The organism is Bradyrhizobium sp. BLXBL-03 (assembly GCF_051853015.1).
GTDB lineage: Bacteria > Pseudomonadota > Alphaproteobacteria > Rhizobiales > Xanthobacteraceae > Bradyrhizobium > Bradyrhizobium manausense.
This window is the reverse complement of the sequence record NZ_CP182470.1, coordinates 8,039,591-8,425,892: the sequence shown is the minus strand read 5'-3', so window position 1 is coordinate 8,425,892 and position 386,302 is coordinate 8,039,591. Positions and strand designations below refer to the sequence as shown.

The 386,302-nt window shown below is 63.2% G+C and carries 349 protein-coding genes, 2 tRNA genes, 5 pseudogenes and 1 riboswitch (1 of these 357 only partly in view); of the genes and pseudogenes, 177 read left to right on the top strand and 179 right to left on the bottom strand.

What is annotated here, in order from left to right; all coding sequences use genetic code 11:
* Nucleotides 1-1,230 precede the first annotated feature (1,230 nt).
* Nucleotides 1,231-1,497, bottom strand: a complete 267-nt coding sequence (gene rpsT, locus ACNJX9_RS39685) for a 30S ribosomal protein S20 (protein ID WP_057754033.1) — start codon at nucleotides 1,495-1,497, stop codon at nucleotides 1,231-1,233.
* A gap of 389 nt (nucleotides 1,498-1,886) precedes the next feature.
* Here rpsT and ACNJX9_RS39680 point away from each other — a divergent pair, with 389 nt between their 5' ends.
* The 3 genes from ACNJX9_RS39680 to ACNJX9_RS39670 all read left to right on the top strand — a co-directional run bounded on the left by ACNJX9_RS39680 (nucleotide 1,887) and on the right by ACNJX9_RS39670 (nucleotide 4,001).
* Nucleotides 1,887-2,204 (top strand): hypothetical protein, encoded by a 318-nt coding sequence (locus tag ACNJX9_RS39680; protein WP_057754029.1) that lies wholly within the window; start codon nucleotides 1,887-1,889, stop codon nucleotides 2,202-2,204.
* Nucleotides 2,205-2,403: 199 nt separating this feature from the next.
* The gene (gene msrA, locus ACNJX9_RS39675; protein WP_439407454.1) at nucleotides 2,404-3,060 is read left to right on the top strand and encodes a peptide-methionine (S)-S-oxide reductase MsrA; all 657 of its coding nucleotides are present in this window, start codon (nucleotides 2,404-2,406) and stop codon (nucleotides 3,058-3,060) included.
* 221 nt (nucleotides 3,061-3,281) lie between these two features.
* Nucleotides 3,282-4,001: a polysaccharide biosynthesis/export family protein gene (locus ACNJX9_RS39670; RefSeq protein ID WP_439407453.1), complete on the top strand. Its 720-nt coding sequence runs from the start codon at nucleotides 3,282-3,284 to the stop codon at nucleotides 3,999-4,001.
* 116 nt (nucleotides 4,002-4,117) lie between these two features.
* Here the strand turns inward: ACNJX9_RS39670 and ACNJX9_RS39665 are convergent, their stop codons facing one another.
* The 3 genes from ACNJX9_RS39665 to ACNJX9_RS39655 form a co-directional block, all read right to left on the bottom strand.
* Nucleotides 4,118-4,792 (bottom strand): dienelactone hydrolase family protein, encoded by a 675-nt coding sequence (locus ACNJX9_RS39665; protein WP_439407452.1) that lies wholly within the window; start codon nucleotides 4,790-4,792, stop codon nucleotides 4,118-4,120.
* Between the two features lie 227 nt (nucleotides 4,793-5,019).
* Complete coding sequence (locus ACNJX9_RS39660) at nucleotides 5,020-5,361, bottom strand: hypothetical protein (protein WP_057754017.1); 342 nt, start codon at nucleotides 5,359-5,361, stop codon at nucleotides 5,020-5,022.
* A 23-nt stretch (nucleotides 5,362-5,384) separates the two neighbouring features.
* Nucleotides 5,385-6,149, bottom strand: a complete 765-nt coding sequence (locus ACNJX9_RS39655; protein WP_439407451.1) for an alpha/beta fold hydrolase — start codon at nucleotides 6,147-6,149, stop codon at nucleotides 5,385-5,387.
* A 422-nt stretch (nucleotides 6,150-6,571) separates the two neighbouring features.
* On the opposite strand from ACNJX9_RS39655, the gene ACNJX9_RS39650 reads away from it, so the two are divergent.
* From ACNJX9_RS39650 to ACNJX9_RS39640, 3 genes are all read left to right on the top strand, one after another.
* Nucleotides 6,572-7,063 (top strand): (2Fe-2S)-binding protein, encoded by a 492-nt coding sequence (locus tag ACNJX9_RS39650; RefSeq protein ID WP_057754010.1) that lies wholly within the window; start codon nucleotides 6,572-6,574, stop codon nucleotides 7,061-7,063.
* The gene (locus tag ACNJX9_RS39645; RefSeq protein ID WP_439407450.1) at nucleotides 7,060-9,345 is read left to right on the top strand and encodes a molybdopterin cofactor-binding domain-containing protein; all 2,286 of its coding nucleotides are present in this window, start codon (nucleotides 7,060-7,062) and stop codon (nucleotides 9,343-9,345) included. Before ACNJX9_RS39650 ends, ACNJX9_RS39645 begins: the two co-directional genes overlap by 4 nt.
* 253 nt (nucleotides 9,346-9,598) lie before the next feature.
* On the top strand, nucleotides 9,599-10,693 hold the full coding sequence (locus ACNJX9_RS39640; protein WP_439407449.1) for an HD-GYP domain-containing protein: 1,095 nt from the start codon (nucleotides 9,599-9,601) through the stop codon (nucleotides 10,691-10,693).
* A gap of 96 nt (nucleotides 10,694-10,789) precedes the next feature.
* Here ACNJX9_RS39640 and ACNJX9_RS39635 read toward each other — a convergent pair whose 3' ends face one another.
* Complete coding sequence (locus ACNJX9_RS39635; protein ID WP_439407448.1) at nucleotides 10,790-12,370, bottom strand: AMP-binding protein; 1,581 nt, start codon at nucleotides 12,368-12,370, stop codon at nucleotides 10,790-10,792.
* A 225-nt stretch (nucleotides 12,371-12,595) separates the two neighbouring features.
* Here ACNJX9_RS39635 and ACNJX9_RS39630 point away from each other — a divergent pair, with 225 nt between their 5' ends.
* The 4 genes from ACNJX9_RS39630 to ACNJX9_RS39615 all read left to right on the top strand — a co-directional run bounded on the left by ACNJX9_RS39630 (nucleotide 12,596) and on the right by ACNJX9_RS39615 (nucleotide 15,229).
* On the top strand, nucleotides 12,596-13,570 hold the full coding sequence (locus ACNJX9_RS39630) for a Bug family tripartite tricarboxylate transporter substrate binding protein (RefSeq protein WP_439407447.1): 975 nt from the start codon (nucleotides 12,596-12,598) through the stop codon (nucleotides 13,568-13,570).
* A gap of 103 nt (nucleotides 13,571-13,673) precedes the next feature.
* Nucleotides 13,674-14,126 (top strand): ArsR/SmtB family transcription factor, encoded by a 453-nt coding sequence (locus tag ACNJX9_RS39625; protein WP_057753998.1) that lies wholly within the window; start codon nucleotides 13,674-13,676, stop codon nucleotides 14,124-14,126.
* Nucleotides 14,126-14,470, top strand: a complete 345-nt coding sequence (locus ACNJX9_RS39620) for an SRPBCC family protein (RefSeq protein ID WP_245317233.1) — start codon at nucleotides 14,126-14,128, stop codon at nucleotides 14,468-14,470. The genes ACNJX9_RS39625 and ACNJX9_RS39620 overlap by 1 nt, the downstream gene beginning before the upstream one ends.
* A 21-nt stretch (nucleotides 14,471-14,491) precedes the next feature.
* A complete protein-coding gene (locus tag ACNJX9_RS39615; RefSeq protein WP_439407446.1) occupies nucleotides 14,492-15,229 on the top strand; it encodes a DUF899 domain-containing protein in 738 nt (245 codons plus the stop codon).
* A 184-nt stretch (nucleotides 15,230-15,413) separates the two neighbouring features.
* Here the strand turns inward: ACNJX9_RS39615 and ACNJX9_RS39610 are convergent, their stop codons facing one another.
* Nucleotides 15,414-16,664, bottom strand: coding sequence for a S1C family serine protease (locus tag ACNJX9_RS39610; protein WP_439407445.1), 1,251 nt, complete (start codon nucleotides 16,662-16,664; stop codon nucleotides 15,414-15,416).
* 201 nt (nucleotides 16,665-16,865) lie between these two features.
* On the opposite strand from ACNJX9_RS39610, the gene ACNJX9_RS39605 reads away from it, so the two are divergent.
* The 4 genes from ACNJX9_RS39605 to ACNJX9_RS39590 all read left to right on the top strand — a co-directional run bounded on the left by ACNJX9_RS39605 (nucleotide 16,866) and on the right by ACNJX9_RS39590 (nucleotide 19,207).
* Complete coding sequence (locus ACNJX9_RS39605) at nucleotides 16,866-17,483, top strand: hypothetical protein (protein WP_057753989.1); 618 nt, start codon at nucleotides 16,866-16,868, stop codon at nucleotides 17,481-17,483.
* On the top strand, nucleotides 17,470-17,844 hold the full coding sequence (locus tag ACNJX9_RS39600; RefSeq protein WP_439407444.1) for a transcriptional regulator: 375 nt from the start codon (nucleotides 17,470-17,472) through the stop codon (nucleotides 17,842-17,844). The genes ACNJX9_RS39605 and ACNJX9_RS39600 overlap by 14 nt, the downstream gene beginning before the upstream one ends.
* A 30-nt stretch (nucleotides 17,845-17,874) precedes the next feature.
* A complete protein-coding gene (locus tag ACNJX9_RS39595; protein WP_439407443.1) occupies nucleotides 17,875-18,615 on the top strand; it encodes a di-trans,poly-cis-decaprenylcistransferase in 741 nt (246 codons plus the stop codon).
* Nucleotides 18,616-18,721: 106 nt separating this feature from the next.
* Complete coding sequence (locus ACNJX9_RS39590) at nucleotides 18,722-19,207, top strand: Crp/Fnr family transcriptional regulator (RefSeq protein ID WP_057753983.1); 486 nt, start codon at nucleotides 18,722-18,724, stop codon at nucleotides 19,205-19,207.
* Here ACNJX9_RS39590 and ACNJX9_RS39585 read toward each other — a convergent pair.
* Nucleotides 19,146-19,973, bottom strand: a complete 828-nt coding sequence (locus ACNJX9_RS39585; protein ID WP_439407442.1) for a metallophosphoesterase family protein — start codon at nucleotides 19,971-19,973, stop codon at nucleotides 19,146-19,148. The genes ACNJX9_RS39590 and ACNJX9_RS39585 overlap by 62 nt on opposite strands.
* Nucleotides 19,974-20,177: 204 nt before the next feature.
* Here ACNJX9_RS39585 and ACNJX9_RS39580 point away from each other — a divergent pair, with 204 nt between their 5' ends.
* The 4 genes from ACNJX9_RS39580 to ACNJX9_RS39565 all read left to right on the top strand — a co-directional run bounded on the left by ACNJX9_RS39580 (nucleotide 20,178) and on the right by ACNJX9_RS39565 (nucleotide 24,031).
* On the top strand, nucleotides 20,178-20,867 hold the full coding sequence (locus ACNJX9_RS39580) for a DNA-3-methyladenine glycosylase I (RefSeq protein ID WP_057753977.1): 690 nt from the start codon (nucleotides 20,178-20,180) through the stop codon (nucleotides 20,865-20,867).
* Nucleotides 20,868-21,101: 234 nt separating this feature from the next.
* Nucleotides 21,102-21,395, top strand: coding sequence for a hypothetical protein (locus ACNJX9_RS39575; protein ID WP_057753974.1), 294 nt, complete (start codon nucleotides 21,102-21,104; stop codon nucleotides 21,393-21,395).
* Between the two features lie 536 nt (nucleotides 21,396-21,931).
* A complete protein-coding gene (locus ACNJX9_RS39570) occupies nucleotides 21,932-23,002 on the top strand; it encodes a helix-turn-helix domain-containing protein (RefSeq protein WP_439407441.1) in 1,071 nt (356 codons plus the stop codon).
* A gap of 129 nt (nucleotides 23,003-23,131) precedes the next feature.
* Complete coding sequence (locus tag ACNJX9_RS39565; protein ID WP_439407440.1) at nucleotides 23,132-24,031, top strand: sterol desaturase family protein; 900 nt, start codon at nucleotides 23,132-23,134, stop codon at nucleotides 24,029-24,031.
* A 15-nt stretch (nucleotides 24,032-24,046) separates the two neighbouring features.
* Here the strand turns inward: ACNJX9_RS39565 and ACNJX9_RS39560 are convergent, their stop codons facing one another.
* From ACNJX9_RS39560 to ACNJX9_RS39545, 4 genes are all read right to left on the bottom strand, one after another.
* Entirely contained in the window at nucleotides 24,047-24,640 is a 594-nt protein-coding gene (locus tag ACNJX9_RS39560) for a TadE/TadG family type IV pilus assembly protein (protein WP_057753964.1), read from the bottom strand.
* The gene (locus ACNJX9_RS39555) at nucleotides 24,637-25,197 is read right to left on the bottom strand and encodes a TadE/TadG family type IV pilus assembly protein (RefSeq protein WP_439407439.1); all 561 of its coding nucleotides are present in this window, start codon (nucleotides 25,195-25,197) and stop codon (nucleotides 24,637-24,639) included. Before ACNJX9_RS39555 ends, ACNJX9_RS39560 begins: the two co-directional genes overlap by 4 nt.
* A gap of 9 nt (nucleotides 25,198-25,206) precedes the next feature.
* Nucleotides 25,207-26,589: a TadE/TadG family type IV pilus assembly protein gene (locus ACNJX9_RS39550; protein ID WP_439410226.1), complete on the bottom strand. Its 1,383-nt coding sequence runs from the start codon at nucleotides 26,587-26,589 to the stop codon at nucleotides 25,207-25,209.
* Between the two features lie 335 nt (nucleotides 26,590-26,924).
* A complete protein-coding gene (locus ACNJX9_RS39545) occupies nucleotides 26,925-27,464 on the bottom strand; it encodes a DinB family protein (protein ID WP_439407438.1) in 540 nt (179 codons plus the stop codon).
* 92 nt (nucleotides 27,465-27,556) lie between these two features.
* Between ACNJX9_RS39545 and ACNJX9_RS39540 the strand changes: the two genes are divergently transcribed.
* Complete coding sequence (locus ACNJX9_RS39540) at nucleotides 27,557-28,432, top strand: LysR substrate-binding domain-containing protein (RefSeq protein WP_057753954.1); 876 nt, start codon at nucleotides 27,557-27,559, stop codon at nucleotides 28,430-28,432.
* A 13-nt stretch (nucleotides 28,433-28,445) separates the two neighbouring features.
* On the opposite strand, the gene ACNJX9_RS39535 is transcribed toward ACNJX9_RS39540, so the two are convergent.
* The 4 genes and pseudogenes from ACNJX9_RS39535 to ACNJX9_RS39520 all read right to left on the bottom strand — a co-directional run.
* Entirely contained in the window at nucleotides 28,446-29,252 is an 807-nt protein-coding gene (locus tag ACNJX9_RS39535) for an ABC transporter permease (protein ID WP_439407437.1), read from the bottom strand.
* Nucleotides 29,249-29,845: an ABC transporter ATP-binding protein gene (locus tag ACNJX9_RS39530; RefSeq protein ID WP_439407436.1), complete on the bottom strand. Its 597-nt coding sequence runs from the start codon at nucleotides 29,843-29,845 to the stop codon at nucleotides 29,249-29,251. Before ACNJX9_RS39530 ends, ACNJX9_RS39535 begins: the two co-directional genes overlap by 4 nt.
* 3 nt (nucleotides 29,846-29,848) lie before the next feature.
* Entirely contained in the window at nucleotides 29,849-30,880 is a 1,032-nt protein-coding gene (locus ACNJX9_RS39525; protein ID WP_439410225.1) for a Cj0069 family protein, read from the bottom strand.
* An 817-nt stretch (nucleotides 30,881-31,697) separates the two neighbouring features.
* A pseudogene (locus ACNJX9_RS39520) lies at nucleotides 31,698-31,859 on the bottom strand (DNA ligase); the annotation flags it as partial.
* A 477-nt stretch (nucleotides 31,860-32,336) separates the two neighbouring features.
* Here ACNJX9_RS39520 and ACNJX9_RS39515 point away from each other — a divergent pair.
* The 9 genes from ACNJX9_RS39515 (at nucleotide 32,337) to ACNJX9_RS39475 (ending at nucleotide 40,140) form a co-directional block, all read left to right on the top strand.
* Entirely contained in the window at nucleotides 32,337-33,602 is a 1,266-nt protein-coding gene (locus ACNJX9_RS39515; RefSeq protein WP_439407435.1) for a tyrosine-type recombinase/integrase, read from the top strand.
* Nucleotides 33,603-34,029: 427 nt separating this feature from the next.
* Nucleotides 34,030-34,242 (top strand): helix-turn-helix domain-containing protein, encoded by a 213-nt coding sequence (locus ACNJX9_RS39510; protein WP_246570931.1) that lies wholly within the window; start codon nucleotides 34,030-34,032, stop codon nucleotides 34,240-34,242.
* Nucleotides 34,243-34,275: 33 nt separating this feature from the next.
* Complete coding sequence (locus ACNJX9_RS39505; protein WP_246570852.1) at nucleotides 34,276-34,560, top strand: hypothetical protein; 285 nt, start codon at nucleotides 34,276-34,278, stop codon at nucleotides 34,558-34,560.
* Nucleotides 34,560-34,934, top strand: a complete 375-nt coding sequence (locus ACNJX9_RS39500; protein ID WP_439407434.1) for a hypothetical protein — start codon at nucleotides 34,560-34,562, stop codon at nucleotides 34,932-34,934. The genes ACNJX9_RS39505 and ACNJX9_RS39500 overlap by 1 nt, the downstream gene beginning before the upstream one ends.
* Nucleotides 34,931-38,098, top strand: coding sequence for a hypothetical protein (locus ACNJX9_RS39495; RefSeq protein WP_439407433.1), 3,168 nt, complete (start codon nucleotides 34,931-34,933; stop codon nucleotides 38,096-38,098). Before ACNJX9_RS39500 ends, ACNJX9_RS39495 begins: the two co-directional genes overlap by 4 nt.
* Complete coding sequence (locus ACNJX9_RS39490) at nucleotides 38,095-38,505, top strand: hypothetical protein (protein ID WP_439407432.1); 411 nt, start codon at nucleotides 38,095-38,097, stop codon at nucleotides 38,503-38,505. The genes ACNJX9_RS39495 and ACNJX9_RS39490 overlap by 4 nt, the downstream gene beginning before the upstream one ends.
* 646 nt (nucleotides 38,506-39,151) lie before the next feature.
* Entirely contained in the window at nucleotides 39,152-39,589 is a 438-nt protein-coding gene (locus tag ACNJX9_RS39485) for a P27 family phage terminase small subunit (RefSeq protein ID WP_439407431.1), read from the top strand.
* Nucleotides 39,567-39,926 (top strand): hypothetical protein, encoded by a 360-nt coding sequence (locus tag ACNJX9_RS39480; RefSeq protein ID WP_439407430.1) that lies wholly within the window; start codon nucleotides 39,567-39,569, stop codon nucleotides 39,924-39,926. Before ACNJX9_RS39485 ends, ACNJX9_RS39480 begins: the two co-directional genes overlap by 23 nt.
* Nucleotides 39,913-40,140: a hypothetical protein gene (locus ACNJX9_RS39475; protein WP_439407429.1), complete on the top strand. Its 228-nt coding sequence runs from the start codon at nucleotides 39,913-39,915 to the stop codon at nucleotides 40,138-40,140. The genes ACNJX9_RS39480 and ACNJX9_RS39475 overlap by 14 nt, the downstream gene beginning before the upstream one ends.
* A 111-nt stretch (nucleotides 40,141-40,251) precedes the next feature.
* Here ACNJX9_RS39475 and ACNJX9_RS39470 read toward each other — a convergent pair whose 3' ends face one another.
* Nucleotides 40,252-40,902 carry a uridine kinase gene (locus ACNJX9_RS39470; protein ID WP_439407428.1) on the bottom strand — a complete coding sequence of 217 codons (651 nt, stop codon included), beginning with the start codon at nucleotides 40,900-40,902 and terminating at the stop codon, nucleotides 40,252-40,254.
* A gap of 122 nt (nucleotides 40,903-41,024) precedes the next feature.
* Nucleotides 41,025-41,660 carry a tyrosine-type recombinase/integrase gene (locus tag ACNJX9_RS39465; protein WP_439407427.1) on the bottom strand — a complete coding sequence of 212 codons (636 nt, stop codon included), beginning with the start codon at nucleotides 41,658-41,660 and terminating at the stop codon, nucleotides 41,025-41,027.
* 633 nt (nucleotides 41,661-42,293) lie between these two features.
* On the opposite strand from ACNJX9_RS39465, the gene ACNJX9_RS39460 reads away from it, so the two are divergent.
* The 4 genes from ACNJX9_RS39460 to ACNJX9_RS39445 all read left to right on the top strand — a co-directional run bounded on the left by ACNJX9_RS39460 (nucleotide 42,294) and on the right by ACNJX9_RS39445 (nucleotide 45,420).
* Complete coding sequence (locus tag ACNJX9_RS39460; protein ID WP_439410263.1) at nucleotides 42,294-42,479, top strand: hypothetical protein; 186 nt, start codon at nucleotides 42,294-42,296, stop codon at nucleotides 42,477-42,479.
* Nucleotides 42,413-42,655: an ester cyclase gene (locus ACNJX9_RS39455; protein WP_439410224.1), complete on the top strand. Its 243-nt coding sequence runs from the start codon at nucleotides 42,413-42,415 to the stop codon at nucleotides 42,653-42,655. Before ACNJX9_RS39460 ends, ACNJX9_RS39455 begins: the two co-directional genes overlap by 67 nt.
* 280 nt (nucleotides 42,656-42,935) lie before the next feature.
* Nucleotides 42,936-43,127, top strand: a complete 192-nt coding sequence (locus ACNJX9_RS39450) for a helix-turn-helix domain-containing protein (protein WP_439407426.1) — start codon at nucleotides 42,936-42,938, stop codon at nucleotides 43,125-43,127.
* Between the two features lie 400 nt (nucleotides 43,128-43,527).
* Nucleotides 43,528-45,420, top strand: coding sequence for a recombinase family protein (locus tag ACNJX9_RS39445; RefSeq protein ID WP_439407425.1), 1,893 nt, complete (start codon nucleotides 43,528-43,530; stop codon nucleotides 45,418-45,420).
* A gap of 256 nt (nucleotides 45,421-45,676) precedes the next feature.
* On the opposite strand, the gene ACNJX9_RS39440 is transcribed toward ACNJX9_RS39445, so the two are convergent.
* The 4 genes from ACNJX9_RS39440 to ACNJX9_RS39425 all read right to left on the bottom strand — a co-directional run bounded on the left by ACNJX9_RS39440 (nucleotide 45,677) and on the right by ACNJX9_RS39425 (nucleotide 49,405).
* Nucleotides 45,677-46,171 (bottom strand): hypothetical protein, encoded by a 495-nt coding sequence (locus ACNJX9_RS39440; RefSeq protein ID WP_439407424.1) that lies wholly within the window; start codon nucleotides 46,169-46,171, stop codon nucleotides 45,677-45,679.
* Nucleotides 46,168-46,470, bottom strand: coding sequence for a hypothetical protein (locus ACNJX9_RS39435; protein WP_439407423.1), 303 nt, complete (start codon nucleotides 46,468-46,470; stop codon nucleotides 46,168-46,170). Before ACNJX9_RS39435 ends, ACNJX9_RS39440 begins: the two co-directional genes overlap by 4 nt.
* Nucleotides 46,471-46,631: 161 nt before the next feature.
* On the bottom strand, nucleotides 46,632-47,135 hold the full coding sequence (locus ACNJX9_RS39430) for a hypothetical protein (protein ID WP_439407422.1): 504 nt from the start codon (nucleotides 47,133-47,135) through the stop codon (nucleotides 46,632-46,634).
* 2,084 nt (nucleotides 47,136-49,219) lie between these two features.
* Nucleotides 49,220-49,405, bottom strand: coding sequence for a PRC-barrel domain containing protein (locus tag ACNJX9_RS39425; RefSeq protein ID WP_439407421.1), 186 nt, complete (start codon nucleotides 49,403-49,405; stop codon nucleotides 49,220-49,222).
* Nucleotides 49,406-49,719: 314 nt separating this feature from the next.
* Here ACNJX9_RS39425 and ACNJX9_RS39420 point away from each other — a divergent pair, with 314 nt between their 5' ends.
* The gene (locus tag ACNJX9_RS39420) at nucleotides 49,720-49,983 is read left to right on the top strand and encodes a hypothetical protein (protein ID WP_439407420.1); all 264 of its coding nucleotides are present in this window, start codon (nucleotides 49,720-49,722) and stop codon (nucleotides 49,981-49,983) included.
* A 189-nt stretch (nucleotides 49,984-50,172) separates the two neighbouring features.
* Here the strand turns inward: ACNJX9_RS39420 and ACNJX9_RS39415 are convergent, their stop codons facing one another.
* On the bottom strand, nucleotides 50,173-50,535 hold the full coding sequence (locus ACNJX9_RS39415) for a hypothetical protein (protein ID WP_439410223.1): 363 nt from the start codon (nucleotides 50,533-50,535) through the stop codon (nucleotides 50,173-50,175).
* 57 nt (nucleotides 50,536-50,592) lie between these two features.
* Between ACNJX9_RS39415 and ACNJX9_RS39410 the strand changes: the two genes are divergently transcribed.
* The gene (locus ACNJX9_RS39410) at nucleotides 50,593-50,781 is read left to right on the top strand and encodes a hypothetical protein (protein WP_439410222.1); all 189 of its coding nucleotides are present in this window, start codon (nucleotides 50,593-50,595) and stop codon (nucleotides 50,779-50,781) included.
* 136 nt (nucleotides 50,782-50,917) lie between these two features.
* Here ACNJX9_RS39410 and ACNJX9_RS39405 read toward each other — a convergent pair whose 3' ends face one another.
* Complete coding sequence (locus ACNJX9_RS39405; protein WP_439407419.1) at nucleotides 50,918-52,168, bottom strand: nSTAND1 domain-containing NTPase; 1,251 nt, start codon at nucleotides 52,166-52,168, stop codon at nucleotides 50,918-50,920.
* A gap of 235 nt (nucleotides 52,169-52,403) precedes the next feature.
* Between ACNJX9_RS39405 and ACNJX9_RS39400 the strand changes: the two genes are divergently transcribed.
* From ACNJX9_RS39400 to ACNJX9_RS39390, 3 genes are all read left to right on the top strand, one after another.
* On the top strand, nucleotides 52,404-52,616 hold the full coding sequence (locus tag ACNJX9_RS39400; RefSeq protein WP_439407418.1) for a hypothetical protein: 213 nt from the start codon (nucleotides 52,404-52,406) through the stop codon (nucleotides 52,614-52,616).
* Nucleotides 52,597-53,133, top strand: coding sequence for a GNAT family N-acetyltransferase (locus tag ACNJX9_RS39395; RefSeq protein ID WP_439407417.1), 537 nt, complete (start codon nucleotides 52,597-52,599; stop codon nucleotides 53,131-53,133). Before ACNJX9_RS39400 ends, ACNJX9_RS39395 begins: the two co-directional genes overlap by 20 nt.
* A gap of 217 nt (nucleotides 53,134-53,350) precedes the next feature.
* Nucleotides 53,351-53,686, top strand: a complete 336-nt coding sequence (locus ACNJX9_RS39390) for a hypothetical protein (RefSeq protein WP_439407416.1) — start codon at nucleotides 53,351-53,353, stop codon at nucleotides 53,684-53,686.
* Nucleotides 53,687-53,900: 214 nt separating this feature from the next.
* Here the strand turns inward: ACNJX9_RS39390 and ACNJX9_RS39385 are convergent, their stop codons facing one another.
* The 17 genes and pseudogenes from ACNJX9_RS39385 to ACNJX9_RS39305 all read right to left on the bottom strand — a co-directional run bounded on the left by ACNJX9_RS39385 (nucleotide 53,901) and on the right by ACNJX9_RS39305 (nucleotide 66,284).
* Complete coding sequence (locus ACNJX9_RS39385; RefSeq protein WP_439407415.1) at nucleotides 53,901-54,146, bottom strand: hypothetical protein; 246 nt, start codon at nucleotides 54,144-54,146, stop codon at nucleotides 53,901-53,903.
* Between the two features lie 21 nt (nucleotides 54,147-54,167).
* A pseudogene (locus tag ACNJX9_RS39380) lies at nucleotides 54,168-54,581 on the bottom strand (Ku protein); the annotation flags it as partial.
* A complete protein-coding gene (locus ACNJX9_RS39375; protein WP_439407414.1) occupies nucleotides 54,527-55,036 on the bottom strand; it encodes a DUF3788 domain-containing protein in 510 nt (169 codons plus the stop codon). The pseudogene ACNJX9_RS39380 and the gene ACNJX9_RS39375, both read right to left, overlap by 55 nt.
* 111 nt (nucleotides 55,037-55,147) lie before the next feature.
* Nucleotides 55,148-55,795, bottom strand: a complete 648-nt coding sequence (locus ACNJX9_RS39370) for an FMN-dependent NADH-azoreductase (RefSeq protein ID WP_439407413.1) — start codon at nucleotides 55,793-55,795, stop codon at nucleotides 55,148-55,150.
* A 44-nt stretch (nucleotides 55,796-55,839) separates the two neighbouring features.
* Nucleotides 55,840-56,385, bottom strand: coding sequence for a carboxymuconolactone decarboxylase family protein (locus ACNJX9_RS39365; protein WP_439407412.1), 546 nt, complete (start codon nucleotides 56,383-56,385; stop codon nucleotides 55,840-55,842).
* Nucleotides 56,386-56,419: 34 nt separating this feature from the next.
* Nucleotides 56,420-57,040, bottom strand: coding sequence for a nitroreductase family protein (locus ACNJX9_RS39360; protein WP_439410221.1), 621 nt, complete (start codon nucleotides 57,038-57,040; stop codon nucleotides 56,420-56,422).
* Between the two features lie 243 nt (nucleotides 57,041-57,283).
* Nucleotides 57,284-58,240 (bottom strand): cupin domain-containing protein, encoded by a 957-nt coding sequence (locus ACNJX9_RS39355; protein WP_439407411.1) that lies wholly within the window; start codon nucleotides 58,238-58,240, stop codon nucleotides 57,284-57,286.
* Between the two features lie 281 nt (nucleotides 58,241-58,521).
* Nucleotides 58,522-59,346 (bottom strand): hypothetical protein, encoded by an 825-nt coding sequence (locus ACNJX9_RS39350; RefSeq protein ID WP_439407410.1) that lies wholly within the window; start codon nucleotides 59,344-59,346, stop codon nucleotides 58,522-58,524.
* Between the two features lie 20 nt (nucleotides 59,347-59,366).
* Nucleotides 59,367-59,639: a hypothetical protein gene (locus ACNJX9_RS39345; RefSeq protein WP_439407409.1), complete on the bottom strand. Its 273-nt coding sequence runs from the start codon at nucleotides 59,637-59,639 to the stop codon at nucleotides 59,367-59,369.
* A 377-nt stretch (nucleotides 59,640-60,016) separates the two neighbouring features.
* Complete coding sequence (locus ACNJX9_RS39340; protein ID WP_439407408.1) at nucleotides 60,017-60,532, bottom strand: Dps family protein; 516 nt, start codon at nucleotides 60,530-60,532, stop codon at nucleotides 60,017-60,019.
* Nucleotides 60,533-61,032: 500 nt separating this feature from the next.
* Nucleotides 61,033-61,452, bottom strand: coding sequence for a cupin domain-containing protein (locus ACNJX9_RS39335; protein WP_439410220.1), 420 nt, complete (start codon nucleotides 61,450-61,452; stop codon nucleotides 61,033-61,035).
* 179 nt (nucleotides 61,453-61,631) lie between these two features.
* A complete protein-coding gene (locus ACNJX9_RS39330; protein WP_439407407.1) occupies nucleotides 61,632-62,162 on the bottom strand; it encodes an MFS transporter in 531 nt (176 codons plus the stop codon).
* A gap of 26 nt (nucleotides 62,163-62,188) precedes the next feature.
* Nucleotides 62,189-62,962: an MFS transporter gene (locus ACNJX9_RS39325; protein WP_439410219.1), complete on the bottom strand. Its 774-nt coding sequence runs from the start codon at nucleotides 62,960-62,962 to the stop codon at nucleotides 62,189-62,191.
* Nucleotides 62,963-63,047: 85 nt separating this feature from the next.
* Entirely contained in the window at nucleotides 63,048-63,449 is a 402-nt protein-coding gene (locus ACNJX9_RS39320) for an SPW repeat domain-containing protein (RefSeq protein WP_439407406.1), read from the bottom strand.
* A 223-nt stretch (nucleotides 63,450-63,672) separates the two neighbouring features.
* Nucleotides 63,673-64,203 (bottom strand): DUF1993 domain-containing protein, encoded by a 531-nt coding sequence (locus ACNJX9_RS39315; RefSeq protein WP_439407405.1) that lies wholly within the window; start codon nucleotides 64,201-64,203, stop codon nucleotides 63,673-63,675.
* A 98-nt stretch (nucleotides 64,204-64,301) separates the two neighbouring features.
* Nucleotides 64,302-64,877: a cytochrome P460 family protein gene (locus ACNJX9_RS39310; RefSeq protein ID WP_439407404.1), complete on the bottom strand. Its 576-nt coding sequence runs from the start codon at nucleotides 64,875-64,877 to the stop codon at nucleotides 64,302-64,304.
* Nucleotides 64,878-65,246: 369 nt separating this feature from the next.
* Nucleotides 65,247-66,284, bottom strand: a complete 1,038-nt coding sequence (locus tag ACNJX9_RS39305; RefSeq protein WP_439407403.1) for a hypothetical protein — start codon at nucleotides 66,282-66,284, stop codon at nucleotides 65,247-65,249.
* A gap of 565 nt (nucleotides 66,285-66,849) precedes the next feature.
* Here ACNJX9_RS39305 and ACNJX9_RS39300 point away from each other — a divergent pair.
* From ACNJX9_RS39300 to ACNJX9_RS39270, 7 genes are all read left to right on the top strand, one after another.
* Entirely contained in the window at nucleotides 66,850-68,526 is a 1,677-nt protein-coding gene (locus ACNJX9_RS39300) for a GMC family oxidoreductase (RefSeq protein ID WP_439407402.1), read from the top strand.
* A gap of 111 nt (nucleotides 68,527-68,637) precedes the next feature.
* Nucleotides 68,638-69,768, top strand: coding sequence for an efflux RND transporter periplasmic adaptor subunit (locus ACNJX9_RS39295; RefSeq protein WP_439410218.1), 1,131 nt, complete (start codon nucleotides 68,638-68,640; stop codon nucleotides 69,766-69,768).
* Nucleotides 69,765-72,944: an efflux RND transporter permease subunit gene (locus ACNJX9_RS39290; protein ID WP_439407401.1), complete on the top strand. Its 3,180-nt coding sequence runs from the start codon at nucleotides 69,765-69,767 to the stop codon at nucleotides 72,942-72,944. Before ACNJX9_RS39295 ends, ACNJX9_RS39290 begins: the two co-directional genes overlap by 4 nt.
* Before the next feature lie 113 nt (nucleotides 72,945-73,057).
* Nucleotides 73,058-73,456, top strand: coding sequence for a DUF983 domain-containing protein (locus tag ACNJX9_RS39285; protein WP_439410217.1), 399 nt, complete (start codon nucleotides 73,058-73,060; stop codon nucleotides 73,454-73,456).
* 8 nt (nucleotides 73,457-73,464) lie between these two features.
* Complete coding sequence (locus ACNJX9_RS39280; protein WP_439407400.1) at nucleotides 73,465-73,761, top strand: glutamate--tRNA ligase family protein; 297 nt, start codon at nucleotides 73,465-73,467, stop codon at nucleotides 73,759-73,761.
* Nucleotides 73,665-73,904 (top strand): hypothetical protein, encoded by a 240-nt coding sequence (locus tag ACNJX9_RS39275; protein ID WP_439407399.1) that lies wholly within the window; start codon nucleotides 73,665-73,667, stop codon nucleotides 73,902-73,904. Before ACNJX9_RS39280 ends, ACNJX9_RS39275 begins: the two co-directional genes overlap by 97 nt.
* Complete coding sequence (locus tag ACNJX9_RS39270) at nucleotides 73,852-74,058, top strand: hypothetical protein (protein WP_439410216.1); 207 nt, start codon at nucleotides 73,852-73,854, stop codon at nucleotides 74,056-74,058. The genes ACNJX9_RS39275 and ACNJX9_RS39270 overlap by 53 nt, the downstream gene beginning before the upstream one ends.
* Nucleotides 74,059-74,332: 274 nt before the next feature.
* Here ACNJX9_RS39270 and ACNJX9_RS39265 read toward each other — a convergent pair whose 3' ends face one another.
* The 10 genes from ACNJX9_RS39265 to ACNJX9_RS39220 all read right to left on the bottom strand — a co-directional run bounded on the left by ACNJX9_RS39265 (nucleotide 74,333) and on the right by ACNJX9_RS39220 (nucleotide 83,376).
* Nucleotides 74,333-74,857, bottom strand: a complete 525-nt coding sequence (locus ACNJX9_RS39265; protein WP_439407398.1) for a hypothetical protein — start codon at nucleotides 74,855-74,857, stop codon at nucleotides 74,333-74,335.
* Nucleotides 74,858-74,927: 70 nt separating this feature from the next.
* The gene (locus tag ACNJX9_RS39260) at nucleotides 74,928-75,167 is read right to left on the bottom strand and encodes a DUF1993 family protein (RefSeq protein ID WP_439407397.1); all 240 of its coding nucleotides are present in this window, start codon (nucleotides 75,165-75,167) and stop codon (nucleotides 74,928-74,930) included.
* Nucleotides 75,168-75,173: 6 nt separating this feature from the next.
* A complete protein-coding gene (locus tag ACNJX9_RS39255) occupies nucleotides 75,174-76,091 on the bottom strand; it encodes an NADP-dependent oxidoreductase (protein ID WP_439407396.1) in 918 nt (305 codons plus the stop codon).
* A 64-nt stretch (nucleotides 76,092-76,155) separates the two neighbouring features.
* A complete protein-coding gene (locus ACNJX9_RS39250) occupies nucleotides 76,156-77,073 on the bottom strand; it encodes an NADP-dependent oxidoreductase (protein WP_439410215.1) in 918 nt (305 codons plus the stop codon).
* A gap of 475 nt (nucleotides 77,074-77,548) precedes the next feature.
* The gene (locus ACNJX9_RS39245) at nucleotides 77,549-78,094 is read right to left on the bottom strand and encodes a carboxymuconolactone decarboxylase family protein (protein WP_439407395.1); all 546 of its coding nucleotides are present in this window, start codon (nucleotides 78,092-78,094) and stop codon (nucleotides 77,549-77,551) included.
* 35 nt (nucleotides 78,095-78,129) lie between these two features.
* The gene (locus tag ACNJX9_RS39240) at nucleotides 78,130-78,765 is read right to left on the bottom strand and encodes a nitroreductase family protein (RefSeq protein ID WP_439407394.1); all 636 of its coding nucleotides are present in this window, start codon (nucleotides 78,763-78,765) and stop codon (nucleotides 78,130-78,132) included.
* A 702-nt stretch (nucleotides 78,766-79,467) separates the two neighbouring features.
* Nucleotides 79,468-79,845 carry a c-type cytochrome gene (locus tag ACNJX9_RS39235; protein ID WP_439407393.1) on the bottom strand — a complete coding sequence of 126 codons (378 nt, stop codon included), beginning with the start codon at nucleotides 79,843-79,845 and terminating at the stop codon, nucleotides 79,468-79,470.
* A 23-nt stretch (nucleotides 79,846-79,868) separates the two neighbouring features.
* On the bottom strand, nucleotides 79,869-81,629 hold the full coding sequence (locus tag ACNJX9_RS39230) for a GMC family oxidoreductase (protein WP_439407392.1): 1,761 nt from the start codon (nucleotides 81,627-81,629) through the stop codon (nucleotides 79,869-79,871).
* Between the two features lie 10 nt (nucleotides 81,630-81,639).
* Nucleotides 81,640-82,440: a gluconate 2-dehydrogenase subunit 3 family protein gene (locus ACNJX9_RS39225; protein WP_439407391.1), complete on the bottom strand. Its 801-nt coding sequence runs from the start codon at nucleotides 82,438-82,440 to the stop codon at nucleotides 81,640-81,642.
* Nucleotides 82,441-82,923: 483 nt separating this feature from the next.
* Nucleotides 82,924-83,376, bottom strand: a complete 453-nt coding sequence (locus ACNJX9_RS39220; RefSeq protein ID WP_439407390.1) for a hypothetical protein — start codon at nucleotides 83,374-83,376, stop codon at nucleotides 82,924-82,926.
* Between the two features lie 386 nt (nucleotides 83,377-83,762).
* On the opposite strand from ACNJX9_RS39220, the gene ACNJX9_RS39215 reads away from it, so the two are divergent.
* Nucleotides 83,763-85,136, top strand: coding sequence for a helix-turn-helix domain-containing protein (locus ACNJX9_RS39215; RefSeq protein ID WP_439407389.1), 1,374 nt, complete (start codon nucleotides 83,763-83,765; stop codon nucleotides 85,134-85,136).
* A 55-nt stretch (nucleotides 85,137-85,191) separates the two neighbouring features.
* Here ACNJX9_RS39215 and ACNJX9_RS39210 read toward each other — a convergent pair whose 3' ends face one another.
* The 4 genes from ACNJX9_RS39210 to msrB all read right to left on the bottom strand — a co-directional run bounded on the left by ACNJX9_RS39210 (nucleotide 85,192) and on the right by msrB (nucleotide 87,838).
* Complete coding sequence (locus ACNJX9_RS39210; RefSeq protein ID WP_439407388.1) at nucleotides 85,192-86,220, bottom strand: transaldolase; 1,029 nt, start codon at nucleotides 86,218-86,220, stop codon at nucleotides 85,192-85,194.
* Between the two features lie 110 nt (nucleotides 86,221-86,330).
* Nucleotides 86,331-86,585, bottom strand: coding sequence for a DUF2171 domain-containing protein (locus ACNJX9_RS39205; protein WP_439407387.1), 255 nt, complete (start codon nucleotides 86,583-86,585; stop codon nucleotides 86,331-86,333).
* Between the two features lie 285 nt (nucleotides 86,586-86,870).
* On the bottom strand, nucleotides 86,871-87,383 hold the full coding sequence (gene msrA, locus ACNJX9_RS39200) for a peptide-methionine (S)-S-oxide reductase MsrA (RefSeq protein ID WP_439407386.1): 513 nt from the start codon (nucleotides 87,381-87,383) through the stop codon (nucleotides 86,871-86,873).
* A gap of 2 nt (nucleotides 87,384-87,385) precedes the next feature.
* The gene (gene msrB / locus ACNJX9_RS39195) at nucleotides 87,386-87,838 is read right to left on the bottom strand and encodes a peptide-methionine (R)-S-oxide reductase MsrB (protein ID WP_439407385.1); all 453 of its coding nucleotides are present in this window, start codon (nucleotides 87,836-87,838) and stop codon (nucleotides 87,386-87,388) included.
* Between the two features lie 302 nt (nucleotides 87,839-88,140).
* Between msrB and ACNJX9_RS39190 the strand changes: the two genes are divergently transcribed.
* The gene (locus ACNJX9_RS39190) at nucleotides 88,141-88,824 is read left to right on the top strand and encodes a peroxiredoxin-like family protein (protein WP_439407384.1); all 684 of its coding nucleotides are present in this window, start codon (nucleotides 88,141-88,143) and stop codon (nucleotides 88,822-88,824) included.
* Between the two features lie 103 nt (nucleotides 88,825-88,927).
* On the opposite strand, the gene ACNJX9_RS39185 is transcribed toward ACNJX9_RS39190, so the two are convergent.
* Nucleotides 88,928-89,962 carry a LysR family transcriptional regulator gene (locus tag ACNJX9_RS39185; protein WP_439407383.1) on the bottom strand — a complete coding sequence of 345 codons (1,035 nt, stop codon included), beginning with the start codon at nucleotides 89,960-89,962 and terminating at the stop codon, nucleotides 88,928-88,930.
* A 478-nt stretch (nucleotides 89,963-90,440) separates the two neighbouring features.
* On the opposite strand from ACNJX9_RS39185, the gene ACNJX9_RS39180 reads away from it, so the two are divergent.
* Nucleotides 90,441-91,385, top strand: a complete 945-nt coding sequence (locus ACNJX9_RS39180; RefSeq protein ID WP_439407382.1) for a helix-turn-helix domain-containing protein — start codon at nucleotides 90,441-90,443, stop codon at nucleotides 91,383-91,385.
* A 367-nt stretch (nucleotides 91,386-91,752) separates the two neighbouring features.
* On the opposite strand, the gene ACNJX9_RS39175 is transcribed toward ACNJX9_RS39180, so the two are convergent.
* The 8 genes from ACNJX9_RS39175 to ACNJX9_RS39140 form a co-directional block, all read right to left on the bottom strand.
* Nucleotides 91,753-92,250, bottom strand: a complete 498-nt coding sequence (locus tag ACNJX9_RS39175) for an OsmC family protein (RefSeq protein WP_439407381.1) — start codon at nucleotides 92,248-92,250, stop codon at nucleotides 91,753-91,755.
* 19 nt (nucleotides 92,251-92,269) lie between these two features.
* Nucleotides 92,270-92,956: an antibiotic biosynthesis monooxygenase family protein gene (locus tag ACNJX9_RS39170; RefSeq protein ID WP_439407380.1), complete on the bottom strand. Its 687-nt coding sequence runs from the start codon at nucleotides 92,954-92,956 to the stop codon at nucleotides 92,270-92,272.
* 236 nt (nucleotides 92,957-93,192) lie between these two features.
* The gene (locus ACNJX9_RS39165; protein ID WP_439407379.1) at nucleotides 93,193-93,939 is read right to left on the bottom strand and encodes a ferredoxin reductase; all 747 of its coding nucleotides are present in this window, start codon (nucleotides 93,937-93,939) and stop codon (nucleotides 93,193-93,195) included.
* A complete protein-coding gene (locus ACNJX9_RS39160) occupies nucleotides 93,932-94,537 on the bottom strand; it encodes a sulfite oxidase-like oxidoreductase (protein ID WP_439407378.1) in 606 nt (201 codons plus the stop codon). Before ACNJX9_RS39160 ends, ACNJX9_RS39165 begins: the two co-directional genes overlap by 8 nt.
* Before the next feature lie 114 nt (nucleotides 94,538-94,651).
* Nucleotides 94,652-95,065, bottom strand: coding sequence for a cupin domain-containing protein (locus ACNJX9_RS39155; RefSeq protein ID WP_439407377.1), 414 nt, complete (start codon nucleotides 95,063-95,065; stop codon nucleotides 94,652-94,654).
* Between the two features lie 139 nt (nucleotides 95,066-95,204).
* Nucleotides 95,205-95,729 (bottom strand): DUF1003 domain-containing protein, encoded by a 525-nt coding sequence (locus ACNJX9_RS39150; RefSeq protein ID WP_439407376.1) that lies wholly within the window; start codon nucleotides 95,727-95,729, stop codon nucleotides 95,205-95,207.
* Nucleotides 95,730-95,858: 129 nt separating this feature from the next.
* The gene (locus ACNJX9_RS39145; RefSeq protein WP_439407375.1) at nucleotides 95,859-96,140 is read right to left on the bottom strand and encodes a DUF427 domain-containing protein; all 282 of its coding nucleotides are present in this window, start codon (nucleotides 96,138-96,140) and stop codon (nucleotides 95,859-95,861) included.
* A 123-nt stretch (nucleotides 96,141-96,263) separates the two neighbouring features.
* A complete protein-coding gene (locus ACNJX9_RS39140) occupies nucleotides 96,264-97,148 on the bottom strand; it encodes a LysR family transcriptional regulator (RefSeq protein WP_439407374.1) in 885 nt (294 codons plus the stop codon).
* A 291-nt stretch (nucleotides 97,149-97,439) separates the two neighbouring features.
* Between ACNJX9_RS39140 and ACNJX9_RS39135 the strand changes: the two genes are divergently transcribed.
* On the top strand, nucleotides 97,440-103,751 hold the full coding sequence (locus ACNJX9_RS39135) for a PAS domain-containing protein (protein WP_439407373.1): 6,312 nt from the start codon (nucleotides 97,440-97,442) through the stop codon (nucleotides 103,749-103,751).
* Here the strand turns inward: ACNJX9_RS39135 and ACNJX9_RS39130 are convergent.
* On the bottom strand, nucleotides 103,717-104,106 hold the full coding sequence (locus tag ACNJX9_RS39130) for a response regulator transcription factor (RefSeq protein WP_259235090.1): 390 nt from the start codon (nucleotides 104,104-104,106) through the stop codon (nucleotides 103,717-103,719). The two genes, ACNJX9_RS39135 and ACNJX9_RS39130, sit on opposite strands and share 35 nt — an antisense overlap.
* Before the next feature lie 599 nt (nucleotides 104,107-104,705).
* On the opposite strand from ACNJX9_RS39130, the gene ACNJX9_RS39125 reads away from it, so the two are divergent.
* From ACNJX9_RS39125 to ACNJX9_RS39105, 5 genes are all read left to right on the top strand, one after another.
* Nucleotides 104,706-104,900, top strand: a complete 195-nt coding sequence (locus ACNJX9_RS39125) for a hypothetical protein (RefSeq protein ID WP_439407372.1) — start codon at nucleotides 104,706-104,708, stop codon at nucleotides 104,898-104,900.
* Between the two features lie 240 nt (nucleotides 104,901-105,140).
* A complete protein-coding gene (locus ACNJX9_RS39120) occupies nucleotides 105,141-105,776 on the top strand; it encodes a response regulator transcription factor (protein WP_439410214.1) in 636 nt (211 codons plus the stop codon).
* Nucleotides 105,777-106,413: 637 nt separating this feature from the next.
* Nucleotides 106,414-106,872: a winged helix-turn-helix domain-containing protein gene (locus tag ACNJX9_RS39115; RefSeq protein ID WP_439407371.1), complete on the top strand. Its 459-nt coding sequence runs from the start codon at nucleotides 106,414-106,416 to the stop codon at nucleotides 106,870-106,872.
* Nucleotides 106,873-107,196: 324 nt separating this feature from the next.
* Complete coding sequence (locus tag ACNJX9_RS39110; RefSeq protein WP_439407370.1) at nucleotides 107,197-107,502, top strand: hypothetical protein; 306 nt, start codon at nucleotides 107,197-107,199, stop codon at nucleotides 107,500-107,502.
* A 645-nt stretch (nucleotides 107,503-108,147) separates the two neighbouring features.
* Nucleotides 108,148-109,206 (top strand): two-component system sensor histidine kinase NtrB, encoded by a 1,059-nt coding sequence (locus tag ACNJX9_RS39105; protein ID WP_439407369.1) that lies wholly within the window; start codon nucleotides 108,148-108,150, stop codon nucleotides 109,204-109,206.
* A gap of 276 nt (nucleotides 109,207-109,482) precedes the next feature.
* Here the strand turns inward: ACNJX9_RS39105 and ACNJX9_RS39100 are convergent, their stop codons facing one another.
* A complete protein-coding gene (locus ACNJX9_RS39100; protein ID WP_439407368.1) occupies nucleotides 109,483-111,999 on the bottom strand; it encodes a M14 family zinc carboxypeptidase in 2,517 nt (838 codons plus the stop codon).
* A gap of 163 nt (nucleotides 112,000-112,162) precedes the next feature.
* On the bottom strand, nucleotides 112,163-112,612 hold the full coding sequence (locus tag ACNJX9_RS39095; protein WP_439407367.1) for a hypothetical protein: 450 nt from the start codon (nucleotides 112,610-112,612) through the stop codon (nucleotides 112,163-112,165).
* Between the two features lie 334 nt (nucleotides 112,613-112,946).
* On the opposite strand from ACNJX9_RS39095, the pseudogene ACNJX9_RS39090 reads away from it, so the two are divergent.
* Together ACNJX9_RS39090 and ACNJX9_RS39085 are read left to right on the top strand one after the other, a co-directional pair.
* A pseudogene (locus tag ACNJX9_RS39090) lies at nucleotides 112,947-113,072 on the top strand (zinc-ribbon domain-containing protein); the annotation flags it as partial.
* A 96-nt stretch (nucleotides 113,073-113,168) separates the two neighbouring features.
* Entirely contained in the window at nucleotides 113,169-116,321 is a 3,153-nt protein-coding gene (locus tag ACNJX9_RS39085; RefSeq protein WP_439410213.1) for an ATP-binding protein, read from the top strand.
* On the opposite strand, the gene ACNJX9_RS39080 is transcribed toward ACNJX9_RS39085, so the two are convergent.
* From ACNJX9_RS39080 to ACNJX9_RS39060, 5 genes are all read right to left on the bottom strand, one after another.
* Complete coding sequence (locus ACNJX9_RS39080; RefSeq protein WP_439407366.1) at nucleotides 116,287-117,579, bottom strand: cytochrome P450; 1,293 nt, start codon at nucleotides 117,577-117,579, stop codon at nucleotides 116,287-116,289. The genes ACNJX9_RS39085 and ACNJX9_RS39080 overlap by 35 nt on opposite strands.
* 55 nt (nucleotides 117,580-117,634) lie before the next feature.
* Entirely contained in the window at nucleotides 117,635-117,802 is a 168-nt protein-coding gene (locus ACNJX9_RS39075; RefSeq protein WP_439407365.1) for a ketopantoate reductase C-terminal domain-containing protein, read from the bottom strand.
* A gap of 167 nt (nucleotides 117,803-117,969) precedes the next feature.
* Nucleotides 117,970-118,179 (bottom strand): hypothetical protein, encoded by a 210-nt coding sequence (locus ACNJX9_RS39070; RefSeq protein WP_439410212.1) that lies wholly within the window; start codon nucleotides 118,177-118,179, stop codon nucleotides 117,970-117,972.
* The gene (locus tag ACNJX9_RS39065) at nucleotides 118,103-118,300 is read right to left on the bottom strand and encodes a hypothetical protein (RefSeq protein WP_439407364.1); all 198 of its coding nucleotides are present in this window, start codon (nucleotides 118,298-118,300) and stop codon (nucleotides 118,103-118,105) included. Before ACNJX9_RS39065 ends, ACNJX9_RS39070 begins: the two co-directional genes overlap by 77 nt.
* Nucleotides 118,301-118,849: 549 nt before the next feature.
* Nucleotides 118,850-120,433: a hypothetical protein gene (locus ACNJX9_RS39060; protein ID WP_439407363.1), complete on the bottom strand. Its 1,584-nt coding sequence runs from the start codon at nucleotides 120,431-120,433 to the stop codon at nucleotides 118,850-118,852.
* A gap of 187 nt (nucleotides 120,434-120,620) precedes the next feature.
* Between ACNJX9_RS39060 and ACNJX9_RS39055 the strand changes: the two genes are divergently transcribed.
* The gene (locus ACNJX9_RS39055) at nucleotides 120,621-121,883 is read left to right on the top strand and encodes a hypothetical protein (RefSeq protein WP_439407362.1); all 1,263 of its coding nucleotides are present in this window, start codon (nucleotides 120,621-120,623) and stop codon (nucleotides 121,881-121,883) included.
* 477 nt (nucleotides 121,884-122,360) lie between these two features.
* Here the strand turns inward: ACNJX9_RS39055 and ACNJX9_RS39050 are convergent, their stop codons facing one another.
* The 14 genes from ACNJX9_RS39050 to ACNJX9_RS38985 form a co-directional block, all read right to left on the bottom strand.
* The gene (locus ACNJX9_RS39050) at nucleotides 122,361-122,627 is read right to left on the bottom strand and encodes a hypothetical protein (protein WP_439407361.1); all 267 of its coding nucleotides are present in this window, start codon (nucleotides 122,625-122,627) and stop codon (nucleotides 122,361-122,363) included.
* A gap of 383 nt (nucleotides 122,628-123,010) precedes the next feature.
* Nucleotides 123,011-123,087 (bottom strand) — tRNA-Arg (locus ACNJX9_RS39045).
* Between the two features lie 66 nt (nucleotides 123,088-123,153).
* Nucleotides 123,154-124,221, bottom strand: coding sequence for a diguanylate cyclase (locus ACNJX9_RS39040; protein ID WP_439407360.1), 1,068 nt, complete (start codon nucleotides 124,219-124,221; stop codon nucleotides 123,154-123,156).
* Between the two features lies 1 nt (nucleotide 124,222).
* Nucleotides 124,223-127,333 (bottom strand): bifunctional diguanylate cyclase/phosphodiesterase, encoded by a 3,111-nt coding sequence (locus ACNJX9_RS39035; RefSeq protein ID WP_439407359.1) that lies wholly within the window; start codon nucleotides 127,331-127,333, stop codon nucleotides 124,223-124,225.
* A gap of 139 nt (nucleotides 127,334-127,472) precedes the next feature.
* Nucleotides 127,473-128,558, bottom strand: coding sequence for a branched-chain amino acid ABC transporter permease (locus ACNJX9_RS39030; protein ID WP_205668270.1), 1,086 nt, complete (start codon nucleotides 128,556-128,558; stop codon nucleotides 127,473-127,475).
* Entirely contained in the window at nucleotides 128,555-129,565 is a 1,011-nt protein-coding gene (locus ACNJX9_RS39025; protein WP_439407358.1) for a branched-chain amino acid ABC transporter permease, read from the bottom strand. Before ACNJX9_RS39025 ends, ACNJX9_RS39030 begins: the two co-directional genes overlap by 4 nt.
* Nucleotides 129,562-130,284, bottom strand: a complete 723-nt coding sequence (locus tag ACNJX9_RS39020) for an ABC transporter ATP-binding protein (protein ID WP_057753927.1) — start codon at nucleotides 130,282-130,284, stop codon at nucleotides 129,562-129,564. Before ACNJX9_RS39020 ends, ACNJX9_RS39025 begins: the two co-directional genes overlap by 4 nt.
* Complete coding sequence (locus tag ACNJX9_RS39015; RefSeq protein WP_439407357.1) at nucleotides 130,281-131,057, bottom strand: ABC transporter ATP-binding protein; 777 nt, start codon at nucleotides 131,055-131,057, stop codon at nucleotides 130,281-130,283. Before ACNJX9_RS39015 ends, ACNJX9_RS39020 begins: the two co-directional genes overlap by 4 nt.
* Nucleotides 131,058-131,263: 206 nt before the next feature.
* Nucleotides 131,264-132,448, bottom strand: coding sequence for a substrate-binding domain-containing protein (locus ACNJX9_RS39010; protein ID WP_439407356.1), 1,185 nt, complete (start codon nucleotides 132,446-132,448; stop codon nucleotides 131,264-131,266).
* Between the two features lie 111 nt (nucleotides 132,449-132,559).
* Nucleotides 132,560-134,587 (bottom strand): acyl CoA:acetate/3-ketoacid CoA transferase, encoded by a 2,028-nt coding sequence (locus ACNJX9_RS39005; RefSeq protein ID WP_439407355.1) that lies wholly within the window; start codon nucleotides 134,585-134,587, stop codon nucleotides 132,560-132,562.
* A gap of 118 nt (nucleotides 134,588-134,705) precedes the next feature.
* Nucleotides 134,706-136,007, bottom strand: coding sequence for an MFS transporter (locus ACNJX9_RS39000; RefSeq protein WP_439407354.1), 1,302 nt, complete (start codon nucleotides 136,005-136,007; stop codon nucleotides 134,706-134,708).
* A 195-nt stretch (nucleotides 136,008-136,202) separates the two neighbouring features.
* Nucleotides 136,203-137,645 (bottom strand): sigma-54 interaction domain-containing protein, encoded by a 1,443-nt coding sequence (locus ACNJX9_RS38995; RefSeq protein ID WP_439407353.1) that lies wholly within the window; start codon nucleotides 137,643-137,645, stop codon nucleotides 136,203-136,205.
* Between the two features lie 303 nt (nucleotides 137,646-137,948).
* Nucleotides 137,949-139,685, bottom strand: a complete 1,737-nt coding sequence (locus tag ACNJX9_RS38990) for a putative bifunctional diguanylate cyclase/phosphodiesterase (RefSeq protein ID WP_439407352.1) — start codon at nucleotides 139,683-139,685, stop codon at nucleotides 137,949-137,951.
* Between the two features lie 363 nt (nucleotides 139,686-140,048).
* Nucleotides 140,049-141,014 carry a sensor histidine kinase gene (locus ACNJX9_RS38985; protein ID WP_057753908.1) on the bottom strand — a complete coding sequence of 322 codons (966 nt, stop codon included), beginning with the start codon at nucleotides 141,012-141,014 and terminating at the stop codon, nucleotides 140,049-140,051.
* 223 nt (nucleotides 141,015-141,237) lie between these two features.
* Between ACNJX9_RS38985 and ACNJX9_RS38980 the strand changes: the two are divergent.
* Nucleotides 141,238-141,340 (top strand): annotated as a pseudogene (locus ACNJX9_RS38980) (2,5-dichloro-2,5-cyclohexadiene-1,4-diol dehydrogenase); the annotation flags it as partial.
* Between the two features lie 143 nt (nucleotides 141,341-141,483).
* On the opposite strand, the gene ACNJX9_RS38975 reads toward ACNJX9_RS38980, so the two are convergent.
* The 3 genes from ACNJX9_RS38975 to sthA all read right to left on the bottom strand — a co-directional run bounded on the left by ACNJX9_RS38975 (nucleotide 141,484) and on the right by sthA (nucleotide 146,134).
* Nucleotides 141,484-142,860 (bottom strand): cytochrome P450, encoded by a 1,377-nt coding sequence (locus tag ACNJX9_RS38975; protein ID WP_439407351.1) that lies wholly within the window; start codon nucleotides 142,858-142,860, stop codon nucleotides 141,484-141,486.
* 242 nt (nucleotides 142,861-143,102) lie between these two features.
* The gene (locus ACNJX9_RS38970) at nucleotides 143,103-144,338 is read right to left on the bottom strand and encodes an LLM class flavin-dependent oxidoreductase (RefSeq protein WP_439407350.1); all 1,236 of its coding nucleotides are present in this window, start codon (nucleotides 144,336-144,338) and stop codon (nucleotides 143,103-143,105) included.
* Between the two features lie 404 nt (nucleotides 144,339-144,742).
* The gene (gene sthA / locus ACNJX9_RS38965; protein ID WP_439407349.1) at nucleotides 144,743-146,134 is read right to left on the bottom strand and encodes a Si-specific NAD(P)(+) transhydrogenase; all 1,392 of its coding nucleotides are present in this window, start codon (nucleotides 146,132-146,134) and stop codon (nucleotides 144,743-144,745) included.
* Between the two features lie 187 nt (nucleotides 146,135-146,321).
* On the opposite strand from sthA, the gene ACNJX9_RS38960 reads away from it, so the two are divergent.
* Both ACNJX9_RS38960 and ACNJX9_RS38955 read left to right on the top strand, forming a co-directional pair.
* Nucleotides 146,322-147,734, top strand: coding sequence for an MFS transporter (locus ACNJX9_RS38960; protein ID WP_439407348.1), 1,413 nt, complete (start codon nucleotides 146,322-146,324; stop codon nucleotides 147,732-147,734).
* Nucleotides 147,735-147,874: 140 nt separating this feature from the next.
* Entirely contained in the window at nucleotides 147,875-149,059 is a 1,185-nt protein-coding gene (locus ACNJX9_RS38955) for an extracellular catalytic domain type 1 short-chain-length polyhydroxyalkanoate depolymerase (RefSeq protein WP_439407347.1), read from the top strand.
* A gap of 12 nt (nucleotides 149,060-149,071) precedes the next feature.
* Here ACNJX9_RS38955 and ACNJX9_RS38950 read toward each other — a convergent pair whose 3' ends face one another.
* Nucleotides 149,072-149,755 carry an MBL fold metallo-hydrolase gene (locus tag ACNJX9_RS38950; RefSeq protein ID WP_057750105.1) on the bottom strand — a complete coding sequence of 228 codons (684 nt, stop codon included), beginning with the start codon at nucleotides 149,753-149,755 and terminating at the stop codon, nucleotides 149,072-149,074.
* 162 nt (nucleotides 149,756-149,917) lie between these two features.
* Here ACNJX9_RS38950 and ACNJX9_RS38945 point away from each other — a divergent pair, with 162 nt between their 5' ends.
* The gene (locus ACNJX9_RS38945; protein ID WP_057750056.1) at nucleotides 149,918-151,519 is read left to right on the top strand and encodes an alpha-amylase family glycosyl hydrolase; all 1,602 of its coding nucleotides are present in this window, start codon (nucleotides 149,918-149,920) and stop codon (nucleotides 151,517-151,519) included.
* A gap of 199 nt (nucleotides 151,520-151,718) precedes the next feature.
* Here the strand turns inward: ACNJX9_RS38945 and ACNJX9_RS38940 are convergent, their stop codons facing one another.
* Complete coding sequence (locus ACNJX9_RS38940; RefSeq protein WP_439407346.1) at nucleotides 151,719-153,419, bottom strand: alpha-amylase family protein; 1,701 nt, start codon at nucleotides 153,417-153,419, stop codon at nucleotides 151,719-151,721.
* A 158-nt stretch (nucleotides 153,420-153,577) separates the two neighbouring features.
* On the opposite strand from ACNJX9_RS38940, the gene ACNJX9_RS38935 reads away from it, so the two are divergent.
* A complete protein-coding gene (locus ACNJX9_RS38935) occupies nucleotides 153,578-154,069 on the top strand; it encodes an MmcB family DNA repair protein (RefSeq protein WP_439407345.1) in 492 nt (163 codons plus the stop codon).
* Nucleotides 154,070-154,368: 299 nt separating this feature from the next.
* On the opposite strand, the gene ACNJX9_RS38930 is transcribed toward ACNJX9_RS38935, so the two are convergent.
* Nucleotides 154,369-154,923 (bottom strand): ActR/PrrA/RegA family redox response regulator transcription factor, encoded by a 555-nt coding sequence (locus ACNJX9_RS38930; RefSeq protein ID WP_057750103.1) that lies wholly within the window; start codon nucleotides 154,921-154,923, stop codon nucleotides 154,369-154,371.
* A gap of 103 nt (nucleotides 154,924-155,026) precedes the next feature.
* Entirely contained in the window at nucleotides 155,027-156,337 is a 1,311-nt protein-coding gene (locus ACNJX9_RS38925; protein ID WP_271598317.1) for an ActS/PrrB/RegB family redox-sensitive histidine kinase, read from the bottom strand.
* Nucleotides 156,338-156,464: 127 nt separating this feature from the next.
* Between ACNJX9_RS38925 and ACNJX9_RS38920 the strand changes: the two genes are divergently transcribed.
* The 4 genes from ACNJX9_RS38920 (at nucleotide 156,465) to ACNJX9_RS38905 (ending at nucleotide 160,914) form a co-directional block, all read left to right on the top strand.
* Complete coding sequence (locus ACNJX9_RS38920) at nucleotides 156,465-157,268, top strand: ABC transporter ATP-binding protein (protein ID WP_439407344.1); 804 nt, start codon at nucleotides 156,465-156,467, stop codon at nucleotides 157,266-157,268.
* Between the two features lie 208 nt (nucleotides 157,269-157,476).
* Nucleotides 157,477-158,295 carry an ABC transporter permease gene (locus ACNJX9_RS38915; RefSeq protein ID WP_057750045.1) on the top strand — a complete coding sequence of 273 codons (819 nt, stop codon included), beginning with the start codon at nucleotides 157,477-157,479 and terminating at the stop codon, nucleotides 158,293-158,295.
* Nucleotides 158,296-158,415: 120 nt separating this feature from the next.
* Nucleotides 158,416-159,744: a polyhydroxyalkanoate depolymerase gene (locus tag ACNJX9_RS38910; RefSeq protein ID WP_057750095.1), complete on the top strand. Its 1,329-nt coding sequence runs from the start codon at nucleotides 158,416-158,418 to the stop codon at nucleotides 159,742-159,744.
* A 330-nt stretch (nucleotides 159,745-160,074) separates the two neighbouring features.
* On the top strand, nucleotides 160,075-160,914 hold the full coding sequence (locus ACNJX9_RS38905) for a M48 family metallopeptidase (protein WP_439407343.1): 840 nt from the start codon (nucleotides 160,075-160,077) through the stop codon (nucleotides 160,912-160,914).
* A 172-nt stretch (nucleotides 160,915-161,086) separates the two neighbouring features.
* Here ACNJX9_RS38905 and ACNJX9_RS38900 read toward each other — a convergent pair whose 3' ends face one another.
* The gene (locus ACNJX9_RS38900) at nucleotides 161,087-163,294 is read right to left on the bottom strand and encodes a transglycosylase domain-containing protein (protein WP_439407342.1); all 2,208 of its coding nucleotides are present in this window, start codon (nucleotides 163,292-163,294) and stop codon (nucleotides 161,087-161,089) included.
* Between the two features lie 166 nt (nucleotides 163,295-163,460).
* On the opposite strand from ACNJX9_RS38900, the gene ACNJX9_RS38895 reads away from it, so the two are divergent.
* Nucleotides 163,461-163,886, top strand: a complete 426-nt coding sequence (locus tag ACNJX9_RS38895) for a DUF1330 domain-containing protein (protein ID WP_057750037.1) — start codon at nucleotides 163,461-163,463, stop codon at nucleotides 163,884-163,886.
* 56 nt (nucleotides 163,887-163,942) lie between these two features.
* On the opposite strand, the gene ACNJX9_RS38890 is transcribed toward ACNJX9_RS38895, so the two are convergent.
* Nucleotides 163,943-165,169 (bottom strand): ABC transporter substrate-binding protein, encoded by a 1,227-nt coding sequence (locus ACNJX9_RS38890; RefSeq protein WP_057750035.1) that lies wholly within the window; start codon nucleotides 165,167-165,169, stop codon nucleotides 163,943-163,945.
* Nucleotides 165,170-165,338: 169 nt separating this feature from the next.
* Nucleotides 165,339-165,695, bottom strand: a complete 357-nt coding sequence (locus tag ACNJX9_RS38885) for a DUF1304 domain-containing protein (protein ID WP_439410211.1) — start codon at nucleotides 165,693-165,695, stop codon at nucleotides 165,339-165,341.
* Between the two features lie 96 nt (nucleotides 165,696-165,791).
* On the opposite strand from ACNJX9_RS38885, the gene ACNJX9_RS38880 reads away from it, so the two are divergent.
* Nucleotides 165,792-166,322 carry a methylated-DNA--[protein]-cysteine S-methyltransferase gene (locus tag ACNJX9_RS38880; RefSeq protein ID WP_439407341.1) on the top strand — a complete coding sequence of 177 codons (531 nt, stop codon included), beginning with the start codon at nucleotides 165,792-165,794 and terminating at the stop codon, nucleotides 166,320-166,322.
* Nucleotides 166,323-166,414: 92 nt separating this feature from the next.
* Here the strand turns inward: ACNJX9_RS38880 and ACNJX9_RS38875 are convergent, their stop codons facing one another.
* Nucleotides 166,415-169,204, bottom strand: a complete 2,790-nt coding sequence (locus tag ACNJX9_RS38875) for a [protein-PII] uridylyltransferase (RefSeq protein WP_439407340.1) — start codon at nucleotides 169,202-169,204, stop codon at nucleotides 166,415-166,417.
* A gap of 189 nt (nucleotides 169,205-169,393) precedes the next feature.
* Here ACNJX9_RS38875 and ACNJX9_RS38870 point away from each other — a divergent pair, with 189 nt between their 5' ends.
* The 6 genes from ACNJX9_RS38870 (at nucleotide 169,394) to ACNJX9_RS38845 (ending at nucleotide 175,643) form a co-directional block, all read left to right on the top strand.
* Nucleotides 169,394-170,365, top strand: a complete 972-nt coding sequence (locus ACNJX9_RS38870) for an aliphatic sulfonate ABC transporter substrate-binding protein (protein ID WP_057750092.1) — start codon at nucleotides 169,394-169,396, stop codon at nucleotides 170,363-170,365.
* Nucleotides 170,366-170,541: 176 nt separating this feature from the next.
* Nucleotides 170,542-171,387 (top strand): ABC transporter permease, encoded by an 846-nt coding sequence (locus ACNJX9_RS38865; RefSeq protein WP_439407339.1) that lies wholly within the window; start codon nucleotides 170,542-170,544, stop codon nucleotides 171,385-171,387.
* Nucleotides 171,388-171,391: 4 nt separating this feature from the next.
* Entirely contained in the window at nucleotides 171,392-172,177 is a 786-nt protein-coding gene (locus ACNJX9_RS38860) for an ABC transporter ATP-binding protein (protein WP_439407338.1), read from the top strand.
* Between the two features lie 54 nt (nucleotides 172,178-172,231).
* A complete protein-coding gene (locus ACNJX9_RS38855; protein WP_057750017.1) occupies nucleotides 172,232-172,741 on the top strand; it encodes an OsmC family protein in 510 nt (169 codons plus the stop codon).
* Between the two features lie 171 nt (nucleotides 172,742-172,912).
* Nucleotides 172,913-173,713 carry a hypothetical protein gene (locus ACNJX9_RS38850; RefSeq protein ID WP_439407337.1) on the top strand — a complete coding sequence of 267 codons (801 nt, stop codon included), beginning with the start codon at nucleotides 172,913-172,915 and terminating at the stop codon, nucleotides 173,711-173,713.
* 253 nt (nucleotides 173,714-173,966) lie between these two features.
* Nucleotides 173,967-175,643, top strand: coding sequence for a methyl-accepting chemotaxis protein (locus ACNJX9_RS38845; RefSeq protein WP_057750010.1), 1,677 nt, complete (start codon nucleotides 173,967-173,969; stop codon nucleotides 175,641-175,643).
* Between the two features lie 119 nt (nucleotides 175,644-175,762).
* Here the strand turns inward: ACNJX9_RS38845 and mutS are convergent, their stop codons facing one another.
* A complete protein-coding gene (gene mutS, locus ACNJX9_RS38840) occupies nucleotides 175,763-178,501 on the bottom strand; it encodes a DNA mismatch repair protein MutS (protein WP_439407336.1) in 2,739 nt (912 codons plus the stop codon).
* A 268-nt stretch (nucleotides 178,502-178,769) separates the two neighbouring features.
* On the opposite strand from mutS, the gene pcaF reads away from it, so the two are divergent.
* The 6 genes from pcaF (at nucleotide 178,770) to ACNJX9_RS38810 (ending at nucleotide 185,496) form a co-directional block, all read left to right on the top strand.
* Complete coding sequence (gene pcaF / locus ACNJX9_RS38835) at nucleotides 178,770-179,978, top strand: 3-oxoadipyl-CoA thiolase (protein ID WP_057750089.1); 1,209 nt, start codon at nucleotides 178,770-178,772, stop codon at nucleotides 179,976-179,978.
* Nucleotides 179,979-180,107: 129 nt separating this feature from the next.
* Nucleotides 180,108-181,001: a dioxygenase gene (locus ACNJX9_RS38830; protein ID WP_439407335.1), complete on the top strand. Its 894-nt coding sequence runs from the start codon at nucleotides 180,108-180,110 to the stop codon at nucleotides 180,999-181,001.
* Between the two features lie 127 nt (nucleotides 181,002-181,128).
* Nucleotides 181,129-181,830 (top strand): protocatechuate 3,4-dioxygenase subunit beta, encoded by a 702-nt coding sequence (gene pcaH, locus ACNJX9_RS38825; protein ID WP_057750000.1) that lies wholly within the window; start codon nucleotides 181,129-181,131, stop codon nucleotides 181,828-181,830.
* 1 nt (nucleotide 181,831) lies between these two features.
* Nucleotides 181,832-182,434 (top strand): protocatechuate 3,4-dioxygenase subunit alpha, encoded by a 603-nt coding sequence (gene pcaG / locus ACNJX9_RS38820; RefSeq protein WP_439407334.1) that lies wholly within the window; start codon nucleotides 181,832-181,834, stop codon nucleotides 182,432-182,434.
* A 232-nt stretch (nucleotides 182,435-182,666) separates the two neighbouring features.
* Complete coding sequence (locus ACNJX9_RS38815; RefSeq protein ID WP_439407333.1) at nucleotides 182,667-184,358, top strand: methyl-accepting chemotaxis protein; 1,692 nt, start codon at nucleotides 182,667-182,669, stop codon at nucleotides 184,356-184,358.
* 49 nt (nucleotides 184,359-184,407) lie between these two features.
* The gene (locus ACNJX9_RS38810; protein ID WP_439407332.1) at nucleotides 184,408-185,496 is read left to right on the top strand and encodes a phosphotransferase; all 1,089 of its coding nucleotides are present in this window, start codon (nucleotides 184,408-184,410) and stop codon (nucleotides 185,494-185,496) included.
* 59 nt (nucleotides 185,497-185,555) lie between these two features.
* On the opposite strand, the gene ACNJX9_RS38805 is transcribed toward ACNJX9_RS38810, so the two are convergent.
* From ACNJX9_RS38805 to ACNJX9_RS38795, 3 genes are read right to left on the bottom strand one after another with little or no spacing between them, the layout of a single operon-like run.
* Entirely contained in the window at nucleotides 185,556-187,112 is a 1,557-nt protein-coding gene (locus tag ACNJX9_RS38805) for an MDR family MFS transporter (protein WP_439407331.1), read from the bottom strand.
* 16 nt (nucleotides 187,113-187,128) lie between these two features.
* Nucleotides 187,129-188,292 (bottom strand): HlyD family secretion protein, encoded by a 1,164-nt coding sequence (locus ACNJX9_RS38800; RefSeq protein WP_439407330.1) that lies wholly within the window; start codon nucleotides 188,290-188,292, stop codon nucleotides 187,129-187,131.
* Entirely contained in the window at nucleotides 188,285-188,770 is a 486-nt protein-coding gene (locus tag ACNJX9_RS38795) for a MarR family winged helix-turn-helix transcriptional regulator (RefSeq protein WP_057749986.1), read from the bottom strand. The genes ACNJX9_RS38800 and ACNJX9_RS38795 overlap by 8 nt, the downstream gene beginning before the upstream one ends.
* Before the next feature lie 157 nt (nucleotides 188,771-188,927).
* Between ACNJX9_RS38795 and ACNJX9_RS38790 the strand changes: the two genes are divergently transcribed.
* From ACNJX9_RS38790 to ACNJX9_RS38770, 5 genes are all read left to right on the top strand, one after another.
* Entirely contained in the window at nucleotides 188,928-189,422 is a 495-nt protein-coding gene (locus ACNJX9_RS38790) for a Fur family transcriptional regulator (protein WP_057749983.1), read from the top strand.
* A 35-nt stretch (nucleotides 189,423-189,457) separates the two neighbouring features.
* Nucleotides 189,458-190,411 carry a DMT family transporter gene (locus ACNJX9_RS38785; protein WP_057749980.1) on the top strand — a complete coding sequence of 318 codons (954 nt, stop codon included), beginning with the start codon at nucleotides 189,458-189,460 and terminating at the stop codon, nucleotides 190,409-190,411.
* Nucleotides 190,412-190,423: 12 nt separating this feature from the next.
* On the top strand, nucleotides 190,424-191,707 hold the full coding sequence (ispG, locus tag ACNJX9_RS38780) for a flavodoxin-dependent (E)-4-hydroxy-3-methylbut-2-enyl-diphosphate synthase (RefSeq protein WP_439407329.1): 1,284 nt from the start codon (nucleotides 190,424-190,426) through the stop codon (nucleotides 191,705-191,707).
* A gap of 149 nt (nucleotides 191,708-191,856) precedes the next feature.
* The gene (locus tag ACNJX9_RS38775; protein ID WP_057749974.1) at nucleotides 191,857-192,753 is read left to right on the top strand and encodes a TauD/TfdA dioxygenase family protein; all 897 of its coding nucleotides are present in this window, start codon (nucleotides 191,857-191,859) and stop codon (nucleotides 192,751-192,753) included.
* On the top strand, nucleotides 192,750-193,565 hold the full coding sequence (locus ACNJX9_RS38770; protein ID WP_057749973.1) for an N-acetylmuramoyl-L-alanine amidase family protein: 816 nt from the start codon (nucleotides 192,750-192,752) through the stop codon (nucleotides 193,563-193,565). The genes ACNJX9_RS38775 and ACNJX9_RS38770 overlap by 4 nt, the downstream gene beginning before the upstream one ends.
* A gap of 109 nt (nucleotides 193,566-193,674) precedes the next feature.
* Here the strand turns inward: ACNJX9_RS38770 and ACNJX9_RS38765 are convergent, their stop codons facing one another.
* Together ACNJX9_RS38765 and ACNJX9_RS38760 are read right to left on the bottom strand one after the other, a co-directional pair.
* Nucleotides 193,675-195,285 carry a Na+/H+ antiporter gene (locus ACNJX9_RS38765; RefSeq protein WP_439407328.1) on the bottom strand — a complete coding sequence of 537 codons (1,611 nt, stop codon included), beginning with the start codon at nucleotides 195,283-195,285 and terminating at the stop codon, nucleotides 193,675-193,677.
* Between the two features lie 254 nt (nucleotides 195,286-195,539).
* Nucleotides 195,540-195,914: a nuclear transport factor 2 family protein gene (locus ACNJX9_RS38760; RefSeq protein WP_439407327.1), complete on the bottom strand. Its 375-nt coding sequence runs from the start codon at nucleotides 195,912-195,914 to the stop codon at nucleotides 195,540-195,542.
* Nucleotides 195,915-196,010: 96 nt separating this feature from the next.
* Here ACNJX9_RS38760 and ACNJX9_RS38755 point away from each other — a divergent pair, with 96 nt between their 5' ends.
* Together ACNJX9_RS38755 and ACNJX9_RS38750 are read left to right on the top strand one after the other, a co-directional pair.
* Nucleotides 196,011-196,439, top strand: coding sequence for a GFA family protein (locus ACNJX9_RS38755; RefSeq protein WP_271598356.1), 429 nt, complete (start codon nucleotides 196,011-196,013; stop codon nucleotides 196,437-196,439).
* Between the two features lie 275 nt (nucleotides 196,440-196,714).
* Entirely contained in the window at nucleotides 196,715-198,562 is a 1,848-nt protein-coding gene (locus ACNJX9_RS38750) for a caspase family protein (protein ID WP_439407326.1), read from the top strand.
* Between the two features lie 51 nt (nucleotides 198,563-198,613).
* Here the strand turns inward: ACNJX9_RS38750 and ACNJX9_RS38745 are convergent, their stop codons facing one another.
* Both ACNJX9_RS38745 and ACNJX9_RS38740 read right to left on the bottom strand, forming a co-directional pair.
* Nucleotides 198,614-199,300: a DUF1345 domain-containing protein gene (locus tag ACNJX9_RS38745; RefSeq protein WP_439407325.1), complete on the bottom strand. Its 687-nt coding sequence runs from the start codon at nucleotides 199,298-199,300 to the stop codon at nucleotides 198,614-198,616.
* Nucleotides 199,301-199,374: 74 nt separating this feature from the next.
* Entirely contained in the window at nucleotides 199,375-200,298 is a 924-nt protein-coding gene (locus ACNJX9_RS38740; RefSeq protein WP_057749965.1) for a polyprenyl synthetase family protein, read from the bottom strand.
* A gap of 161 nt (nucleotides 200,299-200,459) precedes the next feature.
* On the opposite strand from ACNJX9_RS38740, the gene mtgA reads away from it, so the two are divergent.
* From mtgA to ACNJX9_RS38725, 3 genes are all read left to right on the top strand, one after another.
* Nucleotides 200,460-201,134 carry a monofunctional biosynthetic peptidoglycan transglycosylase gene (mtgA, locus tag ACNJX9_RS38735; RefSeq protein ID WP_439407324.1) on the top strand — a complete coding sequence of 225 codons (675 nt, stop codon included), beginning with the start codon at nucleotides 200,460-200,462 and terminating at the stop codon, nucleotides 201,132-201,134.
* Between the two features lie 169 nt (nucleotides 201,135-201,303).
* Complete coding sequence (gene rpmF, locus ACNJX9_RS38730; RefSeq protein ID WP_007598106.1) at nucleotides 201,304-201,486, top strand: 50S ribosomal protein L32; 183 nt, start codon at nucleotides 201,304-201,306, stop codon at nucleotides 201,484-201,486.
* Nucleotides 201,487-201,625: 139 nt separating this feature from the next.
* Nucleotides 201,626-202,264, top strand: a complete 639-nt coding sequence (locus tag ACNJX9_RS38725) for a hypothetical protein (protein ID WP_057750078.1) — start codon at nucleotides 201,626-201,628, stop codon at nucleotides 202,262-202,264.
* A gap of 101 nt (nucleotides 202,265-202,365) precedes the next feature.
* Here ACNJX9_RS38725 and ACNJX9_RS38720 read toward each other — a convergent pair whose 3' ends face one another.
* Nucleotides 202,366-202,626, bottom strand: coding sequence for a hypothetical protein (locus tag ACNJX9_RS38720; protein WP_057750075.1), 261 nt, complete (start codon nucleotides 202,624-202,626; stop codon nucleotides 202,366-202,368).
* A gap of 219 nt (nucleotides 202,627-202,845) precedes the next feature.
* Here ACNJX9_RS38720 and ACNJX9_RS38715 point away from each other — a divergent pair, with 219 nt between their 5' ends.
* Nucleotides 202,846-204,540 (top strand): EAL domain-containing protein, encoded by a 1,695-nt coding sequence (locus ACNJX9_RS38715; protein WP_439407323.1) that lies wholly within the window; start codon nucleotides 202,846-202,848, stop codon nucleotides 204,538-204,540.
* Nucleotides 204,541-204,766: 226 nt separating this feature from the next.
* On the opposite strand, the gene ACNJX9_RS38710 is transcribed toward ACNJX9_RS38715, so the two are convergent.
* The 4 genes from ACNJX9_RS38710 to ACNJX9_RS38695 all read right to left on the bottom strand — a co-directional run bounded on the left by ACNJX9_RS38710 (nucleotide 204,767) and on the right by ACNJX9_RS38695 (nucleotide 210,961).
* Complete coding sequence (locus ACNJX9_RS38710) at nucleotides 204,767-207,634, bottom strand: PAS-domain containing protein (protein WP_439407322.1); 2,868 nt, start codon at nucleotides 207,632-207,634, stop codon at nucleotides 204,767-204,769.
* Nucleotides 207,635-207,811: 177 nt separating this feature from the next.
* A complete protein-coding gene (locus ACNJX9_RS38705) occupies nucleotides 207,812-208,687 on the bottom strand; it encodes a hypothetical protein (protein ID WP_057749954.1) in 876 nt (291 codons plus the stop codon).
* A 36-nt stretch (nucleotides 208,688-208,723) separates the two neighbouring features.
* Nucleotides 208,724-209,704: an amino acid--[acyl-carrier-protein] ligase gene (locus ACNJX9_RS38700; protein ID WP_439407321.1), complete on the bottom strand. Its 981-nt coding sequence runs from the start codon at nucleotides 209,702-209,704 to the stop codon at nucleotides 208,724-208,726.
* A gap of 39 nt (nucleotides 209,705-209,743) precedes the next feature.
* Entirely contained in the window at nucleotides 209,744-210,961 is a 1,218-nt protein-coding gene (locus ACNJX9_RS38695; RefSeq protein WP_439407320.1) for an acyl-CoA dehydrogenase family protein, read from the bottom strand.
* Between the two features lie 360 nt (nucleotides 210,962-211,321).
* On the opposite strand from ACNJX9_RS38695, the gene ACNJX9_RS38690 reads away from it, so the two are divergent.
* From ACNJX9_RS38690 to mtnA, 3 genes are all read left to right on the top strand, one after another.
* A complete protein-coding gene (locus ACNJX9_RS38690) occupies nucleotides 211,322-211,594 on the top strand; it encodes a phosphopantetheine-binding protein (RefSeq protein WP_057749945.1) in 273 nt (90 codons plus the stop codon).
* A 135-nt stretch (nucleotides 211,595-211,729) separates the two neighbouring features.
* Nucleotides 211,730-212,605, top strand: a complete 876-nt coding sequence (locus ACNJX9_RS38685) for an S-methyl-5'-thioadenosine phosphorylase (RefSeq protein ID WP_057749943.1) — start codon at nucleotides 211,730-211,732, stop codon at nucleotides 212,603-212,605.
* Between the two features lie 30 nt (nucleotides 212,606-212,635).
* Entirely contained in the window at nucleotides 212,636-213,745 is a 1,110-nt protein-coding gene (gene mtnA, locus ACNJX9_RS38680; protein WP_439407319.1) for an S-methyl-5-thioribose-1-phosphate isomerase, read from the top strand.
* 120 nt (nucleotides 213,746-213,865) lie between these two features.
* On the opposite strand, the gene ACNJX9_RS38675 is transcribed toward mtnA, so the two are convergent.
* The gene (locus ACNJX9_RS38675) at nucleotides 213,866-214,501 is read right to left on the bottom strand and encodes an HAD-IA family hydrolase (protein WP_439407318.1); all 636 of its coding nucleotides are present in this window, start codon (nucleotides 214,499-214,501) and stop codon (nucleotides 213,866-213,868) included.
* An 85-nt stretch (nucleotides 214,502-214,586) separates the two neighbouring features.
* Here ACNJX9_RS38675 and ACNJX9_RS38670 point away from each other — a divergent pair, with 85 nt between their 5' ends.
* Nucleotides 214,587-215,345 (top strand): S1 family peptidase, encoded by a 759-nt coding sequence (locus ACNJX9_RS38670; RefSeq protein ID WP_439407317.1) that lies wholly within the window; start codon nucleotides 214,587-214,589, stop codon nucleotides 215,343-215,345.
* Nucleotides 215,346-215,467: 122 nt separating this feature from the next.
* Nucleotides 215,468-216,970 (top strand): flavin-containing monooxygenase, encoded by a 1,503-nt coding sequence (locus tag ACNJX9_RS38665; RefSeq protein ID WP_439407316.1) that lies wholly within the window; start codon nucleotides 215,468-215,470, stop codon nucleotides 216,968-216,970.
* A 217-nt stretch (nucleotides 216,971-217,187) separates the two neighbouring features.
* Here the strand turns inward: ACNJX9_RS38665 and ACNJX9_RS38660 are convergent, their stop codons facing one another.
* Both ACNJX9_RS38660 and ACNJX9_RS38655 read right to left on the bottom strand, forming a co-directional pair.
* Nucleotides 217,188-218,114, bottom strand: a complete 927-nt coding sequence (locus tag ACNJX9_RS38660) for a response regulator (protein ID WP_439407315.1) — start codon at nucleotides 218,112-218,114, stop codon at nucleotides 217,188-217,190.
* Nucleotides 218,098-221,469: a hybrid sensor histidine kinase/response regulator gene (locus tag ACNJX9_RS38655; RefSeq protein WP_439407314.1), complete on the bottom strand. Its 3,372-nt coding sequence runs from the start codon at nucleotides 221,467-221,469 to the stop codon at nucleotides 218,098-218,100. Before ACNJX9_RS38655 ends, ACNJX9_RS38660 begins: the two co-directional genes overlap by 17 nt.
* Nucleotides 221,470-221,640: 171 nt before the next feature.
* On the opposite strand from ACNJX9_RS38655, the gene urtA reads away from it, so the two are divergent.
* From urtA to ACNJX9_RS38615, 8 genes are all read left to right on the top strand, one after another.
* Entirely contained in the window at nucleotides 221,641-222,900 is a 1,260-nt protein-coding gene (gene urtA / locus ACNJX9_RS38650) for an urea ABC transporter substrate-binding protein (protein WP_057749917.1), read from the top strand.
* A 129-nt stretch (nucleotides 222,901-223,029) separates the two neighbouring features.
* Nucleotides 223,030-223,956 (top strand): urea ABC transporter permease subunit UrtB, encoded by a 927-nt coding sequence (gene urtB / locus ACNJX9_RS38645; RefSeq protein WP_057749914.1) that lies wholly within the window; start codon nucleotides 223,030-223,032, stop codon nucleotides 223,954-223,956.
* Nucleotides 223,957-223,974: 18 nt separating this feature from the next.
* A complete protein-coding gene (gene urtC, locus ACNJX9_RS38640; protein WP_439407313.1) occupies nucleotides 223,975-225,117 on the top strand; it encodes an urea ABC transporter permease subunit UrtC in 1,143 nt (380 codons plus the stop codon).
* Between the two features lie 10 nt (nucleotides 225,118-225,127).
* Nucleotides 225,128-225,883, top strand: a complete 756-nt coding sequence (gene urtD, locus ACNJX9_RS38635; RefSeq protein ID WP_439407312.1) for an urea ABC transporter ATP-binding protein UrtD — start codon at nucleotides 225,128-225,130, stop codon at nucleotides 225,881-225,883.
* Nucleotides 225,884-226,075: 192 nt separating this feature from the next.
* Nucleotides 226,076-226,765, top strand: a complete 690-nt coding sequence (gene urtE / locus ACNJX9_RS38630) for an urea ABC transporter ATP-binding subunit UrtE (protein WP_057749903.1) — start codon at nucleotides 226,076-226,078, stop codon at nucleotides 226,763-226,765.
* A 27-nt stretch (nucleotides 226,766-226,792) separates the two neighbouring features.
* Complete coding sequence (gene fmdA, locus ACNJX9_RS38625; protein WP_439407311.1) at nucleotides 226,793-228,022, top strand: formamidase; 1,230 nt, start codon at nucleotides 226,793-226,795, stop codon at nucleotides 228,020-228,022.
* Between the two features lie 177 nt (nucleotides 228,023-228,199).
* A complete protein-coding gene (locus ACNJX9_RS38620) occupies nucleotides 228,200-228,574 on the top strand; it encodes an FmdB family zinc ribbon protein (protein WP_439407310.1) in 375 nt (124 codons plus the stop codon).
* 43 nt (nucleotides 228,575-228,617) lie between these two features.
* Entirely contained in the window at nucleotides 228,618-229,658 is a 1,041-nt protein-coding gene (locus ACNJX9_RS38615; protein WP_439407309.1) for an aliphatic amidase, read from the top strand.
* A gap of 8 nt (nucleotides 229,659-229,666) precedes the next feature.
* On the opposite strand, the gene ACNJX9_RS38610 is transcribed toward ACNJX9_RS38615, so the two are convergent.
* The 5 genes from ACNJX9_RS38610 to ACNJX9_RS38590 form a co-directional block, all read right to left on the bottom strand.
* Nucleotides 229,667-230,497 carry an MlaD family protein gene (locus ACNJX9_RS38610; protein WP_439407308.1) on the bottom strand — a complete coding sequence of 277 codons (831 nt, stop codon included), beginning with the start codon at nucleotides 230,495-230,497 and terminating at the stop codon, nucleotides 229,667-229,669.
* Nucleotides 230,498-230,645: 148 nt separating this feature from the next.
* A complete protein-coding gene (locus ACNJX9_RS38605; protein ID WP_057749888.1) occupies nucleotides 230,646-232,865 on the bottom strand; it encodes an acetate--CoA ligase family protein in 2,220 nt (739 codons plus the stop codon).
* A 133-nt stretch (nucleotides 232,866-232,998) separates the two neighbouring features.
* Nucleotides 232,999-233,991, bottom strand: coding sequence for a glycosyltransferase family 2 protein (locus tag ACNJX9_RS38600; RefSeq protein ID WP_057745941.1), 993 nt, complete (start codon nucleotides 233,989-233,991; stop codon nucleotides 232,999-233,001).
* A gap of 156 nt (nucleotides 233,992-234,147) precedes the next feature.
* Complete coding sequence (locus ACNJX9_RS38595) at nucleotides 234,148-234,741, bottom strand: class GN sortase (RefSeq protein WP_439407307.1); 594 nt, start codon at nucleotides 234,739-234,741, stop codon at nucleotides 234,148-234,150.
* 105 nt (nucleotides 234,742-234,846) lie between these two features.
* Nucleotides 234,847-237,120, bottom strand: coding sequence for a marine proteobacterial sortase target protein (locus ACNJX9_RS38590; RefSeq protein ID WP_439407306.1), 2,274 nt, complete (start codon nucleotides 237,118-237,120; stop codon nucleotides 234,847-234,849).
* A gap of 186 nt (nucleotides 237,121-237,306) precedes the next feature.
* Here ACNJX9_RS38590 and ACNJX9_RS38585 point away from each other — a divergent pair, with 186 nt between their 5' ends.
* Nucleotides 237,307-238,077 carry a helix-turn-helix domain-containing protein gene (locus ACNJX9_RS38585; RefSeq protein ID WP_057745945.1) on the top strand — a complete coding sequence of 257 codons (771 nt, stop codon included), beginning with the start codon at nucleotides 237,307-237,309 and terminating at the stop codon, nucleotides 238,075-238,077.
* Nucleotides 238,078-238,080: 3 nt separating this feature from the next.
* Nucleotides 238,081-239,535, top strand: coding sequence for a glycosyltransferase family 2 protein (locus ACNJX9_RS38580; protein ID WP_439407305.1), 1,455 nt, complete (start codon nucleotides 238,081-238,083; stop codon nucleotides 239,533-239,535).
* 52 nt (nucleotides 239,536-239,587) lie between these two features.
* Here ACNJX9_RS38580 and ACNJX9_RS38575 read toward each other — a convergent pair whose 3' ends face one another.
* Nucleotides 239,588-241,138, bottom strand: coding sequence for an acyl-CoA synthetase (locus tag ACNJX9_RS38575; RefSeq protein ID WP_439407304.1), 1,551 nt, complete (start codon nucleotides 241,136-241,138; stop codon nucleotides 239,588-239,590).
* 266 nt (nucleotides 241,139-241,404) lie between these two features.
* Here ACNJX9_RS38575 and ACNJX9_RS38570 point away from each other — a divergent pair, with 266 nt between their 5' ends.
* From ACNJX9_RS38570 to ACNJX9_RS38545, 6 genes are all read left to right on the top strand, one after another.
* Entirely contained in the window at nucleotides 241,405-242,541 is a 1,137-nt protein-coding gene (locus ACNJX9_RS38570; protein WP_439407303.1) for an acyl-CoA dehydrogenase family protein, read from the top strand.
* A gap of 137 nt (nucleotides 242,542-242,678) precedes the next feature.
* Nucleotides 242,679-243,335 carry a glutathione S-transferase family protein gene (locus ACNJX9_RS38565; protein WP_057745953.1) on the top strand — a complete coding sequence of 219 codons (657 nt, stop codon included), beginning with the start codon at nucleotides 242,679-242,681 and terminating at the stop codon, nucleotides 243,333-243,335.
* A gap of 197 nt (nucleotides 243,336-243,532) precedes the next feature.
* The gene (locus ACNJX9_RS38560; protein ID WP_057745956.1) at nucleotides 243,533-244,336 is read left to right on the top strand and encodes a helix-turn-helix domain-containing protein; all 804 of its coding nucleotides are present in this window, start codon (nucleotides 243,533-243,535) and stop codon (nucleotides 244,334-244,336) included.
* Nucleotides 244,337-244,530: 194 nt separating this feature from the next.
* Nucleotides 244,531-245,397: a 3-keto-5-aminohexanoate cleavage protein gene (locus ACNJX9_RS38555; RefSeq protein WP_439407302.1), complete on the top strand. Its 867-nt coding sequence runs from the start codon at nucleotides 244,531-244,533 to the stop codon at nucleotides 245,395-245,397.
* A gap of 112 nt (nucleotides 245,398-245,509) precedes the next feature.
* Entirely contained in the window at nucleotides 245,510-247,126 is a 1,617-nt protein-coding gene (locus ACNJX9_RS38550; protein WP_439407301.1) for an acyl-CoA carboxylase subunit beta, read from the top strand.
* The gene (locus tag ACNJX9_RS38545) at nucleotides 247,123-249,114 is read left to right on the top strand and encodes an acetyl-CoA carboxylase biotin carboxylase subunit (RefSeq protein WP_439407300.1); all 1,992 of its coding nucleotides are present in this window, start codon (nucleotides 247,123-247,125) and stop codon (nucleotides 249,112-249,114) included. The genes ACNJX9_RS38550 and ACNJX9_RS38545 overlap by 4 nt, the downstream gene beginning before the upstream one ends.
* A 78-nt stretch (nucleotides 249,115-249,192) precedes the next feature.
* Here the strand turns inward: ACNJX9_RS38545 and ACNJX9_RS38540 are convergent, their stop codons facing one another.
* The 7 genes from ACNJX9_RS38540 to ACNJX9_RS38510 all read right to left on the bottom strand — a co-directional run bounded on the left by ACNJX9_RS38540 (nucleotide 249,193) and on the right by ACNJX9_RS38510 (nucleotide 257,722).
* Nucleotides 249,193-250,188, bottom strand: coding sequence for an ABC transporter ATP-binding protein (locus tag ACNJX9_RS38540; RefSeq protein ID WP_439407299.1), 996 nt, complete (start codon nucleotides 250,186-250,188; stop codon nucleotides 249,193-249,195).
* Nucleotides 250,185-251,192 (bottom strand): ABC transporter ATP-binding protein, encoded by a 1,008-nt coding sequence (locus ACNJX9_RS38535; RefSeq protein WP_057747182.1) that lies wholly within the window; start codon nucleotides 251,190-251,192, stop codon nucleotides 250,185-250,187. Before ACNJX9_RS38535 ends, ACNJX9_RS38540 begins: the two co-directional genes overlap by 4 nt.
* Nucleotides 251,192-252,085, bottom strand: a complete 894-nt coding sequence (locus ACNJX9_RS38530; protein ID WP_439407298.1) for an ABC transporter permease — start codon at nucleotides 252,083-252,085, stop codon at nucleotides 251,192-251,194. The genes ACNJX9_RS38535 and ACNJX9_RS38530 overlap by 1 nt, the downstream gene beginning before the upstream one ends.
* A gap of 9 nt (nucleotides 252,086-252,094) precedes the next feature.
* The gene (locus ACNJX9_RS38525; RefSeq protein ID WP_057747179.1) at nucleotides 252,095-253,042 is read right to left on the bottom strand and encodes an ABC transporter permease; all 948 of its coding nucleotides are present in this window, start codon (nucleotides 253,040-253,042) and stop codon (nucleotides 252,095-252,097) included.
* 41 nt (nucleotides 253,043-253,083) lie between these two features.
* A complete protein-coding gene (locus tag ACNJX9_RS38520; RefSeq protein WP_439407297.1) occupies nucleotides 253,084-254,682 on the bottom strand; it encodes an ABC transporter substrate-binding protein in 1,599 nt (532 codons plus the stop codon).
* Nucleotides 254,683-254,997: 315 nt separating this feature from the next.
* A complete protein-coding gene (locus tag ACNJX9_RS38515) occupies nucleotides 254,998-256,548 on the bottom strand; it encodes an AMP-binding protein (RefSeq protein ID WP_439407296.1) in 1,551 nt (516 codons plus the stop codon).
* Between the two features lie 19 nt (nucleotides 256,549-256,567).
* A complete protein-coding gene (locus ACNJX9_RS38510; protein ID WP_439407295.1) occupies nucleotides 256,568-257,722 on the bottom strand; it encodes an iron-containing alcohol dehydrogenase in 1,155 nt (384 codons plus the stop codon).
* Between the two features lie 275 nt (nucleotides 257,723-257,997).
* On the opposite strand from ACNJX9_RS38510, the gene ACNJX9_RS38505 reads away from it, so the two are divergent.
* The 3 genes from ACNJX9_RS38505 to ACNJX9_RS38495 all read left to right on the top strand — a co-directional run bounded on the left by ACNJX9_RS38505 (nucleotide 257,998) and on the right by ACNJX9_RS38495 (nucleotide 263,792).
* Complete coding sequence (locus ACNJX9_RS38505) at nucleotides 257,998-259,251, top strand: efflux RND transporter periplasmic adaptor subunit (protein ID WP_439407294.1); 1,254 nt, start codon at nucleotides 257,998-258,000, stop codon at nucleotides 259,249-259,251.
* A complete protein-coding gene (locus ACNJX9_RS38500) occupies nucleotides 259,248-262,412 on the top strand; it encodes an efflux RND transporter permease subunit (protein WP_439407293.1) in 3,165 nt (1,054 codons plus the stop codon). Before ACNJX9_RS38505 ends, ACNJX9_RS38500 begins: the two co-directional genes overlap by 4 nt.
* 189 nt (nucleotides 262,413-262,601) lie before the next feature.
* Nucleotides 262,602-263,792, top strand: a complete 1,191-nt coding sequence (locus tag ACNJX9_RS38495) for an ABC transporter substrate-binding protein (protein ID WP_439407292.1) — start codon at nucleotides 262,602-262,604, stop codon at nucleotides 263,790-263,792.
* A 104-nt stretch (nucleotides 263,793-263,896) separates the two neighbouring features.
* On the opposite strand, the gene ACNJX9_RS38490 is transcribed toward ACNJX9_RS38495, so the two are convergent.
* The 4 genes from ACNJX9_RS38490 to ACNJX9_RS38475 are packed head-to-tail and all read right to left on the bottom strand — an operon-like array spanning nucleotide 263,897 to nucleotide 268,496.
* The gene (locus ACNJX9_RS38490; protein WP_439407291.1) at nucleotides 263,897-264,283 is read right to left on the bottom strand and encodes an MAPEG family protein; all 387 of its coding nucleotides are present in this window, start codon (nucleotides 264,281-264,283) and stop codon (nucleotides 263,897-263,899) included.
* Nucleotides 264,284-264,311: 28 nt separating this feature from the next.
* Nucleotides 264,312-265,394 carry a lipocalin-like domain-containing protein gene (locus ACNJX9_RS38485; protein ID WP_439407290.1) on the bottom strand — a complete coding sequence of 361 codons (1,083 nt, stop codon included), beginning with the start codon at nucleotides 265,392-265,394 and terminating at the stop codon, nucleotides 264,312-264,314.
* Nucleotides 265,384-267,846 (bottom strand): FtsX-like permease family protein, encoded by a 2,463-nt coding sequence (locus tag ACNJX9_RS38480; RefSeq protein ID WP_439407289.1) that lies wholly within the window; start codon nucleotides 267,844-267,846, stop codon nucleotides 265,384-265,386. Before ACNJX9_RS38480 ends, ACNJX9_RS38485 begins: the two co-directional genes overlap by 11 nt.
* Nucleotides 267,843-268,496 (bottom strand): ABC transporter ATP-binding protein, encoded by a 654-nt coding sequence (locus ACNJX9_RS38475; protein WP_057747160.1) that lies wholly within the window; start codon nucleotides 268,494-268,496, stop codon nucleotides 267,843-267,845. The genes ACNJX9_RS38480 and ACNJX9_RS38475 overlap by 4 nt, the downstream gene beginning before the upstream one ends.
* A 181-nt stretch (nucleotides 268,497-268,677) precedes the next feature.
* On the opposite strand from ACNJX9_RS38475, the gene ACNJX9_RS38470 reads away from it, so the two are divergent.
* Nucleotides 268,678-270,051 carry an MFS transporter gene (locus ACNJX9_RS38470; RefSeq protein ID WP_439407288.1) on the top strand — a complete coding sequence of 458 codons (1,374 nt, stop codon included), beginning with the start codon at nucleotides 268,678-268,680 and terminating at the stop codon, nucleotides 270,049-270,051.
* A 213-nt stretch (nucleotides 270,052-270,264) separates the two neighbouring features.
* On the opposite strand, the gene ACNJX9_RS38465 is transcribed toward ACNJX9_RS38470, so the two are convergent.
* From ACNJX9_RS38465 to soxX, 9 genes are all read right to left on the bottom strand, one after another.
* Entirely contained in the window at nucleotides 270,265-271,473 is a 1,209-nt protein-coding gene (locus ACNJX9_RS38465) for an MFS transporter (protein WP_439407287.1), read from the bottom strand.
* Nucleotides 271,474-271,733: 260 nt separating this feature from the next.
* Nucleotides 271,734-271,910, bottom strand: coding sequence for a hypothetical protein (locus ACNJX9_RS38460; protein ID WP_439407286.1), 177 nt, complete (start codon nucleotides 271,908-271,910; stop codon nucleotides 271,734-271,736).
* An 88-nt stretch (nucleotides 271,911-271,998) separates the two neighbouring features.
* Nucleotides 271,999-273,039, bottom strand: a complete 1,041-nt coding sequence (locus ACNJX9_RS38455; protein ID WP_057747154.1) for an MBL fold metallo-hydrolase — start codon at nucleotides 273,037-273,039, stop codon at nucleotides 271,999-272,001.
* A gap of 266 nt (nucleotides 273,040-273,305) precedes the next feature.
* Nucleotides 273,306-275,051, bottom strand: a complete 1,746-nt coding sequence (gene soxB, locus ACNJX9_RS38450; protein ID WP_439407285.1) for a thiosulfohydrolase SoxB — start codon at nucleotides 275,049-275,051, stop codon at nucleotides 273,306-273,308.
* 119 nt (nucleotides 275,052-275,170) lie between these two features.
* Nucleotides 275,171-275,488 carry a hypothetical protein gene (locus ACNJX9_RS38445; protein WP_439407284.1) on the bottom strand — a complete coding sequence of 106 codons (318 nt, stop codon included), beginning with the start codon at nucleotides 275,486-275,488 and terminating at the stop codon, nucleotides 275,171-275,173.
* Nucleotides 275,485-276,348: a sulfur oxidation c-type cytochrome SoxA gene (gene soxA, locus ACNJX9_RS38440; RefSeq protein WP_439407283.1), complete on the bottom strand. Its 864-nt coding sequence runs from the start codon at nucleotides 276,346-276,348 to the stop codon at nucleotides 275,485-275,487. The genes ACNJX9_RS38445 and soxA overlap by 4 nt, the downstream gene beginning before the upstream one ends.
* Nucleotides 276,348-276,659 carry a thiosulfate oxidation carrier complex protein SoxZ gene (gene soxZ / locus ACNJX9_RS38435; protein WP_057747148.1) on the bottom strand — a complete coding sequence of 104 codons (312 nt, stop codon included), beginning with the start codon at nucleotides 276,657-276,659 and terminating at the stop codon, nucleotides 276,348-276,350. The genes soxA and soxZ overlap by 1 nt, the downstream gene beginning before the upstream one ends.
* Before the next feature lie 12 nt (nucleotides 276,660-276,671).
* Entirely contained in the window at nucleotides 276,672-277,157 is a 486-nt protein-coding gene (gene soxY / locus ACNJX9_RS38430) for a thiosulfate oxidation carrier protein SoxY (protein WP_439407282.1), read from the bottom strand.
* Between the two features lie 22 nt (nucleotides 277,158-277,179).
* Entirely contained in the window at nucleotides 277,180-277,536 is a 357-nt protein-coding gene (gene soxX / locus ACNJX9_RS38425) for a sulfur oxidation c-type cytochrome SoxX (protein WP_439407281.1), read from the bottom strand.
* A gap of 226 nt (nucleotides 277,537-277,762) precedes the next feature.
* Here soxX and ACNJX9_RS38420 point away from each other — a divergent pair, with 226 nt between their 5' ends.
* Nucleotides 277,763-278,437 carry a DUF938 domain-containing protein gene (locus ACNJX9_RS38420; protein WP_439407280.1) on the top strand — a complete coding sequence of 225 codons (675 nt, stop codon included), beginning with the start codon at nucleotides 277,763-277,765 and terminating at the stop codon, nucleotides 278,435-278,437.
* A 10-nt stretch (nucleotides 278,438-278,447) separates the two neighbouring features.
* On the opposite strand, the gene ACNJX9_RS38415 is transcribed toward ACNJX9_RS38420, so the two are convergent.
* The gene (locus tag ACNJX9_RS38415) at nucleotides 278,448-280,517 is read right to left on the bottom strand and encodes a prolyl oligopeptidase family serine peptidase (RefSeq protein WP_439407279.1); all 2,070 of its coding nucleotides are present in this window, start codon (nucleotides 280,515-280,517) and stop codon (nucleotides 278,448-278,450) included.
* 186 nt (nucleotides 280,518-280,703) lie between these two features.
* Here ACNJX9_RS38415 and ACNJX9_RS38410 point away from each other — a divergent pair, with 186 nt between their 5' ends.
* Entirely contained in the window at nucleotides 280,704-281,951 is a 1,248-nt protein-coding gene (locus ACNJX9_RS38410; protein ID WP_439407278.1) for an MFS transporter, read from the top strand.
* Between the two features lie 273 nt (nucleotides 281,952-282,224).
* On the top strand, nucleotides 282,225-283,457 hold the full coding sequence (locus ACNJX9_RS38405) for an MFS transporter (RefSeq protein WP_439407277.1): 1,233 nt from the start codon (nucleotides 282,225-282,227) through the stop codon (nucleotides 283,455-283,457).
* A 129-nt stretch (nucleotides 283,458-283,586) separates the two neighbouring features.
* Here the strand turns inward: ACNJX9_RS38405 and ACNJX9_RS38400 are convergent, their stop codons facing one another.
* A complete protein-coding gene (locus tag ACNJX9_RS38400; RefSeq protein WP_057747135.1) occupies nucleotides 283,587-284,081 on the bottom strand; it encodes a VOC family protein in 495 nt (164 codons plus the stop codon).
* Nucleotides 284,082-284,172: 91 nt separating this feature from the next.
* Entirely contained in the window at nucleotides 284,173-284,718 is a 546-nt protein-coding gene (locus ACNJX9_RS38395; RefSeq protein WP_439407276.1) for a carboxymuconolactone decarboxylase family protein, read from the bottom strand.
* 135 nt (nucleotides 284,719-284,853) lie between these two features.
* On the opposite strand from ACNJX9_RS38395, the gene ACNJX9_RS38390 reads away from it, so the two are divergent.
* The gene (locus ACNJX9_RS38390) at nucleotides 284,854-286,068 is read left to right on the top strand and encodes an acyl-CoA dehydrogenase family protein (protein WP_439407275.1); all 1,215 of its coding nucleotides are present in this window, start codon (nucleotides 284,854-284,856) and stop codon (nucleotides 286,066-286,068) included.
* Between the two features lie 122 nt (nucleotides 286,069-286,190).
* The gene (locus ACNJX9_RS38385; RefSeq protein WP_439407274.1) at nucleotides 286,191-287,330 is read left to right on the top strand and encodes an acyl-CoA dehydrogenase family protein; all 1,140 of its coding nucleotides are present in this window, start codon (nucleotides 286,191-286,193) and stop codon (nucleotides 287,328-287,330) included.
* A gap of 254 nt (nucleotides 287,331-287,584) precedes the next feature.
* Here the strand turns inward: ACNJX9_RS38385 and ACNJX9_RS38380 are convergent, their stop codons facing one another.
* The 10 genes from ACNJX9_RS38380 to ACNJX9_RS38335 form a co-directional block, all read right to left on the bottom strand.
* A complete protein-coding gene (locus tag ACNJX9_RS38380; protein WP_439410210.1) occupies nucleotides 287,585-288,622 on the bottom strand; it encodes an amino acid ABC transporter substrate-binding protein in 1,038 nt (345 codons plus the stop codon).
* A 109-nt stretch (nucleotides 288,623-288,731) separates the two neighbouring features.
* Nucleotides 288,732-289,325 (bottom strand): L,D-transpeptidase, encoded by a 594-nt coding sequence (locus ACNJX9_RS38375; protein WP_057747129.1) that lies wholly within the window; start codon nucleotides 289,323-289,325, stop codon nucleotides 288,732-288,734.
* Between the two features lie 176 nt (nucleotides 289,326-289,501).
* Entirely contained in the window at nucleotides 289,502-290,476 is a 975-nt protein-coding gene (locus ACNJX9_RS38370) for a hypothetical protein (RefSeq protein WP_439407273.1), read from the bottom strand.
* A 199-nt stretch (nucleotides 290,477-290,675) separates the two neighbouring features.
* Complete coding sequence (locus tag ACNJX9_RS38365; RefSeq protein ID WP_439410209.1) at nucleotides 290,676-291,242, bottom strand: thioredoxin family protein; 567 nt, start codon at nucleotides 291,240-291,242, stop codon at nucleotides 290,676-290,678.
* 30 nt (nucleotides 291,243-291,272) lie between these two features.
* Nucleotides 291,273-291,971 carry a cytochrome c biogenesis CcdA family protein gene (locus ACNJX9_RS38360; RefSeq protein ID WP_439407272.1) on the bottom strand — a complete coding sequence of 233 codons (699 nt, stop codon included), beginning with the start codon at nucleotides 291,969-291,971 and terminating at the stop codon, nucleotides 291,273-291,275.
* A 313-nt stretch (nucleotides 291,972-292,284) separates the two neighbouring features.
* Nucleotides 292,285-292,896 carry a sigma-70 family RNA polymerase sigma factor gene (locus tag ACNJX9_RS38355; protein ID WP_057747123.1) on the bottom strand — a complete coding sequence of 204 codons (612 nt, stop codon included), beginning with the start codon at nucleotides 292,894-292,896 and terminating at the stop codon, nucleotides 292,285-292,287.
* A 398-nt stretch (nucleotides 292,897-293,294) separates the two neighbouring features.
* Complete coding sequence (locus tag ACNJX9_RS38350; RefSeq protein ID WP_057747121.1) at nucleotides 293,295-294,032, bottom strand: response regulator; 738 nt, start codon at nucleotides 294,030-294,032, stop codon at nucleotides 293,295-293,297.
* A gap of 12 nt (nucleotides 294,033-294,044) precedes the next feature.
* On the bottom strand, nucleotides 294,045-295,790 hold the full coding sequence (locus ACNJX9_RS38345; protein ID WP_439407271.1) for an ATP-binding response regulator: 1,746 nt from the start codon (nucleotides 295,788-295,790) through the stop codon (nucleotides 294,045-294,047).
* Complete coding sequence (locus ACNJX9_RS38340; RefSeq protein ID WP_439410208.1) at nucleotides 295,760-297,790, bottom strand: ATP-binding protein; 2,031 nt, start codon at nucleotides 297,788-297,790, stop codon at nucleotides 295,760-295,762. Before ACNJX9_RS38340 ends, ACNJX9_RS38345 begins: the two co-directional genes overlap by 31 nt.
* Nucleotides 297,791-297,844: 54 nt before the next feature.
* The gene (locus tag ACNJX9_RS38335; protein ID WP_057747186.1) at nucleotides 297,845-298,840 is read right to left on the bottom strand and encodes a TRAP transporter substrate-binding protein; all 996 of its coding nucleotides are present in this window, start codon (nucleotides 298,838-298,840) and stop codon (nucleotides 297,845-297,847) included.
* A 198-nt stretch (nucleotides 298,841-299,038) separates the two neighbouring features.
* Between ACNJX9_RS38335 and ugpB the strand changes: the two genes are divergently transcribed.
* The 10 genes from ugpB to ACNJX9_RS38285 all read left to right on the top strand — a co-directional run bounded on the left by ugpB (nucleotide 299,039) and on the right by ACNJX9_RS38285 (nucleotide 310,100).
* Entirely contained in the window at nucleotides 299,039-300,364 is a 1,326-nt protein-coding gene (ugpB, locus tag ACNJX9_RS38330; RefSeq protein WP_439407270.1) for a sn-glycerol-3-phosphate ABC transporter substrate-binding protein UgpB, read from the top strand.
* Nucleotides 300,364-301,329 (top strand): aminoglycoside phosphotransferase family protein, encoded by a 966-nt coding sequence (locus ACNJX9_RS38325; protein ID WP_439407269.1) that lies wholly within the window; start codon nucleotides 300,364-300,366, stop codon nucleotides 301,327-301,329. The genes ugpB and ACNJX9_RS38325 overlap by 1 nt, the downstream gene beginning before the upstream one ends.
* Before the next feature lie 356 nt (nucleotides 301,330-301,685).
* Nucleotides 301,686-303,308 carry an ABC transporter substrate-binding protein gene (locus ACNJX9_RS38320; RefSeq protein WP_057747112.1) on the top strand — a complete coding sequence of 541 codons (1,623 nt, stop codon included), beginning with the start codon at nucleotides 301,686-301,688 and terminating at the stop codon, nucleotides 303,306-303,308.
* A 114-nt stretch (nucleotides 303,309-303,422) separates the two neighbouring features.
* Nucleotides 303,423-304,436, top strand: coding sequence for an ABC transporter permease (locus ACNJX9_RS38315; protein WP_057747110.1), 1,014 nt, complete (start codon nucleotides 303,423-303,425; stop codon nucleotides 304,434-304,436).
* A 167-nt stretch (nucleotides 304,437-304,603) separates the two neighbouring features.
* Nucleotides 304,604-305,503, top strand: coding sequence for an ABC transporter permease (locus ACNJX9_RS38310; RefSeq protein WP_439407267.1), 900 nt, complete (start codon nucleotides 304,604-304,606; stop codon nucleotides 305,501-305,503).
* A gap of 88 nt (nucleotides 305,504-305,591) precedes the next feature.
* Nucleotides 305,592-307,373, top strand: a complete 1,782-nt coding sequence (locus tag ACNJX9_RS38305) for a dipeptide ABC transporter ATP-binding protein (protein ID WP_439407265.1) — start codon at nucleotides 305,592-305,594, stop codon at nucleotides 307,371-307,373.
* Nucleotides 307,374-307,386: 13 nt separating this feature from the next.
* Nucleotides 307,387-307,566 carry a DUF4089 domain-containing protein gene (locus ACNJX9_RS38300; RefSeq protein ID WP_057747103.1) on the top strand — a complete coding sequence of 60 codons (180 nt, stop codon included), beginning with the start codon at nucleotides 307,387-307,389 and terminating at the stop codon, nucleotides 307,564-307,566.
* 7 nt (nucleotides 307,567-307,573) lie between these two features.
* Entirely contained in the window at nucleotides 307,574-308,968 is a 1,395-nt protein-coding gene (locus ACNJX9_RS38295; RefSeq protein WP_439407263.1) for an AtzE family amidohydrolase, read from the top strand.
* A gap of 12 nt (nucleotides 308,969-308,980) precedes the next feature.
* Complete coding sequence (hpxZ, locus tag ACNJX9_RS38290) at nucleotides 308,981-309,373, top strand: oxalurate catabolism protein HpxZ (RefSeq protein ID WP_057747099.1); 393 nt, start codon at nucleotides 308,981-308,983, stop codon at nucleotides 309,371-309,373.
* Nucleotides 309,374-309,377: 4 nt separating this feature from the next.
* Nucleotides 309,378-310,100 carry a GntR family transcriptional regulator gene (locus ACNJX9_RS38285; protein WP_439407261.1) on the top strand — a complete coding sequence of 241 codons (723 nt, stop codon included), beginning with the start codon at nucleotides 309,378-309,380 and terminating at the stop codon, nucleotides 310,098-310,100.
* A 110-nt stretch (nucleotides 310,101-310,210) separates the two neighbouring features.
* Here the strand turns inward: ACNJX9_RS38285 and atzF are convergent, their stop codons facing one another.
* Nucleotides 310,211-312,031: an allophanate hydrolase gene (atzF, locus tag ACNJX9_RS38280; RefSeq protein ID WP_439407259.1), complete on the bottom strand. Its 1,821-nt coding sequence runs from the start codon at nucleotides 312,029-312,031 to the stop codon at nucleotides 310,211-310,213.
* 284 nt (nucleotides 312,032-312,315) lie between these two features.
* Between atzF and ACNJX9_RS38275 the strand changes: the two genes are divergently transcribed.
* Nucleotides 312,316-314,175: a feruloyl-CoA synthase gene (locus ACNJX9_RS38275; RefSeq protein WP_439407257.1), complete on the top strand. Its 1,860-nt coding sequence runs from the start codon at nucleotides 312,316-312,318 to the stop codon at nucleotides 314,173-314,175.
* 239 nt (nucleotides 314,176-314,414) lie between these two features.
* Here ACNJX9_RS38275 and ACNJX9_RS38270 read toward each other — a convergent pair whose 3' ends face one another.
* A complete protein-coding gene (locus tag ACNJX9_RS38270) occupies nucleotides 314,415-314,921 on the bottom strand; it encodes a MarR family winged helix-turn-helix transcriptional regulator (protein ID WP_057745052.1) in 507 nt (168 codons plus the stop codon).
* 83 nt (nucleotides 314,922-315,004) lie between these two features.
* On the opposite strand from ACNJX9_RS38270, the gene ACNJX9_RS38265 reads away from it, so the two are divergent.
* From ACNJX9_RS38265 to ACNJX9_RS38250, 4 genes are all read left to right on the top strand, one after another.
* Nucleotides 315,005-316,213 (top strand): cytochrome P450, encoded by a 1,209-nt coding sequence (locus ACNJX9_RS38265; protein ID WP_439407255.1) that lies wholly within the window; start codon nucleotides 315,005-315,007, stop codon nucleotides 316,211-316,213.
* Between the two features lie 12 nt (nucleotides 316,214-316,225).
* Nucleotides 316,226-316,549, top strand: coding sequence for a 2Fe-2S iron-sulfur cluster-binding protein (locus ACNJX9_RS38260; protein ID WP_057745058.1), 324 nt, complete (start codon nucleotides 316,226-316,228; stop codon nucleotides 316,547-316,549).
* A 51-nt stretch (nucleotides 316,550-316,600) separates the two neighbouring features.
* Nucleotides 316,601-317,812, top strand: a complete 1,212-nt coding sequence (locus ACNJX9_RS38255) for an ABC transporter substrate-binding protein (RefSeq protein ID WP_439407252.1) — start codon at nucleotides 316,601-316,603, stop codon at nucleotides 317,810-317,812.
* A gap of 94 nt (nucleotides 317,813-317,906) precedes the next feature.
* Nucleotides 317,907-319,589, top strand: a complete 1,683-nt coding sequence (locus ACNJX9_RS38250; protein WP_439407250.1) for a tannase/feruloyl esterase family alpha/beta hydrolase — start codon at nucleotides 317,907-317,909, stop codon at nucleotides 319,587-319,589.
* Between the two features lie 141 nt (nucleotides 319,590-319,730).
* Here the strand turns inward: ACNJX9_RS38250 and ACNJX9_RS38245 are convergent, their stop codons facing one another.
* The gene (locus ACNJX9_RS38245; protein WP_439407248.1) at nucleotides 319,731-320,993 is read right to left on the bottom strand and encodes an NAD(P)/FAD-dependent oxidoreductase; all 1,263 of its coding nucleotides are present in this window, start codon (nucleotides 320,991-320,993) and stop codon (nucleotides 319,731-319,733) included.
* 304 nt (nucleotides 320,994-321,297) lie between these two features.
* Between ACNJX9_RS38245 and ACNJX9_RS38240 the strand changes: the two genes are divergently transcribed.
* Nucleotides 321,298-322,470, top strand: coding sequence for an ABC transporter substrate-binding protein (locus ACNJX9_RS38240; protein ID WP_439407246.1), 1,173 nt, complete (start codon nucleotides 321,298-321,300; stop codon nucleotides 322,468-322,470).
* Between the two features lie 168 nt (nucleotides 322,471-322,638).
* Here ACNJX9_RS38240 and ACNJX9_RS38235 read toward each other — a convergent pair whose 3' ends face one another.
* The 9 genes from ACNJX9_RS38235 to ACNJX9_RS38195 form a co-directional block, all read right to left on the bottom strand.
* Entirely contained in the window at nucleotides 322,639-324,510 is a 1,872-nt protein-coding gene (locus ACNJX9_RS38235; protein WP_439407245.1) for a bifunctional sugar phosphate isomerase/epimerase/4-hydroxyphenylpyruvate dioxygenase family protein, read from the bottom strand.
* On the bottom strand, nucleotides 324,507-325,244 hold the full coding sequence (locus ACNJX9_RS38230; protein ID WP_057745075.1) for an ABC transporter ATP-binding protein: 738 nt from the start codon (nucleotides 325,242-325,244) through the stop codon (nucleotides 324,507-324,509). Before ACNJX9_RS38230 ends, ACNJX9_RS38235 begins: the two co-directional genes overlap by 4 nt.
* Before the next feature lie 2 nt (nucleotides 325,245-325,246).
* Nucleotides 325,247-325,990 carry an ABC transporter ATP-binding protein gene (locus tag ACNJX9_RS38225; protein WP_057745078.1) on the bottom strand — a complete coding sequence of 248 codons (744 nt, stop codon included), beginning with the start codon at nucleotides 325,988-325,990 and terminating at the stop codon, nucleotides 325,247-325,249.
* Nucleotides 325,987-326,985, bottom strand: coding sequence for a branched-chain amino acid ABC transporter permease (locus ACNJX9_RS38220; RefSeq protein WP_439407242.1), 999 nt, complete (start codon nucleotides 326,983-326,985; stop codon nucleotides 325,987-325,989). Before ACNJX9_RS38220 ends, ACNJX9_RS38225 begins: the two co-directional genes overlap by 4 nt.
* On the bottom strand, nucleotides 326,982-327,857 hold the full coding sequence (locus ACNJX9_RS38215) for a branched-chain amino acid ABC transporter permease (RefSeq protein WP_271598646.1): 876 nt from the start codon (nucleotides 327,855-327,857) through the stop codon (nucleotides 326,982-326,984). The genes ACNJX9_RS38220 and ACNJX9_RS38215 overlap by 4 nt, the downstream gene beginning before the upstream one ends.
* A gap of 85 nt (nucleotides 327,858-327,942) precedes the next feature.
* Nucleotides 327,943-329,073, bottom strand: coding sequence for an ABC transporter substrate-binding protein (locus ACNJX9_RS38210; protein WP_439407240.1), 1,131 nt, complete (start codon nucleotides 329,071-329,073; stop codon nucleotides 327,943-327,945).
* A gap of 56 nt (nucleotides 329,074-329,129) precedes the next feature.
* Nucleotides 329,130-330,008, bottom strand: a complete 879-nt coding sequence (locus tag ACNJX9_RS38205; protein ID WP_439407238.1) for a shikimate dehydrogenase — start codon at nucleotides 330,006-330,008, stop codon at nucleotides 329,130-329,132.
* A 188-nt stretch (nucleotides 330,009-330,196) separates the two neighbouring features.
* The gene (locus tag ACNJX9_RS38200) at nucleotides 330,197-331,135 is read right to left on the bottom strand and encodes a LysR family transcriptional regulator (RefSeq protein WP_057745094.1); all 939 of its coding nucleotides are present in this window, start codon (nucleotides 331,133-331,135) and stop codon (nucleotides 330,197-330,199) included.
* A gap of 391 nt (nucleotides 331,136-331,526) precedes the next feature.
* Nucleotides 331,527-331,703: a hypothetical protein gene (locus ACNJX9_RS38195; RefSeq protein ID WP_083514093.1), complete on the bottom strand. Its 177-nt coding sequence runs from the start codon at nucleotides 331,701-331,703 to the stop codon at nucleotides 331,527-331,529.
* A gap of 167 nt (nucleotides 331,704-331,870) precedes the next feature.
* Here ACNJX9_RS38195 and ACNJX9_RS38190 point away from each other — a divergent pair, with 167 nt between their 5' ends.
* The 7 genes from ACNJX9_RS38190 to ACNJX9_RS38160 all read left to right on the top strand — a co-directional run bounded on the left by ACNJX9_RS38190 (nucleotide 331,871) and on the right by ACNJX9_RS38160 (nucleotide 337,347).
* Entirely contained in the window at nucleotides 331,871-332,599 is a 729-nt protein-coding gene (locus tag ACNJX9_RS38190; protein ID WP_057745097.1) for a helix-turn-helix transcriptional regulator, read from the top strand.
* 82 nt (nucleotides 332,600-332,681) lie between these two features.
* Nucleotides 332,682-333,341 carry an acyl-homoserine-lactone synthase gene (locus tag ACNJX9_RS38185; RefSeq protein ID WP_439407235.1) on the top strand — a complete coding sequence of 220 codons (660 nt, stop codon included), beginning with the start codon at nucleotides 332,682-332,684 and terminating at the stop codon, nucleotides 333,339-333,341.
* 1 nt (nucleotide 333,342) lies between these two features.
* Nucleotides 333,343-333,561, top strand: coding sequence for a hypothetical protein (locus ACNJX9_RS38180; protein WP_057745103.1), 219 nt, complete (start codon nucleotides 333,343-333,345; stop codon nucleotides 333,559-333,561).
* A gap of 446 nt (nucleotides 333,562-334,007) precedes the next feature.
* Complete coding sequence (locus ACNJX9_RS38175; RefSeq protein ID WP_057745106.1) at nucleotides 334,008-334,925, top strand: branched-chain amino acid ABC transporter permease; 918 nt, start codon at nucleotides 334,008-334,010, stop codon at nucleotides 334,923-334,925.
* Nucleotides 334,922-335,866: a branched-chain amino acid ABC transporter permease gene (locus tag ACNJX9_RS38170; protein WP_439407232.1), complete on the top strand. Its 945-nt coding sequence runs from the start codon at nucleotides 334,922-334,924 to the stop codon at nucleotides 335,864-335,866. Before ACNJX9_RS38175 ends, ACNJX9_RS38170 begins: the two co-directional genes overlap by 4 nt.
* Nucleotides 335,859-336,626: an ABC transporter ATP-binding protein gene (locus tag ACNJX9_RS38165; protein WP_057745112.1), complete on the top strand. Its 768-nt coding sequence runs from the start codon at nucleotides 335,859-335,861 to the stop codon at nucleotides 336,624-336,626. Before ACNJX9_RS38170 ends, ACNJX9_RS38165 begins: the two co-directional genes overlap by 8 nt.
* Before the next feature lie 7 nt (nucleotides 336,627-336,633).
* On the top strand, nucleotides 336,634-337,347 hold the full coding sequence (locus tag ACNJX9_RS38160) for an ABC transporter ATP-binding protein (protein WP_083514104.1): 714 nt from the start codon (nucleotides 336,634-336,636) through the stop codon (nucleotides 337,345-337,347).
* A 170-nt stretch (nucleotides 337,348-337,517) separates the two neighbouring features.
* Here the strand turns inward: ACNJX9_RS38160 and ACNJX9_RS38155 are convergent, their stop codons facing one another.
* The 3 genes from ACNJX9_RS38155 to ACNJX9_RS38145 form a co-directional block, all read right to left on the bottom strand.
* Nucleotides 337,518-337,874 carry a hypothetical protein gene (locus ACNJX9_RS38155; protein ID WP_347336692.1) on the bottom strand — a complete coding sequence of 119 codons (357 nt, stop codon included), beginning with the start codon at nucleotides 337,872-337,874 and terminating at the stop codon, nucleotides 337,518-337,520.
* 278 nt (nucleotides 337,875-338,152) lie between these two features.
* Complete coding sequence (locus tag ACNJX9_RS38150) at nucleotides 338,153-339,589, bottom strand: glutamine synthetase family protein (protein ID WP_439407229.1); 1,437 nt, start codon at nucleotides 339,587-339,589, stop codon at nucleotides 338,153-338,155.
* Nucleotides 339,590-339,734: 145 nt separating this feature from the next.
* Entirely contained in the window at nucleotides 339,735-341,093 is a 1,359-nt protein-coding gene (locus ACNJX9_RS38145) for an aromatic ring-hydroxylating dioxygenase subunit alpha (protein WP_439407227.1), read from the bottom strand.
* Nucleotides 341,094-341,207: 114 nt separating this feature from the next.
* Here ACNJX9_RS38145 and ACNJX9_RS38140 point away from each other — a divergent pair, with 114 nt between their 5' ends.
* Together ACNJX9_RS38140 and ACNJX9_RS38135 are read left to right on the top strand one after the other, a co-directional pair.
* Nucleotides 341,208-341,993 carry an IclR family transcriptional regulator domain-containing protein gene (locus tag ACNJX9_RS38140; protein WP_439407225.1) on the top strand — a complete coding sequence of 262 codons (786 nt, stop codon included), beginning with the start codon at nucleotides 341,208-341,210 and terminating at the stop codon, nucleotides 341,991-341,993.
* A 69-nt stretch (nucleotides 341,994-342,062) separates the two neighbouring features.
* Nucleotides 342,063-342,395: a PRC-barrel domain-containing protein gene (locus tag ACNJX9_RS38135; protein ID WP_439407223.1), complete on the top strand. Its 333-nt coding sequence runs from the start codon at nucleotides 342,063-342,065 to the stop codon at nucleotides 342,393-342,395.
* 104 nt (nucleotides 342,396-342,499) lie between these two features.
* Here the strand turns inward: ACNJX9_RS38135 and ACNJX9_RS38130 are convergent, their stop codons facing one another.
* Complete coding sequence (locus tag ACNJX9_RS38130; protein WP_439407221.1) at nucleotides 342,500-342,892, bottom strand: group II truncated hemoglobin; 393 nt, start codon at nucleotides 342,890-342,892, stop codon at nucleotides 342,500-342,502.
* A 2-nt stretch (nucleotides 342,893-342,894) separates the two neighbouring features.
* A complete protein-coding gene (locus ACNJX9_RS38125) occupies nucleotides 342,895-343,803 on the bottom strand; it encodes a helix-turn-helix transcriptional regulator (RefSeq protein ID WP_439407220.1) in 909 nt (302 codons plus the stop codon).
* Nucleotides 343,804-343,924: 121 nt separating this feature from the next.
* Between ACNJX9_RS38125 and ACNJX9_RS38120 the strand changes: the two genes are divergently transcribed.
* The 4 genes from ACNJX9_RS38120 (at nucleotide 343,925) to boxB (ending at nucleotide 349,697) form a co-directional block, all read left to right on the top strand.
* A complete protein-coding gene (locus ACNJX9_RS38120; protein ID WP_439407218.1) occupies nucleotides 343,925-345,466 on the top strand; it encodes a benzoate-CoA ligase family protein in 1,542 nt (513 codons plus the stop codon).
* Nucleotides 345,467-345,595: 129 nt separating this feature from the next.
* Nucleotides 345,596-346,408, top strand: coding sequence for an alpha/beta fold hydrolase (locus ACNJX9_RS38115; RefSeq protein WP_439407216.1), 813 nt, complete (start codon nucleotides 345,596-345,598; stop codon nucleotides 346,406-346,408).
* A 135-nt stretch (nucleotides 346,409-346,543) separates the two neighbouring features.
* Nucleotides 346,544-348,232, top strand: coding sequence for a 2,3-epoxybenzoyl-CoA dihydrolase (gene boxC / locus ACNJX9_RS38110; protein WP_439407214.1), 1,689 nt, complete (start codon nucleotides 346,544-346,546; stop codon nucleotides 348,230-348,232).
* A 13-nt stretch (nucleotides 348,233-348,245) separates the two neighbouring features.
* Entirely contained in the window at nucleotides 348,246-349,697 is a 1,452-nt protein-coding gene (gene boxB / locus ACNJX9_RS38105) for a benzoyl-CoA 2,3-epoxidase subunit BoxB (protein ID WP_439407212.1), read from the top strand.
* 190 nt (nucleotides 349,698-349,887) lie between these two features.
* On the opposite strand, the gene ACNJX9_RS38100 is transcribed toward boxB, so the two are convergent.
* Both ACNJX9_RS38100 and ACNJX9_RS38095 read right to left on the bottom strand, forming a co-directional pair.
* Nucleotides 349,888-350,688 carry an SDR family oxidoreductase gene (locus ACNJX9_RS38100; RefSeq protein ID WP_439407210.1) on the bottom strand — a complete coding sequence of 267 codons (801 nt, stop codon included), beginning with the start codon at nucleotides 350,686-350,688 and terminating at the stop codon, nucleotides 349,888-349,890.
* Between the two features lie 243 nt (nucleotides 350,689-350,931).
* On the bottom strand, nucleotides 350,932-351,990 hold the full coding sequence (locus ACNJX9_RS38095; RefSeq protein ID WP_439407208.1) for a polysaccharide deacetylase family protein: 1,059 nt from the start codon (nucleotides 351,988-351,990) through the stop codon (nucleotides 350,932-350,934).
* Nucleotides 351,991-352,157: 167 nt separating this feature from the next.
* Here ACNJX9_RS38095 and ACNJX9_RS38090 point away from each other — a divergent pair, with 167 nt between their 5' ends.
* The 12 genes from ACNJX9_RS38090 (at nucleotide 352,158) to phoB (ending at nucleotide 363,817) form a co-directional block, all read left to right on the top strand.
* Complete coding sequence (locus ACNJX9_RS38090) at nucleotides 352,158-353,552, top strand: OmpA family protein (protein WP_439407206.1); 1,395 nt, start codon at nucleotides 352,158-352,160, stop codon at nucleotides 353,550-353,552.
* A gap of 2 nt (nucleotides 353,553-353,554) precedes the next feature.
* Nucleotides 353,555-353,851: a hypothetical protein gene (locus ACNJX9_RS38085; RefSeq protein WP_057745164.1), complete on the top strand. Its 297-nt coding sequence runs from the start codon at nucleotides 353,555-353,557 to the stop codon at nucleotides 353,849-353,851.
* Between the two features lie 101 nt (nucleotides 353,852-353,952).
* The gene (locus tag ACNJX9_RS38080) at nucleotides 353,953-354,543 is read left to right on the top strand and encodes a TetR/AcrR family transcriptional regulator (RefSeq protein ID WP_220004104.1); all 591 of its coding nucleotides are present in this window, start codon (nucleotides 353,953-353,955) and stop codon (nucleotides 354,541-354,543) included.
* Nucleotides 354,540-355,472: a haloalkane dehalogenase gene (locus ACNJX9_RS38075; protein WP_439407205.1), complete on the top strand. Its 933-nt coding sequence runs from the start codon at nucleotides 354,540-354,542 to the stop codon at nucleotides 355,470-355,472. The genes ACNJX9_RS38080 and ACNJX9_RS38075 overlap by 4 nt, the downstream gene beginning before the upstream one ends.
* A gap of 528 nt (nucleotides 355,473-356,000) precedes the next feature.
* Nucleotides 356,001-357,059, top strand: coding sequence for a lysylphosphatidylglycerol synthase domain-containing protein (locus tag ACNJX9_RS38070; protein WP_057745175.1), 1,059 nt, complete (start codon nucleotides 356,001-356,003; stop codon nucleotides 357,057-357,059).
* Between the two features lie 36 nt (nucleotides 357,060-357,095).
* Nucleotides 357,096-358,388: an ATP-binding protein gene (locus ACNJX9_RS38065; protein ID WP_057745178.1), complete on the top strand. Its 1,293-nt coding sequence runs from the start codon at nucleotides 357,096-357,098 to the stop codon at nucleotides 358,386-358,388.
* A gap of 149 nt (nucleotides 358,389-358,537) precedes the next feature.
* Nucleotides 358,538-359,551, top strand: coding sequence for a phosphate ABC transporter substrate-binding protein PstS (gene pstS / locus ACNJX9_RS38060; protein ID WP_057745432.1), 1,014 nt, complete (start codon nucleotides 358,538-358,540; stop codon nucleotides 359,549-359,551).
* Between the two features lie 147 nt (nucleotides 359,552-359,698).
* On the top strand, nucleotides 359,699-360,688 hold the full coding sequence (pstC, locus tag ACNJX9_RS38055; protein ID WP_057745182.1) for a phosphate ABC transporter permease subunit PstC: 990 nt from the start codon (nucleotides 359,699-359,701) through the stop codon (nucleotides 360,686-360,688).
* A 1-nt stretch (nucleotide 360,689) separates the two neighbouring features.
* Nucleotides 360,690-361,535: a phosphate ABC transporter permease PstA gene (gene pstA / locus ACNJX9_RS38050; protein WP_439407203.1), complete on the top strand. Its 846-nt coding sequence runs from the start codon at nucleotides 360,690-360,692 to the stop codon at nucleotides 361,533-361,535.
* Nucleotides 361,532-362,353, top strand: a complete 822-nt coding sequence (pstB, locus tag ACNJX9_RS38045) for a phosphate ABC transporter ATP-binding protein PstB (RefSeq protein ID WP_057745188.1) — start codon at nucleotides 361,532-361,534, stop codon at nucleotides 362,351-362,353. The genes pstA and pstB overlap by 4 nt, the downstream gene beginning before the upstream one ends.
* A gap of 11 nt (nucleotides 362,354-362,364) precedes the next feature.
* Nucleotides 362,365-363,081 carry a phosphate signaling complex protein PhoU gene (gene phoU / locus ACNJX9_RS38040; protein WP_057745192.1) on the top strand — a complete coding sequence of 239 codons (717 nt, stop codon included), beginning with the start codon at nucleotides 362,365-362,367 and terminating at the stop codon, nucleotides 363,079-363,081.
* Nucleotides 363,082-363,103: 22 nt separating this feature from the next.
* On the top strand, nucleotides 363,104-363,817 hold the full coding sequence (phoB, locus tag ACNJX9_RS38035; protein WP_057745196.1) for a phosphate regulon transcriptional regulator PhoB: 714 nt from the start codon (nucleotides 363,104-363,106) through the stop codon (nucleotides 363,815-363,817).
* A gap of 91 nt (nucleotides 363,818-363,908) precedes the next feature.
* Here phoB and ACNJX9_RS38030 read toward each other — a convergent pair whose 3' ends face one another.
* Nucleotides 363,909-364,421, bottom strand: a complete 513-nt coding sequence (locus ACNJX9_RS38030) for a GcrA family cell cycle regulator (RefSeq protein ID WP_018644522.1) — start codon at nucleotides 364,419-364,421, stop codon at nucleotides 363,909-363,911.
* Nucleotides 364,422-364,888: 467 nt separating this feature from the next.
* Between ACNJX9_RS38030 and ACNJX9_RS38025 the strand changes: the two genes are divergently transcribed.
* The 3 genes from ACNJX9_RS38025 (at nucleotide 364,889) to ACNJX9_RS38015 (ending at nucleotide 368,197) form a co-directional block, all read left to right on the top strand.
* Nucleotides 364,889-366,091: an aspartate aminotransferase family protein gene (locus ACNJX9_RS38025; RefSeq protein WP_439407200.1), complete on the top strand. Its 1,203-nt coding sequence runs from the start codon at nucleotides 364,889-364,891 to the stop codon at nucleotides 366,089-366,091.
* Nucleotides 366,091-367,014 (top strand): ornithine carbamoyltransferase, encoded by a 924-nt coding sequence (argF, locus tag ACNJX9_RS38020; RefSeq protein ID WP_439407198.1) that lies wholly within the window; start codon nucleotides 366,091-366,093, stop codon nucleotides 367,012-367,014. The genes ACNJX9_RS38025 and argF overlap by 1 nt, the downstream gene beginning before the upstream one ends.
* A gap of 163 nt (nucleotides 367,015-367,177) precedes the next feature.
* Nucleotides 367,178-368,197, top strand: a complete 1,020-nt coding sequence (locus tag ACNJX9_RS38015) for an Hsp33 family molecular chaperone (RefSeq protein WP_057745202.1) — start codon at nucleotides 367,178-367,180, stop codon at nucleotides 368,195-368,197.
* A gap of 122 nt (nucleotides 368,198-368,319) precedes the next feature.
* Here the strand turns inward: ACNJX9_RS38015 and apaG are convergent, their stop codons facing one another.
* Complete coding sequence (gene apaG, locus ACNJX9_RS38010) at nucleotides 368,320-368,712, bottom strand: Co2+/Mg2+ efflux protein ApaG (RefSeq protein WP_057745205.1); 393 nt, start codon at nucleotides 368,710-368,712, stop codon at nucleotides 368,320-368,322.
* Between the two features lie 181 nt (nucleotides 368,713-368,893).
* Between apaG and ACNJX9_RS38005 the strand changes: the two genes are divergently transcribed.
* From ACNJX9_RS38005 to ACNJX9_RS37995, 3 genes are read left to right on the top strand one after another with little or no spacing between them, the layout of a single operon-like run.
* Complete coding sequence (locus ACNJX9_RS38005) at nucleotides 368,894-370,165, top strand: OpgC domain-containing protein (protein ID WP_057745207.1); 1,272 nt, start codon at nucleotides 368,894-368,896, stop codon at nucleotides 370,163-370,165.
* Nucleotides 370,165-370,944 carry an SGNH/GDSL hydrolase family protein gene (locus ACNJX9_RS38000; protein ID WP_271598682.1) on the top strand — a complete coding sequence of 260 codons (780 nt, stop codon included), beginning with the start codon at nucleotides 370,165-370,167 and terminating at the stop codon, nucleotides 370,942-370,944. The genes ACNJX9_RS38005 and ACNJX9_RS38000 overlap by 1 nt, the downstream gene beginning before the upstream one ends.
* A gap of 12 nt (nucleotides 370,945-370,956) precedes the next feature.
* Nucleotides 370,957-371,961 (top strand): SGNH/GDSL hydrolase family protein, encoded by a 1,005-nt coding sequence (locus ACNJX9_RS37995; RefSeq protein WP_439407195.1) that lies wholly within the window; start codon nucleotides 370,957-370,959, stop codon nucleotides 371,959-371,961.
* A gap of 140 nt (nucleotides 371,962-372,101) precedes the next feature.
* Here the strand turns inward: ACNJX9_RS37995 and ACNJX9_RS37990 are convergent, their stop codons facing one another.
* Nucleotides 372,102-373,289 carry an O-succinylhomoserine sulfhydrylase gene (locus ACNJX9_RS37990; protein ID WP_057745218.1) on the bottom strand — a complete coding sequence of 396 codons (1,188 nt, stop codon included), beginning with the start codon at nucleotides 373,287-373,289 and terminating at the stop codon, nucleotides 372,102-372,104.
* Between the two features lie 73 nt (nucleotides 373,290-373,362).
* Nucleotides 373,363-373,442: riboswitch (SAM riboswitch) on the bottom strand.
* A gap of 110 nt (nucleotides 373,443-373,552) precedes the next feature.
* On the opposite strand from ACNJX9_RS37990, the gene ACNJX9_RS37985 reads away from it, so the two are divergent.
* The 3 genes from ACNJX9_RS37985 to ACNJX9_RS37975 all read left to right on the top strand — a co-directional run bounded on the left by ACNJX9_RS37985 (nucleotide 373,553) and on the right by ACNJX9_RS37975 (nucleotide 377,483).
* Nucleotides 373,553-374,659 carry a 2'-deoxycytidine 5'-triphosphate deaminase gene (locus tag ACNJX9_RS37985; protein ID WP_057745221.1) on the top strand — a complete coding sequence of 369 codons (1,107 nt, stop codon included), beginning with the start codon at nucleotides 373,553-373,555 and terminating at the stop codon, nucleotides 374,657-374,659.
* Nucleotides 374,660-374,826: 167 nt separating this feature from the next.
* Nucleotides 374,827-375,873, top strand: coding sequence for a hypothetical protein (locus ACNJX9_RS37980; RefSeq protein ID WP_439407193.1), 1,047 nt, complete (start codon nucleotides 374,827-374,829; stop codon nucleotides 375,871-375,873).
* Nucleotides 375,874-376,040: 167 nt separating this feature from the next.
* Nucleotides 376,041-377,483 (top strand): MATE family efflux transporter, encoded by a 1,443-nt coding sequence (locus ACNJX9_RS37975; RefSeq protein ID WP_439407191.1) that lies wholly within the window; start codon nucleotides 376,041-376,043, stop codon nucleotides 377,481-377,483.
* Between the two features lie 90 nt (nucleotides 377,484-377,573).
* Here the strand turns inward: ACNJX9_RS37975 and ACNJX9_RS37970 are convergent, their stop codons facing one another.
* From ACNJX9_RS37970 to ACNJX9_RS37950, 5 genes and pseudogenes are all read right to left on the bottom strand, one after another.
* A complete protein-coding gene (locus ACNJX9_RS37970; RefSeq protein ID WP_439407189.1) occupies nucleotides 377,574-378,047 on the bottom strand; it encodes a hypothetical protein in 474 nt (157 codons plus the stop codon).
* Nucleotides 378,048-378,243: 196 nt separating this feature from the next.
* Nucleotides 378,244-378,632, bottom strand: a pseudogene (locus tag ACNJX9_RS37965) (SRPBCC family protein).
* Nucleotides 378,633-378,772: 140 nt separating this feature from the next.
* Nucleotides 378,773-379,132, bottom strand: a complete 360-nt coding sequence (locus tag ACNJX9_RS37960) for a VOC family protein (protein ID WP_439407187.1) — start codon at nucleotides 379,130-379,132, stop codon at nucleotides 378,773-378,775.
* A gap of 55 nt (nucleotides 379,133-379,187) precedes the next feature.
* Entirely contained in the window at nucleotides 379,188-380,027 is an 840-nt protein-coding gene (locus ACNJX9_RS37955; RefSeq protein WP_439407185.1) for a helix-turn-helix transcriptional regulator, read from the bottom strand.
* Nucleotides 380,028-380,036: 9 nt separating this feature from the next.
* Nucleotides 380,037-380,615: a methylated-DNA--[protein]-cysteine S-methyltransferase gene (locus tag ACNJX9_RS37950; protein ID WP_439407183.1), complete on the bottom strand. Its 579-nt coding sequence runs from the start codon at nucleotides 380,613-380,615 to the stop codon at nucleotides 380,037-380,039.
* A gap of 176 nt (nucleotides 380,616-380,791) precedes the next feature.
* Here ACNJX9_RS37950 and ACNJX9_RS37945 point away from each other — a divergent pair.
* Together ACNJX9_RS37945 and rpiB are read left to right on the top strand one after the other, a co-directional pair.
* Nucleotides 380,792-380,865: transfer RNA gene (locus ACNJX9_RS37945), tRNA-Gly, on the top strand.
* Nucleotides 380,866-380,882: 17 nt separating this feature from the next.
* Nucleotides 380,883-381,332, top strand: a complete 450-nt coding sequence (gene rpiB / locus ACNJX9_RS37940) for a ribose 5-phosphate isomerase B (protein WP_439407181.1) — start codon at nucleotides 380,883-380,885, stop codon at nucleotides 381,330-381,332.
* A gap of 7 nt (nucleotides 381,333-381,339) precedes the next feature.
* Here rpiB and ACNJX9_RS37935 read toward each other — a convergent pair whose 3' ends face one another.
* Nucleotides 381,340-382,335 carry an alpha/beta fold hydrolase gene (locus tag ACNJX9_RS37935; protein WP_057742653.1) on the bottom strand — a complete coding sequence of 332 codons (996 nt, stop codon included), beginning with the start codon at nucleotides 382,333-382,335 and terminating at the stop codon, nucleotides 381,340-381,342.
* A gap of 175 nt (nucleotides 382,336-382,510) precedes the next feature.
* On the opposite strand from ACNJX9_RS37935, the gene ACNJX9_RS37930 reads away from it, so the two are divergent.
* From ACNJX9_RS37930 to xylB, 5 genes are all read left to right on the top strand, one after another.
* A complete protein-coding gene (locus ACNJX9_RS37930) occupies nucleotides 382,511-383,092 on the top strand; it encodes a helix-turn-helix domain-containing protein (RefSeq protein WP_439407179.1) in 582 nt (193 codons plus the stop codon).
* Complete coding sequence (locus ACNJX9_RS37925) at nucleotides 383,092-383,604, top strand: GNAT family N-acetyltransferase (protein ID WP_162268319.1); 513 nt, start codon at nucleotides 383,092-383,094, stop codon at nucleotides 383,602-383,604. The genes ACNJX9_RS37930 and ACNJX9_RS37925 overlap by 1 nt, the downstream gene beginning before the upstream one ends.
* 2 nt (nucleotides 383,605-383,606) lie before the next feature.
* Nucleotides 383,607-384,068 carry a GNAT family N-acetyltransferase gene (locus ACNJX9_RS37920; protein WP_057742659.1) on the top strand — a complete coding sequence of 154 codons (462 nt, stop codon included), beginning with the start codon at nucleotides 383,607-383,609 and terminating at the stop codon, nucleotides 384,066-384,068.
* A 152-nt stretch (nucleotides 384,069-384,220) separates the two neighbouring features.
* The gene (locus ACNJX9_RS37915; RefSeq protein ID WP_271598695.1) at nucleotides 384,221-385,267 is read left to right on the top strand and encodes a LacI family DNA-binding transcriptional regulator; all 1,047 of its coding nucleotides are present in this window, start codon (nucleotides 384,221-384,223) and stop codon (nucleotides 385,265-385,267) included.
* A gap of 138 nt (nucleotides 385,268-385,405) precedes the next feature.
* Nucleotides 385,406-386,302, top strand: partial view of a xylulokinase gene (xylB, locus tag ACNJX9_RS37910; RefSeq protein ID WP_439407176.1) — the 5' portion only. 561 nt of this gene lie beyond the right edge of the window; only the first 897 of its 1,458 coding nucleotides appear in the window; the start codon lies at nucleotides 385,406-385,408; its stop codon lies off the right edge, out of view.

The following is a 386,302-nucleotide window of genomic DNA, read 5'->3' as shown; positions in this document are numbered from 1 at the left end:
CTCGACCCTTCGGCGGAAGCGCCGCGGGTCAGACCAGCGATGTCGGAGATGGAGGGTTCGCGAGGTCAGCGCGTACTCGACGCGTCGTCGCAAATGGGAGGGTGGTCGGAGGACGGATTGGAAACGGCATCGTTGGACGATGAAGCGAAAGTCAATACCGCGTTGAATCCGTAGGCCATGATACCTCCCCGTCCTGCCGTGATCGCTCACGGCAAGGTCCTGCGTAAAAGAACCTCCGCGCTGTACTCAACTCGCGGATGTCCAGCCCGTCTGCTCGTGTCGTCCGTTCGGCCACGCCATCATGCGTGTCGGGGTAGTCTCAAGATGCCTCTCGTGTGATCTTGCACATGTGCGGGATCGAAAAGATCTCGCTTGGAGAGGTCAAGACAAAGAGCTACCGTTCCCATATTGCTACGGGTTTATCCGACTATCGCTTGTTGGAGCGTCGCCTACGTGCACACCGCCGCCGATTTGCACGCTCGCCTCGTTCTTAAACCGCGCTGGTCTGAAGATCGTGGGCGCCGCGAACGACTTAAGGAATACACTAAGCGGAAAGACTCGCAACGAAATTGATTCACACTCGAGGCATCAAAAAACTTGACCAGCGTTAACGCCGCGCACGAGTTGTTCACAGCCTTGAGACCAAGTTTTTGGATTCGTGCACAGATTCGAAAATCGCGCGTGTCATGTGACAGCGACGCCGCCGCCGCCAAAAAATTTTTACAAAATCGTCACGCGCGCGACGTGCAAGCGAATTTTCCAAATGCTTGTCGCCGCTATGTCGATAAGTGATTAGCGAGACACCGTTTTTTGAGTCTCGTTTCACAGGGTAACCCGAGCAGAAAACAGGTTCCGGTGAAACTACGGTGTGCAGAACCTTGCTTCGCGCGAATTCAATTTAGGCCCGCGCCGCAGTGGTTTTTCGCACCGCAGCGCAGCGCAATCAAAGGTTTCAGCTGTTGCAAAACAACGGCAGGTAAAACCACTGGCAGGTAAAACTACGGGCGCGGCATAGCGAAGCCGATGATACTCTTCCAACGCAAGATCGGTCGCGCAAAGACTGCAAGGGTGAATTGTAACAGGCAGCAAAAAGCCCGGCGCGAAAGCCGGGCTGATCGAGACTTGCGATATCTGCTTCAACCAATCGAATGACGCGATTGGCCTGGCGCGAACAAATCTATTTCGTGAGGATCATTTCGCGACCTTGCTTCGCGAGCTTACTTCGCGAGCTTACTTGGCGAGCTTGGCGATCTGCGCGGTGAGGCGCGAGACTTTGCGGCTGGCGTTGTTCTTGTGAATGATGTTGCGCTGGGCGGCGCGCATCAGCGCGGGCTCGGCAGCGGCCAGTGCCTTCGCAGCGGCGGCGCGGTCGCCGCTCTTGATGGCTTCTTCGACGGTACGCACGGCGCCGCGCATCTGGGTGCGGCGCGACTTGTTGACGGCAGTGCGACGGGCGATCTTGCGCGTCGCTTTCTTGGCGGAGGTAGTGTTGGCCATGGTCTCAATGTCCTTTGCGGGTACCGGTCGCGTCTTGGTCGGGTAGCGCCGGCAGCTTGACCGCGGAATCGACGCTCGGATTTAGGGTGTTCGGTTGCTGGGCCGTTCCCGGAACATGAGCGATGAGCCTTGCGGTCATCTCTGCGGCCCCAAAAGAGCCTGCAACTGCTCAAAGAACAGCGGCGGCAGGATTGCGCCCACCGCCAGTTGGCGCCCTTATAGAGGGGGTCTTTGGCACCGTCAACGCTTTAGGGGCTGGAAAAGCAGGCTTCCAGGCGTGCCAAAAGGGTCCGTAACGCTCTGATGAGGTTGAATTTCTGCCGTCTCTTGGCTATTGGCTGACGGCGTTTATCGCCGTCGTCCGATCGGGCGACCATATTGGGTGGGGTATGATCCGCGGCTTTTTCCGACTGATTGGCTTGCTGCTGCTGGCCGGCGGGTTCTTCTTCATGGTCTATGACGGCGCCCGCTGGGTGGCCGACCAGACCCTCCGCTTCACCCGGTTCGGCCAGTTCTGGAACGACATCAACCAGGCCAGCCAGTCCGCCTTCCGGACCTGGGTCGAGGCCAAAGCGCCCTGGCTCTGGACCTCGGTGATCCGCCTGGTGCTGGACCAGCCGGTTTTCGCCGTGCTCGGCCTGCTCGGCATCCTCCTGATGATCCTGTTCCGCCCGCGCAAGCCGCTGATCGGCTATTCCCGGGATTGAGCATCAATTCCCGCCGGGATTGAGCATCAATTCCCGCCGGGATTGATCTTTCAATTCCCGCCGGACGAGCTCGCAACGAGGGGCGGCGTAACAAGCCTGCCGCTGCTTGCGTAAAGACCTATATTCCCACGCAATCGCGAGCCCGCCGCCTGAGCACCTGGCTGATGCGCGCGCCAGCTCGTTTCTCGGAGATTCCATCATGCTGTTCATGCGCAAGTCCACCGCATTGCCTGATGCCGCTGAGGCGCTGCCCGGCCGTGCGCAGGCCATTCCCACCGCGAGCATCCATTTCGTCAATGGCAGCAAACTGAAGCCGCCCTACCCTGATGGCCTCGAGCAGGCCGTGTTCGGGCTCGGCTGCTTCTGGGGCGCCGAACGCAAATTCTGGGAGCTTGGCGAGGGCATCTATACGACCGCTGTCGGCTATGCCGGCGGTCACACGCCGAACCCGACCTATGAAGAGACCTGCTCGGGCCGCACCGGCCACACCGAAGTGGTGCTGGTCGTGTTCGATCCCAAGAAGATATCTTACGAGAAGCTCTTGAAGACGTTCTGGGAGAATCACAACCCGACGCAGGGCATGCGCCAGGGCAACGATGTCGGCACACAATATCGGAGTGCGATCTATACGTATTCCGATGCGCAGAAGAAGGCCGCCGACGTATCCAGGGCGCTCTATCAGAAGGCGCTCAAGGCAAAGGGCTTGGGAGCCATCACCACCGAGATCGCGCCTGCCGGTCCGTTCTACTTTGCCGAGGATTATCATCAGCAATATCTGGCAAAGAACCCCGCCGGCTATTGCGGCCTCGGCGGCACCGGCGTGTCGTGTCCCATCGGTGTTGGCGTGAGTGCGTAGGCTTCCGCCCTGTCATTCCGGGGCGCGCGCAATTGCGAACCCGGAATCCAGAAATTGTAGCGCGAGATTCTTCGACGCTGACGCGTCGCCCCGGAATGACACCAAGCCGCTGGCGCCACGGGCCCTCAACCCTTTGTTAACCATACCGGGTGCATCACTGGCCCTGTCTCGTTTTCAGGGATGGTCCGGTGCGGGTTCTGCGCGCGTTTCGGTGGTCGATCATGACAGTGTCCTTGGCAGCGTCCGCCGCGCTGACCCTGGGCGGCTGCATGCAGACCACAGGTCCCGTCGCTTACGTGCAGCCTCGCCCCGATCTCGACACCATGGCCTATGGCTCGCCCTACAGCGCGCCACATCCGGTCGTCGTTGCCAACAGCGGCGGCGGCGCCATCGATGCGCTCACGAATTCCTTTGCCTCGATACCCGCACCCCAGCCGGTCGCTTATGGCGGACCGGTGATGGCTGCCCCCATCCGCTATGACACCTCCTATCACCTCGATGCCGGCGACAAGCTGCGCGTCGTGGTCTACGGCCAGGAAGGTCTCACCAACAGCTACGCCATCGATGCCGGCGGCTCCATCACCATGCCGCTGATCGGTGCGGTGCCGGCGCGTGGCCGCACCACGGCAGGCCTTGCCGGCGAGATCGGCGCGCGGCTGCGCAACGGCTATATTCGCGAGCCCTCGGTTGCTGTGGAGATCGAGTCCTACCGCCCGTTCTTCATCCTCGGCGAAGTCGCAGCGCCCGGCCAATATCCCTACGTGCCCAACATGACGGTCGAGAGCGCCGTCGCGATCGCCGGCGGTTTCTCGCCGCGCGCCAAACGCGACATGGTCACCGTGACCCACGCCGAAGCCGGCGGCGCCATGCGCGCCGTCGTGCCGCTCGGCACCCCCGTCAGCCCCGGCGACACCGTGTTCGTCGGCGAGCGCTGGTTTTGACGACGTACAGCGTACGTCGTCATCCCGGGGCGATGCGAAGCATCGAACCCGGGATCTCGAGATTCCGGGTCTGGTGCTAACGCACCATCCCGGAATGACCGCCAGGGTGTTGTTCGCTACTTCACAAGGTGCTTCGCCAGGAACGCCATGCTGCGCGGCCAGGCGATCTCGGAGCTGGCCTTGTCGTAGCTCGGCCGCTCGTCGCAATGGAAGCCGTGCTGGGCGCCGGGATAGATGAAGACCTCGACGTCGGGCCGCTTGGCCTTGACGGTCTCGACATCGGTGAGCGGAATGCCGGCATCCTTCTCGCCGAAATGCAGCTGGGTCGGCACCTTCGGCGTCTCATCGGCAAAGCGCACGACGGCGCCGCCGTAATAGCCGATCGCGGCCATCAGGCCGTTGAGCCGCGTCGCAGCCACAAAGGCGATGCTGCCGCCAAGACAAAAGCCGATGATGCCGACCGGGCCGACATCCTTCACGGCGTCGATCGCGGCTTGCGTATCGCGCAGCATCGCCGCCCAATCCGGATTGGCGACGAATTTTCGCGCTTCCGCGATCTCGTCGGGCGTATAGCCGGACTGGAAGCCCGGCGACGTCCGGTCGAAGATCGACGGCGCGATCGCGACATAGCCCTCGCCGGCGAGACGGTCGCAGACCGAGCGGATGTGATGATTGACGCCGAAGATCTCCTGGATCACCACCACCGCGCCCTTCGGGCTGCCAGCGGGATCGGCGCGATAGGCGCCAAGCTGAAAATTGTCCGACGCCGTCAGTTTGATGTCTTGTCCCACGCGGGTTGTCCTTCTTGGTTGTCGTGAATCCTGGCAGCTCCAGAAATCGTCATGCCCGGGCTTCCACGGTCTTCGTGCAGTGCCGTAGGGTGGGCAAAGGCGCGAAGCGCCGTGCCCACGATCTTGTGCTTGCAGGCACTGCGGTGGGCACGCTTCGCTTTGCCCACCCTACAGCACCGTTTGCTTGGCCGACTTCGCTACCGCCTCCGAGACGGGAGGGATACGCCTCACTCCCACATCCAGTTGTCGCCATAATCCTCTTTCCATCCTGCCAGCCGTCCATGACGGAATTGGAGGAACAGGCGATGACGGGACGGCACCAGTCCGCTGCCACCGAGATCGCGAAGCGCCAGATAGATCTCGTTGCCGGGCCGTCCCTTGACGTATTGCAGGGGCTGTCCGAGCGCATGCGCGGTCTGATCTGCGTCCATCCCGAACGCCAGGGGCGTGTTGTTCGACAATGTGTCGACGAAGGGACGGCGCAGCGGTACGGTGCCGAGCGGCTCGGCCTGCACGGATGCTGCCATGATGAGAAGCGCTGCGCCCGCCGCCAAGATGACCCGCTTCATCGCCCGTATTCTCCTCTCGCCGTCTATGCCGGCAAGTTCTTCAGGAAAGGCAGCACGGCGTCAACAAAAGCCTTGGGCTGATCGATGTTGACGGCGTGTCCGGCCGCGGGGATCACGACCTTTTGTGCGCCCGGGATTTTTGCCGCCATGTAATCCGAGGCCGCCAGGAATGGCGTGTCATCGGCGCCGACCACGATCAGTGAGGGCACCTTGATGTCGGGCAGCAGCTCCATCACCGCGGCATCGCGCTGGGTCAGCATGCCGCGCGCGGCGAGCGCCAGCCCTCTGGCGTTGCGGTGGCTGGCGGTGGCGCGTTCGCGGGTTGCCGCTTTCAGCACAGCGAGACCTTCCAGGTCGAGCTTGTCGGCGGTGGCGAGCGCCCGTGCATTCCAGGCCTCGCGCGCGTCGTCTTTCTTGAAGCCCGGACCGGTGTCGATGATCAGCAGCGCGTGCGTGCGCGTGGGATGGGCGCGATAGAACGCAAGCGACATGTAGCCGCCGAGCGACAACCCGCCGATGATGGCGCACTCGGCGCCGACGACATCGAGGATCGCAGCGATGTCGCCGACAGTCAGCGCCTCGCTATAGGCCTTGGGATCGTCAGGATAATCTGACTGGCCGTGACCGCGCATGTCCCACAGCACGAGCTTGTGGTCTTTCGCCAGCGCCTCGACCTGGCCATGCCACATCGCCGAGGTCGAGGAATAGCCATGGGTGAGCAGCAGCGGCGGCCCGTCGCCATGTACTTCGTAATAGATGCCGACACCGTCCCGATCGATCCTTGGCATTGTTTCCGCCCTTTGTTGTCCTTGTCCGCGAGCCCGGAATCGTAGGGTGGGCAAAGGCGCACTTGCGCCGTGCCCGCCACCTGTCTCCGATTGCAACGGATGGTGGGCACGCTTGGCTTTGCCCACCCTACGACACTGTCTCGTTCTCTGCATGCTAGCCCGCAAGGTTACTTCGCGGAAACCGTCGCGATCGCGATGCATGTACACCTCGCGCGCCGCTTGTTGCGTCCAGCCGCTAACTTCAGCGCCGTTGTCGCAACGCACAACACGTGACTGGTTGGTTTCGATCGATTCCAAATTGCATTTGCCTCCGTCCACGAACGCGATCATTCTTGCGCGCAAGGCGGGGGCCAGCCCGGTGGGCGTCCGTCGATCAAGTTGCCGCCGTAAGCGGCTTCATGCACCGGCAGGGGAAGACGCCTATGCCAACGCTCACGATCAACGGGCGGAGTATGTCCGTGGATGCGGCAAACGACACGCCGCTCCTTTGGGCCATCCGCGAACAATTGCAGATGACCGGCACGAAATTCGGCTGCGGTGCCGGCCTGTGCGGTGCCTGCACCGTGCACGTCAACGGCGAAGCCGTGCGGTCGTGCCAGACCATGGTTGGCGATGTCGCCGGCAAGAAGATCACCACCATCGAAGGTCTGTCCGCCAAGGGCGATCATCCCTTGCAGAAGGCATGGATCGCCGAGCAGGTGCCGCAATGCGGTTACTGCCAGTCGGGGCAGATCATGCAGGCGGCTTCGCTGCTGGCGAAGAATTCCAATCCGACCAAGGAAGAGGTCGTGGCGCATATGGACGGCAATCTCTGCCGTTGCATGACCTATTCGCGGATCCAGAAGGCCATCATGCGCGCCGCCACCGAGATGCGCACTGCATCCGCCGCCGGCAACGAGCGGAGGCCCACATGAATAAGCACGTGAAGACCATCACACCAGAGACATCGGATCTCAGCCGCCGCTCCTTCCTGGTCGGCACCGCCGCAACCGGCCTCGTGCTCGGCTATGCCGGCGTGCCCGGTATCGGCGACGCGCTGGCTGCCGCGCCCGCCAATTTCGAGCCGAGCGTCTGGTATTCGATCTCGCCGGATGGCTTGGTCACCGTGACCTGCGGCAAGGCCGACATGGGCCAGCACATCGCCTCCACCATGGCGCAGATCGTCTGCGAAGAGCTAGGTGCGAAGTGGAGCGACATGCGGGTCAATCTCGCCTCCAACGATCCGAAGTTCAACGATCCGGTGCTCGGTGCGCAAATCACCGGCGGCAGCTGGTCGACCATGATGAACTTCGACGCGATGAGCCGGGCGGGCGCCGCCGGGCGCATGGCGCTGACGGAAGGCGCGGCCGCGTCCATGGGCGTGCCGGCTTCTGAGCTCACGGTGCGCGATTCCATGATCTCGCACGCGAAGTCGAAGAAGCAGATGTCCTTCGCCGACATCGTCAAGAGCGGCAAGGCAACGAAGACCTTCACGCCCGACGAGCTGAAGGCGATCAAGCTGAAGACACCTGATCAATACACCATGATCGGCGTGTCGGTGCCGCAGATCGACATTCCCTCCAAGACCAACGGCACCGCCAAATACGGCATCGACGTGATGATTCCGGGCATGGCCTATGGCGCGATCGTCACGCCGCCGGTGCGCTACGGCGCCACGGTGAAATCGGTCGACGACTCCGCCGCGAAGTCCGTGCCGGGCTTCATCAAGGCCGTCATCCTCGACGACAAGACCCAGACGACGACGGGCTGGGTGGTCGCGGTCGCCGGCACCTATGCCAACGCCAAGAAGGCCGCGGCGGCGCTGAAGATCAGCTATGACGGCGGTCCGAACGCAAAGCTGTCGAGCCAGTCGTTGCTTGACGAAGCCAAGCGGCTTCAGGGGCTCGACGATTCCGGCCAGTTCTTCGTCAAGGACGGCGACGTCGCAGCCGCGCTCGGCTCGGCGGCCAAGGTGCTGGAGGCGGAGTACACCACCAGCATCAACATCCATGCGCCGATGGAGCCGATGAACGCCACCGCGGAGTTCAAGGGCGACATCCTGCACATCTATTCCGGCAATCAGTTCGCGACGCGCTCCGGCGCGATCGCGGCGGGCGCTGCCGGGATCGATCCGAAGTTCGTGGTGATGCACCAGATGTGGCTCGGCGGCGGCTTCGGCCGCAGGCTGGACGCCGACATGATGGTGCCGGCGGTGCAGGCGGCGAAAGCCGTGGGCAAGCCGGTGAAGGTGATCTACACGCGCGAGAACGACATGACGATGGATTTCTCGCGTCCGCTCACCTATCAAAAAGTAAAGGCCGGCGTGGACGGCGACGGCAAGCTCGTTGCGCTCAGCCACGACGTGGTCTCGGCCTGGCCGACCCAGCGCTGGGGCATTCCCGACTTCCTGTCGCCCTCGGTCGACAAGAAGGGCCCGCTCGACGCGTTCACGGTGAACGGTTCGGACTTCTTCTACACGGTGCCGAACCACTATGTGCGCGCGATCAAGAACGAGATGGCGCACAACGCCACCCCGTCGGGCCAGCTCCGCTCGGTGGCGCCGGGCTGGACCTTCTGGGCGGTCGAAAGCATGATCGACGAGATCGCGGCTGCGACCGGCAAGGATCCGGCGCAATTCCGCATCTCGCTGCTCGACGGCGCCGGCAAGAACGACGGCGGCGCGCAGCGGCTGCGCAACACGCTGCTCGCCGCGATGGGCCTTGCCGGCTACGGCACCAAGAAGCTGCCGAAGGGTGAAGGCATGGGCGTCGCCTGCGTGTCGTCGCAGGAGCGCGCGACCGCAAGCTGGACCGCCTGCGTCGCGCATGTTGCGGTGGCGCCCTCGGGCGAAGTGACCGTGAAGAAGCTCACGGTCGCAACCGACGTCGGCACCCAGGTGCATCCCGACAACATCCGCGCCCAGGTCGAGGGTGCGGCGCTGTGGGGCCTGTCGCTGGCGATGTACGAGAAGGCGACGCTGAAGGATGGTGGCATCGAGCAGACCAATTTCGATGGCTACACGCCCTTGCGCATGAGCCAGATGCCCGAAGTCGCGGTCGCCGTGATCGCCAATGGCGAGAACGCCACCGGCGTCGGCGAGCCCGCGGTGACGGTGGTGGCGCCGGCCATCGGCAACGCCATCTTCAACGCCTCCGGCGCCCGCGTCCGCGCGCTGCCGATCACGGCGGAAGCCGTGAAGGGGGCGATGAAGGCGTAAGCTGCTGCTTGCAGTTGTGATGCGAGATGATCCGCCGGAGGGCCACCTCCGGCGGATTTTTCGTTGCCAAAAAGTCAATGTTTTCAATGGCCGTTCTACGGTGCAGGGGGTTGTTTTCGCGTTGGGGGGAACCTCGATCGATAAAACTGCGCGCAATTCCGGCAGGTTCCGTTGAGCACGCCTCTTAAGGCCCGGAGAACCTGAACCGGCCTAGGCTGACGCCGAAGACACTCACGTGCTTTTTGGGGAAGCCATGAACGCGCCAGCCAAATCCGCCAACAAACGCCGGCTTCTGCTTGCCTCCGACCGCAGCGATGCGAGCACCGAGCTCGCCAGCATCCTGAAGGCGGTCGGCGAGGTCTCGACGGTGACCACGCAGGAGATTCCCGAGAAGCCCTCCCGCGATCTCTCCGGCCTCGTCGTCGATATCAACCTCCGCTCGCCCGATAGCGTGCAGCGCGTGCGCAACAAGCTGCGCGGCGAGGCCTATCGTTCGATGCCGCGGCTGTTCGTGCTGGCCGATGCGCTGCATCACGGCACCATGCAGGCCTGGGCGCTCGGCGCCACCGACACCATCTCGCGGCCGCTGCAGGCCGAGGCGATCCTGCAGCGCATCCGCGCCGCCTTCCCGGACACCGCCGTCTATGACGCGACCGATCGCGGCAAGACGCTCAACCGCGGCGTCGAGGCGGCGCATGCGGTGCTGAAGAAGATGTTCGAGAAGCTGCCGCTCGGCGTGCCCCTGACCTTCGACGACGTCATCGCCGCCGAGAACAAGATTCTGAAAGCGATCAAGCACTCCTCGCTGCGCGAATGGCTCACCACCGTCGGTTGCCACCATGTCGGCAGCTACAGGCACTGCCTGTTCGTCACCGGCTTTGCGGTGTCCTTCGCCCAGCATCTGGGCATGCGCGAGGACGACCAGCGTCGCCTGACCCGCGCGGCGCTGCTGCACGATGTCGGCAAGGCCTTCGTTCCCTCCCACCTGCTCGACAAGCCCGGCAAGCTCACCGATGAGGAGATGGCCGAAGTTCGCCAGCATCCCCGCCGCGGCTATGACGCGCTCGCGGCCCAAGGTGGCTTCCCGCCGGAGATGCTTGACGTCGTGCTGCATCACCACGAATTCCTCGACGGCAGCGGCTATCCCAACGCCCTGTCGTCGAACCAGATCAGCGACATCGTGCGCGTGACGACGATCGTCGACATCTACGCGGCGCTCGTCGAGAAGCGCGCCTACCGCATGCCGTTCACGCACGCCCGCGCCTTCACGATGATGGAAGGCATGGGCGGCAAGCTGGATCAGCAGCTCTTGCAGGCGTTCCGCCCGGTGGCGCTGGGATCGTTCTGATAATCTAGCCCGTCATTCCGGGGCGATGCGAAGCATCGAACCCGGAACCTCGAGGTTCCGGGTTCGGTGCTTTGCACCGCCCCGGAACGACTATGGCTATTCCACCAGCTTCCGCAACTCCGCCTTCGCCACCTTCTCCAGGGTCGAGCGCGGCATGTCGTCGACGAGCCTGATCTCGCGCGGCACCTTGAAGTCGGCAAGGCTGTTGCGGCAGGCGGCCATCACGCGGTCCTGCAGATCCGGCGGCGCAGCCGCGACGCCGCCATGCGGGATGATGAAGACGACTGGCACCTCGTCCAGCATCGGATGCTTCTTCGCCACCACCGCGGCCTCGCGCACGCCTGATATAATTGCGATGACCTGCTCGATCTCGGAGGCCGCGACGTTCTCGCCGCCGACCTTCAGCATGTCCTTGGCGCGGTCGCCGAACCTGATGAAGCCGTTCTCCAGCCGCGTGACGCGATCGCCGGTGAGGAAGAAGCCGTGCTCGTCAAAGCTCTCGCGCGTCGCCTTCTCGTTGTGCAGATATTCGGCGAACAGCGACAGGCCGGGGATGCCCTTGATTGCCAGGTTACCGGTGTCACCGACTTCGGTCGGCCGTCCGTCGTCGTCGGTGATGCGGATCTGATATTCGGGCGCGGCGCGGCCGATCGACATCGGAATGTTGGGCTGGTCGACCTCGCCGATGATGCCGTGGGTGATGGTCTCGGTCATGCCCCACCAGCCGATGATCCTGACGCCGAACGCGGCAAAGGCCGGTGGCTCGTTCACCGCCGTGCCCCATAGGCGGAATTTATGGTCGCGCGGGATCTCCTGCTCGAGCAGCGCCTTCATGCAGAACGGAATGGTCGAGGTCCATGTCGCGCCGTGCTCACGCGCAACGGTCCAGAACCGGCTCGCGGAGAAGCGCGGCTGGATCACGCAAGTCGCCCCGACCCACAGCGTTGCCAGCATGGAATAGGCCAGCGCGTTGGTGTGGAACAGCGGCAGATAGGTCTGGTGCACGTCGCTGGCGTGAAGGTCCTCATGCGCAGCGTTAATCTTGGCGCCCCACAACGCATTGGCGTGGGTCCACAGCACAGCCTTCGGCCGCGATGTCGTGCCCGAGGTGTACTGCACACTGCACGGCGCCAGCGGATCGGTCGCGCGCTTCGGCCGATCGGCGCTGTCGGAAAACAGCGCCTCAAAGCTGTCGCTGCGTGAAACGGCCTGTGCAGGCGCCGCGCCCGCATCGTGCGATGTCACCGCCACCCAGCTGACGTTGCGGCAATTCTGCGCGACCATCTCCGCATAGGCCGGTTGCGTGATCGCAGCGACCGCGCCGCAATGATCGGCGAAATATTCCATCTCCGCCGGCGCCGAGCGGGTGTTGGTGGTGACCGCAATGGCCCCGAGTTCGACGCAGGCAAACCAGGCCAGCAGCGCCTCGATGCAATTGTCCAGGTGAATGAGCACATACTCGCCCGGCTTCACGCCGCGCTTGCCAAGCCCGGCCGCGAGCGCGCCGACCCGCTCGTGAAACTCGCCATAGCTCCAGTGCCGCGCCGGCGCATCGAACGGCGCCCAGATCAGGAACGGATGATCCCGGCGCACCTCGGCGCGCATCCTCAGCAGCCAGGGCACATCCAGCCCGTCGAACGGGGTCACGACAGCGCCTGTGGTTTGCATGATAGCCATGACTCCTCCCGTGCAGCGCGCATCTTGCTGGCGGCTGTCCTTGGATTATTGCGTCTTCCTGCCATCACATGGTGCGAAGCGCAAATCGACGCGTCAATCCTCGCACCGCGAAATCTCGATCAGGCTCTTGGGTACTTTCCGCAGCAGATGGGCTTTGTTACAACGCCGCCGACGCCGTCTTCAAGACGTCAGGCCTTCAAGAACAACACTGGGAGAACCCTTGAAATGATCACTCGCCGTACCGCGCTGCGCCTGCTCGCCGCGACACCGCTCGCAGCCAGTCCGTTGTCGAAGGCTTTTGCAGCGGATTATCCGTCCCGGCCGGTGAAGTTCGTGGTGGGCTATCCGCCCGGAGGCGCCACCGACATTCTGGCGCGGCTGATCGGCCAGCGGCTGTCGGAACGGCTCGGCCAGCAATTCGTGGTCGAGAACAAGCCGGGCGCCGGCAACAATATCGGGACCGAATCCGTCGTGAACGCCGAGCCCGACGGCTACACCGTGCTGCTGGTCAATCCGGCGAACTACATCAACACCACGCTCTACGCCAATCTCAAGTTCAACTTCCTTCGCGACATCGCGCCGATCGCTGCGTTCCAGCGCGTGCCGAACGTGATGACCGTCAACAAGGACGTGCCGGCCAAGACGGTCGCCGAGTTCATCGACTATGTGAAGGCCAATCCCGGCAAGGTGAACATGGCTTCCTCCGGCAACGGCACCTCCGTGCATCTGTCCGGCGAGATGTTCATGGCCATGACCGGCTGCAAGATGCAGCACGTGCCCTATCGCGGCGCCGCGCCCGCGATCACCGACATGCTCGGCGGCCAGGTGCAGGTGATCTTCGACAACATGCCCTCGATCATCCAGCACATCCGTTCCGGCTCGTTGCGTGCGCTCGGCGTCACCACGGCGCAGCGCTCGCCGCAACTGGCTGATGTGCCCGCGATCGGCGAGACCGTGAAGGATTACGAGGCGAGCGCGCTGTTCGGCATGGGCGCACCGAAGAACATGCCCAAGGACCTGATCGCCAAGCTCAACAGCGAGATCAACACGCTCATGAAGGAGCCCGAGATGACCAAGCGCCTGGTCGAACTCGGCGGCGATCCGCTGGTGGAGACGCCGGAGGCGTTCGGCAAGGAGATCGAGGCCGAGACCGCCAAGTGGAAGAAGGTCGTCGAGTTCGCCGGCCTCAAGGTCGAATAGCGATCGCGTGATTGCGTGCGCATGAAGCCCCGCCGGAACGCGGGGCTTTTTTCTTGCGTGGTTCCAGCTTGACGAGCCGGCGTTTGCGCCTATACTAAACCTTATGGTTAAGTATCTAGACGAGACGCTTGATCGCACCTTTGCGGCACTGTCCGATCCGACACGGCGCGCGCTGCTGGCGCGTCTCGGTGAAAAGGATGGCCTATCGGTGAGCGAACTCGCCGCGCCGTTCCCGATCTCGCTGCCCGCAATCATGAAACATCTCGACGTGCTTGACGATGCGGGCCTGATCGTGCGCGAGAAGACCGGGCGTACCGTGTCCTGCCGGCTCACCGCGCAGCCGATGGAGCAGGCGATGAACTGGCTCAATCGCTACGCACAATTCTGGTCCGAGAGCTTCGATCGCCTTGCCGCCTTTGTGGAGGACAAACCATGGTCAACGCAGCCCCCGGCGCCGCCGAACGCGCAAACGAAGGTCCAAGCCTCACGCTCACGCGCCGGCTCCGCGCGCGGCCGGAAAAGGTCTTCGCCGCCTGGACGCAAGCACCGCAGCTAGTGCAATGGTTCGGCCCACCGAACATGAAGCCGGCGACGTTGAATGCGGAACTGGACGTGCGCACCGGTGGGCGCTACCGCATCTCATTCACACGCGACGACGGCGAATATTTCGAGGCCGGCGGCATCTACCGCGAGGTGGTGCCGAACGAGCGGCTGGTGTTCACCTGGGCCTGGCACTCGACGCCGGAGCGCGAATCGCTGGTGACGATCACGTTGAAGCCCGACAGCGCCGGCACGCTGATGATCTTCCATCATGCCCAGTTCTTCGACGAGACCGCGCGCGATAACCATCAGCGTGGCTGGAATTCGTTCTTCGACAAGCTCGACAGCTTCGTCGCCTGATCTCTGTCAAAGGAGGATACCATGCAGCAGCATCAGATCGTCTCCCGCGAGCAATGGGTCGCAGCCCGCAAATCTCATCTTGCGCATGAGAAAGAATTGTCGCGGGCGCGCGAGCGTCTGGCCGAGGAGCGTCGGGCCTTGCCCTGGGTGAAGGTCGACAAGGTCTACCTATTCGACGGACCGAACGGCATGGTGACGCTTGGCGATCTGTTCAAGGGGCGCCCGCAGCTCGTGGTCCAGCACGTGATGTTCGCGCCGGATTGGGAGGCTGCCTGCAAGAGCTGTTCGTTCTGGGCCGACGGCTTCGAGCGCATGGTGCCGCATCTGGCGGCGCGCGACACCACGATAGTCGCGATCTCACTGGCACCCAGCGCAAAGCTCGAAGCGTTCAAGAAGCGCATGGGCTGGACATTCGACTGGGTATCGTCTGGCAATAACGACTTCAACCACGATTACGAAGTCTCGTTCACGCGTGAAGAGATCGACAGAGGCGTGCAAAAGTACAATTTCGGCACCACGCCATTCTATGGCCCGGAGCTACCCGGCATCAGCGTGTTCTTCCGCAACGAGGCCGGCGAGATCTTTCATACCTATTCCTGTTTCGCCCGCGGCCTCGACATGATGAACGCGGCCTATCAATATCTCGACCTCACCCCGCTTGGCCGTCACGAGGAGGGCCTGCCCTATCCGATGGACTGGGTCCGTTTGCGCGACCAGTACGAGCCGGAGGCGGCCAAGGGGGCGTGCTGCCACGGATGACGGGGGCGGCGCTTCGCGCTCGTTTGCCATGAACTATCCCCGTCGCCCTGAGATGCTCGCCTCTTCGGCGAGCCTCGAAGGGCGACGGCCCGGCTGCATCTCGGCCGTTCATCCTTCGAGGCATGGGACGCGTTGCGTCCCATGCCTCGCACCTCAGGATGACGGATCGAGCTGCGTCGATTTGCTACTTCTTCGCGTCGGCCTCCTCCGTGCCCCTGCACGAGATCAACATCGTGTAGGCCCGCGCGTTGCCGGCGATCTCGGGGGTCTTGAGCTCGCCCTTCGGTTCGGCGGTCTGATACGGCACCACCGAATTGTCGAGGAAGTCGCGCAGCGCGCCGGTCTTGATCGCGAAGTTGATGTTTTCGGGAATGCTGCCGGTGGCTGCGGCGACCCGCAACCCATCGAGCTTCCCGGTGACGACGCCGACAAGCTGACCGGTCGTGTCGAACAGTGGACCTCCGCTGTTGCCGGGCTGCACTGGCGCACTGATTTGCAGGAAACGCGAATCGTTGCGCATGCCGCTGAGCGAACTCACAATGCCGGTCGTCACGGTGAAGTCCGAGGTCAGCAATCCGTGAAATGGAAAGCCGATCGCGACGACGGAATCGCCTGACCGGATCGGGCGGTCACGGATCCGGGCAAACTCCTTGAAGGACGCCGTCGACGGTGCCTGCAAAAGGGCCAGATCGTTGTTCGCATCAGCAGACACGACACGCAGCACCATCGCGGCTTCGCCAGTGAGATTGCCCTTGAGCTCGCTGCAGCCCTCGATCACGTGGTTGTTGGTGACGATGTGTCCGGCAGCGCTGACCACAAAGCCGGTGCCGAAGCCACTCTTGGCGCCTTTGCCGGCCTTGCTTGCCGGCGGCGCGCCTTGCTTGTCTGCCGTAGCGGCCGGCTTCGCCGCGCCCTTGGTGAAATCGCCGGCCTTGTCGAGCCCGTCGGCCTTCACTTTGGTCACGCAATTGGCCAACGCGGCGATCACTGGTCCGGTCGATCTCAGGTCGAAGTTCAGGACAGCGGGGCCGGCCGTCGCGACCATCAGGCTTGCCTTCTGAAACGTGCGCACGACATTGAGCGGCATGACGGCCGTGAGCATGTCGGGCCGGTACGCCGTGGCGTACAGCCTGGCTTGCTCCTGCCCGTCAAAGGTCACGTCGATCGCGGCGTTCTCGCTCTTGTTGAAGTGATAGTTGGGACTCGCAAAGGCGAGCGACCAGATGCCGGCGGCATTCAGGCTCACGACAAGGATGACGCCGTTCGCATAAGGCGCCGTCGCCGCGCAATGGGAGAAGGCGCCCGTCTCGTCGTTGCTGAAGGCGCCGCCGACCCAGCCGCCGACATTGACGGTGCCAAATGGTCCTTTCGCATGCGCTGTCCCAACAAGACACACCTGCAGCAGAGCTGCACCGACGAACGACCTTGACCGCATGACTTCCCCCAAGGGCAACCTTGGCCGCATCTTAGTCGGGCTGGTGGCCGGTGCGCAACCGGTAGTTGTCGGCGCGGCGCTCGTCCCTGGCAGGCGATTTCCCGGCTTGCGTTTACTTTGTAGCGCGGTATACTTTGCGGTACAAAGTGACCGGACAAGCCGGTCCGTGGGCGTGGGTGGAGCGGAGCTTTGGCATTGCCGATGCGCGATCTCGACAGGGCGCTGGCCGACATCGTGGCGATCCGCAGCCAGATTGCGGTCGGCACGGCGTTCCGCGGTTACGGCCCGGCAACGATGGCCGCGACCGGCGCGGTCGCGCTTGTCACCGCCATCCTGCAATTCTGGCTGCTCGGCGACCCCACCGGCGAGCCGCTCGGCTTCTTTCTCGGTTGGTTCGTCGCGGCGACCCTGTCGGGCCTGATCATCTGGATCGAGATGCGTGCGCGTTCGCGTCGCCATCATTCCGGCCTCGCCGACGCGATGATTCATCAGGCGATCGAGCAGTTCCTGCCCGCGGGCGTCGCCGGCGTCCTGCTTGCAGTGGTGATGTGGAGGTTCGCTTCCGAGGCGCTGTGGCTGCTGCCGGGACTGTGGCAGATTCTGGTGTCGCTCGGCATTTTCGCATCCGTCCGCTCGCTGCCGCGCAGCGTGGCGTTCGCCGGGGCTTGGTACTTCATCTCCGGCTTCGCCGTGGTGGTGCTGGCGAGCCGGACCCACATGCTGTCGCCATGGACGATGGGGCTGCCTTTTGTAATCGGCCAGTCGGTGATGGCGGCCATTCTGTATTTCGCGTCCGGAGACAATGATGTCGAAGACTGACAGGGCACCTTTTTCCTATGAAGGGCTCGACCGTGTAATCCACGAGAAGGCAAGGCTCGGACTGCTGACGTCGCTGATGGCTCATCCGAAGGGACTTGCTTTCGCTGACCTCAAACAGCTCTGCGGCCTCACCGACGGCAATCTCAGCCGGCACCTTGCCGTCCTCCAGGAGGCCGGCCTTGTCGAGGTGACCAAGGGTTATGAAGGCAATCGCCCGCACACAACCTGCCGCCTGACCAGGAGCGGCCGCCGGCGCTTCCTCGACTATCTCGCCGTGCTCGAACGTCTCGTGCGCGACGCCGCCAAGGCCGCCGGCCGCGAGGCGCCGCCGCTTGGCCGTCTCGGGATCCTTCCGATCTGATCGCCTCCCTTTTTGACCGGAGACTTTGCGATGCAAAGTGACGTCACGTCCCACAACGAAAAGCTCCATGTCGGCCTCATCATGGACGGCAACGGGCGATGGGCGACCCGGCGCGGCCTGTCGCGCGTCCGCGGTCACGAGGCCGGCGTCGAGACCATCCGCCGCATCGTCGAGGCCGCGCCCAAGCAGGGCATCGGCACGCTGACGCTCTATGCGTTCTCGACCGACAATTGGCGCAGGCCCAAGGCCGAGGTTGCCGCGTTGATGACCTTGCTGCGCTTCTATCTCGCCAATGAAGTGCAGAGCCTGGTCAAAAACGGCGTGCGGCTCAACGTCATTGGCCGTCGCGATCGCCTGCCGGACGGGATCGCAGCCGCCATCGCGCGCGCGGAGGAGGCCACCGCAAACGGCAGCACGCTTCACTTGCGCATTGCCGTCGACTATTCCGCGCGCGACGCCATCCTCAATGCTGCGGCCAAGGCGGCCGCGCTGACCAGCCTGACCCGCGAAGCCTTTTCGCAACTCGTCACCGGCGAGGCCGGCTTGCGCGACGTCGATCTCATCATCCGCACCTCAGGCGAAAAGCGGTTGTCCGACTTCCTGCTCTGGGAGGGCGCCTATGCCGAGCTGCATTTCACCGAGCGGATGTGGCCCGAATTCGACGCAGGCGATCTCGCCGCGGCGCTGGCTTCCTTCCACGGCCGCGAACGCCGATTCGGTGGTCTCCAGGCCATCATGCCGGAGGAGGTGCCCTCACTCTCTCGGGCGTGACAGGGCTACGGAGCTGCCTGTTTTTTTCAGCCGCACGAAGGGGTGGTTGATTTGCCGGGTGCCACGGATCGTGCTCTACTATTTCTCCTGACGGGAGCTTTCGGCGATGCGCGCGGTTCTGGACTATTGCACCGGCGGAACGGAGCGGCAGGTTGCGGCCGGCACGCACCTTTTGACGGAAGGCGGCGCCTCCGGACATCTCTACGTGCTGATGCAGGGCAAGCTCGAGGTGCTCAAGGGCGAGATGGTGGTCGCCACCATTGCCGAGCCCGGTGCGGTGCTCGGCGAGATGTCGGTGTTGCTGGGAGTGCCGCATACGGCGACCGTGCGGGCCTGCGCCGACACGGTGGTTTACGAGTTCGAGGATGCCGCCTCGCTGCTCAAGCAGGAGCCGGAAATCGCGCTGCTGCTCGCGCGCATGCTGGCGCAGCGGCTCAATGTCGCCAACACCTATCTCGCCGATCTCAAGCGGCAATATGCCGGCCACGGCACGCATCTGGCGATGGTCGGTGAGGTGCTCCAGAGCATGATCAACCTGCCGCCGCTCGAGGTCTCGCCAGGCTCGGATCGGCAATCCGATCCAAGGACGTGAGCCAGTCCGGCGGGTCGCCGATATAAGACGCGGGCCGCTTCAGCGGTGCGCCGAGATCGATCCACTGCGCTTCGCCCGCTGCCAGCCAGAACGCCTTGTTCGCATCGAGATCCAGCACGATGTGCGTCGGCGGGCGTCCCGGCTGCAGGCCGGCGTTGAACACCCAGGTCTGGCCTATCAGGTCGTACCACGAGCCGTCCTTGATGAAGGGCGATTGATGCACATGGCCGGAGATGACCATCGACGGCTGATACTGCATGATCCACTGCACCAGCTCGACATCGCCGAAGAAGCGCTTGCCGCCCCAGCTCGTCGGCGAGTTAGCCGGCGGCGCATGATGCGCCCAGATCCATCGCTGCGGATGGTCGAGCGAGGCATCACGCAGCTGATTGGCGATGCGCTGCTTGACCAGCGGTCCGTCCCACCATGGGCACACCGTGAACAGGGTGTTGCCGATGATCAGATTGTCCCCGTCGCAGGCGATGCCTGTTGCCCGCACCTCCGAGATCCAGCGCGAGATCTTCTCGCCCTCCGCATTGCGCTCGTCGAGGTCGTGATTGCCGGAGCAGAGAATGACCTTGGTCTGCGCCGCGATCAGCGCGAGGTACTTTTTCACCACCACGATCTGTGCGCGGAAATCCACCATCGAGCCGATGTCCAGCGCATCGCCGGCAAAGATCACCAGGTCGAATTGCGGCGCGGCGCTGACCAGCCAGTCGAGCTGCGGCAGCGAGTAGTGCAGATCGGCCACGACCAGGCAGCGCATAGAGAATCCGTCCGCGAGAGAATGAAAATATCTGGGAATTCCAAAATCTTATAAAGCAAGAAGCAGACCAGCATCGCTGCCGCCAATCCGGCAAAGTGCAGCATGCTGCGGCGGCCGGCGGCGCACAAGTGCCGATCGTGTCGCAGGGCTGGACCGTATCACCGAATTCTGCTGACGTGGCGCGGTTTCAATGCCGGTGATCGCATGACGTCCTTCAAGACCATTCGTGCCCGCGCCGAGAAGCGCAAGGGGGGACCCAAGGCGCTCGATAAACTGATGCCCGACAAGCCGGACTTGAAGCGTCTGGCAAAGCTCGGCGACGACCGCATCCTCGCGGAGATGACGAAGCGCGTGTTTTGCGCCGGGTTTGCCTGGAGCGTGATCGAGGCGAAGTGGGACGATTTCGAAGACGCCTTTCTGCGCTTCAAGCCGGCCAAGCTCAGCTTCCAGCCGGAAGATTATTGGGACGGCCTGCTGCGCGACGCGCGGATCGTGCGCAATGGCGCCAAGATCATGTCGGTACGCGACAACGCCGTGTTCGTGCAGGAGATCGCGAGGGAGCACGGCAGCTTCGGCAAGTTTCTGGCGAAATGGCCGCCGTCCAACGAGATCGGCCTGCTCGATCTCCTGGCCAAGCGCGGCTCCAGGCTCGGCGGCAATACCGGCCAGATGCTGCTGCGCTTCGTCGGCTGGGACGGCTTTGTCACCTCAAAGGACGTCGTCGCCTGCCTGCGCGATGCCGGTCTCGACATCGCCGAAGAGGTCAAGTCCAAGGGCGATCTTGCCAAGGTGCAGGCGCAGTTCAACGCCTGGGCCGAGGAGACGGGGCTGCCCTACACCTATCTGTCCCGCATCTGCGCGCTGTCGGTCGGTGAAAACAGGAGCGAGCATTAGCCCGCGACAAACAGCAGGCCGCAGCCTCGGTGACCGGATCGTGGACATGGTGTGGCAATCTCGCGCCGTCGGCGCGGCAGACGCCGCGCTCGATCACGAAATGCATTTCGCAGGAACATTTGTGCGCAGCACCCGTTCGGGACTTTGAACCAGGCAACACGGCGCAGGGAACACGCTCGCTCCGGCCAAACCTGGCTCAAGCCACGAAACTCGAACGACAGAACGGAGCAGCTCATGAAGCTCACATCCGAACAGGTGAAGCAGACCATCAACCAGCTCGGCGCCCAGGTGCTGCCCGACGAGCATCCCGCCATGCCCCAGCTCAACAGCATGTTCGGCGAGCACACCTTCTTCGTCGACGAGACGGGCTTGAAAGTCCTCGAGCCGACGCCGTCGCTCAGTGCGGAACGACAGACGGGTGAAGTCGTCAGCCTCGCCGACTGGAGCGATGCGGATCTGACGCGCCTGATGGCACACGAGCCCGAGCCGACCGGCGTGATCGTGGTGTTCGAGCACGTGAGGCACTGACGGAATACGACAACCACCCTTCGCAATGCCGAAGGGTGGTTGGATCAAGACGCCGTCAAGTCGACAATCGATGATCTGATTCAGCGAGCTCGCTGCCGCGGGCTTGATCGCTCGTCCCGCCCGACAGCAGTGCGGAGTTGACGTCATCGAGCGCGGGGAGGGGGAAACCCGATTACTCGGCCAACCTGATCGTGCCGCTGTTGACTTCCGATCGCAGTTCGTCCTGCAGCCGCTTCGAGGCTCATGCATGGTGGTGACCGGTGGAGAGCGCCCCAATCGAAATCCTGGCGGCTTTCCGTCCTGTTGAAGACTTGGGGCAGGCTCGGCCCAAATCACATCCAGTCCTGGGTTCGCAGTCCAGAGCCGTCCAGGCCGTTGGATTTGCCCGGTCCGGCGGTGGTAGGAGCTGGTGCGGAGCCGGTTGTCAAATGTTGCCATTGGACGTCAGGAAATATTTGGAACATACGAGACTGATCTGATGCGATAATCTTTCCGTCCCTTTTCCCGGAACGATCTCAACCGGACTGTTGAATTGCATGTCGACCCTGGAAGCCGCGTTGCGAGGAGGAGCCGTCGTCATTCTGCTCTTCCGTGTGACGGTTGCCGCGCGCGATGCGCGGCGTGATCCGATCAGCCGCTATCTGGCACTGCTGTCGGCAAGCATCGCGGCCTATATCGTCGATTCGGCAGCTGACTTCGGTACGCTGGCTCTGCCGCTGCGCATTCCCATCCATCTCCTCAACGCCGGCACTCCAGCGGCGTTCTGGATTGCGATGAGCGCTGTCTTCGTCGACGAATTTCGCCTGCGCTGGTACCATTTGCTCGGTTGGCTGGCGCTGATGGGCTTCGCGCTGATCGACATGTTCAGGCACCCGATGTCCTTCGATGTGGCGCATACTTGCCTGGCTGTACTTCTTCTCCTGCTCGGCGTCTGGCATGCGCTGGCCGGACGCGCCGCGGACCTTGTGGAGAAGAGGCGACGGCTCCGCGTCTGGTATGCAATCGTTACCCTGCTTTATAGCCTGCTCGTCATCGTCTCCGAATGGCTCTGGCCTGGTGGGCTCTCGGTGTCATCGCTCAGTCTTGCCAACGCGGCCGGCCTGGCGGCACTGATCTTCCTGTTCGCCGTGCTGGGGACGCCGGTTGCGAATGATGCGTCGCTGATGCCGGCGACGGCCGTGGCAAGACAGCCGGTTGTCATTCCGCGCGATCCGTCGCCCGCGGTGCTCGCGACCGAGCCCGATGCAGCCGAACTCGCGGCGCTGCGGCGCCTGCTCGATCACGACAAGGTCTTCCGTGAGCCGGACCTGAGCGTCGCAACACTGTCACAAAAGCTCGACATTCCGGAATACCGGCTGCGCCATCTGATCAACCGGCAGCTTGGCTATCGCAATTTCAGCGCCTTCGTGAACGGCTATCGCCTCGCCGAGGCCGAGGCTGCCCTGAGCGATCCCGAACAAGCCGCCGTGCCGATCCTGACCATTGCGCTCGATGCCGGCTTCGGCTCGATCGGGCCGTTCAATCGCGCCTTCAAGGCGCAGACCGGCCTGACGCCGTCCGAATACCGGCGGGCGCGTATCGGCGGGGTCGCAGGGGCAGAAACTTAGCCTTTTCTCTGACCTGACTGGCCGTTTGCGGGAATCGGCCAGCCGGCTTTCAGGAATCGGCGCGCCGCCGCGTCCTTTGCGTGCAACCCCTTGTCCGGCAGGCGAGCAGCCTGCTGATGCGAGGTTGCCATGAATCTATTGATCCAAGTGCTGCAATTCAGCCTTCCCGCGGTGATCGTGATCGCGACGCTGGAGGGGCTCGTCCTGGCCCTGGTGATGCGGCGTGACTACAATTGGCGCGCCTATTGGGCCTCGCTGGTCGATGCGCTCGGCCGGCAATATCTCGTTTACACGTTGTTGCCGCTCAGCATCGCGCAGCCGCTGGTCGATCTGGCCTGGAAGCACCGGCTGTTCAGCGTACCGCTTAACAGCAGCCTTGCGGTGGTCGTGCTCGTGATCGCCCAGGACTTGAGCTATTACTGGTTCCATCGCGCCAGCCACCGCGTTCGCTGGTTCTGGGCGACGCATGCGATCCATCATTCCTCGAACGAGTTCAATCTCGCCGCGGCCTACCGCTTCGGCTGGACCGGGAAGCTGACCGGCGCCGCTGTCTTCTACGTGCCGATGATCTGGCTCGGCTTCGCGCCGGGACCGGTGTTCATCGCCGCCGGCATCAACCTGCTCTACCAGTTCTGGCTGCATGCGGAATGGATTCCGAAACTCGGTTGGCTCGAATACGTGCTGAACACGCCCTCGCACCATCGTGTGCACCACGCCTGCAATGCGGAATATCTCGACCGCAATTACGGCGGCATCTTCATCGTGTTCGACCGGATGTTCGGCACCTTCGTCGCCGAACGCGACGACCTGCCGTGCCGCTATGGACTGGTGAAGCCGCTATGCTCCAACAATCCGGTCGTCATCGCATTTCACGAATGGGGCGCGCTCGGGCGCGATCTCTGGCGATCGCCGACCTGGCGTGCCCGGCTCTCTTGCCTGATCGGCCCGCCCGGCGACAATCCATCGGTGCCGTCCGTCGTGCCGTCACATGCGAATGACGGCGGGAGCAGCGCTCGGGCTCTCCGATGAAGAGCCCTTTCGTCATCACGACGTCGGACAGGACGTCGTCGGAACAGGCGGTGTCGATCCGCTCGTGATGGTCGGGACGAAGTTCGTCTGGCGCGGGTACAGATAATAGCTGTCGCGGAGCGTGACGGTGCCGCTGATGGTGTAGCCGAGATTCGGGGTATAGGCATAGGTCGCCTCACCGAGGATGAGCCCGCTGGTGGTCGGCACCCCCGTCAGGGAGGTCGGCAGGGTGACGGTGGAGCCGGCTGTCCTTGCGGCGCCGTTGAGGGACTGGCTCCAGATCACCTTGGCCGTAACGTTATCGCCGGTCGGCTGCACCTCCGAGACGGTCACGACCGCTTTGGTGACGTCATACGGGGAGAGAACCTTCGACGAGGCGTTGAGAATGCCGGTGACGTCGCTCGTGGTCACACACTTGTTCTGCGACAGAATGTCGGCAATGGTATGGACCGTGGCCGTGACCTTGACGTTGATCGAAAGGGCGTTGCCGAGTTCGACGCCGCCCATGCACAGCAGCAGCATGAACGGCAGCACGATGGCAAACTCGATGGCCGCCACGGCATCTTCGTTGGCTCGGAACCGTCTCAGGCGCACGGGCAAGCGGGTCATTGATAGGGCTCGTTCTGGAAAGCAGCGGACGCCGTGATCTGGCGATTGCCGTTCGGCAGGTTTGCCAGGGTAAAGCCGAGCGGTCCCCCGAAAACCGGCCATTGGTAGATCACCTCCAGGATGACCTTGTCGGACGGGCCGCCCGGATTGTAGGGCCAGTTGTTGGAGACGGTGCCATCGGCATTGAACGTCAATGTCGGTGCAGCCGCGCTCAACGCCGACCAGCTGCTCGCCGACTGGACGCTGATCATCAGATTGTTGCAGCTGAAGATGATGCGGACCTGCGAGCAGACCAGGGTCGAAAACTGGGTTTGCGTCATCCCGGCCCCCTGCACCTGACCCGTCATGATCTGCCGGGCGGACTGCTGCACGACCTGCTGGAGCAATTGCTGGCCGAAGAAAACCAGGAAGATCTGGATGATTCCGACCAGCAACGCGATGAATATCGGCGCGACGAGGGCGAATTCGACCGCGTTTGCGCCGTTCTCGTCGTTGCGGAACGCCGCGAACATCTGGCGAAGGCGTCGCTGTCCGGCTACCGCTCGCGACTTGGGCATGACACTCGCTCAGTTGGTCAGGTGAGGGGCCGTTTCCACGACCAACAGGAACAGTTGCCGGAGTGCCGCGGTGATGTCGCCGCCCGATTGCACGTCGTAGAACAGACCGGGCGAGGCACAGGATTTTGCGTTTTGAGCAATCTGCCCGGTCGACGACGACGGATTGTTGAATGGCGCGATATACGAATTGTACCAGCCGTTGCTTGTGAGCGGCAGGTACTCGGTATAGAGCACCGCGATCCGAATTCCCCGGTTCTTGATCGTCGTGCAGATCGAGGTGTTGATCGGTTGCTGACAGCGAAATTTGGAGCCGGTGGCAATCGGCGTTCCGCTGCAGGACGAGCTCATCGATACGATCTTGTCGTCGACCCCGTCGGTGACGAGGAACACCACTTCCTGAGGCGTATCCCCGGTTTGATTGCTGCCTCCGCCGGGAGCGGGCATGAGAGCGTTGACGCTCGTCAGCGCATTCTCGATGTCCGTGCCATAGTCGGTGCCGATGGGACATCCCGAGGCCACGCAGTTCTGATGATCGACGGTGACAAGCGAAATATTATTGGCAGCCTGGCTCGCGGCCGTCGATAGGTCGGCGGACGGCAGCCCCGACGGCGCATAGATCGTGTTGAAGCCGTAGTCGAACGTGTAGATCGCGGCCTTGTAGGTGTTGTTCTGCTGCGCTTCGGTCTGTTGCGCCGTGCTCATCAGGCTCGCGGTTGCCTGGGCCACCAGGTCGATACGCAGCGTGATGTTGTTGTTGCGTGCAATGGTGAGGTTGTCCTTGGTCGACGCGCTCGCGCCCGAGTCCTTCTCGGGATGCGATTCGTGACAGGCGAAGGCGCAGTTTCTCGAGCCGGAGGGCTGGCTCGCGGTCGCATTGATCATGTTGGTGATATCTGTCGACGTAGCAGCGATGCCCATCGACGGCGAATCGTCCAGCAGCAGATAGAAGTTGATGTTGGGCGCGCCCGAAGCGCTGGCCGTCGCGGAGCCCTTGATCGGCCACACGGAGGTGCCGAGCAGGCTCGGGAAGGCGTTGCTGGAGTTTGCGGTGTAGGTGACGGTCGCGGTGCGCACCAGGCCGACATTGCCGACATTGACCGTCAGTACGGGATTCCCCGATAGGCCGCCGGCGATCGCGTTTGCCGTCGCGTTGAAGATATTCGTGGCGGTGGTCCGGGCGACGGTCGTGCTCTGGGCCATCATCGACGGGGTCACGGCCGCGATCGCGGCGGCATCGGCTGCGGCGTCCAGCTGCGATTGCCGGCGCTGAGCCTGCGTGTAGTCGAGCGTCATGCCCAGCAGATAGACGGTCGGGAACAGCAGGATCGCGAATATGACGGCAACGTTGGCCTTGCGATCTCGGACAAACCGATAAAGCGAGCCGCGCAGCATGACCTTCATCCTAATCGCCGTTAACCACGTCACAGGCAATTCCCGTCAGTTCAGGTATCGCGTGTCGGGACAGGGCGGATCGAAAAGCCTCCGCCTGTCTCTCGGCAGGGGAACTTTGAAAGCTGGCTATTTAAGCAACACTTACTGGCACCGCGCGAATATGGGGTGCCTGATGTCGCATGCGTCGGATTGAAGCGACGCAATTAACCGGCCGTAAAAACGTCACCGCAAAGCGGCGGTATTGGGAGCCGCGGCTTGTCGGCCATTGGCGCACCCGACGCTATCAGGGCAATTTGAGCAGGCCAGGCGAAATCGCAACGGCCCGATTTGCACGATCACGCCGGCGTGGACGAGCCCAAACGCTCCGCGAGATCAGGCGGCGGAAGCCCCCGCTGCATCACAAGCAGATCGAGCGAGGGTGGCTCCTGCCTGGTCAAGATCGACAAGCATGCATGAGCCTGGCCGCGGTGGTGCGTCTGATGATTGAAAAGATGCAGCAGGATGTCCGATAGCGGCTGTTCCTGCGGCTTGCCCGACGTCGTCTGATAAGCGTGCGGCCGCGCCAGAGCCTCCTCGTCGTAACCGCTGACCAATGCGATGAGGCGCGCGTCCTCGGCAAGGCGCGCCAGCGTCAACTCCCGGCGATCCCTGTAGAGGATCTCGTCGAGCCGCTTTGGCTGCTGGCCCACACCGGTGAGCCGGGTCAGCCAAAGCCTGTCCGTCAAGAGAAGGTGGTTCAGCGTCCCATGCAGGCTGCGGAAGAACACGCCCGTGTCGGCGAAATAAGGCTCCTCCGGCAGCGCAAGCGCCGCTTCGTAGAGTCGGGCATTGGCCCAGGCATTATAGGCAGCAAGCTGTTGGAACAGATTCGGCATCGGGCGGTCCTCCCGTCTTGTCGGTAGCAGTTTGCCGCGGGATCGAAGCGTGAGATAATCTCACCTGTCATCACCAGTCGGTTCGCCCGGTCATGCTTCCGTCGCTCAGAGGTTTGCAGGCGCTTTCCCTGCTGTCGCAGACCGGCAGCCTCACGGCAGCGGCTGATATTCTCGGCGTCAGCCGCTCGGCGCTGTCCCACCGGGTCGCAGATCTCGAGCGCCAGCTCGGCGTTATCCTCATGCAGAAGCAAGGGCGCAGTGTCGTGCTGACCGATGATGGCGAGGCGCTCATCGCGGTGATGGGCGACGCCCTCGACCGCATCGAGGCCGCTGTCGAACCGATCCGCCGGCGACGCTCCCAATTGCGCATCAGCACGGTCGCGACCCTGGCGTCGCACTGGCTGCTGCCGCGGTTGCCGGAATTCCGAGCCCTGCATCCCGACATCGAGGTTGCACTCACGACGACGCGTCGGGCTATTAATCTCGAGGCCGAGGATTTCGACTGCGCTATCAGGCACGGATTGGGAAACTGGCCCGGGCTGACCGCGACCTTGCTGTTTCGCGAGACCCTCGCGCCCGTGGCCGCGCCGGGCGCCGATCAGAACCTTGAAGGAAGCTCCATCATCCGTGCCCGTTCCCGCTTTCGGGACTGGTCGCGTTGGTGGACGGCATCCCGGCGCGCTGGAAGGCCTGATGACGGCGGCCTGGTCGTCGAGTCACGCGCGCAAGCGCTCGAGGCGGCGCTGGCCGGCGGGGGCATCGCGATGATCGACATGGCCTATGTCGACGAGCACCTTTCGAGCCGGCGCCTACAGCTCCTCGCGCCACCGATCACGCTTGATGAGGGCTACTATCTCCTGAGTCGATCCGTTCGCCGAAACGATCGGATCCTCGGCGCATTCGAGCAATGGATTGTTGCCGTCTCGGCGCGATCGAGGGCGGAAGCCGGCGCCGCGACATCGCAATGAAACGCGTGAGCCTTCAACTGAACGTGTCCAGGGTCATTCGATCGAGACGCAGCCGGTGGCGATGATCGGTCAGCAGGTGTGCACCACCCAGGACGGCAGCAAGCGTTCCGAGCCCGGTGCCGCCGGCGATCAGGAACATGATCAACAGCTGATATTTGACCGCATCGATCGGGTCGACGCCCGCAAGAATCTGGCCAGTCATCATTCCCGGCAAGGAAACCAGGCCGATCGCCGCCATGCTGTTCATGATCGGCATGAAGCCGCTTCTTAACGCGTCGCGTATGACCGGAAGCAGAGCCTGATACCGGGTGCCACCGAGGGCGAGACACGCTTCCACGGCGGCGCGTTCGCGCACCAGGCTATTCGTCAGCACGTCCAGGCCGAGGCTTATCCCGGTCATGGTGTTGCCGAGGATCATGCCCAGCAAGGGCAACGCATAGCGCGGGTGATACCATGGATCGGGGCGTAGCTCCGTCAGGAGCGCGAATATCGTGACCGTACCGGCGGCGAGCAGCATGCATCCCCCGCCGAGGCCATAGCTCCAGATGCCCGGCAGCCGCCGCTTCTGCCGCGCGACGATCTCGCGAGAGGCGAACAGGACCATGACGCAGGCGGCGACGGCGGTCCAGAGCGGCGACACTGCGACAAACAGGAACGTCAGCAAATATCCGACGAGGACGAGCTGAACCACCATGCGTACCGTCGCGATGGCAAGTTGTCTTTCAAGCTCGAGGCGGAGAACAATCGAGAGAACGCCATCCATGACGACAAGCAGAGCGGGGAGGGCGAGATCACCATACGAAAGCTGAATGTAGGTCATGGCCGGCTTTCCTCGATGTGGCCGCCGGGCCTCATGGCAAATATCCTTGAGCTCACACGGCGGGCCTGGGCATCGTCGTGGGTGCTCCAAACGACGCTCGTTCCATCCGCCATGCGTGCGGCGATCAAGGATTCCACGGCCGCGGTGGATGCCGTGTCGAGCGCCGAGGTCGGCTCGTCCAGCAGAAGCACCCGCGAGCGCAGCATCAGCGCACGCACAAGCCCCAATCGCTGACGCTCGCCGGTCGAAAGTCTTTGCACCGGCCACGGTCCGCAGTCCTCCGGCAGCCCCAGGCATTTGACCAGCGGCAGGGCGTCATTCCAGGCCGTGAAGTGTTCCTGCACGGTCTCGGACCACCAACCAGGCTCGGTGGCCAGGTAGGTCACCCGTTTTCGCCACGCCGGGGCAGGCATCTGTTCTCTGAGCGCGCCATCGAGCCTGACCGTTCCTTCGTTGGGATCGAGGTCCGCGATGGCGCGAAGCAGCACGGTCTTCCCGACGCCGGAGGGCCCCTGCAGGGCGACGCATTCGCCGTCCTGCAGGTCGAATGACACGGAGATGTGCAGGCGCTTGAGCCCACTGACTGTCAGCATGCGTCAACGCTTGCGCTGCAGCCGGTCGGCAACCCATCTGGCGACGTGCACCGGCGCCTCGTTCGGGTAGGGGTGCACCGAGCTGACATTGATCTCGCCGAGCACGTAGCTGTCGCTCCCTTCGGCCTCGACCGGGCCGAGCATGAAGTCGGCGTCCCAGATCGCGGGCAGGTCATCTCTCGCGATACCCATCAAGGACGTCAACTGCGGCGTCCATTCGTCTTCCATCAACCGGCGCAGCCGCTGGAAGCGCGGGTCTGCGTTGGATGTATAGAGCCGCGGTCCGGCCTCGGCACGTGCGGCCGGCGTGGCGACCAGGGCCTTGACCTTGTGGTGGCCGAACCCGGCGCAGCGATCGCCTGCCATGTAGCAACGCACCACGCCCTCGCTCAGGCGAGGCTGGAAGGGTTGGTCGATCACGCTGCCGTTCTCGAAATACTCCGCGCAGCGACGGACAAAATCATCCAGCGTCAGCTCCTCGGGGACATCCTTGGTCGCGTCCAGCACTCTGATCATGGAGGAGGTCGGAAGCTTCTCGACCTTCCAGACGCCTTGGCCCCCATTGCCCCGGTTGCGCTTGATCACGCGCGCGCCGCTCGCGAGCCTGCCCGGCAGCTCGGCGCGCATCGCCGCGGCGTTCTGATACAGCGCCGTGTCGCTTCCCCACCCCATCGAGCGGGTCCGATGGAGCACCTCCTTGGTGCCCATCTTGAGGATCACATCAGGGTGCGCGCTCACCCACACGCCTTTGGCGGCGACGTCGCGCAGCAGCGCGTCGAGACCGGCACGGTCCCGACCGTCCTGGATCGGGTTGACCCAGACGAGCACGCCGTCGACCGCGAGCAATTGTTCGCGGACTTGCCCGGCGAAGCTCTCGTCATAGATCGCGGGGCACCCTTCGATGCCAACAGCGGCGAGCGCTGCGAAGACGTCGGCGAAGCGGCTGTTCTGAGCGGTCACATCCCGGCGAGCCGCAGCGTCGCCCCGCGAAAGAATGGCCAGGGAATGCAGGGGAGATGATTGACGTTCGATCATGCGCAAGCTCCACGAATTGCGTGCTGCGCAGAGCTTGGACCGAAGTCTCACGGGGAGTCTGCTTGTCCCCTCCGGAACATTCTACGTGAGATTATCAGGCCGTTTCAAGGTGGCTGATGGCGCCCCCGCGACGCCCTGAGCGGCCGTTGATGTCGCGCGGCCCGCCGGTTCACGCTGGCGGGCTTCTTCCGTGGTTAGCGTTCCGGTGTTGAGCGAGTGAGAACTTCGTAGGCTCGCTCTGCCTGCTCCCTCGTCAAATTGGCTGCTATGTCCGTACCGAGCAGCGCCGGGCCCCGGCGCTCTCGATCGTAAACCATCCAACCTTTGCCCCCCATTCGAATGAAAAATCTGCTTGCGGTTCGCCCACTTTCACTCACCACGGCCTCTTGGTCCCATTTGCAATAGGTTGAGTAGGCCTCGCTCATTCCCCGGCTGCATAGAAATATGTGAATCTAGTCGGGAAAAATATGCAGCTGGAACTGTGCGAAAGCGAACAGAGCCGCCCTGCGATCTGTGAGCAGGCTTCTCATTGCTTGGTGCCTTCGAAACCAAGCACCTCCAGCGGCCCCGACCCGTCCACCTCCAAAAGCCCAAAGTTGGTCGGGGCCGACTCTCCGACCTTCCGCTGCGGCCTCCTCGACAAAGCAGACATTGCCTTGGTCGCGTCACGCTGCCGGCGTTATGGGTACACGGGCTATGGGAACGCGACCGAATCCGGTATTGGGGCCATGTTCCAGAGCCGGGAGAATTACTGTGGTCGAAAGCGCGGCGCTGCTTTTTGCCGCGGCGCCGGCCGCCCAGAAGGTCCCGTGAGACGTCAAAGCTCCCGCGTCATTGCTGGATGCGTCCGGTTCTTCACCTTGATCCAGTGCTTCTGCCGACCGGCTCGGTACGGCCGATCGCGATGTTTAGACACGAGCCCTTCGAGACCCATCCGGCAGGCTGCTCGGAATAGATCGGGCCCGATCTCGCCTCGCTCGATCACAAAGCGCTTTTGCCGGTTTCAAAATCATCACGGACCGCCTCGTGTTCGACCCCGTCATCGGTCATGTCGTAACGGGAAGTGGTTCGGTGCGACCAGGCGTGGCTTGGCGAGAGAAGCCGATGGCAGCCGCGCGGCGGATCACTGACCGTTCTCCACGCACGGTGTTCGCAATCGATGCGTCAAGCTATCCCTGCCGCTTAGCCGGTGCTTACCCGACCGGTGAGGAAGAAAAATCCAAATACGCTAAGTACTTGTTTTACTGGCGCGCCCGACACGATTCGAACGTGTGACCTTTGCCTTCGGAGGGCAAGTCTCTTGGGTTTTCCGGTGCTTCCTGTAGGCCTATAGTTATTGATTTTGTACGGCAAATGGGCTAAAACAGCCAGCTTCGGAAGGCAACGCTCTTCCGGGAAATTCCCCGGAATGCCGTTCTGATGCTTCCGGTGTGCTTCCGGTAGGAGGTTTTGCCCAATGCCAAAACTTACCAAACGGTTCGTTGACTCGCTTGAGGCGAAGGATACCGATTATTTCGCCTGGGACGAGGAGCTTCCCGGCTTCGGTGTGCGCACGTGGATTTCCGGCCGCAAGACTTACGTCGCACAGTATCGAAAGGCCGGTCGATCGCGACGGGTGAAGATCGGCGCTCATGGTGCGCTCACGGTCGAAGAGGCGCGCAAGGAAGCGCGGATCATCCTTGGTGACGTTGCTCGCGGCGAGGACCCCGCAGAAGATCGGGCCACTCGTCGGAAATCGATCACGGTCAGGGAGCTGTGCGACAACTACATTGCTGCGGCGGAAGCTGGCCTGATTATGGGGAAGCGCAATCTGCCTAAAAAGCCATCGACGCTCGCCAGTGATCGCGGACGGATAGAACAGCACATCAAGCCCCTTCTCGGCAACAAGCTGGTTCGCGACCTCACCCTCGCGGACGTGAATCGGTTCATCAAGGATGTGACGGTCGGCAAAACGGCACGAATCGCAAAGTCGGACAAGAAGCGCGGCAAGTCGGTGGTTGAGGGCGGCGCTGGCACTGCTGCACGCACTGCCGGGCTTCTCGGCGGCATTCTAACGTTTGCGGTTCACGAGGGAATTCGACCAGACAACCCGGCGCGGGGCGCCAAGCGGCAAGCTGACGGGTCGCGCAACCGCCGCCTTACACCGCATGAATACAGGATGGTTGGCAAGGCACTAAAGGCCGCGCGTGACGATGGCGATGTTGATCAGGGGCTACACGGCATCTGGCTGCTTGCGCTCACCGGTTGTCGCCTCGGCGAGGTAGAGGCGCTGAAATGGACCGAGACAGACGCACACGACGGCTGCTTCCGCCTCGCGGACAGCAAGGAAGGCGCGTCGGTGCGGCCAATCGGCAAGGCGGCGTTCGACGTGCTGGCGAAGATCGAGCGCCGCAAGGATTGCCCCTATGTCCTGCCGGCAGCTCGCAGCGCAGGTCACTATGGTGGCATGGCTCGGGCAATGGACCGCATCATGACTCGCGCCGGCCTTGACGACGTGTCCGCTCACACCTTCAGGCATTCCTATGCCTCGGTGGCTGGCGATCTCGGTTATAGCGATTCAACAATTGAGACCCTGCTAGGCCACACCGCCGGCAACGTGACTAGCAAATATATCCACCGACTGGACTCCGTGCTGATTGCAGCGGCCGACAACGTTGCGCGCGCGATTCACGGCTTCATGACACGTGAGTCGCTGAGCAGCAAAGCGGCCGGCGCGCGTTGAGTTAAACAACTGGCGGTTTCAGTTCCTGTGGATAACTATCGATCGCGATGACCGGTTGGATAGTTTTGAACATCGATTATTGGGTTTAGCAACAAGTGGTTGATAACCGGCTTCCCAAATCGTCGCCATCGAGTATCACTCAAGTGTTCGCTTGAGTGTGTAAGCGCACAACGAGGACGCTAGAAACGATTTCGGCCCCGAGGTTGGCGTCTCGGGGCCGCTAGATCGTAACTAGTGCCAGGGCGGTTCCTTTGAAGGGGCATCGCCGTCCTCGCAGTGTCAGAATTGCTACGTGTTCAGATTGTAGTCAACTGGGGGTAGGTGGAATTCCCCGGAATTCCCCCGGTTCTGATCTGTAGACGGCCAGCCTCTCTGCACTGGTGCGCCGATTTCCCGGCCCAAAAAGGGCCTAACAGGATCGGTGACGATGAAATCATTAGCATCTGGAATCAGCACCACCAAGGCGGCGGCCCGCCTGGGAGTGACGCCGCAGACGGTGCGGCGCTGGTGTGAGACGGGCTTCGGCTTCCGCCTCGGAGGCCGCTGGCGCATCTCCGAAAACCGCATTGCCGAGATCGAACGCGCGCTGAGTAACGCCGAAACGGGAATGCCGCCGTTCCGCGCGCCGCAGCCGTTTTAACCCCTCCGCGCACCGCAGATTACAGGAAGTCAGATGACCGAGTTCGTGGAACCCGCTTCGGCGGGAACGGCAGACGCTTGCCTGCCCGAGAGGTTGAATAGGCCGCGTCTTCGACGCTCTCTTGCCGCTGAATATTTGGAGCTGCGATGGGGTATCACCGTCGCGGTGCAGACTCTTGCGAAATGGGCTTGCACGGGCGGCGGCCCCGAATATCAGCGTCTCAATCGAACGCCGCTGTATTCGCCAGCGGCGCTTGATGCATGGGCCATCAAGAAGCTCGGCAAGCCCGTCACGAACACCTCGCAGGAGGAGTCGTGATGACCCCCAACCAGCGCCGGCAATTGCAAAAGCTCGCCGATCGCGTCGATCGGGTGTCGGAGTCCGATCGCCGGTTCTTCGAGCGCTTCCCGCATCGGCAACACCGCGTGCGGCGCGCCAGCCAAGCTGAGATCGAAGCAATTGCGATCCTGTCGGGCGAGAAGAAAACCGTTGCGGCCGACCGGCAGGTCTACCTCGCGGTCAAGAATATCGCGCCGGGGGCTCAGTTGCGGCTCGTCATCATCGGCCCGCGCAATCTTGACACCGACTTTCCCGAATTTTTCGCGCAGGAGCTGTACGAGCTCGTGAACAATGACCAGGCGCGCGAGATCGAAGCGCAGATGCGCATGAGGGCAGCGGGGTGCGCGAAATGAGCGCACCCATTCAGAATCTGCTGAGCGGCGAACCGACGGCGGCCGATGATGCCATCGGCAATCGCAAGATGCACGTTCCGCAGATCACGCTGATCACCAAGCGCGACGTGCCGCCGCTGATGTCGAAGCGCATCTCGCTGGACGCCGACGGCAAGCTCAACAGCGACGGATCGAAGTGTCGGATGGTCTCCGGCACGGCCGAGCGCGTGTCTGTGGAAAAAGCGGGCGACCTCGCTCGCGTCATCGCGAATTGCCGTTCCAATCAGGCGATCGCTCTTGGGGCACTCAAGGCGGAGCTCCTTGCGTCCGTCGCCGTGACGATCCCGAAGAGGCTCGACCAACACCCCGGCGCCATCACGCGGTCGCGCAGCTACATCGACTATCGGCCTGGTGTTCCTGCTTGGTGTCTGATCGACTTCGACACCAAGGGCATGCCCGATGAGGTCAAGGCCAAGATCGATGCCGTAGGCGGCATGTGGCAAGCGTTGCTGACTGTTGCGCCCGAGCTCGCGAACGCTGCACGGGTCAGCCGCGCAAGCACAAGCGCCGGCCTTTCCCGCAGCGACAACGGCGAGCCGATCGCCGGTTCAAATGGCATGCATCACTATGTGCTCGTTCGAGATGGCCGTGACATCGAACGGTTCCTGAAGGACCTGCACGACCGCTGCTGGCTGCACGGCTTCGGCTGGCATCTGATCGGAGGCGCCGGCCAGCTGCTCGACCGCTCCATCGTCGATCGCATGGTCGGGTTCGGCGAGCGCCTGTGCTTCGAGGGGGCGCCTGTCGTTGTTCCTCCGCTGGCGCAGGATTCAGGGAAGCGCGCGCCTGAAGCCTTCGAGGGCGATGCGATCGATACGTCCCGGGCAGTGCTCCGGCTGACCGAATTCGAGCGCCACCGCGTCACCGAAGCTAAGGCCTTCAGTGCGAAGGCGCTGGGCAAATCGGCGGCAAAAGCCCGCAACAAGCATGACAAAGCGCTTGCCGAGAAAATCTCGGCCAAGTCCGGCGTGCCCTTCCTGACGGCACTTCGGCTGGTCAAGGCGAGGCATCGTGGTGTGCTTTTTTCCGATGTCGAACTGGAGTTTGATGACTTGGGCGTCGTGACGGTCGGCAACGTGTTGGCTGACCCGGATCGTTTCATCGGCGAAAGCCTTGCGGATCCCCTGGAGGGCGTCGATTACGGCCGCTGCAAGGCGATGGTCATGAAAGGGGACGATGATAGTCTGCTGATTCACAGTTTTGCCCATGGCAACGGTATTTACTATCTTCGCCATGATCTGAGGTCTGCCAAGGCGGCCTTCGCGCAGGCTCCCGCTGAGGGCAAGGTCGATCATGCGCTGGCCATTCTGAGCCAGGCCGAGCTTGAGGAAGACGAGTTCGAGGAGTTCGTCGCGCTCGTATCGAAGGCCGCGCGTGTGGGCCTGCGGCCCCTCAAAGCTAGAATCGAACAAGAACGTGAGAAACGCAAGGCCAGGGCGCGCGAGGCTTCCAGGGGATCGAAAGCCGACGGTCGCATTATTCGGCCCCGGCCGGAGCCCGATGGCGAACTGTTGCCCATCGTCACGTTCCTGGACGATGTGCTGGTGGCCGACCAGAGCGAGGAGCCTCCGATGCGGAATGCATCGGGTGCTCTCGTGCAGATCCAGGTCAAGCAGCCCTGGTCGCTCCACACGCTGACCGCCGACAGCGCCAACATGACAAGCGAAGAAACCGAGTCGGTGACGGCGCCCGCGGAGCCGGTGCTGGTCGAACTGACGCCGACCGGCGTCGAGCTGCTGCTCGAAGATTACGTTCGCTGGGAGGTATGCACGCTCGCGGGATCCTACTATGGAGCGCTGCCGTCGGCACATGTCAAAGCCCTGATGGAGTATTCCAAGAGCGCGCTACCCGTGGTTCGTGCGATCAACACCGCTCCCCTCGTCACCCAGTCGGGTCGGGTGATCGACGGCGTTGGGCTCGATCGGGCTACCGGCTTGGTCCACCGCATCGATCCCGTTCTGCGCGCGTGTCTGCCTGATGGCGATCCGACGGCGGAGGAGATCAAGCAGTCCTTGGACTTCCTGTTGGATGAGTGGCTCGTCGATGTGGCCCTGGATCGTGCGGGCAAGTGCGTCGCGATCCTGCTGGCATTGACCTTGATGCAACGCGCGCTGTTGCCAGAGCGCCCGGCCTTCTTTGTGGTTGCAGGCCAGCGCGGCGGCGGCAAGACGACCCTGATCAACATGATCATCGCGGCCGTCTTGGGCCGGCGTGCCGCAGCTGCGGCATGGTCGGACAGTGTCGAGGAACGCAAGAAAGCCCTGTTCTCCTATCTGCGCCAGGGCGTTGCGGTGCTAGCCTGGGACAATATCGCGCGCGGATCGACGATCAGCTGCCCCCACATTGAGGCGGCACTCACCGCCCCGGAGATCTCGGATCGCGTGTTGGGGGTTTCCCACGTGGAGACGGTGCCGGCGACAACGATCCAACTCTTCACCGGCAACTCGATCGCGCCGCGCGGTGATATGGCAAGCCGCTCGTTCGTCCTGGCGCTGAATGTGGATCGGCCCGACCCCGAGAACAGGACGTTCACCCACGTCGACCCGTTGGCTTGGACACAAGCGAACCGGACCAAGATTCTGCGCGCCCTGTACACCATTTTGATCGGCGGCGCCTTGAATTGTCCGCAGGATCAGGTGGCAAAAACGCGGTTCAAAACCTGGTGGCGCCTGATTGGCTGGCCGGTCGAATATGCGGCGGACCTGTCCGACCTCAAGATCGATTGCACCGAACTGCTGCGCGCCGGTGAGGCTGACGAGGAGGAAGCGAGTGCGACCTCACGCGCGTTGGCGATTCTGAAAAAGAAATGGGGCAGCAAGTCCTTCACCGCGCGGGAGGTGGTCAAAGAACTGGCGAAGGCGAACTCCGTGATCGAGGATAACGCAGACCAGGCGGCGGAGCTGGCTGATGCGCTCGGCGATTTGATTGGCAAGGTGCTCGAAAATCCGACGGCCCGCAGCATTGGCAAGCTGTTCCAAAAGCACCTCACGAACCGCCCCGCCTTCTTGGAGGACGGAAACTGCGTGGCGGTTCTGCGTAAGAAGTCGGGTGATCGGGCCAACGAGTACGAGATCAAAACCCCGGGCGAAGATGCAGCCGGAAAACCGTGGAGGGCAACGTTGTGAAGGCGGCCGAGGTCATCAAGCAGGCCACGGCAGCCGGAATCCGGATCGCAGTCAAAGGGGATGTGCTGTTGCTTGAGGCGACCACAGCGCCGCCTGAGGCGGTGATTGAACTGATAACCCAGCACAAGGCCGAGATCATGGATCTGCTCAGGCCTGGTTGGGGCGGGCCCGCTGAAGCGGAAGTTAGCTGGCTCGACATGGTGGTTGCTGTTGAGAATGAGGCCGGTCGTCATCGCATCTGGTGCGACGAGCTGACTCAGCAAGCCAATGATGACAGCTTGACGGCGGTTGAGCGCGACACGCTGCAGCGATCCTTCGCGAGTCATGCGCGTGATGCGGCCATCTTCGAGGCGGTGTTGCGGGTCATCGAGGGGGTGCGCGATGAAGCCGTCGGCGATGACGTCTGAAATGAATAGCGGCGCGCAGCGAGCTCTGCGATTTTGCGGAAAGTGCAGAAAGTGCGGAAAGTTTACAGCCTCGATTTTAGAGAGAAGAACAAATTCGGAGATGGTGGAGAGGGGCAATTACATTCGTCTCAGAGCCCAACCGGCTAAACTTTCCGCACTTTCCGACTTTCCGCACATCTGCCGTGAAGTCGTCGGCGATGACGTCTGGAATGAATAGCGGCGCGCAGCGAGCTCTGCAATTTTGCACAAAGTGCAGAAAGGGCAGAAAGTGCGGAAAGTGGGGAAAGTTCACAGCCTCGATTTTAGAGAGATTCGGAGATGGTGGAGAGGGGAATTACATTCGTCTCAGAGCCCAACCGGCTGAACTTTCCGCACTTTCCGACTTTCCGCACATCTGCAGCACTCGCGCCCGCAGTCATCAGAACAGGTCTGATGTCTGGCCGATCCCTAGTCCCAATGACCAAACGGAAGGGAAACCGACGCGACATGGGCGGAGCGCACACGCCGCACGCCGCGCCGACCGACACAATGGCGGAGCGCAAGCTAGCCGCGGGGGGAGCGAAAATGTTGCGCCGCGGGGGTGCCGGAACCGCACGGGGGGCGCCGTATGCACCGGGAGTAGAAAGGCAAAGGGGGGTTCCCCAGAATGTTAAAACCAATCAACGGCAATGACGGCATTCCGCCTGAGCCGGACTGGACTGCGCTCTACCATGACGAACTCGATCTGAAGCTGGCGTCGGACTTCTGGCGCATGATCGTGTCTGAGATGAAGGAGGCGCAGACGCTGTGCGTCGCCAACGGCCCGGCGATCAAACGGCTGGTCGTTTTCCAGGTCGAATTCGAGCGTCAGGCGCGCGCGGTCGGTGAGGATGGCGTCATCCACCCGACGATGAAGATCAAGGTGCCGCAGATTCACCCTTCGTGGACCGTGCTGAAGCAGGCGGCTGAGCTTGCTTCGACAATGGAAGCCGAACTCGGCCTGTCGCCGCGTCGACGCAACGTTGTGAAGGTCCAGAAGAAAACAAAACGGACGACCGCCGCTGACGAATTCCTCAAACCCGTTGCCGTCAGACCCGGTAACTAACTGGGCTAAACAGGCGGTAGACGGCGACATAGTCGTTGGCGAGCTGGTCCGCTACGCGGCCGAGCGCCATCTGCGCGATCTGCGCGACGGGCCGGCGCGTGGGCTGCATTGGGTGCCGGAGCGCGCGATCCGGGTGATTCGCTTTTTCCCGGCGCTGTTTTCGGTGACGGCCGGCGCAAAAGCGGGCGCACCGTTCGACCTGCTGCCCTGGCAGATGTTCTGCACCGGGTCGCTGTTTGGTTGGCATAGCGAGACGGAAAACACCGGCGTCCGGCCGGGTGAAGCGGAAATTTTTGGCGACTGGGCGCGAAGCGGGGAGCAAAATGACTTTAGATGAAGCAAACGCTGAGTTGTGCCGCCATCGCGATCTTGCGCTGACCGCCTATGGGCACCGTCTGCTCGCTCAAGGTGCCGACATTCACGGGGAAGAGTTTCGTGCTGACCTGGCGAAATACGCCGGCGAGTTGGAGGCGTGGCGCCGCAAAGCTATGGATCGCTTGCGGCAGTTTGTCCAGGCGATGATGGAGCGGCCGCCCGCGACTTTGCACTAACTGGCTCAAAGCGCAGCGCCGTGAGTCTGCCGTTGTGGGAAAAGCGGAAGTTGCGATTGCGTAGCTCGACTTCCGAGTCTGACCCACAGGCGACATTGCTGCTGGAACTGCTCAGATCACGAGCGAGGGGGCAGAAAGGTCGTTGTAATCGATTACGAAGGTGGCCTTCGCTTCCGGTTGGCAGTTCCGAAGATAGAGCCGTTGTCCCTCAACGTAGCGTCGATTCGATGGAGCCGCAGGGTCAGGCGACGAGCCATCGCGCGAAGCGCACCGCGCAACGGACACAGCAAAGTGCGTTCGGAGGAAGACTGAAGCATCCCAATAGTTAAGCAGTTCGGGCCGATGCAGAAAGATGCCGTCTATCAGCAAAATGGAAGACGGGAGTGCCTCCAGATCATTGGCAGGTACAATGTCATCGGTCACATGATCAAAGATTGCGCGACGATACCTGCGAGAACCACCGCGACTTAGCGGGTCCAGCAGATATTGCTTCAATGCCGAATAATTGTACGAGTCCTCGAAAAAGCCTTCCGGTGAATGTCGCCCACGCCGATATCTGACCGCCTTGGGGTTATGAAATCCGTCTACCGATGCTCGAATGACAGGCCGCCCTGTAGCCGCAACGAGGCTTCCAAGTTCATCAGCGAATGTGGTCTTTCCTGCCCCGTCAACGCCGTCGATAGCGACGCGAACGATCCGGTCTGGTGCCGTCATAACCAGCCGATCGGCCAACTCAGACAGCAATTGCGTTCTCTTTTCCATCAGGATTCAGATTCGTTGAGGCCAAAGTCAACTTTGAACCTACAACCGAGCGGTCCTTTTCCGCAATTGGCCCCAAGCGGTGGATGGGGGTGGGCAGAGCATGTCCGCTCTGCCCAGGTATTTCAGACATCAACTTGTTCGGCTATTGCCAAGGCGTCATCGACCTCGATGCCGAGATACCGGACCGTGCTCTCGATCTTGGTATGGCCGAGCAAGAGCTGCACAGCCCTCAGGTTGCCTGTCCGCCGATATATAAGGGTAGCTTTTGTGCGGCGCAGTGAATGCGTCCCAAATAGCCTCGGGTCCAGCCCGATGCTGCCGACCCATTCGGAGACGAGGCGGGCATATTGCCGGGTTGTTATACTTCGATTAGGACCCCGATGGCCGGTGAACAAGAAATCGCCAGACCGTTTGCCGGCGGTCTTCAAATAGTCGTCGACCGCCTGGCGAGTCTGTTCGCTCAATTCAAACCTGACAGGTCGCCCGGTTTTCTTTTGCCGCACCGTTGCGCGATCCGCCGTGTATCCGCCCGCGGCAACATCTTCGACGCGGATGGCGACGACGTCGCAGCCACGAAGCTTGCTGTCGATTGCCAGATTGAACATGGCCAGGTCACGGATGCGGCTCTCCATCTGGAGCTTGGTCCGGATTGACCAGACATGCTTAGGTCGCAGCGGCGGCTTTGCCCCGATCAGCTTGCCCTTATTCCAGGGCAATCGTCTATGGGGCGTCACGGCAGCATTTAACTGATCCTGCATGGTCATACTCCTCGGTTACGGGGAGCAGAGCATGTGCCCGGACTTAGGCGTCCTTGAACTGGCGCATCTCTCCTTTTGCGTAAGTGGTGTATCGTCAACAGCTGAAAGCCATCTCTGAAAGGTTCGCGGCCGTGATCCGTAGCAAGAGCGCATCACCAACATGGCCCTCTACGTCGTTGGCGATCGAGACGGGGTTTACAGATCGCCGAATTGGAACCATCTCATCCCCAGCCTGAAACAGTTCGTGCCCTTGCTTCGCGAGACGTTAGTCTTGAAAGGTTGCGGTCATTGGACCCAGCAAGAGCGCGCGAAAGACGTCAACAATTCGCTCCTGGAATTCCTGAAACAGAACTGATGCCATGAGTCAGCTCATGTGCCCTTCGCGTCACTAGGAATGTCGCCTGGTTACGTCTGAAGTTGAGGGTAAACCAGACCCTGCCGCGACAGGGTCATAGTGGCGCGATTGACCCCAACCGGACCTCATGGCGTTGGAGATTGCCACGCTATTAGACGGCCTCTCTCGGCGGGCAGGCCGCCGAGGCAATGGTGAGCCCTCCGGGCCTAAAACCTCCGGATATTGCAAAGGCCGAAGTAGACGCGTCGAGACCGCAGAGCTTCTGATGGAGAGATGTAATGTCGCAAAAGAAGGAACTGTTGCGCGAAATTGCGAGGGCGATCAATGAAAACGAACCCGACCGCGTAGACGAATGGTTCACCGAAGATTTCAAGCTTGTCGAGCCAACCAAGCCGGACTGGCCCATGGACATGAGGGGGCAAGCAAGCTGCTTCCGCTATTTCGGACGCTCACTCCTCCGCTAAGTTATGTCGCACTCGATATGGTCGAGGAGGCCGATCGACTCGCGGTTCGCTGGCAGCTATTTGCTACTCATCAGGGCGAACCGCTGCGCATGGCTTCCATAGCCATTTACCGGTTTGAGGAAGGCCGTATCGCAGAAGATTGGGGTATCCCGGTTCGAGGCGAATGGGTCAGCTAGTCCAGCGTCGGGCGAACGGGCTTGGACCGCGATTGCCTCCCCCGCAAAGTTGCGCCGGGTCTGACGGCGGTCCGCTCATCACGGAAGAGCGGATCAGACTTTATTTCCCATAGCGGACATTGATAGATGGATGGAATAGAAGAGAAAGAGACCAATCGATCCTCACTATGCGCATCTGCGTATAGTGTCATTTTATACGCTTTCGCGTATTGGCCTTCCGATGGATATAATCGCCCGCTCCCCACAGCAACTTGGCGCAGCCATTAGACGACACCGCCGGTTGAAACGTATCACCCAAAGTGCCTTGGGTGATACGATGCATGCGCGTCAAGCGACCATCTCGAAGCTAGAAGCCGGCGAACCAGCGACACAAATACGCACGCTCACGGATGCCTTGGCCGCACTCGATCTGGAGCTGTGCATCCGTCCACGCACCATGGGTTCGGTCAAAGCGATCGAGGATCTTTTCTGATGGAGCGTCGTATCTTCCGTGCGCCGCACGATGTGTGCTCGCGGGCTCCAGCTTGAGGCATCCTCCTTGTTTGCCGCTCGTTGGCGCGACAGATTTACCGAGGGCAGTTTCAGTGTCCTGCGATTTCGCACCGAGCAACAATGGTGCAGTCCGCGCCGCACTGCGAACGTCGTCGGAAAACCAGCGCTACTCGATTGAAAATCAACAGAATGGGCCTAAGGCAGCCCTTTTCCCGAATTGCTGCAAGCTTCTTTTCTCAGACGGAACTGAGCCGACCCCGGCCCAAAGAAGACTGTCCTCGAAGCCGACGCCGCCGCCGGATTGCTGGCGCTTACGCCGAATCAGATCTATTCTATCTTAAATTGTACCAGCGTATATTCGTATGCGCACGCGCCCAAACATGACAAACAGGCTCGAGAGCGGCAATCTCATACGAGCAGCGCAGTATCTGCGCATGTCTTCAGATGTCCAACGCTATTCTACCGAAAACCAGCAGAACGCAATTGCGGAGTATGCTCATCAGCACGGTTATAAGATCGTCGCATCGTACAGAGATGCTGGAAAGAGCGGCCTCTCATTAAAAGGTAGGGAGGCTTTACGGCAACTGCTTTCCGACGCGCTTTCGGCGCAACGCCCGTTCGATGCCATTCTGGTCCTGGATGTCAGCAGGTGGGGACGGTTTCAGAATCCAGATCAGGCCGGGCACTACGAGTTTTTATGCCGACAAGCGGGCGTTCCTGTAATCTATTGCGGTGAGCCGTTTGATAACGATGTCGTGCCCGCCACCACCATCGTAAAGCATTTGAAGCGCGTAATGGCCGGCGAATACAGCCGTGAACTTTCTGCAAAGGTTTGCCGCGCTCACCGCCAGCAGGCCTTGTTAGGCTTCCGCCAGGGTGGAAGCCTAACCTATGGATTTAGGAGGCTTCTAGTCGATGCCTCGCGCAATCCCCGACAGATCCTAAATGCAGGACAAAGGAAAGCGCTTAGCTCGGACAAGGTGGTTATTGTCCCCGGACCGCCCGAAGAGCTCGCGGTAATACGGCGGATATTCAGATTGTTTGTGCAGCAACAGCTATCCGTAGCGGAGATTGCAAGACGACTGTCGAGGACAGGGATACCCGGTTACGGGGGAAAACCGCTAGGCCATCAAGCCGTCCGGCACATTCTTTCTTGTGAACTTTGCATCGGTCGAATGACTTATAACGTGACAACGACGAAATTGCAGGGGCCTACGAAGAGGAACCCTGAGGAGCTGTGGGCTCGCTTTGCGGCGTTCGAACCCGTCGTTCCGATAAAGCAGTTTAGGAGAGCTCAACAGCGCCTCGCTCAATCCCAGGTGCGATGGAACAAGCAATCGATAGCTAATTCCTTGCGAGCGTTACTTGCTGAGAAAGGTCGTCTAACTCAAGTATTGATCAATGAGTACCAGAACGGGCCCTGCCACGAAACGGTGGTCAATCATTTCGGATCGCTCGACGCCGCCTATGCTGCGATTGGCTACCTGCCCGAGTTCAAACGAAAGTTCGGGATGAACGGAAAGTTCTGGGGTGAAAAAGCGCTTTTCGCCGGCCTGAAAAAGATACACGCGGCCAATGGATTTGTTTCAAACCGCCTGATCGATACCTGTGCCGATCTGCCATCGTCGGCATTTGTGAGGAGGCGGTTCGGTACTTTATCTGAAGCGATCCGGCGAGCCGGTTTGCCCGTCGTTTCCCATAGCGAAACGCAAAAGCGTGCGTGGAAACAACGAAAGGCGGCAGGATCTGATGAGATCTATCAAGGAGTTCGATGGACAAAGGAAGAGTTGGCCCGGGCTTTGCGCAAGCTGCACAAAACGGTAGGTTACTTGACTGCAAATGTCATCAATCAAAATGAAGCCGCGCCCAGTGCAGACTATTATTGCAAGCGATTTGGCTCGCTCGATAACGCAAGGAGATTTGCAGGCCTACCTGTCTTGACCCACTCACAGCGCATGTTGGCTGCGTGTAAGAGAAAGCGCGACGGCAAGGCAACGATCGGAAGGCGTCCCCGTCATCCCGATCAACGCATCCAACTTCACTATCGATCGAATGATATTCTGACCGGCTTGCAAATCTTGGTCCGGAAGAAGGGAGTGATTTCGGCGCTCTTGATCAATGCGGACCCCGCTCTACCTTCAGCCGAATGCGTCATCAACCATTTCGGTTCGCTCCGTGAAGCCTACAGACTTGCGGGCATAGTTCCCTTGAAAGGCAAGCTCGTTCGTTTTGGTCTACCGCCGCCAAAGACGATGCTAGAAGAGAGGAGCTAGTTGGTCGTTCCGATGTCTCCTGTTGGCCCCAAGGCGAAGTGGCCCAATCGGCCGTTGAGGTCCGCTGTTAGTTGCAGATCGGACCTGCCGCTCTGCTCACAGCTCGCGCTCCATCGCCGGGTGACTACGGTTCTTCACTTTAACTCAGTACTTGCTACGTCCGGCCTGATAGGGCCGGTCCGCGCTTTTGTCTGAGTTCACAGTGCGCCTCGGTGAAAGTGTATAATTATAGGGGCGCTAAAATCAGAGTTGACGGTCATCCGCTCCGGTTGAATTCTCGCGGAAGTAAGGGGATTATTTTGATCATCTCGGTATGGAAACGCCCTTGCTGACCCATGCCCGGAAATGGCACGCCATATACCGGGGCGTTACTCCCAGCCGCTTTTGCCGCCGCTTCAACAATGCGCTTGATGCTGACGAGCATGGAAACGATGGCGAGCGGGCGATACGCGACAATACGATCTCTCAAGCTACTCGTCGCGGCGACGCATTTTGCTCTACGTTCTGGAGGCGCCAACTTGTCCACCGGCGTGAGCACGAGATCATCGAGGAACCAGCCGAAGCTTTTAAAGCGATCAAGAAAATCGTCGCCTTCGCCCAGTACGGCTTCTGTGGCACGTTTCATGTGTTGTAGCATGGCATTGTTGCCAAAATAGAAAAAATCGCCACTGGCTGGTGCGCTCTCGCCGACGAACAGCGTAGTAATTCGGTTTGGACGATAGCTCGCCCGGATAAACTCGACGTCGATCATTGCCGCTCCGCGCAGTAGCGATGAAGCGCCGCGTCTGGTGTGAGTTTGCCGTCACACACCCGCTTGCACAGCGTGTTCAGCCTTTCCCAGTTAAACTTCGGGTGTGCGTCTGCGAGCTGGGACCATGCCCGGCTCATGCCGCCCCCGCGCTGCTCCGGTGGAAGAGGATCGCACCTGTTCTCAGGCACCGCGCAATTGTCGAACAACTTGCCGAGATACTGGCACTCGTAGTCCTTGTAGGTCTCGGCCGCACTCGGGGCCGCAATCAGCAGGCTCAGTGCAATTAGTTGCAATTTCATTTCATCCCACCCTCTTGTCTTGGTATGAGTGAGGAAACAACCCCCCGGCGCCAACCCTGGATGCGAGCAGCCCTAGGCAAAACGAAATCGTCCAGTACACGGGTTCTCGTCCGGCCCGCCGCCATGGACCTTCACTTGGGTTGGACGAGGACAGTCCTGTCTCAGGGTCTAGCGTCAGATTGTCTATTGCCGGAGCGGTCGGTAATGGCAAACGGGACAACCGCGCGAGCAACCACATGAGGAATTTGTATGGTTTGACCTAGAACAGCTTTGTAAGACTTAATGCCGGTGAATTCGCCCCACAATTGTACCACGTCATTACCTAGAATTCGCGGCTCGCTCCCGGATGTGGCTCGATAGTCCACGTAGACCGTATCCTGCCAAATGTCGTACTTTTCGCGCGAAACGTTCACGCGAAGCGCGTAATCGAGCCCGCTCTGCACTGCCTGAACAACCTTGCCCCTGAAGGTGACAAGCTGTCCGGTGTAAGCTGTCGGAGATCGCGCAAGCTGCTCATAGCTGATATTGGCTGATTGAGCCTTTACTTGCTCGACGGATAACGCTGCGTATTTCGATGGCGGGCGCGGTGGATCAGATGCAAAATGGGCAGCTGCGAAGAGAGCTATCACACCAACGATAAATACCAATCCAAGGAACTTAAGCATGTTGGTCCCCGACCTCCGTGCGGCGTTGACGTGTTGCCGCGGTTGTTACATCCCACTCCGTGGAAGCATCGGGGTGATCTTGACCATCTCGCAATGGAAACGCGCTTGTTGTCCTCTCGATGTCCATCATAACGTCAAACCTCCGCGCCGTATCATTCAGTCAAACACGCCCGGATACATCCGCTCACATTTACGGAGAGTGTCTTCTGTGTATACGTTCACATTTCCTATGCGGATTTCCCGTTGATACATTCTCCAAAGATCGCGACAATTTTCCTTTGCTTCATCCATGATCGCCTTGGACGATCGGTTGATCTGGTTGATGGACTCGCACAGCTCCTTCAACTGCGGTTTCCTTTCGTTCTCGCAGTTAAACTCAATTCCATTCGCCGCCGTCGAACAACATAGAAACATCACTAATAGAATTCGCTTCATGTACACCTCGCAATGAAAATGCGGCCACGACGGTGACCCCCGAGTGATGATCGTAGATAGATCATCTTCCCCATCGCGCTCCCCACGCGGCCTCATCTGGTCTCGGAGAATGGATTGCTTTGACGCTCATGCGTCCTCGTCTGAAAATAGATCGTCACAAATCAATCTGAAGTAGACGCTAAAGATGGCCTAGTCGCGGTGGTGATGATGATGATGCTCGTGATGCTCGCGGCCACGGGCGCCTCCACCTCCGGAGTGCGCAATAGCGTTTGACGTGGTGGAAAGCAGCATCGTCACGGCTGGCGGCGCGACCGCCGCGAATTTTCCGCAAGTCTTGAGAAATTCACGCCGATCTTCGTCTTCCGCGGGCATAGCGGCCATCCTGCGATTGTGGAGGCATTAAATTAGCATGCATTAAATAAATTAAAAGAATTTAAATCAGTTAATTCGCCAAGAACGTAAGCGAGACTGACTATTTGGGGCGTGGTTTTCGCAGTCGCCTGATGCACTGCGGAACTGAATTGACTAAACGCCGTCCAAGAAAGGGATTCAGTGGTTCCATCCATGAAGACTGCCGGTGCACTCCAACAGGGGAGGAGCCGTGGCGTGATTATCAGAGAACCCCATTTCGACACCTATTCTATCCTGGCGCGCGTCTGTTTTGCCATCGCGCTCGTGGGTGGCGCACTACTGGTCGCCCTAGTCGTTACGAGCATCTTACTTCATTAAATAACGCGCTAAGAACCGTAGTGCGGCGCGTGATGTTGGGCACCATGCCTAGAGAGATCGCCATAGCGCTCTGGTCACTAGCCGCCGCCTGCATAGTGGCGTTTAGCGTTGCCGCGCTCGTATCCCCGCATTAGCAAGTAAAGCCCGAGGCGTGCGGACCGTCCTCCTAGTTCTTGGGCTATGGCTATTGATCAACGTTTTGTTTGTTGTGATCACGATGCCCCCTCGCAGGCCACGCTTGCCGCCTCGACCAGCGCGGCCAACGTTGCTCGAAGCATCGGAGCAATCAGGCGCATTCTGAAAATGCGACGCCGTTGAAAAGTCAGACGATTGCGCTGTCATTTAAACCTGTCGAACACTGGACTTTTACTCGTCATTTTAATCTGCGAGACTTTCAATCCGACACAAACAATGGCTTGCGAAGAACAAGCTCGAAGGAGGTTCGCAGTGTAGAAGGTGCGACGCTTGCGCGCGATGGGTTCTCTGTGCCGTCAACAGGCCGCATACAACAGCATGAACAAATGGAAACTCCTCGCGGACGCGCAATGCTGGGAGCACTTGGCTGAGCTTGAGCTGTCGTCCCACTTCCGCGAATGCAACGTCGGTAGCTCGACTAGCTCGCTTGATCCGGCTGCAACACGGTGATGAAAGCCGACCCACGGCCAACTGTATAAACATCGGGGGCGTGCAATGAGTAACCGTAAGCGGGCGTACAACCGCGTTGTCCTGCGCCTGCGCGCTCAGGCGCTGCTTTCTCAGCTTGCCGAACTTGAGACCCTTCGAGGCCGAGTGCGAGAGGCCGAGGAGAATACAGCTCTCGATCAATCGGCAGACCCGGTGAAGTCAACCATTCACTGATTGGATCGCAAGTCGTCGAGCGCGCGCTGCTGGGAGGGTACGCTGCCACAGCGCACGGCCGATCAGCCCTCGATGTGTTTCACCGTCGAAATCGGCCAGCGACCTTCATGTCCCGCGACCGAGATTCGAAGTCCGTGCTCATCATCGAGGAAGACGTGATCAATTGTGCCAGCCTTGCCGTCGGTCAAAACGACAGTCTTGCCGACTAGCTCCGTCTCGGCTTCGTGCAGTTCGCGCAAGATGTTCATCGCTCGCGCGTCGCCGGTCCTTGCAGCACTCACGATGCACTCTGCTTGGTGCGAATTCTTGTATTCTACCACTCTGGTATTTTGACGCGAGCACGCAATCGGGGAGTTCCAGGACGCGTGAATTGAATTCTGAGGCAATCCCTTTGGGTCTTACTTGTATCTTCACCACAGACGTGGCCGTTCGGAACTCTTGCAGTCCGCAATGAGTTACAGAGCCGCCGAATGGATCGAGCATGAGCGGTCGTGTCCGCCGTAGCACGTGACGCTTCTTGATCGCGCCGGTCGGCAGCACTTGAACACAGAGAGAGGCGACAATGAAGGCACCACTTCTTCTTGCTGGCGTACTAATCATCGGATGCACCGCCCCAGCACTGGCCGATGAGTACTATGTCGTCCAAGGTCCGAGCCGCCAATGCACGGTTACCACCACACGCCCGGCGGACAAGGAGGTCGTAACACAGATCGGTCCGATGGCTTTCAAGAGCCGCGTGGAAGCCGAAGATCGCATCAAGCAGACCAAGGTCTGCGAGGAAGGGACAGTTGGTAGCAGCAGCACGACCGTTATCAAAGAGAAGTAAGTAATCAACAGCACGTTCCCGACCGGGTTCGTCGTCGAGAAAGTCGCGCCCATTTTCTGTCGGCGCGACTTTGTGTTTTCCAGACCGGCTGACCAGCGGGGTTCATCCCGGCGGCGGCTACCGAATTCCGGTGAGCAGGTGGCGCGGATGCTCAAAATCCAACGCTGCTATCTGGGACAGAACTCATCCTCAGGCAATTTCGCGCAGCGGCAACGCGAGCTGCACGGCGAAGGGTCTGGTCGCGTTGGCCTTGATGAAGGCTTGGAGCGGCGGGGAAGCCGCGTAGGAGTCGTCGGCCGCCCGCTCCGCTAGTTCGTCCGCGATCTCCGCTGTGGCGTCTCGTGACCAACCCTCAACGGCATTGAACACCACGAACCGCAGTGGATAGGCGTATTGCTCGGAAGGAATATCGCGCAGCACTGTCTCTCGATCCGTGTCTGCCTCGTCTGTCTCTCGCCAAGCGCAGCCGGCGCGGGCGCCGAAATCCTCCAACACTAGATAGATATCTCGATCGAGACGGTCGGACGGCACGATCGACGGCGCGCTACGCATGACGCAACTCCGGAACTGTTGACGATCAACCGAGGCAGGTCGTCCTAAGTTCCCGTCATTGCAGCCCGGCGTCAAGCTCATCCCGAGCGGCCCGGGCAATACGAGCTTGCGGTCGATGAGATCGTCGCAGCTTGCGACGGTGATTGGCGCGGTGCGCTCAGAGCGCTGATGCTGCTGAATGAGCGGCTGGAGCTGCGATTGGAGCAGATGAGTGAGGTTCATCCTCCTCACCAGCGGCTGGATTAGCTACACAGCTCTTGCTCTCTCAAGCTATGGATTGGCAATTCCGCCTCGATAGGCTTCAATCATCGCCGATGTAACATCGCCGGGATAGCATAGCGGTGCCGCGCCGCCCGGCCGTGCCCCCCTCTAGCGGCTACATTCAGCCCTCGCGCTCGATTACTTCCATCTTTTTCCGCGTCAGAAGACCATCGGCAACGCTCCGCATAATGATGTACGGCTTAATCAACGGGCTGCTGAAGCGATATCGAATTTTTCGAGTTTCGCCGGTCCTTTGAAGGATAGCTCCGCGCTCTGTCTTCGTGAATTCATTCAAGTGACGTGCGAAATTAGGGATGTCATAGGTCTTTCCCGTGATGACTCGGAGGGGATGGCGAACTGACGCGGCCGTAAAATAACCGGTAGCGTCAGGAACAGCCAATGCACAAGCCGCCAGAACTTCTCGAAAGAGATGCTCCGGCTGATGACTGTGGGTGGCAGTATGATAGGTCGTTATGACTGACTGCTGCCATTGGCTAAGAGAATTTCGCACGCCCGTTTGGACGTCAGTCAACGTCAGGTCAAGTGATTGTCGGTTCAATGCCGCTCGGCACGCATGCAAAGAAATCAGGTGAGTGACATACGGAAGCCCTTGGGATAGGGCCGAAATTTCCTTTAAGGCATCATGCTTGATGGTCAGTCCTAGCTTAGCGGTGCCTTTCGTGATGATCTGTTCTACCTCAGCCTGAGACATTCTGGGGAGTTTCACCTGCACTAGAGCCCGCTCAATAGATTGATGCTCTCCCACTAATGCATCCACTGAATCGGCAACGCCGATCAGCATGATTGTCGCGTCCACGGCATGGTCCGACAATGACTTGATCGTGTCAGCCATCATGACTGTGGTAATTGGGTTCTTAAGACGATCAAACTCATCAAAGATGATGACCATTGAAAACTGATCGGAGAGGTGGCTGATTGCTCTACGTACATCATCTGGCGCGACCTGTTCGGGAAGCAGATCGAGCACATCCTCGTTCAGCTCAATGGGTTTTGCTGTGAAGCCCACGCCCTGTTGAGTCTTGCTGAGCGATACGTCGCGTAATACCTTTCTCCAGAGAGAGCTGAAGTCGTCCGAAGCGTCGCAGTTCACACGTGGCATGACCATCGTGTGCTGCCCAACGTCCTCTAGAAACTCGATAAGCACATTTGACAATGACGTCTTACCAACACCTCGATCTCCATACAGAACCGCGTGATATCCTTTTTGCGAAATCGCACCGATAATCTGGGCAACTTGATCTGATCTGCCCGCGAAGAGCTCTCGCTCGTTCAGGGGGGAACCCGGCGTGAAGATTTTGCCAGCTTCGAATGCGAGCTGATGGAAGTTGATCGCTGGGCTGCTGGCGGTCATCGAGGTTCCTAGTAATTCCCAAAATGTTCCAAGTTACGTGCCGAATCCAGCTAGTTGCGTCAAGATCGCTGCTCGACTATCCACATTTAGCTTGTAAGCCGCGGATTTTGTCGGGTAAGTCGACGTTAACCATGTATTGAAATCCTGACGCGGGAACGCCACGTTGCGTTGCCCAGTTCTGTGTCAAAGGGACTGGTGCGTGGTATTGGCTGCGCGTGGAGCGGGAGAAATCGAAATGGGTATCAAATCACACGCTTTTGGCCGTGTGACGCTCACCGGCAAAGACGCCAAAAAGTTCAAGAACTTGGCTGTTTACGGGAAGGCAAAGCCTGCCGCAACCAAAAGTCTCAAATCAGGCGTCGCCCTAGTACGTAAGTTGAACACCAGTGGGACCCTGACGCTTACGCAATCTTCGTCGGGGCGTTTGGTTGTCAAAGCCGAAGCTTGAGATCAGACAAATAAAGGCCAGTGACCGTCTCACTGGCCTTTCTTTAGGCGACTCGGCATTTACGCCGCTGAAAATCTTTCTTCAGAAGCACGCAAAGGCTTATCACGAACGAAACTTGGCCCGGACCTACGCTGCATTCGACGCTGCGCAGGGCGGCAAGGTCGCTGGTTATATCACCTTGGTCTCTGGAGAGATTGTGTTGGAGGGCGACCGCTCGCTTTTGGACGAGCCGGATATTCAATACAACTATAAGAGCTATCCGGCTCTGAAAATTGCCCGGTTAGCCGTTCACGAGAAATACCGAGATGTGAAGCTTGGTACTTATCTCGTTCAACTGGCGCTAGGCACAGCAAAGGACATCATCTGCCCGGCAATCGGATGCCGCTTTGTTGCGGTTGACTCCAAGCAGCAGGCAGTGAACTTTTATTTGAAGCAGGGCTTCAGTCTTCTTGATACGCGCCAAAATAAGCAGAGGCGCGAGCCTGTGCTATTCATCGACCTGCATAAGGCCTCATAATCCGATACACCTTCTTGCAAGGGATATCCCGGCGTGGAACGCGCTCTGACGCCTCATCAGCCTTGCGGTGCTGGTCTATGCGGCCGAAATCACAAACTCAGGCAGGTCCTGTTGGGGGGGGACGTAGGTAGCGCTCCCCCGCTCCCAGCGATCCCCCCGACATAGCCACGTTCGGAACAGGGCCGGATTGCCGCAGAGCGTGGCCAGACGGCCTTTGATGTCAATTCGCACGCTCCGTTCACAGCACTCGCCGTGGTGCCCGCGCCGCCCGGTCGGCTCGGGCATGTGCAATGATCGCGTCACCAACTCGCGGATCGTCGCAAACTCGGTCCGCGTGCCGCACCTGCCCTACAAGCCGCGCAAGGCGTGTGTGAACGCCAAGAGGCAATTTCAAACTGGCCGAGCGCCTGATGGCGTGTATGTAAAAGTGTATGTACGGCAGGCCGCCTTCGGGAACGATCTATTTTTGTGGACCTATCTGAGCAAATTGGCGGACACTCTCTCCGCCATACAGCCCGAAAAATCCTTGAATTTCATCACCTCACGAAAGTAGCTGTTTGGCGGCCCATACCCTGGCCCATACTTCCGATCACGTGAGCAACGAGCCCTTTGCTTGCGTCTGGCGCCGGTCGCTAATCATGGACGTCGCAAGCCTCGAGCGTCACCTTCAGCGACGGCGCCGCAATTGCGTGATTGTAGAATTCCAGTGACGTCTGAAGTGTCTTGAGCTTCCTCGCCATGGTTGTCGGCAGCCCTGCGGCTTGGCCCTAGCGCCGGCGCGCGACCCAGGTGCCGAGTAGGAATGCGACGAAGAGCGAAGCCAATGGGGCCTGTACCGTCACCTTGCGCAGCCGCTCGGCCCAGCGCAGCGCCACCTCGTTTGAAGGCTGTCTCAGCGACCTTCGGGTCTCGGCTGACTCCCTCTGGCGGCTCGGCTGCGCCGCGCCGATGGCTTCCTCATCTTCGACCAGGCCAGAGGCTTCGGTCATCGCAGAGACTTCTTTCATATCCATGCGGTCCCTCCTATTCCGACCTCACGCTGACTTCCGCTGCGGCTTGGCCGCCGACTTCTTCGCCGCCGTCTCCTTGGACTTCTTGCCCTCGATCGGCATCAGCATCTTCTTCTGACCACTCGATGCCTTGCGCGGTTTCTTGGCCGACTTTGCGGCCTTCGCCGGCGCGGCCTCCCGGCCGACGCTCCGCCGCAGCGCCTCCATCAGGTCGACCACGTTGGTCGCCGCCGGCCGCTCCTTCGGAGTGATCGGCTTGCCAGCGCACTTCCTGTTGATCAGGTCAATGAGCGCTGTCTCGTAGTGGTCCTCGAACTTCTCGGGCTCGAACCGCCCCGCCTTCTGGTTCACGATGTGCCTGGCGAGATCGAGCATGTCCTTCGTCACTTTGACGTCCTGGATCTCGTCGAAATACTCCTGCTCGCTACGAACTTCGTATCTGGTGGGCGCTTCATAGTCAGAAGCTTCGTCACATCATGCAGATCATCTGCCGATGAGACGGCAACCGTCAGCCATTTCCCGTCGATGTATGTTTTGGCTTCATCGTAGAGCTTGACCAATTGCGGCCGCCAGACATAGCGCCGCTCCTCAAACTTCTCACGTTCTGCGCCACCCATCACCACGACAGCCGAAAACCTTCGGAGTTCCGGCGCCAAGGTGCAGAACGCCTTGGTTTTCTTGTAGCGCAGAGACCAACCGCGATTCTTGCCACCGTAGAGCCAGTCCGGCGCGAAAATTCCAGGGTAGAATTCGTCGATCCAGTTCCGCAGCTCAGCCCAATGCTCGAACGCATCTGACCCGAGCCAATTGCGTACGGCGCTGTCATCGGGCGGTGCTGATTTGTCGGTGATCCTGTCGCCGACTTGGGGAAGCGTACCGGCAGGTAAAATCATCGAAAGACCTCGTGTTCATAGTCCGGCGGAGGCCGGCGGGTTATGATGCAGCGTGCCAAGAGGCGCGCTCTTGAATGCTGCTGGTGCGACCGTCCCCAGAGCAGGAGGGCATCACGAGAGCACTGCAGCACGATCGAGGACGCCTCGAAGCTCTCCCATGACCGTAAGGTCGATGGCGGCAAGAGCGTTGTCCCTCGCTGACGTGGCCTTGTCCCCGTCAAGAAACGCGGTGGCCTGTACCGGGAGGAATTGCAGGGTTTTCAGCCCAATGGAGTTCAGCGCCAGCGTCAGGTACGGCGTGAGGAAATCGGGCTGATTGGCTCGCTCGCCAGAAAAGATGGCACCGGAAGCGACGCCGATGAAAACCGGACGATCCTGAAGCATTCCCACCTTTCCGGACGGCGTCGACTTCATCGTGCGACCGACGCGCAGAATTTGATCGATCCAGGCCTTGAGGACCGAGGGAATGGTGAAGTTGTGCATGGGCGTTCCGATGACAATCACATCGGCCGCCTCGACTTCCTGAATAAGCGCTTCGGAAACGTCCAGAGCACCCTTCGGCGGAGCCGCCAACGTGGCCGGCGAAGACAGCGTGACCGCGTAATCCGCCACGACGTGAGGCAAGGGTTCAGTCCCTAAATCACGCCGAGTGATGCTCGCCCCGGGCGCAACCTCGAGAAGCCTTTCGACGATCGCCGCCGAAAGCTGGCGGCTATGCGAATCCTGACGCGGACTGCAATCAATATGGAGGATGTTCATGCGATCGATTCCAATTGCTTCGTGAGATTGCGACGGGACCAAACTCAGATCGAGCCGGCCGGCGCGACGGTCGGAAAGTCCTTCTCGTGATCGAAAACGTTGTTGAAGAAGTTCGTCAGCGAGTACATGGCCACCAATGCTACGATCTCGATGATGTTCGCGTCGGTGTAGCCGGCCTCGCGGACCACTTTCAGATCGGCATCACTGACGTGCCCGCGCGTCTCGATTACTTTGCGTGCGAACTGGACGGCGGCGTGCCGCTTCGGGTCGTTGGCATGGCCCTTTCTGGCAAGAATGATGTCATCGGCCGATAGCTTCGCCATGTGCTCGGCTGTGAAGCTGTGAACCGTCAGGCAATAGTTGCAACCATTCACCTCGGAAACTGCGAGTCCGATACTGTCGCGTGTCTTCACGTCGAGCGCTTTGCTCAGGGAGCCGAGCAGGGTGGCCCAAGAGTTGAATGCGATTGGACTCTGCGCGAAGGCCGCCATCATATTTGGGGTGAACCCGATGTTCTTGGTGAACGCATCGAGGGTCGATTTCGATTCAACCGGCACCTGTTCTTGCTTCAGAGCAACAGTTCTTGCCATCGTAGTCTCCATAAGTTCTCGAGTTGATTTTGAATTATGCAAAGTCGAGCACGTCAGCCACCGGCATGCGGGGCTTCTGCGGCCAGTTGCCTGCTCGCTCCGGCCCGACGGTCAGCAGCATGACCGGCACTTCGTCTTCGGCCAGACCGAACTCGCGGTGCACGGCTTCGGCGTCGAAGCCGATCATCGGCGTCGAACCCCAATCCAAAGAGCGAGCCGCATAGATGATCGCCGCGGCGCCGAAGGTCGCTGAGCGTACCGCCTCATCGCGCTGCCGCTGGGGCTGATCGTCATACAGTCCGCGCGCAGGGATTTCCCAATCCGACACTAGGTGCGCCGGCATGATCCCGGCTTCCACGACAGATGCCAGACGATCGGGAACGGTGCTGGCATCGGCCAGTTGCCCGATGATGATAAAGGTAACGGCAGCGTCGAGGATCGCGGGCTGCTTCCAGGCAATCGGATGGAGCCGAGCCTTGGCCTCGGGCGTACGGACGGCGATGAACCGCCAGTTCTGCAGGTGGAAGGATGTCGGCGCGGACGTGCCGATCCGCACCAACTCACGGATCTGATCGTCGCCCAGAGTGGCGGTAGGGTCGTAGTACTTGGCGGCACTGCGGCTTAGAATGGTTTCAATGACGACGTTCGTCGGCATCGGCTGGGTGAGCGAATGGGAAGGTTGGGATGCGGGAGTATTTCCGCCCGTCTTGGCCTGCGGGATGATCTCAGCGATTGGGCAGGCTGCGGGATCGGCGACTGTGGTGGTGCAGTTCATTAGGTGGCTCCTTCATCAAGTGATGACGGAGCCCAACTTACGGCTGGTCATGGAAATCTCGAGACTGGATCAGCTCAATACGATGCGCGAAAGGATCAAACTGGCGCGCGTCCGACCCAGGCTCTACTCACCCTTGTGTGCCACTCGGCGCCATTCCCCCGGTGTCATCCCCATTCTCTCGGCAAATACACGCCGGAATGCCGACACGGATTGATACCCAACTGTATCGGCCACAGCCTCGGTGCTGATGGCAGGTTTTTTCAACTCGTTGGCGGCCAGGCTCATGCGGAGATCGGTCAGCAGGTCGAGGGCGGAGCAACCTAGCCTGTCTTGAAAGTGCCTCATGAACGTAGCGCGCGACATGCCGCACATCTCCGCCAAATCAGGCAGTTTCCAAGACCGCGCTGGATCGGCAAACATCGCCGCAATGGCTGGAGCCAGTCGCGGATGACCAGCGAGGGCCAAGAGGCCCTCGGGCGCTTTCTCGGCTTCGCTCGCCGAGCGCAATACCAGGGTGAACAGGGCTGAAGAAAGTGCGTCGAGAATAGCACGTCCTCCGGCTCTATCACCGGCGGACTCCATTCGCATCAGCCCCACCAAGCTGGCCAGTTGGTTCGAAGCGGAGCCGGTTCCGTCTTCTCCATTGCTGTTCATAGCCCGTGCGACCAGTTCCGCGGGCATGTAGTTGCGGATCAGCCGATCATGGGGTGGCGTAATGAAAAATCGCCCACACATCAGATCCAGTTGCTCACCCTGCCCATCGTTCTCGCTCAACATCCATCCGCCAGAGCCTACGCTTTCGCGTGTACGGATTGGCGTCTGCCCACTACCGTCGTGCAGCACATGCGCCGCACCATGAGGAAGTAGCACGATATCCCCGCTCACCAGCTCCCGCGCCGTTCTCGTCTCCGGATTCTCTAAAAAGGCCCGGCCCTTGACTATGACGTGGTAAGGGATCTCGTTCGCCGCTGCCCGGCCCCAGGTAAGACGCCACGGCGCACCGTAGGCGCAGCGGACCTCGAGCTGGCCGGTGATGGTGATCAGTTGCAGGAGATGGCTAAGCCAATCGATTTGGGACATAAGATCTCGCTACCTTGGCCGGATCGCGTAGTATATCGGAATTCGCGATATCCAGACCGATTGTCGAAATTAACTGCATAGCTTGCGCCTCCGAATCGTGGGAGCCTCAAACGGAGCGTCATCGTCATTGACCGCAAGATCTTCGAATGCGGTCGCGTCAATTCGAATGATGCTGGTCGAGATCATCGATGAGGACGGACATTCGGTCGTTGCGGAGGCGGCGGATGTCAGGAAAGGTGTTGCCCTTTGCGATAGCCCTCAACATTTCTGGAGGCTACTCGCTACTCTTGCCCAGCAGAGGCCGCCGCCGTGCTCACGAAGATCCCCTGTAGCGATTTGGGCGCCAGCTCGACCACCGCTGCGTTGGGGCTGCCCAGCTGAACAACTTTGTCGGTAGTGATGAGATTAGTCGCTCGCAATTCCTCCCGAGAGAGTTCATGTAAATCTTCCCATGGCGGAACGTTTAGCGACAGTGACAACAGATCACCCGCGCCGCCCATGTCGAAGGTGTATTTGGCGAGACGTCCGATATCGCGCTCAACGATCATGAGATCATATGCGCTGTAGCTCGCGGCCTGAGCATTGTCGGCGCGGTCGCCCATCCAGATCTGATGCACGCGGACATGCGCTTGTTTAGGCACGGAACGCGCCTTACCTGACAGCAGCAGAAAAACGCACATTGATTCGCAGGAGGCCTCCGGCGACACGTGGGCGCGCTCGCCCAGTGCGCTGGGGCTAAGCACGCTAACTCCGACGGTCGTGAACATTTCGAGCGCCCGGAACCGCCGTCCGAGCGCGATCGCGTCGTTAACCGAGCCGCCGCCGGAATCCAACACGACGGTTTCGCCCTCGAGCCGACGATCGAGCGCGAAAGCATCGAAATCGCTTGGGGTCTCTTCGGTGACCATCCCGACCGCGCTGATCCAGCCTCGGCAATTCGGTTGGCAAGCGACCCAGCTGAACTTCATCTTCAATTGGCGCTCTTCGAGGGGGGCGCCGGCATACGCCGAGTGGCCCGGCATGGCTACAAGGTCGAGCAATGCGATGCAACAGGAGGCGACGCTGAGCAACGTCCAAGCTCGAATGGTCGCTCGGCGAGCGAGCATGAATCTCTTTCCCTCACTGGCTATCGGGTGGAATGAGCCGCCTCACGACGGCGCATATGTACTGGCGACAGCTGGTACGGCCCGTCCGGCGATACAGCTTCAGAATCGAATCTCAGCCAACGCAGATGCTTGGCGCGCCATTTCGGGCCGGGGCCACGCATGTAGTGCAACTCGGGCCGGTAGGTGTCGCGTATGTCCCTGACCAGATTGTGAGCGACGACGGCGACGTCGGAGACTGTCTCGGCCGTCTTGCGAGCAAAACTCGAAAATGCGGCTGCACCCAATGTTGTCATCGATGAATTCCTCGTATTTCTCTTGCCGCTCAACACAACGGCCGTTATCCCAAGCGTAGTCTCCGAGAGATGGGCCAAGCCATTACGCAGAGGTTGATCCTCATCGGTCCTTTGGCTGAGAAGAGCGCACCCAAGGTTTAGGCCCCGCCCGCGAGGGCCTTGCGACTGATGGGAAGGTCGCACCTCCTCATGGCGCATTATCGCTTTCAGCACCGGAAGGATGTCCGATGGGTTTGACTGGACGGCCGCGTATCGATGGAGAGAACGTTCTGTAGGCGCCCACAAAATGCCAGTTCAAGCCAACGAGTCTAACGTCAAAGTCCAAGAGGGGGAGCGTAAGCAGTCACTCGGGCTTCGCGGGTGGCGTGCGCTCGGGGTCAAGCTCTCCTGCTCGCCTCGAACAGGAACCATGTGCGACGTTCCGCCTCGTCGATCCAGTTTTCGATCAGGCTGGCCGTGGGGACATCGCCATGCTCGTCGCAGACGTTGTGAGTCTGCCGCATGCGCTGGGTGAGCGCCAGGTTATCTTCCTTCAGCTCGGCCAGCATGTCTTCGGGCGTGACGAAACGCGCATCATTGTCTTCGATGTGCTTCACCCTGGCGATGTGGCCGATCGACCGGATCGTTGTGCCGCCGATCTTGCGGGCTCTTTCCGCAATGTCGTCCGTCATCGCAAAAATCTGCGCGGCCTGCTCATCAAGAAGGAGGTGATAATCCCGGAAATTCGGGCCTGATATGTGCCAATGGAAGTTCTTGGTCTTGACGTAAAGCGCGAACACGTCCCCCAGAAGCACAGTGAGGGCGGCCGAAATATCCCTGGTGGCATTGGAGCCGAGATTGCTCGGCGTGTCGAGTGGTGCCTCGCGGCGCTTTCTCGCGTCCTCTCTACTCATTTTGATCTCTCCTTCGGGGTCAATGCAGACTGGCTATTCGCTGGGGTGGCTCTAGAGGAATTTTTGCGAAATAGAGTCAGCGCGTTTGCAAGGACTCGAATCTTGACGTTACGCGACATGGTCGAACGGCGGATCGACCGCGTTGTGTTCGATTGACCACCCGCGCTGGCACCAAGAATCGATGATGGTGTTTGAGGAGGGTATTCGCGTCTGCGCGCCGTTAGAAATGTCGGATCGTTATCGTTTTCATTCTCTCCGGCGCACGCGTCTGAAGCTTTCAGAGGCCAACGACCCTCGCGCGGGAGGTCGGAGCAAGCGCTCGAGTAGTAATCTCATTAGTTGAGGGGTCAGTCCCGTAGTGCTTCCGGAGGTTCGAGTGAAGCTGCTGCGGCTCCGCTACCCCGCGTGAAGTGTAACTTGCTCGACGGACAATGCATTGACGGCCGGCAGGCCAGCCGCATGCGAAGACGGCCCTCGTTCATCTCAACGCGCCTGAAGGTTTATTTGATAGGCGTCGTCAGAGGGGTGTCATTGCTGTCGAGGACGAAGACAGCGAGCAGCTTTGCCGGTTCGGTCTTGCTCGCATTGCGGCTGATCGAATGGATAGCGCCCGGCCGTTCGAACCAGGTCTCGCCCGCCCGATATATGCGCGTCTCGCCGTCATTCACCTTCGACTCGATCGCGCCCGAAATCACATAGGCGTAGATGAAAGCCGACTTCGCGTGGGTGTGGGGCACGGAGGCCGCGCCGGGCGCGTAATCGACTTCCACGGCGATCAGCGACTTGCCAGGGATATTGGGAATGGCCGCCTCGAAGTTCTTCGTGACGGTTTGCGCTCCGCTATCATGGGCGTAGATGGGGCCGGGCATCGAGAAGGCGAGGGCCGCGTAGGCGGCGGCGATGATGGTTCGGATTTTCATGGGCTTTCTCCTTCTGCCTGTAGGTTGGTCTTCGTTCTTCATCGTTTCCTCCCGGCCTTGCCGGCCTGCCGATTGCGGACACCGAGCGGGTCAGTCTCGCGGGATGAAGTCGCGTCGGGCCCCCGGCTCGATAACGAACACCGCGAGCGTGGCGAGAACGCAGGCGACGGCGGCGACAGTCATCGCCATATGGAATCCCGAGAACAGCTGAGGACCGCCCTGCCGCAGGACGCCGCCAAGCAAGGTGATGGCGAAGAGCGACCCGGCGCGCGAGACCGCGCTGTTGACGCCAGACGCGGTTCCGGCGCGATCGGTCTCGACGTGAGGACGAGGGTCGTCAGCGGCGCGATCGCCAGGCGCATGCCCAGCGCCAGCAACAGGATGCTGGGGAAGACGTCCGCCCAATAGGTCGCGTTCGAATCGACACGGAGCGCCATGGCGCATCCCAAGGCAACAACGGCGCCGCCGGCGAACAACGGCAATCGCCGGCCGAACCGGCGGCAGAGCATGCCGGCAAGTGGTGAGACGACCGTAATCAGCACTTGCAGGGGAATGAAGGCCAGGCCCGCCACCAGCGTCGGCAGGTGCGCGCCCCGGATCATCACGAACGGGATCAAGGTTAGCATGATCGTGAACGCTCCGTAGAGGAACGCAGTGAACAGGTTCGCGCCGACAACCGACCGCGAGGCGAAGAGGGCCGGGGGCAGCATGGCGTTGTCGCCTAATCGCCGTTCGGTTACGATGACGCTAAGCCGCCCAGACCGGTGATTAGGGTGACGAGCACCCAAAAATTCACACCGGAACCGTTGGTCAGGCTGGTCAGCCCCGCGCCCAGCCCGCCGAGCCCGACTGTCGAAAAGACCGCGCCACCGATGTCGATCCGGGCGTGGCTGGTCAGGGAGTCCTTGGGTATCCACGCGGTACCGATAGCCAGCGCGCCGGCGACGACGGGCAGGAGCATCAAAAAGGTCGTCCGCCAGGACCCGTGATCGAGGATCGCGCCGGCGATTGCGGGCGCGATGCCGCTGGCGACAGCCGCGGCGGCGGACCAGATGCCGACCGCACGTGCTTTTTTGTCGGCGGGAAAGGCCTGCCCAAGTACGGACAGGCCGTTGGGCAAGATCAAGGCTTCGCCCAAGCCTTGCAGGAAGCGGCCGACGATGAGTGGGGCGAAACTCGGCGCGAACCCGATCACGGTCGCGCCCAGGCCATAGAGAGCGATCCCGGCGAGGAAGATCCGCTTCTGTCCGAACCGGTCACCCAGGGCGCCGGCGACCAAGGTCAAGGCCGCGAGCGGCAGGAGCTCGGCGTTCAACACCCACTGCAAGTCAAGTGGCGACAGGCGCATGTCTCGGCCAATCGCCGCGAGCGCGACGGTGACGACGGCGCTGCTGACGAATACGAGGCCGCTGCCCAGGCTCGACGCGGCGAGCACCTTCGTGCTGCCCTGTGCGCCAACAGACTTAGGCTCGGTGAGCGCCAGGCTGCGGTCGGTCACGATCAGGGACATGCTGCTCACGACCTAATCCTCAGGTTGGGTCGAGCGCTGCGCGGCGCGAGCTCGAAGCCGACGAGCTCGACGCCGGCACAGCCCTTCAATTCGCCGCGCGCGTGTCCAATCGCGAACGCGCCGCGAGGGGCTTCTCCGACGCGTTAAGGACTGACGTCGTGAGCAGGACGGCGGCGGCGAGGACCCAGTAGTACCAGGCGTCGAGCCCAACGAATTTGAAGGCAAACGGAGCGATGATAAACACGACCCCGACGGCGCGATCGACCCAAAGGTGGAGCCAGTAGGGAATGATGCGGACGAGCCCGGTTGGATGGTCGGTCAGGGCGGCCAAGAGTAGCGCCGCGACACCGACGACAACCGAAAGCCACATTGCGACCGGTCCGCTCTGGCCGAGCTTCAGCGCGAACGGCGCTCCGATCAAGACGATCGCGACGGGATAATCGATTAGGTAGGCGTGGATAGACTTGGTGATGAAGCGGAACGACATCAGTGACTCCTACGTTGTTGGTTGCTCGACCGGTTCCTTGCGACGCGGAGAGTGCATCCAGGCAAGAGGATGATCACCGCCCTATGCTGGCAGGCACCCCGCACAACGTCACAGGTCAGCCCGGTTAGATGCACAGAAAAGCTATGCCGGCACGCTAACCTTTGGAAATGTCCGGTCGTTATGGTTTCCATTCCACTCGCCCCGCGCCATGGAAGCGCGCCTCTTACGAGTAATCACCGCCGCTTTGCTGAGTGAGGTTGCCGAGGTAGTCACGCTTCCCGATCGTCGCTCCAAGATGCCGGAGGATCGCGTGCGCAATCGAGATGTGGAAGAAGAAGTCGGGCAGCACTAGGTGCCGGATGTAGTCTTCGCCGCCGAACCACCCGCGCACGATAGGCGGCGTCAGTTCGTATGTGTGGGACTGCGCGCCGGAAATCTCGTCAGGCTTCACATTTTGCAGGAAACCGCGAGTCTCAAGGAGCCGTCTTTTCAACGCCGGATACATCATCGGGGTTTTACTGGGTGCTGGCGGATCGTGCTGCATCAACTTCGCCACGTGCGCCTCGACCTTGTTGCAGCTTACGGAGAACTGTTCTCCGAAAGTGAGCATGTCGGGCGCGAGCCGCTCGCCAAGAATCCTCCCAGGCTCAAACGCCTTGGTCCGTTCGAGTGCTTGGGCGTGGTCAAGATAGTCGTCCATTACGTTCAGCCCATGCACCATGACGGGGACTGTGATGTCATAGACCGAGATCAATGACTCCTCCTATCTCACGGCTTGCCACACCATATGGCCGGGACTCGACAGTGCCTCCACGAAACATCAGCGAGGCGAGCGCCTACGCATGCCGCCGCCTAGTGATGCAGGACGGGATATCCGTTCACGTAAATCCAGTCGGTGGCCTTGGCGGGCACATGGCACCCCTGGCAATCGGTGTGGTAGTCGGTAGTGGTAGTCTTGAGTGGCTTGTCCGCGTCGAACCATGACCATCCCCATCCGTCGCCCCACAACGGGTTGCCGGGATGTGTTCCCTTGCTGTCTTTCACCATGACGAACCAGCCCTTAAGCTTGTCGGCGTGGCTTACTGTGCCGGTGGTCATCTCGTTCGTCGAGGTCGCGAATACCTCTTTCACCAGAACGGCGCCGTCCGGGAACTGTCCCGTCTTCCGGTAGGCGTCTATCGTCCCCGGGGATGCGTAGACGGTGTGCATTTCCTTCGAGCCCTGATTGCTGTCGGAAGCAATCGCCCAACTCCCAAGCGCTTGGTAGACGGTTCGGTAGTCCGTCGGTACGCGCAGGTGCCCGGCGGCGTCCACCACGTTCGCGGTTAGGCCAGCCGGAGCCGCCCCGGTGATCTGAGCGAGCGCCGAGACGGTGCCGGCGACCAGCGAAATGGCAACAGTCAGGCCGACAGTCCTCGATAATTTCATTGGGCGCTCCTTTGCTGCCCGCGCGCGGCACGACGGCTGCGCGCAAGGGCTTCAATTAATGTCGAGGCTGCCGTGTGTTCGGCCGACCCAGTGGACCTCAGGATCGGACGCAGGCGGCGAAATGAGAAATTCCGTTTGGACATGCATTCAATAAGCGCGGGGTATCGTTGTCCAAGAGCGCTGTGCGCGTGCGTCCCGTCCGTCTTCGATCAGCCGTCAAGGAGCGCGCCATACAACAGCGCCTTGAGGTCAAATGACAGCAAATCGGCGAGGTCAATCACCGCGTGGGCGTCGGCAGGCCACAGGGTCTGGGATTCCCGCGTCCTAATGCAGAACGGCGTATGCAACCGCTATAATGACGTCCGCAAGTCACGAAGCCAATGCGCTGATCCGGACGCCGCACATTCCGGCGATAATAGCAGCCGCGACGATAGCGCTCATCGCGACGCTGACACTCCAAAGGCGATTGGCATTACGGTGATCGACACCATGCGCAATCAGCACCACTCTCAGCCCTGAAGCAAGGTGGCTCAGGACGAAGAAGGCGCCGAGCGCGTAGTGAGGCAGCAGACGGATATTCCATGCGTCATGAATGAGCCCAGTCGGGGCTCCAATCGCGAAATTCCAATCTGTCGGTATGGCCAGAAAGATTCGCGCATAGATGACCACCGAGTTCATGTGGCCGAGAATGTACAGTGAGAGATAGGCTCCCGAAGCCACTTGATAGGTTCGCTGGAAATCATGCGCTGCGGCACTCCAGCGCCATGCCAGAAAGAGGCCGGTGCCGACCTGGAAAAGCATGGCCGTCACCAACAGCGGTTCGCCTACGGCAGAGCGATAAACCACGCGTCCAATTCTCATAACGGCCGCATGCGCATCCGGCCCTATCAAGCCGAACAGATGATTGGTGAGATGAAACACCACATAAAGGGATAGGATCGCGGCCGTTACCCCGTGGACCACCCGCCAACTAGCGACTGCAGGCACAGCTGAAGCGACCGGATCGCGGGCAGACCGCGACCACATCGCGATTGCGAGCCAAATCGCGCACCAGACGACCTCGTCGGGAATAGGGCTTTTGATCAAGGTTTGGACAACGCCAAGAAAGACATAGAGCGTTGGCGACACCACGCTGGCATAGGCGAGGCGTCTTGAACCGGCAGTGAACGTCGGACGACAAGCCAGAGCGATGCCAAGAATCGGCACCACGAACGCAGCGATCAGGATAAAGGTCGCGCTGGCGATTGCGAGCGGTGGCGGGCTTACGGCCTGCGCGCCGACGATGGCATGAAAAGCATTGAGCAGAAATGGATAACTGATCGCTGTTGCCGCAGGAACCAGAGCCAAATAGTCAAATTGCTTCTCGAGAAGCCTCCTGCGGTTCTGCCGTCGAACGAACGCTTCCATCACAGACCTATAAAGCCACAACAAAGAAACCGGAGTACGAGACGACCTCCAAGTCAGTTTTGAAAACTTGCATTGGCATGTTGCCTTGCGGGCCGTGGGGTCGAGCTAGTGAATGCTCCGAACTGTGTCAAGGCAACGGATGATGGCAGCTTCGACCAAAGCTTCCGCAGAGTCTGGCCAGCGCACTGCGCGCTTCTGTCCGTTCTCATGCGCCATGCACGAACATCTTTCGGGGCAACTGCACGAATTGGGCGCCGTCGTGCAAGCCGCGGAATATATGGCCGATTCAGCGACTGAACGCGGCTTGGAAGTCTCTGCAGAATAGAATGTCAGCTCGGGTGGCATGCGGCTCGTGGCAATCCACGCTCCGGCATCACGTCACGCGGCGAGCGGCAATAACGATCGTCTATAGATTCGATGGCGAGAGGTGATTTCCCTCACCGGCCTTGCAAGGTCACTCTCGAAACGCGTGGTTCAGTCATAGTCAGGATCAGGCACTACGATGCGCTCCGCCAGTAGGCGTGTCGATTGAACGACTCAAATGATGCGAAAGAGAAAGACGCTGATGTCCCAAGAAACCTACGACATTGTCATTGTTGGTGCGGGCGCGGCCGGCTGCGTCGTTGCGAGTTATCTCGCCGTACACACGGATGCTTCGATCGCGCTGATCGAAGCGGGCGACACGGATCGCGATCCGTTCATACACATTCCTGCCGGCTTTGCCAAAATACTGGCCCACGACCGGCATGTCTGGAAATACGAGACGGTTCCCCAGCACGGCACCAAGCGAGCATATCGTTCAGGCAAGGTGCTCGGCGGCGGCTCCTCTATCAATGCGATGTGCTACGTCCGTGGCCAAACACGCGACTACGCCGCATGGCAGGACGCGGTCGGCGACACCGGCAAATGGTCGTATGAAGACCTGCTTCCCGTCTTCAGGGCGCAGGAAGATAACGACACCTTCCACGACGAATATCACGGCATCGACGGTGGGCTGGCGGTCCAGCTGCCAAAGGGCATCAACGAGCTGAACCAATATTGCCTTAAGGGCTTCCAGGAATATGGGCTTCCCTATAACCCCGACTATAACGGCAAGAGCCAAATCGGTGTCTCGCCGGTTCAGTCAACCGTCGGAAATCAACGCCGGTGCAGCGCGGTGGACGCTTATCTGCGTCCGCACCTCGCATCAGGCCGCATCACTCTTCTCACCGGCAAGACGGTCGTTCGCATCCTCGTCGAGAACAAGCGGGCTGTCGGCGTCGAGCTCATCGGCAACGGCCTCGCTACGATCATGGCCGGTGAGGTTGTGTTGTCGGCCGGCGCCGTCCATAGCCCGAAGATACTCATGCACTCTGGCATTGGTCCGGCCGAGCAGCTGCGCCAGCACGGTATCGCCGTGAGCGTCGATTCTCCGGAGGTCGGCGAAAATCTCCACGACCACGCGATCGTGCCGGTCCGCGCCTACGTAAAGGGCGATCTCGGCTATCAGGCAGCTGCGCAGGGCCTCGGCAGCGTGAAGGCGGGCCTACGCTATTTCGCCACCAAGGATGGTCCGGCGTCGGGCAACGGCATCGAGACGGTTTCCCACTGGAACCCGTCCGACTTCACTGCCGAACCTACGATCCAATGCTATCACGTGCCTATCATCGCGCCCGATGGAATCAGCCCGACCGGCGATCGCTCCGGCATCACCTTCGAGCTCGTTGTGCTTCAGCCCAAGAGCCGTGGCTGGGTGAGGCTGGCCGACAGCGACCCGACATCGATGCCGCTCATCAACCCGAACTTCATGGGCGAGGAAGAAGACCTGAGAGCCGCGGTGGAGTCGGTGCGCGCGATCCGCAAGGTCATGACGCAGGACTCGCTGGCGCCGGTGATCGCGGAAGAGATTGAGCCCGGTCCGCGCATCCAGTCGGATGCCGAGATCGGCGAATGGGTGAAGCGCGTCGTGACGACGATGTTTCACCCGGTCGGCACGTGCCGGATGGGCCAAGATGCACGAGCGGTGGTCGATGCAAGGCTCAAGGTCCGCGGGGTCGGCGGCCTCCGGGTGATCGACGCCTCGATCATGCCGAACATCACGAGCGGTAATACCAACGCCCCCACCCAGGCGCTCGCGCGCCACGCCGCGGCGATGCTGGTCGAGGACCTGAACCGGACTTGGGGGACTCCGGCGCAAGCTGGCGACGGCACTAACAGCAGTTTCCCCGCCCGTCGATCTGTCCTTGTCAATTGCAACATTTAGGTCCTTGGGGAGACGGAAGTGAGTTCGACTGACAGAACGGAGTATCCGGCTCCGACGACCCGGCTCGATCGCGGTTCTTTTCGCCGCCTTGGACGATGCCGCGGCGCACCGATCGGTCTGCTGTTCGCGCTGGCGCTCGCAGGCTGCAACGAGAAGGCGCAATCGCAGGCAGCCGCGCCTCCGCCGCCGCCTGTGACGGTGGCGCAACCAGTCAAACGGACCGTCACCGATTGGGACGAGTTCACTGGTCGCTTCGAGGCGATCCAGGAGGTTCAGGTCCGTGCACGCGTCGGCGGCTTCGTCACCAATGTCGAGTTCAAGGACGGCGACATGGTTCATGCCGGCGACCTGCTTTATATCGTCGACCCGCGGCCGTTTGAGGCGGTGGCCGAGCAAGCCAACGGCCAGCTTGCCGACGCCCGGGCAAAGACTGAGCTCGCAAAGCGCGAGCTCGATCGCGGCCTGAAGCTTGTCCAGACCAGCGCAGTCTCCGAACAGGTTGTCGACCAGCGCCGCGAGGCCTTGCAGGCCGCGAACGCCGCCGAGACCATCGCCGCGGGTGCGCTGAAGGCAGCCCAACTCAATGTCGAATTCACACATGTGGTGGCGCCGATCGCCGGCCGGGTCAGCCGCCATCTCGTCAGTGTCGGTAATCTCGTCAGCGGCAGTGACAATGGCGCATCCACATTGCTGACCACCATCGTCTCGATGGACCCCATCTACATCTATTTCGATGCCGACGAGGCGACCTACCTGAAGAACAACAAGCTGTGGTTCGAGGGCAAGAGGCCGAGCTCGCGCGACACGGCCAACCCCGTGCAGGTGACGCTCACGGGCCAGACGAAGCCCTCGCATGAGGGCAAGATGGATTTCCTCGACAACCGGCTCGACGCGTCGACCGGCACGCTGCGCAGCCGCGCGATCATCCCCAACCACGATCTCTCCATTCTACCAGGACAATTCGGTCGGGTGCGACTGATCGGCTCCTCGCCCTATGAAGCGTTGCTGGTGCCGGATACAGCGATCGCGACCGATCAGTCGCGCAGGATCGTATTCGTGGTGAAGGATGACGACACGGTGGAAGCGCGCGCGGTCGAGCTCGGACCCTTGGATGAAGGCCTGCGCGTGGTCCGCACGGGCCTCAAGGCGGAAGATCGCGTCATTATCGACGGCATCCAGCGGGCTCGCGTCGGCGCCAAGGTTGCACCGAAGAAGGCCGAGATCGGCGGCAAAAAGTCATGAATCTCGGGCGTCTTTCCATCAATCAGCCCATTTTGGCAATGGTGCTGTCGATCGTGCTCGTGATCGTGGGCGCGATCGCTTACAGAACGTTGCCCGTTGCAGAATATCCGGAAGTGGTGCCGCCGACGGTGGTAGTGAGCGCGCAATACCCGGGTGCCTCGGCGCAGACCATCTCGGATACCGTCGCCGCTCCCATCGAGCAGCAGATCAACGGCGTCGAGGACATGCTGTACATGTACAGTCAGGCGACCTCGAATGGCCAGCTTACCATCACCATCACATTCAAGCTCGGCACTGATCTCGACAAGGCGCAGGTTCTGGTGCAGAACCGCGTAGCAATCGCGCAGCCGCAATTGCCTGAGGAGGTGCAGCGCAACGGGGTCGTCACCAAGAAGGACTCGCCCGACATCCTCATGGTCGTGTTCATGCTGTCGCCCGACGACTCGCTCGACCAGCTATACATCTCCAATTATGCTTTGCTGCAAGTGCGCGACCAGTTGCTGCGGCTTGACGGCATCGGCGACATCCAGATCTTCGGCGCGCGCGATTATTCGATGCGGCTGTGGCTAGATCCCGACAAGATCGCGAATCTCGGCCTGACTTCGAGCGATGTGGTTTCGGCGGTCCGCGCCCAGAACCTGCAGATTGCGGGCGGCCAGCTTGCGAGCCCACCGATTGCCGACCGCGCCTTTCAGCCGAACCTGACCTTCGTTGGCCGGCTGAAGGATCCGTCACAATTCGAGGACATCGTCGTCAAATCGGGCCAGGACGGCCGCATCGTGCGCCTGCGCGACGTCGCCCGAATCGAACTCGGGGCGCTCGATTATTCCACCAACAGCTTCCTGTTCCGCAAGTCAGCGGTGGCGTTGCGGGTGACGCAGCGGCCAGGATCGAACGCGCTTGCGACCGCCAACGGCATCAAGGAGACGATGGAAAAGCTGAAGGTCGGCTTTCCGAAGGGGCTCGACTACAATATCGGCTACAACCCGACCGAGTTTATCCGGCAGTCGATCAGCGAGCTGATCAAGACCATCTATGAAGCGATGGCACTGGTTGTCGTCGTGGTGCTGGTGTTCTTACAGGGCTGGCGTCCGGCGATCATCCCGATCGTGGCCATTCCAGTCTCGCTGGTTGGTACCTTTGCGGCCATGGCAGCCCTCGGCTATGGCATCAACAATCTCACGCTATTCGGCCTTGTGCTCGCGGTTGGCATCGTGGTCGACGACGCCATTGTCGTGGTCGAGAATGTCGAGCGACATCTCGCGCAAGGCTCGAGCCGCCGGGAGGCGGCGCTCAAGACCATGGAGGAGGTCGGTGGCGCGCTGGTGTCAATCGCGCTCGTGTTGTGCGCTGTGTTCGTGCCGACCGCATTTCTCGGTGGCATCACCGGGCAATTTTTCCAGCAATTCGCCGTCACGATTGCCGTCGCGACGGCGATCTCCTGCTTCTGTTCATTGACGCTGTCGCCAGCGCTGGCTTCTCAGATCCTTGTTCCGCATGCGGAGAAGCGGCCGCCGGCCGCCTGGAATGTGATCGCGCGCGGCTGGGAATGGTTTACCAAGCTGTTCAACCGCGGCTTCGACCGGCTGTCGCATTTTTATGCTGACGTCGCACGCTTTGTGATCGGGCATCGCGTGGTGATGCTGCTCGTCTATGTGGTCCTGATCGGTAGCGCTGGCTGGCTGATTGTCACCACGCCCCGGGGCTACATTCCGGCACAGGATCGCGGCTACGTGATCATATCCGCGCAATTGCCAGGCGCGGCCTCGCTTGCGCGGACCACCGAGATCGTTCGTAGGATCGAGAGCGTCGCGCTCGATACCCCTGGAATTTCGCATATCGGGGTCTTTGCAGGTCTGTCGGGAGCAACACGCACACAGTCGAGCAACTCGGCGGCGTTGTTTCCAGTGTTTGAAGAACCGGAGGTGCGCCTGAAGAAGGGGCTGAGCGCGCGGGGGATCACGGCGGATCTGCGCAAGCGGCTGTCGGCCATAGAAGGTGCGTTCATCATCGTGATCCCGCCACCGCCGATTCCGGGCATCGGCACCGGCGGCGGCTTCACTATGCGCATCCAGGATCGGCAAGGACGTGGTCCGAAGCTGCTGGCGGCGGCGACCGACGAACTCGTCGCAGCGGCGCGCAAGTCGCCGCTGCTCCTCGCCCCCACTGTGTTCTCGCCGTTCTACGCGAACACGCCGCAGGTCTTCGTCGACATCGATCAAGTCAAGGCGCAGAAGCTCGGCGTTCCCATCCAGAACATCACCGACACGATCCAGACCTATTTCGGCTCGACCTATGTCAACGACTTCAACCTGTTCGGCCGCACCTATCACGTCACCGCGCAGGCCGACCTGCCGTTCCGGAAGGAGCGTCCTGATCTTGCGCGGCTGCGGACCCGCAACGCCAATGCCGACACGGTGATGCTCGGCAGCGTCATAGAGTTCAAGGACGTCGCGGGACCCGATCGCGTCGCCCGCTACAATCTCTATCCGGCGGCCGAACTGCAGGGCGAAGGCTTGCCGGGGACGAGTTCGGCGACCGCGATCGCCGCTATGAAGAAGCTCGCCGAGAATACGCTGCCCAGTGGCTTTTCCTTCGAATGGACCGACCTGTCCTATCAGCAGGTCACCGGCGGCAACACCGGATTGTTCGTGTTCCCGATCTGCGTGCTGTTCGTCTATCTGGTTCTGGCCGCGCAATACGGGAGCTGGAGCTTGCCGTTTTCCGTCATCCTGATCGTGCCGATGTGCTTGCTTGCCGCCACTATCGGGGTGCGCATCCTGGGCCAGGACGTCAACATCCTCACCCAGATCGGCTTCATTGTGCTGGTGGGATTGGCCGCCAAGAACGCGATCCTGATCGTCGAGTTCGCGCGGGACATCGAGCTTGAGGGTAAACCGCGCCTGGAGGCGGTGATCGAGGCCTGCCGGTTGCGACTGCGGCCGATCCTGATGACCTCGTTCGCCTTCATCCTTGGCGTGCTGCCGCTCGTGATCTCCACCGGCTCCGGATCGGAAATGCGCCAGGCGGTCGGCGTCGCCGTGTTCTTCGGCATGCTCGGCGTGACGCTGTTCGGCCTGATCTTCACGCCGATCTTCTACATCTTGGTGCGTAACCTCGCGGAAGGCAAGAACGAGGGCAAGCCGACCCAAGCGACGGCGGCCGCGGCGGAGTGAGTTGCAGTGACGCCGATGCGCGATGAAGCCGGAACAACTCATGCTGCCATGTGAGGCAGGAGGACGGCGATGGCCACGACGGTTGAAGGCAATGTTGGAAGTCACGACAACGACTGGACGTCTGCAGAGACTGCCGCGACGTTAGCCTCTCCCTTTGGAGGGGCGTTCAAGGAAGGTGCCCGCGCTGCGGGCGCGGTCGCCTGTTTTGTGCGTTTCTCAAAATCGACAACCACTGCTCTGTCTGCCGCCTCGATTTCACCGGCCACCGAGCCGACGACCTGCCGGCCTACTTAGTGATCGTCATCGTCGGACACGTCTTAGTTCCGATAATTCTCTGGATCGAGGTGGACTATGCGCCGTCGCTGGCGTTTCAGCTTGGCGTCTACCTTCCGATTACGGCCTTGGCCTCGATAGCTCTCCTGCAGCCGGTCAAGGGCGCCGTCGTGGGGCTGCAATGGGCGCTCAGGATGCACGGCTTCGGCGCGCACCCGCCCGACGAACTCCCGGCTTGAGGCGGAACGTGCCTCAACAGAACGACGTCGGAGAAGCGGGCGCGAGCGCCAGCAATTTCATTCGCCGCATCATAGCGTCTGACGTCGAGACCGGCCGCACGCGCGTCGTGGTCACGCGCTTTCCACCCGAGCCGAACGGCTTCCTCCACTTGGGGCACGCGAAGTCGATCGTGCTGAATTACGAGCTTGCAAGGACGCTGCAGGCCGTGTGGTCGAGCTACGCTGCACCTACGACCCCGACAGCAGGAGTGGCGTCGCCGGCGGGCGAAAAGTCGGGGCGACGATCCACTGGGTCAGCGCTGTAGATGGGTTGCCAGCAGAGGTCAGGCTCTACGGCCGGCTCTTCTCAGCAGCGTGCCCGAGCCCGACGGACCTCGCAGCCGACCTCGACCCGCATCCCCCTGCAAACGCTAAGCGGCTGCCTCGTCGAGCGGGCAACCGGCTCTGATCCCCATGGTCAAGCATTGCAGTTTGAGCGCCAAGGATACTTCATCCACGACGACGATTCCCGCCCAGAAAGGCTGGTCTTCAATCGAACCGCCTCGTTGCGCGAGAGCCCGGGAAAGCGCCCGACAGCGCATCTCGACCTTCTCAGGAAATAAGTCATATTGCAGAGCGGTCCATTTCATGGCCGGAGTTCACTCACTGGCTCGGCGAGCCGGCCGGCTTCAATTTGTCGAACCTTAGAGATCGGCGCCACGATGCTCCCCACTTCGAAACCGGCGGCGTTGGGCACCACTGAGGCGAGCTGCCATTTCATCCGGCCAAATTAGCGGGTGGGTCGGCCCCTGTGTTCCAGAGTCCGCGGACCGCCGACGAGCGAAGAACTGGTCCGCCCGCTAACGCCGATGATGAGAGAAGGAGGGACGAAGCTCGCTAGGCTGACAGCGACGCGAAAACGTCGGCTCCGCAGTGCCGGCGCATAATAACGGTGGCGGCCTCGAACTGCTCTGCGCTGGCGGGGTGGACGACTAACACGATGCCACCGCTGAGGATCTGGCTTTCGGCCCACTCGTGCACGTGGCCTTCGTGTCGCTGCCCGAACAAAGCTGCAAGCCCGCCCACACTACCGCCGGAAGCCAACCCCGCCAGTAGAGCCGGCGCGGCCGCTCCGCCAGTCGCCGCCAGGACGGCGCCGGCTCCGGCGAACGTCGCGACAGTGGCGGCGAGCGAGGTCGCGAGTGTGCGAACCTGCTGCCGGTCGTCGCTCAAGCTGAACTCGACGCGGGGTAGCTGCTTGACATCGCAACCGACGGCGCCGGCGCAGGACGCTGCAATATCCTCCTGCGTCAGGAAGCTTATGCGAGCGCGGTCGATCCCCGCGGTTCCCAACTCGCTTACAACAGCTTCGAATTCAACCTCGCTTTGCAGTGCGCCAATGACCTCTCGCAACTCGCTCACTATCGGGATCCTCCAAACTTGCTTTGTCGTCTTGAAGGCCTCGGCCCGTGCGGCGTGCCGTGCCCGCCCCTCACGAGTAGTCACCGCCGCTTTGCTGAGTGAGGTTGCCGAGGTAGTCACGCTTCCCGATCTTCGCTCCAAGGTGCCGAAGGATCGTGTGCGTAATCGAGATGTAGAAGAAGTCGGGCAGCACCAAGAGCCGGGTGTGGTCTTCGCCGGCGAACCACCCGCGCACGATAGGCGGCGTCAGCTCGTGTGTGTGGGCTGCGCGCCGGAAATCTGGTCCGGCTGCACGGATTAATGGGCGCATGGTCGCTCATGGACGAACGCGGATGATCGTCTTCCCGCTGATCCGTTTCGTCGGGTTGAAAGCGGCGATGGCATCGTCGAGGGTCGCGATGTTGCCGATGTTCGTCCGCAGTCGTCCGTCTCGCACCCGCTGGACAATCTCAGTCAGTTGGGCACGATCGGACTCGACAACGAAGTCGACCGCCAGGCCGTCGGCGGGCCGCGCCTCGGCCGGCCCGACGACGGTCACCAGCGTTCCTCCGGCTCGAATCAGACCTGCGGACCGCTTCTGAATGTCGCCGCCGATGACATCAAACACGAGATCGACTCCGCCGACATCTTCCAGGGCGTCGTTCTCGAGGTCGACGAACTCTTTCGCGCCGAAGTCGAGCGCCTTCTGGCGGTCGGCGGCGCGTCCGGTGCCGATGACGTAGGCGCCGGCCTCTCGTGCGAGCTGCGTCACCATGGACCCGACTGCGCCGGCCGCGCCGTGCGCGAGGACGCTCTGCCCCGCCTGAAGGCGGCCGTGCTGAAACAATCCCTGCCATGCGGTTAGGCCCGAGATCGGCAGGCTCGCGCCCACCGTGAAGTTGACGTCGCCCGGCAGCGGCGCGAGGTTGCGTGCCTCGATAGCTACATACTCCGCCAGGGTGCCATCGCGATACCAGTCCGCGATGCCGAACACTCGCTGTCCTACCGACAGTCCCGTCGTGCCGTAGCCGAGAGCGGTGACCACTCCGGCCAGCTCGTGGCCGGGGATCGACGGTGTTCGATCGCGATCGCGGCGATCGGTCCAGGTCGGGGGCCACGTCAGCTCAGTCGGGACGAATCCCGACGCATGAACCTTAACGACGACGTCATTTATCGCTGCCTGCGGCGCGGGCCGCTCCGCCAGCTTCATTCCGGACGTTCCCGCCGCCTGCTCCGTCACAACGATCGCCTTCATGTGAATTGTCTCCTAGCTCATTTGTCTCTTCAGTGAAAATGTCGCAGTGACAGGCGCGTGTCGCTCATGGACGAACGCGGATGATCGTCTTCCCGCTGATCCGTTTCGTCGGGTTGAAAGCGGCGATGGCATCGTCGAGGGTCGCGATGTTGCCGATGTTCGTCCGCAGTCGTCCGTCTCGCACCCGCTGGACAATCTCAGTCAGTTGGGCACGATCGGACACAAGAACAAAGTCGATCGTCAGGCCATCGGCCGGCCGCGCCTCAGTTGGCCCAGCGATGGTCACTAGTGTCCCTCCGGCTCGAATCAGACCTGCGGACCGCTTCTGGATGTCGCCGCCGATGACATCAAACACCAGATCGACTCCGCCGACATCTTCCAGGGCGTCGTTCTCGAGGTCGACGAACTCTTTCGCGCCGAAGTCGAGCGCCTTCTGGCGGTCGGCGGCGCGTCCGGTGCCGATGACGTAGGCGCCGGCCTCTCGTGCGAGCTGCGTCACCATCGAACCGACTGCGCCGGCCGCGCCGTGCACGAGGACGCTTTGGCCCGCCTGTAAGCGGCCGTGCTCGAACAGTCCCTGCCATGCGGTCAGGCCCGGCATCGCCACGCTCGCGCCCACCGTGAAGTCGACGTCGCCCGGCAGTGGCGCGAGGTTGCGGGCCTCGACGGCCACATATTCCGCCAGGGTGCCGCCGCGATAGGAGTCCGAGAGCCCGAATACCCGCTGTCCTACCGACAGGCCCGTCGTACCGTAGCCGAGAGCGGTGACCACTCCGGCCAACTCCTGGCCGGGGATCGACGGTGTCCGGTCGCGGTTGAGGCGATCCATCCAGGTCGAGGGCCACGTCAGCTCACCCGAGGTGAATCCCGACGCATGAACCTCAACGACGACGTCATTTATCGCTGCCTGCGGCGCGGGCCGGTCCGCCAGCTTCATTCCGGCCGTTCCCGCAGCCTGGTCCGTTACCACAATCGCCTTCATCATCTACCTCCCGATGTGTGGGATGTCGTCATTGTTGAGAATTCCGTTGCAGATAAGCACAAATAGAACGACGAACATCGATGGTCCAATGACCTTCAGGTATGGAATCGATGCCACCGACTCGGCGTGCAAATAATCAACCGCGCAAAACAGACATGTGCTTCTCTCGCCGAAGGGGCCTTCACAACTACGATCAGCTGCTCGCCCTGGCTGGAAAAGTATTCACGGAGGGGGACTCTCTTTGATTTCAGCAATTCGATCCTCCGGAGCTGCATATGGTTTTGCATGCTCGGCCGCGGAGATAAGGTGGAATCCTGATGCGGTGCTAAATTAGCTTGGCCTTGGCCGTACATGCGAAAAGCCCAGACGCATTCCCGAGAATCGTTCCCGGGTGCATCTGGGCCTTGGCCTTACGCTCGCATCACGCTGCTTCTCCGGGATACCGTCGCAGAAGGTCGATGCGACCGGATAGAGTTCAGATCGAGCCAGCTCGCGTAACGGCGGGAAAGTCCTTCTCGGGATCGAAGACGTTGTTGAGAAAATTCGTCAGGGAGTACATGGCCACCAGCGCGATCATCTCAATGACGCTCGCATCCGTGTAGCCTGCATCGCGAACGGCTTTCAGATCGGCGTCACTGACCTTACCTCGGGTCTCGATGACTTTCTTCGCAAACTGGATGGCAGCATCCCGCTTCGGGTCGCTGGCATGGCCCTTCCGAGCGAGGATGATCTCATCGGGCGGCAGCTTGGCCATATGCTCGGCCGTAAAGCTGTGAATCGTCAGGCAATAGTTGCAGCCATTCACTTCGGAGACAGCGAGGCCGATGCTGTCACGCGTCTTCACGTCGAGCGCCTTGCTCAAGGAGCCGAGCAAGGCCGCCCACGCGTTGAACGCAATCGGGCTCTGCGCGAAAATCGCCATCATATTTGGGGTGAACCCGATGTTTTTGGTGAACGCATCGAGAGTCGGTTTGGAGTCGGCCGGCACTCGTTCCGGCTGTAGAGCTGCACTTCTCGGCATCGTCGCCTTCCGTAAGTTACGGGCTTTACTAATACTCATACGAGATCCAGCACATCGGCGACCGGACGGCGCGGCTTCTGCGGCCAGTTACCCGGACGCTCCGGCCCAACGGACAACAGCATGACCGGAACTTCGTCCTGGGCCAGCCCGAACTCGCGGTGCACCGCTTCGGCGTCGAAACCGATCATCGGCGTCGAGCCCATGCCCAGCGAGCGGGCCGCATAGATCATCGCCGCGGCGCCGAACGTGCCGGTGCGTACTGCCTCGTCGCGCTGGCGCTGCGGGTATTCCATATAAAGATTGCGCGCTGGAATTTCCCATTCCGGCACCATCTTTGCCGGCATGATGCCCGCTTCCACCAGTGGTGCCAGACGCTCAGGTACTACGCTGGAATCCGCCAACTGGCCGCAGACAATGAAGGTAACAGCTGCTTCGGTGATCGCAGGCTGATCCCAGGCGATCGGACGCAACCGAGCCTTGGCTTCAGGCGTGCGTACGGCGATGAAGCGCCAGTTCTGCAAGTGGAAGGACGTCGGCGCGGTGGTGCCGATGCGCACCAACTCGCGGATCTGGTCATCGCTCAAGGTGGCGGCAGCGTCGAAGTATTTGGTGGCGCGGCGGCTTAGGATGCTTTCGATCACGGCGTTGGTCATGGTGATTCCGTCGGTCATTGTAATTCCTGTGGGTGAGGGGGTAGATTGAGGTACGAGAGCGCTTGCGCTCTCTTTGTTGAAAATGCCGCGGTGATCGGCCGTTCGACATCTAATGCCAGGGCCAAGGGTAGTTTCGCGAAGGCGAAGTCAGAACAGTGTGACCTCGCTTCAAGAACTGCTCGATGTAAGGGCGGCGGCTTGGCCAGTAACACACCGTCGTTCACCACGTTCGTGGTCGGACCGGCCGGAGCCGCTTCGCTCATCTACGCGAGCGCCGCCCGGGTGGCCGTGACGAGTGAGACTGCAACAGCTGGGACGACGGTCTTCGGTGATCTCATGGGGACTCCTTGGTTGCCCGCGCGCGGCACGATGGCTCGGCGCAATGGCTTCATGCGATGTCGAGGCGGCCGCGTGTTCAGCCGACCCAGTGGTCCTCAGGATCGGACGCAGCCGGCTAAATTAGAAATTCCGTTTGGTCATGCATTCGATAAGCGCGGTGTATCGTTGTCTAAAAGCGCTGTGCGCGTGCGCCCCATCGTCTAGACAGGAAAGCGCATGCGTAACCGCCGCGCTCTCGAAGCGCACAGACGGCACGAAGGCATCGCGGTGTGGATTTGAGACAGGACATCACGCAATTCCGACGCCTGCACACGTAGTCCGCGACATCGATATTTGGCGTGCGAATGGATGGCGTCTGCTGACGCCTCGCTCGATGGGCCGTTACTTCAACGTAGCAAGATAGGCAACGAGGTCCGCGCGGTCCATCGGGTTCTTCAGCCCTGCGTAGGGCATCCTGTTTCCGGGAACGACCTGCTGTGGCGATTCTAGATACGCATCGAGGATCTTCGTATCCCAAACAATGTCGGACTTCTTCATTGCGTTACTATAGCTGAAGCCGGCACTCGTACCTGCCTTCCTGCCGATGATTCCCTCCAGGCCCGGTCCGGCGTGATTGGCATGATCCGTCGCATGGCAAGCTGCGCAAGCTTTGAATACGGTTCTTCCGTGTTCGGCGTCCTGTGCGTAGCCGCGATTCGCGCTTGCTCCCGCAAGTACGAGCACAGCGATACAGGCGCCAATCTTTCCCGCGCTTTCCATGGAGAACGTCCTTTTAGGTGGGATCAGAGATGGCGCGGCCGCGCGACATAATCGTTGAGGTCGTCGCCGAGTCGAAGCGCGAGCGCCCCTAGCGGGCCTGTCGGGTTGTAGCCTGCATTGAAGGGGTAGACGGATGCACCGATGACAAAGAGGTTTTGTGCATCCCAGTGCTGCAGGTGAGGGGAGACGACGCTCGTCGCAGGATCGCTTCCCATGATCGAGCCGCCAGTAACATGGGTGGTCTGATACACGCGACTATCGTACGGCCCCTTGCGGGGTGCAGTCGGCGGCGCGATGTCCGCCCCTGTCGCTTTGGCGATCTCGTCTATCTTCTTCGACAGATAGACGGACATCTTGCGTTCGTTCTCGCGAATGTCGAACGTCATGCGCAGGAGCGGTTGCCCATAGGCGTCGACATAGGTCGGGTCGAGGTCGACATAATTCTCCCGATGCGGATACCAGCTTCCGTGGGCGGTTATCATGAAATTATGGGCATACCAATCGGCATTGGCCTTCTTCCAGGTCGAGCCCCATTTCGGGGTACCGGGCGGCACCGCGCGGCTGGTAATCGGCCGTCCGTTGGTCACGTTGGCGTAGATGTAGCCCCCTCCAAAGAAGCCAAGGCCGCTGTGGTCGAAATTGTCGCCGTTAAATTCGTCGATCACCGTCTGTGAGGCACCCGACGCTAGGAACGGGTTGATCCAGCGATCCTTGAAAAAGACACGCGTGCCGGACATGGTCTGGTGGCAAAAATTCTTGCCGACGACCCCGTGACCGGTCTTCGGATTGTAAGGCGTACCGATTTCCGCCATCAGCAGAAACTTGGTGTTCGACATCGTGAAAGAGGAAAGCACGACAACGTCCGCTGGCTGTTCGTACTCCTCGCCGGTTACACGATCAATGTAACGAACGCCGCTCACGCGCTTGGCCTTGCGATCATAAAGAATATCGAGAACATGCGTTTGCAGACGCAATTCGAAGCTGTCGCGCTTTCTGAGCATCGGATAGAGCAGAATTTCGGGGCTGGCCTTGGCATTGGCCTCGCAGATGAAGCGCTCGCAATGCCCGCAGAACTGGCACTGACCAAGCTGCATACCATCGGGATTGGTGTAGGCCTCCGGCGAATTTGCTGCCGGCAAGGGAAAAGGTTTGTAGCCTAGTTTCTTGGTTGCCTCACTGAAGATGACGCCCGCTTCGGTGATAGGCAGAGCTTTTTGCGGAAACTCGTTCTGCCGTGGTGCCTCGAACGGATTTCCGCCTTCCTGCACCTTGCCACGCAGATTTCCGGCCTTGCCGGCAATGCCGAATAGCTTTTCGAACTGATCGTGATAGGACTCCATCTCTGCGTAGGTGACGCCCCAATCCTGGATCGCCATTTCAGCTGGAATGGCCTTCTTTCCATACCGGTTCTCAAGGTGGGTTCGCAAAACAGGGTCAGACTCGCTCCAGCGCCAAGTCTGCCCGTTCCAATGATTGGCCGCACCGCCCATTCCTTCGCCGGGCTTGAAGGCCTGAAGACGTCGTATCGGAAGAGCCGCTTCGCCGTCATTATGGCGAAGCGTGTAGGTCTGGACGGACCAATCCTGAAAGAGGTCACCATGCACGTCCCAGCGCAGTTCGTCGCGCTGTGATGGCAGGCTTGTTGCGGCAGTGTGGGTACGGTCGATTCCACGTTCAAGAACGACGACATCTACGCCCTTCGCTGTTAGCTGGCGAGCAGCCAGCGCCGCCGTAAATCCGCCGCCAACGAAAACGACGGTGCGATGTTTCAAGCGTGTAGCCATGATTTCCCCCTTACGCGAAGTCAGCGATGGATTTCGGATCGGCGGCACCGGGAAAGGGCTTGCCACGGAAATCGACCATGTCTTGGGAATGAACCGCGGGGAGACCTGGATAGCCGATCGCCTTCCAAAACACCTTGCCGACATTGCCGCCGTAAACGGGATCGGCGAAGCAAGCTTGCTCAAATAGCGGATAGACGAGCTCGTTGAACCACGAGGCGAGTCGGACGCGCTCGTCCGTCACCTTGCCGGTGGCAATTTCATGGAGAAATCCGTCGGCGCCGCTCTCATCTAATTCGCTAAAGGCCTTGCCATTCAGTTTCCGGCAGGCCGCATCCGCGGCGGTGAGCCCTGCCTTGAAGAACTGCTCGGGTGTAAGCGGCAATTGATAGCCCAGTTCAGGTTTACCCTCTCGCCAGGGGCCGCGCATGTAAAGGCGTGCGCCCTTACCGAAACCGCCAGCCAGCTGTCGGTCGATGTAGGCCGCCAGCCCGCAATCAACGCCGTCGGGTGTCAGCGCATCCGCGGGACACATTACGTTGACCATCACTTCGACGAAGGCGGCTTCGTCCGGACCGAAAGACAGATAACCGGGCACTGGCGACGGCAACTTGGAAGCTTCCACAGCATGGAAGGAGGGCGGTTCAGGTGCTTCCGCGAGAGCTGCGCTTGCCACGGTGGTTCCTATTAGGGCGCTCGGAGCCAGCGAAGCAGCGCCCGTGACAGCGGCGACGCCGAGAAAGCCTCGACGGCTCGGATGGAAGGTCTTGTCGTCCTGATCATTGGTCATCGGAGTTGCGGTCCACTTCTTCATCGCGACATAATCGCGTGATCATCCATGGGCGAGGCGTCCCTCATGTGCAGCCGAAGCGCGGGCCTCATGCGGAGTAAGTCTGCCTGACGCGCGTTTGCAGTCGAGCCGGTCGTCGCCGCTGCACTGGTGTACGCGAGCGCGGCCACAGTGGTGGCAAACCACGAGGCGGCAACAGCCAGGCCAACTGTCGTCGGTAATCTCACGGCCGTTCCTTTGCTGCCCACGCGCGGCATGACTCGCTGCAATCGCCTCAATCCTTGTCGGGGCGGCCGCGTGTGCTCGGCCGGCCCAAGACCTAAAGATCGGATGCAGCGGACGAAATTGGAAATTCCCTTTGGACATGCATTCGATAGCGTGAGCTATCGTCGCCTAAGAGCGCTGTGAGCGCCTGCGTCCCGTCCGCGAGCTATCAGCCCAGCGCGCCGCGCAATCAAATTGAGGATTACTTGCTGTCGTTGCGGGACGAGGGCTCCGCCAAGTAAGTCAGGACTGATCCGCCGTCTTTTTTGTCGCCTCGTCACGCGTTAGCTCGAGTGCGTCGCGGATCGCTCCATTGATCTCCACGCGCGCCTTCTTCGATGACGCATCCTCGAAGAGCTCCCGGAGCCAGTAGACGACGTCGCTGGTTCGATAGGCGTCCCTCAGGATGCAATCGAGCGCATGTCGCACCTCGTCCAGGGCGGCAGATCGATGATCCAGAAAGTGCCGAGCGGCTTGAGCATTAGCGACTATCGCCGCAATGGACTGCGTTACTTCAGGGGTGACCAAGGCCGCAAGCCGTCCTCTCGTTGTGATGCTGTCGACGTGCGCCATATCGGCCTGCACCTCGCGCAGAGCCTTGGAGGCAAGCGTCAGAGAGTGCGTCCGGAGTGGTACGGTATGAAAGGGTTCTTCAGCATTGTCTGGCGGGGCGCCCAAATGCCCAGGGTCGATCATGGCGTTCTCCTTTGGATGTTCGGAGCGGAGCAGAGGACTGCGAAGGTCTCTCCGACGGCTGAGCATCCCACAAATGATCTAGCCAACTCTTGGAGGGATTTGATCCGGACCGGAGGACCTTGCTTTTCTGCGTGGAACTTGGGTTACGGCGCACCCTTGGGCTCGCTGTTCCATAGACGAAAACAGTATGAACAGCTGTCCTTGCGGCGATTGCGAGGGTAGTTCGCGTGGTATACGGTCATGCTGCTTCGACGATGTTGTTTTGGATGTGCGTGGTGTCTTGAGGACCTGCGGCGCCCTGTGCCGCGATAGCGCGTTTTGCCACGGGCAGAAGATGGACGGCGCGCCATCGCTATGAGCCTGTCCATCGTGATCCGGGTGCGGTGATGAGACTCTCGGCGCGGTCTGCAAGCTCGCTCGGCGCTATCGTGGGACACGCTGAACACGTTTGTTCGGTTGCTGAGGGGGCGACGCCTCCGCCGGGGATAGAATTAGTTTCAAGCTCCTGGCAAAGATCAGCAAAAAAATACGGACTTGATCCGGTCGATCGCAAAGCGCCGCGCATCCTCACGCCTGCTGAATTGAAGCATTTTCGCGAACCGCTGGATAAGCTCACCCTTAGTGCCCAAGAGGGGATAGATGAATTATATAGGGTGGTTCGTGAGGCTGGTTATGCCATCTTGCTCTGTGATCGCTCGGGAGTCGTAGTCGCACATCGCGGCGAAGATACGCAGGCAAGCGAGTTCAAATATTGGGGAACTTGGCTTGGTGGAGTCTGGTCCGAGGAGTTGGAGGGTACCAACGGAATTGGCACCTGTATCATAGAAGAGCGGCCTGTGACGGTCCATAGAACCCAGCATTTTAGGTCCAGACACATTAACCTGAGCTGCTCTGGTGCGCCGATCTTCGGAGTTGATGGGCGATTGATAGCAGTGCTGGACGTTTCTGCCATCGATCCTGAACTCTCGGAACGAGCGCACGCGCTCACTGGTGCGCTCACATCACGATCGGCGTGCGCGATAGAAGAGCGAGTTTTTCGTGAGCACTTCCGTCGAGAGTGGATCGTCGCGGTAGCGCCGCCGGAGGGAGGCGCTCCAGGCATGCTGCTGGCGATTGACGGCAATCAACGTATCATGGGAGCAAACCGGCTCGCGCGCATGTCGCTTATGCTCGATGATCGTGGACTCAGCGCAGGTACCAGCTTGTGGTCGATCTTTGATCGAAACGCCGACATTTTCCGGCGCCAGGATCGAACCGATTTCTCTGTGCGGTTACTCTTCGCCGGAAGCAATGATAGTCGGCCCGCGCTTGTCACTCCACCCGATCGCCCCGTGACTGCCTCGAACAATCGAATGAGCCATGACCTGCACACGCGGCCGCGCCTGGGCTCGATTGATGTTTCGACCGTGCTGCCAGCACCGCAAGCATGGGGCGGATTGTCGCCGGGCGCAATGCGTCGGGTGCGGGAATACGTGGAAGTGCATTTGGCCGAAACTATCGATCTGTCGATGCTGGCTGGAGTTGCCGGACTATCAGTACATCATTTTGCACGACAGTTTAAACAGTCCGCCGGGTTGACGCCGCATGCCTACCTCACGCAAATGCGTGTTGAGCGCGCCCAGGAGATGTTGATTCGGACGGATCTTCCGTTGGCGGAAATTGCGTTCGCCGTGGGCTTTTTCGACCAGGGTCATCTAGCGCGTCATTTCCGTCACTTGCTCGGTAAGACCCCTCGAGAGTTTCGGTGGTCGGAACGCTAGAAGCACGATCATCACGACTCTGCGTTCGCTATCGGCCGTGGCGACGCCGCGGGCCTCACAGGAGGCGTTCTACGATCCTGCGGCGGAGCGTCTTCAGGTCGTTCGCGAGCACGCGAATGCCCTCGGACAGCTTCTCGGTCGCCATCGCGTCCTCGTTCATGATCCACCGGAAGGTTGTTTCGTCCATCGGACCTGCTGGGTCCAGGTGTTTTATGTCCACGGCGTCTTCGCTCACGAACCAGTGGCAGATCCCGTCGCTCGCCGTGCGAAGGGAGCGTGGCTCTGCGGCGGTCGGCGCCAAGACGCGTTTGACTTCGCCCCCCTCGGACGCAAGCGCGTCCATGAAGGCTGGCGCGATCGCCAGCCGATCGCACCCGGCCAGGGCCTCGATCTGGCCGGTGTTGCGAAATGACGCTCCGATGACGATTGTCTCGATGCCGTTCGACTTGTAGTATCCGTAGATGTCCCGCACGGACCGGACCCCCGGATCCTCGGCGGCGTCGAAATCCTTTCGACTAGACTTCTTGTGCCAGTCGTAAACTCGGCCCACGAACGTCGAGATCAGGAAGGCGCCAGCTTCGGCGCTAGCAATCGCCTGCGCCCGGTTCAACAGCAAACTCATGTTACACCTGACACCCTCGCTTTCGAGGATTTCTGCTGCGCGTATTCCCTCCCACGTCGATGCGAGCTTGATCAGCAGGCGTTCGGGTCCGACGCCGCGCTGCTTGTAGGCCTCGACAATCTGGCGCGCCCTCGCGACCAATGCTCCGATATTGAACGACAGGTTGGCATCCACCTCGGTGGACACAAAGCCCGGCACAAGTCGCAAGAGCTCGACGCCGACGGAGACTGCGAGCCGGTCGGCAGTCGCGGCAGCTACGCGTGCAGCGTCGCCGCTCCGTTTTCGTCCCCATGTCAGCGCTTCTTCGACAACATTCCTGTAGTCGGAGTCGTCGATAGCTTTCAGGACGATCGTTGGACTCGTCGTGCAGTCTACCGGCTTGAGACGCGCCACCGCACCAAGCTCGCCCGTGTCGGCGACCACCGTCGTCATCGCGCGTAGTTGATCCAGCTTCGACGCCAATGCCTTTTCCTCTCGATGTCGGTTCAACCCCTGCATGCACCATGTCTGCGAAACGGCTTCCTGTCGTCGGTTCGCGATTTCTTATGCCAGGGTCGTCGGGTCTTCTTTCGTCAGACGGGCTTTCCCGATTGCTCCTCTTCGAACGTCACCGCTACCGCCGCGTTTGCCGAGAGACGAACCCTTTGCCCCTCGACGTCAGCGATCAGCCCGAGGTCGATGAAATGCGCGTGGCCCTTGTGCTGGCGCTCGCCGCTGTCGCGTTTGGCGAGCCTGATGCGACCGTTGGCGACACCGTCGACGGTGCCGACGTGAACACCGTCTGCGCCGATCACTTCCATGTTCTGGACGATCTTATTCGTGGTCATTCCGTCTCTCCTTGTGGTTTCGCCGACTGTGGCGAAGCTAAGCGAGGCCGGAGCCCCGCGAATTGCCAACGCGTGTGCGCCGGGAATATTCCGGGAACTCGCGCGGACGTAGCCCGGCGGTGTCACGTACGAACCGCCCCGCAGCACGAACTGGCCGGACATGACTCTTGCCGTTGTGCTCGCCGACGGCTCCCTCGATCGTGCGGAAGCGCGGGTAATGGCGAGGGGGCCGTCGCAACCTCGTTTCACAAGCGACGGCACCGCCCGCACGTCCCTGCGCCGCCCTCAGGCGGCGCTTTTGCGCGGAAGCTTCCACTGCGGGCGGACGAAGTGGCAGGTGTAGCCATTCGGGTAGCGTTCCAGGTAGTCCTGGTGCTCGGGCTCGGCCTCCCAGAAGTCGCCAGCGGGCGAAACCTCTGTCACCACCTTGTCCGGCCACAGCCCGGAGGCATCCACGTCGGCGATAGTCTCATCGGCGACGCGGCGTTGTTCCTCGCTCGTGTAGAAAATCGCCGACCTGTAGCTCGCGCCTCGGTCATTTCCCTGCCGGTTGGGCGTCGTCGGGTCGTGGATCTGGAAGAAGAACTCCAGCAGGTCCCGGAAGCTCGTCTGATTCAGGTCGAACGTGATCTCGATCGCTTCTGCGTGCGTGCCGTGGTTGCTGTACGTCGCGTTCTTGACGTCGCCACCCGAGTACCCAACCCGCGTTGAAACGACACCTGGGAGGCGTCGCACCAGTTGCTGCATTCCCCAAAAGCAACCCCCTGCCAGGATTGCGCGTTCTGTAGTCGCTGCCATCGTTAGGCTTCCTTCTTTGCGAAGAGTTTTGCGTACGCGCTGTAGCCGTTGCCCTCCAATTGATCGCGGTGGATGAATCTCAAGGAAGCCGAGTTCATGCAGTACCTCAACCCGCCCTTGTCGCGCGGCCCATCTGGGAAAACGTGGCCAAGATGGCTGTCGCCGTGTTTGGACCGAACCTCCGTCCGCGCCATGCCGTGCGATCTGTCAACGTTCTCGATGACGTTTGCAGGCTCCAGGGGCCGCGTAAAACTCGGCCATCCCGTCCCGCTGTCGAACTTGTCGAAGGATGCGAAGAGCGGCTCGCCGGAAACCACGTCGACGTAGAGGCCAGGCTCCTTGTTGTCCCAATATTCGTTGGCGAAGGGGCGCTCGGTCCCGCCGGTCTGCGTGACGCGGTACTGCTCGGGAGTCAACTTCGAGACGGCTTCGCGGTTTTTCCTATAGATAGCCATTCGCCGTACTCCTCTTTGCTCAGCATTGAAGATAGGGCCCGGGTGGTCGACCGTCCAATTACCTCCGGCTATCGAAACGATGTCCTGCGGATCGACACCCGGAATCTGCCTGGATCGATTTATCGGGTCTGAGAAATACGGGAATAGGACTTTGAATCGGCGGTCGCCCGACCATTCCTAAAGATAATTCGTCACCGACTTCCATTCCAAAGTTGAATTTTAGTTTCCCAGAACGCGCGCTCACCATCATGAAACATACGCGGACAGGTGCTGCGAGGGGCCCCGTTGGGGAAAGAACCAGAATGGACGACGAAGTTTCCAAGGGGCGCCCGGTTAGTACGACGATCGAACCTTCCGCGGAGGCCTTGAGCGGCTTTCGCACGCTGGATATCCGAACCGACCGGCTGATTTCATCATGGCTGCGAGAGGTAGGGGTTCCTGACGGCGCCTTGAAGGTGAACGAACCTGCTCCCGATTTCCTTCTCCCCGAGGCAAATGGAAAGCTCGTTTTATCCTTGGAATTGCGACAAGCTGCGCCGTTGATCGTCACCTTCGTTTACGGGACTTGGTCCACATTGTGCGCAGCCGGATTACGGGCTCTTCACGCCGCCACCTCTAGAATCGGCGCTGCCGACGCCAAAGCAATTGCCATAACGCCCGAGACTGGAGACATGCCACGCAAGTTCAAACGCGATCACCGGCTGGATCTGGAAATCCTCTCCGACCTAGATCTTGGAGTGAGCCTTTCGTTCGGCCTGGTGTCGGTGGTGCCGGCGGAGATAAAGAGCCGTCTCTTGCAGTGCGGCCTTGATCTCTCCACTCCCTATGGATTCTCGTTTTGGATGTTGCCAATGCCCGCCACCTATGTCCTCGATCGACGAGGGATCATCCGTCGAGCGTGTGTCGGGCCGGACGCCGTCACGGGAGCGACCACCGAAACAATGCTTGCTGCCCTGTCCGAATTGGATGCTGAGCCTCGCCCTTAGAGCCTGATCGGAAATGAGACGAATGAATTCAAGAGGCTACGCGTGGTGACTGCAACTGCATCGTGGCCGGTCTTGTCCCGGCCATCCACGACTTCGCGTCACTTCAGCAACGACGGTTGGATGCCCGCGACAAGCTCGGGCATGAGGAGGCGGGAGTAGGGTCCGTGATTTCGATCAAGGGGCCTGCACCTTGTGCGTCAGGCTTGCGAACATTGTCCTTGTTCGAGGCAGGGGCGGATGTGCGGCGGAGTTTGTCCAGGGCACTTGTCCAGTCGCGAACACGAGCAACCTTGATAAAAGCGTCAAGCGCCGGCGAATGCTGCCTCCCCGCGACGGCCAAGAGCTGCACCTCCCGCCGGACGGGGTCGCCCTCAATTGGAATTGCGGTGAGCGAGGGCAGCCTGGGAGCGTGCTCTGGCGCCAGGATGGCCCCAAAACCGGCGGATGCCATTTCCTGAAGATGCCTTTCCTGATCGCTCCTGTGCACAACCTTAGGACCTGGATGGTCGGCAAAACAAGCCTGTTTGAATCGGCCTGCGCCGTCGCATCCAACCCTTTCGAGAAATTCCACCTCATGCAAATCTTTGAGCGGGATAACGGTTTGCCTCGCCATCGGATGTTTCAGAGACAAGACGAGCACGTACCGCTCTTCGAACAGCCGCCAGCGATCGATACGCTCGGGTAACACCGAGGCGTCACCGGCGAGTGCGGCATTGATCTCGCCATCCAAAAGCATCGCAATGAGCTCGTTGGCATCCGCCTCGCGCAGATCGACTCGAAGGTTAGGGATGATCCTGGCGAGCTCCCAGATCAATTCCGTGATGAGTGCGGCGGAGACTGACGGCACCAGCCCGATCTTGAGCGGGGCGATTGTCTTCTTTTGATAGCCTCGCGCCTGAAGCTGCACCGCCTCCGCGGCGGCAAGTATTTTCTCCAGCGTCGGCAAAATCATCTCGCCCAGTTCGGTGAGCTGGGTGAGGTGACGTTCACGGTAAATCAACGCGCCACCGAGTTCTTGCTCAAGCTTTTGCACCGCCTTTGTCAGCGCTGGCTGCGTCACATTGCATTGTTCCGCAGCACGCGTAAAATTGAGTGTCCTTGCTAGGGCTAAGAAATATCGCACCTGATAAAGCTGCATCCTCATACTCGAAAGATTTGCCGTCGTTCAGACCGTTCCGGTTCGTTGCCGTAGTAGGCAGAGCCGATGGCCAAGTGGTTTGTCGCGGAGCTCCGCGGAAACCGGCCTTGTGCGCCGGCTCGGAATTGGCGACCCGCGTCTCGCGCAAAGTGTTCTCACCGACGCGGTTTGCTCATTTGGGATCTCCTAAGGTCTCAGGACGGTTGGAATGAGGGTCTGGCAAGCGCGGCACTCACGCTTGTCAAAGAGACCCCAGCTTTGGCCCAGGCCGCTCGTCATGACGAGCGGGCACGCACCGTCCTAGCTATAAAACAGTACCAAGATTTGCAGTTCTGAGTGTACCATCGAGCGATGACTGCGGTTCCCATGGACCGCGCTATCCTGTTCCATGACTAGGACACCAGCTCAATCCGAGGGTCCGAAACACGTGTCCGATCGTCCAAATCTTGCATTACCTCGATCCGTTCTCGATGTGCTGATGGCAACCCTGGATGTCGACGTCATTGGGCTCATCGAGTGTTTAGTCAGTCCGGGTTGGCGCCTGTCATTCGGGAGCGCGGACGCGCCTTCTATCCACTACAATCTTTCCGGAACCGGACGAATGGTCGTGGGCGGTTTCTCTGCATTTCCTCTGGTGCCTCACACCCTTGTCATCACCCCGGCCAAGAAGCCCTTTCACATCGAGGTCGATAACCCCACGGCGGCTAAGACGGTGAATGTGGTTGAAGCTGAATGGGATCCGCGCTCCGGCGAGCGCATCCAGCGATTCGTCGCCGGAGACGTCGATCCGATGCTTATGCTGATCTGCGGGTACTTTCGCGCTACCTATGGCTCGTCGATCGACCTCTTTGCGGGCCTTTCCACGCCAATTGTCGAGCACTTCGGACCCGGCGATGAACTGGGGTCAAAGTTGCAGGCCGCGTTAGCAGAAATCAGCGGCCGCCAGGTTGGAATGCAGGCGATGACGACCGCCATCCTGAAGCAGGTCCTCGTCACGCTCATCCGTCGAAGTCTGAATTCGACCAGCGTTTGGCTCGAACGCTTTTCTATCCTGAGTGACCGTCAAATCGCCCTTGCGTTCGCCGATATGGCGGCGCGACCAGCGGCCGATCACTCTGTCATGACTTTGGCGCATAAGGCTGGCCTGAGCCGATCCGCATTCATGGCGCGCTTCGTGCGCGCGATCGGATGCTCGCCTATGGTTGCGCTCCGGCAAATGCGGATGAAGCGTGCCTCCGATATGCTCGCCGCGAGGACATTGTCAGTTGAGCAGATCGCGCGGGCGGTCGGTTATAGGAGCTGCAGCAGCTTTCTGCGTGCCTTTCGCCAAGTGCATGGACACGTCCCAGCAGAATATGAAGGTGAAGGGCGCTCCGCGCCGCCAGCGCCTCGTCGGTCAGCGCGTCGGGTTGGGCGCAGCTGAGGACGAAATCCGGGACCCGTAACATTGGTACGCCGGTCGGTGGTCTTGGCAAGTGATCCCATCAGGGTAGCCCGGACGGCGCGCTCGTGCTGATCGGCATGAGGCTGCAGTTTGGGCACGAAGCCTAGTGTCTTGTCGGTCTTGTCGAGGATCGGCTTGGGGCCGTCCTCGCGTTTCGGAATGGCAACACGCGCCATTTGATCCTCTTTCTGATGAGCGCAAACGATTATTCAGTTGGTGACTATGCCGGCCGTTGCTGATGCCGACCGTCTCAGCTGTATCGACGGGCCAAGTCACGCTGCTCTTCGGTGCGCACGACATCGAGCGCAACAAACGCCGTGGCGCTCGCGGACGTTTTCGCGGCAGACTAGTCGGGGTCAATGTTCGGGATCGGAAGCTCGCTCAAGTCATCATCGTAGCTTGCCGCCGGCCCGATGCCGACGTTATCGTTTGTGCGGATGTCGGCACTGAGCCCGAGCGTCCGCCCGACGGGACACATGTTCGCAGCTTGCAGCAGTTGGGCGCGCTCCTCGTCGACAAGGTTTCCTTCGAGCTTGATGGAGCGATCGAAGGAGTCGCGGCCGCCATCGCCGCCATGGTGATACGACACGGCTACCTCGACGTGGGAGAGCGGGATTTTCCTCCTTCGCGCCTGCAGCCGTATCGTCATCGCCGTGCACGCGGCGAGCGAAGCGCTTAGCAGCTCGTAGGGGTTCGCCCCCACCGCCGTGCCGCCCCTGCCATCGGGGCCGCCGATCGAGAACACCGATGCGCCGGCACGGCCGTTAAGGGTGCCCGCGCCGTCAAGGTCGCCGGCCACCTCAGCCTGTGGGCGGGGAACTCCATCGTCGTTCGAATTCGTCATCGTGCTTTCCGGAGCGGTGTCAGGCGTGGAGGGTCTCGCCGCCAATGGCGTCTGCGTAGTACTGAGGCGCCTCGCGACGGTCGTATTTTCCATAGTCGCGCACTATCCGCACTCTACGGACCCTTGCCTTATCATTCGGCTCGGAAGCGTCCTCGTAGGCCTTCGCTGCATCGGCGTCCCTCCAGGACACGAGAAGAACTAGCTCGCTGGGCGTAAGTATAGCGTCGAAGATGTCCCACGACGTGCAGTTGGCGGCCCACGGATTCAAGCCGAGCCACTCGGCGCAATCGTATGGGTTGTTGGTCTGCTTCCACTCCGCGGGGCGAGTTGCGTTGATCAGCGTGACGGTCGTTCCATCCCCGACTTCGGTCTCATCGAGCCTCTGCTCCGTAAGGGCGTACCCCGGGGGGACCTGACTGTCAGCAGTGATCTGACCGACTCGCAGGTGGTAGTCAGCGAGAATTTCGTCGCGGCCCTTCTGCTGGAGCTCGTGATGGCGCCTGTGGGTGCGCCAGCGGACGAGCGATTTCTCGTCCCGCCAGTTCGAAAGCGAAAGGATCCAGCCCTCGCGGGTCAGGCTCTTGTAGCGGATGTTGTCGATGAAGCCCTCGACCTGCTCCAGCTCGGGGCGCAGCATCTTGGCGTTATCAAGGTAGTCATCCCAGTTCTCTTTATTTGGGAGGGCCTCGAAAATCACTGAAAACATGTTCGTATCCCGCACTTAGAGTGTGCGACGCGGTCGATTTTGATGTCGAATTGCGCTGGCTAGGCGCTCTTCGCGGCGGAAGACCTTCAAGTCGTCGACATCGATCGTCTTGGACAGCATCCACGCACCCGTTTCGTTCACCGTTGCGTCGTCTTGCATTCGGCGCGACCATAGGCCGCGCGGATAACCTGGCCTTTGCGAAAACTATGCTCTCGCAAAGGGAGAGGAGTCGTCTCTCAAGCGCCGTAGCGTTCGGTCTTGATCGCCCTCGCTTCCAGTCCCAAGGCGAGGGCGGCGTCCGCCGCGATGTCGACAAAGGCGTTCGACCCACACACGAAGGCGCAGCCGGGGGACTCAGGCAACCTCGCCGCGACGTCCGCGACCATCCTGGCGTCGATCCGCCTGCTGAAGTCGGTACGGCGCGTCGCAGGCTCGCGTGTCAGCGCCAAGGCGAGCGCGAAATCGGGAAGCGAGCTCTCGAGCTCGAGGAGCTCGTCCCTGAACAGCACATCACCCCAGGTCCTGGAGGAGAGCGACAGCGCGACAGGCACCGGTTCGCCGCTGACCTTCCTAAATCGGATCATGGCCATGAGCGGCACGACGCCGGAGCCGGCGCCGATCAAGAGCACTGGCTTGTTGGAAGGCCCCGGCCAGAGAAAGTGTCCGCCAAGCGGCCCGCGAAGCTCGATCATGTCGCCTACCTGGGCGACGTCGTGGAAGAACGATGAGACCTCGCCGTCCGGCAGACGCTCGATCGCCAGCTCTATCACCTTGGAATCGCTCGGGGCCGAGGCGATCGAGTAGCTGCGCATGGCGGTGTAGCCGTTGGGCGCGGTCAGCCGGACGTCAACGTGCTGTCCTGCCGTGTACTCGAACGTTTCGGAGAGGCGGAGAAAGAAGCTTTTGATAGCTGGCGTCCTCGTCGCAATCTCGACAATCGCGCAGCTCTGCCATCGGGCGGTTGCGGCAATCGCTTTAGTCATTCGTGTATCGCTGCTCATGCCACGGATCGCCGTACATGTGGTACCCTCGCAACTCCCAGAAGCCGGCCTCGTCACGCTCCGTGAACTGAAGCCCGTTCACCCACTTCGCCGACTTCCAGAAGTAGAGATGCGGCACGAGCAGGCGCGCCGGTCCCCCGTGGTCGCGCGGCAGCGGCTGGCCTTCGTACCGGATCGCGACCATAGCCTTCCCCGTCGTGAGGTCCGCGAGTGGCACGTTGGTGGAGTATCCGTCGTAGCAATGTGCGAGCGCAAACGGAGTGGGTGTGGTAAGGCCAGCATCGGCGAGGATGTCGTCGACGGCCACGCCCTCCCAGGCGGTGTTGAGCTTCGACCACGAGGTCACACAGTGGATGTCTCGCGTCATCCTGGTTCGAGGGAGCGCGTTGAACTCCGACCAGCTCCACGCTTTGACCGGACGAGGGCCGACCTCTAGCGTGAACGTCCAGTCCGCGGGCTCGATCTGCGGCGTGGGGCCGGCCGTAAGCACCGGGAAATTGTCGACGAGGTGCTGCCCCGGTGGAATCCGGTCCGATGGTTCGGATCCGGATTGGCGGCCTGTGAAACCGCGAGTGATCATGGTGGATTTCCTCCGTGCCAGCGCGTGGCATCAATCATCTGGCGGTCGCGAGCGGCCAGCGCCCGGACCCCGCGCGCGCCCAGTCACGAACGCCGCGCGCCGCGATTGCCGCCCCTAGGGGAACGTCAGGCCGAAAGCGGCCGGATCGGGCTGCTCGCCTTTCCGGGGGACCAAGAAGCGCTCCAGCCCACCCGGCACGAAGCTGAGCAGCAGGGTCGCCCGGTCGCCGACCACCTCGATCGTATGCGGCACACCGCGAGGAAGAGCCGCGTAGGCGCCCGGGCCAACCTCGACACGGGTATCGCCCACCCGCGCGATCAGCTTGCCCTGCACCACGTAGAGCAGCTCGTCCTCGCGCGAGTGGGTGTGCAGCGGCGGCTCCTCTCCGGCCCGCACCGTCCACATGACAGCGCCATATTCGCCTCCGGACTGGCTGCTCTCTACTTTCATCTCGATGCTCGAGCCTCCGCTCGAGGTCACTGTCTCGCCGCCGTGTGGCGGCGTGAGAACCGGCTGCTGGACTGACATTTGTAGACTCCTGATTGTTGGACCCTTGTTCGACTTCGCAGTGGCGGCGAAAGGTCACCGCTCGCAACGTACCGTGAAGGATGGTATTCCGTGCGGTGAATGGGAAATGACGTCACGCCATGAAGTCGATAGCCGCGCGTTATGACGGCCGTCCGCCTTCCGCATCGGGCTCGCGTGCACTCAACGCCGACTGCTCCAGCAACTCCGCTAGCATCCTGACGGCCTCCGTTAACTTTAGGACTTCGCGCTCACGCAGTTGGTCGATCTTCTCGTGCAGCAACTCTATCTCGAGCTCCGCTTTCACATTGATCCGGTAGTCGTTCTCCGCAGCCTTGCGATCGATGTCCTGCTGCCGGTTCTGACTCATCATGATGACCGGCGCCGCGTAGGCGGCCTGGAACGAAAGCGCGAGATTGAGAAGAATGAACGGGTAGGGGTCCCAGCCCTCCATCGCGCCGACCAGGTTGGCGGTTATCCAGGCAAATAGGATCCCGCTCTGGATGATGATGAAGGTCCACGAGCCCATGACGGCGGCGACCGTGTCCGCTATCCTTTGCCCCAGCGTCGGGCGTGCCGCTGTCGCGGGCTCGTCTATGGCCTGAAGCCGAAGGGAACGGCGCGCTTCTCTCAAGTCGGCGAGCAGGTCGTGCTCAGCCGGCTCCATGCCGCCGGGGTTTCCCTCCATCCTGCCAGCACCCGTTCCGCTCGATTGCGCGGTCGATTTCGTCTTTGTGCCCGTCTTCGACCCAGCGCGTAACCACCACGTAGCTCATGTGTCGCCCTTTCGCTGGTGCTACCTGACGGCAACGCCGTTCCAGAAAGCCACGTAGTCCTTAATGTTCGCGGCCGCCGTCGACGGCTCCGGGTAGTACCACGCGGCGTTCTCGTTGGTCTTTCCGTCCACTACCAACGAGTAGTACCTCGCTGTACCCTTCCACGGGCAGCGGCTCGTCTTCGAAGTCGCTTGCAGGAATTCCTTGCGGACGCTCCCGGGCGGGAAGTAGTGGTTTCCCTCGACGACGACCGTCTTATCTGACTCCGCGATCGTCGCGCCGTTCCAAGTAGCCGTCGTCATTCCTTGTTTCCTCGTCCCGCTACGTTGTTGCGATGACTCCGACGCTATCGCACGCCGCGGCCTCTGCGAAATAACGATCGGGAATGGATTGCATAGCGCTAACGCTTCGCCGGACCATGCCCGCTAGGGGACATCGACCGACCAGTCACGAAGCCGCGCGACCTTGACGAAAGCGTCCAGCGCGGGCGAGTAGCGGCGCCCCTGCACAGCCAGCAGCCGCACCTCCCGCGAAACCGGGTCGCCTTCGAGCGGAATGGTCTTGAGCGTCGGAAGGCGCGGCATGTGCTCGGGCGCGAGTATCACGCCGAAGCCAGCCGCGGCCATGTGCTGTAGGTGCAAGTCGTGACCGCTGCGGTACCCGAGGCGGGGCGGTTCATCGGGGAAATACGACCGTTGGATCTTGGGGGCGACGTCGCATCCGGCGCGTTCCAGTAAGACGGTCTCGCGGAGGTCGTCGATGCCGATCGAGGGACGGTTTGCGAGCCGGTGTGTCGGCGCGAGAACCGCGACGTAGCGCTCCTCGAACAGCGACCAGTAGTCGATGCGGGCTGGTATGTCCTGCACGTCCCCGACCATGGCGGCGTTGATCTCACCCTCAAGCAAAAGGTCGACGAGCTTCTCCGCTGCGCCCTCACGCAGCTCAACCTGAAGTCCAGGGACGATCTTTGCGATCTCCGCGATCGGATCGAGGACGAGCGACGCCGAGATTGAGGGAGCGAGGCCGATCTTCAGTGGCGCGACCTCCTTGCGTTGGAACTCCTGGGCTCTGCGACGCACCGCCTCTGCCGAGGCCAATGTGCGCTCCAGCATCGGAAGGACTTCCTTCCCAAGGTCCGTGAGCTGCGTCAGCTCGCGCTCGCGGTAGATCAACTGGCCGCCGAGCCTCTGCTCGAGTCTCTGTACCCCTTTGGTCAGGGCGGGTTGCGTGACATTGCATTGCTCGGCTGCGCGGGTGAAATTGAGTGTGGACGCGACGGCGAGGAAGTAGCGAACTTGATGAAGCTCCATGGGTAGATCTTCCGTAAGGGTCGCAGTTGCGCTCCGAGTTCCCTTGGAACCAGCGGGCAGGGCCGCTTATTGACCCGCTAGCGCCGTTGTAGCGAGTAAAGCCCGGCAAATCGCTCCAAATTGCTGCTAAAAATACGAGGATCTGCGTCCGCCGTATCCAGCAGACTAAGGGACGGCTGGCATTTCTAAGGCGAGGGAGTACGATTTTCCCCAGGCTGAAAAGAGACCGCGCGTATGGCGCACGAAGAGCTCGATCAGCCGACTTCATGCCGAAGCCCGAGAGACTGACAGATGGTGCAGCAGTCGCTGAACGTCCCGTGCTCGGACGGTAGCTCTGAGGTGTTGTGGGAGGAAGGCGAGCGCGTGTTGAGCCGTGGCTGGCGACTGGACGACAATGGCAATCGGCTCGCCGTGCTGCTTGATGCCCGTGCCGTCGACCATCCGTCCCGCTCAAGACTCGATCGCCTCGCTCACGAATTGAGCTTGAAGGATGAACTGGACGCAGCCTGGGCTGTGCGACCGCTCAAGGTGGAGCGCGGCAGCGGCCGAACCATGCTACTGGTGCTCGAGGATCCCGGCGGCGAGCCGCTTGCTAGGCTGCTCGACTCGCCCCTGGATGTGGAATGCTTCTTGGCCCTCGCGATCGGCGCTGCAACAGCTCTAGGCAAGCTTCACCAACGCGGCCTCATCCACAAAGACATCAAGCCAGCTAACATTGTGGTGCACTGCGCTGATGGACGCGTGCGGCTCACCGGATTTGGCATCGCATCGCGCCTGTCCCGCGAGCGGCAGGCGCCCGAGCCGCCCGAGACCATCGCCGGTACGCTTGCCTACATGGCACCCGAACAAACCGGGCGGATGAACCGTTCGATCGATGCCCGCAGCGATCTCTACGCGCTCGGCGTCACGCTGTACCAGATGCTCACGGGCGTTCTGCCCTTAACGGCGGCCGATCCCATGGAGTGGGTGCACTGCCATATTGCGAGAAAGCCGGTGCCGCCAAGGGAGCGGTTAGAGAGTGTCCCGGCGCCCATCTCGGCGATCATCATGAAACTGCTCGCCAAGACACCTGAGGATCGTTACCAGACCGCTGGCGGTGTCGAGCGCGATCTGCGACGCTGCCTGGCGGAATGGGAAGCGCGCCGCCACATCGATGCCTTCCCGCTCGGCCTGCAGGACATGCCGAGCCAGCTGCTGATGCCCGAAAGGCTGTACGGAAGGGATCGTGAGATCGCGACGTTGCTTTCTTGCTTCGATCGCATCATCAAGACCGGTGTGCCAGAGTTGGTGCTGATCTCAGGATATTCCGGCATCGGCAAGTCCTCAGTCGTCGACGAACTACACAAAGTGCTGGTGCCGTCGCGCGGCCTGTTCGCGTCCGGCAAGTTCGACCAGTACAAGCGCGATATCCCTTACGCGACACTGGTGCAGGCTTTTCAAAGTCTCGTCCGGCCTCTCCTCAGCAAGAGCGACACCGAGTTGGCTAGCTGGCGCCACGCGCTTCTAGAGGCGCTGGGATCGAACGGGCGGCTCATGATCGACCTCATACCCGAACTCAGGCTAATCATCGGAGACCAGCCACCGGTTCCTGAGTTGCCGCCACAGCAGGCACAAAGCCGCTTTCAACTCGTATTTCGCCGCTTCATTGGCACATTTGCCCGACCGAACCATCCACTGGCGCTCTTCCTCGACGACCTGCAGTGGCTCGACGCGGCGACGCTTGATCTACTGGAGGACCTGTTGCGGCCAGATGTGGAGCACCTCATGCTGATCGGTGCCTATCGCGACAACGAAGTCGCTGCGGCGCATCCGCTAATGAGTAAGCTCGAAGCCATCAAGGCCTGCGGCGGAAAGATCTCGGAGATCAAGCTGTCGTCGCTCGCCCAAGATCACCTTGGGCAGTTGATCGCAGACGCTCTTCGCTGCGAGTTGGAGCGCGCTGCGCCGCTTGCGAAGCTGGTGCACGTGAAGACCGGGGGCAATGCGTTTTTTTCCATTCAGTTCCTGTCTTCGCTCGTCGAGGAAGGATTACTCACATTCGATCATGATGGCGCGCGCTGGTCCTGGGATATCGACCGCATTCAAGCCAAGGGGTACACCGATAACGTCGTTGATCTTGTAGTCGGGAAGCTCACCCGCCTGCCGACCGAGACGCAGAATGCATTGCAGCGGTTGGCTTGTCTTGGAAACCTTGCCGAAGGCGCAGCACTTTCGATGGTCCTCGGGATTTCTGAGGGGCAGCTCGATACGGCTCTGTGGCCGGCCCGTCATCAGGAGTTGATCGAACATGTGGCAGGCGGTTACCGGTTCGTCCACGATCGCGTTCGGGAGGCCGCCTACGAGCTGATTCCGGAGCAACTGCGCGGCGAGGCGCACCTTCGAATAGGCAGACTGCTCGCGGCGCATACGCCTCCCGAAAAAGCGGAGAAGGCGATCTTCGATATCGTCAATCAGCTCAATCGCGGGGCGAGCTTAATGACGTCGATGCAGGAGCGCGAGCAGCTCGCCGCGCTCAATCTGCTCGCGGGCGAGCGTGCTAAAGCCTCAACTGCGTACGTCTCGGCGCTGAGCTATCTAACCGCCGGTACCGCATTGTTGGCGGAGGATTGCTGGGTGCGCCGGCGCGAGCTCCCCTTCGCGCTTGAACTGAATCGGGCCGAATGCGAGTTCCTCACCGGTGCGCTGGCGGAAGCGGAGCGGCGCTTGGAAGCGCTTTCGGCTCGCGCCACAAATCCGGTCGAGCAAGCGACCGTCGCGTGTCTGCGCGTGGATCTGTACGTGACCCTCAATCAGAGCCCCCGCGCGGTCGCCGTCGGTCTCGATTTCCTCCGGCATCTCGGCATAGAGTGGTCGCCGCATCCGACGGCGGAGGAAGCGCGCCGCGAATACGAGCGGATCTGGTCAACCCTCGGAGACCGGCCGATCGAGGCGCTTGTCGAGCTGCCTTTGCTAAGCGACCCGGCATCCCTGGCAAACCTTGATGTTCTGATCAAGCTCGCGGTGCCTGCCTTGCATACGGATGCGAATCTGCTTTCCCTAGTCAGCTGCCGGGCAATCAACCTTAGCCTCGAGAGTGGCAACTGTGACGCATCGAGCCTAGCCTATATAGCGCTTGGCGTCGTCGCTGGGCCACGCTTCGGCGACTACCAGGCCGGATTTCGATTTGGGCAGCTCGGCTATGATTTGGTCGAAAAGCGAGAGCTGAAGCGCTTCCAGACCGGGATTTTTCTCAACTTTGGGAGCATGGTGATTCCTTGGACGAGACATATCCGGGGTGGCCGCGATCTGGTGCGTCGCGCGTTGGAAACCGCAAACCGAAGTGGTGATCTCAATTTTGAGGCGTCCTGCTACGCCCACCTGAACACTAACCTTCTCGCGGCGGGCGATCCACTCGATGAGGTGCAACGCGAGGCCGAGCGTGGTCTCAAGTTTGCGCTGAAGATGCGCTTCCGTCTCGCCATTGACCGCATCCGAATCCAACTCGGATTGATTCGGACTCTTCGCGGCTTGACGCCGACATTTGGCTCATTTGACGAAGAGGGCTTCGATGAGCATCTCTTCGAGCACGGTTTGGCAAATAACCCAGGGTTGGCGCTGGCCGAAGGCTGGTACTGGATCCGCAAGATGCAGGCGCGCTTCTTCGCCGGCGACAACGCGGGCGCCCTCGAGGCCTCAGGGAGGGCGCAACGGCTGCTGTGGACATCACCGTCAATGTTCGAAACGGCGGAGTTTAGCTTCTATGATGCGCTTGCTCATGCGGCGTCATGTCATCGCGCCCCTCCCAAGGAGAGACAGCAACATTTTGAAGCTCTTCTGGCCCACCACAAACAACTCGAAGTATGGGCAAAACACTGTGCGGAAAACTTCGAGAACCGCGCTGCATTGGTTGGTGCGGAGATCGCCCGGATTGATGGCCGCGCGTTCGATGCCATGAGCCTTTATGAACAAGCCATCCGTTCGGCACAGGCAAACGGCTTTGTCCACAACGAGGCGCTCGCCAACGAGTTGGCGGCGCGCTTTTACACCGCGTGCGGCTTCGAGCAAATTGCGAACCTATACCTGCGAAACGCCCGGGACTGCTACCTGCGCTGGGGCGCGGACGGCAAGGTGCGCCAACTCGATGCGATGTATCCGTACCTCAGAATGGAAGAGCCCACACCTGCTCCGACAAGCACAATCGCAGCGTCTGTCGAGCAACTCGACCTAGCAACAGTGATCAAGGTGTCGCAGGCCATATCGGGCGAGATCGTGCTGGAGAAGCTGCTCGAAACGCTTATGCGCACGGCGCTTGAACAGGCCGGCGCCGAGCGAGGCTTGTTGATTGTTTCACGCGGGGCTGAGCAGCGGATCGTCGCCGAAGCCTCGAGCGATGGCGACTTGGTGGCGGTACATGTGCGCGACGCGGATGTGACTGCGACAGTACTGCCGGAGTCGGTGCTCCACTATGTCCTACGCACCCGGGAAAGCGTTATTCTCGACGATGCGTCATCTCACAATCCATTCTCTGCCGATCCCTACATCATTAAGAGTTATCTCCGCTCTGTTCTCTGTTTGCCGTTAATCAAACAGGGAAAGATTACAGGAATTCTCTACCTGGAGAACAATCTGACACCCAGAGTCTTTACGCGCGACCGCGTCGCTTTGTTGACGGTGCTTGCGTCGCAGGCGGCGATCTCGCTCGAGAATTCGCGGCTTTATCGCGACGTCGCAGATCGCGAAGGTAAGATTCGGCGTTTGGTTGACGCTAACATCATTGGGATCATCATTGCCGACCTCGAAGGTCGAATTCTTGAAGCCAATGACGCGTTTCTACGGATCGTAGGATATGACCGGGAGGACTTGGTCTCAGGCCGCGTGCGCTGGACCGAGCTGTCCCCGCCCGAATGGCGCGAGCGGGACATATTGACCCAGACAGGACTGAGCTCAACCGGGATAGTTCAGCCCTTTGAGAAAGAGTATATTCGCAAGGATGGCAGCCGCGTTCCTGTGCTTATTGGCGCCGCGATGTTCAAGGAAGGAGGTGATAAAGGCCTCGCTTTCGTGCTTGATTTGACCGAACGCAAACGTGCCGAGGACAGGCTGCGCCGCACCGAAGCCTGGCTAAGCCAATCAGAGAGTCTAAGCCGTAGCGGAACCCGGGTCTATAATGCGACAACGAACCGGTATATTTATTGGTCCGACGAGAGCTACAGAATCTGGGGGTTTGATCCGCAGCAGGGCATTCCAAGCCGTGACGATATGTTTCGACGCATCCACCCGGAAGATCGAGACCGAGTGAGCGAAAAAATTCAAGAAGTAGTGCGCCAGAAAACAGACTTCGCAACCTTCGAGTTCAGAATCTTACTTCCTGATGGAACAATCAAATACGTTGAGCTAACCAGCCGTCAGCTGTTTTCTTCCGAGGGCGCGTTTTTGGAGGCGGTGACCTGTACGGTCGATGTGACGCAACGCAAGCGCACCGAGCAAGCCTTGCGGGATAGTGAAGCGAAGTTTCGAGCAGCCATGGACGGGATAGCCGGACTCGTTGCGATCATGGCTCCGAGCGGTGAACTCGAATCCGTCAACAGCCCACTCACCGAGTATTTCGGCCGGACTGTCGAAGAGCTGAAGAACTGGGGGACAGGCGATGCAGTACATCCTGAAGACCTTCCCCGTGTCCGTGAAGCTTACGAGACGTCAATCGCCGCCGGTACTCCCTTCCATCACGAATTACGCCTGAGACGCTTTGACGGCGAATATCGGTGGTTTGAAAATCGCGGGGCCCCAATTCGCGATGAGTCAGGGCGGATCACCCGTTGGTACTGTCTGCTGACCGACATCGAAGATCGCACGCAAGCTCTGGCGCGGTTAGAGCAGATGCAATCAGATTTTGCTCACATGAACCGCGTGAGCATGATGGGCGAATTGGCAGCCTCGCTGTCGCACGAAATCGCGCAACCGATCGCCAGCGCACGCAACAACGCCCGGGCGGCCCAGAATTTCCTGAAGATGCAGCCGCCGGACCTGGACGAGGTCAGGGAAGCACTTTCCTGTGCCGTCGGAGATGCTGATCGGGCCGGAGAAATCATCGATCGCATCCGAGAGCAAATCAAGAAAGCGCCGCCGCGAAAGGAGTGTTTTGATCTCAACGTGGCAATCAAGGAAGTGATCGGATTGGCTCGAAGCGTGACCCTGAGGAATGGCGTTTCGGTTCAGACCCGGCTTGCGGAGGGACTAGCGGCAGTTTTGGGGGATCGCGTTCAGCTGCAACAGGTCTTGCTGAATCTGATTCTAAATGCGGCTGAAGCAATGGGTTCAATGGAGGAGGGAGCGAAAGAGCTATTGATCAGCACAGAGGAAGGCCAGGCAGGCGTCGTCGTGGCCGTGCGCGATTCTGGGCCAGGCATTGTTCCGGAGCATCTCGACCGGGTCTTTGACGCCTTCTACACCACGAAGCCCAGGGGAACGGGCATGGGGCTCTCGATCTGCCGGTCAATCATCCGCGCTCATGGCGGCAGGCTATGGGCGGAGGCGAACGAACCCCGCGGCGCCGTGTTTCAGTTCACCTTGCCGGGAGCGGAACGGGAGCTCACGACCCCTCATCAGACGAGCTCGCCGACCTGAGAGCCGCGCAAACACATCGTGTGAGATGGTCCTCATCGACCGGCTTACGCAGATAGCACAAGACCCCATCGTTCAGGGCGCGAGCCCGGTCGGCATCATTGGGAAAGGCCGTCACGAGGATTGTCGGTATCGCGTTGCCCGTGGCAATAAGATGCCGGTAGAGTTCGAGCCCGGTCATGGCAGGCATATGGATGTCGGCGATTAGGCAAGCTGTTTCGGCAAGCCGCGGGGAGGCGAGAAAATCCGCTGCAGACGAGAAAATGTCGACCGTATAGCCCAGCGATCTCAAGAGCCTGCACATGGACTCACGAAGGAACCGATCATCTTCGACGACCGAAACCAGTACCTTTTTCATCGTACCGTCCATGGCCGTTCGCTGGACGCGTCTTCGGGCGGACAACTATCGAATAATAGTGAGGCTCCGCGTCGAAATTGCTCTCTCGCTCTGAGAGCATGCCACCAGTGCGCCGCCTGTGCCCCGTAAACTTTGGTTTATCTGGACGATGATTGCGAAGCCAATCCGGGATGGCTTGTGATAGAGGCTTCCGCCGGACGAAAGCAGTCGCGGGATCGCAGCGGGCGAACTCTAGAACTCGCCCGACCGCCGTAAACCTTCGTATCATCGTCCCGCCCCCTTTGCATGCCCCGCGCTCAACCTGCGCTCAATTGAGCCGTTGGTGACAATCCTCTTAGTCTTGGTGCGTCCGAAATGCACAGAGGCCAAAAGGAGCAAACAATGACTTACCGCTCGGAAAGTCACGGGTCCGACAAGGCCATGCGATGCGCAGTCTGTGAGGGCAAGTTTGGTCTCGTCCGACATTATTCGTGGCGAACGCCGCTTTGCTCGAGGAAGTGCGTCGATCGCTTCAAGGCGCGCCGCCAAAGTGACCACAATTGGATAGGCTGGTTCCAAATCGCTTGCGGCCGGTCGCCCGAAAACCGCGCGAGGGCGTCATGACGCTTCAGATCTCACAACGAGGCAAGGAATATTTGAAGACGGCGCAGACTTTGCTTCGCACTGCCGGAACCATGACTGACCAACTGATTGCGGCTCAGCTTAAGGCTCTTGCCGACGACTACGAGCGGCGAGCCGAGAAGGCTTCGCTCGACGATGCAGCAAAGGCATTGGTTCAATCCGACGAGCGCTGACTACGAGTGGCACTCATGAGCTGATGGGCAGCTTTCCTCAGCAGCTATCGGGCCCGTCAGACATGGACTTCAGCCGAAAGTCGAGCCGTGTCAGCGCGGGTAAGCTTTGATGTGCCCGGCGCGCATCCTTCAAAAAAAGGGGCTGTTCAGGTTTCAGGATTGGGACTAGAAATGCGCGATCTGCCGGACCTGCAAACCAAGATGCAGGCTGATTTTCGTGGTCTCTTCCGAGTGGCAGCGATGTCTGACGCAACCTCCACAGTGTTGGTCATCGACGACGATCCGGATCTCCGTGCGTCGGTCGGACGCCTGCTGCGATCGCTCGGAATTGACGTTCAGCTATTTGCCTCCATTTCTGACTTCCTCAAATCCGATCCACCGGATTGCCCCACCTGCCTGGTGCTCGATATCAGATTGCCTGGCCAAAGCGGCCTCGATTTCCAGCGCGAGTTAGCTGCGGCAAACAGGGAGATCCCGATCATCTTCGTCACGGGCCACGGCGACATACCGATGTCCGTGCAGGCAATGAAGCGGGGTGCGATCGAGTTCCTGACCAAGCCGTACCGCGACCAGGATCTTCTCGATGCCATTCAGCTTGGCTTGGCCCGGGATCGCGCGCGGCGGGAGAATGACAAGGACTTGGTTTCCCTTAGGCAGCGTTTCGCCTCCCTTAGCCCCCGGGAGCGCGAGATCGTAATTCAGGTGGCGCGCGGCCGTCTGAGCAAACAGATTGCCCACGATATCGGCATCGCCGAAGCCACGGTGAAGGTCCATCGCAGCAGGGCGATGCAGAAGATGCAGGCCGGCTCGCTTCCAGAACTCGGCCGGATGGCTGACAAGCTCAATCTGGTGCCTGTCACACCGCAACGCTCTTAAGATGCGGTTTTGCGGGATCTACTATTCGCGCGCCAGGCTGAGCTAACAGCCGCGCAATATCCAAGCATTCCAGGAGAAAAAGGCCGGCGGGCGTTACGCCGCCGACCGTTTCTTGCAACTGCCGGCTCGCGGGTCCGGTTCCGCTGCGATTCTCCTCTCCGAGCACCAGAGCAAACTAAGAGCGGCTGCTATGCACCGGCGTCAGCATCGATTGAATCGTTACCACACAGGGGCCGCCGACTCTATCGTACGTCAGTATTGCGCGATTGTTCCAAGGGAGGTTCGGCTACCGATTTTGGATACTGCAATTGTACGCCGGTTTATCGATTGCGGAGTGCCGCGCAGATGTGCGGTGGCCTGAAGTTCTCCTGTTGGGTGAGTATTGTGATGTGCACCAAGCCCTGTTTTCGCGAACTAATTACAATCTGCGGTATTCCACCGACTTGAACCGGCCATAGCACTCGCAATCTGCCGCCCGATCGACGCCGTCCACGGCTTGTAAATCTTGGTTTAGGCAACGCAACCAAATCTGTCGTTGGTGCCACGCGCGTCGAATAGCTCGTCGTACTCCAAATCAATCAGATTACAGGTCACCACCTTTGTGGGGATCAGCCCTGGCAAGGCAAGCGAGGTCATTATGCGATCGAGTGCATTCGGACGCCTGGAGCAATTTCATCTCGAACCGGAGCTTGAGGTCGGACGCGCCCTTCAACGTCGGGCTGCGGTCAGGCCACTCTTCGAGAAACGAACCGAACCAGCGGGCGCAAGGCCAACAGAAGTGTCGTTCGGGCCGTTTCGTCTTCTTCGATCGCAGTTCCTTTTGCTGGAAGGCCACAAGCCCGTGCCTCTCGGAAGTCGCGCATTGCAAATTCTGATTGCTTTGCTCGAACGCCCCGGAGAGTTGGTCAGCAAGCAGGATCTGATGGCTCGCGTGTGGCCGAATGTGTTCGTCGAGCCGGCCAACCTCACGGTTCATATGTCAGCGCTGCGTCGCACATTGCGAGACGGCCAGGGTGGGAATCGCTTCATCGTCAACATCCCCGGACGAGGCTACTGTTTCGTCGCCTCAGTCGCTATGTGGACCCACGAGAATTGAGCGCAACTGGCGGAAGTATGGGAGAATTCGGTTAGGTATGACCCTGGTCGTGACAAATAGCAGAGCAGCCGTTCACTATAGCGAATATTCGGTCAGCTCCTGGACCGTATTCGGCCGGCTGCAAGTTTCGCGTTGTTCGCCGGCTTTCAGAGATGAGGGCGGCGGACTCTCCGCCTGCATCGAAAACCGTCATTTGCTGGTTCCTAAGCCAAGGCTTATCTAGCGCGCAACTACAGCCGTATCATGAACAGCCCACGTGCAATAGAAAGATAGACCGAAAAAAATGTAACCCTCCTCGCACAACTCGCGTTCTGGAGTCCGCCCATGAGGAGAGTCACTGTTCTCGTCGCTTCTGCTCTGATCAATGCATCAACAATTCCTGGCCTTGCGACGCCCACGCCAAACAAGGATGTGTTCGTCGCTCGCGCGGTCTCGGCGAGTGTACAAAGCAAGCTCGATAAAGCGGCCGATAACGAGAAGGCTTGTCGCGCCTACGCCGCCTCCTCTTATGAGTCCGCGGTGCTGCGGCAAATCGCTGCCGGTCGGGTCGACGGCGCGCGGATGTTAACTGCGGTCGAGTCTGTGATTAACGCTTTCAAAGACGTATTCGCCACGAAATGCGGCAGCTGACCATCACTGTTCTCTGACAATGATAATTCACGAGGTCCGCAGATGATCATATTCCCGCTCATAACCAGCTGGATGTGGTTTCAGATCGTCATAGCGTTACCGCTCCCATTTTCCGGCCGTGAGGTTGAACATGACCCAGGATTGTTTCCATTGCTCTACGACCCAGTAGCGAATGAGGTCGATCTGCCGCCGCGCGCATTCGGCACGATTTGCTGAGATTTGGATTGTTTCACTCGCACCGACATTGCTCGTCGCTTACCAATTTGGCTCACTGAGGCGACCGCTTCCCAAGTCCTGGGCGCGCGGAGCTTCCCCTTCGCCGTGCGCCCGCGGCCGGTCCTTCCCTCCCGGGGACTGGCCCCCCCTTCTCAGAGCCGTTGCGACGGTGCCGGATCAGGTGGGTATGGAGGACTCGAATTGACAAGTCTTGGAAGCCCAGTCGTTGAGCGCAAGAGGGATGGAGACTCGCGGCAGCGTGCCAAGCGTTTCTCAGGCATCCTAATAACGGTCGGCTATCGACTTCATGGCGAGAGGTGATTTTCCTCTAGATCGTTGCAGGCTCAATGTTCGAGCTGTCGTCGCGCGCCCTCGTACACGTGCCGAAGTCAGTGCTCCTTTTTACGACGGCAAGCCCGGAGGTCCCACATGCAAATCAAAGAGACACCAGACGTTTCCTTCCCCGGCGTGGTCGACAACTCAACGCTGGAGGATGTCGTCGTCCTCGCAGACAGCGCCGGCGTCGCGCATGGAGTGCAGTGCGCATTCAGCGCGAGGGTGCGGAGTGTCTGCGATGATGGTAGCGGCCTCATCGCCAGATGCGTGGAGATTCCGGTCGTCGGGTGCGACGGCCAGATCTCCGGGGTCCTGTGCCGGACCGCCCCACGGTCCGGCACGCTCGGCGTGTTCTCCTCCCGCAGGCCGGCGAGGGCGATCGGGGACGCGGCGCAGTTCGTGGTCCACGATATCAACAACCTTCTCGCTGTGATCGGCAGCGGCCTGGACCTGCTTGAGTGCCGGAGCGATACCGCATACCAAAAGGCGATCATCAGCAGGATGCAGCGCGCGGTCACGCGTGGAGCGTTGCTCACCCGTCAGCTCCTCGACGCTACGCGACCATGCCCCGAGTCGATCGGGGGGGTCGTCGCAGGCAGCCGCCTCTCAGCGCTTGCGAGCACACTGGACCAGGCGTTGCGTCCCGACATCACGGTCCGCACCGATATCGCCCCTGATTTGTGGGACTTCGACGCTGACTCGGAGGAGCTGTACTTCGCGCTGCTGAACCTCTGCCGAAACTCGGCTGACGCCATGCCAAGGGGCGGTGCGATCACCGTCGCGGCGCGGAACGTCGAACCTTCCGCTGGCGCGGCCCGGGGTTTCATCGAGATCGTCGTCGCCGACGACGGGGAGGGTATGCCCGACGACGTTCTCTCGAAGGCATTCACCCCGTACTTCACGACAAAGGCCGCGGGCAGCGGCACCGGCCTCGGGCTCCTTCAGGTCAAGCGGTTCGCGGAAGAACGAGGCGGCGCCGTCTGTATTGAGAGCGAGCGGGGTGTCGGCACGCTGGTGCACCTCTTCCTCCCGCGCGTGCGCGCAGCTGGGGTCCCCGGCAGTATCGTCGGCGCCGAGATCGCGTACATGCCGTCAGCCGACGGCGGCGTATACCACATCGTCAACCGAGCGACGGCTGCGCCGACTTCGTAGCCGGCCCGAGCACCTGGCTCAGCGCGCGATACGACTGGAATGCTTCGCGGATCAAAGGCTGCGCTAGGTTCGGACCAGCGCGATGTCGGCCAACGGCCGCCGTTGGGTGCATTCATGCTGAGCCGAGCAAGCAATCCGCTCCACGAATAACATTGTGACTTAGTTGAGGCTGGGCGGGCCTCGTAGACTCTGTAATTTCTTCTTCGCGGTCAGGCCTCCCGCGAGAATCCCTCGTGAACTACAAGCGCTCCGGCGTGGGCGCGACATGCGCGCTCGCTAGTGGCCGACAAAAACGCTGCGATAGCCGACCCGCGCAAACGGAGTGCCCCGGCTCGTGCGTCCCGTGACGTCGACGCGGATGGTGTAGGTGCCGTCGATGGTCTTTGTGGTAGGGGCGCGGATCACGGTAGCTGCGTCCTTGTAACTCGTCTGACCGGGATGAACGAGATGAACGCGGCCCATACGGTAGCTAAACGGATCCTGTCCCGTCGCGCGGAGGAAGTGCTCGCCCACGACTTGCGCCTGCTCGACCTCTCGCGGCAGCCGGTCCGCCTTCTTGAGGTCGCTCTGCCCGATGTTATCGTTCCACTGCTTAGCTAGCAGCCGCACCGATGCCAGCGGTGACGCGACGGTGGCGGACAGCGAGAGCCGCGGCAGGGCGTTGCCGCATTCGAGGACCGCGACCGACAGATCGAGCGGGCTTCCGGCAGCAAGGGGCTTGTCGAAGCGAGCGAGGTGCAGGCGCAGCGGCGATCGCACATAGGCGGCGACCGAGCACGTGACGGCGATACGAGACTGCATCGTCACCCGTAATTCGTAGATGCCCGCCGGGGGACGCTTTAGGTGGCACAAGAGGTAGCCTGAACCCCTCTTGCGTGCTATGCGGCTGAGATCGGCATGGGGCGACGAGATCGATCGCAACGTTGCCTCGAGCGCGACGCCGCTCTCGCGCGCCGCGATTGAGACGTCCAGGAAGTCGGCATCGTCGTCCACGAGTATCTCACGGCGAAATCCGGAAGAGCCATCATCGATATCAAAGCCGGGTATGGTTTCCTCCATCGCCATGTCGGCATCCGCTGTCACACCGTGTGCGACGTTGTAGATCTGGAACAGCCCCAGCTCGTCGGGACTGAAGAAGTAGGTGCCGCCGGTGGTCGCAGCGATGTGCTGCAGGAGCGCCTGGTTGCTGGAAGATCCCAGCGCGATGGTGTGGATCGGCACGTCTGCGGGAAACAGGGGCAGGATGCTGGCGACCGTGGGTGGCGCATTCTCGTATCCATCAGAAATGAGCAAAAGTGAGCGTCGCGCGGTGTCTGCCGCCAGTACGCCAAGGGCGCACTGGATTCCGGCACCGATGGAGGTCGCGCCGCCGAACGCGATGGCGGACACCGCCGATCGTGCCGCCGTGTAATCACCGGGAGATGCGATGATCGTCAACGGCAGCTCGACCGCGGCAGCCTCGTTAAAACTGACGATGCCGGTTGAATCGTTCAGGCTCATCAAATCGACTATTCGCCGCACGTTGCTGCGGGTAGCGTCGACATAGCCTGACGCGATCATGCTGCTGGACTTATCGATGACATGTACGACTGTCGCCGGCGAAACGAAGCGGGCGGCAAGAGCGAGCGTCTCGTGGGCGAGCGAGCGCATCGCGGCAGCCGCTTCTTGCACGGACAGCCGGGCGTCGGCGATCGGTGGCTGGAAAGCCCGGCCAATCTCAAGCTCAAAACCGAATATGCGATGGCCGAAGAACGCGTACTCGTCGAAGGTGCCGGCATGATTGCTCGTCGAACCGGTCCCGTACGTCTTTCCCGGCGTAACAGCCGCGATTGACGCGTTCATCGCGGTTTCAAGGGCTACGTAGATGGCATCGTCGTCGGGGGAGACCGGCTCCCTGTGGACAAATATTCCGCCGGTCGGCTGGGGCCGGTAGATATGCTCGCCGGCAGAATGGCAGTCGATCGCTGAGAGGATGTTGGGGAACGTCTCCACGATATAGCGGATGTTGCGGGCTTCAGGCTCCGAGAACGGGGAAGGGCCGTGATAGTAGTAGGAGCAAGGATCGCCCGACGAGCCGCTCTGTCCCCAATAAATGCTGAAATTGCGGTTCACGTCAGCGCCAGGGCAGGAAGGAAGCTGCGCATTGGGACGACGGTTCTTTCGCCACGTACAGTCGTCATGGTGCGAGTAGTTGATGCCGTCAGGATTTGCGGCGCCGACGAAAAGGATATCAAGGCCGTCGACGATCTCGTTAATCGCTATGATCTCCGGATCGTCGGAGCCGGGCGCGTATTGATTGAGAAGCTGCGATGCGAACTCTATGGCAGCGAGTGGCGGCGCCCATTCGCGCGCATGCAGTCCCGCGATGATTAGAAGCGCCGGCTTGGAGAAGTTGGACGGATTCGTAGTGATGCGAAACAGTTTGACTGTCGCCGGGCCATTAAGACTTGGCTGTGTTCCGTCATACCCAGTCGTAAGCTCGGGAAGATCGGTCAGCTCGGTGATAGCCGGAAAAGCCGCGTTTAGCGCCGCGAAAGCCGCGTCAATGCGAGGTGCATCGAGATATCCGGGATTTACGGGCGGGCAGTCGAGTGGCGCTCGAATGTCCACAGCCACGCCCGCATCTTTAAGCAATGCAATCTCGGCTTCAGACAAGACAGTGACGATATTGTCCTTACAACGCAGCGCATGATCCGCGCACAGCAAGCCTTGTTCCTGAAGGTGGCGGACAACATCCGCCGCAGCATCATCTGTGGGTAATGCGCATCGAAAGAACTTTGAAGACTGCGACATGCACTCGCCTCCCCAAGGTCAATGCTGCAGCTACCTCACGCAGGGGTGCAACCTCGCCGATTTTAACATCGCAATGTGCGACAACCTTAAGGGCGGTCCCTCGGGTTCAAAGCCAAGGAACGGGTCTGCCGCCAATCGCGCTCTGGTCCTTCGAAATGCGCGGCTAGTCCGATTTCGCCTTTTGCCTGTCGACGAAGGACGTACTGGCAGGCTCCATCAGTCCATAAATTGTAATCGTGTGGGCATTGCCAACTTGGGTCAATACTGCGTCCGCTCCGCCATTCGGTCCGGCATTCGGGTCCCAAACAAAATTCAGAGATATTGGGGTGTGGATATCCTTAGGATCCACCTTCAACAAGACCGTAACAACGTGGTCCCTTATTTTATCAATGACGTTCGGCGGGTAGTTATTTCTGATGTCGTCTTGCCAAGCTGCGTCCTGGTCTTCGTCGTAGCCATAAAAAAATGCCGTCAACTCCCCAAAGTTATACTTCCCACTTGCGTCCTTTATTCGGTCATAGAGCCTTCTCGTTCTTCTTATTTTGGCCCCGGCCGTGAACTGACCGTTGATATCCACTTTGCCTGGACGTACTAGAAGTATGTCGTCTCCCATAACCGTCCTCCTCCGCTGGCGGAAAGGTTCACCTTTTACGTTGCTAACCTACATGGTATTGCCGTTGCGTCAAATGTGGAGTGCAATCTGAAGTACTCCCGACGCGTCCAGCCCCGATTCTCGTAGTTTTGCCAGGGATTCAAACGCGGCACCGGCCCGATCTCACGCGCGAGACAAGCACCCACATCATCTACCAAGTTTCGGCGGGGCTCTTTGCCGTCTGCCTAAATGTGTCTTCAGGGGCTGTGCTGCGTTGCACATCTGGCTTGCTGGGACCGTGGGTTGCGATGTATTTTGGCCCATTATCATCAGTGCGGTACCGGTTGTTGTTCTCATGAATTGCGAGGCATGCGGCACCCCCAACCGTGAAGAGAGCCAGCAATGTTCGAATTGCGGAGCGGCTCTTGTCGAGGTATGCCGCAGTTGCGGCGCACCCGTCCCTGTTTCGAGTCGGTTTTGCGGCAATTGCGGTGCGCGCTCCGAGCGCAGCCGGGCAAATCGCGCCGACCACATCTGGGATAACTTGTCGGCGCCTATTCGGCTTTCGCATCACCTGATGCAACGTACCGTAGACACGCGCGCGCTGCTCGAAGGCGAGCGCAAGCAGATCACGGTCCTGTTCGCAGACATCAAGGGATCGACGGATCTGATCGAAGATCTCGATCCAGAGGAAGCGGAATTGCGGCTGCGTCCAGCGCTCAATGCGATGATCAATGCCGTTCGCCGCTACGAAGGTACCATCAACCGGGTGCAGGGCGACGGCATTATGGCTTTGTTCGGAGCGCCGCTTGCGCACGAGGACAATGCGGTGCGTGCAGCCTACGCTGCTCTGGACATACAAAAAGATGTTCGCGCGGCCTGCGCGACCGACATTTCAGTCCGGGTCGGCCTGCACGCCGGCGACGTGCTCGTTCGCGCCATCCATAACGATCTTTCAGTCGACTACGACGCCGTCGGTCCGACCGTGCATCTTGCAGCGCGCATGGAGCAGATGGCGCCGCCCGGTGCAATCTACTGCACGGCCGAGGTAATTCGGATGGCAATGGGTTTCGTCGACGCTCGGCCGCTCGGACAGGCAGCCGTGAAAGGGATGCGTCAGTCGATCAACCTGTTTCAAATCACTGGTCACACCGCAGCCCGCACCCGATGGGAAGTAACCGCGGCGCGGGGACTGACGCCGTTTGTCAACCGGCAAAACGAACTCGCGCGGTTGCAGCGAGCGCTTGAATCGGCTGCTGCCGGCTCCGGCCAGCTTGTTATCGTCAAGGGCGAGCCGGGTACGGGAAAATCCCGACTCGTCCACGAATTCCTCCAGTCCTCCCAATTGTCAGGTTGGCTGGTGCTTAAGACGGCCGCGGCTGCCTACGAACGCGGCACACCCTATCTGGCCATTTCCAACGTGCTGCGATCATGGTGCGGGATCTCCGAGCAGGCTCCTCCTGCCGAAGCGAGGAGTCGGCTGCAGGAGGCTCTCGCCACATTGCCGGGGGGCTCCTCGATCTATGTTCCGGCGTTAGAATGGCTGCTGGATCTTCCTGTCGAGGATGCGGACTGGCCTGCACTCGAGGCAGCGGAGCGTCGGCAACGCATGCGCGCGACCCTGAAGGACCTTTTCCTTCGCTGCGCCGAAAGCCAGCCACTGCTGCTTTGGTTCGAGGACATCCAGTGGACCGACCTCGAGACGAGAGCGGTGATTGATGGGCTGGTCGAACTCATCGGAGAGGCCAGCCCCTTCGTGCTGCTGACGTGCCGGCCGGAATATGAACACAAGTGGGACGGCAAGTCCTTTCTCACCGCCATCAATCTCGATCGACTCGAAGCCCAGGCCGCGAATGATCTGGTTCAGGGCCTGGTCGGTGACGCCAATGCCGACCTGCGCGCCCTCATCGTGGAGCGCACCGACGGAACGCCTCTCTTCATCGAGGAAACCGTCAGAACACTTGTGGAAAGCGGCGCGCTGCGCCTGCGCATCGGCGGTTATGAGCTGACCCGGCAGATCCCGGAAATCCGGATTCCGGAGACAGTGCAATCGGTGATCGCCGCGCGCATCGACAGCCTGAGCCCAAACCGCAAGACGCTGCTGCAGATTGCGTCCGTCATCGGATTAAACATTCCGATCATGTTGTTCCGTGAAGTGGCGGATCTCTCCGAGACCGAGTTTCAGGGGTGCCTGGCAGAGCTCAAGGCGGCGCAGTTCGTCTACGAGACGCCCAATCCGATTTATGCCCAAATAAAGTTCAGGCACGCGATGATCCACGAAATTGCCTACGGATCGTTGACCTTGCCGAAGCGGCAGAAGCTGCATGCGCGCGTGCTGCGCGCCATGGAATCGCAATATCGCGAAAGCGCCCTTGACGTGGTTGAAAGCCTCGCCCACCACGCCTTCAACGCGGCACTCTGGGACGAGGCCAGGATCTACCTGTGCCAGGCCGGCGACAAGGCAGTCGAGTTTTCTGCCTATCAGGCCGCGGTTGCCTTCTTCGAATCGGCTTTGCAGGCGCTCGCCCACCTGCCTCAGGATCACGAACGCCTGCGACAGGGGATCGACGTTCGACTAAAATTGCGCCCGGCCTTTGTAGCCATCGCCGACTTTGATGCGCTCGAGCGCTATCTCGCTGAGGCCGAGACGATGGCCGGCTCCATTCAGGACCAGCAGCGGTTGGCGACCATCGACGTTGCCCGTGCATTCGTACACAATGGGCGCGGCGAACTTGATGCGACCATTGAACGAGGCGCGCGGGCGCGCAACATTGCCCGTACGATCGGCAACATCGGTCTCGAAGTCGGTGCGACCTTCTATCTGGGACAGGCCTACATGTGGCGCGGTGACTTCCGGGAAGCGGTCGCCGTGCTCGAGGACAATATGGCGTGGATCCATGGGCCGCTGCGGCACCAGCGGTTCGGCACGGCCGGGACAAGCTCGGTGCTGTGGCTCGGCATGCTGGGAGCTTCCCAAGCCCGTTTGGGCAATTTTGCCGCCGCCATCGAGACGGCACGAACAGCCTGCGAGATCGCCGACGAAGTGCGGCGTCCGGCGGACATTGCGATTGCCTATTGGTGGGCGGGTTTCGTCTCGGAGCACAAGGGAGATATTCCCGCGGCCCTGCAAAACCTGGAACACGGGTTCAACATCTGTCGCGCCAGCCAGATCAACTATCTACTGCCGATCATCTCGACCTCGTTGGGTCATGCCTATGCGCTGGCCGGCCGCGCCGAGCAGGGAATACCGCTGCTTGAAAATGCATTGGCGTTCAATCGCGGCGCCAAGTTCGCCTATGGCGAGGGCTGGTCGAGCGTCTATCTGGGCTTTGCCAACCTGCTCGACAATCGCTACGAGGGGATGCTTGACCAGGCCCGAAGCATCCTCGAGCTCGCGCGAAAGCACAGATACCGCGCGATCGAAGTCGAGGCTCTCCGCCTGCTAGGAGACGTCCACCGCAATCCCTCCGCTCCGGTGCCGGAGGAGGCCGAGCGCAACTACCTGCAGGCCTGTGAGTTGAGCGGTGAACTCGAGTTAAAGCCCGAATACGTACGTTGCCAAATGGCTCTTGGGCAATTGCTCATGGAGCAGGGACGCCACGCGGAAGCAGAGAGGCTGATCGATTCGGCTGTCCAGCTCTGCCGCAGCATGGGAATGATCGAGGCGGCCATTCAGCCCGGACACGCGGTCAATCTCAACGCATCCTATAGCGGAGCGGCAGTGTCTTAGGCCCCCCGATGAAGATCGAGGCTGAGCGCCGCGGCCTTCCGGCAATCTCGACCGATTCAAGCCGGCTCAGTAATTCCTCAAAAAAGATCCGTATCTCAAGCCGCGCGAGATGCTGGCCAAGACAGGTATGAACGCCCTGTCCGAACAGCACGCCGCCCGAGGCGTCGCGATCCAGTCGAAAGCGGTTCGGCTGATCGAAAACCTCCTCGTCGCGATTGGCCGACAGAAGGGACAACATCAACCAGTCACCGCGCACGATCGTCTGCTCGCCCAGTTCGACATCAGCGGTCGCCGTTCGCATCACGTGGTGCACAGGCGTGGTCCAGCGTATCGCCTCCTCGACGAACCTGGGGATCAAGCCAGCATCGGCCTTCAGTTTCTTGAACGCGTCCTCGTTTTCGCACAATGCCCAGAGCCCGCCGGAGATCGAGGAAGAGGTCGTGTCGTGACCGGCGGCCGCGACGATCACGTAGTAACTGACTGCCTCGAAATGGTTGATGGGTTTGCCATCGACTTCCGCATTGGCGATGACACTTGCAAGGTCTTGAGCGGGACTAGCCCGGCGTCGCTCCATGAGCGGAACAAAGTACGCCTGAAATTCCCCGAGCAGACGAAACAGCTCCCTGGCATGTCTGGCCGGATCGCCGCTCCCGCTTTCGCCATGTCCGAGGTCTATATCCTCGCTTGCGAACAGCTCCTGGGTCAGCTTGAGCATCCTTGGAGCGTCCTGCTCGGGGACGCCGAGGATTTGCATGAGGACGCGCAACGGATAGTGAATTGCGACATCGCGCACGAAATCGCAGGCCGGACCTAGTTTGGCCATGCGATCGATGCTGGCGCGCGCGATGATGCGGATGCTATGCTCCAGTAAACCTACTCTTTGCGGGGTGAACCAGTATTGGGTGATCCGGCGATATTTCAAATGATCCGGCTCATCCATGTGGACAAGGGTGCGGATGGGATGCGGGCTCCCGCCGGTCAGTGCGCGAGTCATCTCATCGGAGGACCGTGGCACAAGGGAATGAGCGCGATCGCCATTATGAAACAAATCATGCTGACGAATGATCCAGGAAACGTCGGCGTGTCTAGTCACTAACCAAAACGGATCAAAGTCCCTGGTCTCGACTCGACCAAGTGGTTGGTTCGCGCGAAGCCATTGAAGCCCCGCAAGAAGAGATTTTTGCCTCGCGTATGCCTTAGGAGAGGCAATGAGAAGCCCAAGGCGATGGGGTACTTTTTTTACTTCTGGTATCTTCACTACCTCTCCCATCTGGCTCCCAGCCTCACGCCTGATCTGCTCCTCAAGCGGAGCTCTATCTCGCCTCATCAACAGACTGTTGAGGCCAGAAGGCCACTTCTTGAGTTCTACGATCGAGCATAGCGACGGCGTTCAAAATCGGCGCAATTACACCAGCCCGCGCTGCACGTTCTACCATATCGCCGATCGTGTGCTCGCCTTCGGTGGGCCGGCCAGCTTCCATGCGACGAGAATCCCACCCGGCGGCGGCTCTAATGGTCGCGCAGCGTTTGGAAGGGCGGCCGTAAGCTCCACTATTACATTTATATTGATCCGCTCCTGGCTCTGCTCGATCGTTCCGTTCGACGTCAAGGCGGCATTGATGGTCGTGAGGTCGCCCAGTGGACCGTTTTAGCCGTCAGCACGTCGATATGACGCACCCCGTTCAGCACGGGTACGATCACGCTCCGTTCGCCTCTCGCCGGAGCAATGGCACCCATGGGCATCATCGAGATCGTAGGATGTGCAGGTGAGCAGGACGACATCATAGGCACCATCGAGCTGACCTTGCTGGGCGGTTCTGATCGGGGTGCGAAGTTCGCCACCATCCTGCATTTTGATAACTAGCCCATCGCGATTCAACTGGGCTGCACGCCCCGGCCGCACGAGAAAAAGTGGCATCCGCGCCAGCTTGCAGCAGCATTCCGCCAAAATGTCCTCCAAGTGCGCCCGCGCCCAACACCAGATACCCCCCCCGATGTCTGCGATGAGGTCATCAAACCATGGCGAGTGCTTGCGGGCTAGATTACTGCGCTACCCCTGACTTTGTTCGAACGCTGCTATCAGTTTTGGTCCATGGTTTGTGTCTAGACCGACTGCGCAGGGTTGGGCTTCAGCTCTCAGAGAGATGCAGCATGAATTACCGCCGGAGCAATCTCAATGCGAGGGAGCGCCGGGTGAGCGTGTTATGATGGTAGATGGCGAGGCGATCGCTTTTTGGCTCGACCTCAGGGCACAACACTGGTACACACGGCCAAATCGGGCGACCGTTAAGCTTTTGATTTTATTTAGTTTGCTGGTGTGAAGCGGCAATCCCTCCCTTTCCTCCACCCCGCCGAAAACCCGCGAAAAACAGCTTAGTCCTTGAATCTCAGGGTTTCCGAATGACCGCCGGTACACAATGGCGGTACACGAATGTCTCGCGCATCGGGCATGCTTAGGCGGCATCCGGAAATTGGCATTTTCTTCCTCAGGAAGCGCGTGCCGATTAGCCCGCCGTCCACGCGTACGTTCAATCCGCGTTAGCGCTCTGCCTCACGCGGAGTATGCCCTGGACGTCAATCTCCGGTCCGCCGGACTGTCGCGTTTCCCACGGACCGGTCGTGGAGATCACCGCGAGCGTTTCATCGTCGACGCGTTCAAGTGCCGCGAAGAGCTCCCGCTGATCTGCCGGCTGGGGAAGGCGGCCTTCTAACCCCGCGCTGAGAGTTTCGATCCTTTCCCGCATGGCTAGTATCATGCTTTCGCGCGAAGGGCGGGGACCGGAGATGGCGTCGGCGATCACGGATTTCACGGGCAGGACCATCTGCCCGCGCTTCTGGACCATCGCGCGCCAAGCCCGATCCTGATGACGGCTCTGGAGTTGTGCCATTATGCCTTCGAACTCGGCTAGATCCGCGCTCCGAAGAACTGCTGTCGGATCAAGCCGAGAAAGTACGACGGCGAGCGCGTAGGCCGACGACAATCCGCGATTAAGGCCACGGCCCGGCCAGAAATGCGTGACGCCGGCAGCATCGCCGATCAGCGCGCCGAAAATTGCGCGCTCGGAGCCGGTTGGACTGAGCTCGGCCGTGAACGCACCGCGTCGCGCCATGGAAAGTGGGAACGTGGTGATCGATTCGATTGATGATTCCGGGATGTCGAAGAGGCGCAGCCCCTGAAGCACACGCGGCCAGAGAAACGACTGCGGGTCGTTGGCGGGCACAAACACCGAGTTGCGCCGGCTGCAGATAAATGTCTTGTGTCCGCGATCCGCCCGCCAGGTGACCTGACAAGGGTTCGACTGAATGCAGGGGCGAAACTCATATTCTCCCTCCACGCGGCCCCGGACCTCGGCGGCCTCCTGATCGGTAAGTCGAATGTAGAGAAGGCCATCGCCCTCACGGGCGTTAAGGAGATAGCGCTGCTGCGCAATCGTCATGACGACGGATGAGGGGCTGGACATCAGTGATCGGATCCGGACGCCGAGCACTGTGTCCACTATTTGTTGCTCCCGTAGGCTGTATGCCGTCGCGTCGGCCCGGCCGAATGCTCGCACGAAGTGATCGCGGACGATGGAATTGGCGCCATCTGCGATCACAATCAGATCCCACGCACTGACCTCCAGCTGGGCGGGATCGATGCGCTCCGCAAGAAGACGAAGTCCTTGCGCGTGCGCAAGTTCGAGCAGGCGATCCTCAAGCTCACGGATCCGAACGTTACGGGGGAAGCCGAGCTCAGGCGGCGACTCGCGGCCGGTCGGCCAGATTTCGCAGTAACCTCCGCTCGGAAACATCGCCGAGCGAACTGACGCCGGCAAACGGTCGCTGACGAGCGTCTGGATCGTCACGACCTGTTCGCGGCGATACACGCCTTCGGCGACGTCCCGCCAACGAACGCGTCCGCCCTGGCGAACCCAACGACCGTCGGCGACAGTGATATCGACAGAATGGCCCACGAGCTCGTGCAGGCTCGTTGCGAAGGCCAGCCCAACTGGGCCTCCCCCGACAACGAGGATCCGCCGCCGAGCTTTCCCGATGGGCTCATTACGACGTCCTTCCCTTAGGCGTGCAAGCAAGTCCGCCACGGAATTGGCGAGATTGGCGAAGATTTTCACGGCGATACTCCCCTAGAAATATTCGCCGCGACCATCACATTTCACTTCAGGGGGGGTGAGGACGCTTTCGCTTGTTTTGGGATCCGACCTGGCGAAATCTCGAAATCTCCCAAAAACGTTGAATTTGGCATGTCGCATTTTGATGCCAAACCCCATCCTGCACGCGATCATAATTCAGGAGACGGCTATGGCTAAGAGCATCCCGACCGAGCTTCTCGGACCCGCTGCCCACAAGCAGATCGGTTGGACGAAGGACCGAATGTTAGCGGAGTGCGATTCCGCGATTGGCCGCGATTTTCAGATCGACAAGAAGTCGATTGACCGCGTGGTCAAGGGGACGTCAAAGCCCCAAGACCGCACCCGGCTTGTGATGCTGCCCATCTCCGCTGCCATTCTTAATTGGTCGCGCGAAGCTATCGCCACTGAAGTTTATATGCGCGGTGCCTACGAACGGTACTCCGAGGAGATCAAGGTCGGCGCAACACCCAGCGAACTTGAAGGGTATCTCATTCAACTTCGCTTGCTTACTGATGACGGCAGCGCCGGCGGTGCCTGGAATGTGGCCGCTGCCTCTTTATTCGATGCTGATTTGCGGTGGGATGCGGTACACCTCGACGGCGTCAGCAGCCTCTTTGGCGTCGCCAAGGAGAAAGTTCGTCAGCAGTGCCTCACAGGTTACGTTCTTGCCTTCGAACGATTCCGCGACTTTGTCGGGAAGCTCAGCGAGGGTGCATTCAAGCTGGCCCCCAAGGCCGATTCGCTGGTCGCGGCGCGTGCCGAGTCGATGACGGCAGTTGCCGCTGAACAGATCTTCAATCTCGCGCTTCTCAATGAGAAGGAGAATTGGGGGCTTGTCATTGACGATCAAGGTATCCCTCTCACCGTCGAGTGGGCGAGCGGGCTGCTGCTCCCCCAAGACAAAGTCGACGCCTTCACCGGCGCGCTCTATAATTATCTTCCTGGTGAGGGTTGGCGCCGCCGCATTGCGAACAACAGCGCCGTCCTGACGCTCGCCATTGTTTGCGCGCGGATTCGGTCTTCGAAGACCCCTGCCGCTGTGCTGAAGGTTCGGGCCAAGGAAGCCGTCGCTGTTCTCGAGCGCCACTCAAAAGGTGAGCGGGTCGACCTTACCTCTCTGCCCAGCGCGCTTTGCCTCGAACAGGCGGGCATGATCACGATCAAGAAGGACGAGCAAAACGCAAAAGTTTTGGCGGTCAAGGCTGCCCGCCGTAAGCTCAAATCCGTCTCGGCGGCTGCGGGTGCTGTCCTCGGATTGCTCGGTCTTTTTTGGCAATCTGCGGCGCCCGCACACAGCGGAGCCGCGGATATGGCCCGCTACCAAATCGAAAACCGTCTGCCACTTTTGCGACTGGCGGGTCCAGGTGGAACTCGGCCCACCCAGATGTCGGCGATTGGTCCTGGCGGCGGGGTGGCGACAACCTTGACCTGATACTCGCCCCGGGATGCCTTTTAGCGGGCGTCCCTCTGGAGCGCCTCTCTCTCTCTCTCCTGCACCAGCAGACCGACTGTTTCGCGCCGGTCTGCTGCAAGGATTCGTTCGGTCGACCTCCGTTGACGAGAATACTGGGAGGATCACCGAGACCTTGAAGGTGCGTCGCAACGGCGGTTCGGACGAAGTGAGCCGAGCCGTGGCAGAGTATCCCAAGCCGCTCTTCAAGGCACACAAGCGCTGCCCGGCAGTGCGTGTGTGTGGGTCCGCGATCAGGGTACAGTCGACACGAGCACAGTCCAGTGGTACAAGCGTTGGACTTGGCGCAGAGGTAAGCGACTGTTTTTACTGAAGTTTGACGGATCGAGTCCCAATCCTTTCCTGGGCACCATTTTGCGGGGTTTGGACCCAAAATAGAGCTACCTGAGATCGGTAGGGCTGGCAGGCGGCGATTGCCGCGCCGTTGCGGCGTGGGTCCTATGACACCAGATCGGTCCTCTCGCCCCACACCACCCGCTTCCCCGTCCGCTCCGCCACCGCCTTCTGCACGAAATACATCATCACCAGCGTGACGATCGTGGTGGTCACGACGACGTAGCCGATCCGGTCGAAGTGGATCAGCTCGCCGTCCGCGCCTTGCGCGATGATCGCGCCGGCGAGCACCGAGCCGAACCCGCCGGAGAGCTGCTGCAGCGAGGCGCTGACCGCGCTGAACGAGCACACAGTCACAGGAGCCTTTGCCATGTCTTGTCTCCCCCTCGCGGCCGCTTCATCGACCCGCCCCCTTCTGTGATATATAAATCTCGTCAACCCAAATCTCGGGGCGAGAGCGGCGGCAAACCGGCCAAGCCGCAGCACCCCAGCCTTACCCGAGCTGGCCTACGCCCGGATCGAGCAGATCATCGCCACGCTGGAATTGCGGCCCGGCGCTTTCGTCTCGGAGGCTGATTGGACGTCGGACTGGGATCATCTTGATCCTCTGGGTAGGGACATCGTCATCGATGCGCCGGCCGACGCATGAGAGCAACCAGGGACGGCCGCGATTTTATTGGCTAAGCGAGTGCTTCCGGTGTGCTTCCGGCAAGACTTTGCCGACGGACGAGAATTCAAGAGAGCTCTTGTTTTACTGGCGCGCCCGACACGATTCGAACGTGTGACCTTTGCCTTCGGAGGGCAACGCTCTATCCAGCTGAGCTACGGGCGCAACGAGGCCTCATTTAGCCTAATGGCGAGGGGCGGGCAACGGTCTCGCCGCGGCAATATCAGCGCTTTAGGCCGATTTGCGTGGAGCGACGGCAGGAACTTGACCGCTAACTGGCTCGTTTTCCCGTCCGAGGCCGGTAAATTCGGCCAGCACCCGATCGGAGCAGACCACGCGGTTGCGGCCGAGCCGCTTGGCGGCATAGAGCGCCTGATCGGCCGCGTTCAGCAGGCCGTTGGGGGTGCCATCGGCCTCGCCGGGAACGTGACAGGCGACGCCGACACTGAGGGTCACGCGGTCGCCGGCTCCACGGGCGCCATGGGCGATCTGCAAGGCCATCACGGCGCGGCGGATCTCCTCGGCGATGGTGCAGGCATCGTCGCAGCCCATCTCGGGCAGGATCAGAGCAAATTCCTCGCCGCCATAGCGGCTGGCGAGGTCGAGCGGACGCAAGGCGTAGCGCCTGACCACGCGGGCGACCGCGCGCAGGCACTCGTCGCCGCTCTGGTGGCCGTGCTCGTCATTGAACAGCTTGAAATGATCGACGTCAACGAACAGCAGCGCTAACGGCCTCTGCGTCCGCTGCGCGCGGGCCCATTCGCTCGCCAGCATCTGGTCGAATGCGCGGCGGTTCGACAGGCCAGTCAGCCCGTCCTTGGTGGCAAGCTCCTTCAGCGCCGTTTCGGCACGCTTCTGGTCGGTGAGGTCGCGCAGTGTCTCCACCACGGCAATCAGATTGCCGGCCTCGTCGTGGATGGGGCCGGCATCGATCGCAAGATAGAGCTGGTTGCCGAGCTTCGGCATCACGCACCAGTTTTCCGCGGAGAAGCCGAGCCCGTTATGGCCGCGCGCGGCATATTCCGGATAGAGCTCCGGCAGCTGCTCGGGCTGGTCGAGCGCGACCAGATCGGCAAGGCAAGGGCGCTTGGTCTCGTAGAACGCCTGCCAATGCCTGTTGGTGCCGATCACCGCGGAGGCGGCAACGCCCGTCAGCCGTTCGCAGGCCTTGTTCCAGATCACTACGCACCGCTTCGGATCGATCACGAAGGTCGGCACCACCAGATGCTGCATCAGCCGCACCGCGTAGGAATCGGCGACATCGACAGTCTTCGCGGGCGTCCTGCTGAGCTTTGCCATCTCAGGCCACCGCCGCCACGGGAATGGCACCGCCTGGGCCGAACAGCTCACGCACCTCGGCGGCCGGTCTCGGTCTGCTGAACAAATAGCCCTGCATCTCGGTGCAGCCGAGAGCACGCAGCATCTCGCGCTGGGCCTCGGTCTCGACGCCTTCGGCAACCGTGGTCATGTTGCTGGCGGACGCGATGTTCACCACCGCCTGCACGATCACGGGCGCGCCGTCAGCGTCAGCGATGTCGGCGACGAAGCAGCGGTCGATCTTGATCTTGTCGAACGGGAAGCGCTTCAAATAGCTCAGCGACGAATAGCCGGTGCCGAAATCGTCGAGCGCGATGCGCACGCCGATCGAGCGGAGCTGGTGCAGGATCTGCAGCGCCGCCTCGTCGTCGCGGATCAGCACGGCTTCGGTGATCTCGAGTTCGAGCCGCCGCGGATCAAGGCCTGCCGCATCGAGAGCGCCGGCGATCCGGAGCGCCAGCGTGCCACATTTGAGCTGCACGGGAGAGACGTTGACTGCGAGGCGGACATGGGCGGGCCAGGTCGCGGCCTCGTTGCAGGCCGTGCGCAGCACCCAGTCGCCGAGATGGTTGATCAGGCCGGTGTCCTCGGCGATCGGAATGAATTCGGCCGGCGACACCATGCCGCGTTCGGGATGGCGCCAGCGCAGCAGCGCCTCGCAGCCGGAGACCTCGCCCGAATGCAGATTGACCAGCGGCTGGTAGTGGATCTCGAAGCCGCCATTGACCAGCGCCTGGCGCAGATCCTGCTCCAGCGAGAGGCGCGCCTTGGCGCTCGCGTCCATCTCCGGCACGAAGAAGCGGTAGGTGCGCCGCCCCTCCGCCTTGGCGCCGTACATGGCGAGGTCGGCACTCTTGATGAGCTGATCGAGGTCGGCCCCGTCCTGCGGCGCAAGCGCGATGCCGATGCTGGCGTCGGTGGAGAGCTGGTGGCCGAGGCAGTGGTAGGGACGGCGGATCGCTTCCTGGATCTGGCTCACGAAGCCCAGGACGTCGGTGGATGATTGGATTCCGGTCTGGATCACCGCGAACTCGTCGCCGCCGAGCCGCGCGATCAGATCGCCCGGCTTGAGGCAGGCGCGGATGCGGCCGGCGATCGCCATCAACAGCTCGTCGCCGACATGATGGCCGAGCGAATCGTTGATGCCCTTGAATTCGTCGACATCGATATAGAGCAGCGCAAACCGGGCGCCGCCGGCGACCTTCTCCAACTCGCGCTCGATCTGCTCGCGGAACAGCACGCGGTTGGGCAGGTCGGTCAGCGCATCGTAATGCGCCATATGCGCGATCTTCTCGGCGGTGTTGCGCTGCTCGGTGACGTCCTCGATGACATTGATGATGTAGCGAGGGTCGCCGGCCTTGTCGCAGATGCCGATGCGCTTTGAAATGGTATGGCGCTGGCCTTCGGTCGGGGTCTTCCAGCTCTGCTCCTTCTGCAGCAGCCGGTCCGGCGATTGCAGCACCGCATCATCGTCGCGCGTGACGATGTCGGCGTCCGCTTCCGGCAGGATATCGGCCGCGGTCTTGCCGACGATGGTCTTGCCGCCTTCCCCAAAAATGTCCTCGGCAATCCGGTTGACCAGAAGGTAGCGCCGCGTGTGAGCGTCCTTCACCGTGATCTGCGAGGGAATGTGGTCGATGATCTCGCGCAGGAACGTGTAGTTGCGGTCGCGTTCTTGCTCGAGATTGCGTCGCTCCGTGATCTCTTCGATGGTGGCGACGCCACCCTGCGCAAGCGGGGTGTTGATGACCTGGAAGGCCCGGCCATCGGTCAGTTGATGAGTCCGCTTGGAAACGGTGCCTTCGGTGACGACGCTCATGACCTCGGCGTAGAATGCCTCCACGTCACCCTCGAACGCAGCGCGCTCCTTGCGGTGGCGCATCGCGTCTAGGATGTGGCAGCCCGGTTTGATGACGTCGTGCGAAAGGCCGAACATATCGGCGTAGCGGCGGTTGCAGGTGACGATATAGCCGTCGGCGTCGTACAGGATCAGCCCCTGCGACATGTTGTTGAGGGCGGTGTCCAGCCGCCGCCGTTCCGCCTCCAGCCGCTGCTGCGCCTCGCGGTTCTGCCTGACAATCTGGCGGATGATCGTGAAGAAGATCAGCGCGATGATCGTTGCCGCCAGCATGGCCGTGGTGATCATGAATCGCGTTTGCTCGCGCCAGTCGGCGAGGGCCGATTCCATCGTATTCGTTGCGAGGACGATGATGGGAAAATTCTGGAGCGGGGCTCCCGCGGCGAGACGGCCCTGGCCATCGATCGGACTGCTCTCGATTCGCAGGGTCTTCCGACCCCCCTCGGCCAAAATCTTCTTCAGCAACGGCCCGTTGGCGAAGCTCTTGCCGATCAGTTCCTCGGCGTGCGGATGGCGTGCTAGCATCGTGCCGCCGCGATCGAACAGCGAAATGGCGGCGCCGGCTCCGAGCGATACGGAGGAAAAATACTTCTGGTAGCTCCCCGGATCGACCCGCCGCACCATGATGCCCAGCAATTCGCCCGTTGGACCGGTCAAGCGGCGCGCGACCACGGTGGTCCACTTGCCGATGAGAAAGCTCTGCACGGTCTCCAGCAGCACCGGCTCGGATTGGGGATTGGACTTGAAGGTCTGAAAGTAGGCGCGCGATGCGATGTTGATTTTTGGCAGCGGCTCGTTTCGCGACCAGTTGATGAGGTCGCCGTTGACGTCATAGATCGCGATGTCGCCGAGGTAGTTCACGGCGCTGATCTTGTTCGCGAGCATACGGTGTGCTTCGTCGCTCGACATGCGTTCGCGGAACGCCTCGGGCGAGCTGATCCCCGGTAGCTTCATCTGCGAGATGAGATCGCCGGCTACGATTTCGGAGTCCTCGAACTGCTGATCGAAGTGCCGGGTCAACAACAGGACCGTGTTCTCCAGCTCGCGCTCCTTGTTGGCGAGCGCGCGCTCTCGAAAGTCGCCAACGGCTATCGCGGTCGCGGCGAAGATGCCGGCGACGAGCAGTGCCCCCGAGAGTGTCAACCACAGCACCGGGCCGCGCCGCATGGCCGCGTCCCGGCCGCCCTTCACGGCCCGGACCATCGCAGCTGCCATTTGTTGAAAAACCTGGCGCATCCCACTCCCCTGGAGGAGCAGAGATACTATGGACAGGTGGCGTAATGCTTAGGAAAGCCGGTTACCCATGGCTTAAGCCGGTCTACACATATCTCGCAAAGCCGGAACTGGCGCGCTGCGTTGCATCGTTAATCGAAGCCTAATGCGGCGTGCCGGCACTCTTGTCGCCACGGCCGTGACGTAGCCGCCCGACCACGCCGGTCGGGAAGAAATACACGCTTGCGATGAAGAGCAACCCGAGCCAGAGCAGCCAGCGGTCGGGATGCAGCAGCCCCGGCAGCAATGGCAGGCCGGCTTCGCTTGCGGCTTTGGAGGCGACGCCCATGAGCGATTGCAGATAATTCTGGGCAAGGATGAAGATCGTGGCGCCGATGATCGCGCCGTAGATCGTGCCCATGCCGCCGATCACCACCATCAGGAGAATGTCCAGCATGATGGAGAAACTGAGCGAGGTGTCCGGCCCGGCATAGCGCAGCCACAGCGCGTTCAGGATGCCGGCGCTGGCGGCGACCAGGGCCGCGAGGCAGTTGGCGTAGGTCAGATGGAACACGGTGCGGAAGCCGAGCGCCTCGGCACGAAAGCGGTTCTCGCGGATCGCCTGCAGCACGCGGCCGAACGGCGAGTTCACCACGCGCAGCAGGGCCAGGATCATCAGGGCCGAGATCGCGAACACCAGATAGAAGGTCAGGATGCGGCCGTTGACCTCGAAGCCGAACAGGTTCTTGGAGATCAGCACCGTGCCGGGGCGCAGCAGCTCCGGCAGCTGGAAGCTGCGACCGTCCTCACCGCCGGTGAGCCATGACAATTGCGAGGCCAGGACCTGGAAAGCGGAGGCGACGGCGAGCGTGATCATCGCAAAGAAGATCGCGGCCACCCGCAACGAGAACAGGCCGATCGCAAGCGCAAGCAGCGCGGCCAGCGGCAGGCCGATGACAATGCCGGTGGCGACCGCGGCCCAGTTCGCGCCCATGCCATACAGCGCGATCGCGATCGCGTAGCTGCCGATGCCGTAGAACATGGTGTGCGCGAACGACACCGTGCCGGTGTAGCCGAGCAGCAGGTCATAGGACGCGACCAAGGCGGCAAAGACGCAGATCTTGGCCGCGACGTTCAGCGCCTTTGCTCCCGGAAACAGAAACGGTGTTGCCGCCAGCGCCAGGATGATGACGACAAGAATGAGCGTGAGCACGCGGCTGCGCGGCGGATCGCCTGAGAGAAGCATCATCGGCTGGTCACCGCATAGAGGCCGCGCGGGCGCCACATCAGAACGGCGACCATCAGCAGGATGTTGGAGACGAGGGCGAGTTTCGGCACCAGGAAGCCGCCGTAATTGGCGACCATGGCTACCAGGATCGCGCCGATGAAGCAGCCGCCGATCGAACCGAGGCCGCCGATGATGACGACGACGAAAATCAGGACGGTGAGCTCGTCGCTCATGGAGGCATGGACCTGCTCGCGATAGAGCGCCCACATCACGCCGCCGAGGCCGGCCAGCGCCGATCCCGTCATGAACACGCCGAGGAACAGCCGGCGGATGCGATAGCCGAGCGCCTCGACCATCTCGCGATTCTCGACGCCGGCGCGGATCAACAGGCCGAGCTTGGTGCGGTTGAGCACGAGCTGGATCGCGACGAAGACGGCCAGGCCAATCAGCATGGCCAGCACGCGGTATTTCGCGATCGCGACGTCACCAAGGATGAAGGAGCCGCGCAGCGAGGCCGGCAGCGGCATCGGAATGATCTGCGGCCCCCATAGCGCATACAGCGTCTGCTCGGCGACGATCAGCCCGCCTGTTGTCATCAGGATTTGCTTCAGGTGCTGGCCATAGACGGGCAGGATCAGCACGCGTTCGACGACGAGGCCGAGCGCGCCTGATACCGCCATCGACAGCAGCGCCGCCGGCGCCAGCACGGCGAGGTTCAGCCAGAGCGAATCCGCCTGCACCGGGGCCGCAAATGGCGCAAACACCAGCGTTGCAACATAGGCGCCGACCGCGATGAAGGCGCCGTGGCCGAAATTGAGCACGTCCATCAGGCCGAACACCAGCGTCAGCCCCGAGGCCATGATGAAAATCATCATGCCCATGGCGAGGCTCGCCGCTGTCAGCGTCAGCCAGGTCGAGGGCGAGCCGACCAGCGGGATCATGGCTAGCGCGAGTGCGACCGGCAGCAGGATCGGCGCGAGGTCGCGCTTCGGCTTCGGCAGCGGATCTGATGCAGCGAGTTCAGTCACTGATGTGCCTCCAGGCTCAGGCCGAGCAACCGTTCCTGCAGCGGCACGTCGGCGGCCAGCGCCGCCATCTCGCCGCGATGGACGATGGTGCCGTTGTCCATCACCAGCACGCTGTCGCCGAGCTCGCGCGCTGCAAAGAAATTCTGTTCGACCAGCAGAATGGTCGCGCCCTTGCGCTTGATCTCCTTCAGGCACTCGATCAGCGCCATCACGATCGCCGGTGCCAGACCCTTGGTCGGCTCGTCGATCAGCAGCAGCTTGCGCGGCTCGATGATGGCGCGCGCAATCGACAGCATCTGCTTCTGCCCGCCGGAGAGACTTCCGGCGCGCGACAGCCAGAACCGGCGCAGCGCGGGGAAGAAGCCAAAGATCCATTCCAGCTGTCTGTCGTCCATCGCCGCATCGCGCGCCGCGAGGACGAGATTTTCCTTCACCGTGAGATCGGAGAACACGGCCATGCTCTCGGGCACGTAGCCGACGCCCAGCCGCGCAATGTCGGGCGTGGCGAGGCTCTCGATGCGCGTCCCGCCGAGCGTGATCTCGCCTGAGGAGGCCTGCCAAAGGCCCATGATGGTGCGCAGCGTCGTGGTCTTGCCGGCGCCGTTGCGGCCGAGCAGCATCGTGACCTGCCCTTGCGGGACAGCGAGGTCGATGCCCTGGAGGATGTGATAGCGCCCGATATGGGTGTGCACGCCGGAAAGTTTGAGCAGGTCGGTCATGCGGCGCCCCCTGCAACCTTCTTGGGGGCTACGCCGAGATAGGCTTCCTGCACGATCGGCGAGGCGATCACCTCGGCAGGCACGCCGTCGGCGACGAGCTGGCCGTTGTGCAGCACGATGATGCGGTCGGCGAGCGAGCGCACCACGTCCATCTTGTGCTCGACGAGGAGGATGATCTTGCTCTTGTCCTGCTTGAGCTGAGCGATCAGGTTCAGCACGACAGGCACCTCGTCGATGCTCATGCCGGCGGTCGGCTCGTCGAACATGAACACTTTTGGTTCCAGCGCGATCATCAGCGCAACTTCGAGCTTGCGCTGGTCGCCATGCGACAGCGCGGTCGCGGCGACGCTGCGGCGGGTGCCGAGCGCGACCTGGTCGAGGATGGCATCCGCGCGGGCGATCAAATCGCGGCGGACCATCCAGGGCCGCAGCATGTCGTAATGGGTGCCGCTCGCCGCCTGCACCGCGAGGCGGACGTTTTCTTCCACCGTCAGATTCGGGAAGAGATTTGTGAGCTGAAACGCGCGCCCGAGACCTGCGCGGGTGCGCAGCGGCGCGGAATGCTGAGTGATGTCGGCGCCGTCGAACAGGATGCTGCCGCTGGATGCGCGCAGCTGGCCCGAGATCAGATTGAAATAGGTGGTCTTGCCGGCGCCGTTCGGCCCGACAATGGCGGTGAGCTCGCCCGGGCGGAACGTACAGCTGACATTGTTGACCGCGACATGCCCGCCGAAGCGGATGGTGAGATCACGGGTTTCGAGGGAGAGGGGCATGGAGAGTCTGGAAATGATGAAACTGGATTTATCCGCGGTCGCGGTGCGCCCCCTCCCCCGCTTGCGGGGGAGGGCAGGGGAGAGAGTATCTCCGCAACGGGGCAATCCCAAAGATGAGAAAGCCCTCACCCGGCGCTTCGCGCCGACCTCTCCCGCATCCGCCTTCGCCAAGGCTTCGGCGGACAAGAGCGGGAGAGGTAACCAGCTCACCGCTTGTTCTTGATCGGAACGTCCATGTCCTCGATCTTCAGCTCGCGCACCGGCTCGAGCACGGCCCAGGCGACGTTCGGATCGACCTTGACCTTGAAGTGATACATGCTCTGCAGCGCCTGATGGTCCTCCTTGCGGAACACCATCTTGCCCTTCGGCGTGTCGAACTCCATGCCTTCCATCGCCGTGATCAGCTTCTCGGTGTCGGTCGACTTCGCCTTGGTGACGGCGGCCACGACGGACATCGCCGCGGCAAAGCCGCCCGCGGTGAAGAAATCCGGCGGCGCGTTGAAGCGCTTCTGGTGCTCGGCAACGAGCCAGTCATTCACCGGATTCTTCGGGATGTCGTAGTAATAATAGGTGGCGCCTTCCATGCCGGGCAGGCTCTTGTAGGCGGCGAGCGCCGGCAGGATATTGCCGCCGGTCGAGAGTTCGATGCCGTAGCGCTTCGGATCCATGTCCTGGAGTTTTGCCAGTGGATTGCCGGCGCCGGCCCAGATCACCCAGATCACCTTGCGGCCCGGCTTGTCCTTCAGGGCATCGAACAGGCGCTGGCCGACCGCGGTGAAGTCGGTGGTGCTGGTCGGGGCGTACTCCTCCGCGGCGAGCGTCGCGCCGGTCTTGGCGAGGGCCTCCTTGAAGGCGGCGACGCCGTCGCGGCCGAAGGCGTAGTCCTGCGCCAGCGTGGCCACTGTCACGCCCTGCTTGCCGATGGCGACCGCGTTCGAGATCGCGTCCTGCGATGAATTGCGCGCGGTCCGGAAGATGTAGCGATTCCATTTCTCGCCGGTAATCTGGTCCGCGACCGCCGGCTCGACGATCAGGATCTTCTTGTTCTCTTCCGCAACGGGGAGAATGGCGAGCGCGGCGGCCGAGGAGGTGGTGCCGATGGCGATATCCGCCTTGTCGTCCTGATAGGCCTCCGCGAGCGCAGCCTTGGCGAGGTCCGGCTTGCCCTGGTCGTCCTTGGTGACGATGACGATCTTGCGGCCGTCGAGCGTCATGGTGCCCTTGGTGGCGTATTCAAAACCCATCTGCAGGCCGGTCTCGGTCTGCTTGGCATAGGCTTCGAGCGGACCGGTCTTGCCGTAGATCAATGCGACCTTGAGATCGTCGGCGTGCGCGGCAGTCGCCGCAGCGAGGGCGAGAACGGTTGTTGTTATGATGAGTGATCGACGCACGAAGGTCCCTCCTGAATTGATTTGTTGGGCAATAGCGATTTGCACAGCCTGACGGACATTGCAATTCGACCTTACGGCTGAGGCGGCTGCTCGCAAGCTCTGCATCATTTTTTAACCTCGCCGCGCCGCGAGCCGCGCGCCGCCGGCCTCGATCTGCCAGTCCGACCGCGCCTCCTCGGCGCTCTCGAAGATGTGCGGCGCGACACCGCGCCGCTCCAGCGCTTCGCCGAGCTTGATGCGCAGGAAACCGGAGGTCGTGTAGCGCGACACGCCGGTATAGAAGCGGTCGACCAGGCTGCGCACCATGGCCGAGTAATCGTCCAGCAGCTCCGGCAGGATCGAGAAGTTGTCATAATTGACGATGGCGTAAACCTTGCGGCCGAGCGGGGCGAGCCTGGCCTCGACGGTGCGCGCGATCGCATCGATATCGGCCTTGCTGCGCAAGGGATAGCGCTCCAGGTTGATGAAGAACAGGTTCTGCTGCTCGTCCAGCGCAAAACGCTGGTCGAGCGGAATGGTCAGCAGCCGCTCGCGCAGATCCATGGGACCGTCGCGGAAGATGCGGGCATCCATCAGGCTCGGCTCGCGCGGGATCAGCGGCTTGAAATCCATCAGGCGCAGGATGTCGCGGTCGATGTCGATGCCGGGCGCGACTTCCGTGAGCTCGAGCCCGTCGGGCCGCAGCGCAAAGACGCAGCGCTCGGTGACATAGAGCACAGGTTGCCCGCGCGCCGCGGCAAAGCGGCCGCTGAAGGTCACATGCTCGACCTTGTCGACGAACTTGCGCGACTTCGCCTCCTCCACGATGGCGAGCTTGCCGTCGTTGACGGCGATGCGTTGCCGGCCGGCGGCAAAGGTGCCGACGAACACGACCTCCTTGGCATTCTGGCTGATGTTGATGAAGCCGCCGGCGCCGGCCAGCTTCGGCCCGAACTTGCTGACATTGAGATTGCCGGTCCGATCGACCTGCGCAAGCCCGAGGAAGGCGGCGTCCAGCCCGCCGCCGTCATAGAAGTCGAACTGATAGGGCTGGTCGATCACCGCCTGGGTATTGATTGCCGCGCCGAAATCGATGCCGCTTGCGGGGATGCCGCCGATCACGCCAGGCTCCGCCGTCAGCGTGATCAGGTCGATGATGCGCTCTTCATTGGCGACGGAGGCGATGCCCTCGGGCATGCCGATGCCGAGATTGACGACGCTGTTGGCCTGCAGCTCGAAGGCCGCGCGGCGGGCGATGATCTTGCGCTCGCTCATCGGCATTTCCGGCAGCGAGGCGGTGCGCACGCGAATCTCGCTGGAATAGGCCGGATTATATGGCGTGCCAAAGGTCTGCCAGTGATGCTCGGGCTTGGCCACGACGACGCAATCGACCAGCACGCCGGGGATCTTGACCTGGCGCGGATTGAGGCTGCCGCTCTCGGCGACGCGCTCGACCTGGGCGATGACGATGCCGCCGGAATTGTGCGCGGCCATGGCAATCGCCAGCGCTTCCAGCGTCAGAGCTTCCTTCTCCATGGTGAGGTTGCCGTCGGGATCGCCGGTGGTGGCACGGATGATCCCGACATTGATCGGGAACGTCCGATACAGCAGGCACTCCTCGCCGCGCAGATTGATCAGCTCCACCATGTCCTCGGTGGTGCGCGGATTCAGCTTGCCGCCGCCGTTTCGCGGATCGACGAAGGTGCCGATGCCGACGCGGGTGACGTGAGCCGGACGGTGGGCGGCGATGTCGCGGAACAGATGCGTGATCACACCCTGCGGCAGATTATAGGCTTCGATCTGGTTCGCGATCGCGAGCTGCTGCAATTTCGGTGCAAGGCCCCAGTGTCCGCCGATGACGCGGCGGACCAGGCCCTCATGGGCAAAATGGTTGAGGCCGCGGTGCTTGCCGTCGCCCTGGCCCGCGGCATAGACCAGCGTGAGGTTGCGCGGCTTGCCTTGCGTGTAGGGCGCATCGCCCTCGTTCGCCAGATAGAGCTCCTCCAGCGCGATTGCGATCTCCTCGGCAAAGCCGATGCCGACGAAGCCGCCGGTGGCGACCGTGTCGCCGTCGCGAATCAGCATGACGGCTTCAGCCGCCGTGACGATCTTGCCCTTCTCTGAATGGGGCAGGTAAGCCAAGGCTGGGTGCTGGCTCATCGCATTCCCTCCCGTGTTTTCCGCGGATCCTATGGTCCGCTCTTCTTGCTTGGTTTGATCTGTATCACGGGAGCGGCGAGCCGCTCCCGTGCCGTGAGCGCCGGCTCATTCAGGGCTGTCAGGCCTTGCGCGTTTCGGTGGCGAAATAGACCGAGACCACCGTGATGATCGCGAGCCCGATCATGTAGAGCGAGATCGGCCAGGTCGCGGGCGCATAGGCTGTCATCAGCCCCGTCGCGATCAGCGGCGACAGCGCGCCGGCGAAGATCGAGGCGAGGTTGTAGCCGAGCGAGACGCCGCTATAGCGCACCTTGGTGCCGAACAGCTCCGACAGGAAGCTCGCCTGCGGGCCGTACATCGCGGCGTGTCCGATGGCGAGGCCGAGCACGATCGCGATCCATGCATATTGCGGATTCTTGGTCGCCAGCAGCATGAACAGCGGGAACGACATCAGCGCCGAGAACACCGCGCCGAAGATATAGACCGGCCGGCGCCCGACCTTGTCGGACAGCGCGCCGAAGGCCGGAATGGTGAAGGTCTCGATCGCGGCTGCGATCAGCACCCCGTTCAGCATGTCCTGCTTTTGCATGCCGAGCGATTGCGTCGCATAGGCGAGCACGAAGGTGGCGTAGATGTAGAAGAAGCCGTTCTCCGCAAAGCGCGCGCCCATCGCCAGCAGGATGTTCTTCGGGTACATCCTGATCGCCTCGAGGATCGGCATCTTCACTTCCTGCTTGGTGTCCTTCACCTTCTGGAACTCAGGCGATTCCGCGATGGTGAAGCGGATCCAGAGACCGACCACCACCAGTGCGATCGAGAACAGGAACGGAATGCGCCAGCCCCAGGCCAGCAGCTGCGCGTCCGTCAGCATCGCCGAGACCACCGAGAACACCAGCGTGCCGAGCACGAGGCCGAGCGGCGCGCCCAGCTGCGGCCAGCTGCCGTAGAAGCCCTTCTTGTCTGCTGGCGCGTGCTCGACCGCCATCAGCACCGCGCCGCCCCATTCGCCGCCAAGGCCAAAGCCCTGGACCAGGCGGCAGGCGATGAGCAGGATCGCGGCCCAGATGCCGGCGGTGTCGTAGGTCGGCAGGAATCCGATCGCCGCCGTCGCCGCACCCATGATCAACAGCGTGAGATAGAGCATGGTCTTGCGGCCGATCTTGTCGCCGTAATGACCGAACACGACCCCGCCGAGCGGACGGGCGATGAAGCCGAGCGCATAGGTCGCGAACGCCAGCAGCGTACCGATCATCGGGTCGAAAGTCGGAAAGAACAGCTTGTTGAAGATCAGCGCAGCGGCGGTGCCGTAGAGGAAGAAGTCGTACCACTCGATCGCCGTGCCGATCAGGCTGGCGGTGGCGACGGTGACGTGTGACGGGTGTCGTGCTTGAAGCTGATTGACGGCGATCGCTCCACTCATCTGGCGTTCTCCCTGGTTGCGAATGCGCATGTGCAGCATGCGTCATTGTGCAAAGCGAAGAGCAAGCTCTGCGCCAGATGCCATAGGTTTGCGCAAATGGGCGGAAAATCCAGCAGATTCAGCGTGGGCGGCGCCGCCGAGGCACAATGCGCCATGTCAGGAATCCGAGACTCCGGACACGCGGTGTCTCGAAACTCAGACGGGTGTGGCGCCCGAGGCGAGGCCGAACTTGGCGAGCTTCTTGTAGAAGGTCGCGCGCGAGATCTGGAGCATCTTGGCGGCTTCCGAGATCTGTCCGTTGCTCGCGGCAAGCGCCTGCTCGAGCGTGTGCTTCTCGAACTCGGCTTCGGCCTCGGCATAGGGCAGGACGAGACCGGTCGGGCGCGACGGTGCCGCCGGTATCATCTCCGCGCTCACGGGGAGAATGCGATCGAAATCGTCGCTGGTGAGGCGTCCCGAATCGCTCAGGATCAGCGCGCGTTCCAGGATGTTGCGCAGCTCGCGGACATTGCCGGGCCAGCCGTACCGCGCCAGCGCAGTCAGGCCGCTCGGCGTGATCCTGGCGTTGAGATAGTCGCCGGATGCGCTGATGTCTTCGAGCAGCCGGCCGCAGATCTCCGGCAGGTCGTCCAGGCAATGACGCAGCGGCGGCAGCACGATCGAGAGCACGTTGAGCCGGTAGTAGAGATCGGCCCGGAACGCCCCCTCGCTGACCCGCTTGTGCAGGTCGACATTGGTGGCGGCAATCACCCGTACGTCGACCCTGGTGACCTTGTCCGAGCCGAGCGGCTCGATCTCGCGCTCCTGCAGAACGCGCAGCAGCTTGGCCTGCAATTGCAGCGGCATCTCGCCGATCTCGTCGAGAAACAGCGTGCCGCCGTCGGCGATCCGGAATTTTCCGTCGCGCCCCTTGCGGTCCGCACCGGTGTAGGCGCCGGGCGCCGCACCGAAGAACTCCGATTCGATCAGCGTGTCCGGGATCGCCGCGACGTTGACGCTCACGAAAGGCTTCTCCGCGCGTGCGGATGCATTGTGGATCGCCTGCGCCAGCATCTCCTTGCCGGTGCCGGTCTCACCCGTGAGCAGGACCGTCACGCTTTGGCGCGCGGCGCGTGCTGCAAGTGTCTTGGCCTGCGCAATGCCTGCGGTGCTGCCGACATAGTCCTCGAAGGTGAAGCGCGCGGCGCGCGCGTGCGACAATTGCCGTCGCGCCAGCCGCAGGTCGTTCTCGAGCTGGGCGACGCGACCGAGCAGCGGCTTCAGGCCTTCGAGGCGATCATAAAGCACGAAGCCGATCGCACCGATGATGTTCCCTCTCTCGTCCTCGATCGGCATCCGGGTCACGACCAGTTGCTGGCCGCCGAGCTCCATGATGTCGAGGATGATCGGCTCGCCCGTTTCCACGACCCTGCGCAACAGGCTGTTGGGGATCACCTCTTCGATCGGGCGGCCGAGCGCCTCGGATTCATGCGAGAGGCCGATCGCGGTGACGTATTTTTCGTTGACATAGACCACGCGCCCGCTGCGATCGATCGCGATGGCGCCCTCACAGAGATGCTCGAGCCGCTCGAACAGCGTCTCCATTGCGCGTGCGCGGATATAGGCGGGATCACTGACGACGGAAGAGGGACCGGACATGGCGTACCTCGGGAGGCCTGCCTGTGTATTACCAAAAGGGCAGCGATTTCAAAGGGAAATCGACGTGACTGGGTTAATGCGGTGGTCGGTTCGCCCGCGATCTATGTCCCCTCACCCTGAGGTGCCGGAGCGTAAGCGGAGGCCTCGAAGGGCGACGAGCCCGGCTGACACCTCGGCCGTACATCCGAGGCTCCCGGCGCGATGCTGTGGCATCGCGCCACTCGCGCCTCCAGCGACAATGGCTTCGCCATTGCGCGGGGATGACGGGGTCAGGAGCTCAATGCGTGAGAGACCCGCCGCGCCCTACCTTCGATACCGGCTCGCCCGTGAATAGCCCTGGCGGTTCTGCTGCATTGGGCGGGCGGAGACGCTGGCGCGGGATTCACTGGAGACGGGGCTGGCGAGCTTCAGCTCCTCCAGGAAGATGGGCCGCGCGAAATAATAGCCCTGCGCGTAGCGGATCTTGGTCGCGGCCTGCAAATAGGCGAGCTCCTCATAGGATTCGATCCCTTCGGCAATGACCGTCATGCCGAGCGCTTCGCTCAAGGATTCGATCGCGCGCAGAATGCCCTGGCTGCGCGGCCGCTTATGGATGTCGGTGATGAAGGAGCGGTCGATCTTGATCTCGTCGGCGGTGATGTCGGCGAGGGCCGACAGCGAGGAATAACCGGTGCCGAAATCGTCGATGGAGATGCCGACGCCGAGCTTGCGGAATATCGGCAGGATCTCGGCCTGGAAGTGGTTCTTGGCGACAAAGGCGTCTTCGGTCACCTCGATCATGAACCGCTGCGGGAAGCCGGTGTCATCCAGTGCCTGCGCAAAGCTGCGCATGAAGTCTGGATTGCCGGCCTGCTTGGCGGCGACGTTGATGCTGATGGTCGCTTCCGCACCGAAGGTCTCGTTGATCAGGTCGATCGACTTGACGATCTCGGCGAGCACGAGATGAGTGAGCTCATCGATCAGGCCGAGCTCGCCCGCCAGGTTGATGAACGAGCCCGGCGCCTGGATGACCCCCTCGTCGTCGCGCAGGCGCACCAGGGCCTCGATGCCCTTCACGGCCTGGGTGCGGATGTCGACCTTGGACTGGAAGGCGCAGCAGAAGCGCTTCTCGAGGATGGCCATCCGCAGCGACTGCTCGATCTTCATCCGCGCCAGCGCCTCGCGCTCCATGCCAGTATCGAAAAAGGCGCAGGATCCCTTGCCGTTGTTCTTGATGCGGTACATCGCGATGTCGGCGTTCTGGCGCAGCGTTTCGAAGCTGCTTCCATGGTCGGGATACAGGCTGACACCGACCGAGGTCGAGGCGAACACTTCCGAATTGTCGATGAAGAACGGAGCCGTCAGCCGCTGCAATGTCGTTGACATGAATTCGGCGACTTCCTCCTGGCTCCGGATGGGCGAGAGCAGCAGCAGGAATTCGTCGCCTGAGATGCGAGCCAGCACGTCGGACTCGCGCAGGTCCCGCGCCAGCCGTTTCGAAAGCTCGACCAGCAGCGCGTCGCCGACGGCGTGGCCGTAATAGTCGTTGATATGCTTGAAATTGTCGACATCGAGAAATGCCAGCGCGAAGCGCTCGTCGCTGCGATCGCGCCAGAGCAGGCTGTTGGCGTGATGTTCGATCACGCGCCGCGAGGGCAGTCCGGTCAGCTCGTCGAAATAGGCCGAGCGAAACAGCTGGTCTTCGAAATTCTTCTGCTCGGTGATATCAGCGGACGCCGAGATCAAGAGCTCGCGGCCGGCGAAGCGGACCGGCCGATGGGTGGTGAGCAACACCTGGCGTGCGGCGCCGTCTTGAAGCGCTTCTTCGGAGACAACAGGATGTCCGGCCCTGAGCGCGCGCTCGCAGGCCTCGCGGCGCTGCGCGAGATCCGGCGAGGGACGGCTGCCGTCCATGCCGAGCTGGGCGGCGGCGACATCGTTCACCAGCAGAAGCTTGCCCTGCGCGTCCTGCACGGTGAGGCCGGCAGGCAGCATTCTAACGATTTCCTTGAGAAATCCGAGCTCGGCATCGCTCGCGCCGTCATATCCATCGTCGTTCATAGAATTCATGAATCTTGTTGTTCAGCGCGCCTTTGCAATGGGCGCGATCATGCGCAGTTCCCTCTTAGGTTTGGTTAAGGGGTCCGCTGAAATACGGGGGTGTTCTTTGAGAAACGCGGCGGGGCGAGGCGCGCCCTCGATCGTCATTAACAGAATGTCAACGGCACTTGCGAAAGCGCGGAGCGAAGCGCGCGGTCGGTTTTCGCATTCCCCGCGGCGCATCCTTCGAGACGCCCGCCTTTGGCAGGCCCTCAGGATGAGGACTGAGTGTGTGGCTTTGAGCGCGCGCCGATGCTCATTCAGCCTCATCCTGAGGAGACCGCTGGAAGCGGTCGTCTCGAAGGAAGAGGCGTGCGCGCAAGGTTATTCGCTCTTGGGAATACGGCACTGCATGATGCAGTGCAGCCCGGTCTTCAAATACGAGATCTCGCTCTTGCCGTCGAAGGCTGATAGCGCCGACTTCAACAGCTTGGTACCGAAGCCGGGCGTGGAGATTTCGCCAACGGTCGGGCCCTCGGTTTCGTCCCAGGTGATGGTCAGACGGTCGTCATTGACGGTCCATGACACCTGCAACAATCCGCGTGGGGAGGAGAACGCGCCGTATTTGCCGGCGTTGGTGGCGAGCTCGTGAAACATCAATGACAGTGTCACCGCGAGCTTCGGCGGCAGGAACAGCCGCTCTCCATTGAGGGTGAAGCGGACATGGCCGTACGGGCCGAGCTCGGAGATCAGGAGATCGCGGATGTCACAACCGCCCTTGTCGATCCGCGAGATCAGATCGTCGGTCGCGGCCAGCGAGCGCAGCCGCGGGTCGATCCGGGCCCAGACCTCCGGCTGGTCGTGCAGCACCTGGTGCATCACTGCGTGCACCGTCGACAGCTTGTTCTTCAGCCGGTGCTGCAGCTCGTCGACCAAGAGCTTGCGATACTCTTCCTCTTCGATCAGTCGCCTGGAGATCCGGCGCTGCTCGGCAAGCATCGTCCGATAATGCTCGACGCCCCAGATGGTCAGCGCGCAGACGCCCCAATAGAGCGTCAGCAGCACGAAACGCGCACGATCGGCAAACGCATCGCCGAAATTCAGGACGAAGCCGAGCACGCCGCCGACCAGCGCGGTCACGATGCCGACCCGGAATCCTCCGAAGGCGGCCGCAAAGAACACGGCGGGGAAGTATGGCGTGAAGTAGACGTCGGGGCGCACTTGCGCGAGCCCCCAGCGCGCCAGGGTCGAAAGCAGCAGGCAGGCCAGCGCGAACGCAAGGCTCAGGCCGAGCGGAGGTGTCGCAACGCCCTGCCAGCCCTTGCGGAATTCCTCGATCAGCTTCCCCATGCGCGGCCCGGTTGCGATCTTCGTCCGAAAATCGAGAGGCAGGCCACGATGTTACGCATCCCGGATGCGCAAGCAAAGCTTGCCTTGTCGCCAGGCAGAAGGAACAGTGACGGTTGCGGCGCCCGATGTCGCAGTGGCGTCATCGTTAGGTGTCCGCCATAGGCATCAAAATCATTCGAAAACAAGCACATTCGAGGGCAGGCTTGACGGCCAGGTCGCGGGAATCGCGGGGAGTGACGAGCGGGCTGGATTCCGTGGAAGTCTTCGTTGCCGAAGGTGCCAAAATTGTGATCGCGGGCGGGCGCATATCGGAGGGCGAGACGCTCCCTAGCGCAGAGCGTTTGTCGAGCGGAGATGCCGTAGGGTGGGCAAAGGCGTGCCCTTCGCGCGCCGTGCCCACCAATTGCTCCCAAGTGAAAGATGGTGGGCACGGCGCGCCGCGCTTTTGCCCACCCTACGAGACCGGCGGCTAAACCGCCTTCATCCGCACCCTCAACCCATCCCGCGGCTTCGGGATCGGCCACATCTGCCACTCCGGCTTGTAGCCAGGCTCGAGCGAGACCTCGATGTTCTGCAGGAAGTGCCGCGCAAAGCATTTCGCCTGCATGTAGGCGAAGTGCAGGCCGAGGCACATATGGGCCCCGCCGCCGAACGGAATCCAGGCGAAGCGATGCCGATTGCGCTGGGCTTCCTCGGTAAAGCGCAAGGGATCGAAGCGATCCGGCTCCGGCCAGATATCCTTCATGTGGTGCGTGTAGAGCGGATTGACGCCGACAGCGGTGCCGGCGGGAATCGCAAAACCCTTGAAGCTGAAATCGCGCATTGCGCGCCGCGGCATCGAGGGCACCGGGGGCTTGATCCGCAGCGCTTCCTTGAAGGCCATTTCCGACAGCGGCATCTTCTCAAGAGCGTCGAAGCTGCAGGGCGCATCCGGCCCGAGCCCGAGCGCGAGAACTTCGTTGCGCAGCCTGCTCTGCCAGTCGGGGTTGGCGGCGAGCTCGCCGATGAAGGACGTCAGCGACGAGGTCAGCGTGTCGTGCGCGGCCATCATCAGGAAGCTCATATGGTCGATGATGTCCTGGTCGGACAACAGCGCGCCATCCTCATGGGTGGCGCGGCAGAGATGCGAGAACAGGTCATCGCCGCCGTGATTGCCACGGCGCAGCGGAATCTGCTCGCGGAAATAAGCGATGATGCGCTTGCGCCCCCTCACGCCGGCCGCCATCTGCGTGCCGGGCAGCGGACGGCGGATCGGGGCGACCGCAGCCGCCACCATATCGACGAAGGCGCGGTTGATCTCGTCGACCTCGGGTCCGATGTCGGCGCCGAGAAAGGACGTCGCGGCGAGATCGAGCGTGAGCTGCTTCATCGCCGGATAAAGCCGCATCTCGCCGGGCCTGGACTTCCATTGCGCGACCCGCGCGGAGATGCCGCGATCGAGATCGCTCAGATAGGACTTCATCGGCCCGGACTTGAACGCGACCGACAGCGCCTTGCGATGCAGCCTGTGCTCGTCGAAGTCGAGCAACATCAGGCCGCGCGGAAACAAGAGCCCAAGCACGTGGTTCCAGCCATGGGTCGACGAAAACAGCTTTTGCTGGTCGAACAGCACGAGCTCGTTGGCCTCCGGGCCGAGCAGCACGATGTTGGTCTCGCCGAAAATATGGGTGCGGTAGACCGGACCGTATTTGGCGCCGTTTCGCTCGATATGCCCCTTGGGATCGGCGAGCACCTGAAACGTCTTGCCGATGATCGGCCAGCCTTCGTCGCCGGGAATGTGCGTCAGCTCATTGCGTTTGGGCGCGGTGTAGTGAAGCGCCGACGTGGCCACATTCTGCATCGACATGACGATTGCTCCGGATGGCTGACCCAGAGGATAATAGCACAATACCGGCACGATGACGCGCCGGTTGTTCGGCGCGCGGATTACCGCAAGCGAGGTCGTCGTCCCGGCGAAAGCCGGGACCCATAACCCCAGGGGAGGAGTTGTCGGACGAACTGGTAACTCCAAGCCTTCGCAAAGCTATTGCTGCGGCGTATGGGTCCCGGCCGTCGCCGGGACGACAATGGAGACTGGCCTTCAGCGCCCTACCGCTTCGCCGCTTCCTTCTGCAAATCCGGCGCGTTAACGGCGGGAATCGCGACGCGGCCGGGGCCGGTCACCTTCAGCGCCTCGGCGGCCTTCTCGTTCTCCATGATCTTGGCCATCACGGCCTGGCCGGCACGCTCGAAGATCGCGCGGTTCTCGATCACGAATTTCTGCGACTTGCGCAGGCCATCGATATAGCCGTTGATTTCAGGCACGACATAGCGCGCCACCATGTCCCAGCTGCGGCGCGTGGCTTCCGGATTGGCCCAGTCGTGCACGAATCCGATGATGGCGCCGACGCCGCCGGACACTTCCATCACGTTCTTGATGGTTTTGACGAGATCGTCGGGCGTGCCGATGGTGGAGGCGGCGCCGTCGACGAAGGCGGTCTTGTCCACGGCTTCATCAGGCGAGGAGAACGCGGTCAGGCCCGGCCGTTGCAGCGTGCCGACATTATATTCGTTGTGCCAGCGCATCAGCCCGGCGCCAGCTTCTCTCCGCGCCTGCTCGCGGCTCTCGGCGATGTGGAAGGTCAGCAGAACGCGCCAGTCGGCGCGGTCGACCTTCGTGCCGTGCTTCCTGGCGGCATCCTCGGCGAATTGCCATTGCTGTTGCAGCGACATCAATCCCTGCGTCGTCATCGAGCCGAGCGAGATGATGCCGATGCCGTATTTGCCGGCCAGCGTCATGCCTGACGGCGAGATCTGCGAGGCCACCACGAACGGCATCTCCTCCTGCAACGGCAGGAGCTGCAGCGCGGCGTCGTTCATGGTGAACCAGTCGCTCCTGGCTGTGACACGCTCGCCGTTGAAGAGGCGGCGGATCACCGCGATCGCCTCGTCCTGGCGGTCGCGCTGCGTCATCGGGTCGATGCCGAGCGTATGTGCGTCCGAGGCCAGTGCGCCGGGGCCGGAGCCGAAGATGGCGCGGCCACCGGTCATGTGGTCGAGCTGCACCATGCGCTGGGCGACGTTGAAGGGATGGTGATAGGGCAGCGAGATCACGCCGGTGCCGAGCTTGATCCGCTTGGTGCGCTCGCCGGCCGCGGCCAGGAACATCTCGGGCGAGGCGATCATCTCCCAGCCGGACGAATGGTGCTCGCCGCACCAGAACTCGTCATAGCCGAGCGCGTCGAGCTGCTCGACCAGGTCGAGATCGCGCCGGAACTGGAGCATCGGATGCTCCCCGATCGGGTGATGCGGGGCAAGGAAAGCCCCAAACTTCAGGCGCCCCATGGCGTTCTCTCCGGTTGAGTTTTTTTGTTCGTTGGTTGTGTCAGGCTACGTGCCCGATGCCACGAACGCAATCGCGCGATGTCCCGCGCGGCGGAATGAAAGGCATGCGTGTTTCTTCTTCCTCGCCCCGCTTGCGGGGAGAGGGTCGGGTGAGGGGGGAGTCGCCGCGGGGACGCAGGTCGTTGGGCTGTCGATGGGCTCCCACACCGTCACTGCGAGCGCAGCGAAGCAATCCGGAATCCCTCCGCGAAAAGACGCTGGATTGCTTCGCTGCGCTCGCAATGACGCGTTGAGAGGGCATTCGCGCCAGTGGACAGACGGCTCGCGGAAGCTCCCCTCACCCGGAATTCGAACTGCGTTTGAATTCGGACCTCTCCCCGCAAGCGGGGCGAGGTGAAGAAAGATCACCGCGTCATCCTGTTCCACGCATCGAGGCCGGCGATCTTGTACGCTTCCGCCAGCGTCGGATAGTTGAACGTGTTCTGGATGAAATAGTCGATCGTGCCCTTGAGGTTCAGCACGGCCTGACCAATATGGATCAGCTCGGTGGCGCCTTCGCCGAGGATGTGCACGCCGAGCAGGCGGCGGGTCTTGGTGGAGAAGATCATCTTCATCATGCCGCTGTTCAGCCCCATGATGTGCCCGCGCGAGGTCTCGCGGAAGCGGGCAATGCCGACCTCGTAGGGAATGCCGCGCGTGCGCACCTCTTCTTCCGTCAGGCCCGCGGTCGAGATCTCCGGTACCGAATAGATGCCGTAGGGAAAGAATTCCGGCGGCGCCAAGGGCTCCATGCCGAGCGCGTGGCAGGCGGCGACGCGGCCCTGCTCCATCGAGGTCGAGGCGAGGCTCGGAAAGCCGATCACGTCGCCGGCCGCATAGATATGCGGCACGCTGGTCTGCAAGGTGACAGGGTCGACCTTGATGCGGCCGCGATGATCGACGGCGATGCCGGCCGCCTCCAGGTTGAGCCGGTCGGTGGCGCCGACGCGGCCCGCCGCGAACAGCAGCATCTCGGTGCCGACGTGGCGGCCATCAGACAGATGCGTGACGATGCTGCCTTGCGCATTCTTCTCGATCGACGTCACCTTGGAGCCGAGCCGCAGCGCGACGTTGCGGTCGCGCAGCTCGTGCATGAACTCGTCGATCAATTCCTTGTCGATGAAATCGAGGAAGGTCGGCCGCGGCTCGATCAGCGTCACCGGAACGTCGAGGGCGCTGAAGATGGTGGCGTATTCGACGCCGATCACGCCGGCGCCGATCACGGCGAGGCTGCGCGGCAGCTTCGTCAGCTCGATGATCTCGTCGCTGTCGAGCACGGAATGGCCGTCGAACGGCACGTCGGCGGGCCGGAACGGGCGGGTGCCGCAGGCGATCAGGATGAAGGCGGCCGTCACGATCTTGGTCTCGCCGATGCCGCTGGTGATCTCGACCTCGTGCGGCGAGACCAGGCGTGCTTCGCCATTGGCGGTGCGGACCAGGTTGCGGCTGAACTGATGCTCGAGCACCTCAACCTCGTGGTCGAGTGTCTTCTGCAAGCGGATCATCAGGTCGCTCGCGGCGATGTCCTGCTTCACCCGGTAGGAGCGGCCATAGAAGCCGCGCTCGCGCCAGCCGGAGAGATTCAGCACCGTCTCGCGCAGCGTCTTCGAGGGGATCGTGCCGGTGTGAACGGAGACGCCGCCGACGCGCCGGCCCTTCTCCACCACCAGCACGGCCTTGCCGAGCTTGGCGCATTGCACCGCGGCCCGACGCCCCGACGGGCCCGAGCCGATCACCACCATGTCGTAGTCGTACATCGGATTCGCTTCCAAACCGACTTGCCTTCAAAGCCTTGCAATCTCAGCGGGAACCGACATGCAGCAATCGGGCCAAGGCGACACGGAGGCGGCAAGAGGCGGCCAGTCCTACCTCCGAGGTAATCGCGCCGATGACGGCGATCTGCGAGCTTTGCGCGCAAGTAAATCGCGGAAGGCTCGCGAAAAAATGCATCAAACCGTCACAAAGCCCGTCGATTCGACCCGCCGCTGGTGGGTGCTGGCGATCGTCGTCGCCGCGCAATTCATGTTCGGCGTCGACGCCTTCATCGTCAACGTCGCGATCCCGACCATCGCGGCCGACCTGCGCGCGAGCCCGGCGCAGATCGAATCCGTCATCGCGATCTACCTGATCGCCTATGCGACGCTGGTCGTCACCGGCGGCCGGCTCGGCGATATCCACGGCACCAAGACGATCTTCCTCGCCGGCGTCCTCGGCTTCACCGCGACGTCGCTGTGGTGCGGTTTGGCGCATTCAGGCCTGGAGCTGATCATCGCGCGGCTGGCGCAGGGCGCGACCGCAGCGCTGATGGTGCCGCAGGTGCTGGCGACCTTGCATCTGCTCTTCACCGACGAGTCGCGCAGCCGCGCCTTCGGCATCTATGGCATCGTGCTCGGGCTTGCGGGCGCTGCCGGCTTCCTGCTCGGCGGTCTGCTGGTCACGCTCGACCTTGCCGGCGCCGGCTGGCGATCGGTCTTCTTCGTCAACGTGCCTTTCGGCCTCGTGATCGCGGCGGCTGCGTGGCAGATCATGCCGACAACGCCGCGCCGAGCGGGCACCGGGCTCGACATCAAGGGCAGCATCGTGCTGTTCGCAGGGCTGCTGTGCCTGATCGGCCCGCTGCTGTTCGGCCACGATGCCGGCGGGGCGCCCTGGCTGTGGGCGGCAATGGGAAGTGGCGGCGCGATCCTGTTCGCATTCGTCAAGCTCGAGCACGCCGTCGCGCGCGCCGGCGGCATGCCGTTGATCGATCTGACACTGCTGGCGGATGCCGCGTTCCTGCGCGGGCTTGGTGCTGCGTTGTTTTTCTTCGCGGCCAATCTCTCGTTCTATCTTGTCATGACGCTGTTCATGCAGCGCGGCCTGAAGATCGCGCCGCTCGCCGCCGGCCTTGCCTTTCTTCCGCTCGCGCTGGCTTTCGTCGTCGGCTCGCGCCACAGCGGCGCGCGGGCAAGGCATCGCGGCACCAGGGTTTTGCTCGAAGGCTGCGCGTTGCAGATTGCGGGCCTCGCCGCGCTCGCGCTTGTCGTGGGCATGCGCGATGCGCCAACACCGGTCGCGCTCGCACTCATCATGCTCATCTTCGGCTACGGCCAGGGCCTGGTGATGGCGCCGCTGTCAGGCGCGGTGCTCTCGACCGTCAAGCCTGTCGCGGCAGGCTCGGCCTCCGGCATGTACGGCACGACGGCGCAGATCGGAAATGCGGCCGGAGTGGCCGCGATCGGCGCGGTATTTTTCGCCATCGAATCGTTGCAATCAGCGCGCGCAGGATTTCTCGTCTCGCTCGCGCTGTTTGTGACATTAATCATGATGTCAGCCGCATTCCTGACGTGGATGCGCCGCGTATCTGCACGAAGTTGAGGCATTGCGGTTAATACGTCCGGAAATCTGCGGGAATCCGCGCGATTCCTGCGAGGTCGACAGCACGCGGGCTTTTCATTTCGCACTGCAGCAACTATCTGGTCGGGTAAACGTTGAAAGTCGCCCACCAGGAATTTGCCGTGTCGCTAGCCAGAAATGTCGATCTGTTGAGACGTCTACCAAGGATGGATGGTCTGCGCCTGCCCGACTTCGGCGCAAGCGCTGATTCGACCAGTCCGTTGCAGGAGATCACCGGCTTCGGCGACAATCCCGGCGCCTTGCGCATGTTCGCGTTCGTGCCGGCAGAGCTGCAGAAGCCGCGCGCGCTCGTCGTCGTGCTGCACGGCTGCGGCCAGACGGCAGCGGCTTACGACCTCGGTGCGGGCTGGTCGACGCTCGCGCGTCACTACGGCTTTGCGCTTGTCATGCCCGAGCAGCAGCGCATCAACAATGCCAACACCTGCTTCAACTGGTTCAATCCTGATGACACCGCGCGCGACTCCGGCGAAGCGAAGTCGATCCGCGAGATGATCGCGCATATGGTTCAGGCGCATCGCATCGATCCCAGGCGCATCTACATCACCGGCCTTTCCGCCGGCGGCGGCATGACCTCGGTGATGCTCGCGACCTATCCGGAAGTGTTCGCGGCCGGCGCGATCATCGCAGGACTGCCTTACGGCATCGCCTCGAACTTGCGCGAAGCGCTGGACGGCATGTTTCATTCGCCCCAACGCCCTGAGCGCGAGCTCGGCGACTTCGTGCGGCGGGCCACCGACCATCGCGGGCCCTGGCCGAAAGTGTCGGTGTGGCACGGCAGCGCCGACCGCACCGTCAATCCCGGCAATGCCAACGAGATCGTCAAGCAGTGGCTCGATCTGCACGACCTGCCGCTGACGCCGATGGCCGAGACCAATGTCGACGGCTATCCGCGCCAGGCCTGGTGGAACAGGGACGGCGAGACGCTGGTGGAGTCCTACACCATCACCGGCATGGCCCACGGTACGCCGCTCGGCCTTGCCGACAACGACCAGCGCTACGGCCTCGAAGGCGCCTTCCTGATCGAGGCCGGCATCTCCTCGTCCTACCACATCGCAAAGTTCTTCGGCCTCACCGGCTGGATCCAGGAGGCAAAGAAGAAGGCCGAGGCGAAGCCCGCCGCTCCAGCAAAGGCAGTTCCCGTCCGCCCGCCGGCGCCACATCTTGCCCGCACGATCCGTGTGAAAGTCGCCGAGGAGAAGGCCGCGCCGAAGCGCGAGCAGGCCAGCCGCTTCGATCTCGGCCAGATCATCACCCGCGCGCTGACGGCGGCGGGATTGATGAAGTAGCGCGTCGCGACCTCACATCTCGCCGGTAATGAACGGGTTGGTCATCCGCTCCTGGCCGATGCTCGAGCCGGCGCCGTGGCCGCAGATGAAGCCGACATCGTCGCCGAGCGGCAGCAATTTTGTCTTGATCGAATTGATCAGCGTGGCGTGACTGCCGCCGGGAAGGTCGGTGCGGCCGACCGAGCCGGCGAACAAGACGTCGCCGACATGGGCGAAGCGCAAATCCCCGTTGAAGAACACCACGCTGCCGGGCGAATGGCCGGGGCAGTGCAGGATGTCGAAGCTCAAGGCGCCGATCGAGACGCTGTCGCCCTCGTCGAGCCAGCGGTCCGGCGCGAAATTGCGTACACCGGTCATGCCGAAGCGCGCGCCGCTCTCGACCACGTTGTCGAGCAGGAATTTGTCCGCCACATGCGGGCCCTCGATCGGCACCTTCAGCGCATCGCGCAAGTCCGCCGCGCCGCCGACATGGTCGATATGGCCGTGGGTCAGCCAGATCTTCTCCACGGTGACGCCGCTTTGCTTGATCGCGTCCAGGATCTTCGGCACGTCCCCGCCGGGATCGATCACCACGGCCTTCTTGGAAGGCTCGTCCCAGATGATGGTGCAGTTCTGCTCGAACAGCGTTACGGGGACGATGATCGCGCCGGCCTTCGGCGCTTCAGATCTGGCTGTGGTATCATTTTGCTCGGTCATATCAGCCACAATGCCGATTTTTGCCATGCCGCCAAGCAAAAGATTCGTGCGAGGGACCGGGGAACAGGTCACACGGCCGTCCCAATTGGCCCGCCAATCTGAACCGGGGCGTTGCTGCCGCGTTCTCCCGCGCAAGGGGCAGTCTTTGGATGGTATTCCCACATGGCACAAAGCGGCGAGATTTGGTGGCGCGACGGCATCTTCTATCAGATCTATCCGCGCTCGTTTCAGGACTCTAACGGTGATGGCGTCGGCGATCTCGCCGGCATCCTGCGGCGCCTGCCCTATGTCAAATCGCTCGGCGTCGATGCGATCTGGTTGTCGCCGATCTTCCCTTCGCCGATGGCCGATTTCGGCTACGACATCTCCGATTATACCGGCATCGATCCCTTGTTCGGCACCATGGCGGATTTCGATGCGCTGCTCGCCGCCGCGCACGACAACGGACTGAAGCTGATCCTCGATCTCGTCCCGAACCACACCTCCGACCAGCATCCCTGGTTCATCGAGAGCCGCTCTTCGCGCGACAATCCCAAGCGCGACTGGTACATCTGGCGCGATCCGGCACCCGATGGCGGCGTCCCGAACAACTGGCTGTCCGAATTCGGCGGCAGCGCGTGGCGTCTCGATGAGGCCACCGGCCAATATTACTATCACGCTTTCCTCGCCCAGCAGCCGGACCTCAACTGGCGCAACCCTGACGTCCGCGCGGCGATGTACGACGTGATGCGGTTCTGGCTCGAGAAAGGCGTCGACGGCTTTCGCGTCGACGTGATCTGGCACCTGATCAAGGATGCCGAGTTTCGCGACAACCCGCCGAACCCGCACTATGTCGAGGGCCGGCCGCCGAACGAAAAAATCCTGACGCAATATTCCACCGACCAGCCGGAAGTGCATGACGTGATCGCGCAGATGCGGCGCGTCACCGATGCCTATTCGGCGCGCGTCTTGATCGGCGAAATCTATCTGCCGCTGCACCGCCTGATGGCCTATTACGGCAACGACCTCACCGGCGCGCAGATGCCGTTCAATTTCGCGCTGCTCTCGACCTTCTGGAGCGCGCGCTCGATCGAGAAGATCATCGAGGATTACGAGAAGGCGCTGCCCACAGGCGCCTGGCCGAACTGGGTGCTCGGCAATCATGATCGCCCGCGTGTCGCCAGCCGCGTCGGGCCGGAGCAGGCCCGCATCGCCGCCATGCTGCTGCTGACCCTGCGCGGCACGCCGACGCTGTATTACGGCGACGAGATCGGCATGCACCAGCTCGCGATCGCGCCGGAGGACGTGCGCGATCCCTTCGAGAAGAACGTGCCCGGCATCGGCGTCGGGCGCGACGGCTGCCGCACGCCGATGCAGTGGGATTCATCAAACTTCTCCGGCTTCTCGGACGTGAGGCCATGGCTGCCGCTGCCGGAGGATCACGTCCATGAGAACGTCGTCAATCTCGACGCAGATTCGCGCTCGATCCTGAGCCTGTACAAGCGCCTGATCGCATTGCGGAAGAATTCACCGGCCCTCGTCGCCGGCGACTACCACCCGATCGCCGCACAAGGCGACCTCCTGGTCTATCGCCGCGAGGCCCAGGGCAGGGCCCTCATCATCGTGCTCAATCTCGGGCCTGAACCGATTGCGGTAACGACGAGCGCGATCAAGTTCGGCAGCGAGATATTGCTATCGACGTTCCTGGATCGCGAGGGTGAGCGGCTGGAAGGCGTGCTGGATTTGCGCGGGAATGAGGGGGTCATCGTCGCGCCGTCTAGCTAGCTGCTGCTTCCTCTAGAATAGGGGGAGGAGATGACCGACGCTCTCTCCCCGTCATTGCGAGGAGCTCTTGCGACGAAGCAATCCAGAGTCCCTCCGCGGTGGCGGTCTGGATTGCTTCGCGGAGCCTGTCATCGGGCCGCGCTTCGCGCGGACCCGGTGGCTCGCAATGACGATCTTTGAAACCGGTGGCGTCCCCACATCACGCCGGATGCTTCTTCCCCTTCGCGTTCCTCTCATCCACCTCACTCCGCTTCAGCAGATAATCCAGCCCGCCGACCCGGTACCAGCGATAGCCATAGGGCTCCAGCACGACGCGGTGCTGGCCGCGCTTGTCGGCGTGGCTGTGGTCCTCCGCGAGCAGGTTGATCAGGTGCGCGCCGGCATCGTCAGGCAGTCCGGCCGAGAACGCGATTTCGCGCGGCATCTCGTCGAGATTGTGCACGAACAGCACGGAATTGTTGCGCCAGTCGTAGCGGATGATGAACACGGCGGGATCGCGGGTCGGGATGATCGCAAAGTCGCCCCAGCCGATCTCAGGCACCTCCTTGCGCATGCGGACGATCCGCTCGGTCCAGTTCAGCATCGAGTTTGGATCGCGCCGCTGCTTGGCGACGTTGACGTGCTCGTAGCCATACGGCCCCTTGTCGATCACGGGAGTCGCCGGCCTGTCACTTTTGGTGAAGCCGCCCTGCGGCTCGGTCGACCATTGCATCGGGGTGCGTGCGCAATTGCGTTCGGGCAGCGAGAGATCGTCGCCCATCGCGATCTCGTCGCCGTAACGGATCACGGGCGTTCCCGGCAGCGTGCACATCAGGCTGTAGGCAAGCTCGAGCCGCCGGCGGTCGCCGCCGAGCATCGGTGCAAGCCGCCGTCTGATCCCGCGGTCGTAGAGCTGCATGTCCTTGTCGGGGCCGAACGCCTTGAACACCGCCTCGCGCTGCGCCTTGGTCAGCCGTCCGAGGTCCAGCTCGTCATGATTGCGCAGGAACAGGCCCCATTGCGCCGAGGCCGGTCGCGGCTTGGTCGCTTTCAGCGCCTTCGCCAGCGGACGCGAATCGCCGGACGCCAGCGCGTAGAACAGGTGCTGGTTGACGTGGAAGTTGAACATCATGTGCATGCGGTCGGCGGCCTTGCCGAAATAATCCATGTCGGAACCAGGCAGCACATTGGCCTCGGCGAGGATGATGGCGTCGCCCTCGCGCCATTGCAGGAATTCGCGGAAGGTGCGCAGCATGTCGTATTGCTCGACCGGCTTGCTCACCTTCGCGCCCTTGGTCGCGATCACGAAGGGCACGGCGTCCATGCGAAAGCCGGAGACGCCGAGCTGGATCCAGAAGCCCATGATCTTCAGGATCTCCGCCTGCACGCGTGGGTTCGACGTGTTGAGATCGGGCTGGAAATCGTAGAAGCGGTGGAAATAATACGCGCCGGCTTCCTTGTCGCGCGTCCAGGTCGATTTCTGCACGCCGGGAAACACCATGCCCTTGTTGGCATTGGCAGGCTTCTTGTCCGACCAGACATACCAGTCGCGGTAGGGTGAGTTCTTGTCGCGCCGCGCCTCCTTGAACCAATGATGCTGGTCCGAGGTGTGGTTGACGACGAGGTCGATGATGATGCGGATGCCGCGCTGGTTGCAGCCATGGGCGAACTCGACGAAATCGCCGAGCGTGCCGTAGCGGGGATCGACGCTGTAGTAATCGGCGATGTCGTAGCCGTCGTCGCGGCCCGGCGAGGTCTGGAACGGCATCAGCCAGATCGTGGTGATGCCGAGGCCGTGCAGATAATCGAGCCGGCGTAACAGCCCCTTGAAATCGCCGATGCCGTCGCCATCGGCATCCATATAGGTGCCGACGGAGAGGCAATAGATGATGGCGTTCTTGTACCAGAGATCGTCGATCATGCGCGCGCAGCCTCGGTGGTCCCGCCGAGGGGTGCGGCGGCTGCGTGATAAGTACGTGAGGGAGGGGAGGTTCCGCCTCTTGTCGTCCCGGCCCCCCGCGCGCAATTGTGCGCCAGGCCGGGACGACACTGAGGACGGAATCGGCTACTCTCCCTGCCATGGACCGCCCCGCCCGCAACATCGCTCTCGTTCCGCCCCCCGACCGCCGGCAGTCCGAAACCGCGCTCGCGATCGCGCGCGGCACGGCGCGGCTGCTGCGCTCGCTCGGCTTTTCCTGCATCAGCGAGCTGCCGCTGCCGTCGGGCCGGCGCGCCGATCTGGTGGCGCTGAACGAGCGCGGCGAGATCTGGATTGTCGAGATCAAGTCGTCGGTCGAGGATCTGCGCGCCGATCAGAAATGGCACGAATACCGCGCCCATTGCGACCGGCTGTTATTCGCCTTCACGCAGGACCTGCCCTGCGAGATCTTTCCTGAAGATACCGGCCTGATCATCGCCGATGCCTATGGCGCGCACATGCATTGCGAAGCGCCCGAGCACAGAATCGCCGCCGCAACGCGCAAGCAGATGACGGTGCGCTTCGGCATGGCGGCAGCGTTGCGCATCAACCGCCTGGTCGATCCGCAAGGGCATGTGGATTTTTGGGAGTAGGCACTGCACCGTCGCCCGCCGTGGAAAGCCGGGCTTGCAGCGGCAAGACGGGTTACGGTGTGGCGTTGGTGTCCACCGTCATTGCGAGGAGCCCTTGCGACGAAGCAATCCAGACTGTCTCCGCAGAGGATTCTGGATTGCTTCGCTGCGCTCGCAATGACGATGTGGCGCGATCGAGCGAGAAAATACGGGGGCGTAGGGTGCGCAAAGCGATAGCGTGCCCACCAAATCTATCGATGAAACTCAGAGACAATTCGTGGGCACGGCGCTAACGCGCCTTTGCCCACCCTACGGCACCGTTACCGCGGCGCGCGCTTGGCCAAAATGCGCTGCAACGTCCGCCGGTGCATGTTGAGCCGCCGCGCCGTTTCCGAGACGTTGCGGTTGCACATCTCGTAGATGCGCTGGATGTGCTCCCAGCGCACGCGGTCGGCCGACATCGGGTTCGCGGGCGGCTCGGACTTTTCAGCGCTGGTCGAGAGCAGCGCGGCGACGACGTCGTCGGCGTCCGCAGGCTTCGACAGATAATCGATCGCGCCCATCTTCACCGCGGTGACGGCGGTGGCGATGTTGCCGTAGCCGGTCAGCACGATGGCGCGGGCTTCGGGACGCTTCTTCTTCAGCGCGGAGACGACGTCGAGACCGTTGCCGTCGCCGAGCCTGAGATCGACCACGGCGAAGGCCGGCGCGGACTTGCCGATTTGCGCAAGACCATCCGAGACCGTGTCACATGACGTCACCGCAAAGCCGCGTGTCTCCATGGCGCGCGACAGGCGCTCCAGGAACGGCTTGTCGTCCTCCACGATGAGAAGCGAGCGGTCGGTCTGTTCATTCAGTTCGGCGATGGCGTTCAAGGTTTTGTCCTCTCTCCTGCACATCTACATATGGCGTCGCAATCAGGCGGTGTGAAGGCCGCCAATGGTCGATCGGGCCTCATGTGCGACGCAAGGTCGCGGCCTATCCTATTGTTTCCTCTAGGCTCTCGATAGCCTCAAAACGCTGGCGCGGCCACGCAATCTGGACCACCGCGCCGTGTTCCGGAAAGGTCCTGTTGGTAAACGAGACCTTGGCGCCGGTGCGTTCAAGCAACGTGCGGGCGATGAACACGCCAAGTCCGAGGCCGCCGCCGGAATCCTGGGCGCGCCGCCGCGACAGATAGGGTTCGCCGATGCGGTTCATGAGATCGGGCGGAATGCCCGGGCCGTCGTCGGAGATCACGATCTCGATCGTGTCGTTGTTCCACCACGCGTTCACTTCCACCGTCGAGTTGGCGAAGTCGACGGCGTTCTCGATGATGTTGCCGACGCCGTAAAGCACCGCTGGATTGCGTGATCCGACCGGCTCGGCTGTTGCGGTCACGGCAATCCGCACCTTGATGGCGACGCCGAAATCGCGATGCGGCGCCACCACCTCCTCGATCAGCTCGGACAGCTTCATGCGGTCGAACGGCGCGCCGGTGGAGGAGAGCTGGGTGATCTTGCCCAGGATGTCGCGGCAACGCTGCGTCTGTTCGCGCAGGGTCTTCAGGTCGGCGGCGAACGCCGGGTCTTTCACCGTCTTCTCCAGCTCGCGCGAGATCAGGAAGATGGTCGCGAGCGGCGTGCCGAGCTCGTGCGCGGCCGCCGCGGCCAATCCGTCGAGCTGGGTCAGATGCTGCTCGCGCGTCAGCACCAGCTCGGTCGCGGCGAGCGCGTCCGCCAGCTTGCGCGCCTCCTCGGTCACCTGAAACGAGTAGAGGCTGGTGACGCCGATCGCGAGCACGATCGAAAGCCAGACGCCGACAAGATAGATCGGCGGCAGCACCACGGGATCTTCGGAGTCCCATGGCAGCGGGAAATGAAAGAAGAACAGGATCGAGGCGCAGGCGACGGCCAGGATGCCGAGGCCAAAGGTCAGCCGTGCCGGCAAGGCGGTGGCCGAAATCAGGACGGGCGCGAGGAACAGAAACGAGAACGGGTTCTGCAATCCGCCGGTGAAGAACAACAGCCCGGCCAGTTCCACGATGTTGAGGGCCAGCAGTCCGGCCGCCTGGATCGGCTCCAGCCGCCGCATCGGATTGACGGCGGTCTGGAGCGCCAGATTGAGCGTGGCCGACAGGCCGATGATGCCGACGCAGGGAACGATCGGGACATCGAACTCGAGTCCCTGCGCCACGATGAAGATCGCAGCCAACTGGCCCAGCACCGCAAGCCAGCGCAGCCGCAGGATGGTGTCCAGGCGGATGTGTCGTTGCGACGGGCGGAAGTCGGAAGCGGCGGTCTCGGTCATGACAGGCCAATCTAATGGTGCGCGTGTCCGATCACAAACACGCTGGCCCACGATTCCAACGAGTTAGAAGTCGATCTCGTTACAAGCCTTGCGCTCCACCGCGCAATGGCGGAAGAACGCCTCCAGCATGACCGGGAATGACAACGCTTCAAGCTGGCCGACTGTCGCGGAGGGCATTTCGTCCGCGGCCATTGAGGTCGATCGTCTCGTCAAGGTCTACAAGCAGACCCGCGCGGTCGACGGCATCTCCTTTTCGCTTCGCCGCGGCAGCATCACCGGGCTGCTCGGCGGCAACGGCGCGGGCAAGACCACCACCATCGCGATGATCATGGGGCTGGTGCTGCCGACCTCCGGCCGGGTCCGTGTGCTCGGCCATCGGATGCCGGAGGAGAGCGCCGAGGTGCTGGGGCGGATGAATTTCGAAAGCCCCTATGTCGACATGCCGATGCGGCTGACGGTGCGGCAGAACCTCACCATCTTCGGCAAGCTCTATGCCGTCAGGCACCTTGCCGACCGCATCGCAAAACTGGCCGACGACCTCGATCTCACCGATTTCATCGACCGCGCCAATGGCAAGCTCTCGGCCGGGCAGAAGACCCGTGTTGCGCTGGCGAAGGCGCTGATCAACCAGCCCGAGCTGCTCTTGCTGGACGAGCCGACCGCCTCGCTCGACCCTGATACGGCCGATTGGGTGCGCAGCCATCTGGAGCGCTATCGCAAGGACAACAACGCCACTATCCTGCTGGCGTCGCACAACATGCTCGAGGTCGAGCGTCTCTGCGACCGCGTCATCATCATGAAGCGGGGTCGCATCGAGGATGACGACACCCCCGATGCCATCATGGCCCGCTACAACCGCACCACACTGGAAGAGGTGTTTCTGGACGTCGCGCGCGGACGGGCGAACGGCGCGAAGGAGGGGGTGAGGTGAGGCGACCTAGTTCCATCCGCGTCCGCCAGCGTCATCCTGAGGTGCAAACCTTGCATCGCAAGGTTTGCCTCGAAGGATGGGCAGCGCACGCTTGCGGCCCATCCTTCGAGGCGCGCGAAGGGCGGGCACCTCAGGATGACGTCTGCGGGCGCGGCTGGCACTGCACCCCGGATTACGCTTCGCTTCATCCGGGCTACGGGGGCGTGCCATGACCGAGCTTTCCCTCCACCGCGGCATCTCCCTCCAGCGCATCGGCGCGATGATCCTGCGCTATTGGTATCTGCTGCTGTCGTCCTGGCCGCGGCTGCTCGAGCTGTTGTACTGGCCGGCGCTGCAGATCATCACCTGGGGCTTTCTTCAGCTCTACATCGCCCAGAACGCCAATTTCTTTGCGCGCGCCGGCGGCACGCTGATCGGCGCCGTCATCCTCTGGGACATCCTGTTCCGCGGCCAGCTCGGCTTTTCCATCTCCTTCCTCGAGGAGATGTGGGCCCGCAACCTCGGCAACCTCATGATGAGCCCGTTGCGGCCGATCGAGTTCCTGCTCTCGCTGATGGCGATGAGCCTGATCCGGCTCGCGATCGGCGTCATCCCGATGACGCTGCTCGCGATCGCGTTCTTTCATTTCAACGTCTACAGCCTCGGCCTGCCGCTGATCGCCTTCTTCTGCAATCTGATCTTCACCAGCTGGTCGGTCGGCATCTTCGTCTCCGGTCTGGTGTTGCGGAACGGCCTTGGCGCCGAGAGCATCGTCTGGACCTTGATGTTTGGAATCATGCCGCTCGCCTGCATCTATTATCCCGTCAGCGTGCTGCCGGGTTGGCTGCAAACCATCGCCTGGTCGCTGCCACCGACTTACGTGTTCGAGGGGATGCGCGCGCTGCTGATCGAGAACAGCTTCCGGACCGATTTGATGCTGGACGCGTTAGCCATCAATGCGGTGCTTCTGGTGGCTTCATTTGGGGCATTCCTTGCCCTTTTGCGCAGCGCCCGAAAGCATGGCTCGCTGCTCTCGAGCGGCGAATAACGTAACTTTCTCGTGGATTCAGGCTGATTTGGCTGTTCAGGCCACGTAGATGTACGGAACCATGGATTGACGCAATATTGCGCATTCGGCAGTATGCTGCGATGCGAAGAGGATTATAATATGCCTATTGGTGAGTTTGGCGGCGCGCCGCCCCTGGCGGCAGAAGGCAGCCCGGTCCTGACCACGCCGATGTACTGGATGTACGAGATGGCCCATGCCTCTCTCAATCCGGCGCGTGCGGTCACGGACGCAACCAAGCTGCTGTTTCAAAATCCGCTGAATCCCTGGGCGCGCACCGAAGTCGGCAAGTCGGTCGCCGCGGCCTGCGAATTGTTCGAGCGCACCACGCGCCGCTACGGCAAGCCGGAATGGGGCCTCAACGACACCGAGGTCAACGGCATCCGCGTCCCCGTCGAGGTCCGCTCGGTCTGGGAAAAGCCGTTCTGCAACCTGCTTTACTTCGATCGCAAATTCGCCCGCCCGTTGCGCAGCCCGCAGCCGCGCGTGCTGATCGTGGCGCCGATGTCCGGTCACTATGCAACGCTGCTGCGCGGCACGGTCGAGGCCTTCCTGCCGGCGCACGAGGTCTATATCACCGATTGGGCCGATGCGCGCATGGTGCCGCTCAGCGAAGGCCGCTTCGATCTCGACGATTACATCGACTACGTCATCGAGATGCTGCATGTGCTGGGTGGCAACACCCATGTCATGGCGGTGTGCCAGCCGTCCGTGCCCGTCGTGGCCGCGGTCTCGATCATGGAAGCGCGGCGCGATCCCTTCGTGCCGACGTCGATGACGCTGATGGGCGGTCCGATCGATACGCGCCGCAATCCGACCGCCGTGAACAATCTCGCGCAGGAGCGCGGCATTGGCTGGTTCCGCAACCACGTCATCACCAAGGTGCCGTTCCCGCATCCGGGCATGATGCGCGACGTCTATCCGGGCTTCCTCCAGCTCAACGGGTTCATCAGCATGAACCTCGACCGGCACATGGACGCCCATAAGCAGCTCTTCGCTCATCTGGTGAAGGGTGACGGCGACCTCGTCGACAAGCATCGTGAGTTCTATGACGAATATCTCGCGGTGATGGACCTCTCGGCCGAATATTACCTGCAAACGGTCGACACCGTCTTCGTGAAGCACTCGCTGCCGAAGGGCGAGATGACCCATCGTGGAACGCGCGTCGATCCCTCCAAGGTGACGCGCGTTGCGTTGATGACGGTCGAGGGCGAGAACGACGACATCTCGGGTCTCGGCCAGACCGAAGCGACACACGCCTTGTGCAGCTCGATCCCGGATCATCGCCGCGTTCATTACGTCCAGAAAGGCGTCGGACATTACGGCGTGTTCAACGGCTCGCGCTTCAAGTCGGAAATCATGCCGCGCATCCATGATTTCATGGTCTCGGCAGCAAATCCGAGCTCGTTGAAGGCGCTTGCGGCCGAATAATGCTCCTCATGGTGAGCGCGGAATGCGCGTCTCGAACCATGAAGGACCGCATCTCGCCTGCGGCCATCCTACGAGACGCCTGCTGCGAGGGCTCCTCAGGATGAGGACGAAATAGCCGCATTTCGGCTTTCCCGTCGAAATTTTGCGCCTGCCGGGGGCTCCGGGCAGGGGCAAGTTCCCGCCAGATTCGAGGTATTTAGGTAGTTTTCTAGGAGTGAGTCGGTCCTCACCCCTTGGGGGTGTCGCATGCGTCCAGCGGGGGCGAAAAAAGCGGGTTCCAACCCCAGTCTGTAGGGTCTCCCGGACGCCAGACCCCTGTATATTGGGCAAATGATTTGTTTTTGCGCCGAGCGCTTTCCCTGGCGGCGGTTATGGCAGAATCCGGGCGACCTCCTGCTCCCCGGACTGACAGACATGGCCACACGCGCACTCCTCTATCGGCGGCCCCACGAACCGAAGACCCTCGTCATCACCCATGGCTCGCAATTCTTTGCGATCCGGCTGCGCAGGCACCGCCGAGCGCGTCGTTACACGCTTCGAATCCATCCGAGTGATCGTGAAGCCATCCTCACGATGCCGCCGCGCGGCACGCTCGTCGAAGCCAAGGACTTCGCCCAACGTCATGGTGCGTGGATCGCGGCCCGTCTCGGTCGTCTGCCGAAGGCTGCACCGTTCCAGCCTGGCACGGTGATACCGCTCCGCGGCGTTCCTCATCGCATCGTGCATCGCGCAGGCAGCCGCGGCACGGTTTGGGCGGAAGTTCGCGACAGCGGTGAACGCATTCTCTGTGTCGCCGGCGGCCTCGACTATGTCGATCGCCGCGTCAGCGACTTCCTCAAGCGCGAGGCGCGCAAGGATCTGCAGCGTTCGGCGGAGATCCATGCCGCCGAGCTCGGCGTCAAGGTGAAGCGGCTGTCGATCCGCGATCAGTCCAGCCGCTGGGGCTCCTGCACCTCGGCCGGCTCGCTGTCATTCTCCTGGCGCCTGATCCTCGCTCCGCCCTATGTGCTGGACTACCTCGCCGCGCATGAAGTGGCCCATCTCGTCGAGATGAACCACTCGGCGAAGTTCTGGCGCGTCTGCGGCAAGATCTGCCCGTCCATGGAGCGCGCCAAGAAGTGGCTCGACACCTGCGGCAACGATCTGCACCGGTACGGGGTCGAGGATTAGGGCGCGCTCGTCGAACATGTGCACTCCGTGCGACTTTCCCGGTGCGCTAGACGATTGCGCGGTTCGTTGGATTCACCCCACCATATCAACGACCTCGCAACTCCCACGGCGCATCACGCTGCAACACCCCGCCTACTGTGCATGGGGTTGTTTTCGCGTTTTGTTTTGAGGCCTACCGGTTGCCGCCGAACAGCCGGTCCATCAGCCAGCCATCAAGCCCTGCAGCGGGCTCCGGCCGCACATTGGCGCGCGTCGGCGGCGGGGCGCGGTAGCCGCCATTGCTGGCTGGCGCCGATGAAGCTCCGGGCGCCGCCTGCGTCGGCGGCGATATCTGCGATGAGATCTGCACCAGGTTCGACGGCCCCCAATTGCTTTGCGGCAGGGCTGCGACCTGCACGCCTTCGTGCGCCGCGCGCATGAAGCGGGTCCACACTTCCACCGGCAGGCCGCCGCCAGTCGCCTTCTTGGTGGGCGAGTTGTCATCATTGCCGAGCCAGACGCCGGTGACGAGGTTCGACGTGTAGCCGATGAACCAGGCGTCGCGATAATCCTGGCTGGTGCCGGTCTTGCCGGCCGCCTGCCAGCCGGGGATCTCAGCCTTCTTCGCAGTGCCCGAGATCAGCGTCTCCCGCATCATACTGTTCATCATGCCGACGTAGCGCGGCTCGATCACCTGATTATGTTCGTCGGGCTGGCGCATGTAGAGCAGCTTGCCGTCGAGCGTCCTGATCCTCGTCACCACATGCGGCGTCGCCGCGAAGCCGCCATTGGCGAACGGCGCATAGGCGCCGACCAGCTCGACGACTGAAACCTCAGAGGTGCCGAGCGCGATCGAGGCGTTGGGCTCGAGTTTGGAGGCGATGCCGAGCCGGTGCGCGGTGCGCACCACGTTCTTCGGTCCGACCTCGAGGCCGAGGCGGATGGCGACGGTGTTGAGCGACATCGCCAGCGCCTGCGTCAGCGTCACCGGGCCGAAATATTCGTGGGTGTAGTTCTCAGGTCTCCAGCCCTTGACCTCGATCGGGGCGTCCTGGCGGATGGTGTCGGGTGTCAGCCCCTGCTCCATCGCCGTCAGATAGACGAACGGCTTGAAGGATGAGCCCGGCTGGCGTTTTGCGGTCACCGCGCGGTTGTACTGGCTCTCGGAATAGTTCCGCCCGCCGACCATGGCGCGCACCGCACCGTCAGGTGTCATCGCCACCAGCGCGCCCTGGCTGACATTGAACTTCACGCTCTTGGCCGCGAGCTCGTCAATGATGGCGGTTTCCGCGAAGGCCTGCAGTTTCGGATCGATCGTGGTCTCGACCTTGATGCTGTCGTCGATCTGGCCGACGAGATCGTCCAGCACCTCGCCGATCCAGTCGGCGACGTAGTTCACCGTGCCGGCGCCGACCGGCTTCACGACGTAGGAGGGGTGGCCGATCGAGGCCTGCGCCTGTGCGTCGGTGATGAACTTGGCATCCGCCATCGCCGCCAGCACGACCTGCGCGCGCTGCTCCGCGCCTTCCGGATTGCGGTTCGGCGCCAGGCGCGAGGGCGATTTGACGAGGCCGGCCAGCATCGCGGCTTCGGCGATCGTGACGTTCCTGGCCGGCTTGCCGAAATATTTCTGCGCGGCGGCTTCGACGCCATAGGCGCCGGAGCCGAAATAGACGCGGTTGAGATAGAGCTCCAAGATCTCGTTCTTGGAATGCTTGCGCTCCAGCCAGATCGCGAGCTCCGCCTCCTGCAGCTTGCGCGCCATGGTGCGCTCCTGGGTCAGGAACAGATTCTTCGCCAGCTGCTGCGTCAGCGTCGAGCCGCCCTGCGACACGCCACGATGGAGCACATTGGTGACGAGGGCGCGCAGGATGCCGACCGGGTCGATGCCGAAATGCGAATAGAAGCGGCGGTCCTCGATGGCGATGAAGGCCTTCGGCAGATAGGGCGGCAGATCCTTCAGTGAGACGTTGGCGCCGGCCATCTCGCCGCGCTGCGCCAGCAGGCTGCCGTCGATGCCGACGATCTGGATGGTCGGCGGGCGTTTTGGAATTTCCAGCGACTGAATCGGCGGCAGATGGGCGCCGACCCAGATCACGACGCCGATGACGGCGATCACACCCCAGAGGCCCAGCACGGCGCCCCAATAGACGAGGCGGCCGAGGCCGGCGCTGATCGATGATCGCGACCGGCGCTTGGCACCACTGCTCTTTGCGGGTGCCTTGCGCTCGCGCGGCGGCTCGTCGCCGTCAGGTTCGGCCTTGCGCTTGCCGGCCGATTTCTTCGGCTTGTCGTCGCCGCCGGGAATGCGATCGGCCGCCGTCAGGCGCAGATCGGCAAGCGCCGCGGGCAAGCCGAACAACGGCTCCTTCCGCCCACCCTTTTTCTTTGCCGACCCCATACGCAAAACGCCCGGTCACCCCGCCCCGCCGCACGCTAGCGGTCGCTGTTTAAGGCCCGGTTACCCCGAGGTTAACGCGTGATTAGGAGGTGCGGCATTCGCCTGCCGCAGTTCCGCTTCGAGGGCGCGGGCGTTAGGATCGAAGGCACAAGAAGAGGAAACACCTATGGGCCACATCGATCCGACCAAGGAGATTTTTGCGCAATTCCGGGAGAACGACCGCCCCGGCCCGATCCACATGCTCAATCTGGTGCGCTTACGCAAAGAGGCGGCCTATCCCGACGGCCGCAAGGCGAGCGGCGCGGAAGCCTATGCGGCCTATGGCCGCGAGAGCGGTCCGGTGTTTACGCGCCTCGGCGGCCGCATCGTCTGGCAGGGCCGGTTCGAGCTGATGCTGATCGGCCCGCAAGAGGAGCGTTGGGACCACTGCTTCATCGCCGAATACCCCAGCGTCGCCGCCTTCGTCGAGATGATCCGCGACCCCGTCTATCGCGAAGCGGTGAAGCACCGCCAGGCTGCAGTGGAGGATTCGCGTTTGATCCGGCACGCGGTGCTGCCGGTGGGGAAGAATTTTGGCGAGATACCGGAATAGACGCTCCAAAAAATCGGCGGCCCGCAGGCCGCCGATTGCAGTTCAGAGCGGTTCGCCTAGCCCGAGGGCCCCGTGTCCTCGATGATCGGTCCGAACAGCTCCCAACGTTCGCCGTTGAACTTCATCATCTGCATCTGCTTGTTGACGCGATAGTCATTCGCACCAGTGGTAATCTTGATGCCGGGCAGCGCCAGGCTCGGCGTGTAGCCCTTGATGTTGGCGGCCTGTTTCATGACGTTCTCGCGCGTCAGGTCGTCGCCGCATTGCTTCAGCACCTGCACCAGCAACTCGGCGACCGAATAGGCATAGGTGTTGACGGTGTTGAGCTTGTCACCTTCCGGGAAATACTTGTCCATAAAGGCGAAGAAGGCCTTCACGCCCGGATCGTCTTTCCACTGGGGATCGCCCGGATCCTTGCCGTAGTTGGTCGAGATGATACCCTTGGAGATGTCGAGGCCGGCTGGCTTCAGCGTCGCCGACACCGGACTCGCGTTGATGTCGAGGATGTGCACGGGCGTCCAGCCGAGGTCGGCGAGCTTCTTGATCGCCTGCGCCGCGAACTTGGGCGTCGAGGCGTCATAGAACAGGTCGATGCCCATCGACTTCAGCTTGACTACCTGCGAGTCGACGGTCGGGTCGGTCACCTCGTACGAGACCTCGCCGACGATCATGCTGGCGGCCTTGTCGCCGAGGCCGCTCTTGAGGCCGGCGAGATAGTCGCGGCCCATATCGTCGTTCTGGTAGAGCACGCCGATCTTGGCATTGGGATGATTGGCGAGAATGTATTTTGCGTAGATCCGTCCCTCGGACACGTAGTTCGGATTGTAGGCAATGGTCCAGGGATAGTTCTGCGGATCGTTGAAGCGGGCGGCGCCGGTCGAGGCGAGCAGCTGAGGGATCTTCTTGCTGTTGAGATATTTCTGCACGGCGGCATTCGCGGCTGTACCGATCAGCTGGAAGGTGAACAGCACCTCGTCGCCCTCGACGAGCTTGCGCACCTGCTCCACGGTCTTCGGCGGCGAATAGGCGTCGTCATACTGGATCAGGTTGATCTTGCGGCCGTTGATGCCGCCCTGATCGTTGATCATCTTGAAGTAGGCGGCCTGGGTCTTGCCGATATTGGCGTAGACGGAATAGGCGCCGGAGAATGGCACGGTCTGGCCGATCTTGATCTCGGTGTCGCTTGCGCCGGTGTCGTATTTCTTCTGGGCGAGGGCCTGGCTGGTCGAGACTGCGACGGCAAACGCCGCCGTGGCCGTTATAAAGGCTCTGCGATTGTTCATGTTGGTTCGTTCCTCCTGACGGAATTTTCGGCCGATGGTCTTTCTCCGTCGATCGCAACGGTCGCCATCGCTGCCGAAGATAGTGGAGGAAGGTTCACCTCAGCGCAAGGATCGGTTCGCTGCGCCGTAGCCTCTCAGGCGAGGCCAGGAGCCTTACGTCTGGCGCGTCTTACGCCAGGAACAACGCCGCCAGCGCGATCGCGGCCGGCACCGCCTGCACGATCAGGATGCGCGTGCTGACGGTCGCCGCGCCATAAGCGCCGGCCACGATCACGCAGAGCAGGAAGAACACTTTGATCTGGAACGCGAAGACCGGGTTGCCATGCAGCAGCCCCCAGACCAGGCCAGCGACCAGGAAGCCGTTGTAGAGTCCCTGATTGGCCGCCAGCACTTTCGTGATCTCGGCTTTGTCAGGCGTATTGCGAAATGTCTTCAAGCCGAGCGGCTTGTCCCAGAGAAACATCTCCAGGATCAGGAAATAGGCGTGCAGCGCGGCGACGAGCGCCACCAGGACATTGGCGATCAGAATCAAGTTGAGCCCCCAAAAGCGTCAGCTTTCGGGTGGACGTTAGCACGGCCGGCATGGCAAGTGCGAAGTGTGTTTCGAAGTGATGGTGCCGCAATGCCTGCTCGATCAACCAGGACTCCCGAACGCTTCGGCCTCGATCGGCTGGCGACGCCGATCGGGATCGCACTGCTCGTCACGGACAGCGATGGCGCGTTGCGCGCGCTCGATTGGGACGATTACGAGCATCGCATGCGCGAGCTGCTGCGCTTGCATCACGGCGCGGTGGAGCTGGTCGATCGGCCTGCGCCGGCGGCAATGAAGACGGCGCTGTCAGCATATTTCGAAGGTGACCTCGGTCAGCTCATGCGGATCGATTGGCGCATCGCCGGCACGCCGTTCCAGCAAAAGGTCTGGACGGCGCTCGCGACGATTCCAGCGGGCACCACGATGAGCTACGGCGCCTTGGCGGCGAAGATCGAGATGCCCCGGGCCATCAGGGCCGTCGGCCACGCCAACGGCTCCAACCCGATCAGCGTGGTGCTGCCATGCCATCGCCTGATCGGCGCGGACGGTTCGCTGGTGAAATATGGCGGTGGGCTGGAGCGGAAGAGGTGGCTGCTGCGGCATGAGGGGGTGGAGGTTTAGGCCTCAGTCGTTCCGGGGCGCCCATAGGGCGAACCCGGAGCCTCGAGATTCCAGGTTCGATGCTGCGCATCGCCCCGGAATGACGGCAAGCCTCACGCCGCCGGCTGAGCCGCCTTGTCGCCGGCCATCACATGGGTCAATGCGCTCTTGATCGCAGCCTGGCGAGTCGGGGCGTTGATTTGCGCGCCCAGCAAATCGGTGACGTAGAACACGTCGCGGGCGCGCTCGCCGAAGGTCGCGACATGGGCCGAGGCGATGTTGAGGTTGAGCTTCGAGATCGCCGTGGTCAGCTCGTAGAGCAGGCCGGGGCGGTCGAGGCCGGAGACCTCGATCACCGTGTAGCGATCAGACCATTGGTTGTTGATGGTCACTTCAGGCTCGATCACGAAGGGCCGCGCCTTGCTGCGCACGGTGCGCCGCGCCACCACTTCGGGGAGGCGCAGCTTGCCTTCGAGCACGTCCTCGATCATCTCGCCGATCCGGGTGGCGCGCCGGCCTTCGTCCTCGTCGCGGTCGTATTCCCTGGAGATGGAGATCGTGTCCAAGGCGCGGCCATCGGTCGTGGTGTAGATCTGCGCGTCGACGATGTTGGCGCCGGCGGAGGCACAGGCGCCGGCGATGATCGAGAGCAGCCAGGGATGGTCGGCGGCGAAGATCGTGAGCTCGGTGACGCCGCGCACCTCGTCGAAGCCGACATTGATCGCGAGCTTGTGGCCGGCCTGCTCGCTCGATCGCACGAAGCGCGCGTGGCGAATTTTGCGCGGCAGCTCGACCTTGAGCCAATAGGCCGGATAGTGCCGGCCGATATAGGCGTCGAGCTCGTCGGCCGGCCATTCGGCGAAGGCGTGGCGGAATTCGGCATAGGCGGCCGTGAGGCGCTTGCCGCGGTCGACCTCCGAGAAGCCGCCGGTCAGCACCGGCTCGGTCTCGTAATACAGCGAGCGCAAGAGCTGCGCCTTCCAGCCGTTCCACACGCCGGGACCGACGCCGCGGATGTCGGCGGTGGTCAGGATGGTAAGCAGCTTCATCTGCTCGACCGACTGCACCACGGCGGCAAAATTCTCGATGGTCTTGCGGTCGGAGAGGTCGCGCGACTGCGCCACCGTGGACATCGTCAGATGTTCCTCGATCAGCCAGGCCACGAGCTCGGTGTCAGCAGCGCTGAAGCCGAGCCGCGGGCACAGCCGCCGCGCCACCTTGGCGCCTGCGATCGAATGATCTTCCAGCCGCCCCTTGGCGATGTCGTGCAGCAGGGTCGCGACGTAGATCACCGGCCGGTGCTCGGCCCGGATCTTGCGAAACAGGTCGCTGGCCAGCGTGAACTCTTCGCTGACGCCGCGTTCGATCTCCTGGAGGAAGCCGATGCAACGGATCAGGTGCTCGTCCACCGTGTAGTGATGATACATGTTGAACTGCATCATCGAGACGATCTTGCCGAAGGCACGGATGAAATGACCGAGCACGCCGGTTTCGTTCATCCGTCGCAGCACGATCTCGGCATTGTCGGAGGTCAGGATCTCCATGAACAGCCGGTTGGCTTCGGGATGCTCGCGCATCTGCGCGTTGATCAGGCCGAGCGAACGCGTCACGTCGCGCATCGCGTCCGGATGGAAGGCGAGGTTGTTCTTCTGCGCCAGGCGGAAAATGCGGATCAGATTGACCGGATCGTGCTTGAAGACGTCGGGCGCGGCGACGTTGATCCGGTTGTTGTCGACGATGAAGTCGTCGCTGTCGGGCACGCGCCGCTTCACTTGCGTGGGGCGCAAGCGTGCCATCATTCGGCTCAGCACCGGGGCGGGCTTGGCCTGCTGGTCCTCGAGCTTGGCGCAGAGGATGGCGGTGAGGTTGCCGACTTCCTTGGCGACCAGGAAGTAGTGCTTCATGAAGCGCTCGACATCCTGCATGCCGGGATGCGAGGTGTAGCCGAGCCTGATCGCGATCTCGCGCTGCAGATCGAACGACAGCCGCTCCTCGGGCCGCCCGCAGTAGAAATGCAGATTGCAGCGCACCGACCAGAGGAAGTCGGCGCAGCGGCGGAAGCTGCGATACTCCTGCGCGTCGAACACGCCGCGTTCGACCAACTCGTCGGTGTCGCGGACGCGATAGACGTATTTGGCGATCCAGAACAGCGTGTGCAGGTCGCGTAGCGCCCCCTTGCCGTCCTTGACGTTGGGCTCGACCAGATAGCGCGACTGGCCGCCGCGGCGGTGGCGTTCCTCGCGCTCGGCGAGCTTGGCGGTGACGAACTCGGACGCGGTGCCCTGCACCACTTCCTTGTCGAAGCGTTCGACCAGCTCGTTATAGAGCGGCTGGTCGCCGGTGAGAAAGCGCGTCTCCAGGATCGCGGTGCGGATGGTCATGTCGCCGCGCGCCTGGCGGATCGATTCATCGACTGAGCGCGTGGCGTGGCCGACCTTCAGACCCATGTCCCAGAGGCAATAGAGAATGGCCTCAGCCACCTGCTCGCCCCAGGCGGTCTGCTTGTAGGGCAGGATGAAGAGCAGATCGATGTCCGATTCCGGAGCCATCAGGCCGCGGCCGTAGCCGCCGGTCGCCACCACCGCCATGCGTTCGGCGCCGCTCGGGATCGGCGAGCGGTAGAGGTGACGCGTCGCGGCCGAGTAGAGGATGCGGATGATCTCGTCCTGCACGTGGCACAGCCGCTCGGCGCAGCGGCGGCCGTGGCGGTCCTTCAGCAGGATCGCTTGTGCTGCGGCGCGCGCGGCGATCAGTTCCGCCTTGAGCAATTGCGCGACCGCGGTGCGGAACGCGTCCTCGCGGCCCTGATGCCTTTCGGCAAGCGCATCGACCGCAGCGGTGATCCGCGCAGTGTCGAAACGGTCGTCCAGCTGTGGCTTATGCTCGGTCGCAACGCTATCCATGTCTCCACCGGATATAAGAGGCGGCAGGCGCTGTCATCAGCCATTCGCCAGCAATAGTCGTTCCATGCTGGAAATCGCTGACGTCGCGCAAAATTGTTCTCAAGTCCCCCGCCTTCAAGGGTGGGATTTTCTCGTTGACCTCTAAGCATAACTCATTGAAAAACAATGAAGTTTTGGAGGATCCTGGGCATGGCTGACATCACACGACGAATCTTGCTGGCGGGAGCTGTTGTGCTCGCCGTGGCCCCGGCGGCACGGGCGGCCGACCCGCTCAAGGAAATCCGCATCGACTGGGCGACCTACAATCCGGTGTCGCTGGTGCTGAAGCAGAAGGGGTTGCTGGAGAAGGAGTTCGCCAAGGACGGCATCACCGTCACCTGGGTGCAGTCGGCCGGCTCCAACAAGGCGCTCGAGTTCCTCAACGCCGGCTCGATCGATTTCGGCTCGACCGCGGGCTCGGCTGCGCTGGTCGCGCGCATCAACGGCAACCCGATCAAGTCGATCTATGTCTATTCGCGTCCCGAGTGGACGGCGCTGGTCGCATCAAAGGATTCCAAGATTGCAAGCGTTGCCGATCTCAAGGGCAAGCGCGTCGCGGTGACGCGCGGCACCGATCCGCACATCTTCCTGGTGCGCGCGCTGCTGGGTGCGGGGCTGACTGAGAAGGACATCACGCCGGTGCTGCTCCAGCACGCCGACGGCAAGACCGCGCTGATCCGCGGCGACGTCGACGCCTGGGCCGGCCTCGATCCGATGATGGCGCAGGCCGAGATCGAGGAAGGCGCAAAGCTGTTCTATCGCAAGGCCGACGCCAACACCTGGGGTATCCTCAATGTGCGCGAGCAGTTCCTGAAGGACTATCCGGACATCGCCCGCCGCGTGCTCGCAACGTACGAAGAGGCGCGCAAATATTCGCTGGCGAATTACGACGAACTGAAGAAGACCTTCATCGCCGTGACGAAGCTTCCCGAGGCCGTCGTCGACAAGCAGCTCAAGGAGCGCACCGAGCTGACCCACAGCCGCATCGGCGCGCCCCAGCGCGAGTCGATCCTCGCTGCCGGCCTCGCGTTGCAACAGGCCGGCGTTGTCGATGCCAAGGTCGACGTGAAGGCGACGCTGGATGCGCTCATTGACGACCAGGTCCCGCTGCCGACGAATTGATCGTGGCCTCGTAGCCCGGGATGGAGCGCAGCGAAATCCGGGACCACCTATGCGCGGCTCGATTCCCGGATTGCGCTGCGCTCCATCCGGGCTACGGAGGTAGCGAGAGGAGCGGCAGGCGAGGCCGCGGCAAGAGTGGTGTTGCATTCCCCTACCAGACGCGCTTCCTACCGGCCATGATCTCCGACGCGCCAGTGCTGCAGCAATCATCGGAACCAGCCGAGAGCGCCGCGGCGCCGTCGCGGATGTCGCGCTATGCGCGGCCGGTACTGGGGCTGCTGTTGCCGGCGACGCTCGCGCTCGCCTGGGAGCTTGTCGTCTGGCTCGGCTGGTCCAATGGCCGGCTGGTGCCGCCGCCCTCGCGGGTGTTCGCCGCCATCGCGGATCTTGCCCGCTCCGGCGAGCTGCTCCGCCACATCGCCGCGACGCTGTGGCGGGTCGGGCTCGGCTTCGCCTTCGGCGTGGTCGCGGGCACGTTGCTGGGTGCGATTTCCGGCTATTGGCCGCTGGCGCGGCGGCTGCTCGATCCGACCGTGCAGGCGCTGCGCGCGATTCCCTCGCTCGCCTGGGTGCCGCTGTTCATCCTGTGGCTCGGCATCTTCGAGACCTCGAAGATCGCGCTGATCGCGGCCGGCGTGTTCTTCCCGGTCTATCTCGGCGTGATGGGCGCGATCCTCTCGGTCGATCGCAAGATCGTCGAGGTCGGCCGCACCTTCCGCCTCTCCGGCTTTGCGATGATCCGCCGCATCCTGCTGCCTGCCGTGCTGCCGGCCTATGTCGTATCCTTGCGTGTTGGCCTTGGTCTCGGCTGGATGTTCGTGGTCGCCGCCGAATTGATCGGCGCCTCCGAAGGACTCGGCTATCTCCTGCTCGACGGCCAGCAGCTCGGCAAGCCGGCGCAGATCCTCGCCGCCATCGTGATCTTCGCTATTCTCGGCAAGCTGACGGACTGGCTGATCGAGCTCGCCGCGGCGCCGTTCCTGCGCTGGCAGGACGCCTTCTCCCGCACCAAGGGGGCGTAACGCAATGCTCGCGCTCGACCGGGTCAGCAAGACCTATCCCAATGGCGTCGAGGCGCTGGCCCGCTTCTCCGCCGAGATCGGGCAGGGCGAGATCATCGCCATCATCGGCGGCTCCGGTTGCGGCAAATCCACATTGCTCCGCGCCATCGCCGGCCTCGACCGCGCCAGTTCCGGCACGGTGACGCTCGACAGCGAGGTGATCGCTTCGCCGCACGCCAAGATCGGCATCATCTTCCAGGAGCCGCGGCTGCTGCCCTGGCTCAGCGTTGCCGACAATATCGGCTTTGGCATCGCCGATCTCCCGGCGTCCGAGCGGCGCGAGAAGGTGGCGCGCGCGCTGGAGCGCGTTGGCCTCGCCGACAAGGCGCGGGCCTGGCCGCGCGAGCTCTCGGGCGGGCAGGCGCAGCGAGTCGCGATTGCGCGGGCGCTGGTGCCGCAGCCCGAAGTGCTCCTGCTCGACGAGCCGTTCTCCGCGCTTGATGCCTTCACCCGCCGGGATTTGCAGGATCATCTGCTCGACCTCTGGGCCGACACGCGTCCGACCTTGATCCTCGTCACGCATGACGTCGACGAGGCCCTCGTACTGGCCGATCGCGTGCTGGTGATGCGGCCGCGGCCGGGACGGCTGTTCGACCAGATCGAGATCAATCTGACCCGTCCGCGCGACCGCAACTCGCCGCTGTTCGAGACTTTCAAGCGAAGCGTGCTGACGTCACTCGACCGTTCGCTCGACCGCAACGTGCCCGACCGTGACGCAACCCAGGGTCCCGGTCAGGCCATGTGGTGGTGACATCTTCGCCTCGAGCCGGTACATCAAGGAGCAATTGTCCCGGGAGAGAACACAATGGACGCCGCCGAACTGCGCCAGATGCAGGCCCCGATCAAGGAGCGCTACAAGACCGATCCCAAGGCCGCGCTGATCACGCTCAAGGCCAAGGGCTCCACCGACAGCGAAGGCATCGCCTGCAAGGTCGAGACCGGCCGCGCGCTCGCAGTCGCAGGCCTGCATCCCGCCACTGGCGGCTCCGGCCTCGAGCTCTGCTCCGGCGACATGCTGCTGGAAGCCCTGGTTGCCTGTGCCGGCGTCACGTTGAAATCGGTCGCGACCGCGCTCGAGGTGCCCTTGAAGACCGGCAACGTCTATGCCGAAGGCGATCTGGATTTCCGCGGCACGCTCGGCGTCGACAAGGAGACCCCGGTCGGCTTCGCCGAGATCCGCCTCCGTTTCGAGGTCGACACGCCAGCACCGCAGGACAAGCTCGATCTCCTGCTCAAGCTCACCGAGCGCTATTGCGTGGTCTATCAGACCATCAAGAATGGCCCGAAAGTTTCGGTGTCGATGCAGCGGATGTGATCATTGTCGTCCCGGCCTAGTGCGCAATTGCGCACGCAGGCCGGGACCCATACGTCGTGTTCCATCGATTGAAGCATTGCTGCCCGACGACTTTCCCTCCCAACGCATAGTCGTGGTTATGGGTCCCGGCCCCCGTGCGCAATTGCGCACTAGGCCGGGACGACAGATTGCATGCCGGCCGAACTGTCTCACATCGTCTTCCTCTTCCTGCGCATGACAATCGCGGCGGCGTTCGTCGTGTCGGCGTCTGTCATCACCGAGCGCTCGGGGCCCGCGATCGGAGCGCTGGTGGCGACGCTGCCGGTTTCCGCCGGGCCCTCCTACGTCTTCCTCGCCATCGATCATGACGCCGCCTTCATCGCGCAGGGTGCGCTGTCGAGCCTGCCGGTCAACGCCGCGACGATCTTCATGGGGCTTACCTATGTCGTGCTGGCGCAGCGGCACAGCATGGCGGTCAGTTGCTGCAGCGCGTTCGCGGTCTGGATCGCGATCGCCTCCGTTATCCGCCTGTTCGACTGGACGCTCACCGCCGGCCTTGCCGCGAACTTCGTTGCCTTCGGCATCTGCATTCCACTGCTCTCAGGCTATCGCCACGTGAAGATGCCGCTGGTGACGCGTCGCTGGTACGACATCCCGATGCGGGCCGCGCTGGTCGCGACCCTCGTCGCCATCGTCGTCTCGACGTCGAATTGGGTCGGCCCTCGCATCAGCGGCATCATTGCGCTGTTCCCCGTGGTGTTCTCCAGCATGATGGTGATCCTGCATCCCCGCATCGGCGGGCCGGCGACCGCCGCCGTGCTTGCGAGTTCCGCCTGGGGTCTGCTCGGATTTGGAATCGCGATTGCAGTGATGCACGTTGCGGTCGTGGAATTTGGATCGGTGGTTGGTCTTTGTCTGGCGCTTGCAACCTGCGTGACGTGGAACCTGACACTATGGTGGAATGGGCGGCGAATACGGCGCGTTGAAGCGTAAGCATTCCGCACGGATTTTTTGCGGGGATCGGCCGGTAGTTCTGCGGTGCTTGGCCGCGCGTTTTCGATAGCGTCGTTAATTTAATCTTTGCGCTTTGCCCGCAAATATACTCATCGGCTGTTGAGGCGCCCACGTTCAATACGGGCCCGTTGTTCCAATACACGCGAGTGACGTGCGAGCCGAAAATTTTTCGGGCGTGAAGGCAATGCTGCCTGCGTCATGCAAAACAAGTTCTCATCGAGGAGACGTTCGGATGTTCGGTCGCAAGTCCCAAAGTGATGCACAGGCGCGGCTTGATGCCATCGGCCGCTCGCAGGCGATGATCGAATTCAACCTTGATGGAACGATCATCACGGCCAACAAGAATTTCCTCGATGCCCTCGGCTATCGGCTCGACGAAATCAAGGGCAAGCATCACTCGATGTTCGTGCCGGCCGACCAGCGCGACACCGCCGAGTACAAGGCGTTCTGGGCCGCACTGAACCGTGGCGAATATCAGGCGCGCGAGTTCAAGCGAATTGCGAAGGACGGTCACGAGGTCTGGATCGAAGCGTCCTATAATCCGGTGCTCGACGGCGACGGCAAGGCGGTGATGGTCGCCAAGATCGCGACCGACATCACCGAGAAGAAGCTCCGGAGCATGACGGAGGCCTCGAAGATCGCTGCCAGCAGCCGTGCCCAGGCCGTGATCGAGTTCAAGCTCGACGGCACCGTCGTCACCGCCAACGAGAATTTCTGCAAGGCGCTCGGCTATTCGCTCGCCGAGATCCAGGGCAAGCATCATAGCATGTTCATGCCTGAGGCTGACCGCAATGGCGCCGCCTATCGCGAATTCTGGGCCAAGCTCAACCGCGGCGAATACCAGGCGGGGGAATACAAGCGGATCGGCAAGGGCGGCCGCGAGGTCTGGATTCTCGCTTCCTACAATCCGATGTTCGACGAGAATGGCAAGCCGTTCGGCGTCGTCAAATACGCAACCGACATCACGGCCGAGAAGCTGAAGAGCGCCGATCTCGCCGGGCAGATCGCGGCGATCGACAAGGCGCAGGCCGTGATCGAGTTCAACATGGACGGCACGATCATCACGGCCAATGCCAACTTCCTCGCTGCGCTCGGCTATTCGCTGGCCGACATCAAGGGCAAGCATCACAGCATGTTCGTCGAGCCCAGCGAGCGCGACGGCGCCGGCTATCGCGAATTCTGGGCCAAGCTCAACCGCGGCGAATACCAGGCGGGGGAGTACAAGCGTATCGGCAAGGGCGGCAAGGAAGTCTACATCCAGGCCTCCTACAATCCGATCTTCGATCTCAACGGCAAGCCGTTCAAGGTCGTGAAATATGCCACCGACACCACCAAGCAGGTGCTGGTCCGCATGGGCAACGAGCGTGTCCGCGGCATGATGGAATCGGTCGCCGCCGGCTCGGAGGAACTCAACGCGTCGGTGCGGGAGATCTCCGAGGCGATGACCAAGTCGCGCGAGACCGCGATGAGCGCGGTCGATCAGGTCTCCGCGGCCGACTCGCAGGCCCAGCGCCTCACCGAAGCCGCGCAGGCGATGAGCGGCATCGTCGAGATGATCAACAACATCACCGGCCAGATCAATCTGCTGGCGCTGAACGCGACGATCGAATCCGCCCGCGCCGGTGAAGCCGGCCGCGGCTTTGCCGTGGTGGCGTCCGAAGTGAAGAGCCTCGCCAACCAGGCCAAGCAGGCCACCGACAAGATCGGCCAGGAGATCGGCAGCCTCAACGGCATCTCCGGCGACGTCGTCAGCGCCTTGAGCTCGATCAAGCAGGCGATCAATAACGTCAGCGAATACGTCACCTCGACCGCTGCCGCCATCGAGGAGCAGAGCACGGTCACCAACGAGATGTCGACCAGCATGCAGCGCGCGGCCGCGGAAGCGGCCGCGATCGCGGCGAGGGCGTAAGACAAGGGCGCAGGAATCGTAGGGTGGGCAAAGGCGCGCCCTTCGCGCCGTGCCCACCATCTCTTACGTCTTTGCCGCTGTGCGTGGGCACGCTTCGCTTTGCCCACCCTACGGCACCGTCATTGCTTCGGCAGCTTGGCCTTGAGCGCGTAGAGCGCGTCCAGCGCCTCGCGCGGCGACATCTCGTCCGGATGGAGCGCCTTCACGGCGTCCATCAGCAGCTCGGCCTCGGTCGGCGGGGCGGCTTCCGCGGCGGCGCGCGAGGGGACGGCGAACAGCGGGAGATCGTCGGCGAGCGCTCGCGCCGTCTGGCCGCGGTCCTGCGCTTCGAGCTTCGCCAGCACGGATTTGGCACGCGTGATCACGGCCGGCGGCAGGCCTGCGAGCTTGGCGACCTGGATGCCGTAGGAGCGGTCGGCCGAGCCCGGCAGCACCTCGTGCAGGAACACCACATTGCCCTGCCATTCCTTCACCCGCACCGTCGCGTTGAACATGCGCGGCAGCTTGGCCGAGAGCGCGGTCAGCTCGTGGTAGTGCGTCGCGAACAGCGTGCGGCAGCGGTTGCTCTCGTGCAGATGCTCGATCGCGGCCCAGGCGATCGAGAGGCCGTCGAAGGTCGCGGTGCCGCGGCCGATCTCGTCGAGGATCACGAGCGCGCGCTCGCCGGCCTGATTCAGGATCGCCGCCGTCTCGACCATCTCCACCATGAAGGTCGAGCGGCCGCGGGCGAGGTCGTCGGCGGCACCGACGCGCGAGAACAGGCGATCGACGATGCCGATCCGCGCCCGCGTCGCCGGCACGAAGCTGCCGATCTGGGCCATCAGCGCAATCAGCGCGTTCTGGCGCAGGAAGGTCGATTTGCCGGCCATGTTCGGGCCGGTCAGCAGCCAGAGCTGGCCGGATCTTTGCGCCGGGCTCGGCGAGAGATCGCAGGCGTTGGCGATGAACGGCTCGCCGTTGCGCTTCAGGGCCTGCTCGACCACGGGATGACGACCGGCCTCGATCGCAAAGGCGAGCGAACCATCGACCTCGGGCCGCACGTAGTTCTCGTCGACCGCGAGCTTGGCCAGCGACGTTGCGACATCGAGCAGCGCAAAGCCTTGCGCGGCGGCGCGCAGATCGTCGCTGATCTCCAGCGCCTTGGCGCAGAGCCGCTCGAAGATTTCGAGCTCGAGGCCGAGCGCGCGGTCGCCGGCATTGGCGATCTTGGCTTCGATCTCGCCAAGCTCTGACGTCGTGAACCGCACCTGGCCCGCCAGCGTCTGGCGATGGATGAAGGTCGCATTCAGCGGCGCCGACATCAGCTTGTCGCCGTGCTGGGCGGTGACCTCGACGAAATAGCCGAGCACGTTGTTGTGGCGGATCTTGAGGCCCTTGACGCCGGTGTCGTCGGCGTAGCGCGCCTGCATCGAGGCGACGACCAGGCGCGAGGCGTCGCGCAGGTTTCGCGCCTCGTCGAGCGCCGGCTCATAGCCGGCACGCACGAAGCCGCCGTCGCGCTTGATCAGCGGCAATTGCTCGTCGAGCGCGCGGGCGAATTCGGCGGCGAGCTGGCGCGAAGGGCGTTGCAGCGCCGCCATCACCGCAGCGATCTCCTGCGGCGGCTGGTCGAGCTCGGAAAGCCGCGTCAGCACCTGGTCGGCAGCGATGATGCCGTCGCGCAAGCCTGCAAGATCGCGCGGGCCGCCGCGGCCGACCGAGAGACGGGCGAGGGCCCGCGACATGTCGGGCGCGCCGCGCAAAATGCTGCGGATGTCCTCGCGCGTCGCCGAATCCGCGACAAAGGCGCTGACGGCATCGAGCCGCCGCGCGATCGCCGACGCATCGGTCAGGGGCGCCGCGAGCCGCTGCGCCAGCAGGCGCGAGCCGGCCGAGGTCACGGTGCAGTCGATGGCATCGAGCAGCGAGCCGCGGCGTTCGCCCGCGAGCGTCCGCGTCAGCTCGAGATTGGCGCGGGTGGCGGGATCGATCGCCATGGTCGCGCCGGAGGCTTCGCGCGCAGGCGGCGACAGCGGCGGATGTTTGCCGACCTGGGTGCGGTCGACATAGGTGACGGCGGCGGCAGCAGCGGTGGCTTCCAGCCGTGAGAGCTGCGCCAGCCCGTCCATGGTCGCGACGGCGAAATAGTCGCAAAGGCGTTTCTCGGCGGTGGCACCGTCGAAGACATCGCGGGTCACCGGCGTCACCGCCGGCAGCTCCCGCAGGGTCTGGGCGAGCTCGTTGTCGCCATAAAGGGCGTCAGTGACGATCGCCTCGTTCGGATTGATGCGCGCCAGCGTTGCGGCGAGCTCGCCGTTGGAGCATTCGGTGACCGTGAATTCGGCGGTCGAGATATCGATCCACGCAAGCCCGAAGCGGTCGCCGCCGGCGGATGAGCGCGCCCGCGCGATCGCCAGCAGGTAATTGTTGGCACGCGCATCGAGCAGCGTGTCCTCGGTCAGCGTGCCCGGCGTCACCAGGCGCACCACGCCGCGCCGCACGACGCTCTTGTTGCCGCGCGCTTTCGCCGCCGCAGGATCCTCGGTCTGCTCGCACACCGCGACCCGGTGGCCGGCGCTGATCAGGCGGTGCAGATAGTCCTCGGAGCGCTCGACCGGCACGCCGCACATCGGGATGTCGTTGCCCTGATGCTTGCCGCGCTTGGTCAGGACGATACCGAGCGTCCTCGAGGCGATCTCGGCGTCCTCGAAGAACAGCTCGTAGAAATCGCCCATCCGGTAGAACAGCAAGAGGCCCTGATGCGCCGCCTTGATCTCCAGATACTGTTCCATCATCGGCGTGACGCGCGCGGCGGCTTCAGGCGTCGCTGCGGGAGCTTCGTCAGGGGGCGGGATGGGAATGGGCTGTTGCATCGTCATGGGCGGCGCAACCTACAAAATTTCGCTGCGTGGTCCTATCGGTTTGGCCTGACAGAGGAGGTTTTCCACGTTGTCCGCGTAGTGGACGAGGTGCTGCCACATTCCCGGTCGTCTTTCCGGGATGCGCCAAGCGTCGCGCCCCGGAACGACGGAGGGTTTCGAATATGCGGCCCGCGAAACCGTCAATTGACCTGCCGCGGCCGCCCTCCTAAAACTCCGCCGACATTGAAGAATTTTCGCCGGACCGCGGCATTCAGGGAGAACGATGATGCGTGACGTCTTTATCTGCGATGCGGTGCGGACCCCGATCGGCCGTTTCGGCGGCTCGCTCGCCAAGGTGCGCGCCGACGATCTCGCCGCCGCTCCGATCAAGGCGCTGATGGCCAAGCACCCCAATCTCGACTGGGCACAGGTGGACGAAGTCTTCTTCGGCTGCGCCAACCAGGCCGGCGAGGACAATCGCAACGTCGCGCGCATGGCGCTGCTGCTTGCAGGGCTCCCCGATTCGGTTCCCGGCCAGACCCTGAACCGGCTCTGCGCCTCCGGCCTCGACGCGGTCGGCGCCGCCGGCCGCGCCATCCGCTCCGGCGAGATCGAGCTTGCGATTGCCGGCGGCGTCGAATCCATGACCCGCGCGCCCTTCGTGATGGGCAAGGCGCAGGAAGCCTTTTCGCGTTCGGCCGAAATCTTCGACACCACCATCGGCTGGCGCTTCATCAATCCGATTCTGAAGGCGCAGTATGGCGTCGATGCGATGCCGGAGACCGGCGAGAACGTCGCCGAGGAATTCCAGGTCTCGCGTGCCGACCAGGACGCCTTCGCGATCCGCTCACAGCAGCGCGCCGGCAAGGCGATCGCATCAGGCTATTTCGCCGAGGAGATCACGCCGATCACCATTCCCGGCGGCAAGGCCGGCCCTGTTACGGTCGACAAGGACGAGCATCCGCGGCCCGAGACCACGCTGGAAGGTCTGGCAAAACTGAAGCCGATCGTGCGCAATCCCGGCACCGTGACCGCCGGCAATGCCTCTGGCGTCAATGACGGTGCGGCCGCGATGATCCTCGCCTCCGAAGCTGCCGTGAAGAAGCATGGCCTCACGCCGCGCGCGCGCATCCTTGGGCTCGCCTCGGCCGGCGTGCCGCCGCGCATCATGGGCATCGGCCCGGTGCCGGCGACCCGCAAGCTGATGGAGCGTCTGGGCAAGAAGATCAGTGATTTCGACCTGATCGAGCTCAACGAGGCCTTCGCCTCGCAGGGCATCGCCTGCATGCGCCAGCTCGGCGTCGCCGACGATGCCGACTACGTCAATCCGCATGGCGGCGCCATCGCGCTCGGCCATCCGCTCGGCATGAGCGGCGCCCGCCTCGCGCTCACCGCCGTCCATGGCATGGAAAAGCGCGGCGGCAAGCTCGCGCTCGCCACCATGTGCGTCGGCGTTGGCCAGGGCGTGGCCGTCGCGATCGAGAAGGTGAATTGACAGGACGCTACGCGTCCCGTCATCCCGGTGCCGCCCGATAGGGCGGAATCCGGGATCTCGAGATTCCGGGTTCGATGCTTCGCATCGCCCCGGAATGACGCTGTTTGTTGTCGCTTCAAGGGACCGTGCATGATCATCGAACGCGAGCAGGATGTCACGGCCGCCGCCCTGGCGGTGATGGAGCGGACATCCGATCCGCGGATGCGGCAGATCATGGTCTCGCTGGTCAAGCATCTGCACGGCTTCGTCCGTGACGTGCGCCTGACCGAGAAGGAATTTCGCGACGCCACCGCCGTCATTGCCGAACTCGGCAAGCTGACCACCGACACGCATAACGAAGTCGTGCTGATGGCCGGCTCCCTCGGCGTCTCGTCGCTGGTGTGCCTGCTCAACAATGGCGATCAGGGCAATACCGAAACCGATCAGTCGCTGCTCGGGCCGTTCTGGCGGCTGAACTCGCCACGGGTGCAGAATGGCGGATCGATCGTCCGCTCCGAGACGCCGGGTGCACCGCTGTTCGTCAATGGCCGTGTCGTCGACAAGAACGGTCGCCCCGTCGCGGGCGCCGAGGTCGATGTCTGGCACGCCTCGCCGGTCGGTCTCTACGAGAACCAGGACCCCGAACAGGCCGACATGAACCTGCGCGGCAAGTTCACGACCGATGCCGACGGGCGCTTCGCCTTCCGCTCGGTGATGATGGTCGGCTATCCCATTCCAACCGATGGCGCCGTCGGCCGCCTCCTGGCGGCGCAGAGCCGGCACCCGTATCGTCCTGCGCATCTGCACGCCCTGATCTTCAAGCCCGGCTTCAAGGTGCTGATCTCGCAGGTCTACGATCCCAACGATCCCCATATCGACAGCGACGTGCAGTTCGGGGTGACACGGGCGCTGATCGGCAAGTTCGTGCGCCACGAGACGCCGCATCCGAGCGCAGCTGACGTTTCGACGCCCTGGTATTCGCTCGACCACACCTACCGGCTCGAGGCCGGGGAGGCCGTGCTGCCGCGTGCGCCGATCAAATAGGGCCGTCGGCCCCAGTGCCGGGGCGCGGAAAGGGTGCCAAAGCCGCTTCCCAAAATTAGTTATATTCTATAATGATTGTCGCAAAGTTGGTCCGGCCGGACCGAAATGGCCGGGGAGGAGTTCGCCAATGACATTCATCTATCCCACTGACAGCAACAAGGCACATCCGCTGCCGCTGTCGCCCGAGTACAAGAGCTCGATCAAGCGCGCGCCGAACAAGCCCTTGATCCCGATGCGCCACACTTTGTCGGAACTGACCGGACCCGTGTACGGCCACGAGACCGTGCGCGAGGGCGACAACGACCTCACCACCCAGCACAAGGGCGAGCCGCTCGGCGAGCGCATCATCGTGCACGGTCATGTCCGCGACGAGGACGGCCGCGGTGTGTCCAACACGCTGGTCGAGATCTGGCAGGCCAATGCCTGCGGCCGCTACGTCCATGTCCGCGACCAGCATCCGGCACCGCTCGATCCCAATTTCACCGGCGCGGGCCGCACGTTAAGCGATGCATCGGGCTATTACCGCTTCGTCAGCATCAAGCCCGGCGCGTACCCCTGGGGCAACCACCACAATGCCTGGCGCCCCGCGCATATTCATCTCTCGGTGTTCGGCCATTCCTTTGTCAGCCGCCTGGTGACTCAGATGTATTTCCCAGGAGATCCGCTGTTCCCGTTCGATCCGATCTTCAACTCGGTGCCCGACGAGAAGGCGCGGATGCGCATGGTCTCGTCGTTCGATTTGGAGAACACCAAGCCCGAATGGGCGCTATGCTACCGCTTCGATATCGTGCTGCGCGGCAAGAACGCCACCCCCATGGAGAACCACTAACGTGCAGGATTCTGTGAAGCCCGATGGGATCACGCCGTCGCAGACCGTCGGCCCGTTCTTCAAATACGGCCTGACGCCGACCGGCGATTACGCCTGGAACGACGCCTTCACCAACTCGACGCTGACGACCGACGTCTCCGGCGATCGGGTCCGCATCGAGGGCCGTGTGCTCGATGGCGACGGTGCCACCGTGCCCGACGCCATGCTGGAGATCTGGCAGGCGGATGCGCAGGGGCGCTACGCCGATCCGCAGGACAGACGCGCGCTGCCGAACGCCAGCTTCCGGGGCTTTGCCCGCTGCGGTACCGACAAGGACGGCAATTATTCATTCGATACCATCAAGCCGGGCGCGCTGCCCGACCCCGACGGCAAGCCGCAGGCGCCGCATATCGTGCTGGCGGTGTTCGCGCGCGGCATGCTGCGGCATCTCTATACCCGTATCTATTTCAGCGACGAGGCCGGCAACGCCGCCGATCCCGTGCTGGCGCTGGTGCCCGCCGACCGTCGCACCACGCTGATTGCGGTGCGCGAGGCCGGCAAGGCCGTCTACAAGCTCGACCTGCGTTTGCAGGGCGACAACGAGACGGTGTTCTTCGACGTGTGAAGCAGCGCGTAGCGGCGGCGCCTGGTCGCCGCCACGCTTCTCGTTCAGCGCAGTTGCAGCCGGTGCCTGCGTTTAAATGTCAGTCTCGCTGACTCAAAATCGTTTGACCAATCTCCCATTCCCGTAGTGCTGCGGAGCTTTTTCGCGCTGCAACCAGTCCGAGAGGAAAGCCCGTATTTACCGTAATCATCTAGGGTCGGTGCGGATTTGAATTCGCGCCCGGATTGCCCCCATGAAAATTCGCCTGTCGTTGTCTTCCGCGATCATTGCGTTCGGAATCGTTCTTGCGATCGGCTTTACGGCGGTCGTGTCCACCAGCCTCTATGCACTGCGCGAGCTCAAGGTCGGTGGTCCGCTCTACTCCGATATCAAGCTCGGCAACGATTTGATCGCCGACATCCTGCCGCCGCCGGAATATGTCATCGAGGCCTATCTCGAAGCCACTCTGGCCATGCGTGAGCCGGACCAACTGGCGGCTCATGGCGAACGCCTGGTCCAGCTCCGCAAGGATTACGACGAGCGCAAGGCCTATTGGACCGCCTCCGGCCTGTCGGCCGACCTGAAGACAGCCCTGGTATCCAAGTCCGACGCCGAGGTGCAGAAGTTCTGGAAGCTGTTGTCCGATCAGCTCCTGCCGGCCCTCAAGGCCAGGGACGCGGCCGCGTCCGAACGCACCTATGCACAGCTGAAGGACGCCTACACCGCGCATCGTGCCGTCATCGACAGCATCGTCGACAGCGCCAACAAGCAGAACGCCGACATGGAGAAGCTGGCCGCCGACCGCGACAGCGCGATGCTCACCATCTTGCTCGGCGTCTCCGCGGCCGTGCTTGCCTTCGTTGCGGCAGGCCTGCTCGGCGTCGCGCTTGGCGTGGTGCGTCCGATCGTGCGCATGACGGACACGATGCAGAAGCTCGCGGCCGGCGATCTCGCCGCCGACATTCCTTTCGCGCAACGTCGGGACGAGGTCGGCTCGATGGCCGGCGCACTCGAGGTGTTCAAGCAGGGAGCGATCGAGAATTCGCGCCTCCGCGAGGAGCAATTGCAGAAGCAACAGGAAGCGGCGCTTGCCAAGCGCGGTGCCCTGCAGCAGATGGCCGAGACCGTGGAGCGCGAGACCGGCCGTTCCGTCGCTACCGCGAGCTCTGCGACGCAAGGCGTGGAGCGGGCTGCCTCGAGCCTGTCCGAGATTGCGCGATCCCTGTCTTCGGAATCGCAGGCGGTCGCCGCCGCCTCCACCCAGGCGCTCGGCAGTTCGCAGGCCGTTTCGGCCGCCGCCGAAGAGCTGAGTGCCTCGATCCGGGAGATCGCAACCCAGGTCGGACGCACCTCGACTGTTACCAAGTCGGCGGTCGCAGGCCGCGAGCAGGCGCGCTCGACCATCCAGGCGCTGGCCGGCGCGGTGAAAAAGATCGCCGAGGTCTCCGACCTGATCGGCGGCATCGCCGGCCAGACCAATCTGCTCGCGCTCAACGCCACGATCGAGGCGGCGCGCGCCGGTGAGGCCGGCCGCGGTTTTGCGGTCGTCGCGGCCGAAGTGAAATCCCTGTCCGACCAGACCGCGAAATCCACCGAGGAGATCGGGCGCCTGATCGCGGAGATCCAGACGTCGACGCAAGCCGCGGTCGATGCCGTCGAGACCATGGGTGGCCACATCGCCGAGATCGACGGCGTGGCGTCCTCGGTTGCCGCCGCGATGGAAGAGCAGGATGCCGCGACGCGGGAGATCGCCCGGTCGATCTCCGAATCGGCGTCCGCCGCGAAGGAGGTCTCAGCCAAGATCGCCAATGTCAGCCGCGACGCCGCTTCGGTGAACGATCGCGCAGCGGAGGTCAGGCAGGCCATCGCGGGCATGGCGGCCAATCTGGAATCGCTCCGATCGGTCGTGGTCCGCACCGTGCGCGAATCGACCGCCGCGGCGTAAAGCCCGGCATCAGCTCGGCCGCTGGCGCGTCGGGGTGTGATCGTGCAGTATGGCGCGGGGCAGGGGCATCATGGCTATGACACCTCCACAACTGCCGGCGGTCGCTGACCCCGGTTACCTCACGGCTGCATTGCGCAAGGCCCGCGCGCTGGACGCCGGCGCCGTGCGCGAGGTGACGGTGCTGCATGAGCGCGACACCGTGGTGTCGCATATCACCCGGCTCGGCCTGCGCTATGTCGGGGAGTCCACAGGCTCCCCGCAGACGCTGATCCTGAAGACGCCGCACGCCGATTTTGCCAAAATGCTCGCGCAGGGCGGTCGGCACGAGCTGGCCTTTTACCTGAAGCTCGCGCCGAAGATGCCGCTCGGGTTGGTGCCGCGCTGTTTCGATGGCCGTTCTGACGACGAGAGCGGGGCCTGGCATCTCCTGCTCGAAGACCTCACCGATAGTCATGAACTCGCGACCGTACCGACGCTGCCGCCGTCGCGCGACCAGTCGATGGCCATCGTCACGACGCTGGCGGGCATGCATGCGGTGTGGTGGAATCATCCCGATCTCGGCGAGACCGTCGGCACCTGGGCAAGTCCCGAGGACAGCGCGGCGCGCATCGAGACCTTCGCCGGTCATTACGATCGCTTTGCCGACGAGCTCGGCGATCGCCTCAGCGAGGAGCGGCGTATCCTTTACCGCCGTCTCATCGAGCAGTCGGAGCGACTGTCCGAGCGCTATCATTCGCGCCGCCACGTCACCATCGTTCACGGCGATGCGCATACGTGGAATTTCCTGTTGCCGCGGGCCGGCGTCGCGGACACCGTGCGCATTTTCGATTTCGACCTGTGGGGCATCAATGTTCCCACCAACGACCTCGCCTATATGATGGCGATCCAATGGTACCCGGAGCGCCGCCAGGCGCTCGAGCGGGTGCTGCTCAACCGTTACTACGAGACGCTGCTCGCACGCGGCGTGACCGGCTACACCCGCGGCGCGCTCGACCAGGATTACCGCTGGTCGGTGCTCTGGCACATCACCAAGCCGGTCTGGCAATGGGCCATCAACCTCCCGCCGGGAATCTGGTGGAACAATCTGGAGCGCGTGATGATGGCGGTCGAGGATCTGGGGTGCGAGGAGCTGTTGTGAGTGCGCCTGGTAGCAGGTGAAGGCGGAACGGCGGCGGAGTTTGTTGCAGGCGACAGTGCCTACTCCATCACCGCATGTTCCGGCCCCGCCGCCTGCTTGCGCAGCGTGGCCTTGGTCGAGCCGATCATCAGGGCGAGCGGGATGGTGCAGAGGATGAAGAACATCACCAGCTGGTAGTCGTGCGCGAAGGCAATGATCTGCGCCTGCACGCTGACCATGCGGTCGGCCATGGCGCGGCCGGCGTCGGTTGAGAGGTTGATCAGGCCGCGCACGTCAGGCATCTGCAGCGCGTGGTTGAACGGATTGATGTGCTCCGACAGGATCGCATAGCTCTTGCGCGTGCCCTGCGTCAGCTGGGCGATCACGATGGAGATGCCGACCGAGCTTGCGACGTTGCGCAAGAGCGTCAGCATCGAGGTGCCGTCGGTACGCAGATGATTGGGCAGCGTCAGGAACGACACGGTCGAGAGCGGCACGAACACGAGGCCGAAGCCAAAACCCTGGATCACGCTGACGATGACGATCTCCGGCACCTGGGTCTGGTCGGTCCAGCCGGTCATCTGGAACAGCGAGGCCGCCGTCAGCGTCAGGCCGCAGATGATCAGGGTACGGGCCTCGATGTACCTCATGATGCGGCCGACCATCATCATGGCGAAGAAAGTGCCGAAGCCGCGGCTGGCGAGCAGGCCGCCGGCCGTCATGATGGGATAGCCGATGACGTTCTGTAGGTACGGCGAGGCCAGCGCCATGGTCGAGTACAGCACGAGGCCCATCACCGTCATGAAGATGCAGCCGGTGACGAAGTTGCGGTCCTTGAACAGCGCAAACTGGATGAACGGGCGCGAGGTCGTGAAGGAGTGCGCGAAGAAGTAATAGAAGGCGATGCCGGAGATGACGAACTCGGTCACGATCTCGACCGACTCGAACCAGTCGAGCTGCTCGCCGCGGTCGAGCGCGAGCTGGAGCGCGCCGATCGCGATCGCCAGCGCGCCGAAGCCGAACCAGTCGAACTTGAGGCTAAGGTCCTTCTTGGTCTCATCCATGAAGACCATCAGCCCGAACACGGTGATCGCACCGAACGGCAGATTGACGAAGAACACCCAGTGCCAGGAATAGGTCTCGGTCAGCCAGGCGCCGAGCGACGGGCCCATGATCGGGCCCATCATCACGCCCATGCCCCAGATCGACATCGCCTTGGCGCGCTCCTGGAGCGTGTAATAGTCGAGCATCACCGACTGCGACAGCGGCACCAGCGCTGCGCCGAACACGCCCTGCAGCAGGCGGAACAGCACCATCTGGTTGATGTCCTGCGCCAGCCCGCACAGGACCGAGGCGAAGGTGAAGCCGCCGGCGCAGATGATGAAGATGCGCTTGCGGCCGAAGCGGTTGGAGATCCATCCCACCGGCGCCGTCATGATCGCAGCGGCGACGATGTAGGAGGTCAGCACCCAGTTGATCTGGTCCTGCGAGGCCGACAGCGTGCCCTGCATGTAGGGCAGCGCGACGTTGGCGATGGTGGTGTCCAGCGCCTGCATGATGGTCGCGGTCATGGCGCAGATCGTCACCATGTTCCGGCGCAGGCCGGGGACCATCAGATGGGCATTGGGGCCGGACATGCGCTTGGTCCTTGTCTTACTCTTTGTCCTGACCCGCGGTCGCCGACAGGCCGAGCAGGCCGGCGAGCGAGCGCTGATGGCCGGTATCGATGCTGGCATAGACGCTCATGCCGGCCTTCAGTTTCTTCACGTATTTGTCGTCCTCGTCGAAATAGATCCTGATCGGCACGCGCTGCACCACCTTGACGAAATTGCCGCTGGCGTTCTGCGGCGGCAGGATCGCGAATTGCGCGCCGGTGCCGGGGGACAGCGAGCCGATCTTGCCCTTGAAGGTATGGCTCGGGAACGCGTCGACCTCGAGCGTGACGGGCTGGCCTTCGGTGACGTAGGTGAGATCGCTCTCCTTCGGATTGGCGTCGACCCAGGGATGGGCGATGTCGATGATGGAGAACACCGGCGTGCCGGCCGCGACGAAGCGGCCGAGCTGGATCTGATCCACCTGTGTCGCGATGCCGTCCATAGGCGCCTTGAGCACCGTATGGTCGAGATTGCGCTGCGCGTCCTCGAGCTTGGCCTTGGCCTGGACGTAAGGCGGGAATTCTTCCAGCGGCAGCTTGGGATTGCCGAGCAATTGCATCTTGGCGTTGGAGAGCTGCTGCTTGATGAACTGCGCCTGCGCGCCTGCGGTGACCAGCGCGTTGGAGGCGTTGTCGAGGTCGAGCTGCGAGCCGAAGCTGTTTTTCACCAGCGCCTGCTTGCGCTCGACATCGCGCTTTTTCAGGTCGACGCCCTGCTGGGCGAGATCGAGCATGTCGCCGTAGATCTTGATGTTGGCGATGAGATTGTCATAGGTCGTCTGCGCCTGGGCGAGCTGCGCCTTGGCTTCCTCTACTGCGAGGCGGAACGGCACGGGATCGATCTCGAACAGCTCGTCGCCCTTCTTGACCGACTGGCCCTCCTTGACGACGACCTTCTGGATCTTGCCGGAGATATCAGGCGTCACCAGCACCTTCTGCGCGCCCACATAGGCATCGTCGGTGCCGACATAGCGGCCGCCATTGAGATAGAAGGCGAGGCCGGCGATGACGGCCACGATCGGCAGCACCACCATCAGCAGGAAGCGGCGATAGCGGCGCAGGCCGGCGACGAAGCGGCGGCGCGGATCGGTGCCGGCCTTCTTGGTCGGCTTGCCGCTGTCGATCTTCTGCTCGGGCTGGAATTTGAGAACCTGATCAGCCATAGCGCTGCTCCTTACGTGCTTGTTCCGCGCCAGACGTCTGGATCGCAGTTCGCACGTTTTCCTTGATGGTTTCGAGTTGGGTGAGGAGACGGTGGGCGTCGGACGGGCTGATGCCGTCGAGCGCGTTCGCGGTCAGCTCGGATTTGAGCCCGCTCATCTTGCCCAGCAGCGCACGGCCCGCCTTCTTCAGATAGAGGCGCTTGACGCGGCGGTCGGTGGCGTCGCTGCGGCGCTCGATCCAGTCGTTGTCGCAGAGCTTGTCGATCAGCCGCGTCAGCGTGATCGGCTGCATCTCCAAGAGCTCGGCGAGCTCCGATTGCTTCATGCCCTCGCTGCGCTCGACCTTGGCCAGCACGGCCCATTGCGCGCGGGTGATGCCGAAGCGCGAGGCCTCCTTGTCGGCATAGACGCGCAAGAGGCGGTACAATTCGCCGAGCGTGAACAGGAAATTCTGGTCGACAGACGACCCGCGGGTCATAAGCTTGGTCTCCAATAAGCTTGCAATATAATAAGCAAGCTTATGATTATTTGATGGCGAGTTAACGGGATGCCGTCCTGCCGCAAAAGCATGGCTGACCGCCGCGGCGCCGGTCGCGCTTTGGGTTCCCCGGCCGAAATGCTAGAAAGCGGGCCGAATGACCCTCGCCAAGCCGGCCTTTCCGACGCCCGACCATGATCACGGACGCTGCACCGCGGACGCGCTGGCGCATGCGGAAGCGGTTTGCGAGCAGCGCGCGCAGAAATTCACGCCGATTCGCCGCCAGGTGCTGGGGGCCTTGCTCTCCAGCCATCGCCCACTCGGCGCTTACGAAGTGATCGACGAGCTCGCCAAATCGATGCCGCGGCCGGCGCCGATCACGGTCTACCGTGCGCTCGATTTCCTGATGGCGAACCGCCTCGTGCACCGCATCGAAAGCCGCAACGCCTATCTCGCCTGCGCCGCCCACGACCATGACGCGACCTCGGCGGTGGCGTTCCTGATCTGCGAGCGCTGTGGGCTTGTCGGCGAGATCCCGTCAGGATCTTTCGCCGGGGAACTCAACGCCGCGGCGCGCAGCTCAGGCTTCGCACCAAAACTGTCCGTGGTGGAGATCACAGGCGTCTGCACCCATTGTCAGAAGAAGTCTTAAAGCAACAACGGCGCAAAGCCGGACCTCAGGAAGAAATGTCCGCAACCGAAGCCATCCCGTCCGCCGGCCGCCCGCTCAGTGCCGGCGCCATCGCCCTGATGCTGATGCTGTGCCTGACCTGGGGCTTCAACCAGATCGCGGTGAAGCTCGTCATCCCCGACATCCCGCCGATGTTGCAGGCGACCATCCGCTCGATGGGCGCGCTGCCGGTGCTGTTCATCATCGGCAGCTTGCGCGGGGCAAAGTTCTTCGAGCGCGACGGTACGCTCGCCGCAGGCCTGTTTGCCGGCTTGATGTTCGGCATCGAATTCGTGTTGATCTATGAAGGTCTGCGCTTCACGCCGGCCTCGCGCGCGGTCGTGTTCCTCTACACCGCGCCGTTCTTCGTCGCGCTCGGTTCCTATCAGGTGCTGGGGGAGCGGCTGATGGGCTCGCAATGGCTGGGGCTGGCCTTGAGCTTTGCCGGCGTCGCGCTTGCGATCGGCGTGCCGCAGCCGGATGTCGATGCCAAAGTGCTGCTCGGCGATCTCATGATCGTCGGCGGCGGCGCGCTCTGGGCCGCGACCACGCTGGTCGCCAAGGCGACACGGCTGCGCTTTGCTCCGCCGGAGAAGGCGCTGGGCTACCAGGTCGCGATGTCGATCCCGATCCTGGGGCTCGCCGCCTATCTGTTCGGGGAGACCATCCCTCATACCCCGCGCCCGCTCTCGATCGGGCTGATGGTGTTTCAGACGGTCTGGGTGGTGGGAACGACGTTCACGCTTTGGTTCGCGCTGGTGAAGACCTATTCGGCCAGCAAATTGTCGGCTTTTACCTTCATCACCCCTTTGTTTGGCGTGGTGGCTAGCTATTTCATCATGCACGACACCCTAAGTCTGGCCTTTGGGGCGGCAGCCGTCCTTGTAATTGCTGGACTTTTTCTGGTTAACCGTCCGAGCCGAGAGGCCGCGGCGCCAGCTGATGCATTGCTGAACGTCACCAAAACCTGATATTTGGACCCCATGAACAAGCTCGAAAACACCATCGATTCCGACATCGCCGGCCCCGCGCCGCGGCACAAGACCACCCAGGTGAAGGTGGGCAACGTCGCCGTGGGCGGCGGTGCGCCGATCGTCGTGCAGTCGATGACCAACACCGACACCGCCGACATCGACGGCACCATCGCCCAGGTCGCAGCGCTCGCGCGCGCCGGCTCCGAAATGGTCCGCATCACCGTGGATCGCGAGGAGGCCGCCGCGGCCGTCCCGCACATCCGCGACGGCCTCGCCAAGCGCGGCATCACCACGCCCTTGATCGGCGACTTCCATTATATCGGCCACAAGCTGCTGGCGGCCTATCCGGCCTGCGCCGAGGCGCTGGCGAAATACCGCATCAATCCCGGCAATGTCGGCTTCAAGGACAAGCGCGACACCCAGTTCGCAGACATCATCGAGATCGCGAACAAGAACAGCAAGCCGGTGCGCATCGGCGCCAATTGGGGCTCGCTCGACCAGGAGCTCTTGACCAAGCTGATGGACGAGAACGCCGCCTCCGCCAATCCGCGCGACGTGCGCGCGGTGACGCGCGAGGCGATGGTGCAGTCCGCGCTGCTCTCGGCCGCGCGCGCCGAAGAGCTCGGCATGCCCAAGGACCGCATCGTCCTCTCCGCCAAGGTCTCGGCGGTGCAGGACCTCATCGCGGTCTATCAGGATCTCGCCGCGCGTTCCGACTACGCCATCCATCTCGGCCTGACCGAAGCAGGCATGGGCTCGAAGGGCATCGTGGCCTCGGCCGCCGCGCTCGGCATCCTGTTGCAGCAGGGCATCGGCGACACCATTCGCATCTCGCTGACGCCGGAGCCCGGCGGCGACCGCACCCGCGAGGTGCAGGTCGGCCAGGAGCTGCTGCAGACCATGGGCTTCCGCACCTTCGTGCCGCTGGTGGCCGCGTGCCCCGGCTGCGGCCGCACCACCTCGACCACGTTCCAGGAGCTGGCGCGTTCGATCCAGGATTTCATCCGCGACGAGATGCCGACCTGGAAGACCAAATATCCCGGCGTCGAGGAGCTCAACGTCGCGGTGATGGGCTGCATCGTCAACGGCCCCGGCGAATCCAAGCACGCCAATATCGGCATCTCCCTGCCCGGCACCGGCGAAGCGCCGGCCGCGCCCGTCTTCGTCGACGGCAAGAAGTTCCGCACGCTGCGTGGGCCCACCATCTCCGCCGATTTCAAGGCGCTGGTGATCGACTACATCGACCAGCGCTACGGCCACGGCGCCAAGATGCCGGAGACGGCGGCGGAGTAGGTCTCTTCAAAACATCGGAATCGTAGGGCGGGTTAGCGAAGCGTAACCCGCCTTATTTTTTTGCGCGCGCGAAGTGGCGGGTTACGCTTCGCTAACCCGCCCTACGTTGCTACGATGCTTCCCGATCAAGATGATCGGGAGCAACACCCATGAGCTCACTCGCCGGCAAGCAAGGCCCGCGCTATCGCCACGCGGCTGACGACGGCGCGCCCTACGAAACCATCGCGGTCGAAAAGCTCACTCCCATCATCGGCGCGGAAATCTCCGGCGTCGACATCGGCCAGCTGGTCGAGGGCGATGCGCGCTCTATCAGGCAGATGGACGAGATCCACCGCGCGCTGGCCGAAAACCTCGTGATCTTCTTCCGCGACCAGCACATCACGCCGAAGCAGCACCTCGCCTTCGGCCGCAAGTTCGGCGAGCTGCATTTTCATCCCGCAGCTCCTCACGAGGATGAAGACCCGGCCTTGATGAAGATCTACGCCGACAAGAACTCGCCGCGCGCCAACGGCGAGGGCTGGCACTCCGACGTGTCCTGCGATCTCGAGCCGCCGATGGGCTCGATCCTCTACATCAAGCAGTGCCCGCCGCGCGGCGGCGACACGCTGTTCGCCAACATGTACGCCGCCTATGAGGCGCTGTCGGATCGCATGAAAGCCTATCTCGACGGCCTCACCGCGCTGCACGACGGCGAGCCGATCTATCGCGGCCTTTATGCGAACTATGGCGTCGCCGACCGCCCGTCCTATCCGCAAGCCGAGCATCCGGTGGTGCGCACCCATCCGGTGACGGGCAGGAAGGCGCTCTATGTCAACAGAGGCTTCACCCGCCACATCAACGGCATCCCGCGCGACGAGAGCGACGCGATACTCGCCTATCTCTACCAGCACGCCGAGAACCCGCTGTTCCAGTGCCGCTTCCGCTGGACCGAGAACGCCATCGCGTTCTGGGACAACCGCTGCACCCAGCATCGCGCGATGTGGGACTACTGGCCGCACACGCGCTCGGGCACGCGCGTGACGGTGAAGGGAGAACGGCCGGTGTGACGATATCGTGGCGCATCACCGCCGCTCTTGCCGTTGCGCTGATCCCGCTCCTGGCTTTGCCGGCTGAGCATGGCGAGGCGGCACCGGCGCGAAAGGTCGCGAGCGCGAAGCCCAAGCCTCTGCCCGCTCCGGAAACATGCGATCCGCACAAATTCCGGATCATTCTCGATGTCGGACACACCTCCGAATCGCAGGGCGCCACCAGCGCGCGCAACGATGTCGAATTCGGCTTCAACCTGCAGCTGGCGAAGCTGATCGGCGAGAAATTGAAGTCGGCAAGCTTCGCTGCAACCCGCGTGCTGGTGACCGAAGGCAAGGCGAAAGCCAGCCTGCTCAAGCGCGTCGGAACCGCCAATGCGGCGCATGCGGATTTCCTCCTGTCGATTCATCATGATTCCGTGCCCGACAAGATGCTCGAAGAGTGGGAATTCGACGGCGCCAAGAGCTATTTCAGCGATCGCTTCAGCGGTCATTCGCTGTTCGTGTCGGAGCGCAACCCGCATTTCTCCGCCAGCCTCGCCTTCGCCAAGCTGCTGGGCCGGGAGCTGAAGGACAAAGGCCTGCAATACGCCACCCAATACTCCCTGCCGCTGATGGGGCGCTACCGGCATCCGTTGCTGGACAAGGATGTCGGCGTCTACCGCTATGACGGCCTCGTCGTGCTCTCGCAGACCCGAAGCGCCGCGGTGCTGCTGGAAGCCGGCTCCATCATCAACCGCGACGAGGAGATGGCGATGAACTCGCCGGAGCGGCGGGAGCTGATTGCAGCGGCCGTGACGCGGGCGATGCGGTCGTATTGCGAGAAGCGGTAGCTGGCTCCGTCGTTTCAACAACCGTCATTGCGAGCGCAGCGAAGCAATCCAGAATCTTTCCGCGGAGGCAGCCTGGATTGCTTCGCTGCGCTCGCAATGACGAAAATCGCTACAGCGGCGCGCCGCGATATTCCCGGTTCGCCAGGCTCGCCTCCTCCAGATCCAGATCGCGTTCGATCCTGCGCCGCGTCTCGTCGGTGATCTGCCCGTCGCGCAGGAGATCATGGATGAACTTGCGCTCGACCTCGATCAGCTCGCGGGTCAGCGCGGTGCCGGCGGCCGAGACGTCGTGATGGGCGGGATCGAGCGAGTCAGGCAGCTGGTTGACGCGGATCTCGTGGCGGGCGCGCAAGAGCCGCATCACCTCGTCCGACACCTCTTTTTCCTCGGTCAGCGCATCCAGCGATTTCAGCGCGGCGTCGAGCGCCTGGCGCCGCGCCGAGATCTCGGCCTCGTGCTCGGCGACATGCTCGATGCGGCCGGCTTGCGCGATGCCGAGCCAGCGCACCACCGGCGGCAGCGTCAGGCCGACGCCGATCAGCGTGATGAAGATGACGCCGAAGGCGACGAACAGGATCAAATCGCGATAGGGGAAGGCGTTGCCGTCAGGCAGCGTGAACGGCAGCGCCAGCGCGGCGGCCAGCGACACCGCGCCGCGCACGCCGGTGAAGGCGAGCGCGAACGGCCATTGCCAGGGCGGCGACGGATCGCGCTTGCGCAGCGACTTGCTCAGCATGCGCGGCAGATAGGTCGCGGGATAGAGCCAGGCGAAGCGCGCCAGAACGATGACGAGCATGACCACCGCCGTTGCGATCATGATGTCGTCGAGCGGGAATGCCTTCGACTTCTCATAGAGCGCGCGCATCTGGAAGCCGGTGAGCAGGAACAGCAGGCCCTCGATCAGGTAGATGATGAGGTCCCAGAAGAAGATGCCCTGCAGGCGCGTCGATGCCGAAATCAGCAGCGGTCCGTTCCAGCTGACATAAAGGCCGCAGGCGACGGTGGCGATCACGCCGGAGCCGCCGACATGCTCCGGCAGCCAATAGGAGACATAGGGCGTGATCAGCGACAGCGTCAGCTCGACCTGCGGATCGCAAGACCATTTGCGGAAGCGCAGCGACAGCCAGCCGACGCCGATGCCGAACGCGATCTCGCCGGCGACGATCAGAGCAAATTCGCCCGTTGCCAGCGGCATGGAGAAATGCCCGACCATGATCGCGGCGAGCGCGAAGCGATAGAGGATCAGCGCGGTGGCGTCGTTGGCGAGCCCTTCGCCCTCGAGGATGACCAGCAGCCGACGCGGCATGTTGAGCCGCCGGGCGATCGCGAGCGGCGCCACCACGTCGGGCGGCGCAACGATGGCCCCGAGCAGGAAGCCGATGCTCCAGGGCAGGCCGATCATGTAGTGCGTGGCGGCTGCGACAAGCGCCGCCGTGAAGATCACGGCGCCGACCGCCAGCAGCACGATGGGGCGCAGATTGTTCCTGAACTCGCGCCAGCTCATGGCGACGCTCGCCGAATAGATCAGCGGCGGCAGCACCATCAGCAGCACCAGTTCCGGCGGCAGCTCGACCGGCGGCATCCCCGGCACGAAAGCCAGGCCGACGCCCGAGAGCATCAAGAGGATGGCGGGCGCCAGGTTGAAGCGCCGGGCCACGAGCGCGGTGCCGGCCAGCACCGCGAGCAGGATCAGGAAGGTCTGGAATTTCGCCGCGATCATGACCTGTCTTGGCCCGGAAGCGGCCAAGAGGTCAATGTGGAGAGGTCAATGTGGGGTGGCTTAGGCCGGTCGTTCAGGCACCATAAGCCCGATGCCTGCGAACACCGCTTCGAGCCGGCTTTTCCTCGCCGCGATCGACCCGTGCCACGCGCGCCGTCATTGCGAGCGAAGCGAAGCAATCCAGAATCGATCCGCGGAGAGATTCTGGATTGCTTCGTCGCAAGGGCTCCTCGCCATGACGTGTGGCGGGACCTTCACTCCCTCAGATCGTACCGATACGATTTCGACACGATCTGCCAGCCGTCGGCCAGCTTCATCGCCACCAGATAGTCCGTGAAGAAGCGTGGCGGCAGCTGGCATTTGACCTTGATGAAAGCGGTCTTGTCGTCCGAGCGGTCGATGGTGATGATTAAGTCCTCGCGCGGCTTGCCTTCCGCCTTGGCGGAGGGGCGCTTGCGCACCCAGGCGAGCCAGTCAGGCACGGTCAGGATCTTCAGCTCGCCCTTGTCCACCCAGCGCAGATCGGCTGAGGGGTGGAAGACCTCGCCGAGCTTGTCGGCATCTCCCTCGTAAAGCCCGTCAAAATAGGTTTGCACGACGGCTTCGACGCTCGACCGATTTTGGCTCATGGGTCGTCCCCTTTGAAAGATGGCTTGACGGGAACTTAGTCGTACGGATCAAATTGCGCTATGGCTGTCTTCCGCCATTTGCGCGAGGGCGTCATCATGACGGGCTCGCGACATCAGAACGCTCCGATCCTTGCCGGCGAATGCTATTGCCGCGCGGTCCGCTACGAAGTGGCGGACGCGTTCTCCTATGCGCTGAATTGTCACTGCTCGAACTGCCGCCGCACCACCGGTTCCGCCTTCAAGCCGTTTGCCGGCATCGAATATGGCCAGCTTCGCCTGGTCAGGGGCGAGGACAGCAAGGTTATCTACGGCGACGACATCACCCATGACGCACACTGTGCCCGCTGCGGCTCGCTGCTTTATTCCCGCGTCCGCGAAGGCAAATGGGCCCATGTCGCCATGGGAACCCTGGTCGATACCCCCACGATCCGTCCCACTGCGCATATTTTCGTGGGTTCCAAGGCACCGTGGCACGAGATCACGGACAATCTGCCGCAATATCGGGGGCACGTCGGCGATGGCTAGAGCGTTTTCGAGCGAAATGGATATGGGTTCGCGTCAAGAAAACTCGTTGAAACTACAACCTGGAGCCCCGTTCCGATTCCATCGGAATGGGGCTCTGGCGAAAACGGGCCGAGGCGGCTGGCGGCGAACCGCCAACGCACTGGCGCGACTAACAAAAGAGGCTCCTTAGCCGGTTGCTCGCGCCGTCTTGGTGACCTCGGTCACAAGCGCAGGCGGCGGATCTTGCTAAGGCTGTCCCCGAGGGTGTGAACTGCCCCGAAATTTTGGAAGTGGTCATGCGCAATTTGTTCAGGCTTTGCCCATTGCTCCTCACCGTCGCGCTGCTGTTTGGCGCCGATCCCGCCTTTGCCGGAAAGCGCGTCGCGCTGGTGCTGGCCAACTCGGCCTATCAGAACGCGCCCTCGCTCGCCAATCCCGTCAATGACGGTGCGGTGATGGCGAAGACGCTGAAGGAGGCCGGCTTCGATGTCGTCGATTCCCGCCACGACCTGACCGCGCTCGATACCAGGCGCGTGCTGCGCGACTTCGCCGATGCGACCCGCGATGCCGACATCGCCCTGGTCTACTATGCCGGCCACGGCATCGAGGTCGACGGCTCCAACTATCTGATCCCTGTCGATGCCAAGCTCGAGCGCGACACCGACGTCTATGACGAGGCGCTCTCGCTGGATCGCGTCCTGGTCGCGGTCGAGCCGGCCAAGCAGCTTCGCCTGGTGATCCTCGATGCATGCCGCGACAATCCGTTCGGCAGGACCATGAAGCGCACTTTGGCCTCGCGCGGCATCGGCCGCGGTCTGGCCCAGGTCGAGCCGGCCAGCACCAACACGCTGATCGCCTATTCGGCCAAGGCCGGCTTCACCGCGCAGGATGGCGACGGCGCCAACAGCCCCTTCACCATCGCTTTGTCGAAGCATCTGACCACGCCCGGCCTCGACGTCCGCCGCGCCTTCGGCTTCGTGCGCGACGACGTGCTCAAGGCGACCGGCAACAAGCAGGAGCCGTTCGTCTACGGCTCGCTCGGCGGCGAGGATGTGCCGCTGGTGCCGGTCAAGGCCGCGCCGGCCGCCGCACCCGCGCCCGTGCAAAATCCGCAGGCCGATATGCGCCGCGACTATGAGCTCGCGCTCCAGGTCGGCAACAAGGCGGCATGGGAAGCCTTCCTGGCCCAGCATCCGGACGGCTTCTACGCCAACCTTGCCAAGCTTCAGATCGACAAGATCCAGGCCGAGCAGGTTCATGCCGCCGCCATCGAGAAGGCCAGGCAGGCCGAGGCCGAGCGCGACCGTCTCGCTGCGATCGGCGCGCAGACGGATGCGCAAGTCAAGGCAGCGGCCGAGGCGAAGGCGGCCGAGCAGGCCCAGTTCGCCGCGCAGAAAGCGAAGGAGCAGGCGCAGCAGCAGGCCGCCGCTGCCGAGCAGCAGCGGGTCAATCTCGCGGCGGCGCCGAGCACTGCGCCGGCCGGCACCGCAAGCCCCGCCGGAACCAACGTCGCCGCGCTGACGCCGACGGCAACGCCTGTTGATCTCAACCGCTCGGTGCAGACCGAGCTCGGTCGCGTCGGCTGTTTCTCGGGACAGGCTGACGGCGTCTGGAATACGTCCTCGCAGCGGTCGCTGTCGCAGTTCAATCGCTATGCCGGCACCAAGCTCGACGTGAAGGTGGCGAGCACGGATGCGCTCGACACGGTCAAGTCAAGGCAGTCACGCGTCTGCCCGCTGGTCTGCGATCACGGCTTCAAGGCCGATGGCGACGTCTGCACCAAGATCGTCTGCGACGACGGCTATGTGCTGAATGACGACAATCGATGCGAGAAGCAGCGCGCCGCCAAGCCGGCCAAACCCGGAATTGACAAGCCTGCAACCGCCAAGCCCGCAACCGCAAAGCCCGCAACGGCCACGCGCGACGACAGCGATGACCGTGCCGCACGGCAGCGTCGTCAATCCGGCGGTGCGGCCGCTGGAGCTGCAGGCGTTGCTGCTGCTGGCGCCGGTCGCGCCTCGGGCGGTGGCGGCCAGATTTTCTGCAACGATCTGCTATGCCGTCCTGTCAAGCGCGGTTGTCATCTTGAATATCGCGGCGGTGGCGGCCCTCACAACGATGCCAATTACGAAGTCTGCAACTGAGAGCGTCGCTTGCAATATCGTCCTGGCGAAGCCGGGACAATATTGCGGGGATCATGCCGCGATCGCGCTCGCCGCGATGTTCACCGTCAGCGCCAATAGCGCCGTGTTGTAGATGAACGATACGATGCCGTGTGCGGTGGCGGTGCGGCGGATGGTCCTGTCGGTGATGCCGACATCGGAGACCTGCGCCGTCATGCCGATCACGAACGAGAAATAGACGAAGTCCCAATAGTCGGCGTGGTCTTCGGTGTCGCCGCTCGGAAACTGCAAGCCGCCCGGCGGGTGACGATAATAGTCATTGGCGTAATGCAGCGCGAAGGTCGTGTGCACGGCGGCCCAGGATAGCGCGATGGTGCTGATCGCAATGGTCAGTTCCATGGCGCCGCGGTGCGGCGTCCCGAGCTCATAGACGATCGCGGCAATGCTGGCGAACGCGCCGGTCGCCGTCACCAGCAGGATCACGAAACGGCCGTCGTCCTGCATCGCAGCCGCACGGCGGATGTGCTGGTGGTCGTTGCACAGCATCATCGTATAGACCAGCACGAGATAGACCGCGATCAGCGCATCCCAGCCGAACAGCAGCCGCGTCGCCAGCCGAAACGAACCGGGAATGAGCAGGCAGACGAGGATGCCGGCGGCAAGCGAGATGAAAGTCCGCGGCCGCGCATAGATCAGCCGCATCGGCCGCGACATCTGGCGGAAGCGGGCGAGGACGGGATCTTCTTTGTCAGTGGCCATGATGAGTAATGGCTCTCTCGTTGCCGCAGCGGCGGTCTGCTCCCTCGCCCCGCTTGCGGGGAGAGGCGAAGACGTCAGTTCTTCCGCTCGGCCACGAAGTGCGCGGCGGCTTGCAGTACGGCGGCGCGCTCGCCGAAGATCGAGATGGCGCTGTCGGCGCGGGCCAGCAGGTCGCGCACACGCTGCTTGGCACCGTCGATGCCGAGCTGGGTCACGAAGGTGGTCTTGCCGAGGGCGGCGTCGGCGCCGGCGGGTTTGCCGAGGGCGGCCGCATCGCCTTCGACGTCGAGCAGGTCGTCGGCGATCTGGAAGGCTTCACCGAGCGCGCGGCCGTAATCGTCGAGCGCCTGATACTCTTTCTGCAAGGCCTGGCCGAGGATCGCGCCGGCGATGCAGCCATAGCGCAGCAGCGCACCGGTCTTCATCTGCTGAATGCGGGCAACATCGATCGGCTCATTGCCGCCGAAGCGGCCTTCGCCGGCGAGGTCCAGAATCTGGCCGCCGACCATGCCGCCGATGCCGGCGCAGCGCGCCAGCGCGCGCGTCAGCAGCAGCCGTACATTGGCGTCGCGATGCACCTCGTCGCGGGTGATGATGTCGAAAGCGATGGTCAAAAGGCCGTCGCCGGCGAGGATCGCGGTCGCATCGTCGGTCTGCTTGTGCAGGGTGGGGCGGCCGCGGCGCAGGTCCGAATTGTCCATCGCCGGCAGATCGTCATGGATCAGCGAATAGCAGTGGATGCATTCCAGCGCGGCGCCGACGAGCAGCGCGGCCTCGCGGGGAACACCGAACACGGCCGCACTCTCGACCACCAGGAACGGCCGCAGCCGCTTGCCGCCATTGAGGCTCGAATAGCGCATCGCGTCCATCAGCCGCTTGGGGCGGGCGATCTCATCGGGCAGGATGTCGTCCGACAGCAGACGCCCGAGCAAGGCTTCGGTGTCATCAGCGGTCTTGTCCAGACGTTTGGCGAAATCGGACGGGGACGTGCCGGTCATCAAGAAAGGCTCCAGAACTAAAATTCGGCGGGACAATCCTTTATGCGCCCGCCCCAGTCAATCGTTTGGAAGGCCTAAAAAGTGCTGGAAAAGGCCCGAATTATCACAGACTTAATGCCGCCATCCGTGGCCGCGTTTGATTTCGCGCCGGAAAGGTCGATTTGCGCATCGTCAAAATCCTGCTGGTAGCGCTCGCGATCGTGGCTCTCGCGCCCTATGCGGTCGCCCCGTTCTACCGCACCGGTCACCCGGTTTCGACCCTGATGGCCTGGCGCTCGCTGACGGGCGCGCCGATGCATCGGGAATGGATCGATCTCGCCGAGATGTCGCCTTACCTGCCGCGCTCGGTGGTGGCGGCCGAGGACGCCCATTTCTGCCGGCATCACGGCATCGATTGGGGCGCGCTGCGCGAGGCGATCAACGACGCCGAGGAGGACGGCACCGCGTTCCGCGGCGCCTCCACCATCACCCAGCAGGTGGCGAAAAACCTGTTCCTCTGGCAGGGGCGGGATTTCGTCCGCAAGGCGCTGGAATTTCCGCTGGCGCTCTGGATCGATCTCGTCCTGCCCAAGCAGCGGATTCTGGAAATCTACCTCAACATCGCCGAGCTTGGGCCCCAGGGCCAATTCGGGGCGGAGGCCGGGAGCACCTATGCCTTCGGCAAGTCGGCCGCCAATTTGTCCCCCCGGGAGGCGGCCCTTCTGGCCGCGATCCTCCCGAATCCGGTCAAACGCAGCGCCAGGGTCCCGGGACCGGGGGTGAGGCGGCTGGCCGGGACCTATGTGGCAAGGGCGCAGGCCACTTCGCTTTTGACCTGCTGGCGGGAAAATCGCTGATTTCGGGGCCTTTTCGTACCGTTTTTCCGCGCCAGAACCCTAGCTTTACGGCCAGCCTTCCTCTATAAGCCCGGCCTTGATCGGCATTCAGCTCGCCTCGTATTGCGGGTGCTGAGCCGTCCCTCGCGGACGATGCCCGGATGAACACCAATCCCTAGAGGATATCGAAATGGCCGTTCCGAGACGTAAAACTTCGCCGTCGCGCCGTGGCATGCGCCGCTCGGCAGACGCCATCAAGAAGCCGACCTATGTGGAAGACAAGGACTCAGGCGAGCTCCGTCGTCCGCACCATCTCGACCTCAAGACCGGCATGTACAAGGGCCGTCAGGTCCTGAAGAAGAAAGAGTCCTGAGCTTAAGGACTCTTCTCCAGGCGGGCATTGCGCCCGCCTGATTGCCAACCCATGAGATATGACGGTGACGGCGGCGGAGCGAATGCTTCGCCGCTGCATTGTTCTGTCTGGACATCTTGATCGAGAAGGCGCTTTGCCGATGGTCGGTTTCCCGCTGCTTCTGATTCCGCTCGCGGTCTACAACATCATCGCCTTCCTGATGCCCAGCGTGTCCTTCTCGGACGTGCTGTTCAAGGTGCCGATGATCACGGGCGTGCCCTGGCCGGTCACGCTGTCTGATCTGCTGCTGGCGCTCGGTGTGCTGCTGCTGCTGCTCGAAGTGGTCAAGGGCGCGCGGCCCGGCGCGAAATTCCTGATGGATCATCTGCTGTCGCTGATCATCTTCGGCGCGGCCGCGGCCGAATTCGTGATGTGGCCCAAATTCGGCAACTCGACCTATTTTCTGCTGGTGCTGCTTTCGATGGCCGATTTCCTCGGCGGCATCGCGCAACGCACTCGCCGCCGCATTGCCTATGTCGCCACGGAGACGGTGACAGTGCCGCGCAAGGCCAAGCGCCAGGCCGAGGCGCCGTCGCCGGCGTCAACCTTCGAGCCGAAGCTCGATCCCGTGCCCGCACCGCCGCCCGAGCGGCCCGCACCCTCGGCGCAATCCGTGGCCGAATCCGTCTTGATGGATCATCCCGCGCCAAAGCCGGGCATCGCGCCGTCGCCGGAAATTCCCTCGCCGCATTTGCAGCCAGGCAACGGTACGCCGTCCTCGCCCGAAGAGCCGCGCTGAGCGAGGGAGCACATCGGTCGCCGCTGTGGTGTGCTCCCTCTCCCGCTCGCAAGCGCGAGAGGCGGAGCGAGCGCGAGGCAACTATTTTCCTGAAAGAGGCCTTACGCCACCTGCCGCGTGCGCGAGGTAACGCTGGGAAGCGGGCGCTTGCCGCCATAGGCCATGCGGGCGTCCTCGGACGAGCCGCGGCGCAGCCGGCTGGCCTGGGGCAGGTGCTCGGCATTGGCGATCAGCTGGGTGACGAAGCTCGGATCGGGGCGCGTCAGCGGCACCTTGCGGACCAGCTGTAAAACCGGCGCAAGCGGGACCAGCGCGGTACTCGCTTCCCGCGTCGTTTGTTCGATCTGATCCGCATTCACCATCGCAACACCGCTGATCCTGATGAACTGGCGCGTTTTGGGACGCTGGCGCCGGTGCATGTGATGGTCTCGCAAGGCCTATGCCGGCGGAGCCTATTCCGTTCCGCGCGGTTCGGGAACGTGGTTTCCAAATTGTTTATGAACTTTGCCTAGGGTCGGAGACGATTCTGGCCCTATTCTGTGCCGGCTCAGGACTCCCCGCTGTCCCGAAACGAGGCGCTTTTGACCCCAGCATTGCCGCAAGCCTCCGAAATCCTCGCCGCCCTCGGCGAGGCCCTGTTCGTCTGGGATCTCGCCAGCGACGCGATCGTCTGGGGCGAGCAGGCCGGCGCCGTCTTCCCCGGCATTCCGGCCGAGCGGCTTGCCACCGGCGCCGAGTTCGCCAAGCTGATCGAGCCTGCGCAAGGCTTGCGGAGCGCCGCGCTGGCGCAGACCTCCGCCGTGCACGGCAACGACGGCACGCCCTACCGGGTCGAATATGGCGTGCGCATGAGCGCCTCCGATCCCGTGGTCTGGATCGAGGAGACCGGCCGCTGGTTTGCCGGCGCTGACGGTCGCCCCACGCGCGCGATCGGCTCTATCAGGATCAATAATGAACGACACGCCCGGGACGAGGAATTGACCAGGCTTGCCCGGCTCGATCCGCTGACGGGCGAGCTCAACCGCTCACATCTGATTGCGGCGCTGGCTGAAGCGATCGAGGAGACCACCCGCTTCCGCTCGACCGCGGCGTTCATGCTGGTCGGCATCGATCATCTCGCCCGCGTCAACGATGCCTTCGGCTTCGACGTCGCCGACGCCGTGATCCTCGACGTCGCCAGGCGCATTCGCGCGCGCCTGCGCGGCGGTGACGTGCTCGGCCGCTTCTCGGGCAACAAGTTCGGCCTGATCCTGAAGAACTGCACCGTCGACGACATGAACGTCGCCGCCGAGCGCTTCCTCGCCGGTGTCCGCGACGAGGTGGTGCCGACCAAGTCGGGGCCGGTGTCTGTCACCGTCTCGATCGGCGCCGTCAGCCTGCCGCGCTATGCCCGCAACACCGACGAGGCGATCAATCGCGCCCATGAGACGCTCGACGCCGCCAAGCGTCGCCGCGCCGGTGCGTTCGCGGCCTGGCGCCCGGATGCGACCCGTGATGCGCAGCGCCGCGTCAATATCCGCGTCACCGACGAGATCGTCACCGCGCTGAACGAGCGCCGCATCAGGCTCGCTTACGAGCCGGTGGTGTCGGCCGCCACGCGCGAGGGCGCGTTCCACGAATGCCTGGTGCGGATGGACCAGGGCGACGGCCAGGTGCTGCTCGCACCCGACATCGTGCCGGTCGCCGAACGGCTCGGCCTGATCCGCCTGGTCGATCACCGCGTGCTCGAGCTCGTGGTCGCAGAGCTCGCGGCCGCGCCCGATGTCAGGCTCAGCCTCAACATTTCGCCCGATACCACGATGGATCCGGACTGGTGGGCCGGAATCGAATCGCTGATGCGCGCCCATCCCGGCGTTGCCGAGCGGCTGATCGTGGAGATCACCGAGACGGTCGCGATCCAGGACATCGACGACGTCCGCGCCTTCGTCAGCCGGCTCAAGAATTTCGGCAGCCGCATCGCCATCGACGATTTCGGCGCCGGCTACACCTCGTTCCGAAACCTGCGCAAGCTCGGCGTGGACATCGTCAAGATCGACGGCGCCTTCGTGCAGAACATCATCCGTTCCGCCGACGACCGCGCCTTCGTCCAGACCCTGATCGACCTCGCCCGCCGCCTCGACATCAAGACCGTCGCCGAATGGGTGCAGGACGAGGAGGCCGCCACCATGCTGCGCGACTGGGGCTGCGACTACATCCAGGGCCGCCTGATCGGCCTCGCCTCAGCCGAGCGGCCGTGGTGTCGGCCGCCGAACGACGCGCTGCCGGCCGCGGGGTAGGTCTCGTAGGGTGGGCAAAGGCGCACTTGCGCCGTGCCCACGATCTCCCAATGACGGATAGAAGACGTGGGCACGCTCCGCTTTGCCCACCCTACCACGCGACCTTCCGGGTGGAGAGCTTCGCCAGTACGGCTCAGCCGCATCTCCACGAATTTCTCCTGTGAAATCAACACCCGTTCTACTGTGCATGGGGTTGTTTTCGAAACTCGACGAGACGGGACCGAGTTCACGCCACGCGGCGAACCGCGTTCAGCGTCTCGATGGTCAGGCCGACCTCCGCCGCCGGGCAGGGCTTGCCGAAATAATAGCCCTGCACCGCGGTGCAGCCGCATTCGCGCACGAAGTCGAGCTGCTCGATCGTCTCGACGCCCTCCGCCGTGGTCTCGACGCCGAGCACCGAGCCGAGGCTCGCGATGGTGCGGACGATGGCGACGCTCTCCGGGCTTTCGCCGAGCGTGCCGACGAAGGAGCGGTCGATCTTGATGCGGTCGAACGGGAACTTGCGCAAATAGCTCAGCGAGGAATAGCCGACGCCGAAATCATCCAGGCTGACGCGCACGCCGAGCGCGCGAAGCTGGTGCAGCATCCCGATCGTCGCTTCGCTGTCGTCGAGCAGCGCCGTCTCGGTGACCTCGAGCTCCAGCCGCTGCGGCGGCAGCCCGGCTTCCGCCAGCGCGTTCGTCACCATCGCCACCAGTCCGCGCGAGTGGAATTGCACGGGCGACAGGTTCACCGCGACGATCACCTCAGGCCATGAGGCGGCCGTGGCGCAGGCGGTGCGCAGCACCCATTCGCCGATCGGAACGATCAGCCCGTTCTCCTCGGCGATCGGAATGAACTCGGCCGGCGAGACCAGGCCGCGCGAGGGATGCTTCCAGCGCAGCAGCGCCTCGAAGCCGGTCAGCTCGCTGCTGTCGAGCCGCACCTGGGGCTGGAACACCAGATGGAATTGGTTATCTTCCAGCGCGCCGCGCAGATCGTGCTCGAGCGCGTGGCGGCTGCGCGCCTCTTCTTCCATCCGCGGCTCGAACAACTGATAGGCGCCGCGCCCTTTGGCCTTGGCCTGGTACAGCGCAAGATCGGCGCATTTCATCAGCTCGTCGGCATCGAGCCCGTGGTCGGGCGCGATCGCGATGCCGACGGAGACGCCGACATGGATCGACTGGCTTTCCAGCGGCGGCGGGTGGCCGATGATCTCGACCAGGCGCCGCGCCAGCCGCTCCGCCGATTGCGGCTGCGGTCCGCGCTGGAGCACGGCGAACTCGTCGCCGCCGAGGCGGGCGACGGTGTCGTGCTCGCCGACATTCTCCTTCAGCCGCGCCGCGACCCAGCGCAGCAGCCGGTCCCCGGCAGCGTGGCCGAGCCGGTCGTTGACCGTCTTGAAATTGTCGAGGTCGAAGCACAGCACCGCCATGGACCCGCCGGCGATCGCGACCTGGTTCAGTCCCTCGCCCATCTTCTCGCGGAACAGCGTGCGGTTGGGCAGATCCGTCAGGGAATCGTGCCGCGCCATATGCGCGACGCGGGCCTCGGCCTTGTGGCGCTCGGTGACGTCCTCGTAGGTGACGACCCAGCCGCCATGCTCCATCCGCTTGTGGTTGAGCTTGATGATGCGGCCGTCGCTTAAGTGGCGGTGCAGCGTGTGTTCGCCCTCGCGCAGCCGCTCGACATAGTCGGCATAGAGCTTGGCGGCGGTCGTGTTCGGATGGATGCCGAGATCGCAGCTGTGCTCCATGATCTCGCGCATCGAGACGCCGGGCTTCACGATGTCGGGCGACAGGCCGTACATCTCGATGTAGCGGCGGTTGCAGACGATCACGTGCAGGCTCGCATCGAGCATGCACAGGCCCTGGCTCATGTTGTTCAGCGCGGCGTCGAAGCGGCGGTACTGCTCGCTCAGCTCCTCGACCGCGCGCTCGCGCTCGGTGATGTCCTCATAGGTGGCGACGAAGCCGCCTTCGGGCAGCGCGCAATAGCGCACCGAGATGATCGTGTCGTTGGTCATGCGCCGGCGCATCGGCGAGGAATCGTTGTTCTCGATCCGGGCGCGCGCGGCTTCAAGGATCTGCTGCGGGCTGTATCCGGATGAAAAGGCGCCGTTCGCCATCGATCGTTCGATCAGATCGGACAGGTGCGTACCCGGTTTGCTCTCCTCCGGCGACAGCCGGTAGATCTTCTGATAGGTGGAGTTGCAGATACGCAGGCGCATGTCGCTGTCGTAGAACGCGAGCCCATGCGCCATGTTCTCGAGCGCGGCATCCAGCATGAGGTTCTGCTGCTTCAGGGTCTCCTCGGATTGCAGCCGCTCGTTAACATCCTCATGCAGCGTCACCCAACCGCCGTCGGGCATGAACCGCGATACGGCCTGGATCTTCCGGCCGTCATAGCGCGTCACCAAAACGGATTTGGGGTTCCGGGTCAGGACATCGTTGATCCGGGCATTGCGGAATTCGTCTCCCGGCATGTCCGTTCGGTTGCCGCGGGCGAGCCAAAGGTCGATCGACTCGGTGTGCGTAATACCCGGTTTCAGGATGTTGGGATCGAGGTCGTAGAGGTGCAGGAAACGTTCGTTGCAGACGACGAGGCGGCTATCGGCGTCAAACATGATGAGGCCGTGAGACATGTTCGCGAGCGCGTGCTGGCTGCGCTCGGTCTGAAGCCGTAACTCGGCTTCTAGGCGGGCGAGGCGGCTGACGTCGTCGCAAATCGTCATCCAGCCGCCGCCGCGAAGCGGCTTCAGCTCGAGCGTGATGACAAGGCCGCTTGCGAGCGTCTGCCGGGTCCGGAACGGTTCGCCGGCCGCGATCGACGCGATCCGCGTAGCATAGAGCGCGTCGAGCTCGCTCGCCGGGATATTGCCGCGCGCTGCGCTGTGGGCGAGCACGTCGCGGTAGCACGTTCCGGGCCGGACGATGTCGGGCGACATGTCGAACAGCTCGACGTACCGGCGGTTGACCAGGACGATCCGGTTGTCCGCGTCGTAGACGCAGACGCCCTGTTCCATGCCGTCGAGCGCAAGCTGACTTAGCGACAGCAGGGCCTCCTGGCCTTGCTCGCGGCGCGCACCGAGCTCGTTGTCGCAGGTCGACATCATGGGATCAGCGGATCTCGGTGGCAATGAACTTAACACAACGTAATTCAGCCACCGAGCGTAGCGAAGAGGCGGGAAAATTCCCTTAAGCGCCGTAGTTTACGGAGGGTGTCTACTGATGCTGAGAGTGTTGATCCCAGACCGCACGGCAATTCGCGCTGTCGTAAGCGCGTATCGCGCCTACGGCCCGTACAGCACGAGTTCCGTATCGGTGAGATCGGCCAGTCGCGGGCGATGCGGGCCCTTGAAATATTTGCGGCCGCGCTGCTCGGTATAAATACCGACAAGGCCGGGAATGGGCTCGTTGGAATCGACGAGCACTGAGATCTTGCCGAGCCGCAGCAGCAGTCGGCCGATGCGACCGGCGCAGGTGGCGTATTCGGCGGCGCCGCGGCAGTAGATCAACTGCATCACCGGCGGTGCGATGAAACCGCGGCGGATGCGCACCGGTTGCAGGATGAAGGGGAATGCGCCCTTCGGCGTGCGGCAGACCAGGCTGAGGCAATTGTAGCGCGCGTGCCGTGTCAGGAGCTCGGTCTCGGCTTCGGAAAGCCCCTCGATCGTCTTGGCGTGCTGCGAGATGACCTCGATCTTGCTCCGGCGCGGCGCGCGCGACAGTGCCGGGACCGAGACGAACAGACCGCGGCAATAGGCTCGGAAGCCCTGCGTCTCGACGATCGGCCAGGTCCACGGTGCCGGGCTGATGTTGAGATAGGTCACGTGTTTGTGCCGCTGCGCGATCTTTGTCAGCAGCGGCGCGTAGTTGCGATAGGCTGGTTCGACATACCAGCTCGACAGGTTGCACTGGATGGCGGTCTCCTCGCCGTCCTTGCGCGCGGTATAGATCAGCAGCAGCACGCCGACCGGCTCGCCGTCATTGTCGAGCATGTAGCCGAAGCGCGGATAGCCGTCCGGCACCGGCCGGAAGGCTTGCCGGCGCAGGCCCTGGATCCAGTAGTTGCGCGAGCGGCCGACGAAGCCGCGCGTCAGCAAGTCCGCGATGCCTTCGACGTCGGACTCGGTGATCTCGCGACATCGGACCTTGGTATGGATCACGCTCGTCTTGCCCGTAGAAATAGGAAGCCTCTTGTTTTAGCGCCAACCTTCGCCGTGGGCGTCGGCCGCGATTTGCGGCTGGATACCCAGCATCTCCCGCACCTTGGCGGGCCAGGCGGAAAGATCTGTGCCGTGGGTGTGGAACATGGCGACGGCGAGACGATCCATGCCGAAGGCGACGCAGCCGGTGTGGGCAGGCTCGCCGTTGGCGTCCTGGATGCCCCAGGTCGTGCCGAAATGTTCGCGGTGATAGTTGAAGCTCATGCAGGCGGTCGGCTGCTCCTTCGAGCGCAGCGGGATCAGCAGCTCGAATTTGAGCTGCTGCTGCTTCTGGCTGACCGCCTTCATCTGGCCGACGCGGCCGAAGAAGGGATCGCTGGCATAGTCGACGCGGAAAGAAAGGCCGAGATCGGTCGCGATCTTCTGCGCGCGCACCATCCAGCGCTCGCGGAAATCGGCGACATCATCGGACGTGCCGATGCAGACATATTCGCGCATCCGGAACGATTGCAGCCGGTCGAGATGCTTCGATGGCTCGCGACGGAAGCAATCGGCTGCGACGTCGAAGCGCAGGCCACCCCTGGGCAGGGGTCCGCGGCTCGCCGCGATCGGATAGACCGGATAGCAGGCGGCCGGCGACAGCACGAGGTCGGCGGGCGAGAGCGACGAAGTCCAATCGCCGCCGGCGTCGAAGCGGCTCACCGCGGCGTTGATCTCGCGTTCGGTCCCGTGCAGACCGCAGACGCAGCCAAGCAAGTTCGGAAAGCTCTTGAGGTAGCCGGATTTCTCGAGCTGGGCGCGGCTCATCACCGGCGGAAAGCGCATCACCTCGGTGCCGGCTTCGCGATGGCTGGTGATCAGCGCGGCGAGCTTCTCGACGACGCCCTCATAGAGCGCGGTGCGCGCATAGACGCCGTCCGCGCCCATGCGGTGGAACAGCTTGTCGGCGAGATGATCGAGCGGATCCGCGATGTCAGGCGCGGTCTCGGGCGAATCGGGGAGGACGGCAATGTTCATGGTCCGATGTCCTGTTATCTCAAATTTGTTCTTGTTGAATTAGTCACGAAGGCTCGCCGGCACGCCGCTCATCAGCGTCGAGGTGGCGGCATTGGCCAGGATACGGTCGTTGTTGATCATGATGGGTGACGACAGGACGTCGCGCAGGTGGCGGCCCATGGTAAACACGCCGTCGTTGCGGTAGCCGGCGAGGCCTGCGGTACGCATCGCATGCATCACGGTCTCGACCGCGAGCTCGGAGGCCTGCACCTTCAGCAGCGTGATCGAGGACTGGAAGTCGAGCGAGCCGAGCGCGCGCTCGTCATGCTCGGCGCGGGCAAAAGCATCGAGATTGGCAGCGATCAAAGCACGCAGCTTGGCCAGCGACATCTTTGCGGCGGTGAAGTGCGCGGCAGCCGGCGGCATCTGGCCACCGGAAGAGCGGGCGGCCTTGCGGACGAAAGCCTGCGCGCGCGTCACCGAGGCAGCTGCAATGCCGGCCCAGGTCGATGACCAACACAGATGTGCAAACGGCGTCATGGTCTGGGCGTGGATCTTGTCATAGGCTTCCGGGAAGACGCGATCGGCAGGACAGTCGACCTTGAGCTCGAAGCCGGTCGAGCAGGTGCCGCGCATGCCCAGCGTTTCCCAGCCCTGCGTCTGCTTCAGCGAATAGTCATCCTTGGCGAGTGCCAGCAGCACCTGGTCGGAAGCAGCCGCATCGGTGGCCCGGCGGGCGATGGTGACGAGGCCGTCGGCCTGTGCGCCGTAGGAGATCACGGTGGCGTCGCGCACCAGCGAGACAGTATCGCCGGCGTGATCGACCGCGGCCGCACTGGCGCGAATGTTGCCGCCGTTCTGGCCTTCGGTGGTGGAAGAGGCGAGCAGCCATTGGTCGCGGGCGACCCGGCGCATCATGGTTTCCATCCAGGGGATACCATGGCCATGCCTGATGACGCAGGCGACCTTGGTCTGATGCATCGCGTAGATCATCGCGGTCGAGGCGCAGGCGCGCCCGAGCGTGTAGCAGATGTCGGTGACGTCATGGATTGAGGCGCCGAAGCCGCCGAACTCGACCGGGATCATGACGCCGAGCAGTTTTTGCTCACGCGCGGTATCGAATGCCTTGTGCGGGAAGCTGGCGTCTCGGTCGACGCCGTCGGCCTCGGCCGCAGCCACGCTGGCGGTGCGCGCTGCGCGCTCGATCAGGGAAGGGCCATGCTCGAAAAGGCTCGGCCGCGTTTCGTCGAAAGTCTGGACTGCTTCACGCACGTTCATACTCGTCCGCCTCCGCTTTGTCGTTCGGGATCGCCGGCATCATTCGCGATGTCGCTGAAAGAGATCCTCCGACCATCTTTGCTTGTGAGACGAGGCTACGGATTTAATTCAAATTCGTCGATGAAATACAGGGTAAACGGACCGCAATTCGGAACGAACAGTTAAAGGCCGGTTTTTCGCATCCCCCGGATTTCCGCGATCGCGTTAGGGTTCTGGAAGAAGCCCAAATTCCCGACAATCTGAGTCATCGTTTACTAAGAAACGCGAAGTATTGGTCGCGCCCATTGTGAGATCGACCCGTCGCGCCCATCGTACCGGGCGACGGGTTCGATCGATTGTGGACAGACGGGAAATTTAACCATGCAGGCCTTCGACACCGACATGCGTCACCGCATCATCAAGCTGGTGAAGGGCATCCTCGAGCAGAACTCGCTCAGCGCTGACGTCACGCCGTCGACGAAGCTCGTCGATGCCGGCCTGACCTCGATGGACATGGTCAATTTGATGCTGGGTGTCGAAGCCGAGTTCGACTTCACCATTCCGCAGACGGAGATCACGCCGGAGAATTTCCAGTCGGTCGAGACGCTGGAACGCATGGTCGCGACGCAGCTGAAGTTGGCGGCGGCGGCTTAGCTTCGCCGGGATGACGCTGAACGTGTGGCAAGCGCCTAGGCTTGTCACGCTCCGCCCCCACACCCCCGTTCCAAATTCGCCGCAAAACTGGCATAGCTTAACCATGTCGCACGCGGCGGACAGGGGTGAGTAGGCATGACACAGGCGGTATTGGGCATCATCGGCGGCTCCGGCATCTACGATTTGCCGGGTCTGGAGGGCGCACGCGAAGAGGTGATCAAAAGCCCCTGGGGCGAGCCGTCGGCCCCGGTGCGGCGCGGCACCATCGCGGGCCTGCCGATCGTATTCCTGCCGCGCCACGACAAAGGTCATCGGCTGTCGCCCTCCGACATCAACTACCGCGCCAATATCGACGTGCTGAAGCGCGCCGGTGTCACCGATCTGATCTCGCTTTCGGCCTGCGGTTCCTTCAAGGACGAGATGCCGCCCGGCACCTTCGTTCTGGTCGACCAGTTCGTCGACCGTACCCACAAGCGCGAGAGCTCGTTCTTCGGCAAGGGTTGTGTTGCGCATGTCTCGATGGCGCATCCGGTCTCGCCGCGGCTGCGCATTCATCTCGCCGCAGCGGCCGAGGCCGAGGGTATCGCGATCGCGCGCGGCGGCACTTATGTCTGCATGGAGGGCCCGCAATTCTCCACCTATGCGGAGAGCATGACCTACAAGACGCTGGGCTATTCCGTGATCGGCATGACCAACATGCCCGAGGCCAAGCTCGCGCGTGAGGCGGAGATTTGCTACGCGACCGTGGCGATGGTAACGGATTTCGATTGCTGGCATCCCGATCACGACGCCGTCACCGTGCAGGACATCATCCGCGTGCTGACCTCGAACGCCGACAAGGCAAAGTCACTCGTGGCAAGGCTGGCCAGGGATTTCCCGCGCGAGCATGAGCCGTGCCCGATCGGATCGGACCGGGCGCTCGACACCGCGCTGATCACCGCGCCCGAGGCGCGCGACCCAGAGCTGTTGAAGAAGCTCGATGCGGTGGCCGGACGCATCCTGCGCGGTTGAGACGCAACAAGAACGAAAAGGCAGTACGCCATGAAGGTCGACGGCAAGCATTTCCGCAGCATCTGGCGCGAGCGCGACGGCTGGTCGGTCGGTGCGATCGATCAGCGCCGACTACCTCATGAGTTCGTCGTTGCGCGGTTGACCTCATGCGAGGACGCGGCGGTCGCGATCCGCGACATGCTGGTGCGCGGCGCGCCGCTGATCGGCGCCACCGCCGCCTACGGCATGGCGCTGGCGATGCGCGAGGACGCCTCCGACGCCGGACTGAAGCGCGCCTACGATACGCTGGTCGTGGCGCGGCCGACCGCGATCAATCTGAAATGGGCGCTCGATGAGATGCGCGCGACGCTCGCGCCGATCGATCCGGTCGAACGGGCGGAAGCGGCCTATGCGCGCGCTGACGAGATCGTCGAACAGGATGTCGAGATCAACCGCGGCATCGCCGGCAACGGGCTGAAGCTGATCGAGGCGAGCGTGACCAGGAAGAAGCCGGGCGAGACCGTCAACGTGCTGACCCATTGCAACGCCGGCTGGCTCGCGACTGTCGATTGGGGCACGGCAACCGCACCGATCTATCTCGCGCATGAGCGCGGCATCAAGATCCATGTCTGGGTCGATGAGACCCGTCCGCGCAACCAGGGCGCCTCGCTCACCGCGTGGGAGCTCGGCCATCACGGCGTGCCGCACACCGTGATCCCCGACAACACCGGCGGCCATCTGATGCAGCACGGCATGGTCGATCTCGCCATCGTCGGCACCGATCGCGTCGCCGCCAATGGCGACGTCTGCAACAAGATCGGTACCTATCTGAAGGCGCTCGCAGCGCACGACAACAACGTGCCGTTCTATGTCGCGCTACCGTCGCCGACGATCGATTTCGCAGTGAATGACGGCATCAGGGATATCCCGATCGAGCAGCGCAGCGGAGCCGAGGTTACGGACATGACCGGCCGCACGGCCGATGGCCGGCTCGAGACCGTGCGCATCGTGCCGGAAGGTTCGCCTGTTGCGAATTACGCCTTTGATGTGACCCCAGCGCGCCTCGTGACGGGCCTCATCACCGAGCGCGGCGTGCTGAAACCTGATCGTGCTTCGCTCGCGGCTGCGTTCCCCGAGCGCGTCGCTGCCGCGGCAGAGTAGGCTATATTCAAGCGATGTCTCGCCACACCCGTCATTGCGAGCGCAGCGAAGCAATCCAGAATCCCTCCGCGGAAAGACCTTGGATTGCTTCGCTGCGCTCGCAATGACGAGGATGATAGACTATCCCAGCTTCAACCCCGTCGCCGCCTCGAGCTCCGCGATCGCCTGCGCCCCGCTCGTCACCTTGATCGTGGTCATGCCCATCTCGCGCGCGGGCTTCAAATTGACCCCGAGGTCGTCGAGATAGACGCATTTCCTCGGATCGACCTGCAGCGTTTCGACCATCAACTGGTAGATGCGCGGGTCCGGTTTGCGCAGGCCGATCTTGGCGGATTCGATGACGTGGTCGAACAACACCATCACCTCGGCGACATAGAGCGAGCGCCCGGTCATGCTGCCGATGGCGTTGGCCGGAAGGTTGTTGGTGATGCAGCCGGTCTTGAACGCGGCCTTGATGCGCTTCAGCGCCTTGACCATCTCGGGGCGGAGATCGCCCTGGAGCAGCGGCAGCACGTCGCGGCCGCGCACTTCGGCGCCGAGCGCCAGTGATTCCGCCGCGAACAATTTGTCGAATGTCTCGATGTCGACCTCGGCGCGCTCAAATTTGGCCCAGGCATTTTCCAAATGGTTGGCCGCGTTGGTACGCCTGATAATGTCGACGGGCAGGCCACGCTCGGTCTCGAACCGCGAAAACGCCTCGAACGGCGAGCTCGTCAACACGCCGCCAAAATCAAAGATCACCGCCTCGATCGCCAATGTCCTGCCCTCGTCAATTGCTTTCCAAGAGGGCTAGCATGCGCTATCGGCAGGGACCAGTCCTGCCGATGCCCGAACCTGTTCCATGAAGAAGCTTGCCATATTCGCCATAGCCGCGCTGCTGGTTACGACGCCCGGTCATGCCATCGTCGGCGGCGGCACGCCGCAGACGGAAGGCGTTGCGCGCGCGGTTGTCACCATCGTCGGCTCGCGCGGCAATTTCTGTACCGGCACCTTGATCGCTCCGATGCTTGTGCTCACGGTCGCGCACTGCGTGCAGCCGGGCGCAGACTACAAGATCGTCGAGCGAGGCGCGGACGGTCAGCCGCAACTGCTGAACGCGCGCACCGTCGCGATCCATCCGGCCTTCAACATGCAGGCAATGCTGGCGCATCGCGCCACGGCCGACGTGGCATTGCTGCAACTGGAAATTCCACTCAAGGGAAAATCGACGGTGTCGGTCGGAGCGCCAACTATTCCAGTCCAGGTCGGCAGTCGCTTCACCATCGCCGGGATCGGCGTCACCGTGCGCGGCGACGGCAAGAGTGGCGGCACGATTCGCGTTGCGGGCCTCGTTGTTACCGGCCAGCCCGGCACGTTCCAGATCCGTCTGGTCGATCCGGTAACCAACGGTGTTCGCGACGGAATCGGCGCTTGCACCGGCGATTCCGGTGGTCCCGTGTTTGAGGACAAGCCTGGTGGCGCGGTGCTTGTCGGGGTCATCAGCTGGTCGACAGGGCCGAATAATGCCGCGGGCTGCGGCGGATTGACCGGTGTCACGCCGCTGACGCTCTATCGCGACTGGATCCTGCAGACGGCGCGGAGCTGGGGCGCGGCGTTGTAGTTTGATCGCGACTTGATCTATGTCATTTTGCAAGGGAAGCGCGGTTGGCAACCATGCCCGTCGCGGAGGAAACGCGTCGCCAAGCAATGGCGGCCTGAAAATGACAAGGCATAGAAGCAAAAATGAATGTCGCCGTTCGCAGTCACGCCGCCACTCAACAGGCCTCAGAACATTTCGACGTGCTGATCGTCGGCGCCGGCATCTCCGGCATCGGCAGTGCCTATCACATCGAAAAGCAGCTGCCGGGCACCAGCTACGTCATCCTGGAGACGCAGGCGACGTTCGGCGGTACCTGGACCACGCATCGTTATCCCGGCATTCGCTCGGACAGCGATCTCCATACCTTCGGCTACAGCTTCAAGCCTTGGGTCGGGCCGCCGATCGCCACCGCCGAGGAGATCCTCGCCTATATGAAAGAGGTGATCGACGACAACGATATCGCTCGCCACATTCGCTACAAGCACAAGATCATGTCGGCGAGCTGGTCGAGCGAGCGGAATCTCTGGACCATCGAGGCGGTGACGACGGATACCGACGAGGCAAGGACCTTCACCGCAAACTTCCTCTGGATGTGTCAGGGTTACTATCGCCATTCCGAAGGCTACACGCCGGAATGGAAGGGCATGGACCGCTTCAAGGGGCGCATCGTCCATCCGCAGACCTGGCCTGACGACATCGACCTCAAGGACAAGAGGGTCGTGGTGATCGGCTCGGGGGCGACTGCTGCGACGTTGGTGCCGAACATCGCGGACGACTGCGCGCATGTCACCATGCTGCAGCGCTCGCCAACCTATTTCCGCCTCGGGCGCAACGCCATCGAGATCGCCGAGGAATTGCGCCGGCTTCAGGTCGATGAAGCCTGGATCCACGAGATTGTCCGGCGCAAGATCCTGTTCGAGCAAGACGCATTCACGAAGCTCTGTCTGGCCAAGCCCGAGCAGGTGAAGAAGGAGCTGATCGGCCAGATCAGCGCGGTGCTCGGTCCTGATTACGACGTCGAGACGCATTTCACGCCGAGCTACCGGCCGTGGCGGCAGCGCATCGCTTTCGTGCCCGATGCCGATTTGTTCAAGGGCATCGCCAGCGGCAAGGCTTCGGTCGTCACCGACGAGATCGAATGCTTCGTCGAGAACGGTATCCAGCTCAAGTCCGGCAAGTTGCTGGAGGCCGATGTCATCGTCACCGCGACCGGTTTCAATCTTTCGGCGCTCGGCGACATCGCCTTCGAGATCGACGGCAAGCCGCTCGCTTTCGGCGACACCGTCACCTATCGTGGCATGATGTTCACGGGCGTGCCGAACATGGTCTGGGTGTTCGGCTATTTCCGCGCGAGCTGGACCTTGCGCGTCGATCTGGTCGCCGATTTTGTTTGCCGCCTGCTCGGTCACATGAAGGCGAAGGGGGCGAAGAAGGTCGAGGTCAAATTGCGGCCCGAAGATCACAACATGCCGATCCTGCCCTGGATCGATCCGGAAAACTTCAATCCCGGCTACATCATGCGCAACATGAACCTGCTGCCCAAGCGTGGCGACAAGCCGGAATGGCAGCACAGCCAGGATTACTGGACCGAGAAGGACGAAATCCCGAAGACGGATCTGGATGACAAGGCGTTTGTGTATGGGTGAGGGGGGCTTGATGTGTCTGGCGAGAGCGTCCGCTCCGCACTCCACCCTCGTCCCGGCGAAGGCCGGGACCCATAACCCCAGGGAATAGTTTTGCGAAGGCTCGTTGTCCGGTACGACTAGCTTTCAAAAGCCGAGCGATCACGCGGTATGGGTCCCGGCCTTCGCCGGGACGACACCGGTTGTTAGGCGCTAGCGTTCCAACTCAGTCCTGATAGGCTTACGAATTCCTCCTTGTCGCATTCGCCGCGATTGCTGCCGCCGCCGTCCGGTTCTCCACGCCGAGTTTCGCGTAGATCTGCTCCAGATGCTTGTCGACCGTGCGCGGGCTGAGGCCCAAAATCTGCGCGATGTCGCGGTTGGTCTTGCCCTTGCTGAGCCAGGCCAGTACCTCGCCCTCGCGTGTGGTGAGGCCGAGCTCGCTGGTGAATTCCGGCGGCAGCGCGGTACCGGCCTCTTTCGACAACCGCAGCAGAAACTCGTTCGGCGCGGTTTCGCCCATGTAGTAGAAGCGGAGCTGCGGATTGTCGGGCAGCGAAGCGGTCTGCGACTTCGCACTGCCCTTGCCTTTCGCCTGCTCCAGCCATTGCAGCAGCGACGGCGGCAGGACGAAGTCGTCCGTCTGCATGCCATGGTGATCGGCGAGAAGCTTCTGGGCCTGCGGCGTTGCCCAGAGGATGTGGCCCTGACGGTTGACTGCGAACAGGAAGCGGCCGGAGACGTCGAGCGCGGCGCGCGCGCTCTGCGTCAGCCGCGCATTGCCGAGATGGACGCGGATGCGCGCCAGCATCTCCTCGATCACGATCGGTTTTGTGACGTAGTCGACCCCGCCGGCTTCCAGTCCGCGCACAATATGCTCGGTTTCGGCGAGGCCGGTCATGAAGATCACGGGCACATTGGCAAGGTCCGTGTCGCGCTTGAGTCGCCGGCAGGTCTCGAATCCATCCATGCCCGGCATCACGGCATCGAGCAGCACGATGTCGGGCGTGATCTGGTCGACGATGCGCATCGCGCTGGCGCCGTCGAGCGCGACCATCACTGTCATCCCGGCGCCGTCGAGCGCGTCGGTCAGCAGCCTCAGCGTCTCCGGCGAGTCGTCGACAACGAGCGCGACGTCGCGCTTTTTCGGCTCAATGCTCATAAGCATGCAGGTTTTTCAATGTTCTCATGTATTGGTCGAGGTCGAAGCGATCGACCAGCGATCGCATTTCCGCGACGAAGTCGGCATGTTCAGGGTGTTCGCTGCCGATCTCGTCCAGCTTGAGCTGGATGGCTTTGACGTAGCCGATCTGGCCGAGCCCGATCAGCGCCTCGATGTGTCTGACCGGGGGGCGCGAGCCGCTCTCCGGCCGCCACAACGGCACGGCCGTCTCGTCGGAGCCGTACTGCCATTCGATCTTGAGCAGCTGTCGAATGGTTTCCAGCAATCGGGGAATGTCGATCGGCTTCATCAGATAGCCGTCGTGGAACGGCTGTGCCAGCGGCGCGCCGTGCGCCTCCAGCGCGCTCGCCGACACCATCAGGATACGGGCCTGGTGATGACCGTCGGCGCGCAGCTGTTCCGCGACGGTCCAGCCGTCCATGGCCGGCATCGAGATGTCGAGCAGGAACAGATCAGGCCGGCAATGTTTCGCCAGCGCAAGGCAGCCGGGACCGTCGCCGGCGCTCAGCAGGATGAAGCCGAGCGGCGTCAGCACCTCGCGCAGGAGATCGCGATGAACAGGGTCGTCGTCAGTGATGAGGATGGTCTTGCGCGCGCCGTGATAGCCCGAGATTGGCGCCTCCACCGGCGCGGTGCGCCTGGGATTGGTGACCTCCGACAGCAGCATCTTCACCTTGAAGGTGCTGCCGCGGCCGACGGTGCTGGTGACCTTGATGTCGCCGCCCATCACGCCGGCGAGCAACCGGCTGATGGTGAGCCCCAGCCCTGTGCCCGTCTGCGGCTGCGAGACTCCGAGCGCGCCGCGCTCGAACGGTGCAAAGATGCGTTCAAGATCGTCGCTCTGGATGCCGGGCCCGGTGTCGATCACCTCGAACTCGGCAACCGGGCTGCGGTAATGGACCACGAACTGCACGCTGCCGGTCTGGGTGAACTTGATGGCGTTGGAGAGGAGGTTGATCAGCACCTGGCGCAGCCGCTTCTCGTCGGCATAGACCACTGTCGGCAGTGTAGCCGGACGCCGGAACACGAAGTCGATGCCCTTGGCGCCGGCCTGGAGGCGAAACATGCCGACGAGCTGATCGAGGAATTCGCTCAGGCGGACTTCGTCGCGGGAGAGATAGAGCCTGCCAGCCTCGATCTTGGAAATATCCAGAATGCCATCGATCAGGCCGGAGAGGTGGTCAGCGCTGCGACGGACGACGCGGACCTGATCGCGCGGCTTTGTATTGAGCGACGCATCCTGCTCCAGCAGCTGCGCATAGCCGCTGATCGCGTTCAGCGGCGAGCGCAGCTCGTGGCTCAGCCCCACCACGTAGCGGCTCTTGGCGAGGTTGGCGGATTCGGCGACCTCCTTGGCGCGCTGCAGCTCGGCGTCTGTGCGCTTGTGCGCGTCGATTTCCTGGATCAGCAGCGCGGTCTGCCGCCGCGTCTCGGCCTCCGCGGCGCGGCGGCTCTGCTGCGCCAGCACGAACAGCCAGGCGACCACGCCGATGATGATGCTGAGCGAGAAGAACACCTTCCACAGCACGTTGGAGACCAGCGCGTTCTCGCCATGCACGCTGGCCGAGGTCTGCAGATAGATCAGCCCGAGCACCAGCGCGACGAGGCCTGCGGAGACGACGAAGACACCGATATAGTGCCCGAATTGCGAGTTGATGCGCTGATAGATCGGCTGCGGCAGGATCTTGCCGAGCGCCTCGGAGAACTGCACCTGCGCGCGCCCATGCGGCTTGCAGAGATCGTGGCAGCGCGCATCGAGCGAACAGCATAGCGAGCAGATCGGGCCGGCATAGGCGGGGCAGGAGGTGGTATCCTCCGGCTCAAAGCTGTGCTCGCAGATACAGCACTGGATCGCCTCGATATTGGCCCAGCTCCGCTTCGGCTTGCGGGCGATGTAGAATTTTCCGTCCGTGAGCCAGGCGATGATCGGCGCGGTGACGAAAGCCACCGTCAGCGCAACGAAGGCCGCGAGTGCCTTCATGGTCGGGCCGAACAGGCCGTAGAACGCCGCGATGGAAACGATGATCGCGAGAGTCATCGCGCCGACGCCGACCGGATTGATGTCGTAGAGATGCGCCCGCTTGAACTCCATCTGCGGCGGACGGAGGCCGAGCGGCTTGTTGATGACGAGGTCGGACACCAGCGCGCCGACCCAGGCGATCGCGACGTTGGAATAGAGCGCGAGCGTCTGCTCCAGCGCCTTGTAGACGCCGATCTCCATCAACAGCAGCGCGACAATCACGTTGAACACCAGCCACACCACGCGTCCGGGGTGGCTGTGCGTCAGGCGCGAGAAGAAGTTCGACCAGGCGATCGAGCCGGCATAGGCGTTGGTGACGTTGATCTTGATCTGCGACAACACCACGAAGAAGCCGGTCAGCGCCAGTGAAAGATCCGGATCCGACAGCACGTAGCGAAACGCCACCAGATACATGTGCGCGGGCTCGGCGGCTTCCTCGGGCGGCACGCCGTGGCTGAGCGCAAAAAAGGCGAGGAACGACCCCGCCAGCAGCTTCAGCGCACCGAGCACGATCCAGCCCGGCCCCGCGCTCATCAGCGCGATCCACCACGACGCCTTGGAGGTGCGACGGTCGCGCGGCAGAAATCGCAGGAAGTCGACCTGCTCGCCGATCTGCGCCACCAGCGAGAATACGACGGAGGATGCGACGCCGAACAGCAACAGATCGAAATGGCCGCCGAGATCGCCGTGCTCGCCGGCGAATTTGTGCCATTCCGTGAAAGAGTGCGGGTTGGCCCACGCGATCGCGGCAAAGGGCAGGATGTGCAGCACGACCCAGAGCGGCTGCGTCCAGAGCTGGAAGCGGCTGATCAGCGTGATGCCGTAGGTCACCAGCGGAATGATCGCGATCGCGCTGATGAGGTAGCCGATCGGGCGGGGAATCCCGAGGCACATCTCCAGCGCGGTTGCCAGGATCACCGCTTCAATCGCAAAAAAGATGAAAGTGAAGGAGGCGTAGATCAGCGATGTGACGGTCGAGCCGATATAGCCGAAGCCGGCGCCGCGGGTGAGGAGGTCAATGTCGATGCCGCATTTGGCGGCATAGTAGGCAATCGGAACCCCGCAGCAGAAGATGATGGCGGAGACGACGAGAATTGCGGATGCAGCGTTGGTCACGCCGTAGTTGAGGGTGATGGTGCCGCCGATCGCCTCCAGCACCAGGAAGGAGATCGCGCCGATCGCGGTGTTGGCGACGCGGGCGGCGGACCAGCGTCGCGCGCTCTTGGCGGTGAAGCGCAGCGCGTAGTCTTCCAGCGTCTGGTTGGCGACCCATTGGTTGTACTGGCGCCTGACGCGGTCTATTCGCTGCCGCCCTGCCACGCTTTACCCCACTCCCGATGCGGACCCGGAGCCCTCGCAAATCCCGTACCAAAAGCCTACGTCGGTATTTTGCGGTGCAGTATACGCGATCTTGCGTATGCTTGCGGTGCACAAATTCGAGCCATCCTCACGACACCAATCGCGTGTCCTCGAACAAACAGTGGGGTGCTCATGTCAGACGAAACCAACAAGGGCTTGTTGTCGCCGCTTCGGCGCAAACTATTGATGGGAATGGCGGCCGTCCCTGCCATCACGATGCTGCCGCGGACGTCGTTTGCGCAGACCCCGGCGACCTCGGCGGTCAACACCACCGGTCTCGCGGTCACCGACACCGAGGTGACGGTTGGCATCCTGCATTCGGCGACTGGCACCATGGCGATCTCCGAGACCGGTTCGATTGAGGCCGAAAAACTCGCCATCGAGCAGATCAACGCCGCCGGCGGCGTGCTCGGACGCAAGATCAAGTTCATCCAGGAAGACGGCGCCAGCGACTGGCCGACCTTCGCCGAGAAGGCGAAGAAGCTGCTCGTGAACGATAAGGTTGCGGCGATCATGGGTTGCTGGACCTCGGCCTCGCGCAAGGCGGTGCTGCCGGTCGTCGAGCAGTACAACGGCATGCTCTACTACCCGACCTTCTATGAAGGCCTCGAGCAGTCCAAGAACGTGATCTACACCGGCCAGGAAGCGACCCAGCAGATCCTCGCCGGCCTCAACTGGATCGCCAAGGAAAAGGGCGCGAAAACCTTCTTTTTCATCGGCTCCGACTACATCTGGCCGCGCACCTCCAACAAGATCGCGCGCAAGCACGTCGAGAACGTGCTGAAGGGCAAGGTCGTCGGCGAGGAGTACTACCCGCTCGGCAACACCCAGTTCAACTCGGTCATCAACAAGATCAAGCTGACCAAGCCCGACGTGATCTTCACCGACGTCGTCGGCGGCTCCAATGTCGCCTTCTACAAGCAGCTCAAGGCTGCCGGCATCGATCTCGCCAAGCAGCCGCTGCTCACCATCTCGGTCACCGAGGACGAAATCGACGGCATCGGCGGCGAGAACATCGCGGGCGCCTATGCCTGCATGAAGTACTTCCAGTCGCTCGACAATCCCAACAACAAGGCCTTCGTGCCGGCGTTCAAGAAGATGTGGGGCGAAAAGACCGTGATCGGAGACGTCACCCAGGCTGCCTATCTCGGCCCGTGGCTGTGGAAGTTGACGGTCGAGAAGGCCGGCTCCTTCGACGTCGACAAGATCGCTGCGGCTTCGCCCGGCGTCGAGTTCAAGGGCGCGCCGGAAGGTTATGTCCGCATCCACGAGAATCATCACCTCTGGTCGAAGACCCGCGTGGGCCGCGCCAAGCTCGATGGCCAGTTCGAGCTGATCTACGAGACCGCCGATCTCGTCGAGCCGGATCCGTTCCCGAAGGGTTACCAATAAGTCGCGGCCTCTCCCGCAACCCCCTCAAGCTCAAGCCTCTCCCTGGCGTGGATTGCAAGTCCATGCCCAAGACCCCGCGTCGCGCATTTGCGCGCGACGCGGGACCCTATTCCCTGACGGAGGACATTGATGTTCGGCGACTACTCGCTTGGTGACCTTGGCTCCATCTTCGTCATGCAGGGCTTTGCAGGACTGATCCTGTTCTCGGTCTACGTGCTGATGGCGCTCGGGCTTGCGATCATCTTCGGCCAGATGGGCGTCATCAACATGGCCCATGGCGAGTTCATGATCCTCGGGGCCTACGTCACCTGGATGACCTCCAATCTGTTCCAGGCCTACATGCCTGGTCTGTTCGGCGGCTACTTCTTCCTCGCCATGATCCTCGCCTTCCTCGCCTCAGGCGCGCTGGGAATGCTGGTAGAATGGGTGCTGATACGTCACCTCTACAAGCGTCCGCTCGACACGCTGCTGGCGACCTGGGGGCTCAGCCTGATGTTGCAGCAGGCCTATCGCTCCGTTTTCGGCGCGCGCGAGGTCGGCGTCGAGCTGCCGCAATGGATGCTCGGCTCTCTGCAAGTGACCAGCAGCATCGAAGTCCCCATCAACGGTGTCTTCGTCATGTGCCTGACGGTGCTGATCACCATCGTGGTCGCCTATGTCATGTTCAAATCGCGCTGGGGCCGCCAGGTCCGCGCGGTGGTGCAGAACCGCATCATGGCTGGCGCCGTCGGCATCAACACCGAGAAGGTCGACCGCTACACCTTCGGCCTCGGCTGCGGCATCGCGGGCGTCGCCGGTAGCGCCTTCACCATGATCGGGTCGACCGGGCCGACCTCGGGGCAGCTCTACATCGTCGACACATTCCTTGTCGTCGTGTTCGGCGGCGCCGCCAGCCTGCTCGGCACCATCGCCTCGGCCTTCTCGATCTCGCAGACGCAATCGACCCTCGAGTTCTTCATGTCGGGCTCGATGGCCAAGGTGCTGACGCTACTCGCCGTTGTCGGAATCCTGATGCTGCGGCCGCAGGGGCTGTTCGCCCTCAAGGTCCGCAAGTGAGAATGTGAGGCTGATGCAATGACCGACAACAGGTTCTTCAATCGATCAGAGTTGATCGGAATTCTGGTGCTCGCGGTGTTCCTGGTCGCGGTGTTGCCGCTCACGCTCGATGTCTTCAGGCTCAACCTGGTCGCAAAGTACCTGACCTACGCCTTCGTTGCGCTGGGCCTTGTCATCTGCTGGGGCTATGGCGGCATCTTGAGCCTCGGCCAGGGCGTGTTCTTCGGGCTCGGCGGCTACTGCATGGCGATGTTCCTCAAGCTCGAAGCCTCGAGTGTCGAGAACACCAAGATCCAGTCGACGCCGGGTATCCCTGATTTCATGGACTGGAATCAGCTGACCGCGCTGCCGTTCTTCTGGAAGCCGTTCCACAGCCTCACCTTCACCGTCGCGGCCATTGTCCTGGTGCCCGGCATCTTCGCATTGATCATCGGCACCGCGATGTTCAAGCGCCGCGTCGGCGGCACCTACTTCGCCATCATCACCCAGGCGGTTGCGGCCATCCTCACCATCCTGATCGTGGGCCAGCAGGGCTACACCGGCGGCATCAACGGCATGACCGATTTGCGCACCCTGAAAGGATGGGACATCCGGCCCGATCACGCCAAGATCGCGCTGTACTTCTTCGAGGTCGGCTGCCTGTTCGTCTGCATCTTGATCGCGCAGTTCGTCCGGCACTCCAAGCTCGGGCGCATTCTGGTCGCGATGCGCGAAAAGGAGGACCGGGTCAGGTTCTCCGGCTACAGCGTCGCCAATTTCAAGATCTTCGCCTTCTGCATCGCCGCTGTGTTCGCCGCTGTCGGCGGCGCCATGTTCGCGCTCAATGTCGGCTTCATGTCGCCGTCCTTCGTCGGCATCGTGCCCTCGATCGAAATGGTGATCTACACCGCGGTCGGCGGCCGGCTGTCGATCCTGGGTGCGATCTACGGCACGCTGCTGGTGAACTTCGCCAAGACCAGCCTGTCGGAAACCTTCCCCGAATTGTGGCTGTTCGGTCTCGGCGGTCTGTTCATTGCCGTGGTGCTCGCATTCCCGAACGGTCTTGCCGGGATCTGGGGCGACTACGTGCAGCCACGCATCGAGCGCTTGATCGCTTCGCGCAAACCCAAGCCCGAAGGCTGGACCGACGGCTCGGTCGCCGACGGCGCCCCGGCAGAGTGAGGAGATCATCATGCTCATAGGACACCAGCCCAAGGAATTCCTTCTGGCGGTTGAAGCTCTCACCGTGTCGTTCGACGGCTTCAAGGCAGTCAACGATCTCTCCTTCTATGTCGACGAAAACGAGATCCGCGTCATCATCGGCCCGAACGGGGCCGGCAAGACCACCGTGCTCGACCTGATCTGCGGCAAGACCAAAGCGACCTCAGGCTCGATCCAGTTCCGCGGCAAGGAGCTGACGCGGATGAAGGAGAACGAGATCGTCAAGGCCGGTGTCGGGCGCAAATTCCAGAACCCGTCGATCTACGACGATCTCACCGTGTTCGAGAATCTGGAGATCTCCTATCCGCGTGGACGCTCGGTGTTCGGCGCGCTGACCTTCACCCGCGATGCCGCCGTGCGCGATCGCGTCCACGAGGTCGCCGAGATGATCTTCCTGAAGGACAAGCTGAACATGAGCGCCGACCTGCTCAGCCACGGTCAGAAGCAATGGCTCGAGATCGGCATGCTGCTGATTCAGGATCCGGACCTCTTGATGCTGGACGAGCCCGTCGCCGGCATGAGCGTGTCCGAGCGTGGCAAGACCGCCGAGCTGCTCAACCGCATCATCAAGAACCGTTCGGTTCTGGTGATCGAACACGACATGAAGTTCGTCGAGGACATCGCGCACAAGGTCACCGTGCTGCACCAGGGCCAGATCCTCTCCGAGGGGACCATGGAGAAAGTGCAGAACGATCCCAAGGTCATCGAAGTGTATTTGGGGCACTGACGATGATGAAGTTGGTCGAGTCTGTTGCGGCAATGACGGTTCACCTCTCCCGTAGGGAGAGGTTGAATTGCGCAGCAATTCGGGTGAGGGGTTCCGCTCTCTCGAGGGACCTGCACCCCCTCACCCGCGCCTTCGAAGCGACCTCTCCCCGGTGGGGAGAGATGAAGGAACACCGAGCCTAGGAGCACGACGATGCTGGCAATTTCCGATCTTCACGTCGCCTACGGCCAGAGCGAGGTGCTGCACGGCCTCAACGTCAAGGTCGCGCCCAACGAGATCGTTGCGATCATGGGCCGCAACGGCATGGGCAAGACCACGCTGATGAAATCGCTGATGGGCATCCTGCCGGCCAGAAGCGGCTCGGTGACCATGGACGGCGCGGAACTCGGCGGTCTGCCGAGTTATGAGCGCGTCGCCAAGGGCCTCGCCTACGTGCCGCAGGGCCGCATGATCTTCTCCACCATGACGGTGAAGGAAAACATCGAGACCGGCCTCGTCGTCTCCGGCGGATCGGAAGTGCCAGGCGACATCTATGAGCTGTTTCCGGTGCTGCTGGAGATGAAGGGCCGCCGCGGCGGCAATCTCTCCGGCGGTCAGCAACAGCAGCTCGCGATTGCGCGGGCGCTCGCGACCAAGCCGAAGGTGCTGCTGCTCGACGAGCCGACCGAAGGCATCCAGCCGTCGATCATCAAGGACATGGCGCGGACGCTGAAACGCATCCGCGACGAAAAGGGGCTGTCGATCGTCGTCTCCGAGCAGGTCCTGAGCTTCGCGCTCGATATCGCCGACCGCGTGCTGGTGATCGAGAACGGCGAGATCGTGCGTGACGACCCGCGCGATGCCGTCGATGCCGCGCAGGTCTCGAAATATCTGTCCGTCTAACCAACCGTAGTAAAGGGGAGCATCTCGATGCCAGAGACACTGATCAAGGTCGATCTCACCAAGTCGGCTTACGAAAATGACATGGTGCATAATCGCTGGCACCCAGACATCCCGATCGTGGCCTGGGTCAATCCCGGCGACGATTTCATCATCGAGACCTATGACTGGACCGGCGGCTTCATCAAGAACAACGATTCCGCCGACGACGTGCGCGACATCGACCTGTCGATTGTGCACTTCCTGTCCGGTCCGATCGGCGTCAAGGGCGCCGAACCCGGCGACCTCCTGGTTGTTGACCTGCTCGACGTCGGCCCGATGAAGGAGAGTCTCTGGGGCTTCAACGGCTTCTTCTCCAAGCAGAATGGCGGCGGCTTCCTGACCGACCATTTCCCGCTGGCGCAAAAGTCGATCTGGGACATCAAGGGCCTCTACACCTCATCGCGCCACGTGCCCGGCGTGAATTTCGCAGGGCTCATCCACCCCGGCCTGATCGGCTGCCTGCCCGATCCGAAGATGCTTGAGACCTGGAACAAGCGCGAGGCCGATCTGATCTCGACCAACCCGACTCGCGTGCCTGGTCTCGCCAACCCGCCATTCGCGGCGACCGCCCATGGCGGCCGTGCCAAGGGCGACGTCAAGGCCAAGATCGGCGCCGAGGGTGCGCGCACCGTGCCGCCGCGCGAGCATGGCGGCAATTGCGACATCAAGGATCTCTCGCGCGGCTCGAAGATCTACTTCCCGGTCTACGTGCCCGGTGCCGGTCTTTCGATGGGCGACCTGCATTTCAGCCAGGGTGATGGCGAGATCACCTTCTGCGGTGCGATCGAGATGGCCGGCTGGCTGCATTTGAAGGTCGAAGTGATCAAGGACGGCATGTCGAAATACGGCATCAAGAACCCGATCTTCAAGCCGTCGCCGATCACGCCGAACTACAAGGACTATCTGATCTTCGAAGGCATCTCGGTCGACGAGGCCGGCAAGCAGCATTATCTCGATGTCCACATCGCCTATCGCCAGGCCTGTCTCAACGCCATCGAGTATCTGAAGAAGTTCGGCTACTCCGGCGCCCAGGCCTATTCGATCCTCGGCACCGCGCCGTGCCAGGGCCACATCTCCGGCGTGGTCGACGTGCCCAACGCCTGCGCCACCCTGTGGCTGCCGACCGAGATCTTCGACTTCGACGTGATGCCTTCGGCGGCGGGCCCGATCAAGCACATCACCGGCGATATCAAGATGCCGATCTCGCCGGACAAATGATCGTGCGTTCTATCCCCGTCATCCTGAGGTGCTCGCCTTGCAAGGCAAGGCGAGCCCCGAAGGACGACGGCTCGGCTGCATCTCGGCCGTACATCCTTCGAGGCTCTAGATCAGGCGCAACGCGCCCCATCCAGAGCGCCTCAGGATGGCGGATCAAAGAACACGAAGGACAACACGATGCCGGTCTACGAATATCTCTGTGACGACTGCGGACCTTTCAAGGACCTCCGCCCGATGGCGGAGTGCGACGATCCGCAAAACTGCCCGCATTGCGAGGCATCGGCGCCGCGCGTGATCCTGACCGCGCCGAATTTCTTCTGCATGCCGGCGGACAAGCGCAAGGCCTACGCCGTCAACGAGCGCAGCTCGCATGCGCCACAAACGCTCGCGCAATACAAGGCCTCGCATGGCCCCGGTTGCGGCTGCTGCTCGTCGGGCAGGACCGTGAAGGACAAGAGCTCCACGGACAAGAAGCCGGCGCGGCTGGTGACCAAGACCAAGAGCGGCGCCAAGGGCTTTCCCACCGCGCGGCCATGGATGATCAGCCACTAACGCCACGCCAACATCAATCAAATAAAGTACAGGAGCGCTCAACATGCTTCACGGCGATATTTCCAGCAGCAACGACACCGTCGGCGTCGCAGTGGTCAACTACAAGATGCCCCGCCTGCACACCAAGGCCGAGGTGCTCGACAACGCCCGCAAGATCGCCGACATGATCGTCGGCATGAAGGTCGGCCTGCCCGGTATGGATCTCGTGATCTTTCCTGAGTATTCCACCCAAGGCATCATGTACGACTCCAAGGAGATGTACGAGACGGCGTCCATGGTGCCGGGCGAGGAAACCGCGATCTTCGCCGAGGCTTGCCGCAGGGCGAAAGTGTGGGGCGTGTTCTCGCTGACCGGCGAGCGCCACGAGGAGCATCCGCATAAGGCGCCCTACAACACGCTGATCCTGATGAACGACAAGGGCGAGATCGTGCAGAAATATCGCAAGATCATGCCGTGGGTGCCGATCGAAGGCTGGTATCCCGGCAATTGCACCTATGTCTCCGAAGGCCCGAAAGGCCTCAAGGTCAGCCTGATCATTTGCGACGACGGTAATTATCCGGAGATCTGGCGCGACTGCGCCATGAAGGGCGCCGAGCTGATCGTGCGCTGCCAGGGCTACATGTACCCGGCCAAGGAGCAGCAGGTCATGATCTCCAAGGCGATGGCCTGGGCCAACAATGTCTATGTCGCGGTCGCCAACGCCGCCGGCTTCGACGGCGTGTATTCGTATTTCGGCCATTCCGCGATCATCGGCTTCGATGGCCGTACGCTCGGCGAGTGTGGCGAGGAGGATTACGGCATCCAATACGCCCAGCTCTCGAAACACCTGATCCGCGATGCGCGCCGCAACGGCCAGTCGCAGAACCATCTCTACAAGCTGGTCCATCGCGGCTACACCGGCATGATCAATTCCGGCGACAGCCCGCGCGGCGTCGCGGCCTGCCCGTATGATTTCTACAAGAACTGGATCAAGGACCCCGAGGGTACGCGCGACATGGTCGAGGCCATGACGCGCGCCACGCCGGGCACCGCCGAATGCCCAATCGACGGCATCCCGAACGAGGCCGCGCCGAGCAACTATTAGGGGTAGACCTATCGCTTCGGCTGCGCCGGTTTGCGTGGCGGGCGCGGGGCCGCAGCGGGCGCAGGCAGCCCGCTCATCTTGTTGGCGGCTTCGCTGACGTCGAGCAGCGAGCGACGGGTCTCCTCGAGGAAGCTTGCCGATTTCTTCTTCATGGTGTCGGCGAGCTCGTGCAGCCCCTTCACCTTTTCGAATAGCTCGTCGGCCTTGCCGTCGACGAAACCCGGCACCGCACCCTCGATTTTCGAGACCGCCCTGTCGAAGCCGGCAAACGCAGTGTCGACCTTGAGCATCACGGCGTCGATCTCCTCGCCCTTGGCGCCGAGATCGGCTGTGTAGTTTTCGAACGTGCGCAGGCCGTCCTTGATCGCAGGTGCGTTGCTGACGATGGTGCGGTCGACGCTGTGCAGCGTGTCGACGATGGATTCAGCGTCGCTGAGATCGGCGGTCAGCACGGGGATGCCGTCCGAGTCCAGCGGCACCGGTGGCGCCGACGGGGCGCCGCCGATCAGCGAGACCGCGGCAACGCCGGTGAGGCCCTGGAACTCGATGCCGGCCACCGTGTCCTTGCGGATCGGCGCGGTGTTGTCGAGCGACACCAGCGCCACGACCTTGCGCGGACTTTCCAGCTTGATCGACAGGATCTGGCCGGCGGGCACGCCGTCGAAATTGACCGGACCGCCGCGGCGCAGGCCGCTCGCGGAGCCGCCTTCGAAAACGACGCGCAGTTGGCTGCGGCTCTGGCTGGCGCGCCATTTCTGCACGCCGAGCAGGCCGCCGAACGCGACGGCGATCGCCGTCAGCGTCGCCGTTCCGATCACAAGATTGCTCGCGCGTGCCATTAGGGTAGCGATTTTACGACCAAAGCGGGGAAGTTGGAAGGAGCCGCAATGGTACGTAGGGCGGGTTAGCGAAGCGTAACCCGCCGTCTGCTACCGACATGCGTGCAAATTGGCGGATTACGCTGGCGCTAATCCGCCCTACGCGAATTCAATGCCCAGCTGCGCGTTTGGCGGCGGCATTGTTCAGCACGATCAGCGCGTCGACCGCGACCCCGGTTCTGGCATTGATCAGGAACGGATTGACGTCGATCGAGGCAATCCGGTCGCCGGCATCCGCAATCAGATTGGACAGGCCGACCAGCGCCTTGACGGCCGAGGCCTCGTGCAGCGCCGGCTTGCCGCGATAGCCGCGCATCTTGACGCCGGCCTTGGTCCGGCCGATCAAAAGCCGCGCCTCGGCCTGGTCGAGCGGTGCGCCTGATAGCGCCACGTCCTTCATCAGCTCGATATCGATGCCGCCGGTGCCGAACAGCACGACGGGGCCCATCTCGGCATCCAGCGAGGCGCCGACGACGAGCTCGAGATCGGCCTTGACCTGCTGTGCGATCAGGATGCCGTCGAGTTTCGGCCTGCCCTTTAGCTTGTTCACCCGCGCGGTGATGTCAGCGAACGCCTGCTTCACCTCGGCCGCGCTGTTGAGGTTCAGCACCACGCCGCCGATGTCGGATTTGTGCAGGATCTCGGCGCTGACGACCTTTGCCACGACCGGAAAGCCGATCTGCCTGGCGATGTCCGCGGCTTCTGCGGCGGTCTGCGCGATTCCCTCCTTCGAGACCGGGATGCCATAGGCCTTCAGCAGCTTCTTCGACGCGACTTCGTCGAGCGCGGCGCCGTGCGCCGACTTCAGCGTCTTCTCCAGCAAGGCGCGTGCCGCCGGCTTCGAGCTCGAGACGATGTCGGGCACTTCCTTGCGCAGTTTCGCATAGGCGAGCAGTGATTTGATCGCGGTCACCGCGCGGTCCATGCCCTGCATCACCGTCAGATGCGGCAGCGACTTGCGCAAGTCCTTGGTGAACTCGGTGAAGCCGATCGACATCGCGCTGATATAGATCACGGGCTTTCCGGCCCGGCCTGCCATCTCGTTGACGATGCGCAAGTTCCGCTCGCGTTGCTCGTGCGGCGCCTTTGGAAACTCGGCGTCGACGATGACGATGTCGATATCGGGATCGTCGATCATCAGCTTGATCGACTTCATGTAGACGGAGGGATCAACCACCGCGGCAAAGCCGGCGTCGAGCGGATTGCCCACGATCGAGCCCGGTCCGAGCATCTTGCTGAGCTCGCGGCTGACATGCGGGCTGAGCGGCGCGAAATTCAGGCCTTGTGCAAAGAAGGCATCGATCAGCATGCCGCGCTTGCCGCCTGACAGCGTCACCGCCGCGAGCCGGTCGCCCTTGGGCACGGTGGCATGGACGAAGCATTCGGTGGTCTCGATCAGCTCGTCGAGCCCGGCGACGCGGATCACGCCTTCGCGCGTTGCAATCGCATCGAATGTCTCGATCGAGCCCGCGAGCGCGCCGGTGTGTGCCATCGCCGCGGCGCGGCCGCCCTCCGATGACCCGAGCTTGAGCGCGATGACCGGCTTGCTGGCGGCGCGCGCGGCCTTGCAGGCATCGCGAAACGCTCTGGTATTGCGCACGCCCTCGAGATAGACCACGATCACCTTGATAGTCGGATCCTCGGCGAAATAGCGCATCAGGTCCGGTGTCTCGAGCCCGGTCTCGTTCCCCGTTGTCACCATGTAGCCGACACCGACGCCGCGATCTTCCAGCGCCTGCCTGATTGCCATGACGATGGCGCCCGACTGCCCGGCGATCGCCACCGCGCCCTGTTCCATGGTGACCGTTCGGTCGTCGATATTGGTGAAGAGCTTTTCGCCGGCGCTCAAATTGCCGAGGCAGTTCGGACCGGTGACGGCGAGCCCCGTCTCGCGCACCGCTTGTTGCAGCTCGGCGGCGAGCCTCTGGCTCTCCTCATCCTGCAATTCGCTGAAACCCGAGGTGACGATGGTCGCGGACCGCGCGCCGGCAGCGGCGGCGTCGCGGATCACCTGCACGGCAAAGCGTGCGGGCACCAGCACGAGAACATGGTCGGGCTTTTCCGGGAGGCTCGCAAAGTCCTTGTAGCACGTGACGCCCCAGATGCTCTCGCGCTTGGCGTTGACAGGGTAGAGCCCGCCCTCGAAGCCGTATTTGACCAGATTGTTCCAGATGCGCTCGGCGTAATTGCCCGGCTTATCGGTCGCACCCACCAGCACGATGTTGTGTGGATGCAGCATGGCGTGGATGCGCTTGACGATGTCGGCGGCATCGGGGGGTGGCGACCATGGACGGCCAGGAACCGACGCGACTGAGACCTGAGCTTCCATGGCGTGACCTCACCTGTTGTTCTTCTTGGCGGCGCGTCAGCTGATCGTAGGGTGAGTTGACAGGAGTGGCAACCGGCAGCGCTGCATGCCGCGTGGCGGAATGCGCGGCGGATCGCACCTAACCGCGCCGTTCTCAGTAGCGCAGCAGGCCCAATCTGTAGCTGTAGTGATAGGCCAGCTGCCGCAGCAGATAGGGCGCAATGGCGCGCCTTATCTGCATCTGCGTCGGATCGAATCCGAGGACGCGACGCCGCAGGATGCCCATCTCCTTGACACCGATTGCGTAGGTTGCCGTCGTCTTCTGTGCGTCATGGATCCGGAAGCAGGAAAGAAACCGCGGCAGGCGTACGAACTTGAATCCGGCGGCCTGTGCCCGCAGGATGAAATCCCAGTCCATCGCGAAATGGAAACTTTCGTCGATTGGACCGATCTTGTCCCACACGCGCTTGCGCCAGAACATCGTCTCCTGCGGAATGTAGTCGGCATATTGTAGCGTCTTGTCATCGTGGCGAGGCAGCACCGCGCGTCCAACCTCAAGCCCATCACGATTGATGAAGATGCGGTTGCCGTAGACAATGTCGACATCGGGATGCGACATGAAATAGTCGACGACATGAGCGAGCGTCCCAGGCAGCAGCATGTCGTCGCTGTTGAGATAGGCCATGATCTCGCATTCGACGCCGGCAAAACCGAGATTGATGGCGTTGGATTGGCCGTTGTCCGGCTCGCTTCTCCAGCTGATGCTGTTGCCGCGGCTCTTCAGGAGATCGACCGTGCCGTCGATCGAGGCGCCGTCCTGCACGTGATAATAGAGATTCGGGTAAGCCTGGCCGACGATGCTGTCGATCGTGGCGCCGATATAATCCGCATGGTTGTAGCTTGGCGTGACCATCGCGATCCGCGGTGCGTTCGCAGGGATCGCAGGCGGGGACTTGAACGCGTTGAGGTTGAGCAGGCGCGGCAGATGTTGCTCGAAGGTCCACATTGGCGGACGCCGCCATAGACCGCGGAACGAGGCCCGTCTCTGACCGGCCGCAACGAGATTCAGGTTCCGCTCCAACAGCGCGACGCGGTTTTCCAGCTGTTCCAATCGGTATTCGAGACCCTGCCTGAAGTCTTCGTCCATCTACCCCGTGTTCCCCCCCGGCTCCGCCACAAAGATCCGCAGGCCTTCTTATAGGTCTACTGACGGCAGCGCCAGTTCAGCGGCTGACGACGTCGCTGTTGCGGACGTCAGCCCTGCGAGCCCGAGATCAATCCCAAACTCCGCAATTGCGAACGGCTATTCACGATCATCCACCAAGGTCGCACGCAGCAGGTAGCGCTCCGGGCCGGAGGTGAGAGCGTCGAACGGCCAGCAAGTCGCAAGGACAAGCTCTGAACCTTGAGTTTCGGGATCGATGTGAGACGCGTCGAAATAGACGATCGTCGAGGAATCCACCCGATAACGAAAACGGTTACCGTCACTGCGTGTGACGTCGATCACATCACCGATGACGACGTTTCGCAGGAAGCGGAAATGTGTATCGCGATGTGCCGCATAGACGGCAACCCCGCGCTCGCCGGCGTCAACCGTGCGGTGGACGTGGCCGGGCCCAAAGGCGAGCGCCTGGCCGCTCGTGCCTTCCAGCGCGATCGCGCTGGCGCCGATCCGCTTGACCTCGATCCGCGCCACCGGCCAGGTGTCGGCCCAGGACCATGGCTTGACCGGCTGGCCGGTCGCAATGCTCCGTTCGAACGCATGCTCCAGCAGCACCTGGGCGAGCCACGCCTTGGCGTGGATGTAGGCGCCGTCACCGAACAGGATTGATCCGGCCAGCGCCAGGGCCAGCGCCAGGACGAGCGCCAAGTCCAGAGGCGAGATGAGGCGGGGCATGGCGTATCTCTTGTTCGTCATTCCAAGAAAAAGGCGCGCGCGGCCGTTGGTTTCGGGACGGGCAGCCGCGCGCGCCGAGCAAGAGGAGTTCGGGGGGCTCCTCTCTCAAGCGGCGTCAGTGAGCAAGGTCTGACGCCGCTTGAACACGAGCAGGATCAGGGCGAGCACGATCAGGATCAGGCCTGCGATCATCTTCAGTTCTGCAGAGGTCGCAGTTTTGGGCAGGCGGATCGTATCCGAGGTGACAGGTGCTGGCCGTCTTGCCGCGGGCTGGCCCGCATCGGCGCGGCGCTCGCGCAGATGTGCCGGGGTCTGCTGCGGCCGTTCACCGAACACCTTCGTGAAATCCCAGCCCGCCGGCAGGTTGATCGGAAGCTCGCTGAGCTTGAGCGGCGTGCCTTCGGGACGGCTCGGCGTCTTGTCGACGGCGACGAGACTGGTCAGCCGCGTGACGATCTGGTGGTCGAGTGCCAGCGCAAGGACCGTCTTGTCCGTGTCCTCCGGCGTCATCTCGCGGAGCGTTCGCGCCACTTCCGCATCGCCGATCTTGCGCCTGGCCCAAAGCTTCGACAGGCCCTTGCCCTCAGCGGCATTTTTCAAGGACAGCGTCACCGACCACGGACGATCGCCGACATGACCCTTGAGCTCCAGCGAGCCCGCGAGCTTGTCGAGCTTCGCTGCAAGCACCAAGGGCTCGTCGCGATAGACGTCCGGGAGGATTGCCGGCGTGACGTCGGCCTTGGCATCGGAAAACTTCGCGGTGAGACCGGTCACGGCAGGGTTCTCCAGCTTGGCAAACAGGCCGCGCATACGCTCCTCGACCTGATCGACGGACCCGATATGGGTGAAGGTCCCGCGGCCGAGCTCGGAAGCACGCGTCATCAGATAGGTGTTGGGCGCGGAGCCGATGCCGACCATGAAGATGCGCGAGCGGCCACGCATCGCCGTGATGGTCTCGAACAATTGCTGCTCGTTGCCGATCGCGCCGTCCGTCAGGAACACGATTTGGCGAACCATGCTGGTGTCGGCGATCCTGTCGGTCAGCGCGGCGCGCATCGCCGGCACCATCTCGGTGCCGCCGCGCGCCTGCAAGGCGCTGACGAAGGAGGTCGCTTCACCGACATGCGCGGCATCGGCCGCAACCGAGGCCGGAAACAGCACGTCCATGGTGTCGTCGAAGCGGATCACGTTGAAGCGATCGCTCGGCTGCAGGCGGCCGAGCGCATAAAGCAGACTTGCCTTGGCCTGCTCGATCGAGGTCCCGCCCATCGAACCGGAATTGTCGATCACGAACACCACTTCACGCGGCAGCGGCTTGTGGACCGTCTGCTCGGCGGCCGGCGGCTTGACGAAAGCCAGGAGGTAGTCGGCATCGCCGACACGCTCACGGAACAGCCCGACTGACGGTGCTTTTTCAGCGACCGGCTTCCAGGTCAGCTCGAAGTCGCGGTCGGCGGGGACAGTGCCGTCCGCGAGCGTCACGACGCGCGTCGCGTCATCAGGACTTTCGATGTTGACGTTGTGGAAGTGACTCTTCACCTCGCCGAGCGCGAAGCCGGCTTTCAGGTGCACCGTGATGCTGGTCGGATTGACCGGTGCATTCCCGGCGGGATCGAGCACGGGTGACGAGATGCGCTCACGATCGGGCGCCGGCTCTGAGCGGGTCGCGCCCCAGCCGGAGCCGTCATTGCGGAAATCGACGCTCTGCACGATCGGCGCCGGATGATAGCGGGGCCCGACCACGAGCGGAATGCGCAGCGAATATTCGTTGCCGGATTGATGCACGGGCTCCTGATATTCGATCTGCACCAGCACGGTTTCGCCGGGACCGATATTGGCCACCGAATTGGTGAAGATGTTGGGCCTCTGCTGCTCGGTGAGCGCGGCCTTCTGCCCGGTGCGGCGCGCTTCCTCGTAGATCACGCGGGCCTGCTGGCGTTCCCTGATATCGCCGACAATGACGCGGTCACCGACCACCATCTTCAGCGTGTCGACGGCGCCGTCGGCACCCAGCGGATAGACATAGGTCGCCTCGGCCCAGTCCCTGGTCGGGTTGCGGAAGGCCTGGGTGACGCGCGTGCGCAGCGTCGGGCCTGAGACCGTGATGTCGACGTCGATCCCGAGCCGGATGGCTTCGGTCGTGGCGCCATTCTCCTTCAGGAGCAGGGTGCCGGATTTGGCATCGCCGGGCTGGAGCAGGCTGGCCTGCTCCGTCGTCGCCGACCAGGAGGTCTCGAAGCTCACCAGCAGGGCCACGAAACTGACCAGGAGCACGGCGATGCTTTGCGCCAGAAGGAACAGCCCGACCTTGATCAGCCTGCCGAGCCACGGATTTTCGTCAGGGTGTTCGTCGCTTTCGACCGTGTCGTAATAGTCCATTTGGCCTGCTCCCGAAGCATGTTCGATGCCGCCGAGCATCCGTCGGGAGGGCCTGATTTCGCGAGCAGAATGATCGGTAATGTTCCGCCACGGCCGGTCGGAGCCATCAGCCGTTTGGCGGCGATGTCCGGTTTTGTGCTGACTTGTCCGCCCTGCTAGACTGGACGCCGTGGAGCGGGGTTAACGATGCAGACGCAAGACAAGCTCTCCGACAAGCAGCTTTCGGACGAGCAAAGCCGCGAGGTCGCGGAGATGATCCGCGAGGAAATCGCCAGGCGCCGGATCTCGCGGCAGGCACTGGCCGAGCAGGCCAAGCTCAGCCTGTCGACCCTGGAAAAGGCGCTTGGCGGCCGGCGCCCGTTCACGCTGGCGACCACGGTCCGGCTGGAGCAGGCCCTGGGCGTGTCGCTGCGAAAGAGCACCGCCACGCCGGCGCCCGCGGGGAGCAGCGACGTCGCACCCGACGGCCTCGGCTCCTATTCGCATCGTGCGGTGACCTGGATCGAGGGTGTCTACCTCACCCTGCGGCCATCCTTTGGCGACAGGGATGCGATCTTCGCCTATCGCACCGAAATCGCCTGGGAGCCGAAAGTGTCCTCGCTGGTCTTCCGCGAGGGCGAGCGAACCGATGCCGCCTATGAGCACACCGGCGAAGTTGCGGTGCCGCATCAATCCGGCTTCATCTATCTCGTCATCAACAAGCACGGGCAGCATCGCGTCATCACTGTGTCGCGGCCGACCGTAACAGGTGCGATGTACGGCATCATTTCGACGCTGCGTGCCGGCGCCGGCTCCCAGCTGATGCCGGTCGCGGCGCCAATCGCCTATGTTCCGATTAACAACGTCAAGGAGCCGGCGCTCGGACGGATCATGCCTGACCACGCCAACCATGCGCTGTATCTGAGCCACCTGCGCCGCACGGTGGAGGAGTCATTCGCGCTGTTATTGTCGGTATAGGACGTGGCCGTAACATCGGACGTCGCGTGCCCACTGTTCTCGGTCATCATCCCGCTCGAATTTCACCGCGGGCAGTGGGAGCAGTCCTGGCTCGGCTGGACGTCACAGACGGCGGACAGGTCTCTCTACGAGATCATTCTGGTCATTCCACCTGACTTCACGGCGCATGCGGAGCTGAACGCGCTTGCCGCAGGCCAGGCCCGGCTCGAATTCGCGGATTCCGTGCACGATATCGGGCTTTGCGCGGCCGGCGCCGCCAGGGCTCGCGGCCGCTATTTGTTCTTCACGGAATCGCATTGCTGGCCCGAGCCCGACGTGATCGCGCTCTGCATCCGCGCAATCGAAGATCATCCCGACTGGGCCGGATTTTCCTGCCGCTCGGTCCCGATCTGCCACAACCGCCTGTCCGCGGCGGAGGCCGCGATGTACCAGGCCGACATCGAGTTCGGCATGAAGCAGCATCCCTGGCGCAAGGTGCTCGACCAGTGCTTCGTAACGCGGCGCGACGTCTATCGGGAGTGCGGGGGCCTGCGCGAAGAGCTCGGTCATTTCGCCGAATGGGTGCTCGCCGCCGCTTACCATGCGCGAGGCTACGCCATCGGCTATCTCGAGCAAGCGCGCTTCCACCACTATTATATCGGCCGGATCGGTGAGCTGAAGACGTTCACGCTCGATTTCGTCCAGGGCGAGAGCCGATTTCTCAGCGGGGATCGGCGCGATCCGGGCAGCGAGCTGATCGAAATTCCCTTTGAATGGAAAGACCGGGACGATTTGGATCGTCCGCTTGCGTTCAATGCATTGAACGCGCTGCTGCGTTACAGCCTGCCGCGTCTCGGTCGGAAATGGCCCGACGAGGAACTGCGTGCACTGTGGCGCTGGAGCGGGCCGGCGCTGTTCGGTGATCTCCGTGCGCGCGTCACGGCTTTCCTTGCCACCGCTCATGCGCGCCTGGTGCTGTCAGCGCTGGCTCCATTCGGCTCGCGCGATGCCATTGCGCGGTGGATGAAGCTCTACATCGCATCGCTGATCCACCTTCAGCGGCTCGCATCTATCCGTCGTGTTCGCGGTCACACCAGATCGGCGAAGAAGCTGCTTGGCGATCAGGTCCTCGCGCAGCTCGGCTTTCACGAGCCGGAATCGGCTGCCGGCCATGCTTTTCGCTGGAGCGAGCCGCAGGCAGCCGTTCGGATCAAGGGCGCGCCGGGACGCAGCACGATCTGCATCCGCAGTCCCGCCCTGCGTGAGCCGCTCGACCAGATCGGTGCGCAATTCTATCTCGACGGCGCAGCTCTCGATCGCGCCGCGATCGAGGTCGGCGTGGACCGTTACATGTTGAGCCTCGACCTGCCGCAATCAGGCATCGCCATCCTGGCCTGGGCCTGCCCCGAGTTCAGAGGTATCGGCGATGCGCGTCGTCTCGGCCTGCCTGTCGTTGGCATCGAGGTTAAACAGCCTTGAACCCCACATCTTCAGCTGCTCGATCGGCGCGGAATCGCGAGGAGCGCCTTGATCAGGCCTTGGCGACTTTCTTGTCGACCTCCGAAGCCACCGAGAATTCCTTGCGCAGGGTCGGCTTGTGGATCTTGCCGGTGGCGTTGCGCGGCAGGGCATCGACGAAGCGGACCTGGCGCGGGCATTTGAAGCGCGCCAGGTTGGCCGCGCAATGCGCGAAGACATCGGCCTCTGTCAGCTGTTGGCCTTGCTTCACTGCAACGATCGCAAGGCCCACCTCGCCCCATTGCGCGTCAGGAATGCCGATCACCGCGGCTTCCGCGACCGCCGCGATCTGATGCAGAACGTTCTCGACCTCGGCCGGATAGACGTTCTCGCCGCCGGAGATGTACATGTCCTTCCAGCGATCGACGATGTAGTAGAAACCTTCCTCGTCGACGCGCGTGGCATCGCCGGTGTGCAGCCAGCCGTCGGTGAACGACGTCTTGTTGGCCTCGGGCCTGTTCCAGTAGCCCGGCGTGATGTTCGGTCCCTTGACCCAGAGCTCACCGAGCTCGCCGACATCGGCATCGCTGCCGTCGGGGCGCACGATGCGCACTTCCGTGTGCAGCACTGGCTTGCCGGCGGAGCCGGCCTTGCGCGCCGCGTCCTCGCGGTCCAGCACCAGCACGGCCGGTGAGGTCTCGGTCATGCCGTAGCCCTGCTGGAGCGCCACGCCGCGCGCCTCCCATGCCTTCAGCAGCGGCATCGGTATCGGTGAGCCGCCGACACCACAAACGATCAGCCTGGAGAGATCGGTCGTCGCGAAGGCCGGATGCTGCGCCATGAACTGGTAGATCGCTGGCACGCCGAAGAACGCGTTGATGCCGTGTGCGGGATCGTTGATCAGGCCGAGCGCCTCGGTGGGATCGAAGGCGCGCATGATGATCACGGTGCCGCCGGCATGCAGCACGGGATTGGTGTAGCAATTCAGTCCGCCGGTGTGGAACATCGGCAGCACGGTAAGAGCCACCGAGGATGGTCCGATACAGGCGGGGCCCCCGAGATTGACGCAATTCCAGAACGTCATGCCATGCGTGATGGTCGCGCCCTTGGGGTGACCAGTGGTGCCCGACGTGTACATGATGGTCGAGACATCATCGAGCGTGACCTCCTCGGTGCGGTCGAGCGGCTTGGCCGCGGCGATGCCGGCTTCATAGGCTCCGCCGGAGCCGAGCGGCACGCTGGTCGCGACGTTGCAGAGCTTTGCGACGGCGAGCGCTGTCTCGGCCAGTTCGGTGTCGTAGATCATCACGTCAGGCGCGCAATCGCCGGTGATGAACTGAAGCTCGGGAACGGTGAGGCGGATGTTCAGCGGCACGAGGACGGCGCCGAGCCGTCCGCAGGCGAACTGCACGTCCAGCATATCGGTGGTGTTCGGCGCCAGCACGGCGACACGGTCGCCGCGCGAGACCTTCAGCGAGTGACGCAAGAACGAAGCCAGGCGCGAGATGCGGGCGTTGAACTCCGAATAGCTGAAGCGGCGCCCGCTTGCGAGATCGATGGCCGCGACCTTGGAAGGCGCGCGGCGGGCGTGATGAGCGATCCAATCGTAATAACGAACGGCCAACACTCCCTCCCTCGGCGGTCCTGTGTCGTCTGGATTCTTATTGCTGTGCACCATGCCCGGCATGGCCCTGGGAGGCCAGCCGGAGTTTGTGCAGCAGTCTTTTTTGATTTGGAGTTGGCCTGCGACGGGTGAAAATCGTCTTGCGTTGAGTTGCTAGCTCACGGCTTGCCGCCAAGCGGCTCGGCGAATCCAGCCACTCCGCGCAAGTGGGCCGCCGGTGTTCCAGCCATGGTGGAACGGCAGGAGTCGTCGAAAGCAATATCGCAATGAAGAGCCCATTCTATACCGCCGAGCACGACGCCTTTCGCGAAATGATGCGCCGCTTCGTCGACAGGGAGATCGCCCCGTTCGCCCATGAATGGGACGAGGCCGGCGAATTCCCGCGCGCGCTCTATCGCAAGGCAGCTGAGATCGGGCTGTTGGGGCTCGGATTTCCCGAGGAATATGGCGGGATCGCCGCCGACCAGTTCATGAAGATCGTGGCGAGCCAGGAGCTGGCGCGCGCCGGCGCCGGCGGCGTCAGCGCCAGCCTGATGAGCCACACCATCGGCTCGCCGCCGATCGCCCGCGCGGCGCGGCCAGAGATCAAGGCACGCGTGCTGCCGCAGGTGCTGTCGGGCGAGAAGATCTCCGCGCTCGCGATCACCGAGCCGGGCGGCGGCTCAGATGTCGCGAACCTCCGCACCAGGGCGCGGCGCGACGGCGACCACTACGTCGTGAGCGGCGAAAAGACCTTCATCACCTCGGGCGTCCGCGCCGATTATCTGACCGTTGCGGTGCGTACCGGCGGCGAGGGCGCCGGCGGCGTCAGCCTGCTCCTGATCGAGGGCGATACGCCGGGCCTGTCCCGCACCAGGCTGAAGAAAATGGGCTGGTGGGCCTCCGACACTGCGACGCTGCATTTCGATGATTGCCGCGTGCCGGCGGAAAACCTGATCGGCGAGGAGGGGCACGGCTTCAAGATCATCATGCAGAATTTCAACAGCGAGCGGATGGGCATGGCGGCGAGTTGCACCGCCTTCGCGCGGGTCTGCCTCGATGAAGCCATCGTTTACGCCAAGGAGCGCAAGACCTTTGGCAAGCCACTTGCCCAGCACCAGGTCATCAGGCACAAGATCGTCGACATGGCGCAGAAGGTCGCAGCCTCGCAAGCAATGCTCGAGATGTTGGCCTGGCGATTGGAGCAAGGCGAGAGCCCGGTCGCTGAAATCTGCATGATGAAGAACCAGGCGACGCAGACCATGGCGTTCTGCGCCTCGGAAGCCGTACAGATCTTCGGCGGCGCCGGCTTCATGCGCGGCATCAAGGCCGAGCGCATCTACCGCGAAGTCAAGGTCAACGCCATCGGCGGCGGCACCGAGGAGATCATGAAGGATCTGGCGTCAAGGCAGATGGGATTGTGATGGACACCGTCATTCCGGGGCGACGCGAAGCGTCGAGTCCGGAATCGATCGGGCGCCAATCTCCGCAGAGGAATAGATTCCGGGATCGCGCTTCGCGCGCCCCGGAATGACAGGGGAAGAAGTAGAGGAAACGCCTGATGATCACGCTCTATCACTGCGAGGCCGCGCGCTCGTTCCGTCCGCTCTGGATGCTGGAGGAGATGGGGCTGCCTTATGAATTGAAGATGCTGCCGTTCCCGCCGCGCGTCTTCGCCAAGGATTATCTCGCGCTGAATCCGCTCGGCACCATTCCGTATCTGATCGACGGCCAGACCAGGATGACGGAATCCTCCGGCATCTGCCATTATCTCGGCATCAAATACGGCCCGACGCCGCTGATGGTCGGCCCGGAGGATCCCGCCTATGGCGCCTTCCTGAACTGGATGTATTTCAGCGACGCCACGTTAACCTTCCCGCAGACGCTGGTGCTTCGCTACACTCAGCTCGAGCCGGAAGAGCGCCGCAATCCGCAGGTCGCCACCGACTATGCCAAGTGGTTTTTGGGACGGCTGCGCGCGGTCGAGGCGGCGACCGCCAAGACGGAGGCCTTGTGCGCGGGTCGCTTCACAACCGCTGATATTGTCATCGGTTACGCGCTCCGCCTTGCCGACAACATCGGCCTTGCCAAGGATTTCGGCCCGAATGTCGCGGCCTATTGGGCACGCCTGCAGCAGCGCGACGGTTTCAAGCGCGCGGTTGCTGCGGAGCAGAAGGCCGGCGCCGAACAGAATGTTGCGCCAAGGGTGAGGGCGTAAGGGAAGCTGTCATTCCGGGACGGTGCGAAGCATCGAACCCGGAATCTCGGGGTTCCGGGTTCGGTCCTCGAGGACCGCCCCGGAACGACGGGCCTTGTGTCGATGACAGCGCTATCCCGCCGTGACAGCGCCCAGATTTCCGCTAAGGTGACTCTGTTCCGCAGCGGCCTAAGAGCCGCGCGAGGAGGATACCCCAAATGGAAGACATGGGTCGCGAATCCGACCATTTGATGCTGATCACGCCGGAGCGGGTCTTCTATGCCGGCCTGCTCGGCCGGCCCCGCAAGCGAACCCCCGGCTGCTGCCACGTCTATGTCGCGGTAAAGGGCAGCCTGTATATGACCATCGACGACGTGCTCGCCACCGGCGAGCTGTTCGTCACCCTGCCGAACCAGCGGCACTCCATTGCCAGCGACTACCGTACTGCGATCAGCGTGACGCTGGAGCCGGAAAGCGTGCCGGATGGCGTGCTGGAAGATCTGGCGCAGCGGCTGATGGGATCCGACCGCGCGGCCTATGCCCGAAAGATCCTCGCCGCCTACGCGCTGCTGCGCCAGCGCCGCTACGGCGACATCACCACCGCCGAATTCGACGAGATGTGTTTTGGCGAAGCGTTGCCGCGCCGCGTGCTCGACCCCAGGGTGGTGCGTGCAGTCGCCCGCATCGGGCGCTTCTCGGGTGAGCCGGTGACAGCGGATACGTGCGCGGCGGAAGCAGGTCTGTCCGCCTCGCGCTTCCTGCATCTGTTCAAGGAAGAGACCGGCATCTCGTTCCGCTCCTTCCGCGCCTGGAAGCGCGCGCGGCATCTGCTGCACTTCGCCAACCAGAACCTCAACCTCGCCCATCTCGCGCAGGACATCGGCTATCCCGACTCAACGCATTTCAGCCACTCGATCCGCCGCTTCTATGGCTTGAAGCCGCGCGCGATCTTCGTCGGTTCGCGGGATCTTGCGATTTATCGCAGCACCGAGACGGTGAGGGAGCTCGCGGAGGCGGGCTGATCACTTCGTAGGGTGGATTAGCCGAAGGCGTAATCCACCATTTATGCATCCGCGGAGATAGACCTTGGTGGGTGACGCCTTCGGCCACCCTACGGCACCTCCTTGCTTTTCCAGCTTCTCCGCGCAAGAAGCCGGATGCCCAGCATCAGATGATCGCAGGCGTTGAATTCCCAGCGTTGCGAGACATCAGTGATATGAGCGACAAGGCCGTCATCACCTGCGCCCTGAACGGCGTGCTCACCGATCCCAGGCAGCACAACGTGCCGGTGACGCCAGAGCAGATGGCGCGCGAGGCCAGGGCTGCGTTCGATGCCGGCGCGTCCATCATGCACATCCATCTGCGCCAGCAGGCGCCGAACAAGGGGCATCTGCCGTCCTGGGACGTCAGCGTCAGCAGGGAGATCCAGCAGGCGATCCGCGAAGCCTGCCCCGGCGTCATCATCAACCACACCTCGGGCGTCTCAGGGCCGAACTATTCGGGCGCACTCGACTGCATCCGCGAGACCAGGCCGGAGATCGCCGCCTGCAATGCAGGCTCGCTGAATTATCTGAAGGTGAAGGCCGACAACAGCTGGGCCTGGCCGCCCATGATGTTCGACAACGCGGTCGAGAAAGTGAAGGATTATCTCGACGTCATGAATGCGGTCGGCACCATCCCCGAGTTCGAATGTTTCGACGTCGGCATCGTCCGCTGCGTCGGCATGTATCACCAGGTTGGCATGTACAAGGGTCCGCTCGAATATAACTTTGTGATGGGCGTCGCGTCAGGAATGCCATCGGATCCGGAACTGCTGCCGATCCTGCTCAAGCTGAAGCGCCCAGAGGCGCATTGGCAGGTCACGGCCATCGGCCGCGAAGAGATCTGGCCACTGCACCAGCGTTGCGCCGACCTCGGAGGCCACTTGCGCACCGGATTGGAGGATACGTTCTATCTCGCCGACGGCAGGAAGGTGACCTCGAACGGTCAGCTGATCGAAGCCATCGCGGCCTGCGCCCGCCGCGCCGGCCGCGACATCGCGTCACCGGCCGAGGCGCGGAAGATCTTTGGGACGAATCGCTGAAGGTAGCCTCAGCCGTCATTGCGAGCGAAGCGAAGCAATCCAGAGTGCATGCGCGGAAACAGACTGGATTGCTTCGTCGCTTCGCTCCTCGCAATGACGGTAGGATAGAATCATGTCCACCATCGAAAACACCATCTCCCCCGGCAGCGCCGCCTACCATGCCAACCGCGACGGCATGCTCGCGCTGATCGACCGCATGCGCGCGCTGGAAGAGCGCACGCGTGCCGCGTCGGCCGCAGCAAAGGACCGCTTCCACAAGCGTGGCCAGCTCTTGCCGCGCGAGCGCGTCGCCTTGGTGCTCGATCCCGGCGCGCCCTTCATCGAGCTGTCGACGCTCGCCGGCTACATGTTCGACGTGCCGGATGCTGCGAAGAGCGTGCCCGGCGGCGGCGTCATCGCCGGCATCGGCTTCGTCTCGGGCATCCGCTGCATGGTCAGCGCCAGCGATTCCGGCATCGATGCCGGTGCGCTTCAGCCCTTCGGCCTCGACAAGATGCTGCGCGTGCAGGAGCTCGCGCTGGAGAACAAACTGCCTTACGTCCAGCTCGTCGAAAGCGCCGGCGCAAATCTCCTGCGCTACCGGGTCGAGGACTTTGTCCGCGGCGGCAACATCTTTCGCAATCTCGCGCGGCTCTCGGCAGCGGGCCTTCCGGTCGTCACCGTGACGCATGGCTCGTCCACCGCTGGCGGTGCCTATCAGACCGGCCTGTCCGATTACATCGTCATGGTCCGCGGCCGCACCCGCGCCTTTCTCGCCGGGCCGCCGCTGCTGAAGGCCGCGACCGGCGAGATCGCGACGGAAGAAGAGCTTGGCGGTGCCGAGATGCACACGCAGGTTTCTGGTCTTGGCGACTATCTCGCCGAGGACGACCGCGATGGCTTGCGCATCGCCCGCGAGATCATGGCGGCGTTGCAATGGGAGCGGCCGGGCAGGGCGGCTCAAGAGTTCAAGCCGCCGCGCTACGAGCAGGACGAACTGCTCGGCATCATGCCGATGGACCACAAGCGCCCGGTCGACATGAAGCAGGTGATCGCCCGCATCATCGACGATTCCGACTTCACCGAGATGGCGCCGAATTACGGCCCGGCCACCGTCTGCGGCCATGCCCGCATCGAGGGCCAGGCGATCGGCATCATCACCAACAACGGCCCGCTCGATCCTGCCGGCGCCAACAAGGCGACGCATTTCATCCAGGCCTGCTGCCAGACCCGCACGCCGATCCTCTATCTCAACAACACCACCGGCTACATGGTTGGCAAGGCCTATGAAGAGGCCGGCATGATCAAGCACGGCTCCAAGATGATCCAGGCGGTAACCTCGGCGACCGTGCCGCAGATCACCATCTATTGCGGCGCCTCGTTCGGCGCCGGCAATTACGGCATGTGCGGGCGCGGCTTCCATCCGCGCTTCTGCTTCTCCTGGCCCAACGCCAAGACCGCGGTGATGGGCGGCGAGCAGGCCGCCGAGACCATGGCGATCGTGACCGAGGCGGCCGCCGCGCGCCGCGGCAAGCCGGTCGAGAAAGAAAAGCTCGATGCCATGAAGGCACAGATCGTTGGCGTGTTCGACGGCCAGATGGACGTGTTCGCAACCAGCGCCCGTGTGCTCGACGACGGCGTGATCGATCCGCGCGATACCCGCGCGGTCCTTTCCGAGGTGCTCGCGATCTGCCGCGAGGGCGATGCCCGCACGCCCCAGCGCATGCAATTCTCGGTGGCCCGCCCATGAGGAACGGATCAGTGCAGCACCGGCCGTTCGTCAAGGTCTTGATCGCGAACCGTGGCGAGATCGCACTGCGCATCATGCGCAGCGCGCGGCAGCTTGGCCTCGGCGTCGTTGCGGTCTATTCGGATGCAGATCGCGATGCGCCGCATGTGAGGCAGGCCGATCAAGCCGTGCGGATCGGCGAGGCCTTGCCGGCGCAATCCTATCTCAACATCCCCGCGATCATTGCCGCGGCCAGGGCCAGTGGCGCGGATGCCGTGCATCCCGGCTACGGCTTCCTCGCCGAGAACGAGGCGTTTGCGAGAGGCTGCAAGGATGCCGGTCTCGTCTTCATCGGCCCGTCGCCGCAGGCGATCGAGGCGATGGGCAACAAGGCCGGTGCCAAGGAGATCATGAAAAAGGCCGGCGTGCCCGTCGTGCCCGGCTATCAGGGCGCTGAGCAGGGTGACGACGTGATGCTCGCGGCGGCCAAGAACATCGGCTTCCCCGTGATGATCAAGGCGGTCGCGGGCGGTGGCGGGCGTGGCATGCGGCTCGTCACCGACGCCGCATCGTTCCCCGATGCGCTGCGCAGTGCGCGGTCGGAAGCGAAAGCGGCGTTTGGCGATCCGACCGTCATCCTCGAACGCGCCATTCAGAATCCCCGCCACATCGAGATCCAGGTGTTCGGCGACATCAACGGCAACGCCATCCATCTCGGCGAGCGCGACTGCTCGGTGCAGCGCCGGCATCAGAAGCTCATCGAGGAGGCGCCGTCGCCTGCGGTGACACCCGAGCTGCGTGCGAAAATGGGCGAGGTGGCGGTCGCGGCGGTGAAGGCACTGCGCTATGAGGGCGCCGGAACGCTGGAATTCCTGCTCGACGCCAGCGGCGAATTCTATTTCATGGAGATGAACACGCGCCTCCAGGTCGAGCATCCCGTCACGGAAGCGGTCACCGGTCTCGATCTGGTCGAGCTGCAATTGCGCGTCGCACGTGGCGAGGCGTTGCCGGTGAAGCAGCAGGACATCAAATTCTCCGGCCACGCCATCGAGGTGCGGCTCTGCTCGGAAGATGCCGCCCAGGATTTCATGCCGCAATCCGGCCGCATCGCGCGCTGGCAGGTGCCTGATGGCATCCGCGTCGAGCACGCGCTGCAATCGGGCACGGAAATCCCGCCATTCTACGATTCCATGATCGCCAAGGTGATCAGCCACGGCGCCACGCGCGAGGAGGCGAGGCGGCGGCTGATCGTCGGGCTGGAGCAACTCACGGCGCTTGGCGTGACCACCAACCAGGCGTTCCTGATGTCGTGCCTGCGTCATCCCGGCTTTGCCAGGGGCGAGGCGACGACGGCCTTCATCGGTGCGCATCGCGACGAGCTGCTGGCGTCGTCGGGGAATGCTGCATTCAACACGGCACTGGCGGGCCTGCTGCTCTATGTCACCAATCCGCGCGCGAAGGCATGGCGACGCGGCCGCAGCCTGTCAGCGACGTTTCCTCTGCCCGCAAAGATCGAGACCGCCGGTCACGCGCATGAGCTCGAGGTCACCCGCGAGCGCGATGGCAGCTACATCGTTGTCTCCAATGGTCGCCAGGACAAGTTCGAGATCGAGCAGCTCGATGCCGACACAATCCGCTTCCGTCACGATGGTGTGACGGACAGCGCAAGATTCCTGCGCGAGGGCGACCGGTTGCACCTCCAGCGCCGCGGCATCCCGGTTGCGGTCACCGATCTCACCCTCGCGGCCCCCAGGGCTGCGGCAACCAATGGCGGCGATGGCAAAGTCCGCGCCGCGATGAACGGCCGCGTCGTTGCCGTCCTGGTCAAGCCGGGTGACCGCGTCACATCAGGCCAGCCGGTGCTGACGCTGGAAGCGATGAAGATGGAGCACGTCCACAAGGCCGGCATCGATGGTGTTGTCGCGGCCATCGACGTGGTCGAGGGCGAGCAGGTGACGACAGGCAGGATCATCGCGGAGATCGGTAGCGCGGCGAATCCAGTCTCGTAGGGTGGGCAAAGGCGCAAAGCGCCGTGCCCACATCTTTCTACGATTGCGGGATCGTGGGCACGCTCGGCTTTGCCCACCCTACGGCACCGAAGCTGGCTTTCCCGTACCTTCGTTCAACAAGCACGCCACCTGGTGCGCGTCGCCTGCATCCATCAGCACCGGCCGCTCCGTCCTGCATCGCTCCATCGCAAACCGGCAGCGGGTGTGAAACGCGCAGCCGGGCGGCGGATTGACCGGGCTCGGCACGTCGCCGTCGACCAGCGGCGCGAGCTTCTTGGCCAGCGGATTGGCAATCGGCACCGAGGCGAGCAGCGCCTGCGTGTAGGGATGGCGCGGATTGCTGAACAGCTCATCCTTGTCGGCGATCTCGACGATGCGGCCGAGATACATCACCGCCACGCGGTGGCTGATATGGGCGACCACGGCGAGGTCGTGGGCGATGAAGAGATAGGAAAAGCCGTGCCGCTTCTGCAGATCGATCAGCAGATTGATCACCTGTGCCTGGATCGAGACGTCGAGCGCGGACACCGGTTCGTCGCAGACGATCAGGCGCGGCTCCAGCGCGAGCGCGCGCGCGATGCAGATGCGCTGGCGCTGGCCGCCGGAGAATTGATGCGGGAAATTGCGCATCTGGTCGGGGCGGAGGCCGACCTGTTCGAACAGTTTGGCGACCCGCGTCTCCAGCTCTTTGCCGGTTGCGAGACCATGGACCGCGATCGGCTCGCCGACAATATCCCCGGCGGTCATGCGCGGATTGAGCGAGGCGAACGGGTCCTGGAATACGATCTGCATGGCGCGGCGATGCGGTCGCAGCGCCGACTTGGACAGATGCGTGATGTCCTCACCGTCGAGGCGGATCCGGCCTGAAGTCGGCTCGACCAGCCGCAGCACGCTGCGCGCCACCGTCGACTTGCCGCAGCCGGACTCGCCGACAAGGCCGAGCGTCTCGCCGGCTCCAACGGAGAACGAGACGCCGTCGACCGAATGCACGGTGCCGACCTGCCGGCGCAGCACGCCGGCACGCACCGGATAATATTTCTTGAGGTCGGTGACCTCGAGCAGAACCTTGCTCATGCCACCTCCGCCACGTCAGCCGCGCGCCAGCAGGCGGCAAGATGGCCGCCGCCCCAATCGATCAGCGGCGGATATTCGGCTTCGCAGCGCTTGATCGCGAGCTTGCATCGTGGGGCGAAAGCGCAGCCCGCGGGAAGCCGCACCAGCGAGGGGACGGTCCCCGGAATTTCGTTCAGCCGTTCCTGCGCGGCGACGCCGGGCGCAGGCACGGCGGGAATCGAGGCCATCAGCCCGCGCGTGTAGGGATGCTTTGGCGCAGCGAACAGCGCCTCGACACTGGCTTCCTCGACCTTCCGTCCCGCGTACATCACGATCACGCGCTGCGCGGTCTGGGCGACGACGCCGAGATCGTGCGTGATCAGCACGAGGCCGGTCCCTAGCTCCTTCTGCAGATCGAGGATCAGCGCCAGGATCTGCGCCTGGATGGTGACATCGAGCGCGGTAGTCGGCTCGTCCGCGATCAGCAGCGCCGGCCGGCACGCCAGCGCCATTGCGATCATCGCGCGCTGGCGCATGCCGCCAGAGAGTTGATGCGGATATTCGCGCGCGCGCCGCGCCGGCTCCGGGATGCGCACCAGCCGCAGCATCTCGACGGCGATGTCGCGGGCCTGTTTCGATGACAGATTCCGATGCAGCCGCACCGCCTCGACGATCTGGTCGCCGATCCTGATAACAGGATTGAGCGATGTCATCGGCTCCTGGAAGATCATGGAGATGCGATTGCCCCTGACCTTGCGCATCTCGGCCTCGCTCAGGGCCAGGAGATCGGTGGCTTCCAGTGAGACGGAGCCACCAACGATCCGCCCGGGCGGATCGGGCACGAGCCGCATCAAGGACAGTGCGGTAACGCTCTTGCCGCAGCCGGATTCGCCGACGATCGCCAGCGTCTCGCCGCGCTTCACGGTGAACGAGAGATCGTCGACGGCCTTGAACAGGCCGGAATTGGTGAAGAACACCGTCTTCAGGTTCTTCACCTCGAGCACGAGATCGGAGGAATCAGCCATCAGCCGCGCTGCCGGGGATCGAGGATGTCGCGCAGGGCGTCACCAAAAAGATTGGCGCCGAACACGGCGAGGCTGATGGCGATGCCCGGGAAGATCACCAGCCACGGTGCGGTGCGGACATATTCGGCGGCGGATTCGGAGAGCATGCGGCCCCATGACGGGTACGGCTCGGGGATACCGAGGCCGAGGAAAGAGAGCGAAGCCTCGGTCAAAATGGTTGAGCCGAGCTGCGCGGTCGCCAGCACGATCAGCGGCGCCAGCGTGTTCGGCAGCACGTGGCGCAGCGCGATCCGTATCTCGCTCATGCCGATCGATTTCGCCGCCTCGACGAACGGCTGCTCGCGCAGCGCCAGCGTGTTGGCGCGGGTGACGCGCGACACGGTCGGGATCAGCGGAATGGCGATCGCGAGAATGACGTTCGGCAGCGACGGGCCGAGCGCGGCCGTCATGATCAGGGCCAGCACCAAAAGCGGCAGCGCCTGCAGGATGTCGGAGACGCGCTGGAACATGAGATCGACCGAGCCCGAGAGATAGCCTGATGTCAGCCCGACGATCACGCCGATGGTGCCGCCGAGCGCGGTCGAGCCGATGCCGACCGCGAGCGAGATCCGTGCGCCGTGGATGATGCGGCTGAACACGTCGCGGCCAAAGGAATCCGTGCCCATCCAGTGTGCCCAGCTCGGGCGCGCCAGCGCATGCGCGGCATCGACGCTTAAGGGGTCATAGCGCGCGATGAAATCGGCGAAGATCGCAGTCAGCACGAACACCGTCATGATGGTCAGCCCGGCCGCGCCCAGCACATGCCGCTGCGCCAAAAACAGCACGCGCCGCCAGCCGCCGGTCGCATGCGCGCCCGCCCGCCTCAGTTCGACCTCAAAGTCGATTGCAGCCAAGCTGATCTCCTAATCCGTGTACCGGATGCGCGGGTCGAACACCGCGTAGAGCATGTCGACGGTGAAATTCGCGAACACCACCACGACCGCGATGAACATCACGAGGTTCTGCACGATCGGATAATCGCGCCAGCGGATCGCCTCGACCAGGAAGCGGGCGACGCCGGGGATGTTGAACACGGTCTCGGTGACGATGAGGCCGCCGATCAGGAACGCCGCCTCGATGCCGATCACGGTGATCACGGGCAGGATCGCGTTCTTCAGCGCATGGTGATAGTTCACGGCCGCGTCAGATGCGCCCTTGGCACGGGCGGTGCGGATATAATCCTGCCGCAGCACTTCCAGCATGGACGATCGCGTGATGCGCATGGTCAGCGCTGAACTGCGGAAGCCGACCACCATCGCCGGGATGCAATAGGTTGCGAAGGCCTCGGCAAAACTCTGCGGATTGGGATTGAAGATCGGCATCTGCCCGAACATGGCGACGGACGCGGTCAGAACCAGCAGACCGAGCCAGAACGAGGGCAGCGACAATCCGCTCAGGCTCAGCACGCGCAGCGCGTAGTCGATCCGCGAGCCCTGCTTCACCGCGCTGATGACGCCGAGCGGAATGCCGATCGACGCCGAAAACAGCAGCGCGAGCCCGGCGAGCCGCGCGGTGATCGGGATTCGCGGCAGGATTTCCTGCAGCGCCGGCTTCTCCGAGACGTAGGAGTAGCCGAGATCGCCGCGCAGCAAGCCGCCGATCCAGTGCAGATATTGCACCACCAGCGGCTGGTCGATGCCGAGCTGCTTCTCGAGATCGACCTTGTCGGCGGGATCGACGTAGCCGGCCGCGGCGAACAGGATGTCGACGATGTTGCCGGGCACGATACGCAGCAGGAAGAAGATGACGACCGAGATCCCGAACAGGGTCACGAGCATCAGGAACAGGCGCCGCACCAGATAGGCAAACATTCGCGCCCTCCGCCGAAACTGCTAATCTTCAGCCTGCCGCTTTATTTGTCGAGCCACACATCCTCATAGCGAAATCCGTTATAGGAGCTGTTCGACATGATCGTGATCCCCTTGACATAAGGCTGCCAGCAGGTGCCGGCCCGCGCATGGAAGATGATCGGACGGGCGACGTCCTCCTGCAGCTTCTGGTCGATGTCCCAGACCAGTTGCTTGCGCTTGCCAATATCGATCTCCTGCGACTGCAGGTCGAACAGCTTCTCGATCTCCTTGTTGCAGTAATTGGTGTAGTTCCGCTCCGAACCGCAGGAATAGTTCTCGTAGAAGGATTGGTCGGGATCGTCGACGGAATTGCCGGTCAAATTGAGGCCGAGCATGTAGTCCTTGCGCGCAACCTTCGGGAACCAGTTCGCGGTCTCCACCACATCGAGTTCACCGTCGATATAGATGCTCTTGAGCTGGTCGATCAGGATCACCGCGGGATCGCGATATTCCGCCAGATTGCGCGTCGAAACCTTCACAGCCAGATGCTTGTCGGGGCCGTAACCCGCCTTCTGCATCAGCTTCTTCGCTTCTTCGCGGTTCGCGTTCACATCCGGACCGTAACCCGGAATGGTCTGGAGCTTGTCCTTGGGCATGCCCCAGATGCCTTGCGGCGGCGGCAGCATGGTGCCGCCGATGTCGGCCTGACCTGCGAACAGGATATCGACGAACGCCTTCCGATCGAGTGCCAGCGACATCGCGCGGCGGATATCGATGTTGTCGAACGGGGCCGAGGTCGAATTGACAATGATATTGGTCGAGACGTTGGTCGGTTCGACGACGCAGACCGCGTTCGGCGCCTGCGACTTGATGTCCTTCAGCAACGGGATGGTGATATGCGTCGGGAACGTCATGTGGAACTTGCCGGCGACGAAGGCGAGGATCGCGGTCGAGCGGTTCGGGATGATGGTGTATTCGATGCCGTCGAGATAGGGCAGGTCCTTCTTCCAATAGTCCGGATTCCGCGTCAGCTTGATCGATTCATTGGCCTTGAACTCGACGAATTTGTAGGGGCCGGTCCCGATCGGGTGGGTGCGCATGTCCGCCGGCGAGACGTGGCAGGGATAGATCGGCGTATAGCCGGAGGCGAGCATCGCCAGCAGCGAGGGCTGCGGCCGCTTCAGGTTGAAGGAGACCTCGAAGTCGCCGTTTGGTGTGACGTCGTCGACCTCGCTGTACCAGGCCTTGCGCGGATTCTGCCGCAGCTTCTGCTGCGACTTGCCCATGAGGAGGTCGAATGTGCATTTGACGTCGGCCGACGTGAACGGCTTGCCGTCATGCCATTTGACGCCCTGGCGCAGCTTGAACGTCAGTCTCTTGTTGTCACTGCCCCAGGACCAGCTCTCGGCCAGCTCAGGCCTGAGTGTATCAGGACTGTTTTGCGCGATATGCTGATCATAGATGACGAGATTGTTGAACACCCCCATGAAGGGCACGTTGACCGAATAGGTCGCGCCCTCGAGGATCGACGCATTCGCCGGGCTGTCGCGGTGATACATCCGCAGGATTCCGCCCTGCTTGGGCTCGCCGGCGAAAGTCGTGGTCGAAAACGCCAACAAAGACAACGCCGCCGCCGCGGCGAGTGCCCGCACGCTCCGCATCCTCGGTCCTCCCTGGACACCAGTCTCTTGGGCCGTTTACGGCCTGTTTGACCGGACGATAGCCGACGGGTGCAAGGTGAGGCAACGGGCTAAAGCGCTTGAGGGCCTTGGTAATTTGGATGACGTAACGCCGCAGGCATTCACATTTTCATAATGGGAAAGTGCAGGTGCGAAGGGTTCCGGAGCTGACGTCGTGCAATCCTTAACCAACAAACTCGATCGTCGTCCCTGCCCCCGTGCGGAATTGCGCACTAGGCCGGGACGACACCGAGTTTTTTGCGTTAGCCGGGCAGGCAACGCAGTAGCAGCAAGCTTTCACACAATCCTTGACGTCTTGTTGCCCCAATACCGGTCCCGCAGCAGCCGTTTGTACAGTTTTCCCGTCGGCAGCCGCGGCAATTCCTTCTCGAAATCCACCGAGCGCGGCACCTTCTGCCGCGACAGCGATTTTGCGCAGAAGGCGATCAGCTCCTCCGCAAGCGCCTCGCCAGGCATTACGCCCGGCATCGGCTGCACGACGGCCTTCACATCCTCGCCGAGATCGGCATTGGGCACGCCGAACACGGCGGCATCCGCAACCTTGGGATGGGTGATCAGCAAATTCTCGCATTCCTGCGGATAGATGTTCACGCCGCCGGAGATGATCATGAAGGTGGCGCGATCGGTGAGATAGAGGAAGCGGTCCTCGTCGACATAGCCGACATCGCCGACCGTGCTCATGCTGCCGTCGGCCGAGCGCGCCTCCTTCGTCTTCTCGGGGTCGTTGAAATATTCAAACGGCGACGCCGTCTTGAACCAGACTTGGCCCGGCGTGCCGGTCGGGCACTCCCGCATATTCTCGTCGAGAATGTGGAGGTCGCCCAGCAGCACCTTGCCGACGGTGCCGCGATGCGCCAGCCATTCCTCGCTGTTGCAGGCGGTGAAGCCGAGGCCTTCGGTCGCGCCATAATATTCGTGGATGATCGGGCCCCACCATTTGATGATGTCATCCTTGACCAGCGCCGGGCAGGGTGCCGCGGCGTGGATCGCGATCTCCAGCGAAGAAAGGTCGTAGCGCTTGCGCACCTCTTCCGGCAGCTTCAACATCCGTGAGAACATCGTCGGCACCAGCTGGGTGTGGGTGATGCCCCATTGCTGGACGAGTTGAAGGTAACGCTCGGGATCGAATGTCTCCATGATGATCACGGTGCCGCCCATCCGGATGGTGAGATTGACGGCAGCCTGCGGTGCGGAATGGTAGAGCGGCGCCGGCGACAGATAGACCATGCCCTCGCGATAGTGCCAAAGCCTTGTCAGGAAATCGAACAGCGGCAGATTGTGTTTTGGCGGCTCTTCCGGCAACGGCCGCAAGATGCCTTTCGGCCGCCCCGTCGTGCCGGATGAATAGAGCATGGCCGTGCCGAGCCATTCATCCGCGATCGGCGTCTTCGGCAGGTCGGCGGTGACGTCGGCAAGGCCCACAATGCGATCGCTCTCCCCCGGGCCGTCGGCGACGATGCAGAGCTTGACATCGGGGCAGGCCTGGATCGCCTCGCGCGCGATGCCGAGCTTTGCCACCGACGTGATCAGGATCTTGGACTGGCTGTTGACGAGGAGATAGGCGAGCTCCCCCGGCGTCAGGAACGAGTTGATGCAGGTATAGTACAGTCCGGACCGCTCGCCCGCGCCGCAGGCTTCGAGATATCGGGAGTTGTTCTCCATGAAGATCGAGTAGTGATCGAGCCGTTTCAATCCGTGCTTGCGAAACAGATGCGCCAGCCGATTGCTTCGCGCGTCCAGCTCGCGATAGGTGACGGCCTCGCCGGTCGCCGCCATGATGAAGGCGGGCTGCAGCGGGCGCAGGCGGGCATGCAGACCAGGGTACATCAGTCCTCCTGCCTTAATATCATGCAGCGAGATCCAGGATTTCGCGTATCTGCGGCGGGCTCTCGATCTTGCGCGGATTATGCGGAATCCAGTTCGTGCGCATCGCCTGCTCGGCGATGGAGTCGAAATGCTCGGGCGAGACACTCACCTCAGCGAGGCTGCGCGGCATGCCCAGCGAGCGGATGAAGGCGTCGAGCACGTCGGCGGCGTTGTGACCGGGAAAGCCCATCGCGGCGGCGACGATCATCTGGCGCTCGGCATTGGCGCTCGCGTTCCAGCGCATCACCGCCGGCAGCATGATGCAGGAGGTGTGGCCATGCGGCACGCCGAAGGCGGCGCCCAGCACGTAGCCGATGCCGTGGCTCGCGCCCATCGGCACGCCGGCCGCGAGCGCGCCCATCGACAGCCAGGTGCCGATCTGCGCGTCCATCCGCGCGTCGAGATCTCTGGGGTCGGCCTTCACCCGCGGCAACGCGTCGGCGAGCATGGCGAGGCCCTTCACCGATTGCGCGTCGGCGTAAGGGTGGGTCTCGTGCGAGCAGATCGCCTCGACGCAATGGTCGATGGCGCGGATGCCGGTGGAGAGAAACAGCCATTCCGGCGTGTGCACGGTGATCGCAGGGTCGAGAATGGTCGCGCGCGGCACGGTGAGCGGATGCCGCAGCATCTGCTTCACATGCGTGCTGCTGTCGGTCACGCCGGCGAGCGACGAGAACTCGCCGCCGGCAATCGTGGTCGGCACGCTGATCTGGCGCACGGTCGGCGCGCTCATCTCGGGCGCGACGCCCTTGCGCACACGGATGCGGTCGATGCCTGCGATATCGTCGATCCCATTGGCAAGGCAGAGCTGCACCGCCTTGGCGCCGTCGGTGATCGAGCCGCCGCCGACAGTGACGATGAGATCTGCGCCGGCCTCGCGTGCCGCATTGGTGGCCGCGATCACCGCCTCGCGCGGCGTGTGCGCGGGCATCGCATCGAACAGCCCGACACAGCGCGAGCCCAGCGCCTGCACGATCCTCGCGATCTCATCGGTCTGGCGGTTGAGCGTCCCTGACACCATCAGGAAGGCGCGGCGTGTTCCCAGCCGGTCCATCTGCGCGACGACGGCCTCGGCCGCCGGATGGCCGAACACGACCTCCTCGATCGCGCCGTAAACGACACGTCCCTGGTGCACGCCTGTCCTCCCCGGACAATTCGTTTTGATTTGTTGGGGGTAGTCTAGCCAAGCCGGCCGCCTCCGTCATGTGCGAAGACGCTGATCTCTCGTCTCCCTCGCCCCGCGAGCGGGGGAGAGGCGAAGGCAATGTCAACCCGTCATCAGGCTAGGACATCCGGCGGAGCATTGCGGGTGACGTAGTCTTGAAGATTTCATCATCGCCACCCATCTTGTGGCGCCCGCGGGTAGAGGACTACGCTGCATTTTCCGCGGCTTTCATGCGAGGACCAGGGATGAGTGGATCGGACGGAAGCGAGCAATTTGTCAAAACGCACGATTTCGTTCGGCCCAAGCTTTATGACAAGCCTTATGACAAGCCTCATGCCAAGCCCTACGCCATAGCCGGCCTTCTCGTCGCCGCCTTCGCACTCAGTGGCTGTGGCCAGCCCACCTCGCAAGCGGCTGCGCCGCCGCCTCCGGCGGTGACCGTCGCCCAGCCGGTCAAGCGCACCGTCACTGATTGGGATGAGTTCACCGGCCGCTTCGAGGCGGTCGAGGAGGTGCAGGTGCGTCCGCGTGTCGGCGGCTTCGTCAACTCGGTCGAATTCCAGGACGGTGCCATCGTGCACCAGGGTGATCTGCTTTACGTCATCGACCCCCGGCCGTTCGAGGCAGTGGCGGCGCAGGCCGACGGCCAGCTCTCCGACGCCCGCGCCAAGGTGGAGCTGGCCAAGCGCGAGCTTGATCGTGGCCTGAACCTGGTCCAGACCAGCGCGGTCTCCGAGCAGGTCGTCGACCAGCGGCGCCAGGCCTTGCAGGCCGCGCACGCGGCGGAAACCCAGGCCGAAGGCGCACTGCAAGCCGCCCGGCTCAACATCGAGTTCACCCATGTCACAGCGCCGCTGACCGGCCGCGTCAGCCGGCACCTCGTCAGCCCCGGCAACCTTGTGCAGGGCAGCGACACCGGCACCTCGACGCTGCTGACCTCGATCGTCTCGCTCGATCCGATCTACATCTATTTCGACATGGATGAGACGACCTTCATCAAATACAGCAAGCTGTGGTTTGAAGGGAAACGTCCGAGTTCGCGCGATACTGCGAACCCCGTGCAGGTGACGCTCGCAGGCGAGACCAAGCCGTCGCATGACGGCGCCATCAACTTCCTCGACAACCGCCTCGATGTCTCCACGGGGACGCTGCGCAGCCGCGCGGTGGTCAAGAACACCGACCTCTCGATTCTGCCCGGCCAGTTCGGCCGCGTTCGCCTGATCGGCAGCGCGCCGTACGAGGCGCTGCTGATTCCGGATGCAGCAGTCGCGACCGACCAGTCGCGCAAGATCGTGTTCGTGGTGAAGCCCGACGATACTGTGGAAGCGCGCCCGGTGGTGCTCGGGCCCCTCGATGACGGCCTGCGCGTGATCCGCGAAGGGTTGAAGGCCGAGGACCGCGTCATCGTCAATGGCATCCAGCGCGCCCGTGTTGGCGCCAAGGTCACCCCGCAGACCGCTCAAGCGCCGGCCGGTGGCAAGGCTGGTGACAAGTCATGAATCTTGGCCGTCTGTCCATCAACCAGCCCATCCTCGCGATGGTGCTGTCGATCGTGCTCCTGATCGTCGGTACGCTCGCTTATTTTACGCTACCAATCTCCGAATATCCGCAAGTGGTGCCGCCGACCGTCGTCGTCACCACGCAATATCCCGGCGCCTCGGCGCAGACCGTGTCCGACACCGTCGCTGCTCCGATCGAGCAGCAGATCAACGGCGTCGAGGACATGCTGTATCTCTACAGCCAGGCGACCTCGAACGGCCAGCTCACCATCACCGTCACGTTCAAGCTCGGCACCGATCTGGACAAGGCCCAGGTGCTGGTGCAGAACCGCGTCGCGATCGCGCAGCCGCAGCTGCCGGACGAGGTGCAGCGCAACGGCGTCGTCACCCGCAAGAACTCGCCCGACATCCTGATGGTCGTGTTCATGCTGTCGCCCGACGACACGTTCGACCAGCTCTATATCTCCAACTACGCACTGCTCCAGGTCCGCGACCAGCTGCTCCGTATCGACGGCGTCGGCGACATCCAGATCTTTGGCGCGCGCGACTATTCGATGCGGCTGTGGCTCGATCCTGATCGCATCGCCAATCTCGGCCTGACCTCGGCCGAGGTGCTGGCCGCGATCCGCGCCCAGAACGTTCAGATCGCGGGCGGCCAGATCGCCGAGCCGCCGATCGCCGACCGCGCCTTCCAGCCGAACCTGGTATTCACCGGGCGTCTGAAAGACCAGAAGCAGTTCGAGGACATCCTGATCAAGGCCGGCTCCGACGGCCGCACGGTGCGCCTGCGCGACGTCGCCCGCATCGAGCTCGGTGCTTTGGCCTATTCGACCAACAGCTTCCTGCTGCGCAAATCCGCGGTCGCCATGCTGGTGACGCAGCGGCCGGGCTCGAATGCGCTCGCGACGGCCAAGAACATCTCCGACACCATGGCGAGGCTCAAGCAGAGCTTTCCGAAGGGCCTCGACTTCAACATCGGCTACAACCCGACCGAGTTCATCGCGCAGTCGGTCCACGAGCTGATCAAGACCATCTACGAGGCCATGCTGCTCGTGGTCGTCGTCGTGCTGGTGTTTTTGCAGGGGTGGCGGCCGGCGATCATCCCGATCATCGCGATTCCGGTGTCGCTGGTCGGCACTTTCGCGGTGATGGCGGCGCTTGGCTTCTCCATCAACAATCTCACGCTGTTCGGGCTCGTGCTCGCCGTCGGCATCGTGGTCGACGATGCCATCGTCGTGGTCGAGAATGTCGAGCGGCATCTCGAGCACGGCCTCAGCCGGCGCGACGCGGCGCTGAAGACGATGGAGGAGGTCGGCGGCGCGCTGGTCTCGATTGCGCTCGTGCTCTGCGCAGTGTTCGTGCCGACGGCGTTCCTGGGCGGCATCTCCGGGCAGTTCTTCCAGCAATTCGCGGTGACCATCGCGGTTGCGACCGCGATCTCCTGCTTCTGCTCGCTGACGCTGTCGCCCGCACTGGCCTCGCAGATCCTCACCCCGCATGAGGAGAAGCGGCCGCCCGCCGCCTGGAATCTGCTTGCGCGGGGTTGGAACGCCTTCACCGGCGCCTTCAATCGTGTGTTCGATCGGCTTTCGCATGGCTATGCCGGCCTCGCCAATTTCGTGATCCGGCACGCGGTGGTGATGCTGCTGATTTATGTCGTGCTGATTGGCAGCGCAGGCTGGTTGATCGGGACGACGTCGCAGGGCTTCATCCCGGCCCAGGACCGCGGCTACGTCATCATCTCGGTGCAATTGCCGGGGGCGGCCTCGCTGGCGCGCACCACCGAGATCGTGCGGGAGATCGAGCGGATCTCGCTGGACACGCCAGGCATCATCCGTGTTGCGGCCTTTGCCGGCTTCTCGGGCGCGACACGAACCCAGGCCGGCAATGCGGCGGCGCTCTTCCCTGTGTTCGATGAGCCCGAGGTGCGGCTGAAGAAGGGCCTGACGGCGAATGCGATCACGGCCGAGCTGCGCAAGCGCCTCGCCGCGATCCAGGGTGCCTTCATCATCGTGATTCCGCCACCGGCCGTGCCCGGCATCGGCACCGGCGGCGGCTTCGCCATCCGCATCCAGGACCGGCAGGGCCGTGGACCGCAGCTGCTGGCGTCAGCGACCGACGAGCTTGTCGCCGCCGCGCGCAAATCGCCCGCGCTGCTTGCCCCCTCGGTGTTCTCGCCGTTCTCGGCCAATACGCCGCAGCTGTTCGTCGACATCGACCGCACCAAGGCGCAGAAGCTTGGCGTGCCGATCTCGAACATCAACGACACGATCCAGACCTATTTCGGGTCGACCTATGTCAACGACTTCAACCTGTTCGGTCGCACCTATCATGTCACCGCGCAGGCTGATTTCCCGTTCCGCAAGGAGCCTGCTGATCTTGCGCGGCTGCGCACGCGCAACGCCTCCGGCGACATGGTGATGCTCGGCAGCGTGGTCGACTTCAGGGACGTCTCGGGTCCGGATCGCGTGGCGCGCTACAATCTCTACGCGGCGTCCGAATTGCAGGGCGAGCCGGCGCCGGGGACGAGCTCGACCACCGCGCTCAACGCCATCAAGAAGCTCGCCGACGACACCTTGCCGAGCGGCTTCACCTTCGAATGGACCGACCTGTCCTATCAGCAGATCACCGGCGGCAATGCCGGCCTCTACGTGTTCCCGATCTGCGTGCTGTTCGTCTATCTCGTGCTCGCCGCGCAATATGGCAGCTGGACGCTGCCGTTCGCGGTGATCCTGATCGTGCCGATGTGCCTGCTCGCTGCCACCATCGGCGTGCGCATCATGGGCCAGGACGTCAACATCCTGACCCAGATCGGCTTCGTCGTGCTGGTGGGGCTCGCGGCCAAAAACGCGATCCTCATCGTCGAGTTCGCGCGCGACATCGAGAAGGAAGGCAAGCCGCGGCTGGAGGCCGTGATCGAGGCCTGCCGCCTGCGCCTGCGGCCGATCCTGATGACGTCCTTCGCCTTCATCCTCGGCGTGCTGCCGCTGGTGATCTCGTCCGGTTCAGGTTCCGAGATGCGCCAGGCCGTCGGCGTCGCCGTGTTCTTCGGCATGATCGGCGTCACGCTGTTCGGCCTGCTGTTCACGCCGATCTTCTATGTGGTGGTGCGGAACCTGGCCGAGGGGCGGAACGAGAAGGGCGTGGTCTCGTCATCTTGACCATCAGCCTATCCGCAATCTCGATGTCGTCCCGGCCTAGTGCGCTATTGCGCAAGGGGGCCGCGACGACACCGACTGTTGGGCGTGCAGAAGCCATACTAACGACCAACACGAACCCCATGGGCACGCCCGTTGTTCTTCACTACACTCCGCGCGATTTCATAACAGAACACTGCTGGGAGATAACGAATGAAATCAGGACTTTTGGCCGCTGTCGCAATTTCGGCTTTGTTGCTGGCCGCGCCGGCCCTCGCGCAGGGCGTCAAGATCGGCATTCTCAACGATCAATCCGGCGTCTACGCCGACTACGGCGGCAAATGGTCGGTCGAGGCGGCCAAGATGGCGATCGAGGATTTTGGCGGCGAGGTGCTCGGGCAGAAGATCGAGCTTGTCACGGCCGATCACCAGAACAAGCCTGACCTCGCCACCTCGATCGCACGGCGCTGGTACGACGTCGAGAACGTCGACATGATCACGGAGCTGACCACCTCCTCGGTCGCGCTCGCGATCCACGAGCTCTCCAAGGAAAAGAAGAAGATCGACATCGTGGTGGGCGCGGCGACATCGCGCCTTACCGGCGATGCCTGTCAGCCCTACGGCTTCCACTGGGCATTCGATACGCGCGCGCTCGCCGTCGGCACCGGCGGCGCGCTGGTGAAGGCAGGCGGCGACAGCTGGTTCTTCCTCACCGCCGATTACGCCTTCGGCTATGCGCTGGAGAAGGACACCAGCGAGATCGTCACCGCCAATGGCGGCAAGGTGCTGGGCTCGGTCCGCGTGCCCCTGAACTCGTCAGACTTCTCCTCCTTCCTGCTGCAGGCGCAGAGCTCGAAGGCCAAGATCGTCGGACTCGCCAATGCCGGCCTCGATACGACCAACTCGATCAAGCAGGCTGCGGAGTTCGGCATCGTCTCTGGTGGCCAGAAGCTCGCTGGTTTGCTGATGGTACTCTCGGACGTTCATGGTCTCGGGCTTCAGGTTGCGCAGGGCCTCGTGCTCACCGAAGGCTATTACTGGGATCTCAACGACAAGACGCGCGACCTCGGCGAACGCTTCTTCAAGCGCACCGGGCGGATGCCCAACATGATCCAGGCCGGGACTTATTCGGCTACGCTGAGCTACCTGAAGGCAGTCAAGGCGGCCGGCAGCAAGGACACCGAGGCCGTCGCCAGGAAGCTCAAGGAGCTGCCGGTCGACGACGCTTTCGCCAAGGGCAAGGTGCTCGAGAACGGCCGCATGGTCCACGACATGTATCTGTTCGAGGTCAAGAAGCCCTCGGAGTCGAAGAAGCCCTGGGACTATTACAAGCAGCTCGCCGTCGTCCCCGGCGACCAGGCGTTCTTCACCGCCAAGGACAGCGGCTGCCCGCTGACGAAGTGACGCGCGGCGTCATTCCGGGGCGATGCGAAGCATCGAACCTGGAATCTCGAGATTCCGGGTTCGGCGCTGGCGCGCCGCCCCGGAATGACACTTACGATCATCCCTCACACCAACCTCATCATCACCGCCCCGAGCGCTCCCACCCACAGCGCGATGGCTGCCACGCCCTGGATCGCAAACCCCGGGCCGCGCTTGGCGGCGGCCTGCGAATAGCCGGTGAAATAGGCGATGCGGCCGATGATCCAGATCGCGCCGATCGCGGCCGCAATGGGATCGCTGATATAGATCGCGAACAGCCATAGCGACGGCAGGAAGATCGGCATCCATTCCAGCGTGTTCATCTGGATACGAAAGGCGCGCTCGAAGTCCGGATGGCCCGAAATCGCCGGCACCTTCACGCCGGTCCTGGTCCGCGACCGCGAGACATTGATGCAGGTGAAGAAATAGAAGGCCAGCGACAGCAGCGTGACGAGGGCGGTGAGACGGTACATTGCGGGATCCCCCTAAACAGACCGCGCTTCAATAACCGGTCAGCTCGAGATAGCCAACGCCATCATGCGTGCCGGTAAAGCTGATCGGTCCTTCCCAATAAGAGAAGCCGGTGCCCATCCACGCCTTCGGATTGAGCGGCTTGCAGGAAATCGAGAACGAGCGCGACGGGATTGCGATCTGCCATTCCACCGGCAGCTTGCGGCCCGCCACGTCCGCATTTGCCTTTGGCGTCATCCGGATATCGCCTGCCGCGATCATCTGCGTCTCGCCGGTGGCGCTGATCCAGTTGCCGAACGGATGATCCTTGCCGTCCTTCTGGCGCAGCCGGTACAGCATCAGCTTGGCGCCGGAGGACAGATGCAGCGACAGCCAATCCCAGCCGGTCTGATCGGTGTCGAGCGGCTGGCTGCTCCATTCGCGGTCCATCCAGGCCTGGCCCGAGACCTCGACCGGGATGTCGTCGATGATGAGCGTGCCGCGCGCGCGGTAGAACGGCTGGCTGTAATAGTACGACGCCTGCCCGCGCTCCGACTTGCGGCTGTAACCGGCCTCGCCCTGCAACACGACCGGGCGATCGGCCTCCAGCGTCAGCGCGTAGCTGAAATCGTTGCCCGATGCCTTCAGCGTCACCGGTGACAGCGTGCGATCGTCGGTGCGCTCAACGCCCTTCATCTCCCAATCGTCGATCCACGCCGCGAACGGCTTTGCCGCGACGCCCGCCTGTCCGATGCCGCCGCGCGCAAACGCCTCGCTGAACCGATGGGTGTCGGCGCGCGTCACGGCGGCATGCGCCATCCAGATCTGCTGATTGGCCCAGCCTTCTGCTTGCGGCCCCGGCTTTGCGGCCTGGCGGAACAGCGTCCATTGCAGCCCGCAGGCCGCGCCGCTGCTGTCGACGAGGTTCGCCGTCAGATACCACCACTCGATGCGAAAATCCGGATGCGGCCCGTGATCTCCGGGGAAGGTGAACAGCTTTCCAGGCGTGACCTTCGCAAAGCCGTCGGCGCTCTCGCCCAATCCGGCATAGCCTTGCGCCTTGGCGCGATGCGCGAGAGCGAGCGTGGCGATGCCGCCGGCGAAAGCTCGCCGAGAAATCCGATCACCGCTCATTGGCAAACACCTTGACGAGGCTCGACGGCTGCATCCGCGCCAGCCGCAACACCGGCAGCAGCGCGGCCAGCAGCGAGGCGACCAGCGACACCGCGACCAGCTCGACCAGTTGCAACGGAAACACATGGAACGGCAGCCGCCAGCCGAACGCCTTCACGTTCACGATCGCAATCAGGCACCACGCCACCAAAAGCCCAAGCGGCACCGCGAGCAGCGAGGTGAACAGCGCCACCGCCAGCGTCTTGGTTAGCTCGATGGCAGCGAGGCGCGGCCGCGTGATGCCGATCGCCCAGAGCGGCGCGAGCTGCGGCAGCCGCGAGTTCGCCAGCGTCAAGAGGCTGGTCAGGAGCGCAATGCCGGCGACCCCTAGCGTGAAGGCATTGAGTGCCGACGTCACCGCAAAGGTGCGGTTGAAGATGCGGATCGATTCCGCCTTCACCGTCGCCTGGTCGGCCACCGCGCGGTCATCGAGCGCGAATTGCTTCTGCAAGGCCGCGATCAGGCCGGGAATGTTGTCCCGTGAAACGATCAGCCCGATCCGCGTCTGCGGCGTTTGCGGAAACTGCCGGATCAGCGCGGCGACGTTGACCGCGAGCTGGCCCTTGGGATTGCCGTAATCGGCATAGATGCCGACGATGTCGAGCTCCCAGGCCCCGCCCGGCGCCGGCACCTCGATGACATCGCCGACGCGGATATTGAGGCGGCGGCTGAGCTGCTCGCTGATGAAGGCGGCATTGCCGGGCACGAGCTGCGTCCAGGCGCGCGGCGCGGTCTCCAGCAGCGGCCAGCGCTCGCGGTAGAGCGGGTGATCGGGCAGGCCGAGCAACTCCACCGGCTGGCCCTGAACCTGCGTCTCCGCGCGCCCGCCGGACAGGACCGCCTGCACCTCGCTGCGGTCCTTCAGCCAATTGCGGATCGCCGCGCCTTGCGAATTGTCGGCGGCGCTGATGTAGACATCGGCCGCGAGCCGTCCGTCGAGCCAGCCGACAAAGGTGCGGCTGAACGTTTCCACCATGGTCGAGACGCCGACATTGACTGATAGCGCGAGCAGCAGCGCCATCAACGCCAGCGATAGTCCCGAGAGCTGCTGCCGGCTGTCCGCCCAGAACCACATCGCCAGCGGCCGGCGCGCGAGACGCTGGCCGGTAAGCAGGAGGATCTCGAGGAAGGCCGGCAGGATCAGCGCCGCGCCGAGCATCAGCGCGGCGAGCAGGCCAAACCCCGCGATCAGCGATTGTCCGTAGAAGAGCAGCAGCGACGCGACCGCGAACACGGCGCAGGCAGCAAGGCTCTGCAGGATCAGCCACCGGCGCTGCCGCTGCTGCCAGGCCCGCGGCTGCGCCGTCGCCAGCACCGGCATCCTGATCGCCTTGATCAGGCTGGTCGCGGCCGCCACGATCGCACCCAGAACGCTGATGCCGACACCTGCGAGCCACCACTCGGGCCGCAAGCTGAGCTGCCCCGGAATCTGCGCGCCATAGAGCCCGCGCAGCGACGCCGCGACATCGGGCAGCAGCGCCGCCGCGATGACATAGCCGCAGACCAGCCCGATCAAGCCGGCGACCAGCGCCAGCGCCACCAGCTCGACCACCAGCACGGTATTGACCAGCCGCGCCGAGGCGCCGCAGGCACGCAAGGTGCGCAGCATCGGCAGGCGCTGCTCGAAGGCGAGGCCAACGGCCGAGTTGACGATGAAGAGGCCGACGAAGAACGACAGCAGGCCGAAAGCGGTGAGGTTGAGATGGAAACTGTCGGTGAGCCGCTCCAGCTCGGTCTCCGCGGTGGGCTCTATCAACTGCAACTGATCGCCGACGATGCTTTGCAGCGCCGCCGGCTTGCCCCTGGCCTTGCCGATCAGCAGCCGCGAGACCTGGTTCGGCTTGTTGAGAAGCCGTTGCGCCACGCCGATGTCGACCACCAGCACATCAGGCACCAGCTGCGGCTGCACATGCAGCGGCGGCAGTCTTGCGCCGCTGCTGATCGACGGCGCCGCGCCTTCGCCTTCGTGCAAATCGGCCAGCGTCTCCCGCGCCACCAGCGTCTGCCCGGGCGCGGCCACGAAAGTGCCGAGATCAGCCGCCCCAAGCCGCGGCGCATTGCCGACGTCAACCGGCAGCGTCACCGGCTCGATGCCGAGCAGCCGGATCGAGCGCCCATTGATCTGAACCCGGCCTTCCAGCACCGGCGAGACCGGCCAGCCGGCGCGGCGAAGCTTGATGAAAAGCTCCTGCGGGAACGTCGCCGTATCAGGCGCGACCAATGTCGCCGTGCGCACGCCGCCAAAGGTCGCCGCCGCGCGGTCATAGGCGCTGCGGGCCTGCTGGTTGATCGCCTGCACGCCGCTCCACAGCGCGGTCGCCGCGATCAGCCCGATCAGCAGCGTGGCGAATTGCATCCTGTGCCGGCGCCAATGGCTCAGCAGCACCGCCAGCACCCACAGCGCGCGCTTCATGCGATCCGCCCCGCATGGAGTACGATGTGACGGTCGAGCGTGCCGGCCAGATGCAGACTGTGCGTCACCATCAGGAAGCCGCAGCCGGTGCGCGCGACGAGATCGCGCGTCAGCGCCAGCACCTCGTCGGCGGTGGCTTCATCCAGATTGCCGGTCGGCTCGTCGGCAAGCAGCAGCGACGGTCTTGTCGCCAGCGCCCTGCCGATTGCGACCCGCTGCTGCTGGCCGCCTGACAATTGCTCGGGATAACGTTTGAGCAGGCCGCCGAGGCCGAGCCGCTCGACCAGCTCTCTGGTCCAGGCCGCTTCATGCCGACCGGCGATGCGCGCCTGGAAGGCGAGGTTGTCGGCGACCGACAGGCTCGGGATCAGGTTGAATTGCTGAAACACCAGGCCAATCCGGTCGCGGCGCAACTCGGCGCGGCCGGCGTCCGCAAGCCTGGTGACCTCGGTGTCCTCGAGCCGGATCGTGCCGCCATCGGCGGCATCCAGCCCTGCGATCAGATGCAGCAGCGTGCTCTTGCCGCTGCCGGATTCGCCTGTCAGCGCGACGCGCTCGCCGCCGGCGAGGTCCAGGTCGACGCCGCGCAGCACATGCACGGGCTCGTCGGCCGAGGTGAAGGTTTTGGAGAGGTTGCGGATGCTGAGCAAGATCTGTGCACCGGACGGAATTAACTCCACGCTGCGTAGCACACTTGGCGCCACACTTGGCACCTCACTTGGCACTACACTTGGCGCGGAAATGCCGGGGTTGCGTTGCCGTTCAAGCCGTTGTTAGCTCTCAAGACGGCCAAATCAAACGTGCCGACGATAAAGACATACGGGGAGAATGATGAGCGCTCAGGCAACGCCGTCCGCGGCAGCCAAGACGGTAGGGACGTCCAAGGGAGCATCCAAGGGAGCATCCAAGGGAGCATCCAAGGCAACGCCGAAGGGCGCCTGGACCATCGTTTTTCTCCTCTTTCTCTTGATGGTGGTGAACTTCGCGGACAAGATCGTCGTCGGCCTCGCCGGCGTGCCGATCGTGACCGACATGAAGCTCGAGCCCGCGCAGTTCGGCCTGCTCGGCTCCGCGTTCTTCTTCCTGTTCTCGATCTCGGCCATCGTGGTCGGCTTCCTCGTCAACAAGGTGCCGACGCGCTGGGTGCTGCTGACGCTCGCCGTGATCTGGGCGCTGGCACAGTTTCCGATGGTCGGCGCCGTCAGCTTCACGACGCTGTTGATCTGCCGCATCGTGCTCGGCGCGGGCGAAGGTCCCGCGGCTTCTGTCGCGATGCACGCGATCTACAAATGGTTCCCGGACGAGAAGCGCGCGTTGCCGACCGCGGTGCTGACGCAAGGCTCGGCCTTCGGCGTCATCCTGGCCGTGCCGGCGCTGAACTGGATCATCGTCAATCACTCCTGGCACTATGCCTTCGGGGCGCTCGGCGTGATCGGCCTGATCTGGGTCTGCGCCTGGCTGGCGCTGGGCAAGGAAGGCCCGCTCGAGGACACGCAGACGCTTGCCGTCAGTGAACCGAAAATTCCCTACATCCGGCTTCTGACCTCGCGCACCTTCCTCGGCTGCGTGATCGCGACCTTCGGCGCCTATTGGGCGCTGTCGCTCGGACTGACGTGGTTCACGTCCTTCATCGTCAAGGGACTTGGCTTCTCGCAGAGCGACGCCGGCTGGATCTCGATCCTGCCCTGGGTGTTTGGCGCCACCATCGTGATTCTGACCGGCTGGATCTCGCAGGTGATGATGGTGCGCGGCTACACCACGCGCGTCTCGCGTGGCGTGCTGGGCTCGGTGCCGCTGATCATCGGCGGCCTGATCCTGGCATCGATGCCGCATGTCGCGGGCTCGGGTCTGCAGATCGCGCTGCTCGTGGTCGGCGCGGGCCTCTGCGGCGCGATCTATGTCGTCTGCCCGCCGATGCTCGGCGAGTTCACCCCGGCTTCGCAGCGCGGCGCCATCCTCGCGATCTACGGCGCACTCTACACGCTCTCGGGCGTCATCGCGCCCTACGTAATGGGCAAGGTGATCGAGCGCGCTGGCAGCACGATCGACGGCTACCTGACCGGATTTACCATCAACGCGGTGATCATGATCGGCTCCGGTGTGGTCGGCCTGCTGCTGCTCTGGCCGAACACGGAAAAGGCGAGGCTGACGCGTGGTGCCGCGGCGCAGCCGGCGCCGCTGAAACGGGCGATCTCGCCGACGTAGGGGTGCGCTGGATAGACGCTGCCGGCAACACCCACACCTGTCGTCCCGGACAAGCGCGCCCCAAGCGCGCGCAGAACCGGGATCCATAATCACAGGGAGTGCTTAGGGGCGAAGCTGGTAACTCCGCGTCTTCGAAAAACGATTGCTGCGGCGTATGGGTCCTGGCCCCCCGCGCGCAATTGCGCGCTGGGCCGGGACGACAGTTGAGCGCAGCTACGCCCTGGCTTGCGCCTTCCGTTCCGTAAACGGCGACAGCACCACCGTCGCCAGCATGAAGATCACCGACGCCCCGAACACCCAGTGTGGCGCGCTCTGATCCATGATCCAGCCGAACAGCAGCGGTGAGACGATGCCGCCGAGATTGAAGCCGGTGGAGACGATGCCGAAGGCTCGTCCCGCGGCACCGGGAGGCGCGGCATTGCGCACCAGCATGTCCCGCGACGGTGCGATCACGCCGGAGAGGAAGCCCGCCGTCGCCATTGTGGCGGTGAGGGCCCAGCCCGGCAGCGTCACCAGCGCGATCAGCAGCACGATGGCGGCATTCGCGGCAAAGCAGGCGGCGGCGACATAGCCGTGGCGCTCGGTGTGGTCGGCGAGGAAGCCGCCCGCGAGCACGCCCGCGGCGCTGGAGCCGAGAAACGCCGTCAGCGCGACATTGGCGACGGAATAGCTTGCGCCGTAGCCGCTCATCAGCGCCACCACGCCGAAATTGTTGATGCCGGCCACCGACAGGCTCAGCAGCATGAACAGCGCGGTCAGCGTCATCAGCGCCGGCGTAATGACCGCCTGCTTCGGCGCATCGGCGTTTTCCGGCTTCGCCTTGTGCGCACCGGCATCGGGAATGCTCATCGCCACCAGCAGCAGCGCCACCAGCACGCCGATCGCGCCGGAAGCCAGCAGCGCGCCGACGCCGCCGGACAGCGTGATCAGAGCGGCGACAATCGCCGGCGCGACGGCGCCACCAAAATAGCCGGCAAAGGTGTGGACCGAGAACGCGCGGCCCATCCGCGCCTCGTCCATGTGCTCGGCGAGGATGGCGTAGTCGGCGGGATGATAGACGCTGTTGGCGAGCCCGAGCAGCACGGCGCAGGCGATCAGCGCGGCGTAGCTCAGGTGCAGGCCGAGCATGATGAGCGCGAGGCCGCCGAGTGTCAGTCCTGCGAGCAGGATCTTGCGCGCGCCAAAATGGTCGACGAGATAGCCGGTCGGTGCTTGCGTCAGGCCGGAGACCACGGCCGACACGGTCAGCGCGAAGCCGAGCTCGACATAACCGACGCCGAGCTGGTTCTTCAGGAATGGAAACAGCATCGGCAGGACCAGCAGATGGAAATGGCTGACCCAATGCGCGATCGAAATCCCGGTCAGCGTGCGCAGCGCGCTGTCCGCCTTGCTCTGTTGCGGTGCGGCGAGAACGTCGACCATTGCAGTTCCGTTTTGCGTCCGAAGGGAGGCGCAAAGTATCGGCGAGGCGGGTTATTTGTCCATGAACGCAGGCGCATGGCAGCTAGTGCGGGCGGGGGCGAAGGACCCCGAAATGCCTCCACATCGTCGTCCTGGCGAAAGCCAGGACCCATACCGCGTGATCTCTCGATTGTGCTCGATGGCAATACCGAGGCGGGCGTCTTCGCCAAACTGCTCTCTGGGGTAATGGGTCCTGGCTTTCGCCAGGACGACGGAAAGCCTCACAGCGGCTCGTCATCATTCCCATAGCGATCGCGCTTTGGCGTGGCGATGTCGCCGTCTTCGTAATCGTCGTCGGTGTCGCGTGGCGGCTGTGGCTTTTTGGCCGTCGCGGCCGCTGTCTTCGTCTTTGCCGATTCAACTTTGGGCGGTTCGCTCGGTTTGGCTGAATTGGCCATGGCGGGTCCGGGATGGTGAAGCGTCATCCGCTTCTAGCCGAAGAATCTATCCGGTTACTGACCTATCTCAAGGTGGCTGACGCTGTCGTCAGGCGTGCACCACCGGCCCGCCCGCCTTTTTCCAGGCATCAATGCCGCCGGCGATATGGGCTGTGTTTGAGAGGCCGGCCGCCTTGGCCGCCGCAACCGCCATCGCCGAGCGCTCGCCGAAGGCGCAGAAGAACACGACGCGGCGGCCGGTCGCGGCTGCAACCTCGCGCAGCATGCCGCCGGGCTTGAGGCTTTCCTCGATACCAGGATAGGGCGTGTGCAGCGCGCCTTCGAGCATGCCGTGCTTGATCCGCTCGTTGGTCTCGCGCAGATCGACCAAGAGGATGTCGGGCCGGTGCAGGATGCGGATCGCCTCGACGGCACTGAGCGCACGGCCCTCTTTCTCCAGCTCTTCCTGATGCAGGCCGACGTGCATGTTGGCGGGCACCGCCACGTCCATCATCTTCGGATTGGGCAGCTTCAGATTGGCCATCAGCTCGATATATTCGTCGACCGATCGCACCTGGAGCCTGGGATTGTAGCGCCTCTCCTCGCCGATGGTGGAGACGGTGTCGCCCTTGTAGTCATGGGCAGGAAACACCATCGTCTCGTCGGGCAGCTTGAGCAGACGGTTGAATATCGAATCATATTGCGCCCGCGACGAGCCGTTCTGGAAATCGGTGCGGCCGGTGCCGCGGATCAAAAGCGTGTCGCCGGTGAAGACACGGTCGCCCATCAGATAGGAATAGGAATCGTCGGTGTGGCCGGGCGTGTACATCACGTCGAGCGACAGACCCTCGATGGTCACCTTGTCGCCGTCGGCAACCCGCATCGCCACCACGTCGGCCTTGGTCTGGTCGCCCATCACGGTCATGCAATGGGTGCGGTCGCGCAGCTCGCCGAGGCCGGTGACATGGTCGGCGTGCAGATGGGTGTCGACCGCCTTGACCAGCTTGAGATCGAGCTCGCGCAGCAGCTGGCAGTAGCGATCGACCTTCTCCAGCACAGGATCGAGGATCAGCGCCTCGCCGCCGAGGCGGCTGGCGAGGAGATAGCTGTAGGTTCCCGAAACGCTGTCGAAGAGCTGGCGAAAGATCATGGCAGGATCCGTCGTGGAGTGACTTCGAGGGATTCTACTACGTCTGGGGGCAGGAGGAGAAGTAATGTACTGTTGAAACAAGAAAATTTAGAAGATTCTTATTGCGGCGCGATGGTCGCCTCAACGTCCGCCGTCATCGCCCGCGAACGCGGGCGATCCGGTATTCCGTGACAGCAGTGATAGAGTCGATGGGCCGCGGCGTACTGGATTCCCCGCCTCCGCGGGGAATTGGCGCGGCGACGTGCCGAGGCGGCCTGCGGCCATCCCTACCCTGCAATGCCCGGGTTGCCTTCGACGCCCTTCAGCGTGACACCTCCGCCGAGCCGCTCCTGAAACATCCGGCCCGAGCGCAGATATTTGGCCACCACGTCCCACACCGCGGCGCCCTGCTGGCCGTTGACCGAGGCCCAGCCCGCAACCTTGTAGCGATGGCTGGCGCTGATCGCCCTGCCATTATCGAGCTTCAACTCGGAGATGCGGCTGCCGATCGTGTTGGTCGGGCTGCAGGTGTAGCTGAGCCCGCCGGCGCGCACCATGTCGCCACCCTGCTGATGATAGGGATCGGCGTTGAAGAGATTGTCGCAGATGTCTTCCAGCACGTCCTTGATCTCGGCGCCCGTCATCTCCTGCACATAGGTTTCGGGATAGGTGATCGCGGTCTCCGCGAGCACGTCTTCCATGGTGATAGGCTGGCCGGACAACGCGGTGGTGCCCCAGCGGAAGCCCGGCGACAGCGCGATCTCGGCATCGAGCTCGGTGCGCAGGGCAGTGCAGATCAGCTCGTCGACGGAGCCGGCGAAATTGTCGCGGCGATAGAGCAGCCGGTCCGGCGTTGCGATCTTCTCCGACCAGTCGGTAACGTGAGGCGCGCGCAGCTTGCCGATCAGCTCGGCCATGGCCGGATCGGGCTTCAATAGCTCGGAATAAACCGGCAGCAGATGATATCTGACGTCGCTGACCTTGCCCTTGTCGAGCGCGAGATCGAGCACGGCAAGAAACTTTCCGTTGGAGCCGGCATTGGTGACGAGCGTCGTGCCGCTGGCGTTCTTCACCGGGATTGGCTGCGGCACCGCGTCATGGGTGTGTCCGCCGAGAATGACATCGATGCCGGTGACGCGGCTTGCGAGCTTGAGGTCGACATCCATGCCGTTGTGCGAGAGCAGGATCACCGCATCGACCTTGTCGGCGCCGCGCAAGGCATCGACATGCTTCTGCAGCTCTTCCTCGCGGATGCCAAAGGTCCAGTCCGGCGTGAACCGCTTGGGATGCGCGATCGGCACATAAGGAAAGGCCTGTCCGATGACGGCGACGCGATAGCCGCCGAGCTCCTTGATGATGGACGGCTTGAACACGCGCCCTGTCGCCTTGTCGAAGGCCGGGGCGTCGTTGAACGCGGCTTCCTCGGTCAGGAAAACGTTCTGCGCCAGAAACTCGCCCTTGAAGTGCTCGAGATTGTCGCGCAGCGCCTGCTCGCCATAGGTGAACTCCCAATGCCCGGTCATCGCCTCGATGCCGAGCAGATTGGCGACCTCGACCATGTCGCGGCCCTGCATGATGTTGGCGAGGCCCGTGCCCTGCCAGAGATCGCCGCCGTCGACCAGCATGGCGCGCTTGTCGCCGACATCGTTGCGCAAGCGGTCGACCAGCGTCTTCAGATGAGCAAAGCCGCCGAGCTTGCCGAACCGGCCGGCAGACTTCTCGAACTCGACGGAGGTGAAGGCATAGGCATCCGCGCTGTCGGGCCGGATTCCGAAATGCTCCAGGAACGCGCGGCCGACCAGATGCGGCGGTCGCCCGGCCATCTCGCCAATGCCGATATTGACGCTGGGCTCGCGGAAAAAGACCGGATTGAGCTGCGCATGCGTGTCGGTGGTGTGCAGGATCCGCGCATTGCCGAAGCGCTCGATGTCGTAAATGCTGGCGGCTTCAGCGCCACGCGCAAGCCGCGGCAGGCTGAGCGATACGGCAGCGATTGCCGAGCTCTTCAGGAATTCACGGCGGCGGATCGCCATCACACATTCTCCGAGCCGGTTCTCGGCAGTTCCGCGAGCATGATCCGGACCCGAAGGGCCGCGCCAGCGAAAAGTGTGTCGCGGTTTTCCAACAAGATCATGCTCAAACAATAGTCAGGTTAGCGGATTTGCATCGCTTTCCAGGCTTCCTTTTCCGAGGTTGCCTGGAAGATTGACGCTTTCGCCAGCGCCTCAGCCTCCTTGGCTGCAGCCAAGGCGCCGTCGAAATCGCCGCTGTCGCCCGCCTTCTTGGCGGCGGCCAGCGTCGCGACGGTCGTGGTCCATTGGTTGCGCATGCCGGCAGCCTCCTTGGACGCAGCCTCCGCGGCAGCATAGGCGGCCTTGTAGTCTGCTTCGCTTGCCGCGTGCGCGGACGGCGCGAGGCTCAACGCCAGCAACATGGCGAGGGGAAGTGTCCGCTTCGTGGCCGGGCTCATGGTCGTGCCCCTGGACCTGATATCGGCAGGCCGTTGGCGACGTAGGAGAGGAAATATTCGACGTCGCGATATTCATCCGCCTGTGGCTCGAGCGGAACCGCGCGGGTCTGGCTGTTGCAGGTGATGAAGCGGCGGCTGGTCGTGCCCATGCCGCCCCATTCGGAGCGGTAGATCGGCAGGGCATTCAGGATGCCGAGCGCCGGCGCCAGAACCTCGGCGCGAATGCGTTCGCCTGGGCTCTGCACGTGGCAGCTCGCGCAGGAGAAGTTCAGCTGGCCGCGGCGCGTGTAGAAATAGCGCTTGCCGTTCTCGAACGCCTCCAGCGCGCGCGGATCATCGGGGATCTTGATGTCCATCGGCTTGCCGCGCGAGGTGAAGGCCATGTACGCCGTCAGCGAGGCCATCTCGTCCTTGACGTAGGAGTAGGGTTGCTCGCCATTGGCCTCGCGGCAGCGGTTGAGCGCCAGCTCCAGCGTAACGACCTTTCCTTCCCCGGTGTCGAAATAAGGATAGTTCTGGCGGATGCCGATGCCGCCGTTCGGGAAGCAGTCGGCATAGGTCTTGCCGTTCTTGAACGGCGTTGCAAACATCTCCTTGCCGGCGTCGAGCGCGAACTCGTAAGGTGGGAATTCCTCCTTCTCCCGCCACTGCCGCTTCATGTCCTCGTTCATGGAATAAGGACCGTTGGAGAAATCCTCGTGCTTCACATCGGGAAACTTCTGGAAGAAGTAGTTCTGGAACGCCCTGGCGTCGGCGACAGGGTCGACCTTGTCGGCTGCGATCACGCGCACAGAGGTGAGCGCCAACGCGACGAGCGCGGCGCTCAACGAGGACAGCAGGAGGGCGGCGCCTGCCTTCATCACGCGATCTTCGCGGTGATCTGGTCCGAGCCGCCCTTGTTGTCGGTCCAGGAGATCGTGAGGTCATCGCCCTTCTTGGCGCCCTTGAAGCTGAACTTCACATAGGGATCCTTGGAGATCGCGGTGCCCCAATTGGCGACGAAGACGTCCTTGCCGTTACAAGCGAACTTCAGTTCCTGGATGTAGTGCGCCGGGATCGTTTCACCCTTGGAATCCCTCACGAGGCCGGTGTCCATGGGGTGCTGGATCAGCGTCTGCACCTCGGTGACATCGCCATTGGATGTTGCGCGGACGCGAATGCTGGATGCCATCTCCGATCTCCCTTAGCCGCCGCAGCCGCCGACGGTGACCTTCACTTCCTTGGTCGCGCTGTAGAGCTTGCCGTCGGCTTCCACGATCGCGGTCACGTTGCTGGTCTTCGCCATCTTCAGGCGGTTGGCGACAGCGGGGATCGTGCCGTCAGGGAATTTGTAGCTTGCCGCCAGCGCGTTCGGATTCTCGGCGACGAAGAACGAGATCGAGGTGACCTTGTCCAGCGTCGTCGTCACCGCCATCGGCACCACGCCGCCGTTCTCGGCGATCTCGGGCGCGTCGAGCTTGACCTTGTCGGATGGCTCGGCGGTCTTGCCGTAGAGCGCCTTGATCGCCTCCGCCTCGTTCTTCAGCTTGAACGCCTCTTCCGGATATTTGTCGTTGGCCGCGGCGTGCGCGGGAACAAACGGCAGATTGCCAAGGCCGATCAGCGCGACCGTAACAGCGCCCTGCAGGATCAGGCGCCGCGTCGGAAGAGGGCCGGTACGAACAGTCATGTCGAGTCTCCTTGGCCGGCCGTTACAGCGTCTGCAGGAAATCAACGATCGCGTTGATCTCCTGCTCCGTCAGGATGCGGTTGCGGCCGAACGGCGGCATCATGGTCTGCGGATTGCGTTTGGTCTCGTCGAACAGGATCGCGACCAGCTCGTTGCGATCAGGGTATTTTGCCTTGAGATCCCTCAGCTCGGGGCCGATCGTGCCGGGCAGATCGCCGCCCTTGATGACATGGCAGGTCAGGCAATTGCCCTTGCCGCGGTCAAAGGCAAGCTTCCGGCCCTCTGATATCGCGGACTGCGCCCACGCCGGGGGCGCGCCGAGGCCTGTGAGGACGGCCAGCGCGAGAAGCAGGGCGGGCTTGCGGGGAAAAGCGGTCAAAGCATCGTTCCGAGGCTTATCATGTCTGCAAAAGATAGTGTTCAAAAGCACAAAGGACATGCCCTGACAATCAAGACTATGCAGGCCGCAAAATGCCGTTAATATCTTCCGCATTGCAACTGATGAGATAGATCGTTCATCAAGCCGGCCTTATCAGGCAAATTGTTCGGGGCGTTTTGCCGTTGCTCGCGTTTTCGACCGCATTCTCATTTTCCGGGGACATGAATTGGCTGAATATGTCGTTGAATTTGGCAGGGACGGCGGGCGGGTTGAGCCCGATGGCCGTCTCGATGCACCGGCCTTCCATCGCAATCACGAGCCGCTCTGGGCGGCGCTCGAAAAGCGCCTCGCCGGACGGTCCGGCGACGTCGTCGAGGTCGGCAGTGGAACCGGCCAGCACGTGGTCCATTTCGCCCGCCACACGCCTGATCTGGTCTGGTGGCCGAGCGACCTCAACCAGCGCCACGTGAAGAGCATCGAGGCCTGGCGCGTGCATTCGGGCCTGACAAACGTCCGCAGCCCCCTGCGCATCGATCTGTCCGATCCCGATTGGTGTCCGGAAATGCGAAGCGGGCAGGGGCCGCACGATCTCGCCGCGGTGTTCTGCGCCAATGTCATTCACATTGCGCCCTGGACCGTGGCCGAGGGCCTGTTCGCCGGCGCCGGCCGTTATCTACGCGCCGACGGCGAGCTGTTCCTCTACGGCCCGTTCAAGCGCGACGGCAAGCACACCGCGCTCAGCAACGCCGTGTTCGACACCTCCTTGCGCGAAGGCAATCCCGAATGGGGCGTCCGCGACGTCGCCGACGTCGAGGCCCTCGGGAAGGCTGCTGGCCTTCGTCTCATCGATACGATCGAAATGCCGGCGAACAATCTGACCCTGGTGTTCGGGCGGGGATAAAGCGAGGCCGTTAGGCCTCGCCATCCCTCCATCCGATCTTCTCCTTCAGGAACTGAAACCCCAGCACCTGGAAGCCGGCGCGCTCCTTGTTGTCCTTGCCGTAGCCGTGGCCGCCGGCGGCGGGCTCGTAGTACCAGGCTTCATAGCCCATCGCCTGGAGCTTGGCCGCCATCTTGCGCGCGTGGCCGGGATGGACGCGGTCGTCGCGCCGCGTCGTGGCGATCAGGATCGGCGGATAGGGCTGGCCGGGTCTTGCGTTGTGATAGGCCGAGTAGGTCTTCAGCCATTCCCACTCCTCGGACTTGTCGGGGTCGCCATATTCCGCGATCCAGCTCGCGCCGGCCAGCAGCTTGGTGTAGCGGCGCATGTCGATCAGGGGGATGGTGCAGAACAGCGCCCCGAACCGCTCGGGGTAGCGCACCAGCATGTTGGTGATGAGGATGCCGCCGTTCGATCCGCCCTGGGCCGCGATGCGCTTCGGCTGCGTCACGCCGCGGCGGACGAGATCGGCGGCCACGGCCGCGAAATCATCATGCGACAGCCGCTTGCCGGCGTGGCGGCCGGCATCGTGCCAGCGCGTGCCGAACTCGCCGCCGCCGCGCAGATTCGCCTGCACCGTGGTGCCGCCGCGCTCCAGCCACAGCTTGCCGAGCGATGAATTGTATTCTGGCTTCACCGCGAGGCCGAAGCCGCCATAGGCGCTCATATAAACCGGCGCATCGCCGCTTTCGCCAGCCGGGCCGGTCTGCACATAGGGAATGCGCTCGCCGTCGACAGAGATCGCCTCGTGCTGGGTCACGACGAGCCCGTCCGCGTTGAAAATCTTCGGGGCCTGTTTCAGGACCTCTGGACTTTCGACGCCGCGCTCGATCAGCATCAGCGCCGGCGGCGTCAGCGGGTCCTGCACATTGGCGAGCAGATCGCCGTTGCTTTGGGATTCGTGGCGGTCGGGACTCCAGACATCGACGACGCCGATATCGGGCAATCCTTGCAGCCGCTGTTTGCTCCAGCCCGATGTCGATGGCGTGCAGATCTCGAACACCGGCCGTAGCTCGTCGAGGATCGAGAGCACGAGCTTGCCGCCGCTCCAGAAGAAACCCTGCAACGCTCGCCGCGGACCCGGCTCGAACAGCACGGCGAAGTCGCGACTGCCGGCCAGGAACGCGGAGAGCGAAATGCCGAGCATCGCGTCGGCCTGATAGCTGCGTCCCGCGACCGTCCAGGCCTCGCGCGGCTTGACTGACAGCCAGTCGGCATGGGTCTGCATCCAGATGTTGCTGGGCAGGTCGAGTTTTGTGATCGCGCCCGATGTGGTGCCAATCGAGCTGCGGAAGTTGAAGAAGTCGGACTGGTCGATGAACCAGATGCGTTGGGGCGAGACGGTGTCGTCGACATAGCTGTACACCCGCATGTGGTCGGGGGTGGTCTCGAACACGACCGGCGCCTGCTCGACGCTGGTCCCGCGCCGCCACAGCCGCACGGTCCTTGCATAGCCCGATGAGGTCGCCATACCCTCGCCAAGCGCGCTCGACAGCAGCAGCGTGTCGGCATCGACCCAATCGACGCCGCTCTTGGCCTCCGGCAGGACGAAACCGTCGGCGACGAACTGCTTCGTCGTGATATCGAACTCACGCAAGGTGACGGCATCGCTGCCGCCGCGCGACAGGCTCAGGATGACGCGCGTGCTTCCGGCTCGCGTGGATGCTCCGCCGAAAAGCCAGTCCGCGCCTTCGGTCGCGGCAAGCCGATCGATATCGAGCAAGGTCTCCCAGGCCGGTTCGGCCTTGCGAAACTCCGCCAGCGTGGTGCGCCGCCACAGGCCGCGCGGGTTCGCGGCGTCCTTCCAGAGATTGTAGAGAAAGCCGTCGCGGCGGCTGACATAAGGGATGTTGTCCGATCGGTCGTAGATCGCGGCAAGGATGGCGGTGTCGCGTTCGAACGCCGCGCCGCCGAATTGCTGCAGCGTCGCCCGGTTCTGCCGCTCGACGAATTCGAGCGCGCGGGCGCCTTCGATCTCCTCCAGCCAGAGCCAGGGATCGTCGTCGGGAGCTTGAAGCGTGGGCCTGTCATTGGCGGACATGAACGAAACTCCCAAAAATCGCGGCGGATAGGATTTGATCGAGAGCAAGCCGTCAAGAGCGCGGGCCGGATATCATCGGTCCGATTGCGTCAGAGGCATGGCCTGCGCCCGCTTGCGCCGGTTGCCCGGCCCTTTCGACCCCTCCATAGTGCCCGGGAATCAACGAGTTTTTTCGGCGGAATGCCAATGCTGGACGTGACCACTGCCAACGAGATCGCCGACGATGCCCGCGTGCGTGCCAATGTGGTGCGCCTTGCCGCGGCGCAGGCGCTGACCGGCGCCAATTCGGCCGTGATCTTCGCCACTGGTGCGATCGTTGGCGCCACGCTCGCTCCCGACATGTCGTTCGCGACGGTGCCGATCTCGATGTATGTGGTGGGACTTGCCGCCGGCACGCTACCGACAGGCGCGATCTCGCGCCGGTTCGGCCGCCGCCCAGCCTTCATCATCGGCACCGGCCTCGGCACGCTCACCGGTCTCACCGGCTCGTTCGCGATCCTGCACGGCTCGTTCGCGCTGTTTTGTCTCGCAACCTTTCTCGGCGGCCTCTACGGCTCGGTGGCGCAATCCTATCGCTTTGCCGCGGCCGACGGCGCCAGCGCGGCCTATCGGCCCAAGGCTGTGTCGTGGGTGATGGCAGGCGGCGTGTTCGCCGGCGTGCTCGGTCCGCAACTGGTGCAATGGACCATGGAGGTCTGGTCGCCCTATCTGTTCGCCTTCAGCTTCCTGGTCCAGGCCGCGGTCGCATTGATCGCGATGGGCATCGTCGCCGGCGTCGATATGCCGAAGCCCGCGCCGGCCGATCTGCATGGCGGACGGCCGCTGCTCGCCATCGTGAGCCAGCCGCGCTTCATCGCCGCCGCGCTGTGCGGCGTCATCGCCTATCCCATGATGAATCTGGTCATGACCTCGGCGCCGCTCGCCATGAAGATGTGCGGCTTGAGCGTGTCTGATTCCAATTTCGGCATCCAATGGCACATCGTCGCCATGTACGGGCCGAGCTTCTTCACCGGCGCGCTGATTGGCCGCTTCGGCGCACCCAGGATGGTTGCTGCCGGCCTGCTGCTGGAAGCCGGCGCCGCCATTATCGGGCTATCAGGCATCACCGCGATGCATTTCTGGGCCACGCTGTTCGTGCTCGGCGTCGGCTGGAATTTCGCCTTCATCGGCGCGTCCGCCCTGGTGCTGGAAACGCACCGCCCGCAGGAGCGCAACAAGGTGCAGGCCTTCAACGATTTCCTGGTGTTCGGCATGATGGCGGTCGGCTCGTTCTCCTCGGGCCAGCTGCTCGCAAATTTCGGCTGGTCCGCGGTGAACATGGTGGTGTTCCCGCCTGTTGCACTCGGCCTCGTCGCGCTCTCGCTGGCGTCCTGGGCCCGCCGCCGCAAGGCGCGGCTCGAAGCGGCCATGGGCGAGTTCCCGGACGCGATCTAACGCATGATCCCGAAAAGTGCACAGCGGTTTTCGGAAAAGATCATGCGCAATAAGTGGCAGGAGCTTGTCAGCAGTCTCGATACTTCGATCGCGGTCGAAGTGATTTCCGGAGACGATTTACTAGATGATGCGTCGTGTCCGGGCTTGTCCCGGCCATCCACGTCTTTCAAGTTCTGCCGTCATTCCGGGGCACCCGAAGGGTGAACCCCGGAATCCTGAGATTCCGGGTTCGATGCTTCGCATCGCCCCGGAATGACGGCGAGGAGCAAAGAAATGCTCGACAATCCCCAGCACACAGCTCCCGACGATGAATCATCCCTCCGCTACGAAGGCTGGCGCATCGTCGCGGTCTGCTTCCTGCTCGCGACCTTCGGCTGGGGCCTCGGCTTCTACGGCCAGAGCGTCTATGTCGCCGAGCTGCAGCGCGCGCGGGGCTGGCCGGCCTCGCTGATCTCGTCAGGCACGACGTTCTTCTATCTGTTCAGTGCGTTGCTGGTCGTTTTTGTCGGCGAAGCCGTCCGAAAATATGGTCCGCGCCCCTCTCTGATTGCTGGCACGCTGGCGATGGCGGCAGCTGGCGTGGCGATCGGCGCGGTGCGCGAGCCCTGGCAGCTTTGGCTTGCCGATGCCGTGCTCGCCTTCGGCTGGGCCGGCACGAGTCTGGCCATGATCACCAACACGATCAGCCTCTGGTTCGACCACAAGCGCGGCATGGCGATCAGCCTCGCGTTGAACGGCGCCAGTTTTGGCGGCATCGTCGGCGTGCCGCTGCTGGTGGTGATGATCAGCCATATCGGGTTTGCGAACGCCATGTTCGCGACATCGGGCGCCATGCTGGTGCTGCTGGTGCCGCTCATCCTGCTGGTCGTCGGTCGGCCGCCGGATCTCCACGGCTGGCGGGCGGCAGCAGAGACAAAATCATCGACGGAGATCCGCAAGCATGCGCTGCGCGATGTCGGCTTCCTCACGGTGACCATTGCCTTCTCGCTGGTGCTGTTCGCGCAAGTCGGCTTCATCGTGCACCTGATCTCGTTTCTCGATCCCGTGATCGGACGCGAGCGCGCCGCCGTGGCGGTCGCGGTGCTGACCGCGATGGCGGTGGTCGGCCGTGTCCTGTTCTCGATGGTGATCGACCGGCTCAACCAGCGCCTTGCCTCGGCGCTGTCGTTCCTGAGCCAGGCGGCGGCGCTGTGCGTCGTGATCGTCATGCACAACGACTATGTGCTGATCGCGGCCTGCGCGGTGTTCGGCTTCTCGGTCGGCAATCTCATCACGCTGCCGTCCCTGATCGTGCAGCAGGAGTTCGATAGCGCCGCGTTCGGCGTGCTCATCAGCCTCAACACCGCGATCAACCAGGTGACCTATGCCTTCGGTCCCGGCGTCGTCGGCTTCTTGCGCGATTGGTCCGGCGGCTATTCGCTGCCGTTCTATCTCTGCATCGCGCTGGAAGTGATGGCGGCGGCGCTGATCATGGTGCGGGGTGCTCCGCGGGCGAAGTCCGCGTAGCGACGCGACGCTGCCTCCACAAACTCCGTCATTGCGAGCGCAGCGAAGCAATCCAGACTGTCTCCGCGGAAAGATTCTGGATTGCTTCGTCGCAAGGGCTCCTCGCAATGACGGGGAGAGAGCGGGGGCTCACACCTCCCGCTGCCTCAACAACCCCTCCACATCCAGCCGCTTGGTAAACATCGCGAGCTTGCCATCCGGCCCGAACGGCCATTGCTCCCGCGGCTTGTCCCAATACAGCTCCACGCCGTTCTGGTCAGGATCGCGCAAATACAGCGCCTCGCTCACGCCATGGTCGCTGGCGCCATCCAGCGCAATGCCTGCTGTCAGCACCCGATGCAGCGCATCCGCCAGCGCCGGGCGCGTCGGATAGAGGATCGCGGTGTGAAACAGCCCGGTGGTGCCCGGCGGCGGCGGCGAGCCGCCCTTGCTTTCCCAGGTGTTGAGCCCGATGTGGTGATGATAGCCGCCGGCCGAGATGAAGGCCGCACCCGAGCCCATGCGCTGCATCAACTCGAAGCCGAGCACGCCGCAATAGAAGCCGAGCGCACGATCGAGATCGGCAACCTTGAGATGGACGTGGCCGATGCGCGTGCCGGCGGGGACGGGTGATGTTTGCGACATGTGGCTGCTCCGTGTCTAAACCTCACTTAAGCCGGGGTTCGGCACACCGCCACTGGCTGATCCCGAAACCCAGCGTTTCCAGATGCGAGACTCAAGTCAGCTCCGGCACCTCACCCTCCGGCAGCCCGAACTCGAACGTGTTCAGCGTCATCGACACCATCGTGTAATAGCCGCACAGCCCGATAACCTCGACGACGCCGCGTTCGCTGAGCAGCTTCACGGCCTCGTCATAGAGGCCCTTCTCGACACCGTGGCCCTCATGCAGCGACTTCGCGAGATCGTAGATCATCCTTCCCTTGGGGTCGTCGAACTCGGGCGTGCGGCGATCGCGGATCGCGTCGATGATGTCCACCTTCATGCCGCCGGCAAGCGCAAGGCGCTTATGCGCATACCATTCGTAATGCGCGGTCCAGTGCCGCGCCGTCACCAGGATCGCGATCTCCGAAAGTTTTGCCGGGAAGACGGTATCGTAGCGCAGCACCTCGCCGAGCCGCGTGGCGTGACGGGCCATGTCCGGGCTGTTCAGCCAGGCCATCATCGGCGCCGGCGGCTTGCCGCGTTTGCCGGCGATCGACTCGTCATAGGTCTGGCGCTGGCTCTCGTTCATTTCGCCAGGCGAAAGAAGCTTTAGGCGCATTCTCGTTTCCTCTTTGTTTTCAAGCACCGTCGCGCCCATGACTATAGCCGACAACGCCTTGCGGAAGTGGTTGAATTCCGCGAGGGCTTGGCCCAGAGTCGCGCCCAACAAGGGTTGCATCGATGGAAACGACCAATGACTGACGCCAAAACCAGCGAAACTGAAAGCGCCGATCTCGACAAATTCCGCAGCGAGACGCGCGCCTGGCTCGAGGCCAATTGCCCGCCGGAAATGCGCAAGCCCGCAACCTCCGACGCCGACGTGTTCTGGGGCGGACGCAACGCAAAATTCTCCTCCGAGCCGCAGCGCGTCTGGTTCGAGCGCATGCGCGACAAGGGCTGGACCGTGCCGGATTGGCCCAGGGAATATGGCGGTGGGGGCTTGAGTGCTGCCGAGCACAAGGTGCTGCGCTCCGAGATGGCCCGGATCGGCGCGCGCCCGCCGCTGTCGAGCTTCGGCATCTGGATGCTCGGACCGGCGCTGCTGAAATACGGCAACGAGGCGCAGAAGAAAGAGCATCTGCCGAAGATCGCCGCGGGCCTGATCCGCTGGTGCCAGGGCTATTCCGAGCCGAACGCCGGCTCCGACCTTGCCTCGCTGCAGACCCGCGCCGAGAGCGATGGCGACGACTTCATCATCAACGGCCAGAAGATCTGGACGTCCTACGCGAACTACGCGGACTGGATCTTCTGCCTCGTGCGCACCGATCCCGCGGCGAAGAAGCACGACGGCATCAGCTTCATCCTGTTCGACATGGCCTCGAAGGGCGTCACCACCAAGCCGATCCTGCTGATCTCGGGCTATTCACCGTTCTGCGAGACCTTCTTCGACAATGTCCGCGTGCCGAAATCGCATGTGGTGGGCCAGATCAACCGCGGCTGGGACGTCGCCAAATATCTGCTGCAGCACGAGCGCGCGATGATCTCGGGGATGGGCGAGCGCGGCGTCGGCCGTCCGCTCGGCCAGATCGCGGCCGATTCCGTCGGCACCGATGCGCTGGGGCGGCTCGACGATGCGATGCTGCGCGGCCAGATCGCAACCTTCGACGTCGACGAAGCCGCGCTCGCCGCCTGCGCCGAGCGCGCGGTCGATCTCGCCAAGGCCGGCCAGGCGCATCCGGCGTTCTCGTCGGCGATGAAATATTACGGCACCGAGCTCAACAAGCGCCGCTACGAGATCCTGATGTCGGCCGGCGGCATCGACGCGCTGGAATGGGAGAGCGAACGCTCCAAGCATGGCGCCCGCCCGCGCGCCTGGCTGCGCACCAAGGCCAACTCGATCGAGGGCGGCACGTCCGAGGTCATGCTCGGCATCGTCGCCAAGCGCATCCTGGATCTGCCGGGGGCCTAACCGTCGTTCCGGGGCGGTCCGCAGGACCGAACCCGGAACCTCGAGATTCCGGGTTCACGCTTGGCGTGCCCCGGAATGACAGCAAAAACATGCATTCCACGCGATACCAGAGACTTAAGCACATGGCCCTCGTCCTCACCGAAGAACAATCAATGCTCCGCGACTCCGCGCGCGGGCTGATCAGCGGCAAGGCGCCGGTGTCGCATCTGCGGCAGCTGCGCGACAGCAAGGATCCCACCGGCTTCTCCAAGGAGCTCTGGCAATCCTTCGCCGAGATGGGCTTTGCCGGCCTGCTGGTGCCGGAAGAGTTCGGCGGCAGCGGCCTCGGCTTCATGGAGGCCGGCGTGGTCATGGAGGAAATCGGCCGCACCTTGATGCCGTCGCCTTTCCTCGCCACGTCCGTGGTCGCAGCATCTGCGCTGAACCGTGGCGGCAATGCCGCGCAGAAGGCGGAGTTCTTGCCCAGGATTTCCAACGGCTCGCTGCTGGCGACGCTCGCAATCGACGAAGGCGCAAAGCACCGCCCGCTCCACACCGCCTTGCAGGCCGTGCGCGCCGGCAACGGCTTTAAATTGTCCGGCGCCAAGGCGCTGGTGGTCGACGGCCACGTTGCCGATCTCTTCATCGTCGCCGCGCGCACTGCGGGCTCCGCCGGTGAGCGCGACGGCCTGACGCTGTTCCTGGTCAATCCCAAAGCCAAGGGCGTGTCGATCGAGCGCACCATCATGGTCGACGCACACAACGCGGCGCGGATCGAGCTCACCAATGTCGACGTCAACGCCGACAGCGTGCTCGGCGAGATCGACCAGGCGGCTGGCCTGCTCGACGGCGTGCTCGATATCGGCCGCGGCACGGTCGCCGCCGAAATGGTGGGCCTCAGCGACGAGGTCTTTGGCCGCACCGTCGAGTATCTCAAGAGCCGAAAACAGTTCGGCAAGCTGATCGGCGAATTCCAGGCGCTGCAGCACCGCGCCGCCGAGCTCTATGTCGACATCGAGATCACCCGCGCCGCCACCATGAAGGCGCTGCAGGCCCTGGACGCCGATGTGACGAAGGCTGCATCAAGCGTTGCGGTCGCCAAGGCCCGCGCCGGCACCACCGCGACCCGCGCGGTGCAGGAGGGCGTGCAGATGCACGGCGGCATGGGCATGACCGACCAGTTCGACATCGGCTTCTTCATGAAGCGCGCACGTGTGTGCGAGGAATTGTTCGGGGATGCGAACTACCACACCGAGCAGCTGGCGCGCGCGCGGGGGTATTGATCCCGTAGCCCGGATGGAGCGTAGCGAAATGCGGGTTCTGTCCACGCGGCGAGACCACCCCGGATTGCGCTGCGCTCCATCCGGGCTACCGCTCTCCTAGGGTGGGTTAGCGCTGCAGAAGCGCAAAGCGCATCTGCGGCGCGTAACCCACCAACTTTGTTCGGCGAACGCGGAAGCATGGTGGGTTACGCCCTGCAATTGCGCCTCGCGCAATTGCAGGGCTAACCCACCCTACGAGGTGCGCCGGAGAGCCCTCACCGCATCGGCGGCGCATACTGCACGCCGCCGGCATTCCACAGCTGGTTCATGCCGCGCGGGATCTTCAGCTGCGACTTCTCGCCGATGTTGCGCTCGTACATTTCGCCGTAATTGCCGACATGGCGGATGATGCGCACGGCCCAGTCCTTGGTCAGGCCAAGCTGCTCGCCATAATTGCCTTCGGTGCCGACGAGGCGCATCACCTCGGGCTTCTTCGACGTCAGCGCTTCGTCGATGTTCTGCGAGGTGACGCCGAGCTCCTCGGCGTTGATCATCGCGTAGAGCGTCCACTTCACGATCATCATCCAGTCGTCGTCGCGCTGGCGCACGACGGGGGCGAGCGGCTCCTTGGAGATCATGTCGGGCAGGATCATGTGATCGCCGGGCTTGGACAGGTTCAGCCGGAGCGCATAGAGCTGGGAGACGTCGGCGGTGAGCGTGTCGCACTTGCCGGTATCGTAGGCCTTCACCACGTCTTCCAGCTTGTCGAACTTCACCAGCTCATACTTCATGTTGTTGGCTTTGAAGTAGTCGGCGAGGTTGAGCAGCGTGGTGGTGCCGGATTGCACGCAGACCTTGCTGTCGGCGAGGTCGAGCGAGGTCTCCTTGTTGCGGGAGCGCGGCACCATGAAGCCCTCGCCGTCGTAATAGGCGACGGCCGGGAAATACAGATCATATTCGAGCTCGCGCGACATGCTCCAGGTCGAGTTGCGCGAGAGGATGTCGACCTTGCGGCTCTGCAATTCCTTGAAGCGCTCGCTGGCGTCGAGCGGGATGAACTTGGCCTTGCTCGGATCGTCGAAGATCGCCGCCGCGACGGCACGGCAGAAATCGACGTCAAAACCGGTCCAGTTGCCCTTGTCGTCGGGAATCGAGAAGCCCGGCAGGCCCTTGTTGACGCCGCACAGCACCTCGCCGCGGCGCACGGTGCGCTTCAGGGTGCGGGTGTCGTAGAATTCGTAGGTGATGGCCAAGGCGGCGACCAGCACGGCGACCGCGAGCCCGATCATCAGGCCGCCTCGAAATGTGCGCATCATGTTGCTCTCTCGAAAAAATCGGGACAAGGAAATTTGGAAGAGGCGGGAAGCATGATCCCAAGGAAATTCCAAGGAAATTCCAAGGGATCATGCTCGAAGGACGAGCTTAAAGTTCGGGCTTCTGCCGGATGACCACCTTGGTCCCGACAGGAACGCGATCATAGAGATCGGCGACGTCGTTGTTGACCAGGCGGAAGCAGCCCGAGGACACCTTGGTGCCGATCGTGTCAGGCCGGTTGGTGCCGTGGATGCGGTAGACCGTGGTGCCCAGATACATGGCGCGGGCCCCGAGCGGATTGCCGGGGCCGCCGGCCATGAAGCGCGGCAGATAGGGCTGGCGCTGGATCATCTCCGGCGGCGGCGTCCAGTCCGGCCACTCCTTCTTGTTGGTGATCTGCACCAGGCCCTGCCACTGGAAGCCGTCACGACCGACGCCGATGCCGTAGCGGATCGCGCGCCCGCCGGGCTGGATCAGATAAAGGTGCCGCTCGGCGGTCGAGATGATGATGGTGCCCGGCGCTTCGGTGGTGCGATAGTACACGACCTGCTTCTGCCATTCCGGATCGAGCTCGTAGCTGTCGTCGGCGATCAGGCCGGGCTCGTCGCCGCGATCAGGCTGCTGGGCGAACGCCTGCGGCGCGGACAGGATCAGGCCCATCGCAGCCAGCAATGTCCCGGTCAGGCGACGAAAATCCGTCATTTCAAGCTCTCCCCGCTGCCACAGCGCAAATCGTCAGGTTGCATCTGAACTCAGGGGCAGCTTCGTGGCAAGTTCAAGGCGCGCCCGATTCGTATGTCACGAGAATGCTTTGGTTTTTTGACGTAGATCAACACCATGAACAGGGTGGGTTGGCGCGAAAAGCAGTGGTGAGGCCGCTAAATCCGATTAGCCTCCTCCCCGATCCCGAGCCGCCGCACGATCTCGGCGCCCACGGCGCGGGCCTCGTTGCGCGAGCCGATGCGGGGGCTGCGAAAGCGTCGCCCGGAGTGCAGGCGGATCACCACGATGCAGTGCTCATCCTCGGACCGGCCGCGGCGTTCGACCGTGATCGCCTTGATGTCGTGCCCTTCGATATGGTCCGCGCGCGGCTCGCCGCTGCCCCCGAGGCGTTCGACGCGGATGTCGCCCTCGCGGACAATCCAGAAGGCGCCCGTGACGAGATTGGCAAATCTGGTGACCGCGAACGCCGCGACCACGCCAAGCGGCAGCAGCATGAAGTCGATCCAATTGGGCGGCAAACCCCGCCAGAGCTTGTAGGCGTAGGGCGCGGCACTCACCGCGACGGCGATCACGGCCGCGATTCGGATGTCTCTTTGGGAAAACGGCTCGACAGGTTCGCCAAGCCGCATTTCGGGATTGCTGGCATCGAGCGGGTTGAGGGGCGCCTCGACATCGGGGACGTCGAACTGCGCCGCAATCCGCGCCACGGTGTCATGAACATGGGTGACGTCGGACAGCGGCGGGGAGGTCAGGCGCTCGCCCGAGGCCAGCGTGAAGGCCAGTTGAAATCGGGCCTTGGCGGTCTTGCTGCCGGGAACCTGGAGCCCAGTGATCTCGTCTTTCGCGACGACCCTGGTCTGGAGCTTCCCGAACGGACGTTGCCGTCCGATCAGGATCTCGTCAGGGGTGATGATCCACACCACCGCCGGCGTCAGCATGACGACACCGACAAACGCGGTGCCCGCCAGCAGCGCGACCACGGAGATGATCACCTCAAAGGCGTCATGGGTGAACAGGCCCGGCGTGAAGCACAGCGCAACAGCCGCCGCCGAGCCGGCCACGACCAGCCGCTGCGCGATCGAGGAGCCTTCGCGAAGGCGGATGTCGTTGCTGGTGGTCGCGTCGTTCATTGCGGCGGCTGATTGCGTCGCGCGCGAAACTCCACGGACGGGTCCGTGGAGTCAAGCAGCAACGCAACAGCATGATCCGGAAAAGTGCGACGCGGTTTTCCCTCGTGACATCAGCGGAACACGTTTGCGCGGAGATCATGCTCAAACAACAACCTGAAGCGCGATGATCTTCATCGCGCTTCAGCCGCCGCAGATCGGCCTAGCTGCTGGCGTTCAGCAGCTTTGCCACGGTGCGGTCGATCTCGTCGTAGCGGCCTTCGCCTTCATGCTGGAACACGATCTTGCCGCTCTGGTCGATGATGTATTGCGCCGGCCAATATTGGTTGCTGTAGGCGTTCCAGGTCTTGGAGTCATTGTCCTGCGCCACCGGATAGGTGATGCCGTGACGCTTCAGCGCCGCCTGCAGGTTGGATGCCGAGCGCTCGAACGGGAATTCCGGCGTATGCACGCCGACCACGACGAGACCCTGGTCCTTGTACTTGGCATAGAGCTCGGTGACGTGCGGCAGCGTGTTGACGCAGTTGACGCAGCCATAGGTCCAGAAGTCGACCAGAACGACCTTGCCGCGGAGATCGGCGACATGAAGCGGCTTGGAGTTGAACCAGTTGCTGATGCCGGTGAAATCGGGCGCGCTCACCGCCTGGCTTGCAGCCGCGACCTCGACCGGCGCCGCTTGTATGGCCTCGTCGCAAATGCCGGGGATGACAGCGCCGGTCACGGTGAAGCCGATCAGGGCGGCGGAGACGGCGAGCAGCTTGAAAGTCATGGTCATGTTCTCCGTTTGAGAGGTGAGGGATCACAGGCCGATCTGGCCGGTGGGATAGATCGAGGTGAGCCACGCCACGATCAGCGTGTCGTATTGGAAGTAGGCGGCGAGCGCGAAGGCGATCACGACCACGCCAAAGCCCTGCTGCATCAGCGGCGAGATGCGCGACAGGCTGCGCACGCGCGTGGTCGCGGCCTGTCCGCCATAGGCGATCGCCAGCATCGGGATCGCAGCGCCGATCGCATAGGCAACCAGCAGCGTGCCGGCCCAGGCCAGATTCCTTGACGTCGCAACCAGCGTCAGGATCGAGCCGAGCACCGGGCCGGCGCAGGGCGTCCAGACCAGCCCGAGCGTGGTGCCGAGCAGGAGCCCGCCGAGCGCGCCCTCGCGCGGCCCGCCGCCGGCGGCGCCGAGATTGAGCCAGCCATTGAGCCGGATCGACAGAAATTCGAACGGCGCCGGCCACAGCATCAAGAGGCCAAATCCGAGCAGCAGGATCGCCGCCGCCTCGCGCAGCAGATTCGGATCGAAATCGAACAGTCTTGTCAGCGCACCGAGCAGCAGCGCGACCGCGGAGAACGAGACGACGAAGCCAAGCGCGATCATCGCGGGCCGCGCCCGGGAGGAATGCCCGATCGAGGCGCCAAGCAGGATCGGCAGCATCGGCAGCGTGCAGGGAGCTGCGATGGTGAGGATGCCGGCGAGGACAGCGAACAGAAGCTCAAGCATGGGGCACTCGTGAAGGAGGTCACGAGGGCAGTTCGCGATGCAGATGCCGGTCGTTACGCGCCGTCACGCGGTCGTGACGGGGCAGCCCTCCCCACCCCAAATATAAAACGACCCGGAGGGGGGCATCCCGTCCGGGTCGTTTTAGGTCGTTTTCGGTCTTGGGAGGGTTTAACGAAACCGTATGGGAGCTTTATAGGGACGAAGTTTTTCCGCCTGATGTTGTGCTTTGTTTCATTTGTTTCGTCGGCGGTAACGCTTTCGTGTCCTGGGACGGGGCCGCAAATCCGCCCCTATCCCATTGAAATCGCTTGGCTTAGGCCGCGAAACGGTCGACGCCGCAAGTCTTAAGCAAATCGGCCAGTTGCTTGCGGGCGTAGAACATCCGCGTCTTCACCGTGCTCTGCGGGATGCCGATGATCTGTCCGACCTCCTCCACCGACTTCTCATGGTAGTAGACGAGGTTGATGATCTCGCGATGCGCCGGCGACAGCTTCTGGACGCAGGCGCGCAGGATGGCGCTGGTGTCGCTGCGGTCGAGCGAGGTCTCGGGCGTGTCGCAATCGTCGGGGATCTGGCGCACGTCCTCCTGGTCGATGTCCTCGAAGCGGCGCTGGCGCATCGCGGTCAGCGCCTTGAAGCGGGCGATCGAGAGCAGCCAGGTCGAGACCTGCGAGCGGCCCTGGAATTGGCCGGCGGTCCGCCAGACGTCCAGGAACACCTGGCTGACCAGATCTTCGGCCGTGGTCGCGTCACGCACCATGCGCAGGATGAAGCGGTACACCCGCACGTTGTGACGGCAATAGAGGATGTGCATGGACGTCCGGTTGCCGTCGGCAATGCTTTCGAGAAGCATGTCGTCCGAGGTCGCCTGGGCAGCGATGATGCTTTGGCTGGCTTGGGCGTTGATGGCGATGACGTTCGGCATTGACTTGGCTCCCCGGTGCGCCGCAACCGAGCGGCGTTTCCTTGAGCCAAAGTGTTAATCAGCCATCGTTTCGGGACGTCTGCACGAAAAGGGAAAAATGGTTTCGTGCGCCGCCAAATTGTTTCGTCGTTCAAATCGCGACGAAACATCAGGACCAAAAAAGTGTGGAATTTCAAGGCTTGGAAAATACGGCGCTGCGGAATTGGACTGGGAGGAACGAATTTCCGGGGCTTGCGTTTCGTCGCGCCGCACCCATTGCCGTCGACACGACGCAGGTCCGGCTCCAAACACAGTGCCGTAGGTTGGGCAAAGGCGCCCTTCGCGCCGTGCCCACGTTCATTCCGAGATTCGAGAGAGATGGTGGGCACGGCGCGTTGCGCCTTTGCCCACCCTACAGCCTAGGCCTTCTCGCCCTGCGGCGAGAACAAATAGCCGCCGCCGCGGATGGTGCGGATCACGGCGGGCTTGGTCGGGTCGGGCTCGATCTTGCGGCGGATGCGCATGATGCGCAGGTCCACGGCGCGGTCGAAGGCTTCGGCATCGCGCGCGTTGGCAAGCTCCAGCAGCCGCTCGCGCGACAGCACGCGCTTCGGATTGGCCGCGAACACTTTCAAAAGCCCGAACTCGGACGCGGTCAGCGGATGCTCATTGCCCTCGTCGTCCCGCAGCGCCTGGGCTTCGAGGTCGAGCCATTTTGTCCCAAAGCGTACCAGCTGATCCTTGTCGGATTTCGCCGGCGCCGCATCGCTGCCGGCTGACTTCGCCGGCGTGCTCCGCCGCAGCACCGAGCGGATCCGCGCCATCAGCTCGCGCAGCTCGCAGGGCTTTGCCACGTAATCGTCGGCGCCGAGCTCGAGGCCGACGACGCGGTCGATCGGGCTCGCGGTCGCCGTGAGCATGATGACGGGCACGTTGCTGCGGCTCTTGAGGTCGCGAATGATCGAGAGGCCGTCCTCCTCGGGCATGTTGAGGTCGAGCACGACGAGGTCGGGCATGCTGCCGTCGATCGCGGCGCGCAAGCTCTTGCCGCCGTCGCACAGCGTCACGGTGAAGCCGTGCATCTTGAGGTAATCGCCGACCATCTCGCGGGCCGGGGCCTCGTCGTCGACGATCATGATGTGCGGGCTTTGTGTCATGTCACGCTCGAATCACGGCATCTCGGTCGCGGGTAGGGTGATGGTGAAGGTCGAGCCCTTGCCCGGGCCGTCGCTGTCGGCGGTTACCTCGCCGCCATGCATGTCGATAATACGCTTGACGATGGACAACCCAAGCCCCGTCGAGCTCTCACCCGCCGTCGGTTTTGCGGAGAGCCGCTGGAACCGGCCGAACAGGCGGCCGAGGTCCTCCGGCGACAGGCCGGCGCCCTCGTCGCTGACGCGAATGATGGTGTCGTTGCCCTCATGGCTGACCGCGACGGTGATCCTGCCCGCAAACGGCGAGTATTTGATGGCGTTGCTAATGAGGTTGTCGATCGCCTCGCGGATGCGGTCGGTGTCGCACATGGTGACGATGTTGGTGGGCGCGCTGACGCTGATCGACTGTTGCTTGTTGACGGCGAGGGGCTGGTTGGCCTCGGCGACCTCCTTCACCAGCGCGGCGACGTCGACCGGCTCGCGGCGGATGGTGATGTCGAAGGCATCGGCCATCGCATCCGAGATCAGATGGTCGACCATCGTGGTCAGGCGCTTGGTGGCGTCTCTGATATGGTCGACCTGGGAGACCACGCCTGATGCCGAGGCGCCGGTCGAGATCAGCTCCTTCAGCATCTCGGTGCGGCCGAGGATGACGCCGAGCGGGTTCTTCAGATCGTGCGCGACGGTGCCCAGGATCTCGTTCTTGAAGCCGTTGGCGCGCTGCAGCCGCAGCCATTGCGCCGACAGCCGGCGGTTGGCCTGCATCAAGGCGCGGGTGCGCTGGGCGACGCGGTCCTCCAGCTGGGTGTTGGCGTCCTGGAGCTGCTGATAGAGGATGACGTTGTCGAACGCGATCGAGAGCCGGCTCGAGAAGATCTCGACCAGCGAGCGGTCGGTCTCGGACAGATCGCGCTCGGACTGCAGCAGCACCACGACCTCGCGGCCGCTTCCGGTGCGCAAATAGATCACGCTGCGATGGTCGGCGAATTCGTTCTTGCGGCGCTGGAACGCGTCCTCCACCAGCTGGCGCAAATCAGGATCGAGCGCCTTCGACGAGGTCGTGCCGATGAAGCGGCTGTAGCAGCCGCTGCCGGCCAGCACCGAGAGTTCGGCATCGACGCCGCCATTGTCGCGCAGCACCAATATGCCGGCGCAGTCGACATTGAGCAGCGAGGCGAGCTGGGTCAGCACGCCCTCGGCGAGCCGCTGCATCGACTTGAAGTCGTACAGGGTCGAGGCCGCATCGATGATGATCTCGAGACCGCGCCGCGTCTGCACCATGCGCTCGAGCTGCTGGTAGGAGCGCAGCGCCGCGGTCAGCGAGGTGAACAGCTTGTCGGCGGTGAGCTCGGTCTTGGCCTTGTAGTCGTTGATGTCGTACTGCACGATCACGCGCCGCTCCGGCGCCTGGCCCGGCTGTCCGGTGCGCAGGATGATGCGCACGGTCTCGTTCTTGAGCACGTTGCGAATGTATTCGACCAGCTCGAGGCCGGCGACGTCGGTCTCCATGATGACGTCGAGCAGCACCGCGGCGATGTCGCTGTGCGCGGCCATCAGCTTGCGGCCTTCCGCCGCGGAATGGGCGGAGAGGATCTCCAGTCCCTGGCCGTTCAGGCTGTAGTCCGAGAGCGCAAAACGGGTGCCGTCATGCACGGCCGGATCGTCGTCGATGACGGCGATCTTCCATTTCCGGACGTCCGTGTCCTCCGACGCGGTACCGGTATCGTCGATCAGGTGGAGGACATCGTCCTGTTCGGCCATTGAGAGGTCCCGTCACTTTCTGCGCTTTGCGCCCCGCCCTTGGCGATGCGCGGCATGATAATCCGAAAAGTAGTGCCTTGTCCCAGCTTGGATTCCAGCATCATCCGCCCGCCGAGCTGCTGGGTGACAAGGTTATAGACGATATGCAAGCCCAGGCCCGTGCCACCTTCGTTGCGCCTTGTGGTAAAGAATGGGTCAAAGGCCTGGCGCTGCACGTCCGGGGTCATGCCGGCCCCGTCATCGGCGAAGATGATCTCGATATCCTCGGTGCCGCGCGGCCGGGCCGAGATCGCGATGGTGCCGGCGCGGCCGTCGGCAAAGGCGTGGTTGGCGGCGTTGAGGAACAGGTTGGTCAGGATCTGGCCATAGGAGCCCGGATACCCGTCGAGCAAGAGCCCCTCGGGCACGTCGACCTGCAGCGTGATCGGCGAGCGCTTCAGCACGGGCCGCAGGCTCGCGATGATCTGGTCGGTGGCTTCGCTGAGCGAGAACTGCCGCCGCTCGGCATGGGAGCGGTCGACCGCGACCTGCTTGAACGACTGGATCAGCTCGCCGGCGCGGGCGAGGTTGGCGACCAGCTGCTGGGATGCATCGCGCGAGGACTGCACGAATTCCTCCAGCTGCGAGCGGCGCAGGCCGCCGTCGCCCTTCAGCTGGGCCTCGAAAATCTCGGTGCGCCTCGCAAAGCTCGAGGCCACCGTCAGGCTGATGCCGATCGGGTTGTTGACCTCGTGCGCGACGCCGGCGACGAGGCCGCCGAGGGCTGCGAGCCGTTCGGCGTCGATCAAGTTCTGCTGCGCGGCGTTGAGCTCGAGCAGCGCGCTTTCGGCCTTTTCCTTGGACGCGCGCAGCTCGTCCTCGGTCTGGCGCTTGGCGATCGCGTTCTCGCGGAACACCTCCACCGCGCGCGCCATGGCGCCGACCTCGTCGCGGGCCCTGGTGCCCTGCACCTCGCGGCCGAGATCGCCGAGCGTGATCGCGCGCATCGCGGTCATGATCTGCTGCAGCGGCAGCCGGATCGACAGCGCGATCAGCACGCCGGCGGAGAGGATGATGCCGAGGAAGATCACCGCGATGGAGAGCACGCGACGTGAAATGTCCGCCAGCGTGCGGTCGAACGTCTCCTGCGCCTTCTGCTCGCGCTGGCGCATCTTGGTCGAGAGATTGTCGATGGCGCCGATCGCCTCGGCCTGGCTGGCGTCGATGGTGTTGCGCAAGAGCTCGTTGCGGTTGGTCAATTGCTCCGAGAGTTTTGCAAAGCCCTCGCGCAGCGCGATGGTGCGGGTCGCGAGCTTTTGCAGCGCCATCTTCTGCAAATCATTCTCGGCGAGATCGATCATGACGGGAATCGTCTTCTCGATCGTCTCGGTGTGGCGGCGCGCGTCGTCGGCGGCCGCGACCGACTGCGACAGATAGTAGGAATTGGCCGCGACCAGCATCGCGGTGAAGGCCTCGCGCGACTTGCCGAGCGAGGGCCAGATCAGCGCGTCGCGATGGCCGGTGGCGCCCTCGATGATGGAGTACAGGCCCGCCATGTCCTTGGCGGGGCCCTGCACCTTTTCCTCATAGGTCCTGGCGATGGTCGCCTGCACGCTGCGCAGCTCGCCGAAGCCGTTGAGGAAGCGGTCGGTGGTGCGCTCCAGCTCCTCGACCGAGCCTGACAGCATCGGGTCCTTGGCGGCGCGGTCGGTCAGCGTGCCCTGCACGGCCTCGCGCAGCAGCAGGATCTCGGCGAACAGGTCGGGGCTCGGCTGGTTGATGTAGCGATGGATCAGGTTCTGCAGCCGCCCGGTCTCGCTCTCGAGCAGGGCCAGGATCCGGTCGGATTCCCGCACCTGCCGCACGTCGTCCCAGGCCGAGCTCAGCACCTGCGCGCCGTTCCAGATCATCGCCACCAGCACGATCACCACGGCGGAGTTCAGCGCCGCGATCGACAGGATGCGCCAGCGGATCGGCACTGCCCGCAGCACGCCGACGAGGCGCGCGCGCAGCCGCCCGATCGGGCCGGGCGGCCGCTCTGCACTCTCGCTGGTGCCGGGCGCGATCAAACAGCGTCACTCCACCTTGCGAATGCGTTCGATCAGCGCCGCCGCGGCGGGATCCTGCGCGGCCTTGGCGTAGATCGGCGCCATCGCATCCTCGAACGGCTTGCGGTCGATGGTCTTGATCACGGTGATGCCGGCGGCGTCCGCCTTGCGCTGCGACTGCTCCTCGAGGTCGCGCCATTTCTCGCGCATGTACAGGCTCGAACGGGCGGCGGCTTCCCTGAAGATGGTCTGGTCCTCAGCCGACAGGCTCTGCCAGGCCTTGAGCGAGATCACCAGCACCTCCGGGCTCATCGTGTGCTCGGTGAGGGTGTAGTAGGCGGCATGCTTGTAATGGTCTGTGGTCACGAAGGAGGGCCAGTTGTTTTCGGCGCCGTCGATCAGATGGGTCGAGAGCCCCGTGAGCACCTGCCCGTAGGGCAGCTCGACCGGCTCGGCGCCGAGCGCGCGGATCATCTGGCTCATCAACTCCGATTGCTGCACCCGGATCCGCAATCCCTTGAGGTCGGCAAGGCTCCTGACCGGACGGACGTTGTTGTAGATCGAGCGGGCCCCGGAATCGTAGAAGGCGAGCCCGACAAAGCCGTAGGGCTCGAAGCTGCCGAGGATCTCCTTGCCGATCGGCCCGTCCAGCACCTTCTGCATGTGCTCGATGGACCGGAACAGGAACGGCATGGCCAGCACGTTCATCGCCGGGACGAAATTGCCGATCAGGGCCACATTGGTCCGGTTGAGGTCGATCGCGCCGGCGCGGGTCTGCGCGATCGTCTCCTTCTCCTCGCCGAGCTGGCGGGAGTGAAACACCTTGATCTGGTGCCGGCCGCCGGTGCGCTCAGAGATCAGCGCGCCCATGTAGCGCAGCGCCTGGACGGTCGGATAGTCCTCGGTCTGGGTGTCGGCGGCGCGGAATTCACGCGCAACGGCGCTCGTCGCGCAAATGGCGAGCAGCAGCGCGACGAAAATCACCCCGGCCCGTGAGCGTTCGGCACGGTTTAACACTGGCACACTCAACCCCTCGGTGATGGAGTCTATGGCGGGACCAAAAGGTTCAACGCAATCTAGCAGATGGTAAAGGGAAGGCCATCCCGGCCGCCGGGGCCGATTGTGCGCCGCCGCACGTCGTCATTCCCGGTTGAAACCGCTTCTCGCGCGCCTTAAGCAGGGTGTGGCCGCCTTTTGCCGCGTCATACGGGAAGAGCCATCGTGACTTCAGCATTGCGCCTTTTGCAGGTCGCCGCCGCCGCCCTGGCCCTCGCCTTGAGCTGCGAGGCGCGTGCCACGACCGACATCGCGTTGTGGCACGCCATGTCGGGCGAGCTCGGCAGGCAGCTCGAGAAGCTCACCTCCGACTTCAACGCCTCGCAGTCGGATTACCGCGTCGTGCCTGCGTACAAGGGCAATTACACCGAGACGGTGACGGCCGCGATCTTCGCCTTCCGCTCGCGCAGCCAGCCTGCGATCGTCCAGGTCAACGAGGTCGCCACCGCGACCATGACCGCCGCCAAGGGCGCGATCTATCCGGTCTACAGCATGATGCGCGACATGGGCGAGCCGTTCTCGCTGAACGACTACCTTCCGGCGGTCTCCGGCTATTACACCGATGCGTCAGGCAATCTGCTGTCCTTCCCGTTCAACTCGTCGACGCCGATCCTCTACTACAACAAGACCATGTTTCGCGACGCCGGCCTCGACCCGGAGGCGCCGCCAAAGACCTGGCCCGAGCTTGGTCAGGCGGCCAGGCGCCTGCGCGACCGCGGCGCCGTGTGCGGCTTCACCACGTCGTGGCCGTCCTGGATCCACATCGAGAATTTTTCGGCGTTTCACAATCTGCCGGTGGCCACGCGCGCGAACGGCTTTGCTGGTCTTGATGCGGAATTGACCATCAACAATCCGGCCGTGATCAAGCACGTCGCCCAGCTCGCCGAATGGCAGAAGACAAAACTGTTCGACTATAGCGGCCGCGGGCAGGCTGCCGAGCCGCGTTTCCAGAACGGCGAATGCGGCATCTTCATCGGCTCGTCGGCGACGCGCGCCGACATCAAGGCCTTCTCGAAATTCGAGATCGGCTACGGCATGATGCCGTATTGGCCCGATGTTGCGGGTGCGCCGCAGAATTCCATCATCGGCGGCGCCACGCTGTGGGTGCTGCGCGACCGGCCGCGCCAGGAATACAAGGGCGTGGCGCGGTTCTTCGCCTATCTGTCGCAGCCCGGCGTGCAGGCCGCCTGGCACCAGAACACCGGCTATTTGCCGATCACCCGCGCCGCCTATGAGCTGACGCGCGCGCAGGGCTTCTATGAGCGCAATCCGGGCTCGGCGATCTCGTTCGAGCAGATCACCCTGCATCCGCCGACGGAAAATTCCAAGGGCATCAGGCTCGGCTCCTTCAACCTGATCCGCGGCACCATCGAGGAAGAGCTCGAGCAGGCCTTTGCCGGCCGGAAGAGCGCGCAAGCCGCGCTCGATGCCGCCGTCGAGCGCGGCAACAAGCTGCTGCGCCAGTTCGAGCGTGCGAGCCCGGAGCAGTAATGGATCTTGCGAACAGCACTCGCAAGCCATTGCCGGCCTTCGCGGACGCGCAGTCCTTCCGCACCTTTCGCTCCGATCCGCAGCAATGGCTGCCGATCGCGCTCGACATCGCGCGGAGCCACGGCGTCGACACCGGCGCGCCTCACGTGTTCTCGACCGGCACCAATCTCGTGATCGGCTTCGGCCACGCGTTGATCCTGAAAATCTTCCCGCCGCTGCTGCGCGCGCAATTCATCTCCGAGCGCGGCTCGCTGATGCAGCTTGCGGGCCGCCTCCATCTGCCGATCCCCGAGATTGTCGCGGAAGGAAGCCGCGACGGCTGGCCCTATCTGATCATCACACGGCTATCAGGCACGCTCGGCTCGGAGGTCTGGCCGCACCTGCCGGAAGCGCAGAAAGAGCGCGTGCTGCGCCAGATCGGCGAGGCCATCGCCGCCGTGCAGCGTGCGCCGCTTGGGCCGCTCGCTGAGCTCGAGCCACGCTGGGATGCGTTCATGCGCGCGCAGATGCGTGCCTGCCGCAGCAGGCACGAACACCTCGGCCTTGCGCCGAAATTCCTCGCCGGTCTCGACGATCTCCTGCGCGATGCGGCGACGCTGATCCCGATGGGCGCGCCGCCGGTGATTCTGATCGGCGAATACATTCCGGAAAACTTCCTGCTCGCTTGCCACGACGATCAATGGGCGCTCGCCGGCCTGTTCGATTTCGGCGACGTGCGCGCCGGCTTTCGCGATTACGACCTGCTCGGCCCCAGCGCCTTCATGGCGGCGGGCCGGCCGGGCCGGGTGCGCAGCCTGCTCGAAGGCTTCGGTTACGCAAAGCCCGATTTCGCGCTCAAGCGCCGCCTGATGGCCTTGATGCTGCTGCACCACGCCAGCGACCTCAACAGCCACATCTGCATCGAGGGTTGGCAGGAGCAGGTGGACGATCTGGTCGAGCTGCAGGAGCTGATCTGGCCGGAGTGACTGCGCTCGCTCTACGCCTCGCCTGTCGTTCCGGGGCGCCGCAAGGCGGCGAGCCCGGAATCCATTTTTCCGCGCGTGCTGCGGCCCGATGGATTCCGGGCTCGATGCTGCGCATCGCCAGGGAATGACGGGCTTTGCCTGTTAAGCGTGCCGACCTCAAGCTTAGCCTATTAAATGAGCAAATGTTTTTCTTTGCATGCAATTCCTGGCGCTCAAGCTTCGAAGCCCGGCTCGCCAGAATCGATAATATGTAAGTGATACCAATAATTTACATTTGATTTAACCTCCCGCTAACCCTTGGCACGAACCTTGCGAATCCGGTTCCAACCAGAAACTCCTGCGTTGGAGCATTCGCCATGAAGCGCCGCGATTTCCTCAAATCCGTTTCCGGATTGGCCGCTGGCGCGGCGCTTCCGGCCGTGCCGCAGGTCATCTCATCGGCCTATGCCGATGCCCGCTCCGAGACACTGCTGATCGTCTCGGAAGGCGGTCCCAACAATCTCGACATTCACGGCGTCGGCACCAACGTGCCCGGCTACGAAGTGTCGTGGAATTGCTACGACCGGCTGATCAGCCATGAGATGAAAGCCGGCCCCGGCGGGGTGCCCTATTACGACCGCGACAAGTTCAAGGGCGAGCTCGCCGAAGAGTTCAAGATCGACGACATGTCGGTCACCTTCAAGCTGAAGAAGAACGCCAAATTCCATGACGGCACGCCGGTGACGGCGAAAGACGTGAAATGGTCGCTCGACCGCGCCGTCAGCGTCGGTGGCTTCCCGACCTTCCAGATGAGCGCGGGCTCGCTCACCAAGCCCGAGCAGTTCGTCGTGATCGACGACTACACCGTGCGGGTCGACTTCCTGAAGAAGGACAGGCTGACCGTTCCCGATCTCGCCGTCATCGTGCCCTGCATCGTCAACTCCGAGCTGGTGAAGAAGAACGCCAGCGAGAAGGACCCCTGGGGGCTCGAGTTCACCAAGCAGCAGACCGCGGGCTCCGGCGCCTACAAGGTGACGAAATGGACCGCCGGCACCGAAGTGATCATGGAGCGCAACGAGGATTGGGTCGGCGGTCCGCTGCCGAAGATCAAGCGCGTGATCTGGCGCATGGTGCCGCAGGCCGGCAACCGCCGCGCGCTCCTGGAGCGCGGTGACGCCGACATCTCCTATGAGCTGCCGTTCAAGGATTTCCAGGAGATGAAGGCGAACGGCAAGCTCAACGTGGTGTCACTGCCGTTCTCCAACGGCATCCAGTATATCGGAATGAACGTCACCAAGCCGCCGTTCGATAACGTCAAGGTGCGGCAGGCCATCGCCTATGCGCTGCCGTATCAGAAGATCATGGACGCCGTGCTGTTCGGCCTCGGCAATCCCATGTTCGGCGCGCCCGCGGACAAGGCCACCGAGGTCGCATGGCCGCAGCCGCACAAGTACAATACCGACATGGAGAAGGCGAAGGCGCTGCTGGCTGAAGCCGGCTATGCCAACGGTTTCGAGACCACGATCTCGTTCGATCTCAACTTCGCCGGCGTCAACGAGCCGCTCTGCGTGCTGGTGCAGGAGAGCCTCGCCCAGCTCGGCATCAAGACCACCATCAACAAGGTGCCCGGCGCCAACTGGCGCACCGAATTGAACAAGAAGGAGATGCCGCTCTTCACCAACGTGTTCTCGGGCTGGCTCGATTACCCCGAATACTTCTTCTACTGGTGCTATCACGGCAACAATTCCGTCTTCAACACCATGAGCTACAAGTCGGCGGAGATGGACAAGCTGATCGACGGCGCGCGCACGTCGGCTGCGACCGGGGACAAGGCGGCCTACGACACCGACGTGAAGGGCTTTGTCGATCTGGCCTTCACCGACGTCCCGCGCATCCCGCTGTACCAGCCCTTCGTCAACGTCGCGATGCAGAAGAACATCAGCGGCTACCAATACTGGTTCCACCGCAGATTGGATTATCGCGCGCTGGCGAAGGGGTGAGAGAGGCGAATAGGGAGTGGCGAGTAGCGAATAGGGAGCAGCGACAATGACCGGCAGTTGCGAGAATCCATTCGCCATTCGCCATTCGCGATTCGCCAGCGCGGAGCGCCAGCCATGCTCACCATGATCGGCAAGCGCCTGATGTTTGCGATTCCCTCGCTTATCGGCGTCGTCATCGTCACGTTCCTGCTGACGCGCGCGCTGCCCGGTGATCCCGCCGCGTATTTCGCCGGCCCCGCCGCCACCAAGGAAGCCGTCGAGCAGATCCGCAAGAAGCTCGGGCTCGACAGGCCGCTGATCGAGCAGTTCCTCCGCTACACCAACGATCTCGCCCATGGCGATTTCGGCAATTCGCTGACGACAGGCCAGCCGGTCGCGACCGAGATCCGCAACCGCCTGCCGGCCTCGGCCGAGCTGACATTGCTCGGCCTGATCGTCTCCATTGTCATCGCCATCCCGCTCGGCGTGCTGGCGGCAACGCGGCCGGGCTCCTGGATCGACCATCTCTGTCGCATCACGACGACAGCAGGCGTTTCGCTCCCCGTGTTCTTCACCGGCCTCGTGCTGGTGTACGTCTTCTACTTCCAGCTCGGCTGGTCGCCCGCGCCGCTCGGCCGTCTCGACGTGTTCTACAGCGCGCCGCCGACGGTCACCGGCTTCTATCTGATCGACACCCTGATCGCGCGCGACTTCGAGGCGTGGCGCTCGGCGCTGAGCCAGCTCGTCCTGCCCGCGACGACGCTCGCGATCTTCTCGCTGGCGCCGATCGCGCGCATGACGCGCGCCTCGATGCTGGCGGTGCTCGCGTCGGAGTTTGTCCGCACTGCGCGCGCCAGCGGCCTGTCGCCGACGACCGTGATCGTCACTTACGCCTTCCGCAACGCCATGCTGCCCGTCATCACCACGCTCAGCATGGTGTTCTCGTTCCTGCTGGGCGCCAACGTGCTGGTGGAAAAAGTCTTCGCCTGGCCCGGCATCGGCTCCTATGCGGTGGAAGCTTTGATCTCGTCGGACTTCGCGCCGGTGCAGGGTTTTGTCCTCACCATGGCGGTGATGTACGTGCTGCTCAATCTCGTGATCGACATCTTGTACGGCGTGATCGATCCGCGCGTCAGGTTGGAGGGCTAACGGATGCTCCGGAAACTTATGCCTCAACCTCGTCATTGCGAGGAGCGAAGCGACGAAGCAATCCAGGCCGTTGCCGGGGCGGACGGTCTGGATTGCTTCGCTTCGCTCGCAATGACGACGGGCAGCCAATCTTCGAACAACATAACGCGCAAAGGGAGCAGTGAACCATGAGCTCCGTTGCGCCTGCTGTTGAACCGGTCGGCCCCGCGCGCACCTCCGGCCTTACCGCCATCCTCGAACAGACCCGCTACGTGCTGAGCGAGAACAAAGTCACGGGCTTTGCTTTCGCGCTGCTGATCCTGATCCTCGCCGCCGCGATCTTCGGCCCCTATGTGGTGCCGTATGATCCGCTGGCTTCCGACACCGCTGCGGCCTTGAAACCGCCTTCAGTCGCGCACTGGTTCGGCACCGACCAGCTCGGCCGCGACATCTTCAGCCGCGTCGTGGTGGCGACGCGGCTCGATACCTTCATCGCGGTCGCCTCCGTCGTGCTGGTGTTTTTGATGGGCGGCCTCGCCGGCATCGCCGCCGGCTATTTCGGCGGCTGGACCGACCGCATTGTCGGCCGCATCGCCGACACCATCATGGCCTTTCCGCTGTTCGTGCTGGCGATGGGCATCGTCGCGGCGCTCGGCAACACCGTGCAGAACATCATTCTCGCCACCGCCATCGTGAACTTCCCGCTCTATGCCCGCGTCGCGCGCGCCGAAGCCAATGTCCGGCGCAATGCCGGCTTCGTGCAGGCGGCGCGTCTGTCCGGCAATGGCGAATTCCGCATCCTGCTGGTGCACATCCTGCCCAACATCATGCCGATCATGATCGTGCAGATGTCGCTGACCATGGGCTACGCCATTCTGAATGCCGCGGGCCTCTCCTTCATCGGCCTCGGCGTCCGCCCGCCGACGGCGGAATGGGGCATCATGGTCGCCGAGGGGGCGGGCTTCATGGTGTCGGGCGAATGGTGGATCGCGCTGTTCCCCGGCCTCGCTTTGATGATCGCCGTGTTCTGCTTCAACCTCCTCGGCGACGGCCTGCGCGACATCGTCGACCCCCAGCGGAGGACGTGATGGTCTGGCAGAAATTCTTCAATGATTTCAGCGGAGCTTCTACTGTGCATGGGGTTGTTTTCGCGCGTCGGAGCGACCGGAGGCGCTCGTGACCGCTCAGCCGCTGCTCGACGTCCAGGACCTCACCGTCGAATTCACCACCCGGCGCGGCATCGTGAAGGCCGTGCAGCATGTCAACATCTCCGTCGCCAAGGGCGAGACGCTCGCCATCGTCGGCGAATCAGGCTCCGGCAAGTCGGTGACGTCCTATGCGGTGATGCGCATCCTCGACCGCGCCGGCAAGATCGCCGAGGGCTCGGTGATGTTCTCCGGCATCGACGTCAAGGCCGCGAGCGAAGACCAGATGCGCGACCTGCGCGGCCGCGAAGTCTCGATGATCTTCCAGAATCCGCGCGCGGCGCTGAACCCGATCAGGAAAGTCGGCGACCAGATCGAGGACGTGCTGCGCACCCATGTGCAGCAGGCCCAGGTTACAGATGGCGGCGAGAAGGCGATCGAGGCGCTGGAGCAGGTCAAGATCGCCCGCCCGCGCGAGCGCTATCATGCCTATCCGTTCGAGCTTTCAGGCGGCATGTGCCAGCGCGTCGTCATCGCGCTCGCGCTCGCCTGCAACCCGCAGCTCCTGATCGCCGACGAGCCGACCACGGGCCTCGACGTCACCACGCAGAAGGCGGTGATGGACCTGATCGTCGAGCTGACCAAACGCAAGGCGATGTCGACCATCCTGATCACCCACGACCTGGGCCTCGCCGCCGCCTATTGCGACCGCGTCGTGGTGATGGAGAAGGGCCGCGTGGTCGAGACCGCGAAAGCCGCCGACATCTTCGCGAGCCCGCAGCACCCCTACACCAAGAAGCTGATGCGCGCGACGCCGCGGCTCGGCGTGTCACTGCGGGATCTGTTGCCGGAGGAAGAGGGCGCGACTGTCATGGCCGGGCTTGACCCGGCCATCCATCACGCTTCGCAGGATTCATCGCAATCGATGGACCCCCGGGTCAAGCCCGGAGGTGACGAGACTCCCAAGCCGCTCCTTCTCATCGAAAAGCTCGTGAAAGAATATCCGCGCCAGGGCGCCACCGCCACGCTCGGAAAACTGTTCGGCCGCAAGCCGCCGGTCGAGCTGGACGTGTTCCGCGCCGTCGATGGCATCAGCTTCGCGATCGGCCATGGCGAGAGCGTTGGCCTCGTCGGCGAATCCGGCTGCGGCAAATCGACCACCTCGATGATGGTGATGCGCCTGCTCGACCACACCTCCGGCCTGATCCAGTTCGACGGCGAGGACATCGGCGCCATCGCGCCAGCAGCCTTTGCCCGGCTGCCGCAGCGCAGCCGCATCCAGATGGTGTTCCAGGATCCGACCGACAGCCTCAACCCGCGCTTCACCGCCGCGCGCGCCATCGCCGATCCGATCATGCAATTGGGCGATATCAAGGGCCGTGACGCACTCCGCGCCCGCTGCGAGGAGCTGGCCACCATGGTCGGCCTGCCGCACAATCTGCTGGACCGCTTCCCGCACCAGCTCTCAGGCGGCCAGAAGGCCCGCGTCGGCATCGCCCGCGCCATCGCGCTGCATCCGAAGCTGGTGATCCTGGACGAGCCGACCGCGGCGCTCGACGTCTCGGTGCAGGCGGTCGTCCTGAACCTGCTCCAGGACCTCAAGGCACGGCTAGGTATGAGCTATCTGTTTGTCTCGCATGATTTGAATGTAGTGCGCTTGTTGTGCGATCGTGTCATTGTGATGCGGACGGGACGGATCGTCGAGGAAGGCTCTTCCGAAAAGGTCCTGAGCGATCCGCAGGACGACTACACCAAGGAGCTGCTGACGGCGATCCCGCATCCGCCCGTTGCAGGTCCACTAAGATTGCACTGAGCTTGAGAGAGTGATGGCCGAGCCGCTGGACGACTATATCGACGCCGTATCGAAAGCGCTGGCGCTGCCGGTCGAGGAGGCCTGGCGGCCCGCGATCCGCGCCAATCTCGAGGTCTCGCTGCGGCTTGGCCGGCTGGTCGACGATTTCGCGCTGCCGGACGAGACCGAGCCAGCGCCGATCTTCACGGCCTGATGCTGCCATGACCACCAAGCCAGAGATGAGTGCTGCGGACATCGCAAAGGCGGTGGCCGGCGGCCAATTGTCCGCGCTCGATGCGACTGAAGCCGCGCTCGCACGTATCAAGCAGCACGACGCCATCCTCAACGCCTTCACCGACGTCACCGCTGATCGTGCGCGCGCGAGAGCGAAAGCCATCGATGCCGACATCGCCGCCGGCAAGACCGTCGGCCCGCTCGCCGGCGTGCCGTTCGCGGTCAAGAACCTGTTCGACGTCGCCGGGCTTCCAACCCGCGCCGGCTCGAAGATCAACCGCGACCTCGCACCCGCCAAGCGCGACGCGACGCTGATCGAGCGGATGGAGGCCGCCGGCGCCGTCCTCGTCGGCGCGCTCAACATGGGCGAATACGCCTACGACTTTACGGGCGAGAACGTCCACGACGGTCCCTCGCGCAATCCGCACGACACCACGCGGATGAGCGGCGGCTCCTCCGGCGGTTCGGGCAGCGCCGTCGGCGGCGCGCTGGTGCCGCTTGCGCTCGGCTCGGACACCAATGGTTCGATCCGCGTGCCGTCGTCATTCTGCGGCATCTTCGGCTTGAAGCCGACCTATGGCCGGCTGTCCCGCGCGCGCTCGTTCCCGTTCGTCGCGAGCCTGGATCATCTCGGCCCGTTCGCACGCTCCGTCACCGACCTCGCGCTCGCCTACGACGCAATGCAGGGCCCGGATCCCGATGACGGCGCTTGCACGACGCGCGGATTGGAGCCGACGCTGCCGCTGCTCGCCAATCCGGCCTCGGATCTGCGCATCGCGATCGCCGGCGGCCACTTCCAGAAGAATGTGTTCCCGGAAGCGGTCGAAGCCGTCGGCCGCGTCGCCAAGGCACTGGGCGCGACGAAAGTCATTGACGTGCCCGAAGCCTCGCGCGCCCGCGCGGCGGCTTACGTGATCACCACCACCGAAGGTGCCTCGCTGCATCTCGATCGCCTGCGCAGGCGTCCGAACGATTTCGATCCCGCCGTGCGTGACCGGTTGATCGCCGGCGCGATGGTGCCGGCGGCGCTGGTCGACCGCGCCCAAAAATTCCGCCGCTGGTATCGCGCGCAGCTCGCCGAGCTATTCAAGTCCGTCGACGTGCTGCTGGCGCCGGCAACGCCCTGCACGGCGCCAAAGCTCGGCCAGGTCAACTTCAATCTCGACGGTGTCGAGCTGCCAGTGCGCGCCAATATCGGCATTCACACCCAGCCGATCTCGTTCATCGGTCTGCCCGTGGTTGCGGTGCCCGTGCCGCTCGAGCCGCTGCCGATCGGAGTGCAGATCATCGCGGCGCCCTGGCGCGAGGACGTCGCGCTACGCGTCGCATATGCATTGGAACAGATGGGCGTGGTCGCCGCGCCAGCCCCAAGGGGGCTTTAAGAGGATTTTGAGATGGAGATCGATCTTCCCGATGTGATTGCCGAAGTCAAAGCCGCGTTTGAGCGTTATGAGCAAGCCCTCGTCAGCAACGACGTCGCCGTGCTCGGCGAGCTGTTCCGCAACGATCCCCGTACGCTGCGCTACGGCATCGGCGAGAATCTCTACGGCTATGAGGCGATCGCCGGTTTCCGCGCCGGCCGCTCGCCTGTTGGCCTCAACCGCCGCAGGGCGAAGACTGTCATCTCCAGCTATGGCCGCGACACGGCGGTGGCGTCCACCCTGTTCTATCGCGACACGGCTCCCGGCAAGGTCGGCCGGCAGATGCAGACCTGGATTCGCTTCCCGGAGGGCTGGCGCGTCGTCGCTGCCCATGTCAGCATCATCGACGAGTCGAAAGAGACCTGACCGTATGACGCTTGACGATTTTCCGCCCGGGACACTGCCGGCCGAACCGGTGGTGCCCCGCGTCGACCGTGCCGCACCGTCGGTGCAAAAGGTCACGCGCGCGGAGGAGCTGCGTCTCCAGCTTGCCGACGAGATCGTGCGGGGAACTCTGGCCCCTGGCACGCCACTGGACGAGACCGACATCGCACGGCGCTTCAGTGTCTCGCGCACACCGGTGCGCGAAGCGCTGCGTCAATTGGTCACGAGCGGCCTGGTCGAGGCGCGTCCCCATCGCGGCGCGGTGGTCGCTCAGCCCTCGATCGAGCGTCTCAAGAGCATGTTCGAGGCGATGGCGGAGCTGGAAGCATTGTGTGCCGGACTTGCGGCGGAGCGCATGTCGGCCGCCGAGCGTCACGGCCTGGAGGCGATCCACGAAGAACTGCGCGTGCTGAGTTACGCCGGTAACCCCGATCGCTTCCATGAGGTCAACGAGCGCTTCCACAACGCGATCTATGCGGGATCGCAGAACGGCTACATCGCCGAGATCACGCTGGCGACGCGCGTGCGGGTGCAGCCGTTCCGTCGCGCCCAGTTCCGCAATCTCGGCCGTCTCGCCAAGTCGCAAGCCGAGCACGACCGCGTCGTCGTCGCCATCATGCGCGGTGACAAGCAGGGCGCCGCCGCCGCGATGCGCGCCCATATCGAGCTGGTGCGCGGGGAGTATGAGATTTATGCGGTGTCGGTGTAGGGCGGCGCAATCGCTGCCGTAGGGTGGGCAAAGGCGCGAAGCGCCGTGCGCACGTTCTTTCCGATTGATGGTCATGGTGGGCACGCTTCGCTTTGCCCACCCTACGAGACCTACGCCGTGGCGGCTTCCGCCATGAACTTCCGCCAGCCGCCATACGCCGTGATATCGCGCGCCTCGCCTAGCACTTCCGGTTCGACGAGAAATCCCTTCACGCTTCTGCCGTCGGCCAGCCGCACCGTCCCGATCGCCATCGGCGCCGGAATCGCATTCACGAACTTGCCGAACGCCGACGGCGACAACGTCCAGATTTCGAGCTCGATCGATGCGCCCTTGCCGGCCGCGACGCGCAACATGCCGGGCTTCGGCGGCGTGGTCGCAAGCGCATAGAGCTCGTAGTCCGGTGCGGTGCTGGTCACCTCGATCAGCTTCGCATTTAGCGCCTTCAACTCCCCGTTCAGCGCCATGCCGGAGAGATGTGCGCCGACGACGGCAATCGGAATCTCGTCGCTGCTGTTTGTGGGAAGGGTCGCAAGCGGCGCCTGCGCCACGCCCTTCGCGCCAACGGTCAGCTTTGTATCCGCATGGAAGATGCGGCCGATGCTTGCGAGCATCCCATCGCGTCCTGCCGGCGCCAGCAGCGTGATGCCGAACGGAACGCCGTCCGCGCGCATCGATGCCGGCACGGCGAGACCGCAGAGATCGAGCAGGTTGACGAAATTGGTGTAGGTGCCGAGCCGACTGTTGAGCTCGATCGGATTGGCCAGCACCTGGGCGGTCGTGTAGGCGGTCGGCGCCGTCGGCAGCACCAGCGCGTCGATGTTGGCGAACGTGCGCTCGGCGATCTTGCGCAGCCCCTGGAGGCGATAAAGCGCGGAGAACGTCTCGGCCGCCGTCAGCCGCGCCCCGGCCGCGGTGATCTCGCGGGTCACGGGATGAATTGAATCGGGCGCAGAGGCCAGCAGATTCTTGATCACGAGATAGCGTTCGGCGACCCACGGCCCCTCATAGAGCAGTCGCGCCGTCTCGTAGAACGGCTCGAGGTCGAACTCGACCAGGGTCGCACCGAGCGCGGTCCAGCGCTTCAGCGCATCCGCGTAAGCGGCTTCCGATTTCTTGTCGCCAAAGAAGATCAGCTGCCCGTTGCGCGGGACACCGAGGCGCAGCTTTGTCGGGAAGGGGGTGATCGGCTCTAACGGCCGGTCGCGCGAGAACGGATCGGCCTGGTCGGGGCCGGCCATCACCGAGAGCGCGAGCGCGGCATCGTCGACCGTCAGCGCAAACACCGAGATACAGTCGAGCGTGCGGCAAGCCGGCACCAGGCCCGCGGTCGAGATCATGCCGAGGCTCGGCTTCAGCCCGACGATGTTGTTGAGCATCGCCGGCACGCGGCCGCTGCCGGCGGTGTCGGTGCCGAGCGACAGCGGCACCAGCCCGGCGCCGACGGCCGTCGCCGAGCCCGAGCTCGAGCCGCCGGGAATGAGATCCTCGCGGATGGAATTCTTGGGAATGCCGTAGGGCGAGCGCACGCCGACGAGGCCGGTTGCGAACTGGTCGAGATTGGTCTTGCCGATGATGATCGCGCCGGCGGCGCGCAGCCGCTCCACCGCGGTGGAGTCATGCGTCGGCATGTAGGAGAAGGCCGGACACGCCGCCGTGGTCGGAAATCCCAGCGCGTCGATATTGTCCTTCACAGCGACGGGAATGCCATAGAGCGGCAAGCCGGCGGCATCCGCGCGCGCCGCCAGCTTGTCGGCCTCGGCAACCACGTCCTTCTCGTCGCGCAGGCTGATGAAGACGGCGGGATCGTTGTGCTCGCGGATGCGCTGATAGGTCCGGGCCACGGTTTGCGCCGGCGTGAGCGTGCCCGCGCGATGTGCGGCCACAATCGCGCCGATCGTTTCAGGCTGCTCAGCCCCCAGTTCTACCCCCATGGCGTCAAAACTCCGGCAACATGTCTTCACCCGGAATGAAGCAAGCGATGTGCCATTGTGTACAGAATCCGGGCAGGCTGGATGTGTCGGATACTATCGCCAGATCAGTGGGTTGTGGGATGTTTTGCCGATCGATGGGGGCGCGGTCCCGACGCCCCGGAACGGGCATCTGCCCAAATCATGAGCAGTGTTGTTGACGACAACAATTGCCGTGCGAAACATTATGGTCAAAGCGTCCGGAACCAGGCCGCAACCGATCCCGGATACGGGCGAGGAGGAAAATCATGACATCAGCCCTTCGCGGCGACGCTTCGAGCCTGTTCGCAACGCCCAAGACCGTCGCCGAGCATCGCGGCGACGGCAGCATCGTGCTGCGCTCGCAGGATGCCTTGCGCGACAGCGCGCGCTGCATCGGCGACTGGCTGGAGCAGTGGGCGCGGCAAGCGCCAGACAGAATCTTCCTCGCCGAGCGTGATGGCGCCGATACGCCCTGGGCCACCATGACTTACGCGGGTGCCCTGCGGCGGGTGCGTGCGGCAGCGTCGTGGATTCTGGCGCAGGGGTTCAGCGCGGAGCGCCCAATTGTCATTCTCTCCGACAATAGCGTTGACCATGCGCTGTTCGCGCTTGCCGCGCAGCATGTCGGCGTGCCCTCGGCGGCGATCTCGCCGGCCTATTCATTGATGTCGAAGGATTTCGACAAGCTGAAAAGCATGATCGCGCTGCTCGAGCCCGGCGCGATCTATGTTTCCGGAACCAAGCCGTTCGCGGCGGCGCTCGCTGCGATCAAGCCACTGCACACCGCGCAGATCATCAGTGGCAATGCTGGCGACGCTGATGCGCTTGCCTTCCGTGTCGTCACGACAACGCCCGAGTCTGCCGATGTCGCAAAGGCCTTTGCCGCGGTGACGCCCGATACGATCGCAAAATTCCTGTTCACCTCGGGCTCGACAGGCGCGCCGAAGGCCGTCATCAACACCCAGCGCATGCTGACCTCGAGCCAGCAGGCCAAGGCGCAGACCTGGACCTTCCTTGAGCGCGGAGGCGACCTCGTTATTCTCGACTGGCTGCCCTGGAGTCACACGTTCGGCGCCAACCACAATTTCAATCTCGTGCTGCGCAATGGTGGCTCGCTCTATATCGACGGCGGCAAGCCCGTGCCCGGCCTTTTTTCAATGTCGCTCGCCAATCTGAAAAGCGTGATGCCGACGGTCTATTTCAACGTGCCGCGCGGCTTCGACATGCTGATCGCGGCGCTACGTGGCGACGAGGAGCTGCGCCGGCGTTTCTTCGGCGAGGTGAAGTTCGCCTTCTATGCCGGTGCTGCGTTGCCGCAGAATCTCTGGGAGGCGCTCGCGCAGCTCTCCGTTGAGACCGTTGGCCGTGCGCTGCCGATGGTCTCCGCCTGGGGCTCGACGGAGACCTCGCCGTTGGCGACCGATTGTCATTTCCTCGCGGAGCGCTCCGGCAATATCGGCGTGCCGATTCCCGGCACGGAGCTCAAGCTCGTCAAATCAGGCGACAAGCTGGAGGTACGGGTGCGCGGTCCCAACGTCACGCCTGGCTATTGGAAAGCGCCGGAGCTGACGAAGCAGGCATTTGACGAAGAGGGCTTCTATCTCATCGGCGATGCCGTGAAGTTTGCGGACCCTGAGCGTCCCGAGCGCGGCCTGTTCTTCGACGGCCGCGTCGCGGAGGATTTCAAGCTCAACTCCGGCACCTGGGTCAGCGTCGGCACGTTGCGCCTTGCCGGCATCGCCGCGCTGGCGCCGCTGGCACAGGACATCGTGGTGTCAGGCGATGGCGGCGACGAGGTCCGCTTCCTCTTATTTCCGAATATCGCCGCGTGCCGGGCGCATGCTGGCCTGCCCGACACTGCTGATGTGAGCGACGTGCTGGCGCATGACAAGGTCCGGTCTGCGATCGCGCAGGGCCTGGCCGAACTGAGGCAGCAGAGCGCCAATTCGTCCGGACACGCGACGCGCGCGCTGCTGCTTGCCGAGCCGGCCTCGGTCGATGGCGGTGAGATCACCGACAAGGGTTACATCAATCAGCGTGCCGTGCTGACGCGGCGCGCAGACGCCGTGGCGCGGCTGAACGACGATGCGTCGGCGGAGTGGATCGGCTGCGAGCTCACCGGCTAGAGTCGCTGGCGTGCCCGGACGCCAGGCCCAAATATGCCAGCCGTCCTGTCGCAACAGGCTGCACGAATATTTTGTTGCCTTAGCAACTAATTTGTGCGAACCATTCCGAACCAGGAATGACGGCGGGCGAACCGTCGCGTTTGATCTCGGAGGGAACAATGCGCGGCAGCAATGATGTCGTCGGCAAGCGTAGGCGCATGCCAGGAGATGACGCCGGATCGCGCCCGGTGCGCGAGCTGTCAGGTCTCCGTGCTGCCGGTCACGGCGCCGAGATTCTCGTGCAGGCGGCGCAGCAGGTCGATCAGCACCTCGCGTTCGTCCTTGCTAAGGCAGGACAACAGCCGCCGCTCACGCTCGAATGCCGCCACGATCACCTTGTCATGGGTCACGCGCCCCTTCGCTGTCAGCGCGATCGAGTGGGTTCGGCCATCGTCCGGATCAGTGCGGATCGAGACCAATCCCCGCTTCTCCAGGCTCGCCAGCGTTCGGCTCACCGGGCCCTTGTCGAAACCGATGACGTGGCAGATGCGCGAGGCCGGAATTCCGGGTTCGATCGCCAGCAGCGACATGATCCGCCATTCCGTGACGTTGACGCCGAACTCCCGCTGGTAGAGCGCGGTCGCGCTGTTCGAGAGCTTGTTGGCGATGAAGGTGATGAAGGCCGGGACGTAACGGTCGAGATCGAGCGTCGGTCCCGCATCTCTGGGCGAGGGCTTGTGGCGGGCTTTGGTCGAAGACGGTGGCATATCGGCCTTGTGACTTGCGGGGGGCCCGCAGACCTAATGGCAAGCGCCGCCCTTTCACAAGATCAAAATGAGGGAGGCGTTCAATGAGCACATCCGGCTCCGCCGTATCGGGCGTCCCGCATCTCGACGTCGATCCCTTCGCGATGAACTTTTTCGCCGATCCCTATCCGACGCACGAGGTGCTGAGGGAGGCGGGGCCGGTGGTCTATCTCGACAAATGGAATGCCTATGGCGTCGCGCGCTATGCCGAAGTCCATGCTGTTCTGAACGATCCCGCGACCTTCTGCTCCAGCCGCGGCGTCGGCCTGTCGGATTTCAAGAAGGAGACGCCGTGGCGGCCGCCGAGCTTGATCCTGGAGGCCGATCCGCCCGCGCACACCCGCACCCGCGCCGTGCTGTCGAAAGTGCTGTCGCCGACCGCAATGAAGCAGGTGCGCGACCGCTTTGCCGCGGCGGCGGAGGAGCGCGTCGATGTCCTGCTGGAGAAGCGCAGCTTCGACGCGATCGCCGATCTTGCGGAAGCCTATCCGCTCTCGATCTTCCCCGATGCGCTCGGCCTGAAGCCCGAAGGCCGCGAGCACCTCATCCCCTATGCGAGCGTCGTGTTCAACGCCTTCGGCCCGCCGAACCGGTTGCGCCAGGAGGCGATCGAACGATCGGCGCCGCATCAGGCCTATGTTGCCGAGCAGTGCCAGCGCGAGAACCTGGCACCCGGCGGCTTTGGGGCCTGCATTCACGCACAGGTCGACGAGGGAGCTATCACCCCCACCGAAGCGCCGCTGCTGGTCCGCTCGCTGCTGTCGGCCGGACTCGACACGACCGTCAACGGCATCGGCGCCGCCGTCTATTGTCTCGCGCGCTTCCCCGAGCAATGGCAGCGCCTGCGCGAGGATCTTTCGCTGGCGCGCGGCGCCTTCGAGGAGGCGGTGCGTTTCGAGAGCCCGGTGCAGACCTTCTTCCGCACCACCACCCGTGAGGTCGAACTCTCAGGTGCGAGAATCGGCGAAGGCGAGAAGGTGCTGATGTTCCTCGCCGCTGCAAATCGCGATCCCCGCCGCTGGGACGACCCCGACAGCTATGACATCACCCGCCGCACCTCCGGCCATGTCGGCTTCGGCTCGGGCATCCACATGTGCGTCGGCCAGCTCGTGGCGCGCCTCGAGGGCGAGGTGATGCTCACGGCGCTGGCGCGGCGCATCGCGAAAATCGAGATTACCGGCGAGCCGAAGCGCCGCTTCAACAACACGCTGCGCGGGCTCGACAGCCTGCCCGTTGCCATCACCCCGGCCTGACAAGGAGCCTCGATGCCCACGATCAGCTTTGTCCATCCCGACGGCAAGTCCGACCGCGTCGAGACCTCGGACGGCGAGAGCGCTATGCAGGTGGCCACCCGCCACGGCTTCGACGGCATCCTCGCCGAATGCGGCGGCAACGCGATGTGCGCGACCTGTCACGTCTATGTCGACGAGAACTGGATCGCCCGCCTGCCCGCGATGGCCGAGGACGAGGACGCGCTGCTCGACGGCACCGCGGCCGCGCGGCTCCCGAACAGCCGGCTGTCCTGCCAGATCAGGATCACACCAGACCTCGACGGACTCGTGCTGAAGCTGCCGGAGCGGCAGGTCTGACGTTTCAAGCGCGGCGGCAACGACCAACGCGGCACATCAGGGGAGGGAACGATGAAGCGACTGAAGTGGACACTCGCTCTGGTGGCGAGCCTGGTCAGTGGCGCGGCCAGCGCCGAGATCTCGGAGAATGTCGTACGCGTCGGCGTGCTCAACGACATCTCCGGCATCTTCCAGGACACCAACGGCATGGGTTCCGTCGAGGCCGCGCGTATGGCGGCCGAGGATTTCAACGGCGGCGGCAAAGGCATCAAGGTCGAGATCGTCTATGCCGATCACCAGAACAAAGCTGATGTCGGCAATGCCATCGCGCGCAAATGGCTCGATGTCGAGGGCGTCGACGCGATCGTTGACGTGCCGAATTCGGCCGTCGGCCTCTCCATCAACACGCTGCTGCGCGACAGCCGCATGACCTTCCTGGCGTCATCGACGGCGAGCTCCGATCTGACCGGCAAGGCGTGCTCGCCCAATACCATCCAATGGGTCAACGATGCCTGGGCGACCGGCAATACCACCGCTGCGGCGATGATGTCGCGCGGCGGCAAGGACTGGTATTTCCTCACGGTCGATTACGCGCTCGGCAAGGGCATCGAGGCGGAGGCGCAGAAGTACATCGAGGGACACGGCGGCAAGGTGCTGGGCTCCTCCAAGCATCCGCTCGGCACCTCCGATTTCGCCTCCTTCCTGCTGCAGGCGCAAAGCTCGAAAGCGCAGGTGATCGGGCTCGCCAATGCAGGCGGCGACACGATCAACGCGGTGAAGCAGGCCGCCGAATTCGGCATCCAGCAGAGCGGCCAGAAGCTCGTCGCCTTCCTGCTCTTCATCAACGACGTTCACGGCATGGGCATCAAGGTGGCGCAGGGCCTCCAGCTCATGGAAGCGTTCTACTGGGACATGAACGACGACACCCGCGCGTTCGCCAAACGCTTTGCCGCCCGGCCCGGCATGAACGGCAAGATGCCGAGCGGCAACCAGGCCGGGGTCTATGCCTCCACACTCGCCTACCTCAACGCGGTCGCCGCCACCGGCAGCGATAGTGCCAAGGATGTCGTGCCCGAGATGAAGAAGTTCAGGGGCAAGGACAAGTTGTTCGGCGACACCACGATTCGCCAGGACGGCCGCGTCGTGCATCCGATGTATCTGTTCGAGGTGAAGAAGCCGGAAGAGTCGAAATATCCGTACGACTATTACAAGCTGGTCTCGACGATTGCCGCCGACCAGGCGTTCCGCCCGTTGGCGGAAGGCGGATGCGAACTGGCCAGGTAAACGGTGTTGTGCCTCCAACGCGGTGCGGCGGCACTTGCCAAAATAAGAAATGGAGGTAATGATTATAGTATATAACTAAATAGGGAGGTCCGCCATGAGGACTGGCTTGATATCAGCCGCTGCGCTGGTCGTGCTTCTGGGATCGACCGCGCTGGCACGCGCCGACGGCGAGCCCTGCTCGTCGGTCACCACCGCTTCGCTCGGTCTCTCAAGCGTCGAGATAACCGGGTCCAAAACGCAGGACGCGGCTAACGGTCTCCCCAAGCATTGCATCTTGACGGGGCTTGCCAACCGGCGGACCGGAGCCGACGGGAAGTCCTATGCCATCGGGTTCGAATTGCGATTGCCGGCCGAGTGGAACGGCCGCTTCCTGCATCAGGTCAATGGCGGTAACGACGGCGTCGTCGTGCCCGCTCTCGGCAGCCTGCCCGAGGGCTTAGCCTCCGGTGGCACAGTGCCATTGGCGCGCGGCTTTGCCGTGCTGTCGTCGGACAGTGGCCATTCCGGCTCGGACCCCGCGAACAAGTCGCTGGGCCTGACTGCCGGCGCGGCGTTCGGCCTCGATCCGCAGGCGCGGCGCGACTATGGCTATGCCGCCGACATGACGCTGTCGCCGGTTGCAAAGCAGATCATCGCCCTGCATTACGGGCGCAAGCCGGAACGCTCCTATATGGCGGGATGCTCGAACGGCGGGCGTCACGCCATGGTCGCGGCGTCGCGCATGCCGGAAAATTACGACGGTTTCCTCGTCGGCAATCCTGGCTTCGACCTGCCGCGCGCTGCGATCCAGCACGCCTGGGACGTGCAGGCCTTCCTGAAAGTTGATCCCGATCTGCGCAAGTCCATCACCAAGGAGGATGCCCAGCTCGTTTCGTCCCGCATCACCGAGGCCTGCGACGCGCTCGATGGCGTCAAGGACGGTCTGACCGCCAACCTCGCCGCCTGTCAGAAGGCGTTCGATCTCAAGAGCCTGGTCTGCGCGCCGGGGCAGAATAGCGCCTGTTTGTCCGAAGCCAAGGTCGACGCCCTGAAGATGAGCCTCGCCGGGCCGAAGAATTCGAAAGGTGAGGCGCTCTATTCCGACTGGCCCCTCGACGGCGGCATCGGCACCGGCAATTGGCGCACCTGGAAGGTCGAGAGCCCCATCGCGCCCTGGAACAATTACCCGATCATCGCCACCATGGGCGCAGCGTCGCTGAACTACATCTTCTCGACACCGCCGGTCGTGGTCGAGGGCAGCAACGAGAAGCTGGTCGAGGCACTGAAGGCCTATGATTTCGACAAGGACGCGCCGAAGATTTTCACCAAGGACGCGACCTTCACCGAGTCGGCCATGGACTTCATGACGCCGCCTGACATCGATGATCCCAAACTCGCCGCGCTCCAGAAGTCCGGCGGCAAGATGCTGATCTATCACGGTCAGGCCGATCCGGTGTTCTCGGTGAACGACAGCATCCGCTGGTACGACCGGCTGAACAAGAACCTGCAGGGGCGCGCTGACGGCGTCGCGCGCCTGTTCACGATTCCCGGTGAAACGCATTGCGGCGGCGGCGTTACCCTCGACAAGTTCGATGCATTGTCCGCGCTGATCGATTGGGTCGAGAAGGGCAAGGCACCCGAGCGCGTCATTGCGTCCGCCAATCCCGCCAACAAGGAAGTCCCCGCGTCCTGGAGCCCGGGCCGGACGCGGCCGCTGTGCCCGTATCCGAGCTACGCCGCGTATTCCGGGCAGGGCGACAGCGAGGACGCCGCGAATTTCGTTTGCAAGGCGCCGTAGCCCGTCGCGCGTCGGGAGGCGCTTGCCCGAACCCAGCGCGGCGCGCAGCGCTGCGCTGCAGAGCCGTGCCCACGGTTCCGGGTCCCGGCTCTGCGTCGCGTCATTTCATGCCGCGCCGGGTCCGGGACACGAGAAGCTTGCCTACACGACCTTGCTGCTGCCCTGCGTGATCAGCCGCGCCGCGCGCTGGTCTCGCGCGTAGATCCACAGCCAGCTCAGCGCGACGCTGAGGCGGTGGCGGAGGCCGATCAGGAAATAGATGTGGGCGATGCCCCAGATCCACCACGCGATGGTGCCGCGCAATTTGACCTTGCCGAAGTCGATCACCGCGAGGCGCTTGCCGATCTGTGCAAGGCTGCCGGCGTGCTTGTAGCGGAACGGGCCGGTCGGCGCGCCCTGCAGCCGCGCCTTGATGGTCGCGGCGACATGCTTGCCCTGCTGCTTCGCCGCCGGTGCGATGCCCGGCACGGGCTTGCCGTTCCAGGCGTTGATGTTGACGGTGTCGCCGATCGCGAAGATTTCGGGATGGCCGGGAATGGTGAGGTCGCCGGCGACCTGCACGCGTCCGGCGCGATCGCTTGGCGCGCCCAGCCATTCGGCGGCGGGCGATGCGCGCACGCCGGCGGCCCAGATTCGCGTCTTGGCCTCCAGCAGCTTGCCGCCGAAGACCACACCATCGCGGTTGATCTCGGTGACGGCCTGTCCGAGCACAACCTCGACTCCGATCTTTTCCAGCGAGGCCTGCGCGTAAGCCGAGAGATCGTCGGGAAAGCCCGCCAGCACGCGCGGGCCCGCTTCGATCAGCACAACGCGCGCCTTGTGGGTATCGATGTTGCGGAAATCCGCCGGCAGGGTGTGATGCGCCATCTCGGCGATGGTGCCGGCGAGCTCGACGCCGGTCGGGCCGGCGCCGACGATGACAAAGGTCAGCCGCGCCGCGCGCTTCGTGGGATCAGTCTCCCGCTCGGCGCGCTCGAACGCCACCAGGATGTGACGGCGCAGCGTGGTCGCGTCTTCCAGCGTCTTCAGTCCCGGCGCCCATGTCTCCCACTCGTCATGGCCGAAATAGGCGTGACGCGCGCCGGTGGCGAGCACCAGCGTGTCGTAGGGCACCTCGCTGCCATCGTCGATCAGCACGCATCTGCGCGCGGTATCGACGCCGCTCACCGTCGCGAACAGCGTCGTCACCTCGCGCCGGTCGCGCATGAGATGACGGATCGGCCAGGCGATCTCGCTGGTCGCAAGCGAGGCGGTTGCGACCTGGTAAAGCAGCGGCTGAAACAGATGATGGTTGCGGCGATCGATCAGCGTGATCTCCACCGGCGCGCCGGCAAGCCGGTAGGCCGTCTCCAGCCCGCCGAAGCCGGCGCCGACGATGACGACGCGATGGGGATTTGCGGCCATGATGCACCCTCGAATCTTGCCTCTTCACGCTCTTATTTAAGTGCGGATTGGGTGCCGTGGTCCAATAGCCGTCATCAATGATAGAATAGGCTTGGCGTATCGATATTCCCCGCGAAAAAGCGCCGCAGGCTCGGGCAAAGTAAGTAGAATTATATTTCTTGCCATCTCCATTTAGGGCGAAATATGGTGCAGGGGCGGCGGCTGAGCCATTGGCGGCGCGACAGATTTTGCGTTCAATAGAGACAGGCTCCGGGGCGGCGATCACCCCGTCTTCCGGGGATCAATAATAAGGAGGGGAGTGGTTATGAGGACGGCATTCTGGCTGGCGGGCGCAGCGGCGCTGGTGCTGGCAAATCCGGCATTCGCCGGCGACACCATCAAGATCGGTTTCGTCTCGACCTTCAGCGGCCCGACCGCCGTGATCGGTAACGACATGCGCAACTCGTTCGAGCTCGCGCTCGATCATCTCGGGCGCAAGATGGGCGGCAAGCCGGTCGAGGTGATCTATGAGGACGATGGCCAGAAGCCCGATGTCGGCAAGCAGAAGACCGAAAAGCTGGTTCAGTCCGACAAGGTCGATTTCCTGGTCGGCTACATCTGGTCGAACGTGCTGCTCGCCTCGCTCAAGACCGCGGTGGATTCGCAGACCTTTCTGATCTCGGCCAATGCGGGTCCCTCGCAGCTCGCGGGCGAGCTGTGTAGCCCTTACGTGTTCTCGACCTCCTGGCAGAACGACCAGACGCCGGCCGCCATGGGCCTTTACATGAATGCGAACGGGGTCAAGAGCGTGTTTCTGATCGGCCCGAACTACGCCGCCGGCAAGGATATGCTCGCCGGCCTGAAGAGCACGTTCAAGGGCGAGATCAAGGGCGAGGAATACACGGTCTGGCCGAGCCAGCTCGACTTCTCTGCGGAGCTGGCGAAAGCCCGTGCCTCCGGCGCCGAATCGATCTTCGTGTTCTATCCCGGTGCGGCCGGCGCGCAGTTCCTCAATCAATACGCCCAGGCCGGCATGAAGAGCACCATGCCGCTCTACACCGCCTTCACCGTCGACGAGACAACGCTGCCGTTGCAGAAGGAGAACGCGTTCGGTGTGCCCGGCGCGCAGGAATGGGTGAACGATCTGCCGAACGAGCAGAACAAGAAGTTCGTTGCCGACTACCGCGCGAAATATCCGAATGCCCGGCCGAGCTATTACGGCGCGCAGGCCTATGACGCGGCGCAGCTCATCAACAGCGCGGTGGTCGCCGTCGGTGGTGACACGACCAAGAAGGACGCCATGAAGGCCGAGATGGAGAAGGCCAACTTCAAGTCGCTGCGCGGTTCATTCAAATATGGCAACAACCACATCCCGATCCAGAACTTCTATCTGCAGGACGTGGTGAAGGGCGCCGGTGGCGAGCTCACGCTGAAGACCGTCGCCACCATCGTCACCAACGATCAGGACCGCTTCCACGACAAGTGCCCGATGAAGTGACGTCTCTCCCCTCTCCCCGCACTTGTCTCGCCGAAGCTTTTGGCGAAGGCGGATGCGGGGAGACGACTCTCTCCGCCGTCATTGCGAGCGCAGCGAAGCAATCCAGAGTCTTTCCGAGGAGGGATTCTGGATTGCTTCGCTGCGCTCGCAATGACGCGTGGATAGAGCCTACACCCTCGGCATGCTCGCAGGCCGCACCTCGCGCGCCTGCGCGGCGAGCCTGATGCCGGCATTGGGCGCACCAAAGCCCTGATAGCTCCTGCGCTCCACGATCTCGAAGAAGAAGCGCTCGTCGAAAATGTGGGTGTAGACCTGGAAGAATTCGCCGTTGCCCTCGCGGTCGTAGAGGATGTGGTTGGCGCGGAGCTTGGCCATGACTTCGGGGTCGAGGTCGTATTTGGCTTCGATGTCGTCGTAGTAATTGTCAGGGATATCCAGGAAGCCGGCGCCGCGTGCGCGCATCGCCGCGACGGTGGCGAAGATATCCTCGCACGCAAAGGCGACGTGCTGCACGCCCGAGCCGAAAAACTCCGAGATGAAGCGGGCCGGCAGCGTGCGGTTGGCGGAGGAGCCGTTGACGACGAAGCGCAGGCTCTGGTCGCCATTGATGAGGGCCTGGCTCTGCACGAGGCCTCTGGGGTCGGCGATCTCCATCTGCGGCAGCCGCTTGAGGTCGAGAATGCCGGTGTAGAACAGCAGCCAGGACAGCATCTCATCATAGGGCATCGACTGCGCGATGTGGTCGACCGCGATCAGCGCATCGGCGCTTGCGTTGCTCGCGACGGGCTCGAAATCCGTGTCCCAGTTCTTGCCGGCCTGGTCGAGGAAATAGAGCAGGCTGCCGCCGACGCCGTGGATCGCGGGGATCTCCAGCTCGCCCGGCCCGACCGGCTGGTAGAAGGTGCGCGCCTTCAGCGTTTCGGCCCGCTGCATGGCAAGGCCGGCATTGTCGACGTCGAGCGCGATGGCGCAGACGCCGGGGCCGTGCGTGACATAGTGCGAATGCGCAAAGCCGTCGGTCTCGGAATTGATCACGAGCTCGACCTTGCCTTGCGACCAGCGCTCCACCGCTTTGCTGCGATGCTTGCCGGTCTTGCGGAAGCCGAGCTGCGAAAACAATCGCGCGAGCTCGCCGGCCTTGGTTTCGTTGACGGCGAATTCGATGAAGCCGGTGCCGCTGCTCTTGGGCTTCGGCGCCAGGGGCTCGCCGACGAGCTTTGGCCAGTCCGGTGCGAGCTGGTCCTGCAGCAGGATCAGCGAGCGCAGGCCGTCGACCGCGGTCTGTGCCGCGGAGCCGGCGCGGAACTGGTCGTTGAAGATCTCCAGCGACCAAGGCCCGGAGTAACCGGTTGCGGCGATCGCCTGCATGAATTCGCCGACCGGCAAATCCCCCTGGCCAGGGAAGGAGCGGAAGTGCCGGCTCCATGACAGGATGTCGAGCTCGAGCTTCGGCGCGTCGGCGAGCTGGACCAGAAAGATCTTGTCGCCGGGGATCGAGGCCATGGCGCGAACCGGGAAGCCCGGTGCCAGCGCGTGAAAAGAGTCGAGGATGACGCCGATCGCGGGATGATCGGCACGCCGCACGATCTCCCACGCATCGCGATAGTCGTTGACGTGCCGGCCCCAGGCCAGCGCCTCATAGCCGACGCGCAGGCCCCGCTTGGCAGCGCGGTCGCCGAGTTCGCGAAAATCGTCGGCCGCGCGGTCGATGCCGCCGAGCGAGTGAGGGGACACGTTGGAGCAAACCAGCAGGAGATCGGTGCCGAGCTCCTGCATCAGGTCGAACTTGCGCTCGGCGCGGGCAAAGTTGCGCGCGCGCTGCGGCTCCGGCATACCCTCGAAATCACGGAACGGCTGGTAGGCGCAGATCTCGAGATTGAGGTCCTTGCAGAGCTTTGCGATGTCGCGCGGCTTCGAACCGAACGACAACAGGTCGTTCTCAAAAATCTCGACCGCCTCGTAGCCTGCCGATGCGATGGCACGCAGCTTTTCGTCGAGGGCGCCCGAGAGGGAAACGGTGGCGATCGAGCGTTTGTTCATGCTGTAGTTTCCTCCATGGCGCCCCCGAGAAAGAGCTGGCCGATGCGTGGGTCGTTCAGGATGCGCTGCGCCTTGTCGACCATGCGGGTCTGGCCGAGCTCGAGCACGACGCCGATATCAGAAATTTCCAGCGCCGAGCGCGCGTTCTGCTCGATCATCAGGATGGTGACGCCGCGGTCGCGCAAATTCTTCAGGATATCGAAGGTCTGCTGCACCATCAGCGGCGACAGCCCGATCGAGGGCTCGTCGATCAGTACCAGCTTCGGCTCGAGCAGCAGCGAGCGAGCGATTTCGAGCTGTTTCTGCTCGCCGCCGGACAAGGTCGAGGCCTGCTGGGCCGATTTGCGGCGCAGCGCCGGAAACAGGTCGAGGGCGGCCTCGATCCGCGTCGGCAGATCGATGCCCTTGCCGGCGGCGACGCCGCCGAGCTCGATATTGTGGCGGACCGAGAGCTCGGGAAAGATATTGCGGCCCTGCGGTACGTAGCAGATGCCGGCATTGAGCAGCGCGCGCTGATTCAAGTTTGTGACGTCGCGGCCTGCGAAGCTGATCTTGCCTTCGCGGAGCTTCAGGAGACCGAAGATCGCCTTGAACACGGTGGACTTGCCGGCGCCGTTGGGGCCGATGATCGTGGTGATGGTCGCGGACGGCACCGAGAATGTGGTGCCATTCAAGATTGTCATCTTGCCGTAGCCGCCGACGAGGTTGTGAACCGAGAGGATCGGGTCGCTCATGGTCAGTGTCCCAAATAGGCTTCGATCACGGCCGGGTTCTTCCGGACCTCGTCCGGACGTCCCATCGCCAGCACCTTGCCTTCCGCCATCACTATCACGCGCGAGCACAACGACATCACGAATTCCATGTTGTGCTCGATCACGACGAACGTGGCGTTCTTGTCGCGGTTGATGGCGACCAGCCGCTCTTTCAGATCGGCCAGCATCGACGGGTTGACACCGCCGGCGGGCTCATCGAGCAGCACCAGGCGCGGGCCGCCCATGAACGCCATGGCGGCATCGAGCAGTTTCTGCTGGCCGTAGGAGAGGCCGCCGGCAGGCTCAGCCGCGAGATGATCGAGCTTGAAGAAGCCGATCATCTGGTTGGCGGCATCCGTCAGCCCGGCATCGGAGCGGCCGACGAGGCGCGAGGCCATGTTACCCTGATGCTCCTGACCCGCCAGGATCAGGTTCTCGCGCACCGAGAGTTTTGGAAAGACCTGCAAGAGCTGGAAGGTGCGGCTCACGCCGAGCTTGTTGAGCTCGGAGGGGCGGAGGCCCGTGACCACCTTGCCGTCGAGCTTGACCTCGCCCCCCGACGGCGTGAGCTGGCCGAGGATGCAGTTGAACAAGGTCGACTTGCCGCAGCCGTTCGGGCCGATCAGGCCGAGGATCTCGCCTTCGCGGACATCGAAGCTGACGCCGTCGACCGCGTGGATGCCGCCAAAGCTTTTCTTGATATTGGTGACTTCGAGCACCGCACTCATTGCGCCGTCTCCAGGCGGGATTTGGCGACGGCGCGCAGCGTGGACGCCGCCTTGGTGCGCCGCGCGGCCATGTAGCGGTCGAGGATTCCCAGGATGCCGGTCGGCGACCAGATCAGCAGCCCCATCACAGCCAGCGCGTAGAGCATCAGATAATAGCCCTCGGTGAAGCGCAGCCACTCCGGCAGCAGCACCGCGATCATCGCCCCCAGGAACGGACCGAAATAGAAGCCGGCGCCGCCGACGATCACCATCATCAAGAGGTCGAGCGAGAGCGACAGGTTGAACGGAACAGGATCGATATATTGCGTCAGCGGCGCATAGAGCGCGCCGGCGACGCCGCCGAGCGCCGAGCCGATCGCGAACGCCATCAGCGTGTAGCGGCGGGTGTCGATGCCGAGTGACTGGGCCCGCAATGGATTCTCGCGCAGTGCCATGAAGGCGCGGCCCCAGGGCGAACGGATCAGCCACCACACCGCCAGCGAGACGATCGCAAGCGAGCCGAGGCAGACATAATAGAACGGCAGTGGCTTGTTGGTCGCGATGCCGAAGAGGTGTGGTCGCGGAATGTTGGAGATGCCGTAGATGCCGCCGGTGAGCCAGCTCTCGTTGCGAAACACCAGGAAGACCAGGGTCGAGAAGGCGAGGGTGACGAAGGCAAGGTAATGGTGCTGCACGCGCAGCGCCGGATAGCCGAGCACCCAGCCGACCGCGAAGCTCAAGACGATCGCGACTGCAATCGCGGCCGGCAGCGGCCAGCCATGCGTGGTCATGATCGCGGCGGCATAGGCGCCGATACCGACGAAGGCGCCCTGCGCCAGCGAGACCTGGCCAGCATAGCCCAGCGTGAGGTTGAGGCCCATGGCGGCGATCGTCATCACCGCCCATTGGCTGAGGATGAACAGGCCGTAGCGGTTGAAGTTCATGGGGATGATGATCAGGCCGGCAATGACGACGAGGCCGAGCGCGATCTTCAGGGGCTTTGCAAAACCGCTCATACCGTGCGCTCCTCGGCGCGGCCGAGCAGTCCTTGCGGCCTGAACAGGATGACGGCGATCAGGAAGATCATTGGCACGGCGGCGCGGTACTGCGTCGAGACATAGGCGGCCGCGAGATTGTCGAGCACGCCGATCAGGAGGCCGCCGATGATCGCGCCGCGCACCTGGTTGAAGCCGCCGACGATCGCCGCGATGAAGGCGGCTTGGCCGAGCACTTCACCGCTGGAAAATTTCGCCAGATAGATCGGCGTGATCAGCAGCGAGGCCAGCGCGACCAGGAAGGCGTTGATCAGGAAGGTCAGCAGGATCATGCGCTCGACCGGCACGCCGATGATGCGCGCGACGGTCGGATTCTGCGCTGCGGCCTGCATCTGATGGCCAAGCGACGTGCGGTTGAGCAGCGTGGTCAGGCAGAGCACCGCCAGAATGGCGACGACCAGCACGCCGAGGCTTTGCAGCGACACGGCATGGCCGAGGACGGAGATATCGCCGGTCGGCACGATTGACGGAAACGGCGAGGCCTCGGCGCTGAAGAACTGCTTCACGGCTTCCTTGATGCCAATGGCGAGCGCCATGGTCGCGATTGCCAGCGGCAGCACGCCATGGCGCATCATCGGGTCGACCAGCAGCATCTTGAAGGCGAGGCCCAGCAGGATCATCGAAAGCAGGATGCCGAGGATGCTCGCGAGCCAGAACGGCGCGCCGACATGCATTGCCGCCAGCATCAGGAATGCCGGCAGCATCACGAACTCGCCTTGCGCGAAATTGATGGTCTGCGAGGTCTGCCACAGCAGCGTGAAGCCAACCGCAACCAGCGCATAGATCGCGCCAGTGGCGAGGCCCGCGACCAGGAGATCGAACAGGTTGGACATCTTCCTCTCTCGTGCCGCTCGCTCGCCCCGCTCTATCGTCTCCCTCTCCCCGCAAGAGCGGGGCGAGGGAGAAGAGAGGCGAAGATCACTTCAGCTTCGGCAGCACCTGCTTCACCACCTGCTTGCCTTCAACCACCTCGACCAGGAAGCTCTGCCGATCGATGTCGCCATTCTGGTCGAAGCTGACGTCCATCAGAATGCCCGGCTCCTCGGAGGCCTTGATCGTCAAGCCGTGCAGCGTATCGGCGAAGGCCTTGGGATCGACCTTGCCCATCTTCTCGGTGGTGGCTTTCACCATGTAGACGGCGAGGTAGCCCTTCAGTCCGTTGTGATCAGGCACATAGTTGTACTTCTTCGAGAAGCGATCGCGGAAACCCTTGATCAGGTCGACCGGCGCATCCGTGGTGAGGCCGACATGGCCGCGCGCGCCGTTGGCGGCGTCCCCGGCGAGCTCGATCACCTTCTGGCCGATCAGCGTTGTCTCGCCCATCAACGGCGCGGCCACGCTCTGGCGCTTCAGCTCCTTCAGGATACGCGCGCTCTCTTCTTCGTTGAGGTAGACGAAGACGGCGTCGGGACTGGCGGCCTTGATCTTGCCGACGTCGGCGGCGAAATCGGCTTGGCCCGCTTCAGTGGAGAGATCGGCGACCACCTTTGAGCCGAGACGCTCCAGCTCCTTGATCGCGACGTCACGTCCGCCGCGGCCGAAATCATTGTTGACCCAGACCACTGCGACCGACTTCGCCTTCATGTCGTCGTGGATGTACTTTGCGACCTTCGGCATCGAGGATTGCTGGCCGAACGAGGTGCGGAACAGGAACTTGTTGCCCGCTTGCGTCAACTCGGCGGCTTCGCCGCCCATGATCTGGGTGATGCCGGCTTCGGCGGCGAGCGGGGCGGTGACCTTCACCGAGCCGGAATAGCCGGGGCCGAGCAGCACATAGGGCTCTGCGTCGAGCGCCTTCTGCACCTGCGCGCGCGCCACGCCGGGGTTGGACTGCGAGTCGGCATGGGTGACTTCGAGCTTGCGGCCGAGAATGCCGCCTTTGGCATTAATCTCCTCCACCGCGAGGTCGATGCCGTTTTTCCAGTTGGTGCCGACGGTTGCGCCGCCACCCGACAACTCGGCGACGTCGGCGAGCTTGATCGTCTGCGCCAAGGCGCCCGTGCTCGTGATGGCAGTGAGCAGCGCGCCCACCAATAGCGTTGATTTCATCGTCCTCTCCTCCCGTATCATCTTTGCAAGCGGGCCTTGTGTCCGGCCGCTTCGCCTCAAGCTGCCTGATAGGCGGCGCTGCGCGCGGCCATCACGGCGTCAAAAGCCTCTCCCATGACTTCGGTCGATGGGGCAAGGCCCGTGAACAATTCGAACGCGTCGGCAGCCTGGTAGATCGCAAGCTCCCGCCCGGTCATGATCCGCGCCCCCTTGTCTCGCGCTGCGGCAAGCAGCGGCGTGATCAGCGGCGAATAGACAGCGTCGGCGACCCACAGGTTTTCGCGCAGCAGCGCCGGGGGGACCGGTGTGTCCCGGTTCGGCAGCATGCCGACCGGTGTGCCGTTGACGAGGCCGGTTGCGCCATCAAGCGCGTCCTCGACGCTTCGAGCGACCCGTGCGCCACCGTGACTGGCCAGCAGCGCGGCAAGCCTCTCGGCCCGCGACGGCTCGCTGTCGAAGATGCGCAGGTCAGTGACCTTTAGGCTCGCCAGCGCAAACGCGATGGCCTTGCCGACGCCGCCGGTGCCGATCACGGCCACTGCATTTCCGGAAGGCGACAGCAGCGGCTTGACCGCGCGTGCAAAGCCTGTGGTGTCGGTGTTGTGGCCGATCAGCCTGTTATTCTTGACCACGATGGTGTTGACCGCGGCCATCGTGGCTGCCGTCGATGCCAGCTCGTCGAGCAGCGGCACCACGGCTTCCTTGTAGGGGAAGGTGACGTTGACGCCGGCAAAGCCGAGCCGCCGCACGCCCTCGAGCATCATGCTCAGCCCGGTCGCATCCGCGCCGGCGACCTCGATGAGCTGGTAGTGGCCCCGCAGGCCCAGCGCCTCGGCGGCGCGCTCATGCATGGCGGGGGAGGCGGAATGAGCGATCGGCGCACCGATCAAGCCGGTCAGGAGTTTTTTGGAGGCAACGGAGCCGCGGCTGGACATGATTCAGTATCGTCTCTCGATGGTCCTTGATCGTCCCTCGATTGTTCCTTGATCGTTTCTTGATCATTTCTTGGGGCGCGCGTCGATGTCAGGCCATTAGCCGGGAAAACTGCGCAATTCCAAAAGGGACGATAGTCAATCCCCTGCCTAGCACAATTACCCTTTCGTCCCGCAAACCTAACATAATGTTAGTTCTTCCGCACGCGCCCGAGCGCGGCCTTGCCGTTGCTGCGTGCTGGCTCGACTGCGCGCATCTCGGCGCGCAGTGATTCGATGAAATATTCGACATGGAGCGACAGCGGCGCGCCGCGCTTCACGGCGATATAGGTGTCGAATTGCGTCGGCTCGGCGATCTTGATGAGCTCGACGCCGGGATAGCCGCCATGAGCAACCGTGAACTGGTCGATGATGGCGATGCCGAGCCCCGCCTTCACCAGCGCGCAGACCGTGGTGCCGAAGCGCGCACGGATAGTGATGTTATAGTCGAGCCGGTGGCGCGCAAAGATCTCGGCCATGATCCGGCCATAGGGATCGTTGGGATCGATGCCGATCAGCGGATAGCGGGTGATCTCGGCGGCCGACACCTGCTTGCGGCGGGCGAGCTCGTGGCCGGGCGGCACGACGCAATAGAGCTCGCCCGAGGCGAGCGGCAGGAAGTCGAGCCCGGAATGCTCCAATCGGTAGCTCATCGCCACGCATTCGCCGCGGCCGAGCAGCAGATAGTCGATGGCTTCTTCGATCTTGAGGATGTTGATGTCGATGCCGAGATCCGGATACCGGCGCCGGACGCGCTCGATGGCGCGCGGCACCATCACCTGCGAGATGCTCGGCACCGAGCCGATCCGCAGTTCCGACAAGCCGCCGCGGCCGATCTTGGAGATGATCTCGGAGAGGTCGTCGACCTTCTTGTAGACACCGTTGATCTGCTCGAAAATGTTCTCGGCTTCCGGCGTCGGGAAATAGCGGCCGTTCTGACGCTGGAAGAAGCGGATCCCGAGCGAGCGCTCGGTGTATTTGACCAGCCGGCTGATCCCCGGCGCGGACACGTTCAGCAGCTTTGCCGCGCCGCCAATGGTGCCCGTCACCATCACGGCACGGATCACTTCAACCTGGCGCAGCGTCATCATGGTCTTGGCATCCGAAAGACGATCGTGGCGGCGATCATCTCACGAGAGCCATGGCGTCATCCAGCGGCAAGTGTCCGACGGTGTGGATTGAGGAAGCCGCTTGTGTCCCGGTCGCGCTGCAACGCGTCTAGCGTTACGGCGCAGAGCCGGGACCCGGAAAGCCGGAGAGGGCATCGCGAATGGATGGGCCCCGGCTCTGCAGCGCATCGTCGAAGAGACGCTGCGCCGCGTCCGGGCACGGGCCTCGACCAGGTTCATCAACCTTCTCCATAGGGGAAAAAAGGGAAAGCAATTTCCCGGCTAGATTGTTCTGGCTCAAATCAACGCGCTCAAATCGAAGGGCGTCGTCGCGCAATCCGTTGCCGCCGAGGTCGTTTGCTGCGGCTTCGTCCTAGCTGGCCGGTTGCTCCGGCGACACGCTGCCGGCGCGTTCCGTGCGTTCGCTTTGCAGCACGGCTCGCGCGAACTCGATGATCTTCTGCTTGTTCGCCGTGTCGCGCACGGCGAAAAACACGCGGTTCAATTCGAGGCCGAGCACGCTGTTGAGGGCGATGTTCTCGTCTTCCATCGTGGCTTTCCCGCTCTAGGCACCTTAGGTGTAACTATACGTCACTTCCTCCACAAGTAGATTAAATCTTCGATGGCAAGGCCACACCGGGGAATTACGGACGCGGGCGAATTGAGGCCGCCCCCAAAGACGTGTTATACGGAGACGCGAGGGCAGGGAACGCATCGATGTCCGCCGTTGACTATGGCCGCGAGGCGCTGGACTTCATCGAAGGGCTGGGAGCCTATGGCAGGGTTCCGGATGCCATGAATGCGCTGGAAACGGCGTTCGGTCGCTTCGGCTTCGAGACCATTATCGTGACCGGATTGCCGAATCCCGATCAGCGGTTCGCGCAGATGGTGCTCGCCAAGCGCTGGCCCGCAGGCTGGTTCAGTCTTTACACACAACACAATTACGACCGCGTCGATCCCGTGGTGCGCCTGTGCCGGCAATCGCTCAACCCGTTCGAGTGGTCGGAAGCGCCGTATGATGCCGAACTCGAACCGAACGCGGCAGAGGTGATGAACCGCGCTACCGATTTCCGGATGTCGCGCGGCTTCATCGTGCCCATCCACGGGCTCACCGGCTATGAGGCCGCGGTGTCGCTCGGCGGCGTTCATCTCGATCTGAATTCGCGCAGCAAGCCGGCTCTGCATCTGATGGCGATGTACGGCTTCGACCACATTCGCCGTCTGCTCGATCCTGTGCCGAGTCGATCGGCGCGCCTGACCCCGCGTGAGCGCGAGGTGATCGCCTGGGCGTCGCAGGGCAAGTCGGCGTGGGAGATCGGTGAGATTCTCAACATCACGCAGCGCACCGCCGAGGAGCATCTTGCAACCGCTGCACGCAAGCTGGGGGCCGTCAACCGTACGCACGCGGTTGCGCTCGCCATTCGCCACAAAATCATCAATCCCTAAACGACGTACTGGGAAATTTCCCAATATCGACTCTGCGCCTTTTCGCGGAGGCTACCTCCATTGAGGCTGGATGGGGGTTTTCATGATTCACGCAATTTCCGCGATCAATCGCCACCTCTACGAAGACGTACTCGAGCAGCATTTCCGGCTGCGCCACGACATATTCGTCGAGGAACGACACTGGGAGACGCTGCGCAGGCCTGATGGCCGCGAGATCGATTCCTATGACAACGAGGACACCGTCTATTTGCTCGCGCTGGAGGGGCGCCGCGTCGTCGGCGGCCATCGGCTCTATCCGACCACCAAGCCTTCAATGATGAGCGAGGTGTTTCCGCATCTGGCGGCCGTGCGCGGTTGGCCCGAGGATCCGCTGGTCTGGGAATGGTCGCGCTATTTCGTCGTTCGCGATCGCCGCGATGGCGCGCTCAATCTGCAACTGATGGCGGCGGTGCAGGAGTTCTGTCTCGATCAGGGAATCGCGCGTGTCAGCGCGATCATGGAGACCTGGTGGCTGCCGCGTTTCCACGAGGCCGGCTTCGTCGTAACGACGCTCGGCCTGCCCGCGCTGGTGGAGAATGCCTGGACCATGGCGGCGACCATCGAGATGCGCGAGGAGACGCTCGATGCCCTGCATGATCGCATCGGCATGGCCTCGGTCGTCCGTCACGACGGACCGCGTCTCGACTGCATCGCCCATGCCAACATTTGCGGCCGCACCGCCGCGCAACGAAAGAGCGCCTGAGATGTCGAACATGATGCGAGAGAGCCAAACCATGGCGCAAACCAAGGACGAGAATCTCAGCTACATGTCCGACATGGCGCTCGAACTCGCGCACATGGCTGAAGATTCGGGGTTGGCGACGCTGGCCTATTTGTTCCGGATGGCGGCGCTGGAAGCCTCGACGGCCAATAGCGAACTGAACGTGCCGGACGATCTCCCCAGCCAGGTCACGTCGCACTAGAGCATGATCCGGACCCGAAGGGCCGCGTTAGCGCAAAATGTGAAGCGGTATTCCCTCGCGACATCAGCGGAACGGGTTTGCGCGGAGATCATGCTCAAACAAAGAGCTAAAGCGCGATGACGATTCAACCCAATCTCATCGCCCTTTAGACGTCCCCCCTCGTTCCGACCTCCTCTCAGGCCCTCTCCACGGAAACCAGGGGGGAGGGTTATCGTTTGGGTGCGGCAGGCTGCCCTATCCTGCGCGGCAGCCTTATTGCCGGGCCGATTGGGGTCGCATGCACCGGCATGCAACAAAGTGCATGTCCGGCGCGGAATCGCTCTTGCCTCGGAACGATACTGCCATTACCCCTTTTTTCGGCCTTGTAGAGGGAGGGGGAGCTCTTTCACTGATGGCGACTGTGTTCGAACATCGGCGCGCGTCTGCATGCGCCTGAAAGAGTGTTGATGCTGCTCGTCGTCGAACAGTTCCTGAACGGATTGCAGTTCGGCCTGCTGCTCTTCCTGCTCGCCGCCGGCCTGACGCTGGTGTTCGGGATCATGGATCTCGTCAACCTCGCGCACGGCTCGCTCTACATGATGGGCGCCTATTTCGCCGCGACTTTCGCGGCCTGGACCGGCAGCTTCCTGCTTGGCGCGCTGCTGGCGCTCGGGGCCACGCTGGTGCTCGGCATTGTGCTCGAAGTGAGCGCGCTGCGGCATCTCTACGGGCGCGACCATCTCGACCATGTGCTCGCGACCTTCGGCCTGATCCTGTTCTTCAACGAGGCCGTGCGCTTGATCTGGGGACCGGCCGGCCTGGCGTTACCACTGCCGGCCTGGCTCACCGTGCCGGTGCCGATCCTGCCCGGCATTCACTATCCGGCTTACCGCCTCGCCATCATCATTGTCGCGCTGCTGGTGGCGCTGCTGCTCTATCTCGGCGTGATGCGCACCCGCATCGGCATGCTGATACGCGCCGGCGCCTCCAACCGCGAGATGATCGGCGCGCTCGGCATCAACATCAAGTTGCTCTACACGCTGGTGTTCGGTCTCGGCGCCGCGCTCGCCGGCCTCGCCGGCCTGATGCAGGCGCCGATCCTCACCGTGCAGATCGGCATGGGCGAGAACATCCTGATCCTCGCCTTCGTCATCATCGTGATCGGCGGCATCGGCTCGATCCGCGGCGCGTTCCTCGCTGCGATCTTCGTCGGCATGATCGACACGCTCGGCCGTGCCTTCTTGCCCAATCTGCTGCGGCAGGTGTTGAGCGGCGCCGCCGCCTCGACCGCCGCGCCTGCGCTGTCCTCCATGCTGATCTATCTCCTGATGGCGATCGTGCTGGTGGTGCGGCCGGAGGGGCTGTTTCCAGCCCACCGTCGATGAAGGGTTTGAGCGTGAGCAAGGCCGTCACGGCCCTGATGCTGGCAGGCCTCGTGCTGCTGCCACTCTATTCGTACCTGTCCGGCAACATCTTCATCCTGACGCTGTTCACGCGCATCGTCATCCTGGCGCTGGCGGCCGCGAGCCTCAACCTGATCATGGGCTTTGGCGGCATGATGAGCTTCGGTCACGCCGCCTATCTCGGCATCGGCGGCTATGCCGTCGGCATGCTTGCCCAGGAAGGTGTTGGAAGCGGCTTCATCCAGTTTCCGGTCGCGCTAGCGGCCTCCGCGATCTACGCCCTGGTGATCGGTGCGCTCTCGCTTCGCACCCGCGGCGTCTATTTCATCATGATCACGCTGGCCTTCGCGCAGATGGCCTATTACGTCGCCTCGGGGCTGGCGCGCTACGGCGGCGACGATGGCCTCACCGTCTACAAGCGCAGCGATTTCTCCGGCCTGATCAACCTGTCGAACCGCACGCAGTTCTATTACCTCTGTCTCGCCTGCCTGTTCGGCGTGATCTTCCTGATCTGGCGCATCGTCAATTCACGCTTCGGTCTCGTCGTGCAGGGCCTGCGCTCCAACGAACAGCGCATGCAGGCGATCGGCTTTCCGGCCAAACGTTACCAGCTGGTCTGCTTCGTCATATCGGGGACGATGTGCGGCCTCGCCGGCGCGCTGCTCGCCAACAACACCGATTTCGTCAGCCCGGCCGTGATGTACTGGACCCGGTCCGGCGATCTCATGGTGATGGTGATCCTTGGCGGCATGGGCACGCTGTTCGGCCCCATCATGGGCGCGGTGGTCTATCTGCTGCTGGAAGAGTTCCTGTCGCAGATCACCGAATATTGGGCGCTGATCATGGGCCCGCTGCTGCTATTGATCGTGCTGTTCGGCCGCGGCGGCATCATGGGCCTGCTCGGGAGGATCGGCCGTGGCTGAACCGCTGCTCCGCGTCGAAAAGCTGGTGCGCCGCTTCGGCGGCATCGTTGCGACCGATCACGTCTCGCTCGATGTCGCGGCGGGCGAGCTGCACGCCATCATCGGCCCGAACGGTGCCGGCAAGACCACGCTGATCAGCCAGCTCACCGGGCATCTCGCACCGCATGCCGGCAGCGTTTCGCTTGCGGGTCGCGACATCACCTATCTGCCGGCCTATCGTCGCTGCGCGCTGGGACTCGCACGCTCGTTCCAGATCACCTCGCTGCTGCTCGACTTCACCGCTGCCGACAATGTCGCGCTCGCCGCGCAGGCGCATGCCGGCACCTCGTTCCGTTTCTTCGCCAATGCGCGGAAGGAGAAAGCCCTGCGCGATGCCGCGCATGCCGCGCTCGACCGCGTTGGCCTCGCCCACCGCGCCGATGTCCTGGTGTCGAAGCTCAGCCATGGCGAGCGGCGCCAGATCGAGCTTGCGGTTGCGCTCGCCAGCAAGCCGAAATTGCTGCTGCTCGACGAGCCCATGGCCGGACTTGGCGTCACCGAATCCCAGGGCATGGTGAGGCTGCTCCAGGAGCTGCGCAAAGAAGTCTCGATCGTGCTGGTCGAGCACGACATGCCGGCGGTGTTCGCGCTCGCCGACCGCATTTCGGTGCTGGTCTATGGCCGCGTCATCGCCTCCGGCGATCCCGACGCGATCCGCGCCAATGAAGACGTCAAGCGCGCCTATCTCGGTGAGGCGCATGTGGTGACGCGCCATGGCTGAAGAAACGATGGCTGACACACTTCTTGACGTCGACGGCATCGAGACCTGTTACGGCCTCAGCCAGGTGCTGTTCGGCCTGTCGCTCTCGATCAAGTCAGGCGAGATGGTCTCGCTGATGGGCCGCAACGGCATGGGCAAGACCACCACCATTCGCTCCATCATGGGCCTGACGCCGGCGCGATCAGGCGCGATCCGCTTTGCGGGCACTGACGTGCGGACTCAGCCGTCCTATCGGATCGCCAAGCTCGGCGTCGGGCTGGTCCCCGAGGGACGCCAGATCTTCCCGAACCTTACCGTCCGCGAAAATCTGGTCGCGGCCGCGGCTGATCGCTTTGGCAGTGCCAACCCCTGGACGCTCGCCGCGATCTACGTCCTGTTCCCGCGCCTTGCCGAGCGCGCCAGCAATATGGGCAACCAGCTCTCCGGCGGTGAGCAGCAGATGCTGGCCATCGGCCGTGCGCTGATGACCAACCCAAAGCTCCTGATCCTGGACGAAGCGACCGAAGGACTCGCGCCCCTGATCCGTGACGAGATCTGGAATTGCCTGTCGATGCTGAAGAGCCGGGGCCAGTCGATCCTGGTCGTCGACAAGAACGTCGACCACCTCGCCCGCATCTGCGACCGCCATTACATCATCGAACGCGGCAAGACGGTGTGGAGCGGCACGTCGGACCAGCTGATGGCCGAGCCGGATTTGCAGCACAAGTATTTGGGAATTTGAGGTGAGGGGCGCGACGCTGGAGCGCCTCCTTCGGCCTCGTCCTGGCGGAAGCCAGGACCCATACCGCGTGATCTATCAATCGCCCGCGGTATCAGTCTCGAACGACCAGTCTTCGTCAAAGCTCGTCTTGGGGTAATGCGTCCTGGCTTTCGCCAGCACGACATTGGCTCTTACCAATAAATCCCATGCCGGTGCAACTCGCGGATCACGCGCGCTTCAGTGGACGGCTCTCGGTGCTTCGGCTTGGTTTCGGCAATCGGCCGTGAAGCCGTGGCGGCTGGCGTGGTCGCGGTTTGCGAGGGTGCGGCTGGCGGCGGGGGAGCCGGTGTCGTCGTCGCCGTCTGTACATTCGTCGCCGTCGGAGCCTGTGTGGCCTGCGGCGGAGCGGTCGTTGCCGGCTGTTCGGTCACCGGGCTCGCATTGGTCGCAGCCAGGCTCAGGCTCCGCGAACCGCCGGCATAAGCCTGGCTCGCCAACAGCGACAGTGTCGCAATCAGGACCAGCTTGCGCATGGAAATCCCCTTCATTTGGTCAATCCCTCTGACCTGGTTTCAGCGCCGTCAGCGGGCCAGGCGGTGCGTGCCGATCTCGATCAGGGTGGTCCGGCAGGACAGGCGATAGATCAGACTGATCAATTGACTCAACATGATCGAACTCCATTGTTGATCATGGGAGGCGAGGATAGACCTCGCACTTTTCCAGGGGTTTTCGCGGCGCCTGGAAAACGGCTTCGTTGGCGCGCGGAGTGATGTCGTCGGAACGACCGGGATGAAGTCGCCTCACAGAGCCGTGAGGCGATTCTGCCTCAAAACATCTCGAAATATTCGCGGTGCTCCCAGTCGGTCACCTCGGCCAGGAAGCGGTCGATCTCGGCGTTCTTGATGTGGGTGTAATAGTCGACGAACTCGGCGCCGAGCTTCTCGCGGAAGAAGGGGTCGTCCTTCAGCGCCGAGACCGCATCGCGCAAGGACTTCGGCAGCAGCGGCGCCTTGGTCTCGTAGGGCGTGTCGGCGGACGGACCGGGATCGAGCTTGCGGTCGACCCCGTCGAGGCCTGCGAGGATCTGCGCGGCCATGTAGAGATAGGGATTGGCGGCGGGCTCGCCGACGCGGTTTTCCAGCCGCGTGGCGGCATCGCCAGGGCCGCCGAGCACGCGGATCATCACCCCGCGATTGTCGCGACCCCAGATCGCGCGGTCCGGCGCCAGCGAATAAGAGCGATAGCGCTTGTAGCCGTTGATCGTCGGCGTCGTGAACACGGTCGCGGCGCGGGCGTGATCGAGCAGCCCGCCGAGATAGTAGCGGCCGAACTCGCTGAGCGTCTGGCCGGCTTCCTTGGCCATGAACAGATTGTCGCCGCTCGCGCGCGAGACGATCGATTGATGCAGGTGCCAGCCGCTGGCGAACAGGTTCGGCAGTTTTGGCCGGCACATGAAGGTGGCGTGATAACCATGGCGGCGCGCGATCTGCTTCACGGCAGAGCGAAACAGCACCATGTTGTCGGCGGGTTCGAGCCCCTTCCTGGGTGCGAAGGTGAACTCGCACTGGCTCGGCCCGAATTCGACCTCGACGGAGCGCAAGGGCAGTCCGAGCGCGACGATGTCGCGTCGTAAAATCTCCAGTACCGGCTCCATCTGATCGAAACGCTGCTCGGTGAGGTACTGATAGCCGTGGGAGAGCAGGCTGACGGACGGCGGCGTACCCGGCTGGCCCGCGTCTTCCGCACGCATATGCGGATCATCGAGCTTGAAGATGTGGAATTCGACCTCGAGGCCCGCGACGAAATCGTGGCCGCCTCTGCCGAGCTCGTCGAGCACCCGCTTGTAGAGCCCGCGGGTTGCGAACGGTACCGGACGGCCGTCGTTGAAATAGAGGTCGCAGAGAACCCAGCCGGTGGTCGGAGCCCACGGCAAGACGCGAAACGTGGTGGGATCGGCGACCATCAGCACGTCGGCCGCTCCTTCCATCTCCTTCATGCCGAAGCCGCCGCCTGACGTGAACACCGGAAACACCGTGCGGTGGGACGTGTCCTTGGCGAGCATTGTGGTGGTGATCGAACAGCCGCTTTCCAGCGACACGATCGCTTCAGTGGCGATGATGGTCTTGCCGCGCAAGATGCCGTGCTGGTCCGGGAAGGCGAGGCGGATGACTTCGAGGTTCCTCTCCTCGACGATGCGACGCATCCGCGCCGCGGCGTCCTTCTGCTCATCCGACCACAGCGCGTGACGCGCGATGAAAGTCACTTGGCCACTCCTCCGCTCGTGAGGCGCGAAGCATGCGCCACATTCTCCGTCATTGCGAGCGCAGCGAAGCAATCCAGAAATGCACCCGCGGTGACAGGCTGGATTGCTTCGCTGCGCTCGCAACGACGAGGATAGGCCGTCACTTTTATTCCGCCGCCGTCAGCCGCTGCACATTGTCCGCGATCTCCTTCGGCACCGGCGCGGCCCACGGCGCGCCGCGGCGGCGCTTGACGTCGATCTCCATCCAATAGGTCTCCCAGCCCCGCGTCGGGCCGATGCCGTCCATGGTCGCCGGGCCCTGGATGCTGCGCGCATTGGCCTCCTCCAGAAACAGCATTGGCTTCTCGCCGCCCGCAACCTTCTCGATCTCCTGCCGCAGCAGGCGGCGGTACTGCACGATCGCCTTGTCGCTCGAGCCGAGATGCTCCTTGGTGCGGTCCTGGATCGCACCCATCGACTCCACGGCCCATTGGTCGTGGACGTTGATGTCGCTGCCCATGCCGGTATAGGTCGCGGTCTGCTGCTCGTGCGGATCGAAACCGTAGTCGTTGCTGCGGTTCTTGCGCGAGACGTAGTCGGGCAGCTCGTAGAGCTCGAGACGCTGCTCGCGCATCTTCTGCTTGTCGATCGGGTTCGCATAGCTGGTGAAGATCGCGTACCAATAGCAGTTCTCGTCATCGACAGGCACGTGCCACTGCGTGATCGTCATCTCCGTGCTCATGGGAATGACGAAGCCGTGCGGAAAGAGCTGGTTGGTGACGCGCACATGGGTGCGCTCCTCGTCGATCTCGCGCAACGCGATCAGCCGCAATCCGTATTCGGTGTGCTCGACATTGATGATCGGGCGGTCGTATTCGCGCAGGATCTTTGTCATCGGCAGGTCGCTTCCCGCAGAAGCGCCGCGGAACTGCTTGCCGTAGGCCGTGGACGTGTCCTCGTCCTCGAAGAAGCGATGCAGATAGGAGGCGTGCGCGGGATCGATGCCGACCTCCAGCGCCTGCAGCCAGTTGCAGGCCATGTGGCCCTTGAATGCGAAGGTGTGCGTGCCGGGCGCGACGAAGCAGTCGATCTCCGGAAAAGCCGGCGGGGTGCCTTCGCCGAGATAGGCCCAGAGGATGCCGCTCTTCTCCACCACGGGATAGGAGCGCTGGCGGATGTTCTGGCAGAGCTTTGAATCTTTCGGCTCCGCTGGCGTCTCGATGCACTGGCCTGATGCGTCGAACAGCCAGCCATGGAAGGCGCAGCGCAGGCCGCCATGCTCGAGTCGTCCGAAGGCGAGGTCGGCGCCGCGATGGGCGCAGTGGCGATCGATCAGGCCGTAGCGTCCGGTCTCGTCGCGAAACAGCACCAGGTTCTCGCCGAGCAGTCGCACGGGGCGGATCGGCCGCGCACCGTCGAGCTCATCGACCAGCGCCGCCGGCTGCCAGTAGCTCCGCATCACCTTGCCGCAAGGGTCCTTCGGACCGGTGCGGGTGATCAGGTCGTTCTGCTCCTGGCTCATCATGGCGGTCGCGTCCTTTTTCCGGAGGTGCGTTGTGTTCGCCTATTGAACGAATGGGCGAATTATGACATGCCTTGGATTGGCAGCAAGCACTATTTTGCAGATGAGCCCCAACCGATGCCCAAGCTGAAGCGGAGCGAGACTGACGAGCGTCCGACGGATTTCGTCGAAGCCCTCGATCGCGGCCTGCGCCTGCTGCAATGTTTCGGCGCCAATGCGGGTCCGATGACTCTGAGTGATCTCGCCCGTGCCGCCGAGCTGCCGCGCGCCACCGCGCGGCGCATGCTGTTCACGCTCCAGCGCGGCGGCTTTGTCAGCGGCGACGGAAAGCTGTTCTCGCTGACGCCGCATGTGTTGACCCTGGCGGCGTCGTACTTGCGCTCCAACCAGCTGGTCGCGGTGCTGCAACCGGTGCTCGACCGCGTCGCGACCGCGGCCAACGAAATCTCCTCGCTCGCGGTGCTCGATGGCGATGACGTCGTGTTCATCGCGCGCAGCAGCCCGGCGCGGATGTTTTCGGGTGGGCTGGAAATCGGCTACCGCCTGCCGGCGTTCTGCACCTCGGTCGGCCGCGCCATGCTCGGCCAGCGCGACGATGCAGATCTGCTGGTGCGCCTCAAGGCGATGAAGCGCGAAGCGCTGACGCCGCAGACACAGACCGATCCCAAGGCGCTGCTCGCACGCATCGTCGCGGATCGAACCCAAGGCTATTCGCTGGTCGACCGCGAGGCCGAACCACATTTCCGCTCGATCTCGGTGCCGGTGCGCCGCTACGACGACGTCATCGTCGCCGCCATCAACATGGGCGCCCATGTCGACCGTGTGCCGGTGCAGGAACTGATCGACCGCTTCCTGCCGCTGCTGCGCGAGGGCGCGGAGTCGGTGCGCACGCAATTGCTATAGTTGACGCCAATCCCACCGCCCCCGGCATCCGTGCTATAATGCGCTCCATCCAAGACCAGGGAGCACGCCATGCAACACACCATGGTTCCCAGTGATCGCGTGCAGCACGTCGCCGTCTATGGTTGTGACGGCACCAAGCTCGGCACCATCGAGCGGTTGATGCTCGACAAGGTGAGCGGAACGGTCGCCTATGCCGTGATCAAGACCGGCGGCCTGCTCGGCACGCATCACCATTATCCCTTGCAGTGGAGCGCACTGAAATATGATCCGGGCCGTCAGGCCTTCCAGGTCGATCTGACGCTGGAGCAATTGAGCAGCGGCCCCTGCGAGTTTGATGGCGAGGAGTTCGATTGGGGCGACCGCTCGCGGCCCTACCAGCATCCGAACTACTGGTCGATCTAAGTCGTGCTAGTCTTCGTAGCCCGGATGGAGCGCAGCGAAATTCGGGATCTCACGGCAGGCGAGACTTCCCCGATTGCGCTGCGCTCCATCCGGCTACGGGGTCGCTAGCTGTTGCGCATCCAGTCGGCCAGGCCTGATATCGCTTTGTCGAGGTCCTGCCGCGCGGCGCTGTCCGTCACCGTCTCCTCCATCGCGCCGCGCATGCACAGCAGCCACGCATCGCGTTCGGCATCGCCGATGGCAAAGCCGAGATGGCGCTGTCTCAGCCGCGGATGGCCTTTCTCGGGGGTGTAGAGCTTCGGGCCGCCGGTCCATTCGGTGAGATAGCGCTTCAGCACGTCCCGGATCGGGCCGAGATCGCTCGCATGCATGGCGCGGATGGTCTTCGCCTGCGCCAGCGTGTCCATGCGGTCGTAGAAGCGGTCGACGAGGGCGTTGATCGTGGCACTGCCGCCGATCCGCTCGAACATCGTGGTGGTGACGTCGGTGGAGGTCATTTCTACAGCGCCACGCTCCGCAGCCCGAAGCTGCGGGCTTCGTTCTGCAGCACCGGCCGTACCGCATCGATCAGCCGCGCAGCAGCGGCATCGACGGAAAGGCCTGCGGTATCGACCACCGCCGTCGCGCGCGCATAGAGCGGCTCGCGGCTGAGCAGGATGTTGCGCAGCTCGGCCATGGCGGAGCGATCGTCCGCCATCGGGCGCAGATCGCCCTGGCGGCGTACGCGCGCCATGTGCTCTTCGGGCTCGGCCTTCAGCCAGATGGTGTAGAACGAGGTCAGGATCTGGTCGAAGGTCAAAGGCTCGGAGACGATGCCGCCGCCGGTCGCCAGCACCATCAGCTCGTTGCGCGCGAGCAACTGCTGCAACGCCGCCTGCTCCATGCGTCTAAAACCTTCCTGGCCATAGAGCGCGATGATCTCGGCAACCGAGAGGCCGTTCTGCTGCTCGACCTCCTTGTTGAGCTCGACAAAGCTCCAGCCGATCTTCTTCGCCAGCATGCGTCCGAGCGTCGATTTCCCGGCGCCGCGCAGGCCAATCAGCGCGATACCGCAAAACGGCGCGCGGCGCGGCGCTGACGCACTGCCTCCCGCGAGCAGATCCTTGGCTTGCGCAATCTGGCCAGGGGTCGCCTTGCGCAAGAGGTCGCGAAACATCTGCCAGTCCGGCGTCGGATCGGCACTGGGAAGCAGATCTTCGAGATGCGCGCCCATCGCGTCGGAGACGCGGCGGAGCAGCACGATCGAGACATTGCCCTTGCCGCTCTCGAGCTGCGCGATGTAGCGCTCCGAAATTCCTGATACCTTGGCGAGCACTTTTCGCGACATGCCGCGCAGCGCGCGCATCGTGCGCACGCGCTGGCCGAGCTGTTCGAGAAAGCGGGATTCGGCGTCGGGACTGTCGGTCATGAGCCTTCTTTACAGGTGTCCTGCGGCGCGTTTTAATGAAACATAGTGCCAGATAGCATTGACAGCAAGCCGGCGCAGTGTCTTTCTATGAATTATAATTCAAAATTCGGGGGAGGCGACCGTGAGCGAGGGATCCTACAACGCGGTGACCTGGCTACTCGACCGTAACGTCGAGGAAGGCAGGGGCAACAAGCTCGCCTTCGACGATACCGTTTCGCAGCTCACCTACGGCGAGCTCCAGCAGCAGACCCGCCGCGCCGCCAACATGCTGCGCCGGCTCGGCGTCCGCCGCGAGGAGCGCGTGGCGATGATCATGCTGGATACGGTCGATTTCCCGATCGTGTTCCTGGGCGCGATCCGCGCCGGCATCGTGCCGGTGCCGCTGAATACGCTGCTGACCGCGGATCAATATGCCTACATCCTCGCCGATTGCCGAGCCCGCGTGCTGGTCGTCTCGGAGGCGCTCTATCCCGTCATCAAGGACGTGGTCGGCCGCATGCCTGATCTCGAGCATGTCGTCGTCTCCGGCGCCAAGCAGAACGGCCACATGCAACTTGCGGAAGAGATCGCAGGGGAGAGCGATCAGTTCACCACCGTTGCGACGCATCCGGACGAGCCCGCGTTCTGGCTCTATTCGTCCGGCTCGACCGGCATGCCCAAGGGCGTGCGCCACATCCACTCAAATTTGCAGGCGACGGCGGATACCTACGCCAAGCAGGTGCTCGGCATCCGCGAGAGCGACGTCTGCCTGTCCGCGGCAAAACTGTTTTTCGCCTATGGCCTCGGCAATGCGCTGACCTTCCCGATGTCGGTCGGCGCAAGCGTGATCCTCAACAGCGAGCGTCCGACGCCGGCGCGCATGTTCGACTTGATGAAGCGCTACAACCCTTCGATCTTCTACGGCGTGCCGACGCTGTTTGCCGCGATGTTGAACGACGAGGCGATGAAGAGCGAGCGGGGCGGCAAGTCCTTGCGCATCTGCACCTCCGCCGGCGAGGCGCTGCCGGAATCCGTCGGCAACAGCTGGAAGTCTCGTTTCGGCGTCGACATTCTCGACGGTGTCGGCTCGACCGAGCTCTTGCACATCTTCCTCTCGAACGCGCCCGGCGACATCAAGTACGGCTCTTCAGGCAAGCCGGTGCCGGGTTACGCAGTGCGGCTGGTCAACGAGGCCGGCCAGGATGTCGCCGACGGCGAAGTCGGCGAACTCCTGGTCGATGCGCCCTCGGCCGGCGAGGGCTACTGGAACCAGCGCCACAAGAGCCGGCGCACATTTGAAGGCCCGTGGACACGTACCGGCGACAAATATGTTCGCGAGGCCGAGGGCCGCTACACCTTCTGCGGTCGCGCCGACGACATGTTCAAGGTCTCCGGCATCTGGGTCTCGCCTTTCGAGGTCGAGAGCGCCCTGATCACGCATCCGGCCGTGCTGGAGGCCGCCGTCGTGCCCGAGGCCGATCCGGAAGGCCTGTTGAAGCCGAAGGCCTTCGTCGTGCTGCGCCCGGGTGCGAAGACGAGCGACTTGCAGGAGATGCTGAAGGAGCACGTCAAGCAGAAGATCGGCCCGTGGAAATATCCGCGCTGGATCGACGTGGTGGACTCGCTGCCGAAGACCGCGACGGGAAAGATCCAGCGATTCAAGCTGCGGGAAGGGGCGAATTGATTGGCTCCGTCATTCCGGGGCGCGCGAAGCGCGAACCCGGAATCCCGAGCCACAGGCTACAATCCCGGGATTCCGGATCAACTCGCTCTGCGAGTGGTCCGGAATGACGGAATGAATGGAAACGACAGCATGACCAACCTCACACCCACCGGCTTCCTCAGCATCGGCAGCGCCAGCCTCGAATACGTCTGGCTGGCGCCGAAGGCCTCCGACGCGCCCACCATCGTCATGCTGCACGAAGGGCTCGGCTCCGTCGGCCTTTGGGGTGACTTCCCCCAGAAGCTTCAGCAAGCCACCGGCGCTGGCATCTTCGCCTATTCGCGCGCGGGCTATGGCCAGTCGTCTCCGGTCGCGCTGCCACGTCCGCTCGACTACATGCAGCGCGAGGCGCTGGACGTGCTGCCGAAGCTGCTCGACATGATCGGCTTCAGGCGCGGCCTCCTGCTCGGCCATTCCGATGGTGCCTCCATCGCCACCATCTATGCCGGTTCACATCAGGACCATCGCCTGCAAGGCATCGCACTGATCGCGCCGCACTTCATCGTCGAGGACATCTCGATCAAATCCATCGCCGCGATCAAGACGACGTATGAGACCACGGACCTCAGGTCGAAGCTCGCGCGCTGGCACAAGGACGTCGACAACGCCTTCTACGGCTGGAACGGTGCCTGGCTCGATCCGAAATTCCGCGACTGGGACATCTCGGAATATCTGGCCTACATCCGCGTGCCGGTCATGGTGGTGCAAGGCGCCGATGACCAATACGGGACGCTGCGCCAGGTCGAGATCGCCCAGGAGGAGTGTTACTGCCCGGTCGACCTGAAAATCATTCCGGGTGCCGGGCATTCGCCGCATCGTGAAGCGCCGGGGGTGACGCTGGAGGCGATCGAGCAATTCGCAAAGGCCGCCCTGCGCGATGATCGCGGGCTTCAAGCGGCATGATCCCCGGGGGGCTTTGCGAATTGTCGTCAGGATGAAGCAAAGTGCATATATGGCCCAGATTCGGGCTGGACGTATGAAGGAAGATGCACTATTGTGCATCTAACGCTAAAACCACGACGAGCTCAAGGGTGGCCCATGGCCGGGGAAGAACGGCGCCTCGCAGGCGGCGCGACATTCATCGATTTCCAGACCGAACCGTCCCGCTACAAGCATTGGAAGCTGGCGGTCGAGGGTGACGTGGCGACGCTCACCATGGATGTCGACGAGAACGGCGGCCTGTTCGAGGGCTATTTGCTCAAGCTCAATTCCTACGATCTCGGCGTCGACATCGAGCTCGCCGACGCCGTGCAGCGGCTGCGCTTCGAGCATCCCGAGGTGAAGGTCGTGGTGATGCGCTCGGCCAAGAACCGCGTGTTCTGCGCCGGCGCCAACATTCGCATGCTCGCGGGCTCGACCCATGCCCACAAGGTGAACTTCTGCAAGTTCACCAACGAAACCCGCAACGGCATGGAAGATTCCTCCGAGAATTCCGGCCAGCGCTTCATCACCGTGGTGAACGGCTCGGCCGCCGGCGGCGGCTATGAGCTGGCGCTCGCGACCGACCACATCATCCTCGCCGACGACGGCGCCTCCGCCGTGGCGCTGCCCGAAGTGCCGCTGCTCGCGGTGCTGCCGGGCACCGGCGGCCTCACCCGCGTCGTCGACAAGCGCAAGGTGCGCCGCGACCACGCCGATTTCTTCTGCACCATCGAGGAAGGCGTGAAGGGCAAGCGCGCCGTGCAATGGCGCCTCGTCGACGAGATCGCGCCAAACTCCAAGCTCGAGGCCAGGATCGCCGAGCGTGCCAAGGAGTTTGCGGCGGCCTCGAAGCGCGCCGGCAGCGGCAAGGGCATCGTGCTGACGCCGCTCAATCGCGTGATCGACGAGACCAGCATTCGATATGGCTTTGTCACGGTCGACATCGACCGCGCCGCGCGCATCGCCACCATCTCGATCAAGGCGCCGGAGGCCGCGCCGCCTGCCGACATCGACGGCATGATGGCGCAGGGCGCCTCGTTCTGGCCTTTGCAAGTCGCGCGCGAACTCGACGATGCCATCCTGCATTTGCGCATCAACGAGCTCGAGACCGCGATGCTCGTGTTCAAGAGCCACGGCGACCGTGCCCATGTGCTCGCGTCCGACGCCTTCCTCGAAGCCAACAAGGCGCACTGGCTGGTCAACGAGATCAGGCACTACTGGAAGCGCGTGCTCAAGCGCGTCGACGTCACCTCGCGCACGCTGGTGACGCTGGTCGAGCCGGGGTCCTGCTTTGCCGGCACGCTCGCCGAGCTCGTCTTCGCCGCCGACCGCTCCTACATGCTGATCGGCACGCGCCAGGGCGACAATCAGCCGCCGCCGTCGATCGAATTGTCGGCGATGAATTTCGGTCCCTATCCGATGAGCCACGGCCTGACGCGGCTGGAGTCGCGCTTCCAGGCTGATCCGGCTGACGTCGAGCGCGCCGAAGCCACGCTCGGCACTGCGCTTGACGCCGAGCAGGCCGAAGAGCTCGGTCTCGTCACCTTCGCGCTCGACGACATCGACTGGGACGACGAGGTCCGCGTGTTCCTGGAGGAGCGCGCCAGCTTCTCGCCCGACAGCCTCACCGGCATGGAAGCCAGCCTGCGCTTCGTCGGTCCCGAGACCATGGAATCAAAGATATTCGCCCGCCTCACCGCCTGGCAGAACTGGATCTTCCAGCGCCCCAACGCCGTCGGCGAGGAAGGCGCGCTGCGCCGCTACGGCAGCGGCCAGAAGCCGAAATTCGATATGACGCGGGTTTAAGGAGAGCACGGCCATGAACATGAACATCATGAACGTCGACTACTCGACCAAGATTCCGAACAACGTCAATCTCGCCGAAGACCGCCAGGTGCTGAAGGCGCTGGAAGGCTGGCATCCCGGCTACATGGATTGGTGGAGCGACATGGGGCCGGAAGGCTTCCAGGAATCGCTGGTCTATTTGCGCACCGCCTATTCGGTCGATCCGCGCGGCTGGGCCAAGTTCGATTACGTCCGCATGCCCGAATATCGCTGGGGCATTCTCCTTGCTCCCCAGGAAGAAAATCGCGTCGTCCCGTTCGGCGAGCATTATGGTGAGCCGGCCTGGCAGGAAGTCCCGGGCGAGCATCGCGCCATGCTGCGCCGCCTGATCGTGATCCAGGGCGACACCGAGCCGGCCTCGGTCGAGCAGCAGCGCCATCTCGGCAAGACCGCGCCCTCGCTCTACGACATGCGCAATCTGTTCCAGGTCAACGTCGAGGAAGGCCGCCATCTCTGGGCGATGGTCTATCTGCTGCAGAAATATTTTGGCCGCGACGGACGCGAAGAAGCTGACGATTTGCTCCGCCGGCGTTCCGGCGATGCCGATGCGCCGCGCATGCTGGGTGCCTTCAACGAGGCGACGCCGGACTGGCTGTCCTTCTTCATGTTCACCTATTTCACCGACCGCGACGGCAAGATGCAGCTGCATTCGCTGGCGCAATCGGGCTTCGATCCCTTGTCGCGCACCTGCCGCTTCATGCTCACGGAGGAAGCGCACCACATGTTCGTCGGCGAGACCGGCATCACCCGCGTCGTGCAGCGCACCTGCGATGCGATGAAGGCGGCCGGCATCACCGACCCGACCGACATCGCGAAGGTCCGCGCGCTGGGCGTCATTGATCTTCCGACCATCCAGAAGAAGCTGAACCTGCACTACACGCTGTCGCTCGACCTGTTCGGTTCGGAAGTCTCGACCAACGCGGCCAACGCCTTCAACGCCGGCATCAAGGGCCGCTACCACGAGACCCAGATCGACGACGATCATCAGCTGAAGAATTCGACCTATCCGGTGCTGAAGCTCATCAACGGCGAGATCAAGCTGGTCGACGAGCCGGCGTTGACCGCGCTCAACATGCGCCTGCGCGACGATTACAGCCAGGATTGCGTCAAGGGCATGCTGCGCTGGAACAAGGTGATCTCGACCGCCGGCTACGATTTCAGGCTGACGCTGCCGAACGTCGCCTTCCACCGCCATATCGGCGAGTTCAAGGACGTGCACGCGACGCCCGACGGCATCCTGATCGACGATGCCACCTGGGCCAAGCGCAAGGACGATTGGCTGCCCTCGACCAGCGACGGCGACTTCATCACCTCCTTGATGCAGCCCGTCACCGAAACCGGCAAGTTCGCCTCCTGGATCTCGCCGCCGAAGGTCGGCATCGACAACAAGCCGGGCGATTTCGAGTACGTGAAGATCGAGTCGTAAACGTCAGGAGCGAACGCTCGCGCCAAAAACTCCGCTGTCGTCCCGGCGAAGGCCGGGACCCATAACCACAGGGCATGGTTTGGCGAAGATTGGTCGTTCGGTACACCTGCCGATCGCTAGCGATAGATTCCGCGGTATGGGTCCCGGCCTTCGCCGGGACGACACCAGGACCTTGACACGTCTGCGTCCTCTACCCAGCGATCTCCAGCCCGGCATTCGCATACACCACGCCGCCATCGACCGCGATGGTGTTGCCCACTACGTAATCCCCCGCACGCGAAGCGAGATAGATCGCAACGCCCGCCATGTCCTCGTCGGTGCCGATGCGCCGCGATGGAATGCGCTTGGCCACTTCGTCCGCATGATCGCGCGCGGCGCGGTTCATGTCGGACTTGAACGCGCCCGGCGCGATCGCGGTGACGTTGATGTTGTCCTTGATCAGCTTCGTTGCCATGCGCCGCGTCAGGTGGATCACGGCGGCCTTGCTCGCGGCATAGGAATAGGTCTCGCTGGGATTGACGAAGATGCCGTCGACCGAGGCGATGTTGATCACCTTCGCCGGGCGCTCGCGCGAGGCCGCCGCGCGCAACGGCATGGCCAAAGCCTTGGTCAGGAAGAACAGCGACTTGACGTTGAGGTCCATCACCTTGTCCCAGCCGCTCTCGGGGAATTCGTCGAATTCCGCGCCCCAGGCCGCGCCGGCATTGTTGACGAGAATGTCGAGCTTCGGCTCCAGCTTGATGATTTCGCCGGCGAGCTTGTTGCAGCCTTCGATGGTCGAGATGTCGATCGGCAGCGCGATGCAATCTCCATTATATTGCGCCGAGAGCTCTTTCGCGGTGGCTTCGCAGGGCCCGGCCTTGCGCGCGGTGATGTAGACCTTCGCAGCGCCGGCACCGAGGAATCCCGCCGCGATCATCTTGCCGATGCCGCGTGAGCCGCCGGTGACCAGTGCGATACGGCCTTTGAGCGAAAACAGATCGTTGGACATGACACCTCCCTTGAGTTGGCGACGTTTTGAGCGTCGCGGCGTGGGGAGTCAAGGAACGGTGGAGTGTAGTGCGTCAGCCGTTCAGCCAACTCAGTGTCGTCCCGGCCTAGTGCGCAATTGCGCACGGGGGCCGGGACCCATAGCCACAGGGAGGTGTTTGGCGAAGGCTGGTCGTTCGGGATTAATATCAACCGCAATCGAAAAATCACGCGGTATGGGTCCCGGCTTTCGCCGGGACGACGGTCAGGCCGCCGCAAACCGGCGAAAACCGTTCCACATCGCGGTCGCGGCGCCAGAGGTCAGCACCGGCAGGATGCGCGCGTCCTGGTAATTTCCGTTGAGCGAAACGCGCGGCAATGCGGTCATGTGATCGGCGTTCTCGGCGAACAGCATGCCGGGTCGTGTTGTCACCGCGGTCTTGAAGCCGGCCGATGCGGCCAACGCGAATTCGCGCGTCCCCGCCGCTTCGCGGTCACCATAGGGGTAGGCGAGGTGCCGCACCTCGCGCTCCAGCGCATGCTCGATCCGCGCGCGGCTCACCGCCATCTCCTGCGTGGCGGCCTCCTCGCTTTGCTTGGCGAGATTGCAATGGCTGATGGTGTGCGCACCGATCGTGACAAGCGGATCGGCCGCGAGCCGCTTCACCTCGCCCCAGGACAGGCAAAGGTCTCGGCACAGCGCTTCCATGTCGACACCGTGCGCGATGCAGAGGGCCTCGATCTCGCGCTTCAGATCGTATTCGCCCGGCAGCGCGCGCAGCCAGTCGTGCAGGCGATCGAACGTCGCCTGCTTGGCGGCCGGCGAGCTTGCATCGAGCCGCAGCCCGGATTGACCGATTGTGACGTCGACCTGCTCGGCCTTGGCGATGACGGCTTCCAGCGCGGTCCACCACAGCCGTCCCATGCCTTCGGCGAAGTCGCTGGTGACATAGACGGTCGCGGGCGCATCAAATTCGCGCAGCACCGGCAGGGCATGATCCCGGTTGTCGCGATAACCGTCGTCGAAGGTGAAGGCGGCGAAGCGGCGCTCGAACCGGCCCTGAACCAGCCGTTCGTGCAGCTCGTCCATGCTGACGATGTCGATCTCGCGCGAGCGCAAATGGCACAGGGTCGCGCGCAGGAAGTCGGGGGTCACCTCGAGATGCCGGTTCGGCTGAAACGCGCCCTCACGGGCCGGCCGAACATGGTGCAGCATGAAAATGGCGCCGACGCCCGACAGCAGCGGACGCAGCAGGTGATGCGCGCCGCTGAAATAGAGTGCTCCCAGCCCGGCGCGAATGACGTTGTTACGCAGTTGTTTCATGACCGGCTGGCCGACCCCTGGGCATTCCGCCCCCAATGTAGGGAACCACCCTTGAAGAAAAAGTTATTCCAATTGTTTCACGGGTGACCCCGGAAACGGCCCCATTTCCGGTTTGACAGCCTGCCAAGGGTTTGTTTTGTCTCCGGTTCCAGAGTTCGGGTCGTCGAATGCATATGCTTTTCAGGTGGGCCAGCAAGTGGTGGCCGGGGCTGATTCCCCTGGCCGTCATGTGGGGATTTGCGGCCTGGAATAACACCTTGCCAGTCGAGGCCGACCTGTCGGCCCGCAGCTCGGCCGCGCTCAAGGATACCGTCCTGGACAAGACCCGAATCGCGGTGGACGGCCGTGACGTCCGCTTGGCCGCGGACGCTTTCTCCGAGGAGGGGCGCCGCGATGCCGTGACCACGGTCGAGACGGTTCCCGGCGTTCGGCTGGTCGACGACCAGACCCGCCTTGTTCCCGAAGCAAAACCCTTCGTCTGGACCGCCGAGCGCGACGTCGTGCGGGTGACCCTGTCGGGCTCCGCGCCGCTGCCCTCGATGAAGGCGCGCCTCACCGAGGCCGCGCGAAAAGAGGTCAATGGCGGCGAGGTCGCCGATCAGATGGGTCTCGCCCGCGGCGCGCCTGCGCGTTTCGAGGCGGCGGCGATGTTGCTGATCGACCAGATCGGCAAGCTGAAGGACGGCAAGATCACGATCTCCGACACCAATATCAATCTGTCGGGCATGGCGCGTGACCTCGGCGGACGCGAGGCGATCGCCGCCGCGCTGAAGAACCTGCCTGAGGGCTTTTCGATCGCGTCCAACGAGATCAAGGCGCCGCCTTATATCTTCCAGGCCTACAAGGATCCGGTCGCCGCCACCGTGACGCTGACCGGCTACGTGCCCGACAACGCCGTGCACGCCGCGATCGCGAATAGCGCCTCGCGGAAATTCTTCACCGAGAAGGTGGTCGACAATCTCAAGGCCAGCATCGGCGCGCCTGCTTCGTTCAACACCGCGGTGATCGCAGCACTCGGTGCGCTGTCGCGGCTGTCGACCGGCACCCTCGTGGTCTCGGATCGCGAGGTGAAGCTGTCGGGTGACGCGCTGTACGAAGGCGCGGCCAACGACATCCGCGCCGGCCTCGGCAAGGATTTTCCAAAGGCCTGGCAGTACAAGCCCGAAATCACGGTGAAGCCCGCGGCAGGGCCGGTCGACGGCACCGTCTGCCAGCAATTGTTCTCGGAGCTGCTGGCCAAGGGCAAGATCCGGTTCGAGCCCAAGCGTGCCGATATCGATCCTGACTCCGCGGGCGTCCTCGATCATCTGATCGAAACGGCATTGCGCTGCCCCACCACCAATATCGAGGTCGCCGGCCACACCGATGCCGATGGCGAGGACTCGTTCAACCAGGCGCTCTCGGAGAAGCGCGCGCAGGCGGTGATCGACTATCTGGTCAAGGCCGGGCTGCCCGCGGACCGTTTCACCGCGGTCGGCTATGGCAGCACGCAGCCTGTCGCCGGCAACGACACCGACGACGGCAAGGCGCAGAACCGCCGCATCGAATTTCTGGTGAGGTGATCATGCCCTATCTCGTCTCGTTCCATATGGGCTGGCTGATCGGCTCGGTGCTGCTGGGCTTCTGCATGGGCTGGATCTCGGTGGTCCAGCGCGGCAACGGCACCTCGAAGGTGACGGCGCGCTGGCTCGCTGTGCTCGTCGCGGGCCTGGTCGCGGCCTCGTTCGCGCATGCGGTGCCGGGCCGCTTCGGCTATTGGCTCGACCTCGGCCTCGTCATGTTCGCCTGCTATCTCGGTGGCTGCACCATCGGCGCCTGGCTGCGCTATTGGGTGGTCTCGCGCAGCCAGCCTGCGGCCTGATCCGTGCTCCAAAAATGCAGTAACTGACTGACCGGCAGGGAGATTGCCGCAGCAACAGGTTAGTGCTTGACGTCAATACGTACGTGCGTATTATTTCGCGCATGCCCAAACCATCGCTCAAAGACGCCATCCTCGACGCCGGCCTCAAGGTCATGTTCCGGACCGGCTATCACGGCACCAGCGTGCGCGACGTCACCGCTGCGGCGGGCGCGCCGCAGGGATCCTTCACCAACCATTTCCGCTCCAAGGAGGCCTTCGCTTCCGAAGTGCTCGACCGCTATTTCGATGTCACCCGCGGCCTGGTCGCCGAAGCGCTCGAGGACACTTCGCTGACGCCGCGCGCGCGCCTGCGGCGCTATCTCGACATCATCACCGGAAGGCTCGAGGCCGACGGCTATGGTCGCGGCTGCCTGATCGGCGATCTCAGCCTTGAGGCGTCGGGCAGCAGCGAACTGCTGCGCGCGCGTCTCTCGGCGATCTTTGCCGAATGGCGCACCCCATTCGCCGCCTGCATCAGGGATGCGCAAGAGCGCGGCGAGATCGCCTCCGATTTCGAGCCCGATGAGCTTGCCGACTTCCTGCTCGCGTCCTGGCAGGGCGCAATCCTGCGCATGAAAGTCGACCGCAATCCCAAGGCGCTCGAACGCTTCAAGACCATCGCATTCCAAACCGTGTTCAAGGAGCCGACATGACCAAGCCGATCGACATCGAGATTCGCAAAGCGTCCGTCCTCGGAAGCCACATGGCCTATCGCGAGACCGGCGCGGAGGGCGCGCCCGTCGCGCTGTTCCTCCACGGCAATCCGACCTCCTCGCATATCTGGCGCAATATCCTGCCGCTGGTGGCACCGGTCGCGCATTGCATCGCGCCCGACAACATCGGCTTCGGTCAGTCCGACAAGCCCGATATCGCCTACCGCTTCTTCGATCTTGTCCGCTATCTCGATGCCTTCATCGAAGCGCGCGGTATCAGATCGGCCTATCTCGTCGCGCAGGACTGGGGCACGGCGCTCGCATTTCATCTCGCCGCGCGCCGGCCGGATTTCGTGCGCGGCCTCGCCTTCATGGAATTCATCCGTCCAATGCCGACCTGGCAGGACTTCCACCACACCGAGGTCGCGGAAGAGCAGGACCACGCCGAGGCGGCACGCGCGGTCTTCCGCAAATTCAGGACGCCAGGTGAGGGCGAAGCGATGATCCTCGAGGCAAATGCGTTCGTCGAGCGCGTCCTGCCCGGCGGCATCGTGCGCAAGCTGAGCGACGCGGAGATGGCACCCTATCGTGCGCCATTCCCGACGCCGGAGAGTCGCCGTCCCGTGCTTGCGCTTCCACGCGAATTGCCGATCGCCGGCGAGCCAGCCGACGTCTATGCGGCGCTCGAATCCGCGCACGCGGCGCTGGCCGTGTCGTCCTATCCCAAGCTTCTGTTCACGGGTGAGCCCGGGGCTCTGGTCGCACCGGAATTTGCCGCGCCATTTGCGGCCTCGTTGAAGAACTGCGCGCTGGTTCGCCTCGGCGGCGGGCTGCACTTCCTCCAGGAGGATCACCCTGAGGCGATTGGCCGCTCTGTCGCCGGCTGGATCGCCGGCATCGAAGCGATGCGCCCGCAGCTTGCGGCCTGAGGCGAACGCTACTTCTGAGCAACATGCTCGTCGCGGCTGCCTTGGCGGGGCGGCCGCGATGACGTCTGTGATGTCGCAGTGCAACGCGATGACCCGGAGCGAGGCGTCGGCCACATCATCGTGTGCCGCGCAGCCCCTGCCGACGCAGCGGCCCCTCTTTTAACAGGCGCACGCGGTCCATAGATTGATTTCGACTTAAAGCGCGACGGAACATTGTCCGGTCGAAATCATCAAAACTTCACGGCGACTGCGCAGATTGCCATGGAGATTCGCCTCAAGCCTTGCCGCCGAAAGCGCCAAACCGTGCATCATGAGCTCGCAAGCCTGCCTAAAATATTGAAGGCACGTGATTTTGTTCACATTGGCGAATTCCACTCCGCCCCGAAACGCGCTAGTGGAGGGACGGGGGGCATGCGCGAGGCCAAAGCCGGCGGCGAGGGTTCGCTGAGTGCTCGTTCGTTGAGTGCCTGTGCGTCGTCCGCCTGTTCGCCGGCCACCCTGGCCGCTGAAGTGTTGTTCGAGGTCTAGATGCTGGAAGCCATACGCAGGACGATGACGTTGCTGCGCCAGAAGCAAATCCTGCATAAGCTTGGAGTTGTGATCAGCGTCGCGGTCATCGGCATCGCTTGCTATGTGCTCTACCACATGCTGCGCGGCATCGACACGAACGAGGTGATCGAGGCGATCAAGAGCACCGAGCCGCGCCAGATTGCGATGGCCGCGCTGTTCGTCGCCGCAGGCTATTTCACCCTGACCTTCTACGATCTGTTTGCCGTGCGCGCGATCGGCCAATCCCACGTACCCTATCGCATCAACGCGCTCGCGGCCTTCACCAGCTATTCGATCGGCCACAATGTCGGCGCCAGCGTCTTCACCGGCGGCGCCGTGCGCTATCGCATCTATTCGGCCTACGGCCTCAACGCGATCGACGTCGCGAAAATCTGCTTCCTGGCCGGCCTCACTTTCTGGCTCGGCAATGCCGCCGTGCTCGGCCTCGGCATCTCCTATCATCCGGAGGCGGCGGCCTCGATCGACCAGCTGCCGCCCTGGTTGAACCGCACCGTCGCGATGATGATCATCGTGGCGCTGGTCGCTTACGTGGTCTGGGTCTGGACCCAGCCGCGGGTGGTCGGGCGCGGCCCCTGGACCGTGGTGCTGCCGGGCGGCCCGCTGACGCTGCTGCAGATCGCCATCGGCATCATCGATCTCGGCTTCTGTGCGCTTGCCATGTACGTGCTGGTGCCCGACGAGCCCAATCTCGGTTTCGTCGTGGTCGCCGTCATCTTCGTCTCGGCGACGCTGCTTGGCTTCGCCAGCCATTCTCCCGGCGGCTTAGGGGTCTTCGACGCCGCCATGCTGGTCGGCCTCTGGCAGATGGACCGTGAGGAACTGCTCGGCGGCATGCTGCTGTTCCGGGTCCTCTATTATCTGTCCCCTTTCGTCATCTCTGTAATCTTGCTGACGTTTCGGGAGGTTATCATCGGCGCCCGATCGAAACGCCTGCAGCAGGCGGCGCTCAAGCTCGATCCAGCTCCACCGCCTGAAGCCGCTTATGTGAGAAAGCGTAGCGATAGCGGTGGCGTCTGACCGGCGCAGAGCGAACCCAAGGAGAAGCCCGGCCCGATGGCGATCGACGCTCCCTCGTCTCCCACGGTGCAGCCCTGGTCCGATCGGCTGCGGCACTCGACCATCGTCCTGATCGCTGCGGCGCTGGCGCTGTCGGTCGTAGTCTCGCTCGGCGAGTTGGCGGTGGTGCATGCCGTCGCCGTGTTTGTCTGTATCGCGGCTGCGGCACTGATCCCTTGGCGGCTGCATGATACCGCCGCCTCGCGCGAGGACGTCAGGCGCGTCAATCCGGTGGAAAGCGCCGCGGTGGCTGCGGTCGTCGCCGGCATGCCGGATCCGGCGGTGCTGCTCGACCGCGCCGGCCGGGTCATCCATCTCAATGCGGCCGCCGCGCAGCTCGCGCCGGCGCTGCGCAAGAACGAACTCGCCCAGTTCGCGCTGCGCTCGCCGGAGATCATCACGGCGCTGCGCGAGTCCATTGCCACCACCGAGCCACGGCGCGCGACCTATCTCGACCATGTGCCTGTCGATCGCTGGATGGAGCTGATCATCACCCCGGTGCCGGTGCCGACCAATTTCGGCGGCGCCGACAAATGCATGCTGATGACCTTCCACGACCAGACCCCGCTGCGCCGGGTCGAGGAGATGCGCGCCGACTTCGTCGCCAATGCCAGCCATGAGTTGCGAACGCCACTGGCCGCGCTGTCCGGCTTCATCGACACGCTCCAGGGCCAGGCCAAGGACGACCCGAAGGCGCGCGAGCGCTTCCTCGGCATCATGCACAACCAGGCCACCCGCATGGCGCGCCTGATCGACGACCTTTTGTCGCTGTCGCGGGTCGAGCTGTCGGCCCATGTGCGGCCCGACACTCTGGTCGATCTCTTGCCGATCATCTTCCAGGTCGCCGACGGGCTCGAGCCGCTGGCGCGCGAGCGTCAGGTCGAGGTCGAGACCCATTTGCCCGACGGGCCGGTCATGATCGCCGGTGACCGCGAGGAGCTGCTCCGCCTGTTCGAAAATCTGATCGAAAACGCGCTCAAATACGGCGCCTCCGGTGGACGCGTCATCGTCTCGCTGACGCTGCCGGCGCCCGCCGATGCAACTCAGGAAATCCGGGTCATGGTGCGGGATTTCGGCCCCGGCATCGCGCCGGAGCACCTGCCGCGCCTGACCGAGCGGTTCTACCGGGTTGACGTCGGCGACAGCCGCTCGCAGGGCGGCACGGGGCTCGGATTATCGCTGGTGAAACATATTCTTAACCGTCACCGCGGCCGTCTTTTGATCGAAAGCGTGCCCAAGCAGGGTGCGACTTTCACCGCCTGTTTTCCCCAGGCCAAGACTTTAGTTTAGGCAATAAAACAACGCGGTTTCAATCGCTTAGCACTGTCATCCGACTGTCACGAAACCTTCGTAAAAGCTCAGCCGACCGCTCCTAAAGGGGCGGCGCGGGAGCGCGATCGGGCGCGGATGGCGCTTCGCTCCCCTGTATGGAGACCAGCATGAATTTCCTCAAAACGATCGTCGCTGCCGGCTTGGTCGCCGCAACGACGACGGCGGCGTTCGCTGCCGACATCACCGGCGCAGGTGCGACGTTCCCGTTCCCGATCTATTCGAAGTGGGCTGATGCCTACAAGAAGGAGACCGGCAACGGTCTGAACTACCAGTCGATCGGTTCCGGCGGCGGCATCAAGCAGATTCAGGCCAAGACCGTGACCTTCGGTGCCACCGACATGCCGCTCAAGGCCGAGCAGCTCGAGAAGGACGGCCTTGCCCAGTGGCCGATGGTGATGGGCGCCATCGTTCCGGTCGTCAACCTCGAAGGCGTCAAGCCTGGCGAGATGGTGTTCGACGGCGAGACGCTCGCCAACATCTATCTCGGCAAGATCACCAAGTGGGACGACGCCGCGATCAAGAAGCTCAATCCGAACGTGAAGCTGCCGTCGGAGGCGATCACCGTGGTTCGCCGCTCGGACGGTTCGGGCACCACCTTCAACTTCACCAACTATCTCTCCAAGGTCAGCGCCGACTGGAAGAGCAAGGTCGGTGAGGGCACCGCGGTCGAATGGCCGGTTGGCGTCGGCGCCAAGGGCAACGAAGGCGTTTCGGGCAACATCGGCCAGACCAAGAATTCGATCGGCTATGTCGAGTACGCCTACGCCAAGCAAAACAAGCTGACCTACACCAAGATGGTCAATAAGGGTGGCAAGACCGTTGAGCCCACCACCGAGGCCTTCCAGGCGGCCGCCGCCAATGCCGACTGGTCCAAGGCGCCCGGCTACTACGTCATCCTGACCGACCAGCCCGGCGACAAGTCCTGGCCGATCACGGCGGCGACCTTCATCCTCATGCACAAGGATGCCACCGACAAGGCGGCCTCGCAGGAAGCCATCAAGTTCTTCCGCTGGGCCTTCAAGAACGGCGCCAAGGCAGCCGAGGAGCTCGATTACATCCCGATGCCGGACAGCGTCGTCCAGCAGATCGAGAAGACCTGGTCTGCCGAGATCAAGAGCTAAGCTCTTTGTCCTCCGGAGGCGGTGCGACCTTAGTGGCCGCATCGCGGACCACACGACTTCGGCCCCGGATCGGCTTCGCGTCGCGTCCGGGGCGCGAAACTGACAGCAAGCGTAAATAAACCGGTACAGGGGATCGGCGTGGCAGATATGGCTGTCGAGAGCAATGCAATTGATGCCGCCGGTCCGTATGATCGCGCCAAGGCCTTGAGCGCGTTCAAGCTCGGCGATGTCACCTTCTACTGGATCACGCGGCTTTCCGCGATCTCGGTGCTCCTCATCCTTGGCGGCATCATCCTGTCGCTGATCGTCGGTGCCTTCCCGGCGATGAAGGAATACGGCTTTGCGTTCCTGTGGACGCAGCGCTGGGCGCCGTCGGCCGATCCGCCCGTGCTCGGCGCGCTCGGACCAATGTACGGCACGCTCGTCACCTCCTTCATTGCGATGCTGATCGCCATTCCCGTCGGTCTCGGCATCGCGATCTTCCTGACCGAGCTCTGCCCGCAATGGCTGCGCCGCCCGATCGGCATGGCGGTGGAACTGCTCGCCGGCATTCCCTCGATCATCTACGGCATGTGGGGCTTCTTCGTGCTGGGACCGTTCCTGGCCAACACCTTCCAGCCCTTCATGATCAAGATCTTCGACGGCGTCCCGGTGCTGGGCGCGGTCTTCGCAGGTCCCCCGTCCTATCTCAGCCTGTTCAACGCGGCGCTGATCCTCGCAATCATGGTGCTGCCTTTCATCACCTCGATCTCGGTCGACGTGTTCAAGACGGTGCCGCCGGTGCTGAAAGAGGCCGCCTATGGTGTCGGCTGCACCACCTGGGAAGTGGTGCGCAGCGTCGTGATCCCCTACACCCGTGTCGGCATCATCGGCGGGGTCATGCTGGCCCTGGGCCGCGCGCTCGGCGAGACCATGGCGGTGACCTTCATCATCGGCAACTCATTCCGCATCTCGTCATCGATCTTCGCGCCTGGCACCACGATCTCGGCGGCGATCGCATCCGAATTCGCCGAGAGCGACGGCCTGCACCAGTCCGGCCTGATCCTGCTCGGCCTGTTGCTGTTCGTGCTGACATTCTTCGTGCTCGCCGCCGCCCGGCTGATGCTGCTGCGCCTGGAAAAGAAGGCGGGGAGGTGACATGAACCCGATCTATGTACGCCGTCGCCGCAAGGACATCATCGTCCGTGGGCTCTGCTTCGGAGCCGCCGCCGTCGGCGTCACCTGGCTCGCGCTGATCCTGCTCACGCTGCTCTACAACGGCATTGCCGGCCTCAACCTCGACCTGTTCGTCGCCGATACCCCGCCGCCGGGCTCGACCGAAGGCGGCCTGCGCAACGCCATCGTCGGCTCGCTGATCATGACCGTGATCGGCGTCGGCATCGGCGCGCCGCTCGGCCTGTTCGCCGGCACCTATCTCGCCGAGTACGGCCGTAACGACAAGCTGACCTCGGTGATCCGCTTCATCAACGACATCCTGCTGTCGGCGCCGTCGATCATCATCGGCCTGTTCATCTACGGCGCGGTGGTGGTGCCGATGCGCGGCTTCTCGGCGATCGCAGGCTCGCTCGCGCTCGCCGTCATCGTGATCCCGGTGGTGCTGCGCACGACCGAGGACATGCTGCTGCTGGTGCCGAATGCGCTGCGCGAGGCCGCCTCCGCGCTCGGCCTGCCGCGCTCGCTGGTGATCAAGCGGATCGCCTATCGTGCGGCCCGCTCCGGCCTCATCACCGGCGTGCTGCTCGCCACCGCCCGCGTCGCCGGCGAAACCGCGCCGCTGCTCTTCACCGCGCTGTCGAACCAGTTCTTCAGCCTCGGCCTGAACAAGACCATGGCGAACCTGCCCGTCACCATCAACAATTTCGTCCAGAGCCCTTACGCCTATTGGAAGCAGCTCGCCTGGAGCGGTGCGCTGTTGATCACGCTCACCGTGCTTGCCCTGAACATTGGCGCCCGCATCCTCGGTGCCGAGAGGACCGCAAAATGACCGACTTGTCCGTATCCGTGAGCTCCAACGCGCACCTCGCCTCGCAGCAGCCGCTGCCGGAAGCTCCGGCCAAGGTGACGGTGCGCAACCTCAACTTCTATTACGGCGAGCACCAGGCGCTGAAGAACATCAATATGACGCTCGGCACCAACCGCGTAACCGCCTTCATCGGCCCGTCCGGTTGCGGCAAGTCGACCCTGCTGCGCATCTTCAACCGGATGTATGACCTCTATCCGGGCCAGCGCGTCACCGGTCAGCTGATGCTGGACCAGACCAACATCCTCGACCCCAAGCTGGATCTCAACCTGCTGCGCGCCCGCGTCGGCATGGTGTTCCAGAAGCCGACGCCGTTCCCGATGACGATCTACGAGAACATCGCCTTCGGCATCCGCCTCTATGAGAAGATCTCGAAGTCCGAGATGGACGACCGCGTCGAGAAGGCGCTGCGCGGCGGCGCGCTGTGGAACGAGGTCAAGGACAAGCTCAACGCCTCCGGCCTGTCGCTCTCGGGCGGCCAGCAGCAGCGCCTCTGCATCGCCCGCACCGTCGCGGTGCGGCCTGAAGTGATCCTGTTCGACGAGCCCTGCTCGGCGCTCGATCCGATCTCGACCGCCAAGGTCGAGGAGCTGATCCAGGAACTGTCCGAGAACTACACCATCGCGATCGTCACCCACAACATGCAGCAGGCGGCCCGCGTCTCCGACAAGACCGCCTTCATGTATCTCGGCGAGCTGATCGAGTTCGACGACACCAGCAAGATCTTCACGTCGCCGTCGGACCGGCGCACGCAGGATTACATCACCGGCCGGTTCGGCTGAGGAGACAGGACATGGCTTCCGAACATACCGCAAAAGCCTTCGACACCGACCTTCAGGAGCTCACCCGCCTGGTCGCCGAGATGGGCGGCATCGCCGAGCGCATGATCGTCGATTCCGTCGATGCGCTGATCCGCCGCGACGTCGCGCTGGGCCAGCGCGTCGTCACCATCGATGCCGAGCTCGACGCGCTGCAGAAGAAGATCGAGGAGCGCGCCGTGCTGACCATCGCGCGCCGCCAGCCGATGGCGGTGGACTTGCGCGAGATCGTCGGCGCCATGCGGGTTGCGACCGACCTCGAGCGCATCGGCGACCTCGCCAAGAACATGGGCAAGCGCGTCGCAGCGCTGGAGACGGATTTCCATCCGCTCAAGCTGTTCCGCGGCCTCGAGCACATGACGGACCTCGTGCAGCAGCAGGTCAAGTCGGTGCTCGATGCCTATGCCGCGCACGACCTGCCGGCGGCGATGACGGTGTGGAAGGGTGACGAGGAGGTCGATGCCATCTGCACCTCGCTGTTCCGCGAGCTCCTCACCTACATGATGGAGGATCCGCGCAACATCTCGTTCTGCATCCATCTGATGTTCTGCGCCAAGAACATCGAGCGGATCGGCGACCACGCCACCAACATCGCCGAGACCGTGTTCTACATGATCGAAGGCCAGGCCATCACCGACAAGCGGCCGAAGGGCGACATGACGACCTTCGCCACGACGGTCCCGAACACCTGATTACGCAAGGAGCGACGAGCCCATGGGCGCACGCATTATGGTGGTTGAGGACGAGGAAGCTCTGACCGAGCTTCTCCGCTACAACCTCGAAGGCGACGGCTATGACGTGGAGACGGTGATGCGCGGCGACGACGCCGACACCCGCCTCAAGGAGCACATCCCCGATCTGATCGTGCTCGACTGGATGTTGCCGGGCCTGTCCGGGATCGAGCTGTGCCGCCGGTTGCGGACGCGATCCGACACCAAGCAGCTGCCGATCATCATGCTCACCGCGCGCGGCGAGGAGAGCGAGCGTGTCAGGGGCCTTGCCACAGGCGCCGACGATTACATCGTCAAGCCGTTCTCGGTGCCCGAGCTGCTCGCGCGGGTCAAGGGCCTGCTGCGGCGCGCCAGCCCCGAGCGGCTCGCGACCGTGCTCGCCTTCGGCGACATCGAGCTCGATCGCGAGAAGCGCCGCGTGGCGCGCTCGGGTCGGCCGATCGATCTCGGACCGACCGAATATCGCCTGCTGGAGTTCTTCCTGGAGCATCCCGGCCGGGTGTTCTCGCGCGAGCAGCTGCTCGACAGCGTCTGGGGCCGCGACATCTATATCGACGAACGCACCGTCGATGTGCATATCGGCCGCCTGCGCAAGCTGCTCAATCTCGGCCGCGAGCAGGACCCGATCCGCACCGTCCGCGGCGCAGGCTACGCGCTCGACGATCGCTTCGCGAAGGCTGAGCAGACCTCAAGCTAGGCTGCCCGCCAGCAAACAAAAAAAGCGCGCCTGGTGGCGCGCTTTTTTTCGTCCCGGCCTGTCCCGCGACGATGTCGTCTGAACCAAGTACTCAGCGCGTGCCTGGCTTCGCCGGCGCCCGCCGGCGATCCGCCGCCGGCTGATACGCCACGCGCGAGTGCTGGGCGCAGTAGGGCAGGCCTGAGAGCGCCTTGCCGCCGCAGAAGAAGAAATCCGGGCTTGAAGGATCGCCGACCGGCCAGTGGCAGGTGGCCTCGTTCAATTCGAGCAACGAGAGCCGCTGGCTCATCGGCACAACGTTGTCGTAGGTAACAGGTTCAGCCTCGACCTCGACCTCGAAGGCCTGCGCCAGCGCGGTGTTGCCGCGCGCGATGGGGCGGCTCACCCGCATCATGTGCTGTGCGGGACGCGCCTTGCGCGGCCGCGGAGCTGCTGATGAGGGGCTCTTGGCGCGGCCGGACAGGCCGAGCCTGTGCACCTTGCCGATTACGGCGTTGCGGGTCACGTTTCCAAGCTCAGCGGCGATCTGGCTGGCCGAAAGTCCGGCCTCCCAGAGCTTTTTCAGCTGCTCGACGCGATCATCTGACCAGGTCAAAACCGTCATTGCATCCTTTCCTTCGCCGGCGCCAGCCATCTGTGGGGCCTCACGACGAATGCCTAAGCTTCGAAAAACCCGTGCCGCCAGAATCCCTTAAGGCTCGCCGGGCGCGCCAGATGCGCCCGAACGTTTACGCCGGTACATGAGGACTTTTGGGATCAGAACCGCTGCACGAGATGTCGTATCTGACAAGCCAAACGCTACAATATGCCGTGACTCACGCGCAAGAGTCCGCCGACTCGCTTCCACATGTTCCGTGGCGAAAATCCCGCAAAATCGCCACCGCAAGACTACGGATTCAGCGTTTCGCGAGGCTTTCCGGGCGGCATTGACACCCGTATTGCCAGGCATAAGATAGTCGCGCGTGCCGCCCTTAAAAGGCGGCACGTTTCGTTTTCCGGGCCAAATGACGCGCTGCGCCATGCGTGTTCAGGCCGTCCGAAACATCCGAAGTGACCACCAAAGAGATCGTCATGACCAACAGCGCAGCGCCGCATTTGCTCCCCGTTTTCGCCAGGGCCGATATCGGTTTTGAGCGCGGTGAAGGCGTCTGGTTGATCGCAACCAATGGCGATCGCTATCTCGATTTCACCTCGGGCGTCGCGGTCAATGCACTCGGCCATGCCCATCCGGCGCTGGTCAAGGCGCTGCAGGAGCAGGCCACGAAACTCTGGCACATGTCGAACCTGTTCCAGAGCCCTGACGGCGAGAAGCTCGCTGCGCGTCTTTGCAACGAGAGCTTTGCCGACTTCGTGTTCTTCTGTAATTCCGGCGCCGAGGCGCTGGAGGGCGTGATCAAGCTGGTCCGCCATCATCACTTCTCCAAGGGCCATCCGGAGCGCTATCGCATCATCACCTTCGAAGGCGCCTTCCACGGCCGCACGCTGGCGACGCTGGCGGCGACGGGATCGGCAAAATATCTCGAAGGCTTCGGTCCGCCGATGGACGGCTTCGACCAGGTGCCGCATGGCGACATCGAGGCCGTGAAGAAGGCGATCGGCCCGCATACCGCCGGCATCCTGATCGAGCCGATCCAGGGCGAGGGCGGCGTACGTTCGGCGACTTCAGCCTTCCTCAAGGCGCTCCGCCAGCTCTGCGACGAGAAAGGCTTGCTGCTGGCCTTCGACGAGGTGCAGACCGGCATGGGCCGCACCGGCGATCTCTTCGCCCATCGCCGCACCGGCGTCACACCCGACGTGATGTCGCTGGCGAAAGCGCTCGGTGGCGGTTTTCCGATCGGTGCGATCCTGGCGACCGCGGATGCGGCCGCCGGCATGGGCCCCGGCTCGCACGGCTCGACCTTCGGCGGCAATCCGCTGGCGATCGCGGCCGCGAACGCCGTGCTCGACGTCATGCTCAAGCCCGGCTTCTTCGACCACGTGCAGAAGATGTCGCTGCTGCTCAAGCAGAAGCTCGCCTCCGTGATCGACCGTCATCCCGATATCGTCAGCGAAATCCGCGGTGAGGGGCTTTTGATCGGCATCAAGGCCGTGGTGCCATCAGGCGATCTGGTCGCAGCCTTGCGCAACGAGAAGCTGCTTACCGTCGGCGCCGGCGACAATGTCGTGCGCTTCCTGCCGCCCTTGATCGTCACCGAGGCGGAAATCGAGGACAGCATCGTCAGGCTCGAGCGCGCCTGCACGGCGCTGTCAGGCAACAAGCGGGCGGCAAGCTGATGAGCAAGGCACCCAAGCACTTCCTCGACATCAACGAGCTGCCGCTGTCGGAGCTCAAGAGCATGCTCGCGGCCTCCTCCGCCATGAAGGCGAAGCAGAAGGCGCATCAGCCGGTGCGGCCGCTCGAAGGCAAGACGCTGGCGATGATCTTCGAGCGTCCGTCGACCCGCACGCGCGTCTCGTTCGACGTCGCCATGCGCCAGCTCGGCGGCGAGCCCATCATGCTCACCGGTGCCGAGATGCAGCTCGGCCGCGGCGAGACCATTGCCGACACCGCGCGCGTGCTGTCGCGCTATGTCGACGCCATCATGATCCGCATCCTCAATCACGAGGCGCTGCTGGAACTCGCGGCGAACGCGACCGTGCCCGTCATCAACGGCCTGACGCGGCGCTCACATCCGTGCCAGGTGATGGCCGACCTCATGACCTATGAGGAGCATCGCGGCCCGATCGAGGGCCGCACCGTGGCCTGGACCGGCGACGACAACAACGTGCTGGCGTCCTGGGCCCATGCCGCCGAGCGCTTCAAGTTCAAGCTCAATGTCGCAACGCCGCCGGAGCTTGCCCCGAAGAAGGTGATGCGCGACTTCATCAAGGCGACGGGCGCGCCGATCGTGCTCGGCACCGATCCCGAGGCCGCCGTGAAGGGCGCAGATTGCGTCGTCACCGACACCTGGGTGTCGATGGGCGACAAGGAGGGCGAGCACCGTCACAACGTGCTCAAGCCCTACCAGGTCAATGCCAAGCTGATGTCGCTGGCCAAGCCCGATGCGCTGTTCATGCACTGCCTGCCCGCCCATCGCGGCGAGGAGGTCACCGACGAGGTGATCGACGGTCCGCAGTCCGTCGTGTTCGACGAGGCCGAAAACCGCCTGCACGCGCAGAAGGGCATTTTGGCCTGGTGTTTTGACGCGGTGAAGTAGGCTCACTTGTAGCCCGGATGGAGCGCAGCGAAATCCGGGGTTCTTAACGCGGAAAGACTTCCCCGGATTGCGCTGCGCTCCATCCGGGCTACGCGGCCCGCCATTCTGAGCACGGAATGCGGGGGCCCTTCCATTTCCGCCCTCCGACCCCAGATAAAGCGCCATGGTCTCCCAATCCCCCGACATGAAAACCAGGCCCGAAAGCCCGGTTCGCGCGCCTTCCGCAGTTCCCGTCGATGACGCCGTGCTGCCCTACGAGGTCGATGCGCTCGATGTGCGCGGCCGTCTGGTGCGGCTTGGCCCGGCGCTCGACGACATCCTGACCAAGCATGATTATCCCGCACCGGTCGGCAAGTTGCTCGGCGAAGCCATCGTGCTGACGACGCTGCTCGGCTCGGCGCTCAAATTCGAGGGCCGCTTCATCCTGCAGGCCCAGACCGACGGGCCGGTGTCGTTCCTGGTGGTCGACTATCAGGCGCCCGATCGCCTGCGCGCCTATGCGCGCTTCGATGCCGAGCGCCTCGGTGATGCCAAGGAACCTGGAATGAATTCCGGCACGCTGCTCGGCCGCGGTCATCTCGCCATGACCATCGACCAGGGGCCCGATATGAGCCGTTACCAGGGCCTGGTCGCGCTCGACGGCGGCAGCCTGGAAGACGCCGCCCACGAATATTTCCTGCGCTCCGAGCAGATCCCGACGCGCGTGCGCCTTGCGGTCGGCGAGGAGTGGCGCTCGAGCGACGGCGGCAAGCACCGCTGGCGCGCCGGCGGCATGCTGATGCAGTTTTTGCCAAAGGCGCCGGAGCGCGCGCGGCAGGCCGATCTGCATCCCGGCGATGCGCCCGAGGGTCTTGAGGCTCACAGCGTCGCCGAAGACGATGCCTGGGTCGAGGCGCGCTCGCTGATCGAGACGGTCGAGGACGTCGAGTTGATCGATCCCGATCTCTCCGGTGAACGGCTGCTCTACCGCCTCTTCCACGAGCGCGGCGTGCGCGTGTTCAATCCGCTGGTCCTCAAAGCGCAATGCTCCTGCTCGCGCAACGCGGTCGCGTCCATGCTGAAGAGCTTCTCGCCTGACGATCGCAGCGCCATGGTCAAGGACGACAAGGTCGTCGTGACCTGCGAGTTCTGTAGCTCGGTGTACGAATTCACGCCGGATGAAGCGGGCGTGGAAGACGCGTAGGCGCCAGCATTGTAGGATGGATTAGCGAAGCGTAATCCACCTCTTTTCTCTCTGCGGAAACGGTCAGTGGTGGATTACGCCTTCGGCTAATCCATCCTACGATACCGCGCTTGGCGCCGCCTCTAGTTCAACACCCGCTTGTTGTCGGGGCTGTCCAGCGAGAACGTCGGCACGTCGATCTCGAAGCGCTCGCCGGTTTCGCTGACCATCAGGTAGCGGCCGGTCATGAAGCCGGAGGCGGTGGAGAGTGGCACGCCCGAGGTGTATTCGAAGCGTTCGCCGGGGGCGAGCACGGGCTGCTCGCCGATCACGCCCTCGCCCTTGACCTCCTGCTGCCGCCCGGTGGCATCGGTGATGATCCAGTGCCGCGTCTTGAGCTGCACGGTCTCGTCGCCCGAATTGGTGATCACGATGGTGTAGGACCAAAAATACCGCGAGCGGTCGGCCGAGGACTGTTCCGGAACAAAGTTCGGCTCGACGGTCACTTCGATCTGGCGGGTCACGGCGCGGTACATGGCTGTCATCATAACGAAAACCCGGCCAGGAACCAAACGCCCCAGGCGGCCTTGGCGACATCGTCCCGCCCGAATTCACGAAGAAGTACACCCCAGATGTGATCCGGCCGCTTTGCGAGGCGGCGACCGGACCGGTACACTCCTGAAACGTCGCGATTTGCGGAAGGGTTTTTGGGTCCCCATGACCATTGCCGATCAAGTGACGGGATCGACGATCGCGGGAACCGCGGGCGCCAAGCCCGCGGAGGCCAAACCGGTCGACGCGAAGCCGCGCGTTGCTGCGCCGGCCATCACGCTGCCCGCCATCGGCGAGCGCGAGCTCAGGCTCGATCTGTTCCGAGGCCTCGCGCTGTGGCTGATCTTCATCGACCATCTGCCCCCCAATCTGCTGACCTGGTTCACGATCCGCAATTACGGCTTCAGCGACGCCACCGAGATCTTCATCTTCATCTCGGGCTACACCGCAGCCTTCGTCTACGGCCGCGCGATGCTGGAGAGCGGTGTCGTCATCGCCACGGCACGCGTCCTGCGGCGGGTCTGGCAAATCTATGTCGCCCACGTCTTCCTGTTCACGATCTTCCTCGCCGAAATCTCCTACGTCGCGACCAGCTTCGAGAACCCGCTCTACACCGAAGAGATGGGCATCATGGATTTTCTCAAGCAGCCCGACATCACCATCGTGCAGGCGCTTCTCTTGCGCTTCCGTCCCGTCAACATGGACGTGCTGCCGCTCTATATCGTCCTGATGCTCGCGCTGCCGCTGATCCTGTGGTCGATGAAATGGCGGCCCGATGTCACGCTCGCGCTCTCGGCGCTGCTTTACGCGGCGACCTGGCAGTTCGATCTGTACTTCTCCGCCTATCCGAACGGCTTCTGGGCGTTCAATCCCTTTGCCTGGCAGTTGCTGTTCGTGTTCGGCGCATGGTGCGCGCTCGGAGGTGCGCGACGCATGTCGCGCATTCTGGCATCGCCCGTGACGATGTGGATCTCGATCGGCTATCTCGTTGCGGCGTTCTATGTGACGCTGACCTGGTACGTCCCGCAGCTTTCGCACTTCATGCCGAAGCGGATCGAGCAGTGGATGTATCCGATCGACAAGACCGATCTCGACGTGCTGCGCTTCACGCATTTCCTGGCGCTGGCCGCGCTCACCGTGCGCTTCCTGCCGCGGGAATGGCCGGGCCTGAAATCGCAATGGTTGCGGCCGCTGATCGTGTGCGGCCAGCACTCGCTGGAGATCTTCTGTCTCGGCGTCTTCCTGGCCTTTGCCGGCCATTTCATCCTGGCCGAGGTCTCCGGTGGACCCGCCATGCATGCGCTGATTAGTCTCTCAGGAATCCTGATCATGTGGGCGATGGCCTGGGTGATTTCGTGGTACAAGCGCGTAGCTGACAAGAGCGGCGCGAAAACCAAAAACGCCGTCGGCAACGCCGATCTGGCGGGAGGGGGCTGATGACGGCGAAGGTTATCCTGAGCCTGATCCTGCTATGCGGGTACCTCACCGCGCCTTCGGCGCGCGCAGACGAGGCCGCGCCTGCGACGCCGCCGATCCCTGCAGCCTGTGAAGTGCCGCCTTATCTGCTCGCCACCGAGAGCCAGCTCCCCAAGGTCGCCGACGCCGTCAAGGCGGGCAAACCGCTTGAGATCCTCGTGATCGGAAGCCGGTCGACGACGATCCCATTTTCGGAAAGCAGCTCCTATCCGGCACGGATGGAGGCGATCTTGAAAGAGAAACTGCCCCCTTCGGAGACCGTGCACGTATCCGTAGAACTACAGAGCAAGAAGACGGCGGAGGAGGCCGCCGGAACCTTCGTTAAGCTGATGGAAGCAAAAACACCTACTTTGGTCATCTGGCAGACCGGGACGGTGGATGCTATCCGATCGATCGATCCCGATGACTTTCGCGGCGCCGTGACCGATGGGGTCGCTGCGCTGCAACATGCAGGGGCTGACGTCGTCTTGATGAATTTGCAATACAGCCCGCGTACCGAATCCATGATCTCGGCACCGCCTTATCTCGACAATATGCGGGTGGTGGCGCAGGAGCATGATATCCCGCTGTTCGATCGTTTCGCGATCATGCGGCAGTGGAATGATCAGGGTCAGTTCGACTTGTTCAGCGCCTCGCGCGGCCCTGAGCTGGCGAAGCAGGTCCATGATTGCCTTGGCCGGGCGTTGGCGCAGTTCGTGATCGATGCTGCCCATCTGGGGCCGACCGAGCAGCAGAATTGAGGTCTAGCGTTAATGAGTTCTTTCCGCCCTTTTGGCCTGTCGACATGGTTGTCCGCGCCCGCAGTGGCGACGCTGCTGCTGATGCTGATGCCTGTGCTGCAGGCGCCTGCCCGAGCTCAGGCCGCCCAGGCGACTGCCGCGCCACAGCAGGCCGCTAACCCAGCGCCCACCTCGCCGTCGCAGACCACGGTTGCGGCGACGGCCCAGCAGCCCACCGATCAGCGCGGCCTCACCTCGCGCGCCATCGACAAGGTGAAGCAGGTCGCAAAATCCGCCGGCGATATTTTCAGCCGCGTCCCCTGCCTGCCGCCGAAGGGCGGCGCCAAGACGATGGGCTCGCTGCCGCATGTCGCGGGCAAGCTCGTCGCGGGCAAGCCCGTCGTCATCGTCGCGTTCGGCTCGTCGTCGACTGCGGGCTATGGCGCGAGCTCGCCCGACTTTAACTATCCGAACCGTCTCGCTGCGCAGCTGCGCCGGCAATATCCGACCGCTGACATCACGGTCATCAATGCCGGCGTCGGCGGCGAGGACGCGCCCGAGATGATGAAGCGCCTCCAGAAGGAGGTGATCGACGTGCATCCGGATCTCGTGATCTGGCAGGTCGGCACCAACGCCGTGCTGCGCAATCTCGATCCCGGCGACACCGCCAAGATGGTCGAGGACGGCATCACTCGCATCCAGGCGGCGGGCAATTCCGATATCGTGCTTGTCGACCCGCAATATTCGCCCAGGGTCACCGAACGTCCCGAGAGCGCAAGCAAGATGGTGAAGCTGCTCGGCAAGGTCGCCGAGCTTCGTCACGTCGGCATCTTCCCGCGCTTCGAGGTGATGCGCGACTGGCACGAGAAGCAGGCGCTTCCGGTCGAGAGTTTCGTCATCGCCGACGGCCTGCACATGAACGATTGGGGCTATGCCTGCTTCGCCCAGCTGCTCGGCGACGACATCATCCACTCGGTCGGCCAGATCAAGATCGGGGTGAACGTGCCCGCGGACGTGCGGACCTATCGGCCGATGTAACTCCGCTGCCGTAGGGTGGGTTAGGCGAAGCCGTAACCCACCATGCCTCATCGAATGCCGAACGAAGTTGGTGGGTTACGCCGAGCAGATGCGCTTGGCGCATCCGCTCGGCTAACCCACCCTGCGACTTCGCGATCACCTCACGCCTTCTCCAGCGCCGCGGTCAGATCCTCGATCAGATCATCGGCATGCTCGAGCCCGGCCGAGAAGCGGATGAATCCCTCGCTGATGCCGAGTGCGGCACGATCCTCCGGCTTCAGCCGCTGATGCGTCGTCGTCGCCGGATGCGTGACCAGGCTCTTGGCATCGCCAAGATTGTTCGAGATCTTTGCGAGCTTGAGCTCGTTGAGCACCCGGAATGCAGCCGCCTTGCCGCCTTTGACCTCGAAGCCGACCAGCGTCGAGCCGCCGCGCATCTGCTTCTTCACCAGAGCCGCCTGCGGATGGTCCTCGCGGCCGGGATAGACCAGCCGCGCGATCTTGGGATGGCTCGCCAGCACATCGGCGATGCGCGCTGCCGTGTCGGTCTGCGCGCGCACGCGCACACCTAGCGTCTCCAGGCCCTTGAGCAGCACCCAGGCGTTGAACGGCGAGATCGATGGGCCGGTCTGGCGCATGAAATTGTGGATGTGCTCGGCGATGAAGGCTTCCGAGGACAGGATGATGCCGCCCAGGCACCGGCCCTGGCCGTCGATGTGCTTGGTCGCGGAGTAGACGACGACGTCGGCGCCTAACGCGAGCGGGCTCTGCCAGATCGGCGTCGCGAAAACGTTGTCGACCACGAGCCGCGCGCCGCCCTTGTGGGCGATCTCGGCAATCGAGGGAATGTCGAGCACGTCGAGCGTCGGATTGGTCGGGCTCTCCAGGAAGAACGTCTTGGTGTTCGGCTTCACCGCGCGTTGCCATTGGTCGAGATTGGCGCCATCGACCAGCGTGGTCTCGATGCCGTAGCGAGGAAGCAGATCCTGAATGACGTAGAGGCACGAGCCGAACAGCGCGCGCGAGGCCACGACATGGTCGCCGGCCTTGAGCGGCGCGAGGATCGCCGTCGTCACCGCGGCCATGCCTGTCGCCGCCGAGCGTGCCGCTTCGGCGCCTTCGAGCTCGATCATGCGGCGCTCGAACATCGCGATCGTCGGATTCGAGTAACGCGAATAGATGAAGCCGGGGTCTTCGCCCTTGAACCGCGCCTCGCACTCCTCGGCGCTGTTGTAGACATACCCTTGCGTCAAAAACAGCGCCTCCGATGTCTCGCCATATTGCGAGCGCAGGGTGCCGGAATGGACCAGGCGGGTTTCGGGGCGGTAAGAGGCAGGCGACTTCGACATAGGACCCTCCGATATGACCGTCTTGTCGAGATGGTCATAAAAAAACCGGCCTGGATATCTCCACGGGCCGGGATCACAGAGGTCCCCGGCCTGTTTAGCGACTTATTTAACGTGGCTGCAAGCCGGCCGGCTCAAATCACCACGGGATAAGTGATGCTCATATTCCGCAATGCCCTTTCCGTCAAGGCGTCCATCGGATAGCCGTAAAAGGCTCGTATGTCCCGCAAGTCCGGATATACGCGACCCCTGACGAGGACCCCCGGTTGACGTTCACGGTTGCCGCCGACGCCAATGGTATCCTGCCCGACCGCATGATCGCGGCGATGGCGGAAGCGGGCCTCATCCTGCCCGCCTATGATTTCGTCGAAAGCCAGATCCAGCCGGCGAGCCTCGATCTGCGTCTCGGCGATATCGCCTATCGCGTCCGCGCCAGTTTCCTGCCCGGTCCCGGCGCCACCGTCGCCGAGCGCATCGACGAGTTGAAGCTGCACGAGTTCAGCCTCGCCGACGGTGCGGTGCTGGAAACCAACTGCGTCTATATCGTGCCGCTACTGGAGAGCCTGGCGCTACCGCCGGAGATCGTCGCGGCGGCCAATCCGAAAAGCTCGACCGGCCGGCTCGACGTCTTCACCCGCGTGATCGCCGACGGCACGCGCCGCTTCGATATGATCGGCGCCGGCTATCACGGCCCGCTCTATGCCGAGATCAGCCCGAAGACGTTTCCGGTGCTGGTCCGCGAAGGCTCGCGCCTGAGCCAAGTGCGCTTCCGCACTGGTGACGCCATCCTCAATGCCGATGCGCTCGAAAGCTTGCATGCCGTTGAGCGTCTCGTCGACATCGACGATGCCGATCTGACCGGCGGCGTCGCCGTCTCGGTCGATCTCTCCGGGGAGAAAGGCAATGGCTTCGTCGGCTATCGCGCCAAGCGCCACACCGGCGTGGTCGATGTCGATCGCCGCTCCGGCTATGCGGTGGAAGATTTCTGGGAGCCGATCTCGGCCCGTCCCGACGGCAGCCTGATCCTCGACCCCGGCGAGTTCTACATCCTCGCCTCCAAGGAAGCCGTGCAGGTGCCGCCCGATTACGCGGCGGAGATGGTGCCGTTCGACCCGCTGGTCGGCGAATTCCGCGTGCATTATGCCGGCTTCTTCGATCCCGGCTTCGGCTATGCCGGTGCCGGCGGGCTAGGATCGCGCGCCGTGCTGGAAGTGCGCTCGCGCGAGGTGCCGTTCATCCTCGAGCACGGCCAGATCGTCGGCCGTCTCGTCTACGAGAAGATGCTGTCCCGCCCCGACGCCATGTACGGCCAGCGCATCGGCTCCAACTACCAGGCGCAGGGCCTCAAGCTGAGCAAGCATTTCAGGGTGTAATTTTCGTAGCCCGGATGCAGCGCAGCGCAATCCGGGACTCTTGCGCTTGCGGCACTAAACCCGGATTTCGCTGCGCTCCATCCGGGCTACGACAGAAATCGCGCACCGGTTGCGCCAGCCCATCCGCGATGACACACTCCCGCAAAACAACAAGCCGGGAGCAAACGATGACCGCCGCAGACGCCACGCAAGCAGCGCAATGGAAGCGCTGGCGTGCGGTCGCCGATCTCTACCACGCCTATTTCACCGGCCTGATCCTCACCGTGGTGACGCGCCGCGGCACGGCTGACGCCGCCGAGTTCGTCTTCCGCGTATTCCGTCGCCAGCAGCAGGAGCGCTTCCTGCCCGGGCTGAAGAAGCTCGGGATCGATCATCTGCCGCCGGCGGTGGCGGCACAATATCACTATCTCTCCAACTGGATCGGCGGCGTGCATGTCGAATACATGTATGAGAGCGACACCAAGGCCTGGATCCGCTATCCGCCGCCGCGCTGGATCTGGAAAGGCCCGGCAATCTGCGGCGTGCCGGGCGAGGTGAGCCGCGCGATGCTGCGCGGCTGGCACGCCAACAACGGCGTCGCACTCGGCGATCTCCGGCTGGGCTTCGTCTGCACCAAGCAGAGCGTCGACGGCCAGGACGGGCTCGAAGGCTACTACCATCAATACGACCATCCGCTCGAACCGGATCAACGCCTCGTCTACGCGCGGCATCTGGAGGCCCCGCTGTTCGATCCGAAGACCGCGCCGGCGCTTCCCCTCGCTAGCTGGCCAAGGCCGCGGCTCGAAAAGGCCTATCGCAACTACGCCATGGAATATGTGCGGACCGCCGCGCCGGTGATGGTGCAACTATTCGGGCCGGAAGATGCCGGCTATCTCCTGCACATCACCGGCAAGCTGATCGGCATGCAGTTTTTCGATGAGATCGCGGCGCCGCTGGCGATGCGCCCCGGCGGCGCGAGCGAGTTCGCGTCCTTCCTCGGCGCGCTGCTCGCCGCGCAGGACGATGCGGCCGAGATCACGCAATCCAAAGGCAGCTTCGAAATCCGGCAGCAGAGCTGGAAGCTGATGGACGACGTCACTGACTATCACCACGCCTGCGCCAAGGTGCTGGAGGGATTGTTCGAGGGACTCGCCGCCGGATGCGGCCGGCACATCGGCGTACACCTGCGCCCAACGGCAGGCGGCCGCCCGCCGTTGGTCTGGACGATCGGTTAATTCCACCTATCGAAATGCGCTGCCGCAGGGCACGCCTGCACCTGACGCAGGAGGAATCGGCAACCAGCGTGCTAACAAGTGCGCAGCCGCGCCTTTCGCGCGAGCAAGTTGATTGATGCACCTAAGCATTGCCACGCCGCGAATGGCGGATTTGTCCGGGAGAGGAAATGACTGAGGTCGCCGAGATCCCGGTCGATGAGCAGGAACGTCCGCGCCCGTCGCCCACGCGCCCGACACGGAGCGCGCTGATCGACGGGCCGATCCTGCGCACGCTGCTCTCCCTCGCCTGGCCGAACGTTGTCGCGCTGTCCGCCGGCACTTGCACGGTGATCGCCGAGACCTCCTATATCGGCCGTCTCGGCGTCGAGGCGCTGGCCGCGATGGCGCTGGTGTTTCCGACAGTGATCCTGACCATGACCATGTCGGGCGGCGCCATGGGCGGCGCCGTGGCCTCCTCCATCGCACGCGCGCTCGGCGCCGGCGATCGCGAGCGTGCCGGGACGCTGGCTGCGCATGCGCTGCTGATCGGCATCATCTTCGGCCTCGTCTTCATGCTCGGCATGCTGATCTTCGGCCCTCAGGTGCTGACGATGCTCGGCGGCCGCGGCAATGTGCTGACGCATGCGATCGCGTACACCCAGGTGTTCTTCGGCGGGGCCGTGCTGCCGTGGCTGCTCAACACCATGGCGGGCGTGCTGCGCGGCACCGGCAATATGCGCCTGCCGTCGTTTCTCATCCTCAACTCTGCGGTCTGGCAGATCGTGCTCGGCGGCACGCTGGGCCTCGGGCTCGGCCCGTTTCCGCAACTCGGCATGCGCGGCGTCGCCGCCGGCGCGCTGATCGCCTACTCCATGAATATCTGCGTGATGGGCTGGTACCTGTTCTCCGGTCGCGCCCGCGTCGTTCCAAAACTCCGCGGCTTGCGCATCCAATGGGTGATGTTCTTCGACATCCTCAAGGTCGGCGCCATCGCCTGCTTCTCGCCGCTGCAATCGGTGCTGACGATCTCGATCTTCACCCACATGCTGGCCAAATTCGGCACCGCGATCCTCGCCGGCTACGGCATCGGCGCGCGGCTCGAATTCCTGCTGACCTCGATCGCGTTCTCGTTCGGTATCGCCTGCGTGCCCATGGTCGGAATGGCGATCGGGGCGGGCCGCATCGCGCGGGCGCGCCGCATCGCCTGGACCGCCGGTGCCGCCGCCTTCATGGCCGTCGGCGCGCCAGCATGCTTTGTAGCGATCTTCCCCGATCTCTGGGTCAACATCTTCACCGACAGCGCGGCCGTGCGCGCGGCGAGCCATCAATATCTCTCGACGGTCGGGCCGTTCTACGCGTTCTTCGGCCTTGCAACGACGATGTATTTCTCCTCGCAAGGTGCAGCAAAGGTGATCGGTCCTGTGCTGGCGCAGACCGCCCGGCTGATCTACATCGCGGGCATCGGCTGGTGGCTGTCGACGCATGACGCGACCGCGCAAAGCTTCTTCTGGCTCGCCGCGAGCTCGATGGTCGTGCTCGGCGTGCTCTCATGCTCCAGCGTGGTGCTGACGCGCTGGGGGCCGCGAGACGCAAAACTCGCCGTCGCGCCTGTGCTCTCGGTTGCCGATTAGCGGACGATCCGGAAAAGTGGGAACCGGTTTTCCGACAAGATCATCCGCAAACAAAGCAGCTCAACCGCGGCGGCGAGACGCCGTTGCGCTTTAGCGATGCCTGTGGCGGCGATGGCCGCCGCCGACATTGGCGAGCCGCATCAGTTGCGGGATCATCGCCATCATGTCGCCGCCGCCGGCGCCGCCGAGCATGCCCATGATATCGCCGCCGCCCATGCCGCCCATCGGTGCGTAGCCGGCGCCGTAATTGGGTGCGCCGAATCCCCCGCCGAGATTGCCGCCGGCGAGGCCGCCCATGCTGCCGCCCATCATTCCGCCAAGGCCACCGCCGCCATTCTCCATCATGCGGCTCATCATCGGGCCCATGGTCTGCATCAGCATGGCGAAGCGGCGCTTGCCCATCTTCGCCTTCATCATCTCCAGCATCGGCGCCATCTGGGTCATCATGTCCTGGCCGCCGGCACCTCCGCCGCCGAGGAACTGCGCGTTGGCCGGCGCGCTCGAAATCGAAAACAACAGCAGCACGGCAGCTGCCTGGCAGATCACCTTGTCCGCACCTCTCATGGCATGCTCCTCGCGTGCGTGGCGCCGCCGGGAGAGCGAGGCCGTCAGGACGCACGCGGCCATGGTTACGGACGATGAGGGGCGGGCTCTGTGAGACGGATCACGTTGCACGCGCATGATCCGGAAAAGTGTGCAGCGGTTTTCCCTCGCGACAAACGCGGAATGCGTTTGCGCGGAGATCATGCGCAAATAAAAACTACGGGAAGGCCTTGTGCATGGCGGCGACAGCCAGCTTGGTCTGCTCCTGCACGTAAGCTGCAAGCTCGTTCGGCAGCATGTCGATGGTCCAGATCAGGCGGCAGCTTGCCTCGCCGTCGGCGATCACCTGCACCGAGGCGCTGTAATGCTTCAGCCGCTCGCTGCTGATCGCGTAGACCAGCCGCTGCCTGATATCGTCGCAATCGACCAGCACTTCGCGCGCAACCGAGCCGTTGGCGAAGGTGACAATGCGCGTATCGCCGTCGAGCTGGCATGCGGTGACGAAGCCCGGCACCAGCCGCTGAGGCAGCGCGCCGAAATCGCGCACCGCGTCCCAACGTCGCGGGCCGGGGCGGGGAGGGAGACGTCGTTGTGGATGGAGGCCATGTTGTTTCCTCAAATCCGGAATCAGGAGGGTGGGCAAAGGTGCGCTCTTCGCGCGCCGTGCCCACCGTCTGCATCGTTGCGCGCATTGGTGGGCACGCTACGCTTTGCCCACCCTACGAGATCACGCGCGTGGCGATCGCTCACGTACAAACCGCCTCGACATTATTGCCATCGGGATCGATCAAGAACGCCGCGTAGTAGGTCGGGCTGTAATCCTTGCGCGGGCCCGCGCCGCCATTGTCACGGCCGCCGCTCTTCAGGCCCTCGCGGTGAAACGCCTTCACGGCGTCATGGTCCTTGGCACGAAACGCGATATGCGCGCCGTCGGCCTTGCGGCCCTTGTTCAGATGCAGCCACAATGCCGGCTCGCCCTTCGGCCCGAACCCGGCATAGCCGTCGCCGCTCGAGCACAGCACGTAACCGAGCGGCGCCAGTGCCGCGGTGTAGAACCGCGTGGCGGCGTCGAGGTCGGCAACGCGCAATCCGATATGGTCGTACATGATCGTCTCCATTGCAAAGCGCGCCGCTCGTGGCGCGCACCGGAGACGAGCCTAGTCAGTTGAGGGCGAGCCGCTCTTGGAGAATCTTGCGCATCCCCTTCGAGGCCTGGCGGAACCTGGTCGGCGACAGGCCGGCGGCGCGGTGGAAGGTGCGGACGAAGTTGGAGAGGTCGCCGAAGCCGACGTCATAGGCGATGTCGGTGACGGCCATGTCGTCGTCCGCGAGCAGGCGCGCCGCGTGCCGCAGCCGCGAGCGCACCAGATATTGATGCGGGGTGACGCCGAGCACGTTGGAGAACAGCCGAAGGAAATGGAACGGGCTCAAGTCCGCCAGGCGCGCGGCCTGTTCCAGATCGATCTCGTCATGCGAATTGGCGTCGATCCACAACGCGGCCTCGACCGCACGGCGGCGGTCGCGCGCCGTCGGCGTGACCCGCTTGCGCGGCTTGCCGGAGACGACATCGACAAAGCGGCCGGCGAGAATCTGGCCGATCTCGTCGAGGCCCAAATCGCTGTTGCCATCTGCCGCCGTCTGGGCAAGCTCGCCCAGCACCATCAGCTCAGGCAGCGGCGGTGTCGCGCCGACCTGCCAGGTCTCGCGCCGCCCGCCGAGGGCATCGACCAGATTGTCGCTAAAGAAGAAGCAGAGGCAGACGTCGCCGCAGACATGTTCATGCGTGCAGGTGTATTCCTCGCCGGGCGCACCGACCAAAAGCGAGCCGGCCACCAGCTCGAAGACGCCGGCGCGGCAATGGCAGCCAAAGCTGCCGGAGCGGACATAGGCGATGGAATGACCGGTGCGACACTCGGCAAACGGCGTGTCGCCCGGTCCCGCGTCGCAGCGAAACTCGCAGACGGTCACCGACTGAGACGTCAGCAGCGTGGTCGCATCCATCCCGCATATTTAGGAGGGGGACCGCGACGGGGCAACGGGCAGCAGCACCTCGAACAGCGTCTTGCTGGCGATCGGGTGCGCGCCTTCGAGCGCCAGCAGGCGTCGCTTGGAGATCACCCCGCCATAAGGCGAAATCCGGTCGGCATAGCCGCCGGTTTCCAGCACGCGGTGGCAAGGCACGATGATCATGTAGGGATTTTTGGCGATCGCCTGCGCCACCGAATGCGCGGCGCCTGAGGCGCCCAGCGCCTTGGCGATGTCGTGATAGGTGCGCGTCTCCCCCCGCGGGATGGTGCAGGTGTATTCGTAGACCCGCCGGTTGAAGGCCGGCACGCCGCCGGCGTCGAGGCTGACGTCGGAAAAATCGGGGTCGCTGCCCTGCAGCAGGCCCACGATACCCTCGATGGCGAGCTCGGTGTTAACAGGCGCGACTTGCTCGCGCGCCTCGGGATGGACCTGGAAAATCCGGCGGCGGGTGTCGATCTCCCGTGCCTCGGGCAATTGCACGGCGACCACGCCGGTGCTGCTCCAGATGATGCCGCAGCGCCCTATCGCCGTGTCGAATATCGTGTAGGCACGCCCCACCATGCACACGCCCCACTCAGTGCACGCTGCTCCCCCGACACCGCTATCATAACACTGCCACAATTCGGCGCACCTGGAATCTTGCCAGGACATTAACAACTGTCCGGCCTGACGCGCCAAACCGCTTGGCGCCGGACACCGTCTCGGCTAATCAGGATGGGCGCAGGACACGCGCATCGGCGGGCGTAGTTCAATGGTAGAACGGCAGCTTCCCAAGCTGCATACGAGGGTTCGATTCCCTTCGCCCGCTCCAATCACCCGGGACAGCAAATGGCCGACAAGGACGAAAGCACGCGCTTGGTCGCGATTGCCTGTGATCACGGGGGCTTTGCTCTCAAGCAAGCGCTGAAGTCCGCGCTATCAGATGTGACGTGGCTGGACCTCGGCACCCACAGCGCGGCGTCCGTCGACTATCCCGATTTCGCCCACAAGCTGGCCGACGCGATCAGGGACGGCAAGGCCAGGCGCGGCGTCCTGATCTGCGGGTCGGGCATCGGCATTTCCATGGCCGCCAACCGGCACGCCCATATCCGTTGCGCGCTCGCGCATGATGTCACCTGCGCACGGCTCTGCCGGCAGCATAATGACGCGAATGTTCTGGCGCTGGGCGGCCGCACGACCGGCGAGGTGGTCGCAAAGGAATGTGTCGAAGCGTTCCTGGGGACGGCGTTCGAGGGCGGGCGCCATCAAAAGCGCATCGACAAGCTCGGGACCTGCTAGCGACCGCTCAACCCGGCAAGCTGCGCAGGAAGTCGACCAGCGCCGCGTTCACTTCGGCGGGCCGCTCCTGCTGCGTCCAGTGTCCGCAGCCCGGCAGCATTTTGATCTCGCGCAGCTGTGGCACCCATTGCTTCATGTTGGCGAGATGCTCGGCCGCACCGGGGAAGGCGATCACCATGTCGAGGTCGCCGGCCATGAACAGCGTGGGCACTGTTACCTTGACGCCCTCGAACGCGCCCATCAGCTCCCAGTTGCGGTCGATGTTGCGGTAGTAGTTGAGCGGCCCGCGAAAACCGCTGCGGGCGAATTCGGCGGCGTAATAATCGAGGTCGGCGGCGCTGAGCCACGACGGCAACGGCACCGGCACTTTCGGCAGCATGCCGTCCTTGCGCGAGACCATGCCGACGCCTCTTGACGTCTGTCCGCTCGCGGCCGCCATGGCGCGAATGGCGGTGGCGCCCTCGCCGGAGCCGCCGAACAGCATCGCGGCGAGCGTCTTGCGCGTATCAGCCTCGAATTCCGCTTCGGCGACCCCGGGCTGCTGAAAGTACAGTTGATAGAACTGGGCTTCCTCGGTCTGCGGCATCACGCTGGTCGGTCGCACCTCGCTGCGCGGGCGATACGGCACGCTGAGAATGGCAGCGGCGCGAAAGCGGTCGGGGCGCAGCCGCGCCGCGTGCCAGGCGATCCCCGCACCCCAGTCATGGCCGACGATGATGGCGCTCTTTGCCGCGAACGCATCGAGCGCGCCGACGAGATCGCCGATCATGTGGAAGATCGTGTACTGGTCGATCGCCTCGGGCTTGTCGCTCTTGCCGTAACCGCGCATGTCGGGCGCGACGGCGTGGTAGCCGGCCGCCGCCACCGCCTCGAGCTGATGACGCCAGGAATACCAGCTTTCCGGAAAGCCGTGGCAGAGCAGCACCAGCGGCCCCTCGCCCTGTTCGGCGATGTTGAGGTTGATGCCGTTGGCCTTGATGATCCGCTGCGTCGGTCCGCTCATGTCGTCGCCTCCCCGCTGCATGGTTGTTGGGCGCATCCTAAACGTTACTGCCCGGAGCGCAAAGATTCCAATATATTAGCCTCTCGTTCGCGGCACGCCCCGCTCCTCCGCCCTAAGCTCTGCCCTGTCCGGCGGATGCGGTCCCTGTGCCGGGCGATGTTCGGATCGGAAGGCCATGGACCAGCAAAAACTCGATCGCGCGATCGGTCGCCGCTTGAAGACTCTGAGGATGCAGGCAGGGATGACGTTGAACGAGCTCGCCAGCCGATCCGGCGTCAGCCGGGCCATGATCGGTCGGGTGGAGCGGGCGCAGAGCAGCGCGACGGCGGCGCTGCTCAACAAGCTTTGCGCGGCGCTCGATGTCTCGCTGAGCGACGTCGTTGCACTCTCGGAGAAGCCGCCGGAGCGGCTGACGCGCCTCGCCGACCAGCCGCTATGGCGCGATCCCGATAGCGGCTACCGGCGCCGACATGCCTCGCCCGTCGATGCGGCGAGCGGCATCGAGATCATCGTCGTCGACATGCCGGCCGGCGCGCGGGTGCCGTACAGCCCCTGGGGCCGCAACGCCTTCACCCAGCAGCTCTTGATGCTGGAGGGCGCGGTCTGCGTGCATATCGACGCCAAGACGGTGCGCCTGCGCGAGGGCGACTGCCTCGACTTCGACGTCATGCGCGCGGTGACGTTCGAGAACGAAACCAAGCAGGATGCCCGCTACGTCATCATCACCAGGCGCGGCACATCTTACGGGAAAATGTGATGCCGCTGATCATACGGGACGCCACGCTGGAGGATGCCGCGGACATCCTCGCCATCTACAATTTCGCCGCGATCAACACCACGGCGGTCTGGACCGACGGGCCGGCCGATCTCTCTTCGCGGCGCGAATGGATCCGCGCAAGGCAGCAGGCGGGCTATCCCGTGCTGGTCGCGATGAAGGGCAGGGATGTCGTCGGCTTCGCCTCGTTCGGCGATTTCCGTCCCTTCCCCGGCTATCGCCACACCGTCGAGAATTCGGTCTATGTCGATGAGCGCCATCACCGCGCCGGCATCGGCCGCAGCCTGCTGGCCGCGCTGATCGAGCGCGCTGCGGCGATGAACAAGCACGCCATGATCGCCGGGATCGAGGCCCTCAATGCCGGCTCGATCGGCCTGCACGCCTCGCTCGGCTTTGTCGAGGTCGCCCGCATGCCGGAGGTCGGCTGCAAGTTCGGCCGCTGGCTCGATCTCGTCTTCATGCAGAAGACGCTTGCAACTGACGTGAGGCCATGACGATGCAGATCCGTACCGGCGATACTTTTGACCCGCGCGTCGTCGCATTGCTCGACCATCACGTTACGGCAGCGCGGGCGCAGACCGCTCCGGGCAGCGCGCACGCGCTCGATCTCGCCGGGCTTCGTGCCAACGACGTCGCGTTCTGGACCGGCTGGGACGGCGAGACGCTGGTTGCGACCGGCGCGCTGAAGACGCTCTCGGCAGAGCACGGCGAGGTGAAGTCGATGCATACGCTGCAGACCACGCGCCGCCGCGGCTTTGGTGGGGAGATGCTCCGCCACATCATCGCCGAGGCGCGCAGGCGCGGCATGACACGGCTGAGCCTGGAGACCGGCTCCTGGGACTATTTCAAGCCGGCGCACGCGCTCTACCGGGCCCACGGCTTCGTGCCTTGCGCCCCGTTCGAGGGCTATGTCGAGGACCGCAACAGTCTCTTCCTCGCGCTGGATCTCGGCGCATAGAACCTTCTCAAGCGAAATGGCTAACGGTTGGCGCAATAAGGCGCGTCAAAACAAAGACCTAGGCGAAGTCCTGCGCAACCGGCGCTCGAAAATGGCGTCCTGCCCCTCAAAATGAGTTGCGCACCTCAAAACGCCTCTGCTAGCCTTCAGCCATGGCTGAAGAGACCGCATCCGCCGCGCTGACGCTGAAGGACATCGCCCGCGAGGCCGGTGTCAGCCTCGCTACGGTCGACCGCGTCTTGCATAACCGTCCGGGCGTGCGGCCGGACACGGTCCGGCGCGTCCAGGAGATCATCGCGCGCAACGCCTTCCAGCCGCATGTGGCCGCGGCCGAGCTCGCCCGGGGCCGCGCCCGCCGGTTTGCCTTCGTGATGCCTGTCGGCGCCAACCCGTTCATGCTGCAGATCAAGGCCTATCTGGGCGAGATGTCGGCGTGGCTCTCTGCCCGCCGCCTCGCCGTTGAGATGGTCATCACCGACGTGTTCGACCCGTCGGTGCTGGCGGCCTCGCTGGAGGAGCTTGCCGGCAGCGAGTATGACGGCGTCGCGGTCGTCGCACTCGACCATCCGAGCGTGCGCGCCGCCATCAATGATCTCGTCGACCGTGGCATCAAGGTCGTGACGCTGGTGTCCGACGTGCCCTCGTCGCGCCGCCACCACTATGTCGGCATCGACAATATCGCCGCGGGCCGCACCGCGGGTGCGCTGATCGGAAGGCTGGTCGGCCAAAGATCCGGCAAGATCGCCATCATCGCGGGGTCGCAGGGCCTGCGCGACCATGCGGAGCGCATTTTCGGCTTCAATCAAGTGATGGCGTCGGAGTTTTCGCACCTCGACATCCTGCCTTTGCTCGAGGGGCGCGACGAGGACGACCGCTCTCAGCAGCTGATCTCGCGGCTGCTCGGCAGGCACCCCGATATCATCGGCCTCTACAATGTCGGCGCCGGCACGCAGGGCGTGGCCACCGCTCTGACCGAGGCAGGTCGCGACAAGCAGATCGTCTTTATCGCTCACGACCTCACGGCGATGACGCGCAGATTGTTGCTGCAGGGCACGCTGGATGTCGCGATCTCGCAGAATCCGGGGCACGAGGCGCGCGCCGCCGTGCGCGTGCTGCTGTCGCTGGCGCGGAACGAGCCGATCTTGAGTGAACAGGAGAAGATTCGCATCGACATCCTGATGCGGGACAATCTGCCGTAACCGAAAGGGCGCGGCGGTCGTGTGTTGAAATGAGTGATTGCGGCAAGCGCGACGTCAGATCGCGCACCGCGGCAGCGTGATCCGGAAAGCAATGGTTGTCCGGACGAAGCACGCTCAAAACGAAGAGGGAGGACGCGTTTGTTTATCGGATTGGACATCGGCACGTCCGGTGTGAAAGCGGTGCTTGTGAACGAGGCCGGCGCGGTTGTCGCGACGGCCGCGCGCGAGCTTGCGCTGTCGCATCCGCAGCCGCTGTGGTCCGAGCAGGATCCGGATTCCTGGGTCGAGGCCGCCATCGGCGCCGTCGACGATCTTGCCGCCGCTCGTCCCGGTGATGTCGCCGCCGCGCGCGGCATCGGCCTGTCAGGCCAGATGCATGGCGCCACGCTGCTTGACATCGATGGACGCCCGCTGCGGCCCGCGATCCTCTGGAACGATGGCCGTTCGCATGCTGAATGCGTCGAACTCGAGCGCCGCTGCCCCTCGCTGCATGCTATCGCCGGAAATCTGGCGATGCCCGGCTTCACCGCGCCAAAGCTGCTCTGGGTCGCGCGGCACGAGCCGCAGGTCTTCAAGCGCGTTGCCAAGGTGCTGCTGCCGAAGGCCTATGTCCGCTACCGGCTGACCGGGGAGATGGTCGAGGACATGTCGGATGCATCAGGCACGCTCTGGCTCGATGTCGGCCAGCGCCGCTGGTCGGCGGAGCTGCTGCAGGCCACCGGGCTCGATCTGCACCACATGCCGCGCCTGGTCGAGGGCAGCGAGGCGAGCGCAACGCTTGCGGGCGAGTTCGCGCAGCGCTGGGGCATGGCAAAGAATGTCGTCGTTGCCGGTGGCGCCGGCGACAATGCAGCGAGTGCGATCGGGCTCGGCGCGATCGCACCGGGCGATGCCTTCCTGTCGCTCGGAACCTCCGGTGTCATCTTCCGCGTCACCGACAAATTTGCGCCGGCGCCGGCCCTCGCCGTGCACGCCTTCTGTCATGCGCTGCCCGGCCTCTGGCACCAGATGGGCGTGATGCTCTCGGCCGCCGCT

Coding starts and splice junctions, on each gene's coding strand:
- ACNJX9_RS39585 (WP_439407442.1), bottom strand. CDS start 19,973: ATGCGCTGCCTGGTCGTGGCCGATCTGCACTACTCGCTGCCGCAGCTC.
- ACNJX9_RS39355 (WP_439407411.1), bottom strand. CDS start 58,240: ATGTCCCAAATCGATTGGCTTAGCCATCTCCTGCAACTGATCACCATC.
- msrA (WP_439407454.1), top strand. CDS start 2,404: ATGCTGTTCATGCGCAAGTCCACCGCATTGCCTGATGCCGCTGAGGCG.
- ACNJX9_RS38395 (WP_439407276.1), bottom strand. CDS start 284,718: ATGCGCCTAAAGCTTCTTTCGCCTGGCGAAATGAACGAGAGCCAGCGC.
- ACNJX9_RS38900 (WP_439407342.1), bottom strand. CDS start 163,294: ATGGGGTCGGCAAAGAAAAAGGGTGGGCGGAAGGAGCCGTTGTTCGGC.
- ACNJX9_RS39625 (WP_057753998.1), top strand. CDS start 13,674: ATGGTTAAGTATCTAGACGAGACGCTTGATCGCACCTTTGCGGCACTG.
- ACNJX9_RS38460 (WP_439407286.1), bottom strand. CDS start 271,910: ATGGCCAATTCAGCCAAACCGAGCGAACCGCCCAAAGTTGAATCGGCA.
- ACNJX9_RS38370 (WP_439407273.1), bottom strand. CDS start 290,476: ATGAACGACGCGACCACCAGCAACGACATCCGCCTTCGCGAAGGCTCC.
- ACNJX9_RS38465 (WP_439407287.1), bottom strand. CDS start 271,473: ATGGTCGACGTTCTCGCCGCACCGCAACAGAGCAAGGCGGACAGCGCG.
- ACNJX9_RS39015 (WP_439407357.1), bottom strand. CDS start 131,057: ATGCCCCTCTCCCTCGAAACCCGTGATCTCACCATCCGCTTCGGCGGG.
- ACNJX9_RS39535 (WP_439407437.1), bottom strand. CDS start 29,252: ATGACCTACATTCAGCTTTCGTATGGTGATCTCGCCCTCCCCGCTCTG.
- boxB (WP_439407212.1), top strand. CDS start 348,246: ATGAACATGAACATCATGAACGTCGACTACTCGACCAAGATTCCGAAC.
- ACNJX9_RS38660 (WP_439407315.1), bottom strand. CDS start 218,114: ATGCTTATGAGCATTGAGCCGAAAAAGCGCGACGTCGCGCTCGTTGTC.
- ACNJX9_RS38750 (WP_439407326.1), top strand. CDS start 196,715: ATGCGCAATTTGTTCAGGCTTTGCCCATTGCTCCTCACCGTCGCGCTG.
- ACNJX9_RS38260 (WP_057745058.1), top strand. CDS start 316,226: ATGCCCACGATCAGCTTTGTCCATCCCGACGGCAAGTCCGACCGCGTC.
- ACNJX9_RS39340 (WP_439407408.1), bottom strand. CDS start 60,532: ATGAGTAGAGAGGACGCGAGAAAGCGCCGCGAGGCACCACTCGACACG.
- ACNJX9_RS39445 (WP_439407425.1), top strand. CDS start 43,528: ATGACAAACAGGCTCGAGAGCGGCAATCTCATACGAGCAGCGCAGTAT.
- ACNJX9_RS38220 (WP_439407242.1), bottom strand. CDS start 326,985: ATGAGCGGTTTTGCAAAGCCCCTGAAGATCGCGCTCGGCCTCGTCGTC.
- ACNJX9_RS39125 (WP_439407372.1), top strand. CDS start 104,706: ATGACGCTTCAGATCTCACAACGAGGCAAGGAATATTTGAAGACGGCG.
- ACNJX9_RS37960 (WP_439407187.1), bottom strand. CDS start 379,132: ATGTACGACCATATCGGATTGCGCGTTGCCGACCTCGACGCCGCCACG.
- ACNJX9_RS38160 (WP_083514104.1), top strand. CDS start 336,634: ATGGCTGACACACTTCTTGACGTCGACGGCATCGAGACCTGTTACGGC.
- ACNJX9_RS39205 (WP_439407387.1), bottom strand. CDS start 86,585: ATGACCACGAATAAGATCGTCCAGAACATGGAAGTGATCGGCGCAGAC.
- ACNJX9_RS38695 (WP_439407320.1), bottom strand. CDS start 210,961: ATGAACGTGCGTGAAGCAGTCCAGACTTTCGACGAAACGCGGCCGAGC.
- ACNJX9_RS38585 (WP_057745945.1), top strand. CDS start 237,307: ATGCAGACGCAAGACAAGCTCTCCGACAAGCAGCTTTCGGACGAGCAA.
- ACNJX9_RS38130 (WP_439407221.1), bottom strand. CDS start 342,892: ATGACCTCCACCGACGTCACCACCACGATGTTCGAGCGGATCGGCGGC.
- ACNJX9_RS38300 (WP_057747103.1), top strand. CDS start 307,387: ATGGCCGAGCCGCTGGACGACTATATCGACGCCGTATCGAAAGCGCTG.
- ACNJX9_RS38785 (WP_057749980.1), top strand. CDS start 189,458: ATGTCCGCAACCGAAGCCATCCCGTCCGCCGGCCGCCCGCTCAGTGCC.
- ACNJX9_RS38550 (WP_439407301.1), top strand. CDS start 245,510: ATGTCCACCATCGAAAACACCATCTCCCCCGGCAGCGCCGCCTACCAT.
- ACNJX9_RS37915 (WP_271598695.1), top strand. CDS start 384,221: ATGGCTGAAGAGACCGCATCCGCCGCGCTGACGCTGAAGGACATCGCC.
- ACNJX9_RS38615 (WP_439407309.1), top strand. CDS start 228,618: ATGCTTCACGGCGATATTTCCAGCAGCAACGACACCGTCGGCGTCGCA.
- ACNJX9_RS38700 (WP_439407321.1), bottom strand. CDS start 209,704: ATGAACATTGCCGTCCTCCCCGATTCGCCCGAGACCGCGCCTGACATC.
- ACNJX9_RS39680 (WP_057754029.1), top strand. CDS start 1,887: ATGATCCGCGGCTTTTTCCGACTGATTGGCTTGCTGCTGCTGGCCGGC.
- ACNJX9_RS38670 (WP_439407317.1), top strand. CDS start 214,587: ATGAAGAAGCTTGCCATATTCGCCATAGCCGCGCTGCTGGTTACGACG.
- ACNJX9_RS38920 (WP_439407344.1), top strand. CDS start 156,465: ATGACCGGGAATGACAACGCTTCAAGCTGGCCGACTGTCGCGGAGGGC.
- ACNJX9_RS38810 (WP_439407332.1), top strand. CDS start 184,408: ATGGCGCGGGGCAGGGGCATCATGGCTATGACACCTCCACAACTGCCG.
- ACNJX9_RS37975 (WP_439407191.1), top strand. CDS start 376,041: ATGACTGAGGTCGCCGAGATCCCGGTCGATGAGCAGGAACGTCCGCGC.
- ACNJX9_RS38870 (WP_057750092.1), top strand. CDS start 169,394: ATGGCTGACATCACACGACGAATCTTGCTGGCGGGAGCTGTTGTGCTC.
- ACNJX9_RS39390 (WP_439407416.1), top strand. CDS start 53,351: ATGTCAATTCGCACGCTCCGTTCACAGCACTCGCCGTGGTGCCCGCGC.
- pstB (WP_057745188.1), top strand. CDS start 361,532: ATGACCGACTTGTCCGTATCCGTGAGCTCCAACGCGCACCTCGCCTCG.
- ACNJX9_RS38505 (WP_439407294.1), top strand. CDS start 257,998: ATGAGTGGATCGGACGGAAGCGAGCAATTTGTCAAAACGCACGATTTC.
- ACNJX9_RS39370 (WP_439407413.1), bottom strand. CDS start 55,795: ATGAACATCCTCCATATTGATTGCAGTCCGCGTCAGGATTCGCATAGC.
- ACNJX9_RS39435 (WP_439407423.1), bottom strand. CDS start 46,470: ATGAAATTGCAACTAATTGCACTGAGCCTGCTGATTGCGGCCCCGAGT.
- ACNJX9_RS39610 (WP_439407445.1), bottom strand. CDS start 16,664: ATGCGGTCAAGGTCGTTCGTCGGTGCAGCTCTGCTGCAGGTGTGTCTT.
- ACNJX9_RS39400 (WP_439407418.1), top strand. CDS start 52,404: ATGGGTATCAAATCACACGCTTTTGGCCGTGTGACGCTCACCGGCAAA.
- ACNJX9_RS38850 (WP_439407337.1), top strand. CDS start 172,913: ATGCCGGCCGAACTGTCTCACATCGTCTTCCTCTTCCTGCGCATGACA.
- msrB (WP_439407385.1), bottom strand. CDS start 87,838: ATGGCTATCTATAGGAAAAACCGCGAAGCCGTCTCGAAGTTGACTCCC.
- ACNJX9_RS38235 (WP_439407245.1), bottom strand. CDS start 324,510: ATGAACAAACGCTCGATCGCCACCGTTTCCCTCTCGGGCGCCCTCGAC.
- ACNJX9_RS39655 (WP_439407451.1), bottom strand. CDS start 6,149: ATGCCAAGGATCGATCGGGACGGTGTCGGCATCTATTACGAAGTACAT.
- ACNJX9_RS38445 (WP_439407284.1), bottom strand. CDS start 275,488: ATGAGCCCGGCCACGAAGCGGACACTTCCCCTCGCCATGTTGCTGGCG.
- ACNJX9_RS38125 (WP_439407220.1), bottom strand. CDS start 343,803: ATGACCGACAGTCCCGACGCCGAATCCCGCTTTCTCGAACAGCTCGGC.
- ACNJX9_RS39515 (WP_439407435.1), top strand. CDS start 32,337: ATGCCAAAACTTACCAAACGGTTCGTTGACTCGCTTGAGGCGAAGGAT.
- ACNJX9_RS38075 (WP_439407205.1), top strand. CDS start 354,540: ATGACCAAGCCGATCGACATCGAGATTCGCAAAGCGTCCGTCCTCGGA.
- ACNJX9_RS38935 (WP_439407345.1), top strand. CDS start 153,578: ATGGACCGCCCCGCCCGCAACATCGCTCTCGTTCCGCCCCCCGACCGC.
- ACNJX9_RS38990 (WP_439407352.1), bottom strand. CDS start 139,685: ATGAACGACGATGGATATGACGGCGCGAGCGATGCCGAGCTCGGATTT.
- sthA (WP_439407349.1), bottom strand. CDS start 146,134: ATGTACGACTACGACATGGTGGTGATCGGCTCGGGCCCGTCGGGGCGT.
- ACNJX9_RS39300 (WP_439407402.1), top strand. CDS start 66,850: ATGTCCCAAGAAACCTACGACATTGTCATTGTTGGTGCGGGCGCGGCC.
- ACNJX9_RS37955 (WP_439407185.1), bottom strand. CDS start 380,027: ATGGATGCGACCACGCTGCTGACGTCTCAGTCGGTGACCGTCTGCGAG.
- ACNJX9_RS38275 (WP_439407257.1), top strand. CDS start 312,316: ATGACATCAGCCCTTCGCGGCGACGCTTCGAGCCTGTTCGCAACGCCC.
- ACNJX9_RS38950 (WP_057750105.1), bottom strand. CDS start 149,755: ATGACCGAGCAAAATGATACCACAGCCAGATCTGAAGCGCCGAAGGCC.
- ACNJX9_RS38975 (WP_439407351.1), bottom strand. CDS start 142,860: ATGTCGATGCAGAATGTGGCCACGTCGGCGCTTCACTACACCGCGCCC.
- ACNJX9_RS38385 (WP_439407274.1), top strand. CDS start 286,191: ATGGCCCTCGTCCTCACCGAAGAACAATCAATGCTCCGCGACTCCGCG.
- ACNJX9_RS38490 (WP_439407291.1), bottom strand. CDS start 264,283: ATGTACCGTCTCACCGCCCTCGTCACGCTGCTGTCGCTGGCCTTCTAT.
- ACNJX9_RS39510 (WP_246570931.1), top strand. CDS start 34,030: ATGAAATCATTAGCATCTGGAATCAGCACCACCAAGGCGGCGGCCCGC.
- ACNJX9_RS39615 (WP_439407446.1), top strand. CDS start 14,492: ATGCAGCAGCATCAGATCGTCTCCCGCGAGCAATGGGTCGCAGCCCGC.
- ACNJX9_RS38910 (WP_057750095.1), top strand. CDS start 158,416: ATGCCTATTGGTGAGTTTGGCGGCGCGCCGCCCCTGGCGGCAGAAGGC.
- ACNJX9_RS38560 (WP_057745956.1), top strand. CDS start 243,533: ATGGAAGACATGGGTCGCGAATCCGACCATTTGATGCTGATCACGCCG.
- ACNJX9_RS39345 (WP_439407409.1), bottom strand. CDS start 59,639: ATGACAACATTGGGTGCAGCCGCATTTTCGAGTTTTGCTCGCAAGACG.
- ACNJX9_RS39530 (WP_439407436.1), bottom strand. CDS start 29,845: ATGCTGACAGTCAGTGGGCTCAAGCGCCTGCACATCTCCGTGTCATTC.
- ACNJX9_RS38100 (WP_439407210.1), bottom strand. CDS start 350,688: ATGTCCAACGATCTGTTTTCGCTCAAAGGCCGTATCGCACTGGTCACC.
- ACNJX9_RS38830 (WP_439407335.1), top strand. CDS start 180,108: ATGATCATCGAACGCGAGCAGGATGTCACGGCCGCCGCCCTGGCGGTG.
- ACNJX9_RS39375 (WP_439407414.1), bottom strand. CDS start 55,036: ATGATTTTACCTGCCGGTACGCTTCCCCAAGTCGGCGACAGGATCACC.
- ACNJX9_RS39460 (WP_439410263.1), top strand. CDS start 42,294: ATGTCGCAAAAGAAGGAACTGTTGCGCGAAATTGCGAGGGCGATCAAT.
- ACNJX9_RS38690 (WP_057749945.1), top strand. CDS start 211,322: ATGCAGGCCTTCGACACCGACATGCGTCACCGCATCATCAAGCTGGTG.
- ACNJX9_RS39330 (WP_439407407.1), bottom strand. CDS start 62,162: ATGCTGCCCCCGGCCCTCTTCGCCTCGCGGTCGGTTGTCGGCGCGAAC.
- ACNJX9_RS39670 (WP_439407453.1), top strand. CDS start 3,282: ATGACAGTGTCCTTGGCAGCGTCCGCCGCGCTGACCCTGGGCGGCTGC.
- ACNJX9_RS38285 (WP_439407261.1), top strand. CDS start 309,378: ATGACGCTTGACGATTTTCCGCCCGGGACACTGCCGGCCGAACCGGTG.
- ACNJX9_RS38155 (WP_347336692.1), bottom strand. CDS start 337,874: ATGAAGGGGATTTCCATGCGCAAGCTGGTCCTGATTGCGACACTGTCG.
- ACNJX9_RS38600 (WP_057745941.1), bottom strand. CDS start 233,991: ATGGACGAAGACTTCAGGCAGGGTCTCGAATACCGATTGGAACAGCTG.
- ACNJX9_RS38720 (WP_057750075.1), bottom strand. CDS start 202,626: ATGGTGAATGCGGATCAGATCGAACAAACGACGCGGGAAGCGAGTACC.
- ACNJX9_RS39165 (WP_439407379.1), bottom strand. CDS start 93,939: ATGACTAAAGCGATTGCCGCAACCGCCCGATGGCAGAGCTGCGCGATT.
- ACNJX9_RS39635 (WP_439407448.1), bottom strand. CDS start 12,370: ATGGCTATCATGCAAACCACAGGCGCTGTCGTGACCCCGTTCGACGGG.
- ACNJX9_RS39055 (WP_439407362.1), top strand. CDS start 120,621: ATGGCTAAGAGCATCCCGACCGAGCTTCTCGGACCCGCTGCCCACAAG.
- ACNJX9_RS38135 (WP_439407223.1), top strand. CDS start 342,063: ATGCAACACACCATGGTTCCCAGTGATCGCGTGCAGCACGTCGCCGTC.
- ACNJX9_RS38025 (WP_439407200.1), top strand. CDS start 364,889: ATGACCAACAGCGCAGCGCCGCATTTGCTCCCCGTTTTCGCCAGGGCC.
- ACNJX9_RS39470 (WP_439407428.1), bottom strand. CDS start 40,902: ATGGAAAAGAGAACGCAATTGCTGTCTGAGTTGGCCGATCGGCTGGTT.
- ACNJX9_RS39250 (WP_439410215.1), bottom strand. CDS start 77,073: ATGAAGGCGATTGTGGTAACGGACCAGGCTGCGGGAACGGCCGGAATG.
- ACNJX9_RS38255 (WP_439407252.1), top strand. CDS start 316,601: ATGAAGCGACTGAAGTGGACACTCGCTCTGGTGGCGAGCCTGGTCAGT.
- ACNJX9_RS39005 (WP_439407355.1), bottom strand. CDS start 134,587: ATGAGCCAGCACCCAGCCTTGGCTTACCTGCCCCATTCAGAGAAGGGC.
- ACNJX9_RS39645 (WP_439407450.1), top strand. CDS start 7,060: ATGAATAAGCACGTGAAGACCATCACACCAGAGACATCGGATCTCAGC.
- soxB (WP_439407285.1), bottom strand. CDS start 275,051: ATGGCGATCCGCCGCCGTGAATTCCTGAAGAGCTCGGCAATCGCTGCC.
- boxC (WP_439407214.1), top strand. CDS start 346,544: ATGGCCGGGGAAGAACGGCGCCTCGCAGGCGGCGCGACATTCATCGAT.
- ACNJX9_RS38485 (WP_439407290.1), bottom strand. CDS start 265,394: ATGAGCGGTGATCGGATTTCTCGGCGAGCTTTCGCCGGCGGCATCGCC.
- ACNJX9_RS38295 (WP_439407263.1), top strand. CDS start 307,574: ATGACCACCAAGCCAGAGATGAGTGCTGCGGACATCGCAAAGGCGGTG.
- ACNJX9_RS38905 (WP_439407343.1), top strand. CDS start 160,075: ATGATTTGTTTTTGCGCCGAGCGCTTTCCCTGGCGGCGGTTATGGCAG.
- ACNJX9_RS39240 (WP_439407394.1), bottom strand. CDS start 78,765: ATGACCGACGGAATCACCATGACCAACGCCGTGATCGAAAGCATCCTA.
- ACNJX9_RS39560 (WP_057753964.1), bottom strand. CDS start 24,640: ATGACCCGCTTGCCCGTGCGCCTGAGACGGTTCCGAGCCAACGAAGAT.
- pcaF (WP_057750089.1), top strand. CDS start 178,770: ATGCGTGACGTCTTTATCTGCGATGCGGTGCGGACCCCGATCGGCCGT.
- ACNJX9_RS39335 (WP_439410220.1), bottom strand. CDS start 61,452: ATGAAAATCCGAACCATCATCGCCGCCGCCTACGCGGCCCTCGCCTTC.
- ACNJX9_RS38495 (WP_439407292.1), top strand. CDS start 262,602: ATGAAATCAGGACTTTTGGCCGCTGTCGCAATTTCGGCTTTGTTGCTG.
- ACNJX9_RS39310 (WP_439407404.1), bottom strand. CDS start 64,877: ATGAAATTATCGAGGACTGTCGGCCTGACTGTTGCCATTTCGCTGGTC.
- ACNJX9_RS38875 (WP_439407340.1), bottom strand. CDS start 169,204: ATGGATAGCGTTGCGACCGAGCATAAGCCACAGCTGGACGACCGTTTC.
- ACNJX9_RS39420 (WP_439407420.1), top strand. CDS start 49,720: ATGAAGGCACCACTTCTTCTTGCTGGCGTACTAATCATCGGATGCACC.
- ACNJX9_RS38455 (WP_057747154.1), bottom strand. CDS start 273,039: ATGATCTTTCGCCAGCTCTTCGACAGCGTTTCGGGAACCTACAGCTAT.
- ACNJX9_RS39100 (WP_439407368.1), bottom strand. CDS start 111,999: ATGTCGCAGTCTTCAAAGTTCTTTCGATGCGCATTACCCACAGATGAT.
- ACNJX9_RS38315 (WP_057747110.1), top strand. CDS start 303,423: ATGCTCACCATGATCGGCAAGCGCCTGATGTTTGCGATTCCCTCGCTT.
- ACNJX9_RS39505 (WP_246570852.1), top strand. CDS start 34,276: ATGACCGAGTTCGTGGAACCCGCTTCGGCGGGAACGGCAGACGCTTGC.
- ACNJX9_RS39235 (WP_439407393.1), bottom strand. CDS start 79,845: ATGGAAAGCGCGGGAAAGATTGGCGCCTGTATCGCTGTGCTCGTACTT.
- ACNJX9_RS38375 (WP_057747129.1), bottom strand. CDS start 289,325: ATGACGGATTTTCGTCGCCTGACCGGGACATTGCTGGCTGCGATGGGC.
- ACNJX9_RS39565 (WP_439407440.1), top strand. CDS start 23,132: ATGAATCTATTGATCCAAGTGCTGCAATTCAGCCTTCCCGCGGTGATC.
- ACNJX9_RS39485 (WP_439407431.1), top strand. CDS start 39,152: ATGTTAAAACCAATCAACGGCAATGACGGCATTCCGCCTGAGCCGGAC.
- ACNJX9_RS38400 (WP_057747135.1), bottom strand. CDS start 284,081: ATGTCGCAAACATCACCCGTCCCCGCCGGCACGCGCATCGGCCACGTC.
- ACNJX9_RS38095 (WP_439407208.1), bottom strand. CDS start 351,990: ATGAAACAACTGCGTAACAACGTCATTCGCGCCGGGCTGGGAGCACTC.
- ACNJX9_RS39175 (WP_439407381.1), bottom strand. CDS start 92,250: ATGACGAATTCGAACGACGATGGAGTTCCCCGCCCACAGGCTGAGGTG.
- ACNJX9_RS38775 (WP_057749974.1), top strand. CDS start 191,857: ATGAGCTCACTCGCCGGCAAGCAAGGCCCGCGCTATCGCCACGCGGCT.
- ACNJX9_RS39385 (WP_439407415.1), bottom strand. CDS start 54,146: ATGGATATGAAAGAAGTCTCTGCGATGACCGAAGCCTCTGGCCTGGTC.
- ACNJX9_RS38915 (WP_057750045.1), top strand. CDS start 157,477: ATGACCGAGCTTTCCCTCCACCGCGGCATCTCCCTCCAGCGCATCGGC.
- ACNJX9_RS38960 (WP_439407348.1), top strand. CDS start 146,322: ATGCATCAAACCGTCACAAAGCCCGTCGATTCGACCCGCCGCTGGTGG.
- ACNJX9_RS38005 (WP_057745207.1), top strand. CDS start 368,894: ATGACCATTGCCGATCAAGTGACGGGATCGACGATCGCGGGAACCGCG.
- ACNJX9_RS39320 (WP_439407406.1), bottom strand. CDS start 63,449: ATGTCGTTCCGCTTCATCACCAAGTCTATCCACGCCTACCTAATCGAT.
- ACNJX9_RS38515 (WP_439407296.1), bottom strand. CDS start 256,548: ATGTACCCTGGTCTGCATGCCCGCCTGCGCCCGCTGCAGCCCGCCTTC.
- ACNJX9_RS38250 (WP_439407250.1), top strand. CDS start 317,907: ATGAGGACTGGCTTGATATCAGCCGCTGCGCTGGTCGTGCTTCTGGGA.
- ACNJX9_RS39555 (WP_439407439.1), bottom strand. CDS start 25,197: ATGCCCAAGTCGCGAGCGGTAGCCGGACAGCGACGCCTTCGCCAGATG.
- ACNJX9_RS38230 (WP_057745075.1), bottom strand. CDS start 325,244: ATGAGCGACCCGATCCTCTCGGTTCACAACCTCGTCGGCGGCTACGGC.
- ACNJX9_RS38755 (WP_271598356.1), top strand. CDS start 196,011: ATGACGGGCTCGCGACATCAGAACGCTCCGATCCTTGCCGGCGAATGC.
- ACNJX9_RS39440 (WP_439407424.1), bottom strand. CDS start 46,171: ATGATCGACGTCGAGTTTATCCGGGCGAGCTATCGTCCAAACCGAATT.
- ACNJX9_RS39230 (WP_439407392.1), bottom strand. CDS start 81,629: ATGGCTACACGCTTGAAACATCGCACCGTCGTTTTCGTTGGCGGCGGA.
- argF (WP_439407198.1), top strand. CDS start 366,091: ATGAGCAAGGCACCCAAGCACTTCCTCGACATCAACGAGCTGCCGCTG.
- ACNJX9_RS38760 (WP_439407327.1), bottom strand. CDS start 195,914: ATGAGCCAAAATCGGTCGAGCGTCGAAGCCGTCGTGCAAACCTATTTT.
- ACNJX9_RS37925 (WP_162268319.1), top strand. CDS start 383,092: ATGCCGCTGATCATACGGGACGCCACGCTGGAGGATGCCGCGGACATC.
- ACNJX9_RS39260 (WP_439407397.1), bottom strand. CDS start 75,167: ATGCGCCCATTAATCCGTGCAGCCGGACCAGATTTCCGGCGCGCAGCC.
- ACNJX9_RS38195 (WP_083514093.1), bottom strand. CDS start 331,703: ATGGAAGACGAGAACATCGCCCTCAACAGCGTGCTCGGCCTCGAATTG.
- ACNJX9_RS39495 (WP_439407433.1), top strand. CDS start 34,931: ATGAGCGCACCCATTCAGAATCTGCTGAGCGGCGAACCGACGGCGGCC.
- ACNJX9_RS39305 (WP_439407403.1), bottom strand. CDS start 66,284: ATGGAAGCGTTCGTTCGACGGCAGAACCGCAGGAGGCTTCTCGAGAAG.
- ACNJX9_RS38945 (WP_057750056.1), top strand. CDS start 149,918: ATGGCACAAAGCGGCGAGATTTGGTGGCGCGACGGCATCTTCTATCAG.
- ACNJX9_RS39365 (WP_439407412.1), bottom strand. CDS start 56,385: ATGGCAAGAACTGTTGCTCTGAAGCAAGAACAGGTGCCGGTTGAATCG.
- ACNJX9_RS38405 (WP_439407277.1), top strand. CDS start 282,225: ATGCTCGACAATCCCCAGCACACAGCTCCCGACGATGAATCATCCCTC.
- ACNJX9_RS39630 (WP_439407447.1), top strand. CDS start 12,596: ATGATCACTCGCCGTACCGCGCTGCGCCTGCTCGCCGCGACACCGCTC.
- ACNJX9_RS39415 (WP_439410223.1), bottom strand. CDS start 50,535: ATGCGTAGCGCGCCGTCGATCGTGCCGTCCGACCGTCTCGATCGAGAT.
- ACNJX9_RS38265 (WP_439407255.1), top strand. CDS start 315,005: ATGAGCACATCCGGCTCCGCCGTATCGGGCGTCCCGCATCTCGACGTC.
- ACNJX9_RS38085 (WP_057745164.1), top strand. CDS start 353,555: ATGCCCTATCTCGTCTCGTTCCATATGGGCTGGCTGATCGGCTCGGTG.
- ACNJX9_RS38790 (WP_057749983.1), top strand. CDS start 188,928: ATGACCCTCGCCAAGCCGGCCTTTCCGACGCCCGACCATGATCACGGA.
- ACNJX9_RS39185 (WP_439407383.1), bottom strand. CDS start 89,962: ATGCAGCTTTATCAGGTGCGATATTTCTTAGCCCTAGCAAGGACACTC.
- ACNJX9_RS38310 (WP_439407267.1), top strand. CDS start 304,604: ATGAGCTCCGTTGCGCCTGCTGTTGAACCGGTCGGCCCCGCGCGCACC.
- ACNJX9_RS38845 (WP_057750010.1), top strand. CDS start 173,967: ATGTTCGGTCGCAAGTCCCAAAGTGATGCACAGGCGCGGCTTGATGCC.
- phoB (WP_057745196.1), top strand. CDS start 363,104: ATGGGCGCACGCATTATGGTGGTTGAGGACGAGGAAGCTCTGACCGAG.
- ACNJX9_RS38225 (WP_057745078.1), bottom strand. CDS start 325,990: ATGAGTGCGGTGCTCGAAGTCACCAATATCAAGAAAAGCTTTGGCGGC.
- ACNJX9_RS39140 (WP_439407374.1), bottom strand. CDS start 97,148: ATGGAGCTTCATCAAGTTCGCTACTTCCTCGCCGTCGCGTCCACACTC.
- ACNJX9_RS38890 (WP_057750035.1), bottom strand. CDS start 165,169: ATGAACAATCGCAGAGCCTTTATAACGGCCACGGCGGCGTTTGCCGTC.
- ACNJX9_RS38080 (WP_220004104.1), top strand. CDS start 353,953: ATGCCCAAACCATCGCTCAAAGACGCCATCCTCGACGCCGGCCTCAAG.
- ACNJX9_RS39600 (WP_439407444.1), top strand. CDS start 17,470: ATGTCGAAGACTGACAGGGCACCTTTTTCCTATGAAGGGCTCGACCGT.
- ACNJX9_RS38895 (WP_057750037.1), top strand. CDS start 163,461: ATGGGCCACATCGATCCGACCAAGGAGATTTTTGCGCAATTCCGGGAG.
- urtD (WP_439407312.1), top strand. CDS start 225,128: ATGCTCATAGGACACCAGCCCAAGGAATTCCTTCTGGCGGTTGAAGCT.
- ACNJX9_RS39115 (WP_439407371.1), top strand. CDS start 106,414: ATGCGATCGAGTGCATTCGGACGCCTGGAGCAATTTCATCTCGAACCG.
- ACNJX9_RS38795 (WP_057749986.1), bottom strand. CDS start 188,770: ATGACCCGCGGGTCGTCTGTCGACCAGAATTTCCTGTTCACGCTCGGC.
- soxZ (WP_057747148.1), bottom strand. CDS start 276,659: ATGGCATCCAGCATTCGCGTCCGCGCAACATCCAATGGCGATGTCACC.
- ACNJX9_RS38320 (WP_057747112.1), top strand. CDS start 301,686: ATGAAGCGCCGCGATTTCCTCAAATCCGTTTCCGGATTGGCCGCTGGC.
- ACNJX9_RS39095 (WP_439407367.1), bottom strand. CDS start 112,612: ATGGGAGACGACATACTTCTAGTACGTCCAGGCAAAGTGGATATCAAC.
- msrA (WP_439407386.1), bottom strand. CDS start 87,383: ATGGCAGCGACTACAGAACGCGCAATCCTGGCAGGGGGTTGCTTTTGG.
- ACNJX9_RS38000 (WP_271598682.1), top strand. CDS start 370,165: ATGACGGCGAAGGTTATCCTGAGCCTGATCCTGCTATGCGGGTACCTC.
- ACNJX9_RS38925 (WP_271598317.1), bottom strand. CDS start 156,337: ATGACCGAGACCGCCGCTTCCGACTTCCGCCCGTCGCAACGACACATC.
- ACNJX9_RS39225 (WP_439407391.1), bottom strand. CDS start 82,440: ATGAAGAAGTGGACCGCAACTCCGATGACCAATGATCAGGACGACAAG.
- ACNJX9_RS38815 (WP_439407333.1), top strand. CDS start 182,667: ATGAAAATTCGCCTGTCGTTGTCTTCCGCGATCATTGCGTTCGGAATC.
- ACNJX9_RS38350 (WP_057747121.1), bottom strand. CDS start 294,032: ATGACACAAAGCCCGCACATCATGATCGTCGACGACGAGGCCCCGGCC.
- ACNJX9_RS38805 (WP_439407331.1), bottom strand. CDS start 187,112: ATGTCCGGCCCCAATGCCCATCTGATGGTCCCCGGCCTGCGCCGGAAC.
- ACNJX9_RS39640 (WP_439407449.1), top strand. CDS start 9,599: ATGAACGCGCCAGCCAAATCCGCCAACAAACGCCGGCTTCTGCTTGCC.
- ACNJX9_RS38685 (WP_057749943.1), top strand. CDS start 211,730: ATGACACAGGCGGTATTGGGCATCATCGGCGGCTCCGGCATCTACGAT.
- ACNJX9_RS39475 (WP_439407429.1), top strand. CDS start 39,913: ATGACTTTAGATGAAGCAAACGCTGAGTTGTGCCGCCATCGCGATCTT.
- ACNJX9_RS38520 (WP_439407297.1), bottom strand. CDS start 254,682: ATGCGGAGCGTGCGGGCACTCGCCGCGGCGGCGGCGTTGTCTTTGTTG.
- ACNJX9_RS39425 (WP_439407421.1), bottom strand. CDS start 49,405: ATGAACATCTTGCGCGAACTGCACGAAGCCGAGACGGAGCTAGTCGGC.
- ACNJX9_RS38545 (WP_439407300.1), top strand. CDS start 247,123: ATGAGGAACGGATCAGTGCAGCACCGGCCGTTCGTCAAGGTCTTGATC.
- ACNJX9_RS38595 (WP_439407307.1), bottom strand. CDS start 234,741: ATGCCCCGCCTCATCTCGCCTCTGGACTTGGCGCTCGTCCTGGCGCTG.
- ACNJX9_RS38565 (WP_057745953.1), top strand. CDS start 242,679: ATGATCACGCTCTATCACTGCGAGGCCGCGCGCTCGTTCCGTCCGCTC.
- ACNJX9_RS38205 (WP_439407238.1), bottom strand. CDS start 330,008: ATGTCCAGCCGCGGCTCCGTTGCCTCCAAAAAACTCCTGACCGGCTTG.
- rpmF (WP_007598106.1), top strand. CDS start 201,304: ATGGCCGTTCCGAGACGTAAAACTTCGCCGTCGCGCCGTGGCATGCGC.
- urtC (WP_439407313.1), top strand. CDS start 223,975: ATGACCGACAACAGGTTCTTCAATCGATCAGAGTTGATCGGAATTCTG.
- ACNJX9_RS38745 (WP_439407325.1), bottom strand. CDS start 199,300: ATGGCCACTGACAAAGAAGATCCCGTCCTCGCCCGCTTCCGCCAGATG.
- ACNJX9_RS39255 (WP_439407396.1), bottom strand. CDS start 76,091: ATGAAGGCGATCGTTGTGACGGAGCAGGCGGCGGGAACGTCCGGAATG.
- ACNJX9_RS38540 (WP_439407299.1), bottom strand. CDS start 250,188: ATGAGCAAGGTTCTGCTCGAGGTCACCGACCTCAAGAAATATTATCCG.
- ACNJX9_RS38740 (WP_057749965.1), bottom strand. CDS start 200,298: ATGACCGGCACGTCCCCGTCCGATTTCGCCAAACGTCTGGACAAGACC.
- ACNJX9_RS39170 (WP_439407380.1), bottom strand. CDS start 92,956: ATGTTTTCAGTGATTTTCGAGGCCCTCCCAAATAAAGAGAACTGGGAT.
- ACNJX9_RS39150 (WP_439407376.1), bottom strand. CDS start 95,729: ATGGAGCCGGCTGAGCACGACCTGCTCGCCGACTTGAGAGAAGCGCGC.
- ACNJX9_RS39050 (WP_439407361.1), bottom strand. CDS start 122,627: ATGGCAAAGGCTCCTGTGACTGTGTGCTCGTTCAGCGCGGTCAGCGCC.
- ACNJX9_RS37980 (WP_439407193.1), top strand. CDS start 374,827: ATGACCGCCGCAGACGCCACGCAAGCAGCGCAATGGAAGCGCTGGCGT.
- ACNJX9_RS38710 (WP_439407322.1), bottom strand. CDS start 207,634: ATGATGTCGACCTGCGACAACGAGCTCGGTGCGCGCCGCGAGCAAGGC.
- ACNJX9_RS38470 (WP_439407288.1), top strand. CDS start 268,678: ATGAGCGCTCAGGCAACGCCGTCCGCGGCAGCCAAGACGGTAGGGACG.
- ACNJX9_RS37935 (WP_057742653.1), bottom strand. CDS start 382,335: ATGAGCGGACCGACGCAGCGGATCATCAAGGCCAACGGCATCAACCTC.
- fmdA (WP_439407311.1), top strand. CDS start 226,793: ATGCCAGAGACACTGATCAAGGTCGATCTCACCAAGTCGGCTTACGAA.
- ACNJX9_RS39145 (WP_439407375.1), bottom strand. CDS start 96,140: ATGACGACGGCTACTTGGAACGGCGCGACGATCGCGGAGTCAGATAAG.
- ACNJX9_RS38480 (WP_439407289.1), bottom strand. CDS start 267,846: ATGAAGCGCGCGCTGTGGGTGCTGGCGGTGCTGCTGAGCCATTGGCGC.
- ACNJX9_RS38620 (WP_439407310.1), top strand. CDS start 228,200: ATGCCGGTCTACGAATATCTCTGTGACGACTGCGGACCTTTCAAGGAC.
- ACNJX9_RS39580 (WP_057753977.1), top strand. CDS start 20,178: ATGACGTCCTTCAAGACCATTCGTGCCCGCGCCGAGAAGCGCAAGGGG.
- ACNJX9_RS39000 (WP_439407354.1), bottom strand. CDS start 136,007: ATGAGTGGAGCGATCGCCGTCAATCAGCTTCAAGCACGACACCCGTCA.
- soxA (WP_439407283.1), bottom strand. CDS start 276,348: ATGAAGGCAGGCGCCGCCCTCCTGCTGTCCTCGTTGAGCGCCGCGCTC.
- ACNJX9_RS39180 (WP_439407382.1), top strand. CDS start 90,441: ATGGCAACCCTGGATGTCGACGTCATTGGGCTCATCGAGTGTTTAGTC.
- ACNJX9_RS39360 (WP_439410221.1), bottom strand. CDS start 57,040: ATGCCGACGAACGTCGTCATTGAAACCATTCTAAGCCGCAGTGCCGCC.
- ACNJX9_RS38985 (WP_057753908.1), bottom strand. CDS start 141,014: ATGGGGAAGCTGATCGAGGAATTCCGCAAGGGCTGGCAGGGCGTTGCG.
- urtE (WP_057749903.1), top strand. CDS start 226,076: ATGCTGGCAATTTCCGATCTTCACGTCGCCTACGGCCAGAGCGAGGTG.
- ACNJX9_RS39590 (WP_057753983.1), top strand. CDS start 18,722: ATGCGCGCGGTTCTGGACTATTGCACCGGCGGAACGGAGCGGCAGGTT.
- ACNJX9_RS38500 (WP_439407293.1), top strand. CDS start 259,248: ATGAATCTTGGCCGTCTGTCCATCAACCAGCCCATCCTCGCGATGGTG.
- ACNJX9_RS37950 (WP_439407183.1), bottom strand. CDS start 380,615: ATGGTGGGGCGTGCCTACACGATATTCGACACGGCGATAGGGCGCTGC.
- ACNJX9_RS38995 (WP_439407353.1), bottom strand. CDS start 137,645: ATGTCCGGTCCCTCTTCCGTCGTCAGTGATCCCGCCTATATCCGCGCA.
- ACNJX9_RS39215 (WP_439407389.1), top strand. CDS start 83,763: ATGAGACTCTCGGCGCGGTCTGCAAGCTCGCTCGGCGCTATCGTGGGA.
- mutS (WP_439407336.1), bottom strand. CDS start 178,501: ATGACGATGCAACAGCCCATTCCCATCCCGCCCCCTGACGAAGCTCCC.
- ACNJX9_RS39605 (WP_057753989.1), top strand. CDS start 16,866: ATGCGCGATCTCGACAGGGCGCTGGCCGACATCGTGGCGATCCGCAGC.
- ACNJX9_RS39525 (WP_439410225.1), bottom strand. CDS start 30,880: ATGATCGAACGTCAATCATCTCCCCTGCATTCCCTGGCCATTCTTTCG.
- ACNJX9_RS39500 (WP_439407434.1), top strand. CDS start 34,560: ATGACCCCCAACCAGCGCCGGCAATTGCAAAAGCTCGCCGATCGCGTC.
- ACNJX9_RS38765 (WP_439407328.1), bottom strand. CDS start 195,285: ATGATCGCGGCGAAATTCCAGACCTTCCTGATCCTGCTCGCGGTGCTG.
- ACNJX9_RS38940 (WP_439407346.1), bottom strand. CDS start 153,419: ATGATCGACGATCTCTGGTACAAGAACGCCATCATCTATTGCCTCTCC.
- ACNJX9_RS38855 (WP_057750017.1), top strand. CDS start 172,232: ATGGACGCCGCCGAACTGCGCCAGATGCAGGCCCCGATCAAGGAGCGC.
- ACNJX9_RS38030 (WP_018644522.1), bottom strand. CDS start 364,421: ATGACGGTTTTGACCTGGTCAGATGATCGCGTCGAGCAGCTGAAAAAG.
- ACNJX9_RS38725 (WP_057750078.1), top strand. CDS start 201,626: ATGGTCGGTTTCCCGCTGCTTCTGATTCCGCTCGCGGTCTACAACATC.
- ACNJX9_RS38115 (WP_439407216.1), top strand. CDS start 345,596: ATGACCAACCTCACACCCACCGGCTTCCTCAGCATCGGCAGCGCCAGC.
- ACNJX9_RS38200 (WP_057745094.1), bottom strand. CDS start 331,135: ATGATGACGCTGCGCCAGGTTGAAGTGATCCGTGCCGTGATGGTGACG.
- ACNJX9_RS39190 (WP_439407384.1), top strand. CDS start 88,141: ATGGACGACGAAGTTTCCAAGGGGCGCCCGGTTAGTACGACGATCGAA.
- ACNJX9_RS38590 (WP_439407306.1), bottom strand. CDS start 237,120: ATGGACTATTACGACACGGTCGAAAGCGACGAACACCCTGACGAAAAT.
- ACNJX9_RS39350 (WP_439407410.1), bottom strand. CDS start 59,346: ATGCTCGCTCGCCGAGCGACCATTCGAGCTTGGACGTTGCTCAGCGTC.
- ACNJX9_RS39570 (WP_439407441.1), top strand. CDS start 21,932: ATGTCGACCCTGGAAGCCGCGTTGCGAGGAGGAGCCGTCGTCATTCTG.
- pstS (WP_057745432.1), top strand. CDS start 358,538: ATGAATTTCCTCAAAACGATCGTCGCTGCCGGCTTGGTCGCCGCAACG.
- ACNJX9_RS39110 (WP_439407370.1), top strand. CDS start 107,197: ATGAGGAGAGTCACTGTTCTCGTCGCTTCTGCTCTGATCAATGCATCA.
- rpsT (WP_057754033.1), bottom strand. CDS start 1,497: ATGGCCAACACTACCTCCGCCAAGAAAGCGACGCGCAAGATCGCCCGT.
- ACNJX9_RS38185 (WP_439407235.1), top strand. CDS start 332,682: ATGATTCACGCAATTTCCGCGATCAATCGCCACCTCTACGAAGACGTA.
- ACNJX9_RS39545 (WP_439407438.1), bottom strand. CDS start 27,464: ATGCCGAATCTGTTCCAACAGCTTGCTGCCTATAATGCCTGGGCCAAT.
- urtB (WP_057749914.1), top strand. CDS start 223,030: ATGTTCGGCGACTACTCGCTTGGTGACCTTGGCTCCATCTTCGTCATG.
- ACNJX9_RS39105 (WP_439407369.1), top strand. CDS start 108,148: ATGCAAATCAAAGAGACACCAGACGTTTCCTTCCCCGGCGTGGTCGAC.
- ACNJX9_RS38360 (WP_439407272.1), bottom strand. CDS start 291,971: ATGCTTGAGCTTCTGTTCGCTGTCCTCGCCGGCATCCTCACCATCGCA.
- ACNJX9_RS38415 (WP_439407279.1), bottom strand. CDS start 280,517: ATGTCCGCCAATGACAGGCCCACGCTTCAAGCTCCCGACGACGATCCC.
- ACNJX9_RS38175 (WP_057745106.1), top strand. CDS start 334,008: ATGCTGCTCGTCGTCGAACAGTTCCTGAACGGATTGCAGTTCGGCCTG.
- ACNJX9_RS37920 (WP_057742659.1), top strand. CDS start 383,607: ATGCAGATCCGTACCGGCGATACTTTTGACCCGCGCGTCGTCGCATTG.
- ACNJX9_RS39085 (WP_439410213.1), top strand. CDS start 113,169: ATGCAACGTACCGTAGACACGCGCGCGCTGCTCGAAGGCGAGCGCAAG.
- hpxZ (WP_057747099.1), top strand. CDS start 308,981: ATGGAGATCGATCTTCCCGATGTGATTGCCGAAGTCAAAGCCGCGTTT.
- ACNJX9_RS38070 (WP_057745175.1), top strand. CDS start 356,001: ATGCTGGAAGCCATACGCAGGACGATGACGTTGCTGCGCCAGAAGCAA.
- ACNJX9_RS38880 (WP_439407341.1), top strand. CDS start 165,792: ATGCCTGCTCGATCAACCAGGACTCCCGAACGCTTCGGCCTCGATCGG.
- ACNJX9_RS39075 (WP_439407365.1), bottom strand. CDS start 117,802: ATGGAAGCTGGCCGGCCCACCGAAGGCGAGCACACGATCGGCGATATG.
- ACNJX9_RS39245 (WP_439407395.1), bottom strand. CDS start 78,094: ATGCCGAGAAGTGCAGCTCTACAGCCGGAACGAGTGCCGGCCGACTCC.
- ACNJX9_RS39020 (WP_057753927.1), bottom strand. CDS start 130,284: ATGACCGACCTGCTCAAACTTTCCGGCGTGCACACCCATATCGGGCGC.
- ACNJX9_RS38210 (WP_439407240.1), bottom strand. CDS start 329,073: ATGAAATCAACGCTATTGGTGGGCGCGCTGCTCACTGCCATCACGAGC.
- phoU (WP_057745192.1), top strand. CDS start 362,365: ATGGCTTCCGAACATACCGCAAAAGCCTTCGACACCGACCTTCAGGAG.
- ACNJX9_RS39155 (WP_439407377.1), bottom strand. CDS start 95,065: ATGTCAGTCCAGCAGCCGGTTCTCACGCCGCCACACGGCGGCGAGACA.
- ACNJX9_RS37970 (WP_439407189.1), bottom strand. CDS start 378,047: ATGAGAGGTGCGGACAAGGTGATCTGCCAGGCAGCTGCCGTGCTGCTG.
- pcaH (WP_057750000.1), top strand. CDS start 181,129: ATGACATTCATCTATCCCACTGACAGCAACAAGGCACATCCGCTGCCG.
- pstC (WP_057745182.1), top strand. CDS start 359,699: ATGGCTGTCGAGAGCAATGCAATTGATGCCGCCGGTCCGTATGATCGC.
- ACNJX9_RS38865 (WP_439407339.1), top strand. CDS start 170,542: ATGATCTCCGACGCGCCAGTGCTGCAGCAATCATCGGAACCAGCCGAG.
- ACNJX9_RS39595 (WP_439407443.1), top strand. CDS start 17,875: ATGCAAAGTGACGTCACGTCCCACAACGAAAAGCTCCATGTCGGCCTC.
- ACNJX9_RS39465 (WP_439407427.1), bottom strand. CDS start 41,660: ATGCAGGATCAGTTAAATGCTGCCGTGACGCCCCATAGACGATTGCCC.
- ACNJX9_RS37930 (WP_439407179.1), top strand. CDS start 382,511: ATGGACCAGCAAAAACTCGATCGCGCGATCGGTCGCCGCTTGAAGACT.
- ACNJX9_RS37995 (WP_439407195.1), top strand. CDS start 370,957: ATGAGTTCTTTCCGCCCTTTTGGCCTGTCGACATGGTTGTCCGCGCCC.
- soxY (WP_439407282.1), bottom strand. CDS start 277,157: ATGACTGTTCGTACCGGCCCTCTTCCGACGCGGCGCCTGATCCTGCAG.
- ACNJX9_RS38215 (WP_271598646.1), bottom strand. CDS start 327,857: ATGTCCAACCTGTTCGATCTCCTGGTCGCGGGCCTCGCCACTGGCGCG.
- ACNJX9_RS38140 (WP_439407225.1), top strand. CDS start 341,208: ATGCCCAAGCTGAAGCGGAGCGAGACTGACGAGCGTCCGACGGATTTC.
- ACNJX9_RS38570 (WP_439407303.1), top strand. CDS start 241,405: ATGAAGAGCCCATTCTATACCGCCGAGCACGACGCCTTTCGCGAAATG.
- ACNJX9_RS38380 (WP_439410210.1), bottom strand. CDS start 288,622: ATGCGCACATTTCGAGGCGGCCTGATGATCGGGCTCGCGGTCGCCGTG.
- urtA (WP_057749917.1), top strand. CDS start 221,641: ATGTCAGACGAAACCAACAAGGGCTTGTTGTCGCCGCTTCGGCGCAAA.
- ACNJX9_RS39650 (WP_057754010.1), top strand. CDS start 6,572: ATGCCAACGCTCACGATCAACGGGCGGAGTATGTCCGTGGATGCGGCA.
- ACNJX9_RS38535 (WP_057747182.1), bottom strand. CDS start 251,192: ATGGCTGATTCCTCCGATCTCGTGCTCGAGGTGAAGAACCTGAAGACG.
- ACNJX9_RS38145 (WP_439407227.1), bottom strand. CDS start 341,093: ATGATGAGCCAGGAGCAGAACGACCTGATCACCCGCACCGGTCCGAAG.
- ispG (WP_439407329.1), top strand. CDS start 190,424: ATGAACAAGCTCGAAAACACCATCGATTCCGACATCGCCGGCCCCGCG.
- ACNJX9_RS38015 (WP_057745202.1), top strand. CDS start 367,178: ATGGTCTCCCAATCCCCCGACATGAAAACCAGGCCCGAAAGCCCGGTT.
- ACNJX9_RS39030 (WP_205668270.1), bottom strand. CDS start 128,558: ATGATGCTTCTCTCAGGCGATCCGCCGCGCAGCCGCGTGCTCACGCTC.
- ACNJX9_RS39540 (WP_057753954.1), top strand. CDS start 27,557: ATGCTTCCGTCGCTCAGAGGTTTGCAGGCGCTTTCCCTGCTGTCGCAG.
- ACNJX9_RS38610 (WP_439407308.1), bottom strand. CDS start 230,497: ATGGCACGCGCGAGCAATCTTGTGATCGGAACGGCGACGCTGACGGCG.
- atzF (WP_439407259.1), bottom strand. CDS start 312,031: ATGGGGGTAGAACTGGGGGCTGAGCAGCCTGAAACGATCGGCGCGATT.
- ACNJX9_RS38065 (WP_057745178.1), top strand. CDS start 357,096: ATGGCGATCGACGCTCCCTCGTCTCCCACGGTGCAGCCCTGGTCCGAT.
- ACNJX9_RS38555 (WP_439407302.1), top strand. CDS start 244,531: ATGAGCGACAAGGCCGTCATCACCTGCGCCCTGAACGGCGTGCTCACC.
- ACNJX9_RS38355 (WP_057747123.1), bottom strand. CDS start 292,896: ATGCCGAACGTCATCGCCATCAACGCCCAAGCCAGCCAAAGCATCATC.
- ACNJX9_RS39660 (WP_057754017.1), bottom strand. CDS start 5,361: ATGAAGCGGGTCATCTTGGCGGCGGGCGCAGCGCTTCTCATCATGGCA.
- ACNJX9_RS39220 (WP_439407390.1), bottom strand. CDS start 83,376: ATGATCGACCCTGGGCATTTGGGCGCCCCGCCAGACAATGCTGAAGAA.
- ACNJX9_RS38325 (WP_439407269.1), top strand. CDS start 300,364: ATGGATCTTGCGAACAGCACTCGCAAGCCATTGCCGGCCTTCGCGGAC.
- ACNJX9_RS39290 (WP_439407401.1), top strand. CDS start 69,765: ATGAATCTCGGGCGTCTTTCCATCAATCAGCCCATTTTGGCAATGGTG.
- ACNJX9_RS38860 (WP_439407338.1), top strand. CDS start 171,392: ATGCTCGCGCTCGACCGGGTCAGCAAGACCTATCCCAATGGCGTCGAG.
- ACNJX9_RS38270 (WP_057745052.1), bottom strand. CDS start 314,921: ATGCCACCGTCTTCGACCAAAGCCCGCCACAAGCCCTCGCCCAGAGAT.
- ACNJX9_RS39430 (WP_439407422.1), bottom strand. CDS start 47,135: ATGCTTAAGTTCCTTGGATTGGTATTTATCGTTGGTGTGATAGCTCTC.
- mtnA (WP_439407319.1), top strand. CDS start 212,636: ATGAAGGTCGACGGCAAGCATTTCCGCAGCATCTGGCGCGAGCGCGAC.
- ACNJX9_RS38170 (WP_439407232.1), top strand. CDS start 334,922: ATGAAGGGTTTGAGCGTGAGCAAGGCCGTCACGGCCCTGATGCTGGCA.
- ACNJX9_RS38365 (WP_439410209.1), bottom strand. CDS start 291,242: ATGACTTTCAAGCTGCTCGCCGTCTCCGCCGCCCTGATCGGCTTCACC.
- ACNJX9_RS38525 (WP_057747179.1), bottom strand. CDS start 253,042: ATGTTTGCCTATCTGGTGCGGCGCCTGTTCCTGATGCTCGTGACCCTG.
- ACNJX9_RS38605 (WP_057749888.1), bottom strand. CDS start 232,865: ATGGAAGCTCAGGTCTCAGTCGCGTCGGTTCCTGGCCGTCCATGGTCG.
- ACNJX9_RS38245 (WP_439407248.1), bottom strand. CDS start 320,993: ATGGCCGCAAATCCCCATCGCGTCGTCATCGTCGGCGCCGGCTTCGGC.
- ACNJX9_RS39120 (WP_439410214.1), top strand. CDS start 105,141: ATGTCTGACGCAACCTCCACAGTGTTGGTCATCGACGACGATCCGGAT.
- ACNJX9_RS39550 (WP_439410226.1), bottom strand. CDS start 26,589: ATGCTGCGCGGCTCGCTTTATCGGTTTGTCCGAGATCGCAAGGCCAAC.
- ACNJX9_RS38410 (WP_439407278.1), top strand. CDS start 280,704: ATGCTGGACGTGACCACTGCCAACGAGATCGCCGACGATGCCCGCGTG.
- ACNJX9_RS39135 (WP_439407373.1), top strand. CDS start 97,440: ATGGTGCAGCAGTCGCTGAACGTCCCGTGCTCGGACGGTAGCTCTGAG.
- rpiB (WP_439407181.1), top strand. CDS start 380,883: ATGGCCGACAAGGACGAAAGCACGCGCTTGGTCGCGATTGCCTGTGAT.
- ACNJX9_RS38090 (WP_439407206.1), top strand. CDS start 352,158: ATGCATATGCTTTTCAGGTGGGCCAGCAAGTGGTGGCCGGGGCTGATT.
- ACNJX9_RS38970 (WP_439407350.1), bottom strand. CDS start 144,338: ATGGGGCGCCTGAAGTTTGGGGCTTTCCTTGCCCCGCATCACCCGATC.
- ACNJX9_RS38665 (WP_439407316.1), top strand. CDS start 215,468: ATGAATGTCGCCGTTCGCAGTCACGCCGCCACTCAACAGGCCTCAGAA.
- ACNJX9_RS39130 (WP_259235090.1), bottom strand. CDS start 104,106: ATGAAAAAGGTACTGGTTTCGGTCGTCGAAGATGATCGGTTCCTTCGT.
- ACNJX9_RS39405 (WP_439407419.1), bottom strand. CDS start 52,168: ATGACCGCCAGCAGCCCAGCGATCAACTTCCATCAGCTCGCATTCGAA.
- ACNJX9_RS37990 (WP_057745218.1), bottom strand. CDS start 373,289: ATGTCGAAGTCGCCTGCCTCTTACCGCCCCGAAACCCGCCTGGTCCAT.
- ACNJX9_RS38390 (WP_439407275.1), top strand. CDS start 284,854: ATGACTGACGCCAAAACCAGCGAAACTGAAAGCGCCGATCTCGACAAA.
- ACNJX9_RS39325 (WP_439410219.1), bottom strand. CDS start 62,962: ATGTCCCTGATCGTGACCGACCGCAGCCTGGCGCTCACCGAGCCTAAG.
- apaG (WP_057745205.1), bottom strand. CDS start 368,712: ATGTACCGCGCCGTGACCCGCCAGATCGAAGTGACCGTCGAGCCGAAC.
- ACNJX9_RS39035 (WP_439407359.1), bottom strand. CDS start 127,333: ATGCGCCAGGTTTTTCAACAAATGGCAGCTGCGATGGTCCGGGCCGTG.
- ACNJX9_RS39040 (WP_439407360.1), bottom strand. CDS start 124,221: ATGGCAAAGCTCAGCAGGACGCCCGCGAAGACTGTCGATGTCGCCGAT.
- ACNJX9_RS38800 (WP_439407330.1), bottom strand. CDS start 188,292: ATGGCTGATCAGGTTCTCAAATTCCAGCCCGAGCAGAAGATCGACAGC.
- ACNJX9_RS39160 (WP_439407378.1), bottom strand. CDS start 94,537: ATGATCACTCGCGGTTTCACAGGCCGCCAATCCGGATCCGAACCATCG.
- ACNJX9_RS38190 (WP_057745097.1), top strand. CDS start 331,871: ATGTCCGCCGTTGACTATGGCCGCGAGGCGCTGGACTTCATCGAAGGG.
- ACNJX9_RS39575 (WP_057753974.1), top strand. CDS start 21,102: ATGAAGCTCACATCCGAACAGGTGAAGCAGACCATCAACCAGCTCGGC.
- pstA (WP_439407203.1), top strand. CDS start 360,690: ATGAACCCGATCTATGTACGCCGTCGCCGCAAGGACATCATCGTCCGT.
- ACNJX9_RS38240 (WP_439407246.1), top strand. CDS start 321,298: ATGAGGACGGCATTCTGGCTGGCGGGCGCAGCGGCGCTGGTGCTGGCA.
- ACNJX9_RS38180 (WP_057745103.1), top strand. CDS start 333,343: ATGTCGAACATGATGCGAGAGAGCCAAACCATGGCGCAAACCAAGGAC.
- ACNJX9_RS38345 (WP_439407271.1), bottom strand. CDS start 295,790: ATGGCCGAACAGGACGATGTCCTCCACCTGATCGACGATACCGGTACC.